Raw genomic sequence first — 333315 nt, 5'->3', positions numbered from 1 at the left:
ATAGCTTTTTACGGAATGTAACTTGATAGAATTCATTGAGTATCGTTTTGTGGAAGCGTTCGCAGATACCATTTGTTTGCGGTGACATAGCTTTGGTTTTTGTATGATCGATATCATTAATAGCCAGATATAACTGGTAATCATGATGTTCGACTTTGCCACAATATTCAGTGCCTCTATCGGTTAGAATACGTAGCATGGGAAGCTCGTACTGTTCGAAGTACGGCAGTACTTTGTCGTTGAGTATGTCAGCCGCAGTAATTGGCGTTTTCGTGGTGTAGAGCTTAGCGAACGCTACTTTGCTGTATGTATCAACGAAGGTTTGTTGGTAGATACGCCCAACGCCTTTGAGATTACCCACGTAAAATGTATCTTGAGAGCCTAGATAACCTGGGTGAGCCGTTTCAATTTCACCACACGCTTCGTCATCATGTTTTTTCTTTTCAAGCGCAGCTACTTGAGCGTCGGTGAGAATAATACCTTCGTTAGCAACTTTATTTTCTAGTGCCTTGAGACGCTTTTTGAAGTTCTCTAGGTCATGACGTAGCCATATTGAACGAACACCGCTGCCAGAAACGAATACGCCTTGTTTTCTGAGTTCATTACTCGTTCTGTGTTGGCCATGAGCTGGATAATCGACAGCGTATTTAATGACGGCTTGTTCAGTTGCTTCATCAACTCTATTTTTTAAGTTTGGCGCTCTACGACTTTTATCAATTAACGCATCAAGTCCACCGTCTTCGACGAGTTCTTGATATCGATAAAATGTATCACGGGATACGCCCATCACTTTGCAGGCTCTTGATACGTTGCCAAGTTCTTCTGCAAGATTAAGTAAACCCGCTTTGTGTTTAATAATTGGATTGTTAGTATATAGCATGAGAGTTACCTCTTATATGTTTTGATTTAAAGATTCGACACCTTTTATCAAAACGGGTAACTCTCACTTTTTCAAGTTGATGTGTCAGATCTTGTCTGAACTAATACAAATTAGTACAGTATATAAGCTCTATATAAACAATGGCTTGAGCTTTACCTAGCTCAAGTCGTTGTTTAATTCATTTAAAATAAAATGCTTTGCCGATTCTAGGTTATCAAAAAGACAATCTTTGAAAGAAACGTCTCTTTTGGCGTTTTGCATTATTCGTTGCATTTGGCTTATAGCAATAGGTGATGTAAGCACAAACGCGCTAATTAAACAGTTATTCTGCTGCATGTTGTGGCTTATGGCTACCATTTCTTGCTCGGCCTGCGGGGTTGCAGCTACAACGTTTGATGAGTCACTTATATAACCCCATTTCTCGCCTTTAAATGATTGAATGGTTTCAAAAAGCGCTATTTTAAAATTACTTAAAAGCTCAAGTTCTAGGTTTCCGCTAAATTGTGCAATAACTATATTATTTTCAAGCGATAAATTAACGTGTCCGTTTTTATTTTTGTATTCCATTAATACCTCCTAAATTAGCTTTTTATCTAAATTTAGTTTAGCAGCCAAGAGGGTACAAGCGGCTGCAAACTTATTAAAGTGCTTTAATATAGTTAAGGGCGCTTTTAATAACCGCTACTTGCGCCAAAATACATTCTTCATCTGTGGCTGTTGGGCTATCAGGGTATACCTCTGTTGTGGTTACATAGGGTGCATCTGTAAAGCCCATACACAAACCTAAATCGCGTGCTGCGTAATTAATAACGCCAAATTGCTCTTGAGGGACGCCTATTAACTGGTTATTTTCATCACTCGGTGCAATGTGCGTGACCTTTGCTACATCTTCGATAATTACTTTTTGAAATTCAGGCTCAGGCTTATTGGTATCGGCCACTAAATAAAATCCATCAGGTATGTTCCAATTAGTGTTTGTTGTGCCTTCACGGGCAGCAAGTGCGGGTCTAAATTCACTGTTATCGCTGTCGGTTGTTTCGTGTAAATCAATATGAGCAACTAAGTCTACATCGAGTGATTTTACAAACGCCATAATAGCTGCTGACTCTTGTGCTGGGCTGCCTTCGTAAAATGAGCGGTTAGGATCAATAGCATCAGGGTTCCAGCGGTTTATAGTTTCATATCCCCAAGGGCTAATGCAGGGCGCAACAACAATATTAAACTGCTTTGAGTGTTGCATAGCAGATGTTTTAGCAAATCTAAGTGCGCCATGTACGCCACTGGTTTCGTAGCCATGTACACCACCGGTGATTAAAACAGTTGGTTTATTGCCATTAAAGTTAGGCGTTTTTAATATATATAATGGGTAAGTACCAGCGGCGTAATTAAGCTCGCCGTATTGCTCTATATCTAAGGTGCTTTTAAGGTCATTAATTAGCGTTACGACTTCGTTTTGGTAACTGCGTTTAATGTTTTGGCGTGCTAACCACTGGGCTTTATCGTTGTTATTCCATTTTTTGCCTGGTGTGCCAATAGGGTATGTGCTGTTAGTCATAATAAACCTTTATATCAACTGTTATTTGTTCTCCTATAAATAAGGAGGGCAATTACAATTGGTAAAATTACTTAATAAAGGCGTAGCTTAACGCTGAGTAAATTAGCGTGCAAATTAAAACGTTAAAGTCATATTTTTAATAGCGCGTGATTGCTGGGCTTTAATATAACTTTGGTTTGCGAACTCACCCGAAATACTACCTAGTCGTTCACGCTTTACACTAACGGTTAAACTACACGTTTTACTTTGATCTACTTGCGAGCTGCTAAACATATCTAAGCTTTGCAAATCTATTTCAAGGCGCGAAGTACTAAGCGCAAAAAGCATTGATTGTAAAAGTGTTTCATTATTATTGTTAGTGCAGCTACTGCTAAGTTCTACTTGACTAGTACTATTGGGATCAGTGCCATCTAACTGAACTGTAAGGGGACTATTAATACTAAAAGTTTGGTTGTTACTCGGGGTTAAAATAATAAAATTTAAAGGTAGTTCCACACCTGAATTCGCATTTATACCATCGTCTCGTTTGAATTTTATATCAAACTGTTGATTATCGTCAGTGGCATTTATATACGCTTGGTAATCAACGTCTAAAAAGTCGGTATCTTTTGTAAGTACAATAGCAGTGTTATTCACAACAGCTTGTAATGAGTCGCTATCGCTTAAAACAATGTTTGAGCCATTAGCATCTCCCGCATTTAGTTCTGCGTTAACACGCGTGCGGTTACCGTCAGAAACCAGCTCAAAGCCTGCCCAAATTCCTTTTGTTTTTATTAAATTCGACTCTGTTTCTGATGTACATGCGCATAATAATAAAATTAAAGCAGTTGTGGTAATGCACTTTTTAAGCATGTTAGCTCCTTTTAACCACTGAATTAGCTATAAGTAATTGTTTAATTGCGGATATACCTAGTAAATATATTAAGTGTATTTGTGCATTGTTACACAACACGCTATTTGTAAATGTTTAAAATTGTTAATGGTTGTGAGTAAAATGCTAATATTAAGTTTTAAAAGTCAGCCTGCTAAGAGGTTGCTTTATAAATGACTACTATTTAGCGTTAAATGTAATATAAAAGAGTATGTTACAATCAAGTCAAAGCATATCTTCATATTGAGTATTATGGCGCAGTATATTGCTACTCCAAGTTGGCTAGGCCGTTTTTTTACCCGTATTAAACACGTAACTATTGAACAAGAGCGCCTTGTTGTGCATTTTAGAAGTGCTCCTTCGCGGACATTTTTAATTAAAGACTTTTATAATTACTCAATACTTAAAAATCGTTTATTTAGCGCCAAAATTAATTTGTGCGATAGTAGCAATACATCAATTAGCTTTTTAAACAAAGCGCAAGCTAAGTCTTTAAATACCGCCCTTAACACGCAATTTTCAGCCATGCTTGAGCAAAAAGTAAATAACGCCAAGGCTTTGCTAAAGCGTTATGCTTTAGATGAGTTTTTACGTGATAGTTCCATAAAAATACTTAATAACGAGGTATTTTTACTTGCTAAACAATACGCTCAAAGTACAAACACATGGCAACAACACTTATCGCCAAGCAGTATTAAATTTTTAAATATACTGAGCTCCACACCCAATACTCACGATGCAATCACACAGCTGCGCCATAAATATGAAAAAAAACAGCTAACTCTTAAAAATGACTTTTTTAATCAAGTAGAGTCAAATCCATTAACAACAGAGCAGCGCTTAGCGGTAATACGCGATAACGATAAAAACCTAGTATTAGCGGCAGCAGGCACAGGTAAAACATCTGTGATGGTAGCAAAATCGTTAGATTTAATAGCGTGTGATATTGCCAAGCCTGAGCAAATTTTGGTGCTGGCCTATAATAAAACAGCAGCAAATGAGCTTAAAGAGCGCTTTATTAAACGCGCCACGCATGCAAACTTGCATACCAAAGTACCCACTATTTTAACGTTTCATGCGCTTGGGCTTAAATTATTACAAAGTGCTAAAAAGCCAATCGAGTTGTCAAAATTTGCAACCGACCCAGTTCAATTAAATAGTTGGTTAACTGGGTGGGTAAGTAAAAAAATACAAACCGAGCCACAGTTTTTAAAAGCATTTGTAGATTTACTCCATGAGCCGATTGATATATTTAGCTTTAAAGATAATGCACAGTACGAGCGGTACGTACGCGATAACGAATACCGTAGCCTTGCGGGACATAAAGTAAAAAGTTATCAGGAAGTGCTTATTTCAAACTGGCTACATTTGAATTGCGTGGTGCACAGTTATGAGGTGAATTATCACTTTAATCAAGGCGCAGAGCTAAGTGGGCAATATCAACCAGACTTTTATATACCTCAATACGATATTTACTTAGAGCACTTTGGCATTGATAGGCAAGGGAATACTCGTGCCGATATAGATAAAAAACACTATAACGAGCAAATTGCATTTAAGCGTAAGTTACATAAAAAAAATGGCACCACTTTACTCGAGACCTTTCATTACAACTGGGTAGAAGGAAAGCTTGAGCAAACTCTCGCAAAGCAATTAAAGCAGCATAATGTTGAATTAGCACCTTTAAGTAGCGACGAAATATTTCATACTTTAAATAACTCAGGACAGTTGCAGCAAGGCATTGATAAGTACATAAAATGCTTACAAGCTATTCGTGTAGAGCAACTAAGTAATACGCAAATAGCGCAGCGCATCAAGCAAAGTGGTATTAAAAACTATCAACAATATGCAAACTTGTTAGTGCAAATTCATGACGCCTATATAAATGAACTAAGCACGCAAAATACCATTGATTTTGACGACATGATTATTCAAGCGACAAAGGCGATAGTAAGCGGAGATTTTAATGTTCCGTGGAGCCACATTTTAGTTGATGAGTTTCAAGATATATCAAGTGCGCGTATGGGCTTTTTAAATGCGATATTAAAATATGGTAACGGAATACGCTTTACTGCGGTAGGTGATGACTGGCAAGCAATTTATCGGTTCTCGGGTGGTAATTTAGCGCTTACTACACGCTTTAATGAATTAGTGGGCAGCCACTCACTTACTATGTTGCAAAAAACATTTAGATACAACAATAGCATTAGCGATGTAGCGGGGCGCTTTGTAATGCAAAACCCTGAGCAATATAAAAAGCAGATCAGCACACATACGCAAGTAACCACACCACAAGTTATTTTGTTAGACGATTTATACCAAGGCACTAAATCGATAGAAATAAAAGTACAGCAGAGCATAAGCACTATTCAAAAAAATGATGCATCAGCGAGCATTGCCATACTTAGTCGATACCGATACATGTTAAATAGCGTGCAGCAGCATTTAAAAGATAAAAAGCATACAAACCCTCTTTATTTTTGGACATTGCATAGCGCTAAGGGGCTTGAAGCCGATTACTGTATTATTATTGGTTTTGAACAAGGTAAATTAGGGTTTCCTAGCGATAATCAAAATAACGTGCTGGTGGAGTCGTTATTACCAGAGCAAGATGAATTCACTCACTCAGAAGAAAGGCGTTTGCTTTATGTAGGTATTACGCGCGCAAAACATAAAGCGTATTTAATTGCAGACCCTTATGCATGCTCAGCGTTTGTAAAAGAACTAGTAAATGACGATTATCCTATTCAAATCGGCTCCACGTTGTTTAACAAGTCGCAACTAAAGCAAAGAGAGTGTAATACGTGCAGCGACGGATTAATTGTGCCAAAAACGGGTCAGTATGGTGATTATTATAGCTGTACTAATACGCAGATTTGCGAAACTAAACTACGAGTGTGTAAAAGCTGTAGTAGCCCATCGGTTGATAAAAGCACGTATTCACAATGTGTGAATACAGAGTGTAAAACGCAGCATCCAATTTGTGAAAAGTGTGGTCGCGAAATGCGTAAACGTAAATCTAAGCACGGTGAATTTTTAGGATGCAGTGGTTTCGCGCTTAAAGAGGATAACTGTAAAAACACTCGAAAAATGAATGTTTAACGGCTAACGAGCAGGTTTACACCTGTCTATTTTATAGAACAATGTAAATAGAAATTATATTCATTTGATTGATTTTAACAAGTTATCAATGTCTAATAGAAGAATGAGCTTTAACTGTTGTTTATTATGCATTTTTTCAATAGGTTCTTTTTATTAAACGATCACTATTCAGCCCCTGATCAGGTTGCTAATTGGCGAATAAGTGCACTGCGCATTATTCTATCATTAGTAATGGTGTTATGTTTTGCTGTGGTGTGCCACACGTACGCAAGCGCTATTGAGTTTAACTTAATTTATATTGTTGTATTAACAAGCAGTTTTTTTGCGACTGTATGCGGTTTGCTTATAGCAAGTAAGCGTTTTTACCACTTCAGCGCTCATGTACTTTTAATAGCCATTGTAGCTGCTAGCGTGTCGATGAACTTATTTTTAACAGACCTAGAGCTTGCTAAAGTGGGCTCTATGTATATGTATTCCTGCCCAATAATCGCACTTATGCTACTTGGTTATAGAACAGCCCTTGCTTATGGCGTATTAAATATTGTACCGTTTTATATGATCATCAATAACGTTGATGTATCGGGCTTAACTGGCATTGCTCAACAACTTCCCGATGCCAGCTTATACATTACAGGGCTAATATTCTTATTTTTTAACATTTGTATTCCCCTTGCTGTGGCACGCACAATTGTGGCTGCTAAGCGTTTAAACAAAACAATGATAAGCGCTAATACACACCTTAAAGATAAAAATGAGCTTTATCGAAGCCTGTTCACCGAATCAAATAAAGCCAAAATTATTGTTGACGAAAACCTTGTCATTACTGATTTTAATCAACATGCTATTGATATGTTTGGTATAAAAAAAGAATTAAAAGAAGAATGCGTTAACCTTTCTCATTTATTTCCTACTTTAGTTTTTGACGCCCCTAATGCTCAAAATAAAATTGTGAAGTACAAAAAAAGCTATTTTAAAGCCTGCTACCAGCAAATAACAATGAGTACAAACTACCGTGTATACGACTTTTACGATTGCACGCAAGAGCAGCTCATTAAACAAAACTTATCGATGATGGAACAAGAAAATAAACGTTTACGCTTTAGAGACTCGCAAACAAAACTTCCCAATAGAGAATGGTTTGAGCTGCAATGCGACAGATTAACAAGCAAATACCAAAAAGGTTTTTTTATCGTTGTTACCCAAAGTGCAAATAGTGAATACTTAAATTTAAAGCTCACTAAAGCCGACTCTCAAGCATTACTTATTAACGCGTACAAGCGTTTAAAGGCGATGGCAGATGGGCCGTTGTTGTGTGCCCATATAGGAGTAGGAAAGCTTGCTTTTATAATCGGCGCAAACTCGCAAAACGAGCTTGAAGATAAGCTATTAATGCAAATAAAAAATACATTAGATAAAACTTATAATGTGTTTGGCACTAAGTGTCAGCAATCATTTTTATTTGGTTTTGCAAAGTATCCTGATCACGGAAAAAGCAGCACAACAGTACTTAGCAATGCGTGCGAAGCACTTAAAGTTGCAAACTGTAATATGCCTCTAAGTGGTTATAACGAAAAACAATCACAAGCTTTTATCGAAAAATACGAAATTTCGATGTTATTAGATGAAGCGCTTCAGCAGGGCGATTTGTCGGTACACTATCAACCTAAAGTAGATGCAACGGGTCAATGTATAGGGCTTGAAGCTTTAGCGCGTTGGAACAGTCCCATACTAGGTAATGTGTCGCCAGTGGTATTTATTCCTATTGCTGAAGAATACAGAATGGTCAGTAGATTAACCGATCTGATTATTCAAAAAGTCTGCGCACAAATTGCCAATTGGACTAAGGCGGGTTTACCGAGTGTGCCGGTGGCAATAAATATATCTCTAATTGATTTTAGCCAAACCGATTTCATGTCAAAACTGGTTAAATACCTTGCCGACTTTAACGTAAAGCCACCTCAAATAGAGTTAGAACTGACTGAAACCTCTCTTGAGGCAAACCAAGCGCATTCGCTAAAGCTTATGCAAACACTGCAATCGTGGGGTTTTACTATTTCGGTTGATGATTTTGGAGTGGGGTATTCTAATATTGCACGCCTTGCCGATTATCCTATTAACAAGCTTAAGTTAGATCGCTCATTAATCAGCCAAGTAACGAGCTCTACGCGTCAAAAAAGTTTAGTTAAAGCGGTGCACGTTATGTGTGAAGAGCTTGATATTAAGTGTGTAGCCGAAGGAGTAGAAACCCAAGAGCAAGTAGCAATAATGACGCAAATGGGGTGTAAAGAATTTCAGGGCTTTTACTTTGCGAAACCAATGCCAGCCGAAAATTTTGCAGAGCATGTTAGCCGCCATGGCTTAGTGTTTAACCCCAAAGAGATGACGGCTCAACTTTAAATGTATAGCAGGTATTTTATTACCTAGTTACAGAGCTGTTGGGCGTTTATAGTTATTTTGCACTGATGAATAACTCCTGCTCCCCAATGCTGTATATCTGATTGAGCAGTACAGCCTGCATCTTCAATTAAAGCAGTATTGGCATCACATAAAAGTAGCACTGCGTTATCATCTTGTACGTTTACAATAAGCGTGTATTCCCCAAAGGGTGCAAGTTTGCTTAAATCGTTTTTAACAGCAGCTTTTAACAATTCATCAGTTGTTGAATAGGATGTTTCACTAAATTTTAGTGTACCATCAACGGCTGTAGCAATATCTTTTAATTGTGAGGCTAAGTCGGCCATCACTTCTGGATTGTTGTTTTTAGGAGTGTAGCAACCGCTAAGTAATACCATGAGGCTTATACAAAGTAAGTGTTTCATTTTATTTGCTCCATACCGTCATCGTGTTGTGTTCATCGTAGCCTGTATCTAGGTTCCAATTTTTAATTGCACTGTAATCAGTATCTAAAAATACGGCATTGGCAATAATGGTTATGTAGTGCTGAATGTTACTAACGGCAAAGTCAAAAATATCGTTGTAATGCATAGGCTCGTGCGGCGTTTTTAGTTGTTCAATAAAAGTGGGGTCTACTTCGTTTGGGCGAGGATAAAACAAGCCTAAATCAGCAGCAACATGGCGTGCACAGGCAAATAATCGATAACTTTCTTCAACATTATTTACCACAAGCTGAAAACCGTTATGCCATGAATTAAAGTTAGGAGCGTGTTGTGCTGCGTAGCTTGGGTGAACCGTTAATAAAGCATGTTGCCAAATTTTTGCAATATCGGTATCAAAATTATCGTCTTTGTTAGTACAAGATCCAATATTTTGTTGCACGCGGTCAGCATAACCTAACTCACCTAAGTTTAAACGTTGCCAAATAAACGCGTCTTGATTCATTTCGCAGGTACGGTGCGCCGTTTGGTTTTGCTCATACGGGCCTACTTTTAATTCAACAACCGGATGCACTGTTATATCTGCAGCAACATGGGCCATATAACCGCATAACCAAGCAAAACATTTCTCAAATGCTTCACCTTCAAGTGTTTTACAGTGTTCAATCATGGCTTTAAGTAAATCGCCTGTGTGCTCATAGTGCATTAGGTCGGCCCACGCATTTTGGCCAGGCTGCGCTACAGCTAAGTAAGGATAATCGGGGGCTACACAGCCTAGTTCAAGGTATGCTTGGCGTTGGCTTAAAATAAGCTTTGCTTTTTTAGGCATATCCATTTTAGCGAGTGACTTGGTTTGCGTTGCAATATTAACAGCAGTGATGTGCGCAAAAGCACCTGGCATTGTCATATCCTTATGATTTATTAATAAGGGTACAGATTAACATTGAGAGGGGGTTAAATAAAGCCAACTAAATGCAAGTATAGCGGGGTAAACACCTATTAAATTAGCTGCTCAACTAATTGGCCATTCTCGTATAATTTAGCATGTTGACGTTTATGTTCTTCAAATAGGTAAGCTCTTAGTTGCTCTTGACCGCTATGGATTTGCGTTATTTTAGCGGCTATACCTTGCGTGCTTTGCCTTACGGGTTCTATTTCCATCGAAATACTTTGTTTGTTAGGCAAAATAAATTCCATGTGCTGCGATTTATTTAAATGGTTACCTTTTCTGAGGGGTTTTAAAAACATCCCCGTGTTTGATATTGATTCAATTTTAAACCCTTGGCTTTTAATATTTAGCTCACTCCAGCGCCAACTGCGCAGTGTGCCTTGTGTGTCTATTACTTCGGGGGCGTTTAAAATAGGTTTGATTATACCGGCGCTATCAATTTTTAAGTCCAACGGAAACCATAACTGATAGTGTGCAACTTCTGCGAGCAGGGTTAAATTAGCGCTACTAAGTAAGTGAGCAATATTGGCTGGTACTGAACTTTGTAACGTTAAAACGTGACTGTTGTGAGCATGTGACTTTTTATTAGGCTTGAATAACTCAGCAAAAAAATTTATCTCTTCATTAGAAAAGTCCATATTTCACCCCAGTTACATAAAATAATTCACCACCGTAATTTAAACAATAAGATTGGTCAATAAATGCCCCGTTTAAATTTGTTTAGATAATATTTACAAAGACAAAAGGGCAAACTAAACAATGTATTTAAATGCAGTGCTTAACCCGAACGTTTTTCAGAGACTTGAATTATTTAACATTTACAAAAATATATTTAGGCGCCAGTGGCTAGCTGTTAAACTACAGCACATTAGTTTTATTATTTATATTAGAGTTTACATTATGATATGTGCATTTTTACGTGATCAACAGCCGAAGTTACTGGGTATGGTAGTGGCATTGGTCGGTGCAGGATTTTCAATAAATGCAGTGGCTCAAGAGCAAAGCCAAACTTTAATTTTAGTGGGGTCAGAGCTTACTACCTGTACTAGCGCCAAGCTCAATAATTGCCAAAAAGAGCCTGTTATTGATGGTAAGTCACATAATTTATATACACTTAGCAGCTCTCAAATAAAAAACATCGCGCAGCATTGGCCTAATAATAATGTTGAGGCAAAAACGGCTGTATTAAAAACACTTAAAGCCATACAAAGTAAATCGTCAAATAGCGTATCAAAAACTGATTTACTCTGGCAGTGGCGCGATATAAATAATCAGCAATTAGAAAGTCTAACTCAGCAAGAGTACAACTTTGTATTTGATATGCTAGAAGTACCGCTACTTAATAAAAACGGTGAGCGTTTAAAAGAGCAAGTAAATACAGATTTTAATAATGAGGTTGCGACTAATAATATTTTACAATTTGTGTCGGGCAGTTTAAAAGTTAATAACGCAAAACCCACCATGCTTGCTATTACGGCTTCGAGCCGCGACCCTTATGAGTCGGCAGATGTAGCGCAAAGTCTTTTGGCACAATCAAATATAAACACTCAATGGTTAGCACTAACGCCAGCGCTTGCTAAAGCGATTACGAGTAACTCGTGCGATGAATTACCAGCGCTTAGAAATACATTAATGAATGTGTATAACCGTGAAGTGGTTTATCCCGATCGCACAAAGGCCGAATACGCTTTATGTAAAAGTGGCACTAATGCACTTGTATCACTTATTAAAATCAGTACCGGCGTTATGTTTAATAGCGGTAATGCAGCATTAACTCACAAGGTATTATTTGATCAAAACAATAACCCATACCCGTGGACGCAAGCATTGCAAACTCGCCCAGTAATTGTAGGTGAAGGAGCGGGCGCAGCAATCCAAAGTAAAGTGACGGGTATGCTTACAAATACGACAAGCCTTGAGGCACTTCGTAAAGGTGAAAATAACACTAATGCTGGTGGACTTGGCAGCTTTAATTTTGGTGTACTAGATACTCAATTTAGCGAACAAAACCGTACATTTAGGCTTGCAGCAGCGCTAAATAAAAACGAAGTCAAAAATATTAAAACAGAGATTCAACATGGTTTTGGTATTGATGAAAATACGGCTTTGGTTGTTATTAAATCACCAGAAGGTAGTTTAATAACCGTAATAGGCAAAAGTGGTGTAGTGCATTTGGCTAACCAAGGTAAAGCCCAACCTGGGAGTAAGAGCTATAGCTATTCGTACTGGCCTACAAGCAGTGTAATTGAAATTACCAATAATACGTTTACCTTAAGCGCACGCACAATAGATGAAGCGTTACCCGCTATAAAAATACCTCCACTGCCAGTGCAGCGTTTTGGCTCAATTTTAACAAATTCAAAACTGCGTTCACTTACTCAAGCGATGTGCCTAAGCCAAGAACAAAGTGCGGTAGCCCAACAAGACGAGTTTATAATTAGCCTTACAGCAACGAGTGACACACAGTATCATCGCATCAATGCAAAAGAGTTTGGTTGTGCGCTAAGCAATTTAGAGTTAGCTATAAAGTCGATTTAGTGACTAACCTGAGCCAAGGGTTTATGTTTTTGGCTCTTCTCTATAAAATAGCCACCATAATGATTTAAAAGCCTTACTAAAAGAGTGTTAAAATGAATAAAGAAAATGATGTAATTTCTAGTCTAGCCGAATTAGAAAGCTTTTTATTAAATGTAGAAAACGGCGGTCTTGGCCTTAAAGGTGTTTCGGGCGTTGGTATGGCAACAAACAATAGTGATGGTAGTCGTTTTGTAGCCGTGTTTGACGATAATCAAAAATTACTTTTAGCGCGCAGTATTACAGAAGACATATTCCAAACAGGGCAGGATATGGTACGTAATGGTGTAGGGCGCAAGCACTAGTACTTTAATAAAAAAGCGCTTAGAGCGCTTTTTTATTTTAATTTCAATAAATTGAAATTAAATGCTTCATATAGATCCCACAAAGGCCACTTCAAGTTAATAACAATCAAATACAACCCCCCTCAAAAACCACAAAACTAGCCAGCTAAACTCAGTTTTATTAAGTGTGATTAGATAAATAAGTAGTGCTACGGATAAATTCGAACTCTCGACCCCTGCCACCCCATAAAAATTACCAGTGTTCTTTAGTGTACAAAAGTGGCTTAACGTGTCCTATCGTGAAGTATTCAAGCTTGTTGTAACTCATTGATATTTAAAGAATTGCCCTTTCAAATTATACCTAATGAATGAACGTGAAGTTTAGTGATCTAAAATCAGCTCGTGCGATAAATGTGCGACTAAAATTTAGGGTTAACTCTAGGTGTGCGGAAAATGGCGTCAATCAAAGTAAAATTAACTGAATCTATACTCAAAAATACCCCTTTGGAAATTACCAAAATTAATGACACTGAGATCTCCGGTTTCTATCTAAATATTGGAAGACCAAATAAGGAGGGTAAACGCTCACAAGTATATTATCTGTATTACCGCCTTGGAGGCCGAGGTTCGAAAGAAAGGAGGCTAGCCTTAGGTAATTCATCGGTAATAACAGTTAGTGAGGCTAGGCAGCTTGCTAAGCAATATATTGGTGATGTGTCGCGCGGTATTGATGTTTTTTTACAAAAAAAGAAAGCAGCACTGATTGAAAAGCAAGAAATCACCTCACCGACAATCGCAGTACTTGCGAATGAGTTTATTGAAAGAGATATTAAAGCTAACCGGAAAGATGTAGACCCAGTTATTAGAATCTTTGATAAAGACATTCTGCCATTTATTGGTAATTATAAACTTAAAGAAATAACTCGCCGCGAAATTTTTAAAAAAGTGCTTGATCCAATAACTGATAGAGGCGCTAAAACGCAGGCGAATAAAACGCTATCAATCCTTAAGCAGATGTTTAACTTTGGTGTTGAGCGAGATTTAATTCAAGGTAACCCGATAAGCACAGTTAAAAAGAAAAGCGTGGGTGGCCTTGAAAAGTCGCGAACCAGAGCACTAGAATTTGACGAAGTTATTCAAGTATTTGACCGCCTGCCAAAGCTAGGTATAAGCCAGCAAGTTATTTACGCACTAAATTGTATAACTTTAACAGGTTGTCGGCCAATAGAGGTTACAGGCGCACAGTGGCAAGAATTTGATTTTGATAAAATGATATGGACAATCCCAGCCGAGCGCGTGAAGCAAAATAAAAATGGCGAAAGAACTCATAAAGTACCGATTACTCAAAATATGGTTATTTTACTTGATGAGTTGCGCGCAGCATTTGGCTATCTCAATTCTAAGTATGTGTTCCCGAGCACAACAACTAATAAATCAGGCCCAGGTGAGCAGCCTATTGATAGGCATTCATTATCGCGCTCCATTAGCCGTAAATTAGAGCAATTGGGAGTACCAAAGTTTGTGCCTCACGATTTAAGAAGAACAGTTGCTACTCGCTTAGGTGATACTGATATTGGAACAGATCCAATAGTGATCGAAAAAATACTAAACCATCAACTGCAAGGAGTGCAGGGGGTATATAATATGCAAGAGTATTTTGACGTCAGAAGAGAAGCTTTGATTAAATGGGGGGAAAAATTGAATAGAATGTTTTAGATTGTTTTGTTCATTTACATTAATCAGAATTTTATAAACAATGTAAAACCTTACAGAGAAAAAATGATATCATTCCCTTCCAATAAATAGAGGTTAATTTGTTGAACTTACGGGAAATGATAATATTCAGAATTGAATATTTGACATATTAGCCTGAAGTGTTTACGTTCATCCTCATTATCTAGATGTATGTGATATTAAAGAAAAATTTAAAGAGAATTCTTTGAGAGTAGTTAATCCAAAACGTACTAATGAATCGATAGATATCAAATCTGCATGGTATAATTATTATGCTGGATATTCACATGCCTTTACTCAAAGTATTATTGATTCTGTCAATCTTCCAAAAGATTCGGTGATTCTAGACCCATGGAATGGTGCAGGTACTACGACATTACTTGCATCTATGAACGGGTATCAATCAATAGGTATTGACTTAAATCCGGTTATGAAAATTATAGCAATGGCGAAGCAAACGACATCGAATGACCTTGCTGTAATATTAAATCGCTCTAAGAAAATTAGAGCAAATGTAAAGGTGCCATTATGGAAGGATGATCCTTTATTAGGCTGGTTTGATATGGAGTGCGTCAACTCTATTCGACGAATTGAAAAAATAATTCTGATGGGGAAGCTGTATAAAAGTACTGAGGATAAAGTTAATTCAATGGATGTGGCACATTGCTTGATGTATACAGTGCTTTTTAATTGTGTGAGAGAGTATCTTTCTCCTTTTATTCCCTCTAACCCTACATGGGTAAAAAAGCCTAAAACTGAATCTGAAAAAATAACAGCGTCTTGGGTAGAGTTCAAAAGAAAATATATCTTCAAATTAAAAGAAATTACTAAAGGAATCGCTGAGCTAGATCATTGCTGGCCCGATAATCTTAGTAATATTAAGATTGGTTCATCTACTAAGCTAAAAGTAGATTCAACTTCTATTGATTTAGCTCTATCATCTCCTCCATATTGTACGCGTATAGATTACGGTGTCGCCACCTCTCCTGAACTAGCTATTCTATGTGTGAATGGTAGTTTGGAGCTTGATTCAATTAGAAGAGAATTAATGGGTACTACCACAGTACCAAAGACGGTTGATGAATCTTTGAACAAATTAGGTTCGGCATGTGTACAATTCCTTGAAAGTGTAAAAGCACATGATTCAAAAGCATCAAAGACATACTATTTTAAAAATTTTGTACAATACTTTAAATCTTTGAACGAATCAATGGATGAGATATATAGAGTATTAAAATATGGCGCTAGGTTTGTTTGCGTTGTACAGGATTCATATTATAAAGATTTACATTGCGATCTTCCTAAGCTAGTTATAGAAATGTCAGAAGCTAAAGGTCTGTTATTAAAAGAAAACATTCGCTTTGAAAGTAAAAAAAACATGTCGAATTTGAATTTGAAAACTAAAAAATATCGAAGTCACAATAAAGTCTTTGAAAGCGTATTAATTTTTGAAAAGGAGTCTAATTATGGAAAATGAAGATTTAATTTTATCCCTAGAACACAATGTAGAAAAGGTACATACGCAAAGCTTAGATTTATCATTCAACGAGTTATTAGATATGCATTCTAATGGAGAACTTGATATAAATCCTGACTATCAGCGTTTATTTAGATGGACACTAGGGGCACAATCGAGGTTTATAGAATCTCTATTATTAGAAATGCCTGTGCCACCTATATATGTTGTTGAAGCAGAGGATGGGCGTTATCAGCTAATTGACGGCTTGCAGCGTTTCTCTTCTTACCTTCATTTACGAGGTTGTTTAGAGGCCGATCATCTTAGCCCACCTATCAAAAAAGGTGATTTTCTCAAACTTCAAGAATGTGACATTGTAGAGCAACTGAATGAGCTAAAGTATGATGATTTACCTACTTCGTTGAAAATAAGGTTAAAGCGAGCATTTGTGCGCGTTGAGGTTGTGAGAAAAGGAAGTGACAATAAATTTCGTTATCACATGTTCAAAAGACTTAATACAGGTGGTGAAGAGCTAACACAACAGCAGCTGAGAAATTGTACTATCAGAATGCTTGATCCTACTTTTATTGATTTCGTGATTAGTAGGAGTAAAAACACTGATTATAAAAATTGCATTAAGAATATTTCACAGCAGCAACAGCTAGGTTCTTTCGACCAAGAGCTGGTTTTACGCTATTTTGCTTTAAAAAATTATAGAGATAAATTTGTGCATGATGTAGCAGACTTTTTAACTGAATACATGGAAAAGGTTACAGATCCTGAAAACAAAGATATAACCTTCGATTACGCTGAAGAAGAGATTACTTTTAACAAAGTATTTAGTATTTTAAATAAATCACTAGGTGAAAAGTCATTTGGTAGAAAAGGAAATAATGGAATACAATCAAACTTTTCTGTATATCATTTTGAGGCTATTTGCACCGGCATAATAAGCCGAATAGATGAGATAGATGAAGGTAACCCAGATCATATTGCTGGACTGAAAGATATTCTGAATGAAATTAAAGAAGATGATACATTTAAATCAGCTACTACAGGTGGAGGGAAAAACTCTCCTGGTCCACTAAGGACAAGAATTGAAATTGTAATCAATCACTTAAAGAGACTCGAACTATAATGAGTTTGTCTAATTTTCAAGAGCAGATTGAAGCTGAAAGAGAGTGGAGAGAGGACGAAATTAGATTTCTCGATAACTCACAAAGGCGAATGACTAAATTAGAAGATCAGATGAGGATTAGACGCTCGATAGTTTGTTTGATTTATGCGCATATCGAGGGGTTTGTACAGTTTGCATTCTCGCTTTACATTGATGAGATTAATAAAAAAAACCTTCTTTGTTCACAGGTAACGCCAGTAATTGCTGCAGCAACACTTCATAAAGAGTTTATTGCATTAAATAATAAGGACAAAAAATCACGAGTTTTTAAAAAAAGTCTTCCAAATGAAACTAAATTGCATACCTTATTTAGGCAAGTTGAATTTGTAGAGAACATTACTACTATACATGGACATATTGTAAAAGTTCCGGATGGTTATATTAATACGGAAAGTAATGTTGGTCAGCAAGTTTTAGAAAAGCTTCTTTATCAAGTAGGTTTGGAATACAAAGATCTCAAGGATATTTACGCTCCATTAAACAAGTTGCTGAACGTTAGAAATGATATTTCTCATGGTAAAAAACGACAAGGTATTGAGAATAAAGACTATGAAGAATATATTAATTGTTGTAAGTCTATAATCAGTAGTATTTCTAGGAGATTGACAATGGCTTACGGCAAAAATGAGTTTTTAGCCAAAGTAATATAGTGATGGTAAGAGTGCGCATGGGTGACTCGTTTTTTCCTAAATTTAATCAGGTATAAGTTTAAACATCACGATAGCTTATAAAGTTGATTATCTTAAATACACCTCAGTAATCTCAGGCCTAAAATGCCCCATCTCTTGTGAAACGGTTTCTAATGCTATTTGATACGGATATTGGTTAAGTATCAACTCTAATAGTCTTTCTTGTGCGTAGCTATGCCTGAGCCCATGTGCACCATTGGAAAAAGAGAGAGTACGGTTTGATGCTTTATTAAATGAATCCGACCACTTTTTACCCCTTCCAATATCGTAGCGCTGTAAGTAGCTTATTTTTCTATCAACCACAGTGACAGGTTGTTTAAATTTACGAAGTTCTAATTTAGCTGCTAAATCGTGGGGTATTAGTACTTCGCGTGTTAAACCTCCTTTACCTGTCACTGTATATAGCACGCCGTTTCTGCCAGATCATTTTGAATCAAAAGCTGGCCGTTTATCTGCTTTGCGCTCTTCAACTTTGGCTATGGTCAACAATTCATGTGCACGAAGCCCCGCAGAGAATGCTATTTGTGTTGATAATGAGTATTAAGATGTTTGGTGCTTGATTATCTTTAAGTTTGCCATTTAGTTTTATTGTGGTATTTAATATTTGGTGACTTATTAAGTTTTGACTTACATAAAATGGGCAACGCTAAAGGTTACTTGCATTGGTTGGTACGCACTTTTACACTCATTATTTTACTGGTTCAATAAAATGTCTAAATACGAAAGTGACTCTGTTGAAGCGCAATATCAACCTGGGTCTGAAAGGCTAGTTTTAGCAAACAAGTTAGCGATTGTTGATGAAACGGAAATGGATGATATTGAAGCCGTTCTTTTAGTTAAGCTATATGAAAAAATTTTTACGACGACTGACTCAAAAAATGGTACATTTTCTTTTCAAAATATTGCTAATTGGCACAGGCAGTGGCTAGGTAATGTATACGAATGGGCAGGTAAAATAAGAAGTATTGATATGGGCAAGGGCGGATTTCAGTTTATGTCGCCTTTACAAATTGAGAAAAATATTAGGTTATTTGAAGGTGAGTATTTATCTCGATTTAATAATTTACCAGAAATGACAGATGAAGAGCTTGTGTCATTTATAGCGCAGAGCCATGTTGAGTTTATTTTAATTCATCCATTTCGTGAAGGTAACGGTAGGATAAGCCGTTTATTAATGGATTTTTTGTGCAGTAAAGCTGGTAAAGGAACGCTTGATTATAGCTTGTGGGACGAGCATAAAGACTTTTATTTCAAGTCAATTCAAGCGGGTGTAAATAAAAATTACCAACACATTGAAAGGCTTGTGAGAGATATAATTAAATAGCGAGCGAAAGAGACTCATATTTGAGTTTGTTTGCTTTTAGCTTTTTCTCTATTGTTTTAACTGTTTCGCCAGTTTCGATGGCAGTAGAGCTAGCAACAGATCTTAAAATCATACTCTTTGTGATTTTTTTCTTATTTTCACTCATTTTACCGCCTCAAATAAATTTAGATCTGAAATTAACCTTACACCTAGACACTCGTGATATCAATTAACGTTGAAAGTATTATTTTACGGAAGAATTGAAGGCTCTGGATTAAATTTAAATCTAAGATGTTATTAATTGGTCGGTATGGAGAGATTCGAACTCTCGACCCCTGCCACCCCATGACAGTGCGCTACCAAGCTGCGCTACATACCGACGTTGTTTGCAATAGTACGTGTATTTTTTTAAAAATCAATAAGCGATTGTTTGTTTGGGTGTTTATTACGCAAGAGACCTAAAAAGGCACCCCTGCGGTGTATTAATTAGCTAGTCTTTATTTAACCACTTTTTGATCGAGTCATACATCTCATCTCGTATTAATGGCTGAGCTTTTTTGTTAGGGTGTAAACTATCGTTTTGCATTAGCTCAGGTTGACTGGCAATATCGAGCATAAAAAAGTTCATTAAATGCGCATTTGTTTCTTCGCTAACGCGCGAAAAAGTGTCAGTAAACATTTTACTGTAACGCGGACCGTAATTAGGGGGAATGTAAATCTCCATTAAGGCGGTCATCGCATTAGCTGCTTGGCTTTTTTGAATAAGAGACGTTAAGTTAGTTTGCATTTTTTTAACTGGAAAACCACGTAAACCGTCATTAGCACCTAGCTCAATAAGTACATGAGTGGGTTCGTATTGCTCAAGCAATGCATCTAAACGGCGTAGGGCTCCACCAGATGTTTCGCCACTAATACTGGCGTTGATAAGTTCAATGTCGGCTTGTTCGTCATCGTATTTATCTTGTAACAATTTTACCCAGCCTTCTTCTTGTTGAAGTCCGTAGGCTGCGCTTAAACTGTCACCGAGTATTAAAATCGTGTTGTCGGCTGCTGCGCTCAGCGGTTTGATAACTAAAAATAAAATGAATACTAAACGAAGGATTGAATGAGTCATATGTCAGCGCTTTCTCAATTAAATATAATTCAGGTTAATGGTTTGTCTAAAGTAGTCTCTACCTTTGAAGGTGAGCTGCCCATCCTCAGCGACATCAGCTTTAATGTCAAGCATGGTGAGTCTGTTGCTATAGTTGGCACGTCGGGCTCTGGTAAATCAACGTTACTCAGTTTATTAGCAGGGCTGGATACCGCCAGCAGCGGTGAAATATTTTTAGATGGCGAGCCATTACACAATTTAGATGAAGAAGAGCGTGCTGCACTGCGCGCGGCTAAAATTGGATTTGTGTTTCAATCGTTTATGTTAGTACAAAGCTTAACGGCACTTGAAAACGTTATGCTACCAGCAGAGCTTGCTGGTGAAAGTGATGCAAAAGAGCAAGCAATTGCATTACTTGAAAAAGTAGGCTTGAGCCATCGAATTGATCATTACCCGTCGCAACTCTCTGGCGGTGAGCAACAGCGTGTTGCTATTGCGCGAGCATTTATTGGTACACCTAAAATACTATTTGCTGATGAGCCTTCGGCTAATTTAGACAGCAAAAACGGTAAAATGATTGAGTCGTTATTATTTGATTTAAACACGCAACACGGCACTACGCTTATTTTGGTGACTCACGATGAAGGGCTTGCACAAAAATGTGAGCACATTATTCAAATAGAAGCGGGTTTACTGGTAAAAAGCCAAGTAGAGGACGTTGCTAATGTGGGTTAAGTTAGCGCTTAAGTTATTTTCGCGAGAATTCCGCCGTGGTGAGCTCACGGTTATAAGCGCAGCTATCGCCCTTGCTGTTTTAACCGTGCTTACACTGTCGATGGTTACTGAGCGAATAGGGCAAAGTATTGCGCAAAAAAGCAGTGCTTTTATTGCTGCAGACCGTGTACTTGCAAGCGATCATGTTCTCGATACTGCTTTTATTACTAAAGCACAGAGCCAAAATTTAAAAACGGCGCAAATGGTGTACTTCGACACTATGTTGTTTGCCGATGATGAAATGCAGTTTAGCTCAGTAAAAGCGGCATCTAATGCGTACCCGCTAAAAGGGCAGTTAAAAGTTAAAGATACCCTAACCGGTGAAACTAAAGTTGCTAATAGCGGACCAACGCCGGGTAATGTGTGGCTAAGTGAATCGGTATTTTACAGTTTAAATATTGATATAGGCGCGCAAGTAGAGCTTGGTGCTGCATTATTTAATGTTTCAAAAGTTATTGTAGAAGAGCCCGATGCGCCATTTAATGTATTTTCGAGCAGCCGCCGCGTGCTTATCAATATTGACGATGTGGCAAAAACCGAAGTTGTGCAGCCGGGTAGTCGTGTTTATTACCGCCAACTTTATGCAGGCAGTGAGGCCGACATAAATAGCTTTTACGAGTGGCTTAAACCACAAATGAAAGAAAACCAACAATGGTACGGCGTTAAAGACCGCCAATCACCTATTTCAAATAGTTTAAACCGCGCAGAGAGCTTTTTATTACTTGCAGGCCTATTAGGTATTATTTTGGCAGCAGTGGCTATAGCTGTTTCAGCAAAACGTTATTGTGAACGCCAATACGACCCAGTAGCGATGATGAAAACGCTCGGCGGTAGCCGCTCAATGATCCGCAAAATATACATGCTTCATTTATTGCTTGTATGTGCAATGGCGGTAAGTATAGGGCTGTTAATTGGTTATGGCTTGCAAGAAATAGCAACAAGTTACTTATCAAAAAGTATGGGCACAGAGTTACCTTTAGGTGGCTTTAAACCTTGGCTGGTGGCTATAAGCACTGGCGTAATTTGTGCTGTTATGTTTTCTATTAAACCGTTATTTGATTTATTTGATATTCCACCGCTTAGAGTTCTGCGCCGTAACTTAGGTGACAAGTTGGCAGTAAGTCGTGTGCATTTAGGCATGAGTGCGCTAACTGTATTTTTATTAATGTGGTTATTTAGTAACAACATAAAAATAACGCTTATTTTGTTTATATCAACACTTGCGCTAATTGGTGTGTTGTTTTTAGTATCTAAATTAATATTTGGTGGCGGTCGAAAATTAGGACTTAAGCCAGGTAACAGTTGGTCGCTTGCAATTGCATCTATCCAAAAGCGTGCAAATGTGAACGCGGTACAGTTAATTAGTTTTTCGTTAGCGATTAAATTACTGCTGTTTTTAGTGGTACTTAAAAACGACATGATATCTGATTGGCAGTCGCAACTTCCAAGCGACGCGCCTAATGCGTTTTTAGTTAATATTACGCAAAATGAGCTTGAGCCAATTAATGAATATTTAGCTCAAAAAGCTATTCAAGTATCAGAGTTTTATCCCACTATTCGTGGGCGCGTAAATGCGGTGAATGGCGAGTTGGTAGCACGTTCAGTATCGCTGCAAGACAACGAGAAAAAAGACGAAGAAGCACGTGCAGGTATTGGCCGCGAGCTAAATCTTACATGGCTTAAAGATGTGCCTGACCAAAATGAAGTAACACAAGGTACGTGGTTTGGTGAGAATGCGATGGCTGAAGCCTCAGTAGAGGAGTCGATGCTTGAGCGTTTAGATGTTGAGATAGGCGATACGCTCACATTTTTAATTGGTTCGCAGTCGTTCGACGCTAAAATTACCAGTGTGCGCAAAGTTAATTGGGCCACGCTTAAACCTAACTTTTTTATTATTTTAAGCCCAGATGTACTTGCAGATTTTCCGGCGACGTATATTTCGTCGGTACGTATAAACCCAGATCAAAAGCGTGACTTTAGCCAGTTATTGCGTACTTACCCTACTATTACAGCCATTGATATTGATAACTTTGTTAAGCAAATCCAAACAACTATTTCGCAAGTATCGCTCGCCATTGGCTTTGTACTTGCCATTGTTGTGCTGTGTGGCGCGCTTGTACTTATATCGCAAGTGCAAGCTAGTTTAGGTGAGCGCATGCAAGAAATTGTAATACTTCGAACGCTTGGCGCTAAAAGCCGATTAATTAAAAACGCGACCCTGTATGAGTTTTTATTACTAGGCGGTTTAGCTGGTTTAGTGGCTGCATTTTTTAGTGATATAGCGCTTTTGATTGTGCAGCAACAAATGTTTGATTTAGCAGGTAAGTTACACCCACATATATGGATTATAGGTCCGGTAGCTGGCGGCGTATTTGTGGCAGGTTTAGGTTATTTAATGATTGCCCGAACACTTAAACAAAACACCCAAGGATTAGTGCGTGCTCTAGGGTAAGCTTAAACTAACATGCTCTGTAAATGCCCACCTAGTACGTGGGCATTTTTGTTTTTCTTTATACTGGTAATTTATACAGTGCTCTGGCATTATTAGCGTAATTTAAAAATAATAACAATGGAGCGCTGTTTGGCCATCATTTTAGGGATCGATCCTGGTTCACGTTTGACCGGATATGGTGTTGTTGCCCATCAAGGTTCTAAATTTACATACTTAGGCAGTGGCTGTATTAAGTTAGCCGATCATCCTTTTCCGGTTAGGCTTAAAATGATCTACCAAGGCATTACACAGCTTATTGAGCAGTTTTCGCCAGAAACCTTTGCCATTGAAAAAGTATTTATGGCGCACAACCCCGATTCAGCTTTAAAACTAGGCCAAGCTAGAGGCGCTGCGATTGTTGGCGCTGCAATGGCCGACTTACCCGTATTTGAATACTCAGCTAGGCAAATTAAGCAAGCAGTAGTAGGCAACGGTGGCGCAGATAAAACACAAGTGCAACACATGGTAAAAAATATTTTAAAATTACCCGGTACGCCACAGGCCGATGCAGCTGATGCACTCGCTATTGCGATTTGCCACGCCCACTCAGAACAAAATTTAATTAAACTAGCGGGCAGCGCAAGCAAAACCGTTAGAGGACGTTTAAGGAAATAATTATGATAGGCCGCTTAAATGGTATTTTAGTCGAAAAACAGCCACCAGAAATATTACTCGAAGTAAGTGGTGTAGGTTACGAAGTACAAATGCCAATGACCTGTTTTTACGACTTACCAAAAATTGGTGAAAATGCGATTGTTTACACTCACTTTGTAGTGCGTGAAGATGCTCAACTATTGTTTGGTTTTAATAATAAAGTTGAACGTGCCTTGTTTAGAGAGCTATTAAAAGCAAATGGCGTAGGGCCAAAACTTGGCTTAGCTATTTTATCGGGCATGTCGGCAAAACAATTTGTAAGTTGTGTAAATAACGAAGACTCAACATCGCTTGTTAAATTACCCGGTGTAGGTAAAAAAACAGCCGAGCGTTTAGTACTCGAAATGAAAGACAGGCTAAAAGATTGGGGTAATGATTTATTTACGCCATTTAGCGACAGCGCAGTAATAGAGCCAATGAGCGATGCAACAATTGCTAATAATGCAGCGGATGATGCCGTATCGGCACTGCTTGCATTAGGTTATAAATTGCCACAAGCTCAAAAAGCAGTAAAATCGATAAGTAAACCCGATATGTCTACTGAGGTTCTTATTAGAGAATCTTTAAAATCTATGTTGTGAGTAACCCATGATTGAAGCGGATCGCTTAATTGATGCGACTGAAAAAACAAATGAAGACTCTATAGATCGTGCAATAAGACCAAAACTTTTAGCCGACTACAGAGGCCAGCCTCATGTTAAGCAGCAAATGGAAATTTTTATTGAAGCTGCCCGAACCCGTGGTGAAGCGCTCGATCATTTATTAATATTTGGCCCACCTGGGCTTGGTAAAACCACGCTTGCAAATATTGTAGCCAATGAATTACACGTAAGTATTAAAACAACATCAGGCCCTGTACTTGAAAAAGCAGGCGATTTAGCTGCTCTACTTACTAATTTAGAAGAGGGCGACGTACTGTTTATCGATGAAATACACAGGCTAAGCCCGCAAGTTGAAGAAATACTATATCCCGCAATGGAAGACTACCAGCTTGATATAATGATTGGTGAAGGCCCAGCTGCGCGTTCTATTAAATTAGACTTACCTGCATTTACACTTATTGGTGCAACCACACGAGCAGGCTCGCTTACATCGCCACTGCGTGACCGTTTTGGAATTGTGCAGCGATTAGAGTTTTATTCTGTAGAAGATTTATCGCACATAGTAGGGCGTTCAGCACATTACCTTGATTTAGAAATGTGTGACGATGGCGCTACCGAAATTGCCCAGCGCTCACGCGGCACACCACGTATTGCAAACCGCTTATTGCGCCGTGTACGCGATTACACTCAAGTAAAATCTGACGGCACAGTAAACGCCGATGTAGCTAAGCAAGCCCTTGATATGATTGACGTAGATAAAAGTGGTTTTGATTATATGGACCGCAAATATTTACTCGCCATAATCGAAAAATTTATGGGCGGCCCAGTAGGGCTCGACAATGTAGCGGCTGCTATTGGTGAAGAGCGCGAAACAATAGAAGATGTAATAGAGCCATTTTTAATCCAGCAAGGATTTATTCAGCGTACACCACGCGGGCGCATAGTGTCTGACAGTGCATACCATCACTTTGGTTTACTTCCTAAAAAAGACTAGCCTATATACTTTACTTGCTGTGTTTTATTGCGCAGCAGGTAATTGTCTCAGTATCCCTTTGTTTCAAATTATTATACTCAAAACCTCAACACTCTGTTGCAAATGTTATTTCAAAATACTAATACGCTTTATAGTTAACTGTTAATTCACAGGGCGTTAAGACTCGCGAAGCTATCCTGCGTACCATTCAAACTAGTAAGCGAATTACTTATTGTAAATTAGGTAGGGCAATTATTAGTTTATAAATAATACCAATCTGCTTATATATGGGGTCTACTTAACGTTAAGAAAATTACGCTAGAACTAGGCAAAAATTTTTGTATCTAGTTGTTCTCGGCAATTGCTCCCTGCATTGCTCTACCTCCTACATCCATGCAGTCGTAAATAAAAAATTTTTAACGACGTTATAGTGCAATTTAATTCGTTAAATTGATCAAAGATTTATGCAGGTTGGTATGAAATATGTAGCGCACTAAATTGCAGGCAAAAAAAAGCCCGCAAAAAATGCGGGCAAACAACAAGTTGAAGGAAGTAATCCAGGGGAACTACGTTTTACTAAATTTGGTTTTATCCAGAAAGAGTAAAACAATGTAATACGATAAAATATCCTATTACTAAGAACTTGGCTTAATGAAACTATCTCATTCAGTGCGCTAGCTCGGTATGGGAGAATAATACGTAAGTTTACTTTTTTGTTCAAACTAGAAAATTTGTATTTTCAGATTAGAAAAACTAATTTAGTGAATTTTATTGTTGTTTGAATCTTGTGCGTTAATTAATCGTTAAATTTATAAGTTTATGAAATTTATAACTTAAGTAATTTATTTCGTTATAGCTCGGTATTAGTTTTACTATTACGTACAGTTGAGGCTTATAGGTTTTGAGTGTTTATGCTCTTATTTTGAATAAACGGCGCATTTTATGACGTTTCATGTATATATTTACGCATATTTATAGTTAGCGAGCTTGTTTAAAAGTTTAAATAAAATACTGAGGCAAAGGGAAATGCCAACTAAAGCTGTTTTTTTAACGTTTTTTGTTGCCTATTCATAGCAATACCGTTGTCAGCTTGAAATGGACTAGATACACTAGATGCAACTTTTGGCCGTGTAAGCGGTCATATTTACACAAATTAACCAATTTGCCGTATTTTGAAATTATTTAGGAGTTTAACGTGGGATCAGGGCTTAATTTTTTAGATCTAATTTTAGAAGCAAGTTTGCTTGTTCAATTAGTAATGTTAGGGCTAGTTGCCATGTCTGTAATGTCGTGGACAATTATATTTCAACGTAAAAAAGCAATATCGGATGCGCTAATAAATGCTAAGAAATTTGAGCAAAAGTTTTGGTCGGGTATTGATTTAAGCAAATTATATAACGAGATATCGTCACGCAGCGGTCAGTCTCAAGGCATTGAAGCTTTGTTTACTTCGGGCTTTAAAGAGTTTGCTCGTCATAAAAAGAATACATTTCAAAGTGCGAGTATTGTTATGGAAGGAACGCACCGCTCTATGCGTGTTGCGCTTTCTCGTGAAATTGAAAAAATGGAATCTAGCCTATCGTTTTTAGCAACCGTAGGTTCTATAAGTCCGTACATCGGTTTGTTTGGTACAGTGTGGGGTATAATGAATGCCTTTATTGCACTAGGTGAAGTTAAGCAAGCTACATTACAAATGGTAGCACCTGGTATTGCAGAGGCACTTATTGCGACTGCTATGGGTTTATTTGCGGCGATCCCTGCTGTTATTGCTTATAACCGTTTTTCAAACAGTGTTGAAAAGCTTGAGTCTCACTATATTAACTTTATGGAAGAGTTTGCTAATATTTTACACCGTCAAGCAGCTACACAAATAGAGGCACAAGCGAATGTATCAGCGTAAAAAGCGCCGTCCGGTCGCAGAGATTAATGTAGTACCTTACATTGATGTAATGTTGGTACTACTTATAATATTTATGGCTACAGCACCGCTTATTACGCATGGTGTAAAAGTTGATTTACCCAAAATGGAAGAGTCTGATTTAGTTGATACTAAAGATACTCCGCCTATTATTGCCTCAATAGATGCACAAGGTAAATATTACGTGAGTGTAGGTACAGATCCAGAAGAGCCTATGGAAGCACTTGATGTAGCTGCGGTTATAAAATTACAGCTAATGAAAAACCCTGACGTGCCAGTGATGATTAAAGGCTCGGGTAAGGTGTCGTATCAAGAAGTATTATTACTAATGGATTTTTTGAAAAATGCAGGCGTACCATCAGTAGGATTAATGACTGAATCCTTTGAGGGGAAGTAGCTGTATGAATAGTTCAGTAGTAAAATCAATAGTACTTCATTTAGGGATTGGTGGATTTTTGTATGCTTCTGCAAATATTCATCCGCCAACACCTAAAGTAATGGAAGTAACGCTTAATTCGGCTATACCTACGCCAGATAAAGCGGTATCAGCCGTTACAGTTGATCAAAAACAAGTTGAGCAAAAAATTGCTGAACTTCAAAAGAAAGAAAAAGATAAAAAAAGTGCTGAAGATAAACGTATCCGTGATTTAGAACGCAGAGCGGCCAATGCACGCAAGCAACGCGAATCAGAAGCACGTAATATTAAAAAGCTAGAGCAAGAGCGTAAAGCTAAAGAGAAAGAAAAAGCGCAAGCCGAGGCAGAAGCTAAAAAAGCACGTGCCATTGAGCAAAAAGAGCGTGCTAAAGCTAAGCAAGCCGAAAAGCAAAAGCAAGAAGCTGAAAACGCAGCAAAAGCAGCAGCTGACAAACGCAAAGCTGAAGAAGAAGCGCTTAAAAAAGCAGAAGCCGAGCGCAAAAAGCGTGAAGAGGAAGCAAAAGAGCGTGCTGCTGAGGCCGAACGTAAACGCCAGCAAGCAATGCAAGAGCAAATGTTACAAGAGCAACTTGCCAAAGAGCAGGCTGCCCGTAGTAAAATACGTCAGCAACAAGTGGTGAGCGAAGTTGATAAGTACCGTGCATTAATTATGGCGCGTATTCAGCAAAACTTACTGATTGATGAAAAAATGAAAAACCAACAGTGCCGAGTTAATATTCGTTTAGGCTTTAATGGTTTAGTAACGCAAGTTAAATCATTAGGTGGCGACAAGTTAGTATGTGAAGCTGCATTAAGAGCAGTGCGCATGGCTGACACATTACCGGTATCTAAAGATAAAGACGTATTCGAAAAACTTAAGAATATTAATTTAACAATCAAGCCAGAATTTTAAAGGAATGATATGTTCAACAAAATAAAAATAGCCTGTTTAGTTTTACTGTTTGGGTTTACGGGTGTTGCTAATGCAGCGCTTGAAATTGTAATAACAGAAGGTGTAGACGGTGCAAGGCCTATTGCCATTGTACCTTTTAAATACCAAGGTGTTGGTCCAATTCCTGAAAAGCTAAGTGGAGTTATTGCTGCCGATTTAATGCGCAGTGGTAAGTTTAAACCTGTTGATGTGGCGCAAATGCCGCAACAGCCAAGTAAAGATAGCGAAATTGATTATGCGTCTTGGGTTAATAAAGGTGTTGAAGCTGTTCTTGTTGGTGAGGTTGAACAACAAACTGATGGGCGTTATTTAGTTCGTTATGAGTTAGTTGATGTGATTCGCGGCCAAATTACCGGTGGCAATACGCAAATGATGAGTAACGGTAAGTTAGTTAAAAGCCAAGATCATATTTTAGAAGCGCGTGAAAGTGTTATTGGCGAGAGTGGTTTTCGTCGTTATTCACACCGCATTAGTGATGTTATTTATGAAAAGCTAACGGGTGAAAAGGGCGCGTTTTTAACTAAAATTGCATATGTAATAGTACGTGATAACGAGCCTAAACCTTATCAGCTAGTCGTTGCTGATTACGATGGTTTTAACGAACAGGTATTACTTCGTTCAAAAGAACCATTAATGTCGCCAGCATGGTCACCAAATGGTACTAAACTAGCGTATGTAACGTTTGAAAACCGTCAAAGCCAAATTTACATTCAAGATATATACACAGGTAAGCGTGAAATAATAGCAAGCTACCGTGGTATTAATGGTGCACCACAGTTTTCGCCAGATGGCAAAAAGCTATTATTAGTGCTTTCTAAGGATAAGACGGGTGCGACAGAAGTTTACATGCTTGACCTTGCTACACGTAAAGAAACACGCTTAACAAATCATCGTAGCATAGATACTGAGCCATCTTGGCACCCTAATGGCCAAGATATTGTGTTTACATCTGAAAGGGGTGGTAATGCTCAGATTTATAAGTTAAATTTAAAAACAGGTAGGTCACAACGACTCACCTTTGATGGTGATATGAACCTTGCTGGTTCTATAACACCAGATGGAAAAGAATTAGTGATGGTTAACCGTACCAACGGGCAGTACCATCTTGCTAAGAAAGAGCTGGCTACAGGTGCGTTTCAAGTATTAACGAGAACACGCCTAGATGAATCACCGAGCATAGCGCCAAATGGTTCGATGATTATATACAGCACGCTCCATAATAATAAACAGGTACTTGCGCTAGTATCGATGGACGGCCGCTTTAAAGCACGGTTACCTGTGCTAGACGGACAAGTAAAGGCGCCAGCTTGGTCGCCATACTTACAGTAATATTACTGGTTTACTCAAAATAGGAATCTACTCAATGCAACTTAACAAAATACTTAAAGGCCTGCTAATTGCTGTGCCAGTAATGACATTAGCAGCTTGTAGCTCATCTTCTGATATTGATGAAGGTGCTGCAAACCAATCAAATCAAGGCGTTGTTGAGCAATCAACTAACACTGATACAGTTGAAGTAGCTACAATCTCTCCTGAGCAACAAGCAGAAGAGCAACTTCGTCAAAAGTACGAAGCACTTCGTCAAGAGCAAGTAATTTACTTTGACTTTGATAAAGCAACTGTTGAAGGTAAGTACGCAGATTTACTTCGTGCACATGCTGAGTTTTTAGTTCAAAACCCATCAGTTAAAGTACTAATTGAAGGCCACGCAGATGAGCGCGGTACTCCAGAGTACAACATTGCACTAGGTGAGCACCGTGGCCAAGCAGTTGAAAAATACCTATTAAGCTTAGGTGTTTCAGCTAGCCAAATGTCAGTGGTAAGCTACGGTGAAGAGAAGCCAATGGTTAAATCTCGCACTGAATCAGCTTTCGCTAAAAACCGCCGTGCGGTACTAGTTTACTAAGATAAGAGATATTATGAAGCCGAAAATTATTTTGGCAGCCATGATATTGAGCGGGAGCACCCAGTTAATGGCTGCTCCCGCTCCTGTTTCAGAAGCTGCAAGTTCACAATCAAGTATTGAGAAGCGATTAGCGTCGCTTGAGAATATGATGCAGTCGCGTAACTTTTTACAAGTAGAGTTACAGCAACAACTTAACTTGTTACAAGACGAAGTAAGTCAAATTCGCGGTGTAACTGAAGAGCAAAGCTACAAACTTGAAAAAGTACTGCAGCGTCAGCGTGAGTTGTATCAAGAGATTGAAAACCGCGTGAGCCAGGCTTATACACAGCCAACAGCAGCTCCAGTAGTCGATCAGGCGCAGCCAAACGATGCACAGAGCTACAGCAGTGACTTATCTGAAAATGAAGCGTACGAGCGTGCTGTTGCGCTAATAATGAAAGATAAACGTTATGATCAAGCGATTCCTGAATTTCAAACGTTTTTAACTACCTATCCAAACTCTGTATATGCGTCTAACGCGCATTATTGGTTAGGGCAGTTGCTTACTATTAAAAATGATGGCGTAAAAGCGGTAGAGCATTTTAAAGTGGTTGTTAACGAATTTCCAAATTCTAATAAACGCCCTGATGCAATGCTAAAGTTAGGCACGCTTTTACAAGATCAAGGTTCAGCGGCGCAAGCACAAAAAATATTGAGCGATCTTATCAATCAATACCCAAGTACTACCGCTGCAAAACTAGCAACTGATCGTTTAGGAAACTAAAGTTCACCAGCGATTAAATTTCTAGTTAAGGCGAGCAAACTACATGGAAACTCTCGAAGAATCTTGGATTTGCATGTAGTTTGAGCACAAACGGTTTAATTTTGTGCATCTAGACATAAAAACTTAAAAAAAGAGACAATTTCGGTTGCACTCATTTTATAAATAAGTATTATAAGCGCCCGCAGCAAACGAATGGTTACCCCACTCGAAATGCGACAAAAAGAGCGGGTTATTAGCTCAGTTGGTAGAGCAGTTGACTTTTAATCAATTGGTCGATGGTTCAAATCCATCATAACCCACCATTCTTTGAATGGTCTTTTATCGGCGGATTTACGTACAATACTAAGTTGTTATAAAACGCAACGTCAGAGCGGGTCATTAGCTCAGTTGGTAGAGCAGTTGACTTTTAATCAATTGGTCGATGGTTCAAATCCATCATGACCCACCATTCTCTATTCCTTGTGAATAGTGTTTGGCATCAATCGGCGGATTCACGTAGGCTTAACTTAGTAATAAGTTAGCAACTGGAATGGGTTATTAGCTCAGTTGGTAGAGCAGTTGACTTTTAATCAATTGGTCGATGGTTCAAATCCATCATAACCCACCATTCTTTATTCCTTGTGAATAATGATTGGTTCCAATCGGCGGATTTACGCAAAGTAGTAAGTTGCATTTAAACGCAACAATAGAGCGGGTCATTAGCTCAGTTGGTAGAGCAGTTGACTTTTAATCAATTGGTCGATGGTTCAAATCCATCATGACCCACCATTCTTTATTCCTTGTGAATAGTGTTTGGCATCAATCGGCGGATTTACGTAAGCTTCATTCATAATTGAATAAGTGCATAGAACGGGTTATTAGCTCAGTTGGTAGAGCAGTTGACTTTTAATCAATTGGTCGATGGTTCAAATCCATCATAACCCACCATTCTATGAAAAGTTATATAAGAGCGGGTCATTAGCTCAGTTGGTAGAGCAGTTGACTTTTAATCAATTGGTCGATGGTTCAAATCCATCATGACCCACCATTCTTTATTCCTTATGAATAGTGTTTGGTATCAATCGGCGGATATACGTAAGCTTCATTCATAATTGAATAAGCGCATAGATTGGGTTATTAGCTCAGTTGGTAGAGCAGTTGACTTTTAATCAATTGGTCGATGGTTCAAATCCATCATAACCCACCATTCTATGACAGTTTAATCGGCGGATTTACGCAAGCTTTTTACAAAGCAGATTTATATTAGAGCGGGTCATTAGCTCAGTTGGTAGAGCAGTTGACTTTTAATCAATTGGTCGATGGTTCAAATCCATCATGACCCACCACTCTCTAATACTTTCCTTTATATTCTTTTTTAATTTCCCACTTTATTTTTTATAAACAGCCTTACTAGTTTGCTGTTATTTGCTTTCATATTCTCGTATAATTCGCCCTAATTAATGCACTGTAGATAAGTGGTCGAGAACATGAGTCTAGCTCAAACTATTATGCCTGAAGGTTATATTTTTCCCCCTAAGCCAGCACCGTTAACACAAGACGAGCAAGGCGAATATAAAGCGCGTATAAAACAATTACTAAAAGATAAAAATGCAGTACTTGTTGCCCATTATTATACCGATCCTGAAATTCAAGCACTTGCTGAAGAAACCGGCGGCTGCGTTGCCGACTCGCTAGAAATGGCGCGTTTTGGCGCACGTCACGACGCAGATATGATTATTGTTGCTGGCGTAAAATTTATGGGCGAAACAGCCAAAATTTTAACGCCAAATAAAACGGTTGTTATGCCAACGCTTGAAGCAACATGTTCGTTAGATATTGGTTGCCCGATAGACGAGTTCTCTGCGTTTTGTGATGAGCACCCAGATCGTAAAGTCGTTGTGTATGCAAACACTTCTACGGCTGTTAAGGCGCGTGCAGATTGGATTGTAACCTCATCATGTGCACTTGAAATAGTAGAGCACCTCGATGAGCAAGGCGAAAAAATCATTTGGGGTCCAGATAAGCACCTTGGTAGTTATATTCAAAAAAATACCGGTGCTGATATGCTTATGTGGAATGGCGCATGTATTGTACATGACGAGTTTAAAACAAAAGCACTTAAAGACATGAAAGCGCTACACCCAGATGCAGGCGTATTAGTTCATCCTGAGTCACCAGCAGAAATAGTTGCTCTTGCCGATTCGGTTGGATCTACGAGCCAATTGATCAAAGCAGCGCAAACAATGACAAATAAAAAGTTTATTGTAGCAACCGATCGCGGCATCTTTTATAAAATGCAGCAACTATGTCCAGATAAAGAGTTTTTTGCGGCTCCTACGGCAGGTGAGGGCGCTTCATGTAAAAGTTGCGCACATTGCCCTTGGATGGCAATGAATGGCTTAAAAGCGATTGAAGAAGCCCTCATAAGTCCTAAAGGCAAAGAAGTATTCGTTGATATGGATTTACGCGAAGGCGCTCTTAAATCCTTAAATCGCATGCTTGAGTTTACTGCGAGCATGGCTAAGTAACTTTTAAAGTATAAATTAAAAACGGTTAAGTCTTAGATTTAGCCGTTTTTTTGTGCCTATAGGTAAGTGTTGCTTGATTAGTAAGCATTTAAAGGCCCAAATTTAAAAATGCCTTGCACCTTAAGGGTCTATTTCATACTATAGCGCGCTGTTGCATTACACAATTGCAGCACCGTGGAGGGATGGCTGAGTGGCTGAAGGCGCACGCCTGGAAAGTGTGTTTAGGTTTATCCCTAACGAGGGTTCGAATCCCTCTCCCTCCACCATTATTCTTAGAGCCCAGTTATTAATATCGAAAGGTAACAATAACTGGGTTTTTTAATGCCTTCAGTATGACTAATTATTTACTAAGCAAAGTGTCGATAACATGCCGACAAGTTCATGTTTTTCGATTGGTTTTGAAACGTAACCATCAAATAACTGCCTGTATATTTCTTTTTGTTCTGTAAAAACATTAGCAGTTAATGCAATAACAATTTGTTCGCTATTAAGCGCCTTAATTTTTTTACATGCCTGAAGACCATCCATTTTTGGCATTTGAATGTCCATAAAAATAATGTCTGGTTTGTGTAACTCGTATAATGAAATCGCTTCTAAACCATTGTTGGCAATAATAATGGTGGCTTTAGTTGGTTCAAGCATCGCAGCTGCAACAAGCTGATTTATTTTATTATCTTCAGCTAATAAAATAATTTTTCCAGATAGGTCAGGAAGCTCAATATTTTTGGTTGCTAATGTGCTGTCATCAACCTGCGCTTGTTTTAATGGTAAGTACACATAAAACTGACTCCCTGAACCTAACTGGCTTGTTACTTTAATTTCGCCATTCATCAGGCCTATTAATGATTTAGTGATGGGTAAGCCAAGGCCCGTACCACCATATTCACGCGTGGTTGATTGCTCAGCTTGTTCAAAGCGCTCAAACAATCGATCAATTGCTTGCTGAGAAATTCCAATCCCCGTGTCTGATATACAACAACATATTCTGCTTTCCTCAGTTAGCCTAAAGGTTACTGTAACGCCACCTTGAGATGTAAACTTAATCGCGTTAGATATTAAGTTTAAAAATACCTGTCTGAGTCTAACTGGGTCGCCCACCCAATGCTTGTGCTCAATATCAATCACAAATTTAAGGTAAATGTTTTTATCTGTTGCTTGCACACCTAAGTCTGACTCTAAGTGATGAATAAGTTCAAAAAAGTCAAAAGGCTTATTCTCTAATGAGAGCTTGCCAGCCTCTATTTTAGAAAAATCAAGAATATCGTTAATAATGGTGGTGAGTGCTCGAGTTGAATACAGTGATTTTTTTAAATACTCTTTTGATTTTTCATTAAGCGGTTGTTCTTGTAATAGTTGTAATGTGCCAAGTATACCGTTCATCGGGGTTCGTATTTCGTGGCTCATATTTGCTAAAAATTCAGACTTTGCTTGCGATGCTTGCTCAGCAAGTTCTTTTGAGTGACCAAGGGCTTGCTCGTGGTCAATTTGTTCTGTTAAATCGTAAGCAATGCCTAAGTAGCCAACGGTGTCTCCTTCGTTATTTAACAACGAAGTGACACTTAAATTAACTTGTATTTGCTCGCCTGTAGAAGAAATATATGTCCATTGATTAATATCTGGCTCTGTTGCTGTTGCTTTTAAGATAAAGACTTCAAAACCAGGGGGTACGGGTTTATTTAATTCAGCACTAAGTAGTTTAGCCTTTTTTATAATTTCTTCTTTTAAATGAAATATGCTTGGGTCTTTAATACCAATAACATCTTGCGCTTTGTAGCCTAATAACTTTTCAGAGGCGGGATTAAATAGAGTGATTAAGCCGTTTGTGTCGGTCGCTATAATTGAATAACTAGCACTGTTTAAAATACTTTGTTGGAGCATGCTCATATCGGCTATTTCTTGCGTACGTTGTTTAACTTCGCTTTCTAGTTTTAAATTTGCTTGCTGCAATGCGAGTTTATTTCTTTTAGCCTGAAGTGTTTTTCTCTTAATTCTTTGGTTTCTTCTAAAAATAAACAATTGCATTAAAAAAACTACAAACATACAGCCAATAGTGGCGAAAGAGCCATTAACAATGGCTTGATACCGACTAGGGAGATGAAGGTTATAAATAAAGGCGTCTGAGGCATCAATGGTAATTTTCCACGTTCTACCCATTAATTTTATAATTTTAGTTAATTGATAATCGTTAGTTTTGCTTTTTATGCCATAACTAAAAAAATCAGTCTCAGTATCGTTATTGATATCACTTATCGTTAGTTGATTTTCATCAAGGTGTGAAAGTGAGTCTAAAATTTTATCAATTAACAACGGCGAATATGCCCAACCTAAAAGCTCATTAAGGCGCTGTTTTTTATTATCAGAAATAGTAATGGTTTTATATATTGGCACTAATATTAAAAAGCCTTGTTGCGAGAGTTTATTCGCTTGTACTAAAGTCAGTGGCGCCGTTAATTGGGTTGTATTATTTATGGCAGCATTTAGTGCTGCCTGTTTGCGCATGCTCTCAGATCCAATATCTAATCCAATTGCTTGTAAGTTTTTTTGCTCAGGAAAAATATATTGAATTATAAAATGCTCATCACTAGTCGCTACGAGTGTATTCAAATTAAATGTCTGATCGGGTCTATCGTTTTTTGCATCATTCAAAAATTTATTTAATTGCTCAACGCCAACTTTTTTTATATAGCCAATACCATTAGCTCCAGGGAATTCTTTAGCGTAGTTACGGCTCCCAGAGTAGTTAGTTATGGCTTGATAGCTTAAATTATTTGCACCTATCCCATGTACAAAGCCCTTTAAACCAAATAGCCCATATTGATACAAATCGAGCCTACTGTTAATACCTGTAGAAAGCGATGATAGGCGGTTATCAAGCGCATTGTTTATTTTATTTTTTATGGCTTCTTGGTGTTTAATATGAGCAAAGTAGGTAAGTATAATGCCCGCAACTAATAAAATGACGTGAGGAAGCAGTGAGATTAATAACCCTTTATTAACCGGTCGTGCTTGAATCATTAATTAATCCTTTTTCATGAGTCGCAGTAAATGTGTTTCTATTTTAATAACGTGATAAATATAGCACCTATTATTCAAGACACAACTTTGTTATTAATTGGAATGTATATATTTTATAGAGGTTTAGAGTAGGGGGAGTCTAAAAAGTTGATTTTAAGCCTCAAGATAAAATTAAAGTGCATATAAATATAATAATTTATAAATTCTGCATCACTTTATAGATACCAACTAAAGTAGTAGCAAAAGGCGCTGGTTTTTGTGCTTATTGATTTTTAGAAGAAATTAGCTGCTCATAACTTTACTTAGGTAAGTTTAAATCAAGTAAAATTCAATTAATATCATGATGCTTTTTTAAATAAAATTAGCGACTTAGATACGAGTGAGCAAGAGGTAATCTTTACCAATTTTTACAATTCATCCGAAATAAAACAAACTATTACTATTTTATAATATAAAAATTAAAACATTATAAATTTATATTGTTCTATATTTACTAGCATGAAAGAAAGGTAATTACTTGAAATGTAATTACCCTATGACATGTTTGCCGTGTAGGTCAAAAAGCATACACATCCCTATGTGCTGCACAGTAACAAACTTAAAAAACAAGATAACGGAGATAACTATGGCTCACCGAGTATCTAAATTACTTGCGGCAACAGGCGCTGTATTAACATGTATTTCTATTCCTTCGTATGCTGCTGTTAATGGGCTGACAGAACAAGATGAATTTAATATAAAACTTAGATCAATTTATTTTGACCGTGACTACGATAACGACGCAAGTGACGATTCAACCTTTGCTCAAGGTACAGAGCTCAATTACACATCGGGTTATATAAACGATTTATTGAGTGTGGGTGTATCGACTTACACAGTAATGAATATTAACTCTACAGGTTCTGCCGCAGGTAATATTTTACCAGCAGGTAATGAGAGTGGTGGAGTAGACGATAGCTTTTCTAAATTTGGTCAATATTTTTTAGATTTTAAATTGGGCAAAAACGGTCACGTTAAAGTAGGTGGGCAAAAAACCAAAAGCATGCTTTTAAAAAGCTCAGGCAGCCGTGCTATTCCTAATACGTTTCGAGGTGTTTTTGGCGACTATAAAATCGGCAACACTAAATTATATGGTTACGTATACGACAAATGGAGCCGTCGGCATGATGATAGATGGGAAGACTTTTCTACCGATCAATCGGCACCTGGCGCCATTAGCGTAATTTGGGGCGTAGGTGCTACGCATAAAAAAGACGACATAACATTAGAGGCTGAATATTTAAATTCCCACAATTATCTAAGTAAAATGGGATTAAAAATCAGTTACGACATTAAACTTGAGCAAAGTAAGTTAACCCTTTCAACTGGCATATTTACCTCACAAGATGATGGTGATTTATTTGTAACAGGCGCAGAGGGCGGCGATTTAGATGATGAAGATGCACCTGGTGCTTTAACAGGTTTAACTAGAAGTGAAAACGATGGATTTGCCTATTACTTAGATGCTGATTGGAAAAAAGATATTTGGAGTGTAGGTGCGGCATTTACTAAGGTAAGTGATGCTTGGATTGAAGATAACTTTAGTGGCGATCATGGTACAAACCCATTTCCAACTCGCTCATTGATTGGTGCCGATTTAACAAATCAAAACGAGGCAACGTGGCAGGCACGTTTTGGCATTGATTTAAAAGCAGTATCGCCAGGTTTAACAACAAAGTTTTACTACACAAGCGGTAGCGATGCTGAAAACTCTGCGCTGGGTAAGTTAGCTGGCACAGCTGATGAAAAATATTGGGCTGTAGATACGCGCTATAAAGTTGAGAAAATAAAAGGCTTAAGTTTGCGCTGGTTATTTGTAGATTATACAACCGAAAAATCAGGCAGCGTTGATGGTGTTAAAGGCGACAGAGCCGACCACCGAGTTTATGTAGATTACACTATTAAATTTTAAAATGACTTTTAATAAGCCAATGCAAATTTATACATTGGTTTTATTTCCTTTATTAATTACCACTATGATAAAACTAACAAATAGATAATAAAAATAAAGCTAATATATGTTTTCTCTTCAACAGTGGCAATCGCAGGGCCAATTCACTCATATTTCTGGCCATCAAATATTTACAAAAATAGCTGGTGATATAACTAAGCCTGCGCTGCTTTTAATACATGGCTTTCCAAGTGCTAGCTGGGATTGGGAGGGTATGTGGCAAACCCTTAGTGAACATTATTTTGTAATTACGCTCGATATGCTAGGTTTTGGTTTGTCAGATAAACCAATAAACGCTACTTATAAAATTACCGAACAAGCCGACTTATATACCCAATTTTTAAAAACGTTAAATATTAATGATGTACATATTTTAGCTCATGACTATGGCGATACTGTGGCTCAAGAGTTATTAGCAAGGCAAGTGGTTAGTCAAAGTGACTTTAAAATAAACAGCGTGTGTTTTTTAAATGGTGGGTTATTTCCTGAGGTGCATAAACCATTATTTATACAAAAGCTTTTACTTTCAAAGCTAGGTTGGATAGTGCCAAAATTAATGAATAAACAAAAATTTGCCAATAATTTAGTTACTATTTTTAGTAAAAGTACACCACCTTCAAAACAAGTGGTAGACACACTTTGGGAGTTGCTAATTTATAAAGATGGTTTAGCGGTTATGCCTAAACTCATTAGTTATATAAAGCAGAGGCAGCAAAACAGAGAACGCTGGGTTGGTGCCATCATAAATAGTAATATACCACTTACGTTTATAGCAGGCGCAGAAGATCCCATCTCTGGTAAGCACATGATTGAGCATTATAAAAAGCTTACTCCCAATGCGCGCGTACAAGAGTTTGTAGAGCTTGGGCATTATCCGCAAGTAGAAAATCCAGATGCAATTACGCAGGCTTACTTGGCATTTAGAAATTAACTATTAGTACAATTTAGATTTTTATAGAAGCTAAAATTTTAGCTATTTTTTCTTTTGATTCATAATTGATAGGCGCTAAAGGGCTTCTTACCGTTGCGTGTATTGGTAATCCCAAAAGGCTGAGTGCTTCTTTAATATTTGCATGAGGGCTGGTTACTGACTTTATTAGTGGTTTAGGACTACGAATTAAAATATTAAGCAGTGAGTTTTGCACACTTACTGAAATATTTAAATTATTAGCAATCGGCAATACAGATTTTAATACTGTACGACGTTTATTTATCTCTTTAGTGTTATTTAGATTTAAATCTTCAAAAAATGCAGCAGCCTGCATGGGTAAAATAGTTGCTATAGGACAAATTGCACCCGCAGCACCATGGGCAGCTATATGTTCGTACACCAAAGTTAATCCGCTAAAGTAACGAGTATCAGGCAATTTATTTAAAACGGTGCGCGCTGTTGCTAGATGTAATGAGCTATCTTTAATACCTATAATATTTTTAATACATAGCAGTTTTATTAATTGTTGGTTTGAAAAATAATGCCCTGTAATCTGAGGGAAATAATAAAAAAGGATAGGTGAAGTTGAATGCTGCGCTATGTTCTTAATCGCTTTTAAGTAGTTTTCAAAGCTTGATTTATAGTAAGGAGTTAATAACAGTAATATATAACTCGAGTAACCTTTATAAGCAGTAATTTTTTCAATTGCTTGCGCGCTACTGTATGCGTTTACGCCTATGATAAGTGGCTTTTTATTTTGCACTTTATTGTAAGTGTACTGAACAATTTTAAGTTGTTCTTGATCAGAAAAATAAGGGAGTTCACCACCACTACCTAAAATTGTTAAGCCGTGTATATCTGTATCTAGGTAATAACCTAAACATTTATCAAACCCTTTAAAATCGATACTCTCATCTTCTAAAAGGGGAGTGTGGATCACTGGGTATATTCCATTTTTTATAGTCATATTGATATCCAACTAAATATTAGCTCCTAAAATTATTAGGAGCTAAGTGATTTTATATACTTAAATCAAGTAAGTTATAATCTTTAATCTCTTGTTTTGCCTGATCATCCCAATCAAAGGTTTTATTGGCTTCAACAAAAGGTTGATATTGATAAGGTGTTTCGTCAGGGAAGTGCTGTTTTCTAGCATCTATTGCATAGCCAAGTACTTTTGATCTCTGCTCAATAAGTGACTCATCGTAAACTTTAGCTTCACAGTGCATTCCAGAGCCCATGACACCTAATACAGATGAACGTTTATGGAACCCAAAGTTAATAGTAACGCGAGGCTCAAATCCAGAGTTAGCGAATGAACCATGCAAAAGCTGTCTATTACAAATAACAACATCACCGGGATTACAAATTAAAGGCACCATTCCAATTAAGCGCTCACTGCCTGCTTCGGCAACCATTTTTTTAATATCAACCCTACCAACCTTATGACTTTTAGGTAAAACCCACACACCATTTACAGCAGTACTGCCAAAAACTTGCGCCATAAAGTTAAAGCCGTGTATGTCTTGATCAAAATTTTCATTTTCCCAATGAGTATCACCATCTTGGTGCCATGAAACGGCAGCGCCTACGCCAGGATCTTTAATAAAAAGACATTCATGAAATGGGGCAAAATCCTTACCATTTATTGCCTCGGCCACTTTTAATAATTGAGGGTGCGCGTACGTTCTTAAGCATGACTCAGAAAACTGCAGTGAGCCAAGCAATACAAAAGGCGAAAACGCAGGCAGATCGTCAGCAGCTTCAGGTTCAAATAATTTTACTTGGTGTCGGCCATTAGCGATTGCGGTTCCGCCAAGTGGATCTCCAAGTGATTTTGACCAAATTAAATTAGGTGCTTGATTATCAGCACCTAACGCTGGTTTTCCATCTGCGGTTGTTTTTCCATACGGTTCTAAAGGGAAGGTTTTTTTTAATTGGGCTAGTTCTATTTCTATCTCGGCGAGCTCTTTTTTATCAATTACGTTTTCGAATATATAAAAGCCGTATTCTTGGTATTGGCTTTTAATGTTTTGTGCTAAATCACCATATTCATCAAACTCAATAGGGCCTCTATTATTCATAGCTAAAGCATTTTTTTCGCCATTAAGTAAATATTCTCGCATTTCATTGGCATTTTCACCGTAATGTGAGGCGCATGCATCAATCGATCTTGTTATACTTTTAGTCATAATGTGTCCTTAACGTATTCCACAGTTTTTATTGCAAGTAAAACTTAACCTATAATAAAAACTGTGGTCAAGCTGTTTTTCTATGGAGAAAATAAATGGAGCAACTAAATATCGCTCGGGGTAATAAGAAAAGACAAGAAAACAAAGAGTTGAGAAAGGTTGATATACTAAAGCATGCCCGAAATCTTATTGCCTCTAAAGGCTTTGATGCGTTTACATTAAGCGAATTAGCCACTGTTGCAGGTGTTTCAATACCAACTATTCATAATTTATTTGGTAAAAAGCATGATATCTTCAAAGTGCTGGTCGAAGAAATGGTCATTCGCATTGAAAAAGTTATACTACAGCCCGACATGACAAACCCAATAGAAGCCGCTATTGCGTTTATAGATAACTTACTCGAATTATTTAAAAAAGATGAAGCGTTTTACCGAGCTGCGTTTGTTGCTGGTGAGCGTAGTAATTTATTTGAACATAAACAACCGACAGGCATTTTTAGTCAATCGCTAAAAATAGCAGAGCAGCTATGTATTTCAGCTAAAGAAAAAGGCTTTTTGAATGGTCTTGTTGATAGTAAATGGTTAGCAAAGCAGCTGTTTGGTTGTCAGCGACTAGCTCGCCAAGATTGGGTTAACGGGTATATTGATTTACAGCAGTACAAAAACCAAGTGCTGATAGGTATGTTTATTACTTTTAGTGCTGATGCAACAGATGAGTATAAAGTTGAATTGTTAAATAAAATTGATTCACTGACATAAACGTATAAAAATGCGGCCTACTTTACAGTGGCCGCGTTTTAAATTTAGTAATTAGGTTTAATATTTTTTCTTCGGTGCTCTTAATTGTTTTTCAAACTCATCTGAAAACAATATCGTGCCGTCGTCTTCCTCAGTAGGAAAGGCAGCAATAAGTAAATCATCCTCTTCAAGGCCTGGTGTCCAGCGACTAAACCAGTCAGCAAGCGGGATTGCTTTAGCGCTGCAGCCAGCCCATTCGCCGGTTGCCCATGCTTCTGCAAATTCACGAGTTGGCCAAACTGGTACGCAGTCGTCATCTTCGTTGGCAAGCATAACGCAGCCATCATCGTCGTTTAAAATCCATACTTGTTTAAATTGTTGTACGGTTTCGAACATATAGGCTAGGCGTTTTTTTGCCCCAAGCCCTAAAATTACTGCTTGTTCTTCGCTTAAATTTGGCGTTGTCATAATTAGCTCACTCTTAATTACTATATCTCAATTATATGCACACAAGTATATCGAGTTATATGACAGAGTGTTGAAAAGTTGCTATTTAATTTCAGCAATGCAGATCTAATTTGTATATTGAACAGTATAAGTCACAACTAATTTGAGCGATCATTCAAAATAAGCTTGAATGTTTGTAAAAAGGCCACATTGTAGTAAGCATATACTTAATGAAGGATTGAAAAATGACTACTGATCTACTTGCTCCGTTTAAACTAAATAATACGATTGAGCTTAAAAATCGCGTACTTATGGCACCATTAACGCGTTGTATGGCTGACGATAACTTAGTGCCAACACAAGATATGGTTGAATATTATGCTCGCCGTGCCGAAACCGGTTTAATTATTAGCGAAGCAACTATTATTCGTCCAGATGCGCAAGGTTACCCAAATACACCGGGTTTATTTACCAGTGAGCAAATTCAAGGTTGGAAAAAAGTAACAGACGCAGTGCACGCTAATGGCGGCAAAATGTTTGCACAGCTTTGGCATGTTGGCCGTGTTGCACATCCTCACTTTTTTGATGGCGATGTACTGGCACCATCGGCAATTGGCGTTGAAGGCTCTGTGCCTCGTATGCGTGAGCTTACATACATCACACCAAAAGCAGCGACTATAGATGACATTAAGGGCCTAGTAGCTGATTACGCAAAAGCGGCAGAAAATGCGATTGAAGCGGGTTTTGACGGGGTAGAAATTCACGGTGCTAACGGGTATTTGATTGACCAGTTTTTACATTACGCTGCAAATACACGCAGCGACGAATACGGTCAAACGCCTGAAAATATGTCGCGTTTTGCACTAGAAGTAACCGATGCAGTTATCGCCGCTGTAGGTAATGAGCGTACTGCTTTACGTGTTACACCGGGTGCTTATTTTAATATGAGCGAAGATAGCCGTGATAAAGCGGTATTCGATTACTTATTACCAGAGCTTGAGAAGAGAGATTTAGCATACTTACACGGCGGTATTTTTGACGACAGTACAACGTTTGAATCGCTTGAAGGTAAAACGACGTCTGAATTTTTACGTGCAGGCTACAAAGGTACATTAGTAGGCGTAGGCAGCTATAGTTTTGAGTCAGCAAAAGAGGCAATTAACGATGCTAAGTTTGATTTAATCGCTATTGGTCGCCCACTTATCGCAAACCCAGATTACATTAGCAAAATTGCAAACGGTGAAGAACTAGTACCTTACAGCGATGAAATGCTAGCTGAATTAAAGTAACAGCTAAATATTATATTTAGTTATTAAGGCACCTTAAGCTAAACCTTTGGGTGTCTTTTTTTGTACATATTCCCGCCATAAATCTTCCATATTTGTTTAACCTTTATGTAAATAAAGTTCATCCTCGTTGTCATATTTAAAATTCATACTGTGCTCGTTTTCATATTTCATAATTAAAACTAAACGGGACAACAATGTACGCTTTAAAAAACAAATCGCTATTGAGCATGGCAGTTGCCATGGCTGTATCAACATCTACTTATGCTAACGACAGCACCATAGAAGAAGTAACCGTTGTAGCTAAACCAACGAGCTACGCTAACAATGTTATTGAGCCTGCAATGCTTGAGCAGCAAAGTTCGGTATCGAGTATATTATCGGTTATTGATAACTTACCAGGTATTAGCATAAACGAAGGTGATGCATTTGGTGGCGACGATTGGTCTACTACAATCACTATGCGTGGTTTTAGTATTGATGGAAACCAACAACAATTAGGTATGACCGTTGATGGCATTCCCAATGGTGGCTCTAATTACGGCGGTGGTGCTAAAGCTAACCGTTACTTGGAGAGTGAAAATTTAGCAACAGTAGAAGTAGGTCAAGGTACGTCTGATATTAAGTCGGCTTCACTTGAAGCACTAGGCGGGACATTTAACTTTGTAAGTAAAGACCCAAGCCTTGAAAAAGGCACTACCTTTGCTTATACATCAGGCAGTCACGATGCCACGCGTTATTATATTAAACACGAAACAGGCACTGTTTTTAATAACACACAAGCGTACGTAAGTTACTCGCAAACAGATACAAGCCGCTGGATTGGTTCAGGCAGTAATGGGGGCAAAGACAACCAACACGCTGAGCTTAAGTTTGTATCTAATTTTGACGATTTAACGCTCACTGGTCGTTTATCTTACGATGATGTAAGCGAGACAAACTATAACAGCGTAAGCCTTGAGCAGTTTGAACAAACACCCGATTGGGATCAGCTAACATGGAATTGGACGGGAGTTCCGCATTTTGACCAAATGTTTGCAGAAGGTTGGGGAACGCTTCGTGAAAATACCTTAGGCTATTTAAAATTTGAATACGCGATTTCAGCAACTTCATTATTAACTGTTAGCCCTTATTATCATAAAAATTCAGGTCGCGGCGATTGGATCCCACCTTATTTAACAACGCCTGTTGATGAAAATGGCGACCCAACAACCGAGGGTGGCACTAATGCAGGCTCTTATGGTTTTGCTGATAGTGAAGGCAACCCGCTTGCACCCAATGCCGATTGTACGCAAAGTTTGAGCTGGCCATGGGAGTCGGGTCCTGGTTTAAATCCTGCGTGTTACGATGCAACAGCAACGCCGGTTATGTCTTACCGCCATACGCATTACAACAAAGATCGTTTAGGTGTAACGGCAAATTACCAAGCTACATTTGGTGATCACGATATAGAAGCGGGCTTTTGGTATGAGCAAAGTGAGCGTGATGAATCGCGTGATTGGCACAAAGTAATTGACGCGCGTATTTATCATCACTTTGATAGCACGCCTTACTGGACACAATACAAAAACACTTTTGATACCGATACATTCAAATGGTACTTACAAGACTCGATTAATTTTGGTGACTTAACATTAAATATTGGTGCAAAACAGTATTTAGTTGAATTACAAAAGTATGACCACTTTGCTAACGAAAGATCAGATAAAGTAGATAGCGACTCAGACGTGTTATTTAGTGGTGGTGTATTGTATCAGCTAAATAACAGCACAGAATTATTTGCTAGTTACAGCGAGAATTTTTCAGCAATAAAAGACGGTGTACTTGAGCGAGATAGCTCAACACTTACAAACATAGAGCCAGAAACTGCCGACAACATCGACTTTGGTGTACGTTACCAAGCCGACAGATTAACCCTTACAGCAACGGCTTACAGTGTTAAGTTTGATAACCGCATTACCTTTATTGCCCCTGGTAGTGGCACAGATGGGATTGATTACACCATTGGTACAAATGGCTCGTACGTAAATGTAGGGGGTATTGACTCAAATGGGCTTGAGCTTGCAGCAAGCTATATGTTAACACCAAGCTGGAGCGTGTACTCGTCGTATACTAATAGCAGTTCTGAGTATTCGTCGGATGATCCAAATGCATACGATTCACAGGGTGTAATATTAAGAGATGAAAGTGGTAATGAGGTAGCACCGAGCTTTAGAAAAGGCGACAGCATAATCGATTCATCAGAAGATTTATTTGTGGTATCTACCGATTACTTTAGCGATGGCTTTCGTGTTGGTTTATCGGCTAAATACACCGGTGAGCGCTTAGGTGCATGGCAAGACGAAGACACTCGCACGCGTAATAAAGTAGACGGCTACACCGTACTTGATTTTAATGCAGGTTATTCAACTGACGTAGATGCAGGTCCGTTTAAAGCCATTGACGTATCGTTTGTTGTTTATAACGTTACTGACAAAAGCTACTTAGCAGGTGGTACTGGTAACGGCGCTACTTATTACATTGGTGCGCCTCGCACTGCAGCAGTTACATTTACCGCTGACTTTTAATTAAGTTTTAGTAATTGAATTAAAATAAAGCCCATCATTGATGGGCTTTATTATATGAAAGGGCGCAAACGCGATGAAAACAATTATAAAAGTAACACTATTTAGCTTAAGTGTATTAGCGAGTAACTTTGCAACAGCAGCGCAAAATGTAGTGCTGGTAACGCTTGATGGAGTACGCTGGCAAGAAGTATTTTATGGGGCTGATAATAGCTTAATTAATAATACTGATTTTGTTAAAAAGCCAGAGCAATTAAAGACCCAGTTTTGGGCAAAAACAGCAAATGAGCGCCAGCAATTACTAATGCCTTTTTTAACGCAAGTAGTGGCTAAAAAAGGGATTATAATTGGCGATAGAGCTAACGGCTCTACTATGTCGGTAAGTAACCCGTGGTATTTTTCATACCCTGGTTATAACGAAATACTCACCGGTGAAGTTGACGAAAATATAAATAGTAATAACAAAGTGCTCAACCCAAATAAAACTATTTTAGAGCGTTTAGATAAGTTACCTGAGTTTAAAGATAGCACAGCCTTATTTGGTAGTTGGGATGTGTTCCCATACATTGTAAATACTAAGCGCAGTAACGTGTATGTAAATGCAGGTTTTATGTCAATTGAAGAGAATTTATTCACAGATGCGCCACTGTTAAATGCGCTACAAAACGAAATCCCCAGTCCTTGGTATAATGTACGACTAGACAGTTTTACATACCGCTTTGCTAAAGCGTATATGTTGGCTAAAAAGCCTAAGTTGTTAGTGATAAGCTTAGGCGAAACCGATGACTTTGCGCATGATGGTCATTACGATCAATACCTTAAATCGGCAAGGCAAAGTGACGCGTTTATAAAAGACTTATGGGCAACCATTCAAACTACAGCGGGTTATAAAAATAACACCACACTAATTATTACTACTGATCACGGCCGTGGCAATAATGCCAACGATTGGCAACATCACAGCTCTAAACGTGCACTTGCTGAGCTAGAGTTAGGTGAAAATACCTACCCAGAAGGAATTATCGGCTCTGAACATATTTGGCTTGCAGCCATTGGCCCCGCAATAAAAGGTAGTGGCTTAATTAAAACCAAAAATGAGCTTAAACAAGCGCAAATAGCGGCGACCGTTTTAAAGGCGCTTGGGCAGAATCCAAATGAAATAAATTCAAATATGGCGCCTGCAATTAGCGAGATTTTAAAATGAAGAACCTATTAAAACCATTAACCCCAACTGCCTTGGCGTTGAGTTTGGTTATTAGCGCGAGTGTTACTGCCGCGCCATCTAAAATCCTATTTGGTTCGTGTGGGCATCAAGATAAAAACATACCCATATTTAATGCAATTAACAAAGAGCAGGGGGATTTGTTTATATTTTTGGGTGACAATATCTACGGCGATACCAACGATATGGATGTACTTGCCGATAAGTACCAACGTTTAGGGGCAAAGCCTGGTTTTAAAACGTTAAAAGCGCAAACGCCTATCATTGCTATGTGGGATGACCACGATTATGGCCAAAACGATGCAGGTAGAGAGTATCCGCATAAAGAGCAATCACGCCAAATTATGCTTAATTTTTGGGATGAACCTGTAAACTCAGCGCGTCGCACTCGCCCTGATGGAATTTATACCTCGTACATGTATGGTGAAAATGAGCAAACCATACAAGTAATAATGCCTGATTTACGTTGGAATCGTGATGCGCTAAACCATGTAAGCGAGCTTGAATACTACACTAAACGTAAGTTAAATAACCAAGGCCCGTATAGTCCCAGTGAAGTGAAGGGTGCATCCATGTTAGGTGAAGCCCAGTGGCAATGGCTTGAACAAGAGCTTAAAAAGCCTGCTGCAATAAAATTGATTGCCTCAAGCTTACAGCTTTTACCTGATTTTACAGGTTGGGAGTCATGGGCAAACTTTCCTGAAGATAGAAACCGTTTATTTGCATTGATTAAAAAGCATAAGGTAAATGGGGTCGTGATCATCAGCGGCGATACGCACTGGGGTGAAATATCAAAGTATCAGCAAAACCTTGATTACCCATTAATTGAGATGACCAGCTCTGGCTTAACTGAAAAGTGGAAAGATGTAAGCCCTAACAAACACCGAGTAGGGAATTTTACTCATAACGTAAATTATGGTGATTTAAGCATTGATTGGCAGCAAACTGATCCCACTATTTCACTTAAATTAAAAGGCGTTGATGGCGAAGTAATAATGCAAAGTGACTTTAGTTTATCAAGTATTAGCCCTTATAAATAAACTCACTACTACGCACAGTATATAAAATAGATGCTGTGCGTATAAAAATCTGTAAATTAGTTCTTAACTCTCTGATTTATTAAAGCCAATTACCCGTTTGCGCTACCCCTAATATTGAAAATATCTTACACTGGTTTTATCTCAAGCAAGGTCAGTGTTATATGCTAAATATTATTCAATCAAACCGGATGGAAGCCCTGCAAGCGCAGTTCCATCAGCTGTTAAAAGTAAACCCATTGCAAAGCCCGTTCGACAAAGAAGTAGTGCTAGTGCAATCGCCGGGTATGTCGCAGTGGTTAAAAATAGGTTTGAGCGAAAACTTAGGGGTCGCAGCGCAGGTTGATTTTCCGCTGCCGTCGAGCTTTATTTGGCAGTTGTATCAGCAATTACTGCCAAATGTCCCTAAAGAGTCGGCATTTAATAAGCCCAACCTTGCTTGGAAACTGTTTGCAATTTTACCAACCTGCATTGATGAACCGCTTTATTTGCCGCTAAAAACCTATTTAGAGGGCGATATAGACGGGCAAAAAACCTTTGCGCTGTGCGAAAAAATAGCCGATGTGTACGACCAATATTTAATGTACCGACCGCACTGGATAGCCACATGGGATAGCGGCAAAGATGAGCTTGATGATGTAGATGTAGCCATTGCCCCATGGCAACCTGATTTATGGCGACGCATTGTAAAGCTAAGCCAAGAACTTGTGCAAAGCCAATTTCATCGCGCTAACATGCAAGGGCAATTACTTGCAGCACTTGAGACGATGGACAATAGCTTACTGCCACAACGCATTAGTTTATTTGGTATATCGGCGATTGCCAGCTCCCAGCTTGAGGTGTTTGAAGCGCTGAGTAAAAAAACCGAGGTTATATTATTCTTTTTTAACCCAAGTGAGCACTACTGGGGCGATATCATAGATGAAAAAACAGCAGCTAAAATAAGCGCTAAATACGCCAAAATGCCGCTGGTGGAAGCGCAACAAAAAAAACAAACCAATCCAGATGAAGAATACTACTTTATTGGTAATCCGTTGTTATCGTCGTGGGGTAAATTAGGCCGCGACTATTTTGAGCAACTCGTACAGCTAGATGCCCGTTGGATTGATGGTTTTATTGATGTGTTTGACGACACCTTACTAGGGCAAGTACAAAGTGAGATTTATCAGCTTGCGTTTAAAGGCGAATCGCTGACAGATAACAAAGAGTGGTTTATAAACGACGAAGGTAAGTTACCAATCAGCGCAACCGACACCAGTATTACGCTCAGCGATTGCCATACACCGCTTAGAGAAGTTGAGCGCTTGCACGACTACTTACTTAACTTATTTAATCAAAACCCAACGCTTACTCCCAAAGACATAATTGTCATGATGCCCGATGTAGGCACTTACAGCCCCTACATTGAAGCCGTATTTGGCGGGGCACAAGGCAGCCGCTTTATTCCTTATGCATTGGCCGATTTAGCCATAGAGCAAGAAAAGCCCGTCCTTAGCTCATTTGCGAGTTTAGCTAACTTACCGTTTTCGCGCTTTGGTGTGTCGGATATTCTCGATTTATTACAAGTGACGCAAATAGCCGAAAAGTTTGGGCTTGAAGCGCACGAATACGAGCAAATTCAATATTGGCTTGAACGTGTAGGGGTAAAATGGGGTATAAACGCAGCGCATAAAAGCAGCTTTGATTTACCCGCTATCGATTTAAATACCTGGCAACATGGGCTCAACCGTTTACTGCTTGGTATAGCCATGCGCGACGAACAATGCCCGTTTAACGGTATTTACAGCGCTGATGAAGTAGAAGGCATGGCGCTTGATACACTCAACAAGCTCGTGCATTTTATTGATGTACTGCAAAGCTTTAAAGAGCAGCTAACGCCCGATGATACGCTCACTAATAAAGCGCATATTTTAAGCGAGCTATTAAGCGCCATATACGAAAGTGAAAGCGACGACAGCTGGGATTTATTAGTACTTCAAAACGTGCTCGAAGAGTTACAAAAACACCACGACAACGGCGATTACAGTAAAGCGGTTTCGCAGCGTATTGTTAGTTACTTAGTTAAACAAGGCATTCAAGAAAAAGGCGTAGGGCAGCGGTTTTTGGTTGGACAAGTAAACTTTTGTACGCTTATGCCCATGCGTGCCGTGCCATTTAAAGTGGTGTGTATGCTGGGCTTAAACGATGCTGACTACCCGCGTAACGTACAGCCCATTGGTTTTGACTTGGTGCCTTATTCTAAAAAGCAAAAAGGTGACCGATCACGTAAATTAGATGACCGCTACTTATTTTTAGAAGCGCTACTGAGTGCCCGCGACAACTTATACATGAGTTACATTGGTCGCTCGTGTTTTGATAACCAACCGCGCATGCCATCAACGCTTGTAAGTGAGCTGTTAGAATATATTGGGCGTAGTTTTGTATTAAACGAAAAGAGTGAAAAAACGCTGCCCGCATGTCTAATTAATCAGCAGCATTTACAGCCCTTTAATAGCCATTACTATTTAGCCGATGAGCAAACCAATACTGTGCTGAGCAACCACAGTTACAATCCAATTTGGCTACCAAGTGAGTCAATTAAACCAGAGCCGGTTATTGCGCTTGATGTGACTGTGCCAGATCAGCTAGATCTCGATGTGTTTATTAGAAGTGTGTGCAGCGCACAAGAGAGCTTTTATCAACAAACACTAGGCTTACGCCTGCCACAATTTAATGAAGTAGCAAAAGACGAAGAACCCTTTAGCCTAGATGCACTGCGCCGTTATTTTTACCTTGATGAAATACTTAAAGCCAATATAAACGAGCAACCACTAAGTACCGAGCAAATACTGCAGCGGGGTGAGTTACCTCAAGCCAATGTAGGCAGCCTCATATTTGAGAGTATGGAGCACCGAGTTGATGCGCTTGCAGGTCAAGTTAAAGAGCACATTAAAGGCGGGAAAAGTGAGCCGATAGAAGTTTTGCTTACCATTCAAGGCACCAAAATAGAGGGCTGGCTCAATCATGTGTATTTGCAAAAACAAGTGTTTTACCGCAGTGCGAGTATTAAAGCGAAAGATTTAATTAAAGGCTTTATTTATCACCTCGCAGCGCAAAGTATGGATCAACAAGTAGAAACATTGTTACTTGGGCTTGATAAGCAAATTACCTTTGCGCCAATTAATAAAGTTGATGCCGATGCATTGTTACTTGATTGGTTTGAGTTATACAAAGCGCTGCGCGCGGAGCCTGTGCCGTTTTTTCCGGTAAGTGGTTATGAATACGTTAAAAGCGGCGGCGATATAACAAAAGCAATGAGCAAATTTAGCCCGCAATACATAGGGCGAGGCGAGGGCGAAAATCCGTATATTCGCTTAACGGTGCAATCGCTAAACGACTGCCAAGAAGAATTTATAAAATGGAGTGATAAATTGCTCACGCCTTTATTTGAACACGCAAAGGAGAGTGACCATGCAAGCGCTTAATCCTCTTACTATGCCGCTCATTGGTCAAAGCTTAATAGAAGCCAGTGCGGGTACTGGTAAAACTTATACAATTACGGGGCTGTATTTACGTTACTTACTAGGTATGCAAATAGAAGGTGAGTTAAATACGCCGCTCAGTGTTGAGCAAATTTTGGTCGTAACCTTTACCGACGCTGCCACTCAAGAAATTAAAGACCGCGTACGTAGCCGAATTATTGCTGCGCGCGACGCATTGCTTGGGCAAGACCCAAACGACGAACTCATTGAAGGCGTAATTGCCAAAATTGATGATAAGCACCGCGCGTTTGATTTGCTCGATGCAGCTGCTAAATCAATGGACGAAGCCGCTATTTTTACTATTCATGGCTTTTGTCAGCGGATGCTAAAACAACATGCGTTTGAGTCGGGTGTGGCGTTTAATCTCGAATTTATTTTAGATGAGCGCGACATATTACTCGAAACTATTAAAGATTTTTGGCGTGCGTTTGTATACCCACTTAATAAAGAACGCACCGATGCTATTTTAGATGTATTTGCCGCACCAGAGTCTTTATTTGCTCAAGTGGCGAGCATTTTAAACAAAGCTAATGCGCACATTACACCACAAATAAATTTAGATGATGTATGGAAAGCCCGTGACGAGTACATAACCCGTGTGCCTGCATTTAAAAAAGCGGTGTTAGAGCAAGAGTTTATCGGTGCTATTAAAGGCTCGGGTTTAAGCGGGTCCAAAACGCCAGCACGAAAAGGCAGCCTTGGTGCGCTTGAAGCATTTTGTTTAGGCGGCGATTTGTTTTTTGAATTTGGCACTAGCAAGTATTCGTTTGAAGTGTGGAGTACAGAAAACCTAAGCGATGTGAGCAATTATAAAAAAAATCAGCCATTATTTGTGCATCCATTACTGAGTCAGTTTGACGAGCTTGCCGCCCTTAACAACACCATAAACCAAGGGCTCAAAATAGCGGTTGTACAACATGCAGCACGCTGGGTAAAAGCCGCAATAGTTAAGCGCAAGCAAGAGCAAAGCGTGATCACCCCAGATGACTTATTGACCAATTTACATAGTGCGCTTAATAACGAGCAAGGCGACGTACTAGCGCACAAAATTGCGCAGTTATTTCCGGTTGCCATGATTGATGAATTCCAAGATACCGATCCGATTCAGTACGGTATTTTTAGTAAAATTTATGGGCAACAAAATACCACGCTTGCCATGATAGGCGACCCCAAGCAGGCTATTTATGGCTTTAGGGGCGCAGATATTTTTACGTATATTGGCGCAAAAGAAGCTGTACAGACTGATCAGCAATTTACGCTGGGTACTAACTTTCGCTCAAGCACAGATATAGTCAATAGCGTTAATAGTTTATTTGGCAAACACGCTAACAGCTTTATTTATAACGACGCCATCCCCTTTAACGCAGTAGCTGCTAAAGGTAAAAAAGCGGAAGACTCTTTTTTAATTGATGGCAAACCCGCGACCGCATTCGAATTTAATGTATTTGTGGATGAAGCCGCAGACGAAAAAAACAAACCAACCAACAAAGGTGTAGGGCAAGCACATTTAGCCACTCACTTTGCTAATAAAATAGTGACCCTGCTTGAAAAAGCAAAACAAGGGGATGCGTGTATTGGCAGTACCCCTGTAAGCGCTGCCGATATTTGTATATTAGTGCGCGACCGTGTTGAAGCACAAATAATGAAAAAAGCGCTAGATGATGCCAAAATTGCCAGCGTGTATTTATCGCGCGAGAGCGTTTTTAGCCAAGAGCTTAGCCATCACCTACTTAACTTTTTAACAGCGCTGCATGGTCAATATGACGAGTCATTGCTGCGCGGTGTTTTAGCGGGTCCACTATTTTGTTTAAGTTATAACGAAATACACGCACTCGCCGATGATGAAAATAAATGGCAAGACTACTTAAACTTTTTTGCACAACTTAGCCACATTTGGAACAAGCAAGGCGCTATGGCAATGCTTGAGCGTTTAATGAGCCACAATCAGCTAAGCGCTAAATGGCAAGGATTGGGATATAACGTTGAGCGTTGGCTGACGGACTTTAGGCATTTGGGCGAAATACTTCAGCAAAAACAAATAGAGCTTGAAGGCACGCTGCGTTTGCTGCGATGGTTTGCACAAAAGGTAAGCCAACAAGACGGTGAAACAGTACAGGTACGCCTAGAAAGTGACGCCAACTTAGTTAAAATTGTCACTATGCATGCCTCAAAGGGGCTTGAATACCCACTGGTATTTATGCCGTTTGCCAGTGGCTATCGCGAAACAAAAGAAGCGCTTTATCATAATAATGGCAAGCTAGTTTACGATTTAAGTAAAGACGAAAATGCCCTGCAAAAAGCAGAACAAGAACGCCTAGCTGAAGATTTACGCCTGCTTTATGTAGCACTTACTCGCGCCGTACATTTTTGTGCGCTTGGTGTTTATAACATTGGGCAAGGACAAAGTAGCCGCTTGGCTATGCAAAGTAGTGCACTTGGGCATGTTTTATTTGCAGGGCTTGAACTTGCCAGTAGCCAAACATGGCGCACGCATTTAAGTGAGTTTTGCGACGCTAACAGCGCGATGAGCTATCAGCAGTTTACATCACAAACATTATTAGAGCAGGGAACACTTTGTTTTAATAACAGTGAAAGTGCGCAGCAAACGTTAAGTGTTAATAAAGTAACGGCAAATATTGAGCGTAACTGGCGAGCAACCAGCTTTAGTGCATTGAGCTTTAAAAAGCACAGCGACCAATTAGCCCCAGGGCGAAGTGATGAAGATCACGAAAAAGACGAGTTTGCAGTGCAAGAAGACGAACTACCATCACCTTATAGTTTTCCTAAAGGGGCAAAGCCCGGTAGCTGTTTACACGAAATATTTGAACAAATAGATTTTACTAGCCCAATAGTTCACCCAACTAATACTGAGCAAAATTTATCTGAAGTAGTTAAGCGCAGCCTTGAAAAATACCACATAGGTGAGCAATGGCGAGAAGTGGCTGAAAAATGGGTGCTTGATGTGCTTGCGTGCCCCCTAGATAACAGTTCTTTAGATAACAGCCTTCTTTCATTGGGTGTGCTCACACCCAAAGATTGCCTAGTCGAAATGGAATTTAATTTACCACTTGAGAGCTTAAGTGCACCAAAGCTAAACGAAATGCTAATTAAACATTTTGGCTTTACGCAAAGTAAGCTTGAATTTTCGCACGTAAAGGGCTTGTTAAAAGGCTTTGTCGATTTAATATTTTGCTACCAAGGCAAATATTATATTTTAGATTATAAGTCTAATTATTTAGGCAGTATGCCAGCTGATTACGAAGGCGATATGCTTGAGCAAGCGATGAGCAGTCATCAGTATCATTTACAGTATTTAATTTACACCGTAGCACTGCATCGTTTATTAAAACAACGCATAGCTGATTACTCAATAGAAACCCATTTAGGCGGCGTGTATTACACGTTTTTACGAGGAATGCCGGCAGGGCAAGGCGTGTACTTTAAAAAGCTAACTGAAGAACAAGTGATTATTTTAGATGGCTTATTTAGCCAAGGAGCCATGCTATGAGCGATTTAAATGAGCAACCTGGCTTGTTTGACGATATAGACGAGACACTTAATAATGAAGCCGTAGAGCCTCTTACTTCAAAAAATGTAGCACAAGATGCCCCATTAGAGGACATTGTGTTAAATAATACGATTATCGAAGTCCCATTACTTGAGTATTTATTAGCACAAAACCGACTACGTGTAGTTGATGTTAAGCTCGCAGAGTTACTGTGTGCTAATGGCATTGAGCAAACTCACAATGAGCTGTTTTATATTATTTTATTGCTGTGCTTATCGCAGCAAAGCCAGCATAGCTGCCTAACTTTAAATGAGGTTGATTGGAGTAATCCTTTTAACTTGCGCAACAGTGACTTTAATAAACTCGATGGCAATGTACCCAGTACGCTAAGCCCGTTTAGTGATGACTTTAATGTACATACAGCGCTTAGTTATTTACAAAACCATGAAAGCGTGGGCGAAAATAAACCACTGCAACTGTTTAAAGAGCGACTTTATTTTGCGCGCCTTGCCGGTTATGAGCAAACACTCGCAGATAGATTACTAAGTATGAGCGAGCGAAAGCTCAATATTAATAATGAAATATTGGCAGAACTTTTAAATACCTATTTTCCTGCTGATTCTGCAATTGAAACTGATTGGCAAAAAGTGGCGTGTGCGATTGCTGCCACCAAAGGCTTTAGCGTGATCACGGGTGGTCCTGGCACAGGTAAAACTACCACAGTGACTAAGTTACTGGCTATTTTACAGTCACTTTATAAAACCGCGCCCCTTAGCATTAAGCTGGTGGCACCGACTGGTAAAGCCGCTGCACGTTTAAGTGAGTCTATTTTGGGCGCTAAAAATAAGCTCACAACGATTCCTGATGATATAAAAACGCTGATACCGCAAAGCGCTCAAACTATTCATCGCTTATTGGGCGTAAAACCGTTTACTAATAAATTCAGACATAACAAAAGCAATCCGCTGCATTTAGATGTGCTGATTATTGACGAAGCCAGTATGGTTGATTTATCGCTGATGGCTAAATTAATAGAAGCATTGCCTACGCACGCGAGATTAATACTCCTAGGTGATAAAGATCAGCTTGCCTCGGTAGATACCGGCAGCGTGATGAGTGATTTTTGCCAAGGTTTAACACTTGGGCAAACGCCACGCTACTCGCAAGCACGCTGTGATGAGCTAAATAGCTTATGTTTTAATAATGAGCCTAAGCTCGTAGCGCAAAGCGTGAGTGAATTTAAACTCGCAGATTGCGTTGCCTTTTTACAGCACAGTTATCGATTTGATGCACAAAGCGGCATTGGCCAACTCGCACTTGCGGTAAACACAAATAACACCGGTATTTTAAATTACGTTGAGCAAGAAAGTATTGAAGGGCGTTTTAACGATGTAATTTTAGATTACGACTTTGTAGCAAAACCAATTGAAAAGCTTGTTAAAAGTGCAGCAAGTCATTATGCAAAATACCTTAACTTAATTGCCCAAGGTGCAGATGTTGCACAGGTGCATGCTGCTTTTGCTAGTTATCAGCTTTTAGCTGCGGTACGAGAGGGCGATTACGGCGTGCATAGCTTAAATCAGCGAATAGAGCGCGTATTGCAACAGCAAGGTTTAATAACAGTTAGCCCTAATACTCATCATTATACAGGTATGCCCATTATGGTGAGCCAAAACGATTACCAGCTTAAGTTATTTAACGGCGATATTGGTATTTTAATGCCCGATGAAAGTAATCAGCTCAAAGCCATATTTATTGATGAGCAAGGTAATCAACGAGCATTTTCGCCAGCACGACTCCCTGCACACGATAAAGTATACGTAATGACTATTCATAAGTCACAAGGTTCAGAGTTTAGTTACACCGTTATGGTACTGCCACCGCTAAAACAAGCGCGCATGGGTATTAACAGGCAATTAGTGTATACGGGAATAACCCGCGCTAAAAATAAGTTTGAGCTGGTGGCTGACAAAAAAGTACTGCAACTTGCAATGAATAAGAGCGTATCAAGAGCATCTGGTTTATATGAAAGGTTACAATTTTAAGCTTAGTTTGTATTTTTGATTAATAATTTAGCTTCAAACTGCTTGTTATTTATCGCGTTATTATAAATGTCTTCTATACTAAAATTAATTTTATATTGAATGTGTTAGTAAGGATATTAATGTTTTTTTCTAAAAATAAGCAAAATGAAATAGCCTCTTTAAAAGCAGAACTCTATCCGTTACGACAAGTGTGGGAAGGGCTTTACCGAGAGATGTTAGTACTGAACATTCTCTATGATGGCAGAATTTCGCACGCCAACGATAGGTTTTTAGAAAACTTAGGCTACAACGAAGACGATCTTACTAATAACTCTTTTGATGATTTTATTACTGATTCATCTCGTCAATCTTCAGAATTTAAAAGCCTACAGCAAGCTATAAAAAAAGAAGGACATTGGGGCGGTGCATTACAAATTGCGCGCGGTGATGGTAAAGCTGAATGGTTACGTTTAATAGTACATCCTGTAAAAGGGGAGCAAGATCAGTTGCTCTATTTTTCTATATTCGGGAGTGTGCTTACAAAAACAATTACGGCTTCCCGCGAGCAAAGCGACACTATCAAAGCGATATATCGCTCTATGGCTGTAATTGAATTTGATTTAGAAGGCCATGTTTTAAAAGCAAATGAGCAGTTTTTATCAGCAATGGGTTATCAAGAAAGTGAATTAATAGGAAAACACCATCGCACATTTTGTGAAGCTTCAGAGTATAATTCCCAAGAGTATCAACAGTTTTGGGCTAAATTAAGAGAAGGGCAGTTTATAGCGGAGCGCTTTAAGCGTGTTGATAAATACGGCAATGTTGTATGGTTAGAAGCGTCATATAACCCAATCTCAAATGACGCGAATGAGCTTTATAAAGTAATGAAGTTTGCAACAGTTATTACAGAGCAAGTAAATCAAGAAATTGCGATATCTCAGGCTGCCGAAATTGCTTATAGCACCTCAACCCAAACGGATAAAAAAGCAGAGCAAGGCGCGAGCGTTATACAAGATACGGTTACAGTAATGACCGAGCTGGCTATTAACATGGAGCAAGCTGCAAGTGAAATTTCAGCGCTTGATCAGCAGTCGCAACAAATATCGAGTATTGTACAAAGTATTAGTAGTATTGCAGAGCAAACCAATTTATTAGCACTAAATGCCGCAATTGAAGCGGCTAGAGCTGGCGAGCAAGGTCGAGGCTTTGCTGTTGTTGCAGACGAGGTTCGATTGCTTGCATCTCGTACATCAAAAGCAACAGAAGAAATAGTAGAAGTAGTACAGCGTAATCAATCACAAACCCAAAATACGGTGGCTGTAATAGAAAAAGGTAAAGAAAAAGCAGAGCAAGGTTTAGCACTATCTAAAGAGTCGGGTGATGTGATGCAGGAAATTCAGCAAGGCGCACAAGAAGTTGTTAATGCGATTGGGCAATTTACCAGTGAACTCAAAGCTAACGGCTAGATTAGTTACGTTCTTATTCTAAAGCGGGCACCTTTACCGGTACCCGCTCAACCTAACCCCCCAATATTACACTCGAAACACCCCTGATAATTTTAAATTTAACAACTATTCTTTATTAACCCATTAAATAACAAGTAATAAGTTTTTTCATTCCTATAAATGATAATAAATTGTTGCATTTTTGTTCTTTGTTCCTAATACTGGTGAACGCCAAGGCTGACAAGGCCTAGTATGAATACCTTAAATGATAATAAAATATTACGTACACAACATTAAGGAATTATATGAACAACACTAAGCGCACACACACATTAATTAAACCAAGTCACCTAATTGGTGCTGGGCTTGCTATGCTAATGAGCTTTTCTGCTGCGAGTAAAGACTACAAAATTATATTAATTCACGGGTTACAAACTTCGCAAATAACCAATAAGTCGGGTAGTGATGTAATTAATGACGGTGAAACATATTGGCAATCGTACTGGAATAATCGTGCAGATGAGCGAATTGATTGGCCTGCTTATGAACGTATTGAAGGTAAAATTGCTACCGATTGGGTGTGGCCAAAGTTAAAGCAAATTTCACGCTCTAATTTATGCAGTGATGGCTGTGTATTTGTAACACATTCAACAGGCGACTTAGTTGCACGCCATATTATTGATAACCAAGAAAACTGGTTAGAAAACGCAGGCTTACAGCCGCTTAATATTGTTGCGACGTTTGATTTAGCAGGCGCGGGCGGTGGAAGTGAGCTGGCTGATGTAGCAGTTAGTGCTTTAACTGGCGCATCATGGAACTTTGCGGTCGATGCAGCACTCAAATGGTGGCTAGGGAGCGATGTAACCGAAGCTGTTGGTGTATTACACGATTTAAAAGTGAATAATGCCCGTAAAATATCGCCATTTCCTGATGCACGTACACCTAGATTACGCTTTGTGGCAGATGGTAATGCGTATTTAGGTTTAACAGGTGGATTTTTAAAAGGTAATGATGATTCGGTTGTAGCATCGCACTCTTCATGTGGTGCAAGTTCGGCTGGCTCGTTTGGAAGTTGTAGCAGCAGTATTGATACAGATGGCCATTTAAAATCGCAAGGTGATGCTGTTAGTAGCTTTATGCCAAATCATTATCCAATGATGATGAGTGACAGTTATAGCCATAACGAAATACATAACGCGCAGCGTAAAGGTAATGTCACAATAGCCATGAATAACGTAAATGTTGAAGGTAATAACGTAGGGTTTAATACGTTTGATAAAACTACAGGTAGTTGGTTTTGGAAAAAACAATATCGTTATATTAAGGATTCAAATAATTTAAGTGCATCAGCACTTATTTATAATGTGATTCCATAACATAGAAGGCGCGTAGTTATACCAATCTGCATAAATCTTTGATCAATTTAACGAATTAAATTCCACTATAACGTCGTTAAAAATTTTTTATTTAGAATAACTAGATACAAAAATTTTTGCCTAGTTCTAGCGTAATTTTCTTAACATTAAATAGACCCCATATATAAGCAGGTTGGTATTAAAAACTATACGCCTTATAAAAGATTGAAATATAAAAATGAAAAAATTTTATGTCGTTGCTTTAATTATTAGCACTATTTTATTCTCGCTATGGTTTACTGGTAAAAATGATGCTCATAAAGTTGCTGAGCCAATAAAACCACAGATTAAACACAGCGCGAACGCACCTGACTTATCGCCTGTAAAAGTGATCCCTATAGATGTGCCTAAAGCTAAAAAACCACAATCAAAAAAGCAAATTGCGTTTAATGAAGACCTAACAAAAGCAGCGCAGCAAGTGGTGATGCAATACGAAAGTGCACTTAAGTTTCCTCCTTATTCCCAACCTTTAAGTCCTTTAGATGAAGATCGATTAAAGCCAAATCAATTTTATCCTGTGTCGAGCCCCATAGGTGAAAGCGGCGATGCTTTAACGGTCAGTCTCAAACAATATCGTTTTGTATATCCAGAAGAAATAACAATAAAGGTAAGCGCTCAAGGGCTTGGTAAAGTGGTCGTTGAACTTGCAAATACTGATACAAAGGAAGTATTAAATACCCATACGGGCAATGCGCGTGACGGTGAGGCAATTATTACATTTAAAGAAGATGAAGATTACCCTCGTAGTTTGCAAGTGTATGTGCAGGGCGATGTTGACGGTAAAAAAGTACCCGTAGTTGCGCAAATTCAATATATGCCGCCAAGTGCTACTTTAACAGGTTTTGAAATTGCTTATGCTCAAAATGAAAACATGGTTATGCCAGCTAATTTAACGGTGATAAAAAGTGGTTTGTATCGTGTTAGGGCGAATTTATATAGTGGTGATACACCACTTGCCCATTTGGTATCTAAGGAACGCTTAACGCAAGGGAGTCAAACCGTAGACTTAAAAGCTCATTGGTCAGTATTACCTAAGGGCGTTACCGATATGCGCTTAAGTGACTTTGTAATAGAAAGAATGTCGCCAAGCCCAGGTGAGCGTAACAGCTTTGGGAATAGTGAAATAAGCCATTTTGATATAAACGATTTCTCGTACGACAGTTTACAGCAGTTGCCGTATCAGACTAATGCACAAGAAAAGTTAAGTTTGGAGTTTTTACAAGGCCTAGCTGAGAGTTAAAAAGACAACGCAATGCTGAATTGGTAAATTTAAGGGGGTTGTACATAAATACAACCCCCTTAAATTTGTTAGCTTAGATATGTTAGCTTAGGTTTATAGTAACTACACTTGGCGCTTCTTGTTCATCAAGCTCATTAGTAACAGGCACTTTAGGAATGTCTGGCTTATCAAGAGCTATATCGCCACCATCAATGACTTCACCTGTTTGTAAGTTTTTAAAATCAAACAAATCAGCATCAGCTAAGTGTGAAGGCACGACGTTTTGCATTGCTGTAAAAATACTCTCAATACGGCCTGGGTGCTCAGCATCCCATTTAGCGAGCATTGCTTTTGTATGTTTACGCTGTAGGTTTTCTTGCGAACCACATAGGTTACACGGAATAATTGGATAACCTTGTGCAAATGCGTATTGGCTTATATCGCTTTCTTTGCAGTATGCAAGTGGGCGAATAACCATATGCTCGCCGTTATCACTCATTAATTTAGCCGGCATACTTTTTAGTTTTCCACCGTAAAACATATTTAAAAACAACGTTTCAATCATGTCGTCACGATGGTGGCCAAGGGCTATTTTAGTTGCGCCTAACTCATTTGCTGTGCGGTATAAAATACCACGACGCAGTCGTGAGCAAAGTGAGCAGGTTGTTTTACCTTCAGGAATAATATCAGTAACAATACTGTAGGTATCTTCTTCTACAATTTTGTATTCAACATTTAATTTATCAAGATACTGAGGTAAAACATGCTCAGGAAAACCTGGTTGTTTTTGATCTAGGTTTACAACAACGAGATCAAACTTTATAGGTGCTACGCGTTTCAAATGTTGAAGCATTTCAAGCATTGTGTAGCTGTCTTTGCCACCTGATAAACACACCATTATACGGTCACCTTCTTCAATCATATTGAAGTCCATAACGGCTTGACCAGTTTGGCGACGTAAACGCTTTTGTAGCTTATTTAAGTTAAATTGAGCTTTAGCTTGATCTGAGTGTGACAATTACGCCCCCTAGTAAAACAATACAGCAAAGTTATTCGCTAAAAATAAAGGGGCGTATTATACCCAAACCACCTGAATATGCGAGTTTAGGATGTAATTAAACACGGTATTTTTAGCAAGTAATATCCAGTTTGTTACTTGCTAAATTTTTAATTAATCTAGTTTCTTTGCCATCGGGCTTACGTAACCATCGGGCTTGAGTGCCAGTACATCGCAGTCAAGGCTATCAATTACATGCTCTGCTGTATTACCTACTAAAGCGGCACTTAAGCCTGTACGACCAACGGTACCTATAACTACTAATTCACTATTTAACCGCTTAGCTACATCAGGGATTACATCCTCTGGTAGGCCTTCTTCAATAAAACATTGCTCTTGGCTTAAATTAAACTCAGCAGCAAGTGCATTGGTTGATTCAATGTGGTGTTTTTTAACTGATTCGTTATAAAGTCCAGGGTTAAACTCAGGAATTTCGATTGCTATATTTATGGGCGTTGCAGGATAAGCATTAACTAAATTAAGTTTTGCGTTGGCAAGTTCACATAAAAATTGTGCGTCTTTAATTACCCGTTTATTAAGTGCTACATGTTCTTCGTTTTCACTAACCGCATTTACAGCAGCTAAAATATTTCCGTTTGCTGGCCATGCCATTTCTTTAACAAACAACACCGGGGCAGGGCATTTTCGTACTAAATGCCAGTCGGTAGGGGTGAAAATAACGGATTTAAGTGCACCATGTTGATGTGTGCCTTTAATTACTAAATCATACTTTTGATCAATTACAGTATCGATTATGGCCTCATAAGGGCGGTTATGCCAAACCACTTGGGTGTCAATATTTATATCTTTGTAAGGTGAAACCAAATCGTTAAGCCATAGCTGGCGATCTTTTAGTACGGCATCACGCATTGCTTCGCGTTCATCGCCAGATAGCATCGTTGTCATTTCATAAGAGAAGTCGTAAACCGTCATAAAGGCGGTAATACTTGCGCCAGATTTTTTGGCTAAGTCTATTGAACGTGATAAACCGTGTTGATCGTCTTTGGTAGGGTCAATAACCGCAATAATGCGTTTAATAGTGTTCATATGCTACTCCATTTGCCTAACGGGTGTACAATTAGTGTAACGCAAATATAAAACAGTTAAAGGGGTAGCATATAAATTGTTGTTCTAAATCAAACTATTTAATTTAGCGAGGCTTAACGATTGCTGCCGTTTTAGCTAAGGCATCATTGTCTAAAATTGTAATAAATTTACCTTCTACTTTAATTAAGTCGGCTTTTTGAAAACGGCTTAATAAACGGCTAATGGTCTCTACGGTAAGGCCTAAGTAGTTACCTATTTCACCGCGAGTCATGGTAAATCTAAATTCTTTGCGTGAAAAACCACGTTCACCAAAACGCTCTGATAAGTTATAAATAAAACTAGCTAAGCGTTCTTCTGCTGATTTTTTATTGAGTAATAACAGCATTTCTTGATCGTATGTAATTTCGCTGCTCATCAAGCGCATTATTTGTTGACGAAGTTTTGGTAATTTACCAGCAAGTTCGTCAAGGGTATCGAATGGTATTTCGCACACCATTGACGTTTCAAGTGCTTGTGAAAAACTCTGGTGCGCCATTTTGCTTATTGCGTCAAAGCCTACTAAGTCACCCGCTAAATGAAACCCGGTTATTTGCTCATCACCTTGCTCTGATAATGTGTACGATTTAAATGAGCCAGAGCGTACAGCATAAATAGCCTGTAAAGGCGCGCCTGATTCAAATAGATAATCGCCTTTATGGAGTGGTTTTTTTCGCTCAATAATTTCGTCTAGCTTATCCATTTCTTGGCCATTGAGTGAAAATGGCAAGCACAATTGACTAATACTGCAGTTATTACAGCTAATAGCACAATTACCTTTAGCGCGACTTTGAGAGAAATCCATAATTTAATCCGTTTAAATTTTTATACACACGACTGCAAAATAACCATAAAAGGTTAATACTGCGAATAGGTTATTGTATCAGCTTGTCAGTTGCAATTATCAATAAGTAGATACCATACCAGATTATAACACTGCCCAATACAATTCGGGTCCAAGGGTGGTTAATAATACTATTTAGTTTTTGTGCGGTAACGCCTAACGTGATCATTGCGGGAAAAGTGCCCAAAGCAAAACAAAGCATCACTAAAGCACCGTCTAGGGCACTTGGGCTAGTCATCGCCCATGTAAGTGCTGAGTATACAAGTCCGCATGGAAGCCATCCCCACAAAGCACCGTAACCTAGAGCTTTAAAAGGGGAGTTAATAGGCATTAAGTATTTATTTAGCTTAACAATGTGTTGCCACACTAAGGTTTTACCAATTTTTTCTAACCATTGCAACGTAGGACCCAAGCGCATTATATACACGCCGACTAGGAGCATAAAAATAGCTGCAATGAATGAAAGTGCTAAAGAAAAAGATGTGTTTTGCCTAGCAAATTGGCTGCTAATACCAGCAACAAGTGCACCTGCTGCCATGTAGCTCAGTGCACGCCCGGTATTATAGGCAAATGAATAGGTAAATGTTTTGCGTTTATCACTTGCCAGTTGTAATGAGCTTGCAATCCCGCCACACATGGCAATGCAATGACCGCTACCTATTAGCCCCATTAAAAATGCGCTGGTGTAAAGAGGGTCAATCATTACTTTTGTTATGTTGCTCTTTGTCATCTTCAAACAAAATACTATGACCTTGCTTGTTTAAATCCGAAAACTGCTCACTTTTTACGGCCCAAAAGAAAACGCCTATAGCAATAATGACAAACAAAATGGCAATGGGGATCAAAATGTAAATTATGCTCATAACTTTAATAGCCTTAGTGAATTACTGATCACAATAATTGAGCTGGCAGACATGCCAATAACAGCCATCCACGGAGCGACTAAGCCCAGCGCTGCCAATGGTAATATGGACGCATTATACAATAAAGACAGCGCAAGGTTTTGCTTAATAATACGTCTGGTTTGTTTTGCCACATTGAGTAAATGATCAATTGAAGCTAAATCGCTATTAAGAAGCACTACATCGGCGCTATTTTTTGATATGTCAGCACCGGTTTCCATTGCAATGGATAAATGCGCGCTGGCAAATACAGGGCTGTCGTTTACGCCATCGCCGACCATTGCTACAACTTCGTTTTGTGACGCCCATTGTTCAACGGCTGTTTGTTTATCTTGTGGCGAACACCCAGATTGCACACTTTCAAGGTTGAGTTGTTTAGCTACTTTTTGCCCAGCATCTGATGCGTCACCAGTTAACATATGGCACGTTAAATTTTGCGATTGAAGTGAGTCTATAAGTTTATTAGCATCGTTTTTTACTTTATCAATAAAGTAAAAACGTGCAACAACCTGCTTATTTATATACAAGCTTGCTTGTGAATTTGATTTTTTGCTATCAAACCAACCACTTTTACCAATTGCATAATGATTGTTTGCATCTTGTGCGCTAATTCCCAGACCTGGATGCACTTCAACGTTATTAAGATTGTGGTGAGCAGGGGTCATTTCATCAAATGCGCTGGCGATAGGGTGCTCAGAATAACGCTCTAACATAGCTGCCATATCTAGCACTTGCGCTTTTGTGTATTGCTTATCGAGTATATCTACTTCATCAAGGCTAAATTTACCTTGGGTGAGTGTGCCTGTTTTATCAAAGGCAAATAACGTAATTTGTGAGAGTGTTTCGAGCACATGCGCTTGTTTTATTAATACGCCTTTACGGGTCAAGGTTGCAACCGCGCATGTAAGTGCGGTTGGTATGGCTAAACTCAGGGCACATGGGCAGGTAGCAACTAAAACCGAAATGGTGATCCAAAATGCGTGTTCAGGGTCAATTTGGTACCAGCCAATAGCTGTAAGTGAAGCAAATATAAGCAGGCACGCTATAAACCATTGCGCAACTTTATCTGTAATTTCAACCAGTTTAGGGCGTTTAGTTAATGCGTTGTGTTGCAAGCGGATAATTTGATTTAAAAGTGTATTTTGGCCAATTTTATTAATTTTTATTTCAATAACGCCGTCGTGGTTAACGCAACCGGCGTAGACATTGTGGCCGATAAATTTTGTAACGGGTTGGTGTTCGCCCGTCATCATTGATTCATCAACCGTAGTTTTACCCTTAATAAGCTCGCCGTCGGCAGGGATTGTTTCACCCGCTTTAATGAGTACTACGTCATTAAGTTTTAGTTTTTTGGCTGCAATTATAAGTTCTTCACCACTTTCGTTAATGGTGCGGGCTGTTAATGGCAATAATTTTTGTAAGTTGGCAGTAAATTCGCTCGCTTTTAAACGTGCTCTAAATTCAAGATACTTACCTAATAAAAGTAAAAAGGTAAACATGCATACAGATTCAAAATATACTTCGCCGACTTGCATAAATGTGGCGTAACAACTTGCGCCAAACGCACCAAAAATAGCCAGCGATACGGGTAAATCCATATTGAGCTGTTTTGCTTTTAAGCCATTTATGGCGTTGGTTAAAAAGGGCAGTGCGCTATATAAAATAACCGGAGAGGCAAGTACTAAGCTGATCCATCTAAAATACTGCTCAAAATTGCTGTCCATCCCTGAGAACATGCCAAAGTACATGGCAAACGCAAACATCATAACTTGCATGGTCATTAAGCCTGCAACACCTAAGCGGCGAATATAGGCTTTGGCAGTTTGTTGCTTTTGTTGAGCTTCAATATCTGATTGAAATGGGTAGGCTTTATAACCAATTTTGGCTAAGGAAGTAATAATTTCACTCAATGGGGTGTTGGTTTTATCCCATTGGATCATCGCGCGGTTGGTGGATGTATTTACATCAACCCGTTTTACAGTCTTTAAGTTTAAGAGTTGTTTTTCGATAAGCCATGCACACGCTGCGCAAGTTATACCTTCAACACTCAACAATACCTCTGAGATATTATCGTTAGTGGCTATAAATTCATCTTGAATGTCTTCGTTGTCATAACTTTTTATAAATGCGAGTTGCTCAGGTACCAGTTGCTCAACCTTGCCTGCGCGAACAGTTCGGTATTTATAATAATCAGTCATACCTTGATCAACAATATTTTGCGCAACTGCTTGGCAGCCAATGCAACACATTGGCTGGGCTATATCGTCAATTATAACGTTTGCGCTAAATCCGTTTGGCACACTTTCAAGGCAATGAAAGCAAGAGTGAGACATAGTAATGATTACTTATAGTTAGGAGTAACTAAAACGGTTTCAGCCGTCGGTAGAACAATGTTTTCTTTTAGTTTCCAGCTGCCATCAATTGGCTCAATAAATACAGAGTATGCACCTGGCGTATACTTATCAAGTAATGCAGTAAATTCTTGATTGGCATTAGGTGTAAGTGTGGCCTCAAAGTCATGCGCTTTAATAGTACGGTGGTAAAACGAAAGTTTTAAAACATGCACGTTGCTACTGTCACCTTTTGTAAACTTAAAGCTTACACGCTCGTTGGTTACATTTAATTCGCCATGTAAATAAAGTGCTTTTGCTTTTTCAAACTTAGTCAGTTCTAAGTTTATTGCTTTGCCTTTTTTGTAGTAGTCGTCAACAACCATATCTGGGCCGTTACCTATTGCCGTAATAAATAAGCTAATACAGCCAATAATGGCAACTAACGGAAAAAAGATTAAAAACCAAGGCCAAAAATTTTTATACCACGGAGTAGGTTGCATAGTGTCTCTAAAATTAGTTTAGGAAGCGTTATTTTATAGGAATTATACGTAAAAGACTAAAAAAAAGCCTCCGACTGGAGGCTTTTTTGATCTGGATTAATCTATTGAATTAAATAAATTAATTTATAAACATTTTATTAACCGCGTGCTTATTTATCTTGCGATAAACTGTAAACGTAGGCTGTTAATAAGTGAATCTTATCTTCACCTAAAATGTCTTTCCAAGCAGGCATTACACCAGCACGGCCGTGGTTAAGTGTTTCTTCAACAGCACGTTGAGAACCACCGTATAACCAAATGTTATCAGTCAGGTTAGGCGCGCCAAATGGTAGGTTATGTGCAACCGACCCTTTACCGTCAGCACCGTGACATGCAGCACACATAGCAAACTTAGCTTTACCTGCGGCAGCATCTTTTTGGTTAACAGTACGGCCAGAAAGACTCAGCACATGTGCAGTCATTTCTTTAACGCCTTGCTCACCAAGAGCATCGCCCCAAGCTGGCATTGCAGCTATACGACCATTAAGCAGTGTTTCTCTAATTTTGTCTGGTGTACCGCCATATAACCAATCTTTATCAGTTAGGTTAGGGAAGCCTGTTCCACCACGTGCATCAGAGCCGTGACATTGCGCACAGTTTTGTGAGAATAAACGCTGACCAATTTCGATGGCCAATTGACCATCTGTTTGTTCATGTTTGTCACCATTTTCAAGAGCAACTTGCTGCGCTGCGTCACCTTCAAACTTAGAATTAACTAAATCTAAAACCGGCACCTGTGCAAGTCGATTAAAAATAGGACCAAAGCGTTCTTCTGCAGCTTCATACTCTTTATCAAGTTTAACAAAACGACCTTCTGCTTTGGCCTCTGCAACTGCTTTTTTAGATTCAGCTAAAGACGTAATACCTTGGTTAGAGCTAGTCCATTTACCTAAACCTTCCCAGTTGCCTAAACCTGGGTAAGCTGCAAGGTAATATACTGACCAAATAAAAGTTGCGAAAAACATGTAAGTCCACCATTTTGGTAGTGGATTATTTAGCTCTTCAATGCCGTCAAATTCATGTCCACAGCTTTCACCTTCTTTTACGCCAGCATAGTTTTTTAAGTTCCAAACTAATAGGCCAAAGATGATGCATAAGCATGCAAGGGTTAATACAATAACCCAAATACTCCAAAAGCTAGTCATTTTTCAGACTCCTTTTCCTCGTTAGAGAGTGTGTTGTTATGTTTTTTTTCATCTTCGAAAATGGCATTAGCAGCGCTATCAAAACGATTTTTGCTACGCTTGCTGTATGCCCATACAACAATCACAATAAACAATACTAAAATTACCAGAGTCAAAATGCCTCTGTATGTTCCGTAATCCATAATAATTTACTTCAAGTGGGTACCAAGTTGCTGTAAATACGCGATTAGAGCTTGGATTTCTGTTGCGCCTTCGCCGTTATTCATAGCGTTAACTTTTTCAACATCAGCTTTAAGTTCTTCGTCGCTGCCATAACCTAGGCCCGGGTGTTTAGGGTTTTCTGGGTTAATAGCAAAAGTATCACGGAAAATTTGTAGTTTTTTCAGAGTCAGGCTTGTATCTACCTTATCCTCTGCTAACCAAGGAAAACCTGGCATATTCGACTCAGGAACCACAGCACGTGGGTCAACTAAGTGAGCATAATGCCAGTCGTCCGAGTAACGTTTACCAACGCGAGCAAGGTCAGGGCCAGTACGTTTAGAACCCCATTGGAAAGGGTGATCCCATACTGACTCGCCTGCTACAGAGTAGTGACCGTAACGCTCAACTTCATCACGAAAAGGGCGGATCATTTGTGAGTGACAGTTATAACAACCTTCACGTACATATATGTCACGGCCTTCCATTTCTAAAGCATTAAGAGGGCGTAGGCCTTCTACTGGTTTAGTTGTGTCGTCTTGGAACATTAGCGGAGTAATTTCAACTAATGCACCAAAGCTGATAGCAAAAACAGTCAGAATAGCCATAAGGCCAACGTTCTTTTCTACTATTTCATGTTTGTTTTGTGAATTTTTATTGCTCATCATCTCACTCCGTTATGCTAATTGTGCTTGCGCGTCTAACTTCAGAGATTCTTTCTCAGCTGAAATTGTACGGAAAACGTTATAAGCCATAACTAACATGCCTGTTACGATGAATACACCGCCTACAAAACGCATAATGTAGAAAGGATGCGACGCTTCTAAAGACTGCACAAAGCTGTACATTAATGTACCGTCGGCATTTACCGCACGCCACATTAGACCTTGCATTACACCAGAGATCCACATTGCAACAATGTATAAAACAACACCTACAGTGTGTAACCAGAAGTGGGTGTTAACCAATTTAACGCTATACATACGACCTTGCGCAAATAACGCAGGAATTAAGTGGTAAATAGCACCAATTGAAATCATAGCAACCCAACCTAGTGCACCTGAGTGTACGTGGCCGATTGTCCAATCTGTGTAGTGAGATAACGCATTTACAGATTTAATTGCCATCATAGGGCCTTCGAACGTAGACATACCGTAGAAAGACAATGAAACAACTAAGAAGCGTAGTACTGGATCAGTACGCAGTTTATGCCATGCGCCTGATAGGGTCATAATACCGTTAATCATACCACCCCAAGACGGTACGAATAGGATAATAGACATAACCATACCTAAACTTTGCGTCCAATCAGGAAGCGCAGTGTAGTGAAGGTGGTGAGGACCTGCCCAGATGTATAATGAAATTAATGCCCAAAAGTGAACTACCGATAAACGGTATGAGTAAACTGGGCGACCTGCTTGTTTTGGTACAAAGTAATACATCATACCCAAGAAACCAGCAGTTAATAGGAAACCTACAGCGTTATGACCGTACCACCACTGAACCATAGCATCAACCGCACCTGCGTAAATTGAGTATGATTTAGTTAACGACACAGGCACTGCCATGCTGTTTACAATGTGTAGTACTGCAACAGTAATAATAAAGCCAGCATAGAACCAGTTAGCAACATAAATGTGCGACACTTTACGCTTGATTAAAGTACCAAAGAATACAATAGCGTAAACAATCCAAACCACAGCGATTAAAATATCGATTGGCCATTCAAGTTCTGCGTATTCTTTTGAGCTAGTAATACCAAGTGGTAATGTAATTACTGCTAATACAATAACTAGCTGCCAGCCCCAAAATGAAAAGGCGGCGAGTTTGTCTGAGAAAAGACGCGTTTGACAAGTACGTTGTACGACGTAATAAGACGTCGCAAACAGTGCACTAGTACCAAATGCGAAAATTACTGCGTTCGTGTGTAACGGACGTAGTCGAGAGTAAGTTAACCATGGTGTATCAAAGTTAAGTGCTGGCCAAGCTAATTGGGCAGCAATCAGAACCCCAATACTCATGCCAACGATGCCCCAAATCACTGTCATAATAGCGAATTGGCGTACAACCTTATAGTTATACTCAGTTTGTGATGCTACTGTTTGGCTCATTTTCTGGCTTCCGCTGCAATAAATGCGTTTAGAAATGAATTACCCACTATTAAAAGTGGGGCCTACTATTTTTCTCAAGCGTGTTACCTAAAAATTTCAATACATGAAAACTTCAGAAAAAAAACTTGAGAAACCCTTATTTTTTGCGGGTGAAATGATAAATTTTTTGGCCTAAAAAAGATAGGTCAATTACATAAAATTATGACATCAATCAAACTTTGTGAGCTTGTTGTTTATTTTTTGATACAGTTTGTGCCTAATTTGGCCTAATAGTAACACTCGCACTTGTTATTTACAGTCACGATTATTAGTATTTGCTTTTCTTTAGTGCGAAATTGTTATGCTTATATATAGGTTAAGTTTATTCACTGTGGTGTTTTTTTTATTAACAGCGTGTGATTTTTCTAAAAATACAGATGAAAAATTTCTTAAAAATGCCCAGTGCGAAGCCAATTTGCCTTGTACTTTTTCAAATGATGTTAAAGTATGGTTAAGCGAGAAAACCCTTTCCCCCGAAACCCCATTTACTATCTTTAGTGACTTACCTGCAAACGTTACAATTGAAGATGCCAAGCTTAAAGGCATCACTATGTACATGGGTTACATTCCCCAAAAATTTAAAAAACATAATGATCTTTGGCAAAGTAATACTATGGTTGGTATTTGTTCAGAGCAAAATATGCTTTGGAATTTAGAACTAACCGTTAAAGATAATGCCACCTCTGTAATACAAACACTCAATTACTCTTTTTACGTAACGTATTAAAGTTGCGACTACAAACTCTTGTATACAGCTTACATTTTTGATGTGAGTTCGTTTTCTTATACATACGATTATTTGAGTGACAAGATCAATAAAATTGCCTTTTTAGGTTTTAATACTGACAAAACTTCAATAGTGAATAAGTGCTCTCAAAAAGTTCAACTTTAATTACGACTGAATAAAAAAATCTAATCAAAAAACCTTCCAAAGAGGCTAAATAAGACTATTTAAGCATCAAGTATGCATAAATATGGTTATTAATTAACATTTAGTTTTGCGGTTTTAATAATGTGCTGTGATTAAGTTGTTAATTTGTCTGTTTTTGGTACGTAGCTCAGTTAATTACATTTGATTACAAAGTGAATCACTTTGGTTTCAGGTGTGTTTCTAATGTTTCATTATCTTTTCAAGGTGTTGTTTTTGAAGTGTATTTATTAATTAACACTGAAACATAATGTAACCTATGTACCTACTATGGTTATTCCATTTTATTTCTTGATATAAATTGAGCTGCCGTTAAGTTTTCGTTCAGTTAAAAGCGCCTAAGTTGCCCACCTGACTCACTATTCTAATAAAAAGTGAGCATTACCAATAAAGGTAAATTTCCAACAAGTAGGGTTCTTTCATGAAAAAATCAACTCTTGGTTTAGCTGTAATCGCAGCATTTCCAATGTTCTCAAGTGTGCAAGTTCTTGCTGCTGAAGACTCAGCACAAGCAATCGAAAAAATTCAAGTAACGGGTTCTCGCATTAAGCGTTCTGATATGGAAAACGCTAGTCCAGTTACTTTAATTAGTTCTGATGATATTAAAGCAATGGGTGCTACTAGCATCGATAGTGTATTACAAAAAATGACTGCCACTGGCGGTGCAATGACTAACCCAGGTATCAACAATGGTTCAGGTGGTAATGCGTCGATTGATTTACGTGGTTTAGGTTCACCGCGTACTTTAGTGCTTGTAAATGGCCGTCGTATGATCGCATCGGGCACTGGTGCTGCATCAACTGTTGATTTAAATACGATTCCAGTATCAATGATCAAATCTGTTGAAGTACTAAAAGACGGCGCATCTGCCGTGTATGGTACTGATGCGGTTGCAGGCGTTGTGAACATCATTTTAAAAGATGATTTCGAAGGCCTAGACATGAATGTAAATGCTGCAATCACAGGTGAAGGCGATGCGTCTGAAAATTCTATCGACTTTACTGTTGGTACGTCTTTCGATAAAGGTAACATCGTAATCGGTATGCAATATACCGACCGTGGTAAGGCAAAACAGTCTGACCGTGACTTCTCAAGCTGTCCAATTGCTGAAGATGCGAATGGCTTAAACTGCAATGGTGGTTCGGTTTATTCTGAAGGTGGTCATATTTGGCAAGACAGCGTAATTGGTGACGTGAACTCAGCCGGTGAATCTGTAGATGCTGATGGTAACCCAATCACTTCAGGTCTTGCTATTGGTGATAATGGTTTGAGTGGTCAAGGTGGTCTTCACCCGTTTACTGATGCAGATCGTTATAACTTTGCCCCAGCTAGCTACCTTTACACGCCAATGGAGCGTCTAAACCTTACCGGTATCGCTTCATACGAATTAAATGATGATACTAGTCTTTTCGCTGAGTTTACTTATACTAAACGTTGGTCAGAGCAGCAAATGGCTGCACAACCAGTATGGTTTGGTTTTAACTACACAGAAGATATGGGTGACTCTCTATTAGGTCAATCGTATAACAGTAAAGTTGATAGTGATGGTGATGGTATCGCAGATCTTGATGCGAATGGCGACTATATTACTGAAACTGCAAACTATGCTTATGGTGATGATATTTTCTATGGTCGTCGTATGTCGGACACAGGCGCTCGTTACTTTGAACAGACAGTTGACACTGTACGTGCTGTAATTGGTGCTGAGGGCTTTGTAGGTGATTATTCTTGGGATGTATCTGCTAACTTTGGTCGTAACGACTCAGTAGATAAGCTAAGCAACTTGCACAACATGGGTGCAATTCAAGATCAAATTACTGCGGGTACATTCAACCCACTTGATCAAGCAGCATGGACGACAGAAGACTTCCGTAAAAATGTTTACACTGAAGTAAATAACGGGGGAAGCCAATTATTTATCTTAGCTGCGTCTGTATCTGGCGAAATGTTTGAACTTCCTGCGGGCTATGCAGCCTTTGCAGCCGGTGTTGAACGTCGTCAAGAAAAAGCATGGTACACGCCTGATTCATTGACAGCTCAAGGTTTAGCGAACGATCCTCCAGTTGAGCCAACAGCTGGCGGCTTTGATGTTAGCGAAGCATACGTAGAATTTGCAATTCCATTACTTGCTGATGCGCCATTTGCACAAAATGTAGAGTTAAGTGCTGCACTACGTGCTTTTGATTACAGCACTTTCGGTTCTGATGAAACTTGGAAACTAGGTTTAACGTGGAAAGCAAATGATGAGCTAATGTTCCGTAGTGTTGTTTCAACTGCATTCCGTGCACCAACAGTTTCTGAACTTTATTCTGGTAACTCACCTTCATTTGAAAATGTTGATTATCCAGGTGCTCAAAGCCAAGCAGAAGTAACTGTAGGTGGTAATGACCAGTTAACACCAGAAGAAGCTGATACATTAACTGCTGGTATCGTATATGAGCCAGAGTGGTTTGAAGGCTTCTCAATGACATTAGATTACTATGACATTGAAATTGAAAATGCCATTGTGACAGTTGATAGTCAATACATTGTTGAGCAGTGTGTAAATAATGAACCTAACGCTGGTACAGCTTTATGCCAATCAGCTAATGCATCAATTGATGGTACTGGCCGTATAATTTTCAACAACCAGCTGCAAAACATTGGTTCAGAGAAAACATCTGGTTATGATTTAAATCTAGCTTACAGCTTTGAGGCTGCGGGCTTAAACTGGAAAGCAGGTCTTGATACTACATACTTAGATGAGTATGTAACACAAGTAACAGGCGAACCAACTGATTATACCGGTGTTATTACATCTGGCTCAGGTGGCTATGCTGAAGTTAAGTCAAACTTAACACTTAATGTAGCTGGCGATAACTGGGATGCTCAGTACCAAGCTCGTTATATCTCAGGCATGGATAGCTTTGCATGTATTGGGAAAGAAGATACATGCTATGCACCTACTACGCCTTCAATTGTATATCATGATATTAGTGGCACATACCTTTTAAATGAGACTATTACTCTATCAGCAGGTGTTAATAACTTGTTTGACAAGCAACCTCCTTATTACACAGGTAACAACGACTCAAATACAGACCCGTATACATACGATGTACTTGGCCGTCGTTTCTTCGCAAGTTTAAACGTTAAGCTTTAATAAACATTTACTATTAAAAGGCTCAGTATTTACTGAGCCTTTTTTATTGAACAAAATAAAGGAGACAAGTACACTAAAACGATATATTAGAAGGAGAACTGATTGTTAAAACAAGATGAAAACTTATCTTTTGTCATTGAACCAGAACTAACTCCTCGTTCTGAACAGCGCATAGATCTGTATTTTTCTATCCCTAATGAAATGGGGATTAATCCGCAAACACTTACCGAAGAATCTTACTTTAATAACCACTTTAAATCACACTTAGCGTATAACGCTAACAATATACACTTGCCTTTAGTGCGAAGCCGTTTTGTTAGTAAAAACAAAGGTGAGCAACAAGATTACCGGCAAAATCTCAATTTATTTTGTTACCAAGTACGTTTAGCCCTTGATGCCGACATTAAAGACGCGTTAAAAATTGATGAAGCCGAAGACTTTTATAAACGTGCTAACGAGGTATATGAGCAAAGCGAAGGGCTTTTAAAAAAGTTGCGTCGCTACACACCAGATGACGAAAAACTACTTCCATTTTTTACCAATGCTGATAACTATTTAAGTTGGCATGTTGAGCAATCTTTTTTAAAGCTTTTAGATGAAGGCCCACGTAGTAGCGATTATGCAAAAGAGCGTAACGATTTACTGCAGTTTTGTAAAAGCGAAAATACGTATCGAGCAGAGAAAAGCTACAACTCTGAAACCACTATGCAAGACGCAAATCGAATAACAAATAAAATGCGCTTGTTACAACGCTTAATTGAGCACGGCGTAATATTACAGCGTCAAACGCGGTTTCTTAACAGCTACCTTAAACGATTAGTTAAAGGCACTGTAACAGCTGTTATCATGGCATTTGTGATGGTTGTGATACTTAATGCCCGCTCAACGTTTACGGAAGTCACCGCGACGCTTATTTTAATTTTAGGAGTTATTTACGGGCTGCGTGAAATATTTAAAGAAGATATTACACGTATGATTTGGCGAGCCATTGTACAAGGGCGACCTAAGTGGCGATTTAGTTTTAAAAATAGTATTACCAAAGACAAAGTAGCGAGTCAGCTAATTTGGCTTGAATACATGCGCTTTAATAAAATACCTAAAGAAGTGAAATCTATTTTTTCAAAACGTCGTCAACAAAATAAACAAGCTGCGCAGTGGTTACATTTTGCAAGTGAGACACGTGTTAGTGCGAAAGAATTTTTGCCCGGCTACGATACACTACAGCACACGCTACAATTTAATCTTGCACCATTTGCACGTTATTTAAAACGTGGTGAAGGGAAGCTATATCATTTAGACAGTAATAAAATTTCTAAGCAGGCTGTAGAAAGGCGTTATCAATTAAACATGGTACTTGTTCTAACTGAGGAAGATAAAATACTTTATCAACGCTATAAAATAACGTTAAATCGCAGTAAAATCGTCAATATTGAGCTTATCTACTCAAAAAAATGAGTTTAATTAATTTTAAAAGGGGCTGATACAAGCAGCCCTAATATTTGGTCACTTTATTTATTAGCTAAGCCATGTTTGCTATATAAAGTTACTTTGTCTGATACTAGTGTGATCTCGATATTTTTTGCTTCATCGCCCCATATACAGTTAGTATGTAGTGTTTTTTCAACACAGTTATCAGCACTGCCTAAAATAGTTTCAACTTCAGTCTTATCCATGCCTACTTTAATTTTTTCATAATTTTCAAGACTTACCTTAGAACAAGCCGCAAGGCTTAATGTAGCTGCGATGATAAGGAGTTTTTTCATTGTTATATCCTACTTAATATTAATGTTTGAATTTTCTGATCTGGACAATCATGCCCATTCGTGGATGGTCAAAGTAATGTACTTCACCACTAATTACACGTCTAAACTGAGAAAAACGGGCTGACTCTATATCGCCGTTTTCTAGCTTTTGGCTAATATCAAAATCAGCTGTTATGTATAAATAATGTCGTAAATGTATTTTAAATAAACCGTCTAGTTCCCATTCTGCTTTTGATTGATCTGGGTCGTTAAATAGCGCCGGTTGTGAATTCAATAAACTTACAAAATCAGGGTTTGAATAGCTAGGTGTTACATTGGGTTCATTTTTAAGATGCTTACCCGCTATTAAATGCATGCTTGGGGCGCGTGACTTGCTTGCACCTTCAAAGCGCCAGCCAGTATGTAGAATAGGTGTTAAGCCTTTGCGGTCTAGATGCCTATACTGCGCTTTAAATTGCAGCTGTTGCGGCGCTAATAAATAAGTTTGCTGCATATCATCTTTAGCGGGTGCTAAAGGCGTTACAGGTAGCTCATCGTAGCTTTGTAGGTAGTCGATACTGTTGTCACATACACCCGATTGCGGGTTTGAATTAACTAATGAATCAGTAAAAGTGCGTTTTTGAAAACGCTCATCGCCATCTATGCAGGCCTGCATTGCTTGTTCAGTGTAAAGAGTGGTCAGTAAGTCTAGCGTATTTTTATCTTCAATAGCTTTGTGCTTAAGGCTAAAGTCTTCTTGTAAATACGGGGCAGGGCGCTGTTTAAATACAAGCACCTCAACCTCAAACCAGCGTTCTGCAAATGCAGTGCTGCTAAATAAGCAGCATAAAACAATAAGCGATTTTTTTAGCAACATTAATGGCTAACCTTTTTTTCGAAATCTGCAATCATTGCAGTGACCATTTTTAAGCGTTCGCGGGCATTTGCCTCACTAATTGCAAAGCGCAGTTTATTTGCGCCATCCATTTTGTACACCTTAGGCGCACTTTGTATCAAGCCAATGATGAAGCTAGGGTTAACCTTGGTATCTTGGCTAAACTCAAAGTAACCACCTTTTGGATTTGCCTCAATTTTAGTTATACCTAAATTACTAGCCTTCATTTTTAATAATTGTAGGCTAAATAGGTTTTTAGCAGCATCAGGTAATAAACCAAAGCGGTCTATTAGTTCTACTTGAAGTTCATCCATATCATCAAGGTTAGCACAACTTGCAATGCGCTTATACATACCCAAGCGTGCATTAACATCGTGTATGTAGTCATCAGGTAATAATGCAGCCAGTTTTAAATCTACTTCGGTTTGTTTTTGAAGTAGGTTTTCAAGCGTTGGCTCTTTACCTTCGCGCAGCGCATTTACTGCTTGTTCGAGCATTTCCATATACAAACTAAAGCCGATGGTTTGCATTTGGCCTGATTGATCATCGCCAAGTAGCTCACCCGCACCACGAATTTCTAAGTCGTGTGTAGCGAGGGCAAAACCTGCACCTAAATCCTCTAATGATTCAATTGCTTGTAAGCGTTTACTCGCATCTTTAGAAAGCGCTTTAGGATCACCTGTTAGTAAGTAGGCATACGCTTGATGGTGGCTTCGCCCAACTCGTCCACGTAATTGGTGTAACTGGGCAAGGCCGAGTTTATCTGCTCTGTCCATGATAATGGTATTAGCCGTAGGCACATCAATACCGGTTTCGATAATCGTGGTACATACCAGCACGTTGTATTTTTGATGATAAAAGTCAGTCATTATTTGCTCAAGCTCTTGCTCGCGCATTTGGCCATGAGCTGTGGTCACACTTGCTTCAGGTACCCATTCACTAATTTCTTGTGCAACACGCTCAATAGTTTCTACGTTGTTATGTAAAAAGTAAACTTGGCCACCGCGTTTAATTTCTCGCAGTACCGCTTCGCGTATTAGTTCTACTTCGCGTTGGCGTACAAAAGTTTTAACCGCTAAGCGTTTAGCAGGCGGCGTTGCGATAATTGATAAATCGCGCATGCCGCTCATGGCCATGTTGAGTGTACGCGGTATTGGCGTTGCAGTCAGTGTGAGTATGTCTACATCAGCGCGCAGTGCTTTAATTTTCTCTTTTTGGCGAACACCAAAGCGATGCTCTTCATCAACAATTAATAAGCCTAAATCGTTAAATTTAATGTCTTGTTGAATAAGTTTATGCGTGCCAATAACTATATCGAGCTTACCATTGGCCATTTTTTCAAGTGTGTCTTTTTGCTCTTTAGTGGAGTTAAAGCGCGAAAGCACACCTACTTCAATAGGAAAATCAGCAAAACGGTCTTTAAAGTTTTCATAGTGTTGTTGAGCCAGCAGGGTAGTTGGTACTAAAATGGCTACCTGTTTATCATCGTTAACTGCTACAAAAGCAGCGCGCATGGCCACTTCTGTTTTACCAAAGCCTACGTCACCACACACTAAGCGATCCATCGCTTGTTTTGATTGCATATCACCTAATACGGCTTCTATGGCGTTGCGCTGATCGTCAGTTTCTTCAAACGGAAAGCTATCGCTAAATTGTCGATATGCAGGGGCATCTAGGGTAAATTTATTACCAGGTTTTGCTTGGCGCTGAGCATAAATGTCGAGTAATTCAGCGGCGACATCGCGAACTTTTTCAGCCGCACGTTTTTTTGCTTTTTCCCACGCATCTGAGCCAAGCTTATGCAGCGGGGCGCTGGCTTCTTCACCGCCAGAGTAGCGACTAAGCATATGCAATGCAGACACTGGCACGTACAATTTAGCTTCACTTGCGTAAGTAATTGTTACAAATTCAGTAACTACACCTGCAGCATCAATTGTTTGCAACCCCTGATAACGGCCAACACCGTGATCAAGATGCACAACAGGTTGACCTTCTTTAAGCTCGGCTAAATTACGAATTAGCGCATCTTGGCTGGCTTCGTACTTGTGCTTGCGGCGTCTGCGCTGAGATACTTTTATGCCAAGCAGTTCTTGCTCGGTAATAATAGAAAGGCTTGGTTTAGTGCCAAGTACTACACTTTGCTCGAGCGGACTTACTATTAAGCCTACGTCACTTGCACTTTTTATAAATTGTTCGAGTGTTTCAAATTCTTTAAATTTTAAACCGCTTGGCTTTAAAATGCTCAGCAATGATTCGCGACGACCGTCCGATTCAACACTGAGTAATATGCGGCCTTTTTTCTTTTTTTGCTCTGCTACATAATTTATAAACGCGCCATAAGGTTCATGCTGTTTATGATCAATACGAATGGCCGGCAGCTCGCTAACGCTTAAGTTTTTATTACCTGCTTTAGTGCCAAGCTTTGCAAGGGATAATCTAATACGTGCAAAATTGCCTAAATTAGAAAACAGCTCTTCAATTGGCTGATAAAGCGCATTAGGTTCAAGTAATGGACGAAGTGGGTCAACTCTGCGGTTTTCATAGCGTACATTTACATCGTGCCAAAAGTTATCTGCCGCGTGCTCTAAATCACCCAGCTGCATAACGGTTGTTGTATCTGGCAGGTAGTCAAAAATAGTCGCGAGCTTTTCAAAAAATAATGGCATGTAGTATTCAATACCTGCAGGCCAGTTACCTTTGCTTACTTGCATGTAAACTGAATCTTGTTGCGAGCTTGCGCCAAATTTTTCACGGTAGCTTATTCTAAAGCGTTCAATATCAGCGTCGTTAGTAGGAAATTCATGCGCTGGAAGTAGCTCAATTTTATCTACTTTTTCATCAGAGCGCTGTGTTTCTACATCAAATAAGCGAATGGTATCGAGTTCGTCATCAAAAAAGTCGAGTCTAAATGGGTGTGGGCTACCCATTGGGTATAAGTCAACGATAGAGCCGCGTATAGCGTATTCGCCGTGCTCCATTACTTGTTGAACATTTAAATAACCAGCTTGCTCTAAGTTGTCACGAAAGTTATGTGTGTCTAGCTTGTCGCCTACTTTAAAGTTTATTGTTGAACCGTAAATAAATGAGGCCGGGGCTGTGCGCAACATTAAAGTAGATACAGGCACAATTAACACACTTTGTTGTTCTTTTTTTAAGGTGTTTAAAGTGGCCAAACGGTCTGAAATAATATCTTGATGGGGAGAAAAATGATCGTATGGCAGAGTTTCCCAATCAGGAAATACCATGACTGGGTTATCGGGTAATAAATATTCTAATTCTGTTTCAAGGCGCAGTGCACTTGGTGTATCCGGCGTAACAATTAAGACTAAGTTATCTTGTTGTTTAACGCCTTCAGCAATAGCAATACTTAAACCACTTCCGCTTAGCTGGCCCCATTGAATTTTATCTTTATGAGATTTTACCCAAGGCAAGGCTGCCCATTGCTCAAACGCCATTTATTACTCCATTTATAGTTGGCTCTTAGCAAGTAAGAGCCATCTTGAGTTAAGATTACTTAGTCTCGGTATATTTTTGTTAGGTCTTTATAGTGATCAATTCTACGGTCACGTAAGAAAGGCCAAATACGTCTTACGTTTTCTGAGCGTTTTTGATCAATTTCTACTACTAAAATTTGCTCATCAGTATTATTAGCCTCTGCTAATAGTTCACCTTGTGGGCCTGCAATAAACGAATTGCCCCAAAACGAAATACCATCGCTTTGCGCACTAGGGTCACTTTCATGGCCAACGCGGTTACAGCTAATTACCGGCACGCCATTGGCAACAGCATGGGCACGCTGGCTAATAACCCACGCATCTTTTTGACGAGTTTGCTCAGCAATGTCGTCGTTAGGATCCCAACCGATAGCGGTTGGGTAAATTAATACCTCAGCGCCAGCCATTGCCATTAAACGTGCAGCTTCAGGAAACCATTGATCCCAACATACTAGCACGCCTAATTTACCTACTGAGGTTTGTATAGGCTCAAAACCGATATCACCTGGGGTAAAGTAAAATTTTTCGTAAAAACCTGGATCATCAGGAATATGCATTTTGCGGTATTTACCTGCAATACTGCCGTCTTGCTCTAATACAACCGCAGTATTGTGATAAAGGCCCGTAGCGCGTTTTTCAAATAAAGACGCGACAATAACAATGCTTAGCTCTTTAGCAAGCTCACCTAAGGCATTACTGCTAGGGCCTGGAATGGTTTCGGCTAAATCAAATACGTCAACATTTTCGGTTTGGCAAAAATAGAGGCTTCGGTGTAGCTCTTGGAGTACAACCAGTTTTGCACCTTTTTGAGCGGCTTCACGAATGGCACTTATTGATTTTGCCATATTGTCCTGAGCGTTATCGGTATTGCTTTGTTGCACTAACGCAACGGTTAATTTTGCAGGGCTTGTCATTGTGCTGCTCCAGCTAAAAATCCACGAGGTAATTGCATTGTAATACAGTGCAGGCTGCCAAATTGTTCAATAATTGGTTGGCAATTTACGCCAATAATAGTGTGTTGTGGGTATGCTTTTTGAACTTGCGCAAGAGCACGCTCATCATTGGCATCATTATACGTTGGCACAAGCACAGCATTATTAATAATTAAGTAGTTAGCGTAGGTAGCCGGTAAGCGTGTTTGCTCATCGTCATAAGCGGCTTTTGGCCACGGTAACTCAATTAAGTTATATGGGGTGTTATCGGCAGTTTTAAAGGTTTTTAGTTGTTTTTCCATCGCATCAAGTGCGCTAAAGTGCTCATCAGTTTTATCGTCACACTGCACATATACAAGGGTATTATTTGGTGCAAAACGCACTAAGGTATCAATGTGGCTGTCGGTGTCATCGCCCGCTAAATAGCCATGTTCAACCCATAAAAAACTCGTCGCGCCTAAGTGCTCTTTCAAAAGTGCTTCAATATCATTTGGGTTTAAATCAGGGTTACGGTTTTTATTAAGCAAACATTCGCTGGTTGTTAGCAACACACCGTGCTCGTTTATTTCAATACCGCCACCTTCAAGTACCATATCGAGCGCTTGATATTGGTTGTTTGTGCTACTTAGCTCTTTTACCAAAGTACGATTAATTTGATTGTCTAATGCGCTTTCAAACTTATTGCCCCAACCATTAAAAGTAAAATCATATACTTTTAGTTGCTCTGGTGAATCAATTGCGGCGCAAGTAAGCGGACCATGATCGCGCGCCCATGTATCGTTAGTAGGCGTTACTACAAAATGAACACGATTAAGAGAGACGTTAGCACTATTTAGTAATGCTGTAATATGCACTTTTAAGGCACTGTTATGCGCCACAATAACAAGCTGTTGCTGCGTTGTTATATGTTTAGCAAGTTCTATATATACAGGTTCTACACGCGCTAAGTTGTCGGCCCAATCGGTGTCTTTGTGAGGCCATGTAAGCATAACAGCGTCTTGCTCGGCCCATTCTGGTAAAAGTCTAAAGTTCATGAATTTTATATACTAATTAAGATGGCGCTAGTTTAGCATTTTACATAAAGATGTCAGCTAATTATCACTGTTTAGGTCGCCTTGGTTTTGATCAAGTTCTTGACGTTTTTTAAGTTGGCGGGTTTGAGCATGTAAACTCGCTCTAACAATAAGTTCTTGGTCTGTGGTTCTAATTGCGGTAAAGAGCATAGTGTATTGGTAGTGTTCGCTATCTTGTTTTTCTACTGCCACAACTTCGGTGTAACAATAAACCGCAGAGGCCTCGTGGTGCAAAAACAGTTTGGTTCTAAATGCTTGGCCAATTGAGTGTACTTCGGGTGATGTAAAACGAATACCGCCACCGCCGTAGCTATCACATTGTATTGCGTTATCTTGGGCTTGTTCTGAGGCCAAAATATGGCTCATTATTAAATCTATTTTACGTGACTGCGCTTGTAAAAAAGTAGCTAGCTCTTGTGCTATATCGCCTAAGTTACGCAGTGGGCGTAACGAGCTTTGCTCAAGCTCACTTACTTCATTTGCTAATCTAAATAGTGGGGGAATGTCGTCTTCAAGCTCAAGCTGCGATTTAGGAACTTGTCCGTTTGATACGGGGAATAAATTTACTCTTATACTTTCATTAATTTGAAAGTACTGCTCAAACTCACCTAATCTTTCACTATTCATTATGTTCTCCACCACGTATTTATTTAATAGTAGCGTTGTGAGTACTAAATTGCTAGCAGATAAAATAACGCATAGCGGGCTAAATGCTTTGTTTACATTCAATTTTTAACATACTGATTATGAAAATAAATACACTAAGACATATTAGGAGTAGTTACAAAAAAGCGGCCAATGTCATCCTAACATTGGCCGCTTGGGTATTGATTCATCAGCGTGTACTTATTTAAGTAGAGCGGCTAATTCATGTAAATCTTTCACAACATGATCTGGTTTTTTAGCTAATGGGTAAAGTGCTTTACCTGGGCGTGCTATAAAAGTGGTTTGTAAGCCAGCTTCTTTTGCACCAGCAACATCCCAGCCATGGGCTGCAACCATCATTGCTTCATTTGGTGCTACGTTTAGCTTTTTAAGTACCCACTCATACGCACGTAAGTCTGGTTTGTAAATTTTAATATCTTCAATGCTGTAACGCGCATCAAAGTAAGACATTAAACCAGCGCTTTCAAACTGTGCCTTTACACCTTTGTTTGAAGAATTTGTAAGGCTTACTAACTTATAGCCCTGTGCTTTGAGTTTTGCCAGTCCTTCTTTAACATCGCTGTGTGGAGGAAGCGTTAAAAGAGGCGTAACAATAGCTGTTTTAGCTTGTTCACTTGTAATATCAATGTTGTTGTTTTGAGCAACCATAAGAAGTGACGCCACACCGATTTGCCCAAAGTCGTGATAACTACCGCTTACAGTATCTACTAATGAATGGTGCAGCATAGTTGAAAACCACAGTGGTAATAAATCTTCACGTCCGCCTAGCGCTTTACCAATAGAGGTACGCATTGACGTTAAATCAAGTAGGGTTTCGTTTACATCAAAAATAAGCACTTTAGGTTTTGCTTGTTCTTTTGGTCCATCAGCGACTGCATAACCAGATACAAGGCTTGTGCCCACAAGTAGTGAAAGAGTAAGTGTTTTTAACGATTTTAAAATAGACATTAATTATTCTCCGATTCAAGTGCTGTCATAACATCAATAGGTTCTGCGCGTAGGGTGTAATCTTCGCTTAAAAATGCGTATGTAATTACACCTTCTTGGTTTATCACATAGGTGGCCGGTAGCGGTAATTTAAAGCTTTTATCGCCGTAGTAGTGTTCAAAATCAATACCAAATTGTGTGTATAACGCTTGAATACGCTCATCAAGTGTAAACAATAAACCAAATTGCTCAGCTACTTTATTGCTCACATCGCAAAGCACGTCAAATTCAAGGTCGTTTTTTTGTGCAGTTGAGAGAGTTTCATCAGGTAGTTGTGGTGATATTGCGACTAACTGAGCACTTTGAGTTTTAAATTGTGGTAAGTAGTCGTTAAGTGCTTTTAGCTCTAAATTACAATATGGGCACCAGCCACCACGGTAAAAACTAATGATTACCGGGCCTTTTTTTAATAAATCTGCAAGCTCAATGTTTTCGCCGTTATGGTTGGCTAAGCTAAAGTTTTCTACTTTTTGACCAATTTGCAATGCATTGTCTTTAATATGCTGTGCAATTAGCTCTTCGTTTGTAGTGTTCATTAGTGCCAAAACGTCAGCCGGCAATTTGGCATCTTTTTGTACGTTATAGGCATCTATTTGCGCTTTTAAACTCATGATTGAACCTCAATAATTAGACTATTTGCAATTATAGTGTTTTATATATTTAAATAAACATTGCAATACTGAAAGCTTCATTCGAAAATATTAAACATTGAAAAGTGCACAATGGCATCTTTATGTATAATTTAAGCGACCTAGAAACATTTATAGCTGTAGTTGAAAATAAGGGCGTACTTGCTGCTGCCCGCGAGCAGCGTTTATCGCCTGCAACGGTGAGCCATCGCTTGAGTAAACTAGAGCGTGAGCTTGCTACAGTACTTGTTTTTAGAGATAGCAGGCGAGTACGGTTATCTCCCGCAGGTGAAATATTTTATACGCGTGTGGGGGCTATAATAGAAGCTCTTCACGATGCTGAGCATAGTATTGGCGCGCGTAGCTCATCGGTGAGTGGTTTACTACGCGTGACCATGCCGCCTTGGGTTTTTTCAAAATACGTAATGCCTAAACTCAATGAGTTTGAGCAAGCTTACCCTGAACTAAAGCTTGATTTTTTAATAACGGATCATTTTGTAAATGTGGTTGATGACGCGCAAGATGTTGCAATTAGGGTGGGAAAATTAAATGACTCAGGATTACTTTCTCGTAAAATCGTAAACAATAGTCGCATACTGTGTGCAGCCCCTAGCTATATAGAAAAGTACGGTATGCCTGAAAATTTAACGCAATTGAGTGAACATTATTGGGTTTGCCTGCCGTGGCAACGCCAGTTAAAGCTTTTTGACGAACACAAAAAAATACATACCTTTAATGCTAAAACTCGTTTTACTATTTCAAACTCCGATAATATGACACAAGCTGCTATTGCAGGTCATGGTATCGCTATTAAGTCAAAAATAGCGATTAATGAAGATCTTAAAAACGGTATTTTGGTTGAAGTTATGCCAGGGGTAATGGCACAAGATGATGCACCGGTTTGGTTTTTACGTCCGCAAAATAGTTTAACAACCCGCAAAACCGATGTATTTTATGATTTTATGAAATCATTATTTTTGAGCTGCGAATAAGCGTTTAAATGAGCGTTTTACTCCAGTTAAAAACAAATAACCAGTAAGCTCTGCAAGCAAGGCAACAATTATGGCTGCAACAATGGCGGCTATAATAGAGTCTTTTTTCAAAATGATTTGACCTTCAAAGCGTTGCCATACTTGTTGCTTTATATCGCTCATGCCACTGATCATAGTAAATATATACGGAGATTTCTCAAACCTATTTACGGCTATCTGTAAATCTTGCTGTCGCTCGTAAAGAGTACTGATATTACTTGCCCCTTTGTTCACAATTTCATCATCAATATTTTGATAGTGTTTTATTAGCTTATTTAAATCATTATTGAAATACTTAGCTGCATCGCTTTTAAAAGGCGCAACGGCATTATTAGCTTCAATTAACTGGGCTGATAGTGCTTGGCCAAAGTCACTTACAAATGCAGGTATTTGCACTCCAAGTAGTAAACCGAATGCAAAGAAACTAAGTCGTATATAATCTAAAAATTTACTCATTTATCTTCCTATGCATTTAAATAACCCAGAATTAACATTTGAGCTTGTTTTTATGTCAAAAACTCGTAATCTAATGGGGCGTGTTGACCTTTGTGGATTGAAATTTGTTCAATCTAGGTACGATTTAATCGCGGCGCGAGGTTTGTAACCTAGCGGGCTAAGTCAAAACCGAGCAACAAAGAGTTAATCGTCCCTAGAAAGAACCCAACGGGCAGCGCATGTTTGGCATTTATGCTGCGTTATCACCTATTTATGGGGAATAACCACACTACATAGGCTCTGCCTTGCCTAAATCCCAAACGTACTGCTGCAAATTCAACCACGAAAGGCCAACACGCCCTAATAATAAAAATAACAACAGGTGGATGTTAAGGATGACGAAAAAAGTAAAGTTCACGTCAACATTTGTTGATATTTCTAAACAGCTCAAACGTTTTGTATCGCGCATTGTTCAACCCGACGATGTAGAAGATATTGTGCAAGAAACTTTTGTAAAAAGCTATGAAGCTGATTTAAAACAAGACATCCAGTTTACCCGCAGTTATATGCTAAAAACAGCAAAACATCTAGCACTCAACCATATAGCTAAGTGGGACAACAAATTTAATGATTCGTTAGAAAATGATAACGAATTACCCGTATTACTCAAATCAATGAAGCTCGAAGACGAATACACATCTAAAGAGCGTTTTTTACTTTTTTGTAGAGCTACTGAGCAACTAAGCTCATCGATTCGTAAATGCTTTATATTAAAAAAAGTTTACGGTATGAGCCAAAAAGAGATAGCAGACCAAATGCAGTTAAGCCAAAGCACTGTTGAAAAACACATTGCCAAAGGATTGTTACAAACCATGTTGTACATGCGTGAACATGAGCAAAGCCCTCAAACGAACCCTAAAGCTCAGGCACATCCTATATCAGTTAAGAGGGTCGCAGAATGAGTAATGTTCATCAATTTAATTCAAAAGATTTAATCTTAGAAAAGTCATGTGATTGGATAAGCGCGATTGATCGTGGTTTAACTGATGATGAAAAAGAGCAATTTAAATTATGGATGATGCAAAGCACCGCACATCAAGACTCTATATACGAGCTTGCTCAGCTTTGGGATGAGCTTTCAGTATTAAACGAATTAAGTCATTTATTTCCTCAGCGTAACAATACTAAAGCATCAAAAAATAAGTGGATGTTTTCTTACTCAATTGCAGCGAGTTTGTTTGCAGCGTTAATGGTATGCAGCTACTTATTAATTAACTTAGAAAATGGCTACAACCAAGAGCTTGCTAAAGTTAATTACACTAAAATTTACAAAACAAAAGTAGGCGAGCAAGCAACGTATGTGTTGCCAGACGGCACCATAGTGCAGCTTAATACTAATAGCTTACTAGAAGTTGCTTATAGCAAAGGTCGCAGGCAGTTATTACTTAGTCGTGGGGAAGGGCGCTTTAATGTAGCAAAAGATGCCACGCGTCCATTTAGTGTTATGGCAGGTGATAAAAGTTTTACCGCGTTAGGCACGGTATTTAATGTACAACGCAATACTTCATCAGATTTAGAACTGGTGGTTACTGAAGGCAAAGTGATGATCACTGATCCAAGTGTAGCGGTTGATGCTAATGACTTTAAAGATTATCAACTTGCAGATAATAGCACGAAAAAAATTCGTCAAATTAATGCCAATATTGTTACCTCAGGCGAAAAAGCAGTTATTGAGCAAAGTGTTACAAAGCCAATTACGCAGCTTTCAATGAACGACGTACAGCGCGATTTGGCATGGCAAAATGGGATGCTTATTTTTAATGGAGAAGAGCTAAGCGATGCTTTAAATGAAGTAAGCCGCTATACAGCAACACGTTTTGAGCTTTCATCAGCTGAGCTTGCCAGTATTAAAGTGGCTGGAGTATTTAAAGCCGGTGACGTTGAAGGTTTACTAGAAAGTTTACAAACTAACTTTTCGATTGATCATGAGCGTTTAGGTGAGCATGTAGTAACGCTAAAACACCATACAGAATCATAAGTAGACGTTATGCAAATCAAACTAATGTTAGATAAAGTTGCATCAATAAAGATTGAACGTAAAAAAAACATTAAAAAAAAGAAACAAACCCATAGAGGATTTTTGTTTGTCAGCTGTTTATATAAGTTGCGCAGTAACCAAACGCATTTATTGAGTGGATTTAGTGTGCTTGCACCGGCTATTTTTAGTTTAAGTGTACAAGCAGCAACACAAACCACTGGGCAAATGGTGCAATTTGATATAAAAGCGCAGCGAGCAGACAAAGCCTTAATTGAATATGCTAAACAAACAGAGCAAACCGTGGTGTTTTCTTATGAGTTGGCAAAGCAGTATGACGCAAATTCAGTTTATGGATTTTACACTCAGCTAGATGCTCTAGAGGCATTATTAGGTGGGACTGAACTCGATGCGGTTGTTGATCAAAATGGTTTACTGAGTATAAAACTCAAACAAATCAACAGGAATGATAACAACATGATGAAGCTTTCAGCGGTCAGTGCAGCAGTATTACCAGCTTTACTTGCAGTAAATTCGCAAGGTGTAAACGCAGCAGAAGAAGTCGCTCAAGAAAAAATTGAAAAAATTGCTATTGTCGGTAGCCGTGTAGCAGGACGTTCAGTTGAAGATTTACCCGTTCCAGTAGATATCCTAAGTGCAGAAGCGCTTGAAAATACGGGCCAAACAGAAGTTGGTCGTATGCTACAGTCTATCGCCCCTTCATTTAACTTTTCAAGCTCTGCAATTAGTGATGGTACTGATGCTTTAAGACCTGCGACACTTCGCGGTTTGGGCCCCGATCAAACATTGGTGTTAATTAACGGCAAACGTCGTCACCAAGCAAGTATTATTCATATTAATGGCTCTGTTGGGCGTGGTACCGCAGGTACTGACATGAATGCAATTCCAGCCTCTGCAATTAAACGCATTGAAGTATTACGTGATGGCGCTGCTGCTCAGTATGGTTCTGATGCAATTGCTGGTGTTATTAATATTGTACTTAAAGATGGTAGCGAAGGTGGCAAAGCGGCTATTAACTACGGTCAATATTCTGAAGGCGATGGCGAAACTATTAATCTTGATTTTAATAAAGGCTTTGCGCTAGGTGATGACGGTTATTTAAATACAACTATCAATTACCGTGACCGTGCACCGACTAACCGTGCCGGTTTACATGGCTCTTGTCAGTTTTATGGTTGTACAGAACTAAGTGACGGCACTTTACTTGCTGGTGATCCGCGTGAGCTGACAGCCGATCGTGATACCTTTAGAATTGGTGATGCTGACTCTCAGCAGTTTGGTTTAACAATTAATACCGGTTACGAGTTAGGTGATGGCGAGCTTTACGGCTTTATTACTTACTCAACACGTGAAAATGAGTCGGCTGCATTTTTCCGTCATAATGCAAATGCAGGTGGTAACCCAGTACTACAAGATAACGATGCGACGATTCCGCTAGGTTTCTTACCAAAAATCAACACAACTATCGATGATATCTCGTACAACTTTGGTTATAAAACTGAATTTGATAACGATGCAAGCCTTGATTTATCTTACACCTATGGCGAGAACAGCATTGATTACACTACAAGTGACACTATCAATGCCTCATACGCTAACTTTTTACGTTATGACCAAGGTTTAAGTGCAGCTGATATTCGTACAACTATTCCACGTGAAGCGTACGCTTACGGCATGGAATTATCACTGCAAACAATCAATATTGATTTTACGCAAAACTTTGATGATTATTCGTTAGCGATGGGTGCTGAAATACGTACTGATGAATACCGTATTTTAGAAGGTAATGAATATGCGTACCGCGATTACGACACATTAAATGGTGTAAGTATTTACAGCGGTTTAAGTGGTGGTGTTGGCTCTGAAGATGCATCGGGTGGTTCACAAGGTTTTGGTGGTTCATCACCTGCGTCTTCAGTGGATGAGTCACGTGATGTAATTTCATTTTACGTAGATGCAGAAGCTTATGTAATTGAAGATGTGATTTTATCTGGTGCACTTCGCTACGATAACTACAAAGGTTTTGGCGATACAGTAAACTTTAAACTTGCAGGTAACTGGTCTATTACCGACGATATTTCATTACGTGGTGCATTAAGCTCAGGATTTAGAGCGCCTTCAATGCAGCAGCTTTACTTTAATAACGTAAGCACACAATTTGTTGTTGATACTAATGGTAATTTAGTTGCAGAAGAAGTTGGTACATTTAGAAATGATTCAACACTTGCGCAAAGTTTAGGTATTCCAAAACTTAAAGAAGAAAAATCACAAAACCGTAGTTTAGGTATTGTGTATAACGTTACCGATAATATTAATGTAACCGTTGATTACTACTCGATTGATATTGATGACCGTATTGTAATTAGTGATCGCTTAGGTAAAGGGTTATCTACAAGCCTTGATGCAGCACTAAATAGTGCTGGTGCTGGCGTAGGGCAGTTTTTCTTAAATGGTGCTGATACAGAAACTCGTGGTGTTGATTTTGTAGCAACGTGGAACACTGAAGGTTTAGGTGGCACGCTTGATTTTACACTTGCAGCTAACTTTACCAAAACAGATGTTGTATCGTTGTTCTCTCCTGCTGGCTCAAGCCTTGAGACAGTAAAAGTAGAAGATATATTCTCAGCTGAAGACATCTCTATTATAGAAGAGTGGCAACCAGAGGACCGTATTAACTTAAGTGCGCTTTATCAACGTGATGATTGGACTGTTAACCTGTCACTTAATCGTTTTGGTGAATACACAGTAGAAGATGGCGGTCGTCAAACGTATGGCGCAGAAATTTTAACTGACGTTAAAGTTAACTACTTCGTTACTGAAGACTTATCAGTAAATATTGGTGCAAATAACTTGTTCGATGTTTACCCAGATAAAAATGAAATAGGTAACTCTCGCTCAGGTACTATTGTGGATGCTAGTGGCAATACCGTAATAAGTAGCTCAGGTGTGTTTGACTACTCACGTCGTTCGGCTCCGTTTGGTTTTAACGGTGCTTACTACTATGTAGGTGCAGAATACCGTTTTTAATTACTAACCTAAACTCTGGTTAAGATATTTAAACTTTGATTTCTCTAGCCAGAGGTTTTCAGTGAAAACAAGGCGAATTTACGCGTCAATAGCTGGCCTATTGCAATTAAATTCAACGCAGTTAACGCTGAAAATAGCTGCTAGAGATAGATTTATTAGCCAGAATTTAGGTTAAGCAACTCTCCCTTTTGTTATTTAACTCAAAGGGCCGTAAGGCCCTTTTTTTGGTTTTAGCTTGGGCTGATTCTATTTAGAAATCAAACTTATTGGATAATCATCGTATTGCTTAATATTATTCATTACATTCATTAAAGTATTATGTGTACTGTTTTCGTCTGCGGTTATAAGTACCGAACTTATTTCATATTCAGCCGCGAACATAGCTAAATTAGTCGCAACTTGCTCTAAATCAATTAACCTCCCAGAAAAATATACTCCGTTACTTTCATCAATTTTAAATAAAGCATTTTTAACAGGCTTATCTATTTGAGGGCTGTCGAGTGGTCGGTTTAATTCAATAGCCACAGGTTTTACAAAAGATGTAGTTACAATAAAGAAAATTAGTAATATGAACACTATGTCTAACATCGGGGTCATATCTACATCAGCATTATTTTGCAGTTTGGTTAGTTTTTTCATATTGGACCTTATTTTTAATTAAATGCTGCGGCGCCACAGCAAGGTTTTAGGTACCTATTAACAAAATTAGCACAGCAAAAATAAAGCGTGGTTAAATAAATATTCTAATAACATTAAATATTTGTACTAATTATGTATTTAAAATGTGGTGAAATAAGGTGGTGTTTATACTGATCTGCTTAAATATGGGTCTATTTAGCATCGTTATAATGTAATTCAATTCGTTAAATTGCTTAAAAAAATATGTAGATTGGCATTAGGCAATAAAAAACCCAACTCGAGGCTGGGTTCTAGTTATGCGCTATGTCAGCTTAATGCTTTTGCATACGGCTCATTTCTGCATGGCAGCTTTGCATTGTTAATAATGTTTTAGCCAGTGCAGCTTCGCAGTCAGCTGGTTGCGGTTTATCCATTGCTGCTTTAATTTCTTCAAGGGTTTTATCTTCTACCTCTTCAAGCTCTTTTACATACGTGCTGTCGTTGTGTGAGGTGAAAGTAGTCAATAGGGCTGTGTACGCACGTCGTGCTTCAACTGCGAAAGATGAGCCATCTTCGCGTTCGCCTTTTTCATTAATTGCATATGGCTGCAAGCGCTCAACACTCACTTTTCGGGCATCAATCATACGCTGAAAAAGTGCACCAATAGCAGGGTCTTCAACTTTTTCCTGTGCTTTTTGATAAAAATCTATGCCGCTGTTCATAACTTGAATGATGTCAGTAATATGATTTACTTCTGATCCTTGATGGGTGTTCATAATGACCTCTTTAATTAAATGAATGTATAGTTCAATTTAATAAAAGCAATGTATGTTCCACGTTTCAATAGTTATGTAGTCATTTGATTTTATTGGTTTAATTTTGTTTTAGTAGGGTACTAAGTTAACAGGTAGAAAATTAACCTAGCAATTTTTACATTATATTGTGTAATAAAGTTATTTTAGCTCTTCAGCTACTTCAGCTACTTTTTGACGTAACCAAATGTGACTCGCATCGCGATGTAACAGTGGGCTCCAAATCATATCAAGCTCAAAAGGAGGAATTGGAAATGGTGGCTCTAAAATTTTAAGCCCCGGATCATCTAAATATATATTTGCGGCTTTTGAAGGAAGGGTCGCAATCAAATTTTTCTCTTTAGCTAAATGAATTGCTACATGGTAGTTACGCGTAAAAGTGGCAATATTACGATGCTTACCAAAGTGAGCAAGTGCTTCGTCAACCCAGCCAAGTTTTTGCACATCTTTAGGGTCCATGCCCACACCTACACCAAAACCTGTTTTGCTTACCCATATATGGCGCGCTTTTAAATAGCTGTCGAGGCTAAAGTTTTCAATTATAGGATTATCGGCTTTTACTAAGCAGCAAAAACTATCTTTCCAAATACGTTTATGATGAAAAGACTGAGGTAAGTTTTCAAAACGGTTGATTGCCATATCTACTTTACCGTTTTCTACATCATGAAAGGTGACATCACTTGGTGTGAGTATATCTAAAGTAGTATCGGGGGCTTCTTCGTGCAATTTACTTAAAAGCTTTGGTGCTAATGTACTTGCAGCGTAATCACTGGCCATTATTCTAAACACACGCTTACTTTGGCTTGCCTCAAATTCTCGATTAGGAGCTAGAGTTTCTTCAAGCGTCATTAATATGCCACGAATAACGGGTTGTAACTCCAAAGCACGCTCGGTAGGTACCATACCATCGCTGGTACGAACTAAAATAGGGTCGTTAAATAAGTTACGAAGACGTTTAAGGCCATTACTCATTGCAGGTTGCGTTATACTCAATTGATTAGCAGCGCGTGTTACGTTGCATTCTCGAAGCAATGTATCGAGGTAAACGAGTAAATTTAAATCTATTTTACTTATATTCATTGTGTGTGTCCTTTAGCGCTTACCAGTGGTGAATAAAGCGCTGTGCTGTCGGGTATGGGTAAATATGACTTACCTGACCATTTTTTATATTTTGTTGTGCCTGCTTCCAAAAGCTAACATCTATAAGCTCTGGATGAGTACTGAGTAAAAACTTTTTATACATAGGGTTTGGCATTACAAATGTACAAAGTTGCTCAGGAAATACGTCCTGTGGTGCAACAGAGTAACTTTGTTCATCCATTAAATAGTCGTCATAGCTCTTTGCTTTTGGTAATGCTCTAAAGTTCATATCGGTTAGATATTGAACTTCATCGTAATCGTAAAAAATAATACGTTTGTGCTTACTTACACCAAAGTTTTTTAAGAGCATATCACCAGGGAATATATTAACAGCAATCATTTCTTTTAGAGCTTGCCCGTATTCTTCAATCGCGTCGGCGACACTTTCTTCATCAGCATTTTCTAAAAACAAGTTAAGAGGTGTCATGCGCCGTTCAATATACAAATGCTTGATGATCAACCAATCGCCCTCAATTACCATTGATGAGCCAATTGTTTTATGTAATTGCGCAAGTAAATTACTATCAAAACGCGCTAAAGGAAATACGACGTTAGAATACTCTATGGTATCGGCCATTCTGCCAACGCGATCATGGTTTTTTACTAGTTGATAGCGCTTTAATACGGTATCACGGCCAAAGGGCTTACTTTCACCAAATTTGTCTTTTATTACTTTAAAAACATAACCAAATGAGGGAAGGGTAAATACCATCATCACCATACCGGGAGTCCCCGGTGCAATTGTAAACTCATCACTAGAGTGAGATAAATGATTTAAAAACTCTCGGTAAAACTCAGTTTTACCCTGCTTATGAAAACCCACTGCGTTATAGAGCTCAGCAAGTGTTTTGTTTGGCATAAGTTGATTCAAAAACCGAACAAGTGCTGAAGGTGCGTGAGTCTCTACCATAAAGTAGGCGCGGGCAAAGCCAAAAATAACACGCATTTGAGATGACTTAGTTAAAAGTGCATCTAAATATAATCCGTTATCTTCATCGTGTAATACAGCGATTATAAAGGGCTGAACCCCACTTTTTGAAACAACACGACCAACAATATAGGCTGCTTTATTACGATAAAAAGGCGTGTGTAAAATATCAAAGCGCATTTGCCAAGGTTGGTGATGTGTATCGGGGGCTTGTTTATAAAAAGCTTTAACAAGGAGGCGGATATCACGCTCTAAATTTACAAATGGGGCTTTAAAATCAAAATGACTAATAATGCGTTTTATTGTTGGTTTTAGGCCATCAACTACAGGAAAGTATGTTCTATATTCTGCCTCTACAGGCACTGAAGGAGCATCTTTTAAGGTTGCTTCTACAAATATAAAGTCATTATGAAAATAGCGCCTATGGTACAGCCGGCAAAATACAGAGTTATAAAAAGTTTCGGCGAGCTCTGCTTGGGGATGAAAACATAAAAAATGCTGATATACCTTTTTAACTTCAAGCCATAGGCTTTCATCGAGTTGTTCGGTTGGGGTTTCTTTTTTTAGCGCTTGCGTGGTTTCGTTAACACGATCATCATAATAGCTGATACGCAAACGGCTGATATCATTAATTGTTTGCCAATCTTTTTTTGCAAAGGCAAGAGGGGCTTTGGCTGTTGTTTTTTGAAATAACTGATAGTGCCTTTTAAAACCCGTTAAAATTAATTCAGCAATATGGCGAGGTTGCATTCGCACTCCTTAAAAGTCCCTAGAGTTTATACTCTATTGTGTTAAGGGTATGTTATTTTAAGTTTAAAACCAAGATAAATGTTATTTACTAACTAAGAGTAACTTATTGGAATTGAGCTATCTTTTTTTCGAGAGTTTTAATTTGTTTAGTCACAGCCGATACGTTTTTCTTATATGTTTTATTAATTATTTTTAGTTTTTTAGTAATGTCTTTAGTAATACGCTTTTTATCATCAATGGCTAAGATATGATTTAACCGCTCTTGTTGTTTGTATTCAGCACGCTCTTTATTACGATCAAGTATTGTTAGTTTATGGTTATTACTGCGAAGCTCTGCCTGTAAGGCAGACAGAAGCCTTTCACGCTCAAGTTCGTTTAGTTGTTTAGTGTAGTCAACCTTAGGACCAGAATACTGATTACCCGTTGTGTTAACTTTATAAGTCGTTGCTTCGTCGTCACAGGGGAGTTGAGAAAAGACAGAGCCTTTTTCTGTTACACATTTGTAGTAAGTGGTATCGCTAAAGCTAAAAAAACTGATAAGTAAAAAGCTAGAATGGAGAATATAACGAGAAGTTTTAAACATACATGTCATCCTTGGTTTTTATATCTAACAACAATATAAAACTATAACCTAGCTTGGTGGTATATCAAGCTAGGTTAGGATAACTGTTATTGGGTAAAGGTTTTGAGCTTTTTAATACTCTGTACTAAAAATGGTATATCTAAACCTTGTTCAATAGAAAAACCTTCAGCGGCGGAAATGTTTTTAAAGTTACCATCTGAATCTATTAAGGTAATCCTATCTTTTTTATAGGCTATAACAACACCCTGAGAGTAGTTCACGCCCATATCGTCTTTTTTCTTGTATAGATTAACGCCTAGCATTGTTTGCTTGGCAATAGCTTTGCAATTTAAATATTGCCCAACGCTTGTTGCAATTAAATCGCTAGGTTGAATTAGCCCATCTACTTTAGAAATACGTTTGTCAGAGCTGTATAAAGTTGAGGTGGTTACTACTTCTTGCTTGTTATTGGCAAGACTAAAAGCAAAAACCTGTGTTTCATCATCTCGAACAGTAGGGGTATCACTCGCTTTAATTACTCGAATAGCACTAGAGCTATGTGCTTGATCATTAATAAAGCTTAGTTCTTCAATGCCAGTTACTTCAATACTACGGCGCTGACTTTGCCAAACTGGGAGTGTCTGCTCGGTTAAAATTGCTGCTTTATAAAAAGCAGGTAAACCATACACTAAGCTAAATAACGTATCGTCATGATTTGTTGGCTGTAAAAACTGCTCTGTTTTGTGCATGTTTTTATTCTCGGCAACAAACTTTTCGAGTTGTTGCTGGGTTTCAAATACAAATATATCTACATTGGCTTGTGTGTAGTCCTCGCATTTTTCAAGCGGGCTTGGCATTTGATAACTAATATTTTGGTTATTAATTTTTACGTTGTGTGCTTGCTCGTAGCTTTCTATATCTAGCAGATCATTTTTAGCTAACAAGCTTTTAGCGGTAGTAGGGTATGAAAGTGGCAAAACATTATCTTGTTTTGTTACGTCAAAGTTTAAATTGGCGTCAGCCCAAATATGAATACTGTGGCTAAGCGAAAAACACACGATTAAAAAAGAAATTGCGTAACGTGCAAATTTATATTGCTTTAAACGCTCAAGGTGGTGCCATGAGTAATTACTAACAAGTAGCTGAAAGCCTAAAATAACAACAACAATACCACTGGCTAAAATGGTTGTTAAAGCAGGAGAGCTTGTTAAACGATGCCACAACAATGAAATGATTTCAGGTAAGGCAGATATACTTAGGTGATAACCTAAATTAACATACACATAAGCATCAAGAGTAAGCAATGATGCGCCTACAGTGGCTATAACAGCGGCCATGCCACGAATGTGTCGTGGGTAGGGGAATATTAAACTAAGCGGAAATACCGTCAGCACAAACGCTAAAAAGGCTATAAAACTAGTGTGGCTTAGCCAAGTAACTAGCATATAGGTAATGCCTAAAAAGCTTGTAGGTGGCGAGTCTGCAAATAAATAGCTTAAGCTAATAAGCAGGGCTAAGCCGATATTGGCAAAGGTAAACCAATGCCCCCAACTTAGCAGCTGACTCGCTTTTGATGAAAATTGATTGTGCTGCGATAAATTCATAAATTTTACTTAACCGACTGCGCGAGCGCTTTTGCAAAGTTCTCGGTTACGGCTTGTCTTTTCCCTGTTGGTACATGCTCTTTTAAGATATGCGTGATAGAATTTCCTAAACACATAAGACTTAAATCAACCGGCGCATTGTGTTTAGTTAGCACATCAATAAGCTGATCGACGATTTGTTCTACTTCTTCATTAGAGTATTTTGATAAGATTGGCATTAGTTGGTTCAATAAAATAGTTATATTCTCGTATTTTAACACTAGAGGCGTGAAAAACAAAGATGACAACAGACGTTAAAAAATTAGTCGTTCACTATGTAGACAAAAAAGACGACGATACGCAAATTCACCTTCGAAATGATGAGATGGTAATTAACGATAAAGTAGCCGTTTTTATCGAACAATTACATCATGCATACAATGGTAAACCTGGTAAAGGTTATTGTGCTTTCAGTGGTGACAAAAACAGTGTTGTAGCATCTGCAATGCAAAGTTACCGTAATGATGAGTTAGGCTTTTGGCATATGACCGAGCAAGCCTCAACGGTTTTAAAAGAAGAGCTTGATAAATATGCATTTAGTGAAACAGGCTATTTAGTATTTTGTCATTACCAGTACGTTGCAACTGATTACATGCTAATTGCGATGATTAACATCAAAGAGCATTATTCTATGACCTCAGAGCTTGATTTAGCCGCTTCTCGTCATTTAGACATATCACGCATGCAACTTGCTGCTCGTATCGATTTAACAGCGTGGGATACACAAGCTGACGACAACCGTTATATTTCATTTATCAAAGGGCGAGCTGGACGTAAAGTTGCTGACTTTTTCTTAGACTTTTTAGGTTGTGAAGAGGGTATTGATTCAAAACAGCAAAGCCAAGTAATGCTTAGCGCAGTAGAGGATTATTTATCTGAGCAACAATTTGATAAATCAGAAAAAGACGATTTACGTAAACAAGTTTTTGACTACTGTAATGACTGTGTGACAACTGGTGAAGATGCAAGCGTAAGCGAGCTATCTGCAACGCTTACAAAAGGCGATGACAGCCCGTTTGATAGTTTTTGTAAAGAGCAAAGTTACGATTTAGAAGAAACTTTCCCTGTTGATAAAAAAACCGTAACCAGCATGGTTAAGTTCTCAGGTCTTGGAGGTGGTGTGAGTGTAAGCTTTGAACGTAAGCACTTAGGTGAGCGCGTAACTTACAACGAGGCAACTGACACGCTTGTAATTAAAGGTATTCCACCAAACTTAAAAGATCAGTTACAACGTTTTATGGAAAGTGAAAGCGAGTAAATTTCACAAGTTAAAAAGCTGATTTAAGAGCGCGGTATTTATATCGCGCTTTTTTGTATCGGTATATAAATTCGTTGCATCGGAAAAACCTTAAATATTTATTTCACATAGAGAAGTGAAAGAGGAGTAAATGAGAAACACAAGCGATGGTTTACTAGCGGGGCTTTTTAAAGTTAGCAAGACTTAGACTTATTACTACCTCTAAAAGCGCAGCGTCTCTTTACCTCTTTGTGAATAAATCGCTTATTGTGGGCGTGAAGAAACTTTAATAATTATTCAAATCATATAAACAAAAAAGCCCCGCTATTTATTAAATAGCGGGGCTTTTAAATGAATGTTAGTTATTAATCAACACTCATTGTTTTAGTCATTGCAGAGCTTGCACGACCAGCAGGTTTGATTGAACCTGCACGTAAACCACTGTCTGGAACTAGTTCACGTTTATCGTGAGCCATTGCTACAGAAGTATGTTTCACTTCGCTATCAGCTACAGGAGTAGGTTGTGCCATTGGCGCACTTGCTGACCCTTGAGTAACTGCTGTTTTAACATGCGGTGTTGATTTTTCAGTTTTCACTTTTGCTTCAACTTTAGCAGGCTCTTCAGTGGCTACTGGCGTTTCAACTTTAGTAGGTTCTTCAGTGGCTACTGGCGTTTCAGCTTTAGCAGGCTCTTCAGTTGCTGCTGGTGTTTCAACTTTAGCAGGCTCTTCAGTTGCTACTGGTGTTTCAACTTTAGCAGGCTCTTCAGTGGCTACTGGTGTTTCAACTTTAGCAGGCTCTTCAGTGGCTACTGGTGTTTCAACTTTAGCTGGCTCTTCAGTTGCTACTGGTGTTTCAACTTTAGCAGGCTCTTCAGTTGCTACTGGCGTTTCAGCTTTAGCAGGCTCTTCAGTTGCTACTGGCGCTTCAACTTTAGTAGGTTCTTCAGTGGCTACTGGCGTTTCAACTTTAGCCGGTTCTTTAGCTTTTACTGGCTCTTCTACAGCTTCAACTTTTGCTAAGTCTTCAACCGCAACGGCTTGCTCAACTTGTTGCGACGCATCTACCGGTGTTTCTTCTGATTTAGCTTTAAGTTCTGCTTCGTATTCTGCAGCAGCTTGATCAGCAACTGGAATGAATGCAGGGGCTTCATCAGATTTAACTTCTGCTTCACCTTCAGGGCGACGACGACGTTGACCAGATGCACGAAGATGACGAGGAGAACGACGTGAACGTGTACGTGTTTGCTCTTGTTCGTCTTCAGTAGTTGCTGTTTCATCGTTAGAATCAACAACATCAACTTTCTCTTCTTTAATGTGAGCTGTTTTTTCTGCCGGAGCTTGCTTTTGCTTTTCTACAGCAGGAGCTTGCTCTTGAACTTGTGAAGTTTCAGTTACAGCCGTTTGCTCAGGTGCTTGCTCTGTTGAGTTAGCTTGCTCAGCTTTTTCATCTTGCAGACGTACTTTTTTACGTATGTTACGACGTTGACGGCGAACTTTAGGCTTCTGCTCTTTAGGCTCTGCAGCTTGTGCTGGCTTAGAATCAGTTTCTACTTCCGCCTTTGCAGGGGCTTCAGTTTTAACTTGATCTTTTTCTTGGTTTTTATGCTCTGGGCGCTTACGAGAGTTAGGATTACGACGGCGCTTGTTGCGGTTCTCGCTTCTCTCTTGAGTCTCGGTGCTTGCTGCTGAGTCAGTTTTAGCTTCCTCTTCAGCGGCTGGACGCTCATTGCGCGGCTTGTTAGTGCGTGGGTTATTATTACGACGACGTTGATTGTTATTACGACGACGATTATCGTTACCACGACGCGCATTATTGCGCGTTTCTTGCTGCTCTTTTTCTACAGCTTCTTTTTTCTCTTCTTCAGATTCACTTGCAAATAACGACTTAAACCAATTACCAATAGCAGCTAGTAAGCCACCTTCAGTTTTAGTTTGTGCTACCGCAGCAGGTTCTACGGCTTTAGCTGGCGCTGCTTGTGGAGCAGGAGTAGAAGGCATTACCACGCCTTTTAGCATCGGCTCTTCACGGACTGGCGCACTAGGAGATTTTGACATCTCGAATACTTCAGGCTCCGGTGCAACAACTTGTCCGTAACTTACAGTTTCAAGTGTTTCGTCTTTACGCAAGCGCATAACTTCATAATGTGGTGTTTCCATATGTTGATTTGGAATAATCACTACGTCACATTTATGATGTTTTTCAATGCGATGAACACTACGACGTTGCTCATTTAATAAATAAGCGGCGACAGCAACAGGCACTTGTGCATTTACTTGTGCTGTATTGTCTTTAATTGCTTCTTCTTCAATTAAGCGAAGAATTGAAAGTGCTATTGATTCGTTTGAACGAATAGTACCTTGGCCACTACAACGTGGACATGGGCCTTGGCTTGCTTCACCTAATGAAGGACGCAAACGCTGGCGCGACATTTCAAGTAAACCAAAGCGTGAGATTTTACCAATTTGAACGCGAGCACGGTCTGGGCGCGCTGCATCTTTTAAACGATTCTCTACTTCACGTTGATGGCGTGGAGGAGTCATATCGATAAAGTCGATTACAATTAAACCACCTAGGTCACGAAGACGTAATTGACGTGCAATTTCATCGGCCGCTTCTAAGTTTGTATTAAGTGCTGTCTCTTCAATATCGCCGCCTTTAGTTGCCTTAGACGAGTTGATATCAATAGATGTCAGTGCTTCAGTAGGGTCAATTACAATTGAACCACCAGAAGGAAGACGTACTTCACGCTGGAATGCAGACTCAATTTGGCTTTCAATTTGGTAATGTGTAAATAAAGGAGTGTCACCTTGATAAAGCTTAACACGGCTCATAAAGTCAGGACGAAAACGCTCAATGTGCGCTTTAGCTTCTTCAAAAACACGTGGTTTATCAATTAAAATTTCGCCAATGTCACGACGTAAATAATCGCGTATTGCGCGGAAAATCACGTTGCTTTCTTGGTGAATCAAAAAAGGTGCTTTAGCACTATCGGCTGCTTGTTTAATTGCATCCCAATGTACTAATAGTGCTTTTAAATCGTAGTTAAGTTCTTCAAATGATTTACCAACACCCGCTGTACGAACAATTAAGCCCATACCTTTAGGTAGTTCTAAACGACCTAATGCTTCTTTAAGTTCAGTTCGCTCATCACCTTCAATACGACGAGAAATACCGCCAGCACGAGGGTTATTAGGCATAAGAACTAAATAGCTACCAGCAACACTGATAAAAGTAGTTAACGCTGCGCCTTTTTGGCCGCGTTCTTCTTTATCAACTTGTACTATTACTTCTTGACCTTCTTTTATTACGTCGCGAATGTTAGGGCGACCATGAAAAGTGTAACCTGCAGGGAAGTAAGTACGTGCAATTTCTTTTAAAGGAAGGAAACCATGGCGGTCAGCACCGTAATCAACAAATGCTGCTTCAAGAGATGGTTCAATGCGAGTGATTTTGCCTTTATAAATATTGGCTTTTTTCTGTTCGTGACCTGGGCTTTCGATATCTAAATCATAAAGGCGCTGGCCATCAACCAGTGCTACGCGCATTTCTTCTTGCTGCGTTGCATTGATTAGCATACGTTTCATATTGTTACTCTACTTATTTATGTCGCTGACATGACGATGTTTTTCTCGCCTGTTCAGTTGTCCCTATTTTTAGAATGTGCAGCCTCACGACTGGGTCTTTAACGGAACGGCTCTGTATCTCGTATGCAGTATTTTAAATGCTGGCAAACAATAGCGATTATTACCGCTATTAAATTCTTAATGGTGCTAAAACTGTCGGCTTTTCAGCTACGTTTACAAGTTTTACCCAGAAGTCGGCCTGTCATATTAATCTTACTAAATATCATTCATATTAGGCGCGTAGGGCTCATTAAGTTGGTGAGCAATACATACTGATGTATCGCTAATATCCGTTTTAAGAGCAAAAATCGCTGCCGATGTTAATGAACGCTTATTTATTAGATTTTTTTAATTCTAAATAAGCTGCTGTACGGTACTACAATAATTGAGCTAGTGCTGAACGACGTTTTTTACGTCGTCACTATCAGACAAATTATCTGTTCATTGCTTTCTCTAGCACATTAAAAATCGCTTCATGTTCAAACTTAACCAGCAATATATTACGCGCATTGCCGTTAATTGATCGCACGTGTTAACTGAGGAGGCATAAAAGCTTTGGAAAACTTAACTCGGATCTGTATGATCGGCTACCCAGAATGTGCATCACGAATGTTTTAATGTGTTAAAAAGCACCGTTGTTATTTGCAAATACTAAATATTTGCGCTGCTGATTATCCCACTATTATTACAGTGTTAGCAACTAAATTATTTTACTTAAATTAGTGATTAGGCAATGTCAGAAAAAAACGACTTACAAGTAACTTATGTCACGATCAATGAAGACCATTTAGGTCAGCGTATTGATAACTTTCTTATTACCCATTTAAAAGGGGTGCCTAAAAGCGCTATTTATAAACTTTTGCGCAAAGGTGAGGTACGCGTTAATAAAAAGCGTATTAAGCCTGTATATAAACTACAGCTTGACGACGTACTGCGTATTGCACCTATCAGAGTTGCTGAGCGTGAAGAGTTTGTACCATCAAAGTTAGACAAAGTAACTCGCCTAGAAAACGATATTTTATTTGAAGATAAATACCTTATCGTCATAAATAAACCTTCAGGTATGGCTGTTCATGGTGGCAGTGGTTTAAGTTATGGTTTAATTGAAGCGCTGCGCGCGCTTCGCCCAGAAGAGCGCAGCCTTGAGCTAGTACATAGGCTTGACCGTGATACTTCGGGCTGTTTACTTATAGCAAAGCGCCGTTCGGTGTTAACAGCATTGCATGAACAGCTTCGTGAAAAAACCATGGAAAAAAATTACTGGGCACTTGTAGAAGGGCAGTGGGACTCTAAAACTAAAAACGTTACTGAAGGGCTACGTAAAAACACACTTAAATCGGGTGAACGCGTAGTACGTGTCGATAACACTGAGGGCAAGCCTTCGCATACGCGTTTTAAAGTACTTGAACGTTTTAACGATTGCTCACTTGTACAAGCATCGCCTGTTACAGGACGTACGCACCAAATTCGTGTTCATACCCAATGTAAAGGTCATCCTATCGCGTGCGATGATAAATACGGTGACCAGGGGTTTGATGAATCTATGCGTAAAGTTGGGTTAAACCGATTATTTTTACATGCACATGATTTAAGTTTTTATCATCCTAAAAACGAAACAACGATGCGTATTGAAGCGCCCCTTGATAAAACGCTTAAAAATACATTACTAAAATTACGAGACGCAAAACAGTGATTGCAGTGACGCCGATTAAAAAATATAAGCTCGTCATTTTTGATTGGGATGGCACCGTTATGGATTCAGTCACTAAAATAGTTAACTGTATTCGTAGTAGTGCTGAGTCACTTAATTTAGTGTCACCAAGTGACGAAGCCATTAAAAACATTATTGGTATGTCGCTTGAAAAAGCAATTGATGTTTTATTTCCCAATAATGCCGCGCAGCATCAAGCGCTAATTAAGGGGTATAAACACCAATATAGTGTTGATACCACGCCAACTCCTGTATTTGATAATGTTGTCAGCGTTTTAGGTGCCTTAAAAGAGCAGGGCATTGTTTTAGCGGTTGCAACAGGTAAAGGTCGAGATGGATTAGAGCGTTTGCTTGATCAAAGCCAACTTAGACATTTTTTTAGTGCAACACGTATTAGGGCCTGTTGACCTTTCAGGATTAAAATTTGCTCAATCTAGGGGCGATTTAATCGCGGCGTGAGGTTTGTAACCTAGTGGGCTAAGTAAAAACCGAGCAACAAAGAGTAAATCGCCCCTAGGCAGAACCCTTCGGGCAGCGCATGTTTGGCATTTATGCTGCGTTATCGCCTATTTATGGGGAATAACCACACTACATAGGCTCTGCCTTGCCTAAATACCAAACAGTCTGCTGCAAATTTAACCTCGAAAGATAAACAGGCCCTAGCGACGACGGACTGTCTAAGCCGTCTGCGGATATGCTGTATCAATTACTTGAAGAACTTGGCATAAGCGCTCAAGACGCTGTAATGATTGGTGATACCCAAATAGACATGACAATTGCAAAAGCTGCAGGCATGGATAGAATTGGCGTAACAATGGGTGTACATAACGCACAGCAGCTAAATAAGCTTAGCCCTGTTGCAACGGTAGATAATTATCTGCAATTGCAACAGGTTTTGCTTGGCTAATTTATTTAACTAGAGCTTGCTTTGAGCGGTAAGCACATCAATACCAAACTCAGCCAGTAATTGGCTGAGTTTAATTAATGGTAATCCAATTAAGCTATTAGGATCGTCTCCGCTTAGTTTTTCAAATAAACAGATACCCAATCCTTCACTTTTAAAGCTGCCAGCACAGTTATAAGGCTGCTCTGCGTCGCAATAAGCACAAATTTGTGCATCACTTAGGGTTTTAAACGTCACATTAAAAGGTTCTACGCAGGTTTTTTTTGTTCCAGTTACAATATCGTAAACACAAAGCCCAGTTAAAAATGTTACAGTATTACCGCTAAATAAATTTAGTTGTTTTAGAGCATTTTGTTTATTGTGCGGTTTACCTAAAATTTGATTGTTAAACACAGCGACTTGGTCTGATCCAATTGCTAACCCTTTTTTAAAGTGTTTATTAGCTGCTGAGGCTTTTAACTCACTTAAACGCTTAACCAGTTCAGTAGGTGTTTCGCATTCAAGTGCTGATTCGTCAACGTCGGGTGAAAACGTATCAAAGGGTAAATTAAATTTTTGTAATAAAGACTGCCTAAAAGGCGAGCTTGACGCTAAAATGAGTGGAAGCTTCATGGACTGTTTTCCTACGATAATTCAGATTGAGTTAGGATAAATCAGATCCGAGAGTAAAACACGTTAAAAACCAAGTAAAAATGGTTTTTTACTTTGACTAACAAACTAACTATCTATATGATGCAGCCCCTATGCAAAAGGTGAAAATTCCCATCACTCTTCATCCAGGCAAAGCAGCGCAGCACCGTTTAAAGTATGACGGAATTGTACCGCTTGAAAAACTTACTCGTTTAGAGAAAGTTGTGCAGGAAGAAGTAGGTGAAATAGCGGTAAAAATACATTGCAAAAACGATGATCAAGGTTTCGCTGTGATTAGAGGCAATTTGTCCACACATGTTACTGTCATTTGTCAACGTTGTAATGGTGATTTAGGGTTGGATTTGGTTCAAGACTTTGCATATTCACCAGTAGGTGAAGATACAGAGTTAGATATTTTTCCTGAAGACTACGACGAAGTAGCACTTGATGAAAATGGTGAAGTTAACGTTTTTGATTTAATTGAAGACGAACTAATTTTAGCAATTCCATTAGTGGCTACCCACAACGAAGCTTCATGCAGTTATTCAGCAAAGCCTGCCAGCTTTGGTGTATTAAAGGCGGAAGATGATAAACCTAATCCATTTGATATTTTGAAACAACTTAAGAAAGATTCTTAGGAGAAGACTATGGCTGTACAAAAAAGCAAAAAGTCTCGTGCAAGACGCGGCATGCGCCGTTCACACGATGCGATCAGTGGTCCAACTTTAACTGTAGATCAAACATCTGGTGAGACTCATCGTCGTCACCATGTGACTGCAGATGGTTACTACAAAGGCGTTCAAGTAATTTCTAAATAAGAGATTACTTATATGCTGAAAGATCTAACCATAGCGTTAGATATGATGGGGGGCGATTACGGCCCCCGTTCATCTATTCCTGCTGCCGTTCATGCGGTAAACGCTCATGCCAATTTAAGTCTCATTTTATGTGGCAATGAAGACGTTATATCTAAAGAACTCGAATCCCTCGATTCTTTATCTCATCCAAGACTCATAATTCGTCACTGTAGTGAAATAGTCACTAACGCCTGCGAACCTGCAATTGCAGTACGTTCGAAAAAAGATTCATCTATGCGTGTTGCCCTTGATTTAGTTAAATCGGGCGAAGCACAAGCGTGTGTTAGCTCAGGTAATACCGGCGCTTTATTTTTTATGGCTCACTACGTATTAAAAATGCTGCCAGGTGTTAAACGTGCCGCACTCATTTCATCTGTTCCTACAGAAAGCCAAAACCCAGTATATTTACTCGACTTAGGTGCTAATGTGCACTGCGATGCGCAAATGCTGTATCAGTTTGGGATTATGGGCTCTGTAGTTGCTGGCCAAGCACTTGGCTGCGATAACCCTCGCGTTAGCTTATTAAATATTGGCGCTGAGGACATTAAAGGCCACGATGATATTAAACAGGCTGCACAATTAATGCAGCAAAGCCCACATATTAATTACATTGGTTACAGCGAAGGAAGTGATATTTTTTCTGGCAAGGCTGATGTTATTGTATGCGAAGGGTTTGTGGGTAACGTGGCGCTTAAAACATGCGAAGGCATTGCCAAGCTTATTATGAATAAGTTTACAGCTGCGCTCGAAAAGCACCTTTTGTATAAATGTATGGCGTTTATATTGCGTCCAATAATAAAAAAACTCTATAAAAGGGTGAACCCCGACCAGTATAACGGTGCTTCTCTGGTAGGATTGCGCGGTATTGTCGTTAAAAGTCACGGAAATGCGTCAGCTAAAGCATTTCAAGCAGCAATTGATGAAGCGGTAAAAGAGGTTGAACGTCAACTTCCTGATAAAATAGCCGCTATTTTCGAAAAAACACATTCTAAAGACACGGCGGTTAATCAATAATTGATGTGCCGTGTATTTCATTATTTATTTGTTTAATTAAAAAGAGCAAAGTATGGCACAAAAAATTGCACTTCTATTCCCAGGTCAAGGCTCGCAAAGCGTTGGTATGTTACAAGAGCTACTAGAGAGTTCTGACATTGTTAAAGCAACATTTGCAGAAGCATCAGATGCACTGGGTTACGACTTAGCAGAGCTAGTTCTTAATGGCCCAGAAGAAAAATTAAATCAAACTCATCGTACACAACCTGCATTATTAACTGCAAGTGTTGCTATTTACCGTGATTGGCTTGCAGCAAACCCAGATGCAGACGTTGTTATGGCCGGTCACAGCTTAGGTGAATATTCAGCACTAGTATGTAGCGACGTACTAAGCTTGAGCGAAGCTGTTAAGCTTGTTGAAAACCGTGGTTTATACATGCAAGAAGCTGTACCTGCAGGCGTAGGTTCAATGGCTGCGATTATTGGCTTAGGCGATGAAGAAATAAAAGCGGCATGTGCTGCCTCAGCGCAAGGTGAGGTTGTATCTCCAGTTAACTACAATTCTCCTGGTCAAGTTGTTATTGCAGGGCATAAAGCGGCAGTAGATAGAGCATCACAAGCATGTAAAGATGCTGGTGCTAAACGCGCATTACCACTTTCGGTTAGCGTACCTTCACATTGTGAACTAATGAAGCCAGCAGCTGATAAGCTAGCGGTAGACTTAGCCGCTTTAACATTTAATACACCTAAGTGTGATGTAATTAATAATGTTGATGTAAAAGCTGAATCGACCGCTGATGCAATTAAAGATGCACTAGTACGTCAACTATACAGCCCAGTTCGCTGGACAGAAACAGTACAAGCCTTGGTTGCACAAGATGTAACGCAAAGCTACGAATTTGGTCCTGGTAAAGTATTAACAGGGCTTGCGAAACGAATTGATAAAGCAATGGTTTGTGGCTCAGTAAACGATGCCGCTTCAATCGCTGCAGCTAAATAAGAGTATATAAAATGTCTAATTTATTTTCTTTAGAGGGCAAAATTGTCCTAATTACTGGCGCTAGCCGTGGTATTGGTAAAGCAATTGCAACAACATTAGTTGCGCAAGGTGCAAAAGTTGCAGGTACTGCTACAAGCGAGTCAGGCGCTGCTAAAATCAGCGAGTACTTAGGTGACAATGGTAAAGGTTATGCATTAAACGTAACGGATCCTGCATCTATTGAAGCGTCACTTGCCGCAATAAAAGCTGATTTTGGCGATATTGACGTACTTGTTAATAACGCAGGTATCACACGTGACAACCTATTAATGCGTATGAAAGAGACTGAGTGGGACGATATAATCGACACTAACTTAAGCTCGATTTTCCGTTTATCTAAAGCAGTACTTCGTCCAATGATGAAGAAAAAGAAAGGTCGTATTATCAATATTGGCTCAGTAGTGGGCACTATGGGTAATGCAGGGCAAGCTAACTATGCAGCGGCTAAAGCAGGCGTAATTGGTTTTTCTAAGTCACTTGCACGCGAAGTGGCATCACGTGGTATTACAGTAAACGTAGTAGCACCTGGTTTTATTCAAACTGATATGACTGATGATTTAACTGACGAGCAAAAAGCAGCAACACTTGCAAATGTTCCAGCAGGGCGTTTAGGCCAACCAGACGAAATTGCAGCTGCGGTATGTTATTTAGCATCTGACGCGGCTGCGTACGTATCAGGTGAAACTTTGCATGTAAATGGCGCGATGTACATGGTTTAATAACCATTGTACCCACATTGTTACCTAATAAAGTTAAGTAAGTTACCTCAAAAACATTGAATTATTTGTGAACTTGCTTTAAACATACTTGAAATCGCTGCGAAAATAAGCGATAAAAGACAAAACACACACTCAGAGGTTTGACCAGACAATTATTTATGGTCAAATCATTGAATCAGAGAATTATGCCGCGTAAACTACGCGGCAATCTGAAAATAACGCATCGGCGTTTTTAATAAAGGAAAGAAGAATGAGCGATATCCAAGAACGCGTAAAGAAAATTATCATTGAACAACTAGGTGTTAAAGAAGAAGAAGTTAAAAATGAATCTTCTTTCGTAGATGACCTAGGTGCAGATTCTCTTGATACTGTTGAACTAGTAATGGCTCTTGAAGAAGAGTTTGATACTGAGATCCCAGATGAAGAAGCTGAGAAGATCACTACAGTACAAACTGCTATCGATTACGTAACAGCACACGCTGAGTAATTAATCGCACGTTAAAGGCAGCATCCGCTGCCTTTAATTTTTTATATCCAAACCACCTCAAAGTTCGTGATTCAAAACTTAAGCCTCAATGCTCAATTTTAGCTAAAAATTAATTTTGATTGTGTTATGCGTTTTTAATCTATTTTGGGACTAGCACTTTGAGGTAGCTTGGGTATGATCATCCCCTTGTAAAATATCCCTTATTGGAGGCAAACCGTGGCTAAACGTCGAGTCGTCGTAACTGGCTTAGGAATGTTGACGCCGCTAGGTAATGATGTTCAATCAACCTGGCAAGGCTTATTAGATGGCAAAAGTGGCATTCAAACAATAACCCACTTTGATACATCAAAATTTGGTACTAAATTCGCTGGTTTAATAAATGACTTTGATGCAACTGCATACATGTCAGCGAAAGATACTAAAAAAATGGACTTGTTTATTCAGTACGGCATTGCAGCGGGTGTTCAAGCCTTTAAAGATTCAGGCCTTGAAATTACTGAGCAAAACGCAACACGTATAGGTGTAGCTGTGGGCTCTGGTATTGGTGGCTTAACGCTTATCGAAGAAAACCACATTAAGCTATTAAATAGTGGTCCGCGCAAGTTATCGCCATTTTATGTGCCGTCTACCATTATTAATATGATCTCAGGTCACTTATCAATGATGCATGGACTTCGTGGTCCAAATATTTCAATTGTAACAGCCTGTACTACTGGTTTGCATAATATTGGCCATGCCGCGCGCATGATTGCCTACGGTGATGCAGATGCAATGGTTGCTGGCGGTGCAGAAAAAGCCTGTACGCCTATTGGTATGGGTGGCTTTAATGCTGCACGTGCACTTTCAACCCGCAATGACGATCCACAAGCGGCTTCTCGCCCTTGGGATAAAGACCGCGATGGCTTTGTGCTTTCTGACGGTGCAGGTGTTGTTGTAGTTGAAGAGTACGAACATGCTAAAGCGCGTGGCGCTAAAATTTATGCTGAGCTTGTAGGCTTTGGTATGAGCGGCGATGCGTACCACATGACATCACCACCAGAAGATGGTGCAGGTGCTGCACTTGCAATGCAAAACGCACTAAATGATGCGCAAGTAAACGCTGAGCAAATTGGTTACATTAACGCACACGGTACATCTACAAATGCAGGCGATAAAGCAGAAACTGCCGCTGTTAAGTCTATTTTTGGTAACGCAGCTAAAGATGTAATGGTAGGCTCGTCTAAATCGATGATGGGTCACTTGTTAGGTGCTGCAGGCTCGGTTGAATCGATTATTTCGATTTTATCACTGACAGATCAAAAAGTGTCGCCAACTATCAACCTTGATAACCCAGACGAAGGGTGTGACTTAGATTATATTGCTCACACTGCACGTGATGCAAAGTTAGACTTTGCTCTGTGTAACTCGTTCGGTTTTGGTGGTACTAATGGCTCGTTGCTATTTAAAAAGGTATAATCTTTTTTAACAACGAATCAAATTATAAGAGCTCAGTTGTTTAACTGGGCTTTTTTTATATGCCAAATAAAATGCAAACAATAATAGCAGTAGATCAAAACAGCACTTTAAGCACGCGTGACAGAGGCTTAAATTACGGTGACGGCTTTTTTACAACGGCTAAAGTTGTTAATGGGCAAGTACAGTATTGGGCTCATCATAAAGCGCGTTTGATTGAATGCGCACAGCGCCTAGGTTTTCCTGAGCTAGATTTTAATAGCCTTGAAAATCAAATTGCTTTGCAAATAAAAGCAGCATCACTCAACGTACTTAAAATACTTGTAACGCGAGGCGAAGGCGGACGTGGTTATGGGCTGCCAAGTGAGTGTAATATTACTATTTTATTGAGCATATTAGATTACCCTAGTAATTACGAAGCGCTTGTTAAAAAGGGTGTAAATCTCGAAATAAGCCCAATTAAATTAGCAGCACAGCCTTATTTGGCGGGCCTTAAAACACTAAACCGGCTAGAGCAAGTACTAGTTAAAAAAGCAATGCAAACGCAAAACTGCGACGATGTGTTAGTGCTTGATTACAATAACAATGTAATTGAAGCTTCAGCAGCTAATATTTTTGCGATTAAAAATAAGTGTGTGTTTACGCCATTGCTTGATGAGTGCGGAATAAAGGGCGTTTATCTGCAATCGTTATGTGATAAATTGCCTGTTGAATTTAAACGCGTGAAAGTAGAAGACTTAACCCAAGCAGACGCCGTATTTGTGTGTAATAGCTTAATGGGAGCAGTACCTGTAAAACGTATTGAGCAACAGGTATTTAATACAGACGACAGCCACGCATTACTAACTAAATTATTAGCCAAGGAGGCTGAGTGTTAAGAGTTATTTTATCGGTACTTTTTTTAGCTGTTATAACCACTGCTGTTGGTTACCAGCAATTACAAGCAACAATAAATAGCCCGTTAAAGGTAGCACAAAACACACAATTTGAAGTTAAGCATGGCACTGGCTTTAATAAATTATGCCAACAATGGCAAGCTAATAACTGGGTAGAAAGTTGTTGGCGTTATCAGGTAATTGCAAAATTAGATCCCACACTTACCGACTTAAAAGCGGGACTTTACGAGCTAACAGCCGATAGCGTTATTAATAACGTAAAAAAAATTAACCAAGGTCAGCAAATTAGTTTTAGTTTTACCATAATTGAAGGTCAAAACTTACGTGAAGTACTAAGTGCTATTAAAAAAGCCGATAATTTACAAAACGATTTAAAAAGTGATGAACTAAGTACACAAATACTGGGTAATGACACGCACTTAGAAGGCTGGTTATTCCCCGACACTTACCATTATCATAATAACGATACTGCAAGCAGTGTATTAAAACGTGCAGCACAAAAAATGCAGCAAACATTAGATGATGCTTGGCAGCAGCGCGCCGCTAATCTACCCTATAAAACAGCATACGAAGCACTAATAATGGCTTCAATTATTGAAAAAGAAACAGGCCTTGCCAGCGAACGTCCGTTAATTGCATCAGCGTTTGTTAATCGATTAAACACCAATATGCGCCTGCAAACCGATCCAACCGTAATATACGGGCTAGGCGCTGATTTTGATGGTGATATTAAACGTAAAGATTTACGCGATTATACGCCTTACAATACGTATCGCATTAATGGTTTACCGCCAACACCGATTGCAATGCCATCAAAAGCCGCTATTTTAGCTGCAGTTAATCCGCCGCAAAGTGAATATGTTTACTTTGTATCAAAAGGCGATGGTAGCCACCAATTTTCAACCACGTTAAAACAGCATAACGCAGCAGTTAAAACGTATATATTAAATAAAAAGAATTAATATTTTATGAAACCAAAATTTATAGTAATAGAAGGGCTAGAAGGCGCGGGTAAATCAACCGCTATTTCGTTATGCCAAGACTTTTTAAACAAACAAAAAATAGACTTCATTAACGTCCGCGAACCTGGCGGAACACCACTGGCTGAATCGCTTCGTACGCTTGTAAAAGCAGAGCACGAAGAAGAGATTGCCTTTGAAACCGAGTTGCTTATTATGTATGCAGCTCGCTCGCAGCTAATGCACAATGTTATTACCCCAGCGCTTGATAAAGGCCAATGGGTACTTGCCGATCGTCATGATTTATCGTCTCAGGCGTATCAAGGTGGCGGGCGTGGCATTAGCTCAAATACATTAGCTTCACTTTCGTCAATGGTGTTAAAAGGCTTAAAGCCAGATTTAACTATTTACCTTGATATTGACCCAGTGATAGGCCTTGAACGTGCAAAAGGGCGTGGCGAGCTTGACCGTATTGAACAAGAAGCCATTGAGTTTTTTCAGCGTACACGTATGCGTTATGTTGAACTTGCTAATGACGACAACACAATTAAAACCGTTGATGCAAACCAAAGTATTGATAAAGTACATCGCGATATTACCAATGTACTGCATTCATTTTTTGAAGGCCTAAAATAATATGCCATTGCCTTGGCTACATGATACTCAAGCACGTTTAGCGAAAAGTTATCGCGCAGAGCGTTTTCATCATGCGCAATTATTTTGTGGGCCTGTTGGCGTAGGTAAGTTTGAGTTAAGTGATGAGCTTGGGAATGCTTTGTTATGCCAAAATATAGCTAAGCAAGTAGCTGCGCAAAACAGTATGCTAAAACCTTGCGGACAGTGTAAAAGCTGTTTACTTACCCTGGCTGGCACTCATCCTGACAAGCGCTTAACGCAAGTCGATGGGCAAAGTATTGGTGTAGATGATATTCGTGGTATTAGTGATTTTATGAATCACTCAGCAGCGCAAAATGGCAATAAAGTCGCGATAATCGAAAATTGCGAAAAAATGACCACAGCAGCAGCTAACGCATTATTAAAAACACTTGAAGAGCCAACTAATAGCCGCTTTTTAATATTAACCACAAGCCAACCACAGCAGCTCCCTGCAACTATTTTAAGTCGATGCGCTAAAAGTGACGTAAAAATAACTAATACATCACTTGCTCAGCAATGGCTAGAGACATTAGGTATTCCTAACTATAGTTGGTTAGCACTTTTTTATAACCAACCGCTGCAAGTAAAGCATTGGCAACAGCAAGATCAGCTGAAAAATATTGATACACTTTATAAGTTTGCAACTGAGTTTAAACAAAGCCATAATTTCAAAGCGTTAGTCGATATAATAAATAAACAGCCTGAACTTGTTCGTATATTTACTTTGTTTTTAAGCGTGCAACTAAAGCAGCAATTACTGCAAGGCATGAGTTTTGACGCTTATCAAAGTGCGCAAAATGCATTAGGCGAGTTTTTACAAAATAACACACAAGTACTTGGCCTTAATTTATCGCTTGCTGTATCACGATTAGCATACACATTGCGAAATTCTTAAAAGGATTAATCATGCAAGAACTACTAGTAGACATAGACGATTTAGACGAGTTATACCGTTGTTATATGCCTTACTTAAAAAAAGGTGGCTTATTTGTACGCACTAATATGCGTTACGAAGCAGGGCATTCATTAGCGCTTAGAGTTACTTTGCCCGATGCCTTAGAAGATGACGTAGTGACAGGTAAAGTGTCGTGGATCACGCCACAAGGTGCACAAAGCTCTAATCCTCCAGGTATTGGTATTAGCTTTTTAGACGATAAAACAAACCTAAACGCTAAAATCGAAAAGCTACTTGGGACTATGTTAAACTCAGGCGATCAAACATATACCATGTAGTTATAGGGTCGGTTTTTCATTGAGATTAACGCCGCCCTATATTGAGTTCTTTTAATTGCTAACATAATAAATTAAAAGAACAAATTTAAACCCTGAACATAATACAGGCCTTATAGTGATTGTAGATTCTCATTGCCATTTAGACCGTCTTGATTTTGATAAACTAGACTTAAACCTTGACCAAGTTCTTGATAAAGCGCGTGCAAAGCAAATAGAGCACTTTTTATGTGTAAGCGTAACGCTTGATCAGTTTCCAAGCATGCTTGATAAAATTAAGCACTACGACGATGTTTCAGCCTCATGTGGTGTACATCCACTTGATCAAAAAGACGCCCTTAATAAACAGCAACTAATCGACTTAGCCTCACACGAAAAAGTCGTTGCTATTGGCGAAACGGGCCTTGATTACTACTATTCAAAAGATACTCACGCAGTGCAACAAGCAAGCTTTGTTGGGCATATTGAAGTAGCTAACGAATTACAAAAACCGTTAATTATTCATACTCGTGATGCCCGCGCCGATACCATTAATTTAATGCGTGAGCACAAGGCCGAAAACTGCGGTGGTGTACTACATTGCTTTACTGAAGATTGGGATATGGCTAAAAAAGCCATAGACATGGGCTTTTATATATCTATTTCGGGCATTGTTACCTTTAAAAATGCTATTGAGCTCAAAGAAGTAGTAAAACAAATTCCACTTGATAGATTACTAATAGAAACCGACTCGCCTTATTTAGCACCGGTGCCGTACCGTGGGCAAACAAACCAGCCAGCGTACGTAGAAGATGTTGCTTATTACATTAGCGAACTTAAAGGCATTAGCTTTAATGAGCTTGCTAAAGCGACTACCGAGAACTTTTATTCTTTATTTAAATTAGCAGCTAAAGGCTAAATACATGATTACTCACACGGCAAACCTTCCTATTTTACTAATGGGGCCAATGGTGCGCCGTGCAGAGCAAGCTGGAGTCTGCATTCAGTTTGCTACCTCCAAGCCTGCAAACTGCCAAATAAACTTATTAAATGTTGAGTGTTATAGCGATCAACATACTGTTTCTTTAGGCGAACATTTATACCTGCATTTCGTTATTATAAAGCCTATTGACAATAAACTCCCTGTCGATAGCTTATTAAGCTATGAGCTTGTAATTGACGACACAGCAATCGATTTATCGCCTTGGTGCTATAGCAATCAAACAACGCCTGCATTTGTAATTCCTAATAAACTGAGTGATATTTTGCATGGCTCGTGCCGTAATGCACATCACCCAGCAAAAGACAGCTTAGTATCTGCAAGTCACTGGCAAAATACTCAGCGCGGTAATAATAATCAAGGCGCACAGTTATTATTACTGAGCGGTGACCAGGTTTACGCCGATGACGTAGCAGGCCCCATGTTATTAGCTATTCATCAGTTAATTAAAGCCTTAGGTATTTATAAAGAGCAACCACTTGCCATTGAGCTACCGAGCGATATAAATGAGCAACTTTATGATCGCCATTTGTTTTTACCAAAAACGCCTTGGCAAAAACGCTCAAAGTTAGGTGTTGGTTACTGGCTAAAAAAAGACGAACCTCACTTTTCAAGCGTAAAAGCCTACAATCACCTTATCAACTTTGAAGAATATATAGCACTGTATTTATTAAATTTTAGTGCTGCTGCTTGGCAATGCGTTGATATAAAAAACACAACGTATTCAGGTCAAAACAAGCAAAACAAAACTATTTTTGACGCTGAAAAAACAGCACTGATTGATTATGCAAAAGGATTAAGTGAAGTAGAGCGATTGTTTGCCAATGTATCTACGCTAATGATGTTTGACGACCATGATGTAACCGATGATTGGAACCTCACCGCTGGGTGGGAGCAAGCTATAAATGAAAACCCAAGTAGTAAACGAATCATTAATAACGGCTTAATTAGTTATTGGCTTTTTCAGGGAATGGGGAACGATGCACTAAATAAAACAGGCGAGTTACTAACACCTTTTAAGCAAAGCCGTACTGCTAATAATTTATGGCAGTTTAAAGCATTTGATAAACCACTAAACGATTTTAGTTTTTGGCATTATGAGTTAACTACAACCCCAAAAGTAGTAGTGCTAGATACACGTACGCATCGTTGGCGAAATGAGCAAAACTTTAACGAGCCTTCAGGTCTACTTGATTGGGAGCGTTTAACAGAGCTTGAAGAAAGCCTATTAAGCCACGATCAGGTTATTATTGTATCGCCAGCCCCCGTATTTGGTGTTAAATCAATAGAAGCCATTCAAGCTATGTTTAACATATGTGGCCAACCGCTCATGGTTGACGTAGAAAACTGGATGGCGCACGAAGGCTCAGCCAAAAAGCTACTCGATACTTTTAGACGAACCGACACCCCAAACGAAACGCTTATTTTATCGGGTGATGTACATTACTCATTTTGCTTTTCGGTGCAAAAGCGTTTTGGCGATCACCACAATCGAATTTGGCAGCTTACCGCCAGCGGTATTAAAAACGAGTTCCCGCGTAAATTAATAAACATACTCGATAAACTAGATTCAATTCTATACGGCCCAAAAAGCCCATTAAACTTTTTTACCAAACGCTGGCACATGGAAGTAGATAAACACCAAACCATAGGAGAAGGGCAAAAATACTTAGTAAGCGACTCAGCTATTAGTTTAATAACACTAGAGCAAGGAAATTTAGCCCGCTACCAGTTAATACACGGCGATGGCCATTTAACTGAGTTCGATTTAGAAGAGCAGTAATTTTTAATCAATAATTAAAATTAAAGAACTATTTGCACAAAGAGAAGCGAAAGAGGAGTAAATGAGAAGACACAATACCAATCAGAATATAGTTTCTGCTTTATTACTGCCTCTAAAAGCGTAGCGCCTCTTAACCTCTTTGTGAAAAAATCACTTATAACGGGTACGGTTGTTACGAAAGCCACGCTTAAATTATTTAGTCTATTCACCAATAAATCAATTAAAGATCTATTTTCACAAAGAGAAACAAAAGAGGAGTAAATGAGAAAACACAATACCAATCAGGGTATAGTTTCTGCTTTATTACTTCCTCTAAAAGCGCAGCGCCTCATACCCTCTTAGTGAAAAAGTCACTAATTACATGCGCTGCTGTTACAGTAAAAACCAGCTAAAGATCTATTTGCACAAAGAGAAGCGAAAGATGAGTAAATGAGAAAACATAATGCTATTCAGGATATGTTTTCGGTTTTATTTTCTTCTCTAAAAGCGCAGCGCCTCATAACCTCTTTGTGAATAAATCGCTTAAAAATTTAATGTACAGTTACTTATAGCCCTTTGGATAACGACTTAAAACCTAAGTAAATAATTTTTATGAATTAAAGCGCTTTATGCCATCGACTAGCTTTAGAACATTGAAGTTTATTAGTAAACCAGTACTTATTTCTGCAAGTTTCATATAAGTTATTAATTGTGCAGAGTGAATTGGAAGAAGCTTATCAACCACCTTTAGTTCAATTATTAATTTATTAGGCAATAAAATATCTAACCGGTAACCTGTATTTATATATTGATCTTTATAATATATCGGCAGCTCAACTTGGTTTTTAGCAGATAAGCCAATTTTACTTAATTCATATATTAAGCAAGTCTCGTAACTCGATTCTAATAACCCTGGGCCTAAATTCCTGTGTACTTCTATAGCGCAACCTATTACTGTTTTTGTTAATGTATCAGTATCCATAGGTATCCTTTTGCTTAATTTACAAGCATTTAATCAACTAAGAAAGAGTTCTAAAATGAGACTTAAGTGTAGTACAAATAAATAACAAAATTGAATACTTGTAGGCTATATAAAGCAATTTATTAAGTTGTCACTCGTTTGTTGAGCTATTTACTAATAAAATCGATTAAAGAACTATTTGCACAAAGAGAAATAAAAGAGGAGTAAATGAGAAAACAAAATGCCAATCAGAGTATAGTTTCTGCTTTATTACTTCCTCTAAAAGAGCAGCGCCTCTTAACCTCTTAGTGAAAAAGTCACTAATTACATGCGCTGCTGTTACAGTAAAAACCAGCTAAAGATCTATTTGCACAAAGAGAAACGAAAGAGGAGTAAATGAGAAAAGACAAGACCAATCAGGGTATAGTTTCGGTTTTATTACTTCCTCTAAAAGCGTAGCGCCTCTTAACCTCTTAGTGAAAAATCACTAATTACAGGCGCTGCTGTTACAAAGCAATGCTTAAAATTATTCAATTTATTTAAAAACCAGCTAAAGATCTATTTTCACAAAGAGAAGCGAAAGAGGAGTAAATGAGAAGACAAAATACTAATAAAAACTGCGTTTGGTGTTTATTTACTTCTCTAAAAGCGTAGCGCCTCTTAACCTCTTAGTGCATAAATTACTTATTAAAGGCTTTGCTTGTCACGCTAACAAGTTAACCGTAAATTTAACCTTGGCGGTAGACGCTGAGCTTGCTCGCGTGAGAAGCGCAGCTTCTAATCAGTCTATATTAGCTAATTACTTGGCTTTGTATTTAACCATGCTCTTTTCGGCTTCGTTTAGACGCAGGTAACTTACTACTCAATATTGCCAAACATAAAATAGTCATAAACAACATTGAGTTTGCACCTGCTTGTAAAGAGTAATCTACCAATGAATGCAGCAGCATATCTATAATTGCAATAGCGCAGCCAAAAGCAACGCCCTGAAACAACGCTGTTTTACGCTTTCGCATAGTCGCTATACATAACCATAAACAATAAAGTATAAGTGAGCCCAGTGCGGCTGTAGTGGGTATACCCAGCTCTACTGCAAACTGTACGTAATCGTTATGGGCGTTATCGTAGTAACCTGAATAAGGCTCAGACTGATACGCCGGAAACGCAGTATAAAATGTGCCACCACCAGAGCCCAACAAAGGCTTATCTAAAATGAGGGGTATTGAATCACGTACAACTTCGTCACGGGTTTCTGATGAAATACTGGTTTCGCTTATACGCTGTTTAACTTTTTCTACATCAAATATAGCGCCGATAATAATTAAATCGATTATAAAAAAACTAACGATAAGTAGTTTAAACGCTTTAGGTTTTTGCCTGTAAATAAAAAACGCGAGTAAGCTAACAACCATTAATGCAATAAAAAATGCAGAGTTACCCATACGGCTACGGGTTAAAATTAACGCAACAATAATAATAATTAACGAAATACGTAAAATTATTTTTGAGCTTAAAAGTATTTCAGTCCACGCCCGAAGCGTTTGTTTTAATGTTTGCTTGTAATCGCTAGTAGAGCGCTTTAATTCGCTAACTAAAACACCAATACCCATACATAAGCATAAAGCTAAAAAGTTAGCCAAAAAATTAGAGTAAGTAAACGTACCAATAGCACGGTCGGTATGCTTATAACCAAATAGTGGGCTAATAATATCAGGCGACAAATTTAAATAAGTGGCATATAAAGCCTGAAACACACCGGCACTTATAATTGCATATATTAAATTTTTAATACGCTTTTCAGTATTACAATAAATAAATAATAGCCAACAAAATAAAATCATAAAGCTTGTTTTAATAAGCATTTGTTTGGTCTGAAAAGGGTCAAGGCTAACGCTAAATATTTGTATAAAGCAAATTAAAACAACAACACCAAGAGCAACAAATAAAGGCCAGGAGTATAAAGGAGGGTAGAGGGGCTGCTTATTGTTTATAGCGCTATTAATTAAATGAATTAAAAAAGTAACACCAATCAACAAACATATTGCCAAAATAGCCCAAGGGCGATAGCTACCTAAAGGAATAGGCAGCAAAAAAAGTATTGCACATAGCAAAATAAATATAAAACGGTTCAATTTAAACTCATAAAGTAAAAACGCAGCCAAAGGCTGCGTTTGTATTATATTTGAGAAGAGTGCTTAGTTACCAACTTCTGATATACCAGCATCACCACCAGTACCACCAGTACCTTGAGGTACAGTAGTTGTTGGTAAAACAACAACAGGAGGAGCTGCAGTTGGGGTATCATCAGTAGGACCCGCAGCAGTAGCTTCAGATGCAACTGTGGCATCTATACCAGCAGTAATTGCAGCAATAGTTACCGCATCACTATCAGAACCAGCAGTTACTAAGGCTGCTAAAAAGTCAGAAATTAACGCATTATCGGCACCTAAAGAAGCAACAACTGCGTTAATTAATATATCAAGTTGTTCAGCGCTACACGAACCGTTTGCAATAGGCGAATCGAGGTCAATAGGACCCATATCTTGGCAAAATTGCTCAATAGCAGCAACTAACTCTCTTTGTAGTTCCTCAGACGAAATATCATCCGGGGCATTATTTAAAATATTAAGTAAATTAGTAAGGCTGTCAGATTGTACTACAACATCAGAATCTGCTTGTGAGTAAACAGGTGAAACGGTAAAAGCCATTGCACCTATTAATAAACTCTTTAAAAAAATTGATTTCATCTTGTGTCCCTTTAGGTGAGTATCTAATTACAGAATTTTAGCGTGTCTGCGCAAAAAGTAAACTCTTTATTAACGTTATCACGGTTCTTGCCTGTAAGTACTTTAGAAGGCTCCATAATTAAATTACCTTGTACACCATCACAGCCTAAATTTTCAAGCATTTTTAATGTTTCGGGCTTTTCAATTAAGCATGCCAACACTTTAATACCAAAACCATGACAAATATTATTAACGGTTTGAATAAAAAACTGGCTTTGAGAATTATCTAACAAGTCTTGAATGTAGCTCCCATCAATTTTTACATATTCAATATCAAGGCCTTGTAAATACCTAAACGACGTTAAACTTGTTCCAAAGTGCTCTATACACACGTTAATACCAATATCTTTAATTGCATCAATGTGCTTTGAAGCTATATGTACATTATAAAGTAAACTAATTTCATGTAATTCAAAAATGAGGTTAGTTTTAATAACGGGTTTCGTGTGCGCATAAAGCGTTAACCATTGTATAAAATCAGCTGAATATAAAGATGCCTTACTTACGTTTAAGGCAAATACGTCATCAGGGTATTGTTCTTTTATATTTACAAAGTTACGAATTATTTTTTTGTCTAATTCTTCAGTTAAATTAAGTTTTTCGGCCATAGCAAATAAATGGCCATTATTTACCTTTTCACCTTCATGGGTAAAGTGGGCAAAGGCCTCAAAGTAACACTGCTTGTTTTGAGAGTTAGCCCGTTTAACTGGCTGCACCGAAAAGCTAACCTCACCAGAGTCAATAATCGATTGAATAAGTGTACGCCATTGTTTAACACTAAATAGCGTATCTTTATCTATTTTGTTAGTGTCTATTGTATCGCCAATAGTACTACCTGTATCTAAAGCAGATAAAACACTACCAATAGAGGAGCCTTTATTAACTTCCAATATTGCAAAATTAGCAAACCCATTAACGTGTAAGCTATTTTTTTGTTTACTAAAAGCATCTGTAATTTCTAAACGGGTTCTGTTTAAAAACTGCGTATCGTAAGGAATCAGCGCAATAAAAGTACTACCGTTTAACCTAAATATTTTAGAGTTAGTAAGGTTGCCAATAATTTTAGTAAGAATAACACTTACATCTTTTACGTGGGCGTCACCATCTTGATAGCTAACACTTTGGTTTATATTTGTAAGTGAAGGTAGAGTAATCATCATTGCGGTAAGTGGAGCATCAGTGGTTATTGTGTCTACAACCGAGCTAAAGTGATTTTCAAATAACTTTCGATTACCTAACCCAGTTAAAGAATCAATATAAACTTCTTCAGTTAAGGCTTGTGTTTGTTTAGTCAAAGAATCAAAAGTACTTTGTAAGTTAATAACCAGATTGTTTATAGCTTTAGTTACAGTGCGCAGCTCTCGTGCAATAGGTATTTCTTCGTTTAATGTAAAGCGTTTACGAGTAACAAGGTGAGCTTGATGCTCAACTGCTTTTAAAGGCTTAAATACTTCACGTAATATTAAAAAGGCAACTGCAAGCGATGCAATTAGTATTAAAAAAGAACCATAAAAACTGCGTTTTGTATGCTCCCACAAAGTAACATAAGACTGTCCAGTATGGCTTGTAACCTCAAGTATACCCGCCATAACCCAACCATTATTTAGTTCCGACTGCATAGAGGGGGCTTTTAAACTACTTAAAGCAATAAACCAATTAGGCACAGATTCAACACGCTTAGGATTTTCCAGAACAAATACAACTTGGCTTTGTGAATTTGTAAATTTAATTTTTTTGTAGTAACCAGAATCAAAGATAGCGGTAGCCATTGTTTCTGCTATTACTAGGTTTTCTGGATCTAAATAAGGCGAAATAGAAAGCCCTAAACTGGTAGCAGTGTCTTGAGCATGGCTTCCCATTTGGGTTTGTAAATAATCGCGGGTGGTTTCAACATCTGTAACTACCCGAACTACAAATGAAACAACCGAAATAACGATTATTAAACCGTAAACTTGGGTTTTAAGGCTCAATCCATTTTTAAAAAGTCGAGACATAACTGGTAGTTCCTTTAATGTTACTTTTAATGGGAGCAAGCTCACCTTGTTCAATTCGCTCTAGCATAGTATTCCAAGCCGACACACCACGGCTATTTTTTACCTTATTGCCTAACCCTTTCGATTTTGCTAACCAAAGCCCTTGACCATTAAAACTGTAAATAGGCGTTAAATCGGGGCGTTTATTAGCGGGCAGCAGTTTAGTATTAAAGTTACCTAAAACAAAGGGGATTCTGTTTGGATCTTCTATATATATAAGTACCATGTGGGGTTGGTTTACTGTGCGCTGTCGGACATACATTAAACGAATTTTATCCTCAGGAACACCTAACGCTATTAACGTAAAGTATTTTGCAATAACGTAGTCTTCGCAATCGCCCATACCAACACCTAAACTCTCTAGTGGGGTAGCCCAGTAATCTTTTTGCTGCCAAAGATCTTCATCGCTTTTGTATTTAATGTTTTTATTAAAAAAATCGTTAACAAGGTGAATTTTTTTCCATTCGCTTTCATCAGCAGAGTCATCAATAAAGTTAAGCCAATCTTTAATTCGTTTATGACCTTCGTTGCCATACTGTTGCTGTGCACGGGTAATAATATCGCTATTACGCAAATACAAAAGCATATCTTGCGCGCATACAAAAAACGAGACAATAAATAAAATGCAAAGCTCTAAGCGCACAAATGTTCCTTAAGTTGGTAATCCCTAATAAACGACATTAACCAGTATAGTATTATTACTTTAAAAAAGGTAGGTCATCAAAAAGAATGAGATGCTCCAATGTAACTCATCCTAACCAGTTTGGTGCAACATAAAGTTAACAGAAAAACAATCTAAAAGTATGCTTTATTTATTGAGTCAAACATTATGGTGTGTATAATAATGCTAACACAAGGTATGTGAAGCACGTTATATGGAAGTTAACTTTGGTTTCTTCTTGATGTGTTTACAAAATCATAATGAAAGGAATTAAAGTGAAAGTTTTAAAAGCAGTTCTCCCTGTTGCCGGTCTTGGCACTCGTATGTTGCCGGCCACAAAAGCTATTCCAAAAGAAATGCTACCTCTAGTAGACAAACCACTTATTCAATACGTAGTTAACGAAGCCGTACAAGCAGGTATTAAAGAAATAATACTTGTAACTCACGCCTCAAAAAATTCGATCGAAAACCATTTTGATACTAGCTTTGAGCTAGAAGCTACATTAGAAGCACGCGTAAAGCGAAGCCTGCTAGAAGAAGTGCGCTCAATAGTACCAAAAGACGTAACTGTAATTTCGGTTCGTCAATCTGCTCCACTTGGTCTAGGCCATGCTGTTTTAGCGGCGCGCCCAATAGTAGGCAACAACCCATTCGCAGTAATGTTACCTGACGTAATTATTGACAAATACAAATCAAATCCAAAAATCGATAATTTAAGCCAAATGATAGACCGCTTCGACCAAACAGGCCACAACCAAGTAATGGTAGAGCCAGTGCCAAAAGAACAGGTACATCAATATGGTGTGGTTGACCTAGCGGGCATAAAAATTAAAGCGGGCGAAAATGCAATAATTAAAAATATGGTAGAAAAGCCAAATACCGATGAAGCGCCAAGCAACTTAGCTATTACAGGCCGTTATGTTGTATCAACTGCTATTTGGGATTTATTAGAGTACACACCTCCTGGTGCCGGTGGGGAAATACAACTTACTGATGCATTACTGCAATTACGTCATCTAGAAACACTCGAAGCATACCACTTAAAAGGCCAATCGCACGATTGTGGTTCTAAATTAGGCTATATGCTTGCAAATGTAGAATATGCAATGCAATCAAGCCATATGGGTGAAGAGTTTACTAAAGCAGTTAAAAAACTAGTTTCGTAATTTACTTGTATAATTGCAACCAAATTTAATTTGTATTTAACGGCAATATTTAAACGCCAAAATAGCAGTGCCTGAAATTAAATTAATAAAGCAAATTTAAAGGATTCTTACAAATGAAATATCTTGTAACTGGTGCCGCAGGTTTTATCGGTAACTTTGTGGCTGAACGCTTATGTAACGATGGCCACGAAGTAGTAGGTCTAGATAACCTAAATGACTATTACGATCCGGCATTAAAACATGCAAGACTTGAGCGTATTAAACACCTTACGCAATTTCGTTTTGTAAAAATGGATTTAGCCGACAGAGACGGCATAGCCAACTTATTTAAGGATGAAAAGTTTGACCGCGTAATACATCTAGCAGCGCAAGCTGGCGTGCGTTATTCAATAGAAAACCCAATGGCGTATATCGATTCTAATTTAGTGGGAACAGCTACTATTTTAGAAGGGTGTCGCCATAATAAAGTACAGCATTTAGTATATGCATCATCAAGCTCTGTTTATGGCATGAACGAAAAAATGCCATTTTCGACTGACGATGCAGTAGATCATCCAGTATCGCTGTATGCTGCAACTAAAAAATCAAATGAGTTGATGGCGCATAGCTATAGCCACCTATATGACCTACCAACAACAGGGCTGCGCTTTTTTACAGTGTATGGCCCTTGGGGTCGCCCAGATATGGCCCCTTACTTATTTACCGATGCAATATTAAATAACCGAGAAATTAAAGTATTTAATAACGGAAAAATGAAACGCGACTTTACCTACATAGACGACATTGTAGAGGGCATTATTCGCATTCAAAACGTAGTTCCAAAAAGAGACCAGTCAAATAGCAATACCTCGCCAGAGTCAAGTAAAGCACCATACCGTGTATTCAATATTGGTAATAACGAACCCATAGCATTAATGACCTTTATTGAATCAATCGAAAAAGCGGCAGGTAAAATAGCTGACAAAAATTACATGCCAATGCAAGCAGGCGACGTACCAGCAACATTCGCAGATATAGATAGCCTACAAAAAGAAGTTGGCTTTAAACCTAATACAAACATTGAATATGGTATGCAACAGTTTGTTGATTGGTACCGGAGTTATAACTCAGGGAAATAATCATGAAGTGTATATTTATTGGTGGGGCAGATAGAAGCGGTACAACAATGCTTGCTTCTCTGCTTTCTAAAATTGAAAAAAGTGTCGTTACTCCTGAGTCTTTATTTAAAAATGAAGTTTTAGCTGAACAACCGTTTTGTACAAAAATATACTGTGATTTACTAGAAAATAACGAGCGGTTTAAATTTTGGGGTCTTAACATCGAATCCTTAAAAGATAAAAACCACCGTTCGTTTGAAGAATTCTACAAAGACCTAGTTAGTTTGTATTGTGGGAAAAATGATGTTGTATTCTGGATTGATCACTCACCGAATAATTTAGTTTATTCTAAGTGGCTAAATGATGTTTTTAGTGAATGTTACTTCATACATATAATTCGTGATGGGCGTGCGGTGGCGCAATCACAAGTCCCACTTGAATGGGGTTCAAATACTTATTTAGACGCATCTAAAGTTTGGAACAACAAAATTTTATATGGGTTTATTACCCAAGCATTATTTCCTAATAAAACTCTTTTAGTAAAGTATGAAGACTTACTCCATAACGAAGTAAATGAAATAACCAGAATTATGAGTTTTTTAAATAATCCAAATATAATTGAATTAACTAACATCAAGAATGAATTTTTGCCTGAATTTACTAAATCTCAACACGCTTTAGTCGGGGAAGCGCCTGATGCTAGCCGAGCAAGCGCATGGATGGGTAAAATGACAAAACAAAACATAGCAGACTTTCAATACTACGGTAAAGATACTTTAAATTTACTTGATTATAAATTAATAGAAACTGATGGTTTTAAAGTAACTAAATTACACTTGATTAAAGAGTATTTAAAAGAAATCTGGTTTAAAAAATTTGTTAACCCCAAAAAATATACAGATAAAAGAAACAAATGACATTAAAAAATAAAATTGTTAGTGGCTCCTTATGGAGCTTTATAGGTAATGCTTCATTTCAATTATCTGGGTTAGTAATATTCATAATTCTATCACGTATATTATCTCCTGTTGATTTTGGTACTGCAGCATTAGCAGTCGTTTTTGTTGAGTTAACAAACACAGTTGTTAGGTACGGATTAGTTGAGGTAGTTGTACGTAGTAAAAAAAACTCAAATATAGAGAATAGTATTTTCTTCGCCACTTTAATAATTGGAATAGTTTCGGCTCTGTTTTTTATTTTTTCATCTACTTATTTAGAAGTGCTATTCGAAGCTCCTGGCCTTGCAATATCATTACAAATACTTTCAATCGTACCTGTAATGCAAGCATTATCAACAGTACCAGAAGGGTTACTTAAACGTGATTTTAAATTTAAAGCACTTGCTATAAGATTATTACTTTCGTCATTATTTTCCGGTGCTGTAGCTATTTACCTTGCTTATGCAAGCTATGGTTTTTACAGTTTAATAATCCAGAAAATTTTATCAATTTTTTTATCATTATTACTTGTGTGGAAGGCAATTAACTGGAAGCCTGAATTAAGTTTATCCGTAAGTGGTATTTTAAATACATTAAAACAAGGCCAACCTATATTATTAAGTTCACTGGTTGGGCAGGGGATATTTAGATTTGTTGAACTTATAATAGGTTTTTTTCTAGGAGTAGTTGCGTTAGGCTACTTTAAAATTGCAGGTAAATTGCTTGATGTTATTGTGCAATTTACAATAAGACCAATTGTTGATGTCTCTTTTTCAGCTTTCGCCAATTTACAAAGCAATACTAATGAACTAGAAGCTTGTTTTATTAAATTTATTACTACAACTACACTATTTTCGTTACCTATATTTATTGGTGGTTTCATCATTGGTGACGAAATGGTGTACTTAGTTTTTGGCGATAAATGGTCTGAAAGTGGAGTGATATTTTCTATATTATGTTTAAGTGGCTTTAGTGCATCATTTAATTATTTTTTTGCACCACTATGTCATGCAACTCATAATTCAAATATCCCATTTAAGTTAAGAGTTGTAGAATTTATTATTACAATCTCCGTTGTTAGTTTTTTTGCTCAATACTCAATTTTTCATGTGGTTTTTTCTAATGTTGTTATTGCAAGTATTTTAACTACGAGTATGTTGTTTGTTTTAGGAAGTAAATTTTATTTTTCTATTAAATTAATGATAATAAGTTTATTACCAACGGTAGTGTCTTCTTTTGCTATGGGAGTAGTGTTATACCTTGTAGATTATTTTATTTTATTTGAAGAACAAGCGTTAGTTAAAGTGGCTTTAATTACTCCAGTAGGACTGTTGTTTTATTTTTTATTTTACAGGCTTGTATTTCCTGAAGTAGTGTTGAGGATAATAGGTGATATTAAAAATTTAAAGAATAAAAGATAGTTTTTTACAATGCTTGATTAGATTTTTAAGTGGGTTAATTTAATTAATTTGAAATGTTAATGCTATAAAATGGAGTTTAAGATGTTTTTTTTAAATCTCGATAGATTCAACGATAATGTTGCTATAATAAGCGGGTCAGAAGAGATTACATATAGGGAGCTTGCAAAAAAGATAAATAATAATAGTGCTTTGAAACTTCCTTTTAAATCATTAGTATTTATAAAGGCAAGTAATGACTTAGAGACGATTGTTGCTTATTTGAGTAATTTAGTTGCAGGTAATATTATATATCTATACGACAGTAATAATAAATCAGTAGTTAATAATTTAATTGATATTTATAACCCTAACTATCTATTTGAAAATGGCGAATATACAACACTACATAGTGACAAGTTATCTTTGCACTCCGAAACTGTACTGCTACTTTCTACTTCTGGCAGTACTGGAACTCCAAAGTTTGTTAGATTAACTGGTTCAAATATTGATAGTAATGCCGCAGCTATTGCTGATTATTTAGAACTAAGACCTTCAGATAGAGCTCTGTTGCATTTAAAGTTACATTACTCTTTTGGGTTGTCAATACTGAATTCGTATATGTCAGTTGGAGCTTCAGTAGTTCTTACAAATACCACTGCTATGGATGCGAGCTTTGGTAAGCTTATAAATAAACATAATATAACTAGTTTCTCAGGCGTTCCATTTATATTTCAGACTCTTGATAAGGCTTCCTTTGATTTGAGCCAGTACCCTTCTTTAAGGCAAATAACCCAAGCTGGCGGGAAGATGTTTAAAGATGATGTACTAAGGTGGAGTAAAGAATCCATTAAAAACGAAATAGAATTTTTTGTTATGTATGGGCAAACTGAAGCTGCACCGAGAATATCTTATTTACCTCCTAAGTATGTAGAACAGCACCCAGATTCTATAGGGGTTGCAATTCCCAATGGAGAAATTTTACTAGTTGATGATAAAAAGAATATTATAAGAGAGCCTAATGTCGAAGGGGAGCTTGTCTATCGTGGTCCAAATGTTATGCAAGGCTATGCCTCATCTTTAGATGACTTGGCCAAAGGCAAGGTTGTTTCAGAACTATATACTGGTGATATAGCGAAATTTAATGAATTAGGGTTGTTTACTATAGTAGGGAGGAGTTCACGTTTCGTTAAGTTATTTGGTATCCGCATCAACTTGGACGATTTAGAAGAGTATTTTAATACCCTAGGTCAGGATGTTATTTGTACCGGTGATGATACTAAAATTATTGTAGCACATACAGGAGTATCAAACCCAAATGCTGCTATAAGTAAACTTTCAAAAAAAATAAACATACCTGAAACATGTTTTCAAAATATGCAACTAAAAGTGATGCCAATCCTTTCTAATAATAAGGTGGATTACAAAGCTATTAAATCTTTAGCACATAAAAATAATAAAAATTATTTTAGAATATTTAAATTTATTTTTACTAAGTCTTTTTGGAAAGATTACTTTAAAGAACTTTTCACTACACTAGGGTTTCTAGATAAAAGCTTAACTGTTAAGAAACTTTTTTTTCGCGAATTCCCAGATAACACCAGTGAAACAGCTTCATTTAAAGAACTAGGCGGTGATTCTATGACATATGTAACAATAAGCATGGAATTAGATGAGATAATAGGTTTTCTTCCAGAGCGCTGGGAGTCATTAAGTATAAAAGATTTAATCGAATTAGAGTCTAAAGGAGGAGAGCTATGAAAACAATGGATGTGAACTTATTTATAAGAGCTTTAGCAATTATTTCTGTTGTTTTTAACCATGCCTATATAGATAGGTACTATGAAGCTTATGGTTCGGTTGAAGATGTTTTTTTTGGTTTATCTTTAGCTGGAGGAGCTAATGTTTTATTACTAATATCAGGCTTTAACTTTGCTGAATTTATAATGAGTAAAAGTGATGTTTCATCCTTAAAAATCTCATTGGTTGGGTTTGCAAAAAAAATAGCTATACCTTCTTTACTTTTAACTGTTTTTTTCTTTGTTATTTTATCAAAATTCAATATATATGAATTGTTATTTATTAGGAATTTCATAGATAATGATAGAATCTCTAAGTTTCCAATATGGTATCCTCAGGTGATGCTACAGATGCTTTTAGTTCTTTATCTTATTTTACCATTGGTATTTGGATTTATTCAGAGCAAACCGTGGGGTTTATCCTTATTATTTTTAATGATTACTATTTCCTCAGCTATAATTGGTATTTATACATTTGAGCTAGATATGCTTAAATATAAGGTACCACAATTGTACGCATGGGTTTTCGTAATGGGGTGGGTTTTTTATTACGCAAAAGTTAGTGAGTCACTCTCAAAGAAGGTCTTTGCTTTTATAATATTAGCTCTTTCATGCATATTAATAATAGGCCCATATGACCTTAATTTTTATTGGCTTTGTTCCGCAGGGTATTTATTAGTTTTTTATAAAACTATTATTATTGGTAAGTTTTTAAAAAAAATACTTACTATAGTAGCTCAAGCAACTTTTATAATTTTCTTATTTCATCGATTTTTCTTTGAAGTATTAGAAAAGTTATCTCCCTTTAGTTATGGATATTTAACCTTATTCTTTTTCGGTATTTTTGCATCCATAATTTTGTGGGCATCTGCTACTTCGTTTAGTAGGATTTACAAGAGAAACTTAGAGAGCGTTGGATAATTAATGAAGATACTAATGTTGACATGTCAATATATGCCAGATGTATTTGGTGGTGCTGAAAAACAATGCGGGCGAGTTTCTAAAGGGATTCAAACTGAGGGAGTTAGTGTACATATATTAACATCACGCCAAAAGTTAAAAGGCAATGCAAATGAGGTAATGAACGATGTACCTGTAACGCGTTTATATTCGCCAATAGGGCCTGACTTACTTGGTCGCTGGTTACCCTTTTCGGTATATTGGTTAATGCGGGTATTAATTTGGGGTACGTTTAATAGTAAAAGCTTTGATGTAATACATTGTCATCAAGGTAAATTTGGTGCTTTTGTGGGTTGCTGCTTGGCGCGCATATTCAAAAAGCCAATATTAATTAAGGTAGGTAACTCTAACCAGTTCATGGATTTCAAAGCATTAAAAGCTAAAAAAGTTATTGGGCCAATAATGGCTGACTTTGTATTAAAAACTAACCCGACGGTAGTCGCAATATCGGATGTTATCGCACAAAACTGTAAAGAGTTTGGCTTTAAAAATATTATTAATATACCAAACAGTATTGATAAAAGCTTGATTAAAGCTGATAGCTCATTTTCTGATAGTAAAAACGATTCTGTAATAAATCTTTTTTATCATGGTAGGTTAGAGCAAATTAAAAAAGTAGATGTACTAATGGAAGCATTTGCATTGCTTACTAAAAAGCATGATCAAGTGCATTTTCATTTAATAGGCAGTGGTAGTGTATTACCCGCAGCAAAAAAATATATTGAAGCAAATAACCTGCAAAACAAAATAACATTTTATGGTGAGGTTGACGATCCGGTAAATTTTATTAAGCAATTTGATATTTTTGTAAATGCCTCTGAGGCTGAAGGATTTTCGAACTCATTACTTGAGGCTTTATTAGCTGGAAAGGTATTGGTGTCGACACCTGTGAGTGGAGCAAGCGATGCCATATTTACAGATAAAAACGGTTACATTGCTACAGGTTTTAGTGCGGCTGAAATTGCTAAAAGTACAGAAGATGGTATTGCATTACATTATAAAAATAGTGGTGAAGTACGAACTTTTTCTGAGCAATTAATAGCATCTAACTTTACAGTAGATGTAATAGCAAAAGAATACGTAAAGCTTTATAAAAAATTACTTGGAGCTTCATAGATGAAGGTTTTAATAGGGATGACGCGTTCGGATACTATTGTATCTGGTTCATTTAAACATATTTGCCAAATTGGCGAAAAGTTTAGAGACGAAGGTGCAGAGGTTGTATACGTATTAGGTGGCAACGGCGATGCTATAACTAAATTACGATCGGCTGGCTTTAAAGTGCATGCTTTAACTAATTTAAAAAGAGATTTAAGCCCACTTAGCGATATTTGGTCATTGTTAAAATTAATATGGCTAATTACTTCAGAAAATCCGCAAGTTTGTTCTTGGCATACGGCTAAAATAGGTGCGCTTGGGCGTATAGCTGCAATGCTTACTTTTAAGCGATCTTATTATGTTCCGCACGGTGTGCCTTTTGTTAATACACCTGAAAATAAAGGCTTTAAAAAATATGAGCGACTTGAAAAGCTGCTATCGTATTTACCTTCAAAAATTATAGGTGTGTGCGAGTTTGATAAAAATGAGTATTTACGAATAGGCGTGCCCGACAAAAAGTTGTTAGTGATACGAAACGGTATGCTTGGTAAATTTAACGATACGTGGGAGCTAACCGACAAGCCCGTTAATTTTATTACCGCAGCCCGTTTTGAAGATCAAAAAGACTACACTACGCTTGCTCATGCATGTAACTCTTTATTAAGCCAAGGCAAACCCTTTATCTTAAGTATATATGGCGATGGCCAGTACGAAGCTAAAGTAAAGCAGTTGTTTGCTCACTTTCCTGTAGGGGTAATAAACTTTTGTGGCGTGGTTGACAACTTTGCCGAAAAACTAACTCAAGCTGATGTATTTATACTCTCTAGCTTTTGGGAAGGCTTACCACGAAGTATTATTGAAGCTATGGCATGTAAAAAAGCGGTGGTTGCATCTGATGTTGGTGGTTGTTCTGAGCTGATAATAGAGGGTGAGTCGGGTTATTTAATTCCTATTCGTGATGCATCTACAATGGCTATTGCCATGGGTAAATACATTAATAATAAAGTTAAAACAGTGTCACATGGTGATGTTGCTTACAAGCTATATAAGCAAAAGTATTCCTTACCTGTAATGTTAGAGAGTTACGCAAAACAATATGGTGTAATAAAAAGTGGTGCAAATAATTAATATGCCAATTAAATTATCTCTTATATGCCCTGTTTATAAAGTAGCTGAATTTATACCTGATTTAATGCAAAGCTTACTGCAAGGCGCTAATAGCGACCAAGTTGAGATTATTTTTGTTGACGACTGCTGCCCTGAAAATTCAATTAGCCTTTGTGAGAGCTTTATTTTAGAGCATAAATCAAGCATAAAATTTAATTCTACAATAATTAAGCAACCCAATAATAAAGGCCAAGCTGCTGCCCGTAATGCCGCATTGCTCATTGCAAAAGGTGAGTATATTGGCTTTATAGATTCTGACGATGCAATTGCCTCCAATTATTGGAACGCACTGTCATCTTATGTAACAGCGGCAACAAATGACATAATTGAATTTAGTTTTGAAGAGTTTACTTCTGTTATGCCAGCTAGTGCTTCTTTGGCATTAGTAGAATTAGAGTCATCAAATTTAAACCCGTTCCATAGTGGTTTTTTTGTTTGGACTCGCTTATACAGAAAAAGCATGTTAGATGGTCTTACTTTCCCCGAAGGTATGATTTACGAAGATGTTTTTTATAATGTACAGGCTTTTTCTAAGGCAAGTACAACAGTGAAAATATCTTCTGTTTTGGTTTACTACAGAAAAAGAGCGGGTTCTACAACTAGTATACGCACTTCTACTTATTCTCATTTATTACTCAACTTAGTTAACTCAGTTAAAGACACTATTGAGCTTTTCGATCATAAAAACATTGTTACTGCTGAGGTTGCTAGGTTCTCTTTACTAACAGTATTAAAAGGTTCTAAAATTAAAGATAGGACAGACAGACATCTATTTTATAGGCAATGCTTAAAAATAAATGATTCGTTTAAACCCTTGTTCCTTAAATATAATGATTCTATTGTTGAACGTTTAAAATTTAGTTTAACTTATTTTTGCTGTTTCATTGGGCGAGTTTTTTAATTTAACTGTGTATTTAAAATTAAAGCTTATTATGGATAATAAATGAAAAAAATAGTGCACATTACTAATGATCTTCAGCGTCTAGGCGGTGTTCAGCGTTTGCTTGTAGATTTAATGACGCTACAAAACGATGACTTTAAGTTTGAAGTTATTTTAACTCGTGGAAAAAACGAATACGTTGATGAGTTAAAGGCTTTAGGGGTAGAGGTATTCCATAAAAACGACTTAGGTTTTTTAGGTGTTATAAAGCGTTTAAATGCAGCGGATTTAGTCCATACTCATTTATACCCGTCAATCTATATTGCGTATTTTACGAATACACCAACAGTGGTTACAGAGCATAACCCACATTATAGGCGACGAGATTTGTCTTTTGTAAAAACCCTTGAAAGTATTATTTATAAAAAATTTAAAAAAATTATCTGTATATCAGAGGGCGTTAAAACAAAATTTTTAGAAAGTATTAGAGCAAGCAGCTCAAAAGCTTATGTTATAAATAATGGGGTTAATTTGGAGCGATTTTCTCAAACTGCTAAAACTCTGAGTGCTGACGCTAAAGTGATTAATATAGGCATGGTTGGTCGTTTTGCACCACAAAAAGATATAAAAACCTTAATAAAATTAATGACCTTGCTTGATGAACGATTTGTACTTAATTTAGCGGGCGATGGCGAACTAAGGTCAGAATATGAAGTTTACGCTTTAAGCATAGGAGTAAACAATAAAGTTAAATTTTTAGGCCAAGTTAACGATATACCCACTTTTTTAAACTCACTAGATATATATATACAATCTTCCCACTGGGAAGGGTTTGGTATTGCAGTAGTAGAGGCAATGGCAGCCGGGTTGCCATCATTTGCCACTAATGTTAAAGGTTTAAATAATGTAGTTGTTGAGCAAGGTTTATTTGAAGTGGGCGATGCACACACATTAGCCGATAAAATAAATGTTTTGGTTGATGATGCTAATTATTATAATGAGCAGTCTGTAGCTGCGTTAAAAAAGGCAGCGAGCTTTTCAATTAAAAATACAGCTATTGAGCACACCAAAATTTATAAAAGTGTATTAAACAATGTTTAGTATTAAAGTTAAAAACCTCGAATATGTGCTTTTAGTGATTAGCGCGATGGTAATACCAATGTATTTCACTGATTTTAGGTTAGAAAAAAGTAGTGTAAAAATAAGGCTCTCGGATGTTTTAGCCTTATTTTCTATTTCTATTTTTTTATTCCTGCTATTAAAAAACAAAATAACTATTAAGTACCCGGTTGGTTTTAACTATATATGTATTTTTGTAACTTATTGTTTTTTTAATGCGCTAGTTCAAGTGGGATTAACTAAAGCTATTATTGCAACCGTACAGTGGGTGCTAATTCTTTTTACTTTAGTTGTGGTATATACAAGTGCGGTTAAAAACCCTGAAAAGTTCAGGGCGATTTTTATAAAAACTTTATTAGTTATTTGTTTTTTTACGCTAGTCTATCATTTAATGCATGGGCACTTAACACGCTATAAGCTTTTAGGCGATGCTAAATACGCCTTTGCATTAACGGGGGTAATACTTATAAGTTGCGCTTATTACTTTGACGATAAAAGCTACTTAAAACCATTGATATTTCTATACCCAGTGATATTACTCTCTCTAGAGCGGAAAGGGATTTTAGCATTTCATATGGTTACTTTTTTTTATATTTTTATTACTTTAAAGTCGTTAAATAAATTTATAATATCAGCCTTGTGTAGCTTAACTGTACTGCTATTAGCATTATTTTATGACTTATCGTTTTTAAATAGTTTTACTTTTTTTGAATACTCAGATCTCGAAATGCTCTACCTAGATGAAGAGCAAGCTTTGTGGGTATCTAATCTGCACAGGCAATCTTTAGTTACAAATGGCTGGGATATATTTACCACGCATTTTATTTTTGGTGTAGGGCCAAAAATGCTACAAGTGTATATGAGTGATTATTATATAAACCAAGGACTTGCACTTTATACACATAATGTTTTTTTAGATACTTTAATTGAGCAAGGGTCAGTTGGCTTGTTTTTATTACTTTTACCTTATTTGGTTTATATTACCCGAGGTTCTGGGTTGAAAAATAAAAAAGATAAAACGATATTTTTTGCTTTTTGTTTATACTCCATTTTTATGTTGTTTTTTATGTCTGGTGGTGCTCCATCTATGGTGATTTTTTACTTACCAATTTTTAAAGCTTTTATTGCTAATAAGATGAGTGATTAACTTGTTGTATTTAATTAAATATTTAACAAAGTGGAGTGGCTAATGCCTACTTTATCTGAAGACCCGGCAATAAGAAGTTTATTAAATAGGATGCCCCAAGGTGTACAAAACAGCTTTACTGAAGAGCAATTATCTCACCTAAAAATAGCCATTGGCGCTAGGCAGTGGGGAGTTCATGCTGTAGATTGCAGAGGTGTTGTTAGATTATTTAAGTACAGATATTACTTTGTGTTATTAGCCGGTCGAAATAGGCGGCAATTAAGTGCTACCGAAAAAAAAGCCTCAGCCATAGCCCAAGCTACTGTAGTAACATTAGGCTTTTTTATAATGTTATTATTTATTTATTTATTAAAGTCAGCGTTAGGTATCAACCTGTTTGATGGTTTTTCATTAGGTATATGGAGTTACGTTAAAAGTTTATTTTTATAACATTGGGGTAAACAAAAACTTAAATATTTATTTTTGTTTATATATGTTTTTATTTTATTAATAGTGAGTTAATTTTATTGCTTGCTGTTACACTATTTTTAGCTTTTTAAAAAAACTGCATTATTGAATACAGATAAGTAATACGTTATCATTTTACAGCTATGTGGGTATTTATCCACAGCACTTTACTTAGGGACTAAAAGTATGAAATCGTCAAGGACGTTTAAGCCATCTAGCTCATCCGATGCTAATTTTTATCGTTTGTTCGATATTTTCGCGTTATTTTTAGCCTTTCAATGCTCAGCACTCTTTTATAGTTTTGAACTAACAGCCCATTATATGGTGGCTGTTTTAACCGTTGCACTAAGCTTTTTATACTGCGCCGAAATATTTTCTGCTTATCGCTCTTGGCGTGCAGGTAAATTTAAAACCATGGTTTTGTGTGCATGGGGCTCTTTATTTGTTGCCTTTAGTATTCTATTCGTCATATCTTTTATGTTTAAGTTTACCGAGTCGTTTTCGCGTATTGGTTTAGGCTTATGGTTTTTGCTTAGTGTAGCTTATTTGTATATATGGCGCTTTGGGGTGCAATTATATAAACGTAATCGCCGTAGTTTAGGCATGAACTTACGTAACGTTGCAATTGTAGGTGCCACAGAGTCTGCCGTTTATTTGTATGACGAGATTGAAAAAAACGATGAGCTTGGTTTTAAGTTTTTAGGCTTTTTTGATGATCGTAAACCAAAACGTTTATTTAATAATGTAAAAACGTACGAAATATCCGGAACTATTCAAAATGCCATATGTGCCGCTCGCGAAGGTAAAATTGACATACTTTATATAGCACTCCCAATGAAAGCCGATAAGCGTATAGCCGATTTATTACTACAACTTGGCGACACCACGGTAGACGTGCATTTTATACCTGACTTTTTACTTTCGAACTTAATACATGCCCGGGTTGAACACGTTGGCGATGTAGACACGCTAAGCGTTTTTGAATCTCCTTTTATAGGTGCTCGTGAGTTTATTAAACGCACCGAAGACATAATAGTATCGTCGATTATTTTACTGCTTATATCCCCTATGCTTATTGCTATAGCGTTTGCTGTTAAGTTCACCTCTAAGGGGCCTGTAATTTTTAAACAAGACCGATATGGGCTTGATGGGCGTAAAATTAAAGTATGGAAATTTCGCTCAATGTCGGTAACTGAAAATAGCGCAGTAGTTACTCAAGCAACTAAAAACGATGCCCGTATTACAAAATTAGGTGGTTTTTTACGCCGTACTAGCCTTGACGAGCTACCGCAATTTATAAACGTGCTAAAAGGCGATATGTCGATAGTAGGGCCACGCCCGCATGCCGTTGCCCACAACGAAGAGTATCGTAAAAAAGTTGAGTTTTACATGTTTAGGCATAAAGCTAAACCCGGTATAACCGGTTGGGCACAAATTAATGGCTGGCGCGGCGAAACCGATACGCTTGATAAAATGGAAAAACGCGTTGAATACGATTTACATTACATAAAGCATTGGTCTTTATGGTTAGATGTTAAAATTATTTTGATGACAATTTTTAAGGGATTTAAAAATGCAAATGCATACTAAAAAATCAGTTATACCTTGTGCTGTAGTTTTACTGTCGGCAACGTTGTCAGATCCTGCATTGGCTGAATTTACGCCGGGCAGTTTTATGACCAAAGATGGTGCCGAAATTACTCCGGTTTTGCAAACAGGCCTAAGCGTTAACGACAACATTTTTAATACACCAACCGATGAAGAGTCGCGTGTGATTTGGACTATTTCGCCTGGGGTTGCAGCAGTAATAGACGATGGGCCAGACAGCTACAAACTAAACGTTGGCACCAGTAGCTCTTTATATAATAAAAATTCTGTTGATAACTTTACTCAAGTTAATTTGGGTGCAGGTGTACATAAAGAGCTTACCAGCCGACACGTTTTTGATATTAACGGCACGGCTGATTGGCTATATGAACCACGAGGTGCTGGTTTAACGCAAGGCTTGGGCGATATTGTTGACGAGCTAATAAAGTATCAACAGCAAGATATTACTGGTACTTATCAATTTGGTTCGAAAACATCTAAAGCCCAATTAGAGTTGGTTTCTGGCTTTTACAGTAAAAAATATCAAAATTTTAGAGCTACATCACAATTTCGTGATTACGATAAAACGTTAGTTGGCGCAAAAGGGTATTACAACACACAAGCTGCAACACGCATGTTTGTAGAGGTAACCCGCGATGACTACCGCTACGACGTTTTAGAGTCTAGTGGTGTTTCACGTAACTCTGACGATACTAAAGTACTTTTTGGTATGGAGTGGGAAGCAACGTCACTTACCTCTGGCACCTTTAAACTTGGTTACCAAAATAAAGACTTTGACGATAACCAACGTGAGAGCTTTAGTGGTCTAAGTTGGGAGGCTGGCGTTACTTGGCAACCTTTAACTTACTCTACATTTGATTTTACAACCAGTAGGGCAGCAACCGATCCACTGCTAGAAGGCGATTACATCAAAGAAAGCACCTATGGCATAAATTGGACGCACGATTGGAGTGATTATTTAGCCTCAGTAGCGAGTATAAGCTATATAGATGAACAATATACTGGCGATATTGGGCGTAATGATGAAACAAAAAGCGCTCGGCTTGGCTTTAATTATAATGCTAATAACTTTGGTTTAATTTCGACTTATGTTGATTTTATTGATAAAAACTCGAATCAGCCATTAATCGAATTTGATCGTGTAAAAATTGGTATTAATTTTACGTTTGCTTTAAAGGCTAATTAATGAACTGTAAACTTTTTTTTAGTGCATTGTGCTTTTTATTTAGTTCAACTTGTTTTGCACAAGCGGCACAAGATTATGTATTGGGCCCAGGTGATAAAGTAGTAATAAAAGTATTTGGTGAGCCCGATTTAGAGGTAACTGTATTGTTAGGTAATAGCGGTGAGGTTAATTACCCATTTTTAGGATCGCTTAAACTTGCTGGGTTAACTACTTTTGAGGTTGAAAAGTCAATTACTACTGGCTTACAGCCTGATTATTTAAAAGTTCCTAGTGTATATGTGCAGGTTGTTGAATACAGGCCCTTTTATATACATGGTGAGGTTAAATCTCCTGGCGCTTACCCTTATCAGCCAGCTATGACAGTTAATCAAGCTGTTGCATTGGCGGGCGGCTTAACTGAGCGGGCATCAACTGATAAAATTTATATTTTTAAAGAGCAAACTAAGCAGCAGCAACAAAAAGGCACCCTTAATAGCCAAATTGCAGCAGGCGATACAATAAAAATAGAACAACGCTTGTTTTAAGCAGTTTTAAAGGCAGTAAATAATGAATAAGTTCGAAAATAATTCAATTGATAACGAAGATGTTATTGATTTCTCTGTTTATCTAAAAGTTATACAACGCGCTAAATGGCGTATTATTGGCTTTTCGGTAGTTGTTACGTTGTTAACAATAATGTTTGCTTTAACTCTGATCCCGCAATATAAGGCCTCCGCTACTTTACTTATTGAATCCGAGCAATCTAAAGCGGTTAGTTTTGAAGAAATTTATGGCCTTGATACCACAAAAAAAGAGTATTACTTAACGCAATTCGAAATACTTAAATCTGACAGTATTGGCCGAGAAGTAATTACCAAGCTTAACTTAGAAGAACACGGCGATTTTATTCCTAAGCCTAGCTTAATGGGCGAGATTAAAGGTTATGTAAAAGGTTTACTGCCTTTTTTAAATAAAAACGAAGAAAGATATTTATCTGGAGAAGAAAAAGCAGATCAAAAAATGCTTTTTTTACTGAGTATATACAAATCTAAGCTAGGTATTGAACCTATCAGAAATACTCAACTAGTAAACATAAGCTTTGAGTCGAGCGATTCCGCCTTAGCCGCTTTAGTTGCTAATACTATAGGTGAAGTTTACATTGATAACCAAATGCGAGCAAAAATGGGGATAACTCAACAAGCCTCTAATTGGTTAAACTCGCGGTTATCGCAACTTCGTATTCAGTTAGACGACTCAGAAGAGCGTTTGCAAGACTTTCGAGAAGATCAGCACCTTATTGATATTGAAGGTATAGCAGGCCTTGCAACACAAGAACTTGAGCAAATATCGGCTCAGTTAATTGAAGCGCGCAACGGAAAAAACAAGCTTGAGAGCATTAACCGAGTTATAGCCGAATACGGTAATAACAATCTTGAGTTATTAGGTAGTATGCCTGAAATAACATCACATAATGTTATTCAAAACGTGAAACGTGACGTAGTTACCGTTGAACGTAAGTTAAGCGAGTTAAGTGAGGTTTATGGCCCTAAACACCCTAAAATAATATCGGCCAGTGCTGAGCTTATTACTGTTAAAAATAACCTTAATAAGCAAATTAAAGGCCTAATTACGGGTATTGAAAAAGAGCTTAATAGGGTCACAAGAACAGTGAGTGCACTCGAAAATGATTTAAGTAATATAAGAGCGCGTTACCAAGATATTACCCGTAAAGAAACTCAATATAACCAGCTAAAACGTGAAGTAGAAACAAACCGCAATATATTTAATACGTTTTTATCACGCTCTAAAGAAACCGAAGTAACAAGCGATTTTACCTCTGCTGCAGCACGCTTTACCGATCGAGCTTATGCTCCAAATAACCCAAGTAAACCTAATAAAAAGCTTATTGTTGTGCTTGCGTTTGTAGCGAGCTTTATTTTTGCAATAGTTATGAGCTTAATCTTTGATGCCCTTAACGATACCGTTAAAACAAAACCAGACGTAGAAAGCAAATTAGCTCAGCGAATGCTCGGCCTATTACCACAGGTAAGCTTACCTAAAAAAAGTGTATTGCCTATGCATGCATATCTTGACGAAACATATAGGCGCTTTGCAGAATCAGTACGAACGTTTCGTACCAGTTTACTTTTAACTCAGCTTGATAAACAGCATAAAATAATTGCTGTTACCTCTACATCGCCAGGTGAAGGTAAAACAACAACATCTTCTAATTTGGCTATATCTTTAGCTCAAATGGGTAAAGTATTGCTAATTGATGGTGACTTACGTAAGCCAACTATTGCTAAGCGATTTGAAATACCGGTTTATCACCCTGGTTTAACAAATTTAATAGTGGGTACAGAAGAGCTTAGTGAATGTGTTCATATTGATGAAAAGTCCGGTGTAGTAATAATGCCAAGCGGGCAAATACCAAGTAACCCACTTGAGTTGTTATCAAACATAAAATTTACACAGTTGATCGGACACCTTAAAACTCAGTACGACCATATAATTATTGATACACCACCAACACAAGCCGTGAGTGATGCATTAGTAATAGCACAAAGTGCTGATTCGGTAATATATGTTGTAAAATCAGATGTTACCCGTATTAAACCAATTAAGGCTGGCCTTGAACGGTTATTTGAGATAAAAGTACATGTAGCCGGTGTGGTGCTTAATCAGGTGGATATGAGTAAGTCTAACGATGAACACAGCTACGGCTACTACGATTACCATGATTACTCACAAAAACCTGAGCAACCAACAGCTTAAAACGAATGATAGATATACATTCTCATATACTACCAGGGCTTGACGATGGCCCTAAAGACTTAACGGAGTCTTTAGGGCTATTAAAAATTGCACAAGCCGATGGTATAACCCACATGGTAGCTACTCCGCACATTCATTTAGGCAGATTTAATAACGCGGCTTCCCATATTTATGACGACCTAGCTGTTTTAAAAGCAAAGGCATTAGTAAATAATATTGGTATTAAATTAGCTGTTGCAGCAGAGGTTAGGCTTGATGTAGAGCTAATGACCTTGGTTATGAGCAAAAAACTGCCGTTTATTGGTAATGTAAATGGTGCTAATTATGTATTACTGGAGCTACCGCATTCACACGTATCGCAAGGGTACGATAAGTTTATTACGTGGCTTGATAAAAAAAATATTAAAACGATTATTCCGCATCCAGAACGTAACCGCGATATACAAGCTAAACCCTTTTACATAGAGCGTTTAAAGCAATTAGGTTGTGAATTTCAGTTAACCGCGTCAAGTATTGAAGGCGAGTGGGGCGAACAAGCAAAAGCTATTAGTGTTGATATGCTTAAAAGTGGGTTAGTGAGCTATGTTGCGAGCGACGCGCATTCGGTTAAACGCAGGCCACCTATTTTAAGTAAAGCTAGGCAAATTGTGAGTGATTTAATGGGGGCAGATAAAGCCCATGAGTTGTTTGTAACAAATCCATTTAATTTAACGGCGTCATTATTTGATGAATAACACCAATAAGCTTATTAAGCAGGTTCAAATAGTTGTGCTTGTACTAATTACATTAGCGATTTGCTTTTCAAGCTTTCAAAGCATGCGCGCTAACGCTTGGTATTTTAATGCTGTTAATACGTTAAAAGGCAGTGCTAATAATTACTCCCAGCAAAATTTACAATCAGCACAAGATGCTATAAACCTTGCCAGTTCGCTTGAGCCTACACATCCGCACTATTTGCAGTTAATGGCTCATGTGCAAATGCTCAAATTAGCTGCTGGTACAGATAAAACCACCGATGTTTTAGCAATTTATCAACAGGTAGAGGAATTACTTTTACAGTCGGTAGCGCTGCGCCAAAGCTGGCCAGAAACCTGGGTTGCACTAGCACAAGTTGTTAGTTACCAAGAAGGGCCAAGCGAACGTGTTTATGAGTATATTCAGCAGGCTAAAAAGGTAGGCCCTTACAAGTATGATGTACAGTTAGGTATTATTCAAATTGCGCTAATCAACTGGCAACAGCTCCCTCCTAAATACAAAGTGTTATTCGTTAACGAGCTTAAACTTGCAGTTAAGCATGGCCATAAATTTACACGCGCGTTTGAAGTTGCTAAGCAAGTTGAGGCATTGCATATTCTATGTTTATCGCTTAAATTTGGCCGTCATTATGAGCCGATTAGAACCAGCTGGATGTTTAAAAAACATTGTAACTAGTTTGGCTTTGAATGTGTTGAGCTTGTTTACGTTAAAGTAAAAAACCAATTGCTCAAAGAGAAGAGAATAAGGAGTAAATGAGAAGTCATCAAGTAAGCTATTCAACGAACTGATTTATAACTTCTCTAAAAGCGCTGCTTTTTGCCTACTAACATTTGCATAGGCAAAAAGATGCCCAGAGTGATTTAGGGAAAACTCTGGGCTATAGATTGGCTCACTAAGAGCCTTGCGCTAACTAAAAAACACTTTCTGGATTCTTAGGGAGAAGAAGAAAGTAGCTAAACTATAGTAAAGCTTTTAAAAGATGCATAACTAATTTTTCTATTTGGTTACATTTGATAACAAAGGATTGGATTGATTATGGGTTTCGGTGTTTTTTAAGTGCTGTTTTAATTTTAAGGATAATATCATGTAATTTACGGACCAAGGGCCATAGCTGTAATTGATGGCGTGTTACTTCATTTTATGCAGCTTGGTTGCCAGATGGTTTTACTGGGGTTGATGTGTTTTTTCCATCTCAGGTTTCTTAATGACCGGTATAATATTTTAAGGATTAGAGCAAAAACTTTTTTATAATTCGATTTTATGACGTGCGAATACATTTTTGAGTGATGGTGATCATTTGACAAGAGACTTTAGTATTTTGATAAAATCGTAAATAGAATGAGTACACTTCAACATTTTGTTTCTCAATGATTACTAAGCCATATTATACATAAAATAAGGCTTAGTAATTTTGCTCATTTACGACTTATTTTTCTTGTTTAAATTTAATCCCCAGAGTTCTATGTATTTATAAGTAAATTTCGATGTAATGATGACTGTTGCTAAAACTATTAAAACTATTAGGTTGTTTATATATGTATTACCAACATCTATATATTTTAAAGAGTTTATAGTTTTTACGAACTCAATCCCCGTAAGCTTTTTAAAAACAAGGGTTGTTGCTGCTACAAGAAATAATATTGCTGCGTGGGTCATGTATATTGAGTAAGAAAGTTGCCCAGTAAGTTGAAGTGGTTTTATTTTTAAAATCTTAGATACAACACCAGCTTCAAAGGAAAAGAGCAATACTGTAATCAAGAAAAGTAATGGAGCGACAATAAGCTTTAATTCAAATTGTGCCTGAACAATAAACACAATACTTACTAACAATGCACACTCAAAAATACTTCCCAAGGTATATGGGATTTTTATGTGAGAAATGTTTCTATAAACACTGTAGGCGATGGCGCCTCCAAAAAAACAAGATAGTCCACTTAGGACTTGTTTAGTGAGTAACTCTGAGTGAAAGTAGATAAGTGTAAACGCAAATAGGGATGCAGTTAACCATGTAAGTAATTTAAATTTGCTAAATAGAGTGACTGTGAAGAAGAATAAGAAGTAAATGTAAAACTCAATACTTATACTCCATGAAGGAAAATTAAAAGAAAGGTGTTCTGTATATGGCGTCCAAGACTGTATAAGAAGTAAATTTGGAATGATTGCATATACCGCTGTTTTGTCTGAAAAAGGCTCTCCGTTAAATGATACACCAAAATTAGTGGCTAATAATTTTAATAATTCAAAAGCGATAAATACCATTAATATAAAAAAGTGCAGAGGATATATCCTAAAGAACCTAGCTTTACAATACGACTTGAAGTTTAAGCTTTCTTTAAAACCATAGCCGTGGGCAAGAACAAAGCCACTTAGTATAAAGAAAAACTCTACAAACACTCCACTTCCTTGAAAGAACTTTAGCTCAGTTATCGAACCAACAATATGCATGTGATACAAAACAACTGATATTGCACACAGTCCTCTAAATGCGTCTAGAGCTTCGAATCTTTTTTTCATTTTATTCCCTTAAAAATATTTAGGTTACACATAATATTGCATTCAGTGTTTCAATAAAACATTAAACTAGTGGTCCCCAGCTTATTAACTGCGTATTCTGCACTAGATCTCGTGGTAGTGAGTTTTTGATCTTATTTTTTTGCCATTTACCCAGCCCGATAGGGCAACCACACAGTGTTAATATTACTTCCCCTATTGTTTGAGTTGCTTCAGTTAAGCGTATATCTTTACCTTGAAAATAATCATTTGCTTGCTCGTTATTTAACGCGTAAATATTAGTTTTACACTCATTGCCAAATACGGTTGCATACTCGTGCGTTAGTCTCACGCCATTTTTATGAATAATGCCAATTTGAATACCTAAACGTGCGTACTTAATCTTATTTTGTATGGCTTCAAACCCTTCAGGGAACAACCATAGTTCTTTATCACGCTGCATTAAATTACCTGGCAGGGTAGTTATCCCAAAGTGTTTTTTAAGCGACTGCATAAACGCGGCACTTTGTTTTTTATCAAACTCGTTAAATGGGAATGCACCTTTTTTAACTGTTTGATTTGGGTTATTGCAACTTGCGTGTTTTTTAAATTTAGCAATAAAAAAGCCTTCGCTGTCGAATGTTTGCGGCCATACATGTAAATAGCCTTCAGCGGTAGTGGCTTTACTTGCACCTTCAAATAAATCACTTAGTGACTCAGGCTCTATATAGTCGCCAAATTCACTGAGTAAATAATCGCACACTTGTTGATTTTCGAGCGGGGTAAGTGTGCAGGTTGAATACACTAATGTGCCACCTGGCTTTAATGCATAAAAAGCGCTTTTAATTAAGTCTTTTTGTACTTGGGCTATTTGTATGTTTGATTCTATGGACCAATTTTTTAGTGCGTCGGCGTCTTTACGTACCGTGCCTTCGCCAGAGCATGGCGCGTCTAGCAATATGCTATCAAAGCATTCAAACATGTAGTTGCCAAATATAACGCCATCAAAGTGCGAGAGCGCACAGTTACCAACCCCCATACGTTTGAGTGTAGCGCTGAGTACCTTTAAACGAGATGACGATAGCTCATTTGCAACAAGCACGCCTTGGTTATTCATAAGTGCTGCTAGCTGTGATGTTTTAGAGCCTGGTGCTGATGCCATATCAAGCACGGTGTTACTTTGTAAGTCTGAGTTTTCAATACTTTGCTTTAATGCGATAGGGGGCAGCATTGAACTTGCTTCTTGCACGTACATCGCACCACTTAGGTGTAAGTCGGTATTACCTAGGGCTAGGTTTTGCTCTTCATTGCTTGGGCGCTCTAACCAAAAGCCTTCACTGCACCATGGGATTGGGGTTAGCAGCCAATTTTTTTCATTGGCACGTTTTACAAATTCTTCAATGCTAATTTTTAATGTATTAACGCGGATAGATTTTCTGAGCGGCCTGCGACACGCATTTAAAAAGTCATCTAAGTTTAGATGCGCTGGTAAATAGGTTTTTACGTCATCAATAAAGTGCTCAGGAATAAAAGTGTTGGCGTTCACGCGTTAGCTCATACTATAAAAATAAAGCGCGATAATAGCATTTATATAATGCATTTTCAGCGCTTAAAGACGTAACATCTGATTTATTGCGCTGTCGACACTTCACTGTTTTAGTCCATTCTAAAACCATTTTTATGCGACTTTAGGTTAATGGTGTCGACAATAGGTGTGTTTTTTAGCCATTTTGATAGGTATAAGGGTTGACATGATTTTTTAATAAGCCCATAGTAACCACATTAATTGTCGACAATCTAAAAAATAACTTATGACACACACATTTTTAAACGAAGCGCCTATAACTACCGCATCAGATCAAGTATTTGTAGATATGCGCCGTGAGATTGTTGAAGGCAGCATAGTTCAAGGCAGTAAAATATCAGAGCCTGAACTTGCCAAGCGTTATGGTGTAAGCCGTGCAACGCTTAGAGAGGCGTTAAATCGCCTAGAAAGTTGCTACCTTGTTGAGCGTAAAGCTAACGTAGGTTGCCGAGTAGTTGCCCTTACCGCTGAACGCTTGATTGAAGTTTACCAAGTTCGTAGTTCGCTTGAAGGCTTGGCATGTAGGCTTGCTGCCGACAATATGGAACCCGAAGAAGTAAAAGGCTTAAAGCAATTACTTAATCAGCACCTACAAACACAGCGTGTTAAAGAGGGCGAATCTTATTATCAAGAAGCCGGCGATTTAGATTTTCATTACCGTATTATTCAAGGCAGTAAAAACGCGCATTTAATTCATTTACTGTGTAATGAGCTTTATCAACTAATACGCATGTACCGTGTACAAATGGGCATGGTGGGGCCGCGTGTATCAAAAGCGTTTGATGAGCATTTAGCTATTATTAACGCGATTGAAAACCACGATGGCGAACTGGCCGAAATGCTTATGAAGCGCCACATAAGCGCATCGCAAGCAAATATTCAAACCAAATTCGATGTATACCAATCAATATGAGTATTCGAACAATTTAACGGATTAAATCGCTCTATAACGTCGTTAAGAATTTTTTATTTAGAACCACTAAACATAAAAATTATTGCCTAGTTACAGAACGATTTTCTTATCGTTAAATAGACCTCATACGCATACAGATTGATATTAGTCGCAAAAAACAGAAGCTGCTAAAAGCTAAGTAGAGCAGTTAAACAGTCACAATTACAGATTAAAACTATAAGTTACTCCACGTAGCAACCGTTCAAAGTTAGGAGAAAGTAATGTCAGCAGGATTAAAATTTAAACACGCTATTGCCAATAACCGCCCTTTACAAGTGGTAGGTACTATTAACGCCTACACAGCGATGATGGCTGAAAAAATGGGTCACCAAGCTATTTACCTCTCAGGTGCCGGTGTTGCAAACGCTTCGTTTGGTATGCCTGACTTAGGTATGACAAGCCTTGATAACGTGCTTGAAGATATTCGTCGTATTACGGGTGCGAGCGATTTACCACTACTTGTTGATGCCGATACCGGTTGGGGTGGGGCGTTTAACATTGCACGCACAGTAAAAGAAATGACTAAAGCGGGTGCGGCGGGTTTTCATATAGAAGACCAAGTAGCGCAAAAGCGCTGTGGTCATCGTCCTAATAAAGAAATTGTAAGCCAAGGTGAAATGGTTGACCGCATTAAAGCGGCTGTTGATGCAAAAACCGATAGCGATTTTTATATTATGGCGCGTACCGATGCATTTCAAAAAGAAGGTTTAAACGCCGCGATAGACCGTGCAGCTGCCTGTGTTGAAGCCGGTGCTGACGCTATTTTTGCAGAAGCCGTACACGACCTTGCTGATTACCAAGCGTTTGCAAAAGCGATTAACGTTCCAATTTTGGCAAACATTACTGAGTTTGGCCAAACACCTATTTACACAAAAGAGCAGTTAAGCAATGTAGGTGTTGAAATGGTGCTTTACCCACTCAGTGCATTTAGAGCCATGAACAAAGCAGCGCTAAACGTGTATTCAGCAATTTTAAATGAAGGCTCACAACAAAGCCAAATTGAAAATATGCAAACGCGTTCTGAGCTTTACGACTTTTTAGATTACCACACGTACGAGAACACACTCGACACCCTTTTTTCATCAAAATCTGACAAATAATAATTTGGGCGTATTAATCTTTAGTGGTTGAATTTACAGCAGTATGTTTGGTGTTTAGGCAAGGCAGAGCCTATGCAGTGTGGTTATTCCACATAAATAGGCGATAACGCAGCATAAATACCAAACATGCGCTGCCCGTCGGGTTCTTTCTAGGGACGATTATCTCTTTGTTGCTCGGTTTTTACTTAGTCCACTAGGTTACAAACCTCGCGCCGCGACTTAATCGCCCCTAGATTGAACAAATTCCAATCTACAAAGTTCAATACGCCCAACAATCACACACAAATTTAAGATAGGAGAAAATCATGGTAGATAAAGCATTAGGCGGCGCGGGTTTACGCGGACAAGTGGCTGGTCAAACAGCATTGTGTACTGTTGGGCAAAGTGGTTCTGGTTTAACGTATTGTGGTTACGATATCAGTGAACTTGCCGAAAAAGCGCAGTTTGAAGAAGTGTCTTTTTTACTTTCACGTGGTGAGTTACCAACCACAAGCGAATTGGCAGAATATAAAGCAAAACTAAAAAGTTTACGCGGCTTACCTGATGCGCTTAAAACCGTGCTTGAAAATATTCCTAAAGACGCACACCCAATGGATGTAATGCGCACGGGTTGCTCAATGTTGGGTAACCTTGAAATGGAGCTTGATTTTAGCCAAGCTAATGATGCAATCGACCGTATGGTTGCTGTGTTCCCAAGTATTATTTGTTACTGGTACCGCTTTACACACGATGGCGTACGCATTGAAACACAAACTGATGACGACTCAGTTGGCGCACATTTTTTAAATTTATTACACGACAAAGCACCTAGTGAATTGTTTGCACAAGTGATGAATGTATCACTAATTTTGTACGCAGAGCACGAGTTTAACGCCTCTACCTTTACAGGGCGTGTGTGTGCATCAACGCTTTCTGATATTCATTCTTGCGTAACTGGTGCGATTGGTACGCTACGTGGTCCATTACATGGTGGTGCTAACGAAGCGGCAATGGATATGATTCAAGGTTTTACAAGCGCTGAACATGCCGAGCAAGAAATTATGGGCATGCTTGAACGTAAAGACAAAATAATGGGCTTTGGTCATGCGATTTATCGCGAATCTGATCCGCGAAATGTAATTATTAAAAAGTGGTCTGAAAAACTAGCCAATGAAGTAGGCGATACCGTACTTTACCCTGTGTCTGTTCGTTGTGAAGAAATTATGTGGCGCGAGAAAAAGCTGTTTTGTAATGCCGATTTTTTCCATGCATCTGCTTATCACTTTATGGATATTCCGACTAAGTTATTTACGCCAATATTTGTAATGAGCCGTGTTACGGGCTGGACTGCACATGTAAAAGAGCAGCGCGCTAACAACCGTATTATTCGCCCAAGTGCCGATTACACAGGGCCTGATGCACGCAGTTACACACCAATAGAGTCACGTTAAAAATGGGTGAGCACGCATGTGCTCACTTTTTTATTGCACATAGCCACTAGCGAGTAGTTTTTCTCAAACTTTTTATTAAACACGCTAGCTGTGAGCAAACACCGTCACCAAATTAGCGAACCCTTACCATGACCATAATTAATAATACCCAATACCGTAAACCTTTACCGGGCTCAAATGTCGACTACTACGATACGCAAGAAGCCGTAGATGCAATTAAGCGAGGTGCATACGCCACACTACCTTATACATCGCGTGTATTTGCCGAAAACCTAGTACGCCGATGCGACCCTGCCATGTTAACCGATGCACTTAACCAGCTAATTGAGCGAAAGCAAGATTTAGATTTTCCGTGGTATCCGGCGCGGGTAGTGTGCCACGATATTTTAGGGCAAACAGCGCTTGTTGATTTAGCAGGTTTGCGTGATGCAATTGCAGCCAAAGGCGGCGATCCGGCTAAAGTGAATCCGGTAGTACCCACGCAGTTAATAGTGGATCATTCACTAGCGGTAGAGCATGCCGGTTTTGATCCTGACGCATTTGAAAAAAACCGCGCCATCGAAGACAGACGAAATGATGACCGTTTTCACTTTATAAACTGGACTAAAACTGCGTTTAAAAATATTGACGTTATTCCACCGGGTAACGGCATTATGCATCAAATTAATCTTGAAAAAATGTCGCCGGTTATTCAAAACCGAGATGGCATTGCATTTCCAGATACACTAGTTGGTACCGACAGCCACACGCCACATGTTGATGCGCTGGGCGTTATTGCTGTGGGCGTAGGTGGGCTTGAAGCTGAAAGCGTGATGCTTGGTCGTGCTTCTTATATTCGCCTACCTGATATTGTAGGCGTGGAGCTAACAGGTAAGCGCCAACCCGGTATTACCGCAACCGATATTGTGTTGGCTATTACTGAATTTTTACGTGAGCAACGTGTTGTATCTACTTATTTAGAGTTTTACGGTGAAGGTGCAGACGCGCTTACACTTGGCGACAGAGCAACCATTTCAAACATGACACCTGAATTTGGCGCAACTGCAGCCATGTTTTATATCGATGATAAAACAATAGATTATTTGCGTTTAACAGGGCGTGAAGAAGAACAAATTGCCCTTGTAGAAAACTACGCAAAAACAGCAGGCCTTTGGAGCGATAGCTTAAAAACCGCAAAATATGAGCGTGTACTTAAGTTTGATTTATCAAGCGTGGGGCGCAATATTGCAGGTCCATCTAATCCGCACCGCCGTGTATCGACAAGCGATTTAGCTAAAGAAGGTATTTCGGGCATTGTGGAAAATGAAGAAGGCTTAATGCCAGACGGCGCGTGTATTATTGCGGCTATTACTAGTTGTACCAATACCAGTAATCCACGCAATGTAATTGCCGCAGCACTCCTTGCCCGTAACGCAAATGCTAAGGGTTTAACGCGTAAACCTTGGGTTAAAACCTCATTAGCACCAGGTTCAAAAGCGGTGCAATCATACCTTGAAGATGCAAACTTACTTACAGAACTTGAGCAACTTGGCTTTGGCATTGTGGGTTTTGCCTGTACAACGTGTAACGGTATGAGCGGGGCGCTTGACCCTGTTATTCAAAAAGAAGTAATTGATCGCGATTTATACACTACAGCGGTGCTTTCGGGCAATCGTAACTTTGATGGACGAATTCACCCTTATGCTAAGCAAGCATTTTTAGCGTCACCTCCTTTAGTTGTTGCGTACGCCATTGCAGGTACTATTCGCTTTGATATTGAAAAAGGAATACTTGGGCAAGATCAACAAGGCAACGATATTACGCTTAAAGATTTATGGCCATCAGACGAAGAGATTGACGCAGTAATTAAGCAAAGCGTTAAGCCTGAGCAATTTAGAAAAGTATATGAGCCTATGTTTAATTTAACTGTAGATTACGGTGAAGATAACGACCCACTTTACGACTGGCGCCCAGAAAGCACCTACATACGTCGCCCTCCTTATTGGGAAGGTGCACTTGCGGGTGAGCGCACTATGACCGGTATGCGCGCGCTTGCAGTACTTGGCGATAACATTACAACGGATCATTTATCGCCATCAAACGCAATTATGGCAAGTAGTGCTGCTGGCGAATACCTGACCAAAATGAACGTCCCAGAGGAAGACTATAACTCGTACGCAACGCATCGAGGCGATCATTTAACAGCGCAGCGTGCAACCTTTGCCAATCCAAAGCTGCTAAACGAAATGGTACTTGACGAAAACGGCGAAGTTAAGCAAGGTTCGTACGCACGATTAGAGCCACAAGGTACTAATACCCGTATGTGGGATGCAATCGAAGCTTACATGGAGCGTAAACAACCGCTTATTATTGTAGCCGGTGCAGATTACGGGCAAGGTTCGTCGCGCGATTGGGCTGCAAAAGGCGTAAGACTTGCAGGCGTTGAAGTAATAGCAGCAGAGGGCTTTGAGCGTATTCACCGTACTAACTTAATTGGTATGGGGGTTTTACCGCTTGAGTTTAAAGCAGGCACAACGCGTAAAACTCTAAAGCTGGATGGCAGTGAAACGTACGATGTAACGGGTGATTTAAAACCAGGCGCCACAGTTAATTTAAGCATTACCCGTAAAGACGGTGAAGTGCTTACTGTGCCTATGAAGTGCCGTATCGATACTCAAGAAGAGCTTTCTATTTACGCGGCTGGTGGTGTGTTACAACGCTTTGCTCAAGACTTTTTAGAAGCAACGCAATCTGCATAAGGGCAAACACTATGTTTAAACCGCAAATTAAAGTGCCTGCAACCTATATGCGTGGCGGCACCAGTAAAGGTGTGTTTTTTAATTTAACTGATTTGCCAAAGCCTGCTCAAGTAGCAGGCGAGGCGCGCGATAATTTATTACTGCGTGTTATTGGCAGCCCCGATCCGTATGCCAAACAAACGGATGGCATGGGTGGTGCTACATCAAGCACCAGTAAAACCGTAATCCTAAGTAAAAGTGAGCAAGCCGAGCACGATGTTGATTACTTGTTTGGTCAAGTGGCTATAGATAAACCTTTTGTGGATTGGAGCGGTAACTGCGGCAACTTAACGTCAGCAGTGGGGGCTTTTGCTATTAGTAATGGTTTGGTCGATAAAAGCAGAGTACCTAATAACGGTGTTGCTATTGTGCGTGTGTGGCAGGCTAATATTAAAAAAAGCATATTAGTGCATGTCCCTATGACCAATGGCGAAGTACAAGAAACCGGCGACTTTGAGCTCGATGGCGTTACTTTTGCAGCAGCTGAAGTAAAACTTGAATTTATTGACCCCGCTGATGGCGATGGCGCGTTATTTCCAACTGGTAATGTAGTTGATGATTTAGAAGTACCGGATGTTGGTACTTTAAAAGCAACAATGATAAATGCAGGTATTCCTACCATATTTATTAACGCCACTGATATTGGTTATACCGGCACAGAGCTGCAAGACGATATAAATAATGATGTTGCAGCGCTTGAAAAGCTTGAAACCATTCGTGCTTATGGCGCTGTTAAAATGGGTTTAATTACTAACATTAGTGAAGCGCAAGCTCGTCAACATACGCCAAAGGTTGCGTTTGTTGCATCACCTTTAGATTACAAAGCATCTAGCGGAAAGCTCATTGAAGCTGCAAATATCAACTTGTTAGTACGCGCTATGTCGATGGGTAAACTGCACCATGCCATGATGGGCACAGCTGCTGTTGCTATTGGCACGGCCGCAGCAATCGAAGGCACACTCGTAAATATAGCCGCTGGTGGCGGCGCATTGAGTGAAGTTAACTTTGGTCATCCGTCGGGCACGCTAAAAGTAGGTGCTGAGGCTAAAAATAATGCTGGCAACTGGCTAGTTACCAAAGCAAGTATGAGCCGAAGTGCACGCGTATTAATGGAAGGGGTTGTAAGAGTCCCTTACTAATCACTGGGGAAGTTAAGCACAACTAAACATTTATTTTAGTTAAGCAAACAAATTTTATAAACGTTTGCTTAGCTAAAGTAAAACCTACTCATACTCGTTAGAAATAATCCTTTTTCATTAATTTTTCGAATTATCGACTTTTTTAGCTCTCATCCACCGCATTTACTTGAAGAATATAATTAACAAACTAAATTGTATGTAATATTCATTTAATAATATGAATATATTGTATCAATATGTGCTGGTTCTTTATGAGTGTCTATAGGTTATTGAATAATAGAGATGCTGATAAAGAAGTAGCTCATAGAATAAAGATAAATACTTCTATAAAACGTATAAATATGTAGCATAACTATATAGCTTAATGGTATTTTTAAAGTTCTGGTAACAAAGGTTATGATTGTGTACTTTTTTAAGGCTTTTTAGAATATAAAAAGCTTATGTAAGGCACTATCAACTAAACTAATATCTGATACTCATTCCAGGCTATCAAGGAGAAATAAATGGTAAAGCGTACGATCAAATTTACACCTATTGCAGCTTCAGTTGCACTTACATTAGGCTTAACAGCTTGTGGTTCAGATAACGACAGAAACATTCCTGTTACACCTGTAGAATCTTTTACTGCAACGGGCGATGCACAATTCAACATTGAAGTAACAGGTAAAGCAGTTAAAGGTTCAATGAAAAATGCTGTAGTAACTGTAATGACTTTAGATGAATCTGGTCAAAGCGTTCCTGTGGCATTTCGCTCAGCTGCCTCAGCAGAGCCAGAGTCTTTTTCTGAAGAAGCACTATCTCAAGATGCTGCAGATGCCGCGGTAGAAGCAAGTAAAATTGCCGCTAACCCTGAAGTCTTAACTGATGAAAGCGGCCGTTACAGCATCTACCTAGATGATGATTTTACTGGTCCTGTTTACATTACTGTTAAAACGTCTGAAGAAGGCGATGATAGCTTTTTACGTTGTGATGCTTACGTAGGTTGTGGTAATTACGATGTAGCGCCAGAAGTTGACGACGAAAATGATGGTGATACTGCGATTGAGTTTGGTGAATGGTACAAAACTGACCTAGAGCTTTCAGTTGTTAAATTCATTCCAGTTGTTGAAGCTGATCCATCAGGAGCGAGTGGTTCTGCAGGCGACACTAATGTTACAGGTTCTTATAAAGCAAATGTTACTTTTTTAACATCATTAGTTGCATCTCTTCTTCTTGACTCAGGCTCGAGTGTAGATGAAGGTGCTATAGCTACAGCTAGCTTAAACACTGTTGTACAAGTAATGGGTCAAGACGCAGCACTTTTACTTTCTGCTATTATTGGCGACTTATCTAACGGCGGCGCTGTAGATTTAAGTGATGTTGATGGTGAAGAAGAGCTTACTGATGGTATTTTAGCAATTGCACAGTTTTCATCTTCAATTCAGGGTTTACCTTCAATTGGTGATGTAATGAGCAGCATTAAAGCTGGTATTAAATCAGGCCAGTTTAAAGGTAATGCTGATGCTAGCATTGCAGCAATAGCGACAATGTTACAAACAGCTATTACAAATACTGCAAATGTTTTTGTTGCTATTGCAACGGGCACTGAAGAAGATATTAAAGCTGCATTGGAAGCAGCTTTTGCAGCAAAAATTCCAGCTCCTACTGCTGGTGAGATAGTTGCGTTTGCTGCTAACTCAGCTGATGTTGCTAAAAAAGCAAAAGCAGCTAAAGATAAAGCTGTGAAAAATGGTGCAGCAACTGATGCTGGCCTTGCAGCCGCTGCAGTAAAAGTTAAAAAAGCACTAGAAGTAATTGGTTGTACTGGTGCAGAGTGTACAGTTGGAGATGATTTTTATACAGCTCTAGCAGCTGCATTAACGGTAGAAGTTACAGCTTCACAAACTGCGCTTACTGCACTAGAAATGGATATTGAGACAGCTCAAAGTTCACTTGCTGATGTTCAAGCAATGGGTGGCGATGCTCTTACAGCTGATAACGCAGCTGCATTTGTAAGTGCTGTAACATTACTGAAAAATGAAGCTGCAACAGCTGATTTAACAGTTAAAGCGGATTCTATTTTTGTTAAATCACAAGGTTATGTAACTGCTGCAAAAGCGCTAGTTACTCAAAGCTCTGATTACCAACAGATTCTTGATTCTGCAACGTCTTTACAAACAGATGCATTTGATGCTGTAAATGATACCGCTGCATACGACGCTGCATTAGCTGCACTAGTAGCGGAAGCAGAAGCAGCGATTGAAACGTTTGATATTGCTCTTGCTGCAGCAAAACTAGTTGCTGAAGATACTGCAGACGTTGCTGATGAGAAAAAATCAGCAGCAGACACAGCTGAAGCAGCTTCTACAAGCGCACTTGCTAACGCAGAAGGTGCAATGGTAGATACAGCCGCAAACGCAACTGAAGCTCTTGAGCTTGCAATGACTGCTGTTACTGCTGCGTCTGATTTTGCTGCTGCTGTTGATGCACTTGAAATTGCTATTGAGCAAGCACTTGTTGCTGCTAATGCTTACCTAGACCTTGAAGGCGAAGGCGCACAAGCAATGATTGATGCGCTTACAGCTATGCAAACAGCTGCTGAAGCTCAAGGTGAACTAGCTAGCGACCAATTTGTAACAGCTTATAACCTACAACTTGTGGCTGAATCGGCGGTTGCTAAACTTGAAGTACTAACTTCTGTTAAAGCTACATCAGAGTCATTATCGACTATGACTGTCCTTACTAACACTGGCGGTCAAGCGGTTATCGATGCAGCAGATGTTCTTGCTGACGTAATTGATGAATTAGCTGAAATGGGTAACTCAGGTGAAGGTACTTCTACTCGTCAACCTGATTGGTCATATAACTATGACTTAGATGCGTTAGTTTTAGAATTAGAGAACGAAACCACCGGTGAAATGATCAGTGCTTCAGCTTCTTACCAAGGCGAGCAATTAGTAGTTGCTTGGGGCGCTACATTAATGGGTGAAAATGACGCAACTGTTTCACTTGTTACGGGTGAAAGTCGTACTGCAGCTCTAGAAGAGTGTGAACTGTTTGCTGACGGTACAATTATTGATCCTACTCAAATCGATTCATGTTTAATATTTACTTTTGATAGTGCGGTTGATAAAAACACAGTTGATGACGCTGAAATCGTTAATACTGAAACTTGGAACCATATCGAAATTATGGACGGTGATTCTGGTTTTACAGGTATGTTAAATTTAACTGCTGATGATGCTACTGACATGGGTACAGTTACACTTGAAGGTATGTCTGGCGACTTAGACTTTAAAGTAATGGGTATGGTTGACAGTAGTGGTGATGAAGATGAAAGTACATTAGAAGTTATGGTTAAAGGTGACGCAGCAATGGGTTACACATTATCTCTAACTGGTATGGAATCTACAGGTTACACTGGTGATGTTAAAGCTATGTACAATGGCGACATGATGTCATTTGGTACTGCTTCTAAAGTTACTAACGGTGTATCTATCACTTACATCGATGGTGATGTAGTGCCTTACACTGATGTTGATTTAATTGATTCATCTAAGTAATATTTAAACTATAAAAGGGGAAAGCAGCGCTTTTCCCTTTTTTTATAGAAAGCGATTAAATTATGAAAAAAAAAATTCTCTTGTTAGGATTTTCAACAGCTTTTATTTCTCCTCTTGCTTCCGCAGATAACCAATTTCAAATATTTACTCATTTTGACGCAGAAATTTATACTGAAGCACAACCAGTACAAGCCTTTGTAGATGATTTTGATGCACCATTAAAATCGGGTGACAGTGCATTTACCTATAATATTTTTGAAGTGGGTGTTGGCTACGGTAATTTTAAAGTGGGTTTACAAAGTCGTTATGACTATGTTCTTAACTTTGATCCTGATACAGCTAAATATACTCATACCGAAAAGAATGATTTAGAGTTTGAAGATAGATTTTATACTTATTACCTCGATGCTAAACAAGCAACGTCTAATGGTGTATTCGTATCTTATGATTTTAAATTTTTAGATAAAAATGCATTAACAATAACACCTAAGCTTTCTGTTTTTGCCAGCTCACACTATCAAGATGCCACTGTAAATGGTGAGATTTTTAGTGATGAAGTTGAAGGTGCTGTAACTGTCGATTACAACTTTTCAAAAGATATTTTATTTAAAGAATTTACACCTTCACAAAAGCCTGAAGGGCTAGGCTATAGCCTAGATATTTTTGCCGATTGGCAAGTAAATGATGAGCTTAAAGTTGGTTTTAGCGTAAAAGATTTGCTCTATAAAACTCAGTACGAAGACAGTGGCTCTGTAAAGGGTCAAACTACTGAAATTCCATTTAGCGAAGATGATAACGGCGATATTATTACTCAGCCAACAGTTTCATTAAAAACATCTGCATTTGGAAATACGGTATCTCATGATTTCGAAATGGAAATGCGTCTACAAGCATTTGCCGATTATAGAATAAACGACCGATTCTCAACTCAGTTAACTTTAAAACGTTACGATAAAGACACGTTTAGCCAATTAAAAGGCCGTATTCACTTTTGGGATCATTGGCGAGTACAAGCAGGCTACGAAACAAAAAGCGAAGCATTTTTAGTTGGTATAGAAAACGAATATTTTGGTCTTAATTTACAAACTGATAGCCTAGATTTAGATAAAGCCTATTATGCGAATGTGAATTGGTACGTGAACATTAAGTTTTAAGGAATGAAGATGTTAAAACAAATTATACCTTTAGTGGTCGCTATTGCATTGGCAGGTTGTGGTTCTTCATCAGACAGTGACAGTTCAGAATCTGTTGCAGTAAGTGAAATTGCTACATCTTCTTCTGTGAGTTTTTATGTATCTAATTGGCAATCACCACAGGGCACGCTTAATGTTTTAGATAGCGATGGGGTGGTGCAAGAATCAATTGAAGTCGAAAACATCAATACTGCGAGTGTAAGTGTAACTCCGCTTACTTTTAATAGTTTTGAGTTTATACCTAGCGATACAGCTCTACCTTGTCCGCGATTTACAGGGTGTGGCAGAACTGTGCGTGGTGATGTAAATGATTTAAACGCAAACCGGTTAATCGACTACCAAGAATTGACAACCGTTACCCTTAATTACAAAGCGGATGCATTTAGTGCACCGGGTGTAAATAAGGTTTATTTATCACCATTGAGCAAAGCAATTACAGATGAAGGCTTTAGTGCTAAGCAGGCGAGTTTATCAGCCACGCCTTTTTATCATTTAACGCACAGTAATTTAAATGCAAGTGTTGAAGCAGAAATGGTTACAAATGCCTTCACCTACGCGGCAATTTTAGCTGGTGTTGCTGATAGTTCGTTTAGTGTTGAAAGTGCTTTTAATGCATTTACTAACTTGGAGACTGACCAGCAAGCATGGCAAGATTACAGCGATTTAGCAGCGCAGTATGTTACAGACAACTTATTTAGCGACCAAGGTAATGCTTTGCTGAAAAATGTAGCTGGTCAAGTTAAGCAAACGATTGCAAGTGTAACTACATTTACAAATTGGCAGGCTCGCTCAGCAGAAGTGCAAAGCTTAGACTCAAGAGAGTTACTTGTTGATACGCGAAATATAATTGGTGTTGCAAGACTTCAAGAAAAAAGCTATTCAGATGAATTAGACGCAAAATTTACTGAGCTTGAAGGTGCGTTTGATGAAGATACACAAAGAACCCTTGATGCACTTAGTAATGCTTTAAACGAAGTTATCACAAATTATTCACCACTAGCTGATGGCTCTACACCATCAGGGCAATATAAGCTTCGTGATTTAGATATTGATTACAACCAATCACCTTATACTTGGGCTATTACTGGCACATATGATGAGTTACCTATAACTATTGATTTATCAATTCCAACTTTCAGAGTAAGTGGTGTATTAGGTAATAAAATCGAAGGTGTAATGAGCGCAACGGTCACAAATGGTGCTACGGTATTAAGTGTGGATGTAAGTGAGTTGCTGATTGAGTTTGATGGCATAGATGCTCAAAGTGAATTAAACCCAGAAGCCGATACGGGTATTACACAGGTAACGACCAACGTAATTATCAATAAAGCAGCGGGTAAACTCGAAGGTGATTTATCAGTAAACTTAAACCGTTTTGTTAATTCACTAGGTGAGGAGTCAACCACGTTATCTACTTTTGATTTTAATGGCGATTACGTAAGCGACATTCAAAACACTGCATTTCATATCACAGCAGTAGAGGCTTCGCCTTTTGTTGGTGAAGATAATGACGATTTAGCATTTACTTTTGAATTAGATTTTCCATTGAGTGGTGCAAGCGATTTTAAATTTGCGTACGTAGGCGATGTGGAAAACTTATCAGAACTTACTTCTACAGATATATTTGTTAGCATAAAAAACCGCGCGTTAGATTTACGTATTCGTGATGTTAGTGGCAACATTAATCTAATAGCAAAAGGCGAAAATGGACGTTGGTTAGATGTAAAGCAAAAGGGCCGTAATTACAGTGGCGGTTTATATTTTGGTGATACTAAACTAGCTGATGTTACTGCGGTACGTGGTATTCCTGGTGTTTTATTTCCAAATGGTGAGTTTGAGTCGTTATTTTAACCATTAGATTAAATATTTAAAAACTCAGCATATGCCTTATAGCTCAGCGCTTTTTGCGATGAGTGAAGTGTTTTTATAACTATTCGAAATCCGGTATTAGTTTTCTAGTATCGGATTTTTTAATGTTTGTTATATTAGTTAAATGCGCCTGAATCGAGGTAGTTGCCAATCCCAAGTGTAAACATCCATAGCCCCCATAAGCTGTGCTCAATAACACACACGACCGTTGAGCGGCTTTGTGCGTAGGTATACGCAAACAGTAAACCGCCCAAAAAGGCTAAGGCTACTGCAATCCAATTTGCATACACAATATGCGCCAGCGCAAATACACTCGCACTGACTACAATACGCACTGCTTTTTTTGGCATGATGCGTTTATAACGATGAAAAAAATACGTTCTGAATATTAATTCTTGAGGAATAACCGACAGTATTGGGTAGAGCACCAACAGTAAAAGCCAATCATTAAACGAGTTACGGGGAAGGGTAAACCAGTTGCCTTGATGAATAATCCCGTAAAACATGCCTGAGAACAGCGCACCTAAAAAAAAGAAGCTAAACAAACGCCTTTTAACAGCAGAAAATTGCCCAAGGCTTGTGAGTCTAAACCGTTTAAAATGAGGATCGCCTAGTAGCAACATACAACACACACTCATAAGTATAATAAGCGCAGGGATAAGCCAATTAGCTAAATGCTCGCGTAATCCAAAACCCAACAAGGGCAGCAATATAAAAATGAGGGTAAATTCAAACCAGCGGTATTGATTAGCGTTCAAGGTCGTCTCAACTTGCTTTTTTTAATAAGCTAACAAGCTAAGACGACACTTTTATGACGAGGGGCTTACTTTGCAGGTTCTTCTTCATCAGGGAGGTATTTGTACAAGGCAATAATAGTGGCAAAAATACTTACAAAGGTAATACCCATTAAACCAAATACTTTAAAGTTAACCCAAAAGTCGAGCGAAAAATTATATGCAATATAAATGTTTAGTGCTGCGATGCCAGCAGTAATTACAACCCACATTAAATTAAGCTTATCCCATAATGGTTCTGGGACAACAATGGCTTGCTTTGTATCATTAGCATTTTCGAGGATTGAGCTAAGCGCTTTTTTAACGAGGTTTTTGTTAAGTACATAACGGCTAACAAGTAACGTTAAACTCAAACCTGCATATATGAGTGTTGCTTTCCATTTAATGTATTGCTCATCATGAAGTACCAGCGTTAGCGTACCAAATACGGCAGCAATGCCAAAAAATATCCAATGACGAGTAGGTACATTGCCATGTTTAAAGTAGCTATAAGCAACTTGAATAAGCGTAGTGGCCATCAATAAACCGGTAGCCCAATAAATATCGACGAGTTTAAACACTGCAAAAAACAGTATGAGTGGAATGTATTCAATTAATGCGTGCATATACTACCTAAATTATACAAAAAAGAGTCAAAGGCTTTTTACCACATAAAGCTTAGCAACTACAAGGTTGACTTGTTGCCCTGTAACCCTTAGCCTGCGTGGCTTTATTACCAATTTGGTTTGGTATTTTTCATATCATCATATTCCCACGCTTAACCAACACTGATTTGGCGTGTATTTAGGAGCCTAAAATGAATAAAGCAGAACTCGTTGCTGCCATTGCACACAAAAGTGAATTAACAAAAAAAGATTCTCAAGCGGCACTTTCAAGCTTGCAAAAAGTCATTACTAAATCGCTTTCTGAGGGCGATCAAGTTCAAATTAATGGCTTTGGTACCTTTGCGCTAAGTTATTACCCAGCGCGTACTGGGCGTAACCCACAAACAGGGGCTGCAATTGAAATAGAAGGCGCAAATAAAGCGGTTTTTAAACCAGCTAAGGCGTTAAAAGATCTGCTTTAAATTTATTTAAGGTTTTAAACCTCGTATTGATAGATAAGCTACATGAGCGCGAAGTAAATTCGCACCTACGGGTATATACTGTAGGTCAGGATTACACGTCGCGTTTAATGGCTTTAAATTACATGAGCGCGAAGTAAACGCACCAATGGGGAAATATGCTGTAGGTGAGGTTTTATACCTCGCTTTTGGTGGTGTTAAATTACATGGGCTGGAAATAAAGTTGCACTTATGTACATTATTCATAATCTCTAAATAATTTACATGGATTATAAATCCTACTTAAATTAAATCCTTTATTTTCAATTGCTTGTTATCGGCACGCATCGTGCTTTTTTGATTGTGTATTTTAAATATACCTTTTAAGAAAATAAGGAGATCTCAATGAGTACATTACAAACAAGCACACGTTTACAAGGCAAAAAAATCGCAATTTTAGCCACTGATGGATTTGAGCAAAGTGAGCTTTTATCTCCACGCAGCGCATTACTTGATGCTGGTGCGAACATCGAAATAGTATCAATTAAAGAAGGTCAAATTACTGGCTGGGATGAAGACAAGTGGGGCGATAAAGTAACAGTAGATAAACTAGTTACAAACGCGGATCCTGCTGATTATGACGCGCTTATGCTTCCTGGTGGTTTATTTAATCCAGACAGTTTACGCCAAGATAAAGATGCTAAAGCATTTATTGATGGCTTTTTCGGCGCAGAAAAAAACAAACCCGTTGCTGCTATTTGCCACGCACCGTGGTTGTTAGCTGAAATTAATAAATTGCGCGACCGTACTATTACTTCTTTTCCTAGTATTAAAAGCGATTTAATTAATGCAGGTGCTAATTGGGTTGACCAAGAAGTATGTGTAGACCAAGGTTTAGTAACAAGCCGAAGCCCAGCTGATTTAGAAGCATTTAATGCTAAGTTTATTGAAGAGATTTTAGAGGGTAAACACCAAGCTCACTGATTTGCTTTTTAAAAAACAAAAAAGGGCATTTTAAATGCCCTTTTTTAATGCGTAAATTTACACTTTTTATAATGCGGTTGCCGCTTTCATTTCACTAACAAATGCTTTTAACTGCGTTGTCATTGCGTCTAAATCGTTAAGGTTAGCTTCAATAATTTTAACTACAGCAGAGCCTGAAATAGCACCTGCTGCGCCTGCATTAAGTGCCGCTTTTACATCATCTGGTGTTGAAATACCAAACCCTAAAAGAGCAGGAGCTGCATGGTATTCTTTTAATTTAGTAACAATATTACCCGCTGGCATTTGTGCTTTTGTATCGGTACCGGTAACACCTGCGCGCGATAGTAAATACGTATAACCACGACCGTAAGAGGCGCATTGGCGAAGTGTGTCGTCATCCGCATTAGGTGTTGCTATAAAAATTGGGTCTACACCGTTATCCATCGCCGATTTTCTAAATATTTTAGATTCATGCAGAGGCACGTCAGCCACTAAAATAGAGTCTACACCTACCGCTTTTGCATCTTTGTAAAATGCTTCTATGCCGCGCTTAAAAACAAGGTTTGAGTAAAGCAATAATCCAATTGGAATATCGGCGTTATACTCGCGTATCTCTTTAATAACATCAAAGCAATCTTGCGTGTTAATGTGCACATCAAGTGCGCGAATATTAGCTTTTTGAATTACAGGACCATCCGCAATTGGGTCAGAAAACGGAATACCAAGCTCAAGTGCATCAGCGCCGCCGTCAATTAAGCTTTTAATAATCGCAACACTTTGCTCTTTACCTGGGTCGCCAATTGTTACAAATGGTACAAACGCACCTTGTTTTTTCTCGTTAAGCGCTGCAAACATTTTACCGTAACGATCCGTTTTTACTTGGCTCATAGCTGACCTCTTTCAGATAGTACATTGTGAACGTGTGCTAAATCTTTATCGCCACGACCACTTAAATTAATAACTAAAACGCTTTCCTCGGTTTGCTCTTCTGCATACTTAAGTGCATAAGCAAGCGCATGGCTTGATTCAAGCGCCGGAATGATCCCTTCGTTTTTAGCAAGTGATTGAAACGCATCAAGCGCTTCTGTATCGGTGATACCCACGTATTGCGCTCGACCGGTTTCGTGTAAAAATGCGTGCTGAGGACCAACCGCAGGGTAATCAAGACCCGCTGATACAGAGTAAGACTCTTCAATTTGGCCATCGTCATTTTGCATAATGTACGTGTAAGTACCGTGTAATATACCTTTAGTGCCTTTACAAATTGTTGCACCGTGCTCATTTGTATCAAGCCCTTTCCCTGCAGGCTCAACACCAATTAATTTAACGCCTGGCTCGTCAATAAAGTCAGTGAACATACCAATTGCGTTTGAACCACCACCAACACAGGCAATAACAGCGTCAGGTAAACGACCTTCGGCTTTAAGTACTTGTTGTTTAGCTTCTTCACCAATAACTTTTTGATACTCACGTACAATTGTTGGGAATGGGTGAGGACCCGCAGCCGTGCCTAGTAGGTAATGCGCGTCTTGATAATTTGCTGACCAGTCACGCAGGGCTTCATTTACTGCATCTTTTAATGTGCCAGAACCCGCTGTTACCGGAATAACCTCTGCGCCCATTAACTTCATTCTAAATACGTTTGGTTGCTGACGTTCAACGTCTTTTGCGCCCATATAAATTCGACATTTTAAACCCAGTAATGCACATGCAAGCGCTGTTGCAACACCGTGTTGACCAGCACCTGTTTCAGCAATTACTTGTTTTTTACCCATACGCTTAGTAAGTAACGCTTGGCCAAGTACTTGGTTGGTTTTATGTGCGCCGCCGTGTAATAAGTCTTCACGCTTTAGATACAGTTTTACTTTTGGGTTTTTAACTAAATTGCGCGTTAAAGTAAGTGGGGTAGGACGACCCGCATACTCGTTTAATAATTTACTTAGCTCAGCCTGAAACTCAGGATCTTTTTGTGCTTTGTTAAATTCGTTTTCTAACTGCTTAAGCGCAGGGACAAGTAACTCGGGTACAAACATACCGCCAAACTCGCCAAAATAAGCTGGATTTTGCATTTTAACCTCAATAATTTCTGATGCTTGTAAAAGCATTATGTAATTTGTTAGGGCACTTTTTACCCGCAGATTCTTCAACGCCTGAGTTTAAATCAAGGCCTAAGGCACCTTTAAAAAGCGCATCTTTAATATTGTCTGGATTTAAGCCTCCAGCGAGCATAAAGGGTGTAGTTGCATCATGAAGCACCGACCAATCAAATGCTTTACCTGTACCGCCAGCTTGTGTATCGCTGTGTGTATCGTAAAGGTGTCGGTCAACGCCATTTACAGGCGTTGGCAATGCATCTTTTATTGCTTGGGCTTTCCAAATCTCACAGCCGGTAGGTAACTGTGTACGCAACTGAGCGATGTAATCGTCACTTTCTTGACCATGTAATTGAACTGCCGCCAATTTTAGCACACTTGCGTATTGAGCAACTTGATCAATTGGGGCATCTACAAACACCCCCACAAAATTAAGCGGGGCACTTTGGCTAAGCTCTTTTGCGCAATCTAAATCAACATACCGCGGCGATTTAGGATGAAAAATTAAACCACCGTAAATAGCACCGTTTTGATATGCCGCTTGTGCATCTTTGGTACGTGTTAAACCACATACTTTATTGTCACCTAAAATAACACGGCGACATGCTTGCTCTAAATCACGCTCGCCCATAAGTGAGCTGCCAATTAAAAAACCATCGCATAATGGAGCTAAACGTTTTACGTCTTGATGGGTGTAAATACCCGATTCCGAAATAACCACTTTATCTGCCGGAATAAGCTTTCGTAGTTTTTCAGTAGTGGCTAAATCGGTGCTTAAATCGCGTAAATCGCGGTTATTAATACCAATAATTTGTGCATCAAGCGCAAGTGCACGGTGTACTTCTTCTTCATTACTTACTTCGGTGAGTACCGACATATTCAGAGAGTCGGCAATAGCGTGCAGTGCCTTATAGCTCTCGTCATCGAGTACTGAAAGCATTAATAATATAGCGTCACCGCCATAAATACGCGCCATATATACTTGGTACTCATCTATAAAAAAGTCTTTACAGATAAGCGGTTGTTCTACTTGGCTGCGCACAAATTCGAGGTAATCAAAACTGCCTTGAAAATATTTAGCATCAGTTAACACGCTCATGCAGGTAGCGTATTTTTTATAAACCGATGTGATTTCGGTTAAATCAAATGGCTCTCTAATTAACCCTTTTGAAGGCGATGCTTTTTTACACTCTAAAATAAACTGTATACCTGGAGCGGCTAATGCTTTGTAAAAGCTACGGCTTGTAGGCACTGCAAGGTGCTTAAAGCTTTCAAGCGGGCGTGCGGCTTTACGCTCAATTAGTTCTAATTTTTTATCAGCAACAATTTTGTCTAATACATTAGCCATTACTTACCTCAATAATTGCATTTAGTGTGTTCATGGCTTGCCCTGAACTTAATAATGTTTGTACTTGCTTTGCCCCTTTTTTTAACGTTTCTGCTTTACCTGTTAGGTATAAAAGGGCAGCTACGTTAACCACAATGGCAGCATTATGTGCATCAGTGCCTTTGCCTTGTAAGATGGCAAGGCTAGCATTTGCGTTGTATTGTGGGCCTTCACCAGCGAGTTGTTCAAGTGAATAGTTTGCAAGGTCAAAGTCGCTTGGGTTTAGCGTGTACTGTGTAAGCTCGCCATTATTTAGCTCAACTACCGTTGTTGGACCGTGTAGAGCTATTTCGTCAGTGCCCGAGCCGTGAACAATCATAGCGCGCTTTGTGCCAAGGGTTTTAAGTGTTTGTGCCATTGGCATACATAACGCTTCGTTGTACACACCTAACAATTGCACATCAGGTGCTGCTGGGTTAGCAAGCGGGCCTAAAATATTAAAAATAGTGCGTGTTTTAAGCGCTGTACGCACGCCCATCGCATGGCGTACGCCACTGTGATAGTGCGGTGCAAACAAAAAGGTAAAATTGGTTTGCTCAAGGCATTTTGCTGCCTGCTCTGGGCTCATATCTATATTAATGCCCAGCGCTTTTAGTAAGTCGGCAGATCCTGAATTACTCGATACACTGCGATTACCATGTTTTACCATGTTAATGCCAGCAGCAGCAGCAACTATGGCTGCTGTTGTGCTTATATTAATTGTGTTTGAGCCATCGCCGCCAGTGCCACAGCTATCAGCAAGTTGTGTACTGCTGGTAGTAAAAGCAACAGCGTTTTCACGCATTGAGGCTGCAGCACCTGCTATTTCATCGCTTACTTCGCCTTTAATTTTAAGGCTTATTAGTAGGGCGGTTAGCTCAATCTCGCTCATGTTACCTTGCATTATTTCATCAAACAGTGCTTTGGCGTCTGCGTAGCTTAATGATTGCCCTGTAATTAGTTGTTCAATCGCGTGTTGAACATTTATGGGTTGTTCTGGTTGTGTACTCATAATGTCCTCTTTTATTTGGCGCGTGTTAAGTAAGCGACACTTTGCTGAAGTAGCATTGCGCCGTTTGGCGTCAGTATTGATTCTGGATGAAACTGATAACCCAATGCATTGTCATCATGATGATAAATAGCCATAGGGATATCTTCGTACTGGGCAATAACCTTTATATTATCAGGCACTTTTGTTGCCATTAATGAATGGTAACGTGCTACAGGCATTGTATTGCCCATACCATCAAATACAGGATGTTCGCCTAAATTAATAATTGAAGACTTACCATGTACGGTTTCACCCGCGTGACCGATTACTCCGCCATAGCTTTGTGTTAACGCTTGTTGGCCTAAACAAATGCCTAACATTGGGAAGTGGCCTTTAGAGAGCTCAATAAGCTCCATTAAACAGCCAGCATCGCTTGGTGTGCCAGGACCTGGGGAAAGTACTAAGAGTACTTGTCCTTGCTCTTGGCGCATTTTATTAAAAATAACCTCAGCGCTAATGTTGTTTCTGTAAACAACCAGTTCGCAGCCAAGCATCGTAAGCTCATCAACTAAGTTATATGTAAATGAGTCAAAGTTATCTAAAAAATAGATTTTAATAGGATTCGTTTTACTCATTTTATACCGCCTTATACGTAGATTTTATGGCGGTGATAACCGCTTGTGCTTTAGCGCGAGTTTCGTTTGCTTCTGAAATAGGATCTGAGTCAAACACTACACCCGCACCTGCTTGCACGTAGGCTATGTTATTTTTAACAAAAGCAGAGCGAATAACAATACAGCTATCCATTGCGCCATCACCGGTTAAGTAACCTACAGCGCCGCCATAACTGCCACGGCGTTTCCCTTCAGTTTGACGAACAAGCTCAGCAGCACGTACTTTTGGTGCACCAACAAGGGTGCCCATATTCATACACGCTTGGTAAGCGTGCAGTGCATCAAGTTCTGGTTTTAATGTGCCAACAACGCGTGAAACTAAATGCATTACCTGTGAATAGCGGTCTACTTTTAATAACTCTTTGGCAAAACGAGTACCTGCAACACTAATGCGGGCTACGTCGTTACGCGCTAAATCAACAAGCATTAAATGCTCGGCGCGCTCTTTTTGATCGTTTCTTAGTTCCAGCTCAATGCGGCTGTCTAAGTCTGGATTTATTTGCCCGTTAGCAAATTTGCCGCGCGCTCGAGTACCAGCAATTGGGTAAACTTCTACTTGCTGATTACTTACGTCGTACTTAAGGGCAGACTCAGGGGACGCGCCAAATAATGCAAAGTCTTCATCGCGCATATAAAACATGTAAGGGCTTGGGTTTTGCTTTTTAAGTTGACTATACGCATGTAAAGAATCAGGGCAAGGTAGTGAAAAGGTACGCGACGGCACTACCTGAAAAATATCGCCATCTACAATGTTCTTTTTAAGCTTAACAACTTGCTCGCAATACGTTTCGTCGCTTATATCAACGCTTACTTCACATTCGCCACTTTGCATATCCGCACTAAATTCTGCTGCGTTATCGCACAGCGTATTTAAGCGTTCAAGCTCTTTACCTACTTCAAAACAGTTGGCGTGTACGTCTGGGCCGTTAAATACATTACCAATGAGCTCAGTTGTTTGCTTTTGATGATCAATAACAACTAAGGTTTCGGCTAAATAAAATACGTAATCTGGGCAGGTGTTTTCGCCATCAGGTACATCACTTAATTGCTCAAAGTTTGCCACCATGTCGTAGGCAAACACACCGCCTAAAAATACCGAAAACGGATTTTCGGTAGTGCTTTGAATACTGTTAATACAGGTACGAAGAGCGCTGAAAGCGTTATCGGCAACAAGCTTACTTGCTTCGTCTATATCGCTGCTTGTGTCTTGGTAGTTAAGTGTAAGCGTTGTGTCGTTTAATTGTGAATCACAGCTCTTAACATTTGCTCGTAAGTAGCTTAATAATTGCTTGCCGTTATTAGATTGTGCGCTAACCGTTACCGTTTTACCCTTACATACAATGCGCAGGGCGCTATCAACTAAAATTAAACTTTTTACACTGTCTTTAGAATCAATCTCAGCTGATTCAAGCAGTAGTGAGTTAGGCTTATCAAGTGCCGCGTATAATGCAAGAGGGCTACTAATATAGTCGCGTACTTGCGTAATGCTTGTTACTTCGCCTGGTGTGGTAGTTATATGACTAAAAATCAAACCTCATTCCCTCAAAAAATTAAACCCCGCAATGCTTTTGCAATGCGGGGTTTGAATAACGATATCTAAATTACAAACAGATCATTACCGTCCCGCTATATCAGGCGCCACCACCAACGATGTGTAAGAGTAAGACCGTTATTCATGTTTTTTTGCCTCAAAATTTATTAAATATTTTTAACGTATACGTTTCGTAAAATTTAGTTATAAAAAAACCCGCATAGTTGCGGGTTTTGAATTTTTGCTAGACACGACAATTCATCACCCGAAAATTACGAGTGCCACCACCAAATAGTGTTTAAGTTTGAATTGATCATTATTGTTAATTCTTAATGTGTCTGAAAGTGGCTACAGTAAAACGTATCTTATGCTTTTGTGTCAAGTGTTTATTTAAAACAATTTAGTCAAAAAAGTTGTTATACTTACATAAACACCAGTAACCCTTAATTTTAAGCAGTTTTCTTTTGATAAAATACGATTTACATAGCCATACTACACATTCAGACGGGCGTTTGACGGTTGAAGAATTATTGCATCGCGCTGTTGATAAAAATATTGATGTGTTTGCTATTACCGATCATGACACTGTGGCGGCTATTAAGCCTGCTCAGCAATTTATTGAAGCAGAAAACTTACCGCTTTCATTAATAACGGGTACCGAAGTATCTACTAAATGGGAAAGCTTCGAAATTCATATTGTAGGTTTAAATATTGATATTAATAATATTGACCTTACCTCTTTATTATCGGCTCAGCAGCAAAAGCGAGAAGAGCGTGCACTAGAAATTGGCGCACGCCTTGCAAAAAATGGCTTTGATGGCATTTACGAGCAAGCTAAAGAGCTGGCAAAAGACGCGCAAATTACGCGCGCACATTTTGCACGCGCCCTTATTGAGCGCGGTGTAGCTAAAAATTTCCCGGGTGTTTTTAAAAAGTACTTAGGGCGCGGCAAAACAGGCTATGTACCTAGTTGCTGGTGCACCATGCAAACCGCTGTGGAGGCAATACATGCCGCTGGTGGTGTTGCTGTACTTGCTCACCCAAGTAGCTATCAAATGTCAAACAAGTGGCTACGCAAATTATTAGTAGAATTTAAAAGTGTAGGAGGAGACGCAATGGAAGTTGCACAACCTCAACAGGCGCCAAGCGAACGTCAATTTTTAGGTGAACTCAGCCGTGAGTACGAACTACTTTGCTCGCAAGGGTCTGATTTTCATTTTCCGACAAGCTATTTAGAGCTTGGCAAAAATTTATACTTACCGAAAGACTGCCAAGGTGTTTGGCAAGTTTGGGAAGGACAAGAAGGGGCATTAACATGAGTCAATTATTCCATATTCATCCTGATAACCCGCAACCAAGATTGATTAGTCAAGCCGTTGATATTATTAAACAAGGTGGTGTTGTTGTTTACCCAACAGATTCGGGCTATGCCATTGGCTGTAATATTGGTAATAAGCAAGCCAAAGAGCGCATAGAGCGTATTCGTGGTATTGAAAAAAACGATAATTTTACGCTAGTTTGCCGTGATTTATCGGAGCTATCTACTTATGCACGTGTAGATAACCAGCTATTTAGATTAATTAAAAATAATACGCCAGGGCCTTATACCTTTATTTTTAAAGGCACAAAAGAAGTCCCTAAGCGTCTATTAAACGACAAGAAAAAAACCATTGGCATGCGTGTAATTGAACACCCAATTGCTTGTGCGTTACTTGCCGAACTTGGCGAGCCGCTAATGTCGTGTTCTTTAATTTTACCCGGGCAGCAGTTTACTGAATCAGATCCGGATGAAATATTAGAGCGATTAGATAAACACGTTGATTTAATTATTCACGGTGGCCATTTAGCCGAGCAAGCAACCACAGTAATCGACTTGTCGGAAGATGAAGTTAAAATATTACGTGTTGGCTGTGGTGATACAAGCCCGTTTGAGTAATAACAAGTGAGCGAAAGTACTGCTGATACAAAAAGTAGTGAAAAGCCAGTGCAGCAAAAGCTGCCACTGGCTTTTTTGCATGGTAAAGCGGTTGTAGACAAACCAGAAGACTTATATATTCCGCCCGATGCGCTCGAAATAATATTAGAAACCTTTGAAGGCCCGCTCGATTTACTGCTTTATTTAATTAAAAAGCATAAGCTTGATGTGCTCGATCTTTCTATTTTTAGTATTACAGAGCAGTATGTAAGTTATGTTGAAATGATGACCGAGTTTCAACTCGAACTTGCCGGTGAATATTTAGTAATGGCTGCGTTACTTGCACAAATTAAGTCTCGCTTATTACTCCCTGTTCACGAAGAGCTTGAAGAGGAAGAAGACCCTCGCGCAGAGCTTATTAAACGCCTGCAAGAATATGAGTTATTTAAAAAAGCCGCCGAAAACCTCGATGATATCCCCCGCGTTGGGCGTGATATTTTTATAGCGCATGCCGCTATGCCAATAAATGAAGACACAAGTCATAACCTCCCTGATATTGAACTTAAAGACTTAATGCTGGCGTTGAGTGATGTTATGGCGCGAGCAAAAACGTTTGAACATCATCAAATTACTGCCGAAGTACTCTCAACCCGAGAGAGAATGAGCCAAATATTACAACAGCTATCGAAAGCAAATTCAGCAGTGGTTTTTAATGCGCTTTTTACGCCTGATGAAGGGCGTAGTGGTGTGGTGGTTAGTTTTATAGCCATGCTTGAGCTCATTAAAGAAGGACTTGTTACTTGTTTGCAAGTAAGCCCAGAGAGCTTAATTTATGTCAGCTTGAGCGAGCAATCCACCCTGTAGACTTATCTGTTTAATCCTCAACTTCTAAAACTGACTTTAATTATCAAAGTTCTGTGCGTATACGCACGTAAAGTGTTTGTAAATGTTATTTTCATTTACGGCTATGCACTATATTGTAACGTCATAGCATTATAGGACTTTACACATGTTTAAAAATACACCTTCATCTTACGGACTTGTCGCCATTATTTTACATTGGCTCATGGCGTTGACTATTTTTGGCCTGTTTGGTTTAGGTTTATATATGGTTGAGCTTACTTATTACGATAGCTGGTATAAAGGCTCGCTCGATTTACATAAAAGTATTGGTATTACGCTTGTGGCCGTATTTTTATTTAGAATTATATGGCGTGCTTTATCTACACAACCTAAACCATTAGGTGAAAGTAAATGCATGAACCAATTAGCACATACTGCGCATATTGCTATGTATATTATTTTGGCCGTTATTGTTGTTGCTGGGTATTTAATATCAACCGCAGACGGACGTCCAATAGAAGTGTTTACCTTATTTAACGTATCAGCGCTTGATTTTGCTTTTGATGACCAAGCCGATATTGCAGGAAAAGTACATTATTATGGCGCGTGCACATTAATCGGGTTTGCAGTATTGCATGCACTAGGGGCGTTAAAACATCACTTTATCGATAAAGATAAAACCTTAATCAGAATGATCAAACCATTAAAGGATGATTAAAATGAAAAAATTATTAGTAAGCACAGCCGTTTCGGCTGCAATGATGTTATCGGCAACAGCCGCTAATGCAGCTGATTATGTAATTGATACAAAAGGCGGGCACGCATCTGTTAACTTTAAAATTAAACACTTAGGTTACAGCTGGTTATATGGTCGTTTTAATACTTTTGACGGCACATTTAGTTATGATGCTAAAAACCCTGATGCATCAAAAATTATGGTAAATATTGACACCACAAGCCTTGATTCTAACCATGCAGAGCGCGATAAGCACTTACACGGTAAAGATTTTTTAAATGTGGATAAATACCCAAAAGCGACATTTAAAAGCACCAGCATTAAATTTGATGAAGATGGTGAAGAGGCTGATGTAACCGGCGAATTTACGCTGCATGGCGTAACTAAAACTATTACCTTTGAAATAGATAAAGTGGGCGAAGGTAAAGATCCGTGGGGTGGATACCGCGTAGGTTTTGAAGGCGAAACTAGCCTTAAACTTACCGACTACGGTATTGATTACAACTTAGGGCCTGCATCTACTCATGTTGATATTATTTTATCAATAGAAGGCGTTCGTAAGTAATACAGATATTGAATATAAAAACGCCACTTACTGTGGCGTTTTTTTTGCTTAACAGAAACTCAAATTAAGCGACTTTGAATTTGTTTATTTTGTGCTATTAATACGTGACTTTAATAGCGGCCTTAAATCCTCAGGCAACCAGCGCATAAGTAAATCGTTATAAGCCTGCGTTTTTTTAATAACTTTAAGCTGCTCATTAAGAATAGCGATGTCTTTTGCGCCTTGCTCGTTTTTAGTACAACCAATAAAGCCATAACTGAGCGCTGGAGATTCGTTTAATGGACGCTGCGTTAAGTTTTCTTCAAAGTGCATTGATTTAGCTAAATAGTAATGCTCGCTTGGGTAACCCAGCAAAATATCAATTCGTTTTAGGTTAAGCATATATGTGAGGCTCGCTAGGCTATCGCGTGTGGGTCTAATTACTAAATCAATGTTGGGTGTACTGTTTATTAAAGTATCTATCTCTTGGCCGTAAGAGCGGCTCATAGAAACTCCAAGAGTTAGTTTTTTATCTTGTATTAAATTGAGTAGTGATACTTCTTTTGATTCCGCTATATTTAGCGCTTTGGCGAGCTTTTTGTGCATTGCTATTGAAGGCGAGAGGCCCGTTGTTGAGCTCTCCTCTGTGAAATAAATATGCTCTTTTCTGTAATCATTTTTATAAAGCGATAACGCACAAGCATTATTTGAAGTATTAGACAGCTCTTGAATTACTTTACCTGAGGGGATAAGCATGCGGTTAAAGGTAATATTAGGAAGTTGTTTTTCAAGTAAAGAAATTATGCTTTCGTCACGGCCTTGGTGTTGATATTGACCATTTAAAATATAATAGGGTGCAAAATCGTGCGCTAGCCAGTTTATGGTTCTAGCATTGCTTATTGAGCTCAGACAGAAAAAAAGTAAGAAAGTTAAAAAAATACGGAGCATTACAACAGCTACCAGTAATTATTATTGTAAAACTATTGTAACCAATAAAGAGCTAAAAAGTAAAATGCCAGCAACAAGGCTGGCATAATATCTTATCAATAATTGCAATAATAAAAGGGCAATTAAAGTTATGTGTTGCTTAGTTAGCTTTTAGCCACTTAACAAACTGGCGTGCATCACTCGCTTTTTGAAATAATGCATTTTTTAAACCTTGTGTATCACTGAAGATTACACGATGTTTGTTTACTGAAATTGATTGCACTGGATGTGCTATTTGGATCATAGACCCATTATATTTATAAGACATAATAAAACTCACTTTATTCTTGTTATTTATTCTGCGCTATATTTTTATAGCAAATTGCAGTCAATAAATTAACGATGTTGTGTTTAGCTTCATTACAGTGTTGACGATCTTTATGACACTTTTGCGATGATAGTAAAAAATCATCTCGGTATTATTCAAGGGGTTCTCGCCGTACAATAACTTAGCTTTCAAATATACGTTTTGCGGGGCTTACTGGATCAGGGTAAATGGTTAACCGCGGCGGTTTCTTTAAACCAGAGAGGGAAGGTAACTTATATATAAATTGTGTGCAAGCTATTTATTATAAAAATATTTATAATAAATCTTATCAACTGCTTACAAAGCCCATTTTTAGTTACCAAAGGATAAGTATGAATTACCTGATAGTGAGTGATATTTATGGTTTAACCCCTGCTTTAAGTAAGTTATCACAGGCAATTAGTTCACATTTAGTGATTGTTGAGCCTTACAACAACAAGATTCAAGCTATTGAAAGTGAACAAGATAGTTATAATAATTTTATACAGCAGTGTGGCCATGATAAATACACCGACAAACTTCAAGAATGCTTTGAGAGTTTAAAAGTACCTACCACGTGTATTGCGTTTAGCGCAGGGGCAAGTGCAGCATGGCGGGCACAGTTATTAACAGGCAATACACACCTTAAAAAGTTAATTGGCTTTTATCCGTCGCAAATTCGTAATTATTTAGCGTTAGATGCAAATGTACCCTGTGAATTCATATTCCCAGCAAGTGAGAGTCACTTTAATGTTGATGAAGTTATTAAAGCTTTAAGCACCAAAGCGGGTGTTAAGTGCTATAAAACCAATTTTTTGCATGGTTTTATGAACGAGTACTCCACCAATTTTAATGCGCAAGGGCTTGTTGAATATAGTAACTATATAAAACAGAGCAGCCGTTAAAGCGTGTTTAGCTGCTTTTTATTAATATCAGGAAAATCAGTGCGGGTATTATATTTTGCATACAGCGTTGTAAAAATGCTGCTGCCGGATAACTTATCTAACTCTTTTATAAAGGTTTTAGCACTAGAACGAGCGGGTCTACAGCATGTTTGATACTGTTTTATTATACCCGCGACAGATAAACCTTGTTTTTGTAGCTTAAGGTCGGCCTGTGCAAAAAAAGCCGCACCCGTCCAATAAACACGTTGCTGGGCGCGTTGTTTCCACATATCGGCAGAGAGCTTATTAAGTGGCTGTGTTTTAGTTTTGGTTTGCAGGCGGGCACGATCAAATCCTGCATTTAAACGTTGTACAAACTGTGGCTGGGTGATTATACCGCTGTCACGCATTATTACGTTTTGCATATAACTGGCAAAACCCTCGCTTAGCCAAAAACCGGAGTAGGGAAGTAGCGGCAAATATAAATGCGAAAGTTCATGGTATAGCGTCCAATCTTTAGTGAATGCATTTAAACTGGCGTAGCGATCTATATGTAGTTCAATCCCATCGGGGTTATTGCGCTTAACTGTAGCCCAAGGTACAGGCTCAAAAGCAAAGTATTGCGGTTTTAAATAAATAGGCAAAGTGGTTTGCTTTAAAGGCCCCAGTGTATTTTGTGTTTTTTCAACACTTTGATTAACCCATGTAGACACCGTATTTTGAGCATTACTTGAGAGCGAGCTAAGGTTATGTATGACTACTTCAGCGGCTAATACGTTAAAAGAGCTGATTGATAGTAGCAGTACAAAAAAGTATTTCATTAAAATGCTCCACTGTAATTTAATAACTGGTACGCCAGGCTTAATATACAAGACCAACTAAATGGATAAATAATCACGCCTAATTCTTTATTTTTTAAAATGATAGTAACTATAAAAGTACAAATACAGACACCTCTAGCTAAGCATGGTTTAATCAATTAATCGTTATTTTAAGTTAGGTTTTAGCCATGACGTATCAGCATATTCAAGTTCCTGAGCACGGCCAAAATATCACTATTGATGCACAAGGACATTGGCAAATACCGTTAGAACCTATCATTGCTTTTATTGATGGCGATGGCGTGGGGCTGGATGTTATGCCGGTGATGCGCCACGTTGTTGATAGTGCAATTGAGCATTGTTATAAAAGCGCACGGAAAATTCATTGGATGCAGGTTTATAATGGCGAGCAGGCCGCAAAGCTGTATGACGGTGATTGGTTTCCACAAGAAACAATTAACGCGGTACGTGCCTGCAAAATTGCCATAAAAGGGCCGTTAACCACACCACTGGGTGGTGGCTTTCGATCGCTTAATGTTGCACTCAGGCAAGAAATGGATTTGTTTGTAAATATGCGCACTATAAAAGGCTTTAGCGCACTTCCTTCTCCTTTAAAAAATCCTTTTTTAACAAACATAACAGTGCTTCGTGATAGCAGCGAAGACGTGTACTCAGGTATTGAGTGGCAAGCAGGGAGTGTAGAAAGCGAAAAAATGCTCGATTTTTTATGTGAGGAAATGGGCGTAACCCGCTTAAGGTTTTCACAAGAATGCGGTATTGGTATTAAAAATATATCTAAAGAAGGCTCTGAGCGACTAATGCGCTTTGCAATTAACTATGCACTTAAAAACGATAGTGAATCATTAACACTAGTGCATAAAGGCAATGTACTTAAATTTACCGATGGGGCATTTAAGCGTTGGGGGTATGCACTTGCACAAAACGAATTTAATGCCACTGCACATGAAAATGGGCGGTGGCTACAAATAGAGCGAGTAAATCAAGCACCTCTAATTATTAAAGAAGTTATAGCTGACAACATGCTGCAGCAATGTTTAATGCACCCAGAGCAATTTGATGTAGTGGTGACGACTAATCAAAATGGTGACTTTTTAGCGGATATGTTGAGCGCACAAGTTGGCGGTGTTGGCATAATGCCTGCTGCAAATTTAAATAACGATGTCGCATTTTTTGAGCCTACACACGGCACGTTTGAACGTATAGCAGGGCAAAATAAAGCAAACCCCAGCAGTAGTATTTTAAGTGCGGTATTAATGCTTAAATTTATGGGATGGGACGAGGCCGCATTACTGATAGAAAATGCGTTAGAGCAAACATTTAAAAGCGGTGAAGTAACCTTTGATTTAGCGCAAGAGCAGAGCGATAACTCAAGTATTCATAACTCGACAACCTTAACTTGTACTGGCTTTGCAAAGAAGGTTATCGAGCACTTTTAAACACATTCATTATTAAGCTGCTGAGGCAGTTTTTACTCTGTGCATGCAAGGGCGGTTGGTTAACTGCGCTGCACGATGGTAAATTTCATGTGCTTGAGGTTCATCGCACTGCGTACCACTAAGCGTATCCATTAACGCAACAACAATAATTGCAGGAACCTGGCAGCAATATTCGTCTAAAACGGCTTCTGTCGTTTGTGCATCAACATGGCAAAGTGGGTGGTTTTTAAGTTGGTATGCGTTTAGCAATGTATCCACTTCTAATACATCATTTGGTTGGTGCTTTGTTTTACGGCATTTACAACCAAACTCATCAACTAAAGTAGCTAATGCTTGGTAAGTTTCAGTGGTGTTAGTTTTTGCGCATAACTGCTCTTCAATAAACTGATGTAAGTTAGCATCAATAAATAACCCGTCTTGTTGTGTGAAGCTTGATGTTGTCATAATTATTACTCTTAGTTTGTTGGCTTAACTTCACTCTAGCGCTAAGTGTATTATTAATAAAATTGTTGTTTTCAATAACTGACATTGATTTCATCAATAGTAAGTTTTAAAACTAAATAAAAAAATAGAAAACATACCTAAATTATACTAATTAATTTGGTGCAGAGCGGTAAAAACGTGCACAAAACTGGAACAAGGGGATTAGTTGATGAGTTAAGGTGGATGCTTAGTTAATTGTTTTTATTGAATTTTAATTGTTTTATGAAGTTGGTACTAAGCTTGCAAATCTTACACTGTAGGTAGACTCCTATATCGACGATTTCCAAAAGCGCCATGGTATTTTCCCAAAGTTGAATACCACGGCGCTTTTTTATTTTCTCGTGTATTTTATTCAGCCGTAACAATAGTAATATTAAATTTTAATAAAGTAGGGAATAGCCACTAAAATAGCGCCTACAATCAACAGCATGCTAACACTGCTCATAAAATACGGAAATACCAATAGCGACAAACCAATACAAAGCGGTACTACGGCTTTTTTTCTTCGCCCGTAAGTAAGGTAGCCAATACCTATGCCTCCAAACAAAACACTCCACGCAATTATTGATGCACTATCCATTTGTAAATTACCTATTTTGAAATACTGATTTAAATTACGACCGACATAGCCAGCTTTTCAATACCATGTGAAGGGGTCCATCTTTTAAATTCCACGAAGCCATGCTTTTTATATAAATTTATTGCAGGAGTATTAGTAACCGCAGTCTCCACTATTGCATGAGAAAAATCATCCATTGCTAAAACATAACTTATTAGCTTACTTGCGATACCTTTTTTAAAATGACTAGGATCAACGGTTAAACTACAAATATCTAAATACTCGTTGTTTGTATCTACTTCTATAACGGCTGCTAAGCATTCATTTTCGCTGTAGCCATAAAAGGTTGTTTCTGATTTTTTTATACCTTTAATATTACGCGCTAAAGGAGGAAAGTTATGCGCGTCGATCAGTTTAGCCTCTATAGCATAGGACTTTTGAAAGACAGCAAAAATTATATTTGCAGTATCGTTATTCTTATTATTAAGTTTGTTTATCATTGTCTTCTTTTTTAGAAAATAAAGTATGAATACCATATGCCGTAATAAAACCTCCGGCACCAATTGTGAAAAAAAGAAATAAATAAAACTTTTTCGGGTTATTTTCTAAAGATGCCACTGCCGGCTCATTGTATCTCTTATAAATGACACCGCTTTCGTAATTAAAATAGCTGCGTAAAAGGATAAACAAACCTAAAACAATACACAGGAGCGCTTTACTTGTTTTCTTAGTGCTATTTTCAGCTATTACTATTTGTTGCGTAGCTTTTGGCTCAGTACGATTTGGTTTAGCTAATTCATCTTTAAGGCGTTTGTAGTTTTCGGGATATTTATGCGCATCAATACTTTCAAGTGCTTCGTTTAATTCACTAAGTGAATAAGTAGAGTAATCAATATTTATAATAATCTTCCTTAAAAGGCTCTTAAATAACACTTACACAGCAAGGTTTTTAAATTGTTGTTATTTAATGGTATTTTTATAATCCGATTAAGTTTATTTTAATGTAGCAAAGACTTGAGGTTAGTCACTTTTACTTTCATATTTAAACTCGAATGAAACTATTGCAGCCAATATACCTCCAGTCGCTAATATAGCAGCGCTAAATAACATCTCCCATAATAATTTTTTCAACAGTAGAGTCTGATGAATATTTGTAAATATTACGCTCCAAGTTTGTTCAAAGTTGTATAAATTAACAACTTCATGAACATCGTATAAAAAAGTACCTAACCCATTCAAAAAGTATGCAAGAGCTATATAAACAAAAAGTCGTGCAGTAAATAAGAGGGTTTTTAAATTATCAGTTTCAACTTTAGAGAAAGGAAGAAAGCTAATTTTGGTGACCTGGCTCATTATAAGTGAACACTTCAAATATAGGTATTGGTACATAAAATTCCATTTTTTAATATGTCTTAGGTTATTGATAACGAGTATCTAAAGTTATTGACTTTATATTACTAATTAAGAATAACGTAGTACCTATTTTGACACAATTCTTTAGCGAACATTGTATTTGAGTTCTAGCTTTTTCATTAGGTAGTTTTTAACTCAATGTATTTAAAATGTTAACTAAGCTATTAGCTCAAAATCAGATGATTCAGTACATAGCACAGGCACTCGCATTAGGCTCTTGAGTACTAATTAAAGGTTTGCTCTTAATTACCTATCTGCAATCGTTTTAGCAAACGCTAATAACTCACGCCTTAACCATTGGTGCGCCGGTGCATGGTGCAGCAGTGGGCTCCATATCATCTTTACCTCAATAGGCACTATTTGAAATGGTACAGGGCTGATTACTAAATCAGTATGAGAGGTTAATAACTTAGCTTGCCTGCGCGGTAGGGTGGCAATAAGTTGCTCTGATTGGCAAAGCAGGCTTGCAACCATATAGTGGCGAGTAAAAACACGTATTTTACGGGTTTGTTCTAGTTGCCAAAGCGCTTCATCTACCCAGCCTAATTTTTGCTTTCCTGATTTATTAGTAACAGCGGCTTCAGGCCCCCAGCCGGCACGATTTACCCAAATATGCTCTTTTTTTAAGTAGTCGTCTAACCCTGATTGTTGTAAAAATGTATTTTTAGGATGCGTTAAACAACAGTAGTTATCTCGCCATACACTGGCTTGATGAAACGAGCGTGGCAGGCCATTAAAGCGGTTTATTGCTAAATCTATAGTGCCTTTTTCCATGTCTTGCAGGTTTACGTCGCTTGGACTTAATACATCAAAATTAATACCGGGGTTTTTACTAAGCTGCGCCGTTATAAAGGGGGCTATTAAGGTCGACTCTATGTAGTCGTTTGCCATTATTCTAAACGTAACTTCAGCGGTTGTAGGGTTAAATTGCTCACTAGGCTGCGTAATAGCTTCGGCCATTTTTAAGAGCGCCTCAACTTCAGGCTTTAACGCAAGTGCCTTTGCCGTTGGCGTCATAGAGCCTGCAGCACGAACAAGTAGTGGGTCGTCAAATAAATCGCGCAAACGTTTTAATGCGTTACTCATAGCCGGTTGCGTAAGCGCGAGTTTATTGGCAGCTTTTGACACACTTTTTTCATCTATTAACACATTTAAATAAACGAGAAGGTTAAGATCGACATTTCTTATATTCATATGGGCGTGTTGGCCTTTCAGGGTTGAAATTTGTTCAATCTAGGGGCGATTTAATCGCGGCGCGAGGTTTGCCACCTAGTGGGCTAAGTAAAAATCGAGTAACAAAGAGTTAATCGTCCCTAGAAAGAACCCTATGGGCAGTGTGTATTTGGCCTTTATGCAGCGTTAAAGTACAGTTATGGGGAGTCACCACACTACATGTACTTTGCCTTGCTTAAAAACCAAATACACGGCTGCAAAATTAACCTCGAAAGGTCAATACGCCCAATAAATTCTATTTATATGCTTTATTAATTATCTAAATTAAAGCCTGCTTGCTAAGGTGTAAACAATTAATAAAAAATAACCGCCATAACTGGCATCAATATAAGTGCTGTATTTATGCAAAATAGGCTAACACATCAATCTAATAATACGCTGCAAAACGTTATTGCCAGCAAGCTTGCACGATCTGTTTTTGCTGGATTTGAGGCGATGTTTTCGCAATTTTTAAATATTACACTGGGTGCACAAAGCCGTTTTGAACAACGACAGTACCACAGTGTGCAAAGTGCTATGCGTGAACGTTTACAAGTGTATGAGCGCGAAGTAAAAAACGTGAGTGAAGCCGTGAGAGTTATTGCTTATGCTGAACTTACTTGCCCGCAAACGTGGCAGTTAGCTAAAAATATTTACGGCGATATGGTAGAAAATCACGAAAATAAACCCATTGCGCATACCTTTTTTAACTCAACGTTTGGCGCAATTTGGGACGATAAAAAAATTCGTACTGTGCATTTGTTTGTATTAAAAGCAAAGTATCGTAGTGAGCCACGCTCTTATGAAAGCTTAGTGAGCAGGGTATCGCTACATAATGGGTTTAATAACGCCGTTAAAACGCTTATCACTAATCAAGTATTTAGAGTGCCGTTTAGTCATTTAGAACGTGATGTAGCCACATTACAAAGTACGTTAATGCAAGGCGCTAAGCAGCAATGCAAACAGGTGTACGAACTTATAAATTTAAACGATGGGTATATTGAATACGCCAACTCATTATTTTTTAGAAACAAAGCCTGTTATTTAATTGGGCGCTGCATTGCTAAAAATGGCGACAATATGCCTTTTGCTATCGCTATTTTAAATACCGATGAGGGACTAAAGCTTGATGCTGTAATGATGGGCGCCGATCAATTAAGTTTATTATTTGGTTTTGCACGCACCTATTTTATGGTTGATACCGATAAACCCGCTCGCTATGTAGATTACTTAAGTGTGTTAATGCCACACAAACAACGCTTTGAGTTATTTAACGCCATTGGCTTTATAAAGCACGCCAAAACTGAGTTTTATCGGCACAAGGTTGATACGACTAAAAATAGCCCAGCCAACTTCAAGTATGTTAAAGCGCCAGGCACGCCGGGCATGGTAATGCTGGTATTTACTATTGAAGGGCTAGATTACGTTTATAAAGTAATTAAGGACAAATTTAGTGCGCCAAAAACAGCCACCAAAGCACAAGTCAAAGAAAAGTATAACTTTGTAAAACAAGCCGATAGGGTTGGTCGTTTGGTAGACACACACGAATTTAGATATTTAGCGTTTGATTTAAGCCGTTTTAGCGACGAGCTGCTTGAGCAGATGAAAAGCCAAATTGGCAGCAGCATGGTTATATCTGGCAAGGCACTTATTTTAAAGCACGTTTATGTTGAGCGTAAAATGACCCCGCTTAATTTATATATTACCCAATGCGATAACAAAACCTTAGAGAGAGTTATGCATGATTACGGTAAAGCAATTAAAGAATTAGCCGGTGCTAATATATTTCCGGGCGACATGCTAATGAAAAACTTTGGCGTAACGCGATGGGGGCGAGTTGTGTTTTACGACTTTGACGAAATTTGCCCACTAACCGATTGCAACTTTAAAGAGGTGCCACATACCCAAAATGCACTCGAAGAGCTAAGTAGTAACTCGTATTTTGATATAGCTGAAAACGATATATTTCCGAGCCAATTTAAGGTGTTTTTTAGTGCCAACGAGGTTGCGTTTAACTATTTTAATAATGAGCACAGTAACTTGTTTTTAGCGACGTTCTGGCAAGGTTGTCAGCAACAAGTACATAATGGTTATCTACCCGATGTTTATCCTTATAAACAAAGTTGGCGCTTTTGAGGTTGTTTGAATCTGTGTTCATCCCCATCTATATGTTATTACAGTTTTTAAACTTGGAGCAACAATGAAATATATTTCTCATGAAGATGGCAATCTTGCATTTAGTGAAACCGAAAAACCGGTTTTAAAGAGCCATGAAGTACTTGTTAAAGTTGCAGCAATAGGTGTAAACCGTGCAGACAGTATGCAGCGCCAAGGTAAATACCCGGCTCCTGCGGGAGATAGTCCTATTTTAGGTTTAGAGTGTGCAGGTACAGTTACTGAGCTTGGAAAAGATGTAGATAAAAGCTGGCTAAACAAGCGTATTTTTACATTGTGCTCTGGTGGTGCTTATAGCGAATATGTAGCCGTTGATGCAAAACAGCTTATGGAATTACCCGATGATGTAACAATGGCTGAGGGCGCTGCAATAAGCGAAGTGTATTTAACGGCATTTGGCGCATTATTTGAGCTTGGTAAATTACAAAAAGGGCAAACAGCGCTTATTCATGCAGGTGCTAGTGGCGTAGGCGGTGCCGCAATTCAAATGGCTAAAAGCGCTGGTGCTACCGTGGTTATTACCGCTGGTACGGATGATAAATGCCAACACGCAAAAGAGCTCGGTGCCGATCATACAATCAACTACAAAACCACTGACTTTGTAGAATATATGAAAGCAAATGAGTTAACAGCAAATGCAATTGTAGATCCTGTTTCGGGTAGTTACTTAAATAAAAATGCCGCTATTGCAGCCATGGATTGCCAAATTGTAATGCTTGCATTTTTAGATGGACGTTTTGCAGAAGTTGATTTTGCGGCGCTTTTACAAAAGCGTATTTCGTTTCATGCCTCAACGCTTAGAAATCGTAGTATTGAGTTTAAACGCCAGGTGCGCGACGACTTTGTAGCACGCTTTTACAATGATATTGCCACTAAAAAGTACGACTTTAACCTGTATAAAACATTGCCTTGGAGCGACGCAAACGAAGCGCATGCTATTTTAGAGCGTAATGAAAACGCAGGAAAAGTGGTTTTACTTGTAGAGTAACTCTTTAATTTTAGGGTTTAGCCCATATACTAAGCCCTATAAAAAATACTTAAGGTTTAATAATGAATCCAATACTAGCAATACTTAAAGAGCACAATGTAAGCGACGAAAAAGTAAAAGCATTGTTTGAAGCGTTTACTCAAAATCCAATGATGGCAATGGCGCTTGTTCAAGAGCTTGGTATTCCGCCAGAAAAGTTACAACAATTAATGGCAGTCGTGATGACTCAACCGCATCTGATTAAAGAAGCGACTGACGAACTTGGTTTAGATTTTGAAAAAGTAAAAGAAGCGAAAGAAAAACTAAATCAACAGTAATTGATAATCTAATTTTCAGATTGATCATATAGCAAGGTAAGCAACTACCTTGCTATACCCGCCGTAAAGCACACACTTTTTGTTACACTCTACATTGAACTGCTCAGTATTTAGTAAGTCATAATAATACTTAATTAACGCAGGGAAATAATATGAAACCGCTTTATAAGTTTTGGAAAAACAACCGCTCTCTTATCGTATTTATTGCACTAATGAGCGTATTTAGAAGCGCTGTAGCCGATTGGTACGAAGTGCCAACAGGCTCAATGAAACCAACAATTCAAGAAGGTGACAGAATACTTACCGATAAAATGGCCTACGATATTCGTATCCCATTTACGCACATAAAACTACTTAAACTAGCGGACCCACAAACCGGTGATATTATTGTTTTTGACTCACAAGCTGCCGATAACCGTTTAATTAAACGTGTAATTGGTGTGCCAGGGGATACGGTTGCGCTTGAAAATAATGAGCTTATTATTAATGGTAAAAAACTTAATTATGCTGATCAGAAAAGCAACATAGACTCGCTTGATAAAATCGAAGATTTAAACGGATTAGCGCATTCGATAAGAGTGGCAAATATTCCTTCACGTTTATCGGGCTTTGACGCAATTACAATTCCTGATGATTATTATTTAGCAATGGGCGATAACCGCGACAATAGCGCTGACTCGCGTGTAATAGGTTTAATTCCGCGTAATGAGTTATTAGGAAAAGCAGAGCGCGTTATAGTGTCTCTTGATTACGATAACTATTACCTACCAAGAAAAGACCGCGTATTGAAAAAGCTCAATTAAATAAGATAATTAATTTTATAGTTAAAATATAACTGCCTATTTAGGCAGTTTACTTATATATTTTTTTACAAGCTTGGTAAGAACACTACGCTCTTGTTCGGTATTTAATACCTTACAAAAATCGCCACTGACTGCAGCGCCACAAGCACCTGCTTCAAACCACTGAGATATATTATCTAAATTCACACCACCAACAGGCATTAATTGTGCTTCTGAAAATGGACCCGTTAATGCTTTAAAGTAACCAATGCCCATACTGCCTGCAGGAAATACCTTAATAATATCAGCGTTATATTCAATTGCATTTGCTACATCGGTAGGTGTTAGTGCGCCCATTAATACGGGTAACCCGTGCTGGTGGGCAAGTTCGACAACCGATTTGTTGGTATTTGGCGTTACGATAAACTGCGCGCCTGCATCAATAGCTTGCTGGGCAAGGGTGGTGTTAATTATTGTGCCTGCACCAATAAGTGCGTTTTTATGCGCTGCGCGAGCTCTTGCTATTTCTTGCTCAAAGCCAGGTGTGTTTGAAGTGATCTCTAATGAGTGTATGCCCGCATTTATTAAACAATCAATTAATGGAGCTACATCGGTTTGTTGTTTTAAGCGCAGTATGGCGACTAATTTGTGTTGCTTTATTTGGCTACTTACTTTTGTTCTGTTGGTATCTAAAATTTGGGTCATAATTACAATTCACTTTATATCAAACGGGGTAGACGATTTAATAGGAAATAGTATAGTCAGGGAGTATGTACCTTTCTAAATTGAAAAATTAATTGATAAAGGTCACAGGCTTAATCAATTAAAGGCTTCAGAAAAATCTTGATTAACTTACTTGTTTCAATCGGCAATTCTTCATGAGGTAGGTGACCGGCATTACTCACTATTTCTAACTGAGTATTTGTGCTGTTGAGTATAAATTCTTTTGTGTAGTCAAATGGAACTACCTCGTCCTCCTCTCCCCAAACAACTAAAGTAGGTATATTTAGTTTATCGCCAGCAAATAACAAAGGGTCGAACGAGTACGATTTTAAAAGGGAGATTAATGCTGCTCTGTTACCAACTCTAAGAGTTAGTTCACTGTACTGCTGAAACTTACTAAACGGTATATCTTTATTTTTAAACACTCTTCTGAGACTGTTTTTAGTCACAAAGTAAGGTAAAAAATACAGGCTTAATTGCTTTGTTATTGGTAAATAAGCAAGTTTCCAGCCTATTAGCCAATTCTTAAATGGGGCTAGACGAGGAGTTGCGTTTATAAGAATAAGGGCATTTATTTTATTTCGATGATTTTTGGCTAGTTGCCATGAAATTTCACCACCAAAAGAATTGCCAACTAACGTATATGAGAATATTTCGAGTTTATTAATAAATTTCTCAACAAATTTTGAATAGTTTTTACTATCGTATTTTTTGCTCTCTTCCCATGGCCCAGTTATGCCAAAGCCGGGTAAGTCCAAACTTATCACCCTGAAATCTTTTGTAAGTGTTTTAGTAACATCATGCCACGTATGTAAACTTGCTGATAGTCCATGCAGCATAATGAGTACTGGCGCATCTTTTTTTCCTTCATCTATATAATGAACGCTTATTTTGTCGATATTTACAAACTTTGAGTTATCGTATGACCAGCGTTTTTTTATTACGATAGCCGAAATATCTGGCGAGTACGTTAAATAAAATAATACTGTAAAGCCCAGGAGGAGAAAAATTATAAGGTATGTCAAAGCTTATTATTCCAATTATTGATTAGCGATATTGTAGAAGCTGAATCAATAGGTTTACTGTAGTAATAACCTTGGCCATAAGTACTGCCCATGCCTTTAAAAATTGCTATTTGATTAGCTGACTCGATACCCTCGATTGTTGTTTCAAAGTTAAGCGCTTGTGCCAAAGATATAATAGATTTAACGATGGCAGTAGCTTGGGTGTTATCTACTACATTCAATTTCTCAACGAAAGATCGGTCAATCTTTAATTTATCCAACGGAATTTCTTGGAGATAGGAAAGTGAAGAGTAGCCTGTTCCAAAGTCATCGAGAGCAACCTTTACACCTCGCTCTCTTAAATTGTTCAATACCTTAACAACGTATTCGTAATTGTTAATCATTACAGACTCTGTAAGTTCTATTTCTAACTGTTCGGACGCCAAATTACTGCTTTTTAGGGCATTAAAAATATCTTCAACTAATGTGTTTTTAGTAAACTGTAATGCCGAAACATTAACAGAAACCTTAAGATGTTTAGGCCATGAAGAAGCATCTTTGCAGGCTTGATTTAAAATAAATTGGCCAAGTTTATTTATTAGGCCACTTTCTTCAGCTAGTGGTATAAATGTATCCGGTGCAATAGTTCCTTTTATAGGGTGATTCCAGCGAACTAACGCTTCAAAACCATTGAGGCTACCCGACTTAAGATTTACTTGTGGTTGGTAATAAATAGTAAATTCGTTATTTATAAGTCCTTTTTTTATATCAGAGAGTAGGGCAAGCTTCGATTTTCCATTTTCTTCCATATATTGTTCAAAGAAACTGCATTTAGATTTTCCTGTCTCTTTTGCTGAATATAGAGCCATATCAGCAAATTTAAATAAATCATGAGCAGTCATAGTATCTTTTGGTGTAGAAGCAATTCCTATGCTCGCATACATTTCAATCTTATATTCGTGAACATACCATGGTTTTTTTAAAGTATCTAAAATTTGCTCGGCATGTTCTTGGGCTGAAGTTTTATCTAATGTATATTGATAAACAATTGCAAATTCATCTCCGCCAAGACGAGCAACTAACCCATTTGGCTTTATTGCAGCAGAAAGTCGTTTAGCCATTTCTTGTAATAATTGATCGCCCACTATATGTCCTAGTGAGTCGTTTATTATTTTAAAGTTATCTAAATCCATCAAGAAAAGAGTACAGTTTGCTGATGCTTTCTTTTCAAATACTTGTTTAATGAATTGATTGAACTTATGCCTGTTTGCTAAACCAGTTAAAGGATCTGCATTAGCTAAGAACTCCATTTCTTGTTCTCTTAATTTTATTTCTGTTATGTCAGAAATAACACCACGCCAACCTAAAAATAGTCCGTTAAAATTTACTAATGGCTTTGCTGTGATAGCCCACCATTTGTGGCACTTTGCTACTTCAACAGGTATTTGCATATTTTTAAATGGGAGTGGGGTACATAATTTAGTATTGAGGTCTTGAAACAGCTCTTTGCTTGTGGCGTTTTTACACAAGGAAAATATAATTGATGAGAAGTTTTGACCTTCTAATTCCTGTATGGTTACATTAAGTGCTTTAGCAAGGTGAAGGGAGGTATGCTGTAAATTACCTTTTTCATCAGTTTCCCATAGCCAGTCGCTTGCATTCTTTTCGAAGTCATTGAGTAACATACCAACGACTTGACGTTGATGTTCTATTTTTGTTTCTGCCTCTAAGTTTGATAAAAACATTCGAGAAAATACAATTACCGTTGAGGCGAGTATCAAGCCAAAAAAAGTGACTATTAACGCAAAGTACCAATAATGCCCCCAAAAATGGTATGGAATACCAATAAGTAATCCAAGAGTAAAAATACCAACCCATGCTAAGCCCGCTATAGGAAGAAATGAAAACATCCAAGCACCAACAGAGGCAAACGAAATTATAATACAGATAATTAATAGTCGGCCTTGTTCATCAGATAAACCAAATAAATAATTGGCCATCGTGATATGTAAAATAGCCGCTAAAGATAGAATTACAGTTAACCATTCTGCTGCGTGCTTCTTAATTAATGTGTTTTTGTCAATCGATTTACTTTTATACCACAAAAAAATGTTAATAATAGCTATGCACCAAAGAGCGCTTATCCATGATATTAATACATAATGATTAACATCGTTCCAGAAAAATAATGTAAGAAGTAAAGAAGTTAGCATGTTGCCAGTACTACTAAAGGGCATTTGCTGTAAGATTGCGTAGTATTGGCGTGATTTAAACGCTTTGTACGTGTCTCTATTAGAGGAGTTTGTATTTATACTAGACTTGATATTTTTGATAAACCAAAAATAAACAGAATATAACAAATTAAAAAAGCTAGGGTTTGATGAGGTCGGTTCTCGATTCATGAATCTTAGGGGGTCCTTTCCCAAATAGCATTAATTGACAATTTAAAAGGTCTAAATTATTGGCTTATATATTAGCACAGTCCTTTTTTAATACTATTTATGCATTTTATGATAATCATATTGTAATAAAAACCGCTGATGTATCAGCGGTTTTTATAGTATGAGTAATATTACATTACGCGCATACCAGGCTCTGAGCCGTCATCTGGGTTAAGAATATAAATTTCTTTTCCGCCAGGGCCTGCTGCTAATACCATGCCTTCAGACATACCAAAGCGCATTTTACGAGGCTTAAGGTTCGCAACCATAACGGTTAGCTTGCCTTCGATATCCTCAGGTGCGTAAGCTGATTTAATACCCGCAAACACTTGGCGAGTTTCGCCGCCTAAATCAAGTGTTAGCTTAAGTAGTTTATCTGCGCCTTCTACGTGCTCTGCTTTAGCAATCTTAGCTACGCGTAGGTCTACTTTTGCAAAATCATCGAACTCAATCTCGTCGCTAATTGGCTCTTTCGCAAGTGGGCTGTTAGGGTCAATTGTTACTTTTGGTGCTAAGCTTTCTTTAGATTCTTCAACCATTTTGTTCACTTTATCCATTTCAACACGTTGCATTAACGGTTTAAATTTATTGATAGGGTGGCTTACTAGTGCATTTTGAACGCCGTCCCATGCAAGGTCGTCATTTAAAAACGCTTGTACGTTGTCTGCCATTCCTGGTAACACGGGTTTTAAGTAAGTAATTAAAACGCGGAACAGGTTAAGACCAAGAGAACACACTTCGTGTGCTTCTTGTTGCTTAGTTTCGTCTTTAATTAATACCCAAGGCGCTGCGCCATCAATAAACTGATTTGCTTTGTCGGCAAGCGCCATTATTTCGCGAATTGCGCGGCTGTAATCGCGGTTCTCGTAGTGTGTTGTAATGCTCGGTGCAGCAGCTTGAAACTCTGCTAACAGCTCTGGTTGCATAATAATGTTGCTTAGCTTGCCATCAAACTTTTTAGTAATAAAGCCAGCACAACGGCTCGCTATGTTGACTACTTTACCTACTAGGTCTGAATTTACGCGCTGCGCAAAGTCTTCTAGGTTTAAATCCAGATCAACAATACCGCTACTTAATTTTGCTGCGTAGTAGTAACGTAAGTATTCTGGGTTTAAGTTATCTAAATAAGTACGCGCTTTAATAAACGTACCCTTTGATTTAGACATTTTTTCGCCATTTACAGTGACAAAACCGTGAGCGAATACGTTAGTTGGCTTTCTAAAATTAGCGCCTTCTAGCATTGCTGGCCAAAATAAGCTGTGGAAGTAGATAATGTCTTTACCAATAAAGTGATAAAGCTCTGCGTCTGAACCCTCAGCCCAAAACGCATCAAAGTCGATGCCTGTTTTGTCACACAGGTTTTTAAAGCTCGCCATGTAACCAATAGGAGCATCTAACCAAACGTAGAAGTATTTGCCCGGTGCATTTGGAATTTCAAAACCAAAATAAGGTGCATCGCGGCTAATATCCCATTGCTGCAAGCCATCGGTAAACCATTCATCTAGCTTATTAGCCATTTCTTGTTGAATAGTGCCCGAGTGTAGCCATTCTTTTAGCATGCCTTCAAATGCTGGCAGGTCAAAAAAGTAATGCTCAGAATCTTTCAGTACAGGCTCAGCGCCCGACATTACAGAACGTGGGTTGATTAAATCTGTAGGGCTGTATGTAGCACCACATGAATCACAACTGTCGCCATTTTGGTTTTCAGACTTACACGTTGGGCAAGTACCTGTTACAAAACGATCGGGTAAGAAAATACCTTTTTCAGGGTCGAATAATTGCGAAATAGTGTGCTTTTTAATATGACCGGCATCGTTTAGGCGGTTATAAATAAGCTCGCTTAATTCTTTGTTTTCTTGGCTGTGTGTGCTGTGGTAGTTATCAAATTTGATATTAAAGTCAGCAAAGTCGCGTTGGCGCTCTATGCTTACTTGTTTTACCGCTTCTTCAGGCGTGATCCCTTGCTTTTGCGCATTAAGCATAATTGGTGTGCCGTGGGCATCGTCTGCGCAAACATAATAAGCTTCGTGGCCCTGTAGTTTTTGAAAACGTGACCAAATATCAGTTTGAATATATTCCAATAAATGACCTAAGTGAGTAGGGCCATTTGCATAAGGTAATGCGCTGGTAATCAGGATCTTTCGCTGCGTCATAATCATTCCGAATTGAGGATAAAACGCCGTTTTTATTATACAAACGACAATTATCATTAATTTATCCATAAGCTATTTGCTTAGAGTGCACACAGCTTATGGATTTTTATTAATTGACTGGTGTTAATGCCCTGAATGTTACATAATTCCGTGGCACTTTTCATCAAAGAAACGCTATTTAATTGCTATGTTTGGACTGTCGAAACTATTCTCTTCTAAATCGGTGCAAAAACAACCGATTATTACTGCCTTAGCGGCATATCGTAGTGCGGCTTTTGCCGTCGGTATTGACGAAAGCTTCATTAATACTATTACTCAAAATGACGATAAATCACTACACATTAAATTAACCCTACCATTTGCTGGGCAATCAGAAATGCCTTTAGTTGAGCAACACGTAAGTGAAAGCTTAAATGTGCCTGTAACAATTAGCGCCAAGGTTATCATTAAAGAGGCGGCTAAGTTTAAAGCGATTAAACATATTGTACTTATTGCCTCAGGCAAAGGTGGGGTAGGTAAGTCGACTACTGCTGTTAACTTGGCAGGCGCGCTTAAAAATGAAGGCGCAAAGGTGGGTATTTTAGATGCTGACATTTATGGCCCATCTATCCCAATGCTTTTAGGATTAGTGGGCGCAGAGCCCGTCACTAAAGATAACAAACAGCTACAGCCTTTTGATGCAAATGGCATTAAAGCGCAGTCAATTGGCTTTTTAGTTCCAAGCGATGATGCCACGGTATGGCGTGGACCAATGGCGTCAGGTGCGCTGAGCCAGTTACTTAACGAAACCGATTGGGGCGAGCTTGACTACTTAATTGTTGATATGCCACCGGGCACCGGTGATATTCAGCTTACAATGAGCCAAAAAGTACCCGCTAGCGGCACTGTTATTGTCACTACACCGCAAGATTTAGCGCTAGCCGATGCGCAAAAAGGCATTGCTATGTTTAATAAAGTAAACGTACCGGTGCTTGGCTTAATAGAAAATATGAGCCACTACATTTGCACTCACTGTGGTGAAGCTAACCACGTATTTGGTAAAGACGGTGCACAAAAACTGGCGCATAAGCACGGCGTGCCTGTACTTAGCCATATTCCACTTGCAATAGATATACGCGAGTATTCTGAGCAAGGTAAACTTATTGCAAGCGATAACGATGCAGCAATAAGCAAAACATACAGCGCAGCAGCAAGGCTAATAGCCAGCACGCTTTATTATCAACAGCATCACAATGCAATTGAAATTGTGATTACGGAAGATTAATAAATAATGAGACTTTCAGACACACATATTAAAGAATACTTAAGCGATGGCCGCATTGTTATTGAGCCTGCACCAACGAGCGAGATGATTTCAGGCGTGACTGCCGATTTACGCTTGGGAAATAAATTTAGAACTTTTAATGCGCATAACGCGGCATACGTCGATTTAAGTGGTCCAAAAGATCAGTTAAATAAGGCCATGGAATCGATCATGAGTGAAGAAATAGTGCTTGATGAAGGTGAAGCATTCTTTTTACACCCAGGTGAACTTGCACTAGCTATTACCCATGAAAAAGTCACTTTGCCAGCAGATATAGTAGGTTGGTTAGATGGACGCTCATCGCTTGCGCGTTTGGGGTTAATGGTGCATGTAACCGCGCACCGAATAGACCCAGGCTGGAGCGGTAATATTGTTTTAGAGTTTTACAACTCAGGTAAATTACCACTGGCACTACGCCCGCTGATGAAAATTGGTGCTATGAGCTTTGAAATGTTATCGGGCCCGTGTGAAAACCCATACAATATTCGTAAAGATGCAAAATATAAAGATCAAAGCAGCGCAGTAGCAAGTCGAATTAGTGACGATAAATAATCACCAAATATAGGCATTACCCGTCCATTTTATGAAGCGCGTAACCCAGTAGTTCAAAATACTGGTTAAGTGCTTCATTTGCTTTATTAATATGCTCAGCGTTTGGGTATATTAAATTACTATTTTGTAAGCCTCCCACCAAAAAGCTATTTTTTATATTTGAATGCTGCTCAATACATGCTTCAAAACAACGTGCTGCAAGTTCCTCTGGCATGCTCATGTAATTCATGTTTTGTGCTTTATCGTGTTCTATGCATGTTTGTACAAAGTTATTTGCATCAATACCATCTTCATCTAAAAATACATGTTTATAAAAACTGTTCAACGCATTATTAAGTGGATGCGATAAATTAGGCGTGTTTGAAAGCCACAATTTTGATGCAAAGCCAAAGCGGGGTTTTGCTGCAAATAAATGCTCGCTTATATGATGATCAAACGCATGGAACCATTCGTGAGCAAGTGCACCACCGCCTGCATTTTTTGCAAGAGCAAGTGTTTGAGAGGCTGCATTATAATGCGCTTGCACACCTTTTTGACCACCATGACCAAATGCAAAGTTAAGCTTGCCGCGCAGGCCAATAGCTTTGGGCGGTAAATGCAGTATTTGCGCAAGATCCGCCAGTGCATCGTAAATTAAATTAGCGCTAATGTAGCGCTCTTCTTTAGTTACCCATTTACCAACGACCATTGACCTAAAGCCGAAGGTATCTCTTATATCGCTAAAGTCGACTTGGTCGTCAAAGCGATAGTCGGGTCCTTGGCGAGTAAAGCCACGTTTTAGTCTGTTATGGTAGTTACGCATTGCAAGTTTCATATAGTAACGGATTTAATCTAAGTAACGTGCTTTTACGTGCTCAGGCATGTGTTGGGTTTGTTTTTGTATTAATTCATTAAGCGTATTATAAAGTGGTGCGGGATTTAGCTGCTCTATTAAAAACAAACTATGCGCTACAGCCTCAAGTGTGGATAGGCTGTCGGCCCGAGGGGCTTTACGAATAGCATAACGATTTTTAGGTAGCTGTTTAAAACTGACCGTTTTAAATTGATTTAGTAATGTGGTGAGCTGCAAAATTTTGTAGGCTTTTTTCCATGTACCATCAACCACGATTAAATGGGTGATGTTTTTTACACTTAGCTGCTCAGCGCTATCGTCTAAATTTATAGCGTGTTCGTTAGGGTAGAGTAAAACAGTTGAGCTTACTGGCAGTGTTTTTAGTATGGAAAAGTCATCATTATTTTCGCCTTTGATTATTTGGCAATCAGTTAGGCATAAATTGAGTAGTTTAGCGGTATTTTTTGCTATTTTTTCTTCACTCGGGTGCTGTAGAATAATAACCGTAACTTTGTTGTTTATATTTGTAATTGCGTTGCAAATACAGGTGTTTAGTGAAAAGTTACAATGATTACAAAGTGTGCGTGCCATTTAATAAACTTTTTGTTGCCAGTATGATCCTCGCAATTATACATTTATAAGGTAATTAAGTTGGTTTTTTTTACGCATCAATATAAAGTAGTACTATTAAACTGTAACTTACATGGATTGTTTTAAGGGCTTAAAATATGACAGAAATAAATATTGATACATCAGCATTAGAGAGTATGGAATCGTTATTGGGTGAGCAGTTTGCTGATACACTTGATTTTTGCTGCTCAGAGTTTGAACGTTTAGGCTCAGAAGTTTTAGCAACCATTGGTAAAGATAAAGAAGCAGCTATTCGCCACTCCCATAGCTTAAAATCGAATGCGGCGCAGTTTGGAGCTTCAAGCCTTGCTGAAGTATCGCGTGTTATTGAACAAAATTTAAACCTAGATAACTTAGCTGAAGCTATCGACGCATCTAATAGCTTAATGGCTCAAGTAACAGGCTCTCAAGCTAAGCTAAATGAATGGTTAGCATCTCGTTAATTATTGAAGCTGAAACGTGAATTTATTTCAGTATTAAGCACCTAAATTGACTGGCATTTTACGCCTTTACTAGGTTAGTCTAAAGACTCACTAGGGCGTGTTGATCTTTCGGGATTGAATTTGCAACGAGTGTCTGGTTTTTAGGTTAGGCAGAGCCTATGCAGTGTGGTTTTTCCACATAAATAGGCGATAACAACTCATAAAATCTAAACACGCATTGCCCAGAGGGTTCTTCCTAGGGGCTATTTTCTCTTTGTTACTCAATTTTTACTTAGCCCACTAGGTTACAAATCTCGCGCCGCGATTAAATCGCCCCTAGGTTGAACAAATTTAATCCATAAAGTCAATACGCCCTAAAGAGGTAAAAATGTCTGATATTAAAAAGAGTCACAAATTAGAAGGTGTATGTTATGACATTCGTGGGCCGGTTTTAGCACAAGCTAAAAAAATGGAAGACGAAGGTCAAAAAGTATTAAAATTGAATATAGGTAATCCGGCTGCTTTTGGTTTTGATATGCCAGAAGATATGCACCGCGATATTATCCGCAACTTATATTCAGCCCAAGGTTACTGTGACTCTAAAGGCCTCTATTCAGCCCGCGTGGCTATTTATCAGCACTACCAACAACGTGGATTACATAATTTAGATGTAGATAGTATCTATATTGGTAATGGCGTAAGCGAACTTATTCAGATGATCACCCAAGCGCTATTAAATAATGGCGATGAAGTGCTTATTCCAGCTCCAGATTATCCACTTTGGACTGCTTCTGTCACATTATCGGGTGGTAATCCGGTGCATTATTTATGTGATGAAGAGCAAGATTGGTTTCCGGATATTGCAGATATAAAAAGCAAAATAACGTCTAAAACTAAAGCGCTGGTATTAATCAATCCTAATAATCCGACAGGTGCGGTTTACAGTGATGATTTGCTAATGCAATTAATTGATATAGCGCGTGAACATAAACTACTGTTATTGAGCGATGAAATTTACGAAAAGATTTTATACGATGGTATAACGCATACTTCAATCGGCTCACTGTGTGATGATGTACCAATCATTACTTTTAATGGTTTAGCAAAAACCTACCGTGCAGCGGGGCTAAGAATGGGGTGGATGGTTCTAAGCGGTCGTACCTCGGTAATGGATGATTTACGCAAAGGTCTTGAAATACTTTCATCTATGCGTTTGTGTGCCAATGTACCTGCGCAATATGCAATTCAACAAGCGTTGGGCGGCGTGCAATCAATTGATAATTTAATTAACCCAGGCGGGCGCTTATACGAGCAGCGCGATATAGCATGGCGCGGGTTAAACGCTATTGAAGGCATTAGTTGTAAAAGACCTAAAGGCGCGCTTTATGCGTTTGCTAAAGTAGATACAGCACTTTTTAACGTTAAAGATGATGAAAAGATGATGTACGATTTGCTAAAAGCCGAAAAAATATTACTTGTACATGGCAGGGCGTTTAATTGGCCCGAGCCGGATCATTTTAGATTGGTATTTTTGCCAAGCAAAGATGATTTATCGGATGCGATGTTAAAAATGAAGCGTTTTTTTAAAGACTATCGCCAAGTATAGTTATTTAAGAAATAAAAAAACGAGCCAAATTTGGCTCGTTTTTTACTTTAGTCATGAATATATTGGCTAATACGCTTTATCTACACGCACCGTGTTGTCGTTCAAGTACACTAATCTTACATTATCGCCTTTGCTAAAGCGCATTGATTGGTCTTGATCTTGAACAACCATAAACTGGTCGCCGTTTTCAACTTGTATTAATAACTCTACAAAATGATTTTGCTGATAATGACTTTGCTGCTGCCTATTATGTGCAACACTGCCGCCAATTACCGAGCCTAATATTGTTGCTACTGTGCGGCCGCTACCGCCACCAAACTGGTTGCCTACAACACCACCGAGTAATGCACCGCCGAAGGTTTTCCAACCGTTGTTTTTGTCTTGAATGATTTCTTGTTCGGTAATATTGCGTACCGATTTTACGTCACCAAATAAAACTTGCTGCACAGGGACTGCTTTATTGCGCTCGTATTGAGCAAAAGTTGGCGCGCTCACACTAAGTAGGGCACACATTATTAATATTATAGCTTTCATAATAATCTCCTATTGGTAGCCTTTATGGGCTTATTAGCCCGTAAAGGCTTAGTGACTACCAACCAAATGTCGATTTTTCTTTAGTTTTACGAATTTCAGTTTCGTCTGCCCATTCAACTAGGCCGCTTTCCATATCCATTAAACGCATCGTAAATTTATAGTATACGTCTGATTTATCGGCATTTGATTTAACTATGCTCGATAAATTTCCGTATAACATATATTGCGCGCCAATTTGTTTACCAAATGCAACGGCTGTTGCAGGGTTAACAAGGGCATCTTCGTTTTGAAACGTTAATTGCTCACGTACTGATTCAACACGCGTCATATCTACAAAACGGAACTTACCACTGCGTAGCATTTGCGTTGAGATTGAATCGGTGATTGATTCAGTATCAATGTGCTCACTAGTTTTGTTTTTAATACGCTCAACAAATACTACAGGGCGTTTATTAGCGGTCATTGTGCCAACAACGGGTGAGCTGAGTAATGAATCGGTCATTTGGCTCGCTACTTTTTGTAAATCGGTAGAGCCAAAATTAATATCGGTTGTTTCTACTGCTTGTGCATCGCCATAACTTACTACGGCTTTATTAGCACAGCCACTTAATACTAAAGCGCTCAAGCCAACTAAAGCGTAAGTTGATACTGTTTTAAATTTGTTACTGATGATCATGGTTGTTTCCTTTAATCTTTAAATTCTTGTGATTCGGTAGACACTTCTCTTACTGCTAAAGAAAAGGTAACCGCATCAGAGCTCGGTGCTAAGCCCGGTAATTGTGTTTTTGCAAAACCAAATAAGGTGAGTGCTTGCCAAGGTGAATGGTTGCCTTTAATTACAAAGCCGTCTTTATCAAACCAATTAAACTGATACTGCAAATATTGTGATTTTTTATACTGGCTCGAAAGTGTCACTACTACATCGGTTAACTGGTTGGTTTGACGTGTTTTCACATCAGTAATGGCCAGCTTTTTACCAAGCTCTGGGTTATCTACACGTAATTGCTCATTAAACTGGTTTTTATTTTGTTCAACAGAAATACCCGATGTAACCGGTTGGCTGGAACATGCACTGAGCATTAAGGCTGCTAATAATGGCGCTATGTATTTCATGATGGCTCCTAAAGTTGAACTACGTGGTAATTAAAGTAGTTATTAATAGAGGTTAAGTAAATTAACGTTAACCCTTGCTTACTAATGGTAAAATTTATAGGTGCTTGTGTGCCTATATGCACAGAATGCTCACCTGTATTTAGGCTTTGCCTTGCGACACTTATTTGATTTGGAAGTGTAAGCCAGCTGCGTGTATCAGCTTGCTCAGACGCCAAATTATAAATATTAGCAAGTATGTTACCTACATCACCGGCACTGCGAGCAAGTTCTGCCCGCACTTTCTCTTTAGCTACTAGTCTAAGTACTTGGCGAGCGACTTTTGCAGGTATTTGATCTTCTAAAGTTTTAGCTGCAAGTGCTTCAATGTGTACCAGTGGGCTAAGCGCCAAGCTTTGTGCATCTATATTTATATTGTTAAGGCGGCGCACATAGGCATTATCTTTATATACCGGCATCGCCAAGCTGTAAAAGCGTGCATCGCCACGTGATGAATAAATTGGCAAGCGCAGTTTAAATTCATCTTGTTTTGGTACTAATCCTTGTTCAAATAAAACAATTACTTCGCCTTGTGATGAAGAAATAGTGGGCGTATCGCCAAAGCGTTTTTTAAATTCATTTAGATCTTGGTCAAACCCTTGTTTTTTAGCAAGGCGCATTACATCTTGCTGTAAATAAATATTGTTAGGTTGTATAGCCAATGCTTTTTTATAATCGATATAGGCGTCGTCGTATTGTTTAGCACTTTGGTAAAGCAAAGCAGATAAGTAAAATGTGTAGGCATTTTGAAAGCCATTTTTTATGTTTCTGGTTACATTGCTCATGCTTGGGTAGTGTTGCTGAGCTTCTTTAACGGTTGAGTCTACTTCTGCTTCATTCTCGCTAAGCGCATCAACTTGTACTTTATTAGCTCGGCGAATTTCGACCAATGCGCCTTCAACATCATTTTTATACACGTAGTTAAGTGCTTTATAACTATGAAGCATGCTCATTTCGTAAGCGGGTGGCACATAAGTTATTGCTGAGTCGTTGGTAAATAAAGCGTTACTTTGTTCAAGGCCCGCACTAACTTGTATTTTGGCGGCTTCACGTTTTTTTTGCATTTGCGTATACACGTTCTCAAATTTGCTTTGTGCATCATCTGGTGTATTAGCTAAGTCGTTTAAACGAGCTTGCTCAAGTTGGTTGAGTAAGTAGCTGCTGTGCAGGGTGCTATTATTAGCAATAAGGGATTGCGCTTCTTCGATATTATTTTTCTCGATCGCATTTCTTATTGGTGTCATTTGCGTGGCATAGTCATTAAACAGGTCATTAAAACCCATTGTGCTACACCCACTTAAAATAAAACAAAAGCTTAAAATTATACTGCGGCGCACTGAGCACTCCTCTTAATTTACCTGTATACATTAACATACTATTTTTAGCTAAATGTGTGAAATATTGTAAAAAATCGTAGAGTAAAACTGCCTGCTAATAAAGAAATATAAAATGACATTAGTGAACAAAGTGTGAATTTTTTTGGTTTATTATGAACTACACTGAAATAGTATTTTCGCTTTAGCGGTCTTGCTAAGAGTTATATCACTCAGAGGAATTAAAAAATGAAAAAGTTTACAGGTGCAGCAATGGCTGTAATGGTAGCAGGTTTAGTTGGTTGTAATGCAACAGAGGCAGAAACGGCAACATCAAGTGCAGTTGCTAATAATGGCGCAACAACTGATTTAGTTCATTGTTATGATGCGAATGTATGTGGTGGCCATAACGATTGTAAAACAGTTGAGAATGCATGTGCAGGTCAAGCGTCATGTAAAGGGACTGGTTTTGTAGCAATGCCTGCAAAAGCATGTGCTGACGTTGGCGGTACAGTAAAAGATAAATGGGTTGGCAGTGTAGCTAAAGCAGATTTAGTACATTGTAACGATGTAAATGTGTGTGGCGGTCATAACGATTGTAAGACTGCTAATAATGCTTGTGCTGGACATGCATCATGTAAAGGCACCGGTTTTGTATCAATGCCTGCAAAAGCATGTGGTGATATTGGTGGTTCTGTAGGTAGCTAATACCAATTTATCGAACGCATAAAATAAGCCTGAACGATGTGTTTTTTTATTCAGGCTTATTAAGGAAGTTTATGAAAAATCGTTTTTTAGGTTTTGGTTTAGGACTGAGAGCCCCGCATTTTGAGCAAATTATTTCAGAGAAACCAGCTGTAGATTGGTTTGAAATTATCTCAGAAAACTATTTTGTAGCCGGTGGAAAACCTTGGCATTATTTAAATAAAATAAGAGCAGATTATCCGATTGTTATGCATGGGGTATCAATGTCGATTGGTAGTATTGACCCTATTAATAAGGACTACTTAAATCAGTTAAAAAACACAATTGCGAGGGTTGAGCCGCAGTGGGTGTCTGATCATTTATGTTTTACCCAAGTGGGTGGTATTAATAGCCACGATTTACTACCAATGCCTTACACCTCAGAGGCACTTGATCATTTAGCAAATAAAATTTCGCAAGTTCAGGACTACCTAGGGCGCGAAATGATTTTTGAAAATGTATCGAGCTATTTAACCTATAACGATTCACAAATGAGTGAATGGGAATTCTTAGCGCAATTACATAAGCAAACAGGCTGTAAGTTTTTAATGGATGTAAATAATGTTTATGTAAGTGCACGAAATCACGACTTTAATGCTATGGATTATTTATCAGCTATTCCGAGTACAGCTATTGCACAAATTCACTTAGCAGGACATCAAGACTTTGGTACGCATATTATAGATACGCACGATGAAGATGTTCCCGATGCGGTGTGGGACTTATATGCTCAGTATGCAAAAACATTAAATCCGGTAAGTACCATGATTGAACGCGATGATAATATTGGCTCCCTTGATGATTTAATTACTGAGCTTGAGCATGCTAAAGCGCTAGTGAAACCGTTTTGGGATATAAGATCATGAGTGATTTAGCAAAGCTGCAACAACAGTTTATGAATTTACTGCAAGGTGAAAGCTCGGATATTAGCGAGCAAATTGCGCAGCAAGGGCAGTTAAATACACAACAGCGACTCTCTATTTATCAAAGCGCTTATAAAATTCGCTTAAGAGCCGTGATTGAGCAAGATCACGAACAGTTGGGTATTTACTTAGGTGATGATTTATTTGAGATGATGGTTGATGGTTATTTAGCTTTATATCCTTCAACTCATACGTCACTACGAATTTTTGCAGAGAAGCTACCAGATTATTTAGCCGCTAATACTCCTTTTAGTGATTACCCCATACTTGCAGATATAGCCAAATTTGAACGACTATTACTAAGTACTTTTGATGCAAGCGATAAAACATTACTTGATGTATCAGAGCTTGAAAGTATTGAACCTCAGCAATGGCCAAATTTACTATTAAAATTACATCCAAGTGTACAGTTAGTTGCGTTTAATACGTTGGCGGTTGAAAGTTGGCAGGCAATAAAACAAAAGCAAACACCGCCAGAGCCAAGAGTCTCAGAACCTCGCTTTTGGGTTGTAGCACGTGATGCTCAAAGACGTACACAATATTTAAGCGTTGATGCACAAGAATACCGCTTACTGAGTTTATTAAAACAAAACACACCCTTTGCACAGTTATGTCAATCCTGTTTAAATGAACTCCCGGGTGAGCAAATCGCTGGGTTTTTAATTACTAAAATTAATCAATGGCTTGAACGTGGTTGGTTAATTAGCGAGTGAGTTTAAACAATATAGTTATTTTTCGTTGCGAAGGAATTTTTTTGAAAGCCACCATATACACATTAATTGCTTTAATTGCGTTTGCCGCAAATTCTCTTTTTTGCAGAATGGCCTTAGCAGAAGGTTATATAGATGCTTGGAACTTTACTGTTATTCGCTTACTCAGCGGGGCTGCATGTTTGGGCATTATAATGGCTATTTATACCCATAATTTAAAACGTAAAGGCACATTCAATCCCGCTATTTTAAGTGACAGAGGAAGCTGGCGAAGCAGTATTAGCCTGCTTGTTTACGCGCTTTGTTTTTCGATTGCCTACGTAGAGCTAGATACCGGTACCGGTGCACTAATTTTATTTTCCGCTGTGCAACTTACTATGATTGGCTGGGGTATTTATCAAAAAGAGCAATTAAGCCTGCTTCAGTGGTGTGCATTTATAGTGGCGTTATCTGGTTTTGTATATTTAATGCTGCCATCTGCAGCTGTGCCTTCATTATTAGGTGCATCACTTATGGCACTCAGTGGTGTGGCATGGGGTATATACAGTATTCGCGGTAAAGTGTGCGTATCGCCACTGCGTACTACTGGGTTTAACTTTATAAGAAGCTTAGTTGCTATCCCTGTTTTATTACTTGTAGGTATGAGTTATTTAAAAAATATGAGTATTGAAGGGGTGTTACTTGCGTGTGCCTCGGGGGCAATAGCGTCTGGAGTTGGTTATAGTGTTTGGTATGTAGCAATGCCACTACTTAAAAGTACCCAAGCTGCGGTTGTGCAACTTTGTGTGCCGGTACTTGCTGCCATTGCTGGTGTTTTGTTTTTATCAGAGCAGGTAACAATGGAGTTTATAGTCGCAAGCTCGTTAATATTAGGCGCTGTGCTGGTGTTTATTTTAAATAAAAAGAAGGCTTAATATAACCTAACCTTCTTTTAGGTGTGGGCTCACGTTTGTTACAAAGCGTTTATAAATAGCTGGTAAGTTATCAAGTATTGCCCGCTTACCCTGTAGTTCACTGTTTTTTATGCATTCAAAAAGTACTTGCTCGCTAAGTTTATTCACTAATAATTGTGATTGCTTAATATGGCTTATATGCCAAAGCTCAGGTGCTACGCCACCTAAATCATGCTGGTAAGGGCGATAAAAACCAAATTTAACTAAGTTAGTATCAAGCCAATTACTTAAAGGTGCAAACGGCCCACCTTGCAGGTATTCATCAGGTGTTAGCTGTAGCTTATAATCATCACTCACCGCAGCTTTATCAAACACATCTAAGTCAGTCCCTAAATGGTGCCTGCTTGCGCCAGGTAGTGCAGAGTAGAGCATTATTGCTATGCATTTATCTACATCATTTAATTTAGTTAAATCTACAACCTTTTGCTGTTTATTATAAACAGGTCGAATACCTAAAAACTTATTATTCCAAATAATTGACTGGCGTTCAAAGTCGCGAAAACTTGAGGCAATAGTAAGATCAAATCCCGCTTTTTTAGCTGCACTTTGTAGTGCTAAAAAGTCGCTAATAATAGCGCTGTGCAAGCGATGATTTTGTATGTCAGTTAAATGTGTATCACTTTGCCCTGTGATACACATTATCGATGTTGGTTTAGTTACATTCATTATGCTAAAAGTTGCTCTAGTATTTGCTCGTAAATGTCGGTAAGGGCTATTAAATCATCGGTACTTACGCATTCATCTACTTTATGAATAGTTTCGTTACGTGGGCCAAGTTCAATTACTTTAGCACCTGTTTGTGCAATAAAACGACCATCTGATGTGCCGCCGGTAGTTTCTAGATTCGTCGTTAAACCAGTTACTGATTTAATCGCTTTTACTGTGGCATCAACAAGTGGGCCGTGCTCGGTGATAAAAGGCAAGCCATTTACTATCCAGCTTAATTCATAATTTAAGTTATGCTTTTGCAGTATGTCATTTACACGTTGTTGTAATTGCTCATGTGTTACTTGCGTGCTAAATCTAAAGTTAAACTGTACTTCTAGCTCACCCGGGATCACATTACCTGCACCTGTGCCGCCATTAATATTTGAAATTTGAAAGCTGGTAGCAGGGAAGTATTCATTTCCGTTATCCCACACCGTTTGGCTAAGCTCTGTAAGGGCAGGGGTTGCTAGGTGAATTGGGTTTTGTGCTAAATGTGGATAGGCGACATGCCCTTGTACACCCTTAACGGTTAAAAAAGCGGTAAGTGAACCTCTGCGGCCATTTTTAACAACATCACCTAATACATCCCGTGATGAAGGCTCGCCTACTAGGCACATATCAATTTTTTCACCGCGCGCCTCTAGCGTATCAATTACACGGGTAGTCCCGTTTATAAACGGGCCTTCTTCGTCAGAGGTGATTAAAAATGAAATCGAACCTTTATGATCTGGGTGCTTAGTAACAAAACGCTCGGTTGCAACAAGCATTGCAGCTAACGAGCCTTTCATATCGGCAGCGCCGCGCCCATGTAATAAACCGTCTTTTATTAATCCTGAAAACGGCGGGTGTTGCCAATTTTTTTCAGGGCCTGTTGGCACAACATCAGTGTGGCCTGCAAAACAAAAGTGCGGTGATTGTGTGCCTTTTCGAGCCCATGTATTTAATGTGTCGGTAAAAAATAATGACTCAATATTAAAACCAACCGCAGCAAGGCGGTCGTTCATCATCTGTTGGCAGCCAGCATCTTCGGGCGTTACTGACTCACGTTGTATTAGTGCTTGGGCGAGTTTAATTACATCATCTTTCATGATTTAAATATCTCATCGTATTGGGCTGCTTTAAAACCTAAGTGGTAACTGCCATTGTTAATAAGTACTGGACGTTTGATCATGGCAGGTTGTTCAACTAACAATGGGATAGCACTTTCTTTAGTCAAACTCTGTTTTTGCTCATCAGTTAGTGCGCGATAAGTTGTGCCACGTTTATTAACAAGCTGTTCCCAATCGAGTTTATCTGCAAAATCACTTACCATTTGCTCATTTACGCCATCTTTGCGGTAATCATGAAACGTAAATTCGATGTTGTTGTCGGCTAAGTATTTTTTTGCTTTTTTTATCGTGTCGCAATTGCTAATACCGTATAGAGTGATCATAAATTTAGTTCTTCTTAATAATAGTTAATAAGGTATCTACATCCGCATTTACATGCGAATGTGAGTAATGAAATGTGCCGAGATTATGGCCGTTAAGTAAGATTAAACTGGCCAGCATAGGCGTTTCTAGTTCACGTAAATCAAAATAAGCGAGGCGCTGGCCTTTACTTATTTCACTACCATTTAATTGTGCAATATGGGTATGTGTAATTGATTGCGAACCGGTAATAGTTAAATTGATTAAAACTTTTAAACCATTTTTAGCCTGTAAAATAAACTCAGTACCTGCGTTTTTTACTTGTAATAACGTGCCATCAAACGGCGCTAAAATTTTGTGGCTACTGAGCTTTACAGTAATCCCAGGACCGAGAATACCAAACCTAAAAATAGGTTCGGGGTGTTCTTGAAGCGGTATTACTTTACCTGTAAATGGGCTTTTAATAAGGATGGCACTGCGGGGCGTTTTATTGAGTGCTAGATATTCAATTGTTTGTGCTTTCATATGCTATTGGGCCACCACGTTGTAACCATCTTTTTTTAAGGCGTTAAGTGCTAGTGAGGCCGTTTGCTTTTTTACTAAAATATAATCGGTATCGTAGGTTGAGATTGAAAAAATAGAAATTTTAGCGCGTGCTAATACACCCGATATATTAGCCATTATTCCGGTCAGCGAAAAACCAAGTGGGCCAACCACCTCAAGTGCTTGCCAATCAGATTCGGTATCTAAACTCTCTATTTCAAAGCTACTAGGGCAAACAATAGATAGTTCATCCTGGGTTTTAGATATAAAAAATAAAGGAAGCTTTAGTAGCGCCGCAGGTATATCGGCGTCAACATCTAAACTGTGAATAGATAAAACCGTGCTGTGTAATTGTAATGTTTGTTTTGACATTAAACGCCTGCGATACAGCATTATTGATAGCTTTATAGTATAGATTATTGCCTTCAAGTTAAAGGTGTAAGCGTGACTAAAATGAGCATTTGGAAGTGGGTTTTAATAGAGATTAAAAACTTACCCACAATTTCTGTGGATAAGTATGGGGGTTGCAGGGTATAAATAGCCTAACTACTTAATTATTAAATAAATAATAGCTAGGCTATAAAAAGCACACGTTGTGTTTAATGTGCTATTAGCGCTTCTGCTTGGGCTGCCTGAATTGCAGTTAAGGCGATTGTATACACAATATCATCGACTAATGCACCACGGCTCAAGTCGTTTACGGGTTTGCGCATACCTTGAAGCATAGGGCCGATACTTATTAAGTCGGCACTGCGTTGTACTGCTTTATATGTTGTATTACCCGTATTTAAATCTGGGAATATAAATACAGTCGCTTTACCAGCTACAGGGCTGTTAGGCGCTTTTTTAAGTGCTACATTTTCCATTATAGCGGCATCGTATTGTAGTGGGCCGTCGATAATTAAATCAGGACGTTTTTGTTTTGCTATTTTTGTGGCTTCACGTACTTTTTCAACATCGGCACCCGTACCTGACGTACCCGTGCTGTAGCTTATCATGGCTACACGTGGCTCTATGCCAAATGCAGCTGCAGAGTCCGCAGATTGAATCGCTATATCAGCAAGTTGTTCAGCATTAGGGTCGGGGTTAATTGCACAGTCGCCGTAAACTAACACTTGATCAGGTAGCAGCATAAAAAATACGGATGATACTAGTGATGATCCTGGCGCTGTTTTAATTAACTGCAGGGGCGGGCGAATTGTATTGGCAGTGGTATTTACCGCGCCCGATACTAAACCATCTACTTTACCTTGCTCAAGCATCATTGTGCCAAGTACGACGTTATCTTGTAGCTGCTCTTGTGCTACAACCGCAGTTAGGCCTTTGCTTTTACGAATTTCGACCATAGGCGCAATATAATCATTTATAATACTTTTTGGCTCGATGATACTTACATGTTCGTTTAGCTCAATACCTTGCTGCTGTGCAATACGCATTATTTCTTCGCGATCGCCAAGCAATATAGTTTTAGCAATGCCACGTTGACCACAAATAGCAGCCGCTTTAATTGTACGAGGTTCGCTTCCTTCTGGTAATACTACGGTTTTACCTGCTTTACGTGCTTTATCGGTTAATAAATAACGAAATGCAGGTGGTGATAACTTACGCGTTTTGCCTACACTTTGAGCTAGAGTATCGAGCCAGTTTGAATTGATATGTTCTGCGTTGTGATCTTTTACTTTTTCAATGCGTTGGTCATCATCATTTGGTACTTCCATATTAAAGTTATGCAGTAATAATGATGTACGCCATGTGTCGGCATCGGTTGCGAGTATTGGTAAACCGGTTTGCATGGCTTGTTCACACAAAGCCATAATACGTGGCTCTGGCTCAAAGCCACCGGTGAGTAATATAGCGCCAAGTTTAGTGCCGTTCATAGCAGATAAACACGCAGCAACAAGTATGTCTGAGCGATCGCCTGGTGTTACTAATAAAGCACCTGGCGTAAAATAATTTAAAATATTAGAAACCGTACGCGCACAAAAAGTAATACGGCGCAGACGACGATGAAGCATATCGCCTTCGTTAATTATTGTTGCTTTTAAATACGCGCTTAAGTCTTTTACGCGTGGCGCTACTAAGTCAAAATCCCACGGGATTGCGCCAAGCAACATAAACGGATTTTTTTTAAAAATAGGTAAAGACGCTAAACGATTTAACTCGTTTTCAAGCTCTTCAGGTTTGTAAGCGTCGACTAAATCGGCGCGTGCACGGCCCTCTTCATCAAGTGGCGCATTTACTTTATTAAAAATACAGCCCAGTACACGAGGATGATCGATTCCACCGTAGTTACCTGCTGCAATTTCCAGGCGGTCTTCTATTTGAGTAATGGTGTAATTACCAGGGGTAAGTACAAATACAATTTCAGCGCCGAGTGTTTGCGCAATTTCGCGGTTTACACGCCCAGCATAAGGTTGGCGACGAGTAGGCACCATACCTTCAATAATAGCGACTTCATCGTCGTTTATTTTACTTTCAAAGCGTTCAACAATTTCCTCTAGTAGATCATCACCTTTACCGTCGCCAATCATTTGCTCAGCATAATCAAGAGCAAAAGGGGTGGGTGGGTTAATAGGTGAGCCTTGAGTGACTATTTGTGTTGATTTTTCAGGACCTGTTTCGCCTGAACGAGGCTGAGCGATGGGTTTAAAAAAGTTAACTTTAACTGTTTTTTGCTCAAGAGCGCGGACTAAACCAACTGATACCGACGTTAAACCCACACCGGTAGACACAGGAATTAACATAATACGACGTGCCATATTAAAGCTCCTTTACGATGTTAGCGGCATCAAGTGCAATAACCCACTCTTCGTTGGTCGGCATTACTACCACTTTGGGTGAAGTATTGGCTGAACTAATAATACCTTGATTACCAAAACGTGCATCAAGATTGCTCTTCTGGTCACAACTGAACCCTAAAAAAGCTAATTGATTAATGACATTTTCACGTATGATATCGGAGTTTTCGCCAATACCGCCAGTAAATATAAGTGCATCTAAACGTTGTAATGGTACCATGTAGGCTGCAATTTGTTTGGCTAGTCGGTAGCAAAAAATATCCAGCGCTAAACGTGCTTGTTTATGTCCGGCAACAGCGGCTTCTTCAATCGTTCGACAATCGTTAGAGAGTTCGCTAATACCTAGTAGGCCGCTTTCTTGGTTTAATAAATTATCTATTTGCTGAGCGTTGTAACTAAGCTGTGTAGTTAAAAAATTAAATAAACCGGGGTCAATATCTCCACTGCGAGTACCCATAACAATACCAGCCAATGGCGTTAAACCCATACTGGTATCAACACTTTTACCATTTTTTATTGCAGTAACAGAGCAGCCATTACCTAAATGAGCACTAATGAAATTACTCTTCTCTATAGGCTGATTTAATAATTTAGCAGTTTGTCCTGCTACATAGTAATGACTTGTGCCGTGCATACCATAGCGTCTTACACCGTAATCTGTATAAAGCTTATAGGGTAGGGCGTAAAGGTAGGCAACTTCATCCATAGTTTGATGAAATGCTGTGTCAAATACTGCTACTTGCGGTAAACCTATAAATGAAGCTTGTGCAGATGAAATACCTAACAAGTTCGCATGACCATGTAGCGGCGCTAAAGAAGACGCTTTAGTAATACCGTTAATTACATCTTCATTAATTAAGACTGACTTTGTGAAATGCTCTCCGCCATGAACAACACGGTGCCCAACAGCAATAAGGTGCTCATCAAGGTTATGATCCTTTATTAAGCTTACAAGCGTATTTATAGCCTCAGCATGTGCTTGATTAGCCGCTAAGTCGATAACCGTCTTAGCTCCATTAAATTTGTATTTAATGGAGGGGGCTTTGGCTCCCAAGCGTTCAGCAAGGCCTGATATAATTTCGTGACCGTCGTTTGCATCAATAATGGCAAACTTTAAACTAGAGCTACCACAGTTTAAAACTAAAACATGTTGGGATTCAGGGGAGGTTGTTGGCATAGATTCAATTTCCATAAACAAATTTAGTAAGTGAACGTTAATACGTGATAGTTACACTTACGGTATTAAATAAAGCTAAAACAATTGAATGTTCAACTGCAAAGTGGTTAACGCAATGTTAAATATTTTACCTTATTTATGATGTTTAAGTTAGGATTGTTCGCCATTAAAGGGTAAATTTAAGCTCTTTTACTGAGAAAGTGTAACTCCCTCATTTTGTGTTACACTTTGGGTATAGCTCGTTTTTCTATTGTATTTAAAAGCAGTATCTGTGAGGAGTCATGATGCAAAAAAGTGTGATGTCACAACTACAAACAGGCCGTTTGTATGGTAAAAAATGGCCAATGCGTAAAGAGCTTGCGCCTTTGTTTTTAGAGTTTAGAGTGATTAGAGCGACTGAGCTTGCCATTACAGTAATGCCAATCTTGGCTATGCTAACGTTGTTTTTTCAGCTTAATTACTTAGGATCTGATTTTTTACCGCAAGCTATTGCGAGTGCATTATTTTTTATATCGTTACCTTTACAAGGTTTATTTTGGTTAGGTAAACGAGCGCAAACGCCTTTAGATCCTGCGATGCAAAAATGGTACAACGAGCTGTACACTAAAATGGCGGCTAATGGATATCAAACGCAGTTAAGTGAAAACAAGCCCCGTTATATGGAGCTTGCTAACTTACTTAAAGATATGTTTGAAAAAATGGATAGAGCATTTACTAAAGAGCAGTTTTAGCGGGTTATACCATTATCTATTTTGGTAAACTGAGTAATATAAAATGATAAGGTGACATTGTGTTCACCTTTTTCTTCGAGTGCTGTCCAGTGCTCGGGTCTAAATTTCCATGCAAATGGCGTCATCATTATTAAGTTTTTAATATCAGTAAAGCTAAGCGCTACATGCTCTGTTAAAAGAGCCTGTTCTGCTTTTTGAAACCCTTTTGGCGTGGCTATTTCAGTATGTTCGTTTACTTCTGAATATATATACGATTTTAGCTCTTTTAAATGATAAGGGCCTGGGCTTGCTACCACTAATGTTGCGTTTTTATTAGCAAGACGTTCAATCTCTTCCTCAAACAAAGGTGCAAATACGCTAATAAGTATATCAGCAAATTGACTTTTAAAAGGTGCTTGGCTAATTGATGCAACACTAAAATGGCAATTAGGGTAGCGCTTTGCTGCATATTTAACGGCAGATTTTGAAATATCGACACCGTATACAACTGCGTCTGTTTTACTTGCTATTGCTTGGGTATAAAACCCTTCGCCGCATCCTAAATCAATAACCGTATTCGAACTTATTCGACCGACTAAATCGCTAAGATTTTGTTGTAAAAAGCGGTAGTATCCACGCTCTAAAAATGCGCGTCTAGCTTGTACCATTTCAAGGGAGTCGCCCGGTTGTTTTGAATTTTTTTGTTGCACAGGCAGTAAATTAACATACCCTTCTTTGGCAAAATCAAAGCTGTGGTTATTAGCACAACGAAGTGTTGAATCAGCTTTCAAAAGTGCGAGATTACATAGCGGGCATTGATATTGTAGACTCATGAGTCTAGGTAGTCCTTATCGTAAAAAGTTTTTACCCAATGCGGGCGATAGGTGATCATAATTGTTATAGCCATGCCGTTGAGCATTGCTTCAGGAAACCAAATTATGGCACTTAAATAAACGTAGTTATCTGCAAGTTCTTGCCAATTGTATTGCCCTATAGCTAAGTAAAATAAAGCACCTAGGCTTATTTTTATACAGGCTATAAACCCTGCAGTTATAAACGCACAAACAAATATATAAACAAAAAAATGACGAGGTAAATACTGGTAACTAATTATAAAGCCAAGGTAGCTTAGTAAAATAGGAATAAACGCACCAATAATCAGTTGTACTGGTAACAGTTCAAGTTCAATTTGACCAAATGCAGTTAGTAGCGCTGTGGCAAGTAGGCTACTTAAAATAGTCAATCGCCAGCCTAAAATTAATGTCGCGGCCGTAACGCCTAATATGTGTAAATCAAGGCCAGTTAAAATTCCTGCTTTTATTCGCCAAAGCACTGCAAACACTAACGCACATGCAAGAACTCCAGTTTGACGGGCTGGCGTATTAAGCAATGTTTTATATGTTTTTTTATCAAAGCTTAGTAGGGCAATAATAATTACAAGGGCCCAAAGTAGCCCTTGTATTGTTATGCTTAGCATAGTAATTACTTAAATGTTGACCATATAGGGGCATGATCTGAGGGTTTTTCAATACCGCGCAGTTCGTAATCAATACCAGTATCTATACAGCGTGCTGCAAGCTCATTAGTTGCAAGTACTACATCTATTCGAAGTCCTCGGTTATCTACAAACCCTTTAGAGCGATAGTCAAACCACGAATATTGATCGTCTGTTTCTGGGTTTTGCTCTCTAAAGGTGTCTTTAAAGCCCCAATTAAGTAATGTTGCAAGCCATTCACGCTCTACCGGTTGAAAAGAACATTTACCCGTTTTTAACCAACGTTTAGCATTTACTTCGCCAATACCAATATCTAAATCGGTAGGTGATATGTTGATATCGCCCATAACAATGACGTCTTGATCGGGGGTGTGGTTGGTTTCAAGGTGTGTCATTAAATCTTTATAAAATTGTCGTTTATAAGGAAATTTAGTTTCGTGATTAATATTATCACCTTGTGGGAAGTAGCCATTCATGACTGTAAGGTCGCGACCGTTATCTTGTTCAACAGTGACGCTTATCATGCGTTTTTGCGATTCCTCTGTATCGGTAGCAAAGCCTTTTAAAACCGATTTAGGCTCTTTTTTGCATAACATAGCTACGCCATAATGGGCTTTTTGGCCATGAAAGTAGACGTGATATCCCATTTTTTGTACATCTTCTAGTGGGAATGCTTCGTCATGAACTTTAATCTCTTGCAAGCCAATAACGTCTGGTTGATGTTTGTCGATAATTGCTTGTAATTGGTGAAGACGAGCACGCAGACCATTGATATTGAAAGAAATCACTTTCATAAAATTTACCTTAAAATTGGATCTATTTAATGAATTAAATTGTATCAGTAAATACGCGTACATAACATGACTGAAATGAGAAAATAGCTGCGCAAATGTTGATCAATTGGTGGGTAAAGTTTAAACATTGTAAATGTAGTATTAACTTTTTAAATAAATAAAAAATTCAATTGAACTTAACTTTATTGAATATATAATGCGCGAAATTCACTTGTTTAGCTCGTTCAAATAGGATCTCTCATGAAAACACAACTACTTTTAGCTACTGCTTTATTAGCATCTGCAACTGCTTCAGCACAAAGCAATACTTACTTCAGTCAAGATAATAAAATTGAGTCTAAGTTATGTGTACTAAGCGCAAACGAAGGCTTTAGTGTTGCTCGTAAAGAAGCTGCTCAGCACGGTGTTTACTTATCTCGTTTTTCTAAAAGCATTTTATGTAATGGTGAAGATATTCGCGATATTGCTAAAAAAACGACATTAAGCAACGCATCAGTTGAGAAAGTAGAAGTATTTGCAAAAGACGCTCAACAAGAAACTCAATTATGTATGACGGCTTTAAAACAAGGTTTAGCACCTGTTCGTCAAAAAATTGGTAACTTAAACTCATTAAAATGTAATGGTCAAAACGTTACTGAGTTTGTTAAACGCTACCAAAACGCAGCAATCTAATTATTAGCTGAACTATATAACTAAAATTGAGATACCTGGTTTTTTACCGGGTATTTTTTTGCAAAAATTACAAGGTTGTTTGCAAAGCTTGCAAGCTTAACTTATTGAAACTGTTCAACAAATGTACCAATCAAGATTAAGTTGTTGATTCTTATAAGTTAACTATTATTGGCATTGGATTTGTATTAGTTAAAGTGACATTTAATTAATTACGAAGGATACGTCTTATGAAAAAGTTAACATTAGCAGCCACTATTTTAGCATCATTAAGCCTAGCGGCTTGTTCATCTAATCAAGGTCTTGAAAGAATAGACAGTGACTTTGCAAGTTTAGATAATGACAGCGATGGCTACATCTCAAAAGTTGAAGCTGATGACGATAGCATTTGGGGCCATTTTTCAAATATTGATACCAATATGGATAACGAAATTAGCCGCAAAGAATTCAACACTTACATGAAGTTAAACAATGGTAAAGTAGCCACTGATTCTGAAGTAAGTGAGTCGGCATTTAAAGCTGAAATCGCTAAATTCGATAAAATTGAAAGCAGCTTTTCGAGCTTAGATAACGACAGTAATGGCTATATCTCGGTAGTTGAAGGTAACGATGATGATATTTCAAATCACTTTGGTTACATGGATAAAAACCAAGATAAGCGCATCAGTAAAAGCGAGTTTATGGGTTACATTAAAAAATACGGTAACGCAGTAGCTGAAGATGATGCATTAGAAGCCATTAAACACAGCTAATATTTGTTGTTTTAAAGAGTAAATTAGAAGCCAGTGATAATCACTGGCTTTTTTGTGTTTAAAATCTAGTTATTTAGTAGATATATTTTCCTAGTTTGGCGTTGTTCTGTCATAATAGATGGCTGTGTATTTTTATTTTTTAAGAGTGTGTATGGCGGGTCGGCGAATTAGTGATGAACAACTAGTTGAGATCATTGAAGCAGCTATTTTTGTTGCAGATAAGCCTGTGAGTAAACGCCACCTTAAAGATACTGTATTAGTAGATTTAGCTATTTCTATGGCGCGAATAAACGACGCAATAGATACAATACAAGAACATTTTCAAACTCGTGGTATTCGCTTAGTTGAAGTTGGTAGCGGTTATCGTTTTCAGGCATGTAGTAGTTTAAGCCCTTGGTTAAATAACTTGTGGCAAGAACGCGCACCAAAATACTCGCGTGCTTTACTGGAAACATTATCACTTATTGCATATAGGCAGCCCATTACGCGCGGTGAAATTGAGCAAGTAAGGGGTGTTACTACGGGTTCGAATATTATTAAAACCCTACTCGAAAGAGAGTGGGTTAAAGTGGTAGGGCATAAAGAGGTTCCGGGTAAGCCGGCTTTATATGCAACTACTAAACAATTTTTAGATTATTTTTCGTTAACTGGACTTGAAAACTTACCTGCGCTGCCAACAGAGCAGCAAAGTAAAATTAACCAGTTATTGAGCGATCCTTCTGTGAGAGAACCATCCGAATGAGTATTATACAAGGTGAAAAGTTACAAAAAGTCTTAGCCCGTGCAGGCGTAGGCTCACGCCGCGAAATGGAAAAATACATTGATGCAAACCGCGTTAGTGTAAACGGTAAAGTGGCAAAGTTAGGTGACCGTGTTGAAGAAACTGATTTGATTCGTGTTGACGGGCACACTGTAAAGATTGAAGAAAAAGCAGATAGAATCTGTCGTGTGATTATGTATAACAAACCTGAAGGTGAGTTAAGCACACGTAAAGATCCAGAAGGGCGTCGTACAGTATTTGACCGACTTCCTCGTATTGATGGTGAGCGTTGGATTGCGGTTGGCCGATTAGACGTTAATACTTCGGGTTTGATGCTCTTTACTAATGATGGTGAATTAGCTAACCGCTTGATGCACCCAAGCTATGAAGTAGAGCGTGAATACTCTGCGCGTGTATTTGGTGAAGTAACCAATGAAACGGTTAAAAACTTACTACGTGGTGTTGAGCTTGAAGATGGTCCAGCCAAATTCACGACTGTAACCCCTATGGGTGGCGAAGGCGTTAACCGCTGGTTTAACGTAACGTTAAATGAAGGACGTAACCGTGAAGTACGTCGTTTATGGCAGTCTCAAGATGCGGAAGTATCTCGTCTTATTCGTATTCGTTACGGTAAACTAGAGCTTGATAAGCGCGTGCCACAAGGTGGTTGGATGGAGTATGATTTAGAAACAGTAAACTACTTACGCAAAACCGTTAAATTAGGGCGCGAGACACAAACTAAGCTTTCTGTTATGCCTGAAAAACGCAAAGATAAACGCGCTAAAATCAACCAGATCCGCAAAGCAGTTAAAAAACACAATCAACGTGTTAAGCCTACTAAACGTAAATAATAAATTAGTTATTTATTGAACACAAAAAAGCCGCTAATTGCGGCTTTTTTAATGTGTTGTTTAAATTTTTTAAACTCTAAATTACTTTTTTACTTGAGCATCTAACGATTCGCCATTCACTTTACTAGAATCATCGCTCATCAAGTATAAGTAGGTTGGCATTAAATCTTCTGGTGTAGCAAGCGCGTCTCTATCTTCTCCTGGGTATGCAGCAGCGCGCATAGAAGTGCGAGTAGCGCCTGGATTAATACAGTTTATACGAATATTCGTTTTGCCTACTTCACATGCCCATGTTTGCATCATGCCTTCTACTGCAAATTTTGAGATGGCGTATGGCCCCCAAAACTCACGGCCTTTGCGGCCTACACCTGATGACGTAAATACTATCGATGCATTATCAGACTTACGAAGAACAGGAAAAAGCGCTTTAGTGATCATCGCTTGCGCGGTCACGTTTACTTTCATTATGTTTTCGAACGTAGATGAGCAAAAATGTTCAAGTGGACCAAGTGACCCTAAAATACCTGCATTATTGAGCAAGCCATCAAGGCGGCCAAATTGATATTCAATTGTTGCAGCAAGGTCACGATAGTTTTGTTTAGTTGCGCCTTTTAAGTCCATGGGCACAATTGCAGGTTTAGGGTAACCCGCATTAACAATTTCATCGTAAACACATTCAAGTTTATTAGTTGTTTTTCCTAATAAGATAACTGTAGCGCCGTATTTTGCATACGTAATTGCTGCTACTCGGCCAATACCATCACCGGCGCCTGTTATTAAAATAATTTTATCTTTAAGTGCGTTTTCAGCCGCTTGATATGTGTGCATAAAAGTACCCATTCATCTATTTTTTTTGATTTTAACATAGCGAAACGTGAAGTAATCGAATTTATTGTAAAATTAGGTGGCGAAAATAGAAACTTTACGTTAAGTTTAACTGGTCTAATGTCTCATTAATAACCTGATTACATTGTTTTAACTTAATACACTGATTAAACACACTATAAAAATAAAATATGTGCGGAGCCAACAATATGAAAAAAATGCTACTTTCACTCTCTGTTACAGCTGCCTTGGCAGGTTGTGGCGGCGGAGAAACGTTAGAAGATGTTAAGAACGACACAGCAACCGTTATTCCAACAGCAACGGTTACATTTGACCCTGCTGCAGGTATCTTATCGGTACCTAATGATTTATTAATGAGTGGAACCCAAGACGGTACACTTAATATTCCTGGAGAATTAGATGACGACAATGTGTCTATTTCTCGAGCAGCTTATGCTGACCCTCAGCTTGCATTAGGTGCACTTGATGGTTGGTCTTCGCAGGTTCCTTATAAAATCGATTTAACATTTCCGCCAAATGTGAGTTTAGATGAAACGTCTGCTGGGACACCAGGTACAGTTCGCATTTTTGAAGTAGTAATGGGTGCAAGTTTAACTGACGCAGAATGTTCAGTTGTAGCTGCAGGTACAGCTTGTAAATTGGTCGGTGAGCTTACTTTTGGTGTTGATTTTGTTACTCAAGCTTCTGGTGATGCCGTTGCAATTATTCCTTTAAAACCATTTACGGCAGGTAGCTCATACATCAATGTACTAACTACTGGTCTTAAAGATTCATTAGGGCGTTCTATCGAGCCTTCTTCTACTTATGGGCTGGTTAAACAAGAAGCGCCATTAATTACAGAAGCCCAACTTGGTTTGCAGGGCGCTGTTAACAGTTACGAAAATGTAGTTGTAAGTTCAGGAAATATAACAAAAGAAGATATTATTTTTTCTAGCGCAATGACTATTCAGTCTGCGGGGCCAGTACTTGGGACAATTAAAAAATTGCTAGCTGCAAGTTTGCAACAGCCTGCGATGCCAACGCCTGCGCTTCAAGTTCCTGAACAACCGATGGTAAATGTACAACAGGTATTTGCTTCTCAGGGTGTAGAAGTGTCTGCTGCTTTCTCTGGTGTTCAATATCAAAAAGGTAGCATTATGCTACCGATGTATTTAGGTACACCAACGGGTACTGATATTAGTGATTTAAGTGATACATATTGGCAAGGTATGTGTGATAACGCGGTGGCAATAATCGGTTACGAGGCCGTTGCTGGTGATGCATTTCCGACAGATCCTATTAGTGAAAATGATGGTTTATGTTCTGCATTAAGTGACGGGCAATTACGTGACTTAGGACTAGATAGCACACGTCATTTAACAAAATATAACTCCATTCCAAAAGTACAAAGCATGGCAAATGTGCCAGTGCAAGTTACTAAGCCTATTTTACCAATAATTAATGGTGTACGTGCGCAGTTACAATTAGATCCTATCGCAATGCCTGATAGCGGATGGCCAGTTGTTATTATGCAACACGGTATTACAACACAAAAAGAAAGTATGCTTGCTTTAACGGCGCAGCTTTCTATTCAAGGCTTTGCAACAGTTGCTATTGACCATCCAAGACATGGTGAGCGTGGAATAGATGTTGATGGTGATGGAACAGACGACTTTAATGCAACAACGGGTTCTGTGCTTAGTTACATGAATTTAAGTTCATTACTTGTTGCGCGTGATAGCTTACGTCAATCAGCGGCTGATTTATTAGGTTTACGTTTAGGTCTAAACTTTATTAATGACGCAACGATTAATGCACAAGATGTAACTTACATTGGTCATTCATTAGGCTCTATTGTAGCCCCTGCATTTATTGCACAAGCTAATAACCCATTAGCGCCAACTGTCGACCCATTATTTAATGTAAACACAGTAGCACTTGCAAGCGGCGGCGGCGGTATAGCTAGCTTCTTACTAGAATCAGCTGCATTTGGTCCATTTATCCAAGGTTCAGTACTTTCACAAGCAGGTACAACAGAAGCTGATGAGTTTAACGCGTATTTACAAGCTGATGCAGTGTCTAACTGTGGTGCAGTATTGCCAGATATGGAAGCATATTTAACCTGTGGTTATAACGAGTATGTAGCTTCGTTAACTACAGCTGGTGAAACAAGTAAGCTTACTAATATTCAAGGAGTGTTTACTCAGTTTGCATTTGCGGCGCAAACAGCGCTAGATAGTGGCGATCCAACTAATTACGCAGCCACTGTGAAAGCATTAGGTACTCCTGTTTATACTAATGTTGTTGTGGGCGATGGTGTTGATAACAAGCCTGACCAAGTGATACCACCAATGGCAGCAAATAATCCTATTTCAGGCACAATTCCATTAGCTAACTTGATGGGCCTTGAAACAGTAAGTACTTCGCAAGCATTGAGTGAAACACCAACCAGCTACTTAGTTAAATTTACTAAAGGGCATCATGGTTCTATATTAACGCCAGCTCAAGATGCTGCACAGGCTGCAACTGTTGAAGGCAGTGCTGCCGCTAATACAGAAATGCAGTTGCAAGTAGCTACTTACTTAGCTGCTCGCGGTCGAATGTTATTAGTTTCCAACCCTGAGGTTGTGACTGATTAATAACCAGTAAAATAATTAACCTTTAAAAGCCACTGAAAAGTGGCTTTTTTTTGCTTTAAAGCATGCTAAATTAGCTGAAATTTATAAATGGAGAAACCAGTTGGAATTTTTATACGAATACGGTTTGTTTTTTGCTAAAACAATTACTTTTGTTATCGCTATAGCAGTTATTCTAATGCTAATAGTTGGCGCTGCAGTTAAGCCTAAAGCCAAAAAAGGTGAAATACAAATTGACGACATATCAGAGCAATTAGTCGATCTTAAAGAAAGTTTTCTACAAAATACGCTGGGTAAAAAAGAGTTTAAAGCGCACCAAAAACAGCTTAAATCGCAAAGTAAAAAAGCAGACAAAGATGAGCCTAAACCTCGTTTATATGTAATTGACTTTGTAGGTAGTATGGACGCTCACGAAGTAGAAAGCTTACGAGAAGAAATAACAGCCATTATCTCTATTGCTAACCCAAGTAAAGACAAAGTACTTATTCGTTTAGAAAGTGGCGGCGGAGTAGTGCATGGCTACGGACTTGCTGCATCTCAGTTACAGCGTATTAAAAATGCCGGTATTCCTTTGAGTGTTGCAATTGATAAAGTAGCAGCGAGCGGTGGTTACATGATGGCGTGTGTAGCCGATGAGATACTGGCAGCCCCTTTTGCCATAGTTGGATCTATTGGTGTGATAGCTCAAATACCAAACTTTAATAAAATATTAAAGAAAAATGATGTTGAATTTGAGCAAATAACTGCAGGTGAGTTTAAACGTACGCTTACTTTATTTGGTGAAAACACAGATAAGGCCCGTGAAAAATTTCGTGAAGAAATTGAACAAACACATGATTTATTTAAAACGTTTGTAAGCACTCAACGCCCAAGCTTAGATATAAACTTAGTTGCGACAGGCGAGCATTGGTTTGCAACGCAAGCGATTGATAAAGGTTTGGTAGATGTTATAAAGACAAGTGATGATGCATTGCTGGAGCAGCAACATGAGCGCCAAATTTATAAGATTAAATACAAAATTAAAAAGGGATTAAGCGATAAGCTAGCTCTTGGCTTGAGTAGTGGTGTAAATAAAGTGGGAATAAACTTACTCTCTAAATTTAAATCTCTAAATCCTTAGATTCGAATTTTTTTACGATTCAGTTTAATTCTTTCTACTCGAAAAAAAACCTTGATGTATTGCATCAAGGTTTTTTTATAGCTGTATAAATGTAGCTTAAGAGTCAATAGATTTATGATAATCCTCTAAGTCTTTAGCTGCATTAGGGTCGTAAAGATGCTCTCATCAAGTTCCCCTTCAGATTTAGCCACAACACAGGTAACCATACAATCGCCGGTTACATTAACTGCTGTACGTGTCATATCTAGCAAGCGGTCTACACCGATAATAATTGCAATCCCTTCTACAGGTAAGCCAACTTGGTTAAGTACCATGGCCAGCATTATTAAACCAACACCAGGTACGCCTGCTGTACCTACAGAGGCAAGTGTTGCTGTTAATATAACCATTAGGTAATCAGAAATTGTCAAATCGACACTAAACACTTGTGCAATGAATACGGTAGCCACACCTTGCATGATAGCAGTGCCATCCATGTTAATGGTAGCACCCAGTGGGATAGTAAATGAGGCAACCGAGTTATTAGCACCTAGTTTTTTAGTAGCAGTTTCAAGTGTAATAGGCATAGTTGCGCTTGAGCTCGAGGTACTAAATGCAAATAAGCATGTGTGCTTCATTTTTGCTAAGAAAATAAGCGGGTTTAAGCCCGTTAATATTTTTAAAAGCAATGTGTAGTTTACGAAAGCATGTAATAACAGCGCAAGCACTACAACGCCAAAGTATTTGGCTAGGCTAACAATTAAGTTAAGCTCAATTGTTGTAAATAGTTTTGCCATTAAAAAGAACACGCCATAAGGTGCAATGTTCATTAACAGCGTAACTAGTTTTAAGATTACTGTGTTTAAATCTTCAAAAACACTTGCTACGCGTTTGCCTGTTTTACCACTTAATGCCATTGCTACACCAAATAATAGTGCAAACACTATAACCTGAAGCATATTACCCTTGGCCATTGCTTCAAATGGGTTAGTAGGAAACATATCTATAATTACACGTGCAAGGGTAGGCGCTTCTTTAGCATCATAAGTTGCATTAGATGGTAGGCTGATGCCTTCACCAGGGCTAAATAATAAGGCAAGTGTAATCGCCACTGTTATAGCAATAGCTGTAGTTAATAAATATAAACCAATAGATTTACCACCTAGGCGGCCTAGTTTTTTAGGGTCGCTTAAGCTACAGGTACCACAAACGAGCGATACAAAAACAAGAGGCACAACTAACATTTTTAAGCTGGCAATAAATATTTGGCCACCAACATGGAAAATACCATCAACAAAAAAGGCTTTAATTGGCAAAGAGAATAACCCAAGTGGTATTAGATAATCGTCTTCACCAGCTAATATAGCCTGAAATATAAAACCTACTGCAACCCCAAGCGCCATACCAATCATGATGCGAGTGGTTAAACTCATTGAACGGATTTTTGACATATTCCCTGATCTACATTTTATAAATTTGCCATAGACTACCAGCAAGGAAATATTTACTACAGAAAAAATTAGTATTTATTTAAAATTATTTTGCGCAAAAAAGTAATAAAAAACTGAGATTTTAGACTAAGTTATAGGTTAATATTAAGTGAAAATTAATTTTGATTATAATAACAACGCTAGGGAGAGGTTCATGCCTTTAATGCGACTGCTCGGCATTTCATTGCTAAGTTTTTTACTCACAGCCTGTGGTGGCGGTGGGTCACTTGAAAAAGACGGCTCTATTAGTGATGGTGATTCCACTACAGAGGCTGCTACATATTCGGTTTCATTAAAGGGATACTCTCAAACAGACGAAACAGAGTCAAATGCTGTTACGGCAGATTCTCCCTTAAACTTAAGAGCAATACTCACTGATAACGACGGTGATGTTGTTGCTAGTCAGCGAATTACGTTTACTTTAACCGATACCGTTGGGGCTTTAAGCCAAACATCTGCACTAACAAATACAGATGGGGAAGCCGAAGTTGAACTAATGGCTGGTACTGTCGAAGGTGCTGGAGAAGTAACTGCCACATATACAATTGATGGCACGACCTATACAGATAGTTTTTCGTTTAGCTCAACAGGTGATGCTGGACTAAATCCAAATAATGAATACGTGATCCAATTACAAGGCTTCTCTCAAGGGGATGGATCTGAAACCAATTCAGTTTCAGGGGATACTCCAATTGATTTGATCGCCACTCTTACTAATAACGGTAATCAAGTATCTGGTGAGGTAATAACATTTTCTCTATCGGGTAATGTGGGTTCTTTAAATGCAAGTTCAGCACTTACACAAACTAATGGACAAGCGAAAGTAGAATTAACATCAGGAACAATTGAAGGCGCTGGTCAAGTTGTAGCAAGTTTCAACATTGATAGTGTTACTTACACCTCAAGTTTCTCGTTTCAATCCGATGGTAAAGAAGGTAACCAACCTGCTTATAGTTTAACTTTGCAAGGGTATTCAAATGGAACGGAAGTTCAATCAAACATGGTTACTTCATTAGTGCCACTTGAATTAAGAGCAACGTTACTTAATGAAGGTACTCCAGTTAGCTCACAAAGCGTTAACTTTTCGTTAGCTAGTAATATAGGTGTTCTAAACCCTAGTTCTGGAAGTGTTTTAACCAATAGCAATGGTATAGCTGCTATTGAGCTTTTAGCTGGAAATATTGAAGGTGCTTCAGAATTATCTGTAACTTACGTAAATAATGGAGTTACGTACTCATCGGAAGCCTTTGACTTTGAATCTATCATTGTTGAAAAGGCTGAAATTACGGTTAGCTTAATAGCAAATAATGGTTCGACCACTCGTAATGTAGATTTTTTAAACCCTGCTGTTGCCCAGGCGCAACTCTTATTAAACGGTGAACCAGGTGCCTTTAAGTTAGTTGCATTTAATTTATCAGGCTTAGGGACTATTAATCCTTCTAATGGTACTGCACTGACGAATGAGGAGGGGATTGCGAAGGTTGATTTATTAGCAGGGACAGAAGCAGGGGCAGGCTCAATAACGGCCGAATATATTGATAGCGATAACACGAGTTACACAGCTGAAGCTTTCACATATACAACTGCCGGGGATTCTCCTGCTCAAGGTGATGCAGATAATTTCACAATTGACTTGAGCCTAATATCGTCAACAACACTAATACAAACGAGTGAAATTAGTGCTAACGATAATGGCCTAGTGCAAGCTCTAGTCCTAGATTCAAATGGTGACCCAGTAGTGGGAGAAGTGGTTTCTTTTAGCTCTACTTTAGGTAGCCTTTTACCAAGCTCAGGTACTGCGCTAACAAATACTAACGGTATTGCTACTCTAAATTTAGCACCAGGTACAATTGAAGGAGCCGGTAATGTTACAGCACAGTACGAAGCTATTACAGAAACGGTAGGGTTTTATACTCGTGGTGATGCTATCGACCCTAATCAAAGCACTGCGGATATCAATTTTAAAATTTTGCAAAACTGTCCGGTTGATTTTAAAACAACTAGAGATGCAAGTTTATGTGAAGAGATAACAAGTATCTCAGGTGATTCTTCAGCTATTTTATTTATTGAAGTAACTAATGAAAATTCAACAACACCATTAACTCAAACTTTAGTAACCGCTACTACCACTATTGGTGCAATTTCACCTACTACAGGTACTGCAATTACAGATTCTAATGGTATTGCGATATTAGATATAGTACCTGGACGTGATGTAGGAGCAGGTGAAGTTACAGTATCAGTGCTAGACAGTAATTTAACAAAAGCATTCCAAATTGCGGCTGTAGACATTGATATTACCCTTACAAGTTCATTAGCAGCGAATGAGTTATTATCGGCTGGAGCTACTGCATTAATCTCTATCGAAATTACTAAAGACGGTCAACTATATACAACCCCATTAAATGTTGAATTTACCTCAGGTTGTGTAGCGAGTGATTTAGCTGTAATGGATGAGTCAGTCACCAGTATTGGCGGTTTTGCGCGCTCAACATACCGCCCTTTAACATGTGAAGGTGGTGATATAATTACTGCCACGGTTATTACCGGAGGTGAAACTGTATCAGGTACTACAACAATAAATGTGTCTGAAGCAGATATTGGCTTCATACAATTTATTGAAGTTACAGAACCAGTGATTTCGTTGAAAGGTACTGGTGGTGCAAATAGAAGTGAAATTTCAAATGTTAAGTTTAAGCTTATTGATTCTAATGGAAATGCATTAGCCTCTAAAACTGTTAACTTTGGGTTATCAACTTCAGTTGGTGGGATCACTATTACTCCAACTTCAGCTATCACTAATAGTGCTGGTGAAATACAAACAACAGTTCAGTCGGGAGCTGTTGCTACGCCAGTTCGTGTTATTGCATCAAGCCAAGAAGAGATAAATGGCGAAGTTGTTATTGTAACAGCACCATCTGATATTTTGGTTATTAGTACAGGTATTGCTGATCAAAATAGTTTCTCTTTATCGCGCTCTGAATTTAACCCACATGGTTTGAATCTTGATGGTACCGAGGTGTCAGTAAACGCACGTTTAGCCGATCACTTTAATAATCCTGTTCCAGATGGTACGGCCGTTACTTTTATTACAGAAGGTGGAGTTATTGAGCCAAGTTGTACTACAACAAATGGAGCATGTAGCGTTACTTGGACAAGTAGCAACCCGCGTCCTTTTACTGATTCAATGTACGAAAATACAATTGCTCAAAAATGTGATGGTGGATTACCTTGTCCATTAGGTATTGTTGAAGGGGATACTCTGGACAATTTAGTTGTTGACCGTCCATTAGGTGGTCGAGCAACAGTTCTAGCTTACGCGATTGGTGAAGAAACATTCTCAGATCTTAACGGGAACGGTTACTTTGATAGTACAGACTTCTTTGATGATTTATTTGATATCCCAGAAGCTTTTATTGATAACAATGAAGATGGCACTTTTGGCGGTAAAGATTGCAGTGATGGAACAGACCCATGTTCTCGTGACAATTCAACTGGTGATGAGTTTGAAGAGTTCGTAGATTTTGATGGTAATGGCACTTGGACTACCCAAAACGGTTTATACAATGGCTTACTATGTCGTGAAGAAGACGAAACCGCAGGACTATGTAGCCGTCAATTGGTTAATGTATTTCAAAACCAAGAGATTGTAATGTCTGGCGATGAGGCTTTCTTTAGGTTAGTAACCTATGCTGATGATTGCTCTGCTATTACAGGCGTAACAGCGACTGAGGTACGTGTAAATAGTGACCCCACAAGCCCTTTAGTGCTTAGTTCAACAGGCCAACGGATGTGTGGAGTTAATTCAATAGACTTAACAGAAGCAACAGGAACTAATAGTGTGGGGTTAACAGTATTCATAGCTGATGTCTATAATAACCCTTTACCCGTTGGGAGTGAGGTAACTATTGCCTCTGAAAATGGTATTCTAACGGGCACTAACAGTTATATCTTTCCTAATACCACAAGTTTTGTGCCTGTAGGCATTTCGTTTGGTATAACAAGAGAGCCAGCCGATGGAAGAAATGATATAACTGATGGTTTTTTAACAATTAGTGTTGAAGCTACATCGGGTCTTATTACGTCAACTTCAATTGTAGTTACTGATGACGCTAAGCTATAATTTTATGATGTTTTAAAAAAATGCCAACCTTTAGGTTGGCATTTTTGTTTCTGTTCTATATATTCCACATCAATTAATCTAAAAACACCTGTTTGTTTAATTTAACGACAAAAATTGTTCGTTTATTCAGTAAATACTGAAAAGTTTGTATTAAAAGCTTGTAACAACTAGTGTTTGTAGATATACCTATAAATATTCGCGCCGCTTATGTCGGCAAAACACATTTTTAATATTTGGTTAGAAATAGGCAACTATGGGCAAATCGCTAGTAATTGTAGAGTCACCTGCTAAGGCTAAAACAATTAATAAATATTTAGGTAATGACTTCATCGTAAAGTCCAGTATTGGGCATGTACGTGATTTACCTACTTCAGGTTCGAGCAAAGCTAAAGTGCCGGCAACTAAAACGCCAGCAGAAGTTCGCAAAATGGAACCTGAAGAGAAAGCAGCGTATAAAAAGCAACGAGATTATACTAACCTGGTCGCGCGTATGGGTATTGATCCTGAGCAAGGTTGGGAGCCGCATTATGAAATCCTGCCAGGTAAAGAGAAGGTTGTTCAAGAATTACAAAAGCTGGCTGAAAATGCAGATCAAATATACCTCGCAACGGATTTGGATAGAGAAGGGGAAGCAATTGCTTGGCACCTTCAAGAAATCATTGGCGGCGAACCTGAAAAGTATAAGCGCGTAGTTTTTAACGAGATTACCAAAAACGCAATACAGCAAGCTTTCGAAACACCTGGCGAGCTTAATACTGACATGGTTTACGCTCAGCAAACACGACGCTTTTTAGACCGTGTTGTAGGCTTTATGGTTTCTCCTTTGTTGTGGGCAAAAGTTGCACGTGGTCTATCTGCAGGACGAGTTCAGTCTGTTGCGGTACGCTTATTAGTTGAGCGTGAACGTGAAATTAAGGCATTTATCCCTGAAGAGTTTTGGGATATTCACGCTGATGTTAAGAATACAGAGTCTGAGTTACGCTTAGAAGTAACCAAACAAGCAGGAAAGGCATTTAAGCCTGTAAATGAAGCTCAGGCTAGCGCAGCTGTTAAAAGCCTTGAGAGTGCAGAATACAAAGTAATTAGCGTTGAAGAAAAACCAAGTAAAAGTCGCCCAAGTGCGCCATTAATTACTTCAACCATGCAACAAGCGGCAAGTACACGCCTAGGTTATGGCGTTAAGAAAACTATGATGCTCGCTCAGCGTTTGTATGAAGGCGGTTATATTACTTATATGCGTACCGATTCTACCAATCTTTCAAAAGATGCGGTTGAAATGTGTCGTGAGTATGTAACGAACGAGTTTGGTGCTAAATATTTACCAAAAGATCCAATTAACTATAGCTCTAAAGGCAATGCACAAGAAGCGCATGAGGCAATTCGTCCTTCAAGCGTTACTGTGTTGTCTGGTCATATCGAAGGCGTAGATGCCGATGCTAAAAAGCTGTATGAGCTAATTTGGCGTCAGTTTGTAGCGTGTCAAATGGTACCTGCTGAATACGACCTAACAACACTGACTGTTGCAGCTAACGATTTCCAGCTCAAAGCAAAAGGCCGCGTGCTTCGCTTTGATGGTTGGACAAAAGTACAACCTGCGGTGCGTAAAAAGAACGAAGAAGATCAATCACTGCCAGCTGTTAAAGAAGGTGAAATACTTACTTTAATAGAACTTGATCCTAAGCAGCACTTTACTAAGCCGCCAGCTCGCTTTAGTGAAGCAAGTTTAGTAAAAGAGCTTGAAAAGCGTGGTATTGGTCGTCCATCTACTTATGCGTCGATTATATCAACAATTCAAGATCGTGGTTATGTACGTGTAGAAAATCGCCGTTTCTTTGCTGAAAAAATGGGTGAAATTGTCACTGATCGCTTAGTTGAAAACTTCACTGATTTAATGAACTTTGATTTTACAGCTAAAATGGAAGGTCGTTTAGATGACATTGCTGAAGGCGAGCGTGTATGGACTCAAGTTTTAGATAAGTTTTATGCTGATTTTTCAACGCAATTAACTGTCGCTAAAGACGAGCCAGAGAATGGCGGCATGCGTCTTAATGAGATGGTTGAAACCGATATAGAATGTCCTACATGTAGCCGAAAAATGGGTATACGTACGGCTTCAACCGGTGTTTTCTTAGGGTGTACTGGTTACAGCCTTCCGCCAAAAGAGCGTTGTACAACAACAATGAACTTAGTGTCGGGCGATGAAGCGGTTGCTGCTGATGTCGAAGACGTAGAAACCGAAAAATTAATGCAGATGAAGCGTTGTCCTATTTGTGAAACTGCAATGGACTCATACCTAATTGACGAAACCCGTAAACTACATGTGTGTGGTAATAACCCAGCATGTAAAGGGCATATAGTTGAAGAAGGTACCTTTAAAATTAAAGGCTACGACGGACCAATTATCGAATGTGATAAGTGCGGTTCTGACATGGAGCTTAAATCGGGTCGCTTTGGTAAGTACTTTGGTTGCAATAACGACGAGTGTAAGAACACACGTAAGTTACTTAAAAATGGTGAGGCTGCTCCACCAAAAGAAGATCCTGTTCACATTACTGAATTAGAGTGTGAGAAGTCAGATGCGTATTTTGTTTTACGTGATGGCGCTGCGGGTATATTTTTAGCCGCAAATACTTTTCCTAAGTCACGTGAAACACGTGCACCTAAGGTTGAAGAACTAAAACGCTTTAGAGACCGCATTTCGCCTAAGTTTTATTATTTAGCAGATGCACCAGCTAAAGATCCTGATGGTAATCTTGCTGTTGTACGCTATAGCCGTAAAAATAAATCTCAGTATGTTATGACTGAAGTTGACGGTAAAGCTACCGGCTGGACTGCTCATTATGAAGCAGGTAAATGGACAGAAGAAGCGAAGAAAAAAGCAGCGCCTAAAAAGAAAGCAGCTGCAAAAAAGGCACCAGCTAAAGCTAAGCCTAAAGCGAAAGCTAAAAAAGAAGATGAATAAGCACGTTATTGCTTATTCATAGCTTTTGTAGATTTAAAAAATCATAAAAAAACCGGAATGCACAGCTTGTGTCTATTCCGGTTTTTTTGTGCCTAGTTGAATGCTTTCGCAACGGCTTTATTAGCAGTACATTCACCTAAGCGTGTTACCAATTTGATTAAAAACATGGTCATTTTAGCGTATTAAATAACTCAGTTACTGCGTTAAAAACTATTCATATATGACTGCATAGATGCAGAAAGTAGGCATTGCAGGGAGCAGCTGCCGAGAACAAATATATGTCATGCTTTTTCGCTTAGCTATTGAGCTATATTCTTAGCGCTATAATTGATCACTAATTAAATGTAATTGGTATAATTAAATTTTAACAGAAGATACTTTTTTATAGCCTTCAGATTCAAGCTCATCATTTACGCATTTTAATACGTAGGCATTTAGCTCTTCATTGCTTACGTCATCATCTTTAGCCCAGTTAACACACATTTCTGTGTATTCTTTTATCATTTCGGCTGAAGCTGTTGGCGCATCGTCTGCAACCGCGTAAGTCGCAGATACTGCAAATAGTGGTGCTACGATTAATGCTAGCAATGCTTTTTTCATTCGTTTATTCCTAAAAAAATGGTGTGATGACTGATTTATCCAGTTTAAAGTTAGGTATAAATCAGTAGTGCCCAATTCAGAACAACTCTGTTGGTATACTGATTTTTAATCGAAATTGAAATAAAAGATAACGAAATTTTTTTATCGTGAGGATGAGTAATTTACTTGTCAGTTTTTTAACTTTAGTAAGTACAGTATTATCAGCTGGAGTAATATATTTAGTAGCTAAGAAAACTTGATTCTGCGCTTTATATTAATAACCTTTAGATTGTTTTAGGAAAATTGATTTTTTAGGTTCAAAAATGAAATGGATAAGCGCCATTGTATATTTCTGCTATGAGGATATTTTAAGTTTGTAATATCAGCCGTATTATTTGCTTTAACTGAATGTCTAAATGGTGAAACTAAAAGTCACTAGAATGCGTTAAATCCGAAAAAGCCCAAGTGAATAGCTTGGGCTTTTTCGGATTTAACGCACTTAGGTAAACATTAAGCGCAACTTTTAAGTCATTAACACTGAGCGTAAAAACATGCGTAAGGCTCAAGCGTTGTGGTGCCTTGGTCTAACTTTGCGCTGTGGTGGCTAAGCTCGGTGTATTCTTTAACGATTGATGTTGGCATATCAATACTTGTTTGCTTAGCGCTGAGATTGAACATACAAAGCATCCTTTGCTTTGCAAGCGTTCTATAAAAAGCAAGCACAGGCTCTGGCGTTTCTATAAATTCAATATCACCTTCAAGTAAAACTGTTTGGCCTTTTCGCCATGCCATAAACTCACGGTAGGCATTTAAAATTGAGTTGTTATCATCTGTTTGTATAGCTACTGATTGCTGCTTATGTGCATTATCAACGGGTAGCCAAGGTTTTACTTCACTAAAACCTGCATGAGATGAATCAGCCAGATCCCAAGGCATTGGTGTTCTACAGCCATCACGCCCTTTAAAATTAGGCCAAAACGTAATGCCGTATGGGTCTTGTAAATCTTCATAGGCCACACTTGCTTCACCCAGACCTAGCTCTTCACCTTGATACATACACACGCTGCCACGAAGGGAAGCTAATAGGGCGGTTAGCATTTTACATTGTTGAGGGTTTACTTCGCCATTTTCGCTCCAGCGGCTCGCTACGCGCTCTACATCATGATTACTAAATGCCCAGCATGGCCAGCCTTCAGTCATACGTTGTTCTAGAGTTTCAACCGTAGTTCTAATATATTCACTTGAGTAATCATTTGTTAATAGCTCAAAGCTATAACCCATGTGCAGTTTGTCGCCACCTTGGGTGTACTGCGCCATTGTAGCTAATGAATCTTCTGATGAGATTTCGCCAAGCGATACAGTACCTGGGTATTTATTAAGTAATGTGCGAATATCTTGCATAAATTCAATATTTTCAGGCTGAGTATTATTGTAGTAATGGTACTGAAATGCATACGGATTATCTTCACTAAAACCACGACCCTGGCGCTTATCTTTTGGTTTAGCCGGATTATCACGTAATTGCGCGTCGTGATAGCAAAAATTAATTGCATCAAGCCTAAAACCATCAACGCCTTTTTTAAGCCAAAACTCAACATTATCAAGCACAGCTTTTCGAACATCTGGGTTATGAAAGTTAAGATCCGGTTGTTCGGTTAAAAAATTATGTAGGTAGTATTGCCCGCGACGAGGCTCCCACTGCCAAGCACCACCACCAAAAATAGATAGCCAGTTGTTTGGGGCTGTCCCATCATCTTTTGCGTCAGCCCAAACATACCAGTCGGCTTTACTGTTATTTTGATTTTCACGGCTATCAGTAAACCATTGGTGTTGATCTGATGTATGGCTTAACACCTGATCAATAATTATTTTAATATTACGAGTGTGGGCTTCGCTTATTAGCTCATCAAAATCATTTAGGTCACCAAAAAGCGGGTCAATGTCACGATAGTCGCTAATATCATAGCCAAAGTCTTTCATTGGCGATTTGAAAAAAGGTGAAATCCAAATAGCATCAACGCCTAAGCTTTTAATGTAATCAATACGATTAATAATCCCTCTTAAATCACCAATGCCATCGTTGTTGCTATCTTGAAAGCTACGCGGATAAACTTGATAAATAACTGCACCTTTATACCACTGCTTTTGGGTCATGCTTTTCTCCGTCATTCCACACAGTATTTAGACTATTTTTATTTGTGATTACGATTAATCACGTTATTTGCAAAAAGCATACGTGAAGCCTTGTACGCTGTAAAAAGTCTGCATACGTATGCACTAAAATTAACGCAATTAAATTATTAAAAATAAGTACTTATAGCTAGCTTAAAGGTGTTTTATTTATGTGTTGGGTGTTTACCAATTATGGTACTGACTTACTTTCTGACTTTTATTAAACATAACGGTTTGTCATACAAGAGAAAATATATTTTATGTTTTGAATTTAATGGTCTGACCAATTAAACATTTGAATTGTGTCTAATATTTCTTATTTTAAATAGCGATACTAATTAGTTTCACTTTGTTTACATTGCGTGCTGTTAACTTTTAGTTTTTGATACAGTAGATTTTACATGTAGAGTTGGTTGTGTCATTTTCAATGGTTTTATTTTCAATAAAATCAATTATTTAATGTTTATTTGGCAAGGTTTATAATAATGTGAAGTCGTGCTATAACTGTTGAATACGTATGCATAAAGTTGTTAATAAAATAAAGCTGGCGTTAATATCCATCCTGACAACAAAATTAGCTCGCCTGTTTGACTATCACTCAAATAAAGAAGCGAGTATCACAATATGGGTAACGGGAAAAACATCATGTCTATGTTCAAACCAAGTATATTAACGTTGGCAATGGCTACTGCAGGATTAGCAAGCTTTGCCTCTGTAGCAGCACAAGAAGATACAGTCAAAAATGATGACGTTGAGGTTATCGAAGTAAAAGGCTTTCGTGGCAGTGTTGTAGAATCAATCAACACAAAGCGTTTTTCTACTCAAGTCGTTGAGTCAATTTCAGCAGAAGATATAGGTAAGCTACCTGATTCATCTATTGCTGAGTCTATTGCACGCTTACCTGGTTTAACAGCGCAGCGTTTAGATGGTCGCGCAAGCAGAGTATCAATTCGTGGTTTTGGTGAAAACGAAAGTGGTACTACATTTAACGGCCGCGAGCAAGTATCTATTGGTGATAACCGCGGCGTAGAGTTTGACCTTTACCCATCAGAAATTATGAGCGGTGTTACTGTATATAAAACACCTAATGCAAGTATCGAAGCCGAAGGTATCGCCGGTGTTATTAACATGCAAACCGTGCGTCCTTTAAGTAAAGGCGAGCGTGTATTTCAAGTTAATGGCCAGTACGAGCAAACCAGCTTTGATAAACTAAACCCAGACGGTAACGACGATGGTTATCGCGGTACTATTTCATACATTGATCAGTTTGCTGATGACACTATAGGTGTTGCATTTGCACTTAACACCATGAGCTCACCAAACCAAGAAAAACGTTGGAACGCGTGGGGCTACCCCGAAAGAGAAGTAGGTGGCCAAACATATTCAATTTTAGGTGGTGCAAAACCATTTGTACGTTCATCTACACTTGAACGTGATTCAGCCATGCTCGTACTAGAGGCGGCACCGACTGACAAACTAAATATGACGTTTGATGCATTATATGTAGATTTTACAGATGAAAAAATCTTACGTGGTATCGAAATTCCATTTGCATGGGGGCAAGGCTCCATTGACCCTGCAAGCGTTAGTGTAGATGATGCAAGCGGATTTATTACTAGTGCTGTTACTAATGGCCAGCGTGTAGTTGTTCGTAACGATTATGAAGAGCGTGAAGCAGAGCTAACCGCGTTTGGCTTTAACACTAAATACGATATTGACGATTCTTGGTCAGTAGAATTTGATGCAAGTTACTCGCAAGTAGATCGTAAAATTTGGAGCCTTGAAAGTTACTCAGGCACAGGACGCGGCGATTCACGTGGTATTGCAGATAACTTAGGTTACACATTTAACGGTGGTAATACTGGTGCTACGTTTACTCATGACTTAGATTACAGTGACTATAGTTTGATTCAATTAGGTGGTCCACTTTCTTGGGGGTCAAACAAAGCATTGAATAATAAGTATGGTTTAGTTGATGCTGATGGAAATGATATTTCTGGTTATAAAGATCAGGCACAGGATGGATTCATAAATGCACCAACGATTGAAGATGAGCTGACTACGTTAAAGCTAGCGGCTTCTAAAGTGTTAGAAAACGAATACTTTAGCTCAATTGAATTTGGCATGTCTTATAAAGAGCGCGAAAAAACCAAAGATTCGCAAGGCTTTTATATGACACTATCAGGCTTTTCACTTGATAACCCAGGTATGCTAACTGTGCCAGAGCAGTACAGAATGGGCAGCGTCGATTTAAACTTTATTGGCATGGGCGATATGATTGCCTATGACGCTAACAGTTTATTAAACGATGGCTATTATACACTCGTTGACCAAAGATTAGCAGACACAAGTCACTTAACTAAATCGTGGACAGTAAAAGAAGAAATTACTTCGGCGTTTGTACAAGCTAATATTAATGCTGAAGTGAGCGGTTTAGCGTTAACAGGTAACATTGGTGTACGTTATGTACATACTGACCAATCTTCACAAAGTAACGCTTTTAATTCAGACGATGATGGTAATATTTTTGTTACGCCGACAGATCTTAGCCATGATTACTCTCACGTATTACCAAGCTTAAACTTATCACTTGCGATTGATGAGCAACAAACAGTTCGTTTTGGTGCAGCTAAAACAATTTCTCGTGCACGTTTAGACGAAATGAATTCATCTATTGATGCGTCATACAACACAACACCTGATGAAAATGGTAACTACTGGTCTGTATCGGGTGGTAACTCTAATTTAGAGCCAAAAGAGGCCACTGGTTACGATTTAACATACGAAAACTACTTTAGTGATGAAGGTTACTTCTCTGCTGCGTTTTTCTACAAAGACTTAACCCAGTGGATTTTTGACGGCACATACGAAATTGATATGTCGGGCGTTGCGGACCCATCAACAGGTGAAGTCCCAGCTACGTCAGAAGGTACTGGCAGTGGTAAAGTAAATGGCGGCGGCGGTGACCTATACGGTTACGAGCTATCACTGGCGCTTCCATTTAAAATATTCCACCCGTCACTTGAAGGCTTTGGTTTAATTGCAAGCCATACCGGTATTGAATCAGACATTGAAGATCAAAACGGTAATGAGTACGAGCTACCGGGTCTGTCTGACAAAATTCAAAGCTTAACGGTTTACTACGAAATGAATGGTATTCAGCTGCGCACCAGCATGCGTAAACGTAGTGCCTTTAAAGGTGATGTATACGGGCTAGGCTTTGATACTGAACAAGTAGATATCCTAGGCGAAACAATTTGGGATATTCAAGCAGGCTACGACTTTAGTGAGGGCGGTGTTGAGAGCCTTGAAGGTTTATCAATTCAGTTCCAAGTTCAAAACTTAACAGAAGAGCCGTTTACATCGCTTTCTGGCGATAACGCGCTACAAGTTCGTGACTACCAAGATTACGGTCGTACTTACTTGTTAGGCTTTAGCTACAAGCTATAATAAAGGTTGTGTGTAGGAGCCCTTGTAATTTGTTTTACAAGGGCTTTTTTATAGCTACTTTATCAAACTTAACAAAGCTTTAAACTGTAAACGTGGACAATAATATGAAACCAATAAAACACGTCGTAATCGCAGGCGGGGGCACGGCAGGGTGGATAACAGCCGCCTTGCTTAATAAAGTGTTAGGTAAAGTAATTAAAATAACCCTTATTGAGTCAAGTGCTATTGGCACTATAGGCGTGGGTGAAGCAACAATTCCGCCTATTATTCAGCTTAATAACGCGCTGGGTATAAACGAGCAAGATTTTATAAACGCTACTAATGCATCTATAAAACTAGGAATTGAGTTCGAAAATTGGAAAACTACCTCTCATAGCTACATGCATGCTTTTGGCTCATTTGGAAAAGACTTTCCCTTTTGCGATTTTTACAATTTTTGGGTAAAAGGAAAAATTACAGGTTGTGAAGACAGCTTATGGGATTTTTCGTTAAATTACCAAGCAGCTAGACAGCATAAGTTTGCACCCTTGAATACCCTACCTAACACGCAATTACCTGGCTTAAGTTATGCGTACCACTTTGACGCAACGATATATGCTGAGTTTTTAAAAAAGCTCGCAACATCACGCGGTGTTGAGCATATTGATGCCAAAATAGAGCAGGTTGAACAATGCCCTCTATCAGGGAATATAAAATCATTAACCCTTGGTAACACACAGCAGATAAACGGCGACCTTTTTATAGACGCGACAGGCCAGCGCGCCTTACTAATTGAGCAAACCCTTAACACAGGTTTTGTCGATTGGTCTCATTATTTACCGTGTGATAGCGCCGTGGCGGTGCAATCTCAAGGTACTAGCGAGCTAAAACCTTATACGCGTTCAATTGCACACAGCGCAGGCTGGCAGTGGCAAATACCGCTGCAAAGCCGAATAGGTAATGGCTTGGTGTATTGTAGTCGTTATTTATCTGACGATGCGGCAACGCAGTTATTATTAAATAATTTACCCGCTGAGCCAATGACTGAGCCGCGGGTAATTAAATTTAAAACAGGACGGCGGTTAAAACAATGGCATAAAAACGTGGTATCGGTTGGCCTTGCCAGTGGCTTTTTAGAGCCGCTAGAGTCTACCAGTATTCATTTAATACAAAGTGCCGTAACCCGTTTAATAAAGCTGTTTCCACACAATGGCATAAGCGATGCTTTAGTTACTGAATTTAATAAGCAAAGCGTGATAGAAATAGAGCACATTCGTGATTTTATAATATTGCATTACACACTAACAGCGCGAGAAGACTCCCCATTTTGGCGACAATGTAAGCAAATGGACATTCCTGACTCATTGGCCCATAAGCTCAAATTATTCAAGCAAACCGGCAAAGTAGTGCGCGAAAACGACGAATTATTTGCCGAAGTTGCCTGGCAACAGGTGTTTATTGGCCAAGGACTTATCCCCGAAGATTACAACAGCATTGTTGACTCACTCAGTAGTGAACAACTAAACGATTTATTCTCAACACTAAAAACGCTTATTACCTCAACGGTAGATCAATTACCCACTCATAAAGATTTTTTAGCAAAAATTAAAAAGGCCTGATGATGCAACTTTTAAAAAAACTTTTACTTGTAAGTGCCTGTACTTTACCAACCATTAGCTACGCAATTGACGTTGAGCCAGCTAATTGGTGGGTTGGCATGAACAAAAACACGATTACCATCATGGTTCATGAGCAAAACATTGCAAACGAGCAAATTAAATTAGCTAAATACAACGGCGTTAAGTTAAATAAAGTAACCCGTACCGATAATCCAAATTATGTATTTTTAAATATTACCATTACCGACGCCGCTAAAGCCGGAACGCTTGAATTTAATAGCAGCGAAACGAGCAATAACTTTGAGTTTCCACTGCTTAAACGAGATAAAAACAGCGCTCAGCGTCAAGGGTTTACATCAGCTGATACGCTTTATTTGATTAACCCTGATCGCTTTGCTAATGGTGATAAACAAAACGATAGCGTTCCTAGCATGTTAGAAGCCGCTGATCCTAGTACTAAGGGTGGGCGCCACGGTGGTGATATACAAGGTGTTATAAACGCACTTCCATATTTAAACAATTTAGGCGTAACACAGCTTTGGCTTACCCCAGTGCTTGAAAACAATATGCCTAATTATTCTTACCATGGCTATGCAATTACAGACTTTTATAAAGTTGACCCACGTATGGGCTCAAACCAGTTATATAAAACGCTCTCGGTAAAAGCAAAAGAGCAAGGTATAGGCCTGGTAATGGATATGGTCCTTAACCATTTTGGCTCTGAGCATACTTGGGTTAACGATAAGCCAACTAAAGATTGGATTAACTTTAATGGTGAGTTTAAAAAAGGTAAAAACGCCACAAGCCATGCGCGCCAAACTATACAAGACCCACACGCGAGTGAATACGACAAGCGCCAGTTTAACGATGGTTGGTTTGTAGAAACCATGCCCGATTTAAATCAGCGCCAGCCACTGTTAAGTGAATACTTAATTCAAAATGCTATTTGGTGGATAGAATACGCCGATTTAAGTGGTATTCGTGTTGATACCTACTCTTACTCAGATAAAGCATTTTTGAGTGATTGGACAAAAGCCATAATGCAGGAGTACCCAAACTTTAATATTGTTGGAGAAGAGTGGACGTCAAACCCTGCTATTGCCTCTTACTGGCAACGTGGCAAGCATAACCAAGATGGTTATACATCAAGCTTACCAAGCGTGATGGACTTTTCGTTGCAAGAGTCGGTAATCCAAGCGCTAAATGAAGAAGAAAGCTGGAACACGGGCTGGGTTAAAGTATGTGAATCGTTAGCTAATGACTTTTTATACCCTGATACCAATAACATTATGGTATTTGCTGATAACCACGATATGAGCCGTGTATACACCGAGCTTGGCCAAGACGTTGCTAAAACAAAAATGGCGATGACGTTACTTTTAACCACACGTGGTATAGCGCAAATGTATTACGGCACCGAAGTACTATTAGATAACACCCCAAGTAAAGATCATGGCGATATTAGAATCGACTTCCCGGGGGGATTTAAAGGCCAAACTCGGAACGCCTTTACGGGCGAGGGGCTAACAAAACAGCAAAAAGTGATGCATAACACCATCAGTACCTTGCTTAATTTTAGAAAAAGCAGCCCAGCACTTGATAAAGGAAAACTTGTGCACTTTACGCCTCAACAAGGCGTGTATAGTTACGCGCGTGTTAGCGACGAGCAAACTGTGTTGGTATTTATGAATAAAAACACAAAAGAGCTAACTAAGAATATTGAGTATATGCAGGAAGTAATACCAAAAAATACCAAAGCACTTAACTTATTCACCCACAAAATACAGGTGTTGGGTAATACAGTTGCTTTACCGGCAATGAGTGCAACGGTATTAATTATAAATACCTCTCAATAGTTTACCTGAATACGTATGCAGCAACTGTATGGTTGCTGCAGTAATCTTTAGTATAAAGTTAATAACAATACTGACAAAAAAGACACACAATGAAAAAATCAGTTTATGTACCCGCAGTACTGTGTAGTGCACTTATTGCTACAGGGTGTTCAGAAAATAACAAACCTGATCAACAGCAAACACCCGCACACACACAAAATGAGCTTACCAAGCCTGTTGTATATCAAGTATTTACCCGTTTGTTTGGTAATACCGAAACAGCCAATGTGCCATGGGGCACTAAAGATCAAAATGGTGTAGGTAAATTTGCCGACTTTAACGATGCAGCCCTAAAAGGCATTAAAGAGCTAGGTATCACGCACGTTTGGTATACCGGAGTGTTACACCATGCGTTAGTAGGCGATTATACCGACTACGGCATTTCGCAAGATGACCCCGATGTAGTAAAGGGCCGTGCAGGTTCACCGTACGCAATTAAGGATTACTACGATGTTAACCCCGACTTAGCCGTTAATGTGACGAACCGCATGGGAGAGTTTAGCCAGCTTATTGAACGTACACATAACCACGGTATGAAAGTCATTATTGATATAGTGCCTAACCATGTTGCGCGAAATTATCAATCATTAGGAAAGCCTAAAGGGGTTGAAGATTTTGGCGCGCAAGACGACACCAGTAAAACGTACGATAAAAACAATAACTTTTACTACGTACCAGGGCAGTCTTTTCAGGTGCCAACATCGCCAGAGTATAAAGTTTTAGGGGGTAATGAACACCCATTAGCGGATGGCTTTTTTGATGAAACGCCCGCTAAATGGACGGGTAATGGTGCCCGTGCAGCAAAACCCGATATAAACGATTGGTACGAAACAGTAAAAGTTAATTATGGCGTAAAGCCTGATGGCAGCTACGACTTTGTTCAATTGCCAAGTGAATACAAAAATAAAGACTACCGTGCTCATTATGCATTTTGGCAAGATAAAGAGCTTCCTAACAGCTGGTACAAATTTAGAGACATAGCACTTTTTTGGCTCGATAAAGGCGTTGATGGCTTTAGATACGACATGGCCGAAATGGTGCCTGTAGAATTTTGGAGTTTTTTAAATTCGTCGATAAAAATGCAAAAAAGCGACGCCTTTTTATTAGCCGAAGTGTATAACCCGCTAATGTACCGTGCGTATATTCACCAAGGTAAAATGGACTACCTTTACGATAAAGTGGGCTTTTACGACACATTAAAAGCCATTATGCAGGGTAAGCAAGCTGCTAATGCTATTTTTGCTGCCCAAAGCCAAGTTACTGATATTGAAGCACACATGCTGCACTTTTTAGAAAATCATGATGAACAACGTATCGCAAGCCCCGACTTTGCAGGTAATGCTGCTTGGGGTAAACCGGCCATGGTGGTTTCAAACTTAATGAGCCGCGCACCCACGTTATTATATTTTGGCCAAGATGTGGGAGAAGATGGTTCAGAAAACGCAGGTTTTGGAACACCTACTCGCACCAGTATTTTTGACTACATTGGCGTGCCAGCGCACCAAGCATGGATGAATAATGGCAAGTTTGACGGTGCTAATTTAACACAAGAGCAAGTAGCACTTCGTGATTACTACAAAGCGGTTATGTCACTAAATAGTTTACCTGCTGTGGTAGGCGGTGAAATGACTGAGCTTAGCGTTACAGGAAGTGAGCGAGTTGTAGGTTTTACGCGCAAACTTGGCCAACAAACGCTGTACGTATTAAGTAACTTTAGTGAACAACCTCAAACAATTACGGTTAATTTATCAAAAGAGCAATTAGCGGTACTTAGCGAGCACACTCAATTACATGACTTACTTGAGCAGCACAGCACCGAGATCACATCAGGGTCTCAAGGCGCAAGCTTCACACTCACACTTGATGCATTTAGCAGCGCAGTATTAACAAATAAGGCTAGCAATGAATAATCAAAATAATAATACCGATAAGCCAAATTTAAGTTTTTGGCAAATATGGAACATGTGCTTTGGCTTTTTAGGCATACAGTTTGGTTTTGCCCTGCAAAACGGTAACGTGAGCCGAATATTTCAAACATTAGGCGCACAAGTTGATGATATTCCCATTCTATGGGTTGCAGCCCCGCTTACTGGCTTAATCGTACAGCCTATTATTGGTTACTGGAGCGATAAAACGTGGGGGCGCTTTGGTCGTCGTCGCCCGTTCTTTTTTATAGGCGCAGTATTAACAACGCTTTCACTATTTATTATGCCGCATTCACCAACGCTTTGGATTGCCGCTGGTATGTTATGGATTATGGATGCGTCAATCAACGTAACCATGGAACCTTTCAGAGCACTTGTTGGCGATAACTTGCCAGAAAAACAACGCGCTACAGGTTACGGGTTACAAAGCTTTTTTATTGGTATTGGTGCGGTACTAGCCTCAGCATTACCATGGATGATGACCAACTGGTTTGATGTAAGTAATACTGCAGCGCCTGGGCAAATTCCAGAGTCTGTTAAATACTCATTTTATTGGGGTGGGGTGGTGCTACTTGTTGCTGTGCTTTGGACCGTTACACGTACAAAAGAGTACAGCCCAGAGCAATTAGCTGAGTTTGAAAAGCAAAGCGCTCAACCAACTACCAGCAAGCTGGTTGATATTAATTTTAATAAAGGCGCCATTATTTTTGTGGTGTTAGGTTTAGCAACCCTTGCATTAGTAATGGGCTTATCCCTTGAAAAAGAGTTATACCTACTTGCTGGTGGTTTATTAGCGTTTGGTATTGTGCAGTGGATTGCAGCAGCGCTTAAAAATGCTAACAAAACTCAAGGTGGTTTTTACCAAGTAGTACAAGATGTATTTACAATGCCAGAAGCCATGAAGCAGCTTGCATGGGTGCAGTTTTTTAGCTGGTTTACTTTATTTGCCATGTGGATTTATACCACCGCAGCAGTAACAAGCTTTCATTATGGTAGTAGCGATGCAACCTCTAAAGCATTTAACGATGGTGCAGACTGGGTGGGTATTTTATTTGCCGCCTACAATGGCTTTGCAGCTATTGCCGCTATGTGTATTCCGTTTTTAGTTAAAAAAATGGGGTTAAAAGGCGCGCATTGTTTTAATTTATTGCTGGGCGCGTTAGGTCTTGCAAGCTTTATGTTTATTCAAGACCCTAAAATGTTACTTATTCCTATGATTGGGGTGGGGTTTGCGTGGGCGTCTATTTTATCGCTGCCTTACGCCATGCTAAGTAACGCACTGCCAAGTAATAAAATGGGCGTTTACATGGGTATTTTTAATTTTTTTATAGTTATACCTCAGTTACTTGCCGCCAGCATTTTAGGGCTCATTTTACGCCACGTATTTTCTAATCAGCCTATTTACGCATTGTTAATTGGTGCAGCCTCGTTCGTTGTCGCTGCCGTTGCGGTAATGCGCGTTAAAAATTCACATTAAGGACACACAATGAAAAAATATAACCTTATAACCGCCTCACTTTTAACGTTAGGTTTAACGGCTTGCGGCGCTCAAAACACAAGCACAACTAACGAAAGTACCACAGCACAGGTTACATCAGCACCAGGCGCCCCAGGCGCAGAGCCTTTTTGGGCTTATGCGGGTAAAACCGGTATTGGTACATCGTACGAGCAATACCAAAACGGCCAATACAGTGATTCAGCTGCAACGGGCGATGTATCTAAGGTGTGGTTTTCAATTGCTAAAGGTATGATCACCGAAACCATGTTTGGGCTTATTCACCAAGCTCAAATAAAAGACATGCAATTTATAGTAACAGGTAAAGACTTTACCGTTAGTGAAGCTGATGATTTAGATGTCACCATTGATTACTTACATAAAGATGCACAAGGTCGCCCACTTTCTCTGGCTTATAAAGTAATTAGCACTGATAAACAAGGGCGCTTTAGCCTAGAAAAACACATTTTTACTGACCCAGATGGGCAAACATTATTTGTACGCAGTGTATTTAACACTGAGCTTGAAGGGCTAAAAGCATATGTGTCTGTTAATCCGTATATTAATAATAACGGGCTAGGTGACTTTGCTAAAACAACAGAGAAAGGCCTAGTCGCGTGGGAAAGCGATAACTATCTATCACTTCAATCCGCATCACCATTTAAAGCCAAAACGGTAGGGTTTACAGGAAAAAGTGACGGCATTAACGCGCTTAAAACTACGCAATCTATAAATACCCAATACACAAATACCGGCGAAACTGCTGGTAATGTAAGCATGCTTGCAGAGCTTGGCGAGATAAGTGCAAATACTACCTTTGATTTAGCACTGAGCTTTGGTAAAACGCAGCAGCAAAGTATTCAGCAAGGTGAACAAAGTTTGGCAAAAGGGTACCAAGCGGTGCTCGATCACTACAACGGCAAAGGTGAAGCGCTAGGCTGGGAAGATTACCTACAAAGCCTAAAACCGCTTAATGCCATGGTTGAACAAACAGCCGATAACGGTAAGCTTTTATACACCAGCGCCATGGTATTAAAAACACAAGAAGATAAAACACACGCAGGGGCATTAATTGCTTCTTTATCTAACCCATGGGGCGAAACGGTTTCAGCCAAAGAAGGTTCTACGGGTTATAAAGCGGTATGGGTGCGCGATTTTTATCAAGTAGCCATGGCCTTTATGGCACTGGGTGATACTGCCACAGCAAAAACAGCTTTCGAATACCTTGAAAAAGTACAAGTAAACAGCAAAACACCGGGAAATAACGGCGATACAGGCTGGTTTTTGCAAAAAACGCACGTAGATGGTGAGCTTGAATGGGTCGGCGTACAGCTTGACCAAACAGCTATGCCTATTATGCTTGCTTGGAAGTTACATAAAGCCAATGTACTTAGCGATGATGAACTAAAAAGCTGGTACGGCAAAATGTTAAAACCAGCGGCTGATTTTTTAGTTGATGGCGGCCTTGCTAAAATTTTGTGGAACGACACACAAATTACACCACCAGCAACCCAACAAGAACGTTGGGAAGAGCAAAGTGGTTATTCGCCATCTACAACTGCGGCAATAGTCGCTGGCCTTATTACAGCCAGTGATATTGCAACACTAAGCGGCGATGATACAAACGCAAAGCGCTACCTAGCTACGGCTAAAAAGTATAACAACGATATTGAATCGCAAATGTTTACCACTAAAGGTAACTTAAAAGGCGAAAATAGCGATGGCGAATACTTTATCCGTATAGGCCAAGATACCGATGCAAACTCAGACACTAAAATTAACGCTAATAATGGCCGTGAAGGGTTTAATAAAAAGCAAATTTTAGATGGCGGGTTTTTAGAACTAGTACGCTATGGCGTACGTGGTGCTAACGACGAAAGCATTGTTAAAACACTACCTGAGTACGATGACGAAACGCTTGAAGATAACCTACAAGTTAAATACAGCTTTAGCTTTGACGACGGCAGCGGCACCTTTGCAGGCTACCGCCGCTATGGTAATGATGGCTACGGCGAAGATGAAGTAACGGGCACAAACTATGCCGAGGGTGGCAGTAATACACCAGGCCAACGTGGTCGTGTATGGCCGTTTTTCACAGGTGAACGTGGCCACTATGAAATAGCTGCAGCTAATGCAAACAACGCTCTGGATGATGCTAAGCAAGCGCAAATTAAAAACAGCTATGTTAAAGGCTTAGAGCAATTTGCCAATAAAGGGCTAATGCTACCAGAGCAAGTATGGGATGGTGTAGGTGTAAATAAAGCTGGTTATGAGCTAGGCGAGGGCACAAACTCAGCAACACCACTGGCATGGACTCATGCAGAATACATTAAGCTTGTACGCTCACTCAGTGATAAACAAGTATGGGATTATTATCCTGTGGTAGCCGAGTCGCTTAAAGACTAATATAAAGCATGTTGCAGTTATTAAAAAGGCTTCTAAATTTATTTAGAAGCCTTTTTGATATGTTGAAATTTTATTAGGATATTTGAATTTTAACTGCTACTTTTTCGTGAAATTAATACAGGTGGAAGTAGGGTGCTTTGAACGTCTTCACCACGTATCAATTTTAATAGGTTCTCTACTAACATTTGCCCAGCAATAGTGGTGTTTTGCTCTATTGTAGTTAGGGGGGGGTTTACATAACTTGCAATGGCTATGTTATCAAAGCCGACTACCGCAACATCTTTCGGCACGTTAATATTTGCTTCTTTAAGTGCGCGTATAGCCCCAATAGCAATTAAGTCACTTGCAGCAAATAAGGCGTTAAATTTAATATTATTAGCAATTAGTGAGCGTGTGGCGTGATAGCCAGATTCTTCAGTAGAGATAGCATTAGCCGTTTTACGCTCATTTATTTTAACGTTGTTGGCCAATAGCTCATCTTTAAAACCCTGAAAGCGACTAAAAAATTCGGGGCTGTGATCAGAGGCGTCACCAATAAAAGCGCAATCAGTTCTGCTATGCGCAATAAAGTGCTCAGCGGCGAGCTTACCGCCACCGTAGTTATCACAACAAACAGTTAAATCGGGACGGTTATCTACAGTTGCACCCCAGCAAACAAACTTAGTATTTTGTTCAAGTAAGGTGTTAAATTTTGGTTGGTAATCAATGTAATCGCCATACCCGAGTAAAATAATGCCATCAGCTCTGTGGCTGTCTTCGTAGTCTGCTTGCCAATCAGCACTGGCCGATTGAAATGAAACTAATAAATCGTAACCTTCTTTAGCGCAAGCACGGGTAATACTGCCAAGCATGGCTAAAAAGAAAGGATTTATTTGGGACTCGTCAGAAGTGGGATCTTCAAATAACAATAATGCAAGCGTGCTGCTTTGTTGGGTGCGAAGGTTACTCGCATTTTTATCAACTTTATAATTAAGCTTTTTGGCTATATCGAAAACACGCTTGCGTGTTTCTTCATTAACAAGGTGGCTGTTACGTAAAGCGCGAGATACAGTCGATTGAGATACCCCTGCATAGTGGGCAATATCAAATGAGGTAGCTTTACCTTTCATTGTTACAACTTAATTAAATTGATAAATAATTGTGTCATTTTCGTTTATTGATGAATAATTTCAAGCTTTTTGTGAATTAACGTATATTTTTTTTGATAAATTCCTGACACCGGTGTCATAATGTCAGTGTTTTATCATTTTGTTGTCAAAACGTATTCGCTGTCTATATCTTTATAGGCAGCATTTTTTACTGTGATAGCTACTTTGAGGTGATAGCTCAAAGTATAAATAACAATGGTACACCATTGTAAAATAATAAGCATGAGTCGCTTAACAAAAGAGATAATACTATGAGCCCAAACGCTTCTGCCCAATTTGATCCCATCTTAGTTGCTGATGTCGGCGGCACTAATGCCCGCTTTGCTTTAATAACTGCTTTTAATGAACAGACTAACCAATTTATAATAGAGCACATTAATATTTTTCCTAGTGCCAACTTTGGTTCTCTTGAAAGTGCGCTCGAGCAATATTTGCTAACAGTCCCACATATTGCACCCAAACGCGCATGTTTAGCCGTTGCAGGGCCAATAAAAGCCGGGCAAGTGCATTTAACCAATTTAGGTTGGCATTTTAGCGTCAGTGAATTTAAAACTCATTTTGATTTACAACAACTTGAAGTCATTAATGATTTTGCTGCCTTTGCTTACGCTGCACCTTACTTAGATCCTAAACAAAATGTCATTGTTAAATCAGGTCAAGCTGATGATAACGCAAACATTGGTGTTATAGGTCCAGGTACTGGTTTTGGTGCCGCGTGCTTAGTTAGAACGTCCCAATCTACCGCAGTGCTAAGTTCAGAAGGGGGGCATATATCACTTGCACCTGTTAATGAACTCGATACTTTATTATTGAATGAATTACGTAAAGATCATCCCCATGTTTCTATCGAAACAGTTTTCTCAGGTCCTGGCATAACGCATTTATACAAAGCAATGTCTGCGGTTAAGGGTGTAACAGCTAAAAATTTAGATGCCGCACAAATTAGCAGCCTTGCAAATAGTGGTGAATGTGATGTGTGTGATGCAACCTTAAACCAGTTTTGTGATTGGATTGGCAGTGTTGCCGGTGATTTAGCGGTTGTTTATGGCGCCTTAGGTGGACTATTTATTGGCGGTGGAATATTACCTCGTATGCAAGCGAGACTTCTTGAGAGTCGTTTTGTTGAACGATTTTCGCAAAAGGGTATTATGTCGCAGTACGCAGGACAAATCCCTGTAACACTCGTAACACAAGACAACATACCGCTAATTGGCGCTGCTGCGTGTTTACACAATAGCTAATAGGGCTTTGGTCTTACAGGTTGTATTTGGATAATGGATAGATGAAAAAAGTAACCATAAATAGTGTAGCAAGCCATGCAGGGGTTTCTAAAAAAACCGTCTCACGCGTGTTAAACAATGAGCCTAATGTAAGTGCCGCCACCCGAGAAAAGGTGCTTGCGGTATTTAAAGAGCTTGATTACACCCCAAATCCAATTGCACGAGGTCTTGCTCAAAATCGTAGTTTTATTATTGGCTGTTTATACGATAACCCAAGTAAAAGTTATATTACCCGAGTGCAAACGGGCGCCTTAGAAGCGTGTAAAGAAAACAACTATAATTTATTGATACACCCTTGTGAGTTTCGTGGTGAAGCACTTATAAATAATATTGAACAATTACTACAAACTTCTCGATTAGATGGCATTGTGCTAACACCTCCTTTTGGTGATTTTGCTGAGCTTGCTTCTTTTTTAAAATCTAAAAAAATTCCTTATGCAAGGGTTGCTTCAGCTTTACTACAAGATGATTCAATTTCAGTGCGTAGTAACGACGAGCAAGGCGCATTTGAGATTACCGAGCATTTAATTAACCTCGGTCATAAATCTATAGCCTTTATTAAAGGGCACCCAGATCACAGTGCCACGCAACAACGTTTTAAAGGTTACAGGCGCTCACTTGCAAGCCATGGTATAGAATTTGATGAGCGCTTAGTAGAGGAGGGTAACTTTAGTTATCACTCAGGTGTAGATAGTGCACGCAGTATTTTAGATTTGTCTCCTAGGCCAACAGCTGTATTTGCATCAAACGATTACATGGCGGCAGCCGTACTTAAATTAGCAACTCAGCGCCAATTAAAAGTGCCTGATGACATTTCAATAGCTGGGTTTGATAATGCACCCATTGCACGTCATATTTGGCCTGGGTTAACAACGATTGCACAGCCCGTTGAAGAAATGACTAAACAAGCCGTAACACAACTTATTTCACACATAGCTCAACCACAAGAACAGCCGTATCAGGTAACGCTTGAGTCGCGCTTGATTACACGTGAGTCTACCTCAGCAATAAAATAGTGAGTTTAAAACACTTTCATAGTAGCCCGAATATGAGTGACGCTTATTCGGGCTTTTTTTTCCTCTGAACTTGCTAAAACATGGTTTGTGCCTAAAAATCAATTAGGTCATTATTCGGTCATGTTAAAATATTAAACTATTTTTGTTACCCGGGGTTGACACCGGTGTCATTGCTATGCGTTAATACAGTGACACCGGTGTCAGGGCTGTTGTGAGAGGCTCCCTGGTAGCGTACCTTTGAACGGGTAAATCAAAGATGCTCAGTACAGTTATTTACGTGGAGTCTGTAGTTGCTACTGAGCCTTTATCCTCTAACTAATAGAGATGAGTTAAATTATGTTACATCCTCGTATTCAAGAAGTTACCCAGCGCGTTATCGAACGCAGTAAAAATACCCGTCAAGATTATTTAGAACGTATTTCGCACGCAAAAAAACAAACAAGAGTTCGTGCCGGTTTAGGTTGCGGAAATATAGCCCATGTTATGGCTGCATGTAGCAGTGATGACAAAGCGCGCTTAAAGGCTGATGAGCAGCCAAATCTTGCTATTATCAACTCATATAACGATATGTTATCGGCTCATGTGCCATACAAAGATTACCCAGATTTAATTAAAGACATTGCTACTAAATACGATGCTACAGCACAAGTTGCTGGTGGCGTTCCTGCAATGTGTGATGGTGTTACGCAAGGGCGTGACGGCATGGAACTTTCGCTTTTTTCTCGTGATGTAATTGCTATGTCTACGGCAATTTCTCTTTCGCACGATGTGTTTGATGGCGTTTTTTGTTTAGGCGTTTGTGACAAAATCGTCCCGGGTTTATTAATTGGTGCATTGTCGTTTGGTCATTTACCTGTGTTCTTTTTACCAGCAGGTCCAATGCAATCAGGTATTCCGAATAAAGAAAAAGCACGTATTCGCCAAAAGTTTGCACAAGGTTTAGTGAGCCGCGAAGACTTACTTGAAGCTGAAAGTGCGTCTTATCACAGCGCTGGTACATGTACGTTCTACGGTACTGCCAATTCAAACCAAATGTTAATGGAAATAATGGGCTTACACCTTCCAGGTAGCTCGTTTATTAATCCTTACACTGAGCTTCGCGATGGTCTTACAGGTAATGCTGTAGAAACAATGCTTAAGCAACTTACAGATGATAAAGAAAGCCCGTGTTTAGCCGATGTGATCAGCGAAAAAACGATTATAAATGGTTTAGTGGGTCTGCTTTCTACAGGTGGTTCTACTAACCATGCAATCCATATTGTTGCGATAGCAAAAGCTGCCGGCATTCAGGTTACGTGGAAGGATATGTCTGACTTATCAGAAGTTGTACCACTTCTTACACGTATTTACCCTAACGGCTCAGCTGATGTAAACCACTTTCAAGCAGCTGGCGGTATGGGTTTCTTAATGCGAGAACTAGCAAGCGCTGGTTACTTACATACAGACGTGAAAACAATGCTTGGCGATGGTTTAGCACCATACATGACAGAGCCTCGTTTAGATAAAGACGATAGCTTGATCATGAGCGACTCAACTGGCCCAACTAAAGTTAAATGGGTAGATTGCCCAGCAAACTCGCACGATGAAGAAGTACTTCGCCCAGTGAGTAACCCATTTAGTAAGCAAGGTGGTCTGCAACTTCTAACTGGCAACTTAGGTAAAGCTGTTATCAAAGTGTCAGCTGTTGCTGAAGAACATCAAACCGTTACTGCTCCTGCAAAAGTATTTAGCTCACAAAGTGCTCTGCAAGATGCATACACTCGTGGCGAATTAAACCAAGACTTTATTGCCGTGCTAAAAGAGCAAGGTCCTAAAGCGAAAGGTATGCCAGAGCTACACAAGTTAACGCCAGTAATGGCAACGCTTCAAGATGAAGGCTTTAAAGTAGCCATTGTTACTGACGGTCGTATGTCGGGTGCATCAGGTAAAGTACCTGCTGCTATTCACCTAGCACCAGAGGCAGTAGAAGGCGGCATTATTGCTAAAATCCGAGAAGGCGATTTAGTGACGCTTGATGCGCCAAACGGAATATTAAAAGTACACGTTAGCGACGAAGAGCTTGCTAAGCGTGAAGCAGAACTTAGCCTGCCAAGTGCAACATTTGGTACAGGTCGTGAATTATTTACTGGATTTAGAAATATCGTAAGCAGTGCCGATTTAGGCGCGAGTGCTTTTGGACTTGAATAAATATTAGCCATACTGGGTAATGAGGAACAAGTAATGAGTATTGAAAAAATCTTAGCATCGGCACCCGTAGTGCCAGTGGTTGTAATCGAAAAATTAGAAGATGCAGCACCACTTGCAAGAGCTTTATACAACGGTGGCTTAAAAGCCTTAGAAATAACACTACGTACACCCATTGCTGCAGAAGCTGTAAAGCTAATGAAAGCAGAAGTACCTGAAGCCTATGTAGGTACTGGTACGGTAGTAGATAAGGCAAGTTTTGATCTTTCGGTTGCTGCTGGTGCAGATTTTATGGTGAGTCCAGGTGTGAGCGATGAGCTTATTGCTTTAGCTAAAACATCAGATGTACCATTTTTACCAGGCGCTGCAACTGCAAGTGAAGTTATGCAACTTGCGTCGCATGGTTTTAAGTATTTAAAATTCTTCCCAGCAGAAGCTGCGGGCGGAACAGCTATGCTTAAATCAATCGGTGGCCCATTACCACATATTACTTTTTGCCCAACTGGCGGCATTAGCCTAGCAACTGCTCCTAATTATTTAGCGCTTAACAACGTTATTTGTGTTGGTGGTACGTGGATGCTAGATAAACAACTAATTGAAAATAAAGACTGGCAAGCAATTGAAGCGCTTGCTCGCCAAGCAAGTGAACTTAAATAGGAGTCTAAAATGATTAATGTAGCAATTAACGGTTACGGCCGTATCGGTAGAAATGTTTTACGTGCACTTTATGAGTCAGCTCAAAACAGCGAAATTAAAATTGTAGCAATTAACGATTTAGCACCAGCTAACGTAAATGCACATTTAACGCAGTATGACTCAGTTCATGGTCAATTTTCTAAAAAAGTAACACTTGAAAACAACACTATGCTAATTGGGGATGACGTAATTACGTTAACGCAAGAGCGTGACCCTGCAAACTTACCGTGGAAAGAGCTAAACGTAGATATCGTTTTAGAATGTACTGGTTTTTTCACTAAACGTGATGACGCTGCTAAGCACATTACTGCAGGCGCTAAAAAAGTAATCGTATCTGCTCCAGGTACTGGTTTAGATGCAACAGTAGTGCATGGTGTAAACAGCGACGTAATTAATGCTGATAGCAATATCATTTCTAACGCTTCTTGTACTACTAACTGTTTAGCGCCAATTGCAAAAGCAATTAACGACACAGTAGGTATTGAGCAAGGTAGCATGACGACTATTCACGCTTACACCAACGATCAAAACTTATCTGACGTATACCACCCAGATTTATACCGTGCGCGTAGTGCAACTCAATCTATGATCCCAACTAAAACAGGTGCTGCGGCAGCTGTTGGTTTAGTATTACCAGAACTTGCTGGTAAATTAGATGGTATGTCGGTACGTGTACCTACAATCAATGTTTCTTTAGTTGATTTTACGTTTATCACTAAGCGTGATACGACTGCAGAAGAAATTAATGCAATCATGAAAGAAGCATCTACGGGTTCAATGAAGAGTATTTTAGAATATAACGAGCTTCCGCTTGTTTCTATCGACTTTAACCATAACCCAGCGTCGTCTATCTTTGATGCAACGCAAACTAAAGCCAATGGCAAACTAGTTAAAGTAATGGCTTGGTACGACAACGAGTGGGGTTTCTCAAACCGCATGTTAGACCAAGTTAAAGCATTAGGTCAGTACTTATAATTGACCTTGTAAAAGTTTAGCTTTATCCAACCAAGCCACGCATTGCGTGGCTTTTTTGCGTTTAGTTTATCTGTATATTTGCAATTCAAAATTAGGAGAGAACTATTTGTATTTTTTATACCCTAAATTTTGTTAATATGTGGGTGTGTAAATCAATGGAATTTCGTTGTATTTAATCAACTCAACGACGCAAGGAATAATAAAAATGATAAGAGTTTTATCGCGAAAAGTATTTCGCACAAATCATCTTCAGATAGGTGAGGGCAACATAAGTGGCTACATAGCCTGCTTTTTAGCAATACTGAGCTGCTTAGGCGTATTAGCGTTTCACTTTCCTGAATATTTAACCACACCAGAGCTGAGAAAAAGCTACAGCGTCGACTTTTTACGTCAGCTTATGTTTGTATCATTATTGGTCTCGGGCAGTCTAGGATTACTTAACTTTGTACGTAATACCAATAAGCGTTTAGGGGCTACAGCGTGGTTTTTTATTTTACTCGCTATTATGTTTGGCGGACCAAACGTTGAAGTAAACGAATTTGCTTCTGATACACCTTATATAGGGCTTGATTGGTTTATTTTAGATTTACTCGGCTCAACACTTATATTTATTGTGATTGAAAAGTTATTACCTCATCGTAAAGAGCAAAAAATATTACGTAGCGAATGGCGAGGCGATTTAAACCACTTTTTTGTAAATCATTTAATTATTGGTTTTGTATTACTCGTTACTAACCACTTTGTGCATTATGGCTTTGGCTGGGCTGTATCATCTACAGTACAAGGTTATATAGAGCAAACACCCTTTATAGTGCAGTTGTTTTTAATAATACTCGTGGCTGATTTAATGCAGTATTGGGTGCATCGTGCTTATCACGAAGTCCCTTTATTATGGCGCTTTCATGGCGTACATCACAGTGCTAAAGAAATGGATTGGTTAGCGGGCTCTCGCCAGCATATTCTTGAAATACTCGTAACGCGCAGCTTAGTGCTCACGCCTATATTTGTGCTTGGTTTTTCACAGCAAATAATTAGTTTGTACGTAATAATTGTGGGTTTGCAGGCTGTGTTTAACCATGCAAATGTACGTGTGAAATTTGGTTGGCTAAAATATTTTATGGTTACACCGCAGTTTCACCATTGGCACCATGCGTCAGATAAAGCCGCGATTGACCGAAATTACGCTGCACATTTTTCGTTTTTAGATTACGCGTTTGGTACTGCTGTTAAAGGCCAAAAAGAGTGGCCACAAGCGTATGGTGTAGTCGGGGATTACATGCCCGTAGGTATGCTTAAACAACAGGTTTACCCGTTTAAGCGCACTAAATAAGTTCGGAAAATCCGAATAAACATAAAATAAAAGCGAGTAAGGTGTTACATTTTGCTCGCTTATATTATTAATATTAAATTTATTTTAGCTCTGCTAATAACTCAGTAAATGTAGGTCTTTGATTTAATGTAGGTTGCATGGCACATTTTGCCATATCGGACATTTTAACAAAGAGCTCACTTTGTCTATCATCGCCAGTTACCGTGCCTAATAAGTCTTCAATTAAACACCCTAATGCACGTACTTCAATTAACTCGATTTGCTTTTGTTGATAATCACTTAACATGGCTAAGTTTGTGGCTGCACCAAAATCACCAAATAATACATCAGCATCTTTGTTTATCATGGTGTTATGCGCATACACGTCGCCATGGCTTACTTTACAAATATGCAAGTGATGTAAGGTACTTACCATTTGCTGTGCAATTTTTAAAATAGCGTGAATTGAGTAATGGAAATCATCATTAAAGGTATCACGCGTACAGGTTTCAAGGCTTGGAGGCAGGCCTAAATTAGCAAAGCTTTTATCTATTAGCTCCATTACTAAACCTAGCTGATCACTTTGCTCAATGTAGGCAAGTACTTTAATTAAATTAGCGTGATCGCCTGCTTGTAGGCAGCAATTTACTTCATCAAGCGGGTAGCCGTCGCTGGTAATTGCGCCTTTAAATAATTTGATCGCTACAGCGCTAACAGCTGCTTGTGCTAAATGAATAACGCCCGATGCACCTTGGCCAATAACATGACTGAGTGTGTAATCGTTAAGAGGCTTATTTTCTAAGCAGCTATTTGTAAGGCACTGAGCTTTATTAAAATCGTTACCGGCAAACGCAAGCCAAGCAAGTTTAGGCAGTTCAAACAGCCAGTCGTCTACGTGTGTTAAGTTATTAGCAGAGAGCCTAACAAGCTCAAGGTTTTTACACTGCGCCATGCTAATTGGCAGTTGCTTAAGTTGATTGCCTGCAAGCGCAAGCTTTTTAAGCTGGGTATAATTACCAAAATCTTCAGGCAATTCGCTTAACGTATTATCGGTGAGTATCAGCCACTCAATATTTTTTGGCAGGCTGTTTAAAGCAAATTCAGAAATTTGGTTACCTTTAAACGCGACCATAATTAAAGCAGGGCATTTAGCGAGCACTTTAGGAATATGCTTAAACTGATTAAACGATAAAAACACACGCTTCAGGTGTGTTAAACAGGCAAATTCATCAGGTAGTGTTGATAAGTTATTATTTGATAAATCGAGAACTTCAAGCGTGTCAGCTAAGCTAAAGATTTCTTCAGGAAATGTCGTTAGCTCTTCTACCAATTGCAGGCGAGTAGCACCAACAAGTTTGCCACTTTTAAGCTCTTTAAGTGAGTTCATATTAATACCATGTTCTAAAAATGAAAAAGCCAACATAGCTGTTGGCTTAAAGTCGTTCTAACTTACTAAATCGCTCTTTAGAATTGCGCGTTATGGTAAACGTTTTGCACGTCGTCGCAATCTTCTAACATTGCTAAAAAGCGTTCCATAACTTCAACGTCTTCGCCTTCAATCGGCGTTTCAATTTGTGGCACAAAGCTAATTAGGTCTTCGTCAAATTCAGTCACGCCCATTTCTTCAAGCGCTGTACGTGTATTGTTGTATTCTGTGTGAGGAGCAAAAACAGTAACTTTACCGTCATCTACTTCTACGTCAGTTACATCAACATCAGCCATCATAAGAGCTTCAAGTACTGCTTCGTCGTCATCACCGTCAAATACAAAAATAGCAAGGTGATCAAATAAATGTGAAACAGAGTTTTGAGCGCCAATTTTAGCATTTGCTTTAGTAAAACAAACACGTACATCAGCAAAGGTACGCTTGTTGTTGTCTGTTAAACAGTCAACAATAATCATACAGTTACCAGGGCCGTAACCTTCGTAACGTGTTGCTGCGTAGTCTTCACCGCCGCCGCCTTTTGCTTTGTCTATTGCGCGGTCAATAACGTGTGCTGGTACTTGGTCTTTTTTAGCGCGTTCAATTAAACGACGTAATGATAAGTTACCATCTGGATCTACACCGCCGTTTTTTGCACAAATATAAATTTCTTTGCCGTACTTAGAATAAACTTTAGTTTTAGCACCCGCAGTCTTAGCCATTGAATCTTTTTTGTTTTGGTAAGCTCTTCCCATCTGCGTTTCGCCTTAATATATGTAAATAATAGAATAAAATTATAATGCGTATTCTAAAGGTAAATGCAAGCAAGGGCTAGTAAGTATTAAAACAGATTAGAACGGTAACGTTTAAAAGCCATGTAAACTGTATTTTATTAATGGGATCATCGAGGGTTCTAGACGTTGGAATTATATCTATTATGTGTAAATTTAATTCAATAAAAAAGCAACCTGTATAACAGGTTGCCTTACTAAGTAATAAAAAGTAAGTGTTACTTACCAAATACGTACACGCTCATCTTCAGGAAGGTATAACGCATCGCCTGGTTTTACATCAAACGCTTTGTACCATGCATCGTGGTTACGTGGCGCCTGAGCTCTAAAGCGACCTGGAGCATGTGTGCCACCACGAAGTTGGTTAAGCATGCTTTGCTCAGTACGTTTTTCTTTCCATACTTGTGCCCACGCAAGGAAGAAACGTTGCTCGCCAGTAACACCGTCAATAACAGGCGCTTCTTTACCATTTAAACTGAGCTTGTACGCGTGATAGGCCATTGATAACCCACCTACATCACCAATGTTTTCGCCAAGGCTATTGCGACCATTAACAAAGTTACCTTCGATTGGCTCGTATTTACTGTACTGCGCAGCCAGTTGATCGGCTTTTTTGTCAAATGCAGATCGGTCAGCATCAGTCCACCAGTTACGTTGCACACCGTTTTCGTCTGATTTTGAACCTTGATCGTCAAATCCATGACCCATTTCGTGACCAATTACAGCGCCAATACCGCCATAGTTTACAGCCGGATCGGCATTTGGATCGAAAAATGGCGGTTGTAGAATCGCAGCTGGAAATACAATTTCATTAAACGAGCTATTGTAGTAAGCGTTTACGCGTTGTGGCGTCATACCCCAGCGGTTACGGTCTGTTTTTTGTAGCTCTTTTTCAACACTTTCTGCGTGGAAAAACTCACGCATGTTTTTCACATTACCGATTAAATCGTTTTTAGTAATGCTTAAACCATCATAAGACTGCCAAACATCGGGATAACCAATTTTTGGTACAAATGCAGCCAGTTTAGCGCGCGCATTTACTTTAGTTTCATCGCCCATCCACTCTAGGTTATCAATACGTTCACCAAGAGCTGTACGAAGGTTTTCAACCAGCTCTGACATTTGTTGTTTTGATGACTCAGGGAAGTAACGTGCTACGTATATTTTACCAATAGCAAAACCAAGCGAACTTGTGCCTGACATTTCACTGATTGCACGCTTCCAACGAGGGCGAGGCTCTTGTTGTCCGTTTAGTTCTTTACCAAAAAAAGCAAAGTTAGTATTAAATACTTCCTCTGATAGTAAACCTGCGTTACCGCTAAGAGCGTGATACGTTAGGTAGTCTTTCCATACTGCAATATCTTCTTGATTGATTAGCTCAATCATCGCTTTTATAGGCTCAGGCTGAGAGACATTTAACTGAGGTACTTTATAACCTGTTTGTGAAAAATATAAATCCCAGTTAAAACCAGGATAAGCAGTGCTTAAATCGGCGCGTTCAATTTGGTTTAGCGTTAAATCGCGATTACGGCGCTTTTCACGAGGCCAATGACCTTGTGCAATTTTGGTTTCAAGATCAACAATTGCTTGAGCGCGCTCAGCGGTATTTTCAGTGCCTGCAAACTCAAGCATATCAGCAATGTGAGCAACATAAGCTGTACGGGTTTTTACAAAGCGCTCAGCGTCTTCAAGGTAGTAAGAGCGATCTGGTAGGCCTAACCCACCCGCACCTAGTGACATTTCATATTTGTTAGGGTCTAGGCGATTAAACCACATGCCGCCGCCAAAAGGGGCTTTATTACCGGTTAACCAAGACTTACCAAACATTTCAGCTAAATCGTCAGTTGACGCTATATCACTAATTTCACTTAATAATGGCTTGATTGGCGTCACACCTAGTTTATTAAGTGTTTCGGTATCCATATACGCATTGTAAAAATCAGCAACGAGTTTTTCTTCTGCGTTTAAGTCTTTGCGTGCTGCTATTTCTTCAATAATAGCTTTAACATCGCCTTCGCTTCGCTCAGCTAATCCTGAAAATGCACCATAGCGGGTTTTATCTGCAGGCATTTCGTAGTTGTCATACCACGTGCCGCTGGCATACATAAAAAAGTCATCGCCTGGTTTAACGGCTTCGTCACGGGCTGTTAAATCAACACCAAAACTACCCAACTCTGCTTTTCCTGTCACTGCTGCAGTGGCTACTATAGGTTGTTGCTCTTCTGTTTTTGTTGTTTGCGGCTCTGAACAACCGGTAATAAATGTGGCAGCTAATGCTGCGGCAATTAAACTCTTTTTCATTACTTACTCCTGAGTATCACTGATTGAATTAAAGCAGCAGTGAATCATTTTTATTGTTACGAATATTTAACTTATCGATTGTTATTGATATTAACCAGACAAACAAACCTTTTGAGGTGAATCACCACTGTGCTCGATAAAACTAATATAGAAGAAAAGAGAAAGGCTAATAGGCGCTATAAACGCTTTATTTAGCTCGAATACCGGCAAGCATAAGAGCTAAAAGGGGTTACGCAGTATTTATTTTTTATGCTGAAGCTCCCACATACGGGCATATTCTCCGGCGAGAGTAAGTAACTCATAGTGCTTACCTTGCTCAATAATTTGTCCGGCTTTGAGCACAATAATGGTGTCTGCATCGGTAATAGTAGATAACCGATGAGCAATAACAATACTCGTATGGTTACTGGCAACTTCACGCATTGCTGCGAGAATTGCTTTCTCAGAATGAGAGTCGAGTGCAGATGTTGCTTCATCAAAAATTAAAATAGGGGACTTTTTCAAAATGGCGCGGGCAATGGCAATACGCTGTTTTTCGCCGCCGGATACTTTTAAACCGCGCTCGCCAACCAGTGTTTTATCGCCTTTATCAAGTGTGCCTATAAAGTCTTTTAAATGCGCCATAGCAATGGCTTCATCAATTTCAGCATCGCTTGCTGATGGTCTGCCGTAAGCGATATTTTCACGAATCGTGGTGTTAAACAGCACGGTGTCTTGCGGGACTATTGCAATGGCTTTTCGTAAACTATTAAGTGTTACTGAGTTTATAGCTTGATTATCAATACTAATTTCACCGGCGCTTACATTATAAAAACGATAGAGCAGTCGCGCTAATGAACTTTTACCTGCACCACTGGCACCAACAATGGCTACTTTGCTGCCTGCTTTAACATTAAAGCTAAGATTATTAAGAATAGGGCGATGCGCATCGTAACTAAAACTTACATTATTAAATGTTATTTCACCTTGGCTAATATTGAGCTCTTTAGCATTAAGTGCATCGGTTATTTGTGGTTTTTTGTTAAGTAGCCCTAGCATATTTTCAAGGTCGGTTAGCGCGCGTCTTATTTCGCGGTACACAAAACCTAAAAAGTTAAGCGGTAAAAACAATTGAATCATATACGCGTTAATCATCACAAGTTCACCAATAGAGAGTGTACCTGCAACTACCTCGGTTGAGCCCAACCACATTAACGCGGTAATAGCACAAGCAATAATAAGTGCTTGGCCTGAGTTGAGGGCGAGCAACGACATTCTATTTTTTAAACGGGCTTTTTCCCAGTTTGCTAAAAAGGTGTCGTACGTTTTTGCTTCAAACTGCTCATTATTAAAATACTTTACAGTTTCATAATTAAGTAGGCTGTCTATAGCGCGGGTATTACTTTGATTGTCGGCAGCGTTTGCTTCTCTAATAAAGCGGTTTCTCCACTGAGTAACCACCAGAGTAAAGGTAATATAAATAGCGACTGCCAATAATGTAATCAGCGCAAACCAAACAGAAAACAACGTGCCAAAAATAATCGCAACGGTAAGTATTTCAAACAAAGTAGGCACAATATTAAACATTAAAAAGCGCATTAAAAAGCTTAAGCCGCTAGTACCGCGTTCTATATAGCGGCTAATGCCACCGGTTTGCCTATCTAAATGAAAAGCCAGCTCAAGTGAGTGTAAATGCTTAAATACCTTTAAACCAATATCACGCATTGCGTGTTCGGTAACGCGAGAAAATACAGCATCTCTTATTTCACCTAAAAACACGCTAGCAAAACGCAGCGCGCCGTACATCAATAATAATAAAGCGGGAATAACTAACAGTGGGTTAATTGACTTATCTACAGAGTCTATTATTTCTTTAAGCGCCCAAGGCATTAAAAGCGTGGCACCTTTTGCGCCTATAAGCGCCATAAGTGCGATAAAAACACGGCCTTTAAATTTTGTAAGGTAGGGCCACAGTGTTTTTACACTTTGGCGTAAATTCATGGCGTCGGGGCGTTTTTCACTGCTTTGTCTGGGGCGCATTCAGTATCTCAGAGTTGGTATATGGGTAAATAAAATAACTTATAAGTTCAGTAAACGCCGTTAATTGAAACAAGGAAAGGTATTAGTTTTTTGAATATTAATTTTAAGCATTAAAATACGGTTACCAAATTAATGCTTTCTGAAAAAGCAGTATATGTTTTCTGGTAGAATATATCTCATGTAGCGCTTTCTGAAGCCAGCTTTCCATAATGATTTGTTATAGGTTTGCTTAAACTTAATTGGATTAAGATACATTTTTAATGGATCAGGCGATTTCGCAAAGTAACTTTCATGGCTATTTGCTCCTACATACTCAGAGTGTTTGAGATTACCAAAGTTCACAGACTCGCTATAGGTAGGAGTTTTTAATAATCTAGATATAGGTTTTATAGCCGTTTCAGGAGCGATATTTATTTTTTTATAATCTCTTTCAATAGCCATAAAATCAGAAATAAAGTCCATAGCTCCTTTTTGAAATTCGTTTATTGTGTCTAATTTGTTATTAGAAAAATCATTAGGTTCAAATATAGCTATTACTTCATCATTTTTTTTATCAAATTTTATTACAGAGCCATGAGGTGCCGAAAAAATAAATTCGAGCATATGTACACCTCCCGATAAGACCTGAAAATTATTTTTAGGTTCTGAAAAGTTACACATATAACCTGACATCGGAAATCCTTTTTCAGCAAATTTCAGAACAGTTTGAAATGTGCCTAGGTAATAACCATTAATGTCTATTTCATTATTTTCTAATAACATTAGCTTATTTAATGAGTTCTGAATTGTCCCTTGCCACCCAATGTCAACAATCGCGACTTTTTTGGCATCCATAAACCCAATTTGATTTAGGTAAATTAGTAGGTTTTCTCTTTCTACAGCTGCAATACTGCATACATCATCAACTAATAAATGAAAGAGTTTTGCTAATTTATCCTTATCGTTATCTGTGTCAATTATATGATTTTGATCAAAAAATCCAACTTCTTTTATTTTTTTAATATGTTTTGTTGCATCTATATCAACTCTATCAAGGTAATTAGCGACGCTCAAATTAGGAACAAAATGGCATAGTACTTTTATCGAATATTCATCGATTCCATTGTATATAGTTGGGATGTTTATAGCTCGTCTTGATGCGTACATATACTTACTAACAGGCGTTTTAGCTCCCTGATTCATAAGGCTATAGGCTTTGTGCATAATATAGCCGTCGCGAGCAAGGAAAAATATATGTTCTATTTCTTGATGCAAAACCTGGCTAGTTAACCAACGAGTTAAGCCAAAATATATTATTCCACAGTATACATAACCAAAGTCGTACCATATATTCTCGTTGTTATTATCTCTTTGGGTAAACGTTTTGTTGATGATAGTCGCAAAATAAATAGATTCTTCTATAGAGAGTTTAGAAGGGTATAGCTGCCTTAGTCTTTTAAATGAATGATGGCTAAGCGCATATTCACTGGTTTTTTTGTAATAATAAGGTTTGATGCCTTCTTTCATCGCGTTAATGACATCGGCGAAGTAATAATCGCCAATATGTAAAAGCTTAGACGGTTTACAGGATAGGTCTTTAAGTATATGCGGATATAACCCTCCTTTAGACTTTGATTTACGAATTACAGAGGATAAAAATAATTTATGAAATTTTGTATACCCATTATCGTAAAGAATTTTTTTTATCACGTACTCCGGTAAGTACATGTCCGAGGTGAAAATAACCTTTTTACCATTATCAATACAGTATTGATAAAAAGAGTGCATATATTCATTTTTGACACAAAATTTTAATTCTATTTCGATTTCTAGCGCTTTCAATATGTTAATTACTTTGCTATCTAGATTTTGTGTTTTTTGTATATGTGCATATATCTCATCCAAACCTATGGATTGGGTACCATTTAGCTCAGCTAGTATTTTTGTTGCTTCTGCCTCGGCATTACCTCGGATGCTTTTAAAGTCTATGTCTAGCTTTTTATGTTCATCATTATATAAATTCTCAACTATTGTAAAAATATCAGCTGGTTCGAAGACTTTTCTAAGGATTACAGTATCAAAGATATCAAAAGAGACTATTTCACTGTTGTTTATTAGCTTTTTTAGGTCAGTGTCATTACTTAGGGTATTTATTAGCTTTAAGCTTTTGTTGTAAAATTTTGAGGCTATTTTACTAAATATGTTTTTTTCCATAATGACTTTCCCTGCCTTATCTACTATCCATAACATAATTAAGAAAATCAAAATTTAGCTATTTGTTTACATTTAATTATACTAATTTCGTATAGCCGCTGCAACTTGACCATTTATAGTACGAAGTTTTATGGCTTATTTATTATTTTACCAAAAAAAACGACCAAATGAATGCAAAATGAATAATAAAACTACAAGTAATAAATTAAAATTAACCCTAAATAACTACTCCTTTTGTATTTGGTAAGGAAAAGAGATGCTGTCGAAGTAGTAGATTTGAGCGCAACATATTTTATAAATGAAATTACCAAAAAAATCTTTAAATAATTGGTTCTAAATAAAGCAACGCCAGCGCCTCAGGTTAAGTTGTAAAATCAAACTAAATTAACGAGCAGGCTGTTGTATTTTAAATACTAGCCCTTATATACTACGCATCACTTATTTTAGTTTTAAAACGTGAATGTTTAAATTTAGAGTGTTTTTAACTGCCTTTTTGCTACTTGCTGCACTTTTTAGTGTGCAGAGCAATGCTATGGGCGCCTCACAAAATTTAAATATCAATGTTAGTACGCAGGTTTCGCTTACTGATATTGCCGATTTAACTAAAATACAGCCTATTAGTAAGTCTGTAGATACTTCGCAGCATAAAAAAACGCATCAAACCGATTTTGACGCGCACCAACCAAGGTTAACTGCCAATAATTCATCATTGTTTTTGCACACTGTTCAAAGTGAGCCAGAATACGATGTGGTTTTTGAATTTTTTGCTCAAAATCTTGTTAGGCATATATTCTTACGACCAAGAGCGATTAATCCTATACAGCCTTGGTATACGTTTGTAACTAATAGTAAAAAGTCGCGTTTGAGTGGCTGGAAAGACGTTAATTTACTCTACAAAGCTGTAACTACCTACCACGCTTGATTTTCCTTATTTAATTTTATTAGGTTTTAACTTTTAAAGTTTTAGCCTGCAGATTAATTGTGCTTTTAAAAAGTACGTTGCTAGCTTTGCTGGCAATAAGGATTCAACATGTTAAGTTTTAAAAAAGATAAAAAGCCGTCTACGGCTAAGTTCAAATTAAGCTATATAGCCATGCTAATAGTATTGGTTTTATTAGCTATCAGCGCATTACCAAATTTATACCCAAATAAATCGTGGTTGCACATCAGTGCTGCTCCGCACAGCGAAACGCAATCTTTACCGAGCACTAAAACGCTAGTTACTTTTTTAAATAAACAAGGGCTAGAGGTTGAGCAGGGTTTAGATAAGCAATCCACTATTAATATACTTTTAAACGAGCCAACTAAAAGCGCTCAGGCGCAAGCGGCTATAAAAGCGCAATATCCAAACACGCAAGTTAAAATTGTTGAGCATGCAACCAGCCCAACATGGTTACAAGATTTTGGTTTATCACCAATAAAGCTGGGCCTTGATTTAAATGGCGGTGTGCTATTTGTACTAGACGTAGATTTAGATAAAGCCGTTGATGAGCAATTAGTCAGTGCGTATCAACAAGCTAAATCAATCATCATTAAGCAAAAAGCACATGGCGTAAAAGCGCAGCAAACTCAGCACGGGTTTGAAATAAACGCATTGCCTAATTCAACCGACAAGTTAACCCCAGTTATTGAAGAGCTACAAAGCCGATTTGCTAATTTAGCCGTTGTAACAAGCAATAACGGCAGCGTTAAAACTGCCAAATTTAGTTATTCAGAGCAAGGCCGCAGCAGCTTTGATAAAGAAGTAATGGGGCAAACACTCACAACCCTTCGTTCACGTATTGAAGAGTTAGGCATTACCGAAGCGATAACACAGCAACAAGGCAAACATCGCATTCGTATAGAGCTTCCTGGCGTGCAAGATCCAACCGAAGCAAAACGTATTATTGGTGCAACAGCATCGCTTGGTTTTTATCAATTAAAAGAAATTGGCGGGCAAACATTTAATATGCAATCGGGCGGAACCATAAAGCTCGATCCTGTGCCAATTTTTACAGGCGATCATATTAATAATGCAAACATAGGCCGCGACGATTGGGGTAAACCACTTGTACAACTAAGCCTAGACGGCCAAGGCGGGGATGCAATGTCGGCGTTTTCAAAAGCCAATATTGGTAAGCCAATGGCGACGGTTTACTCTGAGTATTCTCAAAACGCTAAAGGCGAAGTCGTTAAAAAAAGCGAAGTTATTAACGTTGCCAATATTGCTCAGCATTTAAGTTCGCGTTTTAGTATTACCAATATGAAAAGCCAACAAGCGGCAGCCGACCTAGCATTGTTATTACGTGCAGGCTCGCTTACAGCACCCGTTACAATTGTGCACGAACAAACTATAGGGCCAAGCCTCGGCAGCGAAAATATTAGTAATGGCTTAGCCGCGCTTATGTTAGGTATGGGTATTACCCTTGCATTTATGGCGCTTTGGTATCGCCGTTTAGGCCTTATTGCAAACGTAGCACTTATATTAAATTTAACGTCGCTTGTGGGCTTAATGTCATTATTACCAGGGGTTGTGTTAACGCTTCCGGGTATCGCTGGCCTGGTGCTAACGATAGGTATGGCGGTAGACACTAACGTAATAATATTTGAACGTATTAAAGAAGAACGTCGCCAAGGCCGTGCACCATATCAAGCTATTCAAGAGGGTTATAAACAAGCCGCAAATACAATATTTGATGCCAATATAACGACCATGATCACCGCACTTATCTTATACGGCATAGGCTATGGGCCCGTTAAAGGTTTTGCCATTACACTCGCACTGGGGCTTTTAACGTCTGTATTTACAGGTGTGTACGTATCAAAAATATTAAGCCAAACGTTGTATTTAAAAATGGGTAAAAAAGCAGGAGTAAAAGCACATGCTTAATTATTTTTTGAAAGGTGAAAAGGGCACACGTTTACGCTTTATGGGCATGCTTTTAAGCGCCATCTTAGTGCTGCTATCAGTATTTACGCTTGCACAAAAGGGTCTAAATTTTGGCCTAGATTTTACCGGCGGTTATTTAACTGAGTTTACAACCAGTCAAAGTGTTGAGCTAAAAGAGCTTCAATCGTTTATTGCTAAAAATCACAACGGTGAGTTTGAGCTAACCGCGCAAGGTAATAGTCATTTTCAATTAAGAGAAGCGCCAAGTGCATCAACAACAGCTAATAGCCTTGATTGGCAAAGCGCTGTTACACAAAACGATGATATAAACGCACAGGTATTATCGTCAGCTTATATTGGCTCACAAGTGGGCGATGAGTTATTTGATCAAGGCTGTTTAGCAATGTTTGCTGCAATGATTGCGGTAATGATTTACCTTGCAGTGCGTTTTGAATGGCGATTAGCTGTTGGCTCTGTGGTTGCGCTAGTGCACGATTTAATACTCGTACTTGGGTTATTTTCACTATTACAAATTGAATTTAACTTAACCGTACTGGCAAGTTTACTGGCTATTATTGGTTACTCACTTAACGACTCAATAATAGTGGGGGATAGAGTACGTGAGCTTTTACGTGTTCAATCAAACAATGTACTTACCCCAGCGACTATTATTAATAATGCGATTAAAAGCACACTAACGCGCACCTTAATAACGTCGGGTACCACACTTGCAACGGTTGCGAGCGTTTGGTTACTTGCAGGCGCACCACTGCAAGGCTTTGCTATTGCATTATTTACTGGCATTGTAGTGGGTACGTTCTCGTCTATTTGTATAGCGGCAACCTTGCCGGAGCTATTGGGCTTAAGCGCTAAAAACTACGAAGTTAAAGTAGATGCCCACACGCAAACATTATTAGATATGCCATAAGGTTTTTAATAAAGCACAAGCAAAGAGCTGCACCAACCAACCGCAATTTGCTTGTTTAATGCTAATTTAAGCCCCGCTAGTATTCCCACCAAACTTGCGGGGTTTAAAACAATGGTTTTAAGCCTAGCAAAAATGTTAAACTAGCTGCCTTATTTTTACAGCCTGTATTGTACTAATCCTCATGAATAAAACCCACGTTATTGAACATCTTCGCTTTGCGCTAGAAGCGCAGCTTACAACAGCAAAAGTAGCGGCAAAAACCGCGCACGACACCGCCACGCATGAAGAAAACATAGCCGAAAACAAATACGATACCCTAGGGCTCGAAGCCGCTTATTTAGCACAAGGCCAAGCCCAGCGCGTAAACGATTGCTATAAAAGCATAGAATTGTTCGAACCTGCCTTTAATGAAAAACCAACCGACAAAATAGCTATCGGTTCGCTGGTATGTTTAGAAGATGATAACGCAGCGCAAAAATGGTTTTATTTAGGCCCTGCAGCTGGTGGGTTAACGGTAAATGTTAAAGAGCACGCAATAGCCGTAGTAACACCCGGCGCACCACTGGGTAAGCAGTTATTAAATAAACAGATTGATGATGAAATTACGTTAACAATTGCAGGTAAAGCCCACGAATACGTGGTGGTAGAGATTTTATAAATACTTCCTTCAGCAAAGTAAACCTTCTGAGGGACTACTTTATATACATAGCTTGAACTAACTTATCTGATTTTGTAGCTATATTACTTGGAGTTACTACTCAATTATTAGTGTTTTTGTAGAGTGTAATACTCAAAAATGTAAAATGTCCTTGATTATATTAAGGGAGACCGGAGGGAACTATGAAAATTCATAAAGGTGATATTGCTATGGATATGATTGAAGACGCTATCGACCTGTACAATGAAGAACGCTTTATTTCTAGCTTACATTTATCTGCTGCAGCATCTGAATTATTATCTGGTTTAAGTGAAATTTATGGATTTGAAAGCTCACACCAAAACTTAAAAAAAATGGTATGGGACTTCCATAATTCAAATCCTGATTTTTTCTCTAAGCCCCGACTTGCAATCAAAAAATTTAACTACTCTAAAAATGCTGTAAAGCATATTAATGGCGACAAGGATCAACTAGCATATATTTTGCCTAAAATGGACTCCGAGATGTACATAAATCAATGCCAAAAAATGTTAGAAAATTTTAGTATATGCTTGTTAAAGCGAATATGAAAAACCAATTCTTCGCTTATAACTACTCGGTTATAGGGAGGCTAACTCAATTAGCCTTTTTCACAAACTTAGCAGTTACCATCATTTCGCCAATGCCTTCCACTTTACAATCAAGTTCGTGATCTTTTTTATCAAGCACTCTTCTAACTACCGCTTTGGTGCCAATTTTAATTACTTGCGAGCTGCCTTTAATTTTTAAATCTTTGGCTACGGTCACTTTATCGCCATCATTAAGTAAAGTGCCGTTGGCATCTTTAACTAAAATAGCGTCTTCATCGTTTGTATTATTTGGGTTCCACTCATGGGCGCACTCGGGGCAAATAAGCAGTTGTTGGTCCTCGTAAACATATTCACATTGGCATTTTGGGCAAGCAGGCAGCGACATTTTTAAACTCTCATAAGGTATTGTTTTGCGTATTTTAATCTGCATTTATAGGAAAATATAGTTAATCAATATTTTTCATCTTCACGCTAAAAATATCTCGTTTGTGCGTTTTTAAAAAAGGGCATATAAAGCACATGTCGCTTAAGCAATTTAAGCGCTAACTCGTACAGTAGGTACCTGTTAAAGCACCCATCATATTAAGTGATTCGCGCAATGCCCACTTAGTACGATGGGTGTTTCTATTTATAATGCTTAGTATTTTACTAAGCATGCTTTTTATATTTTGACTTAACTAGGAAAAGTCGTGTTTAAAACCTTAATTGTGGTTGATAACAACGAGCAAACGCTTGCTCAATCGTTCGAAAATGTAATTACGTTTAATACCTACTTACGTGATTACCCAAAACATAATGAACCAAAAACACGCATTATTAATCTGTGCGACTCAAGCCAATACTTGAGCAAAGGTTACTATTGCTCATTACTTGCAGAGGCGCGCAAGCACCAAGTTTTACCCAGTGTAAAAACCATTAATGCTCTTCGTAGTGGCCAAGCTCCTATGTTAAATGTGGGCCAAATAGATGGCACACTTTACTTTGGCAATGCCCAAAACGATTTACAATCAAAAGCAGCAAAGTCGGTATTTAAACAATACCCGGCGCCTATTTTATTTGTTGATGAGCAAGGCTTATTGCAACAAGGCTCGATGTCGTCTTTAAACGAGCAGCAGTACAGCGAATTTGTAGCCAAGCTAGATAACTTTACTAAAACGCAGTGGCGTATTAGTTCGGTACAACGTCGCTTTAGATGGGACATGGCAATACTTGTTGATCATAACGAAAAAGTACCTCCGAGTGATAAAGACGCCATTGCACGTTTTATTAAAGCTGCGGCTAAACACGGTATTTATGCACAAGCATTAAGCTTTGACGAAATTGATAACATTGCCCAGTTTGATGCATTATTTATTCGCCAAACTACAGCGATTGACCACCCAACGTATCGCCTTGCGAGCAAAGCGCAAAGCCTGGGGTTAGTGGTTATTGACGATGCTGAGTCTATTTTACGTTGTTGTAATAAAGTGTATTTACACGATGCATTTAATTATCAAAAAGTGCCAAGTTTAAAAACGCTTGTAGTGGCTGATCAAGCAAATGAAACGCTTGAGCAATTAGAAGAAGCGTTTACGTATCCGCTTGTTTTAAAAATGCCTGAAGGGTCGTTCTCAAAAGGTGTGTTTAAAGTTTCAAACCGTGATGAGCTTGCCGCTAAGCTTACAGAGCTGTTTGAATATAGCGCATTAGTGCTTGCACAAGAATACATGTATACCGAATACGATTGGCGAGTGGGTGTGTTAAATGGCCGTGCAATTTATGCATGTCGCTATTTAATGGCGCGTAACCATTGGCAAATTTATAACCACGACGCTAAACGTTTTTTCTCTGGTGGCTTTGAAACATTACCAACCTTTGAGTTACCAAAAGCGGTATTAGATGCAGCATTAAAAGCATGTAAAACAGTGGGTAGGGGTTTATATGGCGTAGATGTTAAAGAGCATCAAGGCAAAGCATACGTGCTTGAAGTAAACGACAACCCAAGTATTGATCACAAAGTAGAAGACGGCTATTTAGGCGACGAGCTATACATGATCATTATGGATGAGTTTAAACAACGCTTAGAAGCACGAGGCCGTGGGTAATAACATGAGCAACCTTGTTATTCGAAAGGCGCTTAGCAGTGATTTAAATGCACTGATTGACGTTGAAAATGCTTGCTTTAATAACGATAAATTGAGCCCGCGCAGTTTAAAGCGCTGGCTAAGTGCTAAGCACGGTATTTTACTCGTTGCCCAAAGTGGCGAGCAAATATGCGGTTACGGGTTAGTGTGGTGCCATAAAGGGACGCGTTTAGCGCGTTTATATTCGCTTGCTGTTTTACCCACAATGCAAGGTAAGGGCGTTGCAAAAGCACTACTTACTAGCCTTGAAAAAGAAACGTGTGAGCGGGCTCGTATTTACCTTCGTTTAGAAGTGGCTGTAAATAACGAAGGTGCGATAGGGCTTTATAAAAGCTTGGGTTACAGAGTGTTTGGTCAATATAGCGATTATTACGATGACCACAGTGACGCACTACGAATGCAAAAAAACATTCGACAAACAAGTGAGTTAAAAGTGGCGCGTTTAACGCCGTGGTATCAGCAAACTACCGAATTTACGTGCGGACCTGCTGCGCTATTAATGGCAATGGGGGCACTTGAGCCAACAACTGAGCTTAGCCAATCACATGAGCTGGCACTTTGGCGTGAAGGTACCACCATTTTTATGACATCGGGTCATGGTGGTTGCCATCCGTTTGGTTTGGCACTTGGGGCTAATAAGCGGGGCTTTAAAAGCGAAGTAATGGTTAATACCATAGAGCCTTTGTTTTTAGATGGCGTACGCAACGAAAACAAAAAAGTGGTACTTGCCACCGTGCATCAGCAATTTGTAGATGGTATTGCACAGGCAAATATACCGCTTACGCATAAAGATGTAGAGCTTGAGCATATTGAGCAGTGGCTGAGTAAAGGCTTTAGTGTGCTGTTATTAATTAGTACATACAGTTTTGATGGTAAAAAATCGCCACACTGGGTGTGTGTTACGCACTTTGATGAGCACTGCGTGTATGTTCACGATCCATTTTGTGAGCCTGGAAACGATAAACAGCTCGCAATAGATTGCCAATATGTACCTATTGCACGAAGTGATTTTAGTAAAATGTCAGCGTTTGGTAGCCAACGTTTAAGAACGGCGGTGGCTATAGCTAATAAAATATAAGGTTAACAGTGACTTTTTTAGATTTAATTGATGTAGCCCCGTATTCGTGGGCGGCTATTGGTACTGCGGCTTTTTGTGGTGCTATTATTGGTATAGAGCGCCAGTTGCGTGGTAAACCTGTAGGTATTCGGACATCAGCCCTAATAACGCTGGGCACGTATTTGTTTTTATCCACTGCGTTTAATTTACAAGGGGATGTAATAGATCATTCTCGTGTAGTGGGGCAAATAATTACAGGTATTGGCTTTTTAGGGGCAGGCGTTATGCTCGCAAAAGATGGTGCGGTAGTTGGCGTTACATCAGCTGCAACCATCTGGGTGCTTGCATCAATAGGCGTTATGATAGCGACCGAAAACCTTGGCGCTGCAATAAAACTCTCGGTGCTGGTGGTCGGTATTTTATACGGTGTAGACGTACTCGAAGCTAAATTTAAAAGCTTAAGCAAAGGCGTACACACTAAAGTAAAAAACTATCAAAAACGTTACTATCGAAAAGAATTTAACGAATCAGAACGCCACTAAAAGTGGCGTTTTTTAGTGTTATTGAAATAGTTACTAGCCAAACAACTTTCTCCTAACTACTTTTCTGTAACCACTGGGTGTTTGGCTTAATACTTTTTTAAACACGCGTGTTAAATGCCCTTGGTCATTATATCCAACTTCTAAAGCCACTTCTTGAATTGATAAATTTGATGATGCTAATAACTCTTTTGCGCCTTCTACACGTAGTTGTTGCCAATACTCAATTGGGCTTTGGTTAGTGGCGGCTCTAAAACGGCGGGTAAAAGTACGGTAGCTTAAGCTAAATTGAGCAGCGACTTCTTGCAGGTTTAACTCGGTGGCTAAATTTGTTTTTATCCAAAATTGAATTTGCGCAATTAGCTCATCGGGGTGGCGGTCTACTGCACCTTCTAAGTAGCGTTGATCTTCATAGGGTTTGCGTATTTCGTGCGAAAAATTACGCTCTACATGCTGCGCGGCGGCTTTTGTGTAGTACTGGCTAATAATGTGTACGATCACATCTGCAAGCGCATTAAGACTGGCCACCGTATACATTCGCTCTGACTGGGTTATAAAAAAGTCGGGCTTTAGGTGCACCTGCGGGTAGTCATGGCTAAATTGTTTGGCGTAATGCCAATGGGTGGTAGCAGGGTGTCCATCGAGTAAGCCTGCCTCAGCTAATAAACAGTTGCCAGTGCCTACACCAATTATATGGCTGCCTGCGCTAAAGCTCTCACTTAGCCAATCAACTATTTCTTGATTTGTTCGCACCACTGGGCGTGGGTTTCGCCAAATACCCGGCACTATAATCAAATCGCTGTAGGGCGCGTTAGTTGTTATGCAATCAGGATTTATAGCAAGGCCTGCACGGGTGGGTATAGATTCAGCACTTTTAGCCACTAAATTTATAGCAAGTGGCCTAAAGCTTTGCTTATCAAGATGCCCTTTAGCAAAGGCCTCGCCGGCTCTTAGCATTTCTATAGGCAGCGTTAAACTAGTCACTAATAAATGCGGATATACCGCTATAGCAATGTTTAGAGGTGGATTAGTGTGTTTATCAGTCATATAAATGCTCCGACCAGTACATTCTGGCCTTTTGTGCTGAATATTTGGCCATTAAAGCATAATGTGTGGTGCATAATCCATTTAAACTGCCTCTTCTCCTTATAACACGTTTCTAAAAGGTAAATTATGACAGCATTACCCGTTATAGTAGGCATGGGTGGCATTAACGCCGCTGGCCGTACTTCTTTTCATCAAGGTTATCGCCGTATCGTGTTAGATAGTTTAAATGCTCAAGATCGCAGTGAAACATTTTTAGGCCTCGCCACACTGATGAATCTAGTAAGCGTTGTAAACGGCCAATTACAAGATACACAAGGTAATAATGTTGAGCAAAGCGACATAGAAGCACGCTTTGGTGAGCAAATTATTGCTGGTACACTTATTCGTAAAATTGAAAAAGAACACTTTGATGCCGATGCCACACCGTGGCAGCAAAAAATGACACTAACCGCATCAAGCGATAACGCAATTGTGTTTGAAACGCGTGCTCGCGACTTACCTGCACCTGTTCCAGCTAGCTGGCAAGTTGAAGAGCTTGAAGGCAAAAAAGTTAAAGTAACTATTGCAGCTGACTTAGACGTAAAGCACGACTCAACACGCGATAACCCAATTAAATCTGCTGGGCAATTTCCGACTGGGTTTGATCCATCAGTTATGTATAACAGCCGCTATCAGCCTCGTGGTTTGCAAGCCACTATTTTTGCAGCTACTGATGCGATTAAATCAACAGGGCTTGATTGGCAGCATATTATGAATAGCGTAGAGCCAGATAAAATTGGTACCTATTCAGCATCGGTAATTGGCCAAATGGACGACAAAGGCCTAGGCGGTTTAGTAAAGGCGCGCCAACAAGGCGACCGTGTTAGCACTAAGCAGTTAGCACTGGGCTTAAATACAATGTCTACCGATTTTATTAATGCCTATGTTACGGGCAATGTAGGTACTACGTTTTCGACCTCGGGCGCATGTGCAACGTTTTTATATAATTTACGTGCAGCGGTTAACGACATACAGGCAGGGCGTACACGCGTTGCGGTTGTCGCAAGTGTTGAGTGTGCTATTACACCAGAAGTTGTAGAAGGCTTTGGTAACATGAGCGCGCTTGCAAACGTTGAAGGGCTGCGTCGTTTAGATAACTTATCAAATGATGAAGAACCAGACTACCGTAATAGCAGCCGCCCATTTGGCGATAACTGTGGCTTTACATTAGGAGAAGGCGCGCAAGTTACTATTTTAATGGATGATGCTTTAGCCCTTGAGTTGGGCGCTGATATTATGGGCAGCGTACCGGATGTGTTTGTAAATGCAGATGGCGTTAAAAAGTCGATTACATCACCTGGACCCGGTAACTATATTACAATGGCAAAATCAGCCGCACTTGCTAGCAGCTTATTAGGTAAAGAAGCACTGCAAGAACGTAGCTTTATTTTAGCCCATGGTTCTAGTACACCGCAAAACCGTGTAACAGAGTCTTTGATTTATCATAAAGTAGCGCAAACGTTTGCTATTGATAACTGGAAAGTAACAGCGCCAAAAGCGTATGTTGGCCATACTATTGCACCTGCAAGTGGTGACCAGTTAGCGATTGCGTTAGGCATATTTAGTCATAATATTATGCCGGGTATTACCACTATTGATAAAGTGGCTGATGATGTTTATAGCGACCATCTTGATATTCGTAATAGCCATTACGAGTGCGCTGATATGGATATTGCTTTTATAAATTCAAAAGGCTTTGGCGGTAACAATGCAACAGCGACTGTACTTTCACCAAAAGTAACAATGCAGATGCTTGCTAAGCGCCATGGCGATGAAGTTATGAGTAGTTACGCGCAGAAAAACATGGCAATTAAAGCCGCGCAACAAACGTATCAAACACAAGCAGATTTAGGGCAGTACGAGCTTATTTATCGCTTTGGCGACGGACTTATTGACGACAACGACATTGTAATAGACGAGCAAAGTATTCAGTTACCAGGCTTTGAAAAAGCAATTACGTTTAGCACAACAAACTCCTATCAAGATATGTTTTAAGCACACATACTTGTTAGCAAGGCGCTTTTTAAGCGCCTTTTTTAATTCCTCAAATATATTTATCTATTAAGTTTTTTCTAAGTTAAGCTCATTAAATGAACTAATTTTTTGTATTTACACTTGCTTTTATATCGATCGTTTGTTTCTATTATATAAACACTATCTAGGATGGATAAAATCGATGAAAAAACTCATATTAGCGCTTTCTTTAACTTCTGCTTTTACTCAACTCCCTGCGTTTGCTGACGACTTTGTCCCTGCAGAGGTGATTAATAAAAATTACGATCAACTTACTAATACCTCACCGCGTGCGTCTCGATTAGAAGGAATTAATTTAAGTAGTTATCTTGTTGATGAAAACGGCCAAGTGAGCGATATCGAAATTGTAGCTACAGCTGGTCAAAAAAAGTATCAAAGAGAAGTAATGGACTACGTGTCTAAGCTCAACTACAAAAGTGCAAAATTAAATGGCGAGACTATACCTGTAGCAAAAACTATTACTGTAAGTTCGCAAAATTTACATGCTGGTTTTTCAAATGACAAAGCGTCTCGCGGCTTTTTTAATGATTATGAACAAGCTAGTAAGTTAATCGATGAAAAGAAATACGATGAAGCTAAAAGCCGTATTAATGAGTTAGAAAACGAACATACGAAAAATACGGTTGAGATTGTTTTGCTTGCATGGCTTAAAAGCCAGCACAGTTATTTTGTACAAGACTGGAAGAGCTTTGATCAGCACATCAACGAAGCATTTTTATTTCGAGGTAACCTACCAGATCAAATTCAAAAGCGTGTGATAAAAAATGCATTACAATGGTTTATATCAAAACAAGATTATGTACGTGCCTATGACGCAATAGATGCGTTAGGCAATATTGAATCCATCACTTTTACACAGCAAAATAAGGAGCAGTTATTAGCTCAAGTTAATGACATTTATAAAAGTTCTGGCGATATAAAACAACAAATAGAGCTATTGCCTAAGCAGGCGGTATTACCTTTATTGTCAAAAAGTGAAGTAGCGCTTGAAGCGCAAATGCCGCTAACTAAAGTCCAGTTACGCTGCGAGAACAAAGTAGTAAATTACGATACAAGCACAATTGATAAAATTGTAATTTCACAAAACGATGTGCGTTGTGGGTTATTAATTAAAAGCGCTCAAGCACAAACTGTTACGCTAAAGCAAAGTGGTGATAGCTTTTTATAAGTTTTACGTATTGGTTAATGACATAAAACCCCGCAAATATTATGCGGGGTTTGTGTTTTTACTTATATATATTTAGCAATTAAGCTATGTTTGTGGCTTCGCTTCCAAACAATGTATCGCTTAGCGAGTAGGGTTGTTAGCCCTATTACAACGGCTATGAATAGAAGTGTTGCTGTGTAACTCATGCCATAACCTTCAGGCAAACCAACGAGAGTATCTGCGTAGGTCATATCGCTAAAATTAAAGCCAAAAATAGGTATAAGTAACCAAGCAATAGCATGTAATAAATACAAATGCACAAGGTATGAAAACATACTTGTTTTACCCAGTACTTGTAAAAAGTTATGCGAAAAATCGGTTTTTAAACCACTTAATGCCTTTAAAGAAATAAGTCCAAGGCCAACTGTAAGTAACATGAACTGAAGCGAAAGCGGATACTTTGTTGGGTTCAGAAACGACATAACAGTGAGCAATGAGCTTGTATGTATATCAAACTGTGACATATCACCGTATAAGTTAAATCCACGTAAAACGCCATAAAGCGCAAGGCAAGTAACCCCTAATAATAATGCGTGATTCATCACTTTTTTACTGTATTGTTGCGCTTTGTAATAAACACCAGCGCAATATGCCAATGCCATTAAGCCAACAATGGGGGCAATTGGGTAGGTTGTTCTAATTTGAAAATCAAATGGGAGATCAAGTACATTTTTTTGATGTGCAATGGACCAAGCAGTATGTGCAAATGTATTGGGCTCAAAGCTTGTTCCATCAAATAAATTATGCCCAAACACGAGTAATAACCCTGCTACAAAAATGGCATAAATGCCCAGGAAACGCAGCAGTCCTAAAATAACAAAGCTCCAGCCGATAGCCCAAATAACTTGTGCGTATAGCATTGGGTATAATGGGTTAAAGCTCCAAGACCACGAAACAATAGTAAATTCAAACAAAATTAGCACTAAACCACGAATAATCAAGCTTTGTGAAAATGCTTTAGTGGATACATATTTATGCTCTGTTATAGCCGCAGATAGACCTGCTAAGAATACGAAGAGTGGTGCGCAAAAGTGAGAAACAAAACGCGTAAAAAAGGTAACGGGATCAGTCCCTGGAATGGTCATCGGATCGGTAACTGAGTAATTAAGGCAATAATACATACCATGGTCAATAACCATAAATATAATTATAATACCCCGTAATATATCAATATGATGTAAGCGGTTATCGGTTGAAGGTAGCGACATAAGAGAGCTATATAGAGTGATTTAAAACTGCATTTATTATATGTTATATTGTATCAAATTGAAATCGTGTATTTATATTTTGCCAGTGATTATACACACGTAATACGACCAATATTTGCTCGCATTACTTGTAATAATACTGCTAATTATCACTTAAACTTTTTTACATACCTTAGCGTTATAAAATTAATAATGGCAAGCAAAATGGCTATTTCGTAACGGCTATAGGCTACAGCTATACCAATTAAGCCCATATTCCAAATACTGGCTGCGGTTGCTGTACCGGAGGTTGATTTGTTATTTTTCAAAATTGCGCCACCGCCAATAAAACCAATGCCAGTAATGATACCTTGCAACATTTTAGATTGAGCTTCTGCGCCATCTAAAACCGACATAGCTATTAATGCATACCCACACGATGCAACAGCAACAAGAGGAAAGGTACGAAGGCCTGCACCATCATGGCTACGCTCTCTGTCGTAAGCCATAGGTAGCGCAAGTAGGTATGCAATACCTAAATGTATTAAGTTATCGATGATTTCATTCCACTGTAAATCAATTTCCATTATTGAGCCTATGCGGGTTAATTTTGTTAATAATAAGCAAACAGCGGGCCATTGCATAAATAACTAATAATCAATGGTTTATTGTAGGAAGCTGAGTTTAATAAAAGTTATTGAAGAAACTTTTACATGTTTTTATTACTATTTTACGCGATAGTTAATTTGATCTGAGTTTTAAAGCCCCGTATCCTTTTATCATACCTAAAAGACACCTATGTGAACCTTTTACCTTTAAATAAAACATTAATCACAACAACTAAACTTGAAAAAACAGCGTTACTATTTTGCGCTGGGTTATCTGTTTTTGCTTTTTTATTTCCTGAATTACTCACAGAACACTTACAACCTACCATTAATAAAATTTTAGGTTATTTAGGATCACCATTTTTTATATTGCAGCTGGTGGGTGTTACAAGAAAGTTTATAAATGATTTTAGGTAGTAATACTTACATTTTTTTACAGAGTTACAATAAAAAACGTATACAATTTAGGTAATATTTTGTTTAGGATGAATGATGAAAACAATTATTGTACTTTTGTTTTTTTATTGCCTTTCTGGCTGTACAGTTGCGGGCGCTATTATTGATGGGCAAGCACAATCTCAGGCGCGTAATGATAAAAATAGTATTAGCCCGGCGCAGTCAAAACCTTATAAAAACCCACTAGAGCCAGTACCTACAGATAAAAACGGATTTAACTTTACTGATATGGGATTAAAGATAGATTCGGCTCTTGTTAGCCTAGTTAAAGGGGAAAGCACTACTACGCAAGTATGTAGGCAGGTCACTAAAAGTCTAAAAGAGTGTGTAGAGGTAGAAAAGTCATCTCTACACACTAATGAGTCTAAGCAGTTAAAAACTGATGATGAAATAATAAGTGTTGGTCAATAAAGCTGCTTATAAAAAAGTAGCTATGGTCGTAGCCCGCTTGCATTTCAAGTGTAAGCGGGTAGCCTTTTTTATCTGCAATAGCGACTAGGTTTTCTGGCTTAAGTTGCTCTTGTAAAAAACCATCGGCATCACCTTGACTCACTAACATGGGTAAGTAATTAGCTTGCTCTGCGTTTTTCATCAGCTCGCAGCTATCATATTGCGCCCAAAGCGCTTTATCATTTCCTAAATAACCAGTAAATGCTTTTACACCCCAAGGGCATTCAATCGGATTTACAATAGGGCTAAAAGCCGAGGCACTTACAAACGCAGTCGGGTTTTTAAGTGCGACCATTAATGCACCGTGCCCGCCCATAGAGTGACCACTAATTGCTTTTGTACTTGTTACCGGAAAATGTTGTTCTATCAATGCTGGTAATTCCCTAACAACATAATCGTACATATTAAAATGGGTGTTGTAAGGAGCTTGCGTGGCATTTACGTAAAAGCCTGCGCCTTGTGCAAAGTCGTAGCTGTCTTCATTGGGTACGTTTTCGCCACGCGGGCTGGTGTCAGGCGCTACAATAGCAATGCCCAGCTCTGCTGCTTTGTTAAATGCACCGGCTTTTTGCATAAAATTTTCGTCGGTACAGGTTAATCCCGATAACCAATAAAGTACCGGTACTTTATTTGCTTCACTTGCGCCAGGTGGTAAAAATACGGCAAAGCGCATAGTGCAATGTGTACTTTGCGAGCTGTGAGTATATTGCTTATGCCAACCGCCAGACACTTTTACACTTGAGATATTTTCTAACATACTTAATCCTTAAAAGCCGTAAACTTAAAAGTATTACGGCTTATTAATAAGCTATTTTACGAATGCAGTTTATTAGTAATGAATGACTGTACGAATACTTTTGCCTTCATGCATTAAATCAAACGCTTCGTTAATATCTTCAAGGCTCATTGTGTGAGTAATAAAGTCGCTAAGAGCAAATTCACCTGCCATGTAACGCTCAACAATTTCAGGAAGTTGTGAACGGCCTTTAACGCCACCAAATGCACTACCACGCCATACACGCCCAGTTACCAGCTGAAACGGACGGGTTGATATTTCTTGGCCTGCACCTGCCACACCAATAATTACTGACTCACCCCAACCTTTGTGGCAACACTCAAGCGCTGAGCGCATTACGTCAACATTACCGATACATTCAAACGAGTAGTCAACGCCGCCATCTGTCATTTCAACAATAACTTCTTGAATTGGCTTATCGAAATCTTTTGGATTAATTAAATCAGTTGCACCTAGTTTTGTAGCTAAATCGAATTTAGTGGTGTTTATATCAACACCAATAATACGACCTGCACCAGCCATTTTTGCGCCAATAATCGCAGACAAACCAATACCGCCTAAACCGAATATAGCAACAGTGTCGCCAGGTTTTACTTTAGCTGTGTTGGTAACTGCGCCCATACCTGTTGTCACACCACAGCCTAGTAAGCAAATCTCTTCTAGTGATGCTTCTTTATTTACTTTAGCAAGTGAAATTTCTGGCAATACAGTGTACTCAGAGAACGTTGATGTCCCCATGTAGTGATAAATTGGTTGGCCATCTTTAAAAAAGCGTGTAGTGCCGTCTGGCATTAGGCCTTTACCTTGTGTTTCGCGCACGGCTGAACACAGGTTAGTTTTACCTGAAGTACACATTTTACATACGCCACATTCTGCAGTGTATAAAGGAATAACATGATCCCCAACTTCAACACTCGTTACGCCTTCGCCAACAGCATAGACAACACCAGCGCCTTCGTGACCTAAAATAGCAGGAAATATGCCTTCAGGATCTTGGCCTGATAATGTAAATGCATCGGTGTGACATACACCTGTAGCGGTAATTTTTACCATTACTTCGCCTTTTTTAGGCATCATCACATCAACTTCTTCAACACTAAGTGGTTGATTAGGACCCCAAGCAATGGCGGCTTTTGATTTAATAAATTCAGACATGTGTTTTATTTCCTTTAACTGGCTATTTAAAAATAATTGTAGACCCAATTTGCTTGGGTGATGTGCTTATTGTATTTGTTTCTCAAATAATGATAATCTCAATTTTATTAAAACACTTTTACAGTATGGTAATAATGGCGCGTTGGGATGGAATAGATGAGTTTATAGCGGTGGGGGAGGAGGGCAGCTTTACTGCGGCTGCAAAAACGCTTGGGCTTTCGGTTGCGCATATTAGCCGCCATGTTACGGCGCTTGAGAAACGTTTAAATACCCAGCTTTTAACCCGTACTACTCGTAAAGTGGTTTTAACTAAAGAAGGCGAAGTGTATTTACATCAAATAAAGCACTTACAACACGCTATGGACGAGGCAACTCAAGGTCTTGCTCAACAACAAAGTACACCTAAAGGTAAAATAAAGCTCACAGCACCCGTTATGTACGGAGAGAGTTTTATTATGCCCATAGTGCATAATTTTATGAAGGATCATCCTGAGGTCGAAGTTGTTGCCACACTAAGTAACGAGCAAGAAAACTTATTAGAGGGCGGATTTGATTTAGCCATAAGGTTAGGGCATTTAAAAGATTCGAGCTTAAAAGCGCGTAGGTTAAGTGCGCGGCGTTTTATTATGTGCGCGGCACCACAGTATTTAGCGCGATTTGGTGAGCCGCATACTTTAGGCGAGCTAAACAGCCATGAATGTTTAATTGGGAATAGTAGCTATTGGCGCGTAAACGAAAATGGGCGCGATAAACACATTAAAATAGCGGGGCGGCTACAGTGTAATAGTGGTTGGGCGCTGGTGGATGGCGCAAAAAAGGGGCTTGGTATTGTACAGCTCCCAGACTACTACATTGAAAACGAAATTAACTCAGGGCAATTGGTGCCTATTTTAACACCCTATCAACCACAGCAAGAAGGGGTATGGGGCGTATATCCACCAAGGCAGTTTGTGGCCACTAATGTACGGGTATTGCTCGATTATTTAGTTAAAGGGCTGAAAGCTTAACAGCGAATTAATGGTTAAGCATGTATTGCTGTAAATATAGCCAAGTATCAGATTTTTAAATTATTTCTTACATTTTACGCCATACCCAAAGGCACTTTTTTCGTGCTACTATTGCTCAATACTTTTACGATAAGTGTTAAAAATAATATGTTTCAACCGGTTAGCTTATTTATAGGGCTTAGATATAGTCGCTCATCTAAAGGAAATGCGTTTATATCGTTTATTTCGTTTTTTTCTATTGCCGGTATCGCTATTGGTTTAATGGCATTATTTACGGTAAGCAGTGTAATGAACGGGTTTGAAAATAGCCTCAAAACCAATATGCTCGGACTTATTCCGCATGTTGAAGTTAGCGCAGGTAAACACACTGCCACCCAAATGAACACCCTAAAAACCGACCTCGAACAATCTCCTTATGTTGATCATGTAAGCTTATATCGCCACGGTGAAGCTATTTTGCAAACTAATAAAGACTTGCACGGCGTTTTACTACAAGGCCTTTATAACGATAGTGGTTCTTTGTATAAAATTACCGATAAAATAGTGCAAGGCGATTGGAAAACTGTATTAAACAAAAATTACAACATTGCTATAAGTCGTTATTTGAGTCGTAAATTAGGCGTTAGCGTGGGTGATAAGCTTCGCGTTATTATGCCTAATGCTTCAACGTATACACCTCTTGGGCGAGTACCCAGCCAGCGTTTATTTAAAGTTGCCGCAATATACGAAACCGGATCTGAGATAGATATGGCACTTGCGTTTACAAGTGGCGCTTCACTACAACGGGTATTAAAGCTGGATAAAAACACTGCCCCAAATTTAAGTGTTTCATTGCACGAACCTTTCGAACTAGATGAGTTTATTGAAGCAAGCCAGCGTATTTTACAAGATCATAATTATAGTGATTGGCGCAGTACCCAAGGTACTCTATTTGCAGCCGTTGCTATGGAAAAGCGCATTATGTCTATGTTGCTTGCCCTCATTGTATTGGTGGCTGTATTTAATATTGTATCGGCATTAACCATGATGGTAAGCGAAAAACAAGGTGAAGTGGCCATACTACAAACGTTAGGTTTAACACCTTCGCAAGTGCAAAAAGTGTTTATGGTGCAAGGCTTATATAACGGCGTAATTGGTACCGCAATAGGCGCATTTTTAGGTGTAATATTTAGTTTATATATAAATGAGCTACTTGCATTAGTGGGCTTAAACTTATTGGCGGGTATAGAGCTTCCGGTAAAATTTGATATTTTGAGTTTAGTAATAATAGCGTTTGCCAGTATTGCTATGAGCTTTTTAGCTACCTTATATCCTGCGCGTAAAGCCGCAAAAGTAAAACCAGCAGAGGTATTACGTTATGAATGATTTAGTAATTAGTTGTGAAAATTTAAGTAAAGTTTATCAAGATGGCAGCAACCAAGTTGAAGTATTAAAAGGCGTTGATTTAGCGCTGCAGCAAGGTGAAATGCTCGCTATTGTGGGGAGTTCTGGCTCTGGTAAAAGTACGCTTTTACACATACTTGGCACATTAGATACCGCAAGCTCAGGTAGCGCTAAAATTAGAAACCAAGAAGTTGCAAAACTTTCGCGAACAGAGCAAGCCGCATTTAGAAACCAAAACTTGGGCTTTATCTATCAATTTCATCATTTATTAATGGAGTTTAGCGCAGTTGAAAACGTAGCTATGCCATTATTAATTAAAGGCTTGAGTGCAAAAGAAGCCAAAGCTCAAGCGCTCGATATGCTCGAAAAAGTAGGCCTTGCACATCGCAGTTCGCATAAACCGTCTGCGCTTTCTGGTGGAGAGCGCCAACGCGTGGCTATTGCCCGTGCACTGGTTACAAAACCTGCGCTTGTGCTTGCTGATGAACCAACCGGTAATTTAGATAAACAAAATGCGATTAAAATTTACGATTTAATTAATGAGCTTAACCAAAGCTTAAACACCAGTTTTGTGGTAGTTACACACGATTTAGAACTTGCCGATAAGCTAGGCAAAATAGCTTATTTAGACGATGGAAAACTAGCTATTAAAGAGTCGCAGCATGTTGCTTAGTGCATTTTTAAGTAAACGTTTTAGAGCCTATTCAGGCCACAAAGATGAAAAAAACGGCTTTGTTAGTTTTATCGCTAAAGCGTCGACTATTGGTATTTTATTAGGTGTCGCGGTTTTAATTGTGGCGCTGTCGGTAATTAATGGTTTTGAGCAGCAACTAGTACATAGATTGCTAAGTGTTGTGCCGCAGGTTGAATATGTAGCACCAAGTAGACCCATTGCAAATTGGTCGCAAAAGGTTGAGGATTTACAAACACAACCTCACGTAACAGGGGCTGCGCCATTTATTGCCGTTAACGGAATGGCGCAATATAAAAGCCAGCTAAAAGCGATAGAAATTCGAGGTGTTGAGCCATCGCTCGAGAGTAATGTATCGGCGGTAAACCAGTTTACCAGTGGTAAATTAGTGAGTCAGTTAGGCCTTGACGATGTAATTTTAGGTAAGCAAATAGTAAAACAGTTAGACGCCAAAGTAGGCGATAACATTACATTACTTATTCCGCAAATTAGTCAAAAAGGTCAATCATTATTAGCGCCTAAACGCGTAACACTTAACCTTGCAGGTGTTATAGAAATGGGCGGACCGATTGATAGTACCGCTGCATTTATACATCTTAACAAAGCACAGCAAACATTGGGTTACGATGAAACCCAAGTAACAGGGCTGCGTTTAAGTGTTGATGATGTGTTTTCGGCGCACCAAATAGCGCTAAAAGTAGGGCAAACTATTGACGACTACGTGTATATTTCTAGTTGGTTTAGAACCCAAGGTAGCCTTTATCAAGATATTCAAATGGTGCGTACCATTGTTTATATTGTGGTGTTTTTAATTATAGCGGTAGCCAGTTTTAATATTGTGTCCTCCTTGGTGATGGAAGTACGCGAAAAACAAGGCAATATCGCGATTTTAAAAACCATGGGCGCGAAAGACAGTACTATTTTAGCCACCTTTGTAATGCAAGGCTTAATGCAAGCATTTGTAGGCGTGGCACTAGGAACACTAATTGGTGTGGTATTAGCGCTTAATATAAGTGAGCTTTTTACGTGGATAAGCCAATTATTTGGAGCCAATCCACTTGAGGGCGTTTATTTTATAGAGTTTTTACCAAGTAAATTAGTACTTGAAGACATTGGTATTACAGTGATTGTTACGTTTGTGCTTGCGATACTTGCCACTATTTATCCTGCATGGCAAGCAACGCGCGTAGATCCTGCCAAGGTGCTTGGTAACTAGGTACAAGAAGCTCAGATAAAAATTAATAGGGTGGTATTAGTAAACCTGTTAAACTAGGTGCTTATTTAAAATTAAGCAATAACTGCTTGGTTGCTATACCTCACTTTGGGATTTACTTTGACTAATAACGATATTTTACGCCGCATTCGCTACACTTTTAACTTAACTGATACTGCTATGGTCAATGTTTTTGCATCAGCAGAGCATACGGTCACCAAAGAGCAAGTAATTGCATGGTTAACTAAAGAAGGTGAAGAGGCTTTTACCCCAATAAGTGATACTGAGTTTGCTAGCTTTTTAAATGGGTTTATTAATACCCAACGTGGCAAACGCGAAGGTGAGCAACCAGAGCCTGAGAAAAAGCTAAACAACAATATTATCTTTATGAAGCTACGTATTGCTTTAAATATGAAAGCAGAAGATGTTATAGCAACACTTGCACTTGTTGATTTTGATTTAAGTAAACATGAGTTAAGCGCATTTTCTCGAAAAGTAGATAACAAACATTACCGTGTTTGTAACGATCAAATATTACGTTTGTTTTTAACTGGCGTACAAAAGCAGCACCGCCCAGAAGAGTCTGCTGAGTAACTGGTTTTAGCTAATTAGCTTTTAGTTAGTGGGTTTTTTGCGAGCGCAATGCAGTATAAAACCCATTAATTGTTATATTTTCAAACAAACCCATACCTAACCTAATACTTCTAAAATTCCCTTTTGAAAATATAAAAATTCGCTTGGCACTGTTCTAATTTTAAACCTGTGAATTTAAATTCATCTTTAATAAATAAAAATCAAACTTCCAATCAAAAATAATTCACGCAGCTGGCGTTAAATATCTCAATTTTTCATGCTAAGGTAATAGTTAATTATATTAAATTAAGACCTTAAAGCATGAATCATAAACTTGATCACGTTTACTTTAACATCTGATAAATACTTTTATTATTAACACGGAAGAATAATTATGAATTATATCCATAGCACAATCGCACAATTAAAAAATAGTAGTCCTGCACAATGCGAGTTTTATCAAGCCGTTGAAGAAGTACTTGAATCACTCGAGCCTATCTTAGAAAACTCAGAAAAATACAAAAAAAATGCCATTATACAACGCTTAGTTGAACCCGAACGCCAAATTATGTTTAGAGTTCCTTGGGTTGATGACGAAGGCAATATTCAGGTCAATAAAGGCTACAGAATTGAGTTTAACTCTGCACTTGGCCCCTATAAAGGTGGCTTACGTTTTCACCCAAGTGTGAATGCCAGCATAATTAAATTTTTAGGGTTTGAGCAAATATTTAAAAATGCTTTAACAGGTTTACCAATCGGTGGTGGTAAAGGTGGGGCAAACTTTGATCCAAAAGGGCGCTCAGATGCTGAAATAATGCGTTTTTGCCAATCATTTATGAGTGAGCTCTATCGCCATATTGGCCCTACAACCGACGTACCCGCTGGAGACATTGGAGTAGGGGCGAGAGAAATAGGTTACTTGTTTGGTCAATATAAGCGTTTGACTGGGCGCTATGAAGGTGTTTTAACAGGTAAAAGCTTATTGTGGGGTGGATCGCTTGTACGAAAAGAAGCCACTGGATACGGCGCTGTTTATTTTGCTGACTATATGCTGCAAGCGCGCGGCGATAGCCTACAAGGTAAGCGCTGCTTGGTCTCGGGCGCAGGTAATGTTGCTATTTATGCAATGGAAAAGCTTTATCAAATGGGGGCAACACCAGTAAGTTGCAGCGACTCTCGTGGCACTGTGTATCATGAATCGGGTATAGATTTAAATCTTATTAAATGTTTGAAAGAGCAATCGCGTGATTGCTTGAGCGAATATAAACAAACTCACCCCGATGCTATTTATATTTCTGTAAATGACTACCCTAAAGATGGGCACGCTGTTTGGCGCTTTAATGCTGCCGCTGCTTTTCCGTGCGCCACACAAAATGAATTAACACAGGCGGATGCAAGCGCTTTATTATCCGGCGGTTGTTTATTAGTAAGTGAAGGCGCAAACATGCCTTCAACAAAAGAGGCTATTGATTGCTTTATTGCTGCAAAAATTGCGTATGGACCAGGTAAAGCGGCCAATGCCGGCGGCGTTGCAACAAGCCAATTAGAAATGGCACAAAATGCGAGTATGCAAAGTTGGACCTTTGAAGAAGTTGATGAAAAGCTAAAACAAATTATGAAAAATATATTTGTTACCGCCAACGATACCGCTACAGAATTTGCTGAGCCTGGAAATCTTTTATTAGGCGCTAACATTGCAGGCTTTAGGCGCGTCGCCGATGCAATGATTGAGCAGGGCGTCGTTTAATATTAAAGCTGAACATAAGGCTTTAATATAATGTGATTTTAAAACTAGCCATAAAATTGAGTATATTATGGTTAGTTTTAAATATTAACGCCATTAGTGAACTATAACCCTATAAAGCTGGGCTATAACAGCGTAGGATCAAGTTACTTTCGAATGAAAATTAGGTTTGCACTTTAGGTGCATTAAGACAAAAAATTATGCAACTAACTGCAAAACCATCACTTCCTAATGCGTTACTTATTTCTATTAGCACACCACAATTTAAAGGCGACGAAGCAACAGAGTCGCTTGCAGAGCTTGCTCGTTTGGTGACTACGTTAGGATTTAAAGTAGTAGGTACGCAATCGCAAAAGCAAAGCTCAACTCAAAAAGTTAATGTACTGGGCTCAGGTAAACTAGCTGAAATAGCCCACCTTACCGGTAATAAAGGGATGGTTGAAAACGAGCAAGAAGATGATTTACTTGATGAAGACCCTTTAACCGAAATATCCTCAGAAATCCCATCAGGCGAACTTGATTTTGCATGTGCTGATGTAGTGGTATTTGACTGCGATTTAACGCCTTCTCAACTACGTAATGTTGAGAACCAGCTAGGTGTAGAAGTATTTGACCGCACCGGTATTATCATTGAAATATTTAGTCGTCATGCGCGTACTAAAACTGCAAAATTACAAGTTGAAATAGCTCGCCTTAATTATGTAGCGCCACGACTGCGTGAAACATCAACAGGTGATAAAGAACGCCAAATGGGTAAAGGTGCGGGTGAAACCACACTTGAGCTTAATCGCCGTAAGGTGCGCGATCAGTTAGCAGAATTAAAGCGCGAACTTGTTAGTGTTCAAGATGTAATGATGGACAGACGTACGCAGCGCTCTGAGCTATTCTCAGTGGCTTTAATTGGTTATACCAATGCGGGCAAGTCATCAATGATGCGCGCAATTACAGGTAGTGATGTAGAAGGCGAAAACAAACTTTTTGCAACGCTAGATACCACTGTTCGCGCGCTGTATCCGATTACCCAGCCTCGTATATTGGTTTCAGATACGGTTGGTTTTATTAAAAAATTACCTCATGATTTGGTTGCTTCATTTCATTCAACGCTCGCTGAGGCACATGATGCGTCGTTATTGTTGTATGTTGTAGATGCTTCAGATCCTTCTTTTCGCTCACAACTTGAAGTAGTACATAAAGTACTGGCAGAAGTTGGAGTAGAAGGTAGCAAAAAACTATTAGTATTGAATAAGTCAGACCAATTAAGTACTGAGCAGCAGCAGTCGCTAATGGATGAATTTCCTGATGCGATGATGACCTCTACACGTAATCCAGATGATATTAGTAAACTGCACAAATACATTATTGGCATTGCTCAAGAGGACATGATTGAAGAAGAGATTGTTATACCGTACACAGCCAAAGGTATCGTGGGCGAAATCCGATCGAGTATGAGTGTTGTTAAAGAAGAATATGAATACAGCCATATTAAATTAACAGTGCGCTCGAGTGCGATTGATTTAGAACGTTTAAAAAAGAGAATGTTGAATTTATAATAAATTCAGTACATAAAAAGCACAGCCAATTGGCTGTGCTTTTTAGTATTAGTCCTAACATACGTAAATTTAACGCTGCTAGCTCTGAACATAGCTCTGAGATAAATTCCCTATCCAGAGCCTCAGTTACTTAAAGACGAAACTAGGAAAAAGCGTTGTCGCTTAGCTCTTCTTGCATTTGCTCGCGCATTTTAAATTTTTGCAGTTTACCTGTTACTGTCATTGGGTAGTTTTCTACAAAACGGATATGTCGTGGCATTTTAAAGTAGGCTAGTTTGTCTTTTAAAAACTCACGAATTGCTTGCTCATCAAGTACAGCATCTTCTTTTGGTTGGATCCAAGCGCACACTTCTTCGCCATACTTTTCATCGGTTATACCAAATATGGCAGCATCTTGAATGCCAGGGTAGGTGTAAAGTACTTCTTCTATTTCGCGCGGGTAAATGTTTTCGCCGCCGCGAATAATCATATCTTTAATACGGCCAACAATCGTGACAAACCCTTCTGTATCCATGACACCTAAATCGCCAGAGTGTAGCCAACCACTTTCATCTATTGTGGCTTTTGTTTTAGCATCGTCATTCCAATAGCAGCGCATTATGCCTGCGCCTTTACTACACACTTCGCCAGGTTGACCAATTTTTTGAATGTTACCCAGCTCGTCAATTATTTTAACCTCGGTATGGGCAAGTGCGCGGCCAACCGTTGTTACTTGCCGCTCTATTGAAGAGTCTGTTTCGGTAATATTGTTTATGGGGCTGCACTCCGTTTGCCCGTAAGCAATCAGTACTTGATGCATGTTCATTTGTGTTTGTACTTTGCGCATTACTTGCTCTGGGCATGTAGAGCCTGCCATTACACCCGTGCGTAAAGTACTTAGGTCATAATCGTTAAAATTACTCAGCTCAAGCTCACTAATAAACATAGTAGGTACACCGTGCAGCGCTGTACATCCTTCTTGTTGAACTACATCAAGCGTGGTTTTTGCATCGAACGAATCACTTGGGTAAATGGCTGCTGCACCTTTACTAACACACAATAAGCTACCCAATACCATTGCAAAGCAATGATATAACGGGATAGGGATACATAACTTGTCATCGCTCGTAAAGTGCATAGATTCGGCGACGAATAGCGCATTATTTAAAATGTTTTTATGAGTGAGCGTTGCGCCTTTTGGGTTACCTGTTGTGCCTGATGTAAATTGTATATTGATGTCTTGCTCAGCATTTAAGTTTGCACCTATTGCTTTTAATTCAAGCTCATGTGCTGATGTTGGCAAGTTAATAACATCATTAAAAGAGTGCATACCAGGAGATGCTTCATCGCCAATGCGGATTATATTTTTAAGAGTGGGCAGTGCTTTTAAATTAAGTGTGTCTTTATCGCAAGTTGCAAGTTCTGGAGCCAAACCATTGAGCATTTCTAAATAATCACTGCCTTTAAAGTTTGATGCTGTGATTAGAGTAGAGCATTCAACACTATTTAAGGCGTATTGTAATTCGTTAGGGCGATAGGCCGGGTTGATGCACACCATTATTGCGCCAATTTTTGCCGTTGCAAATTGGGTTAAGCACCACTCAATATTATTAGGAGACCAAATGCCAACACGCTCGCCTGGTTTCACGCCAAGGGCAAGTAACCCCATAGCAAGCTGATTAACTTCTTTTTGAAATTCTTTATACGTTAAGCGAATACCCTGGTGATGAACTACAACAGCTAACGCCTTTGGATTTTTGTCGACAATAAAGTCAAAGTACTCCCCGATAGTCGAATTTGTTAAAGGTGTGCTTTGTATACCTTTAAAGTAGCTTTGAGATAACGGCAAGTGATTTATTTGTTCTACTTCTTTTACCGCAATAGTGTGTGTGTGCATTGCTCTCTCCATGAAAATGTGTGTGAGTTATGTAAACTACAAAGTTAAAATAAACACATATTGTCGACAAAGAGAAGTGCAGTTAGACTAATGTATTATTAGATTAATAAAAGCTAATACTACTTTTTAGACACAAAAAAACGCGTCTTACAATGTAAGTACGCGTTTTTAAACGAGTAATGAGTTTACATTTCGTCGCTGCGGTATGTTTTTTTCATGATGTAAACGTAAGCGTTTACAAAAGCATTTTCTTGGTACTTTTTAAGGCCTGTTTCTTCAAAATCAATAGGGATGGGGTTGCGTTTTAACTGCTCTTTAACTTCAGTTGTAGTAAATAAACGTACATCTAAGTTGTCGATTAATTGAATTGCAGTTTCCATTTTAAAGCCTTTTGCACTGCCAGCAAATTTACCTTTAGGCTGACGCTCACGAATTGCAACAGAATCAATTTGGTAATCTTGCATTAGTTTTGCAAAATCGAATTGAAATTTACGCATTACTTCAGTGTCGTTACCGTTACCTAAGGTAAAGCGTGTTTGGCGCACATCGCGAATATCAAATACGTCATTATCTTTACTTAAAATACAAAGTAGTACATCACTACCGGTAATTTCTACACCACATGTTCTCATGTCTATTCTCTAAAATAACTTAATTACGCAGTATTATACGCAACGCACATTAAAATGCGAGTGTGGGTATAGTTGTAGGCGCGTAATTAATGCATTGATGCTTTTATATTTTAATAAAATGATTTTTTTGCTTTAAAAGCTACATTTTGTGGATAAAACGGGTGGATTTCACCCCTTTAAACTTGTAATTAAATGCGCGGCACGCGACAATATATCTTTGTAGTTGAATAGACTCCTCATCTACATATATTAGTCAATGCTTATTCGTAAAAGCGTTGTCGAGTCATTCTCATTTAATTTATTAAAAATACACGTGATACATTGTAGGTGTCACCACTGTAGCAAGGATTTATAATGCCAGTTATTACTCTTCCAGACGGAAGTCAACGTAGTTTTGAAAACCCTGTAAGCACGCTTGATGTTGCAAACGACATTGGTCCTGGTTTAGCTAAAGCGACCATTGCGGGTCGTGTTAATGGCGACCGTGTTGATGCATGTGATTTAATTAGTAAAGACTCTCGTCTTGAGATCATTACCGCTAAAGACGATGACGGCCTTGAAATCATTCGTCACTCTTGTGCTCACTTAATTGGTCATGCCGTTAAGCAACTTTTCCCAGACGCAAAAATGGCAATTGGTCCTACCATTGATAACGGTTTTTACTACGATATCGATATGGAACATTCATTATCACAAGATGATCTTGAAGCAATTGAAAAGCGTATGCTGCAACTTGCAAAAACCAACTACGACGTAGTGAAAAAAACAGTAAGCTGGCAAGAAGCACGCGATACATTTGAAGCGCGTGGCGAAACATACAAAATAGAAATTCTGGACGAAAACATCGCTAAAGATGACCGCCCAGGTTTATATCATCACGAAGAATATGTAGACATGTGTCGTGGACCTCACGTTCCTAACATGAAATTTTGCCAAAACTTCAAAATAATGAAAGTGGCGGGTGCATATTGGCGTGGTGATTCAGAAAACAAAATGCTACAACGCATTTATGGCACCGCGTGGGGCGATAAAAAGCAACTTAAAGCGTATTTAAAGCGCCTTGAAGAAGCTGAAAAACGCGATCACCGTCGTATTGGTAAAGCGCTTGATTTATGGCATTGGCAAGAAGAAGCACCAGGCATGGTATTTTGGCACAACGATGGTTGGAGCATTTACCGCGAGCTTGAAGAATTTGTACGTGAAAAATTACGCGAATATGAGTACGAAGAAGTAAAAGGTCCAATGATGATGGACCGTTCACTTTGGGAAAAATCAGGTCACTGGGAAAAATATTCAGAAGCAATGTTTACCACTGAGTCTGAAAAACGTGAATACGCAATTAAACCTATGAACTGTCCTGGTCACGTGCAAATCTTTAACCAAGGTTTAAAATCGTACCGTGATTTACCACTTCGTATGGCTGAATTTGGTTGTTGTCACCGTAATGAACCATCAGGTGCACTACACGGTTTAATGCGTGTACGTGGCTTTACACAAGATGATGCTCACATTTTCTGTACTGAAGAGCAGATAATGGACGAAGTGTCAGCGTGTATTAAGATGGTTTATGATACATATGAAACATTCGGATTTGAGAAGATTGTAGTTAAGCTATCTACTCGCCCAGAACAACGCATTGGTGAAGACCATATGTGGGATAAAGCAGAGCTTGCTTTAGCTGATGCACTTAAGCTAAACGATATTGAATTTGATTATCTTCCGGGCGAAGGCGCGTTTTACGGTCCGAAGATTGAATTTACTTTGTACGATTGTTTAGACAGAGCGTGGCAGTGTGGTACAGTGCAATTAGACTTTGCATTACCGGGTCGTTTAGGTGCTACTTATGTAGCAGAAAATAACGAGCGTCGTACACCTGTAATGATACATCGTGCTATTTTAGGTTCTATTGAACGCTTTATTGGCATTTTAACTGAAGAGTACGCTGGTTTATTCCCGACGTGGCTTGCACCAAAGCAAGTGGTAATTATGAATATTACCGATAAACAGGCTCCTTATGTTAAAGAAGTTGTACAAAAATTAAATAAACTTGGAATTAGAGCCGCTGCTGACTTGAGAAATGAGAAGATTGGCTTTAAAATCCGTGAGCATACACTGAAGCGTATTCCATACTTGCTTGTTGTTGGCGATAAAGAAGTTGAACAGCAAGAAGTAGCAGTGCGTACTCGCACAGGTGAAGACCTTGGCAAATTTAATGTTGATGATTTTGTAGCTAAAATTAGTGAAGAAATTAAAAATCGACAGTAAAAATCGAGCGTGTAAGGCATTAACAAACAGCCATTTACACGCTTATATTATTGATATTCTTGGAGGAACGTACTATTAGAGGCGGCAAGAAAGGGCAACAAACAGCTCAAAAAAATCGTATTAACGAAGAAATTACAGCGCAAGAAGTTCGTTTAATTGACATTGAAGGCGAACAAGCTGGAATTCAGTCATTACAAGACGCGCAAACTATGGCCGATGCAGCGGGTGTTGATCTTGTTGAGATCAGTCCAAACGCTGAGCCGCCTGTTTGTAGAATCATGGACTACGGTAAGTTCATCTTTGAAAAAAGCAAAGAACTAAAAGAGCAGAAGAAGAAGCAAAAGCAAATCCAGATAAAAGAAATCAAATTCCGTCCTGGTACGGATGAAGGTGATTATCAGGTTAAGCTTCGCAACTTACGTAAGTTCTTAGAAGCTGGTGATAAAGCTAAGATTACTATCCGCTTCCGTGGTCGTGAAATGGCTCACCAAGAAATTGGTATAGAATTATTAAACCGTATCAAAGCCGATTTAGAAGAGCTTGCAGTAGTTGAGTCTTTCCCAAATCGTGTTGAAGGCCGCCAAATGGTTATGATGATGGCGCCTGTTGCTAAAAAATAATTTTTAAGCGATAATACGCACCGAAATTAGCTCAGGTCTGCAAGCAATATGCGAATATTCACCTGAGTTAACCGGTCTTAAAGTAAGATTGCGGCATTTATGTTGGGTCTTCACCGGAACATGGCAGTAAGTTAGGCCTAAAAGTGGAGCTATAGAAATATATCTCACGCCTGCTTACTAATTTAAAAGCAATACAATTGGAGTTATTGCAATGGCTTATAAGCTAAAAAGTCACAGTGGCGCTGCTAAGCGTTTCAAAAAGACTGCTTCTGGCGGTTTCAAGCGTAAACAAGCGCATCTTCGTCATATTCTGACTAAGAAAACTTCTAAGCGTAAGTTACACCTACGTCCTAAGATGATGGTTCATAAAAATGACCATGGTCTAGTTTCACGTATGTTACCGTTCGCTTAATAGGGGTTTTTAGAAATGGCAAGAGTTAAACGCGGCGTTGTCGCACGTGCACGTCACAAAAAAGTTTTAAAACAAGCAAAAGGTTACTACGGAGCACGTTCACGTGTTTACCGCGTAGCTTTCCAGGCTGTTACTAAAGCGGGTCAATACGCTTACCGTGACCGTCGTGCGAAGAAACGTACTTTCCGTCAATTATGGATTGCACGTATCAATGCTGCTTCACGTCAAAATGGTCTGTCTTACAGCCGTTTTATCAATGGTCTTAAAAAGACTTCTGTAGAAATCGATCGTAAGATCCTTGCAGATATCGCTGTTTATGACCAAGTTGCATTCGCAGCGCTTGTAGAAAAAGCAAAAGAAGGCCTAGCCGCTTAAGCTTTTTTATATAAGTATTAAAAAGGAGCCTATGGCTCCTTTTTTTGTGCCTGTAATTTAGTAACTTAAACCAATGAGTAATACCAATTCGCTTAATTAAATGATCTATTTTGAGGGCGGAAAAACGTGTTGATAGCTAGGCAAAAATTCGCTATTTAGTTGTTCTCGGCAATTGCTCCTGCATCCATGCAGTCGTAAATGAGGGTTTTTTAACGCAGGTAGCGACATGGTTAGCCCCGCAAAATGATTAAGTATTATTGCGCATTGGTATAATACTTAATAAGGTTATAAAGCCTAAAAACACAGGTGTGAATGAGTGAAATGTATTTGGCTGCATTTTTTTGTTGAATCACCGCAGTTTCCTCATTATAAAAAATTTAGTTGATATAATTTATATAATTAAGGCGTTTGTTAGAGAATTTTATGTTTGCAAGTTTACTAATTTTATCTGCAAGTGTGGCGTATGACGCACACTTACCTCCACTCATTGAGTGGCAGGGGAAAAGCGTAGAGCTTTTACAAAAACAAGGGCCGTTAACTACTGACTTTGAGTTATCTGCAGGTGAAGCGTCGCCCGATTATGCAAATACAATGGCATTTGTAGATAGGTTAGTTGCTGCAAACCCTACTCAGTTTCAATCTCAAACCATTGGCTATAGTAATAGTAAACGCGCAATAAAAATGTTGATTGCCAGTGAGCAAGGTTTTTTTGAAGCAAGGCAAATGGCTAATAGCACTAAGCCAACTATTTTTATCCAGGCAGGAATACATTCTGGTGAGATAGACGGTAAAGATGCCATGTTCATGTTACTCAGAGATATAGCGACGGGTAAGCGCCGTGACATTTTAAAAAAGGTAAACATATTATTTATTCCTATTTTAAATGTAGATGGTCACGAACGTAGCAGTGCATTCAATCGCATTAATCAACGGGGCCCTGCAAAAATGGGCTTTAGAACAAATGCTAATAACCTTAATTTAAATCGTGATTTTACTAAATTAGATACCCCAGAAGTTAGAAGTGTTTTAAAGGTTATTAACGACTACAACCCAAATTTATACATTGATGTACACGTTACCGACGGCGCAGATTACCAATACGATGTGACTTATGGTTACAATCCGGTATTTTCGAGCGAATCGCCTGCGGTATCTGATGCATTAAACCAGTTTTTTAAACCTCTCATTGACGATACGCTAGCGAAGCAAGGACACATCCCAGGACCACTTGTTTTTGTTATGGATAAACGCGACTTTAAAAAAGGGTTAGCGGGCTGGGTTGCTACGCCACGTTTTTCAAATGGTTGGGGGGATTTAAAGTCATTGCCGACTATTTTAGTCGAAAATCATTCATTGAAGCCTTACAAGCAACGTGTATTGGGAACTTATGTATTTTTAGATGGTGCTATTACTGCGCTATCAAAGCACAGTCATGAATTAGCTAATGCAGTAAAAAAAGAACAAGAATTTGTTCCTAAACAGTTAATAGTAAAGCGTGGCTATGCCAAGCAAGCTGATACTATTGCACAGTTTAAAGGCATTGAATATTCATCAAGCATGAATTCACTTTCGGGTCAAAATGAAGTGAAGTATTTGGGTAAAGCACATACATATACTGACTTACCTATTTATTGGCAAAAAGATGTACAACATACAGTTGAAGTACCTAAAGCTTTTTTTATTCCGCCTGTATATCGCAATATAATTAAGAAACTAAAGTTACATGGTGTCTCTATTAATAAACTTGAAGGGGCAAACACACAGCCTTTGAAAGTTGCAAAGGTGGCAGACTACACGTTTGATAAAGCACCATTTGAAGGGCGCTTTAGAGTATCAGCAACTTTTGATTACGTCCCCGCTATAAATGTAGATTTAGATGGTTGGTATCAAGTCAATACTCAACAAAAAGCAGGTGAGCTTGCTGTGCATTTATTGCACCCAGAAGCCCCTGATTCATTTTTTGCGTGGGGTGAGTTTAATACTATTTTTCAGCGTACTGAATATATGGAAAACTATGCGCTAATTCCGTATGCACGCCAAATGCTAAAAGATAACCCAAAACTTGCGCTTAAGTTTGATAAAAAACTTAAAGATAAATCATTCGCAAGTGACGCAGAGGCACGATTAAACTGGTTATATGAGCAAAGTCCATTTTATGATCAAGCGTACTTAAAGTATCCAATACTTATGTCATTCGAAGAAGAAGTTGTTATTCCAGATCAAAAAAGTAAAGAAATTTAATATGGAAATCATAACTATACCTGTCACTGCCTTTGCACAAAACAGCCGTATTATTTGGTGTAGCGAAACTAAACACGCTGTGGTTATCGACCCAGGTGGCGACACTGATAAAATAATAACGGTCCTTAATGAGAATAAACTAGCATTAAGTGCTATTTGGTTAACGCACGGGCATTTAGATCATGTGGGTGGGGCTGATATTTTACGAAATCAATTTAACGTACAAATTATTGGTCCACAAAAAGATGAGCACTTTTGGTTTGAAAACTTACCTATGCAAGCACAGATGTTTGGATTTAAACCCATTGAACCGTTTTATCCGGATATTTGGCTAAACCATAACGACACCGTGAGCGTAGGTAAACTTAGCTTTTTAGTGAAGCATTGCCCAGGGCATACACCCGGTCATATTGTGTTTTATCAACAAGAGAATGAATGCGTTATTGTAGGTGATGTTATTTTTAAAGGCTCAGTAGGGCGCACTGACTTCCCTAAGGGGAACAGTGAACAACTTATAGAGTCGATTAAGACGCATATTTTAACCTTACCTGATAATACTAAAATACTGGCAGGACATGGTAGCGACACTACGGTGGGATTTGAAAAGAAAACAAATCCTTTTGTGAGTGGTAAGTTTGGTTAAGTTACTTATTTTAAGTTTACAAACTGCATAAACATTAAAAATAAGCAGACTGAGTTTTAAAATGGTTGTATAATTTAACCAGTTTATTTGATAAATAAGAAATAAAATGTCTCTAAATCACGTAGATCGCCAAATATTGGCACTTTTACAACAAGATGCTAGTTTATCAACCGCAGAAATTGCAGATAAAGTAGGCTTGTCTCAATCTCCATGCTGGCGTCGAATCGCTAAGCTAGAGCAAGATGGTTATATAAAAAGCAAAGTGGCTCTTTTAGATGAGAAAAAACTTGGCTTTGATATGCTTGTATATGCACATGTGCGTTTATCAAATCACGGTAAAAAGAATCTTGCTGAGTTTGAAAAGCTGATCATGAGCTACGACGAGGTAACAGAGTGTTACACTATGGCTGGTACCATGGACTTTATGCTACGCATAATTTCACAAGGCATAGAAGGGTATGAGCATTTTGTGCGCGATAATTTACTAAGCTTAGAATACGTTCAAGAAGTACATTCTAATGTAACAATGACATGTGTAAAACGCAGTACTTCCCTTCCTTTGTAAAAGCACTTCTTTTAAAAGCTAAACCATTTTTAGTTTAGCTTAACCACATAATGACAATTGTTAACTGAGCGCTAATTTGGTAGAATTTAGCGCTTTTTTTGATACCCATTACACCATTTGAGGACCTCAATGTTTAACTTACTCAGTAGGGCGCCTAGCTCTGCTAAAAACGATATTCTATCTGGATTAACTGTGGCGTTAGCCTTAGTCCCAGAAGCAGTTGCGTTTGCATTTGTTGCAAATGTAGAACCTTTGGTTGGTCTATATGCCGCGTTTATCGTTGGTTTAATTACGGCTATTTTTGGTGGTCGCCCTGGTATGATTTCAGGTGCAACCGGTGCACTAGCTGTTGTCATGGTAAGTTTAGTGCTTGATCACGGTGTTGAGTATCTATTTGCAACTGTGTTGCTGATGGGAATACTGCAAATTCTCGCGGGTGTATTTAAACTCGGTAAATTTATCCGTATGGTTCCTCATCCGGTAATGCTTGGTTTTGTAAACGGGTTAGCAATTGTTATATTTTTAGCTCAGCTAGGGCAGTTTAAAGTGCCAGACGGTATGGGCGGACAAGAATGGATGACAGGTAATCCATTATTTATCATGCTTGGCTTAGTTGCATTGACCATGGCAATAATCCACTTTTTGCCAAAATTGACTACAGCAGTGCCTTCATCTCTAGTTGCTATTGTAACTGTAACTGGATTAGTGATTGGGTTTGATTTAGAGGCGCATACAGTATTAGATTTCTTAAAAGGAATGACTGGTGACGAAACAGCAACAATCGCTGGCGGCTTACCTGAATTTCATATTCCTATGGTGCCTTTTAATTTAGAAACACTGAAAATTATCTTCCCATATGCACTTATTTTAGCGGCTATTGGTTTAATTGAATCATTATTAACGCTTAGCTTAATTGATGAGATCACAGAAACCCGTGGTCATAGTAATAAAGAATGTATTGGTCAAGGCGCTGCAAATATTACCTGCGGTATGTTTGGTGCAATGGGTGGTTGTGCAATGATTGGTCAATCAATGATCAATATAAATTCAGGTGGCCGCTCTCGTTTATCAGGTATAAGCGCTGCACTTATGCTACTTGGTTTTATTATTTTTGCCTCTAGCTTAATTGAAATGATCCCATTAGCTGCACTTGTTGGTGTTATGTTTATGGTAGTACTTGGTACATTTGAGTGGGCAAGCTTTAAAATGATGAAGCGCGTACCATTATCTGATGCATTTGTAATTGTTCTTGTGTCGGGCGTGACGGTTATTACTGATTTAGCGATTGCTGTATGTGTGGGTGTTATTGTATCGGCTCTAGTATTTGCTTGGCAGCATGCGAAGCAGATATATACAACTAACTACATTGATCAGGAAGGCGCTAAGGTGTACGAACTACATGGTCCGTTATTCTTTGGCTCTGTTAAAAACTTTTCTGAGTTATTCGATGTGAAAAATGATCCTAAAAATGTGATTGTTGAATTTAAACACAGCCGCGTATCTGACCACAGTGCAATAGAAGCAATTGATACACTTGCTGACAAATACACAAAAGCAGGTAAACAACTTCATTTACGTCACTTAAGTAAAGACTGTACGCAGTTGCTTCATAAAGCACGTGATTTAGTTGAAGTGAATGTGATTGAAGATCCAACCTACAAGGTAGCATCAGATAAACTAGCTTAATTTACACAAAGCTATTGATATTTAAAAAGCGGAAGGTGGATAACCTTTCGCTTTTTTAGTGTCTCGACTATTTGTTTGCGGTAAGACTCTTAAAAAGCAAGGCAAGCTGTAGTGCTATGCAAACTCATAAATCTATATAATAAGGCTATCTAATTTTGTGAAAATTAGCCCTACATTGGTAAAAATAATAAAAATAACAAACGCCTATTTTATGGAATTAGTTTTAACCATACGGAGTAAACATCTATTTTGAACTGGCAATCTTTAGTCGATAACAGGCAACGTTTTTTTTGGCTTTTGCAAATCGCGGGCTGGATTGGTTACGCGTTAGTAAATTATATCGGCTCTAAAGTATTTGAAATGCGTGATATATACGTATTTGTTATTTTATTGAATGCTTACGCTGGTTGTTTGATGACAGTGCCGCTTAGGTATATTTATCGTAAAATTTGGAATGCCTCGCCTTGGGTATTAATGATTGTAGTATTTGGTGCCTCTTATATAACGGGAACTCTATGGGCTGTCGTTCAAAAATTCAATCTATGGGAAATATACCGCCATGGTTATAGACCAGAGGAGTGGTTTTATTACCTGCAGCAAGGTTTAGATTCGGTTTATATTATTTTATGTTGGAGTGGTTTGTACTTTGGCGTTAAATATTATCAGTTATTACAAAGTGAGCGACAAAAAGCGTTAAAGGCCACAACGATGGCACACGAAGCGCAACTAAAAATGCTCAGGTATCAGTTAAATCCCCATTTTTTATTCAATACACTTAACGCTATTTCTACTTTAATTTTGGTTAAAGAAAACAAAGATGCTAACTTAATGGTAGCAAGGTTAAGTGACTTTTTACGTTACACACTTAATACCGATCCAATTAAAAAAGTACCGCTTGAGCAAGAGCTACATGCTCTCATGCTTTATTTAGAAATAGAGCGCGTCCGTTTTGATGAGCGATTGAAAGTAAATGTAGATATTAGCGAGCAAGCAAAAGAGGCTTTAGTACCGAGCTTAATTTTGCAACCAATTATAGAAAACGCGATTAAATATGCCATTGCCCATCTTACAGAAGGTGGTGTAATTGATATTAAAGCACAAGTATTTGCGAATGAATTATTACTAGAAGTGGGTGACAACGGCCCAGGCACTGAAATACTTGATGGCCAATTAGTTAACGCTCAAGGTGTAGGTGTTGCTAACACCAAAGATAGATTAAAAACGTTGTATGAAAATAATTATTCGTTTGTATTATCACATAATACGCCAAGTGGATTAAAAGTTAATCTGCGAGTACCTTTTGAGAAGGCTGTGAAAAATGACTAAAATAAAAACACTCATTGTTGATGATGAACCGTTAGCGCGAAAAGGTTTAGCGGTAAGACTTGAAGAATATTCTGATATTGAAGTAATTAAATTATGTAGTTCAGGCGCTGATGCAATTGAAATGTGCCAAAGAGAGAAAATCGATTTGGTTTTTTTAGATATTCAGATGCCAGGTATGAATGGCTTTGAGGTGGCAAGAGCGCTTAGCGAAAGTACAAAAGTATTACCTGCAATTGTATTTGTAACTGCTTTTGATCAGTTTGCTGTAAAAGCATTTGAAATTCATGCTCTCGATTACATTTTAAAACCCGTTGATGATAACAGATTAAAACAGGCGGTAGAAAAAGTGCATACTTATTTAAAAACGCAGCAAGACAACGCCCATAAGAAAAAACTAGCGAGTTTTGTAGCCGGTATTACTGGTAATAATTGCGAAGAAATATTAAAAAAATTAGCGACTGGCGATACCTTAACAGATAGACGTTACCCAGAATCGCTTGCAGTAAAAGAGCAGGGTGAAATTATACGGGTACCTGTAGCGACTATCCAATGGGTTGATGCTGCAGGTGACTATATGTGTTTACACTGTGAAGATGGACAAACGCATATACTTCGTAAAACAATGAAAGAGCTTGAGCAAGAGCTGGACCCTCAGTTATTTGTGCGTGTACACCGCAGTGCAATAGTAAATACAAAACAAATTAGTAAGCTGGTTACACAAGTAAGTGGCGAGTATTTATTAGTACTTGAAAACGGACAAGAATTAAAAGTGAGCCGTAGCTACCGAGATAAGGTTAAAGCGGCATTAGCAAGTTAAAGCCAACGCTTTTATTACAGGCACAAAAAATGCGAGCTAAGCTCGCATTTTTTATATTCGGCGTTTAATTACGCAACAGTTACAATTTTCATAGTGTTAGTTGCGCCCACAGTTTCCATTGAGTCACCGTGAGTAATAATTACTGTATCGCCAGACTGTAAAGAACCTTGAGAAACTAAAGTATCAAGTGCCGCTTTTACCATACCGTCTTTTTCAGTTTTTGTAGAATCAAAAAATACTGGGTAAACACCACGATAAAGTGCTGTTTGACCTAATGTACTCGCATGGCGTGAAAGCGAGTAGATTGGTAAGCCTGAGCTGATACGTGACATTAATTTAGCCGTGCTACCAGATTCAGTAAGCGTGATGATAGCCTTAACAGAATCTAAGTGATTAGCTGCATACATAGCAGAAAGTGCGATAGATTCTGCATTGTTAGAAAAGCGACTATCTAAACGATGCTTAGAAACATGCGTTTCTTTTTGAGATTCAGCACCTAAACAAACACGTGCCATAGTTGCAACAGTTTCTTCAGGGTAATCACCTGCAGCTGTTTCAGCTGAAAGCATTACAGCATCTGTTCCATCAAGAACAGCATTTGCAACATCCATAACCTCTGCACGTGTAGGCATAGGGTTATCGATCATCGATTCCATCATTTGCGTTGCTGTTACTACAGTACGGTTTAATGAACGAGCACGACGAATAATTAGTTTTTGCTTGCCCATAAGAGCTGCATCACCAATTTCAACACCTAAATCACCACGAGCAACCATTACAGCGTCAGACGCTAGAATGATGTCATCAACAGCTTCTTGTGTTTCTACGGCTTCAGCACGTTCAATTTTTGCAAGTAGTTGTGCTTTTGAACCAGCAGCTTCAGCAAGTGAGCGTACGTAGCGCATATCGTCGCCACTACGTGGGAATGATACGGCAATGTAATCTACGTCAATTTCAGCGGCAGTTATTAAATCTTCTTTATCTTTTTCAGTAAATGCTGGAGCAGTTAAGCCACCACCTAAACGGTTAATACCTTTATTGTTAGATAAAACACCGCCAACAGTTACAGTACAATGTACTAAGTGCCCAGCTACTTCATCAACACTTAGTTGAATAAGGCCGTCATTTAGGAGTAGTAGGTCGTTAGGGCTAACATCGTTAGGTAGTTCTTTATAATCAATACCTACAGAGTTAACATCGCCTTCGCCTTTTTCCATTTTTGCATCAAGAGTGAACTTTGCACCCACAGCAAGCGTTACTTTACCTTCTTTAAAAGTAGAAACGCGGATTTTAGGGCCTTGAAGGTCAGCAAGGATAGCAATATGCTTGCCTAATTTTTTTGCAATATCGCGTACAGCTTGCGCACGGTCTTTATGATCTTGGGCAACACCATGTGAGAAGTTTAAACGTACTACATTAGCCCCAGCGATAATAATTTTTTCTAAGTTGTTATCTCTATCGGTAGCAGGTCCAAGGGTAGCGACTATTTTCGTGCGTCTTAGCATCAATTTCTCCTGTTTGCTTGGTGAAAGCATGTTGACGTTATTTTGTTGAATTAAAACATCTATATTAGATTAAAATATTTTAATTATGTGCAAACTTCAAAGGTTTGCCACTATTTTATACAAAACTATTGTGTCATCATTATGACACCGGTGTCAGAATGCGTCAATGATCTTAATTTCAATTAGCGTAGCTTTTAGTCACCCCGAGAGCATTGATGTTTGATATAATTACGTAGCTTATTTATCTGTAATAAAAAAGCATGTTGTATGGGCTCATAGTTAGTATTTTATGACTGTATGAGTATAATGCACGCGGTATTATTTAATTTATACACTGAATTTTCTAACCAAATAGTTGTTACCGAGGAGGACACTAGATGCAAGTTGCATTAGTAGGGTTAGGCGTTATGGGAAAAAATCTTGCCCTAAACTTGATTGAAAAAGGGATAACGCTAGTCGCTTATGATAAAAACCCACATGCGGGTGAAGAGTTACTAAGTTGTGCCAAATCACAAGGCATGGCTGATAGGCTTCACATTGTCTCTGATTTAAGTGACATGGTAAGGCGTTTAGAGGCACCTCGTTCTATTTTATTACTTGTTCCTGCTGGTGAGTTAGTTGATACAGTTTGTAATGAACTTGTAGAGGCCGGCGTTAATTGTGACGATATGATAGTCGATTGCGGTAATAGTAATTATAAAGATGGTATAACGCGTAAACTCAAATACCAAAATAAATTTGAATTTGCCACTATGGGAATTTCTGGCGGTGCAGAAGGCGCTCGTCATGGTCCTGCAATGATGGCAAGTGGTTCTGAAGGTGGTTGGGAACGTATTGAGCCATGGTTTGAAAAAGTAGCTGCTAGCTATAATGGCGACTCGTGTTTTGCACGTGTTGGCCAATCAGCAAGTGGTCATTTTGTAAAAATGGTTCACAACGGTATTGAATACGCACTGATGCAACTTATTGCAGAAGTGTACCAATTACTTCGTTTAGGTACTAATCGTTCTCCACAAGAAGTAGCTGAGATATTTAATGACTGGTCAGAAGGTCAATTAAATAGTTACTTACTGTCTATTTCTAGCCATATATTGTCACTTGAAAATCATAATAATGTACCGCTTGCGGACTTAATTGATAATAAAGTTGGCGCTAAAGGTACTGGTCTTTGGACTGCGCAAAATGCACTAGAGCTTGGTATTGCTGTCCCTTCACTTGTTGCTGCTGTTCAAGCTCGTCATTTAACTAATGCATGTAACACAACGGCTGCACAAGAGATGACATATGCATCTAAATCAACGAACAATGTTGAAATTGATTTAGAAGAGCTAAAAGACGCGTTCTTACTTGCAAGCTTACTTGCGTATCGTCAAGGTTTAGCGCTAATTAAAGGTGCATCACGTACTCATCAGTGGAAAGTAGATTTATCTAAAACGCTTCAAACATGGCGCGCTGGTTGTATAATCCGTGCTGATTACCTTGATAGCGTTGCACAAGGTGTTGAATTTATTGACACTCTTGAAAAAGAGTCTAACTCTTTGCGAAAAATTACCGGTCAAGCAATAATGACTGGTTTAGCATTCCCTGTATTGGGAGCTACACAAACGTATTTAGCAACATTAACTACACCGAGTAATGGGCATTTAGTTCAAGCCCAGCGTGATTACTTTGGTGAGCACGGCATAAAAACCCACAGTGGTGAAATGTGTCATTTAACTGATTTAGTAGATATAGACGCTAAAGTTAGATAAAAAACAGTTGTTTAAAACGATAAAGGCACGCTATTTAGCGTGCCTTTTGTATTTTTAGCCCGTAAAAATTAACGGCTTAACTCACCACGTAAGTTATCTTGCATTAAATGACGAATCGTTTCGACTTCAAGATTTTGGCTAAATAAATAATGTAACTTAGTTAAACATGCTTCAAGGGTCATATCATACCCACTTATTACACCAATATTTAATAGCGCATTACCTGTTGCATAGCCACCCATGTTTACATGACCTTTTAAACACTGAGTTAAGTTAACAATTACGACGCCACGTTTACTTGCTTCTTCGAGTATTGACAAAAAGCTCGGATCTTGTGGTGCATTACCTACACCAAAGCTCAGTAGCACCAGTGATTTAATATTGCCATTGACCAAGCTTTTAACTACCTCTTGGCTAATGCCAGGATACAAATAAAGCACCCCGATAGGTTGAGGTGTAATTGGTGTAACTTGCAGCTCATTTTCAACATATGGGCTAAGCTGACCCTTAATAAGTTGAATATTAATACCTGATAACGCTAAGGGGTCTAGATTAGGCGAGGCAAAAGCATTAAACCCATCCGCGTGTGCTTTAGTTGCTCTATTACCTCTAAACAGTTGGTTATTAAAGAAGAGACTTACTTCAGCAATAGGATAATTTGCAGCTAAATACATGGCATTAAGTAAGTTTACTTGGCCATCAGAACGTAATTGTGAGAGCGGAATTTGTGAGCCGGTTACAATCACAGGTTTAGTCAAATTTTCGAACATAAATGACAGCGCTGAGGCTGTATACGCCATAGTATCAGTGCCATGGAGCACCACAAAACCATCATAATCTTGGTATTTATCTTTGATATCATTAGCAATAAGTTGCCAATGCTCTGGAGACATGTCTGAAGAATCTATAAGAGGGCAGTATTCGTGAATATCAAACAAAGGCATTTCATCACGATTAAATTCTGCGTTATTCACTACGGTTTCTGTTAAAAAACCTTCAGCCGGAATATAGCCTCGACTCGATTTTTTCATACCTATAGTACCGCCAGTATAAGCGATATAAATGCGTTTACGTTTCATAAAAAAAGCCCAGTAAAAAAACTGGGCCTAGTATAACGTTAAGCAGCTTTAAATACAGCTGATTAGGTGAAGCTATGCACTTTTATTGTGCAACGTTACACACTAAACAGCGTGCGTATACACCTTGTGGATCGTTGTAATCCTTAAGGTTTTCAACTTCAGTACTTAATTGGTTAATAACACTTTGTAAATTAGCTTGTGTTGCTAACACAGATGTTTTTTGTGTTTGCAAACCAAGCATAGATTTAATAGACGCATTACCAAAAATGTTTTGAATCATTTTTTCTTGCGAGCTTAAATCTTGTTTAATAGTTTTAACTTCATAATGATTAAGCTTGGCAAGTGCAGCAGCGGCTTCAATCGCACCTTGTTTGTCGCCTAGCTTATCAACCAAACCTAGTTCAAGTGCTTGAGATGCAATCCATACACGGCCTTGGGCAATTTTGTCAACCTGCTCAGGCGTCATATTACGCGCATCAGCAACAACATTTAAAAAGCGACCGTATGCTTCCTCAACGTTCATTTGAATTACTTGACCCATCTTTTCATTTAGTGGACGAGTGATAGAAAAGCCAGCCATTTCGGTTGTTGCAACGCCATCTGAATAAACACCAATTTTCGATAAGGTTTTCTCAAATGTCATAAACGTACCAAATACACCAATTGAGCCTGTAATTGTACTTGGTGCTGCCCAAATTTCGTTTGCAGCAGAGGCAATCCAATAACCACCTGATGCAGCCACAGAACTCATTGAAGCAATAACAGGTTTACCAGCAGCCTTAAGGGCTAATACTTCAGCACGAATAACTTCAGAGGCAAACATACTACCGCCACCAGAGTCTATACGTAGTACAACCGCTTTAACTTTATCATCCAGGCGTGCTTTACGAAGTAGGGCAGCTGTAGAGTCACCCCCAATTTCGCCCGCTTTACGCTCACCATCAACAATCGTACCTTTAGCAACAACTACCGCTACTTTTTCGGTAATAGGGTTATCAATTTCAATAGGCGGTTTAATTAAGCTTAAGTATTCACGAAATGAAACTTGCTTAAATGTCTTACCATCTTCTTGTGTGCCCACTAAATCAATTAATTGTTTGCGAACTTGCTGATTTGTTTTTAAAGAGTCAACCCACTGGTGATCAAGTGCATATTTACCTGCATCGCCATCGGCAGCTTTCATTTTTTCTAGATATACGTCCATTGTTTCGTCAAAATTTGACTCATCAAACGGGCGAACAGCGGCAACATCTTGTTTGTATTCGCTCCAAAGAGCGCCTAACCAAACGCGGTTAGCTTCTTTAGCTGCATCGGACATGTCGTTACGAATAAAAGGTTCTACTGCTGACTTAAATGTACCAACACGGAAAATATGCTGCGTTACTTCAAGCTTTTCAAGTGCATCTTTAAAGTAAAGCGGGTACATGCCATAACCTTCAATACCTACGCTGCCGTATGGGTGCATAGCTATTTCGTCAGCATGCGATGCAATATAGTATTGTGCTTGAGTATAGTAATAACCCGATGCAATTACTTTTTTGCCAGCTTGCTTGAAGGCATCAATAGCCTTTGTAATTTGCTTAAGTTTATTTAAATGTGCTTTAGGCATCTCTTGTAAATCAAGCAATATCACCGTGATACGATCGTCTTTAGTCGCTTCGTTTATTACTTCAACAATATCGTCGAGTAATATTTCGCTTGGTGCTTCAGAACCAGAGGTTGCATCACTAATTGCGGCTTCAACTGGGTCTATATATGTTTTCTCTTCAACAATAGGGCCATTTAAGTTAAGCCTGAGTACAGAGCCATTTTCAACTATTATTTGATCATCGTCACTTGAGAGTGACACAAAGAAAACAATTACCAGTAATAAAAACAAAATGTTTAGTATTAAGCGACGAGAAAAATTAATTCCAGCCCAAATACCTTTAAATACCTTTGCTATCAAAATAGCTCCTTAATTTGGTACAGTTAATACATTAGTTCCATCTTAGCCTAGAATAAAAATAAATTTAACTGCTAAATCGTAACGAAGTGTTTATGAACCTATATAAACGTAAGTTTTTACTGCTATTTTTAATTAAATGCATGCACATATTGCTTATTACTTGCCATTAAAGCAGAATTAGCTAATGTATACAGGTTAGACCAGTTAACGGGGCACAAGATGTTAGAACAACAATTACAACTAAAACACACACAATTACGTAACCGCTTAGTTATGGGCTCAATGCATACAGGTCTTGAAGAGGGCTGGCATAACCGCAAACGCTTACGCGCATTTTATGAAGCACGTGCAAAAGGTGGCACCGCGATGTTAATTACAGGCGGATACAGCCCTAATTTACGTGGCAAGCTAACACCTATTTCTTCCTCATTTAATAGTTATTACGATGTGTTTAAGCATCGCGCCTACACAGATGCTGTGCATAAACACGGTGGAAAAATTTGTTTGCAATTATTACATGCTGGACGTTACGCATACCATCCTTTCAATCAAGCACCAAGTGCAATAAAAGCACCTATTAATCCTTATAAACCTAAAGCGATGTCGCTTGGCTCGATTAAAAAAACAATTAAAGACTTTGCGTATTCTGCCTATATGGCTGAAAAAGCCGGCTACGATGGCGTAGAAGTCATGGGTTCTGAAGGGTATTTGATCAATGAGTTTATGGCGCCGCACACCAATAAACGCGATGATGAGTTTGGTGGCAGCTTAGAAAATAGAATGCGACTTGCACTTGAAATAGTTAAAGCTGTAAGAGCAAAAGTATCTGAAAAATTCTTAATTATTTTTAGATTGTCGGTCATTGATTTGATTCCAAACGGTTCAACACCAGAGGAAGTTGTTATTCAGGCTACCGAACTTGAAAAAGCAGGTGTTGATATATTTAACACTGGCATTGGTTGGCACGAAGCGCGTGTACCGACTATTGCGAGTATGGTGCCACCGGGTGCATTTAAAGAAGCATCAAAACGTTTAAAAGACGTGGTGAGCGTGCCAGTTATTGCTGTTAACCGAATTAATACTCCAGAAATTGCTAACGATATTTTAAATGCGGGCGAGGCTGATTTAATTTCGATGGCACGTCCGTTATTGGCTGATCCTGAGTTTTTTAATAAGTATGTAAACAATCAATCTAAACAAATTAATATTTGTATTGGATGTAACCAGGGTTGTCTAGATCACGTATTTAAAAATAAACGTGCTACGTGTTTAGTTAATCCACAAGCTGCATTTGAGCTAGATTACCCGCTAGAGCAAGCAGCCAAAGCTAAAAATGTATTAGTTGTCGGTGCAGGTCCTGCTGGTTTATCAGCAAGTTGTTACTTGGCTCAAAAAGGGCATAACGTCACGTTAATTGATCAAAAATCGCAAATGGGCGGTCAATTTAATTTAGCCATGCAGATACCGGGTAAAGAAGACTTTAACCATACACTTACTTACTTCACTAATGAGCTCGAGCGATTAAAAGTAAGTGTGGAGCTTAGTAAAGCTTACGACGATTCAATGCTTAAAGATTATGATGATATTGTTTTTGCAACAGGCGTTAGGCCGCGTGAAGCCTCTATTAAATGTAGTGATGATAAGCGTGTGTTTGCCTATGACGAAGTCATACGCGGCGAAGTAGAATTGGGCAAATCAATCGCTATTTTAGGTGCTGGCGGTATTGGTTTTGATATGGTTGCGTTTTTAAGCGAACATAAATCACAATCTATTAGCGAGTTTAAAACGCAATGGGGGATTGAGTGTGATGCACAGCCTCATAAAGACGAGCGCCAATTGTATATGTTAAAACGCAGTTCGGGTCGTTTTGGTAGTGAGCTTGGTAAAACCACTGGTTGGATACATCGCCAAGTTGCTAAACAGCATGGCGTTAAACAAATTGCTGATTGCCAATATCAAAGTTTTGATAAAAATGGGTTAACAATTAATGTTGCTGGAGAAGTACAAGTGCTGCCGGTAGATACTGTTATTGCCTGTATTGGTCAGGTTTCTAATAGCGAAGTGCTAGAAGGTTACACAGATAACGCAAAAGTGCATGTGATAGGCGGAGCTAAACTGGCTGCTGCAATTGATGCTAAACGCGCTATTTTTGAAGCCCTACAAGTGGCGAGAAGTATTTAACCTTTGTAAATAAATTGAAATAGTTTATCAATTTATACGGTCTTTGTTGTTTATAGTCTATAACTTAATAAACATTGAACACACAGGATACGCATGAATAAACTAATCAGTTTTTATAACACAATATTGGGTAAACTATCGTTTTTAGATGGTTTACCTGCTTTACTATTTCGCTTAATCTTAGCTCCCGTTATGATCATCGCAGGTTATAACAAACTTGCTATAAGCACTGAAACAGAAGGCTTTCTAAATAACTTTTTAGCGTCGCCTGATGTCGTTCAATGGTTTGGTAATAGTGAATGGGGTTTAGGCTTACCGTTTCCTGACTTACTAGCTTTTTTAGCTGGATGGAGTGAATTTTTAGGTGGTTGGTTGTTATTATTTGGCCTTTTAACTCGCCTAGTCAGTATCCCGCTTATGTTCACAATGGTTGTAGCGGCTACTTCAGTACATTGGCATAACGGGTGGTTTGCAATAGCGCCGACTAATCCAGAAACAAGTGCTGCGCAAGTACTTGATTGGTTATCTATACCAGGTGCAAAAGAAAGCCTCGAAAACTCACTAGAAGTACAAGACAGGATAGGAAAAATTCGAGGCTTAGTTGAAGAGCATGGCTTTCCTGATTACCTATACGAAAAAGGTAAACCATCTATTTTAAATAATGGCATAGAATTTTCGGCAATTTATTTTGCTATGCTCTTAAGTTTATTTTTTATGGGCGGTGGGCGTTTTGTTAGTTTTGATTACTGGTTAAAGCGAAACGTTATAAAAAAATAGCGCATTAAATGTATTTTATTAACGGCTGCATAGTTGACCCTTTGCGGCCGTTTTGCATTTTAATTTCTCGGTATTTATTATTTAAGGTTTTAAATGTTACTCTATCGTTTTGAATTTTGAGGAATCGTTATGAACGCTATCGAGCTTTTACTTACTCGCCAATCAGACTCTAAACTAACAGAGCCGGGCCCTACGCCTGAGCAGCTCGACATAATTAAGCAAGCAGCATTACGTGTTCCTGATCATGGCTGTATAGCACCGTGGCAGTTCATCATAGCTCAAGGTGATGCACGCAATAAACTGGGTGAAATTTACCATCAAAGTGCAGTGGCAGAGCAACAGACAGAAAAAGTAATTAACCGTGCTAAAGAGCTTCCCCTTCGTTCGCCGATGATTGTAATAGCAATTGCTAAATATCAAGAACACCCAAAAGTTCCTCGTATCGAGCAAGTACAAAGTGCAGGCTGTAGTGTATTAGCAATGCAACAAGCTGCATTTGCTCAAGGTTTAGGTGGTGTTTGGCGCACAGGTTATTTTGCACAAAGTAGAGCAGTCAAAAAAGCGCTTAACTTACATGAGCAAGATGAAATAGTAGGGTACTTATACATTGGTACTCCTCAAGTCGAGTGTAAAAAGTCACCTCGCCATAAACCAGAACATTATTTTAGTAATTTGTGAAATAGTATGAACTTTATGCAATTTGCATAGTCATAATTCATTAAGGTTACTAAGAGTAATATAAAAGAGTTAGTGGTTTGGCTGTGAGAAGCGCTTGGAAGCACAAAAGTTAATAATTCTTCTTCAGTTTGTTTTTTAATCGGTTGTTTTTTGATACATTATGGAAAGTCTTAATAAAAATAACGATAAAGAAGACGAAAACAATGGGAAATTTATTTTTACAGGAAAAAGAAAACTGGCTTGCGTGGTCAATTTGGGGAGTTGTTGGTGCTTTTGTAACTTTGTATGTTGCAATGAGTACAAATGCAGCGCATTTTATAGCAGGCTCTGCAATAGGTATGCTAATACTGTTAACTTTGTGGATGCAACAGTCTAAACGTTTTGACTTTGGACGGGCATTTAAAGTGTGTTGTTATGTTTTAGCGCTAAGTGTACTCCCCGCTTTTATGTTTGTAATAGTGCCAAGTGATGATTTAAATCGGTTTGACTTAATTTTTCAAAGTGTAACATTCACGGCATTGAGTTTATTGGCTTGTTTGATTTGTTCTTGGATTGCTCGCAGGCCCAAACAATATTACTGAGTATTGAATTAATAAGCGTGTTGCAGTAAATAGCGCAACAAAAGAGCAATGTGACTTGTTTTTAATCGTTTAATAATTATTTACGATTAATTTATATTTAGCTCTTTACAAGTAACACGTTTAACCATATTATTCGCGCCGTACGGAGAGATGGCAGAGTGGTCGAATGCACCGGTCTTGAAAACCGGCATGGGTTTATAGCCCATCTAGGGTTCAAATCCCTATCTCTCCACCATTATTTAAAAAAACCGCCTTATAGGCGGTTTTTTGCTTTGTGGAGTTTAATTAATGACTAAAGCAACGAACCTATCAACCTCACAGCAATTAATAAAACATCTTTTATTATGGGTGGTATTTGGTTACTGCTATCAAAGTGCTATTAGCTTGTTGGCAAAAATGGCGGTCGACGCACAACCAGAATATCCATTAATTACCGCTTTTGCTTATGGTCTTGGTTTTAATATTTTGGCTGCCCATCTTATTACTAAATATGATAAACATTGGCCAGTAATTGGCTCTGCTTTTATTGGTTTAGTAGGCTTAGTTGCAGTGCCATTTTTATTGTCTGGTGAATCTGGATTATTAGCTATTCCTTTACTTGTTGGAATTTTATTCACTTTACCGCTTTGTAGTTATATTGTTGGCCTAATTAAGCTAAAACTCAGCAAAAACTAGCCCCAAACGGGGTTTATTTTGTGATAGCATATACGTGTCTTTTAACTAACAAAACGTGAAAAACACATTATGTCAGATAATTTTACTACAGATGCTGAAAAAGCAAGTTACGGTATTGGCTTACAAATGGGTGAGCAACTTAAGTCTAATCCTTTTGAAGGCTTAAACCTAAATTCAGTATTTGAAGGCATGAAAGATGCGTACGCTGGTAGCGCATTTCAAGTTGAGATCCCTGAGATTCAAGCTGCATTCGAAAAGATTAACGAAGAGATCCAAGCTCGTCGTGAAGAAGAATCTAAAGTACTTTCTGCCGAAGGTATTGCATTCTTAGAAGAAAACGCAAAACGTCCTGAAATCACAGTAACTGAGTCTGGTCTTCAATATGAAGTACTAGCGACTGGCGAAGGCGAAAAGCCAACAGCTGAGTCTACAGTACGTGTTGATTACCACGGTACACTAATTAACGGTACTGTGTTTGATAGCTCATACGAGCGCGGTCAACCAGCTGAATTTCCAGTTGGTGGCGTGATCAAAGGTTGGACTGAAGCATTACAAATGATGCCTGTAGGTACTAAATGGCGTATCTACGTTCCTCATGAGCTTGCTTATGGTGAACGTGGCGCAGGTGCTGCAATCGCACCTTTCTCAACGCTTGTATTTGACGTTGAACTACACGAAATCATTTCTTAATTTAAATAAATTTTAAAATTAAGAGTTTAAAAAGCCGTATTCAATCTGAATACGGCTTTTTTGTGTCTGTAATCTAAGTGTTTTATACCAATTCGATTAGGGTCTGTTGATCTTTCAAGGTTAAATTTGCAGCAGTCTGTTTGGTATTTAGGCAAGGCAGAGCCTATGTAGTGTGGTTATTCCCCATAAATGGGCGATAACGTAGCATTAATGCCAAACAGGCGCTGCCCAAAGGGTTCTTTCTAGGGGCTATTTACTCTTTGTTGCTCGGTTTTTACTTAGCCCACTAGGTTACAAACCTCGCGCCGCGATTAAATAGCCCCTAGTTTGAACAAATTTTAATCCGCAAAGATCAACAGACCCTAATTAAGTGATCTATTTTGCGCTAAGAAAATAGTGTTGATAACAAGGCAAAAGCTTTTTTAACTAATTGTTATCACTAATTGCTCCTGCATTGCTCTACCTTTTGCATCCATGCAGTCGTATATCATAATTTTTACGCAGTTAGTGCAAAGTTTAATCCCTTGAATTGATCAAGTATTATTGCCGATCGATATTATATATTCTAAAAATAAAAAAACCGCATTAATAAAATGCGGTTTATAAACTAAAACTACTTTTAATTATTAAAAATAGCCACGAACACCAAAGCGGAAGTTTCTGCCTGGTAGTGGTGCTTTATCTTTAATAAATGAGCTATGTACAAAACCTAACTCATCAGTAATGTTATCAACGTTTATATACAGCTGTGCATCGACACTGCCTAAACCTAATTGGTAATTAGCTTGTGCATCAAATAACGTATAGCCATCAGTTTGAGTTTCAAAGGCAGTTACATCGTTTTGATCAAAGTAATGAGTACCCGTTAATGTTAGTTGTAAGTCACCTAAATCGTACTGTAACTCAGAGCCTAATTTATTAGCAGGGATACGTGGTAAATTACCTTCGTCGTCTTTTAGTTTTGCACGAGTTGAGTCACCAAATACTTTAACCATAGCGCTTGGTGTTACTTGGTAATGCGCGTCAAACTCAATTCCATAAAGCTCTGCGTCTTTACTTGTAAACTGATAAACCGCAACAGCATCGTCATGTGCACCAATAGCTGATTCTAAACCATCTTCTTCATCGTAAACTAAACCCGTATTTTCTTGAAAATAAAAGTTTTTGATATCGTTATAGAAAAAGTTAACGGTGTAACCAAAATCACCGCTAAAGCGTCTAAAGCTTAAATCTAAGTTTGTTGAAGTTTCCTGTTTGATATTTTCTGGCTCAAAATGCGCTTCATTATCTTCAATATTGTAACCAAGGCCTAGCTCGTAAGTGCCAGTTGCAATGTGTAAACCGTTAGATAAAAGCTCTGCCGAAAGTGGTGCTCGTTCTGAATGAGAAATACTCGTAGCGATACTATGACCCGGCTTGTATTGCCAAATGGCACCAGCAGAGGCACTTAAATTGGTAAAACTTTCGTTATACCCAATGGTTTCTTCGTCGCTGTGATCTATCTCTACTTCACCGTGGCTATGCTCGTGTGCCGTGATTTGGCTTTCAATTTTGTAATCTTCAACACGTGCGCCAAGTTCAATTGTAACGTCGCCAAATTCACGCTCTTCAAGTAAATATAATGCGTTAGTTGTAGTTACACTTGCAGGTGTAAATGCTTCTTCACCAATTGCATCGTAGTCAGAATCGCTGTAGTGATAGCCCATCATTCCGTGCCAATCAGCAAACTTATGCTCTACATTTAAACGTGCTTCAGTCGTTTTATTTTTAAAAGTAGTACCAATTTCGCCATCTTCAATTTCGCTGTGCGAGTAATCTGTGTAGCCAACACGTAGGTTGATGGTTTCAATCCAGTTATTATGAAGGGCGTAACTTACAAGCCCTTGCCAGCGATCTTGCGCTAAATGTGCGTAAACCGGCTCTTCAGCTGCTTCGTCTTCATGTTCTGCATGCTCTTCTTCAGTTTCACCTTCGTGATCGTGATGATGCTCATGCCCAGGAATACCGTAATCGGTATCAATACTACCGTACGAAAAACCAATCGTTAAATGATCGCCAACATAGCTGGTACCAAAGTTAAGTGTTTCGCTATCAATAAATGTGTTTTCTACAGAATTCTCTGTTTCTACATCGCCATCATCGTCGGCAATAGTAAAGGTAGGTGTTTGGTAATCATCGCCACTGCGCTTAGTGCCATCAAAATGAAAGTTAAAGCCTTCATTACCTGTTTCAAGTTTTGCAGCTACTGTGTTTGAGTTTGACACTGTATCGTGGCTGTATTCAGCAGCACCCGTAAGCTCGTCGATATTGTCTGTAGGGATGCGGTTATCAACCACGTTAACAACACCGCCAATTGCACCAGAGCCATAAAGTAGGGTACTTGGGCCACGTAATACTTCAATTTGTTCTGCTGCTAGGCTGTCGCTTGATGTTGCGTGGTCTGGGCCAATGCGTGATGCATCGCTGGCATCTAATCCGTTTTGTGTGATTTTAACGCGAGGGCCATCTAAACCACGAATAATTGGGCTTGATGATACAGGGCCAAAGTAACTTGCATTTACGCCTGGTAAACCTTTTAGAGTTTCACCAAGAGTTGGTTTTGATTTATTTCTTAATTCATCACCTGAGAGCACGCTTACTGGCGATATCATCTCGAGGCTATTTTTATGAAGTGCAGAGGCATAAACAACCACTGTCTCAACCGATGTTGGTTTAAGTGACACAGACAGATTATTTGAAGATTCGCTAACAGCAATACGAGAGTCTACGTAGTTGTCTTTACTAATATGTAATTGGCTATTTGCATCGATTTCTATAGCAAATTCGCCTAAATCATTACTTTTTACGCTTTGGTTTTTGCCATGCACATGAATTGAGGCATTTTTAATTGGTTGATTTTTATCATCCATTACTTTACCAGTAACAGTGGCAGCCAAAGCTGATTGAGAACATAAAACAGAAAAAATAGCAGAGGAGATTAATGTTAACTTTGTCATGGATATATTGGTTCGCGGTTATTATGTTGTGATATAATATAACACCGCAAAATCAGTGAATCAACAATGTTATAGTATAACTTTGTATTTTGCGATGAATGATCTAAAAATGACGATTAAACCAATTTTATAAAAATTATAATAATAGGTATGTTAATAGAAATACCTATTTATTTAAGTGCGAGACTCATAGCGCTGCAGGTTTATCTAGGTATCTAAGAGCGGCTATCTATCATTATCAAATCTAGTTTATGCTGCGCTCTTGTCTGGTTTGTAATATCTATAGATTCAATCATTTCGCATTCGTCGCGGATCATCTCTGAAATAAGGCTAGGGTAGTGGCGGCAGTCTTCTGGACGGTCAAGGTAAATACTGCAGGTATACATATTTTTAGCGAGAGGCTCCTTTTTAGGCGCAATTTCTAAAAATGGGCACACTTGAAGTCTTGAGCCTGTTTTTGGGTCAAACCAAATTTCGTTGTTTTTAACGTACTCATAAATTTCGGGGTTAAAGAGCTCCCATAAATCTATTTCTTCTTTCGTTGCGCTTAAGTCGCCGCCACCATATTTAATACAGCATTTACCACACTGATTACACTCTTTCATAATTTGCTAATTTAGTTGGCTGTTAACACATTTAAGTTAGCTATTAGTGTAGCACCAAATTTATTATTAACGCTCTACTGAATTGCCCCATTGTTTGCTTTTTGGGTGTGTAAAAAAGTTAGATACAATAACTTAAGTTAAAACCCCTTGTTACATTTTATATAGTACAGGCTTTATTTAATGCTTTACTCTAAGGTGGCGAAAAATATTATGAAACCTGCTTGGGCAGCTGTGTATTTATTAAATGTTGCTGAGCGGGATACCTAAGTAGGATGTAATTATGAAAGAAGCTGTTACTAAGTTAAAAACAGAATTTAATGCAAAGTTATTATATTGGAACAACCTCAAAAGTAGCAAAGCCAAAGCGGCAATCATCTTATTATTTATCGTTGTCATTGCACTTAAAGTGTTTACGACCATCTTTACGTTGGATTGGGTTTCAAGTTTCATCAGTGTGTGAGGTTACTAAGAGTAATTGCGATAAAGTTTAATTACAGTGTGTTTAACGCCTACGCGATGTTCATTATTAATGTATTATTACGATATACACCAAATTAAATAAATCAGTTGTTTAAATACATTTTATAATGACTGTAATGATACATTTTAGCTAAATTGAGTCAGTAAATTAGTTTAGCTGCACTAAAGGATAACCAGTGATGATGAATACAAAAATATATAAAGCGGTACATGACCTAGCAGAAGATTTAATGGCGGCGGCTAACAAAAATAACCGAGAAAAATTTGAATCTTTATTTGCTCAATTAAAAGCGATTTGTATTGAAAACGAAAATACCTCAAAAGATCACCCAGTACAATGGGAAACTTTGGCTGATTTTACCGAAGAGCTAGAAGAGGCAATCACGACTTATGAAAAAGCATTAGAAAAGTCTGTTGCGATTAATAACAAAGATCACATGTCATCAGTTTCTTTTTCAATGGCTACACTGCAGCTAGAACTTGGTCAAAAAGACGAGGCTATTAAAAATCTTCAAAATGCTAAGGTTAGTGCTAATAAAATAGAAGACAAAGAGCTTAAAGCTGAAATACACGATCTACTAGAATCACTTATTGAAGAAGAAGGTTAAATACTTAAAATTTACTAGCTCAGACTTGATCTGACAGTTACCCATATTAAATACTATTTCTTTGGATTTAGCTTAAGTTAATACAATTTAATGAAACGCTGATGGTTTATACCCTCAGCGTTTTTTTATTTCCGCTATTTATAGCTTATCCATAAAGTTCACAATGTACTTTGCAATCTCAACTGGTTTTTCTTCAACACTAAAGTGTCCTGAATCGAGTAAATGTATTTCAGCGTTCGGTACATCTTTCAAATATGCTTTAGCGCCTGCGGCTATAAACGCAGGGTCGTTTTTACCCCATACAATTAATGTTGCTGGTTGGTACTTGCGTAAATAAGCTTGCCATTTAGGATAGTCGAGAAGGTTATTGTAGTAATCTTGTAGCAATTGTACTTGAATTACTCTATCGGATTTAGTTTGTAAAAAGTGAAGATCGTGCGTCCAGCTATCAGGGCTCATTACTTCTGGGTTACTTTGTACGTCTCGTAAATATTGCTTATTAATAATGGCTTTATTAGACGTGAACGAATAAATTTTATCACTCTGCGCTTGTGATTTGTCCTCATTCGCGGCTTTAAAAAACGCTTGCCTCGGTAGGGTTAGCCCCTCTAAATACGCATTACCATTTTGTACAATAAGTGCATCAAGTTTATTTGGGTTATTTAACAACATTCTAAAGCCCACAGGAGCTCCAAAGTCTTGTATATAAAGGCTGTAGCGCTTTACTTTAAGTGTTGTTAGTAATCCTTCAACGTATTGAGCTAGTAATTCAAAAGTATATTTTTGAGTTTTTGGGTTTGGGCGTGCGCTATAACCAGAGCCTAAATAATCAGGTGCAATCACATGATAACGACCTGATAAGAGTGGGATCAATTCTCGGTAGCTGTGTGAAGACGACGGATACCCATGTAAAAGTACAATGGTTTGCTTATGCTGCGCGCCAGCTTCTCGGTAAAATATCTTTTTACCGTTTACATTTGCATATTTGTAAGTGGTTTTTGAAGGCCATACAGCATCAGCGGCATATACTTGAGCGGTAAACGTAGATATTGAAACTAATAAAAACACAATAAATGAGACGATGTGAGCAGGTTTTACTTTAAGGCTTTTTTGTATATCTAGGGGCATAGGTAAACTCGTTATTTTTGGTAATGACGCTTTATTAATTTACTAGACCTGTTATTTACACATTTATATTCAGATAATAACGTTGTAGTTTCACAGCAAAGAAGTGTACAGCAGGACTTACAAGATACTGATGAGCCAACAGTGGGCTAGGGCGTTAGTTCTTTATTGGCCGCTTTTTTGTATTTGAAATAGCTTATTAAATAAACGGCTATTGGAATCGTTGGGCTTAAAAATATGTGAGGATGGAAATAGATACCACGTTCGTCATATAGAAACACATATAACACGAGCGCAAACGTTGAAGGTAAGGGGAAGATTATTGCACCGTGCCCAACAGCAGCAAATAGTGTCCACGAGAAAACACTAGGCCAAAGCACAGCTCTGATGTAAGCACCTTTATTAGTCGCTTTAGCCTTTTTAGCGTAATTACGTGAAACAAAATAAGATATTACCGTTGGAAACAAAGTTAAAATGATACTTAACAGTATAAGCATAGTGATTCAATTCCTTTTGATATTATTTGCATAACCCAGTTTTTCACAATGTGTTAATTGGTTTGAGTTAATACCGTTTTTAAAGCAGCAATTTGCTTAATTTCATCAGCTGTTAATGCTTGATATAACCTAGGATAGGGCCAACCATAGCCCCATCTGAAAGTCGATGGTATATAAGGGCTGCCACCAAATCGAACTCCAGCAAGCATAAGGTTCGCTATACTCGTTTCGCCGGCTTCAATAACACACTGTTGCAAGGCTTTATCTGCTTCTAAACGTTGCCAATAAGTGCCACCTTGCCAGTAGGCGTAGTCGTGCGCTTTACAACATGCAAGCCACAACTTTTTATCTTTTGTCGTGCCGTCCGGAAAAGCACTACAGCCATCTGATGTGAACGGTTTTATATTTTCAGCATTTGCTGTATTACTTAATATGACCAGTAAGACAATGGGACTGAAACGCATTATTTTCATGCGAAAGAGTGTATTAGGAAAATTATACATGATTTTAAGTGTTACTATTTTAGTTACAAATAATAACACTTTAAAAAGTATAAAAAAGGGTTTTACTGTTTATAGACAGGTTATGCTCATATGATAATTTTGATTTAGAGCTTTTTGTTTAGATATTCTATGCGTTCTATTTTCTTCGCTAGTTGCGAGGTGTTAATACTAAAAGTGCTGGTTAAAAAGTTTACTACAATATTAGATTAAGGTTTACACATGGTGTGTTGCATTTGTACTCTAGGAGAGGAGCTGTGCTAGAACAAATAGAAAATTGGATTGACGCTACAAATTTAAAATACAGTAGTCAAAAAGTGAGGTGTGATAAATTCAGTAATGAATTTTATGGGTTTTATTCTAGCGAGTTTTTAAAAAACGCGTATTACGTTGTTGTAGACCAAATACCAAAGCCAGACTTTGCGGGTCTGCGAGAAATGGGTCTAGGTGATTTTGTCGATATGGACGCGGCGGGTATAACGTATAAAAATACCTATTATCTACTTCCTGAGGTTGCAAAAGATTTGAGGGTTCATTTTCATGAGCTTGTGCATGTAGCGCAGTGGCTTAAACTTGGTCCAGACGCGTTTATGATGCGTTACATTAGCGAAATCCAACATGTAGGATACAACGACGCTCCGCTTGAAAAAATGGCATATGCGCTGGATACGCAATTTGCAAGTAAAGGCAATAAAATAGACGTTCTTAGGCACGTAGCCCAAACGCTGTAACTCAATTTTAGGTTTAAAGGAGTTTATATGTACAGAATTATTGGGTGTTTACTTACTTTAGCGTGTATAAATAGTAATGCAGCATCGTTTGAAGAAGATATTGTTTCAGCTCTGCTTGAGCGTACAACTCATGATGTGAATTACGACGGCGCTTATCGCTCTATTGGCTACCCTGGTGGGGATGTACCTAAAAATATAGGTGTGTGCACCGATGTAATAATTAGAAGTTATAGAAAGTTAGGTGTTGATTTACAGAAACTCGTGCATGAAGACATGCAAAAAAACTTTGCGCTGTATCCATCTAAACGTATTTGGGGCTTAACTAAGCCTGATAAAAATATAGATCACCGACGTGTTCCAAATTTACAAGCTTACTTTGAGCGCCATGCAAACGTATTGAGTAAATCCAACAAAGTGAGTGATTATAAAACCGGCGATATAATAACGTGGATGTTACCAGGTAATTTACCTCATATAGGTATGGTGATTAATGAGTTATCTCAAGATACGGGTAACCCACTTATTGTGCATAATATAGGGCGTGGTCCGCAAAAAAGCGATATGCTTTTTGATTATAAAATTACCGGACATTACCGGTTCGTTCCACACTATTGATAAGTTTAATAAACGATAGATGTAAGTATTGATTTTTATTTCAGATCAATACTTACATTGCCATTGGGTTTACAGCAGCACAACAGTATTTCGCCTTCGCGTACAAACGCAAGTGGCTCTTCGTTATACTCAACACTGCCTGACACTAAAGTTGCTCTACAAGCGCCGCAATAACCTTCACGGCATTGGAATGCGACGTCTATTTTCATGGATTCTAAGCAGTGTAGAAGAGAAGGGCAGCCAGCGATAAATTCTATACACTGGCTGTTTTCTGCAAGCGTTATGCTTGCAGTAGACTTGTCACTCATTATAAATCAAAATCACCAAATTCTGATGCATCAACTTGAGAGTCAATTTGACCAACAAGGTATGAGCTTATTTCTGCTTCTTGTGGTGCTACTTGCACGTTATCAGACACTAACCACGAGTTTATCCACGGGATAGGGTTACTGTTGTTTTCAAACTGTGCTGGCAAACCAATCGCAGTCATACGTGCATTGGTAATGTATTCAACGTACTGACATAAAATATGTTTATTTAAGCCAATCATTGAACCATCTTTAAATAAGTATTCGGCCCACTCTTTTTCTTGCTCTGCAGCATCGACAAACATTTTAATTGCTTCGTCGCGGCACTGGGCAGCAACAATCGCCATTTCTGGATCGTCCTTACCGTCTTGCATGATGTTTAAAATATGCTGAGTACCAGAAAGGTGAAGTGCTTCATCGCGTGCAATTAGCTTGATGATTTTAGCGTTACCTTCCATTAGCTCGCGCTCAGCAAATGCAAACGAACATGCAAAACTTACGTAAAAGCGAATCGCTTCAAGAATATTTACCGACATCATAGCCAGGTAAAGTTTCTTTTTAAGCTCAAATAAATTAATGATAACTGTTTTACCGTTAATCTCGTGTTTGCCTTCACCGTATAAGTTGTAAAGCGATACAGAGTTAATTAAGTCATCGTAGTATTTAGTTACGGCATCAGCACGTTCGCTAATTTTATCGTTGCTAACAATGTCATCAAAAATAAGCTCAGGTGCTTGTGTTACGTTACGGATAATATGCGTGTATGAGCGGCTGTGAATTGTTTCACTGAACGCCCATGTTTCTATCCAGGTTTCGAGCTCTGGTAGCGATACAATTGGAAGTAGAGCCACGTTTGGCGAACGACCTTGTACACTATCAAGCAGTGTTTGGTATTTTAAGTTGCTTAAAAATATATGCTTTTCGTGATCTGGTAATGCCTGAAAGTCTAAACGGTCTTTACTTACATCTACTTCCTCAGGACGCCAAAAGAAAGACAGTTGCTTTTCAATTAACTTTTCAAAAATTGGGTATTTTTGTTGGTCGTAACGAGATACGTTCACAGTTTGGCCAAAAAACATTGGCTCTTGCATTTGGTTATTATGGTTTCGGCTAAAAGTAGTATAAGACATGTTTATCACTCAAAAAACTATCAGAAAAAGCGGGCTAAATGCCCGCTTAAAATAAAAATCAGCAGTTATATTTTACACGCGCCGCCTTCACAATCGTCATCTTCCACTTCTGGAGCATCTTCTTGTGAATCTGAGGCGCCATCGCGAGTATTGTGGTAATACAAGGTTTTAACACCTAGTTTGTACGCGCTTAGTAAGTCTTTTAATAAGACTTGCATAGGTACTTTACCGCCTTCGAACTTGTTTGGATCATAATTTGTATTTGCAGAAATTGTTTGGTCAACAAATTTTTGCATTATGCCAACAAGTTGTAGATAACCATCGTTTGATGGAATGTCCCATAGTAGCTCGTACTGATCTTTTAAACGCTCATACTCAGGAACAACTTGTTTTAAAATACCGTCTTTACTTGCTTTAACGCTAATATGCCCACGTGGTGGCTCAATACCGTTAGTTGCGTTAGAGATTTGCGACGATGTTTCTGATGGCATTAACGCACTTAGTGTTGAGTTACGCATACCGTGCTCTTTAATACTTGCACGTAGTGTATCCCAATCAAGATGAAGTGGCTCATCACAAATTTTATCTAAATCACGTTTATACGTATCTGTTGGCATAATACCTTGTGAATACGTTGTCTCGTTAAACTTAGGACATGCGCCACGCTCTTTAGCAAGCTCGTTTGATGCTTTCATTAAGTAATATTGAATAGCTTCAAAGGTTTTATGTGTTAATGCATTAGCACTGCCATCAGAATAACGCTTACCGTTTTTAGCTAGGTAGTATGCGTAGTTAATTACGCCTATTCCTAGTGTACGACGACCCATAGTTGCATTTTTAGCAGCCGGTACAGGGTAGTCTTGGAAATCAAGTAAGTTATCAAGTGCGCGTACTGCAAGTTCAGCTAGCTCTTCAAGCTCATCAAGTGACTCTATTGCACCTAGGTTAAACGCAGAAAGTGTACAAAGGGCAATTTCGCCTTCTTCGTCATTCACGTTATTAAGTGGCTTAGTTGGCAATGCAATTTCTAAACATAAGTTAGATTGGCGAATTGGCGCAACTTTAGAAATAAATGGGCTGTGTGTATTACAGTGATCCACATTTTGTAAATAAATACGACCAGTACTTGCACGCTCTTGCGCAAACATTGAGAAAAGCTCAATGGCTTTAATACGTTTTTTACGAATAGACTCGTCTTGTTCGTATTTAACGTAAAGTGCGTCAAACTCAGCTTGGTCTTCAAAAAATGCATCATAAAGGCCAGGCACATCTGATGGGCTAAATAACGTAATGTAGTCGTCTTTAATTAAACGAGAGTACATTAATTTATTAAACTGTACGCCGTAATCTAGGTGGCGAACGCGGTTGTCATCTACACCACGGTTATTTTTAAGTACAAGTAGGTTCTCTACTTCTAAATGCCAAAGCGGGTAGAATAATGTTGCTGCGCCGCCACGTACACCACCTTGTGAACAACTTTTAACCGCTGTTTGAAAGTGCTTATAAAAAGGGATACAACCTGTGTGATACGCTTCGCCGTTACGAATATGGCTACCTAGCGCACGTATTCTACCTGCATTAATACCAATTCCCGCACGTTGTGAAACGTATTTAACAATAGCTGACGACGTTGCATTGATTGAATCAAGGCTGTCGCCACATTCAATTAAGACACACGAGCTAAACTGGCGAGTAGGCGTACGTACACCCGACATAATTGGCGTTGGTAGAGATATTTTAAATAAAGATACTGCATCGTAAAAACGTTTAATGTAATCAGTACGTGTTTCACGTGGGTAATCTGAAAATAAGCTTGCCGCAACTAAAATATATAAAAACTGTGCACTTTCGTATATTTCACCCGATACACGGTTTTGAACGAGGTACTTACCTTCAAGTTGCTTTACAGCAGCGTAGCTAAAGTTAAGATCGCGAGAATGGTCAAGGTATGCATCAAGCTCATCTAACTCTTGCTCTGTGTAATCTACTAGTAAATGAGCATCGTAGCGTTTATCGCCAACCATTTTTGTTACGTGGTCAAATAAACGTGGTGGCTCAAATTGACCGTACGCTTTTTTACGTAAATGGAATACAGCTAAACGTGCAGCTAAGTATTGGTAATCAGGCGATTCTTTTGAAATCTGATCCGCTGCTGCTTTAATGATGGTTTCGTGAATGTCTTTAGTACGAATACCGTCGTAAAACTGAATGTGCGACTTTAATTCAACTTGCGAAACCGAAACGTTGTTTAAACCTTCGGCGGCCCACTCAATAACGCGATGGATCTTATCCAGATCAAGAGGCTCTTTACGCCCGTCACGTTTGCTTACAGATAACTGTTGGTTCATTTGCCTGTATTCCTTGGGAATTATGTATTTTGACCAATGCTTTATACCTCGCCGAGGCAAGGTATATACTCATTTATTATAAGTTTCGCCATATTTGCGAATTTAATTGAATAACATTTGGCCACAATATCTGGTGTTGTTCAATTTAGAGATCACAAGATAGTGTGGTCTGAGTTGTTTTGCAAGGGACATAATTGCCCCTATTTGTGGATAACTTCGGGATAACGTATTTGTGTTAGTAGACACTCACCTTCGAACAATCATTTAAGTTGAAATATGCAAAAATCAACTAATGATCTGCTAAATTTACGCATTTTAAAAATAAATTTTGACTGCTTTTTTTATCAGCAAGCTTTGCGTAAAAACTAACACAATCACAATATATAGTGTTTATTAATTAACATGGCACTATATATGGTTAAAACCATCAATTGGGCTTTGCCAGTTAAAATCAGCATTCCAGCTGTTGGCTTCATCAATACTTGGTATGTAGCCCCAAAGTGCCGTTGCTGTGCGCATACCTGCGGCTTTGCCTGCTTGTATGTCTCGCTGTGCATCACCAATGTACAAACAGCGTTTTGGTTGCACTCCCATAAGCTTTGCACAGTATAGCAGCGGTAAAGGGGATGGCTTAGCTTCAGCTAAGGTGTCGCCACTTATTACTACACTAGCATTTTTCAATGCGGGAATTGCTGCCACTAAAGGATCAGTTAAAAACCCTGGTTTGTTAGTCATGATCCCCCATTTGATCTTTTTCTGATCAAGGGCAATAAGCAACGATTCAACACCGCTGAAGCAATGCGTGTGATTTGCTATGTTTGCAGCGTATTCGTCAACTAATTGCTTAATAAGTTCGCTTTGAGGTTGTGTGTCCCATAACTCTTTAAAACCAGCCTCTAATAATGCGCCTGCGCCGTTAGATGCCGCAGGGCGGTATACATCACTACTAACAGGCTCTATTTTATTATTAATGAGAACTGCATTTAAAGCCGCACCTAAATCATCAGCGGTGTCGAGTAGAGTGCCGTCTAGATCAAATAAAAATGCATCGTACTCAATAAGGGGGAGGGGGGCTTGAGAGTTAGCCATTAAGCTAACTTCTCAAAGTACAGTATGTAATTTACGCTAACGTCACTATTGAGCGTATATTGCTTTGATAGTGGATTATAAGAAAGGCCTGTACTTGCACGAACTTTTAAACCCGCTTGCTCTGCCCATGCAATAAGCTGCGCAGGTTTTATAAACTTTTTATGGTCGTGTGTACCTTCAGGGACCATTTTTAAAAGCTTTTCAGCGCCAACAATGGCGTATAAATATGCCTTAGGTGTTTTGTTTAGGGTTGAAAAAAACACGTCTGCGCCTGGTTTGGCAAGTGCAGCTACGGCATGAATGATAGATGCTGGGTCGGGAACGTGTTCAAGCATTTCCATACAGGTTATTACATCAAAGCGCTCTGGGTGTTGCGATGCAAACTCTTCTGCTGGCACTTTTATGTAATCTACATTTACGCCAGTTTCTAAACTGTGCAACTTAGCAACAGTTAAAGGCTCTTGCCCCATGTCGATGCCAGTTACTTTTGCGCCCATGCGCGCCATGCTTTGGCTTAAAATACCGCCACCACAGCCAACATCGAGTGTTTCTTTATCGAATAAGCCTTGCGTTTTGTTTGCTATAAAGTCTAAACGTAACGGGTTAATTTCGTGAAGAGGTTTGAATTCTCCGTCTAGGTCCCACCAACGCTCGGCGATGGCTTCAAATTTTGCTATTTCTGCGTGATCTACATTTTGATGTTCGGTCATAAAATACTTCCTCGTCAATCTGAGGCCATTATATAGGGCTAAATTGATAAATCGCAAAGTTTTGCGCCTGTAAATTAAAATTAATTGTGATAGCATGGCTGTTAGAAATAATAACAATACTCTTAATACCCAATACCGGGTTGTTGAGAGCTGATACTGAAGGAATGTGATATCAAATGACTGATCTCGCCAATGAAATTCTGCCAGTCAATATTGAAGACGAGTTAAAAAACTCCTACTTAGATTACGCAATGAGCGTAATTGTAGGACGTGCATTACCAGACGTACGTGACGGCTTAAAACCTGTTCATCGCCGCGTTTTGTTTGCAATGAACGAGCTTAGTAATGACTGGAACAAGCCTTACAAAAAATCGGCCCGTGTGGTCGGTGACGTAATCGGTAAATACCACCCACACGGCGACAGTGCAGTTTATGACACGATAGTTCGTATGGCTCAGCCATTCTCACTGCGTTATATGCTAGTAGATGGCCAAGGTAACTTCGGTTCGGTTGATGGTGATTCAGCAGCGGCAATGCGTTATACAGAAGTACGTATGGCTAAAATGTCGCATGAGTTATTAGCCGATCTTGAAAAAGAAACGGTTGATTTCGTTCCTAACTACGATGGCACTGAGTTCATCCCTGATGTTTTACCAACGAAAGTTCCTAATTTATTAGTGAATGGTTCATCAGGTATTGCAGTAGGTATGGCTACAAATATACCACCACATAACTTAACTGAAGTTGTAAATGGTTGTTTGGCACTTATTCAAAATCCAGATTTAACTATTTTAGAGTTAATGGATTATATCCCTGGTCCTGATTTCCCAACGGCTGCAATTATCAACGGTAAGAAAGGTATTGAACAAGCCTACTTAACTGGCCGTGGTAAAGTGTACATGCGTGCACGCGCCGAC

283 protein-coding genes, 11 tRNA genes and 2 pseudogenes (1 of these 296 cut by a window edge) are annotated in these 333315 nt (G+C 38.8%); 178 read left to right on the top strand and 118 right to left on the bottom strand.

What is annotated here, in order from left to right; all coding sequences use genetic code 11:
• The 4 genes from QT16_RS19250 to QT16_RS19235 all read right to left on the bottom strand — a co-directional run.
• A partial coding sequence (locus tag QT16_RS19250; protein ID WP_039490156.1) for an IS481 family transposase occupies positions 1-880 on the bottom strand: 880 nt, incomplete at its 3' end.
• A gap of 156 nt (positions 881-1036) precedes the next feature.
• Positions 1037-1447, bottom strand: a complete 411-nt coding sequence (locus QT16_RS19245; protein ID WP_039490155.1) for a hypothetical protein — start codon at positions 1445-1447, stop codon at positions 1037-1039.
• Between the two features lie 73 nt (positions 1448-1520).
• The gene (locus QT16_RS19240) at positions 1521-2435 is read right to left on the bottom strand and encodes a M14 family metallopeptidase (protein ID WP_039490153.1); all 915 of its coding nucleotides are present in this window, start codon (positions 2433-2435) and stop codon (positions 1521-1523) included.
• Positions 2436-2549: 114 nt separating this feature from the next.
• A complete protein-coding gene (locus QT16_RS19235; RefSeq protein WP_039490152.1) occupies positions 2550-3287 on the bottom strand; it encodes a hypothetical protein in 738 nt (245 codons plus the stop codon).
• Positions 3288-3558: 271 nt separating this feature from the next.
• Between QT16_RS19235 and QT16_RS19230 the strand changes: the two genes are divergently transcribed.
• Complete coding sequence (locus tag QT16_RS19230) at positions 3559-6408, top strand: UvrD-helicase domain-containing protein (RefSeq protein WP_039490151.1); 2850 nt, start codon at positions 3559-3561, stop codon at positions 6406-6408.
• Positions 6409-6534: 126 nt separating this feature from the next.
• Positions 6535-8805 (top strand): sensor domain-containing protein, encoded by a 2271-nt coding sequence (locus QT16_RS20945; protein WP_082007375.1) that lies wholly within the window; start codon positions 6535-6537, stop codon positions 8803-8805.
• 23 nt (positions 8806-8828) lie between these two features.
• Here the strand turns inward: QT16_RS20945 and QT16_RS19220 are convergent, their stop codons facing one another.
• The 3 genes from QT16_RS19220 to QT16_RS19210 all read right to left on the bottom strand — a co-directional run bounded on the left by QT16_RS19220 (position 8829) and on the right by QT16_RS19210 (position 10829).
• Positions 8829-9227 carry a hypothetical protein gene (locus QT16_RS19220; protein ID WP_039490150.1) on the bottom strand — a complete coding sequence of 133 codons (399 nt, stop codon included), beginning with the start codon at positions 9225-9227 and terminating at the stop codon, positions 8829-8831.
• A gap of 1 nt (position 9228) precedes the next feature.
• Complete coding sequence (locus QT16_RS19215; protein WP_039490149.1) at positions 9229-10143, bottom strand: zinc dependent phospholipase C family protein; 915 nt, start codon at positions 10141-10143, stop codon at positions 9229-9231.
• 98 nt (positions 10144-10241) lie between these two features.
• Positions 10242-10829, bottom strand: coding sequence for a hypothetical protein (locus tag QT16_RS19210; protein ID WP_024590532.1), 588 nt, complete (start codon positions 10827-10829; stop codon positions 10242-10244).
• Positions 10830-11091: 262 nt separating this feature from the next.
• On the opposite strand from QT16_RS19210, the gene QT16_RS19205 reads away from it, so the two are divergent.
• The 6 genes from QT16_RS19205 to QT16_RS19180 all read left to right on the top strand — a co-directional run bounded on the left by QT16_RS19205 (position 11092) and on the right by QT16_RS19180 (position 18066).
• Positions 11092-12729 carry a cyanophycinase gene (locus QT16_RS19205; RefSeq protein WP_039490194.1) on the top strand — a complete coding sequence of 546 codons (1638 nt, stop codon included), beginning with the start codon at positions 11092-11094 and terminating at the stop codon, positions 12727-12729.
• A 92-nt stretch (positions 12730-12821) separates the two neighbouring features.
• A complete protein-coding gene (locus QT16_RS19200) occupies positions 12822-13070 on the top strand; it encodes a hypothetical protein (RefSeq protein ID WP_039490148.1) in 249 nt (82 codons plus the stop codon).
• A 432-nt stretch (positions 13071-13502) separates the two neighbouring features.
• A complete protein-coding gene (locus tag QT16_RS19195; RefSeq protein ID WP_039490147.1) occupies positions 13503-14765 on the top strand; it encodes a tyrosine-type recombinase/integrase in 1263 nt (420 codons plus the stop codon).
• Positions 14766-14988: 223 nt separating this feature from the next.
• Entirely contained in the window at positions 14989-16260 is a 1272-nt protein-coding gene (locus QT16_RS19190; RefSeq protein WP_052201233.1) for a DNA methyltransferase, read from the top strand.
• Complete coding sequence (locus tag QT16_RS19185) at positions 16250-17377, top strand: DUF262 domain-containing protein (RefSeq protein ID WP_039490145.1); 1128 nt, start codon at positions 16250-16252, stop codon at positions 17375-17377. Before QT16_RS19190 ends, QT16_RS19185 begins: the two co-directional genes overlap by 11 nt.
• Complete coding sequence (locus QT16_RS19180) at positions 17377-18066, top strand: MAE_28990/MAE_18760 family HEPN-like nuclease (RefSeq protein WP_039490144.1); 690 nt, start codon at positions 17377-17379, stop codon at positions 18064-18066. Before QT16_RS19185 ends, QT16_RS19180 begins: the two co-directional genes overlap by 1 nt.
• An 87-nt stretch (positions 18067-18153) precedes the next feature.
• Here QT16_RS19180 and QT16_RS19175 read toward each other — a convergent pair whose 3' ends face one another.
• Positions 18154-18501, bottom strand: a complete 348-nt coding sequence (locus QT16_RS19175; protein WP_052201232.1) for a site-specific integrase — start codon at positions 18499-18501, stop codon at positions 18154-18156.
• 313 nt (positions 18502-18814) lie between these two features.
• On the opposite strand from QT16_RS19175, the gene QT16_RS19170 reads away from it, so the two are divergent.
• Complete coding sequence (locus QT16_RS19170; RefSeq protein ID WP_039490143.1) at positions 18815-19429, top strand: Fic/DOC family protein; 615 nt, start codon at positions 18815-18817, stop codon at positions 19427-19429.
• Here the strand turns inward: QT16_RS19170 and QT16_RS20910 are convergent.
• From QT16_RS20910 to QT16_RS19160, 3 genes are all read right to left on the bottom strand, one after another.
• Positions 19422-19574 carry a hypothetical protein gene (locus tag QT16_RS20910; RefSeq protein WP_165783594.1) on the bottom strand — a complete coding sequence of 51 codons (153 nt, stop codon included), beginning with the start codon at positions 19572-19574 and terminating at the stop codon, positions 19422-19424. The two genes, QT16_RS19170 and QT16_RS20910, sit on opposite strands and share 8 nt — an antisense overlap.
• 136 nt (positions 19575-19710) lie before the next feature.
• A tRNA-Pro gene (locus QT16_RS19165) sits at positions 19711-19787 on the bottom strand.
• A 111-nt stretch (positions 19788-19898) separates the two neighbouring features.
• Positions 19899-20522, bottom strand: a complete 624-nt coding sequence (locus QT16_RS19160) for an arylesterase (protein ID WP_039490141.1) — start codon at positions 20520-20522, stop codon at positions 19899-19901.
• Here QT16_RS19160 and QT16_RS19155 point away from each other — a divergent pair, their 5' ends adjacent.
• The 21 genes from QT16_RS19155 to QT16_RS19055 all read left to right on the top strand — a co-directional run bounded on the left by QT16_RS19155 (position 20523) and on the right by QT16_RS19055 (position 34722).
• Positions 20523-21236 carry an ABC transporter ATP-binding protein gene (locus QT16_RS19155; protein WP_008137049.1) on the top strand — a complete coding sequence of 238 codons (714 nt, stop codon included), beginning with the start codon at positions 20523-20525 and terminating at the stop codon, positions 21234-21236.
• Positions 21226-23727 (top strand): ABC transporter permease, encoded by a 2502-nt coding sequence (locus tag QT16_RS19150; RefSeq protein WP_039490138.1) that lies wholly within the window; start codon positions 21226-21228, stop codon positions 23725-23727. Before QT16_RS19155 ends, QT16_RS19150 begins: the two co-directional genes overlap by 11 nt.
• A 129-nt stretch (positions 23728-23856) precedes the next feature.
• Positions 23857-24381 (top strand): crossover junction endodeoxyribonuclease RuvC, encoded by a 525-nt coding sequence (ruvC, locus tag QT16_RS19145; protein WP_002960649.1) that lies wholly within the window; start codon positions 23857-23859, stop codon positions 24379-24381.
• A gap of 2 nt (positions 24382-24383) precedes the next feature.
• Positions 24384-25001, top strand: coding sequence for a Holliday junction branch migration protein RuvA (ruvA, locus tag QT16_RS19140; RefSeq protein ID WP_002960647.1), 618 nt, complete (start codon positions 24384-24386; stop codon positions 24999-25001).
• Positions 25002-25008: 7 nt separating this feature from the next.
• Entirely contained in the window at positions 25009-26016 is a 1008-nt protein-coding gene (ruvB, locus tag QT16_RS19135) for a Holliday junction branch migration DNA helicase RuvB (RefSeq protein ID WP_039490135.1), read from the top strand.
• 1174 nt (positions 26017-27190) lie between these two features.
• Positions 27191-27895, top strand: coding sequence for a protein TolQ (gene tolQ / locus QT16_RS19130; protein ID WP_002960643.1), 705 nt, complete (start codon positions 27191-27193; stop codon positions 27893-27895).
• On the top strand, positions 27882-28310 hold the full coding sequence (gene tolR, locus QT16_RS19125; RefSeq protein WP_002960641.1) for a protein TolR: 429 nt from the start codon (positions 27882-27884) through the stop codon (positions 28308-28310). The genes tolQ and tolR overlap by 14 nt, the downstream gene beginning before the upstream one ends.
• 4 nt (positions 28311-28314) lie before the next feature.
• The gene (gene tolA, locus QT16_RS19120; RefSeq protein ID WP_002960639.1) at positions 28315-29241 is read left to right on the top strand and encodes a cell envelope integrity protein TolA; all 927 of its coding nucleotides are present in this window, start codon (positions 28315-28317) and stop codon (positions 29239-29241) included.
• Between the two features lie 9 nt (positions 29242-29250).
• Positions 29251-30609, top strand: coding sequence for a Tol-Pal system beta propeller repeat protein TolB (tolB, locus tag QT16_RS19115; protein WP_039490132.1), 1359 nt, complete (start codon positions 29251-29253; stop codon positions 30607-30609).
• Positions 30610-30643: 34 nt separating this feature from the next.
• Positions 30644-31186, top strand: a complete 543-nt coding sequence (gene pal / locus QT16_RS19110) for a peptidoglycan-associated lipoprotein Pal (RefSeq protein WP_002960636.1) — start codon at positions 30644-30646, stop codon at positions 31184-31186.
• Between the two features lie 13 nt (positions 31187-31199).
• Complete coding sequence (gene ybgF / locus QT16_RS19105; protein ID WP_033021320.1) at positions 31200-31949, top strand: tol-pal system protein YbgF; 750 nt, start codon at positions 31200-31202, stop codon at positions 31947-31949.
• 226 nt (positions 31950-32175) lie between these two features.
• A tRNA-Lys gene (locus QT16_RS19100) sits at positions 32176-32251 on the top strand.
• Between the two features lie 70 nt (positions 32252-32321).
• Positions 32322-32397: transfer RNA gene (locus tag QT16_RS19095), tRNA-Lys, on the top strand.
• 83 nt (positions 32398-32480) lie between these two features.
• Positions 32481-32556 (top strand) — tRNA-Lys (locus tag QT16_RS19090).
• 85 nt (positions 32557-32641) lie between these two features.
• A tRNA-Lys gene (locus QT16_RS19085) sits at positions 32642-32717 on the top strand.
• Positions 32718-32800: 83 nt separating this feature from the next.
• Positions 32801-32876 (top strand) — tRNA-Lys (locus QT16_RS19080).
• Positions 32877-32900: 24 nt separating this feature from the next.
• Positions 32901-32976 (top strand) — tRNA-Lys (locus QT16_RS19075).
• Positions 32977-33059: 83 nt separating this feature from the next.
• Positions 33060-33135 (top strand) — tRNA-Lys (locus tag QT16_RS19070).
• Between the two features lie 63 nt (positions 33136-33198).
• Positions 33199-33274 (top strand) — tRNA-Lys (locus QT16_RS19065).
• A 141-nt stretch (positions 33275-33415) separates the two neighbouring features.
• The gene (gene nadA, locus QT16_RS19060) at positions 33416-34456 is read left to right on the top strand and encodes a quinolinate synthase NadA (protein WP_039490130.1); all 1041 of its coding nucleotides are present in this window, start codon (positions 33416-33418) and stop codon (positions 34454-34456) included.
• A gap of 176 nt (positions 34457-34632) precedes the next feature.
• Positions 34633-34722 (top strand) — tRNA-Ser (locus QT16_RS19055).
• Between the two features lie 70 nt (positions 34723-34792).
• On the opposite strand, the gene QT16_RS19050 is transcribed toward QT16_RS19055, so the two are convergent.
• Entirely contained in the window at positions 34793-37471 is a 2679-nt protein-coding gene (locus QT16_RS19050) for a CHASE domain-containing protein (protein ID WP_052201231.1), read from the bottom strand.
• Positions 37472-38096: 625 nt separating this feature from the next.
• On the opposite strand from QT16_RS19050, the gene QT16_RS19045 reads away from it, so the two are divergent.
• The gene (locus QT16_RS19045; protein WP_039490128.1) at positions 38097-39422 is read left to right on the top strand and encodes an OprD family outer membrane porin; all 1326 of its coding nucleotides are present in this window, start codon (positions 38097-38099) and stop codon (positions 39420-39422) included.
• A gap of 106 nt (positions 39423-39528) precedes the next feature.
• Complete coding sequence (locus QT16_RS19040; protein WP_039490125.1) at positions 39529-40392, top strand: alpha/beta fold hydrolase; 864 nt, start codon at positions 39529-39531, stop codon at positions 40390-40392.
• 13 nt (positions 40393-40405) lie between these two features.
• Here the strand turns inward: QT16_RS19040 and QT16_RS19035 are convergent, their stop codons facing one another.
• Complete coding sequence (locus tag QT16_RS19035) at positions 40406-41359, bottom strand: dihydrodipicolinate synthase family protein (RefSeq protein ID WP_039490123.1); 954 nt, start codon at positions 41357-41359, stop codon at positions 40406-40408.
• 52 nt (positions 41360-41411) lie between these two features.
• Complete coding sequence (locus QT16_RS19030) at positions 41412-42584, bottom strand: phytanoyl-CoA dioxygenase family protein (RefSeq protein WP_039490122.1); 1173 nt, start codon at positions 42582-42584, stop codon at positions 41412-41414.
• A gap of 95 nt (positions 42585-42679) precedes the next feature.
• Between QT16_RS19030 and QT16_RS19025 the strand changes: the two genes are divergently transcribed.
• Positions 42680-43342, top strand: a complete 663-nt coding sequence (locus QT16_RS19025) for a TetR/AcrR family transcriptional regulator (protein WP_033028321.1) — start codon at positions 42680-42682, stop codon at positions 43340-43342.
• A 57-nt stretch (positions 43343-43399) separates the two neighbouring features.
• On the opposite strand, the gene QT16_RS19020 is transcribed toward QT16_RS19025, so the two are convergent.
• The gene (locus QT16_RS19020; RefSeq protein ID WP_024595957.1) at positions 43400-43789 is read right to left on the bottom strand and encodes a DUF2750 domain-containing protein; all 390 of its coding nucleotides are present in this window, start codon (positions 43787-43789) and stop codon (positions 43400-43402) included.
• A gap of 224 nt (positions 43790-44013) precedes the next feature.
• Between QT16_RS19020 and QT16_RS19015 the strand changes: the two genes are divergently transcribed.
• From QT16_RS19015 to QT16_RS18970, 10 genes are all read left to right on the top strand, one after another.
• Positions 44014-45057, top strand: a complete 1044-nt coding sequence (locus tag QT16_RS19015; RefSeq protein WP_039490119.1) for an alkene reductase — start codon at positions 44014-44016, stop codon at positions 45055-45057.
• A gap of 194 nt (positions 45058-45251) precedes the next feature.
• Positions 45252-47621 (top strand): TonB-dependent receptor domain-containing protein, encoded by a 2370-nt coding sequence (locus QT16_RS19010; RefSeq protein ID WP_039490117.1) that lies wholly within the window; start codon positions 45252-45254, stop codon positions 47619-47621.
• A 73-nt stretch (positions 47622-47694) separates the two neighbouring features.
• On the top strand, positions 47695-48822 hold the full coding sequence (locus QT16_RS19005) for an alkaline phosphatase family protein (RefSeq protein ID WP_039490115.1): 1128 nt from the start codon (positions 47695-47697) through the stop codon (positions 48820-48822).
• Positions 48819-49880 carry an alkaline phosphatase D family protein gene (locus tag QT16_RS19000; RefSeq protein ID WP_039490114.1) on the top strand — a complete coding sequence of 354 codons (1062 nt, stop codon included), beginning with the start codon at positions 48819-48821 and terminating at the stop codon, positions 49878-49880. The genes QT16_RS19005 and QT16_RS19000 overlap by 4 nt, the downstream gene beginning before the upstream one ends.
• A gap of 161 nt (positions 49881-50041) precedes the next feature.
• Positions 50042-53341: an exodeoxyribonuclease V subunit gamma gene (recC, locus tag QT16_RS18995; RefSeq protein ID WP_039490111.1), complete on the top strand. Its 3300-nt coding sequence runs from the start codon at positions 50042-50044 to the stop codon at positions 53339-53341.
• A complete protein-coding gene (recB, locus tag QT16_RS18990; RefSeq protein WP_039490109.1) occupies positions 53328-56906 on the top strand; it encodes an exodeoxyribonuclease V subunit beta in 3579 nt (1192 codons plus the stop codon). The genes recC and recB overlap by 14 nt, the downstream gene beginning before the upstream one ends.
• Positions 56903-58951: an exodeoxyribonuclease V subunit alpha gene (recD, locus tag QT16_RS18985; RefSeq protein ID WP_039490107.1), complete on the top strand. Its 2049-nt coding sequence runs from the start codon at positions 56903-56905 to the stop codon at positions 58949-58951. Before recB ends, recD begins: the two co-directional genes overlap by 4 nt.
• A gap of 119 nt (positions 58952-59070) precedes the next feature.
• Entirely contained in the window at positions 59071-60396 is a 1326-nt protein-coding gene (locus QT16_RS18980; protein ID WP_039490104.1) for a methyl-accepting chemotaxis protein, read from the top strand.
• A 284-nt stretch (positions 60397-60680) separates the two neighbouring features.
• A complete protein-coding gene (locus QT16_RS18975) occupies positions 60681-61751 on the top strand; it encodes a hypothetical protein (protein WP_039490101.1) in 1071 nt (356 codons plus the stop codon).
• A 217-nt stretch (positions 61752-61968) separates the two neighbouring features.
• Complete coding sequence (locus QT16_RS18970) at positions 61969-63030, top strand: hypothetical protein (RefSeq protein ID WP_039490100.1); 1062 nt, start codon at positions 61969-61971, stop codon at positions 63028-63030.
• A gap of 82 nt (positions 63031-63112) precedes the next feature.
• On the opposite strand, the gene ttcA is transcribed toward QT16_RS18970, so the two are convergent.
• The 11 genes from ttcA to ccoN form a co-directional block, all read right to left on the bottom strand.
• Positions 63113-64027, bottom strand: a complete 915-nt coding sequence (ttcA, locus tag QT16_RS18965) for a tRNA 2-thiocytidine(32) synthetase TtcA (RefSeq protein WP_002963067.1) — start codon at positions 64025-64027, stop codon at positions 63113-63115.
• Positions 64028-64180: 153 nt separating this feature from the next.
• Positions 64181-65113, bottom strand: coding sequence for a universal stress protein UspE (gene uspE / locus QT16_RS18960; RefSeq protein WP_039490097.1), 933 nt, complete (start codon positions 65111-65113; stop codon positions 64181-64183).
• 103 nt (positions 65114-65216) lie between these two features.
• Positions 65217-65954, bottom strand: a complete 738-nt coding sequence (locus QT16_RS18955) for an FNR family transcription factor (RefSeq protein WP_002963069.1) — start codon at positions 65952-65954, stop codon at positions 65217-65219.
• A gap of 70 nt (positions 65955-66024) precedes the next feature.
• Positions 66025-66696: a sulfite exporter TauE/SafE family protein gene (locus QT16_RS18950; RefSeq protein WP_039490095.1), complete on the bottom strand. Its 672-nt coding sequence runs from the start codon at positions 66694-66696 to the stop codon at positions 66025-66027.
• Complete coding sequence (gene ccoS / locus QT16_RS18945) at positions 66689-66856, bottom strand: cbb3-type cytochrome oxidase assembly protein CcoS (protein WP_002963071.1); 168 nt, start codon at positions 66854-66856, stop codon at positions 66689-66691. Before ccoS ends, QT16_RS18950 begins: the two co-directional genes overlap by 8 nt.
• On the bottom strand, positions 66853-69228 hold the full coding sequence (locus tag QT16_RS18940; protein WP_039490093.1) for a heavy metal translocating P-type ATPase: 2376 nt from the start codon (positions 69226-69228) through the stop codon (positions 66853-66855). The genes ccoS and QT16_RS18940 overlap by 4 nt, the downstream gene beginning before the upstream one ends.
• Before the next feature lie 8 nt (positions 69229-69236).
• On the bottom strand, positions 69237-69728 hold the full coding sequence (locus tag QT16_RS18935; RefSeq protein WP_002963075.1) for a FixH family protein: 492 nt from the start codon (positions 69726-69728) through the stop codon (positions 69237-69239).
• Positions 69729-69877: 149 nt separating this feature from the next.
• Positions 69878-70912, bottom strand: a complete 1035-nt coding sequence (ccoP, locus tag QT16_RS18930; RefSeq protein ID WP_039490091.1) for a cytochrome-c oxidase, cbb3-type subunit III — start codon at positions 70910-70912, stop codon at positions 69878-69880.
• Positions 70909-71094, bottom strand: a complete 186-nt coding sequence (locus tag QT16_RS18925) for a CcoQ/FixQ family Cbb3-type cytochrome c oxidase assembly chaperone (protein WP_024597380.1) — start codon at positions 71092-71094, stop codon at positions 70909-70911. Before QT16_RS18925 ends, ccoP begins: the two co-directional genes overlap by 4 nt.
• Before the next feature lie 6 nt (positions 71095-71100).
• Positions 71101-71775, bottom strand: a complete 675-nt coding sequence (gene ccoO / locus QT16_RS18920; RefSeq protein ID WP_024597379.1) for a cytochrome-c oxidase, cbb3-type subunit II — start codon at positions 71773-71775, stop codon at positions 71101-71103.
• A 12-nt stretch (positions 71776-71787) separates the two neighbouring features.
• Complete coding sequence (gene ccoN / locus QT16_RS18915) at positions 71788-73221, bottom strand: cytochrome-c oxidase, cbb3-type subunit I (RefSeq protein ID WP_002961515.1); 1434 nt, start codon at positions 73219-73221, stop codon at positions 71788-71790.
• A gap of 340 nt (positions 73222-73561) precedes the next feature.
• On the opposite strand from ccoN, the gene QT16_RS18910 reads away from it, so the two are divergent.
• The 3 genes from QT16_RS18910 (at position 73562) to QT16_RS18900 (ending at position 78785) form a co-directional block, all read left to right on the top strand.
• Complete coding sequence (locus QT16_RS18910; RefSeq protein ID WP_039490088.1) at positions 73562-73987, top strand: hypothetical protein; 426 nt, start codon at positions 73562-73564, stop codon at positions 73985-73987.
• Positions 73988-74609: 622 nt separating this feature from the next.
• Positions 74610-77330 carry a TonB-dependent receptor gene (locus QT16_RS18905; protein WP_039490085.1) on the top strand — a complete coding sequence of 907 codons (2721 nt, stop codon included), beginning with the start codon at positions 74610-74612 and terminating at the stop codon, positions 77328-77330.
• A 102-nt stretch (positions 77331-77432) separates the two neighbouring features.
• On the top strand, positions 77433-78785 hold the full coding sequence (locus QT16_RS18900; protein ID WP_039490083.1) for a hypothetical protein: 1353 nt from the start codon (positions 77433-77435) through the stop codon (positions 78783-78785).
• A 53-nt stretch (positions 78786-78838) separates the two neighbouring features.
• Here the strand turns inward: QT16_RS18900 and QT16_RS18895 are convergent, their stop codons facing one another.
• From QT16_RS18895 to QT16_RS18860, 8 genes are all read right to left on the bottom strand, one after another.
• Complete coding sequence (locus QT16_RS18895; protein ID WP_002961511.1) at positions 78839-79093, bottom strand: hypothetical protein; 255 nt, start codon at positions 79091-79093, stop codon at positions 78839-78841.
• Between the two features lie 19 nt (positions 79094-79112).
• On the bottom strand, positions 79113-79949 hold the full coding sequence (locus QT16_RS18890) for a peptidoglycan binding protein CsiV (RefSeq protein ID WP_039490081.1): 837 nt from the start codon (positions 79947-79949) through the stop codon (positions 79113-79115).
• Positions 79949-83422 (bottom strand): transcription-repair coupling factor, encoded by a 3474-nt coding sequence (gene mfd / locus QT16_RS18885; RefSeq protein ID WP_039490079.1) that lies wholly within the window; start codon positions 83420-83422, stop codon positions 79949-79951. The genes QT16_RS18890 and mfd overlap by 1 nt, the downstream gene beginning before the upstream one ends.
• 59 nt (positions 83423-83481) lie before the next feature.
• A complete protein-coding gene (locus tag QT16_RS18880; RefSeq protein ID WP_039490077.1) occupies positions 83482-84375 on the bottom strand; it encodes a carbon-nitrogen hydrolase in 894 nt (297 codons plus the stop codon).
• Positions 84372-85427 carry an agmatine deiminase family protein gene (locus QT16_RS18875; protein ID WP_002961505.1) on the bottom strand — a complete coding sequence of 352 codons (1056 nt, stop codon included), beginning with the start codon at positions 85425-85427 and terminating at the stop codon, positions 84372-84374. Before QT16_RS18875 ends, QT16_RS18880 begins: the two co-directional genes overlap by 4 nt.
• Before the next feature lie 57 nt (positions 85428-85484).
• Positions 85485-86093, bottom strand: coding sequence for a PilZ domain-containing protein (locus tag QT16_RS18870; RefSeq protein WP_002961502.1), 609 nt, complete (start codon positions 86091-86093; stop codon positions 85485-85487).
• 219 nt (positions 86094-86312) lie between these two features.
• Positions 86313-87080 (bottom strand): haloacid dehalogenase type II, encoded by a 768-nt coding sequence (locus QT16_RS18865; protein WP_039490075.1) that lies wholly within the window; start codon positions 87078-87080, stop codon positions 86313-86315.
• The gene (locus tag QT16_RS18860; RefSeq protein ID WP_039490073.1) at positions 87080-87730 is read right to left on the bottom strand and encodes a peroxiredoxin-like family protein; all 651 of its coding nucleotides are present in this window, start codon (positions 87728-87730) and stop codon (positions 87080-87082) included. Before QT16_RS18860 ends, QT16_RS18865 begins: the two co-directional genes overlap by 1 nt.
• Before the next feature lie 122 nt (positions 87731-87852).
• On the opposite strand from QT16_RS18860, the gene QT16_RS18855 reads away from it, so the two are divergent.
• The gene (locus tag QT16_RS18855) at positions 87853-88740 is read left to right on the top strand and encodes a LysR family transcriptional regulator (protein ID WP_002961497.1); all 888 of its coding nucleotides are present in this window, start codon (positions 87853-87855) and stop codon (positions 88738-88740) included.
• On the opposite strand, the gene QT16_RS18850 is transcribed toward QT16_RS18855, so the two are convergent.
• Entirely contained in the window at positions 88720-89235 is a 516-nt protein-coding gene (locus tag QT16_RS18850; RefSeq protein WP_039490070.1) for a DUF2937 family protein, read from the bottom strand. The two genes, QT16_RS18855 and QT16_RS18850, sit on opposite strands and share 21 nt — an antisense overlap.
• 374 nt (positions 89236-89609) lie before the next feature.
• Between QT16_RS18850 and QT16_RS18845 the strand changes: the two genes are divergently transcribed.
• From QT16_RS18845 to QT16_RS18835, 3 genes are read left to right on the top strand one after another with little or no spacing between them, the layout of a single operon-like run.
• Entirely contained in the window at positions 89610-90176 is a 567-nt protein-coding gene (locus QT16_RS18845; RefSeq protein WP_002961494.1) for an RNA polymerase sigma factor, read from the top strand.
• Positions 90173-91252 carry a FecR family protein gene (locus tag QT16_RS18840; RefSeq protein WP_039490067.1) on the top strand — a complete coding sequence of 360 codons (1080 nt, stop codon included), beginning with the start codon at positions 90173-90175 and terminating at the stop codon, positions 91250-91252. The genes QT16_RS18845 and QT16_RS18840 overlap by 4 nt, the downstream gene beginning before the upstream one ends.
• Before the next feature lie 9 nt (positions 91253-91261).
• Positions 91262-94297 (top strand): TonB-dependent receptor plug domain-containing protein, encoded by a 3036-nt coding sequence (locus QT16_RS18835; RefSeq protein ID WP_039490065.1) that lies wholly within the window; start codon positions 91262-91264, stop codon positions 94295-94297.
• A gap of 246 nt (positions 94298-94543) precedes the next feature.
• Here QT16_RS18835 and QT16_RS18830 read toward each other — a convergent pair whose 3' ends face one another.
• The 7 genes from QT16_RS18830 to QT16_RS18800 form a co-directional block, all read right to left on the bottom strand.
• Complete coding sequence (locus QT16_RS18830; RefSeq protein WP_039490063.1) at positions 94544-94936, bottom strand: ExbD/TolR family protein; 393 nt, start codon at positions 94934-94936, stop codon at positions 94544-94546.
• A gap of 311 nt (positions 94937-95247) precedes the next feature.
• On the bottom strand, positions 95248-95691 hold the full coding sequence (locus QT16_RS18825) for a ferritin-like domain-containing protein (protein WP_002961486.1): 444 nt from the start codon (positions 95689-95691) through the stop codon (positions 95248-95250).
• Between the two features lie 177 nt (positions 95692-95868).
• Positions 95869-96807 carry a LysR family transcriptional regulator gene (locus QT16_RS18820; protein WP_002961484.1) on the bottom strand — a complete coding sequence of 313 codons (939 nt, stop codon included), beginning with the start codon at positions 96805-96807 and terminating at the stop codon, positions 95869-95871.
• 19 nt (positions 96808-96826) lie between these two features.
• Positions 96827-98545, bottom strand: a complete 1719-nt coding sequence (gene aceK, locus QT16_RS18815; protein ID WP_039490060.1) for a bifunctional isocitrate dehydrogenase kinase/phosphatase — start codon at positions 98543-98545, stop codon at positions 96827-96829.
• 103 nt (positions 98546-98648) lie between these two features.
• Positions 98649-99128 carry a DUF4124 domain-containing protein gene (locus tag QT16_RS18810; protein WP_039490058.1) on the bottom strand — a complete coding sequence of 160 codons (480 nt, stop codon included), beginning with the start codon at positions 99126-99128 and terminating at the stop codon, positions 98649-98651.
• An 86-nt stretch (positions 99129-99214) separates the two neighbouring features.
• The gene (locus QT16_RS18805) at positions 99215-100711 is read right to left on the bottom strand and encodes a DUF3413 domain-containing protein (protein WP_039490056.1); all 1497 of its coding nucleotides are present in this window, start codon (positions 100709-100711) and stop codon (positions 99215-99217) included.
• A gap of 5 nt (positions 100712-100716) precedes the next feature.
• The gene (locus QT16_RS18800; RefSeq protein WP_002961475.1) at positions 100717-100929 is read right to left on the bottom strand and encodes a YejL family protein; all 213 of its coding nucleotides are present in this window, start codon (positions 100927-100929) and stop codon (positions 100717-100719) included.
• Between the two features lie 62 nt (positions 100930-100991).
• On the opposite strand from QT16_RS18800, the gene yejK reads away from it, so the two are divergent.
• Positions 100992-102008, top strand: a complete 1017-nt coding sequence (gene yejK / locus QT16_RS18795; RefSeq protein ID WP_002961473.1) for a nucleoid-associated protein YejK — start codon at positions 100992-100994, stop codon at positions 102006-102008.
• A 344-nt stretch (positions 102009-102352) separates the two neighbouring features.
• Here yejK and rne read toward each other — a convergent pair whose 3' ends face one another.
• Positions 102353-105574 (bottom strand): ribonuclease E, encoded by a 3222-nt coding sequence (rne, locus tag QT16_RS18790; protein ID WP_039490054.1) that lies wholly within the window; start codon positions 105572-105574, stop codon positions 102353-102355.
• Positions 105575-106346: 772 nt separating this feature from the next.
• On the opposite strand from rne, the gene rluC reads away from it, so the two are divergent.
• The 3 genes and pseudogenes from rluC (at position 106347) to QT16_RS18775 (ending at position 108231) form a co-directional block, all read left to right on the top strand.
• Positions 106347-107306: a 23S rRNA pseudouridine(955/2504/2580) synthase RluC gene (rluC, locus tag QT16_RS18785; protein ID WP_002962392.1), complete on the top strand. Its 960-nt coding sequence runs from the start codon at positions 106347-106349 to the stop codon at positions 107304-107306.
• Positions 107303-107716 (top strand): annotated as a pseudogene (locus QT16_RS18780) (HAD hydrolase-like protein); the annotation flags it as partial. The gene rluC and the pseudogene QT16_RS18780, both read left to right, overlap by 4 nt.
• A 302-nt stretch (positions 107717-108018) precedes the next feature.
• Positions 108019-108231, top strand: coding sequence for an HAD family hydrolase (locus tag QT16_RS18775; protein WP_082007371.1), 213 nt, complete (start codon positions 108019-108021; stop codon positions 108229-108231).
• Positions 108232-108240: 9 nt separating this feature from the next.
• On the opposite strand, the gene QT16_RS18770 is transcribed toward QT16_RS18775, so the two are convergent.
• Entirely contained in the window at positions 108241-108840 is a 600-nt protein-coding gene (locus QT16_RS18770; RefSeq protein ID WP_039490053.1) for a Maf family protein, read from the bottom strand.
• A gap of 131 nt (positions 108841-108971) precedes the next feature.
• Here QT16_RS18770 and yceD point away from each other — a divergent pair, with 131 nt between their 5' ends.
• The 14 genes from yceD (at position 108972) to QT16_RS18700 (ending at position 120909) form a co-directional block, all read left to right on the top strand.
• Positions 108972-109496 (top strand): 23S rRNA accumulation protein YceD, encoded by a 525-nt coding sequence (yceD, locus tag QT16_RS18765; protein ID WP_007375269.1) that lies wholly within the window; start codon positions 108972-108974, stop codon positions 109494-109496.
• Positions 109497-109505: 9 nt separating this feature from the next.
• Complete coding sequence (gene rpmF, locus QT16_RS18760; RefSeq protein WP_002962381.1) at positions 109506-109676, top strand: 50S ribosomal protein L32; 171 nt, start codon at positions 109506-109508, stop codon at positions 109674-109676.
• A 12-nt stretch (positions 109677-109688) separates the two neighbouring features.
• Positions 109689-110729: a phosphate acyltransferase PlsX gene (plsX, locus tag QT16_RS18755; RefSeq protein WP_002962380.1), complete on the top strand. Its 1041-nt coding sequence runs from the start codon at positions 109689-109691 to the stop codon at positions 110727-110729.
• A gap of 52 nt (positions 110730-110781) precedes the next feature.
• The gene (gene fabD / locus QT16_RS18750) at positions 110782-111708 is read left to right on the top strand and encodes an ACP S-malonyltransferase (RefSeq protein ID WP_039490050.1); all 927 of its coding nucleotides are present in this window, start codon (positions 110782-110784) and stop codon (positions 111706-111708) included.
• An 11-nt stretch (positions 111709-111719) separates the two neighbouring features.
• Positions 111720-112466, top strand: a complete 747-nt coding sequence (fabG, locus tag QT16_RS18745; protein WP_039490048.1) for a 3-oxoacyl-ACP reductase FabG — start codon at positions 111720-111722, stop codon at positions 112464-112466.
• A 250-nt stretch (positions 112467-112716) separates the two neighbouring features.
• Positions 112717-112953 (top strand): acyl carrier protein, encoded by a 237-nt coding sequence (acpP, locus tag QT16_RS18740; RefSeq protein WP_002962377.1) that lies wholly within the window; start codon positions 112717-112719, stop codon positions 112951-112953.
• Positions 112954-113169: 216 nt separating this feature from the next.
• Positions 113170-114408: a beta-ketoacyl-ACP synthase II gene (gene fabF / locus QT16_RS18735; protein ID WP_002962376.1), complete on the top strand. Its 1239-nt coding sequence runs from the start codon at positions 113170-113172 to the stop codon at positions 114406-114408.
• 59 nt (positions 114409-114467) lie between these two features.
• Positions 114468-115283: an aminodeoxychorismate lyase gene (pabC, locus tag QT16_RS18730; protein WP_082007370.1), complete on the top strand. Its 816-nt coding sequence runs from the start codon at positions 114468-114470 to the stop codon at positions 115281-115283.
• Positions 115277-116263, top strand: coding sequence for an endolytic transglycosylase MltG (gene mltG, locus QT16_RS18725; protein WP_039490045.1), 987 nt, complete (start codon positions 115277-115279; stop codon positions 116261-116263). The genes pabC and mltG overlap by 7 nt, the downstream gene beginning before the upstream one ends.
• 6 nt (positions 116264-116269) lie before the next feature.
• Positions 116270-116896: a dTMP kinase gene (tmk, locus tag QT16_RS18720; protein ID WP_002962371.1), complete on the top strand. Its 627-nt coding sequence runs from the start codon at positions 116270-116272 to the stop codon at positions 116894-116896.
• Between the two features lies 1 nt (position 116897).
• Positions 116898-117812 carry a DNA polymerase III subunit gene (locus QT16_RS18715; RefSeq protein ID WP_039490042.1) on the top strand — a complete coding sequence of 305 codons (915 nt, stop codon included), beginning with the start codon at positions 116898-116900 and terminating at the stop codon, positions 117810-117812.
• An 11-nt stretch (positions 117813-117823) separates the two neighbouring features.
• A complete protein-coding gene (locus tag QT16_RS18710; RefSeq protein ID WP_002962367.1) occupies positions 117824-118150 on the top strand; it encodes a PilZ domain-containing protein in 327 nt (108 codons plus the stop codon).
• A 115-nt stretch (positions 118151-118265) separates the two neighbouring features.
• Complete coding sequence (locus QT16_RS18705; RefSeq protein WP_007585741.1) at positions 118266-119045, top strand: TatD family hydrolase; 780 nt, start codon at positions 118266-118268, stop codon at positions 119043-119045.
• A gap of 4 nt (positions 119046-119049) precedes the next feature.
• Positions 119050-120909 carry an alkaline phosphatase D family protein gene (locus QT16_RS18700; protein WP_039490039.1) on the top strand — a complete coding sequence of 620 codons (1860 nt, stop codon included), beginning with the start codon at positions 119050-119052 and terminating at the stop codon, positions 120907-120909.
• A 589-nt stretch (positions 120910-121498) separates the two neighbouring features.
• Here QT16_RS18700 and QT16_RS18695 read toward each other — a convergent pair.
• From QT16_RS18695 to QT16_RS18675, 5 genes are all read right to left on the bottom strand, one after another.
• A complete protein-coding gene (locus QT16_RS18695) occupies positions 121499-121870 on the bottom strand; it encodes a GxxExxY protein (RefSeq protein ID WP_039490037.1) in 372 nt (123 codons plus the stop codon).
• A gap of 794 nt (positions 121871-122664) precedes the next feature.
• Positions 122665-123981, bottom strand: coding sequence for an O-antigen ligase family protein (locus QT16_RS18690; protein WP_039490184.1), 1317 nt, complete (start codon positions 123979-123981; stop codon positions 122665-122667).
• 63 nt (positions 123982-124044) lie between these two features.
• A complete protein-coding gene (locus QT16_RS18685) occupies positions 124045-124596 on the bottom strand; it encodes a hypothetical protein (protein WP_039490034.1) in 552 nt (183 codons plus the stop codon).
• 23 nt (positions 124597-124619) lie between these two features.
• Positions 124620-126629, bottom strand: a complete 2010-nt coding sequence (locus tag QT16_RS18680; protein WP_039490033.1) for a bifunctional diguanylate cyclase/phosphodiesterase — start codon at positions 126627-126629, stop codon at positions 124620-124622.
• On the bottom strand, positions 126613-127311 hold the full coding sequence (locus QT16_RS18675) for a transglutaminase-like cysteine peptidase (RefSeq protein ID WP_039490031.1): 699 nt from the start codon (positions 127309-127311) through the stop codon (positions 126613-126615). Before QT16_RS18675 ends, QT16_RS18680 begins: the two co-directional genes overlap by 17 nt.
• A gap of 293 nt (positions 127312-127604) precedes the next feature.
• Between QT16_RS18675 and galU the strand changes: the two genes are divergently transcribed.
• The 18 genes from galU to QT16_RS18585 all read left to right on the top strand — a co-directional run bounded on the left by galU (position 127605) and on the right by QT16_RS18585 (position 147523).
• Positions 127605-128495, top strand: a complete 891-nt coding sequence (galU, locus tag QT16_RS18670) for a UTP--glucose-1-phosphate uridylyltransferase GalU (protein ID WP_039490029.1) — start codon at positions 127605-127607, stop codon at positions 128493-128495.
• Between the two features lie 113 nt (positions 128496-128608).
• The gene (locus tag QT16_RS18665; protein WP_039490027.1) at positions 128609-129613 is read left to right on the top strand and encodes an NAD-dependent epimerase; all 1005 of its coding nucleotides are present in this window, start codon (positions 128609-128611) and stop codon (positions 129611-129613) included.
• A 2-nt stretch (positions 129614-129615) separates the two neighbouring features.
• A complete protein-coding gene (locus QT16_RS18660; protein ID WP_039490025.1) occupies positions 129616-130509 on the top strand; it encodes a sulfotransferase family protein in 894 nt (297 codons plus the stop codon).
• The gene (locus QT16_RS18655; protein WP_039490023.1) at positions 130506-131951 is read left to right on the top strand and encodes an oligosaccharide flippase family protein; all 1446 of its coding nucleotides are present in this window, start codon (positions 130506-130508) and stop codon (positions 131949-131951) included. Before QT16_RS18660 ends, QT16_RS18655 begins: the two co-directional genes overlap by 4 nt.
• Before the next feature lie 81 nt (positions 131952-132032).
• The gene (locus QT16_RS18650) at positions 132033-133688 is read left to right on the top strand and encodes an AMP-binding protein (RefSeq protein WP_039490021.1); all 1656 of its coding nucleotides are present in this window, start codon (positions 132033-132035) and stop codon (positions 133686-133688) included.
• On the top strand, positions 133685-134647 hold the full coding sequence (locus QT16_RS18645; protein ID WP_039490018.1) for an acyltransferase family protein: 963 nt from the start codon (positions 133685-133687) through the stop codon (positions 134645-134647). Before QT16_RS18650 ends, QT16_RS18645 begins: the two co-directional genes overlap by 4 nt.
• A gap of 15 nt (positions 134648-134662) precedes the next feature.
• Positions 134663-135802, top strand: coding sequence for a glycosyltransferase family 4 protein (locus QT16_RS18640; protein ID WP_161792781.1), 1140 nt, complete (start codon positions 134663-134665; stop codon positions 135800-135802).
• Positions 135803-136912, top strand: coding sequence for a glycosyltransferase family 4 protein (locus QT16_RS18635; RefSeq protein ID WP_039490015.1), 1110 nt, complete (start codon positions 135803-135805; stop codon positions 136910-136912).
• A gap of 1 nt (position 136913) precedes the next feature.
• Positions 136914-137852: a glycosyltransferase family 2 protein gene (locus QT16_RS18630; protein ID WP_152609352.1), complete on the top strand. Its 939-nt coding sequence runs from the start codon at positions 136914-136916 to the stop codon at positions 137850-137852.
• Between the two features lie 42 nt (positions 137853-137894).
• Entirely contained in the window at positions 137895-138932 is a 1038-nt protein-coding gene (locus tag QT16_RS18625; RefSeq protein WP_039490010.1) for a glycosyltransferase, read from the top strand.
• Positions 138933-139179: 247 nt separating this feature from the next.
• Positions 139180-140097, top strand: a complete 918-nt coding sequence (locus QT16_RS18620; protein WP_238719457.1) for an O-antigen ligase family protein — start codon at positions 139180-139182, stop codon at positions 140095-140097.
• A 42-nt stretch (positions 140098-140139) separates the two neighbouring features.
• Positions 140140-140526, top strand: a complete 387-nt coding sequence (locus QT16_RS18615; RefSeq protein WP_039490007.1) for a hypothetical protein — start codon at positions 140140-140142, stop codon at positions 140524-140526.
• 204 nt (positions 140527-140730) lie between these two features.
• The gene (locus QT16_RS18610; protein WP_039490005.1) at positions 140731-142134 is read left to right on the top strand and encodes an undecaprenyl-phosphate glucose phosphotransferase; all 1404 of its coding nucleotides are present in this window, start codon (positions 140731-140733) and stop codon (positions 142132-142134) included.
• Positions 142118-143338, top strand: a complete 1221-nt coding sequence (locus QT16_RS18605) for an outer membrane beta-barrel protein (RefSeq protein ID WP_082007366.1) — start codon at positions 142118-142120, stop codon at positions 143336-143338. The genes QT16_RS18610 and QT16_RS18605 overlap by 17 nt, the downstream gene beginning before the upstream one ends.
• Positions 143338-143862: a polysaccharide biosynthesis/export family protein gene (locus QT16_RS18600; protein WP_039490003.1), complete on the top strand. Its 525-nt coding sequence runs from the start codon at positions 143338-143340 to the stop codon at positions 143860-143862. The genes QT16_RS18605 and QT16_RS18600 overlap by 1 nt, the downstream gene beginning before the upstream one ends.
• Before the next feature lie 22 nt (positions 143863-143884).
• Entirely contained in the window at positions 143885-146092 is a 2208-nt protein-coding gene (locus tag QT16_RS18595) for a GumC family protein (protein ID WP_039490001.1), read from the top strand.
• A 5-nt stretch (positions 146093-146097) separates the two neighbouring features.
• Positions 146098-146826: a tyrosine-protein phosphatase gene (locus QT16_RS18590; protein ID WP_039490000.1), complete on the top strand. Its 729-nt coding sequence runs from the start codon at positions 146098-146100 to the stop codon at positions 146824-146826.
• Entirely contained in the window at positions 146819-147523 is a 705-nt protein-coding gene (locus tag QT16_RS18585; protein WP_039489998.1) for a VpsP family polysaccharide biosynthesis protein, read from the top strand. The genes QT16_RS18590 and QT16_RS18585 overlap by 8 nt, the downstream gene beginning before the upstream one ends.
• A 744-nt stretch (positions 147524-148267) precedes the next feature.
• Here QT16_RS18585 and QT16_RS18580 read toward each other — a convergent pair.
• Both QT16_RS18580 and rsmF read right to left on the bottom strand, forming a co-directional pair.
• Positions 148268-149362 carry an acyltransferase family protein gene (locus tag QT16_RS18580; protein ID WP_039489996.1) on the bottom strand — a complete coding sequence of 365 codons (1095 nt, stop codon included), beginning with the start codon at positions 149360-149362 and terminating at the stop codon, positions 148268-148270.
• 61 nt (positions 149363-149423) lie between these two features.
• Complete coding sequence (gene rsmF / locus QT16_RS18575; protein WP_039489994.1) at positions 149424-150884, bottom strand: 16S rRNA (cytosine(1407)-C(5))-methyltransferase RsmF; 1461 nt, start codon at positions 150882-150884, stop codon at positions 149424-149426.
• Between the two features lie 265 nt (positions 150885-151149).
• On the opposite strand from rsmF, the gene QT16_RS18570 reads away from it, so the two are divergent.
• The 8 genes from QT16_RS18570 (at position 151150) to QT16_RS18535 (ending at position 164907) form a co-directional block, all read left to right on the top strand.
• On the top strand, positions 151150-151836 hold the full coding sequence (locus tag QT16_RS18570; RefSeq protein ID WP_007582477.1) for a GntR family transcriptional regulator: 687 nt from the start codon (positions 151150-151152) through the stop codon (positions 151834-151836).
• 260 nt (positions 151837-152096) lie between these two features.
• Positions 152097-152975, top strand: a complete 879-nt coding sequence (gene prpB, locus QT16_RS18565; protein WP_039489991.1) for a methylisocitrate lyase — start codon at positions 152097-152099, stop codon at positions 152973-152975.
• 305 nt (positions 152976-153280) lie between these two features.
• Positions 153281-154405 (top strand): bifunctional 2-methylcitrate synthase/citrate synthase, encoded by a 1125-nt coding sequence (gene prpC, locus QT16_RS18560; RefSeq protein ID WP_039489990.1) that lies wholly within the window; start codon positions 153281-153283, stop codon positions 154403-154405.
• Between the two features lie 128 nt (positions 154406-154533).
• Positions 154534-157143, top strand: a complete 2610-nt coding sequence (acnD, locus tag QT16_RS18555; protein ID WP_039489987.1) for a Fe/S-dependent 2-methylisocitrate dehydratase AcnD — start codon at positions 154534-154536, stop codon at positions 157141-157143.
• 11 nt (positions 157144-157154) lie between these two features.
• Positions 157155-158321 (top strand): 2-methylaconitate cis-trans isomerase PrpF, encoded by a 1167-nt coding sequence (gene prpF / locus QT16_RS18550; protein ID WP_039489986.1) that lies wholly within the window; start codon positions 157155-157157, stop codon positions 158319-158321.
• A 503-nt stretch (positions 158322-158824) separates the two neighbouring features.
• Positions 158825-161863, top strand: a complete 3039-nt coding sequence (locus tag QT16_RS18545) for a hypothetical protein (RefSeq protein ID WP_039489984.1) — start codon at positions 158825-158827, stop codon at positions 161861-161863.
• 62 nt (positions 161864-161925) lie between these two features.
• Entirely contained in the window at positions 161926-163017 is a 1092-nt protein-coding gene (locus QT16_RS18540; RefSeq protein ID WP_039489982.1) for a hypothetical protein, read from the top strand.
• 9 nt (positions 163018-163026) lie between these two features.
• A complete protein-coding gene (locus QT16_RS18535; protein WP_039489980.1) occupies positions 163027-164907 on the top strand; it encodes a hypothetical protein in 1881 nt (626 codons plus the stop codon).
• Positions 164908-165041: 134 nt separating this feature from the next.
• On the opposite strand, the gene QT16_RS18530 is transcribed toward QT16_RS18535, so the two are convergent.
• Positions 165042-165683, bottom strand: a complete 642-nt coding sequence (locus QT16_RS18530) for a CPBP family intramembrane glutamic endopeptidase (protein ID WP_039489977.1) — start codon at positions 165681-165683, stop codon at positions 165042-165044.
• Positions 165684-165748: 65 nt separating this feature from the next.
• Entirely contained in the window at positions 165749-166324 is a 576-nt protein-coding gene (locus tag QT16_RS18525; RefSeq protein ID WP_033038311.1) for an inner membrane-spanning protein YciB, read from the bottom strand.
• Positions 166325-166515: 191 nt separating this feature from the next.
• On the opposite strand from QT16_RS18525, the gene QT16_RS18520 reads away from it, so the two are divergent.
• The gene (locus QT16_RS18520) at positions 166516-166785 is read left to right on the top strand and encodes an HU family DNA-binding protein (RefSeq protein ID WP_007375441.1); all 270 of its coding nucleotides are present in this window, start codon (positions 166516-166518) and stop codon (positions 166783-166785) included.
• Positions 166786-167166: 381 nt separating this feature from the next.
• The gene (locus QT16_RS18515) at positions 167167-167745 is read left to right on the top strand and encodes a type 1 glutamine amidotransferase domain-containing protein (RefSeq protein WP_024595007.1); all 579 of its coding nucleotides are present in this window, start codon (positions 167167-167169) and stop codon (positions 167743-167745) included.
• 66 nt (positions 167746-167811) lie between these two features.
• On the opposite strand, the gene trpA is transcribed toward QT16_RS18515, so the two are convergent.
• The 6 genes from trpA to QT16_RS18485 are packed head-to-tail and all read right to left on the bottom strand — an operon-like array spanning position 167812 to position 174400.
• Positions 167812-168633, bottom strand: coding sequence for a tryptophan synthase subunit alpha (trpA, locus tag QT16_RS18510; RefSeq protein WP_024595006.1), 822 nt, complete (start codon positions 168631-168633; stop codon positions 167812-167814).
• On the bottom strand, positions 168630-169814 hold the full coding sequence (gene trpB, locus QT16_RS18505) for a tryptophan synthase subunit beta (RefSeq protein WP_002961582.1): 1185 nt from the start codon (positions 169812-169814) through the stop codon (positions 168630-168632). Before trpB ends, trpA begins: the two co-directional genes overlap by 4 nt.
• Before the next feature lie 7 nt (positions 169815-169821).
• On the bottom strand, positions 169822-171186 hold the full coding sequence (gene trpCF / locus QT16_RS18500; protein WP_039489973.1) for a bifunctional indole-3-glycerol-phosphate synthase TrpC/phosphoribosylanthranilate isomerase TrpF: 1365 nt from the start codon (positions 171184-171186) through the stop codon (positions 169822-169824).
• On the bottom strand, positions 171179-172216 hold the full coding sequence (trpD, locus tag QT16_RS18495; protein WP_039489971.1) for an anthranilate phosphoribosyltransferase: 1038 nt from the start codon (positions 172214-172216) through the stop codon (positions 171179-171181). The genes trpCF and trpD overlap by 8 nt, the downstream gene beginning before the upstream one ends.
• An 11-nt stretch (positions 172217-172227) precedes the next feature.
• Entirely contained in the window at positions 172228-172830 is a 603-nt protein-coding gene (locus tag QT16_RS18490; protein ID WP_008138352.1) for an aminodeoxychorismate/anthranilate synthase component II, read from the bottom strand.
• Between the two features lies 1 nt (position 172831).
• Positions 172832-174400 carry an anthranilate synthase component 1 gene (locus QT16_RS18485; RefSeq protein WP_039489970.1) on the bottom strand — a complete coding sequence of 523 codons (1569 nt, stop codon included), beginning with the start codon at positions 174398-174400 and terminating at the stop codon, positions 172832-172834.
• Between the two features lie 464 nt (positions 174401-174864).
• Between QT16_RS18485 and rnm the strand changes: the two genes are divergently transcribed.
• The 5 genes from rnm (at position 174865) to QT16_RS18460 (ending at position 178459) form a co-directional block, all read left to right on the top strand.
• On the top strand, positions 174865-175719 hold the full coding sequence (gene rnm, locus QT16_RS18480) for an RNase RNM (RefSeq protein ID WP_002961577.1): 855 nt from the start codon (positions 174865-174867) through the stop codon (positions 175717-175719).
• Positions 175716-176336, top strand: coding sequence for an L-threonylcarbamoyladenylate synthase (locus QT16_RS18475; RefSeq protein ID WP_002961576.1), 621 nt, complete (start codon positions 175716-175718; stop codon positions 176334-176336). The genes rnm and QT16_RS18475 overlap by 4 nt, the downstream gene beginning before the upstream one ends.
• Before the next feature lie 6 nt (positions 176337-176342).
• Positions 176343-177179: a segregation and condensation protein A gene (locus tag QT16_RS18470; protein ID WP_039489969.1), complete on the top strand. Its 837-nt coding sequence runs from the start codon at positions 176343-176345 to the stop codon at positions 177177-177179.
• Positions 177180-177324: 145 nt separating this feature from the next.
• Positions 177325-177876: a cytochrome b gene (locus QT16_RS18465; RefSeq protein WP_039489968.1), complete on the top strand. Its 552-nt coding sequence runs from the start codon at positions 177325-177327 to the stop codon at positions 177874-177876.
• A 1-nt stretch (position 177877) separates the two neighbouring features.
• On the top strand, positions 177878-178459 hold the full coding sequence (locus QT16_RS18460; RefSeq protein WP_039489966.1) for a YceI family protein: 582 nt from the start codon (positions 177878-177880) through the stop codon (positions 178457-178459).
• An 84-nt stretch (positions 178460-178543) separates the two neighbouring features.
• Here QT16_RS18460 and QT16_RS18455 read toward each other — a convergent pair whose 3' ends face one another.
• Positions 178544-179386 carry a transporter substrate-binding domain-containing protein gene (locus QT16_RS18455; protein WP_039489964.1) on the bottom strand — a complete coding sequence of 281 codons (843 nt, stop codon included), beginning with the start codon at positions 179384-179386 and terminating at the stop codon, positions 178544-178546.
• Between the two features lie 139 nt (positions 179387-179525).
• Positions 179526-179693, bottom strand: a complete 168-nt coding sequence (locus QT16_RS20905; protein ID WP_002961566.1) for a hypothetical protein — start codon at positions 179691-179693, stop codon at positions 179526-179528.
• A gap of 371 nt (positions 179694-180064) precedes the next feature.
• Between QT16_RS20905 and QT16_RS18450 the strand changes: the two genes are divergently transcribed.
• Positions 180065-180616 carry a hypothetical protein gene (locus tag QT16_RS18450; RefSeq protein ID WP_039490177.1) on the top strand — a complete coding sequence of 184 codons (552 nt, stop codon included), beginning with the start codon at positions 180065-180067 and terminating at the stop codon, positions 180614-180616.
• Here the strand turns inward: QT16_RS18450 and QT16_RS18445 are convergent.
• The gene (locus tag QT16_RS18445; protein WP_039490175.1) at positions 180613-181416 is read right to left on the bottom strand and encodes a M61 family metallopeptidase; all 804 of its coding nucleotides are present in this window, start codon (positions 181414-181416) and stop codon (positions 180613-180615) included. The genes QT16_RS18450 and QT16_RS18445 overlap by 4 nt on opposite strands.
• A 188-nt stretch (positions 181417-181604) precedes the next feature.
• On the opposite strand from QT16_RS18445, the gene icd reads away from it, so the two are divergent.
• A complete protein-coding gene (icd, locus tag QT16_RS18440) occupies positions 181605-182873 on the top strand; it encodes an NADP-dependent isocitrate dehydrogenase (protein WP_039489963.1) in 1269 nt (422 codons plus the stop codon).
• 12 nt (positions 182874-182885) lie between these two features.
• On the opposite strand, the gene QT16_RS18435 is transcribed toward icd, so the two are convergent.
• The 6 genes from QT16_RS18435 to QT16_RS18410 all read right to left on the bottom strand — a co-directional run bounded on the left by QT16_RS18435 (position 182886) and on the right by QT16_RS18410 (position 186522).
• Entirely contained in the window at positions 182886-183317 is a 432-nt protein-coding gene (locus QT16_RS18435) for a hypothetical protein (protein ID WP_002961558.1), read from the bottom strand.
• A gap of 412 nt (positions 183318-183729) precedes the next feature.
• Positions 183730-183936: a hypothetical protein gene (locus QT16_RS18430; RefSeq protein ID WP_007375422.1), complete on the bottom strand. Its 207-nt coding sequence runs from the start codon at positions 183934-183936 to the stop codon at positions 183730-183732.
• 29 nt (positions 183937-183965) lie between these two features.
• Positions 183966-184415 (bottom strand): GNAT family N-acetyltransferase, encoded by a 450-nt coding sequence (locus QT16_RS18425; RefSeq protein ID WP_039489959.1) that lies wholly within the window; start codon positions 184413-184415, stop codon positions 183966-183968.
• On the bottom strand, positions 184399-184848 hold the full coding sequence (locus QT16_RS18420) for a hypothetical protein (protein ID WP_039489957.1): 450 nt from the start codon (positions 184846-184848) through the stop codon (positions 184399-184401). Before QT16_RS18420 ends, QT16_RS18425 begins: the two co-directional genes overlap by 17 nt.
• Before the next feature lie 87 nt (positions 184849-184935).
• Entirely contained in the window at positions 184936-185268 is a 333-nt protein-coding gene (locus tag QT16_RS18415) for a hypothetical protein (protein WP_152609351.1), read from the bottom strand.
• Positions 185269-185574: 306 nt separating this feature from the next.
• Positions 185575-186522: a LysR family transcriptional regulator gene (locus QT16_RS18410; RefSeq protein WP_024595339.1), complete on the bottom strand. Its 948-nt coding sequence runs from the start codon at positions 186520-186522 to the stop codon at positions 185575-185577.
• Positions 186523-186903: 381 nt separating this feature from the next.
• On the opposite strand from QT16_RS18410, the gene aceK (QT16_RS18405) reads away from it, so the two are divergent.
• From aceK (QT16_RS18405) to lepB, 4 genes are all read left to right on the top strand, one after another.
• The gene (aceK, locus tag QT16_RS18405) at positions 186904-188676 is read left to right on the top strand and encodes a bifunctional isocitrate dehydrogenase kinase/phosphatase (RefSeq protein WP_039489953.1); all 1773 of its coding nucleotides are present in this window, start codon (positions 186904-186906) and stop codon (positions 188674-188676) included.
• Between the two features lie 64 nt (positions 188677-188740).
• Positions 188741-189703 (top strand): zinc-binding dehydrogenase, encoded by a 963-nt coding sequence (locus QT16_RS18400; RefSeq protein ID WP_039489951.1) that lies wholly within the window; start codon positions 188741-188743, stop codon positions 189701-189703.
• A gap of 62 nt (positions 189704-189765) precedes the next feature.
• On the top strand, positions 189766-190020 hold the full coding sequence (locus QT16_RS18395; protein ID WP_002963210.1) for a DUF2999 family protein: 255 nt from the start codon (positions 189766-189768) through the stop codon (positions 190018-190020).
• 152 nt (positions 190021-190172) lie between these two features.
• The gene (gene lepB / locus QT16_RS18390; protein WP_052201230.1) at positions 190173-190823 is read left to right on the top strand and encodes a signal peptidase I; all 651 of its coding nucleotides are present in this window, start codon (positions 190173-190175) and stop codon (positions 190821-190823) included.
• Between the two features lie 36 nt (positions 190824-190859).
• Here lepB and QT16_RS18385 read toward each other — a convergent pair whose 3' ends face one another.
• The 4 genes from QT16_RS18385 to metG all read right to left on the bottom strand — a co-directional run bounded on the left by QT16_RS18385 (position 190860) and on the right by metG (position 197123).
• A complete protein-coding gene (locus QT16_RS18385) occupies positions 190860-191507 on the bottom strand; it encodes a bifunctional 4-hydroxy-2-oxoglutarate aldolase/2-dehydro-3-deoxy-phosphogluconate aldolase (RefSeq protein WP_002963212.1) in 648 nt (215 codons plus the stop codon).
• 110 nt (positions 191508-191617) lie between these two features.
• Positions 191618-192550, bottom strand: a complete 933-nt coding sequence (locus tag QT16_RS18380; protein ID WP_052201229.1) for an alpha/beta fold hydrolase — start codon at positions 192548-192550, stop codon at positions 191618-191620.
• A complete protein-coding gene (locus QT16_RS18375) occupies positions 192547-194931 on the bottom strand; it encodes a putative bifunctional diguanylate cyclase/phosphodiesterase (RefSeq protein WP_052201228.1) in 2385 nt (794 codons plus the stop codon). Before QT16_RS18375 ends, QT16_RS18380 begins: the two co-directional genes overlap by 4 nt.
• 170 nt (positions 194932-195101) lie before the next feature.
• Positions 195102-197123, bottom strand: a complete 2022-nt coding sequence (gene metG, locus QT16_RS18370) for a methionine--tRNA ligase (RefSeq protein ID WP_002959668.1) — start codon at positions 197121-197123, stop codon at positions 195102-195104.
• Positions 197124-197310: 187 nt separating this feature from the next.
• On the opposite strand from metG, the gene apbC reads away from it, so the two are divergent.
• Entirely contained in the window at positions 197311-198387 is a 1077-nt protein-coding gene (gene apbC / locus QT16_RS18365; RefSeq protein ID WP_033020997.1) for an iron-sulfur cluster carrier protein ApbC, read from the top strand.
• A 6-nt stretch (positions 198388-198393) separates the two neighbouring features.
• Positions 198394-198978 (top strand): dCTP deaminase, encoded by a 585-nt coding sequence (gene dcd / locus QT16_RS18360; RefSeq protein ID WP_002959670.1) that lies wholly within the window; start codon positions 198394-198396, stop codon positions 198976-198978.
• Between the two features lie 16 nt (positions 198979-198994).
• Here dcd and QT16_RS18355 read toward each other — a convergent pair whose 3' ends face one another.
• Positions 198995-199780 carry a CLCA_X family protein gene (locus QT16_RS18355; RefSeq protein WP_039490166.1) on the bottom strand — a complete coding sequence of 262 codons (786 nt, stop codon included), beginning with the start codon at positions 199778-199780 and terminating at the stop codon, positions 198995-198997.
• Between the two features lie 24 nt (positions 199781-199804).
• Positions 199805-200401 carry a tRNA-uridine aminocarboxypropyltransferase gene (locus QT16_RS18350; RefSeq protein ID WP_007375411.1) on the bottom strand — a complete coding sequence of 199 codons (597 nt, stop codon included), beginning with the start codon at positions 200399-200401 and terminating at the stop codon, positions 199805-199807.
• A 137-nt stretch (positions 200402-200538) separates the two neighbouring features.
• Here QT16_RS18350 and QT16_RS18345 point away from each other — a divergent pair, with 137 nt between their 5' ends.
• Complete coding sequence (locus QT16_RS18345) at positions 200539-200883, top strand: Hpt domain-containing protein (protein ID WP_002959674.1); 345 nt, start codon at positions 200539-200541, stop codon at positions 200881-200883.
• Positions 200884-201250: 367 nt separating this feature from the next.
• Positions 201251-202468 (top strand): pyridoxal phosphate-dependent aminotransferase, encoded by a 1218-nt coding sequence (locus tag QT16_RS18340; RefSeq protein ID WP_039489948.1) that lies wholly within the window; start codon positions 201251-201253, stop codon positions 202466-202468.
• Between the two features lie 66 nt (positions 202469-202534).
• Here QT16_RS18340 and QT16_RS18335 read toward each other — a convergent pair whose 3' ends face one another.
• From QT16_RS18335 to QT16_RS18320, 4 genes are read right to left on the bottom strand one after another with little or no spacing between them, the layout of a single operon-like run.
• Positions 202535-203002, bottom strand: a complete 468-nt coding sequence (locus tag QT16_RS18335) for an outer membrane lipoprotein (protein WP_002959676.1) — start codon at positions 203000-203002, stop codon at positions 202535-202537.
• A 55-nt stretch (positions 203003-203057) separates the two neighbouring features.
• Positions 203058-203678: a penicillin-binding protein activator LpoB gene (lpoB, locus tag QT16_RS18330; protein WP_002959677.1), complete on the bottom strand. Its 621-nt coding sequence runs from the start codon at positions 203676-203678 to the stop codon at positions 203058-203060.
• A gap of 11 nt (positions 203679-203689) precedes the next feature.
• Positions 203690-204115 carry a YcfL family putative periplasmic lipoprotein gene (locus QT16_RS18325; RefSeq protein ID WP_002959678.1) on the bottom strand — a complete coding sequence of 142 codons (426 nt, stop codon included), beginning with the start codon at positions 204113-204115 and terminating at the stop codon, positions 203690-203692.
• Positions 204116-204123: 8 nt separating this feature from the next.
• Positions 204124-205488, bottom strand: a complete 1365-nt coding sequence (locus QT16_RS18320; RefSeq protein WP_024595111.1) for a COG3014 family protein — start codon at positions 205486-205488, stop codon at positions 204124-204126.
• Positions 205489-205713: 225 nt separating this feature from the next.
• Here QT16_RS18320 and bufA2 point away from each other — a divergent pair, with 225 nt between their 5' ends.
• From bufA2 to QT16_RS18300, 4 genes are all read left to right on the top strand, one after another.
• Positions 205714-206172 carry a BufA2 family periplasmic bufferin-type metallophore gene (bufA2, locus tag QT16_RS18315; protein ID WP_002959680.1) on the top strand — a complete coding sequence of 153 codons (459 nt, stop codon included), beginning with the start codon at positions 205714-205716 and terminating at the stop codon, positions 206170-206172.
• Positions 206173-206243: 71 nt separating this feature from the next.
• Positions 206244-207074, top strand: a complete 831-nt coding sequence (gene bufB / locus QT16_RS18310) for an MNIO family bufferin maturase (RefSeq protein ID WP_002959683.1) — start codon at positions 206244-206246, stop codon at positions 207072-207074.
• Positions 207071-207844 carry an HvfC/BufC family peptide modification chaperone gene (locus QT16_RS18305; RefSeq protein WP_039489944.1) on the top strand — a complete coding sequence of 258 codons (774 nt, stop codon included), beginning with the start codon at positions 207071-207073 and terminating at the stop codon, positions 207842-207844. The genes bufB and QT16_RS18305 overlap by 4 nt, the downstream gene beginning before the upstream one ends.
• Positions 207845-207885: 41 nt before the next feature.
• Entirely contained in the window at positions 207886-208755 is an 870-nt protein-coding gene (locus tag QT16_RS18300; protein ID WP_039489942.1) for a DMT family transporter, read from the top strand.
• A gap of 6 nt (positions 208756-208761) precedes the next feature.
• On the opposite strand, the gene QT16_RS18295 is transcribed toward QT16_RS18300, so the two are convergent.
• The 7 genes from QT16_RS18295 to QT16_RS18265 form a co-directional block, all read right to left on the bottom strand.
• The gene (locus QT16_RS18295; RefSeq protein WP_039489939.1) at positions 208762-209460 is read right to left on the bottom strand and encodes a M15 family metallopeptidase; all 699 of its coding nucleotides are present in this window, start codon (positions 209458-209460) and stop codon (positions 208762-208764) included.
• Entirely contained in the window at positions 209460-210590 is a 1131-nt protein-coding gene (gene dapE / locus QT16_RS18290; protein WP_039489937.1) for a succinyl-diaminopimelate desuccinylase, read from the bottom strand. The genes QT16_RS18295 and dapE overlap by 1 nt, the downstream gene beginning before the upstream one ends.
• Positions 210587-210934 (bottom strand): ArsC family reductase, encoded by a 348-nt coding sequence (locus QT16_RS18285; protein WP_002959693.1) that lies wholly within the window; start codon positions 210932-210934, stop codon positions 210587-210589. The genes dapE and QT16_RS18285 overlap by 4 nt, the downstream gene beginning before the upstream one ends.
• 4 nt (positions 210935-210938) lie before the next feature.
• On the bottom strand, positions 210939-211436 hold the full coding sequence (locus QT16_RS18280; RefSeq protein WP_039489934.1) for a PTS glucose transporter subunit IIA: 498 nt from the start codon (positions 211434-211436) through the stop codon (positions 210939-210941).
• Positions 211437-211439: 3 nt separating this feature from the next.
• Positions 211440-211826 carry an ACT domain-containing protein gene (locus QT16_RS18275; protein ID WP_002959696.1) on the bottom strand — a complete coding sequence of 129 codons (387 nt, stop codon included), beginning with the start codon at positions 211824-211826 and terminating at the stop codon, positions 211440-211442.
• Between the two features lie 227 nt (positions 211827-212053).
• On the bottom strand, positions 212054-214213 hold the full coding sequence (gene pta / locus QT16_RS18270) for a phosphate acetyltransferase (protein ID WP_039489932.1): 2160 nt from the start codon (positions 214211-214213) through the stop codon (positions 212054-212056).
• Between the two features lies 1 nt (position 214214).
• Entirely contained in the window at positions 214215-215429 is a 1215-nt protein-coding gene (locus QT16_RS18265; protein WP_039489929.1) for an acetate kinase, read from the bottom strand.
• A 284-nt stretch (positions 215430-215713) separates the two neighbouring features.
• On the opposite strand from QT16_RS18265, the gene yfbV reads away from it, so the two are divergent.
• Positions 215714-216160, top strand: a complete 447-nt coding sequence (gene yfbV / locus QT16_RS18260) for a terminus macrodomain insulation protein YfbV (protein ID WP_024596543.1) — start codon at positions 215714-215716, stop codon at positions 216158-216160.
• Here yfbV and QT16_RS18255 read toward each other — a convergent pair.
• From QT16_RS18255 to xthA, 3 genes are read right to left on the bottom strand one after another with little or no spacing between them, the layout of a single operon-like run.
• Positions 216157-216972 (bottom strand): putative RNA methyltransferase, encoded by an 816-nt coding sequence (locus QT16_RS18255; RefSeq protein ID WP_039489927.1) that lies wholly within the window; start codon positions 216970-216972, stop codon positions 216157-216159. The genes yfbV and QT16_RS18255 overlap by 4 nt on opposite strands.
• Positions 216969-217616: an energy-coupling factor ABC transporter permease gene (locus QT16_RS18250; RefSeq protein ID WP_039489925.1), complete on the bottom strand. Its 648-nt coding sequence runs from the start codon at positions 217614-217616 to the stop codon at positions 216969-216971. The genes QT16_RS18255 and QT16_RS18250 overlap by 4 nt, the downstream gene beginning before the upstream one ends.
• Before the next feature lie 5 nt (positions 217617-217621).
• On the bottom strand, positions 217622-218428 hold the full coding sequence (xthA, locus tag QT16_RS18245; RefSeq protein ID WP_024596546.1) for an exodeoxyribonuclease III: 807 nt from the start codon (positions 218426-218428) through the stop codon (positions 217622-217624).
• 240 nt (positions 218429-218668) lie between these two features.
• Here xthA and QT16_RS18240 point away from each other — a divergent pair, with 240 nt between their 5' ends.
• From QT16_RS18240 to rluB, 4 genes are all read left to right on the top strand, one after another.
• Positions 218669-219100: a hypothetical protein gene (locus tag QT16_RS18240; protein WP_007582577.1), complete on the top strand. Its 432-nt coding sequence runs from the start codon at positions 218669-218671 to the stop codon at positions 219098-219100.
• 227 nt (positions 219101-219327) lie between these two features.
• Positions 219328-219849, top strand: a complete 522-nt coding sequence (locus QT16_RS18235; protein WP_002959711.1) for an EF-hand domain-containing protein — start codon at positions 219328-219330, stop codon at positions 219847-219849.
• A 151-nt stretch (positions 219850-220000) separates the two neighbouring features.
• Positions 220001-220591, top strand: a complete 591-nt coding sequence (scpB, locus tag QT16_RS18230) for an SMC-Scp complex subunit ScpB (protein WP_039489922.1) — start codon at positions 220001-220003, stop codon at positions 220589-220591.
• Positions 220588-221460: a 23S rRNA pseudouridine(2605) synthase RluB gene (rluB, locus tag QT16_RS18225; RefSeq protein ID WP_024595359.1), complete on the top strand. Its 873-nt coding sequence runs from the start codon at positions 220588-220590 to the stop codon at positions 221458-221460. Before scpB ends, rluB begins: the two co-directional genes overlap by 4 nt.
• A gap of 81 nt (positions 221461-221541) precedes the next feature.
• Here rluB and QT16_RS18220 read toward each other — a convergent pair whose 3' ends face one another.
• Positions 221542-222288 carry a YciK family oxidoreductase gene (locus QT16_RS18220; protein ID WP_002959717.1) on the bottom strand — a complete coding sequence of 249 codons (747 nt, stop codon included), beginning with the start codon at positions 222286-222288 and terminating at the stop codon, positions 221542-221544.
• Positions 222289-222494: 206 nt separating this feature from the next.
• Here QT16_RS18220 and QT16_RS18215 point away from each other — a divergent pair, with 206 nt between their 5' ends.
• Together QT16_RS18215 and sohB are read left to right on the top strand one after the other, a co-directional pair.
• Positions 222495-224924 (top strand): VolA/Pla-1 family phospholipase, encoded by a 2430-nt coding sequence (locus tag QT16_RS18215; protein WP_039489919.1) that lies wholly within the window; start codon positions 222495-222497, stop codon positions 224922-224924.
• 100 nt (positions 224925-225024) lie between these two features.
• Positions 225025-226041, top strand: a complete 1017-nt coding sequence (gene sohB / locus QT16_RS18210) for a protease SohB (RefSeq protein ID WP_039489917.1) — start codon at positions 225025-225027, stop codon at positions 226039-226041.
• A gap of 96 nt (positions 226042-226137) precedes the next feature.
• On the opposite strand, the pseudogene QT16_RS18205 reads toward sohB, so the two are convergent.
• A pseudogene (locus tag QT16_RS18205) lies at positions 226138-227471 on the bottom strand (dicarboxylate/amino acid:cation symporter).
• A gap of 193 nt (positions 227472-227664) precedes the next feature.
• Between QT16_RS18205 and QT16_RS18200 the strand changes: the two are divergent.
• Both QT16_RS18200 and topA read left to right on the top strand, forming a co-directional pair.
• Positions 227665-231633 carry an Ig-like domain-containing protein gene (locus QT16_RS18200; RefSeq protein WP_039489915.1) on the top strand — a complete coding sequence of 1323 codons (3969 nt, stop codon included), beginning with the start codon at positions 227665-227667 and terminating at the stop codon, positions 231631-231633.
• 253 nt (positions 231634-231886) lie between these two features.
• Positions 231887-234595: a type I DNA topoisomerase gene (topA, locus tag QT16_RS18195; RefSeq protein ID WP_039489912.1), complete on the top strand. Its 2709-nt coding sequence runs from the start codon at positions 231887-231889 to the stop codon at positions 234593-234595.
• A gap of 357 nt (positions 234596-234952) precedes the next feature.
• Here the strand turns inward: topA and QT16_RS18190 are convergent, their stop codons facing one another.
• Both QT16_RS18190 and QT16_RS18185 read right to left on the bottom strand, forming a co-directional pair.
• Positions 234953-235195, bottom strand: coding sequence for a hypothetical protein (locus QT16_RS18190; protein WP_002959734.1), 243 nt, complete (start codon positions 235193-235195; stop codon positions 234953-234955).
• Positions 235196-235705: 510 nt separating this feature from the next.
• Positions 235706-237328 carry an alpha-glucosidase family protein gene (locus QT16_RS18185; RefSeq protein WP_039489909.1) on the bottom strand — a complete coding sequence of 541 codons (1623 nt, stop codon included), beginning with the start codon at positions 237326-237328 and terminating at the stop codon, positions 235706-235708.
• 663 nt (positions 237329-237991) lie between these two features.
• Here QT16_RS18185 and QT16_RS18180 point away from each other — a divergent pair.
• The 6 genes from QT16_RS18180 (at position 237992) to QT16_RS18155 (ending at position 250115) form a co-directional block, all read left to right on the top strand.
• Entirely contained in the window at positions 237992-240796 is a 2805-nt protein-coding gene (locus QT16_RS18180; protein WP_039489907.1) for a TonB-dependent receptor, read from the top strand.
• Between the two features lie 104 nt (positions 240797-240900).
• On the top strand, positions 240901-242394 hold the full coding sequence (locus QT16_RS18175; protein WP_039489905.1) for a tryptophan halogenase family protein: 1494 nt from the start codon (positions 240901-240903) through the stop codon (positions 242392-242394).
• Positions 242394-244250, top strand: coding sequence for a glycoside hydrolase family 13 protein (locus QT16_RS18170; protein WP_039489903.1), 1857 nt, complete (start codon positions 242394-242396; stop codon positions 244248-244250). The genes QT16_RS18175 and QT16_RS18170 overlap by 1 nt, the downstream gene beginning before the upstream one ends.
• Positions 244251-244339: 89 nt before the next feature.
• Entirely contained in the window at positions 244340-246199 is a 1860-nt protein-coding gene (locus tag QT16_RS18165) for an alpha-amylase family glycosyl hydrolase (protein ID WP_039489902.1), read from the top strand.
• Complete coding sequence (locus QT16_RS18160) at positions 246192-247691, top strand: MFS transporter (protein ID WP_039489899.1); 1500 nt, start codon at positions 246192-246194, stop codon at positions 247689-247691. The genes QT16_RS18165 and QT16_RS18160 overlap by 8 nt, the downstream gene beginning before the upstream one ends.
• A gap of 9 nt (positions 247692-247700) precedes the next feature.
• Positions 247701-250115 carry a glycoside hydrolase family 15 protein gene (locus QT16_RS18155; RefSeq protein ID WP_039489897.1) on the top strand — a complete coding sequence of 805 codons (2415 nt, stop codon included), beginning with the start codon at positions 247701-247703 and terminating at the stop codon, positions 250113-250115.
• An 89-nt stretch (positions 250116-250204) separates the two neighbouring features.
• Here QT16_RS18155 and QT16_RS18150 read toward each other — a convergent pair whose 3' ends face one another.
• Positions 250205-251224 carry a LacI family DNA-binding transcriptional regulator gene (locus QT16_RS18150; RefSeq protein ID WP_039489895.1) on the bottom strand — a complete coding sequence of 340 codons (1020 nt, stop codon included), beginning with the start codon at positions 251222-251224 and terminating at the stop codon, positions 250205-250207.
• A gap of 290 nt (positions 251225-251514) precedes the next feature.
• Between QT16_RS18150 and glk the strand changes: the two genes are divergently transcribed.
• From glk to QT16_RS18120, 6 genes are all read left to right on the top strand, one after another.
• Positions 251515-252504, top strand: coding sequence for a glucokinase (gene glk, locus QT16_RS18145; protein ID WP_039489893.1), 990 nt, complete (start codon positions 251515-251517; stop codon positions 252502-252504).
• A 41-nt stretch (positions 252505-252545) separates the two neighbouring features.
• Positions 252546-253559: a LacI family DNA-binding transcriptional regulator gene (locus QT16_RS18140; protein WP_002959752.1), complete on the top strand. Its 1014-nt coding sequence runs from the start codon at positions 252546-252548 to the stop codon at positions 253557-253559.
• Between the two features lie 336 nt (positions 253560-253895).
• Positions 253896-255746 carry a phosphogluconate dehydratase gene (gene edd / locus QT16_RS18135; RefSeq protein WP_039489891.1) on the top strand — a complete coding sequence of 617 codons (1851 nt, stop codon included), beginning with the start codon at positions 253896-253898 and terminating at the stop codon, positions 255744-255746.
• Between the two features lie 33 nt (positions 255747-255779).
• Positions 255780-256400: a bifunctional 4-hydroxy-2-oxoglutarate aldolase/2-dehydro-3-deoxy-phosphogluconate aldolase gene (gene eda / locus QT16_RS18130; protein WP_039489889.1), complete on the top strand. Its 621-nt coding sequence runs from the start codon at positions 255780-255782 to the stop codon at positions 256398-256400.
• A 9-nt stretch (positions 256401-256409) separates the two neighbouring features.
• Entirely contained in the window at positions 256410-257414 is a 1005-nt protein-coding gene (gene gap, locus QT16_RS18125; RefSeq protein ID WP_002959757.1) for a type I glyceraldehyde-3-phosphate dehydrogenase, read from the top strand.
• Between the two features lie 205 nt (positions 257415-257619).
• Positions 257620-258744 carry a sterol desaturase family protein gene (locus QT16_RS18120; protein ID WP_039489887.1) on the top strand — a complete coding sequence of 375 codons (1125 nt, stop codon included), beginning with the start codon at positions 257620-257622 and terminating at the stop codon, positions 258742-258744.
• 79 nt (positions 258745-258823) lie between these two features.
• Here QT16_RS18120 and QT16_RS18115 read toward each other — a convergent pair whose 3' ends face one another.
• The 5 genes from QT16_RS18115 to QT16_RS18095 all read right to left on the bottom strand — a co-directional run bounded on the left by QT16_RS18115 (position 258824) and on the right by QT16_RS18095 (position 267450).
• Positions 258824-260146 carry a leucine-rich repeat domain-containing protein gene (locus QT16_RS18115; protein WP_082007365.1) on the bottom strand — a complete coding sequence of 441 codons (1323 nt, stop codon included), beginning with the start codon at positions 260144-260146 and terminating at the stop codon, positions 258824-258826.
• A gap of 41 nt (positions 260147-260187) precedes the next feature.
• Entirely contained in the window at positions 260188-260901 is a 714-nt protein-coding gene (locus QT16_RS18110) for a YebC/PmpR family DNA-binding transcriptional regulator (RefSeq protein ID WP_002959761.1), read from the bottom strand.
• 258 nt (positions 260902-261159) lie between these two features.
• Positions 261160-263238, bottom strand: a complete 2079-nt coding sequence (locus tag QT16_RS18105; protein ID WP_039489885.1) for a M13 family metallopeptidase — start codon at positions 263236-263238, stop codon at positions 261160-261162.
• 240 nt (positions 263239-263478) lie between these two features.
• Complete coding sequence (locus tag QT16_RS18100; RefSeq protein ID WP_052201227.1) at positions 263479-265257, bottom strand: ABCB family ABC transporter ATP-binding protein/permease; 1779 nt, start codon at positions 265255-265257, stop codon at positions 263479-263481.
• Between the two features lie 129 nt (positions 265258-265386).
• On the bottom strand, positions 265387-267450 hold the full coding sequence (locus QT16_RS18095) for an HAD family hydrolase (protein ID WP_152609350.1): 2064 nt from the start codon (positions 267448-267450) through the stop codon (positions 265387-265389).
• A 460-nt stretch (positions 267451-267910) separates the two neighbouring features.
• On the opposite strand from QT16_RS18095, the gene QT16_RS18090 reads away from it, so the two are divergent.
• From QT16_RS18090 to QT16_RS18070, 5 genes are all read left to right on the top strand, one after another.
• Positions 267911-268372 (top strand): hypothetical protein, encoded by a 462-nt coding sequence (locus tag QT16_RS18090; RefSeq protein ID WP_039489878.1) that lies wholly within the window; start codon positions 267911-267913, stop codon positions 268370-268372.
• Positions 268373-268480: 108 nt separating this feature from the next.
• Entirely contained in the window at positions 268481-270319 is a 1839-nt protein-coding gene (gene secD / locus QT16_RS18085; RefSeq protein WP_039489876.1) for a protein translocase subunit SecD, read from the top strand.
• Positions 270312-271247 carry a protein translocase subunit SecF gene (gene secF / locus QT16_RS18080; RefSeq protein ID WP_039489874.1) on the top strand — a complete coding sequence of 312 codons (936 nt, stop codon included), beginning with the start codon at positions 270312-270314 and terminating at the stop codon, positions 271245-271247. The genes secD and secF overlap by 8 nt, the downstream gene beginning before the upstream one ends.
• Positions 271248-271428: 181 nt before the next feature.
• Entirely contained in the window at positions 271429-271905 is a 477-nt protein-coding gene (locus QT16_RS18075; protein WP_039489872.1) for a GreA/GreB family elongation factor, read from the top strand.
• 182 nt (positions 271906-272087) lie between these two features.
• Complete coding sequence (locus QT16_RS18070; protein ID WP_039489869.1) at positions 272088-272474, top strand: protein kinase family protein; 387 nt, start codon at positions 272088-272090, stop codon at positions 272472-272474.
• 46 nt (positions 272475-272520) lie between these two features.
• Here QT16_RS18070 and QT16_RS18065 read toward each other — a convergent pair whose 3' ends face one another.
• On the bottom strand, positions 272521-272859 hold the full coding sequence (locus QT16_RS18065) for a zinc ribbon domain-containing protein YjdM (RefSeq protein ID WP_039490162.1): 339 nt from the start codon (positions 272857-272859) through the stop codon (positions 272521-272523).
• Between the two features lie 304 nt (positions 272860-273163).
• Here QT16_RS18065 and QT16_RS18060 point away from each other — a divergent pair, with 304 nt between their 5' ends.
• From QT16_RS18060 to QT16_RS18050, 3 genes are read left to right on the top strand one after another with little or no spacing between them, the layout of a single operon-like run.
• Positions 273164-274558 carry a RimK family ATP-grasp domain-containing protein gene (locus QT16_RS18060; protein ID WP_039489867.1) on the top strand — a complete coding sequence of 465 codons (1395 nt, stop codon included), beginning with the start codon at positions 273164-273166 and terminating at the stop codon, positions 274556-274558.
• Between the two features lie 4 nt (positions 274559-274562).
• Positions 274563-275675: a GNAT family N-acetyltransferase/peptidase C39 family protein gene (locus tag QT16_RS18055; protein ID WP_039489865.1), complete on the top strand. Its 1113-nt coding sequence runs from the start codon at positions 274563-274565 to the stop codon at positions 275673-275675.
• Between the two features lie 8 nt (positions 275676-275683).
• Positions 275684-276196, top strand: a complete 513-nt coding sequence (locus QT16_RS18050; protein WP_002960746.1) for an MgtC/SapB family protein — start codon at positions 275684-275686, stop codon at positions 276194-276196.
• A 33-nt stretch (positions 276197-276229) separates the two neighbouring features.
• Here QT16_RS18050 and QT16_RS18045 read toward each other — a convergent pair whose 3' ends face one another.
• On the bottom strand, positions 276230-277240 hold the full coding sequence (locus QT16_RS18045) for a GlxA family transcriptional regulator (RefSeq protein WP_039489863.1): 1011 nt from the start codon (positions 277238-277240) through the stop codon (positions 276230-276232).
• Between the two features lie 126 nt (positions 277241-277366).
• Between QT16_RS18045 and QT16_RS18040 the strand changes: the two genes are divergently transcribed.
• On the top strand, positions 277367-279274 hold the full coding sequence (locus QT16_RS18040; RefSeq protein WP_039489861.1) for a beta-ketoacyl synthase: 1908 nt from the start codon (positions 277367-277369) through the stop codon (positions 279272-279274).
• A 181-nt stretch (positions 279275-279455) separates the two neighbouring features.
• Positions 279456-280481 (top strand): energy transducer TonB, encoded by a 1026-nt coding sequence (locus QT16_RS18035; protein WP_039489859.1) that lies wholly within the window; start codon positions 279456-279458, stop codon positions 280479-280481.
• Between the two features lie 62 nt (positions 280482-280543).
• On the opposite strand, the gene QT16_RS18030 is transcribed toward QT16_RS18035, so the two are convergent.
• Both QT16_RS18030 and QT16_RS18025 read right to left on the bottom strand, forming a co-directional pair.
• On the bottom strand, positions 280544-281728 hold the full coding sequence (locus tag QT16_RS18030) for an acetyltransferase domain-containing protein (RefSeq protein ID WP_039489857.1): 1185 nt from the start codon (positions 281726-281728) through the stop codon (positions 280544-280546).
• A 149-nt stretch (positions 281729-281877) separates the two neighbouring features.
• Positions 281878-282294 (bottom strand): MgtC/SapB family protein, encoded by a 417-nt coding sequence (locus QT16_RS18025; RefSeq protein WP_002960738.1) that lies wholly within the window; start codon positions 282292-282294, stop codon positions 281878-281880.
• Between the two features lie 213 nt (positions 282295-282507).
• On the opposite strand from QT16_RS18025, the gene QT16_RS18020 reads away from it, so the two are divergent.
• Together QT16_RS18020 and QT16_RS18015 are read left to right on the top strand one after the other, a co-directional pair.
• Positions 282508-282732, top strand: coding sequence for a hypothetical protein (locus QT16_RS18020; protein WP_039489854.1), 225 nt, complete (start codon positions 282508-282510; stop codon positions 282730-282732).
• A 75-nt stretch (positions 282733-282807) separates the two neighbouring features.
• Positions 282808-283182, top strand: a complete 375-nt coding sequence (locus QT16_RS18015) for a hypothetical protein (RefSeq protein WP_039489852.1) — start codon at positions 282808-282810, stop codon at positions 283180-283182.
• Here the strand turns inward: QT16_RS18015 and fghA are convergent.
• Together fghA and QT16_RS18005 are read right to left on the bottom strand one after the other, a co-directional pair.
• Positions 283136-283978, bottom strand: a complete 843-nt coding sequence (fghA, locus tag QT16_RS18010; RefSeq protein ID WP_039489851.1) for an S-formylglutathione hydrolase — start codon at positions 283976-283978, stop codon at positions 283136-283138. The two genes, QT16_RS18015 and fghA, sit on opposite strands and share 47 nt — an antisense overlap.
• 72 nt (positions 283979-284050) lie before the next feature.
• Positions 284051-285172 carry an S-(hydroxymethyl)glutathione dehydrogenase/class III alcohol dehydrogenase gene (locus tag QT16_RS18005; RefSeq protein WP_002960732.1) on the bottom strand — a complete coding sequence of 374 codons (1122 nt, stop codon included), beginning with the start codon at positions 285170-285172 and terminating at the stop codon, positions 284051-284053.
• A gap of 134 nt (positions 285173-285306) precedes the next feature.
• On the opposite strand from QT16_RS18005, the gene QT16_RS18000 reads away from it, so the two are divergent.
• The 7 genes from QT16_RS18000 to hflX all read left to right on the top strand — a co-directional run bounded on the left by QT16_RS18000 (position 285307) and on the right by hflX (position 293333).
• Positions 285307-286179, top strand: a complete 873-nt coding sequence (locus tag QT16_RS18000; RefSeq protein ID WP_188085199.1) for a LysR substrate-binding domain-containing protein — start codon at positions 285307-285309, stop codon at positions 286177-286179.
• Between the two features lie 147 nt (positions 286180-286326).
• The gene (locus tag QT16_RS17995; RefSeq protein WP_039490161.1) at positions 286327-287544 is read left to right on the top strand and encodes a lipoprotein-releasing ABC transporter permease subunit; all 1218 of its coding nucleotides are present in this window, start codon (positions 286327-286329) and stop codon (positions 287542-287544) included.
• A complete protein-coding gene (lolD, locus tag QT16_RS17990) occupies positions 287537-288235 on the top strand; it encodes a lipoprotein-releasing ABC transporter ATP-binding protein LolD (RefSeq protein WP_033029411.1) in 699 nt (232 codons plus the stop codon). The genes QT16_RS17995 and lolD overlap by 8 nt, the downstream gene beginning before the upstream one ends.
• On the top strand, positions 288225-289469 hold the full coding sequence (locus QT16_RS17985; protein WP_039489845.1) for a lipoprotein-releasing ABC transporter permease subunit: 1245 nt from the start codon (positions 288225-288227) through the stop codon (positions 289467-289469). The genes lolD and QT16_RS17985 overlap by 11 nt, the downstream gene beginning before the upstream one ends.
• Positions 289470-289586: 117 nt before the next feature.
• Entirely contained in the window at positions 289587-290060 is a 474-nt protein-coding gene (locus tag QT16_RS17980; RefSeq protein WP_002960721.1) for a YehS family protein, read from the top strand.
• Positions 290061-290433: 373 nt separating this feature from the next.
• Positions 290434-291786, top strand: a complete 1353-nt coding sequence (gene gdhA, locus QT16_RS17975; protein WP_039489842.1) for an NADP-specific glutamate dehydrogenase — start codon at positions 290434-290436, stop codon at positions 291784-291786.
• Between the two features lie 197 nt (positions 291787-291983).
• On the top strand, positions 291984-293333 hold the full coding sequence (gene hflX, locus QT16_RS17970) for a GTPase HflX (RefSeq protein ID WP_039489839.1): 1350 nt from the start codon (positions 291984-291986) through the stop codon (positions 293331-293333).
• Positions 293334-293475: 142 nt separating this feature from the next.
• On the opposite strand, the gene QT16_RS17965 is transcribed toward hflX, so the two are convergent.
• Both QT16_RS17965 and QT16_RS17960 read right to left on the bottom strand, forming a co-directional pair.
• Positions 293476-295209, bottom strand: coding sequence for an AMP-binding protein (locus tag QT16_RS17965; protein ID WP_039489835.1), 1734 nt, complete (start codon positions 295207-295209; stop codon positions 293476-293478).
• A 185-nt stretch (positions 295210-295394) separates the two neighbouring features.
• The gene (locus QT16_RS17960; RefSeq protein WP_002960715.1) at positions 295395-295841 is read right to left on the bottom strand and encodes a DUF3010 family protein; all 447 of its coding nucleotides are present in this window, start codon (positions 295839-295841) and stop codon (positions 295395-295397) included.
• Between the two features lie 354 nt (positions 295842-296195).
• Here QT16_RS17960 and thrS point away from each other — a divergent pair, with 354 nt between their 5' ends.
• From thrS to QT16_RS17910, 10 genes are all read left to right on the top strand, one after another.
• A complete protein-coding gene (thrS, locus tag QT16_RS17955; protein WP_039489833.1) occupies positions 296196-298106 on the top strand; it encodes a threonine--tRNA ligase in 1911 nt (636 codons plus the stop codon).
• Positions 298107-298165: 59 nt separating this feature from the next.
• A complete protein-coding gene (gene infC / locus QT16_RS17950) occupies positions 298166-298726 on the top strand; it encodes a translation initiation factor IF-3 (RefSeq protein WP_002960714.1) in 561 nt (186 codons plus the stop codon).
• 211 nt (positions 298727-298937) lie between these two features.
• Complete coding sequence (gene rpmI / locus QT16_RS17945) at positions 298938-299138, top strand: 50S ribosomal protein L35 (protein WP_002960713.1); 201 nt, start codon at positions 298938-298940, stop codon at positions 299136-299138.
• A 15-nt stretch (positions 299139-299153) separates the two neighbouring features.
• Complete coding sequence (gene rplT, locus QT16_RS17940) at positions 299154-299513, top strand: 50S ribosomal protein L20 (protein WP_002960711.1); 360 nt, start codon at positions 299154-299156, stop codon at positions 299511-299513.
• 423 nt (positions 299514-299936) lie between these two features.
• Positions 299937-301754 carry a M14 family metallopeptidase gene (locus QT16_RS17935; RefSeq protein ID WP_039489830.1) on the top strand — a complete coding sequence of 606 codons (1818 nt, stop codon included), beginning with the start codon at positions 299937-299939 and terminating at the stop codon, positions 301752-301754.
• A gap of 1 nt (position 301755) precedes the next feature.
• The gene (locus tag QT16_RS17930) at positions 301756-302397 is read left to right on the top strand and encodes an MBL fold metallo-hydrolase (protein WP_039489827.1); all 642 of its coding nucleotides are present in this window, start codon (positions 301756-301758) and stop codon (positions 302395-302397) included.
• 106 nt (positions 302398-302503) lie between these two features.
• Positions 302504-302962, top strand: coding sequence for an Lrp/AsnC family transcriptional regulator (locus tag QT16_RS17925; RefSeq protein WP_002960703.1), 459 nt, complete (start codon positions 302504-302506; stop codon positions 302960-302962).
• 129 nt (positions 302963-303091) lie between these two features.
• Positions 303092-304648: a SulP family inorganic anion transporter gene (locus QT16_RS17920; protein ID WP_039489822.1), complete on the top strand. Its 1557-nt coding sequence runs from the start codon at positions 303092-303094 to the stop codon at positions 304646-304648.
• Positions 304649-304897: 249 nt separating this feature from the next.
• Positions 304898-305974, top strand: coding sequence for a sensor histidine kinase (locus tag QT16_RS17915; RefSeq protein ID WP_024596641.1), 1077 nt, complete (start codon positions 304898-304900; stop codon positions 305972-305974).
• Positions 305967-306791, top strand: coding sequence for a LytR/AlgR family response regulator transcription factor (locus tag QT16_RS17910; protein ID WP_039489820.1), 825 nt, complete (start codon positions 305967-305969; stop codon positions 306789-306791). Before QT16_RS17915 ends, QT16_RS17910 begins: the two co-directional genes overlap by 8 nt.
• A gap of 68 nt (positions 306792-306859) precedes the next feature.
• On the opposite strand, the gene pyk is transcribed toward QT16_RS17910, so the two are convergent.
• Positions 306860-308296 carry a pyruvate kinase gene (pyk, locus tag QT16_RS17905; RefSeq protein WP_039489818.1) on the bottom strand — a complete coding sequence of 479 codons (1437 nt, stop codon included), beginning with the start codon at positions 308294-308296 and terminating at the stop codon, positions 306860-306862.
• Positions 308297-308673: 377 nt separating this feature from the next.
• Here pyk and gnd point away from each other — a divergent pair, with 377 nt between their 5' ends.
• Positions 308674-310047, top strand: coding sequence for an NADP-dependent phosphogluconate dehydrogenase (gene gnd / locus QT16_RS17900; RefSeq protein ID WP_039489817.1), 1374 nt, complete (start codon positions 308674-308676; stop codon positions 310045-310047).
• Between the two features lie 68 nt (positions 310048-310115).
• Here the strand turns inward: gnd and ansA are convergent, their stop codons facing one another.
• The gene (gene ansA, locus QT16_RS17895) at positions 310116-311126 is read right to left on the bottom strand and encodes an asparaginase (RefSeq protein WP_039489815.1); all 1011 of its coding nucleotides are present in this window, start codon (positions 311124-311126) and stop codon (positions 310116-310118) included.
• An 82-nt stretch (positions 311127-311208) separates the two neighbouring features.
• A complete protein-coding gene (gene sppA, locus QT16_RS17890) occupies positions 311209-313074 on the bottom strand; it encodes a signal peptide peptidase SppA (protein WP_039489813.1) in 1866 nt (621 codons plus the stop codon).
• Positions 313075-313293: 219 nt separating this feature from the next.
• On the opposite strand from sppA, the gene QT16_RS17885 reads away from it, so the two are divergent.
• From QT16_RS17885 to bamJ, 7 genes are all read left to right on the top strand, one after another.
• Positions 313294-315255 carry an oxidoreductase gene (locus QT16_RS17885; protein ID WP_039489811.1) on the top strand — a complete coding sequence of 654 codons (1962 nt, stop codon included), beginning with the start codon at positions 313294-313296 and terminating at the stop codon, positions 315253-315255.
• A gap of 93 nt (positions 315256-315348) precedes the next feature.
• Complete coding sequence (locus QT16_RS17880; protein WP_039489809.1) at positions 315349-316032, top strand: HvfX family Cu-binding RiPP maturation protein; 684 nt, start codon at positions 315349-315351, stop codon at positions 316030-316032.
• 129 nt (positions 316033-316161) lie between these two features.
• On the top strand, positions 316162-316710 hold the full coding sequence (locus QT16_RS17875; protein WP_039489807.1) for an NAD(P)H nitroreductase: 549 nt from the start codon (positions 316162-316164) through the stop codon (positions 316708-316710).
• A gap of 203 nt (positions 316711-316913) precedes the next feature.
• Positions 316914-317291: a hypothetical protein gene (locus QT16_RS17870; protein WP_039489805.1), complete on the top strand. Its 378-nt coding sequence runs from the start codon at positions 316914-316916 to the stop codon at positions 317289-317291.
• 144 nt (positions 317292-317435) lie between these two features.
• Positions 317436-317526 (top strand) — tRNA-Ser (locus QT16_RS17865).
• Positions 317527-317579: 53 nt separating this feature from the next.
• Positions 317580-317966, top strand: coding sequence for a hypothetical protein (locus tag QT16_RS17860; RefSeq protein WP_002962891.1), 387 nt, complete (start codon positions 317580-317582; stop codon positions 317964-317966).
• A 69-nt stretch (positions 317967-318035) separates the two neighbouring features.
• Entirely contained in the window at positions 318036-318656 is a 621-nt protein-coding gene (gene bamJ / locus QT16_RS17855; RefSeq protein WP_002962890.1) for a BamJ family beta-barrel-assembly machinery protein, read from the top strand.
• A gap of 626 nt (positions 318657-319282) precedes the next feature.
• Here bamJ and QT16_RS17850 read toward each other — a convergent pair.
• Together QT16_RS17850 and QT16_RS17845 are read right to left on the bottom strand one after the other, a co-directional pair.
• On the bottom strand, positions 319283-321652 hold the full coding sequence (locus QT16_RS17850; protein ID WP_039489803.1) for a TonB-dependent receptor: 2370 nt from the start codon (positions 321650-321652) through the stop codon (positions 319283-319285).
• Positions 321653-321867: 215 nt separating this feature from the next.
• Positions 321868-322257: a YkgJ family cysteine cluster protein gene (locus QT16_RS17845; protein ID WP_039489801.1), complete on the bottom strand. Its 390-nt coding sequence runs from the start codon at positions 322255-322257 to the stop codon at positions 321868-321870.
• Positions 322258-322537: 280 nt separating this feature from the next.
• Between QT16_RS17845 and QT16_RS17840 the strand changes: the two genes are divergently transcribed.
• Positions 322538-322717, top strand: a complete 180-nt coding sequence (locus tag QT16_RS17840) for a hypothetical protein (protein WP_039489799.1) — start codon at positions 322538-322540, stop codon at positions 322715-322717.
• A 199-nt stretch (positions 322718-322916) separates the two neighbouring features.
• Entirely contained in the window at positions 322917-323345 is a 429-nt protein-coding gene (locus tag QT16_RS17835; protein ID WP_002961147.1) for a hypothetical protein, read from the top strand.
• 138 nt (positions 323346-323483) lie between these two features.
• Here QT16_RS17835 and QT16_RS17830 read toward each other — a convergent pair whose 3' ends face one another.
• Together QT16_RS17830 and QT16_RS17820 are read right to left on the bottom strand one after the other, a co-directional pair.
• The gene (locus QT16_RS17830; protein WP_039489797.1) at positions 323484-324473 is read right to left on the bottom strand and encodes an alpha/beta fold hydrolase; all 990 of its coding nucleotides are present in this window, start codon (positions 324471-324473) and stop codon (positions 323484-323486) included.
• Between the two features lie 547 nt (positions 324474-325020).
• Positions 325021-325431 (bottom strand): hypothetical protein, encoded by a 411-nt coding sequence (locus tag QT16_RS17820; protein WP_039490160.1) that lies wholly within the window; start codon positions 325429-325431, stop codon positions 325021-325023.
• Positions 325432-325724: 293 nt separating this feature from the next.
• Between QT16_RS17820 and QT16_RS17815 the strand changes: the two genes are divergently transcribed.
• Both QT16_RS17815 and QT16_RS17810 read left to right on the top strand, forming a co-directional pair.
• Positions 325725-326198 carry a hypothetical protein gene (locus tag QT16_RS17815; protein ID WP_039489795.1) on the top strand — a complete coding sequence of 158 codons (474 nt, stop codon included), beginning with the start codon at positions 325725-325727 and terminating at the stop codon, positions 326196-326198.
• 27 nt (positions 326199-326225) lie between these two features.
• Complete coding sequence (locus QT16_RS17810) at positions 326226-326813, top strand: DUF1287 domain-containing protein (RefSeq protein WP_039489793.1); 588 nt, start codon at positions 326226-326228, stop codon at positions 326811-326813.
• A 35-nt stretch (positions 326814-326848) separates the two neighbouring features.
• On the opposite strand, the gene yfaE is transcribed toward QT16_RS17810, so the two are convergent.
• The 5 genes from yfaE to ubiG all read right to left on the bottom strand — a co-directional run bounded on the left by yfaE (position 326849) and on the right by ubiG (position 332398).
• Complete coding sequence (yfaE, locus tag QT16_RS17805; RefSeq protein WP_039489790.1) at positions 326849-327121, bottom strand: class I ribonucleotide reductase maintenance protein YfaE; 273 nt, start codon at positions 327119-327121, stop codon at positions 326849-326851.
• A complete protein-coding gene (gene nrdB / locus QT16_RS17800) occupies positions 327121-328251 on the bottom strand; it encodes a class Ia ribonucleoside-diphosphate reductase subunit beta (protein ID WP_002961159.1) in 1131 nt (376 codons plus the stop codon). Before nrdB ends, yfaE begins: the two co-directional genes overlap by 1 nt.
• Before the next feature lie 65 nt (positions 328252-328316).
• Positions 328317-330599 carry a class 1a ribonucleoside-diphosphate reductase subunit alpha gene (gene nrdA / locus QT16_RS17795; RefSeq protein ID WP_002961160.1) on the bottom strand — a complete coding sequence of 761 codons (2283 nt, stop codon included), beginning with the start codon at positions 330597-330599 and terminating at the stop codon, positions 328317-328319.
• 408 nt (positions 330600-331007) lie between these two features.
• A complete protein-coding gene (locus QT16_RS17790; RefSeq protein WP_039489787.1) occupies positions 331008-331688 on the bottom strand; it encodes an HAD family hydrolase in 681 nt (226 codons plus the stop codon).
• The gene (gene ubiG, locus QT16_RS17785) at positions 331688-332398 is read right to left on the bottom strand and encodes a bifunctional 2-polyprenyl-6-hydroxyphenol methylase/3-demethylubiquinol 3-O-methyltransferase UbiG (protein WP_002961162.1); all 711 of its coding nucleotides are present in this window, start codon (positions 332396-332398) and stop codon (positions 331688-331690) included. Before ubiG ends, QT16_RS17790 begins: the two co-directional genes overlap by 1 nt.
• Before the next feature lie 176 nt (positions 332399-332574).
• Here ubiG and gyrA point away from each other — a divergent pair, with 176 nt between their 5' ends.
• On the top strand, positions 332575-333315 hold the 5' end (the start) of the coding sequence (gene gyrA, locus QT16_RS17780) for a DNA topoisomerase (ATP-hydrolyzing) subunit A (protein WP_002961163.1). The gene runs 1959 nt beyond the window's last position; the window shows 741 of its 2700 coding nt (coding positions 1-741); it begins with the start codon at positions 332575-332577; its stop codon lies off the right edge, out of view.

The sequence above is a fragment of the Pseudoalteromonas distincta genome (genome assembly GCF_000814675.1).
In the GTDB taxonomy this organism is placed as follows: domain Bacteria; phylum Pseudomonadota; class Gammaproteobacteria; order Enterobacterales; family Alteromonadaceae; genus Pseudoalteromonas; species Pseudoalteromonas distincta.
Note: the sequence above shows the minus strand (reverse complement) of the source record. Positions and strands in the feature narration are given on the sequence as shown.

Coding starts and splice junctions, on each gene's coding strand:
- recC (WP_039490111.1), top strand. CDS start 50,042: ATGCTAAATATTATTCAATCAAACCGGATGGAAGCCCTGCAAGCGCAG.
- plsX (WP_002962380.1), top strand. CDS start 109,689: ATGCTGAAAGATCTAACCATAGCGTTAGATATGATGGGGGGCGATTAC.
- QT16_RS17920 (WP_039489822.1), top strand. CDS start 303,092: ATGTTTAACTTACTCAGTAGGGCGCCTAGCTCTGCTAAAAACGATATT.
- dcd (WP_002959670.1), top strand. CDS start 198,394: ATGAGACTTTCAGACACACATATTAAAGAATACTTAAGCGATGGCCGC.
- QT16_RS18035 (WP_039489859.1), top strand. CDS start 279,456: ATGAAAAAACTCATATTAGCGCTTTCTTTAACTTCTGCTTTTACTCAA.
- secD (WP_039489876.1), top strand. CDS start 268,481: ATGTTAAGTTTTAAAAAAGATAAAAAGCCGTCTACGGCTAAGTTCAAA.
- QT16_RS18350 (WP_007375411.1), bottom strand. CDS start 200,401: ATGGCACGCACACTTTGTAATCATTGTAACTTTTCACTAAACACCTGT.
- aceK (WP_039489953.1), top strand. CDS start 186,904: ATGCAAAATAGGCTAACACATCAATCTAATAATACGCTGCAAAACGTT.
- QT16_RS18105 (WP_039489885.1), bottom strand. CDS start 263,238: ATGAAAAAGAGTTTAATTGCCGCAGCATTAGCTGCCACATTTATTACC.
- QT16_RS18700 (WP_039490039.1), top strand. CDS start 119,050: ATGATTACTCACACGGCAAACCTTCCTATTTTACTAATGGGGCCAATG.
- QT16_RS18950 (WP_039490095.1), bottom strand. CDS start 66,696: ATGATTGACCCTCTTTACACCAGCGCATTTTTAATGGGGCTAATAGGT.
- QT16_RS18415 (WP_152609351.1), bottom strand. CDS start 185,268: ATGAGCCAGGTCACCAAAATTAGCTTTCTTCCTTTCTCTAAAGTTGAA.
- pta (WP_039489932.1), bottom strand. CDS start 214,213: ATGGCACGTCGTATTATGTTAATTCCTGTGTCTACCGGTGTGGGTTTA.
- QT16_RS17810 (WP_039489793.1), top strand. CDS start 326,226: ATGTACAGAATTATTGGGTGTTTACTTACTTTAGCGTGTATAAATAGT.
- ybgF (WP_033021320.1), top strand. CDS start 31,200: ATGAAGCCGAAAATTATTTTGGCAGCCATGATATTGAGCGGGAGCACC.
- QT16_RS18445 (WP_039490175.1), bottom strand. CDS start 181,416: ATGAAATACTTTTTTGTACTGCTACTATCAATCAGCTCTTTTAACGTA.
- QT16_RS20945 (WP_082007375.1), top strand. CDS start 6,535: ATGCATTTTTTCAATAGGTTCTTTTTATTAAACGATCACTATTCAGCC.
- nadA (WP_039490130.1), top strand. CDS start 33,416: ATGAGTCTAGCTCAAACTATTATGCCTGAAGGTTATATTTTTCCCCCT.
- QT16_RS18240 (WP_007582577.1), top strand. CDS start 218,669: ATGAAAACACAACTACTTTTAGCTACTGCTTTATTAGCATCTGCAACT.
- lolD (WP_033029411.1), top strand. CDS start 287,537: ATGAATGATTTAGTAATTAGTTGTGAAAATTTAAGTAAAGTTTATCAA.
- QT16_RS18255 (WP_039489927.1), bottom strand. CDS start 216,972: ATGAGTCTACAATATCAATGCCCGCTATGTAATCTCGCACTTTTGAAA.
- QT16_RS19045 (WP_039490128.1), top strand. CDS start 38,097: ATGGCTCACCGAGTATCTAAATTACTTGCGGCAACAGGCGCTGTATTA.
- QT16_RS18825 (WP_002961486.1), bottom strand. CDS start 95,691: ATGAACACCCATCAAGGATCAGAAGTAAATCATATTACTGACATCATT.
- trpB (WP_002961582.1), bottom strand. CDS start 169,814: ATGCAAAATCCAGCTTATTTTGGCGAGTTTGGCGGTATGTTTGTACCC.
- QT16_RS18015 (WP_039489852.1), top strand. CDS start 282,808: ATGAAAACAATTATTGTACTTTTGTTTTTTTATTGCCTTTCTGGCTGT.
- QT16_RS18580 (WP_039489996.1), bottom strand. CDS start 149,362: ATGAAAAAAAGATTCGAAGCTCTAGACGCATTTAGAGGACTGTGTGCA.
- QT16_RS18110 (WP_002959761.1), bottom strand. CDS start 260,901: ATGGGAAGAGCTTACCAAAACAAAAAAGATTCAATGGCTAAGACTGCG.
- QT16_RS18715 (WP_039490042.1), top strand. CDS start 116,898: ATGCCATTGCCTTGGCTACATGATACTCAAGCACGTTTAGCGAAAAGT.
- QT16_RS19195 (WP_039490147.1), top strand. CDS start 13,503: ATGGCGTCAATCAAAGTAAAATTAACTGAATCTATACTCAAAAATACC.
- QT16_RS18000 (WP_188085199.1), top strand. CDS start 285,307: ATGGCGCGTTGGGATGGAATAGATGAGTTTATAGCGGTGGGGGAGGAG.
- aceK (WP_039490060.1), bottom strand. CDS start 98,545: ATGCAACCTCGCCATATTGCTGAATTAATTTTAACGGGTTTTAAAAGG.
- QT16_RS18835 (WP_039490065.1), top strand. CDS start 91,262: ATGCAAATCAAACTAATGTTAGATAAAGTTGCATCAATAAAGATTGAA.
- apbC (WP_033020997.1), top strand. CDS start 197,311: ATGTTTGGACTGTCGAAACTATTCTCTTCTAAATCGGTGCAAAAACAA.
- QT16_RS19230 (WP_039490151.1), top strand. CDS start 3,559: ATGGCGCAGTATATTGCTACTCCAAGTTGGCTAGGCCGTTTTTTTACC.
- QT16_RS19160 (WP_039490141.1), bottom strand. CDS start 20,522: ATGACTCATTCAATCCTTCGTTTAGTATTCATTTTATTTTTAGTTATC.
- QT16_RS18410 (WP_024595339.1), bottom strand. CDS start 186,522: ATGAATATAAGAAATGTCGATCTTAACCTTCTCGTTTATTTAAATGTG.
- ccoO (WP_024597379.1), bottom strand. CDS start 71,775: ATGAGCAATAAAAATTCACAAAACAAACATGAAATAGTAGAAAAGAAC.
- QT16_RS18175 (WP_039489905.1), top strand. CDS start 240,901: ATGAAACCAATAAAACACGTCGTAATCGCAGGCGGGGGCACGGCAGGG.
- QT16_RS17880 (WP_039489809.1), top strand. CDS start 315,349: ATGAATAAACTAATCAGTTTTTATAACACAATATTGGGTAAACTATCG.
- QT16_RS18115 (WP_082007365.1), bottom strand. CDS start 260,146: ATGTTGGCTTTTTCATTTTTAGAACATGGTATTAATATGAACTCACTT.
- QT16_RS17925 (WP_002960703.1), top strand. CDS start 302,504: ATGTCTCTAAATCACGTAGATCGCCAAATATTGGCACTTTTACAACAA.
- yfbV (WP_024596543.1), top strand. CDS start 215,714: ATGCAAAAAAGTGTGATGTCACAACTACAAACAGGCCGTTTGTATGGT.
- QT16_RS18775 (WP_082007371.1), top strand. CDS start 108,019: ATGCTGTATCAATTACTTGAAGAACTTGGCATAAGCGCTCAAGACGCT.
- QT16_RS19245 (WP_039490155.1), bottom strand. CDS start 1,447: ATGGAATACAAAAATAAAAACGGACACGTTAATTTATCGCTTGAAAAT.
- QT16_RS18340 (WP_039489948.1), top strand. CDS start 201,251: ATGTCTGATATTAAAAAGAGTCACAAATTAGAAGGTGTATGTTATGAC.
- QT16_RS18165 (WP_039489902.1), top strand. CDS start 244,340: ATGAAAAAATCAGTTTATGTACCCGCAGTACTGTGTAGTGCACTTATT.
- edd (WP_039489891.1), top strand. CDS start 253,896: ATGTTACATCCTCGTATTCAAGAAGTTACCCAGCGCGTTATCGAACGC.
- QT16_RS18970 (WP_039490100.1), top strand. CDS start 61,969: ATGAAAAAATTTTATGTCGTTGCTTTAATTATTAGCACTATTTTATTC.
- yceD (WP_007375269.1), top strand. CDS start 108,972: ATGCAAAAGGTGAAAATTCCCATCACTCTTCATCCAGGCAAAGCAGCG.
- QT16_RS18695 (WP_039490037.1), bottom strand. CDS start 121,870: ATGGATACTGATACATTAACAAAAACAGTAATAGGTTGCGCTATAGAA.
- QT16_RS20905 (WP_002961566.1), bottom strand. CDS start 179,693: ATGTCTTATAAATATAATGGGTCTATGATCCAAATAGCACATCCAGTG.
- QT16_RS18585 (WP_039489998.1), top strand. CDS start 146,819: ATGAATAACACCAATAAGCTTATTAAGCAGGTTCAAATAGTTGTGCTT.
- bufB (WP_002959683.1), top strand. CDS start 206,244: ATGAAAAATCGTTTTTTAGGTTTTGGTTTAGGACTGAGAGCCCCGCAT.
- QT16_RS18905 (WP_039490085.1), top strand. CDS start 74,610: ATGAAAAAATCAACTCTTGGTTTAGCTGTAATCGCAGCATTTCCAATG.
- hflX (WP_039489839.1), top strand. CDS start 291,984: ATGCAACTAACTGCAAAACCATCACTTCCTAATGCGTTACTTATTTCT.
- eda (WP_039489889.1), top strand. CDS start 255,780: ATGAGTATTGAAAAAATCTTAGCATCGGCACCCGTAGTGCCAGTGGTT.
- pabC (WP_082007370.1), top strand. CDS start 114,468: ATGCCAAATAAAATGCAAACAATAATAGCAGTAGATCAAAACAGCACT.
- QT16_RS18525 (WP_033038311.1), bottom strand. CDS start 166,324: ATGCACGCATTAATTGAATACATTCCACTCATACTGTTTTTTGCAGTG.
- QT16_RS17830 (WP_039489797.1), bottom strand. CDS start 324,473: ATGCCCCTAGATATACAAAAAAGCCTTAAAGTAAAACCTGCTCACATC.
- QT16_RS19030 (WP_039490122.1), bottom strand. CDS start 42,584: ATGACTAAAAGTATAACAAGATCGATTGATGCATGCGCCTCACATTAC.
- QT16_RS18850 (WP_039490070.1), bottom strand. CDS start 89,235: ATGAGTAAATTTTTAGATTATATACGACTTAGTTTCTTTGCATTCGGT.
- QT16_RS18650 (WP_039490021.1), top strand. CDS start 132,033: ATGTTTTTTTTAAATCTCGATAGATTCAACGATAATGTTGCTATAATA.
- QT16_RS18030 (WP_039489857.1), bottom strand. CDS start 281,728: ATGTCGCTACCTTCAACCGATAACCGCTTACATCATATTGATATATTA.
- QT16_RS18215 (WP_039489919.1), top strand. CDS start 222,495: ATGAAAAAAATGCTACTTTCACTCTCTGTTACAGCTGCCTTGGCAGGT.
- rluC (WP_002962392.1), top strand. CDS start 106,347: ATGTCAGAAAAAAACGACTTACAAGTAACTTATGTCACGATCAATGAA.
- ccoS (WP_002963071.1), bottom strand. CDS start 66,856: ATGAGCATAATTTACATTTTGATCCCCATTGCCATTTTGTTTGTCATT.
- QT16_RS18335 (WP_002959676.1), bottom strand. CDS start 203,002: ATGAAAGCTATAATATTAATAATGTGTGCCCTACTTAGTGTGAGCGCG.
- lpoB (WP_002959677.1), bottom strand. CDS start 203,678: ATGATCATCAGTAACAAATTTAAAACAGTATCAACTTACGCTTTAGTT.
- QT16_RS18880 (WP_039490077.1), bottom strand. CDS start 84,375: ATGACAAGCCCTGCAAAATTAACCGTTGCGTTAGTGCAACAAAGCAAT.
- gdhA (WP_039489842.1), top strand. CDS start 290,434: ATGAATTATATCCATAGCACAATCGCACAATTAAAAAATAGTAGTCCT.
- QT16_RS19005 (WP_039490115.1), top strand. CDS start 47,695: ATGAAAACAATTATAAAAGTAACACTATTTAGCTTAAGTGTATTAGCG.
- QT16_RS18845 (WP_002961494.1), top strand. CDS start 89,610: ATGACGAAAAAAGTAAAGTTCACGTCAACATTTGTTGATATTTCTAAA.
- QT16_RS18590 (WP_039490000.1), top strand. CDS start 146,098: ATGATAGATATACATTCTCATATACTACCAGGGCTTGACGATGGCCCT.
- QT16_RS19150 (WP_039490138.1), top strand. CDS start 21,226: ATGTGGGTTAAGTTAGCGCTTAAGTTATTTTCGCGAGAATTCCGCCGT.
- prpF (WP_039489986.1), top strand. CDS start 157,155: ATGTTTAAACCGCAAATTAAAGTGCCTGCAACCTATATGCGTGGCGGC.
- bamJ (WP_002962890.1), top strand. CDS start 318,036: ATGTCAGATAATTTTACTACAGATGCTGAAAAAGCAAGTTACGGTATT.
- QT16_RS18625 (WP_039490010.1), top strand. CDS start 137,895: ATGAAAAAAATAGTGCACATTACTAATGATCTTCAGCGTCTAGGCGGT.
- QT16_RS18840 (WP_039490067.1), top strand. CDS start 90,173: ATGAGTAATGTTCATCAATTTAATTCAAAAGATTTAATCTTAGAAAAG.
- ruvA (WP_002960647.1), top strand. CDS start 24,384: ATGATAGGCCGCTTAAATGGTATTTTAGTCGAAAAACAGCCACCAGAA.
- QT16_RS19240 (WP_039490153.1), bottom strand. CDS start 2,435: ATGACTAACAGCACATACCCTATTGGCACACCAGGCAAAAAATGGAAT.
- QT16_RS19050 (WP_052201231.1), bottom strand. CDS start 37,471: ATGATTCAAGCACGACCGGTTAATAAAGGGTTATTAATCTCACTGCTT.
- QT16_RS18140 (WP_002959752.1), top strand. CDS start 252,546: ATGAAAAAAGTAACCATAAATAGTGTAGCAAGCCATGCAGGGGTTTCT.
- QT16_RS19200 (WP_039490148.1), top strand. CDS start 12,822: ATGAATAAAGAAAATGATGTAATTTCTAGTCTAGCCGAATTAGAAAGC.
- QT16_RS18975 (WP_039490101.1), top strand. CDS start 60,681: ATGAACAACACTAAGCGCACACACACATTAATTAAACCAAGTCACCTA.
- prpB (WP_039489991.1), top strand. CDS start 152,097: ATGTCAGCAGGATTAAAATTTAAACACGCTATTGCCAATAACCGCCCT.
- QT16_RS18170 (WP_039489903.1), top strand. CDS start 242,394: ATGATGCAACTTTTAAAAAAACTTTTACTTGTAAGTGCCTGTACTTTA.
- QT16_RS17860 (WP_002962891.1), top strand. CDS start 317,580: ATGACTAAAGCAACGAACCTATCAACCTCACAGCAATTAATAAAACAT.
- QT16_RS18490 (WP_008138352.1), bottom strand. CDS start 172,830: ATGAGTAAAACGAATCCTATTAAAATCTATTTTTTAGATAACTTTGAC.
- QT16_RS18615 (WP_039490007.1), top strand. CDS start 140,140: ATGCCTACTTTATCTGAAGACCCGGCAATAAGAAGTTTATTAAATAGG.
- QT16_RS18160 (WP_039489899.1), top strand. CDS start 246,192: ATGAATAATCAAAATAATAATACCGATAAGCCAAATTTAAGTTTTTGG.
- QT16_RS18395 (WP_002963210.1), top strand. CDS start 189,766: ATGAATCCAATACTAGCAATACTTAAAGAGCACAATGTAAGCGACGAA.
- QT16_RS17985 (WP_039489845.1), top strand. CDS start 288,225: ATGTTGCTTAGTGCATTTTTAAGTAAACGTTTTAGAGCCTATTCAGGC.
- QT16_RS18295 (WP_039489939.1), bottom strand. CDS start 209,460: ATGAATGTAACTAAACCAACATCGATAATGTGTATCACAGGGCAAAGT.
- QT16_RS18635 (WP_039490015.1), top strand. CDS start 135,803: ATGAAGGTTTTAATAGGGATGACGCGTTCGGATACTATTGTATCTGGT.
- QT16_RS18460 (WP_039489966.1), top strand. CDS start 177,878: ATGAAAAAATTATTAGTAAGCACAGCCGTTTCGGCTGCAATGATGTTA.
- QT16_RS18375 (WP_052201228.1), bottom strand. CDS start 194,931: ATGAATCGAGAACCGACCTCATCAAACCCTAGCTTTTTTAATTTGTTA.
- metG (WP_002959668.1), bottom strand. CDS start 197,123: ATGACGCAGCGAAAGATCCTGATTACCAGCGCATTACCTTATGCAAAT.
- QT16_RS18605 (WP_082007366.1), top strand. CDS start 142,118: ATGCAAATGCATACTAAAAAATCAGTTATACCTTGTGCTGTAGTTTTA.
- QT16_RS18830 (WP_039490063.1), bottom strand. CDS start 94,936: ATGAAAAAACTAACCAAACTGCAAAATAATGCTGATGTAGATATGACC.
- ubiG (WP_002961162.1), bottom strand. CDS start 332,398: ATGACCGAACATCAAAATGTAGATCACGCAGAAATAGCAAAATTTGAA.
- QT16_RS18155 (WP_039489897.1), top strand. CDS start 247,701: ATGAAAAAATATAACCTTATAACCGCCTCACTTTTAACGTTAGGTTTA.
- QT16_RS18910 (WP_039490088.1), top strand. CDS start 73,562: ATGCTTATATATAGGTTAAGTTTATTCACTGTGGTGTTTTTTTTATTA.
- ansA (WP_039489815.1), bottom strand. CDS start 311,126: ATGAAACGTAAACGCATTTATATCGCTTATACTGGCGGTACTATAGGT.
- acpP (WP_002962377.1), top strand. CDS start 112,717: ATGAGCGATATCCAAGAACGCGTAAAGAAAATTATCATTGAACAACTA.
- QT16_RS18120 (WP_039489887.1), top strand. CDS start 257,620: ATGATAAGAGTTTTATCGCGAAAAGTATTTCGCACAAATCATCTTCAG.
- QT16_RS18355 (WP_039490166.1), bottom strand. CDS start 199,780: ATGCGTAACTACCATAACAGACTAAAACGTGGCTTTACTCGCCAAGGA.
- QT16_RS18265 (WP_039489929.1), bottom strand. CDS start 215,429: ATGCCAACAACCTCCCCTGAATCCCAACATGTTTTAGTTTTAAACTGT.
- pyk (WP_039489818.1), bottom strand. CDS start 308,296: ATGCTAAGACGCACGAAAATAGTCGCTACCCTTGGACCTGCTACCGAT.
- trpCF (WP_039489973.1), bottom strand. CDS start 171,186: ATGGCTAATGTATTAGACAAAATTGTTGCTGATAAAAAATTAGAACTA.
- QT16_RS17820 (WP_039490160.1), bottom strand. CDS start 325,431: ATGCGTTTCAGTCCCATTGTCTTACTGGTCATATTAAGTAATACAGCA.
- QT16_RS19010 (WP_039490117.1), top strand. CDS start 45,252: ATGTACGCTTTAAAAAACAAATCGCTATTGAGCATGGCAGTTGCCATG.
- QT16_RS18680 (WP_039490033.1), bottom strand. CDS start 126,629: ATGTCTCGACTTTTTAAAAATGGATTGAGCCTTAAAACCCAAGTTTAC.
- ccoP (WP_039490091.1), bottom strand. CDS start 70,912: ATGACTAGCTTTTGGAGTATTTGGGTTATTGTATTAACCCTTGCATGC.
- QT16_RS18820 (WP_002961484.1), bottom strand. CDS start 96,807: ATGAATATAAGTAAAATAGATTTAAATTTACTCGTTTACCTCGATACA.
- QT16_RS18430 (WP_007375422.1), bottom strand. CDS start 183,936: ATGGATAGTGCATCAATAATTGCGTGGAGTGTTTTGTTTGGAGGCATA.
- xthA (WP_024596546.1), bottom strand. CDS start 218,428: ATGAAAGTGATTTCTTTCAATATCAATGGTCTGCGTGCTCGTCTTCAC.
- QT16_RS19000 (WP_039490114.1), top strand. CDS start 48,819: ATGAAGAACCTATTAAAACCATTAACCCCAACTGCCTTGGCGTTGAGT.
- QT16_RS18425 (WP_039489959.1), bottom strand. CDS start 184,415: ATGATAAACAAACTTAATAATAAGAATAACGATACTGCAAATATAATT.
- rne (WP_039490054.1), bottom strand. CDS start 105,574: ATGAAACGTATGCTAATCAATGCAACGCAGCAAGAAGAAATGCGCGTA.
- QT16_RS18855 (WP_002961497.1), top strand. CDS start 87,853: ATGTATAATTTAAGCGACCTAGAAACATTTATAGCTGTAGTTGAAAAT.
- QT16_RS18345 (WP_002959674.1), top strand. CDS start 200,539: ATGACAGAAATAAATATTGATACATCAGCATTAGAGAGTATGGAATCG.
- QT16_RS17965 (WP_039489835.1), bottom strand. CDS start 295,209: ATGCACACACACACTATTGCGGTAAAAGAAGTAGAACAAATAAATCAC.
- yfaE (WP_039489790.1), bottom strand. CDS start 327,121: ATGAGTGACAAGTCTACTGCAAGCATAACGCTTGCAGAAAACAGCCAG.
- yejK (WP_002961473.1), top strand. CDS start 100,992: ATGACAACAGACGTTAAAAAATTAGTCGTTCACTATGTAGACAAAAAA.
- tmk (WP_002962371.1), top strand. CDS start 116,270: ATGAAACCAAAATTTATAGTAATAGAAGGGCTAGAAGGCGCGGGTAAA.
- trpD (WP_039489971.1), bottom strand. CDS start 172,216: ATGAGTACACAACCAGAACAACCCATAAATGTTCAACACGCGATTGAA.
- QT16_RS18610 (WP_039490005.1), top strand. CDS start 140,731: ATGAAATCGTCAAGGACGTTTAAGCCATCTAGCTCATCCGATGCTAAT.
- QT16_RS18095 (WP_152609350.1), bottom strand. CDS start 267,450: ATGGAAAAAAACATATTTAGTAAAATAGCCTCAAAATTTTACAACAAA.
- acnD (WP_039489987.1), top strand. CDS start 154,534: ATGACCATAATTAATAATACCCAATACCGTAAACCTTTACCGGGCTCA.
- QT16_RS18925 (WP_024597380.1), bottom strand. CDS start 71,094: ATGGATTACGGAACATACAGAGGCATTTTGACTCTGGTAATTTTAGTA.
- QT16_RS18545 (WP_039489984.1), top strand. CDS start 158,825: ATGGTAAAGCGTACGATCAAATTTACACCTATTGCAGCTTCAGTTGCA.
- QT16_RS17935 (WP_039489830.1), top strand. CDS start 299,937: ATGTTTGCAAGTTTACTAATTTTATCTGCAAGTGTGGCGTATGACGCA.
- QT16_RS18100 (WP_052201227.1), bottom strand. CDS start 265,257: ATGCGCCCCAGACAAAGCAGTGAAAAACGCCCCGACGCCATGAATTTA.
- QT16_RS18570 (WP_007582477.1), top strand. CDS start 151,150: ATGACACACACATTTTTAAACGAAGCGCCTATAACTACCGCATCAGAT.
- secF (WP_039489874.1), top strand. CDS start 270,312: ATGCTTAATTATTTTTTGAAAGGTGAAAAGGGCACACGTTTACGCTTT.
- QT16_RS18665 (WP_039490027.1), top strand. CDS start 128,609: ATGAAATATCTTGTAACTGGTGCCGCAGGTTTTATCGGTAACTTTGTG.
- QT16_RS17885 (WP_039489811.1), top strand. CDS start 313,294: ATGTTAGAACAACAATTACAACTAAAACACACACAATTACGTAACCGC.
- glk (WP_039489893.1), top strand. CDS start 251,515: ATGAGCCCAAACGCTTCTGCCCAATTTGATCCCATCTTAGTTGCTGAT.
- QT16_RS18325 (WP_002959678.1), bottom strand. CDS start 204,115: ATGAAATACATAGCGCCATTATTAGCAGCCTTAATGCTCAGTGCATGT.
- QT16_RS19180 (WP_039490144.1), top strand. CDS start 17,377: ATGAGTTTGTCTAATTTTCAAGAGCAGATTGAAGCTGAAAGAGAGTGG.
- QT16_RS19155 (WP_008137049.1), top strand. CDS start 20,523: ATGTCAGCGCTTTCTCAATTAAATATAATTCAGGTTAATGGTTTGTCT.
- QT16_RS17930 (WP_039489827.1), top strand. CDS start 301,756: ATGGAAATCATAACTATACCTGTCACTGCCTTTGCACAAAACAGCCGT.
- QT16_RS18465 (WP_039489968.1), top strand. CDS start 177,325: ATGTTTAAAAATACACCTTCATCTTACGGACTTGTCGCCATTATTTTA.
- QT16_RS18455 (WP_039489964.1), bottom strand. CDS start 179,386: ATGCTCCGTATTTTTTTAACTTTCTTACTTTTTTTCTGTCTGAGCTCA.
- QT16_RS18865 (WP_039490075.1), bottom strand. CDS start 87,080: ATGTCTATTTTAAAATCGTTAAAAACACTTACTCTTTCACTACTTGTG.
- ruvB (WP_039490135.1), top strand. CDS start 25,009: ATGATTGAAGCGGATCGCTTAATTGATGCGACTGAAAAAACAAATGAA.
- QT16_RS18475 (WP_002961576.1), top strand. CDS start 175,716: ATGAGTCAATTATTCCATATTCATCCTGATAACCCGCAACCAAGATTG.
- QT16_RS18005 (WP_002960732.1), bottom strand. CDS start 285,172: ATGTCTGAATTTATTAAATCAAAAGCCGCCATTGCTTGGGGTCCTAAT.
- QT16_RS18890 (WP_039490081.1), bottom strand. CDS start 79,949: ATGTTGCTAAAAAAATCGCTTATTGTTTTATGCTGCTTATTTAGCAGC.
- QT16_RS18800 (WP_002961475.1), bottom strand. CDS start 100,929: ATGCCAATCTTATCAAAATACTCTAATGAAGAAGTAGAACAAATCGTC.
- QT16_RS18600 (WP_039490003.1), top strand. CDS start 143,338: ATGAACTGTAAACTTTTTTTTAGTGCATTGTGCTTTTTATTTAGTTCA.
- topA (WP_039489912.1), top strand. CDS start 231,887: ATGGGCAAATCGCTAGTAATTGTAGAGTCACCTGCTAAGGCTAAAACA.
- QT16_RS18940 (WP_039490093.1), bottom strand. CDS start 69,228: ATGTCTCACTCTTGCTTTCATTGCCTTGAAAGTGTGCCAAACGGATTT.
- dapE (WP_039489937.1), bottom strand. CDS start 210,590: ATGAAAGATGATGTAATTAAACTCGCCCAAGCACTAATACAACGTGAG.
- QT16_RS18285 (WP_002959693.1), bottom strand. CDS start 210,934: ATGATCACTCTATACGGTATTAGCAATTGCGACACGATAAAAAAAGCA.
- QT16_RS18595 (WP_039490001.1), top strand. CDS start 143,885: ATGAATAAGTTCGAAAATAATTCAATTGATAACGAAGATGTTATTGAT.
- QT16_RS18185 (WP_039489909.1), bottom strand. CDS start 237,328: ATGACCCAAAAGCAGTGGTATAAAGGTGCAGTTATTTATCAAGTTTAT.
- gap (WP_002959757.1), top strand. CDS start 256,410: ATGATTAATGTAGCAATTAACGGTTACGGCCGTATCGGTAGAAATGTT.
- QT16_RS18685 (WP_039490034.1), bottom strand. CDS start 124,596: ATGAAATCAATTTTTTTAAAGAGTTTATTAATAGGTGCAATGGCTTTT.
- QT16_RS17875 (WP_039489807.1), top strand. CDS start 316,162: ATGAACGCTATCGAGCTTTTACTTACTCGCCAATCAGACTCTAAACTA.
- QT16_RS18040 (WP_039489861.1), top strand. CDS start 277,367: ATGACAGCATTACCCGTTATAGTAGGCATGGGTGGCATTAACGCCGCT.
- QT16_RS18540 (WP_039489982.1), top strand. CDS start 161,926: ATGAAAAAAAAAATTCTCTTGTTAGGATTTTCAACAGCTTTTATTTCT.
- QT16_RS19205 (WP_039490194.1), top strand. CDS start 11,092: ATGATATGTGCATTTTTACGTGATCAACAGCCGAAGTTACTGGGTATG.
- QT16_RS18250 (WP_039489925.1), bottom strand. CDS start 217,616: ATGCTAAGCATAACAATACAAGGGCTACTTTGGGCCCTTGTAATTATT.
- gnd (WP_039489817.1), top strand. CDS start 308,674: ATGCAAGTTGCATTAGTAGGGTTAGGCGTTATGGGAAAAAATCTTGCC.
- uspE (WP_039490097.1), bottom strand. CDS start 65,113: ATGAACACTATTAAACGCATTATTGCGGTTATTGACCCTACCAAAGAC.
- QT16_RS18805 (WP_039490056.1), bottom strand. CDS start 100,711: ATGAATTTATCGCAGCACAATCAATTTTCATCAAAAGCGAGTCAGCTG.
- QT16_RS18070 (WP_039489869.1), top strand. CDS start 272,088: ATGAAAATTCATAAAGGTGATATTGCTATGGATATGATTGAAGACGCT.
- QT16_RS18065 (WP_039490162.1), bottom strand. CDS start 272,859: ATGTCGCTGCCTGCTTGCCCAAAATGCCAATGTGAATATGTTTACGAG.
- QT16_RS17995 (WP_039490161.1), top strand. CDS start 286,327: ATGTTTCAACCGGTTAGCTTATTTATAGGGCTTAGATATAGTCGCTCA.
- QT16_RS18645 (WP_039490018.1), top strand. CDS start 133,685: ATGAAAACAATGGATGTGAACTTATTTATAAGAGCTTTAGCAATTATT.
- QT16_RS17850 (WP_039489803.1), bottom strand. CDS start 321,652: ATGACAAAGTTAACATTAATCTCCTCTGCTATTTTTTCTGTTTTATGT.
- rpmI (WP_002960713.1), top strand. CDS start 298,938: ATGGCTTATAAGCTAAAAAGTCACAGTGGCGCTGCTAAGCGTTTCAAA.
- QT16_RS18770 (WP_039490053.1), bottom strand. CDS start 108,840: ATGAAGCTTCCACTCATTTTAGCGTCAAGCTCGCCTTTTAGGCAGTCT.
- lepB (WP_052201230.1), top strand. CDS start 190,173: ATGAAACCGCTTTATAAGTTTTGGAAAAACAACCGCTCTCTTATCGTA.
- QT16_RS18640 (WP_161792781.1), top strand. CDS start 134,663: ATGTTGACATGTCAATATATGCCAGATGTATTTGGTGGTGCTGAAAAA.
- thrS (WP_039489833.1), top strand. CDS start 296,196: ATGCCAGTTATTACTCTTCCAGACGGAAGTCAACGTAGTTTTGAAAAC.
- fabD (WP_039490050.1), top strand. CDS start 110,782: ATGGCACAAAAAATTGCACTTCTATTCCCAGGTCAAGGCTCGCAAAGC.
- QT16_RS19170 (WP_039490143.1), top strand. CDS start 18,815: ATGTCTAAATACGAAAGTGACTCTGTTGAAGCGCAATATCAACCTGGG.
- QT16_RS19215 (WP_039490149.1), bottom strand. CDS start 10,143: ATGCCAGGTGCTTTTGCGCACATCACTGCTGTTAATATTGCAACGCAA.
- recD (WP_039490107.1), top strand. CDS start 56,903: ATGAGCGATTTAAATGAGCAACCTGGCTTGTTTGACGATATAGACGAG.
- rplT (WP_002960711.1), top strand. CDS start 299,154: ATGGCAAGAGTTAAACGCGGCGTTGTCGCACGTGCACGTCACAAAAAA.
- QT16_RS18450 (WP_039490177.1), top strand. CDS start 180,065: ATGAATTACCTGATAGTGAGTGATATTTATGGTTTAACCCCTGCTTTA.
- tolA (WP_002960639.1), top strand. CDS start 28,315: ATGAATAGTTCAGTAGTAAAATCAATAGTACTTCATTTAGGGATTGGT.
- QT16_RS18810 (WP_039490058.1), bottom strand. CDS start 99,128: ATGTTTAAAACTTCTCGTTATATTCTCCATTCTAGCTTTTTACTTATC.
- fghA (WP_039489851.1), bottom strand. CDS start 283,978: ATGTTAGAAAATATCTCAAGTGTAAAAGTGTCTGGCGGTTGGCATAAG.
- mfd (WP_039490079.1), bottom strand. CDS start 83,422: ATGGCGTTTGAGCAATGGGCAGCCTTGCCTTGGGTAAAATCTCATAAA.
- QT16_RS19210 (WP_024590532.1), bottom strand. CDS start 10,829: ATGGACTTTTCTAATGAAGAGATAAATTTTTTTGCTGAGTTATTCAAG.
- QT16_RS20910 (WP_165783594.1), bottom strand. CDS start 19,574: ATGAGTGAAAATAAGAAAAAAATCACAAAGAGTATGATTTTAAGATCT.
- QT16_RS18180 (WP_039489907.1), top strand. CDS start 237,992: ATGTCTATGTTCAAACCAAGTATATTAACGTTGGCAATGGCTACTGCA.
- QT16_RS19015 (WP_039490119.1), top strand. CDS start 44,014: ATGACTACTGATCTACTTGCTCCGTTTAAACTAAATAATACGATTGAG.
- QT16_RS19185 (WP_039490145.1), top strand. CDS start 16,250: ATGGAAAATGAAGATTTAATTTTATCCCTAGAACACAATGTAGAAAAG.
- QT16_RS18045 (WP_039489863.1), bottom strand. CDS start 277,240: ATGACTGATAAACACACTAATCCACCTCTAAACATTGCTATAGCGGTA.
- QT16_RS18305 (WP_039489944.1), top strand. CDS start 207,071: ATGAGTGATTTAGCAAAGCTGCAACAACAGTTTATGAATTTACTGCAA.
- QT16_RS18955 (WP_002963069.1), bottom strand. CDS start 65,954: ATGGATTTCTCTCAAAGTCGCGCTAAAGGTAATTGTGCTATTAGCTGT.
- QT16_RS19235 (WP_039490152.1), bottom strand. CDS start 3,287: ATGCTTAAAAAGTGCATTACCACAACTGCTTTAATTTTATTATTATGC.
- QT16_RS18200 (WP_039489915.1), top strand. CDS start 227,665: ATGCCTTTAATGCGACTGCTCGGCATTTCATTGCTAAGTTTTTTACTC.
- QT16_RS17835 (WP_002961147.1), top strand. CDS start 322,917: ATGATGAATACAAAAATATATAAAGCGGTACATGACCTAGCAGAAGAT.
- QT16_RS18055 (WP_039489865.1), top strand. CDS start 274,563: ATGAGCAACCTTGTTATTCGAAAGGCGCTTAGCAGTGATTTAAATGCA.
- QT16_RS17960 (WP_002960715.1), bottom strand. CDS start 295,841: ATGAGAACATGTGGTGTAGAAATTACCGGTAGTGATGTACTACTTTGT.
- QT16_RS18895 (WP_002961511.1), bottom strand. CDS start 79,093: ATGAAAAAACTCCTTATCATCGCAGCTACATTAAGCCTTGCGGCTTGT.
- QT16_RS18075 (WP_039489872.1), top strand. CDS start 271,429: ATGAATAAAACCCACGTTATTGAACATCTTCGCTTTGCGCTAGAAGCG.
- fabG (WP_039490048.1), top strand. CDS start 111,720: ATGTCTAATTTATTTTCTTTAGAGGGCAAAATTGTCCTAATTACTGGC.
- QT16_RS18220 (WP_002959717.1), bottom strand. CDS start 222,288: ATGCACACATATCAAGCGGCTGAAAACGCACTTAAAGATAAAATTATT.
- QT16_RS17840 (WP_039489799.1), top strand. CDS start 322,538: ATGAAAGAAGCTGTTACTAAGTTAAAAACAGAATTTAATGCAAAGTTA.
- tolR (WP_002960641.1), top strand. CDS start 27,882: ATGTATCAGCGTAAAAAGCGCCGTCCGGTCGCAGAGATTAATGTAGTA.
- QT16_RS18935 (WP_002963075.1), bottom strand. CDS start 69,728: ATGCAACCTACTCCGTGGTATAAAAATTTTTGGCCTTGGTTTTTAATC.
- recB (WP_039490109.1), top strand. CDS start 53,328: ATGCAAGCGCTTAATCCTCTTACTATGCCGCTCATTGGTCAAAGCTTA.
- QT16_RS18515 (WP_024595007.1), top strand. CDS start 167,167: ATGAGTACATTACAAACAAGCACACGTTTACAAGGCAAAAAAATCGCA.
- QT16_RS18275 (WP_002959696.1), bottom strand. CDS start 211,826: ATGTCAAAACAAACATTACAATTACACAGCACGGTTTTATCTATTCAC.
- QT16_RS18710 (WP_002962367.1), top strand. CDS start 117,824: ATGCAAGAACTACTAGTAGACATAGACGATTTAGACGAGTTATACCGT.
- QT16_RS19040 (WP_039490125.1), top strand. CDS start 39,529: ATGTTTTCTCTTCAACAGTGGCAATCGCAGGGCCAATTCACTCATATT.
- QT16_RS18150 (WP_039489895.1), bottom strand. CDS start 251,224: ATGAAAGGTAAAGCTACCTCATTTGATATTGCCCACTATGCAGGGGTA.
- QT16_RS18630 (WP_152609352.1), top strand. CDS start 136,914: ATGCCAATTAAATTATCTCTTATATGCCCTGTTTATAAAGTAGCTGAA.
- QT16_RS17845 (WP_039489801.1), bottom strand. CDS start 322,257: ATGAAAGAGTGTAATCAGTGTGGTAAATGCTGTATTAAATATGGTGGC.
- QT16_RS19220 (WP_039490150.1), bottom strand. CDS start 9,227: ATGAAACACTTACTTTGTATAAGCCTCATGGTATTACTTAGCGGTTGC.
- QT16_RS18385 (WP_002963212.1), bottom strand. CDS start 191,507: ATGACCCAAATTTTAGATACCAACAGAACAAAAGTAAGTAGCCAAATA.
- QT16_RS19035 (WP_039490123.1), bottom strand. CDS start 41,359: ATGACTATAAAAAATGGAATATACCCAGTGATCCACACTCCCCTTTTA.
- QT16_RS18400 (WP_039489951.1), top strand. CDS start 188,741: ATGAAATATATTTCTCATGAAGATGGCAATCTTGCATTTAGTGAAACC.
- bufA2 (WP_002959680.1), top strand. CDS start 205,714: ATGAAAAAGTTTACAGGTGCAGCAATGGCTGTAATGGTAGCAGGTTTA.
- QT16_RS18655 (WP_039490023.1), top strand. CDS start 130,506: ATGACATTAAAAAATAAAATTGTTAGTGGCTCCTTATGGAGCTTTATA.
- tolB (WP_039490132.1), top strand. CDS start 29,251: ATGTTCAACAAAATAAAAATAGCCTGTTTAGTTTTACTGTTTGGGTTT.
- QT16_RS18860 (WP_039490073.1), bottom strand. CDS start 87,730: ATGAGTTTAAAAGCGCAAATAGATGCCTATAACGTACAAAAAGATGCC.
- QT16_RS18875 (WP_002961505.1), bottom strand. CDS start 85,427: ATGAACTTTAGACTTTTACCAGAATGGGCCGAGCAAGACGCTGTTATG.
- pal (WP_002960636.1), top strand. CDS start 30,644: ATGCAACTTAACAAAATACTTAAAGGCCTGCTAATTGCTGTGCCAGTA.
- QT16_RS18280 (WP_039489934.1), bottom strand. CDS start 211,436: ATGAAAGCACAAACAATTGAATATCTAGCACTCAATAAAACGCCCCGC.
- QT16_RS19025 (WP_033028321.1), top strand. CDS start 42,680: ATGGAGCAACTAAATATCGCTCGGGGTAATAAGAAAAGACAAGAAAAC.
- QT16_RS18870 (WP_002961502.1), bottom strand. CDS start 86,093: ATGAATAGTGAAAGATTAGGTGAGTTTGAGCAGTACTTTCAAATTAAT.
- QT16_RS18025 (WP_002960738.1), bottom strand. CDS start 282,294: ATGGAAATTGATTTACAGTGGAATGAAATCATCGATAACTTAATACAT.
- QT16_RS17870 (WP_039489805.1), top strand. CDS start 316,914: ATGGGAAATTTATTTTTACAGGAAAAAGAAAACTGGCTTGCGTGGTCA.
- ccoN (WP_002961515.1), bottom strand. CDS start 73,221: ATGAGCCAAACAGTAGCATCACAAACTGAGTATAACTATAAGGTTGTA.
- QT16_RS17790 (WP_039489787.1), bottom strand. CDS start 331,688: ATGGCTAACTCTCAAGCCCCCCTCCCCCTTATTGAGTACGATGCATTT.
- scpB (WP_039489922.1), top strand. CDS start 220,001: ATGGCGGGTCGGCGAATTAGTGATGAACAACTAGTTGAGATCATTGAA.
- QT16_RS18520 (WP_007375441.1), top strand. CDS start 166,516: ATGAATAAAGCAGAACTCGTTGCTGCCATTGCACACAAAAGTGAATTA.
- prpC (WP_039489990.1), top strand. CDS start 153,281: ATGGTAGATAAAGCATTAGGCGGCGCGGGTTTACGCGGACAAGTGGCT.
- QT16_RS18660 (WP_039490025.1), top strand. CDS start 129,616: ATGAAGTGTATATTTATTGGTGGGGCAGATAGAAGCGGTACAACAATG.
- QT16_RS18190 (WP_002959734.1), bottom strand. CDS start 235,195: ATGAAAAAAGCATTGCTAGCATTAATCGTAGCACCACTATTTGCAGTA.
- nrdB (WP_002961159.1), bottom strand. CDS start 328,251: ATGTCTTATACTACTTTTAGCCGAAACCATAATAACCAAATGCAAGAG.
- QT16_RS18090 (WP_039489878.1), top strand. CDS start 267,911: ATGTTTAAATTTAGAGTGTTTTTAACTGCCTTTTTGCTACTTGCTGCA.
- QT16_RS18235 (WP_002959711.1), top strand. CDS start 219,328: ATGAAAAAGTTAACATTAGCAGCCACTATTTTAGCATCATTAAGCCTA.
- QT16_RS18435 (WP_002961558.1), bottom strand. CDS start 183,317: ATGACAACATCAAGCTTCACACAACAAGACGGGTTATTTATTGATGCT.
- QT16_RS18535 (WP_039489980.1), top strand. CDS start 163,027: ATGTTAAAACAAATTATACCTTTAGTGGTCGCTATTGCATTGGCAGGT.
- QT16_RS18980 (WP_039490104.1), top strand. CDS start 59,071: ATGTTTTTTTCTAAAAATAAGCAAAATGAAATAGCCTCTTTAAAAGCA.
- trpA (WP_024595006.1), bottom strand. CDS start 168,633: ATGAGCCAAGTAAAAACGGATCGTTACGGTAAAATGTTTGCAGCGCTT.
- rpmF (WP_002962381.1), top strand. CDS start 109,506: ATGGCTGTACAAAAAAGCAAAAAGTCTCGTGCAAGACGCGGCATGCGC.
- QT16_RS17910 (WP_039489820.1), top strand. CDS start 305,967: ATGACTAAAATAAAAACACTCATTGTTGATGATGAACCGTTAGCGCGA.
- QT16_RS19020 (WP_024595957.1), bottom strand. CDS start 43,789: ATGACAACGCCAAATTTAAGCGAAGAACAAGCAGTAATTTTAGGGCTT.
- icd (WP_039489963.1), top strand. CDS start 181,605: ATGACGTATCAGCATATTCAAGTTCCTGAGCACGGCCAAAATATCACT.
- nrdA (WP_002961160.1), bottom strand. CDS start 330,599: ATGAACCAACAGTTATCTGTAAGCAAACGTGACGGGCGTAAAGAGCCT.
- rluB (WP_024595359.1), top strand. CDS start 220,588: ATGAGTATTATACAAGGTGAAAAGTTACAAAAAGTCTTAGCCCGTGCA.